The organism is Pseudoteredinibacter isoporae (assembly GCF_011602085.1).
GTDB classification, from domain to species: Bacteria; Pseudomonadota; Gammaproteobacteria; order Pseudomonadales; family Cellvibrionaceae; genus Pseudoteredinibacter; species Pseudoteredinibacter isoporae.
This window is the reverse complement of record NZ_JAAONY010000002.1, coordinates 747,207-1,208,579: the sequence shown is the minus strand read 5'-3', so window position 1 is coordinate 1,208,579 and position 461,373 is coordinate 747,207. Positions and strand designations below refer to the sequence as shown.

The following is a 461,373-nucleotide window of genomic DNA, read 5'->3' as shown; positions in this document are numbered from 1 at the left end:
TTGCACTTATAGAAATGAACTTGTGTGTCAATGAATACCAATTGTACGTTGCGGTCGCGAGCCGCTGCGATTAGGAGAAAACTATGTCAAACAATAGAAAAGCAGCGATTATTACAGGTGGTGGCTCAGGTATGGGGGCTGCCACGGCTAAGTTACTGGTTAAAAGAGGTTGGTCTGTCACCATTTCAGGTCGCAGACAAGGAAAACTCGAGGAAGTATTGGCCGATATTGGTCATGAAGAATTCACTCTTGCCGTACCAGGTGATGTTAGTAATCGTGAAAACGTTCAGGATCTTATCGATGCCCACATGGCCAAATTTGGCCGTTTAGATGGCCTTGTAAACAACGCCGCTGTTGTTGCTGGCGGCCCAATTGGAGAAGTAACGTTCGAAGATTGGAAAAAGGTGATGGAGATTAATGTAGATGGCGTCTTCAACACTATTAATCTGGCTGTTGGGCATTTGAAGGAAGTGGGTGGCTCTATCGTTAACGTATCTTCTGTGTCCGGTGTTCGTGGAGACTGGAATTTTAGCCCCTATTGTGCAACTAAGGGCGCGGTAACTAACTTTACGCATTCTCTGGCACTCGAATTAGGAGGGCAAGGTGTCCGCATTAACGCTGTTGCACCCACTATTACGGATACAGATATGGCGACATTTGTCACCGAAAGTGAAGAGATGATGGCCATGGTGAAAAACCGGATACCCCTAGGCCGACCCGCAAAACCTGAGGAGGTCGCCGCGTCTATCGCCTTTCTTTTAAGTGAAGATGCCAGCTTTATTACCGGAGCAATTCTACCCGTTGATGGTGGAGTGATGGCTTCAAGCGGCCAGCCCAATTTCCTTGGATAAATATTTTCCTAGCTAGACTTACACCCGCGAATTTTACCCTGTTGCTAATTCTCTAATTTGCTGCGAAACATTTCGTTTTAGAAAAGCTTCAGGAAATTCTTCTGGAGAAAGAAATGATTAGTTTTAAGCATGTAGACCCTTCGACAGCGAATGAAGAAACTCAAGACGCGTTTGCCGAAGCGCAGGCTCAATTTGGATCGGTGATTAACCTTTTCAAGGTTCTCGGTAATGCACCTGGTATCCTCAAAGGGATACTGGCACTAAATAGAGAGGTAGCATCCTCAACTGAGTTGGACGCTCGATTAATTGAGCAAGTCGCAATGTTAACTTCAGCGCTTAACAAATGTGATTACTGCGTCAATGCACATATGAAGGTTGGGCAAAGTGTTGGCTTGTCCAAGCAGGAACTTTTGCTGGCGTTGGAAGGAAAGACATCGGATAGCAAGGCTCAGTCTCTATTGAATTTCACTAATGAAGTCGTCAGAAATCGCGGCCTTGTTAGCGATAAAATCCTGTATGAGGCTAGGGCTGCAGGCTTTAGCGATAAAGCCCTGCTGGAAACAATTGGTGTGATTGGCGTGTATACGACACTGCAGTACGTTCGTCATGTTGCCAATCCAGCCCATGATTTTCCAATGGTAGAAGAATTTAATGCTGATAAGCATGGCGCGAACAAAGAAGCGCTGTTTATAGCAGGTTAAATCATCAATATAGATAAGTTTGAAGTTTTAAGGAGTAAATCATGTCAGTTGTAAAAAGAGCGGCTATCGTAACCGGTGGTGGCACAGGCATGGGAGCAGCTACAGCCAGGCTCCTGGTTCAGCGGGGTTGGTCTGTTACGATTTTTGGACGCAGAAAAGACAAACTGGATGAAGTATTAAGAGATATTGATCAAGATATTAATACTCTGGCGGTACCCGGGGATGTGAGCAATCGTGAGGATGTACAGCTGCTGATTGATGCTCATCTGGAAAAATTTGGTCGTTTGGACGGTCTAGTGAATAACGCGGCCATTGTAGTGGGCGGGCCAATTGGTGATGTGAGTTTAGAAGACTGGAAAAAAGTGATGGCGGTAAATGTTGATGGTGTTTTTAACATGATCAACCTTTCTATTGAGCACCTTAAAAAGGTGAAAGGTTCAATTGTTAATGTGTCTTCTGTATCTGGAGTTCGCGGAGAATGGGCGTTTAGTCCATACTGCGCATCTAAGGGTGCAGTAACTAATTTTACGCATTCTCTAGCACTTGAATTAGGTGGGCAGGGAGTGCGAATCAATGCAGTAGCTCCTGCATTGACAGATACCGACATGGCGAGTTTTGTAACTGGCAGCGAAGAAATGATGGCAATGATGCGAAATCGTATGCCGCTAGGGCGTGCCGCAAAACCATCAGAGATCGCCGCGCCAATCGTTTTTCTCTTAAGTGACGATGCAAGTTTTATCAATGGTGCCATTCTTCCGGTTGACGGTGGGGTTATGGCTTCCAGTGGCCAACCTAACTTTACAGGCTAAAGAAGGTGTAAAGCAGCATTCAACCTGGTAGTGGTAGTTCTGCTTGAAAGCTTCCGGATAAAAGTACAAAGCGGCTATCTTGAATGTCTAGACTTGAATAGTGTAGAAATGTTTTGAGGGAATCCGCTTAATACTGCTCGGGGGGTGCGTTTAAAGAAGGTATTGTTGATTTTATAGTGCTTTTAATTTGACGACGGGAATCGTCTTGTGCCAGTTTACTGACGACTTTTCAAGGTGGAGTATAACCGGAGGGCTCAAGAAAATGCATTTCCATAGGCCAATGGCCAGCTTTGCTGAATATCTCAGCGGACCTCCACCTCCTTTAGAGCTTTCGCAATGAGCTCCGCTCTGGACGACACTTTAGCTTTTTTGAAAACACTGATCAGGTGAGTCTTTACAGTGGACAATTTAATGTTCAAATCAATTGCTATGTCACTATTACTTAATCCTGAGACTGCGCGTTCTAAAACATCAATCTCTCTCGGTGTAAGTTGAAAGCGTTCTCCCAGAGTTCCTCTGTTTTTGAAACGTTTGGGAAGGTAAATCGAGTTTAGAGTAAATTCTAAAAAGGGTTGCAATGTTTTTAGTGCGCTAAGTTCCTCCTCGCTAAATTGTCCAATATCTTGTGAGCGAATCAAACTAATGACTGCGATAACTTCTCCTTGTTGCCTGAATAAAATGTCGGCCACGTACCTATGGTTATTCGGCTTCATAAAGTCCTGGTAATAGATCGTCTTATGAAGTTTGTTTTGAGGGAGGACTGAGTCAATCGTGACCACTCGATCACAAGTGTTATTAAATTGGGATGGCCACAGAGGGTCCATGGAGTGATATTTTTGACTGTATTGCTTTCCAATATCGGAAGGCAAATTGTGACGCACTGTTTGATGGTGCTTGGAATTAGCACCAATCAGATAAAAAGCTGAGGAGGTTATACTTACCAATCCTTCAATTAACGCAAGGGCTTCATGCTGAAACCTTGACGGGTATGTATCCAAGGGCTCCTTTTTCATTATTTAGCTCCACCACGTGATGCAAAATGTGCTGACTCGCCATCTTTGGGTAGGAATCGCTTAAAGGTGTTCCCACCGAGTCAGTTATTGTGGGGAAATTCTTCAATTTGGAAAAAGGCTTCCCCGGGCATTTTGTACATGATATCTCAAATACCAGGATATGAGGAAGTCTGGCTTCAGGGGTTTGGTCTCAGATTTACCATTTTTTGATCTCAACCTTCCGGTTGATGTCAGTGAGTATGCTTAGTCGATAAGCTATGTTAATCAGAGCATTGAGGCATCGAATTGATAGATTAAATGAGAAATTGTTAAAAACTTAACTGAGTTCAGTTTATCTCTGTTCAGGTAGCTAGCAAAGCCTGTCTAGGTTAAAAGCCAGCTCAATAGCTTGTTGGAAAGCACATCGATACATATTTTTATAGGAGGGCTTGTTGTGAAACAGGAAACACTACTTCAAAGAAGAAAGCGGCTGATAGGGGATGCGTATTACTTCTATGAGAACCCATTTCACCCTGTTAGGGCCGAAGGTGTCTGGATGTATGATGCACAGGGTAGGCGCTATTTAGACTGTTATAACAATGTTCCCAGTGTTGGGCACTGTAACCCTCGTGTTGTCGAAGCTATCTCTACTCAAGCGGCTAAATTAAACACTCATACCAGATATCTTGATGAAACTATTCTCGACTATGCGGAAAAGTTAAGCGCAACATTCGATGATCAACTGAATTCTGCCACATTTACTTGTACGGGCACCGAGTCTAATGAAATTGCACTTAGGTTGGCTCGGAAATATACAGGTGGCATGGGAATTATCTGTAGCTCTTTTACTTATCATGGAAATTCAACAGCTGTTTGGGAGCTTGCTACCTTCAATGGGGAGCCCCCAAGCAGCCCGAATGTGAAAGCAGTTCCTTTTCCTGATAGCTATAGGCCGGAATTTGAAGGAAGCGATGAAGAGTTGGCAGAGGCATATGCTAATGAGGTCCAAAAGGCTATCGAGGCATTCGAAAAAGAAGGGGTCAAGTTTGCTGGCCTTCTATTTTGCCCGATATTTTCGGCCGAAGGATTACCAGATGTTCCTGCAACGTACCTCAAGAAGGCTGTCGAGAAGGTTAGGTCAGCTGGTGGGTTGTTTATCTGTGACGAGGTTCAGGCAGGGTTTGCTAGAACTGGGGGGCACATGTGGGGCCACCAGATACATGGAGTCACCCCCGATATCGTAACCCTGGGTAAGCCTATGGGAAATGGTCATCCAATAGGGGGGGTTATAACGACTAAAAAACTGCTTGATCATTTTCACGCAAATGTAATGTACTTCAACACGTTTGGCGGCAATGCTGTTTCATGCTCTGCGGGTTTGGCGGTTCTCGAAGTTATAGAGCAGGAAAATTTGATGCAAAACGCAGCTAGCGTCGGAGAGTATGCAAGAGCTGAACTCCTAAAACTTCAAGAGCGTCATGAGATAATAGGCGATGTCCGGGGGCATGGTTTGTTTATGGCTCTTGATTTGGTTAAGGATCGCGGAACTAAAGAGCCTGCTACAGACGAAACCACTCAATTGGTTAACGAAATGTATAAGCGAGGTGTATTAATAAATAGAGTTGGTGTTGGAGATAATATCTTAAAAATGCGTCCTCCTTTGGTTTTCAACAAAGAAAATGTTGATCAACTAGTATCAACTTTAGACGATGTTTTAACAATAATATAACACTAGCCCCACTTTTGAGAGCAATTATGATTGATTTTTATGGCGCTTCCCCTAACCAGCAAGCCGATAAATTATTGCAGCTAGCACATAGTTTGCTATTTCAATGGGGGTTAGAAGGCTCGACCATTACGCTAATCAAAATGCGTGAAAATGCTGTGTTTGAGGTTAGACGTGGGGATGGCACTCGATATGCTATGAGAATGCATAGAGTGGGTTATCACTCAGATTCAGAACTTAGGTCTGAGCTTCAGTGGATGCTGGCATTGCAGGAAAGCGGCGTTGAAGTGCCAAAACCAATTAGAAACATCACGGGAGAGCTATACGTCGTAATTGACTCTTATATTCATGGTGGCCGAAGGCAGGTTGACTTATTCGAATGGGTGAATGGTGAACACTTAAGTGGTGATGGATCTGTACCGCTTGAAGTGTTAACAAGCAATTTTAAAGTACTTGGTGAGATTGCTGCAAAGATTCATAATCAATCTGTAAATTGGCTATCTCCAAAGGGGTTCTACCGTAAAGCCTGGGACATAGAGGGACTTGTTGGAGAAAATCCTCTTTGGGGGCGATTTTGGGAATTGGAGAGCCTATCTAATTCTGAAACGAAATTGATGATTGAAGTTCGAGACCGGCTAAGGGTAGATTTGGCTTTCTATAAGAGCAAGCCAGAAAATGATCGAATGTATGGAATGATTCATGCTGATTTAGTTAGTGAGAATGTACTTGTAGATGGCAACAGCGTGCGAGTTATTGACTTCGATGACGCGGGGTTTGGTTGGCATTTATTCGAGGTTGCTACAGCTTTATATTTCGAACGGTGGGAAAGCAATTACGAGGCTCTAAAGCAGGCTATGATTGAAGGCTATAGGGCCAACAGGGGGCTTAGTGATGAACAGCTTTCTTACTTGCCGCTGTTTATGCTAGCAAGAGGAACAACCTATTTAGGTTGGGTAAAAAGTCGACCTGAATCCGACATTGTTGACAATTTTACACCTATGTTTATAGAGAATGTGTGTAAAGCTGCTGACGAATATTTAAGCTCAAAATGATGCGAGTATTTGAAAGCTGATTATCTTCCATCGATGTGGTTGTTGATCAATGCAGTGAGATCTTGGTGCTAGGGGCGCTGATGAACTGTGTGTAAGTTAGTGTTGGAGTTTTTCCAGACACTAGAGCGGTGCCTAAAGAAGAATTTTGCCACCAAATTTTCATCGAGGTAGAGTTTGGCAATTGGCTAATGTTTGTTTTAGCGTAAAGTTACTTGCAATCGGATATCGTCATTTACGATGTTGTGTGTATAAATTTAAGGTGTTTGATACAACTTGCATTTGGGTGTGGTGAAAGATTGTTATTTTTATTGTTGATGTAACCAAAGTGTAACTCATGAAGGGGTGGGGCTTTAAGTATTTTAGAGTATTGATAAAAATTAAAGCTTATCTCAATCCATCATTGGCGTAGAACTGCAGCATCTATTTGTTATGCTATGAGTACGTTCTGGCTTTGGGCTTGTTCCTACTGCTTTTTCAATCACTCTGCTTTACTCAGAACCCAGTTTACACTCTTTCGGTTCATTGAGTACGGCATCCTGTGAAGTGCTGTACTGGGAAGCAAACATTGTGGCTATTACAACTTCAAGGTGGAATAATGAGGTGTTTATATATTACGCGCAGATTCGTATCAGACTCTTTGGTGGGGTAGTTTACTCTGAATTGCAGACATTCACCAAAAAGACCCCATCCATAGGTCGACACTGAAAGTGCGCAAAGAGAGAAATAGGTATGCAACGGGACTGGAGTTTCGGTTAATGTTAAGGGTATAGTTCGGTCATTGGATTTGCTGTAAGCGACTTTGGCTAAGTTCGAAATCCATGGGTATGATATTTCAATAACTGTATCGGTGGTGAGTAAGAATAACGATGAATAATGTTTGTAAAGCTTCAGTTTTTCTGTTGTTTGCTTTTTCCAGCGCCCAGGCTGAGAAAATAGAACCGATATCGATCACCTGTGGAAAAACCAATATATGTGAAGTATTAACGTGCAAGCTGGGGAATGGCAAAGATGTTGAGTTTGTATTGGATAAAAAAGGTCATATAGAGCAAATTGATATTGTTCATACTGAAGCGGGTACTGTGACCTATGTAGTGAGTCATTCTCGCGGTAAGGAGAGTGTGCTTCACCTCAATCTTACTGAATATAAGAGTTGTCGTTTGTAGTCTTTGTTGCTCGATGTGTAGAGCTAAAAACTTTCACCCGAGTTTATAGGGTTGGCATTTTCTTCGGCAACAGAAAAGCGCTGTCTGTAGGCTGTGGGGCTCAGTCCGGTGGACTTTTGAAAAATTCTGCGGAATGCACTGACATCTTCGTAGCCCACGCTCCAGGCGATTGCTTCAATTCGTTCATTGGTGAGTTCAAGCCCTTCTTTGGCTTTTGCAATTCTCAGCTGCTGTATGTATTCGGATGGGTTCAGGTGTGTGGCTTTTTTGAATCGCCGAATAAATGTACGTCTTGACAGGGATGCCTGGTCCGAGAGGTCTGAAACGCTCATTGCACTTGAGAAATGTTGCTGTGCCCATCTCTGCGCTTTTACGATGGGTTTGTCGCCGTGGTTGTAGTTGGGTGTGAAGGTGCTGAAAAAAGACTGCTCTCTGCCTTTGATATCGACAAGAAAGATTCTGGCGGTGTTTAGCATGATTGAGGGGCTGGTGAACCTTCCGACCAGGAAAAGCCCCAGGTCCATCCAGGCCGAGAGCCCACCTGCGGTGACTATATCGCCATCATCAACAATGAGCTTGTTAATATTCAAGTCGATGTTTGGGTAGTCATTCCGAAATTGCTCTTCGAACATCCAGTGCGTTGTGATTGTACGGCCTTCTATAAGCCCTGTTTTCGCCAGGATAAAGGCTCCGGCACAAACAGAACAAATGAGAACTCCTTGATCATGTCGCGCTTTAAGCCATCGGGTGATTACTTCAAAACTGGAATTGCCAAGATCTTTCTCAAGGCTGGGAGGAATAATAATCGCTGCCAGATCCTGGTGTGCCGATAAGTCTTCGCCAAAGCTCTCGATAATTACGGGGGTTAATGCTGAACCTGTGTTATCGCCTTCTTTCCTGACGGAATCAGCGATCGACAGCAGATCCACTAGCCCATAGATAGCGGATTTTTGAGCCCCCGGGTACGCGAGCACCCCAATATTGTGATTTATCGCCGTATTTTTCATGTGGCACATGTTACTCCAAATGTGTCACATGTGCCATTTCCCTTCAGTGTTGATTTTACTAAGATCCTTTCACCTTAAATGAGATGTCGAGGGTTTTCGTATGCAGAAGCGTGCACTGATTGTTATTGATATACAGAATGATTACTTCCCGGGGGGAGCCTGGGAGCTTCATGATATGGATGTTGCGGTCAAAAACGCAGCGGCCATTTTGGAGGCTACCCGCCATGAACAAGGCCTCGTAATTCATATCCGGCACGAATTCCTGAACGAGAACCCTCCGTTTTTTGCGCCGGGTTCAGAAGGGGCAGAGATTCACCATAATGTAAAACCATTGGGCGATGAGGTGGTGATCACAAAAAATGCAGTGAATTCTTTCCAGGATACCAATCTGAAGAATGTTCTCGACAGCAACGGTATTACCGATGTGACGATGATAGGCGCGATGAGTCATATGTGTATCGATGCCGCTGCTCGCGCGGCTTCTGATTTTGGGTTTAGCGTTACAGTTGTTGAAGATGCTTGCGCCTCCCGAGATTTGGAATTCGGTGACAAGGTGGTTAACGCAAACGATGTGCATGCGGCTTATATGTCTGCGCTGAGTTTTGCCTATGCCAATGTTGTAAAGACTACAGAATACTTGGCGAGTGAATAGAGCCTTTATGGATCTCGCTGAAAAATCAAAAGCTCAGAATAGGATCGATGGAGTTTTATGAACAATACATTATTTCATGCGCCGCTGGCGTGCTCTTTGGCGGTAAGAATGGCGGCAGCAGAGGGTGGTGTTCCCTTGGATATTGCCTATCTGAATTTGAAAACCAAGGAACTAGAGGGTGGAGGATCGTTGTTTGATGTAAACCCTCTGGGACAGGTTTCGGTGATTAAGGATTGCAATGGACAAATCATCACGGAAACCTCGACTTGCTTGCAATGGGTTCAACTCAATTCTAAGGATGCGTCATTTTACAGGGAGCCTTCGAGTTCGGAGTTTCTTCAGATATCCCGATGGATCAGCTTTTGTTCGACGGAGCTTCATAAACAGATCTTTCGAGTGGTTTTTTATGATGAGGCGACCGCCGATGTTAAAGAGCGTTTCCTTAATCTGGCGCCGGCTCGACTTGATCTTTTGAACAAACATCTGGCCGATAAAGAGTACCTCGTCGGTAACAGCTTTTCTTCAGCGGATGCGTATTTAACATGGTTTTTTGTTCTTTCTTCCAGCTCCGGTGTGGAAGTCAGTCCTTATGAAAATCTTGTTAACTATCGTGATCGGATGTTTGGCAGGGCCGATATCAAGTCAGTTATATTGGATGATCAACATAAAGATGTTGAGATTGGTCAGAATTTGATGGCGGGCTGACTACCCGCGTTTGGTGCTAAACGGTATGAACACTGACATTGAAGTTCAAGCTGTATAGCACTCAAACTCGAGTTGGGGGCTGCATGACAGTTACGATATTTGGGGGTATTCAGGTATTCTTCGCAAATGTCGGCCGCCCCTAATTCGACTCACACAAAACAATATACCCATCTTCAAGCAGCAGCTTATTCTGTTTTTGAAGTACACCAAATTCTCGGTTGATGCTTTGCCGGCTTACGCCCAGCATACGTCCCATTTCTTCTTGTGATAAGAAAATCGCCAGCTTAATACCGTACTTATGTGGCGTTCCATGTATGTCAGCCAGTCCTTGTAAACGCTTGAGGAGTTTGTGACGCAAATTTCCAATCGCCGCGGATTCCAATAAAGAAAAAGCCATTCTCAATCGTTGGCACTGTTGCTTTAACAAAATCTGGTTGATCTGCGGGTACTGGATGCTTAAGCGATTGTAATCTTCGCCTCGTAGAACGCTGAGTTGTGTATCCACTCTGGCTACGGTTGTTTGTGCCCGAGGTGCCAGTTCAATGACGGCGACCTCACCAAAGCAGTCGCCGGCGGTCATAATATGGTAAAGAATTTCATTTCCTTCGCTGTCGACGTGATTAGCTTGGACCTCACCACTGACAATTTGGTAAATGTTATCTGCAGGGTCATTGAAGTGATACACGGTGCTGCCGGCATTGTAGTGCCTGATGCTCATGCTGGATTGGACCGCCTGCGCGACATTTGGCTCCAACTGGTTTAGCCAATTGAAGCTTATTTGCAATCTATCCATCCTCTTTCCCCTGTCATGGTGCTTTGTTATCAGATGTCACATTTGCGACAGACTGGCGTCTTCGAGATCCTTATTCTACTTACACAATAATAAATCTACCGCTACGAATGATTCAATCTTTCATCATTTAATACCGTGAGTCTTCATCATGCCGAATGTCAAAGAGAATGATCCATCACGAGCTTTTTCAAGCGATGAGTGGAAGGCTAGAGTCGATTTGGCCGCACTCTATCGGCTGGCTGCTCTACAAGACTGGACGGATCTGATTTTCACGCATATTTCTTTGCGTGTACCCGGTGAAAATGCCTTTTTACTCAATCCAATGGGCTTCCTCTTTGAGGAAATTACGCCCGAGAATTTGGTGAAGGTAGATATAAACGGCAATAAATTGCAGGATACTGAGTTCAACATCAATCCCGCCGGTTTTACCATCCATTCCGCTGTCCACAAGGCCCGAGCCGATGCCCATTGTGTTTTTCATTTACACACCGACGATGGTATCGCTGTTGCCAGTCACAAAGACGGGCTTTTGCCATTAAATCAGACAGCCTTAACGGTTCTTTCCGAAATCAGTTATCACGAATATGAAGGTATAGCCTTGGATTTGGCTGAGCGTGAGAGGCTGGTAGAAGACCTTGGAAACAAGCGTCTTATGATTTTGCGAAATCACGGCACTATGGCGGTTGGGGAAAATTGCGGTAGTGCATTTATCGCGATGTATATGTTGGAAAGTGCTTGTACTCTCCAGCAAAAAACTTGTGCCAGCAGTCAGCAGCCATTGACCATCAACGATGAAATTGTCGAGCTGGTGGCGCAGCAGGTATCACAGCAGAACTTGTTTGGTGAAACGGGTAGCCAACTTATCTGGCCAGCTATGTTGCGAAAGGTGAAACGACACTTTGCAGATTGGTGTTGGTCATCATGAAAACAAAGTAATACGCCAATAAAATAGAGGATTTCTATATGCAGCCCCCTCATTGTAATGCAGCAAAATCGTATCAACATTTTACCGCCAAACCGCTTTGCGGAGCCATGGGTGCAGAGCTTGAAGGTTTGGATTTACGCAAACTATGTGACGATTCATTTGTAGAGCTTCAAGACGCTCTGGATCAGCATCAGATGGTTTTTATTAAAAACCAAGATTTGAGTTTCCATGATCAAGAAGCCATTACTTTACTATTTGGTGAGTTTGGGACCGACGCATTCACACAGGGTATTGAAGGTCACCCTAATATTCTGCGAATTGCCAAAGCCGCAGACGAGGAGCTGCCGCTCGTATTCGGTGGTGTATGGCATACCGATTCGGCGTTTTTACAAAGGCCGCCTTCACTAACGCTATTGTATAGCCGGGTTGTACCTCCTTATGGTGGGGATACGTTGTTTGGTAACTGTTACCTTGCCTATGAAGAGCTTTCCGAGAATATGAAGTCGATGCTCGAAGGTTTGTCCGGCGTCTACAGTATGCAAGACTACTTCAATGACAAAGAGTCCAAGATCGATTATCAGGCGATGGATCTTAATGCCTCGGATGATATACGTAACGCGGCAATTCACCCCTTAATACGCACCCATCCTCGTACCGGAAAAAAATCACTTTACGCGAATCCTGGCAGTCTGGTCGGCATTGCGGGCATGAAACCTGAAGAAGCCCAGCCCATTATTGAATATTTATGCGAATTGGTATGTCAGCCTGCATTCAGTGCGCGCTTGTGCTGGGAAGAGAATATGTTCGTCATTTGGGACAACCGTTGCACTGTTCATCTGGCTTTAAATGACTACCGTGGTTTTGCGCGTGAAATGTTACGCACCACCGTGCTCGGGGAAAGGCCTTTTTAATGGTATTTAGCCTGCTTTTCAGCTGAAAAACAGGCTAAATCTGATTGAAGAATTCACTATTCGGGCTTTTTCTTACAAGATTGAATTATGGCCAGAGTCGAGATTGCTCAATCGGTTGATTCGGTGAACAGGTGCTCCTGATAAATGTTGGCCACTCGATTTCTCAACCACTGATGGCCAGCATCCGAGTCCAGGGTTTTAGGCCAGCTTAGATAAACCGGTAAGTCGCTGGTGATGGGTGACTGGATTATTCTGAGGTTGTACTTGGATGCAAATCTGCGGGCAATACTCAGGGGGACTGTCCCCACAAGATCTGTGGATTCCAGAATGAGTGGGTAAGCATGAAGGTTGTGGACTTTAATGCTATACCCCCGTTTCAGATTGTTTTTCCACAGTTCTCGATCAACAACGGTCGTGCCATAGTCACGGGGTAATTTCATGACAATATGTTTCATGTTGGCATATTGTTCATAGTCTATGATTTCTTCGGTAAATGGATGGTCGTTTCTGACGATGCAAACATTTTTTTCCGTGGCGATCTTTTGTGATGATATCTCGTCTTCGCCGGTATCAAAGGGTTCTATCCATAGGCATAAATCGACTTCTCCGAGTAGCATGCTTTTTTTAATGACGCTTGCATGGAAGGGTAGGCTGTCAATTTGAATAGAAGACTGACTCTCCTCCAGTTGTTGCATGAGTTCTGGCAGTATCAATAAATCCCCCGCATCACCCAGCGCAAGGCTGAAATTACGGTGGCTTGTCCCAGCATCGAATTCACTCTCAGTTTCCAGAGCGCCGTTAATAATGTTCAGAGCCCTGTGAACGGGAGTGGCCATGTCCATAGCTTTCTGTGTTGGGCGCACACCATGTCCGGATCGAACGAATAGGGGATCGCCAACAATATGGCGAAGCCGGGAAATGGCCAGGCTGAGCGCGGGTTGGCTCATGCCTATTTTGTCAGCTGCTCGGGACATATTCCTTTCGGCCATTACGGTATCGAATACGGTCAGTAAATTGAGATCAATTCTTCGTAAGTTGGCCATAGCTTACCTTGGTTTCGATATTTACATAGTAAATATATATTATACCGATATAAAATTTTTTATATAAGTCGTCAGTTGTTACAGTTGCGCCAGTGAATTGGGTGGGTGCTGTCAGAGGCTCAACCTTTTAAGCACAAAACTGGAGACGATATGAATAAATACAATAAATGTGCGATATCCGTAGCCGTGGCCGCTGTCAGTATGGGCGCTTCAACGACGACTCTCGCCCAGGCCACCCTTGAGGAAGTGGTTGTTACAGCGACAAAGCGAGCGGTGGGATTACAAGATGTACCTATTGCTATCTCTGTGGTGAGTGGGGAGGCCATCGAGCAGTATGGTCTTACCGAGCTTGATGAGTTATCTGCTCAGATACCCAACGTTCATATAGGTGAATCCGGTGGCAATAATCAGATTTTTATCCGTGGTATTGGTTCTGGAAATAACTCGGGGTTCGAACAGTCCGTTGGTACGTTTATTGATGGGGTGTATTTTGGTCGAGCACGAAATTCCCGTGCGGCGTTTTTGGATCTGGAGCGAATTGAGGTGTTGAAAGGGCCTCAATCAACGTTGTTTGGCAAAAATACCATTGCCGGTGCCATCAATATTACAAGCGCTCAGCCCGAAGACGAATTTTCTGCGTATGTTGAAGGCAGTTATGAAACCGAACTGGACGGACGCGCTCTGACGGCAATGGTGACCGGGCCGATCAGCGAATCGGTGAAGGGCCGGCTGGTTGCAAAAACCTTTGAGCGTGACGGCTGGATGGAGAATCAATTTCCGGGTGCGACGGATGGAACCTCTCAGGACAATGAGGTCATCCGTGCAACATTGGTTTGGGATGCCAGTGATGTTTCCACATTTACTTTGAAAGCTGAATACGGTGAGTGGGGGACGGTGGGTGCCAACTCTACCATCAGTCATGCCGAACCCGGATCTGTTTTTCTTTTTGGCCTGAATGATCCTGATTTCGCCGCAACCATACCGGATGCCTATCGACAGTCGCAAACACCTGGCCGTCCAGGCCGCGAGGTAAAGGACGATACGGAATCTACCATTCTCCAGTTAAGCTGGGATTATGATTTGGGTGAAAGCCAATTGCGATCAATCACTTCCTATACCGAATATGAATTTGAGCGTTGCCTGGATGTTGACTACACCTCCATTGATTTAATTGATCAATGTACCGATGAATCCAATGAGCAGTTCACCCAGGAATTTTTGTTTTCATCGCCACAAGGGGAAGTGTTTGAATATTTGGCGGGTATTTACTATCAGACCGCGACTCTGGACATTGATACTGATATTGGAACGCAATGGTCCAGTGTTCCACCGTTGGAATCAGCTGTGTTTGCAGCCATTGGCAATCCGGCACTTCCTGTCGGAGCCATTGATGGATTGCTCCGGGGAGTAACTGAGCAGAAAACGCGGGCCTGGTCTGCGTTTGCTGAAGTTACCTGGAACATCACGCCTGAGTTTCGAACCATTTTCGGTTTGAGGTATTCAGATGACAAGAAGGAAATTGATAAAGACAATACCGTTTCGTCTTTGACCGGAAGCTCACCACTGAGCAATGCACAATTGAATGGCATTTATACGGCGTTTAGTTTCTTTACAACGTACAGTTATGAATTGGAACGAAGTGAAGATCATGTTACTGGAAACCTGAATTTTCAATGGGACGTCAGCGACGACACCATGGCCTATGTCAATTTCGCTACCGGCTTTAAAGCCGGTGGATTTGACACCTCGAACAATATGGATCGTTCCCGAGAGTTTGAAGATGAAGGGGTTAAGTCTATTGATCTTGGGATGAAGTCAACGTTGTGGGATGGTCGTGCCAGGGTCAACGCTGCGTACTTTGTGAGTGAGTACAGCGATGTGCAAGTCAGCTCCTTTGAGTCGGCCAGCTTTATTGTCGGTAATGCTGCCAAGTCGGAAGTTCAAGGCGTTGAGGTTGATTTTACGGTTGCCGCAACTGAAACCATCGAAGTCAATGGCGCAATTGCTTGGCTAGATGCTGAATATAAGAATTATAAGAATGGCCCCTGTCTCGTCGCAGACTTGTTGTCTGGCGATTGCAGCAATACCAATCCGCAAGACCTTTCCGGAACTACTCTCCAGTTTTCGCCTGAAATCAGTGGTCAATTGGGAATTCAGTATCGTCGCAATCTTACCGAGAGTTTGGGGCTCATCGCCAGCGTTCAAGGCATCTATAGCGATGACTTCCATGTCGCACCAAACGGAGATAGACGTTCAGTTCAGAAGGCGCATACCAAAGTCAATGCGCGATTGTCTCTGGAATCTAATGACGGTCAGTGGTCGCTGGCACTGGTCGGAAAAAACCTGACCGACAAAACCACATTCAACTGGGCAAACGATGCCACTTTGTCAGGGCAGAGGCTGGGTTTTGACAATGCCTATTTCCGACAATATGAAGCGCCAAGAACCTATGAGCTTCAGGCGCGCTACTATTTTGATTAGATGACTTCTGTCACGTTGGTGAGATATTGATGGGGGAATTCTTTCCCCCCCTTTTTAAGTCACTGAATCTGCCAATTATTCAACTCTATCGAATTCACGTTTAAGGACATTGCTATGCTTTCACCCAAATATCTGGTGGGATTGATATTCATGTTCACCTTTACAATAAGTAGCGGTTGCACCAGCAAGTTAGACAAGGCTACAGCAGCAAGCCAAGTTGATGATGAAATTGATCCGGAGATTTACTCCCGAATCGATGACCCTGACGACCCGTATGGATACAAGTATGCTGAGTTTCGTGAGCGACGTGCTCATGATATGGCATCATCAGCAACGCCATCTCCCTTACCTCGATACAAAGCCAGACATCGTTCTTCGAAAATGCCTTGGCTCGGAGTGGATGAGTTATTGCAATTTGATTGGACGCAGTTGAGAGACGCAAACTCTGAAACTGTTGATGCCTTATTGTCGAGCACAAAATTGAAAATTGCTTTTGATCATCCCGATCTCAAGATCAATCAGTTGGCTATCGGCGCCGGCGGACGCCTTCCACTTCATGCGGATGGTGCGCCAGGAATGTTTGTTGTGGTCGGTGGGCGAGGAACGGTTTATGTCGGAAAGCAGGCATCGAAAGTAACGACAGGCTCTACCGTAAAGCTGGAGCCCTATGTTCCGCGAAGTGTTCAAGCTGCCAATGAAGAACCACTGAGAATGGTTTGGGTGCGTTGGGCTCCGGGCGGTGACCAGAGTTACATTGATGCCGGTTATTATCTGACGGGTTCCAATCAGCATATCCAGCCTGCGCAGGCGAATTTTGAACCCGGTTACCTGTTTTGGGGAGAAATCGACAAGGCTTATGGGATCATTAATGATGCTTCTTCAGAACCGTTTGATGGCTCAAAACTCAATGAACTTGAGGCTTTGGCAAAATCGTTTAATGCGCTGGATCCCCTGTATCCCAATGTACCGGTATTCGGGCACGAAAGTGAGATTCAGTGGTTGTCTGCGAAAACACTGAAATCAGGTGGCTTTTTCTTTTCTGACGACCTGGGATCATTGTTGGAAGTAGCGGACAAAATGATAAATATCGCACGGCACAAGGCGATATTCAGGGCCTCACGTCCCGATGGTCGGTGGGATTTTAATTTCTCCCAGTCTGCCTGGGGGGCACGCTCAACCTACGTGGAGCATAGCCATGTTATTCCCGAATTTTATTATGTGTTGAGTGGGCCCGTTGTTTATGGCGTAGATGGAGAACTGTACGAAAGCCTTCCGGGGGATATTCTTTTCAATAACAGCTACTCGCCCCATTTAGCGAGAGGAATTGTTGATGGTCTGGTGTTCAGATCATTTTCTTCAACTTTTGCACCGAATGGAGATCGCAGTGTCTTTGAGCGCCCATTCATACTCCTTGAGCAATTGCCTGAGCAACCCGATTCGGCGCGCCTGCCTGATGATTTCAAGTTCCACGAGTAAATAAAAACAGGAGGGCTATCTTTGGCAATTGCTGGCTTGTTGGATAGCCCAGCCTGAGATGATTTCGATTTCATGAGAAAGGATTAATGATGAAAAGAAGGCATTTTCTGAAGGCGAGTGGAGGCGCCGCCTTACTTGGTATTTCCTCCGGACTGGCAGATGCCGTCGAGACTAAACCGGTTTCACCTTCCAATGTTGACGGTATCGAGTCTGAAGAAAACTGGATGGAAGGCTTTCCTCCCAATCCTGATCAAATCATTCAGTTCAATGATGGCAGTTATGCGAGGTTTCCTCAAATAAGGTGGAGCTTATGCCACATTGAAGAGCTTGTGCCTACACGTTCAGTATGGCGCGGTTCAGAGCCTGTGAGCCAATTGGACACATCCGATAAAGATGTATTCAGCCTGTCAATACACACGCTCGATGGAAGAACAATGCAGCTCGAAGAGGCATTGAAGCATTGCTTCACCGATGGCTTTTTGGTGCTGCATAAGGGAAAGATTGCTTCAGAACGGTATTTTTTGCATTGTACGCCAAACACAAGGCACGTCATTCAATCGGCAAGCAAATCATTTGTGGGAACACTCGCCGAACAGCTCTCGGTCGAGGGTGTTCTGGATAAAAAGCGTGTTGTGTCTCACTATCTCCCGGAACTGAAGCAGGCAGCCTGGAAGGATGCTCGGGTAGTTGATGTGATGGATATGCTTGTCGGGATGCAATTTGATGAAGATTATCGTCGCCCGGATTCGGAAGTGTATCGGTACTTAATGGCTATGGGAATGTTACCCCATCCACCTGGCGTAAAAGCGTTTCGTTCGGTCTACCAATACCTGCCGAATATTCCCAAGGAAGGAAAACATAACAAGGCTTTTGCTTACCGGGAACCGAATATCAGTGTGTTAGGGTGGCTGCTTCGTCGGGTCAGCGGTATGAGCCTGGCGGATTTGGTATCGGAAAGAATTTGGCAGCCTTTGGGCATGGAGCGAGATGCGTATTTCATGGTTGATGGTTGGGGCGCTGAGGGAACGCTTTCGATGACCTTACGAGACTTTGCTCGGTTTGGGAAATTGATACTGAGCCGAGGTCAGCTCAATGGACGACAGATATTCAGCCCGGAAGCCATCGAAAACTGCTTCAAAGGGGGCTGTGTCGACAAGTTCGCGGCTGGAATGAACGGGAAAGTCTCGCCGAGTTTCCAATCCTATAAATCCCAGTGGTGGGTCCGCCACCTCGAAGGGCGAAACGCGCTCCAGGCCCGGGGAGCTTACGGACAATCTTTGTATATCGATCCCCAAGCTGAGATTGTGATTGCCCGATTCGGGTCGGCAAAAACTTCTCCATCAGCGGATTTGGATCACATAGTCACGCCGATGCATGATGCTATTGTTAAGGCACTTTCAGCACCCTGATGCGGCGAGTGCAATGATCCTTCAGGGGTTGCTCATTCATTTCAAGGCTTCTGACAATTGCAGGATCGAATGCCTTATTTCTGCCTCGCTCAAGGCGCCAAACCCAAAACGCAAGTGAGTGGGTGAGCTTTGATGATCAGTGTACAGTGTGCTCAGCGTCGAGTCTTTTCCTGGCAAACTGTTCAGCTTGCGACCACGAACGAGTTTCGAGATGTTTATCCATATCGCCATGCCTCCGGTGGGTAGTGTGAAAGAGATTTTGTCTCCGAAGACTTGTTTGAATTCCGCAGCTGCAAAATCTCGTCGCTTTTCATATTGCTTGCGAATTTTTCGGATATGGCGCCTGACTTCTCCGGATTCCATTAAATCGGAAAGCACAATTTCGGAAACGGTATTCCCTTGTCTATCGATTAAAACAATCTCCTGTGCTGCGCGCTCAATAAATTGGGAATCTGCGGCGATATAGCCAAGCCTTAAGCCCGGCGCGAAAACTTTCGACATTGAGCCGATATGGACGACGTTCTCTGAATTCGGGAGGCTGGCCAGAGGTGGAATCGGGTTTGCTCCGTAGTGAAATTCATGGTCATAGTCATCTTCCAGAACCGCAAACTTGAAGGTTTTTGACAGATCCAGCAAGGCCAATCGTCGATCCATCGGTAAGCAAACGGTGCTGGGATATTGATGATGAGGTGTGACAAAAACGGCGGCAACAGGGTGTTTGGCGAGGATTGATTTCAAGTTGTCGATATCAAGTCCTTGGTGATCAAGTTTGCAACTTAATACCTTAAAGCCATTAGATTCGAAGGCGGCCCGGGCAGGTGGGTAGCACAGCTCTTCCATAACAATGGCACCCTTGCTTGGATCGAGAATTCTCGAGGCGAGGTAAATGCCCATCTGGCTGCCCCGGACAATACAAATTTGTTCTACGGAACAATTCATAAATCGATCACCGGACAGCATTTTCTTGACGGATTGGCGCAGCTCCATGGTACCCCTGGGATCTCCATAGCCGAGCTTGGAGTGACGGCTCAAGTTGATACAAACCCTGCGATAAGTTCGCGCGAGTAATTCATAGGGAATCAATCGCGAGTCGGGAGTACCATCATTGGTTACGGCCGAACTGTTGTCGGAGAATACGGCGTCTTGATACAACATTTCGACCAATACTGATGGTGATCTGGCCTGGTGGGTGCTGCGAATCAGATTTTTGTTGGTGTTTGTTAGCCCCTGTTCGGGCAGGTTTTCGGATACATACGTGCCCGATCTTGGTCGGGTAAGTAGCCATCCTTGATCTTCCAGTTCTTCGTAAACCTGTTGAACCGTTTTTCGATTTACCCCCAATTGCTCCGCGAGGGAGCGTGAGCCTGGAAGCATATCTCCCGGCGCAAGTCGTCCGTCTTTTATATCCCGGGTCAGTGTATTTAACAGCCTCGCATGCAGGGTTTTGCCAGGGCTGTCTTCCAGCCAGAACTGGGTTTCCCAAGGTCTTAACATATCACTCACCTTTTAACTGGACCACTGAAAATGTAAATACTGGATCTTATTTTGGGGCCAGCTTATCGATATCGTACGCGCATTGTCAAAACTGATTTGAAAGGAGAAGTTGCATGAAAACAGCGGATAAAACCAAACAGGAGCTGATGCAGAGCGCTGAAAACGATATGCAGGCGCTGATTAAAGATATTGGTCTGACGGACAGGGAAAAGCTGGCGCTCACTTGCCGCATTCTGTTTGACAAGGGCCACGATGCGGGCTTGGCAGGGCAGATTACCTGCCGAGCCGATACCGACGATACGTTTTTGACTCAACGATTTGGTTTGGGCTTTGACGAAATTTCAGCGGAAAACCTGATCGTGGTGGATCAAGATCTCAAGCCCCTGAACGGCGAAGGCATGCCTAATCCAGCCAACCGTTTTCACACCTGGATTTATAAAGAGCACCCGGAAGTGAATTGCATTATTCACACACATCCAACCTATGTTGCGGCGCTGTCGATGTTGGAAGTGCCACTGGTGATTTCCCATATGGATACCAGTGGTTTATACGACGATTGTTCATTTGTTGCGGATTGGCCGGGTGTTCCTGTTGGAAATGAAGAGGGCGTTTTAATTTCCAAAGCCCTCGGGGATAACCGGGCCGTGTTCCTGGCTCATCACGGCCAGCTTGTCACGGGAAGAAATATTGAAGAGGCCTGCAACCTTGCGGTGTTGATTGAACGCGCTGCAAAGCTGCAGCTATTGGCGATGTCCGGTGGGGAGATTCAGCCTTTGCCGCCCGCGTTGGCGAAAGAAGCCCATGACTGGACCTCCACGGACAAACGAAACAAAGTCAATTTTGCCTACTACGCAAGGCAAGCACTGAAAAACCATTCTGATTGTATATAAGGGGAGCGTTTATGAATTTATCAGGAATTATTGCTTATCCCGTGACGCCGTTTAGTCACGATAACAAGCATGTTGATCTGGAAAAGCTGGGTGAAGTGATTGATGTTTTACTCGATGCAAAAGTGGATGCGATCGCCGCTCTGGGCAGTGCGGGTGAAGCCGCGTATCTGAGCGAGTCTGAATGGAAGCAGGTTGCCGACTTCACTGTCAAGCATGTGGGTGGAAGAGTCCCGGTAGTTATCGGTGTTGCCGAACTCACCACAGAGCAGGCGGTTATCTGTGCTGAACACGCTTTCGATATCGGGGCTGACATGATTATGTTGTCGCCATTTTCCTATTACAAATTGAGTGAAGATGAAGTCTTCTCCCACTATGAAAGTGTCTCGAATGCAAGCTCTCTGCCGATCATGATTTACAACAACCCTGCGACCTGTGGTGTGGATATGTCGCCTGAGTTTATGTTGAAGATGGTCAGTGACATCAAGAACGCCACCATGATTAAAGAGAGTACGGGCGATATACAGAGGATGCACAAAATCCATAAATTATCGAATGGTAAGGTCCCGTTTTTTAATGGCTGTAACCACATGGCTCTGGAAGCGCTTAATGCCGGTGCAAGTGGGTGGTGTACTGCCGCACCCTGTTTAATTGGAGAGAGACCCAAGCAACTTTTTGAGGCAGTAAAGCAAGGCGAAAGTGAAAAGGCACGAGAATTGTTTTATCAGCAATACGAGTTTCTTGAGTTCATTGTGACGTCCGGTTTGGCGGCTTCAGTGAAGTCAGGGATGGCCATTCAGGGCAATGATGTTGGTGAACCTCGAAAACCATTATTGCCTCTGGATTATTCTGCGAAACAACGTATGACAGACATGTTGGCTGATCTGAGTTGGTGATACCCATTGGGAAAGGCTTGCAGAACGTGAAGCCTTTCCCGGTTTGACAGGTGTTTATTTCATGTGTGATTCGGAAAATTCAAACGCGATTGTTCGCTTTCTTAAAAATGCCGGCTCACATGGTCTCCATGGCGTAGAGCTCAAACGTCTATCGGCTTTGCCCGAAGCCGTGTTTGACCATGAGTCCAAATACCTTTGGGACCAAGGACAATTAAGCGGTATTCCCGAAGAAAACTGTTGTGGCAGGGGTTGCCGGTTCATGTGCGTATCTTATATGGAAGAAGAACGAGTCTGGCGTTTGATGGGGGAAGGTTGACCCCGGATCAATCCTGTCACTTCGAGAGCCGTGAGCATGATACAGGGGTGGATTAAAATTTATGTATGAAGTGCAAGTTGATATTTTTTCGAGACAGGCAAGCAAGAAAGCTCGTCTATTGGAGCAGCGGCCGTCAAGGGTCTGGCTGGGAGGAATACTGGCGGGCGCCTATGTTGGTATCGGTATCATCCTTATTTTGGTGCTGGGAACGGAGGCGAGCCCTGAATCCAGAAAATTGGTTATGGGAGCGACATTCGCCATTGCACTTACGCTGGTGATTTTTGCGGGCGCCGACTTGTTTACGGGCTACACCATGTACACAACATTTGGTGTACTCAACAATCGAATGACGCTGTCGCAAGCCATTTATATTGCCGTTGTTGTTTGGTTGGCTAATCTGACCGGTGCAGTACTGCTTGCCGGCATGTATAAACTGGGTGGTGGGCTCTTGACCGAAAACGCCGATACGGCTTTGCAAACGATCGCCTATAAAAAAATGAATGCTACAGCGGTTCAGCTGTTTTTCAACGGCATCTTGTGTAATTGGTTGGTGTGTTTGGCCATATGGATGGCTGCGCGAATGAACAGCGACGCTGCAAAGTGTATTGCCATTTTCTGGTGCCTGTTCGCGTTTATTGCCAGCGGTTATGAACACAGTGTTGCCAATATGACCGTCTTTTCCCTGGCATTGTTGGGGCCAGAGATTGAAGGCATCAGCATTCAGGGCGCAGGCTTTAATTTGTTGTGGGTGACATTGGGCAATGTCGTTAGCGGGGTATTTTTTGTTGGATTGAGTTATTGGTATCTTTCCCGGCCGCTGGATGTTGCCGAATGTGTGAGCGTGGATGCGGACACCGAAACAACGACGAAGGCGCGCTGATGAGGCCAGACAGATGCTATTCAAACATTCGCTTTAAGTTGCCTGCCAGCCACGTCAATGCGGGGCCCATCGCCTGGTTTTTCTGCATGGCCATATCCACAGGGGGCGCCCAGGGTTTGTCATCCAGTCTCATGGGCAGTTTATGCAATCTCCCTTCGGTAATATGTTCCTCCACGAGGTGGGTGGGAAGATAAGCCCAACCAATGCCCTGGATAATCAATTCAATCAAACAATGGACGCTGTTCGATGACCAACTCATGGATGAAATGGCGGCGTCGTGATCCAGGCCTTGGTTGTTTGCTCCGCGTATAACCATTTGCGGGTGGCTGGCAACATGTGACAGTTCGACCGTTTCGAGTGTACTCAGGGCATGACTGGATGAGCAGACGGCAATCAATTGCAGGTTGCCGATAAACGTCAAATCCACTTCACGCTTGAAGGACATGTCTGAAAACATCAATCCGAGATCAACACGCCCGCTCTCAACCATGGGAATGATTTCAGGGCTGGCGGCTGCGATCAGCTCAATTCCTGTAGCGGGAAATCGACGTTGAAATTCAAACAGGATTTGACTGAGCGCGGTTTTCTGAAGCGCATGCTCTATGGCAAGGCTGATGCTTGTCTCTTCCTGTTTACCTATGGCCCGGGCTGCGGTATTCAGTTCTTCCATTTGTTGCAACACCACTCGGGCATAGGCAAGCAAACGCTTACCCTCCGGGGTGAGGGTGGGTTTTCGCGTAGAGCGATCGAACAAGCTTGTGCCCAAATCGATCTCCAGATTGGCGATCCCCTGGCTGACGGCCGATTGTGCTTTGCCCAACTTACGTGCGCATGCGGAGAAGGAGCCCAGATCCGCCGCCTCGATAAACATTCTTAGTTGTTCGGGGTTATACATATCAGCAAATCCGATGGTTATTAACTTTGATCAATCTTATTTTTAGATAGTATGAATATCAAGCCAAACGGAGGTTTCCCAAACATGAAACAGCTACAACCTGATCTTTGGCAAAGTACCCGTTACAGCTCCGGCATGTTGAACAGCTACGCTTATTTATTGCTTCGTCCAGCGGGAAATGTTCTGTTTTACAACAGCGGTAATGAGAGTGACCTTCGTCAGATGGATGCTTTGGGGGGTGCACAACTGCAACTGTTGACCCACCGTGATGAAGCGACGCCGTCGCTTGCTCGAATTAAGGACCGCTTTGGCTTGACGCTTGCGAGTAGCGCACTTGAAGCCCCATATCTGGAAAAGTACACGCCTGTGGATTTGGTTTTGGAGCCAGGTACGACTCAACTGCAAGATATTCATGTTATAGAAACCCCGGGCCATACCGATGGCAGTTTGTGTTTTTTCTATGAATCCCCCCATGGAAAGTCCTACTTGTTCACGGGTGACACAATTTTTCTGTGGGATGGGGACTGGTCGACGTTTGTCATGCCGAAGGCGGGTGGCAGTGCATCGGCGCTCGTTGGCAGTTTAAAAGAACTTGGCCGGATTCAACCGGATCTGGTGATGAGCAGCGGCTTTGTCGGTGATGTTGGCTTATTAGACCTTACGCCGGCTGAATGGAATCAGGCGATTGAACACAATATTCAAAAACTGGAACGCCTCACCTGATTCCGATGCGCGACTCCAATACAAATGACATGAGGAAAAGACTATGCTACAAGAGAAACCTGCGTATCTGGTTGCCAGTTCATTTATGACCGAAGGCCACGGTTCACTGGAAGCTTATGGTGAAGCGGCTCATCCCTTAATGGAAAAGTTCGGTGCTGAAATTCTGATTGCGGGTTCGGCGGATCAATTTATGGATCATTTTGAAGGCCGTTGGAACGATGGTGCCCGATTTACACTGTTTAAATTTCCTTCCATGGAAGCCTTGCAGAGCTTCTGGCATTCCCCGGAATATCAGGCAATTAAACACCTTCGGACCGATGCCATTCCTCCCAACTTTACCTTTGCTGTAGAGGGCTTCGACCCTGAGGACTGGAGCGAGTAGCCCATTCGCTTCAAACCACGATTTTCAGGAAATCTGGCATGAAGGCCTCGCTTTAATTAGAATCGATATCCAGTGACCGTTTGTTTATTCACATCGTCCAGTTCCTATGGAAATAGCAATCGGCAATTCGAAAAATAAAGCAGGAAAGAGGCCTTTATGAACCCACTTGGCTGGAAACGTTTACTCACTGGCAGTTTTTTACTCGCTTCGCTACTGCAGGCCGGTCTAAGCCATGCTGAGCTGACGACGATCGAAAAGAACATCGTCCAGCGGGCAAACCAGCAATTGCCCCAGGCGCTGGAAGAATTGAAAACCGCCGTCAATATCAACAGTGGCACAATGAATTTTACCGGGGTTGAAAAAGTAGGGCGTTTGTATCAACAGCAGTTTGATGAATTGGGTTTCAAGACGGAATGGATTTCCGGCAAGGACTTTAATCGTGCGGGGCATTTGCAGGCCAGCTACGGCGAACGCGGTCCGAAGATTTTAATGATCGGGCATCTGGATACGGTATTTACCAAAGATGACAGCTTTCAGGCCTATCGTGATCTGGGCGATGGCAAAGTTGCCGGCCCCGGCATCACGGATATGAAGGGCGGTAACACCATTGTGGTGGCCGCATTACGGGCGCTCAAGGCTGAAGGGTTGTTGAAGGACTTGCAGGTCCGGGTTTTGTTTACCGGTGATGAGGAAAGCAGCGGTAGACCATTGTCCTTATCCAAAAAAGCCATTATTGATGGTGCCAAATGGGCCGATATTGCTCTGGGCTTTGAAGACGGCGACAGCAGCATTAAAACAGCGGTCATTGCTCGCCGTGGTTCCATCGGCTGGCGCCTGGAAGTCAGTGGACGACCGGCGCATTCCTCCCAGGTTTTTACTGATGAAGTCGGGTATGGTGCAGCTTATGAGGTGGCGAGAATTCTAAATGACTTCCGCCAGCAAATTGATGGCCTGGGTGCTGCTACGGTCAACCCCGGTTTGTTGGTGGCCGGGAATGAGGCGCTCAAGCTGGATGTGAGCAATGCGGCGGCGATGGCGGGTAAGAGTAATATTGTGGCGCAAACCGCGATGGTGAAAGGGGATTTGCGTACCTTAAGCCCGAAAGAGCTGGCCCAGGCACAAGCTACCATGAAAAAGATTGTGCAGAAAAACCTCAAGCACACGTCGGCTACATTGACTTTCGCCGAAGGTTACCCACCTATGCCTCCTACGGATGCAAACCGAAAGTTGTTAACGCAATACAGCCAGATCAGTGAAGATCTGAACTACGGTCCTGTTGCTCCGGTTAATCCGCGTAAAGCGGGTGCCGCGGACATTTCTTTTGCGGCGGATCATGTGGATATGGCGCTGGATGGTTTGGGCTTAATGGGCTCGGGCGGTCACACCCGTGATGAAGTGGCAGACATGGACAGTTTTACAAAGAACATTCATAAGGCAGCGATTTTAATGCATCGTCTGGCTAAGCAATACAAACACTGAGAGGCTTGAAACGTCGAATCAGCCTAAGCCCATGAGCGATACGCAAGCCAGTTATCTCCACATTCCCACTATACCATCGGGTTTCGTGAAGCATTTGGCTGAGCCTCTAATCGAGGCGAAAACGTTCCCTCCATCGTTAACGGGACGTTATCATGAATTATTGAGTAACAGTAAAGTGACGGTGGCTCAGTACACTGAGTTTACTGAGCGACTGTGTGAAAGCCTGGAAGATGAATGGCTGGGTTTGCTCGATAAACCTGTGCCGCTGGGGAGCCATGTCGCGCTGCTTCATTTGTTATTCCCCAGTCCGGATCTGGATACAGCGCTGCATAATCTGAATCGCTTTTACAGTTTGTTTTTGGGTGACGATGCTGAATTGTTTGACCTGAGTGAGTGGGCCAGTCAGCAAAAAGTGATCATTAATAAGCACCATTCTGCGGTTCATTTGCAGATTGCGGCATTGATGAGAGTACTGAAATTATTGTCCTGGTTGTGCCAGGAGCAATTACCTCTTACCCGACTTGCCTTCAGTTTTGAGGCGATGCCTTTTGACAATGAATTCGCCTATTTATTTGGTGCTTGGCCAAGCTACCACAACCCCCAGGCGTATATTCAATTCCATGCCGACGTGCATTCAAAAGCGGTTGCTCCAGCGATAAGTGCGGAGCAGTATGCGAACGATACCCATGTTTACTCCCTGTTGTGGAGGAGTGAAGGGGATCTTGAGAAGAAAGTCTATGGCGATATTGCCAAGCATTTGGCTGGCGGACAATTTTCGGCGGCGGAGGTCGCCGAACGGCTTCATGTATCGAGACACACTTTGGGGCGGCGTTTAAAGGAACAGCACAGCAGTTATTCCGATATTCTTTCTCGGGTAAGGAAGGACAAGGCCCTGCATTATTTGCACAGTGGCACTGCCCCTGGAAAGAGCATTGAACAGTTGGCCGAAACCTTAGGCTATGTAGAAATGGCGTCCTTCAGTCGGGCCTTTAAACAATGGTTTGCCTGCTCACCAACTCAGTACTGGCAGCGACATATCGCCGGCCTGCAAAAAAATGACAAATAACTGCAGCGATCCGCTCTTCAAGCCCAAGCTTCTCCATTCTATATTAGCGCCATAATCTGTTATTAGCCCGGAGCAAGTCATGAGTGACGATCGCAGCCTCAATGCCTATCACGCCCTTGAAACCGCCAGTAAATATAAAAAGACTCAATCCAATGCAAGCGATCAGGTCGATCCGGAGGTGTTTCAGCAATATCTAAGCAAAGTGCTTGAAGAGGGTTATGTGGTCATTCCCGATTTATTAAGTCAGGAGGAGATTGATCAAATTCGTCATGAAGTGGAACCGATGTTGAGCCACAGGGGGCGGAATTTTTTCGAGGGCGAATTGACCCAGAGAATTTACTCGGTGATGGCGAAGACCTTTGCTTTGAACCCCATGGTTGAGCACCCGATGATTCTGGCTTTACTTGATGCAGTGCTGATGCCCAGCTATCTCCTGTCACAGTTACAGGTGATCAACATCTTGCCGGGTGAAAAGCAGCAACCCCTTCACGCCGATGATGGGTATGTGCAGATTCCCCGTCCCCGAAGGTTTGTCAGTGCTGCCACGGTGTGGGCGATTGATGATTTTACTGAAGAGAATGGGGGGACAGCGGTTATTCCCGGTTCCCATCATTGGGGGGATAAGCAACCGGATGAAGAGGATAAAAAACGCCAGATAAATTGTGAAATGAAAGCCGGTTCCGCTGTCTTTTTCCTGGGTACCTTATGGCACGGAGGTGGGGCGAATGTTTCTGAGAAGCCTCGTTTAGCTGCAACGGCACAATACTGCGAAGGCTTTATTCGACCCCAGGAAAACTTCAGCTTGTCTGTGCCCCTTGAGCGTGCGGCGCAATGTTCGGAAGATATTAAACGTATGCTGGGCTATTCGATTTTCGGCCCGTTTATGGGGATGGTGGATGGTAAGCATCCCAAGCGTTTGCTGGAGCCGTATTTGGAAAAAGATCCCACATAAGTCACCAGTTCTGAAAAACAAAAAACGCGGCCTACAGGCCGCGTTTTTTGTTTGTGCTTTGGGTTCGTGTGGGAACTTAAGCCTCGGGTTTATTCGCTCGCAGCTTAAATTCTACACTTGGCAGGTTCTCACCCAATAGTTCAATCGGACGCCATTGCTGCTGACTGAACATTTTACTTTGATCCACAAAGTGAGGCGATTGTGGGTCGTGAGATTGACCGTAGCTCAGGAACATATCACCTTGCGGGCCTTGCTCTGTAAACTGCAAAGCCATCACAAAACTGGAACCGTAGTTCACTGGGTAGGCAGCCTCGCTACCGTTTTCGGTTTGACGCTTACGCAGTGGGCTAAATGGTTGCTTGCTGGCAGGCGTTCCAACATCGGCCAGTGCCAACTCGGACAGTCCGCGATTGCGTGTACGGCCCTGGGAATAGTTGAAAATACCTTCCCAGGAATAGGCACCGGTGACAGGAATTGGAGCCAGACCTTTGGCTTTGGCAATGTACTGAATATCACCCAGCTTTGCGTCCGGAGCGACGCCGTTGTCATCCAATCGTTTGGCGGCGCGAGCTAAGGCCAACAGAATATGATCCTGTTCTTCTCCTGCTGGTGCGAGTGCACCTGGGGTCATGGCAGGCTTGGCAGGGTCGAAGGCATTGGCGAACAGTTTATCGCTCAAGTCACGATGACCGGGTACGCGGAATTCCGCTAAGAATTCACGCATTAAATGCGCGCCACGGCTCTCCAGCAGATAGCGACCGTCCCAATTGGCCAGGGCCTGACAGGCGGCGCTTAAATCGTAGCTTTCTTCCCCGATGTTTTGTTGAGGGGCCGCCTGGCAACGCGCGACCAGATCCGCCAATAACTGCTGGCCGAATAAAGACTCGTTACCGGTAAAGACCGCTTTGAGTTCTTCTATGTCAAACAGATTGTCGTCACCGGCTGGCTTTTTGGCGCTGCGGTTGCTGATCAATAATGCGTTGAAGCGTGTGCGCGGGCTGCGATGTGTTTTCTCTGGGCCGTAGACAATGCTGAAGCCTTCGAGAGGTTCTTCCAGATGACTCAGCCAGTGGCTGGAGTTGGCATTGAACACATAGTCGGAACGCAATGCTTTGGGAGCTTCATTGATGGGCATCAGGCCGCTTTGGCGTGCCCCTTCTGTGGCTTGCCACTCGTAAGCTGGGTCATTGCCGGGCAGCAGAATCGCACCGGCGCCGTCACGCCAGATGCCGGCCAGCTTTGGACTTTGCGACGCCTTACGCCAGTAGCCTTCGGCTTGTTCGCTGAGTTTCGGGGTTTGGGTACCGTCGATGTACAACACGCGACCATCTTTGGCTGCCATCATCGTGTTTACCCAAGGAATGGAGCGATGATCTTCAAAAGCCTTAAGAAATTCCTCCGGAGAGCTTGCCTTGGCCATCGCAACCCAGTGGCTCAGCATGCCGGTGTTATCCAAATTTGCATCGCGCAGGCTTATTGCGGATTTTGGGTTCCAGCCCAGATTAGGTGACAGGGAGGCCAGGTTAACGATGGGGCCGAAGTGGCTGCCGTAAACCTTGTGCTCCTGAGTCTGTACCTGTCCGTCACCCTGTTTTACGTCCACGGTAACCGTGTGGCTGACGATGTCTCTGTAGTCATCGCCATAGCGATAGCGCATGGGGTTGTTCGGATCCAGTTCCAGTTGGTACAGCGTAAAGCGTTTGGATTGTGAAACGGTGTGTGTCCAACCCAGATTTTCATTGAATCCAATGCTGACTCCCGGCAGGCCAATCATGCCCACGCCGGCAATATTCAATTCACCTGGAATGGTCAGGTGCTGCTGGTAAAAACGCAGTTCGCCATCGTAGGGGAAGTGTGGATTGGCCATCAGCAAGCTGTTGGCTCCAGATACTTTGTCTTTACCCAGCGCCCAGCCATTACTGCCAATGCCCTTGGAGGTAAATACATGTTCGGCATTCAGTTCAGGGTTGTGAAAGGCGACCTTTTCTTCGCCGCCTGCTATGCCTTCTTCTGTTTTGGGGGCCTTAGGTGGTTTGGCACTGGCAATGGCGGGAATAAAGGCACGGCTGCTGGAGAGCATGGCCAGATCCATATGGTAGGCCAGCAATTCCTCTACCTTCACTGGGCTCACCCAATCGGCCCCGCGACAGGGAGACGGGTATTCCTCTGGACTGTTGCGCTCCGCCAGATTGTTATTAAAACCGTCGGTGTATCCGCGCAACAAATCCTGCATGGCGGGATCAAGCTGCGGATAAAGTTGCTGGGCGCGTTGCACCAGATTCAGGGAGTGGTAGGCGATATCGGAAAGCACGTATTTGTGCTTCGGGCCCGCGCCAAGATAGCGTGCACTCTCGCCGCGAACATTTCGAATCTGCTCGGCCAGTGTACAGAGATTTTCCCGTGCCTGCATATAGCCGGTGGCATAGCCCAGGCTGCTGTAGTCTTTGGCCACAATATGGGGCACACCGTATTTATCCAGATGGACATCGGCGGAATAATCGAACTGCTCAGCTTTGGCCGGCGTGGCTGCGGTGGTGTCCTTGGCGGTTTCCTTGTTGGTTTCGGAAGACGGGCTGCAGGCACTCAGGCAGGCAAACCCCAATATCGAAACGGGGATCAGAGCGGTCTTCATTGTGGAGCGTTTGGGTAAATTGGCGATAGTGCTTATTAATCGCTTGGGCATTATGGGGTCCTTGTTTTTTATTATTTCGATTGACGGTTTGGGTCCAGTATATCGCCGTACTTGCTTAATAAAACCGACTTTACGCAAATTGTTTCGTTCTTCGGCATTTTGGTGGAAAGCTGACGGCCTTTGGGTAAATAGTGTCGCGCTCAATCTTTTAATGTCACGGCCGATAGCAGATTCATGATGAGCTATATATTGCGTGTTTGATGTTGGGGTAGTGAATGCGACTGCTGAAAGTACAAGCCGAGAACCTGCGCCCTGGCATGTTTGTGGCTGAGTTGGATCGCCCCTGGCTGGATACCCCGTTTGCCCTGCAGGGTTTTGTGGTTCAGGACCCAGAAGAGGTCGTCTATATTGGCCGCTATGTGGACTATGTTTACATTGATGCGGATTATGCGGGCTCCAATCTATTCCTCCCCAAAAGGCCCAAGCAGGAAGAAACAGTAAAAGATCGTCTGAGCATCAAGGCTGAATTCGAACAGGCCAGAACCTCCTTTACCTCCGCCAGTGAATCTCTGGATCGCGTGTTCAATGCCCTCAACAATGGTGTGCAGACCGATATTCAGGTGGTGAGGGAATCTGTGCAGCCTTTAATCGATGGCGTTTTTAACAATAAAGAGGCCATGGCAGTCTTGGTGCGATTGAAAGAGTCTTCTGACTATCGCTATCAACACGGTGTATCCATGGCGGTCTGGGCTGCAATTCTGGGGCGACATATTGGTTTACCAGTCGATGAACTGGAAAAGCTGGTGATCGGCTGTGCAATGTGTGATGTGGGCATGACACGACTGCCCGATGAAATCTTTCAGCAAACCGGTGGTTTGAGTGATTACCAGCGTCAGATGGTCGAGCTGCACACTCATTTGGGATCCCAGATGGTGGATGAGAACGGCAATGCCGATCTCGAGATTCTCAGCATCATTAAAAGCCATCATGAACGTATGGATGGCAGCGGTTACCCCGATGGCCTGAAAGGCAGTGATATTCCTTTATTCGCTCGTATCGCTGGTTTGGTGGATGCCTATGACGCGATGATCACTCCGAGACCGTATGCGCCCGGTGTATCTTCCTACGATGCCATTCAGGAATTGATTCAAAGTAAAGGTGTGCTGTTTCAGGACGCCTTGGTAGAGCAGTTCGTTCAGGCCATTGGTTTGTTTCCTACAGGTTCGCTGGTTGAATTGAATACCGGTGAAGTGGGCATTGTGGTGAAGCAGAACGACATTCGACGTTTAAAACCTGAAGTCGTCATCGTGCTCGATAAATTCAAGCGCAAACTCGATTCCCTCAGATTGGTGGATCTGGCCCGTGAAGACGTCGGCAACATCAGCTGGATTGTGCAAGGCTTGCGACCCGGCAGCTATGATGTGAATAGCGAAGAGTACTTCATATGAATCAGGATGTTTCCCAGGGCGTAGGCCAGAAGCAAGATTCTGATGGTGCTTCCTATGTGGGAATTATTGAGATCGCTGATTACGAAGGTTTGGCGGCATTGCATGGGCCAGCCTCGGCGCAACTCTTATTGGATGAGTTTCACCGGCGTTTAAAGGAATGGGTTCGTCCGATCGATCAAAGTAAAATTCTAAAAGACCGTCGCTTTCTGGTATCGCTGAGTGGCGTTGCAGATGACGCTCAGTTGCAACTGGCGACGGCCAAGCTCGAACGCCTGTTTTCACCACCGTGCGAATTAATGGGAATACATTCCCCCATTGGTTACCACGCGGGTTTTTGTTTGCATGAAGGTGATGAGCACAATTCCGAGCAAACCTTATTGCATTGTCGAATTGCCTTACGTCAGGCACGTAAGGCAGCTTTGCCCATGCAAGTATTCCAAAAAGAACTCAAGACGAGTCTTGACGATGAATCACGTTTGGTCAGTGCGTTAGAGCAGGCATTGGAGCGCGGTGAATTCCGTCTCTATTATCAAGCCAAGGTTCATACCGGCTATCGAACAGTGGTGGGTGCTGAAGCCCTATTGCGTTGGCACAGCTCTGATAAAAAAATCATTATGCCCGGGCAATTTATTGATGTGGCGGAACGACACGGTGTTATCCGCTCGATGACCTGGTGGGTGTTAAAATCCGCGATTGCCCGTTTGAACAAATGGCCCGAGGCCATGGGGATCTCGGTAAATGTTCCACCTTGCCTGTTGCTGGACGACGAAATTGTCACTGTGCTCGATGATGCGCTGGCAATTTACGATGTAGCTCCTGAGCGATTGACCCTGGAAATTACCGAAAATTTGATGATCAGCGATTATGATCAATTGATGTTGCGATTGAATAAGTTGCACACGCTGGGGGTGAGAATTTCCATTGATGATTTTGGCACCGGTTATTCTTCACTGGCCCAATTCCGAAATTTACCCGCTGATGAATTGAAAATTGATAAAGGCTTTGTGATGGCCATGGAGGAATCCGATAAGGATCTTGCCATCGTAAAAGCGGTCATTGGCCTGGCCCGAAACTTTGGCATGCGAGTGGTTGCCGAAGGCGTCGAGACAGAAGCCGCCGCCGCCGCTCTTGGCGAACTCGGCGCTGACCAACTACAGGGTTTTTTCTTTGATAAAGCCTTGCCCGTGGAAGACTTTGAAAAACGCTATCTGAGTTAACTCTCTGCACCGTATTCTCTGAGCTTTGTCCTGATGTTGCTACATTGTAACAGCTGTGCTACTGTCCAGGGTTACTACAATGTAGTATGCCCTTATCGGGATATGCTGCCCGTCTTCTTTGGTATGTATCAGGCACGGTATCAAGTGAAAAAACTTCCGGATTTAAGCAAAGCGGAATATGAAATTCTGCGTGTTTTATGGCGCTCGGGGGACAGTACGGTTCGGCTTGTCCACGATCAATTGAATGAATCAACGGACTGGGCTTATACAACGACCAAGACTCATATGGATCGTATGGTGAAGCGGGGTTTACTGAAGCGTTGCGAAACCGTCGAGGGCATCCAGTATCGGGCGCTATTGTCCAAGCCGGAAGGGCTGGCAAATATGGTGCGCTATTTTGCGGAACGTGTTCTCGAACTGGATGGAAAATCCGTCGTCTCGATGTTCGCCAAAAGTGAGGCCCTGAGTAAGCAGGAAATCAAGCAGCTGAGAAGCTTGCTGGATAAGAATACGGATGGGAATGATGACTGATTTGATCGCGTCGGTATTGGATGTTCTATATCAACAGTCCATCTGGGCGGGGATTTTGTTTCCGGCAGTATTACTGTTCGCCTATGTGTTTCGCCAAGCTTACCCGGGCATATTAATGGCCGTATGGTTGTTGATTCCTCTGCGTTTAATTGCCCCCACCGATCTGGCTTTTGAATACAGCCTGGCAGAATGGCTGAGCAAGTTGCCTTTGCAGGAAGTAGCGGCCGCGCCTGTCGCTGATGGCATGGCCAATCATGCCGTTGGCCATCACAGTTATGGGGAATACGCGGTTGATTCCAAGCTCGGCGCCTTTGAGTACATTTTGTTTGCATTGTGGTTATCGGGCTCGGTGTTTTGTTTGGGGCGGTTTTTAAACGCAAGGCGGCAGCTGCGCGGTTTTATAAAGGACGCTGAATGGGTACGCTCGGGTGATGACTATGAAATGCTGGAGCAGGCACGCGCCGCATTTGGCTGTCGCAGAAACATCAAGCTGGTGATCAGCCGTTCGTCAAACTCGGCTTTTACGGTTGGCACTGTGTCGCCGATTATATGTTTGCCAGGGAAACTCTGGAATGAGCTTAGCCGCTCGGATCAACAGGCGATTTTGTATCATGAGGTTGCCCATGTGAAAGCCTGTGATGATTTATTGCTATACGGTTTGAATTTGATCCGCTGTGTGTTCTTCTTCCATCCGGCCATGTGCTATGCCCAGGCACAGATCTCCCAGCAGCGTGAGCGACTGACAGATATAACTGTTATAGAAAGTGGGAAGATCAAACCAAGACAGTATGCAAAGGCACTGTTGAACTACATTGAAAAATCCACCTTGAAGCGATTTGAAAATGTCGCTCCCGGTGTCGGTGGCCAATATCTGCTGATGAAAATCAGGATCGAAGCCATGATGAATAATCGCTTTAAGCAATTGCTCTGGCAAAAAGTCAGTGCACTGCTATTGATGGCTTTTATGATCAGCATCGTGTTACCGATGGAAACCCTGGCCAAAGCAGAATTGCTCGACAATGAGGCGGCAGGCATTCAATTCAATAAGCCAATGGAAAACATCCGAATTTCTTCAAGTTTTGGAATGCGCAAACATCCTATTAGTGGCAAGGATAAATTTCATAAAGGCATCGATTTGCCCGCAGCTTTGGGCTCCAAAGTATTTGCCGTCGCCGGGGGCCGTGTGGTCAAAGTGAAATGCAAAAACCTGAATAAACCCAACTATGTATTTATTGATCACGGGCAGGGGATGGTCAGCCGTTACTTCCAGATTGACGAGGTGCGCGTAAGAGAAAATGATTGGGTTAAGCCGGGCCAGCATATCGCCGAAATTGGAGGCCCACATATGGGAACTGGTCCGCACCTTCATTTTGAATTGTATAAGGATGATGAAGCGGTTGATCCGCTGGTTTATCTGAAAAAATAGTCGGAACCGATGTGTGAGGCTCTGATGGGATGAACAAAGGCCTTTTAACATGATGTTAGAAGGCCTTTTGTTGTTTAAGCCTGCAAACGCTCTTCCACAAAGTCCAGGCGATCCTGGCCGAAAAACATTTCACCGTCGAGGAACATGGTCGGTGCTCCAAAGATTTTTCGTTCCGCTGCCGCTTCGGTGTTTTTGATTAACTCAGCTTTGATGTCATCGTTTTGACTCATGTCGATCAGTGCCTGCGCATCCAGTCCGGCCTGGCTGAGCGTGTTGGCAACCACGTCCATATCACCCATGTTTTTTTCTTCCTGCCAAATCGCTTGGTACACGCAATCGACATATTGATCAAAGCAATCGAGTTTCTGGGCTGCGAGCGCAGCGCGCATCAGGTAAAGGGTGTTTATGGGAAAATGCGGATTGAATTTCAGTTCCACCTGGTAGCGTTTGCTGAAGCGAGGCAAGTCATGCAGCAGCATATATTCGCCTTTGGCAGGAATCGCGACCGGTGAGGTATTGCCAGTGGCTTTGAAGATGCCGCCCAACAGCATGGCTTTGTAATCGATCGTACAGTCATATTGCGCTTTCAACTGCTGCAAGCGCTTGTGGGCAAGAAAGGCAGTGGGGCTGCCAAAATCAAAATAAAATTCTATGGTTTTGCTCATGGCCGGGCTCCTGAAAAGGGTGTATTGATCTCGTGTGTTTTTGTTACTTGCTCGTTTAGCCGCTTTTTTGGTGTTTATATAAGTTCTAATTTGGAACTTATAATAAAGGGCAGATTTGGATTGGTCAAAGGTGATTAGAGGTTCAGCTTTGATTCGGGTTCCGAAAAGCGCTAGTGGCGACTCCAGGCTTCTGTTTTAATGTCGCAGCGGAACCTGCTGGAGGTTTTGGACTAAGGGGAAATTTGTGTCGTTTAAAGACAGTGTGATGCTGGTGTTATTGGCCGCAATCTGGGGTGGTTCCTTTCTGTTTATGCGTTATGCCGTGCCCGAGCTGGGAGTGGCGCCACTCATATTTCTAAGGGTAGGACTGGCGGCCCTGTTTTTGTTGCCTATTTTGTTATGGCAAGGGAAGGGGGCTGAGCTGAAGCGCGTTTGGGTTCCAAGCTTCGTTAATGGTTGGACCAATTCGGCGATTCCTTTCTGCCTTATCGCCTATTCCCTGCTGACTCTGAGTTCGGGTTTTGCCTCGATTCTGAATGCTGTGACCCCGATCGCAACAGCTGTGGTGGGCTTTTTATGGTTGCGTGAAAGCATGTCCTGGATTAAAACCCTGGGCATGTTGATTGGTATTGCCGGTGTCACTTTATTGGCCTGGAACAAGCTCTATGTCAGTCAGGACGATACCTGGCAGGTGGCACTCGCCATTGGCGCGGGTATTCTGGCGACCCTGTTTTATGCGATTTCTGCGATCTTCACCAAGCGTTATCTCTCGGGTGTCGACAGCATGGTGTTGTCGACAGGGTCCATGCTGGGGGCAACGGTCGTGCTGCTGCCTCTGGCGATCCTGTATTGGCCAGAGAATCCGATCAGCCTGCTGAGCTGGTTGGCCGCCATTGCACTGGCGATTATTTGTTCGGCGTTGGCCTACCTGATGTTCTTCCGGCTGATTCACACGGTCGGGCCGGCGAGGGCGACCACTGTGACCTTTATTGTGCCGGTGTTTGGCATGCTGTGGGGGGCGACCTTGCTGAACGAAGAGGTGTCGCTGACCATGTTGGTGGCGTCGGCGATTACCTTGTTTGGAACCGGTCTGGCGACGGGATTATTGGGTAGCAAGCAAGAGCGCTAGTCTTTACTGTGAGTAAACGGCAAAGACTTCGGCTTATTGAGAGATTCGGGTCAGGCGCCACGTGGTATTTCGAAGGCCCAATCAGTTAAGCAGGGCCTTATCGTCTTCAGTGGTGACATCGTTGCTTAAATTGGCCGGAAACTCGCTGGCGGTAGCTCGGCAGGGTTCCTGCGGCGTGGTATTGGCTTCCATAAAGGCAAAGTAGTCTTCGCTCAGCGTCCGTCCAGGGGCTCTCCGATCACTGGACTTGCGGCGTTTGCGGTGAAATAAATCCAGCGGTAGATCTTTACAGCGGTCATGTTCCAGGCGTCGGTCTACTCCCTTACGCCGGTCGACAAAAATCTTACTCATACGCATCAAACCTATATTTACCGCTCAAGTATAGTACAAAAAGACCTGGGCGCCATTTTCCTTGTTATTTTTGTGGTTATTATTTTTCTTCTTCCAGATAAGGTCGATCGTCTGGACTGCCTGTCGCATTTAAAAGTTCGCTATAATGCGCCTTGTTGAAGCCCGGGTCCAGCCCCAGGCCGTAATTGACCATGCAGCTGCCGGTATCCTGCGGAGCCTGCCGGGTTGCAGAGAGATAGCATTAGGACGGACATGTCAGAGCAGAGAAACGAAGGCCCTATTCAGTCGGCGATTATCGATAAGTTGCAAGCCTTATCCCCGAGTCATCTTGAAGTGCTCAATGAGAGCCATATGCACAATGTACCGGCCGGTTCGGAATCCCATTTTAAGGTGGTGCTGGTTAGTGAGGCCTTTGCCGGGCTGCGCCAGGTACCGCGTCATCAGAAAATCTATGGTTTGTTGGCCGATGAAATGGCGGGTCCGGTACACGCCTTGGCTTTGCATACCTATAGTCCGGAGGAATGGCCTGGCCAGTCGGTGCCGGAATCGCCCAATTGCCTGGGTGGCAGTCTGCATGACAAAAAAGGGGCGTAGTTAATGACGTTGCAAGAAGAGCGTTTCGTGGTTATGGCGCTGTACAAGTTTACTCCGTTCGCGGATTTCACCGAGTGGCGTGCGGGTATTCAGGAAACCATGGCTGAACACGAGGTAAAGGGTTCATTGCTGATTGCGGCTGAGGGCATTAATGGCACCGTTGCAGCAGAGCGAGACGGTATTGAGGCCATCAAAAACTATCTCAACAGCATTCCCGCCTTGGAAAACTTCAGTTACAAGGAATCCTTCTGCAAGGAACAACCCTTTAACCGCAGCAAGGTAAAACTGAAAAAAGAAATTGTGACCATGGGTGTGCCCGAGGTCGACCCTTTGAAGGTGGTCGGCAGCTATGTGAAACCACAGGACTGGAACGCCCTGATTTCCGATCCCGAGGTTGTTTTGGTTGATACCCGAAATGACTATGAAGTAGAACTCGGCACGTTCAAAGGTGCACTTGACCCGAACACCAGCAGCTTCCGTGAATTCCCGGAATATGTTGCTGAAACTCTGGACCCGGCCAAACATAAAAAAGTCGCTATGTTCTGTACCGGTGGAATTCGTTGTGAAAAATCCACCGCTTATTTGAAAGAGCAGGGTTTTGATGAGGTGTATCACCTTGAAGGCGGAATCTTAAAATACCTCGAAGAGGTAGATGAAACAGACAGCATGTGGGAAGGCGAGTGTTTTGTCTTTGATGGTCGCGTGACGGTAGATCACCAATTGCAGCCCGGCGATTATGAGCTGTGCCATGGTTGTCGTCATCCGATTGATCAGCAAGCCAAGCAATCACCCAAATATGAAGAAGGTGTAAGCTGCCCGCGTTGCTACGATCAACTAAGCGATGAGCAGCGTGATCGTTTTCGTATGCGGCAGCAGCAAATCCAACTCGCCAAAGCGCACGGGCAGGATCACATCGGTGGTGATGTGAAAGCTTTGCAGGAAGAAAATCGAGCGCGCAAGCAGGAATTGAAGGCTGCTCAAAGAGCAGCCAGTAAAGCCGCCAATGTGGCGTCCAAGTAATGACCATCTGACAACATTCAGGTGGCGCTGAACAAGTGGCTATGAAAATACCCGGCTTAAAACGTTCAAGTGCGCGTTTGCGCATAGTTTGCGTTGTATGGCTGGGTTTTTTTCTGGCCTCCTGCGCCTCCTTTGAGCGAGAGGGCGTATCCCGGAATTCACAGGATTTGTCTTCTCTTTTATCGGCATGCCGGCCTGCTCTGGCAGAGCCTTCTCCCGAGTTTATTTATCATCCCGAGTTTAAACAGCTGCCCGGGAATCGCTTTTTACTCAGTTTTTATCAAGATTTATCTGATGAACCTCAGTGGCAGGCCTGGGTGCACCGCCTGTTAACGCTGGCAAGCGAGGGGGCTTCGGGTGTAGCAGGTTTTGAGACAGCCAGCTCTGGCTTGGTCCATTCTGAATGCCGGGAAGCGTTGCTCGGCGCGGAAACGTTTCAGCATAGAACCCAGCTTTTTTCAAACTGGCAACACACTTTGTATCGCCCCTGGCCCATTATTGCGGATCTCATGAAGCCTTTTGTCAATTTAGGGGTTCAACGGGAGCTGGCCATACAAAGTGAAATAGAGAAAAAGTATCGAGCTATAGGACATCCGCTGGATTTGGGGCTGTTAACGAATCGCCAATGGTACGGTTCCCGCAAGCAAACATCGGATCAGTTTGGTGTTGAAGAGGTAAGGCGGGATGCGTTGGGAATTCCCCTGTTCAGTCATCAACAAAGCGAGGCCCTGTTGGATCATTGGCAGCCGCTTTGGGCTATTCAGGAAAAAGCCGACAATGATCGACCACTTGCATTGCAGCGCCGCCACGGTGAACTGCAAACCGTAAACGAGCCGAGTATTTATCGTTATATCAGTTTTGCGCGCCTTGGCGATGAGCCGATACTGCAGCTGAATTATGTGATGTGGTTTAGCGAGCGAAAACCCGATGGGCCGTTTGATATTCTGGCGGGCAAACTCGATGGTATTCATTTTCGGACTTATCTCGACAGGCGAGGGACGCTGTTAGCCCACGATGCGATGCACAACTGCGGTTGTTGGTATCAGTTATACCCCTCACCCAGGTTGCGGCAGCTTAAGCCCGCTTCGGGAGAGCCCAGTTTCAATTCCCGATTTTGGTCGGGGGATAAGCCCCCGATTGTTCTGATTTCTGCGAACCGGCATCGCATTGAGGCGGTTCTGCCGCATAGAGATGATGCCTGGCGCCGTCATGGTGAGCCATTGCAGCTTTTGCAGAAAAAATCTTACAGCGAACTTCGAGAGGTTTTCTACCCATCGGGTTTGATTCCCGAATCAAAACGACCTGAGCGTTTTCTATTTGCGCCGCTGGGGGTGCCTGCTGCGGGCAGCATGCGCAGTCGTGGTCGTCATCAGATTGCCTTTACTAGCGAACGTTATTTTGACGATCCGCGTTTACTGGAATCTCTGGGGTATCGTCGAATAGAGTCCGGGATTCGATTGCCAGCGTCCGACTAAGGTCTTAGGGGAATGCCCAGCCGGCCTTGCTACAGTACGACCTTATTTGAATGATGAGGTTGGTATGAGGACAGATAAAAAAGTCGCCTTGGTCACCGGGAGCAGCAGCGGCATTGGTTTGGGGATCGCTCGCCAGCTGGGAGCGGCCGGTTTTGATGTAATGCTGCATGGTTTATTGGATCTGGAGGAAGGTCAGGCGCTGGCCAATGAATTTACTGATCAATATCAGGTACGCAGTGCATTCAGTAATGCTGATCTTCGCGACCCGAACGAAGTTGGCGCACTGGTCAGACAGTGTATCGATCAGCTCGGTGCGGTGGATGTTCTGGTGAACAATGCGGGCATTCAGTTTACGGAACGGCTGGAAAACTTTCCCGAGCAAAAATGGCATGACATCATTGCCATCAATTTAAGCAGTGCGTTCTTTGCCATGCAGGCCGCGATACCCCTGATGCGGGAGAAAGGCTGGGGGCGTATTATTAATATCGCGTCTGTGCATGGCCTGGTCGCTTCGGCGCAGAAGTCGGCTTATTGCGCGGCCAAGCATGGGGTAGTTGGCCTGACGAAGGTGGCGGCGATGGAAAATGCTGACGCCGGCATCACCGTGAATGCCATCTGCCCGGGTTGGGTGGAAACAGATTTGGTAAAACCCCAGATTCAAGCCATTGCCGATCAACAATCACTTGGCTATGAACAGGCCCGCGCTGAATTGGTTGGACAGAAGCAAGCCTTGAGAGAAATGACCCAGCCAGCCATGCTGGGAGCCTTGGCGGTCTTTTTGTGTTCCGATGATGCCGCTACAATGACCGGTACTGCATTACCCGTAGATGGGGCCTGGACGGCGCAGTAAACCCGCATTACATACAGGCATATAGACAAGTCCATGATCAAACTAATAATCGCTGATGACCACCCTTTGTACCGGGCTGCGCTGGTGCAGACGTTGCCGCAGGCATTTGAAGGCGAGGACACCCAGCTGTTTGAAGCTCAGTCGGTGGCCGAAGTCCACCACTTGCTGGAGTCGGAAGAAGACATTGATTTGATCATTCTCGATTTGCACATGCCTGGAGCTCAGGGCTTTTCAGGTTTGATCAATCTGCGGGGGTGTTATCCTGACATTCCCGTGGTGATGGTTTCGGGCAACGACGGTGTGGACGTGCGCAGCAAAGCGGCGAGTTATGGTGCGGCGGGCTTTATTTCCAAATCCTGCGAGACCCGGCAGTTGCTGGAAGCGATGCAGACTCTGCTGGCGGGCCAACACTGGTTTGGGGATTTGCCGGAAGCGGCCATTGACCAAAGCAGTGATGATCTGGCCCAGCGCGTTGCCAGCCTGACGCCTCATCAGTTTCGCGTGTTTGTGATGATTGCCCAGGGCTTGCTCAATAAACAAATTGCCTACCATTTGGGTATTTCAGAGCCGACGGTGAAATCCCATGTGACTGCCATCTTCAAGAAGCTTGGTGTGCGCAAACGCACCGAGGTGATTATTGTGGCGAATGCCCTGAGTGAGACGGTGGAAGATTTGAATCAACAACTGTTGGATGACTAGCGCGTTTTATCTACTCGGTTCGTAACCTTGATAGATTAATTCAATAGTCGGTCCAACAGGGCCCTCAGTGCGGCGGGTTTGATCGGCTTTTTCAAAAAATAAAAGCCTTCGGCAAGTGCCTGCTGTTTTACTGTATCTGTACGGTCAGCTGAAATAATGATGGCTTCGAAGTCTTGTTGCCAATGAGCCTTTATTTGCCCAAGCCAGTCCAAACCGGTTTCACCGTTGTCCAAATGAAAATCGGCGATGACTAGATCGGCGGGGATTTTTTTCTGCCCGTCTTCCGGGCTTTGAATATGTTCCAGCTGAAGTCCCCATTGTTCGAACAGTAACCCCATGGCGGTGGCGCTGTCGCGTTCATTTTCGATCAGGTAAATACGGTGATCGTTGTGGGCGGCAACAGGTGTTGGTGTGTGTGTTATCGATGTGTCTTTTTCGATCCTTGCTTCCGTTGCCGCCTGGTTTGGTTTCTCAATTTCTTGCGCGATAGGCACTGTCACTCTGAACACGCTGCCCTGACCGACGACGGATTCAAAACTGAGCGGATGCTCCAGTAAATCACAGAGTCGCTGCACGGTAGCGAGCCCCAAACCGGAGCCTTCTTCATTCACGGCGTTTAAGCGGGTGAACTCGGTAAAGATCGCCTCGCGGCTTTCCTGGGGAATGCCAATACCGGTATCCCAAACTTCAAATTGCAGATAATTCTGTTTTCGACGTGCGCCCAGCAATACACGCCCGGACGCAGTATAGCGCACTGCATTGCAGACGAGGTTTTGGAGAATTCTCAAAAGCATTTTGGGGTCGCTATCGATACGAGCCGAACTGGGACAAAAATGAAAGAGCAGACCTTTTTGTTCCGCACTTAAGCGGAAGCTGTCGTAGGCACCTTGCATAACGTCCCGGGCCGACAGGGTTTTACGCTGAGCTTGAATGGCACCGCTGTCGAGCTTGGCAATATTGAGTAACTGGCCAATGAGATACTCACTGGATTGAATTGCCGAGTTGATATTGTCGAGAATGGGTTCCTGGCCACCGAGCTTTTGTTGCAGCGCTTCAGTAAATAATCTGGCGGCGTTCAAAGGTTGGGCGAGGTCGTGGCCGGCTTCGGCAAGAAAACGGGTTTTGTTTTTATCGGCTTCGGCCAACAACGTGTTCATATGCTGCAGTTCACGGGTACGCTCATCAACTTTCTGTTCAAGCAGGTTTTTATGTTCTGTCAGCTCAAGAAGGGCGCGGCGGTAGTCGGTGATGTCGGTATAGGTGGTGACATAGCCACCATCGGGCAGTGGATTGCCGCGAATTTCCAGCACAGTATTGTCGGTTCGAAGGCGTTCAAACACGTAGGGCTTACGTGCGGCCAGATAATCCATGCGCTTGCGGATATGCCATTCCACATCACCGGGACCGCATTGCCCGCGTTCGGCATTAAAGCGCACCAGGTCGGCTACCGGGCGGCCCACGTGAATTAAATGATCCGGGTATTCAAACAGTTCCAGATAGCGTTGGTTCCAGGCCACCAGTTGTTGATTGCTGTCGACAACACTGATGCCCTGACTGATGCTGTCGATACTGGATTGCAGGGTGCTGCGACTGAACTGAAAAATCTGTGAGGTTTCCTGTAACAGCTCCAGATCCGAATGCAGTTTGGGCCGGTTCAACTGACCGGCGTAACGAATAATATGGCTGGCACTTACGCTGCCAATGACGCCAGCCAATAAATTTTCGACAAAGTCGATGGCTTTATCATCCGCCCAGGCTTGTTCCTTGGCCGATTTGTCACTGTGTTGGGCGTAAAACTGATCCATGGCCAGCTGTGCCTGCTGAGCACCGATAAAGCTGCTGGCGAGGCGCTGTAACTGTAGAGGTTGAATCAGTCGCTGGGGCAGACTTGTGTCCCGGCGGCGGTCCCATAAGCTGATGCCCACAAAGGCCAGGCAGTTAAATAGCAGGCTCCACAACACCCCATTACTGATCGGTGAAAGGTTTTCAATGGCGAACAGTTGCTGGGGGCGCAAAAACTCCAGGCCAAAAGGCCCTTGCTCAATAAAGCCCTGATCCAACCAGCCCGCTAGTGCCAGTGCGGGCAATAGCAGGGTGTATCCCCAAATCAAAAAGCCCAGAATCAAACCGCCCAATGCGCCTTTGGCACTGCGTGCCTGCCAGAACAAAGCCGCAATCAGTGCGGGTGCAAATTGGGCGACCAGGGCCATCGACAAGAGACCAATAGAGCCCAACGCTTCACTGGAACCCAGCCAGCGATAGTAAATATAAGACAGGGCCAGCAAGCAAATGATCGCCAGGCGTCGGAACAAACGCAGGGCCTTACTGAGATCATTTTGCTTGGCCAGCCAGCGACTGCGATACAGTGCGGGCATAATCAGCTCATTGCTGATCATCGTCGATACGGCCACACAAGCCACAATCACCATGGAACTGCCGGCCGATAAACCACCGAGATAAACCAGTGTGGCGAGGGTGACATCGCCATTTTGCAGTGGCAGCAACAGAGCAAATTTTTCCGGGCTCAGCCCCTGGCCCCGCAATAGCAACAGGCCGCCGTAGGCCAATGGTAAAATGGCGAGGCCAAATACGATCAGGTAAACAAACAGAATCCGTGCGGCGGGTTTCAGATCGCCTTCATTACGGCTTTCGACGATCAGAGCGTGAAATTGTCGGGGCAGACAGAGAATGGCGGCAGCCCCCAGCACCAGAGCTGCGACAAAGCCCTGGTCCTGTTCGCGGCTGTTAACGATTTGCTGCACATAACCGTCGCGATTTACTTCTTCCCATAGCTGCCAGGGATTGTCGAAATAGCTGAAGCAAACCGCAAAAGCCAACAGTAAAAACACCAGAAGTTTCAAAACTGACTCAAACGCAATGGCAAGCATCAGGCCATCGTGATGTTCATTACGATCAATGCGTCGAGTGCCAAATAAAATGGTAAACAGTGCAAGAGCGATGGCCGTATAAAGCGCGGTATCCTGCAACAAGCTTGGTTCGGCTGCTAATTGTTCGCCGCTGATGGTGTGAAAGCTGCCTGCAATGGCTTTGAGTTGCAGGGAGATATACGGCAGCAGGGCGACAACTGAAATAATGGTAATACTGACCGACAGTGCCTGACTATTGCCATAGCGACTGCCGAGAAAGTCAGCGATGGAGGTGCTGTTCTCTTCTTTACTGACACGAATGATTTTTCGCACCAGGGGCGCACCTACGAGAAGGGTCAGAATGGCGCCGATAAAAGTTGGTGGGAACCACCAGCCATTGTAAATGGCTTGACTCGTTGTTCCGTAGAAACTCCAGGCCGTACAGTAAATGGTCAGGGAAAGCCCGATGATCCAGGGTTTAACCTTTTCCAGCCAGGCTTTGGATGCGCGATCACCAATGTAGGCTACTGCAAATAAACACAGCAGATAGGCAATTGATAAAACGGAAATATCCAGTGGGCTGGGCATGATGATTCACGGTTTATAAAACGTCTTACCCTAGGATTAATTGCGCCGTCTCGCAAGGGAAAATTGAGATCGACAGATGAAGAGGGCGCAGGCCTCTTCATCTGCGGCCTTAAACACCAGTGCTTTTAAAACCTCAGGCTACCCGCTTCGACTTTAATATTTTCGCGGCTGGAAAATGCCGGTAATTGCTTTTGGCTTAGCTGAAGAGCAGCCTGGCTGTCGACCACTTGGTTCGCCGGTAACGGTTTGGCCTGGTGGAGATGCTGCCACATAGCTTCCATTGCCTGTTCATAGTAGTGATGCATGGGCACCAATTGCTGTCGGAACTCTGGCCAACTCAACAGTGCATCAAAATGCTGCCCCTTATTGATTTCGATATAACGGACATTATCACGGTCGGGAAAACGGCTGGCGCGCAGTGCCATATAGCCCCGTGAATTGTGGTTGGGACCAACCAGGCTGTCGAGATTGCCATGAATAATCAAGGTGGGTTTGCCGTGCAGATCTCCATTCAAAGACAGTGCGGCAATGCTCTCTTGCACAGCTTTAGTGTCATAAAACTTTGCGAGGCATTGGAATCCGGTGAAGCTGCTATCGGAGGTATCGAAAATATTCAGAGGCTGACCTTTATAGGCCAGGCTGATGCCCGCGGTATTGGGAATGCCGCTGCTCTGTCCGTACAAAGCTTGTCTGGCTGTTGCCGGCATAACTTTGCTTTGTCCCTGTTCCTGATAGACAAAGCTGAAATCACAGAGCGAATCCTGTGCTTTCTTGCGGCCGTAAGCATTGGCGTAATTGACCGCAATAGAGGGCCAGAGGTGATTGGCCACTGCGAAGGCTTGCAGGGAATACATTGGAGTTTGGAAACCCAGAGCGGACAGTTTAGCTTCGGCCTCACGCGCCAGCTGTTCATCGCTACCGTTCAGAAGACCCGCGTTTTTCAGGTTTTTGCAACGCTGTTGCAGTGCAGCTGTCGCAGGGCCGATAGCGGCTGCAAAAATAGAGGGTGAATCCGTTTTACTGGCCAGCATTGCGCAGGGTTGGTAAAGCGCGTGTTGAATGCCGAGGTAGAGAATGTCACGCCCACTACCGGAGTAGGGATCGCTTGGATGCTCTACGTTATATTTAAAATCCGATGGCAGATTTAAAGTGGGTTCGGAGGCAACAACTGCATCAATCCAGTTCTGATTATCCAGCTCGGCAGCTTGAATTACGCTGTTACCGCCATTGGAAATGCTGCTGGCAATAACGGTGGTGTTATCGCGGGTAAAGTAATTCTGTTTGCTGTTTCTGTGGTGTTGGTTGAGCAGATAAAACGCCATTTGTACGGCTTGCAGGGTGTAGCGTCCCCAATTTTTTTCAACATGCTTTGCACTGTGTGCATGCTTTGTCGCAATGCGTAAATCGGTGGGCTTAAACTCAGCGCTGATATCTCCACTTTGCAGTAGGCCGCTGCTGCTGTAATGCTCGCCGTTATTTAAAAACTGGAAGCCCGTGCCGGTGCCTTTATCAGTGTAGGCGACGACGCAGCCATGCCTTAATCCCCAGTCTCCGGCGGTACCAATTGCCCCCCAAACACCCCGTGAGCCGGAACTCGGTGCAGCAATAATGCAGGGCTTGCCTCTCTGAAAACTGTCGGGAACCTGGACAACGATATTGGCGGCTAGTGCTCCATCCGGGTAATGCACACTGGAACGATACTCGTGGCCAGGGATGGGTTTCTGATTCTTATCAGGTCCATATAAACGGCCGTAACCAGCATCGTTATGGGTGCTGACGATGCCACGGTAATTGGTGTGGATCGCCGCGCGGCGCAAATCCATTTCAGTGAGTTTTTGAGGGTTCTCGGCTTCGGGCAGAGCTTGGGCTTGCAGGCCCCCGAGCCCAAGCCCGGCGGACAACAAATCGTCCTTTTGACCATCGAGATAACTGTGTTGGATATCACTGTGTTTGAAGTTTAACAGTTTCGCTTCCAATGGCACCGCGTCTGAACAGGCTATGGCACTCAAGCCCAGTGTGCCAAGCAGCAGGCCAGAGGCCAGGCTTTTCGTTCGACAGGCGTCTCTTACCGTCCGTTTTTGTAATCTATTAACACTCATAAAAATCGCTCACTAAATCAATAAGAGAATGGCCAGAACGGTACCAATCAATGGTACAACAACAGTCAGTGCACCCATGGGCCAGTAGGCATCTTTGTGGGTTTCCCCACAGATGGCTCGAATGGTGGTGACGACATAACCATTGTGGGGCAGGGAATCAAGGGCGCCGGAAGAAATTGCGATCACGCGGTGCAGGGCTTCGGGGTCCACACCGGCATCAATATAATGTGGGCCGAGAATCGGAAGAGCGATGGATTGACCGCCAGAGGCTGAACCGGTTAACGCCGCTATCGTTGTTACTGCGATGGCGGCGCCAATTAGCGCGTCGCCCGGGATTCCGGTTATGGCATCGACGGCCATTGCAAATGCTGGTGACGCTTTGGCAACTGAACCAAAACCCACTACGGCAGCGGTGTTGCCAATGGCCAACAAAGCCCCGGTGGTAGCGACGCCAACCGCCAGAGATAAATTGCCAAGACGCTGGGTATTGAGCATCAGTGCTGCGATGCAGCCGGCTAACAAGGCCACGATTAATGCGTATTTTCCGTAGAGTTCGTGGGTAAAAAAGGTAACACCCAGAACGGCAGCAATGGGTAACATGGAAAGCAGGGGGGAGGGCAGCTTCTGGTCACTGATGTCTTTATCGCTATCGCGTTCAACAAAGCGCTCGCCATTGGCCAATGCTTTTTTCAGCATGAATTGCAGCCACAAAAAGCCCATCGCCGCCATCGCTACGGCAACGACAGCACTGACTTCCCAAGCGGCGTAGGGTGAAGTACCCAAGTGTTCAATGGGAATCCAATTTTGAATTTCAGGGGAGCCTGCCGAGGTCATGGTGAAAGTCACCGAGCCAAAGGCCATCACGGCGGGAATAAAACGGCGCGGCAAGTTGGCACGTTTGAACAGACTCACCGCCATAGGGTAGGCCGCAAACGCCACAACAAATACTGAAACACCCCCGTAGGTCAAAATGGCACAGGCGAGCACTACCGCCAATGCCGCATTGTGCTGACCAATATGGCTGGTAATCCACAGTGCAATGCTGTCGGCACTGCCGCTGTCTTCCATCAACTTACCGAACAGCGAACCCAGCAAAAACATAAAAAACCAGGCCGCGACAAATCCGCTGAAACCATTCATATAACTGGTGACAAAACTGGTGGCGCCCTTGTCACCCATAGGCGGAAACATTTGCAGGCCACTGCTCAGTGCAACCAACAACGCGCACAGCGGTGCGGCAATTAATAAATTCATACCGCGAATCGTCAATACGATTAACAGTATCAATGCACCGGCTAAACCAATTGTACTTAACATCTTCAATCCTTAATGCGGTTCGCAATTTCAATGTTGCGAGTACGGCAGGGGGAGATAAACAGGGCTTCCATTGTTGATGGAGATGTATCTCGTAACCACTATACCTTGGTAGGATGCTGAAACTGGGGTGATCATACCTTGGTCTAGAGGCCATCAGAAAAAAGATAAAGTACAGTGATCGTCAATAAGAAAAAGGTAGCTGAAAAAGTGACTCGGGCTTGCGCCTAGGTGGCAAAGCAGTAGCCAGGAAAACCGTTTACAAAAAGATAAAATCATAAGAGAACAGGAACGAGACGATGAAACAGCGTTCATTTGCCCTTAAGTGCCTGCCCCAAGCGATTGTTGTTATGGGCCTTAGCACGGGCATCAGCCCCCAGTTATTCGCCCAGGAAGCCATTACCCTTGAAGAAGTGACGGTCACCGCTCAGCGTCGTGAGCAGTCTCTGCAAGATGTCCCCGTAGCCGTGACTGCCTTTAGCGCCGACGCCATGGAGCAAGCTGGCACAGCCACCATTGTGGATCTACAACGTTCAGCGCCCAACACGACCTTGCAGGTCAGTCGCGGAACGAACAGCACTCTGACGGCTTATGTTCGAGGTATCGGCCAGGCCGATCCACTCTGGGGTTTTGAGCCCGGTGTGGGTTTGTATGTTGATGATGTGTACTTTGCTCGCCCGCAGGCTGGTGTGCTGGATGTTTTTGATGTGGAGCGTGTAGAAGTGTTGCGCGGCCCCCAGGGAACGTTATACGGAAAGAACACCATTGGTGGTGCCGTTAAATACGTAACCAAAAAGCTGACCGGCGAGCCCGAGTTTTCCGCCAAGGCTTCGGTGGGCAGTTACGGCCAGCGCGATCTGACGATTTCCGGCCAGCTGCCATTGATTCAAGATCAGTTATCCATGGGTGTAAGTGTTGCGCGCTTGCAACGCGACGGTTTTGGTACCTTCCTGCAATCCGGTGAAGAAAACTACAACAAGGATTTGCTGGCGGCACGTGTGAGCCTGGAATACACCCCGAGCGAAGATGTGTTTATTCGCTTTGCAGCCGATAAAACCGATGATGATTCGAATGCAAAAGGAGGCCATCGTTTAACACCAAGTTTGCGTTTGCCAACGGAAATTACCCCTGCGGATGTGTTCGATACCAATGCGGATATGGACACAAACAATGAGGTGAAAAGCTCCGGTGCCTCATTGACAGTTGAGTGGCAGTTAAACGATCAGTACACCTTTAAGTCTGTCAGTTCCTATCGTGAAGGTGAAACCTTCACCAATATTGATTTCGATAATACATCGTTGCCATCTTTGCATGTGCCCGCAGTGTACGATGATGATCAAACTACCCAGGAATTCCAGCTGACCTATACCGGTGAAAACACCACCATCATTGGCGGTTTGTATTACTACAAAGGTAATGCCGCCGGAGCCTTCGATGTTCTTCTGGGCGCATTTGATGGTGCCTTCGGTATTCCCGGTAACTTCAATGCATTGACCGCGGGTAATGTCGACACGGAAAGCCTCGCAGCCTATTTCCACGCGACTTACGACATCAGCGAGCAACTGTCCCTGACTCTGGGAGCGCGTTACACCCGCGATGACAAAGAAGCGACTGTATTCAAGCAGACCCAGGGTGTTGATGGCCGCTCAAGTCAGCTAGGTGGCAACACCATTTTTGATTTGCTGCCGCCGGCAACCGATTACACCAACGATGACAGTTGGAGCGAGTTTTCACCTCGCATCAGCATGGACTATCGCATTAATGACGAAGTCATGGTTTACGCCAGTTATGCTGAAGGCTTTAAATCTGGCGGATTTGATATGCGCGGTGATGCGTCCAAACTGCCTTCAACAACGGAAGGTTATGATCCGGAAACGGTATCCACTTGGGAAGTGGGCACCAAAACCGAATTGTGGGATAACCGTCTGCGCTTGAATGCCGCTTTGTTCTACAGTGACTATAAAGATGTTCAGGTGACGGTCCAGCAATCCGCTGATGGCGGTTCCAACTTTGTATCTGCGGTATTGAATGCCGGTGAAGCAACCATCAAAGGGGGTGAAATTGAAGCCCTGGCTCAGCTGACGGAAGGCCTGAGCGCACAGTTCACTCTCGGTTATCTGGATGCCGAGTTTGATGAAGTCATTTCCGGCGGCGTCAATGTCGCGGACAGTTGGGAATTTGCCAACACACCCGATCTGACCAGCTCTTTGAACCTGAGTTATGCTCATGAGATGGGTGACAAGGGCAGCATGGTCGCCACAACAGGCTTTTCCTATCGCGGTGAGACCCGGATCTTCCCTCAGGTTGCTTCTCTGGTGGATGAAGACTCTTACACCCTATGGGATGCCAGCGTGGTTTGGTATTCCCCGGATGATCACTGGACGGTAGGTCTGTACGGCAAAAACCTGGGTGATGAAGAGTATCGGGTTGGCGGTTATAACTTCGGCAACCTGGGTTTGGAGTCCTCGGTTATCGGTTATTACGGTGATCCTCGCACCGTAACCCTCAGTGTGCAGTACAAGATGTAGCTCTCTATTCTTCTGTACTCCCCGGGCCTGTTGGCCCGGGCTTTTTTATTTCAGCGACTTCGTTTTCGATCCTGCGGTTTTTCAGCCCTTGTCACAGGCTTCCTTGCCTTTCTGCCCTGCGTAATTTTCGACTGTTCAATTATCTCAATTTTTTGTACTGGCTCCCTCTCTCCCGTCGGCCCTGTGCTATGATGCTTGCAAACAATAATAGAGATAAGCCAATGTTGGGCAAGGTCTTCCGGTTTTTCATTACGCTATGTCTGTTGGGGTTTGCAGAGTTAGGCTTGGCATCTGAGCCGTCTGATTCTCTGGAGGTCATCTATGTGGATATGCCCCCGTTTACCTTTTTGAATGAGCAGGATAAGGCGGATGGGATTTTGATTCGCAAAACCGCTGCCGCTTTGAAAAAAATCAATCAGCCTCACCATTTTCGTCGTGTCACTTTGCAGGAGTTGGCGCAACTCAGTGGCCGTGCTGATTTGGGATTGGTTCACCTTATTGGCGCTTTTCCGGTGCCGAAGCAGAGCGTCAGCTTTGGTTCCCGACCGCTGAGTTACATGCGTTTACACGCGTATTTTACCGATGCAAAACCTATTCGTGCTCGTTCGGATTTGCGTAATAAAGAAGTGATTTTGGTGAAAGGCTACAGCTATGGATATTTGCGGGACTATCTGAATATTCCTGAGAACCGGGTCAGGATTTTATTTGCCGAGAGCCACGAGCAAGCTTTGCAAAGGCTTAACGCCAAACCTGGGCGTTACCTGCTAAATTACGAACGTCCCTTTGCTTCGGCAGTGGGGCAAAGCAAACTTGAATCCCTCCAACAATATTCCCTTTCTGAAATTCCCATTTACTGGGCGGCCGGCAATAGTTTCGCAGGGCAATTACCTGAGCTGGAAGCGCAACTTCCTTAAAGGTGGCAATAGCGCCTAACGAAAAATAGGTACCGCGATCTCAATTCGCAATGATTTAGTCAAAATTGACAAATAGTTTGCAGTTGCTTGCTAGAGCGGTCTGGTGAAACAGGTTACAATGCCCGCGATTATATGCAAAGACGGGTAGAAACCCGCGGCAAATTAATTAGGGTGACAATATGAATTATGACCAGTGGGTCGTCGGTGAAGACGGCCTCTCGGCCAGCCATGCCTGTGGCTGGAGCATTCGCGTTGAGGGGAATCCAGCCAGTCCTTCCGAAGTTTGTCCAGGCTCTGTTCCAAGAGATCTGGATGCATTGGAGCAAGCACGCTTGTTGCGCCACGGCCTGGATGCTATCGCCAAAGCGGCGAAGCAAAGCAAACCCAGTTCGGCGGCGGTTGCGGCTAAAAAAGCGGCGGAAAAATACGCCAGCGATCCCAATCGCACACGCAAGCCAACTTTATCGCTTAAGCGAAAACCCTAATAAGCTAATCGATGTTCAGCTGGCCTGCCAGCTGCATCTGGGTTTTGTGGTTGTCCATCAGTGTCAGCAGGCGGTCAAATCGTTCGCTGACTGCCGTCAAGGAATCATAGCCTTCATCGCTGACATAAGTCGCGCCATTAACCAGGGCGGCTAATATGCTGCTGACGTTGTCCATAGCGGTGAAGATTTCCTTGGTGGTGCCGGCATTGCGGAAGACGCGATAACGACTGACTTGCTGCAGGTAGTCGTCACATTCCTTCAACCATTCCTTGCGCTGAACCAGAAACTTTCGGGTGTTGTACATTCCACCGCGATGCAGATCCGATAACTGGTTTTCCCGATAACGACGCAGCGATTTGGCAGCAGTGGTCAGAAACTGACTGCTGACATCTCGACAATATCGTTTGTTGAGATAGGAAGGGTAACGTACATTAAGCCGCTCTTCTGCCTGTGCGCGTTTACAGCTTTCATCGCAGGCATAGCTGGGGGAACTCCCCAAACTTAAAAGAAGCATCATCAGTGCGCCGGTAAAGCGCAGGGTGTAAGCCTTCAACATTGTGCTGGCCTTTTTATTATTTTCTTTCTAATTATGGTCGCATGGCAATATCCGCGCCATGCCTGGGGTTTATGCTGAGCATTCCCCCAAGTACTCCCGTGAAAAATCGTTTTTAAAGACTTTTGACGTGACAGTCAAGAACTTGTGAACTGCTACTTTCGTCTGGCCGACAAAAGGTGATCTTGTTCACACTTAATGCCTTTTTACTAAAAATTACGGTTCAAAAGTAGAACTGCATCACTTAAATTGGATCGGCTCGACGTCCGCCGAACCAGTCCAGCAGGCTGGGTGTCAGTCGGGCGAATTCGGCACTCAACAGTGAAAAGTCGGCATCGAAACGGGCAATTGGGTCGGCGTCACCGGCTTCTTCGCCTTCGTTAATCAGCTTATCCGAGAACTTCAGGCGTTTCAGACTGAGATCGTCTCCCAGCATCATCTGCACGCTGTCCTGCCAGTTCAGGGCCAGTTTGACCACTTGTTTGCCCGCATCCAGGTGCTGGCTGATTTCATCGCTGAGCAGGTCCTGATTCTTGCAGCGGAGAATGCTGCCTTCCTCGCCAAATTCTCTCAGTTCGCATTCATTGCCCAGCACAATATCATGGGGAACGTCTTCCGCCCTCAGCCACTGGCTCATGATGACGGCGGGGGATTCCTGTACCTGGGGCAGCGTTAGCGGCAGGCTGCCGATGGTTTCACGCAGCAGATTGATGAGGGCTTCGGCCTTGCCGTGGCTGCTGGCATCGATATAGAGCCAGTGATTGCGGGTATCGATAAAGGCGAAGGTGCGCTGCGAGCGAGTAAACGCCTGGGGCAGGCAATCATGGACAATATCCTCTTTCATACTCTGCTGTTCTTTGCGATACACCTTGCGGTCTTCACGTGCTTCAATGAGTTGAACCTTTTCCAGCAGTTTGTCTTTGATGACCGCCGCCGGGAGGATTTTTTCCTCTTTGCGGGCACAGATCATAAAACAGCCATTGCTCCAGTGTTGCAGTTGTTCATGTTCCTGGCCCAATGGGGATACCCAACCGTATTTGCTGGGTTCGCGCTTGCCGCAGGGACTGAATTTCTGCTTTTCGAGTTGGCTGGCGAGGCTGTCCTCATCCCAGTTAAGATCTTCGCTCAGGCGATAAAATAGACAATTTTTAAACCACATAAAGACCTCAAATGAAAAGCGATTGAGCCACTCGGCTTCGGAAAAAGCGCGACATTATGGAGGAAAATGAAGGGGGGTGCCAGAGCTGCAAGAAGGCATTTTAACGATGTATTTCTGCAGCTCTGAAGAGACTGTACTCGTCCTAGAAAAAGCCCGCAGCCTGCAATGGGGACAGTTTGCTAAAGGCGGTGTTGGCGATTAGAAAGAAAATCAGGATTGCACAGGTGGCAGCAATGGCTCTCAGGAAAACGGGAAAATGATGCTTGAGGGCAACAACGCCAAAGCCAATGTACAAAAACAGCATGAACACTTTGCTCAGGAGCCAGGGCTGGTTGTGGGGGGAGAGTTGTAAAACAATCACCAGACCTATGGCGCTCAGCAATAAAAAAGTATCAACAATATGCGGGCTGATTTTCACCCAGCGCTTTTGCAGCATGTCGGAACCACGCAGGGACCAGAATGCACGGAGCATAAAGCCGCAAATGCTGATCAGGGCCAGGGTCATATGAAGGTGTTTTAATGCGGGATACATGCTGCTCACGGTCAATCCTTTTTGTATGTTTTATGGTTTTGATCGTGCTTGAGTTTATCGCATTCGAAGCTTCACGCCAGCGCTTTTTGGATCAGGCCCAGCTCTTGTTCACCCAAAGACAGCCCCAGTGCGGTTTGCTGAGCGTTGTCGGACATTTTTCGCCAGGTTTTCTGCACAATGCTGATGATTTTTTCTTCGCTGTGAGACTTGGCGAAATCAGCAAAGTAGTACTGTAAAAAGACCAGGCAGGCGACATCTTCAAGGGTTTGGGTGTCAGGGTCCTGTTTGAGCTTTTGTTTCCGCAAAATACTTTTGGCTTTTTCGACATCCGCATCGTTGTAATCGAAATCGCTCATGATCTTTCCACACAACTCGGCATGATGCGCGCCTAATTCCCTGCGCCAGCGTAAATAGCCGGGGCGATCCATGGGATAGTCACTGCGAGGGATATGCCAACGCTGAATGTGCTGGGCACGCACCGCTATTTGCAAAACTTCATTGGCTTCAGGCTGGAAGTTGTTGAGCACCTGGCTCATACGCTGCCCATAGAGAAGGCAGGCTGCCTGCATCTGGCCTTTTTCATCCATTTCCTGTTTTGGATCTTGGGCGTTTACTTCATCGATGGCTGCCAGGCATTGCTTTAAGGGCATTACTGCAACTCCATCGCTTCCAGCAGGCATTGTTGAAGCTTGCCGAGTTGAACCTTAGCGGGTTTCTTGCCTTCTTCCAACTTGGCATTGGCGGTCACTTCTTTAGCGCTGGCTCTTTGCAGTTGACGCAATTGCTGGCGATCTCCGTGATAAAACTCGGAGAGAAAATCTTCAATCACGGAAGGGCCTTCCTGGCTGATTCGTTCAGCCCATTCGATGGATTGCTGGCGCAGTATCTGGTGGCGTTGACCCTGGGTGCGAATTTTTTCAATGGCCTGATGGATGGGCTCCATATCGAGATTGCGCATCAATTTACCGATGTACTGAATTTGCCGGCGTCGGGCTTCGCGGCTTTTCAGGCGTCGCGCCAGGACGATGGCTTCACTCAGTTCATCGGTCAGGGGAATATTGGCCAACTGGTTTTTGCTCATATCCACCAGAAATTCACCCATTTCCTGGAGCTCATGGGTTTCACGTTTTATCTGGCTACGGCTGATGATTTCCGTTTCTTCTTCATTGGAGTAGCTGTCGAAATCTTCTTTACTCATGGTGTTTTCAATATCTGTTTGTTGCGTGATGTCGGGCTATTGAGCGTTGAGCCTCAATAAGCGCTAGGCATAAAAATACGTGGCGAGACCGAGGAAGGCGAAGAAGCCTACCACATCAGTGACGGTTGTGAGTGCCACGCTGCCGGCCAAAGCCGGGTCAATTTTCATGGCTCGCAGTAACACGGGCAGCAGAGCACCCATGGTGGCTGCGGTTAATAAGTTAATGACCATGGCGGCCGCGATAATTATGGCCAGATTGATATCCTGAAACCAGTAGGCCGCAATGCCACCCATGACAAGCGCCCAGATAAAGCCATTAATCAGGCCTACGGTCGCTTCTTTCGATAATAAATAACCCAGGTTGTGGCGACCTACCTGACTCAGGGCCATACCGCGAATGACCACGGTGAGTGTCTGGCTGCCAGCAACCCCTCCCATACTTGCCACGATGGGCATAAGTACCGCGAGGGCGACGACTTTGTCGATGGTGTCCTGAAAAATGCTGATCACCGCGGATGCGGTAATTGCCGTGATCAGGTTGACACCCAGCCAGATGGCTCGTCGAGGTGTGGTGCGCATAACAGGGGCAAAGGTGTCTTCCTCTTCGTCCAGGCCCGCCATGCTCATCAGGGAGTGGTCGGCGTCTTCCCGAATCACGTCAACCACATCATCAATAGTAATACGGCCTACGACTTTGCCATCTTCGTCCACTACCGGTGCAGATACCCAGTCATTGCGCTCAAACAGATTAGCCACTTCGGTATCCGGCAGTTGCGCATCGATGGGTTCAGCATCGGTGCTCATGACTTCGCGCACGGTAATGCTGGGGTCGGTCGTCAACAGCTTTGACAGGGGCAGCAGGCCCAGGAATTCGTCCTTGCGATTGACCACAATCAGGTTGTCGGTCGATGCGGGCAACTCATCATGGCGACGCAAGTAGCGCAGAACCACATCAAGGGTGAAGCGGGGCCGCACGGTGATCGTATCGGTGTCCATCATCCCGCCCGCTGTGTCCTCGTCGTAGGACAGCACGGTTTCAATGCGCTGGCGGTCTTGTTCGCCCATCGCTTTCAGGACTTCTTTAATCACCCGGTCGGGCAATTGTTGCAGAATATCCGCGACGTCGTCGGCATCCATACCTTCGGTAATGTGGGCAACCTCCTGGGCGTCCATTCGGCGCAGGAACTGGGCCTGAATATCGTCGGGCAGCTCTTGAAGGATGTCACCTTCTTTTTCCTTGTCGACCAGGCGCCAGAGCGCACGTCGTGAAGGCGGTGGGGAGGATTCCAGCAGGTGGGCGATTTCCACAGGCGACAGACCGTTAAGCATGCGTTTGACCTGCTTAAAGGTACCGCTGTCCAGGGCCTCGTACAGCTCGCCGAGCTGGGCCTGGGTTTGGATATGGAGTTCGTCTGAATTCGCCTGCATGTCGCGCTCCGCCGTCACTGGGGCCAATAAGTGGCCGAATCAGTAGGGTGCCAGTGTGTGAGCCGCATTTTAACTCAGAAAAACCGATTGGGCATCAAGCACTTAGCCTGACTTTATAATAGCCTTTATTCAATGGCCAGGTCGCCCGGGTTGGGGGTTTTGTTTTTGGGGCTCAGTCGTTTCGCAATTCCCGGTGGCGTAATTGCACATTGCCAAAGCGAGGTTCGAAACGCTTATACAACTGCTCGGTGATGTACACGGAACGATGTTGTCCACCGGTGCAGCCAATCCCGATGGTCATATAACTGCGATTGTCGTCGGCAAACTTGGGAAGCCAGCGTTGCAGATAACTTTCCAGGTCATCCAGCATATCGACAACGTCCTGATGGCTGGACAGGAATTCCGCGACGGCGGGATCCTGGCCGGTAAGTGGTCGTAGGCTGTTGTTCCAGTGGGGATTTGGCAGGCAGCGAACGTCGAAGACCAGATCACAGTCGGTCGCGGGGCCATGCTTGAATCCAAAAGACTGGAACAGCACTGCCATGCCCGGGGCTTCCCTCCCAGCGACGCGTTGTTTAACCATGTCCCGAAGCTGGTGCAGGGACAGGTGGCTGGAATCGATGGTCAGGTCCGCGATGGAGGCTATCGGTGAAAGCAGTTCGCTCTCCTGGTCGATTGCCGCGCGCAGATCGATTTGATCGTTGCTCAGCGGATGCTTACGGCGGGTTTCGCTGAAGCGCTTGAGCAGCGTGCCTTCGTCGGCATCAAAGTACAGCAGCTGGCAATCCAGGCCTTGTTGGCGCAAGGCCAGTACGAAATCCGGAAATTCCTTTAAGTCGGCGTGATCGTTGCGGGCATCAATGCTGACCGCATAGGCGCTGTCGCTTTTGTCTCCATGACTGCGAACCTGGCGGATGAGAGTGGGGAGTAAGCTTGCAGGTAAATTATCGATACAGGTAAAACCCACATCTTCAAGTACATGAAGTGCGGTACTCTTACCCGAGCCGGAACGTCCACTGATAATGAGCAGGCGCATACAAATCCCTATTGCTGATGGTTTCTGGCTGCTTTTTTGCAGCAGCTTTTCAGTGCAACTATAGCTGATTCGATAGGGGGCTGTGTTAAGTTTTTAAGATTTTTTTGACAACTTTTTAGACACCCCTCCGGGTGGAGGGGTGTCAATGAGATCACTTAGCGGTGGGCGCGAATCTTTTCCTTATGTTTGATCAGTTGTCGATCAAGCTTGTCAGAAAGCTGATCAATAGCGGTGTACATGTCTTCGGAAGAGGCATCGGCAAAAAGGTCTTTACCGCTCACATGGATAGTGGCTTCGGCTTTTTGGATCAATTTGTCGACAGAGAGGATAACGTTAGTGCTGGTTATTCGGTCGTGGTGCCTGCTTAATTTCTCCAGCTTGTTATTGACATAATCATGCATGGCCTCGGTTACATCTACATGGTGGCCGCTGATATTGATTTGCATAGGCAGATCCTCGTGTCGTTGCGTGGATGTCGGTTTAGCCGACGTTAAAACATAATCACAAGATCTTTTTCTTGAGTCTAACAAGTTAGACAACAAAGGTCTTGCAGATTATCCCTTAACTTGATGCGAATCATAAAAAAGTTTTACACCAAACGTTTGCGTTCATTGGATGGTGGAATATTTAATGACTCGCGATATTTTGCAATGGTTCTTCGTGCGACTTTAATGCCTTGTTCCTCAAGAAGCTGAGTGATTTTGTTGTCACTTAGAGGCTTCTTCGGATTCTCAGCAGCGACCAGCTTTTTAATGATGGCGCGTATCGCTGTTGAAGAACATTCTCCGCCCGAGCTGGTGGCAACATGGCTGGAGAAAAAATATTTCAGTTCAAAAATGCCCTGGGGAGTGTGCATAAATTTCTGTGTGGTCACCCGGGAAATTGTAGATTCATGCATATCAACCTCATCGGCGATGTCGTGCAGAATCATGGGCTTCATGGCTTCTGGACCGTAGTCCAGAAAACCCTGTTGCTTTTCAACAATGCAGCTGGCTACTTTAAGCAGTGTTTCATTACGGCTTTGCAGACTTTTCAAAAACCAGCGCGCTTCCTGCAAGTTGTCACGCAAAAAAGTATTTTCACTGCTGCTGTCCGCACGTTTAATTAACGAGGCATAGCTGTCGTTAATTCGAATTTTGGGCGCAATCTCGGGGTTGAGCTGCACCATCCAGCGGCCTTCCTGTTTGCTGACAAATACATCGGGAACAACGTATTCCGCAGTGCTGGCACTGATACTGTCGCCTGGGCTGGGATTCAACGATTGGATAATTTCGATCACGTGTTTCAGCTCGGCTTCTTTTAGCTTCGCTTTTTTCATGATGGTTTTGTAGTCGCGGTTGCCCAGCAATGCGATATGTTCGCTGACGACGGTTTTTGCCGCTTCAAGGTAAGGCAGATCAGCGGGCAGCTGACGCAATTGAATCAGCAGACAGTCGGCGAGGTTTTCACCGGCAACACCGGGTGGATCAAATTGTTGGACGCGATGCAAAACGGCGAGCACTTCATCAATTTCCAGTTCGCTGTCGTCTTCGTTGAGTTGATCGCCCAAGCCCTGGAAAATTTCTTCGGCATTGCTGTCGAGCAAACCATTGGGTTGCACGGCGTCAATAATCGCCATGGCGATCACACGATCGCGATCTTCCATTGGGGTCAGATTTAATTGCCACAAGAGATGATCCTGCAAACTTTCGCCGACACTGCGGCGTGATTCGAAATCATTTTCTTCATCGGGGGCAGGTGCCGAGCTGGCCGGGCCGCTGCTCTGGTACACCGCGTCCCAATCGGTATCGACGGGCAGATCCTGAGGAATGGATTCATTCCATTCGCCTTCGCTATCGCTTTCCTGGGGGGCGCTGTCTTCGGAACTGCCGACGCTCAAATCCTCTGGGCCCTGGCTCAAGCCCTCGGCTTCGGGCGTGGTGTCATTTTCCGCTGTGTTGTTGTCGCCAGTTTCGTTACTCGCTTGCTCTTCGCTGTTACCGTCTGCTTCACCTTCATTGATTTCCAGCATTGGGTTGGATTCCAGGGCTTCCTGAATCTCTTGCTGTAAGTCGAGTGTCGAGAGCTGTAACAGGCGTATGGCTTGTTGCAGCTGCGGGGTCATGGTGAGCTGCTGGCCGAGCTTGAGTTGGAGCGACTGCTTCATTGAAACTTCTTGAGTCCTTAGCTCTGGAGAGCATTGTGGCCCGGCGCCGTGCTTGCGGCGATAAAGACCGATAAGGCGAATGCTTTCAGGCTATCGAACCTTGAAACTTTTTACAAGCAAAAATTATGCCGTTTTAGGCGTTTTTGATTATAAAGATGGAAGGCTTAAGAAGGAGTTTTGATAACTCGAAAATAAACAGCAGGAGGGCACGATACGTGTTGGCAGCTAACGGCAAATTTGGCTGACATACTGCGGCTTTGTTCTTTTGAGTTTAGTTTATGGCGACAAATTTTCAAGCGCTTTTTGGGGGTGTTTTTTCGCTTGACTGGAAAGTAAACGTTTTGTTCGGGATATGATTTGTTCGGTGCGGTTGTGAGGAGTGGGGCGACAAGAGCGGTAATGCTCTTGTCGATGTTCGGTTTGAAACGGTATCGCTTGAGTCGGGCTGGGGCAGGGGGAGTTTACAAGCTGAAGGTTTCGCCGAGATACACTTTGCGAACCTTGGCGTTGTTCAGAACTTCGCTCGGGCTGCCGGAGGCAATGATGCCACCCTGGTTAACAATGTAGGCGGTCTCGCAAATATCCAGCGTTTCACGCACATTGTGGTCAGTGATCAGAACGCCGATGCCGCGGCTTTTCAAATGACTGATAATGCTTTTAATGTCGCTTACGGAGATCGGATCGACGCCAGCGAAAGGTTCGTCAAGCAGAATAAAATCGGGTTCGGTTGCCAGTGCGCGAGCGATTTCTACACGGCGGCGCTCACCTCCGGACAAGGCCATGCCCAGGCTATCGTGGATGTGGGTGATATTGAATTCCTGCAGTAGGCCTTCGAGCTTCTGAAGCTGTTGCTCCCGATTCAGATCCTTGCGGGTTTCCAGAATTGACCAGATGTTTTCGCTGACGGTCAGTTTGCGAAAAACCGAGGCTTCCTGGGGGAGATAGCCAATGCCTGCTTTGGCGCGCTTGTCGATGGGCAGCATTGTCAGGTCGCGTTGATCAATGCAGACCTTGCCTTTATCTGCATTCACCAAGCCTGCGATCATGTAGAAACAAGTGGTTTTACCGGCGCCATTGGGGCCCAGCAAGCCGACGATTTGTCCGCTTTCTACGCTCAGTGAAACATCGCGGACGACAGCGCGCCCCTTATAGCTTTTGGCCAAATTGGCCGCTGAAAGTACCGGCATAAATGAGCTTATTGTTTTTCGCGATTGAGTTGTTTGGCTGGAATAACCACCTGAATGCGGCTATTGGGTTTGTTGTCGCCTTTATTTCCCTGGCCGGTAGCGGTGGCCATGGAAGCGCGCACATCGTAATCGATGCGATGGCCTTTCATGGTGGCGCCATCTTGCAGAAGGTAGGCGTTGTCGAGCAGGTGCAGGGTTTCTTTGCCTACCAGATACTCAATGGTATCAGCTTTAGCAATCACCAGATCTTTCTCGGCATCAGGTTGCTGTTGATACTGGGCTTGGCCTTTTTTACCTTTGGCGACGATACGGCTGACCTTTTTCGCCTGATTGAAAATGGTCACTTTGTCGGCCAGAATCTTCATGCTGCCCTGATTGATAATGACATTACCCTCATAAATCGTGATGCCTTTATTCTTGTCGACTTCAGCTTGGTCGGCATCGACATAAATAGGTTGGCGGGCATCTTCTGGCAGGGCCCAGGCGCTCAGGCTGGTTGTCAGGCCAAAAGCCATTACCAGCAGCAGTCGGTTGAGCTTACTGTTCAAATTCATGTACACCTCTTACGCGCTGTTTCAGGCGTAATGTTTCTTTGTTGAGATCGGCCTCCAGGCCAATAGCTTTGATAACGTGACCGCTATTATTGATGATAACAGCTTTGTCAGTTTCTACGTAATTTCGCTTTGTATGTATGACGAGTTCGTCAGTGTTTAGTTCATTGCGTTGACCGTCGTCATCTTCCTGCCAGCCTTGAACATCGTCAGTCAGGATGATTTGGCTGCCATCCGAGTTACTGCGACCGGTTTTTGCACGGAGATGCCAGGGTTTTCGCCCCTGAGTATGCAAGGTAATTTCCGGCGAGGTGATATCAGCATGATCGCTGTCCTGTTGGCGACCGGGGGTTGCCTGATAGTGCACCACTTTCGCCGCTTTGATTTCATAGTCCAGGTGGCCGGTCTTATCAAAGTGCTGGCTGTGGCTGTTAATCATGTAGGCCGCTGGAAACTCGGGTTTGCTGGTTTCTTTCGCGCCGGTCAACAGTGCAGGAGGTGATTCCCAGAAAACCAGAAACAGCACCGTCAGGGCGATTAACAGCAGCAGTGATATCCAATGCTTGGGCATCTGCGAAACCTTGCTTACAGATACGGAGCCAGCGCGGCGTCGAAGCTGCCCTGGCATTGCATGATAAAATCACAGGCTTCACGTACGGCGCCTTCGCCGCCACGTCGCTCGCTTTGCCAGATAGCGTGTTCGGCAACCACCGGATGCGCATTAGCCGGTGCCATGCCCAAACCCACGCGGCGAATCAACGGCAGGTCCGGGTAGTCATCGCCCATATAGGCGATTTCAGAGAACGTTATATCAAGCTGGTGCTCGGCAATCAGCTCGTTCAGTGCGGTGAGTTTGTCTTCCCGGCCCTGCTTCAGGATTTCGATACCAAGGTTGTTGGCGCGATTCTGAACCAGCTGGCTACTGCGGCCTGTAATGATGCCGACCTTCACCCCCGAAGCTTGCAGCATTTTAATCCCCTGGCCATCCAGGGTGCTGAAGGATTTAAATTCACTGCCATCGTTGCCAAAGTACAGTCGTCCATCACTCAAAACGCCATCAACATCCAGCACCAGCAGCTTAATGGCTTTGGCGGCGTCATTGGCAGGTAAGGTTTGTGGCATGTGTTCCAATTCCTCGGCTGAGATCTTCTGGCTCGGTGCTTATACGAGACCGGCTTTCAACAGGTCGTGCATATGCAGCAGGCCCACAGGTTGCTGCTGATCATCTTCAACAACCAGAGCGGTAATTTTCTTTGCATCCATCAGGCCCAGCGCTTCAGCGGCAAGTCGGTTTTGGCTGATGGTTAAGGGTTTGGCTGTCATCACGTCAATCATGGTGGCGGTATTAAAATCGATACCTTGATCCAGACTTCGGCGTAAATCGCCATCGGTGAACACGCCCAGTAATTCCTGTCCATCCATTACCGTGGTCATGCCGAAGCCCTTGGCGGTCATTTCCATTAGAGCTTCGCTGATCAGTGCGGTTTTTTCGACGCGGGGCAGTTCGTTACCGCTGTGCATAATGTCTTCGACTTTCAGCAGAAGCTTGCGACCCAATGCACCGCCGGGGTGTGAGAATGCAAAATCTTTGGCGGTAAATCCGCGGGCTTCCAGAAGGGCAACTGCCAATGCATCACCCATCGCCAGTGTGGCGGTGGTGCTGCAGGTGGGTGCCAGGTTCAATGGGCAGGCTTCCTGCTCAATGCTGATATCCAGGTGGGCGTGGGCGGCCTTGGCGAGCGGCGACTGGTTCTGTCCGGTCATGCTGATCAATGGGTTGCCCATACGCTTAAGCAATGGCAGCAGGGTAATGACTTCGGCGGAAGAGCCGGAGTTGGAAATGGCGATAACCACATCGTCTTGGGTGATCATGCCGAGGTCGCCGTGGCTGGCTTCGCCGGGGTGAACAAAAAAGGCCGGTGTGCCGGTGCTGGCCAGGGTGGCGGCAATTTTACCGCCGATATGGCCGGATTTTCCCATGCCGGTGACGATGACTCGATGCTGGCAATTGAGGATCATCTCGCAGGCTTTGGCAAACTCGCCATCAATGCGCTCGCCCAGCGCTTTTACCGCTTGGGCTTCAAGCTCAATGGTGCGTTTTCCCGCTTCGATTAAGGTGTCACTCATTCCCGTACCTAATTCCCGTACTTAAGATATCGCTGAAACAAAACCGCTATTATAACGACAACCCGCCGTCGCAGCAGCTCTTTGAGCGCGCGCGACGGCGGCAGTTCCTTTAAAGAAAGTTTAAGCTGCTGTGATTAAAAGGCGCCCGTGGCGAACAGCCAGTAATAATAGGCGCCGTACAGACTCAAAAAGATTGCACCGATGCTGCGGCCGACCCGATTTTCTGGCGTTGAGGAGCGCAGGCTCCAGGCAATGGCCAGCGCCAGCAGGCCAGTAATGAGGGCCATGGCCAGGTAGTCCCGACTCAGCAATTCCGGGCTGATGTCAATGCTTGATATCAGTGCCGGGGTTGACATCACGGCGAGGATATTAAACAGATTGGAGCCGATGATGTTGCCGATGGCAATGTCGTGGTGTCCCTTCAGGGCGCTCACAATTGAGGCGGCCAGTTCGGGCAGGCTGGTGCCAACGGCGAGTAGTGTCAGACCAATAATCAATGGGCTGACGCCGAAGTCGAGGGCGATTTGTTCGGCGCCCCAGACTAGTACTTTGGAGCTGGCGATCAGCAAAACCAGGCCAACGGAAAACCACAGGGCAGCGGCTTTATTGCTCAGGTCCGGGATTTCCTCTTCTTCCTCGGCTTTCTCCGCCGGGCTCATTTCCTTCTGTTGGCGCTGGGACATGATGTAAATGAGCGGAATGATCGAGATCAGCATAAGGGCAGCTTCCCAAACCGCAATGTGCAGATCCCACAGCACAAGGCCTGCCACAGCCGTCACGCCCAGCAGAAACAACATTTCGTTGGTGATCAGGTGTTTTTGGGTAGGTAGCGGGGCGACGAGAGCCGTCACCCCCAGCACCAAGCCGATATTGGCCAGATTGGAGCCTACGGCGTTACCAATAGCCATATCCCCGATGCCATTGAGTGCGGCATTAATAGCCACAAGGATTTCAGGGGCAGAGGTGCCGAAGGAAACGATGGTCAAACCGATGATGAGCTTGGACACTCCGAGATTACTCGCGGCTGCGGCACTGCCGGCAACAAATCGGTCGGCACTCCATACCAGTACGGCAAGTCCGCCAATTACGGCAATCCAGGCAAGTAATAAATCGGGCATTATCGTTTATATCCTCAATCGGGCAGGGTCTGTAGAACGGGGGCGGATGGTATAGCGCCGCAGAGTCGGCTTCAAGTCAGAACTGTTGGCTGAGTAATAAATGCCCATGAAAAGCCTTTGTTTGTGTCGTGGCTACAGGATTTTAGACGGTAGCTGTTCCAAAATGGGAACCAAGAGTTTAGCCAATAGTCATATTGGCAGCGATATTATGGTTATAATGACGCCGCCCACGGTTCTCATGCGCTATTAGCATAGGTGGTTTTGTGGGCAAAACCCAGAAACACAGTAAAGGCAAAATAAGATGATACGTGCTCTGCAAGTAGTTTGGATTGGTGTATTGGCAATCTGCAGTAGTTTTTCCGTTCAGGCGGCCGAGAGTCCAGCCCATGATTTGGTTCGCGATGTGAGCCAGCAAGTAGAGACACTGTTAGCGGATTATCGCGCTGGCAAATTAGAGGGTGATGACGCTTTGAATAAAGGCGTTGCCGATATCCTTGAGCCGGTTGTCAGCTTCAAACGTATTGCTGCAGGTGTTATGGGCAGCCATCGCAAGACCGCCAGCAAAGAGCAGAAGGCCGCGTTTCTCAAAAAATTCAAAACTGAGCTGATCAGCACCTATGCCAAGGGCATGGTGGGCTTAGGTGAGTTCAGCATTACGGTGATCGATCCGACTGAAGACCTGAGTGGCAAGCGTCGCGTGTCTGTCCTTCAGGATGCAGTCACTGATAAGGGTAAAACCCGTATCGCCTACACCATGGCTCAGTCCCGTAAAACCAAAGAGTGGAAGCTGATTAATGTGGTTCTGGACGGCGTAAATATGGGCAAAACCTTTGCCGGTCAGTTCGACGACGCCATGAAGCGCCACAATCAGGATCTGGATGCTGTGATCGCCAATTGGGGCGCTGACGAAGCGGCCTGAAAAAAGTCCTGATCCCGCCGGCTCAATCCCAAAAACAGGTGAAATATAGCCGCGCATTCATTACACTAGCGGGTTTTTACAGGGGCCCGCTATGCAAGCCGAAGAAATCAAAGCGCTGATCGAATCTCAGCTATCAGACTGCCAAGCTGCCGTGGAAGTACAGGGCAGCCACATCGCTCTCGCTATTGTTAGTCCAGACTTTGAAGGGCTCAGCAAGGTAAAACGACAGCAAAAGGTCAATGCCATCTTGTTTGATGCCATCACCAGTGGTGCGATCCACGCTATCGATCGCATCGATGCCCGCGCCCCTTCGGAAATTTAAGCCTTAACCCGCTGGGTTAAGCCCTAAGATGTTTTGCAGGTTTCCAGCAATGGGCCTGAGAGTTTGGACACACTATGGATAAATTAATCGTTAATAGCAGTGAACCGCTGGATGGTGACATCCGTATCAGCGGTGCAAAGAATGCCGGCCTGCCGATTTTGGCGGCGACCTTGCTGGCCGATGGCCCGATGCATATTTGCAATCTGCCCCACCTGAACGACATTACCACCATGCTGGCTTTGCTGCGTTGTATGGGGGTGGGCGTCACCATCGATGAAAAGATGTGTGTTGAGGTGGATCCAAACTCCATCACCGATTACACCGCGCCTTATGATCTGGTGAAAACCATGCGCGCCTCGATTCTGGTGCTGGGTCCGATTCTGGCCCGTCACGGTGTGGCGAATGTCTCCTTCCCGGGCGGTTGTGCCATTGGTAGTCGTCCAGTGGATATTCACCTGCGTGGCCTGGAAGCCATGGGTGCCGAGATTGAAGTCAGTGACGGTTATATTCGCGCTCGCAGCAATGGCCGTTTGAAGGGTGCCCATATCTTTATGGACACCGTAACGGTTGGCGGTACAGAAAACCTGTTGATGGCTGCTGTGTTGGCCGATGGTAAAACCGTATTGGAAAACGCGGCGCGTGAACCCGAGGTGGTGGATCTGGCCAATTGCCTGATCGCCATGGGGGCGGACATCGAAGGCGTTGGCACTGATACTCTGGTGGTTCATGGTAAGGAGCGCCTGAACGGTTGCACCTTCCATGTGATGCCAGACCGAATTGAAACCGGCACCTTTTTGGTGGCGGCCGCCGCCAGCCGTGGTCGTGTGAAGTTGCGCGATACCCGTGCGGATATTCTGGAGTCGGTACTGCTCAAGCTGGAAGAGGCCGGTGCTCATCTCAGTTCAGGTGATGATTGGATCAGCCTGGATATGAAGGGCAACCGTCCCAAGGCTGTGAATCTGCGCACCGCGCCGTACCCTGCGTTTCCAACCGATATGCAAGCCCAGTTTACGGCTATGAATGCCGTCGCTGAGGGAACCGGTACGGTTGTTGAAACCATTTTTGAAAACCGTTTGATTCAGGTCCACGAACTGAACCGCATGGGCGCTGATATCAAACTGGAAGGCAATACCGCCATCGTAACTGGAGTAGAGCGCCTAAAAGGTGCACCGGTTATGGCCACTGATCTGCGTGCATCGGCGAGTCTGGTGATTGCCGGTTTGGTCGCAGGCGGCGAAACCCTGATTGATCGTATTTATCACATCGATCGTGGTTACGAATGTATTGAAGAAAAACTGCAACAGTTGGGCGCCAATATCAGGCGTGTACCCGACTGATCCTGGCTGGATAACCGGCCGGGGCAACCATAGCAAGCAAAGAAAAAATTATGTTAACCATAGCCCTGACCAAAGGTCGCATCCTTAAAGAAACCCTGCCTCTGCTGGCGAGTGCCGGCATTGAGCCAGCGGAAGACATCGCCAGCAGCCGCAAGCTGCAATTCGCCACCAACCAGAAAGACGTGCGCTTGCTGGTTCTGCGTGGTGTCGATGTTCCTACCTATGTACAGTTCGGCTCAGCCGATCTTGGCGTTGCCGGTAAAGACACCTTGATGGAATCTGGCAGCGACAATCTTTATGAACCCCTGGATCTGGGCATTGCCCGCTGTCGTTTGATGACGGCCGGCATTAAAGGTGTGCCGCCGAAGCAGGGTCGTATTAAAGTCGCCAGCAAATACGTCAACGTCGCAAAGCGTTATTACGCCGAGCAAGGTCGCCAGGTCGATATCATCAAGCTGTATGGCGGAATGGAATTGGCGCCCTTGATGGATCTGGCTGACGAGATTGTGGATATTGTTGATACGGGCAATACCCTGGTTGCCAACGGTCTGGAAGCGCGAGATCATATTGCCGACATCAGTTCGCGCATCATCGTGAACAAAGCTTCCATGAAAATGAAGCATCAAAAGATTGAAAACATACTGGATGCAATTGCCGACGTTCTGTAAGTCGGCTTTTCCGTTTCAGTGTTTCACGGCCTCTGCCATGATGATTGTCAGAGGCTGAGCTATAAGTCTGCGTGCTTGTTCTTTATGGGCGAACATTTCAGGCAGACCCAGTGATTTAACATCTGCAATTAAAAAGACACCACCATGAGCTGTGCGATAGCAAGACTAGATGCCAACAGTGCCGATTTTGATCGTGCCCTGGAAGCCTTACTGGCCTGGGATTCGGTTTCCGACCCGGCGGTTAATCAGGCGGTAGACGACATCATCGCGTCGGTAAAAGCCGACGGTGACAAGGCCGTTCTGCACTTTACTGAAAAGTTTGATCGTTTGAGTGCCCGCAGCTTTGATGAGCTTCGAGTTCCGGCTGCTCGATTACAACGTGCGCTCAAGGCGATCGATCCTGAGCAAAAGCGGGCGCTGGAAATTGCTGCTGAACGGATTCGTAGTTATCACGAGCATCAGCGCCAGGATTCCTGGCAGTATCGCGAAGCCGATGGCACTTTGTTAGGTCAGCAAATTACTCCCCTGGATCGCGTTGGTTTATATGTGCCGGGCGGCAAAGCCAGTTACCCATCATCGGTATTGATGAATGCCATCCCTGCGAAAGTGGCGGGTGTGCCCGAATTAATTATGACCACCCCCACGCCAGGTGGTGAGGTTAATGAAATGGTGTTGGCGGCAGCGGCAATTGCCGGTGTAGACGAAGTGATTTGCATCGGTGGTGCTCAGGCCGTTGCTGCTTTGGCCTACGGCACCGAAAGCCTGGGTAAAGTGGATAAAATTACCGGTCCGGGAAATATTTTTGTCGCCACTGCCAAGCGTGCGGTGTTCGGTCAGGTTGCGATTGATATGATCGCCGGTCCTTCTGAAATTTTGATTTACTGCGACGGTGGCACTAATCCTGATTGGATTGCGATGGATCTTTTTTCCCAGGCCGAACACGATGAGCAAGCCCAGTCGATTTTAATTTCTGAAGATGTGGACTTCTTGAATCGCGTGCAGGAAAGCATCGATCGTTTGTTGCCGGATCTGGAACGTGAAGCAATTGCGCGTGCATCTCTGGAAGGCCGGGGCGCACTCATTCAAGTGGCGAACCGAGAGCAGGCGGTGAGCATTATTAATCGCATTGCACCAGAGCATTTGGAACTTTCTGTCTCTGACCCGGAATCCATGTTGGCCGACATTCGCCATGCGGGCGCTATTTTTATGGGGCGTTACACCGCTGAAGCATTGGGTGATTATTGTGCCGGCCCGAACCATGTGTTGCCCACCTCCGGTACTGCACGTTTCTCATCACCGCTGGGTGTTTACGATTTCCAAAAACGCAGTTCACTGATTATGTGTTCCGCCGAAGGTGCTTCCACCTTGGGTAAGGTTGCCTCACCGCTTGCCCGTGGGGAATCACTGGAAGCGCATGCAAGATCGGCCGAATATCGCATCTTGCCGGAAGACTGAATGTGTTGAAGCGCCACTGTCGAACGAAAAACGACAGTGGCGCTCTTGTTTCTTTCCTTTGACGTTCTTCTTTGATGTTCTTTTGTTGGTCTTAACGAACGCCAGCTGCAAACTATCCCCATCCTCGTGATTTGTACTATAGTGATTACGACTTGAACGGCGTACCACATAAGTGACTTCATAGAGGAGTATCCAATGAAGCAGTTTACTCAAGGCGCAGTATATATCCTGGTTTTCCTGTTGAGCCTGACAGCCACTCATCTTAATGCCCAGGACAATAAAGACCGACTTGTTTGGGATCAGCAGGAAAATGTTGAGCAATTCTGGGATCGTTACATTGACTCACGAGGCGGGCTCAGCTGGGAGCGTTCAACGGATTATCCCGAGTACGACAAGGTCAAAGAGGGTGACACTTTTATGGTGGAGCTGGAGCAGGGCCCCTGTTTGATGGAATTCTTTCACAGCCGCTGGCGTCGAGCCAATGACGTTTGGCGTTGGGGAGAGGACATGAACAACTACGGCGGCTGTCCTTACGTCTTCGATTAAATCATTCTCTGCCGTCCAGTGTCGGGCAACTGAACCGCGTTAATGCTTGCATTATGCGACGCGAGTTCGGCTTGTCTCCAGGGAAGGTGGTTTGCTGTGCCAGAGGCGTTTCAGGCCTCTACTGCGGCGAATATTCCCGCCATTATATGATTATCCCCCCGTGATAATTTCGTTAGTTTTGCCTCTTACACTATGCCCGTCTTCATCATTAAAGCCCTGTGGCCCGGTGACGGCGAACCTTTATTACAACGTTAGATAGACACAATCCAGAGAGAGAAAGCTCATGAGTCAACATCAACGCTTATTGCGCGGCGCCGGTTTAGCAGTTGCGGCTGCAGGTTTAGCGGCCTGTGGTCATACCCAGACGACTGCTCAGACAAGCTCAGCTGCTGCTGAAAAAACCGACCTGATCCACTGTTACGGTGTGAACGTTTGTAAGGGTCACAATGATTGTAAAACCGCCAGCAATGCTTGTGCGGGTCACGGTTCCTGTAAAGCCCAGGGCTTTGTCGCGATGCCGACCAAATCCTGTGAAGATGCCGGCGGTAAAGCCAGCCGTGAGTGGGTAGGTGAGATTGCCCGTGCGGATTTAATTCACTGCTACGGTGTGAACATCTGTAAGGGTCACAACGATTGTAAAACCAAAGAAAACGCCTGTGCGGGCCATGCCACTTGTAAAGGCACCGGCTTTATCGAAGCGCCAGCCAAATCCTGTAAGGATATTGGCGGTACTGTCGGTAAGTAATCGACAGCATCGTGCTCCATTCTCCCTGAGTGGAGCACGACAGCTTGGGGTAAGCTGAAGGGTAGGAAGAACACGTGGAAAAACACAACGATCACAATCTCGGTTTTGGTTTAGGTTTGCGTACCGATCACTTTGAAGAGGTATTGCAAGGCCAGCCTGATGTCGACTGGTTTGAAGTGATCTCCGAGAATTTTATGGTGGGAGGCGGCAAGCCGCTTTACTACCTGCAAGCAATTCGCGAACAGTATCCGATTGTGATGCACGGTGTGTCCATGTCATTGGGGTCAACAGATCCATTGGATATGGATTATCTGAAACGCTTGAAGCATCTGGTCGATGAGGTGAAGCCATCCTGGATTTCAGATCATTTGTGCTGGTCCCAGCTTGGTGGCATCAACAGTCATGATCTGTTGCCCATGCCTTATACCGAAGAAGCCCTGCATCATATTGTCAGCAATATCCGGCAGGCTCAGGATTTTCTCGGTCAGCAAATGCTGATTGAAAACGTATCCAGTTATATCAGTTATAGCGAATCGGCTATGACAGAATGGGAATTTTATTCCGCAGTGGTGGAAGAGGCCGATTGCTTAATGTTGCTGGATATTAACAACATTTATGTCAGTGCCCGCAATCACCACTTTGATGCCGAACGTTATTTAAAAGGCATTAACCCGAAACGCGTGCGCCAGATGCATTTGGCCGGACACAGCGATTACGGGGATTACATTATCGATACCCATGATCATCCGGTGGTGGATTCGGTCTGGCAATTGTACGCCAAGGCGATTGAACGTTTTGGTCCGGTCAGCACCATGATTGAACGGGATGATGACATTCCGGCACTGGATGAATTAATTGCCGAATTGGATCAGGCCCGCGCAATCAGCGCTCGGGTTTTGGCTGGTGAAAAGAAGGCAGGTGTGGCTCATGGCTGATTTGCAGCAACGTCAGGCACAGATGATGGCTTACTTGCTCCACGGCGATAACCAGATTGCCGAGCACGTCACCTCAAATGAACGGATTGACGGCAATCAGCGTTTGGAAATTTACAGCAACGGTTATCGCTTGCGCCTGCAAGAAACACTGGCGGTAGATCACGATGTTTTAGCGTCTTATATGGGTGATGAGGCCTTTGCCAGCTTGTGCGAACGCTTTATCGAAGCGAGCCCGTCGAGACATAAATCTCTGCGTCATTTTGCCGACACCTTGCCTGAGTTTTTGGCCGAGCGCTATGGGGAATACCCGCAGTTAGCGGAGCTGGCTGCATTTGAGCGCGCATTGATGTTCAGTTTCGATGCGGAGGACAAAGCGCCTTTACCCGCTGATTTTTTACAGCGCCTGGCTCCGGAAGAGTGGCCGGCCTGTGAATTGAGTTGGCACCCGTCGCTGCATATTTTTGCCAGTGCGTATAACACAGTTCCGATTTGGCAGAGTTTAAAGCAGGAACAAGTGCCACCCGCTCCAGTGGAGCAAAAAAGTCTTTGGGCAATTTGGCGCAACGCGGAGCGCCTGACCCAGTTTCGTTCATTGCAGGGCAGCGAACACAGTTTGTTGCGGGCACTGGCGAACGGCGAGAATCTAAGCCATGCTTGTGAGCATTTGCTGGATTTTATGCCGGAAGAAGAAATACCCGGCTTTTTGCAAAGCAGTTTGCAAGGCTATATAGCCAGTGGAATGCTTTGTGCAGCCACAAAACGGAATATTTAAAATCCCTGAGGTGCCAGTTCTCTGGACCACAGCTACTAGGAGAATAAACCATGTCTGCTATCTCGAGTTTGAGTGCGCTTTATTATCGCACCGTCAATGCATTCCAACATGCTGATGGTTTGCCGGCGCTGTTATTGCGCCTTTACCTGGCGCCGATTTTTATTACGGCTGGCCTACACAAGATCAACCATATTGACGATATCATTTCCTGGTTTGCAAACCCCGATTGGGGGCTGGGATTGCCGGCACCCGAGTTGATGGCTTATCTGGCCGCTTACACGGAATTCTTCGGTGGCTTTGCGCTGTTGTTTGGTTTGGCCACGCGACTGGTTGCGATTCCTTTGATGGTCACTATGGTGGTCGCTGCGGTAACTGCACATTGGGACAATGGCTGGTTCGCTATTGCTTCCAGCAGTCAAGAAACCAGTATTGCTTATGTGCTGGAAATGGTGGGTTTCCCTGGGGCAAAAGAAAGCCTGGAAAACAGCACAGAAGTCGCTTCTCGCTTGGGGGCTGCCAAGGGCATCCTTCAGGAACATGGGAATTACAGCTGGTTGACGGGTAAGGGCGGGTTTGTGATTTTGAACAACGGTATCGAGTTTGCAGCGACGTACTTTATTATGCTGCTGAGCCTGTTCTTCACCGGTGGCGGCCGCTATGTAAGTGCCGACCACTATCTGGCCAAGGCTTTCCCTGAGCCTAAGGCGTAAAACGCTTCTCTTTGAGGGTCGTTCAGGCCCTCATTTCCTTTTCTTTATTCGTTTCCCCTTATCTTGTGCTATCTCCACCGGGCTTGGGCCTTGTGGGGAATTCTAAAGGGAACAATTCAATGACAGTCGTGTTATACTCCGCCGATTATTTTATCCACAATAGGGCTGTATTTTGATCGGCAGGTTGTTTAAGCGTAAATCCGCTGCCCCTGAGGCAGAAAAAACCAAGGCTCCCAAGCAGGAAAAAGCCCCCAATAAGGCGGCTAAAGCCCCGGCTGAGAAGGGAGGTGAGGTCAAGAAATCACGCAACCGTCGCCGTAAGCCCAAGCCGAAAAAGCCCGCCGCACCTTGGGATATCAGCCAATTTCAGGTTGAGCCTGCAGAAGGAAAAACCCGCTTCCATGATCTGAATCTGAACAATGATTTGATGCATGGCATTGCCGATTTGGGTTTTCAATACTGCTCTCCGATTCAAGCGCAATCGCTGCCGCACAGCCTTGATGGCCACGATGTGGTGGGTAAAGCCCAGACGGGTACCGGCAAAACCGCCGCCTTTCTGCTAACTATTATCGATGACCTTTTGCGAAACCCGCTGGAAGGGGAGCGCTATGCCGGCGAAGCCCGTGCTTTGGTGATCGCTCCAACTCGCGAGCTGGTGTTGCAGATTGCCGACGATGCCAAGGCTTTGGTCAAACACACCGATTTGCAGGTTCACACCTTGGTCGGCGGTATGGATTATGGCAAGCAGCAACGCAGGCTGGAAGAATCCTACGTTGATATTCTGGTGGCTACGCCAGGTCGCCTTCTGGATTTTTGCGGAAACCGCGATGTGCATCTGGATCAATTGGAAATCATGGTGATCGATGAAGCCGACCGTATGCTGGATATGGGCTTCATTCCCCAAGTGCGTCGTATTATTCGTCAGACACCCAAGAAGACCCATCGCCAAACCTTACTGTTTTCGGCCACCTTTACCCAGGATGTATTGAATCTGGCGGAGCAATGGACCATCGATCCGGTGATGATCGAAATCGAGCCCGAGTCGGTTGCCACCGAAACGGTGACTCAAAAAGTCTATATGCTGGCGACCGAAGAGAAATACACACTCTTATACAATGTGCTAAAGCAGGACGATGTTGAAAGCTTGATCGTGTTTGCAAACCGTCGGGATCAATGTCGCCGCCTGCATGAAAAACTTGAAGCTCATGGTTTTAAGGTGGGTATTTTGTCTGGTGATGTGCCACAGAATAAACGTGTTAAGACTCTGGAAGGTTTCAAGAGTGGCCAGCTAAATGTGCTGGTCGCTACCGATGTTGCCGGTCGTGGAATTCATATCGATGGTATCAGCCATGTGGTGAACTACACCTTACCGGAAGAGCCTGAAGACTACGTTCACCGTATTGGTCGTACCGGTCGCGCAGGTAAATCCGGCACCTCAATCAGTTTGGCCTGTGAAGATGATGCTCTGCGTCTTGAGCCCATTGAAACCCTGTTGGGCGATAAGCTGAAGTGTGAAGTTCCACCGGAAAATTTGTTGGAAGCGCATCCACCATTACCTGCTCGAAAACGTCAGTCCAATCAGGGGCAAGGCCAGCAGCGTTCGCGTTCAGGTGGGCGCCGCCGATAAGCGAGACTGGTGAATCAATCTTTGCAAAATAAAAAAACCAGCCCGAGAGCTGGTTTTTTTATGCCTTGATAAAGCGGTCGCGATTTTATGTTGCCGTGGACTTAACTATTTATCGGTTGCACTTGCAATGGCTCGAAAGAGCGCCAGAGTTTTTGGAACGGAATCGTAGTTATCATCGGTGTAATAAGGGTTTCCAGATAACTTCACGATAACCAGCTCGCGGGCGGGGTCGATATAGATATATTGGTCATAAATTCCAACGGCCATAAAGACACCGGGATGCTCTGCGGTTTCCGGTGGTAGCCACCATTGGTAACCATAGCCCCAGTTATCCATGGAGCGTTCATCTTCTTTTGCTTTTAAATGGGGCGCATCGGTACGAAGGGAATCGCTCATCCACTGGGCCGGGATGATCTGTTGGCCATCGCGCTGGCCGCCTTGCAGTGCCAGCTGACCGAAGCGGCCATAATCTCTGAGAACAGCATTCAAGCCCCCCAAAGCCATTTCCATATTGTGACTGTCGGTCACCCAGTAGGCATCGGATTCCGCGCCCATGGGCTGCCAGAGTTTTTCCTGCATATAGTCGCTGATACTGCGGCCTGTCGCTTCACGCAGAATCATGCCCAGAACCTGTGTGTCGATGCTCACATAAAGACGGCGAGTGCCCGCTGGAACCTCGTTTTCCAGGCTGGCAGAAAAGTCGTCAAAGCTTCCGCCCAAAGCCAGAATTCGGCCAAAACGATTGATGTCGGAGTTCAAGTCGGCATAGTCTTCGTTGAACTTTACACCGGAAGACATTTGCAAAATGTCTTTAATTCGCACGCCTTCATAGCCACTGCCTTTTAATGAGGGCACATAATCATCTGCATTTTTCTCAATATCGATTTTGCCTTCTGAGACTGCCATGCCGAATAGCGCGGAAATAAATGACTTGGCGACCGAAAAGGAAATGTGGCGGTCATTTTCGGTTTCGCCTCTGAAGTATTCCTCCAGCCGAATCTTACCTTGTTGCAATACCAGTAAGCTGCCCGTGTGCGTGTAGTGCAGGTATTCATTACTATTGATGTTCTCACCGTAGTATTCAAAACTTTCCGGCAGACTGAGGTTTGCGCCGTTTTCCAAAGACCAGTGCTTGTCACCTGCACTCATATCACTCGATGAATAGTGCTGATTGGAATTCCGCATATTGTCGACAATATTGGCTTCATCAAAGAGGGTGAGGCCGTGATGCATACGCTGAATTTCCGTTCGGAAGAACAGGGCAATTAACACCAAAATGGTGAGGATACTGAACAGGGTTTTGCTGACACTAAAGCCTTTTTGTGTTCGCAGCATAGTGGGGGTCTCTGTTTATTGTTGGTTTGGACACATTTCAAGCAAGCGACGATTGTAGCCATAAAACAAAGATTCACGGTAGTTTTAAACTCAAATTCCGTATCGGTTTTGGCAAGCGCGACAAGCTATCGGTGAAAACTGTCGCAGAGAAGAGGCGCTTGTCATCTAAGTGACAGTATTTTCCTTACTCCGGCGCTAGGCTATGATCTTTATTGCCGAATAATGTCTAACAATACGCTTCGAGGCTCTACTATGACTACCGTTGTTGAAATCAATGATCTCAAGGAACTGGCTCGCCGTCGGGTGCCTAAAATGTTTTTTGAGTATGCCGATTCCGGTTCCTGGACTGAGTCCACCTACCGGGCCAATGAAGCGGATTTCAATAAGGTGTACCTGCGTCAGCGTGTTGCCGTCAATATGAGCGACCGAAGCCTGGCCGGCAAAATGGTGGGCCAGGATGTGAGTATGCCCATTGCGCTGGCGCCCACCGGGCTTTGTGGTATGCAGTATGCCGACGGTGAAATTCTCGCGGCTCAAGCCGCGGAAGAGTTCGGCGTGCCGTTTACTTTATCGACCATGAGTATCTGCTCTCTGGAAGCGGTTGCGGATGCCACCACGAAACCCTTTTGGTTTCAGTTGTATGTGATGCGTGATCGCGGCTTTGTCGGAGAGTTGATCGACCGTGCCAAGGCTGTGGGTTGCTCTGCCTTGATGTTGACTCTGGATCTTCAGATTCTTGGCCAGCGTCATAACGATATTCGCAATGGCTTGGGGAGCTTTGGTCCCAAGCAAATCCTTCAATTAATCTCGAAACCACGCTGGTGTTTGGGCATGGCGAAAAGCCAGAACAAAGGCTTCGGTAATATTCAAGGGCATGTAAAAGGTGTGGCTGATAACAGTTCTTTGTCTGAGTGGGTTGCCGGTCAGTTCGATCCCGATCTCTCTTGGGATGATATTGCCTGGATCAAGGAGCGCTGGGGTGGGCCGCTGATTTTAAAAGGTGTACTTGATACCGATGATGCCAAACGTTGTGTGGATGTCGGGGGTGATGCACTGGTGGTGTCCAATCATGGAGGGCGCCAGCTGGATGGTGCGCGATCTTCAATTCGAGTGTTGCCGGAAATTGTTGAGGCGGTGGGTGATGATATTGAGGTTCAGTTCGACAGCGGTATCCGCAGTGGGCAGGATGCCTTAAAGGCCATCTGTCTAGGGGCAAAAAGCACCTATATTGGTCGTCCATTTTTATATGGCCTGGGAGCGATGGGAAAGGCCGGCGTGACCAAAACCCTGGAAATCATGCGTGCCGAAATGGATACCACCATGGCCCTGTGTGGAGAGCGCCAACTCAGCAATATGGGGCACCATAATCTGGACGGTACCGAGTTTTAATATACGGGTCACCTGAGGGTTTGAAACCCTCTCTAACGTGGTTTCTGGGCCAAAAAGAACACCGGCACAATCAATAAGGTAAACAGCAGGGCACTGAGCGCAAAGGTGTCCTGAAAAGCCAGAGTGGCGGCCTGCCGATAGAATTCCTTACCCATAATGCCCGAAGCCAATTCAATTTGTTGAAGATAGTCGATGCCCAACTGCTGCAGATAGGGCATGATTTGTTGTACAGCAAATACCGATTGTTGATTGCCTTCGTTCTGTTCCGACAGAATGTGTGCCATATGGAAGCTGCTGCGGCGTTCCAAATAAATCGCGCAGAGATTTACTCCCAAAGCCCCACCAAATTGTCGAATAAAATTACTGGCCCCCGAACCCTGGCTGAGCTTTTCCATTGGCAAGTGTTTAAATGAGGCCACCGTGAGAGGCGGCATTATAAAGCCCATTCCAATGCGGCCGATGATTACCCACCAGGTGAAAATAATAAACGGTGTTCGGAAATCAGCCGCAGCCGTTAGCCAACAGGAATACGCAAACAGAAAGATACCCGCCGCAATTAGAAAACGCGGTGAAATTTTGTCAGCGAGTCGTCCGGCAATGGGCAGGGAAATACCCAGCATAATGCCGCCTGGTAACAAGACCAGACCGGCGTCGGTTGCACTCAAGCCCTGAATGTTCTGCAAAAACAGCGGTGCCAGATAAAAGCTGCTGTACAAGCCTGCACCGAACACCGCAGCAACGATAGCGGCGGGTATAAAGCCTTTGTGACTGAACAGGCTGAGATCCAGCAAAGGCTTACTGGCCTGCTTCTGCCTACGAATAAACGCGACACTGCACAGCACAAAAAGCGTGTAGCAAATCAAGGAGTAATCCGAGGTCCAGCCCTTGCTTTGCCCTTTACTCAGGGCCAACAATAAAATAAAAATGCCGGCGCTCAAGGTGCTCAGGGCAAACAAATCAAGACGGGCGCGAGGCCCGCTCTGTTCCCGTTCGGGCATAAACTGAAGTGTGAGCAGGGCACCAACAATGGCCATCGGCAATGGCAGTAAAAAGGCCATGCGCCAGTTAAATGCATCAACCAGTAGCCCACCGAGGTAAGGACCAAGTGCGGGGGCCATCACCACAATAATGCCGAACAAACCCATGGCAGTACCCTGTTTTTCCGGCGGAAAAACCCGACTCATGACGTAGGTGGCCAAAGGCATAAAAATGCCGCTGGCCGCACCTTGAATAATGCGCGAGGTAATCAGCAGTTCGATATTGCTGCTCATGGCGCCGAGTATCGAGCTGGCCGAAAACAAGGCCAAAGCCCCCAATACTGTACGACGAATCCCCCAGGATTCAATCAGCCAGGCGGTAATCAACATTGTGATTGTAGAAGCCGCAAGGTAGCCCGATGAAATCCATTGAGCCGTACTCTGTGTAATGCCAAAGGCACCCATAATGGGGGGAATGGCGACGTTGACGCTGGTGCTGCTCATGGCGGTGGTAATGGCGCCGATGCCAATGGTCAGCACCGCGAACCAGCGATAGTTTTCGCCAAATTGCGAGAAAAGTGATTCGAAGCTCTGACTGGAATTATTCGTCACGGGTATCAATTTCTACTTCGACCATCATGCCGGGTTTCAGTAAATCGTCTTGTTGCTCAATGGCGAGTCGCAAGCTAAGACGCTGGGTGACTTTGGTGAAGTTGCCGCTGGGGTTGGGGTTGGGCAGCAGGGCGAATTGACTGCTGGTCGCATGGTCGATGCGTTCAACCACCGCACTGAAACTCCTGTCGGGATACGCATCAACGGACACCATTGCCTTGTCGCCCACACTGACATGGCGTACCTGGGTTTCCTTGATGTTGGCTTTAATCCAGATATCGTTTGGGTCGTGCAACATTAGCAGGCGGCGGCCCGCCGGCATGAATTCGCCAGCGTGCACAAAGGTTTTATCGATCACAGCGGTTTCCAGCGGGCTGAAAATTTTGCGGTCGCTCAGGGCAATTTCGGTATCGTGTTTTTCGACATGGAGAAGCTCAAGTTCACGTTCAAGAATGCCCAGGGTTTTGGTTTGAATTTCTCGCTCTTGTAATGCAGCTTTGGCCTGGGACATGGCCGATTCCAATTCATGCAGTTGGGCTTCGGCCTCATCATAGGCGTGGCGGGATTTGGAATGCTCCAGCTGAGCATCTTCCCAGACCTGGGCGCTGATGAGTTTTTTCTGCCACATGCTTTTTGAACGTTCAAAATTGGATTCGGCGGCGGTCACCACCGAAGCGGCTTTTTTCAGGGTGGCTTGACTGCGTTCAACGGCAGCAACGCTGGCGGCGTATTGGTTATCGACATTGCTGCCAACCAATTGCAGCTTGGCCCGTGCTCGTTCAATGGCCAATTGTTGATTGGCAATTTTCAGTTCAATGGTTTTCAGAGACAGTTCGGTCTGGCGGGAATCCATTTGTATCAGCAGGGTGTCTTTGGAAACGGTTTGCCCACCGCTTGCGGGCATTTCGACAATCCAACCTGGCACCCGGCTCGAAAGGGAAACGATATTGCTGGCGATATGGGCATCGTCCAGGTAAATGGTATAGCTTCGTTTGTAAAGCCAGTTGGCCACCAAAATAATGGCAATCAGAAGGCCGGCTATCATCGCGGGGCGTTTGGCCCGACTGAATGTATTGCTGTCGCTCATAAAAACCTCTGCTCTTAACAACCTTAGCGGTCTCGAAGCATATTCAGCTTCATATGATTTAAGTTCTGTGAAAGTTGCATGCGCCGCACTTTGCTTAAGCCTTCCAACGCTTGTTGGGCGAGTTCAACCGTGAGCTTGTCGATATCGGGCAACAGCTCTATGGCTTTTGGGGTGGCGTACACCAGGCGCCTGCGACCGTCCTTGGGGTCCGGGCGACGTTCAATCAGGCCTGAGGATTCCATTTTGTCGATGATGATGCCTAACGGAGCCTTTTCCATGCCCAGGCTTTCGGCGAGTTCGGTTTGGCTCTGTCCGTCCTGTCGGGACAGGCGAATAAGGATGCGCGACTGCGAACGGCTCAGCTCAAAGCCTTGCAGCCGTAAGCGGCGATTGAATTCATTGGTCATGATCCGGGTTAAATCGTTAATCAGCCAGCAGAGTTCCTGTTCGCCATCCTGCTCAATATCCATTCCGAGTTGGTGATGTTGCATAGGGTGTTCCGATTTTCAGGGGAAAATTATTAGTAATGTATGTTACTAATTTGTGCGTCTTTTACACTGGTATAAAGTGTCGAATTAAAGCCTGTGGTCGACGGCTTTGCGCTTTTTCGTCAATTTCTCCGGTGAAACTTGGTCGTATAATCTGTGCGAATACCTAATACAAGATGGAGCCGATGATGACAGACGATATTCAAATCAAGCTGGAAGGACGCAGCCTCCACATCGTTATGGATCGCCCCAAGCGCAAGAATGCGCTGACCATGGCCATGTACACCGCCATGGCGGATGCGATTAGCGATGCCGCTGAAAACGATGAAATTCGCAATATCGTTTTGCGTGGTGAAGCCGATTGCTTCACCAGTGGTAACGATCTGGAAGATTTCATGAAAAACCCACCACAGGGTAACGACAGCCCGGTGGCGACCTTTATGCGCAATCTGTACAACTTCCCGAAGCCGGTTCTGGCTGCGGTAGATGGTGACGCTGTGGGCATTGGTACCACAATGCTGCTGCATTGTGATCTGGTTTATGTTGCCGATTCTGCGCGCTTGCAAATGCCTTTTGTAAAACTGGGGTTGGTGCCTGAGTATGCATCCAGCTACATCCTGCCGCGTATTTGTGGTCACGTGAAAGCGTCGGAACTGTTGTTGTTTGGTGAGCCCTTTGATGCACAGACGGCAAAAGAGTGCGGCCTGGTGAATGAAGTGGTGAGTTCCGATCAATTGCTGTCACTAGTGCGGGAAAAAGCGGAGAAGTTGGCCAAGCAGCCACCGGCGGCCGTTCGGGGTACCAAGCAATTGTTGCGTGGCCCGCGTCGACAGGAAGGTGCCGATGTGATGGATGAAGAAATGGTACTGTTCGGAAAAGGCTTGCAGGGCAAGGAGTTTATGGAAGCCGTTACGGCCTTCTTTGAAAAGCGCGAGCCGGATTTCTCAAGCTTTAACTGATTCTGTTCACTGCATAAAAAGAGCCGGGCGTTTGCTCGGCTCTTTTTATTTGTGTTTCAGGCTCTTTATGGCTTAGGCGGCCAGCAGGCGGTCGTAGCGTTTGCTGAGCAGGTCGTAAAACTTTTCCCTTTGGGTAGCGACTTCCTGTTTCAAACTGACGATTTCATTTTCTTTAATATCCTGGCGGCCAACGAAGACTTCTTTTCGAAAGTGCGCGATTCGAGCGCCATACAATCTCAAGCTGCGTTCCATCAGTTTTTCACCGAGCATCAACAGGCGGGTCTCTGCATCGGCCAGTTTTTTGAATTCCTTGACCAGTTCGGCGTTCACCTGGGATAACTCTTCCCGGCGGCCGGAGGGCCATTGCTCACCAAAGCGGTAGGATTCAATCACCAGCGCAGAGTATTTGGCGAAGATGTGATTGACCTGGCCCACATCCGCGGAAATTGCTTCCAGCATATCGACTCGTCGGTCGCCGCTCTCGAGTTTATCCTGATACACATCTTTTTGACGCATCACCACCCAGGTGCTTACACCTGCAATGATGGCGCCCAGGGCAATATTGATAGAGGTTTCCAGCATAGGCCAGTAATTTAAGCTTTCCATGGTGCACAACTCTGTGTCGATCAGTTGACGGAAAATGAAGACTCAGCATGAATAAAGCACAGTCTGTGCCAACTGTGCTGATGTGGCTTCGGAAAGCTCATGACCAGGAAAGGTCTAGTGGATATGGGGAATGTTGCCCTTGCGCAATGGTTCCAGCAAATACTCCAGACCATTGAGTTTGATCTGATAAAGCAGGGCGAGCTGGCGGCCCAGCTTGCCTTCGGGAAAGCCCTGGCCATTCATCCATACCAGATAGGGTTCGGGCAGGTCGGCCAGGATGCGGCCCTGATATTTGCCATAGGGCATACTCTGTTGCACCAGCTCCAGCAGCATGCCCGGGTCGAGATCATCCACGCTTGTCGTCGCCTCTTTGACTAGCTGTCTTTGCCGGGCACCGTCAGGCGCAGCAAGTGGATTTTGCGACTGTCGGAGTAGAGCACCTTGAATTGGAAGCCCTGAATCTCGATCTGTTCATTGCGGCTTGGGAGATGCCCGAAGGCCTGCATAACAATGCCGCCGATGGTATCGAACTCATCTTCGCTGAAGCCGGAGGTAAATTGCTGATTGAACTCTTCAATGGGCGTCAAGGCTTTGACGATGTAGTCGCTGTCTGAAACCTGGCGAATGGAGGCTTCTTCTTCCTCTTCATCCGTCTCATCTTCGATTTCACCAACAATCTCTTCAAGCAGGTCTTCAATGGTGACGAGGCCGGCAATACCGCCGTATTCGTCGATCACCATAGCCATGTGGTAGCGGTTTTCGCGGAATTCGCGCAGCAGCACATTCAGGCGCTTGCTTTCCGGTATCACCACGGCAGGCCGGATGATTTTGGACAAGTCAAAGTCTTCGGTGCCGCCCAGAATCAGGGGCAGAAGGTCTTTGGCCAGGAGGATGCCTTTGATGTCGTCAATGGATTCGCCAATCACTGGAAAGCGGGAGTGCCCGGATTCAATGACTTTGGGTAGCAAATCGGTGGGGCTGTCTTCGATGTTCAGAACGACCATTTGCGGGCGAGGAATCAGCACCTCGCGAACCTGCTGGTCGGCCACATCCAGGGCGCCTTCAATAATGCTCAGGGCTTCTTCATCCAGAAGCTCGCGTTCGGCGGCCTCTTTGATGATGGCCAGCAGCTCCTCTCGTGAGTTGGGTTCGCTGGAGAAGTTGCTGAAAAAGCGATCTAACCAGGATTTTTCCTGGCCATTCGGCTGACTACTCGACGGGTCTTCGCTCATGGCGAATATGGCTCCTCTGTTTTTTAGGGGCGACTATTCTAGCACTGGCTTTTACTGGAAAACCATGCTTTTTGCTGTGCTATTAATCTGCGTTTTCCTGACAATTAGTCCTCATCGTCAGGATAGGGTTCCGGGTAGCCCAGCCCGGTAATCAATTGACTTTCCAGGGCTTCCATTTCCTCGGCTTCCTGATCGTCGATATGGTCGTAGCCAATCAGGTGCAGGCAGCCGTGTATGGCCATATGGGCCCAGTGGGCTTCCAGGGCTTTGTTCTGTTCTTTTGCCTCGCGTTCCACCACAGCCGCGCAGATCACCAGATCACCCAGCAAGGGCAGTTCCAGCTCGGGCGGTAAATCGGCCGGGAAGGACAAAACGTTTGTGGGTTTGTCTTTCCCGCGATATTGGTGATTCAGGCTTTGGCTTTCTGCTTCATCGACAATGCGAATGCTCAGCTCAGCTTGGTCGCGACGTTGTTGGAGTGCAGGGCCGATCCAGCGTTGAAAGTCGGCTTCGCTGGGATTGCCACCTTGACCCGAGACGTCCTCAAGATCGATGTGCAGCTCACTCACTGCGAGTCTTCTCCTGCTGCTCATCGAAATCGTCGTAAGCTTCAACAATGCGTTGAACCAATGGGTGGCGAACCACATCTTTGGAATTAAAGAAGGTAAAGCTGATGCCGTTCACGCCTTCGAGTACCTCAATGGCGTGACGCAATCCTGAAGCGATGCCCCGCGGCAGATCGATCTGGCTCGGATCACCATTGATGACCGCGGTCGAACCGAAACCGATGCGGGTCAAAAACATTTTCATTTGCTCGCGCGTGGTGTTCTGGCTTTCGTCCAGGATGACAAAGGCATTGTTCAATGTGCGGCCGCGCATATAAGCCAGTGGCGCAACTTCAATAACATTACGTTCGATCAGCTTGTCGACGGTTTCAAAACCCAGCATCTCGTACAGCGCATCGTATAAAGGACGCAGGTAAGGATCGACTTTTTGGGATAAGTCACCGGGCAGAAAGCCCAGTTTTTCACCGGCTTCCACCGCAGGGCGTACCAGCAGAATGCGTTCGATTTCGTCTTTCAGTAACGCTTCCACTGCACAGGCAACGGCAAGATAGGTTTTACCGGTTCCCGCAGGGCCAATGCCAAAGTTAATGTCGTTGGTCTGCACGGCGCGAACGTATTTCTGTTGATTCTTACCGCGAGGTTTTACGGTGCACTTTTTGGTGCGAATCAGGGTAAGTGGGGTTTCAACTTTGCTGTGACTGGCCGTCTGTTCGGCAACGGGAGTATCTGACATATGTTCTTCTACACTGTTGTCTTGTAGGGCAAGGTGAATTTCGTCGGGCGTGAGTTCTTCTTTTTCGGTAATGGCATAGAGCTGCTGCAGAATTTTAGCCGCCGCGAGGGTCTTACCGCGTTGACCGATAAAACTGAATTGATTGCCGCGATTTCGAATTTCAATGCCAAGACGTTCTTCAATTTGTCGCAGGTGGCGATCGAATTGGCCGTTCAGGCTGGCCAATCGGCGGCTATCGGCAGGCTCCAGTGTTATACGATGATTGGCACTGGTTTTTGCTTTGGAGGGCTTAGCGCTTTGCTGGGCAGTAAGGTCTTCGCTGTCCAGTTCGGTGCTCGTTAAATCTGTGCTGTTCAAAAGTGTTTCTTGTCTCACTGTTGTTTCGATGGCCTCAGCTTACTGCAAAATACCATCAGGCGAAATATCGCTTATGTCCTAAAAAATACGCTTTTATTGCGCTGGTTTATTAGCCACTGATTTCACGCCAGTGGCTCTACTCATACTATAGACGAGTCTTATCACCAAAATGTGACCGCTGGGGCGATATTATTGCTCGTCCAGCTCGCTGCTGATCAAGGTGCCGCGTAAGGAGTTGGGCAGAGCTTCTTCAATCAGGATGTCGGCAAACTTGCCGATCAATTCGGCCTGTTCGCAGCGGAAGTTAACCACGCGGTTATTCTCTGTACGTCCGGCCAGTTGACCTGGATCTTTTTTGGAGTAACCACTTACCAGAACGCGCTCAACATTGCCGACCATTTTGCGGCTGATGTCCATGGATTGTTGATTGATACGATCCTGCAAAATTTTCAGGCGCTGTTTTTTTACCGACTCATCGGTGTCGTCGGGTAAATCAGCGGCGGGTGTACCGGGACGCGAGCTGTAGATGAAAGAGAAAGACATATCGAAATTCATGTCTCCGATTAACTTCATCGTTGCTTCAAAGTCTCTCTCGGTTTCGCCTGGGAAGCCGATAATAAAATCGGAAGAAAAACAAATGTCCGGGCGAACCGCTTTCAGGCGACGCAATTTGGATTTGTATTCCAGGCAGGTGTGGCCGCGTTTCATGGCCATCAAAATACGATCGGAGCCGCTTTGCACCGGCAGGTGTAAATGGCTGACCAACTCGGGGACTTCCCCGTACACCTCGATCAGGCTGTCAGAGAATTCCACCGGATGAGACGTGGTGAAGCGAATGCGGTCGATGCCTTCAACAGCGGCGACGTAGGTGATCAGTTCGGCCAAATCGACGATATCGCCTTCGCCATTGTCACCACGATAGGCGTTTACGTTTTGACCGAGCAAGTTGATTTCACGGACGCCCTGAGCAGCGAGGGCGGCAACTTCCGCCATCACATCGTTCACTGGACGGCTGACTTCTTCACCACGGGTATAAGGAACAACACAGAAGGTGCAGTATTTTGAGCAGCCTTCCATGATGGATACAAACGCACTGACGCCATCGGCTTCAGGGGTAGGAAGATTGTCGAACTTCTCAATTTCCGGGAAGCTGATGTCGACCACTACGGCGCCATTGTCGCTTTTGTGGGTTTCCATCATTTCCGGCAGGCGATGCAGGGTCTGTGGGCCGAAAATCAGATCCACATAGGGTGCGCGCTTGGCAATGGCATCACCTTCCTGGCTGGCTACACAGCCGCCCACGCCGATGATCAAATCCGGATTCTTTTCTTTGTATTGCTTCCAGCGGCCAAGTTGATGGTAGAGCTTATCCTGGGCTTTTTCCCTAATAGAGCAAGTATTTACCAACAAGACATCCGCCTCGGATGGGTCGTCAGTGGTTTCCATCTGATGACTATCACCCAGCAGGTCACGCATACGAGCCGAATCATATTCATTCATCTGGCAGCCATGGGTCTGAATAAACAGCTTTTTCACGCTGCTCTCAGAGGTGTCTGGGGTGATGGCGTTGTTGGACTCGGTGACTGACATATTTCTCTCAATTGCTTAAAAAACGCGCTAATCTGCGGGCGGAGCATTATAGCGGCAGAGCGGGGGAATGCCCAGTACCTAATTTGCCTTCCAGAGCGCTTGTATTCTGGACTTTAGGCCCCATTTAAAGGGGCATAGCCGAATGGCAATATCCCTGTTTTTTATGTCTCATTTGCAGAGACCCTTTTTTGAGAGCGTTATGGCCGAGCAGTCCTTTTACAAAGTTATTTTTTATAACCAGAGCCAGGTGTATGAAGTGTACGCCAGGGCCATTTACCAAAGTGAGATGTACGGCTTTATTGAAGTCGAGGAGTTTGTCTTTGGTGAGCGCAGCCAGTTGTTGGTTGACCCCGGTGAAGAAAAGTTGAAAAACGAATTTGCCTCGGTGAAACGTTCCTTTATTCCTATGCAAGCAATCATTCGCATTGATGAGGTTGAGCAGCAGGGCACTGGCAAAGTGACTGATGTGGCGCCCGGGGACAAAATTGCCCAGTTTCCCACCATGCCCGGCAAACCAGCGCCGGCGGAATAATCATGTCTGAGTTGCTGAACTACCGGATTGAGGCAGACGAAGATCAGGACCAAGACCAAGGGGCTCAGGAAACCGTGGTGCTTGTTCATGGCCTGTTCGGCTCTCTGGAAAACCTGGGTGCCATCGCACGCGCTTTGCAGCCGGATTATCGGGTGGTGTCGGTAGATTTGCCCAATCATGGTCGTTCACCCTGGCGAGATCGTGAGGGCATGAGCTTGAATGCAATGGCTTTACAGCTGTTGGATGTGTTGGATCATCTGGACATTCAGCAATGCGCTTTACTCGGACATTCCCTGGGCGGGAAGGTCGCGATGGAGCTGGCCATGAATTGGCCCGAGCGGGTAAGTCGCTTAATTGTTGCGGATATCGCACCGGTGCAATACCCGCGGCGCCATGATGGCATCTTTGCAGCCCTGCGCGCGTTGCCGCTAGGGGAGCTGAAAGGGCGCCGGGACGCAGAGCACTTTCTGCAAGATAAGATTGAAGAAGCCGGTGTGCGCCAGTTTCTGCTCAAAAGCCTCTACAAAGATAGCGAAGGGCATTACCAGTGGCGTATGAATCTGGAGGGCCTGTATGACGCCTACGATGAATTTGTCGCTGCCCCCAGTGCTCTGAGTTATTCCGGGCCTTGCCTGTTTATCAAGGGTGAACTGTCCGACTATGTATTGGAAGCCCATACTGAAGCGGTTGTCTCTCGCTTCCCCAAGGTACAGCTAAAAGTCATGCAGGGTTGCACTCACTGGTTGCACGCTCAGAAACCTGACACCTTCGCCCGTCTGTGCATTAAATTTCTAGCGTCCTGAGTGGGCGCTTTCTCGAATTACGCTTTTAAGTCCTTCGAATCCTCCGTTCATTGTCTGGGCAGGCTTCTATTTTTACGTCGCGAGAAAGTACCAAGTGACAACAATAGCCTACTTATTAGCCTGGACGGTTAGTAATTGCCTACTGAATAGGCCCGTTTTTAATCCACAAGTGTCAAAAAAACCGGTGATGAGTCCCCTTAAATTGCAGGTGATTTTGTTTTACGCTGTGAAAATAGTGTAAGTTGTTGATTTTAATGGTTTATAATAGACTGGTTAAAAAATGATCAAGTTGCTGCTGGGGCCGAAGAATCGTGATTAGCTGTGGTTTTCACCGAACTTTTAACAAACTTATCCACAGAAGATGTGGGTAACTCAGTCTGTGGATGAAAAATAATTCCATTGCTGAATAGACAAACAATTTGGCAGTTTAAGCGGCAGTAATTTCGGTTACCCGTGTGCTGCGACGAATGTCTAATGGTTCTATCATTGCGCTTGTAACATGCTAAAGCGTTTTTTAGTCAATATTCCTGTATTTGCGGATGCCAAATGATTGACCAGCCGTTTCTTCTATTGATTGCTCTGATTTATGTGGGCCTCCTGTTTTTGGTGGCTTGGTGGGCCGATCAATCCCAGCAGTGGTATAACCGCTACCGACCAATGCTGTTCGCCCTGGCACTGGGGGTGTATTGCAGCTCCTGGACGTTCTATGGCGCGGTTGGGCAATCCATGGAAAACATGTGGAGCCACCTGCCCATTTACCTTGGCCCCATTCTGGTGTTTCTGCTGGGCTATCGTTTCCTGAGAAAACTTCTTCGAGTGGGGGAGTATCACAAAGTCACCTCCATCGCGGACTTTATTGGCTCACGCTATGGCAAATCCCAATGGTTGTCCGCGCTGGTAGCCATTCTGGCAATTGTCGGTTCGCTGCCTTATATCGCATTGCAACTGCGTGCCGTTTCCATGGCCTGGGAGGTTTTGGGCAGCCACGGCCCCAGCGCACAGCTGAATATCGATACCGCTTTGATCACTGCTTTATTAATGGGCTTGTTTGCGGTTCTTTTTGGAACGCGTCATCTCGAAGGTCGGGAAAGAAACCGGGGCGTTATGGCCGCCGTCGCGTTGGAATCCATTGTGAAACTGGTGGCTTTCGTGGTGGTGGCCATGGCGGCGGTGAGCATTTTACTCGTGCAGATGGAAGACCGCAGCTGGCCACAATTGATGCAAAGTGCAGGGATGGGTAGCAGTCCGGGTATGGCCGGTTTTATCACCCAAACGCTTTTGGCCGCCATTGCCATTGTGTGCTTGCCCCGACAGTTTCATATGGCTGTCGTTGAGTATCAAGAGCCCCGGGATTTGCGCAAAGCGCGTTTTATTGCGCCTTTGTACGTGGGTTTGTTTGCGCTGTTGGTTGTGCCGATTGTTTTAGCCGGGCATTTGCTTGGCTCTGAAGCAGCCGGCGATACGCTGGTTCTGAGTTTGCCAAGCAGCCAGGGGTATACGGCGGTTTCCATTCTTGCTTTTATCGGTGGCTTTTCAGCAGCGACCGGAATGGTGATTGTTGCGGCGGTAACTCTGGCGGTTATGATTTCCAACGAACTGGTAGCGCCTTTGTGGTTGCGCATTAATCGCGATCGTTCGCTTTCGGTAACCTCGCTCAGCAATCACCTGCGTTTGATTCGCCGCCTCAGTATTTTTGCCTTGCTGATTCTGAGCTGGCTGGTGCACAAAGCGATTTCCTCGATGGAAGGCTTGGCTCCAATTGGCTTACTGTCCTTCGCGGCGGCAGCGCAGTTTGCGCCGGCATTGATCGCGGGATTGTACTGGCGTAAAGCCCATCGCCTTGGGGTTTTGATCGGTTTGGTTGCCGGTTACAGTCTGTGGTTGTATTGCCTGGTATTACCGGCGCTGGCCCCGGAACACAACATTGTGCAGTCCGGTCTATGGGGATTGCAGTGGTTGCGACCTCAGCATTTGTTCGGCAGTGAAGGCTGGGACCCCTTGGCCCACGGCGTATTTTGGAGTTTGGGTTTCAATGTCTTGTCGTTCTTGCTGGTTTCCACATTCAGCAAGCTCAGCCAACGAGAAGCCCAGCAAGCCCGTTTGTTTATTGAAGATTTAACTGAAGAAAGCGTAGGGGAACCGCTGGCATTAACCGAGGTTCACATGGGGCAGGTGCAAAGCTTGCTGGAGCCTTTGGTGGGTCGCGAACGTATGCAGGAATACTGGCGTTTGTTCGAGCACCGCAGTGGTCAACGTTTGATGGTGGATGACTTCGCTCCGCAGTTTGTGTTGCAGGAAGTGGAAGGGGTTATGGCGAGTATTCTGGGTGCTGCCACTGCCCAGCGCTCGATGAAATTATTGAGCCGTGACCGTCCACTTAAATTGCAGGATTTTGCCGAGCTGGTAGATAACGCCTCCCAGCAGCTGCGTTTTAATCAGGATTTGTTGCAGACCACGGTAGAAACCGTCAGTCAGGGCATCAGTGTTGTGGATGCGGATTTACGGCTCGTTGCCTGGAACGAACATTACGCTAAATTGTTTGACTATCCCGAACGTACTTTGTACATCGGTTGTCCGGTTGAAAATTTATATCGCATTAATGCCGAGCGCGGCATGTACGGTGACGATCCAAGCAATCGTGAACAGGACATTGCACGCCGCCTGGATTTGCTACGCCATGGCAGCGCCCATCGTTTTGAACGTCAATTACCCAATGGCATTGTTGTTGATGTACGTGGAACACCTATGCCGAATGGTGGTTTTGTTACCACCTATACAGACATCAGCGATTTCAAAGCGGTGGTCAGCGCTCTCGAAGAAACCACTGCGGGCTTGGAGCAGCGAGTTGCACAGCGCACACAAGAGCTGTCCATCAGTAATGAAGAACTGGCCGAGGAAAACAAGCGCCGTGCTGTTGCTGAGCAGCGTTTGTGGGAGCAGCATAATGACAAGACCCGCTTCCTGGCCCACACCAGCCATGATTTATTACAACCCATTAATGCCGCACGATTGTTCGCGGCCAGTGTGCAGGAAAAATTGCAACTGAGACGCTGGCATGAGGTGGCCGAAGACATTGCCAATATCGATTCGGCTTTAGCGTCCGCAGAAGATTTAATTGGTGCCTTACGTGAAATTTCAAAACTGGATGCCGGTGAACTTACCGCGAAAAAGGAAGCCTTTGCACTGGACGATTTGTTACAGCCCCTGGCGGCCGAGTTCGCGGTAGAGGCTGGGCGTGCGGGTTTGGATTTCCATTATCAAGCCTGTTCGGCCTGGGTATCCAGCGATGCTCATTTGTTGCGTCGTATTCTGCAAAACTTTTTGAGTAATGCTTTGCGCTACACCGAGCGTGGCAAGGTGATGTTGGGGTGTCGCCGACGCCCGGACGGTATTGAGATCCAAATCTGGGATACCGGTCCAGGCATTGAGCCCCATGAACAGCGTCGAATCTTTGAAGAGTTTGTGCGCCTTGGTGGCAGCCGTAAAAAAGCCGATAAAGGTCTGGGGCTCGGTTTGGCGATTTCAAAACGCAGCGCGGATATTCTTGAGCATCCCATTATTTTGCAGTCTGCCACTGGCAAGGGCACGGTGTTTTCCATTCTGGTGCCACAGACTGTCGCTCAATCTCAAAAGCTTCCAGCGAATGCCAACACCCAGGCAGGGGCCGATCTCAGTCAGGCGCGAATTTTATGTGTGGATAACGAAGAATCCATTTTGCAGGGCATGCGTGGTTTGCTGGAAACCTGGGGCTGTACGGTTTGGGGCGCCGGTGATATTGAAACGGCTCAGGAAATATATCTGCTTGAACAACCGGATTTTATCATTGCCGATTACCATCTCGACAATGAGGAAACCGGTATTCAGTTGATTGATCGCCTGGCCGATCTGGAAGAAGCCGATCAAGATGAACTGTCGGGGATTGTGATCAGCGCCGATAATTCTGAAACACTCAAAGATGCCGCAACCAGTCGTGGTTTTTACTATCTGTCAAAGCCGGTGAAGCCAGCAGCGTTGCGCAGTTTAATTCGACGTTTATGCCGTAAAAAACTGCATGGCAACAGTGCTGATTCTGTCAGGGCCTAGAGCGTGTATAGGACTTGTATAGAACTTATACCGAACTTTAGTGCTCAAGCAGTTGATACAATAGGTGGCGCACGGTTTCCGGTTCGAACGGTTTGTCACACAAAGCGTTTACGCCGGAGTCTTCAATTTGTTGAAGGTGGGTTTCGTTGGCTTCCGATGACACCATCAGCACCGGAATATGAGATTGGTCACTTTGGGTGCGAATGTATTCGGTAAGTTCGCGACCGTTTACGTTCGGCATATTGTAATCGGTAACCACCAAATCAAACATGTTCTCGTGAAGAACGTCGATGGCTTCGCGCCCGTCAGTCGCGTAACTCAAACGCTGCACGCCCAGGGTGCCTAACACTTTCGAAATATATTTACGGGCCAGAGCACTGTCGTCTACCACCAACACTCGCAGCTCGGTAACGTCGAACAGTTCGAGTTCCAGTTCTTCACAATTGATCAAATCAACGGTGGCGTTCAAAGCTTTGCCCAGGTGATCCCGGCTAAAGGGTTTTGGCAAAATCGCAACGACCCCCGACTGCTTGAATTCTTCGAGCTGTTCTTTTCGCCATTCACTGGAGACCAACATAAACGGGGTATCGCCAAAGGCATCGTCTGCACGAATGGATTTCAATAGATCCAGGCCGGTGCCGTCGCTGAAGTACATGGCACTGGCGATCAAATCCGGGTGTTGGCCTTGTAACATGTCATAAGCTTCACTAACGGATGAAGCGATGCTGACATTGGTAACGTCTTCGGTCTCTAGCTGGGAGCGAATGATTTTCTGCTGTGTGGCGGAGGGTTCTACCAGCAGCAGCGAGAGATCGGAGGGTGCAAAATCCATAAAATTAACCTTGGTGATTAAAGCCTACTATCAATGGGCTGTTTCTGCGTATCAATTAACCATTTATCGGCGAATTGTCGAAAAGCTTAAATAAACAAAGCTACGGCAACCTATTCAATATAGTCGGAGTTTGGCGTTTATGTTGCCCGGCTGGCTGCTTTCCGCATGGAAAATACAATGGCGCGAAATTCATTAGTTAGCAGGGGTGTCGGTAAATGAATGTGGGGTGGACAAGCGGGGTGGAATAGCTGGGTGGAATAGAGGGGTGAGGATATGTAGAGGTGCCGGGCGCTTTCTGGCCCGGCTCTATTGCCAATTGAATTAACTGTCCATTTGTGGTGGGCTCAGATCAAGCTGGTTCATGGCCAGAACGGCCTGGGTTCTGGAGTGTACGCCGAGTTTTCGGAAGATGGCGGTGAGGTGAGCTTTCACAGTAGCTTCCGTCACGTCCATTTCATAGGCGATCTGTTTGTTGAGCAATCCATCGGCCAACATATTGGCGACTCGAAACTGTTGGGGAGTGAAGCTCGCTACCACTTCGGCTATGGCGGCCTTATTGTCGTTGTTCACTTCATCCGCAGGCGGCAAATTTTCGGGTAGCCAGATTTCGCCTTGCAGCACTTTCTCGATGGATGAACCGATCATTTCGGGCGGGGAAGATTTTGGCAGGAATCCAGCAGCACCGTATTCAATAGCTTGATGGATGATGCTGGCTTGCTCATTTGCAGACACCACCATGACCGGAATATGGGGATACTGGCCATTGATAAAAATCAGGCCACTGAAGCCGCTTGCGCCAGGCATATGCAAATCCAGCAGCAACAGATCGGCATCGTTGTGTTCCTGTACCTGTTTTTGCAGCGATTCGACATCTTCCGCCTGGACGATATCGGCGTTGGTAAAATGTTGTTCCAAAGCCTGCACAAGAGCCCCACGAAACAACGGGTGATCGTCTGCCACAATAAACTTTGGCATGTTGGTTCCCCTCACTTTTATCACTTGTCGTGATAAACCGACTGTAGTTAAAAAAATATTTTTGTTGTTATGTGTCTCCGGGGCTGTTATCAGTCCCTCGGTTTCGTTGTTAGGTCTTTATTGTTTTTACTTAATCAATCCGGACAAACAAGGCGCTTGTTATTCCGGTTAATTAGCATACCTGAAGTTGCTATGTGCGTCTGCAATTTGAAGGGCAGCGGCGGGCTGCCCATACACATTTATTATTTTTCTGTTGTTTCTCGAAATATTATTTTCTGAACCGGCCTTTGCCGAGAGTTTTTCAATCGTCTCCTGATACCATTGTCGAAAAACGGTCCATAAAGCCCTAGGCCAGGGCTTTATGTTCGGCGATTAAATCATCCACCACATGGGGATCGGCCAGAGTCGAGGTGTCCCCCAATTGATCGTATTCTTCACAGGCGATCTTTCGTAAAACCCGACGCATGATTTTTCCAGAACGGGTTTTGGGTAAGCCTGGCGCCCACTGAATGGCTTCCGGTGTGGCGATCGGGCCGATTTCCTGGCGCACCCAATTACGCAATTCTTTGCGCAATTCTTCGCTGGCTTCAACATCTGCAGCCAGGGTCGCATAAACGTAAATGCCCTGACCTTTGATGTCATGTGGAATCCCAACCACAGCGGCTTCCGCGACGGTTTTATGAGCAACCAATGCGCTTTCAATTTCAGCGGTGCCCATTCGGTGACCGGCTACATTCAAGACATCGTCCATACGGCCGGTGATCCAGTAGTAGCCGTCTTCATCACGTTTAGCGCCGTCACTGCTGAAATAACAGTTTTCAAAGGTGCTGAAATAGGTGTCGATAAAACGCTGGTGGTCGCCGTAAATAGTCCGCATCTGGGAAGGCCAGCTGTCTTTGATCACCAGGCTGCCTTCACCGGCGCCTTGAATCTCATTGCCATCGTTGTCCATCAACGCAGGTTGCACGCCGAAGAAGGGGCGGGTGGCCGAGCCGGGTTTTAAATCGGTTGCCCCGGGCATGGGAGTAATCATCATGCCGCCGGTTTCGGTTTGCCACCAGGTGTCCAGAATCGGTGCGGTGTTGTTGCCAAATTTATCGTGGAACCAACGCCAGGCTTCGGGGTTAATGGGTTCACCTGCAGTCGCCAGGATGCGAATGCAACTCAGGTCTGTGCCTTCTACGGCGGTATCGCCATCGGCCATTAACGCGCGGATCGCGGTCGGTGCGGTGTACACAATATTGATTTGGTGCTTTTCAATTAATCGAGCCATGCGGCCGCAATCGGGATAATTCGGAACACCTTCATACATCACCAGGGTGGCAGCATTGGCGAGTGGGCCGTAAACCGCATAGCTGTGACCGGTAATCCAGCCAATATCCGCCATACACCAATAGGTCTCACCCGCTTTGTAATCAAAAACCGTTTCATGGCTTAAAGACACGTAGGTGAGATAGCCGCCGGTGGTGTGCAAAACCCCTTTGGGTTTGCCGGTGGAGCCCGAGGTATAGAGAATAAACAGTGGGTCTTCTGCGTTCATGGTTTCGGCAGGGCAATCTGGCGATTGCTCTTTGAGCAGTTCGGCCAAATCCACATCACGCTGCTCGTGCCAATCAATATTGCCCTGTGTATGACGCAATACCAAAATCTTTTCCACTTCACTGTGTTGACAGTGTTCCAAGGCGTTGTCGACATTGTGCTTCAGTGGTACGGATTTGCCGCCGCGCTTGCCTTCATCAGCGGTAATGACAATACGGGAATGGCCATCGTCAATGCGACCGGCAATGGCTTCCGGAGAAAAGCCACCAAACACAACCGAGTGGATTGCACCAATGCGGGCACAGGCCAGCATGGAAATGCTGATCAGCGGGACCATCGGCAAATAAATGGTGACCACATCGCCTTTTTTGACGCCCATGGCTTTTAAACCATTGGCGAGCTTGCACACCTCTTCGTGCAGCTGGGCATAGGTGTATCTGACGACTTCAGCGCCTTCTTCATCAGGTTCCCAAATCAATGCGATTTGGTCGGCGCGCTCGGGCAGATGTCGATCCAGGCAGTTTTCACAGGCATTGAGCTCGCCGTCTTCAAACCAGCGGATATGCAAATCTTCCTTGGCGAAGGATACGTCTTTAACTTGGGTAAAGGGTTTGCGCCAGTTCAGGCGCTGAGCCTGTTCAGCCCAAAAGGTTTCGGGAGAATCGATTGAGCGCTGGTACATGTCCAGATAACGCTCATTGTTGATCAAGGCTTGCTCGCGGTATGTCTCACCGACAGCGATTCGTTCACGGCTCATAATTCTTATCCCACTGAACTCTTTTAAACAGTTTGTTTAAAACTTTTCTTGAGTCTCTGCTTGAAAGACTGGTTGTTATATCTATTTGGTTTGGATTTTCCCGCAGTATTGGGTGAACAGGCCATTAGACATAGGTCGAGACCGCCGCGTTTTGAGCGAGATTTGAGAACAGGCTTCGACTTTAGTCTAACCCTCTTTTTCTTCGGGCATCGACATTAGTCTAGATAGAAGGGGTTTTTAGACTAATGGCCAATACTCGAACAGGGCCGGGGCTTTAACAATGGCTCCAGCTTCACTCGCTAGAAGTCATTCTGAGGAGACCTGTTCGATGTTTAAGAAAAATAATGAAAGAAAAAATACCTGGCCCATGATGCTGGCCAGCGTCGCAGCTTTAAGCTTAAGCACCCAGTCCGCGCAGGCGGCAAGCAATGCAGAGTTGGAACAACAAGTTGCTGAATTGCAGCAGCAAGTTAAGATGCTCATGGCGCAAATGAAAAAGAATAAGGTTGCTGTTCAAGACCTGGGATCGAAGGTGGCCAGTGTGCCAGCGCCGGCAACCGCGTCCAAGGGCAAAACCTTTGGCGGTGATCCAAGCAATTTCCGCATTGGCAATACCGATGTCAACATCGGCGGTTTCGTCAAGCTGGACATGAACTTTTCAGATTATTCCGATGGTGCGTCAGCACTGGCTGGCATCGGTGAAGACTTCCTGGTGCCTTCGGTCATTCCCGTCGGTGGCGAGGGCGGAGATGTGAAATTCCATGCTCACGCCAAAACCTCGCGTTTCAACATCACAACCAAAACAAAAACCGATACCGGGCATGTGCGCACCTTTATGGAGTTTGACGCGATTGCCAGTGGTCAGGGTGATGAGCGCATTTCCAACTCGTCGGCAGAGCGTTTGCGCCACGCGTTTATTGACTGGAATATTGACGGCAAAAACTCGATTCTGGCCGGCCAAACCTGGTCGACCTTCTTTAACGTAGGCACATTGCCGGAATCCCTGGATTTTGTTGGGCCAGTGGGCACCATTTTTGAGCGTCAGCCGCAATTACGTTACACCCGAAAACTGAATGGCGGCAGCTTTATGCTGGCTGCGGAAAATCCGGCTACCACCTTGTATGGCGCCAGTGAAAACCCTTATGACGACAACAGTATTCCTGACCTGATTGCGCGCTACAACGGCAAAGTGGGTAATTTCAGTTATGCACTGGCGGCAATGACGCGTGAATTGAAATACGACACCGGCGCGGCCAGCGCGGATGATCAAGGCTATGCGGTGAGCGTGTCGGGTAAATACACCATGGCCAGTGATGAGCTGCGCTTTATGGTGAACTACGGCGATGCGCTTGGCCGCTATATGGCCCTGAACGGCTTCCGTGCCGGTGCTATTCGAGATGATGGCGATATTGAATTGATTGATGCCTGGGGTGGTTTCATTAACTGGAAACACCACTGGAATAGCAAATGGCGTTCTAACCTGACGCTGTCTGCTGCCAGTGCGGACAATCCGAGTTATCTGGCGCCTACTACGGCTTCGGATTACACCAGCATTCACGCCAATCTATTGTATTCACCTGTTAAGCGTTTGACCCTGGGTGGCGAATACATTTACGCGACCAAAGAGCTTGAAAACACCGGCAATGTTCTGGCCGATGACAAGGGCTCCTTGAAGCGTTTATTACTGTCCGTGAAGTACGCATTTTAAGTAGAGTGATTCAATAGACCAATGTCTAGATTCGATTTGACCCGGGCTTTGCTACATTGCCAGGGTCGAATCAAAACCGGTAAACAATAAACGCCCGAACGGGCAATAAAGGGGGAAGCGTTATGGCTTTTGAAAGTGGTGATATGGCGAAAGCCTATTGGTCGGAAAATGTCCGGCTCATGCTGATTTTGTTATCAGTGTGGTTCGTGGTCTCGTTCGGCTGCGGAATTCTGTTCGTCGAGCAGCTCAATGCAATCCGCGTGGGTGGCTTTAAGCTCGGCTTCTGGTTTGCCCAGCAAGGCTCTATTTATGTATTCGTGTGCTTGATCTTTATCTACGTTTGGTTGATGAACAAGCTCGATGCGAAGTATGGCGTGAGAGAGGACTAAGACCATGAGTATTCAAGTGTTAACCATGATCATTGTCGGTGCCAGTTTCGCACTGTACATCGCGATCGCAATTTGGGCCCGCGCGGGTTCCACCAAAGAATTTTACGTCGCTGGCGGTGGTGTGCATCCGGTTGCCAACGGTATGGCAACCGCAGCGGATTGGATGAGTGCGGCCTCGTTTATCTCCATGGCCGGTATCATTTCTTTTATCGGTTACGATGGTTCGGTTTACCTGATGGGCTGGACAGGTGGTTACGTGCTGCTTGCGCTGTGCCTCGCGCCGTATCTGCGTAAATTCGGTAAGTTTACCGTGCCGGATTTTATCGGTGATCGTTACTATTCACAGATGGCGCGTCGCGTCGCGGTATTGTGTGCGATCTTTGTTTCCTTTACTTACATCGCTGGCCAAATGCGTGGCGTGGGTGTGGTCTTCTCCCGTTTCCTGGAGGTAGAAGTTACGACCGGTGTTATTCTCGGTGGTATCGTGGTGTTCTTCTACGCAGTACTCGGTGGTATGAAAGGCATTACCTACACTCAGGTTGCCCAGTACTGCGTACTGATTTTCGCTTATACCGTGCCGGCAGTGTTCATCTCCATGCTGATGACCGGCAATCCGATTCCACAGTTGGGTTTTGGTGGTAAAGAAGCGGGCACCGATATGTTTATCCTCGATAAACTTGATGGTCTGTCTCGTGAGTTAGGCTTTACGGAATACACCAGCGGGGCAAAGTCGACGATTGATGTCTTCTTTATCACGGCCGCCTTGATGGTAGGTACTGCCGGATTGCCTCACGTGATTGTGCGCTTCTTCACTGTACCTAAGGTACGTGATGCACGTAAGTCGGCCGGTTGGGCGCTGTTGTTCATTGCCTTCCTGTACACCACAGCACCTGCCGTAGCGACCTTCGCCCGAGTGAATATGGTGAACACCATTAATGGGCCGGAAGCGACAGGTACGGAATACGCGAAAGCGCCAAGCTGGATCAAGAACTGGGAACGAACTGGTCTGATCAGCTGGGAAGATAAGAACAACGACGGCAAGATGTTCTACTCCGGTGATGAGCGCAACGAAATGAAAGTCGACCGTGACATCATTGTGTTGGCGAACCCGGAAATTGCCGATCTGCCCGCCTGGGTTATTGCATTGGTGGCTGCCGGTGGTATTGCCGCGGCGCTTTCAACCTCCGCAGGCTTGCTATTGGTGATATCGACATCGATATCGCATGATTTATTGAAACGGGATTTGGCGCCGGATATCAGCGACAAGAAGGAGTTGATGTTTGCCCGGATTGCCGCCGCCACTGCCATTGTCCTGTCGGGATTACTCGGAATCTATCCGCCCGGCTTTGTGGCACAGGTAGTGGCCTTCGCCTTCGGATTGGCAGCAGCCTCTTTCTTCCCGGCGATTATTTTGGGTATCTTCACCAAATCGATGAACAAAGAAGGCGCCATTGCTGGCATGGTAACCGGTGTGTTGTTTACCACGGCTTACATTGTTTACTTCAAGTTTGTCGATCCGGCGGCGAACAATGCCGACAACTGGTGGTTCGGTGTGTCGCCAGAAGGTATTGGTACCCTGGGTATGATGTTGAACTTTGTGGTTTCCATTGTCGTAAGCCGCATGACCCCATCTACTCCGATTGAAGTACAGGAGCTGGTAGAGAGCATCCGCTTCCCGAAAGGTGCCGGTGTAGCCCACGACCACTAAGACCTGATGAATGCCGGGGTGCGCCCCGGCTGATTATTCTCTTTGTTAATTTTTATGCTTATTTGAGGTATCGCAACACAGTAAATTGAACGTCAGTCACAATTTATCTGCGAATGTACGGTTCCCAACCGCACTTTGGCAACTTACTCTTCCCCCAAACCGACTAGAGTAAGTTGCTTTTTTTGTTTCAGGGCAAGGAGTCGATATGAGTGAAGAAAGCTCAATTGAAGTGCAGGAAATAGAACAATTCCTTTTGGATTGCGTTCCTTTTGATCATCTTGAAGATGCACTTCTGCAACGTGCCGCCAAGGCTGTGAAAATTGCCTATCACCGACAGGGCACTACGCCCAATTTATTCCAGGAAGAAAACCCCCGCTTGTTTATAGTGCGCAGCGGCGCGTTTGAAATCCGGGATCAAAACAATGCGTTGGTTGATCAAGTGGATGTGGGTGGTTATTTCGGTTTTCCATCTCTGCTGACCGGCCATAAGGTCACCAACCATTGTGTGGTTCTGGAAGACGGCTTGTTGTATCAAATTGATGAAACGACCTTTCAGAGCTTACGACGGGAAAACCGCATCTTCGATCGCTTCTTTAATCAAGCCCATGCCAAGCGCTTACGGCAGGCTGTGCGTTTTAAAGAGCGCAACTCTCAACTGACTGAAACGGTAGCTGATGTTATTAGTCGTTCACCCATTACCATTCATACGATGGCTTCCGTTCGTGAAGCGGCCGGGAAGATGACCGAAGAGCGGGTATCCAGCCTGTTGGTGGTTACCGAAGAAGGCCTGTGCGGTGTGCTGACCGATCGTGATTTACGTTCCCGGGTGGTTGCAGCGGGCTTAAATTTTGATGTGCCCGTCGCTGAAGTCATGACCACCGACCCGATTACCGTTGCCCACGATGCTATGCTCTTTGAAGCATTGATGATTATGTCGACGCATAATATTCATCACTTGCCCGTGATTGATCTCGATGCCTCAGGTAAAGGGCAGATCAAAGGTATTTTGACGGCTACTGATGTGATTAAGCATCAGCGCTCCGAACCGGTCTATCTGATTGGCGAAGCCAGCCGGGTAAAAGATCGGGCAGGGTTAGTTCAAATTGCCAGAGACATTCCAACCTTGCTGCGCAATATGATTGCCCGCGATGCCCGGGCAGAAGAAGTGGGCAGGGTAGTGACGACCGTGACCGACGCCATTACACGACAACTTATCCATCAAGCGATTGAGCAGTTGGGAGAGCCACCTGTCCCCTTTGTTTGGCTGGCTTTTGGTTCCCAAGGGCGTCAGGAGCAGTCGGCAAAGTCTGATCAGGATAACGGTTTGCTGCTGTCCAATAAGGTAAAACCTGAACACGATACCTATTTTAAGGCTCTGGCCAGCTACGTATGTGATGGTTTGAATGAGTGTGGCTATGTGTATTGTCCGGGCGATATTATGGCCACCACGGATCGCTGGCGCCAGCCGTTGGAAAAATGGCAGGCCTGTTTTTTCCGCTGGATCGATCAGCCTTCACCAAAAGCTTTGATGCATTCCAGTATCTTTTTCGATATGCGAATGATTTATGGGGAAGAGCCGCTGTTTGAGGAGCTGCAAGATTCTGTACTCGAACGTTGCCAGGGGAACAGCATCTTTCTGGCGAGCCTGACACATAATGCGTTGCAGCTAACACCACCGCTCAGTTTTTTCAAAAAGTTTGTGCTAACCCGCGATGGTGAACACAAAAATACCTTCGATATGAAACTGCGAGGTGTGATGCCGGTTACTGATATTGCTCGCATTTATGCACTGGCGACAGGCTGTAAAGAAGTCAATACACTCAAAAGGTTGCAACAAATTTCCCAGGGAAAAATGCTGGCATTAAAAGATGCCCGAGATTTATGCGATGCCTATGAATTTATCTCTCACTTGCGCCTGGAGCATCAAGGACGGAAAATGGCCGCTGGAGAGAAACCTGATAATTATCTCAGCCCGGAAGACGTCTCCAGTCTATCCCGCCACCAACTGAAGGATGCCTTTGATGTGGTCAGTCGCAGTCAGTCCGGGCTTAAACTGAAATTTACCCGAGGCATGATGTAATGTTTCAGTGGCTTAACCGACTTTCTCTGGGGAGAGGTCAAGAAGACTGGTTTGTAAAAGCCCTGAATAAAGATTTCCGGGAATTGGAATTTCTGGCGCTGGACCTGGAGCTGACGTCTCTCGACCCTCAAAGTGGTGATATTCTCAGCATTGGTTATGTACCCATCATTGAGGGTTTTATATGCCCGGGCGAGGGGCGCCATTGTCTGATCAGTGAACATTCCGGCGTCGGTGACAGCGCGATTATCCACGGCATTCGAGATTGTGATACCGACGATGGCCACACCATGGAAGAGGCTTTGGCAGAACTGCATCAGGCACGACAGGGCCGGGTTTTACTTCTCCACCATGCCAGCCTGGACCTTGCCTTCCTGGCGAAACACGACAACAGTTACAGCAGCTTGCTTGCGGTTGATACCATGCGCATCGAGTATCAGCGTCGCAATCGCCAAGGGCAAGCTGTTGCTAATTCACTGCGTTTGAATCAATGCCGCGAACGCTACCACCTGCCCACTTACAAGGCCCACAATGCCCTGACCGATGCCCTCGCAACCGCCGAACTGTTTCTGGCCCAGATGAGTTATATGGGCGGGGAGGAAAGGATGAGTTTGGGTGAGGTGTTGAGCTTAAGTCGCTAGAGTTATAGTGGTCAATTCTTTTATAGGTGAAATGGAAAGTTAGGAAATAGCGTTTAAAATTATCAGCTATCTGATGTATTGCACTGAAACAGTAAATCGCCTATTGATTGCATGATTTCTATACATAGATATGAGTTTTTAAAATAGTTTGCTAAGTTCTGCCTAAGGTATTTGTTGCGCTAGTAAGTCCAAATATTCATCAATGACACTTAACACCTGTTGCTCACTTTCATCTGGGTTTGGTTTACGGCCATAAATGAGTTTTGCGCTTTCACAATGAACTATGGCTTTTAAATGATCATATGTTGGCTGTCTTGAATCTGCTCTGGCATGGCATAGATGAAATTCTGATTCTTCATTTCCTTTACTTAAAGCATATACCCAATGTTCTATTGCTTGTTCTTTATCCATTTTAAAACCAAGGCCGAAGAACATTAAGTAACCTAGATTATTGTGAGCGGTTACTTTGAGTTCTTCTAGGCTCTCATCGACGCTGTTTAAGGAAATCAGTTTCTTCCAGTTTTCTCCTGCAGCAATGAAATCCTCATTTCGATAGTGACATGTTCCTGTGTAGAATAACATTTCTGCATTTGAGGACTCAGCTGTTAAGCCAATTTCCTCTGGAGTGCAGCTATTGGATGAAAATGAGTTATGGCTTGCAAGAACTAAGGCTAATGAGAGCGTGGCTACAGTCCTTGTGGATAGGCGATACATTGATCTGAGTCCTTATATCTATGAAAACCAGTTTTTTGGATTTGATAGATGATACGCTATCATCCAACTACATTTTATATGAATTTTACCAATGTATCGTTGCGGCGTGATTCTAAGGCTACTTCAAAAAACGCTGAATTGCCATATAGGCATTATCCTGATACGTCTCATTGTTAATATCAGAGAATATCTTCCCTTGCTCACCTACAGGCCCGGTTAAACCTTTCTTGCTGGCGTAGAAAGCACCGCTTTTATACCTTGGGTTAAACAAACCATCCAGATAGCGTTGTGCGCCGGTTTCGACTTTATGAACCTTTCCGAGCATCAGCATAACTTGCATCATACCCTTCATGACATAACGTTTGAGAGGCGGCAAGGTATTGAATCCTTCAGTGCCTGTGGTTGCTCCGGGGCTCATGGTCACAAAACGAATTTGAGTATGTTGGCGAGCCATAGCGGACATCCACAAGGCCGCCATGTATTTGATTGGACCATAGGGTGTGGTGGCGTCCTTGGTGGGACCATAAAAAGAGCCATTGCCGATAGACACAAACTCTTCAATGGATGAACTTTTCAGGGCGGGGCGCTTCATGCCCATTTCTTCTACCCCTCGGGCCGCTTCAGAGCCGGCATACAGAGCGACCTGTTTAAGTTTGTTGGCTTTCAACAATTCCTCTGTCAGCACTGCATGGCCTAATAGGTTGACGGCAAAGATCCGGGTGACGCCATCTGAATTCAGCTGATTGAAACCTTGCCCTCCGGTTCCTCCGGCATTCATGATCAGGGCATCAACACTTGCCGGGAGTGTTTCGGCAGCTCTGCGTACGGATTTTAAGTCGCTGACGTCAATGGTTAATATTTCGAAAATTCGTTTTCCGGTGGCTTGCTCCAGTTCCTTTTTAGCGTCTTGGGCTTTCCTGGGGTTTCGACAGCCCAGATAAATTTTCTTAATGCCGGGCTTTTCTGCCAGTTGGCGGGCGGCTTCTTTGCCTAAACCGGCGTTTGCGCCAGTGATGAATACACTTTCAATCATAATAAAGCCTTTTACATTCTCATCCGTTACGCCTTACGGCAATCCAGATACAGCGTAATAAAAGGCTTTGTGCGGTTTTTGATATTTCTTGCGATTTAGGGGCTAGCTCCTGGCACGGCATCCCTGGCGGCTACAAAAGCTCTTACCGATCGAGCAATATCCTCTTTGGTGGTCGCCCATGAGCAAACGCTGATACGGATGACTGCTTTATCTTCCCAGGAACCGCCCCCTACCCAGCATTCTCCTGAACGTTGAATGTGTTCAATTATCCGATGCGTGCAGTGATCATCTTTAAAGCCAACAAGAATTTGATTGAATACAACCTTATTGAGAATTTGAAAGCCTTCCTCTTCAAGCGCCAGGCTAAACTCTACCGCTTTTTCGTGCAGACCATAGACCAGTTCATCAACACCCGATTCGCCCAGATATTTCAGGGCTGCCCAGAGTTCCACGACACGCGCTCGGCGAGACATTTCCGGTGTGTACATCATACCGTCGCGTTTTTCGTTATACAGAATGTACGAGCCGGAAGCCTGCAGAGCCTTGACCAGGGCATCCTCATCATTACACAGGACAATGCCATTGTCGTAAGGCGTGTTCAGTGTTTTATGACCATCCACCGAAAAAGAGTTCGCATCTTCCATACCTTGAGTCAGATGTTTTAGTCGCTCACTCGCTGCTGCCCATAAGCCAAACGCACCGTCGACGTGTACCCAGCTGCCGGCTTCTTTCGCTCTCTTACAAATAATTGAAAAATCATCGAAAGCGCCGGAATTAACATTGCCTGCCTGGAGAATCAGCAGGGTTTGCTGATCAAGAGGTGGGATTTTATCAATGTCTATTCTCCCCTGATCATCACAATCAACCCACTGAATATTGGCAACGCCAAAGCCCAGAAGAGCAGCCGCTTTGATTACTGTGCCATGTGCGTGTCGTCCGGCAACAATGTTGATTTTGGGTGCACCGCAAAATCCTTGCTCGTTAATGTCCCACCCCTGATTTTTGAACAAACGATATCGGCCTGCGGCCAGACCGCAGAGTATGGCCATTGAACTACCACTGACAAAACCGGCAACGATTGCATCGGGAAGCCCGAGCAGCCGTTTAAGCCAGCGTTCGGTTGTGTGTTCCAACTGAGACACAACCGGCGACGTGACATAAAGAGGTGTGTTCTGGTCCCAGAAATCGGATAACCAACGTGCCGCAAGAGAGGCCGGAATAACGCCACCATTCACCAACCCAAAATAACGCCCACCTGTTTGAGCAACGGTCGCAGGTGACCCGAAGCGATGAAGCTCTTCAAGAAGGTGTTGGGGATTACCGGGGGCTGATGGCATCTGCCCATCCAGTTCCTTGAGTTGTTCGAGGGTTTTACTGGATGGAAACACCGTTCTCTCTTGAACCGTGTTCGCATATTCATAAGCATAATCACGAGCTTGCTCAAAGATGTCTTTGTCTTGCATCTCCTGAAACATGCGATCGCGAAGTGATCTGGACACGATTTTCCCCTTATTCTCAAATGGTTTGTGTATTCAGGGGATAGTATTTCATTAACTGTCGGCGTTACATGTACAGTTAAGCGCCAAGTGTCGACACTGTATTGTTGAATTGACCAGAACAGTGATCGCGAGTCGTTTTACAGAAACTAAGTTGAGTGTCGAGTTCCATTCCGAACTTATTGTTAGTTAAATCAGGATTTAAGCCTCACAGGAATATTCAAGTAAATCACATTCTCTGGATCGGCATCGTTAAAGCCGGCCGGTAACAGTTCAAAATCGGGTTTGTCAGCATACTCGTAATTGCTTTTGGGTAGCCAGCTGCCCCAGATATAACGCAGCGTATGTTCCAGATTAGCAATGGGGCCTGTATGGGTGAAGCGCGCATAAGTTTGAGCATCCAGCTCTCGGCTAATCATTCCCTCTGGTACTTCTTCAAAATGGGCAACCTGGGCTGAACAGATGTACGTAAATCGGATTTCGTCTCCGGATTCTTCATAGGATTCATAGATGCCAAAAAAATCCTTCCCGACTCGATTGGGAATGCTGTCACGATAAGGGCGAAAAGCCGACCAGAGTTTGGGCAGGCTCAAGTCACCATCATCATATTGTGTCGCGATGCCAACAATTTTCATGGCCGGGTGCTCGATAATTTCCGGTTCCATACTCACTCGGTTCTGCAGGTAATCCATATCCTGCTCATTGAACGGGTTTTTATACAGCAGACGGAATGGCTCATTGATCTTACGATATTGAGCGGGCGTCATATTGAAGAGCGACTTAAAAGCTCGCGTGAACGCTTCCTGGGAATCGAACTGGCTTTCAATGGCCAATTCAAGGATGCCCACCTCGTCGGTCAGTAAACGTTTGGCTGCCAAGGTCAAGCGTCGCTTTCGTAAATATTCTTTCGGAGTATCCCCAACCAACGCTTTAAACACCCTGCTGTAGTGATAGGTTGAATAATGTGAAGCAGCGGCAATATCATGGACACTGATCTTCTCGTGTAAATGTGCCTCGATGTATTCAATGCTTTTGAAGAAACGCTGCATCTCACTTGTCCTCATTTCAAACGCGGGTTGATTTAGCTGGCCAGGGACATCTTCTGCTCTGGCAAATGGGTTTCGGCATAGTCCTTTAATCCTTGCAGTAGTTTGCCAAAAGCGACGGGAAAAATCAGGCGCAACAGAGGGTAAAACGGATAAGCCAATGTTTTTATTTGCGGTGAAGCTATCCAAACAACTTCACTTTGACCACTGTTAATGGTATGTACCGACATTTGAACGGTATTTTGCTTAATCGGAATAATCGCAGGATTATTTACCGGAAACACATCAAAGGTCAGGCTCTTATCCTGTTCACTGAAGTGCGTAATGATTTCCTTTGCCTTGGCGCCGTTGGGGTTGTCGGTCAGATCACACATTCGCCCCTCCATTGGGGCACCCGCGAGGCCATGACCTTCCCCCAGTGCCACAGAATCTTTAATCGGCCCCATCCACAAATGGGCCTTATCAAATTGATGTGCGATCAAATCCCAAACCTGATCAGCAGGTTTGTCGACAATAACAGTTTTCGTGATGTTCATAGTCTCTCCGGTACGTTTAGCCTTGGGATGGCTGTTGTTTGATGGAGTTACTATAGGGATATGAGGTTGGGGTGTTTTGATATTTTTTGCTGAGCTGATATAGCTATTTATGATAGTAAGATAAATTTGATCGTAGTCCCATTTAGAGTCGTCACCTTGCATGTGGCTTTATATGAATTTCGATGCGACACTACCTATTTCCACCAATATTTGTGGTGTTTTTCAATGGCGATATCTTCTTTATGCTGTCTAATACTTTGATTTACGCTTGGATTCTTTAACATATCAGTTGTTTTCCTAATAGGTTTTGGTTGATCCTCATATCCGGTAACAAACTTTTCTTTGGCAAGTTGCGCGCTGATTCCCAGAAGGAGACCTAAGGCATCGTAATCAACATCTGGAGACTTATTGAGAAGTTCGAGGTGATCGTAGTAGACGTCCATTATTCTTCTGTAGTGTTTGACTCTTTTCGTGTCGATTGCATATCGGCATATATCGGTGAATTTGCATAAGAAATTATGGATCGCTATTGCTAATTCATCTGTCATTTTTATTGCTTGTTCTGTTAGTTGAATATACCTCAGAAAAATAAGTGGGCTGACCTCCGTGTATATTTCATCTAGATCTAAAGTTGTATTAGAGACATCCGGGGAGATTTTTTTTGAGAGAGATGAGGAAATTTCCTCTGATAGTTTGTTTCTCTGAATCAGAATTTCAATTAAAAGATTGTAGTTACTCTGCAGTGCTGATATGTATGATGGATTTTTATGGTTGTTGTCTATTTCTGAGAAATCACTCGTGTGCTGAGCTATAAAGGATAACTTGCTTACTTGAAGGTCTAGTTTTTTAGCTGATCCTATTGTCCTAGGAAAGGAACCCGCTCTCTGTAAAGGTGACGCGGTTAATTTATTATGATAGTTAGATTTTATGGCTATTAGAGAATTAAATGCCTGCTGAAATCCCAAAATCCAGTCATTTGCAATGTCAATTTTCTCTTTTTGGGCATCTAAGTATCTCATGTATGAAGTGGAAATGTGTGCGATTACTCCTCCCATAAATACAATAGCAAGGGGAAGTATGTAATCTTTAACTAAGTTTGTAGAGTTTGATTTTTCCAATACATCCAACAATGCTCTAAGCTCAGGTTCCATTTAGAAATTCCTTGTGTTTGGTAGTGAAATCATCAGTCTTTCGTTTAGATTTGACCTGTTATAATTTTAATCAACACATAAGAATGTGAAAACTGGTTTGATATGGCATGTAAAATTTATACTAGTAGATTGCTTTCTTGGATAGTTATTGCTTTGCAAAAATTTGTTATTTTTTTACCTGAGTTTCAATTATGACACATATGCTGCTCTGAGTACGGGGGAGAGGATTTTTGTGACACTAGTTTATAATTTATCCCTGTTTGACTGAAATGAGATTTAGACCATGCCCATTGCTTATAGGTGGGTGGTTAATCGAGTGTATGAGGGCTTTGGTTGGGGGGGATTTTTAGATTTTAGCAAGAAAACGCCCCAAAGGGGGCGTTTCGACTTACATATCAGTTGGAGCTATTACGACCGTATCGCATCTACTTTCGCCGCCGCATTCTTGGCCTTCGCGGCTGCAGCTACTTCATAACTGACAACTGACTTACCAATCGGAGCCAGGGAAATACCGGCAAACTTAATGTGCTGGATAGCGAACGGAATACCGATAATGGTTAGGGCATAACAGATCGCAACACACACATGGGCGATGGCCAACCAGATACCGGCCAGGAAGAACCAGATAATATTGCCAATGGTACCGAAGGGGCTGGTGCCAATGTCTTCACGACCTTTTAATTCTTCACGGTCAATGGCGTCACTACCAAATGGCCAAAAACTGAACAGGGCAATGTTAAAACAGGCGCGGCCCCATGGAATACCGACGATGGAAATAAAGCAGAGCAAGCTGATAAACATCCAGACCAGGCCAGCGACAATACCGCCACCCAACAGTAACCATAGAATATTCAACACTAAACGTAACATTGCTTTCCCTCATTAGTTTGTCTTACCGCTTTAGACGCCATTGTCCTAGATTGAGAGGCAGAAGTTAACGTTTCTTGATAAAAATGGCCGATGTTGTTCAAAACGGCGACTAAATCATCAAATAGCCTTCATGACGGAGTAACCACTCCTTCATATCCAGGCCGCCCGCAAAACCGGTTAGCGCGCCATTGCTGCCAATCACCCGATGGCAGGGCACGATGATGGGCAGCGGATTGCGGCCATTTGCAGCACCAACGGCTCTTACTGCTTTGGGTTTATCGAGGATATTGGCAATGTCGGCATAGCTGCGACATTCCCCATATGGGATCGCTTTCAACTGTTGCCAAACTGATTGCTGAAAGTCGGTGCCTTTGACACTGATGCTGAGATCAAAGTGTTGGCGTTTACCTTGAAAATACTCTTCCAACTGTTGTTTAGCCTGCCGAGTGTGGGCATTGCTTTCTTCTTGTGCGCCGTCTTCGGGCGCGTACAGCAGCGCCGCTATGCCATCATCATCGGCGCAGATCTGCAGACAGCCCACCGGGGTGTCGATAAATTCACGAAAGGGGTAGCGGCTTGCGCTCATTGCAGTAGCTCCCAGAGTTGTAAGGTTAGATAACTGCGCCAGGGCTTGGCCGCATCGCAGTCGATATGAATTCCATGTTGGTCCAGACCTTTTTTAACGCCCAGATCACCGTCCAGTAAAATATCCGGCTGGCTTTGTCCGCGCATGGTGGCGTAATTCACCGTCCATGGGCCGATGCCTTTCAGTGCCAACCATTCTTCGGCGTTTAATGTCCAGGGGGCATGCTGGCAATAGTAGCGGGCGAAGTTTTTCAAGCACGCTTTGCGGGCACCTGGCATTTTAAATATATCGAAATCCATGGCCGCAAGTGTTTCGGCCTTTGGAAAATATACCTGGCCGTTTTTATGTTCGCCATAATGCTTCAGCAGGTTTTCCATATGCTGCTTTGCGGCTTGCACTGAAATCTGCTGCCCGAGAATGGCTCGAATACCAGCTTCATAAGCATCCCACGTGCCCGGCAGACGCAAACCCTCACAGAGTGTGAGTTCCGGGCAGGCCTTTTGCAGTTGCTGTTCAATGAGCAGGCTATTGGCATCGAGATCCAGCAGACGACGAATATTGGCAATGACGGCACGCAGGTCGGCCAGTTGATCAATTTCCAGCTTTAGGAGAAAACCATTTTTTTGGGGCTGATGGTGGACGGTAAATTTTCCGTGACTGATATGTTCACTGCCTTGCCAGCTGAAACTACGCCCGTAGCTGTTGTCGTCCAGCCATTCCAAACCATTCAAATAACGTTTGCTTAAAAATCGATTGAACTGTTTCCAGTTATAAGGTGGACGGTAGTATAGAGGCAGTTCAATGATATTCTCTGTTTTATTATTTCTGGCCTGCTTGCGCAATGAAGACGGTGTTTGGCCTGCGTATTTTTTAAATTGTTCATTGAATTGCCGAACGCTGCCAAAGCCACTGGCGAGGGCAATATCGGTAATGCTCAATTGACTGCTTTGAACGAGTTGCTTCGCAAAATCACAACGTTTGAGTTGGGCGTAGTGTTGGGGCGATAAACCAATGTGTTGCTGAAACAGTTTACGCAGATAACGATCACTCATTCCCAAACGTTCAGCCAGTTCAGGCATGGCTTGTTCATCGAGTACACCATCGTCGATGAGGGACATTGCACGACTGACGCTACTGTGGGTACCTCGCCAGGCGGCCGAACCCGGGCTGGCATCGGGGCGACAGCGATAGCAGGGACGAAAACCATCCGCTTGGGCCTGCCAGGCGTGTTCGTAATAATCAACATTCTTTTCTTTTGCAGCCGGTGCCGGGCAAATCGGACGACAGTAGATACCAGTGGTTTTTACCGCCACATAAAACAAGCCATCAAAGCGCGCATCACGGCTCAGGCGGGCTTGATGAAATTGCTCATTGTTGAAGTTGGCGGTCATGGCGTTTTCCATTGCTGTTTCCAGTATTGTACTGCCTGAGGGAGTATTGACTAGCGGGATTCGGAACTGAACCTTAACTCCCTATGGAGGCCGGGGTGCGTGGACAGGGGGAATCGATTTCGGAAACTTAAGAGCAATGCTGGATTGGATTGAGAACAGGGAGGTGAATAGAAAGACGAAGAGGGATGATAAAAAAGAGAAGCGAAAGGCCGGGGGGCTCCCCGGCCTTCAGGAATCAGACCAGCTTAAACAGCATGTCTTTTTCGTAGGCGGCCATCTCGCTCATGCGACCTTCCTGAACCATTTTCGGCCAGTCCGGGTTGGCAATCAGAGCGCGGCCTACAGCCACCAGATCAAACTCATCGGCTTCCATACGCTGGATCAGGTTATCCAGGCTGGCAGGCTCGGCTTCGCGGAACATGGCGGTGCCATCTACGGGCAGGAAGTCCGCGTTCAAGCTGACGCTGCCGACGGTGATGGTGGGCTTACCGCTGATTTTCTTCACCCAGCCGGCCAGGTTCAGATCGCTGCCCTCGAACTCCGGCTCCCAGAAGCGTCGTGTTGAACAGTGGAAGATATCCACGCCTGCATCCGAAAGTGGTTTGATAAAGGCTTCTAGTTCTTCCGGGTTGTTGACCAAACGAGCAGGGTAGTCCTGCTGTTTCCACTGTGACCAGCGCAGAATAATCGGGAAATCCGGACCAACCGCTTCGCGACAGGCTTTGATGATTTCGATAGCAAAGCGCGAGCGATTTTCCAGGCTGCCGCCATACTCGTCGTCACGTTGATTACTGCCTTCCCAGAAGAACTGATCGATCAGATAACCATGGGCACCGTGGATTTCGATGGCATCCATGCCAATGGCTTTCGCGTCTTTGGCGCCTTGGGCAAAGGCGGCAACAACGTCGGCGATGTCTTCTTTGGTCATGGCGTGACCGGTTACTTTACCGGCCTTGGCCATGCCGCTTGGGCTGTAACCGGGTACGTCTTTGTCTGGCTCGGTACCCGGGCGACGAATTGCGCCTACATGCCATAACTGAGGGGCAATTTTGCCACCTTCGGCGTGCACGGCATCAACGACTTTTTTCCAGCCTTCCAGGGCCTCTTCGCCATAGAAGAAGGGGACGTTTTCATAGCCATTGGCCGCTTTGTGGTTGATGCAGGTGCCCTCGGTGATGATCAGGCCTGTACCACCCGCAGCGCGGCGACGGTAGTACTCGACCACCATATCATTGGGCACATTGCCCGGTGAGGCGGTGCGAGTCATTGGGGCCATAACGATGCGGTTTGGCAGTTCGAGTTGGCCGAGCTTGGCCGGGCGGAACAGGGTATCGGAATTGCTCATAATGTTCTCTTGCTTTAGCGATGTTTAGGTGCTGCTGGCCTGCAGCAGCTGATCAAGTTGTTGTAATACGGGTGAGATCCACTCGCCGCCATGAATGCGGGAGTATTGCAGTGCCCCTTTTAGGCTCAGCACAAAAATACTGGCCTGGGCTTGGGCATCGCCCGGAAAATGAAACTCGCCGTTCTGGCGGCCTTCTTCGAGTACCTGGCTGACAAAATCCAGCTCATGACGATCCAGATCCTGCAAAGCAGGCAGCAGGGTATCCGGAAGTTTAGCCACATCAGCTTGCAGTGAACTGAGGGGGCAGACCTTGTAGGGGCCTTCGGCGTAACTCAGTAGCGCTTCCACAAAAATGCGCAGCTTGTCTTTGGCGCTGTGATCGCTGTCGCGCAGATTCAGGAATAGGTCTTCATGCCACTGCTTAATGGCCCCGCAAAGCGCCAGCCCCAAGTCTTCTTTCTTGGGGAAATGGTAATGAATACTGGCTTTGGTGATACCCAGGGCACTGGAGATGTCCTGATAGCTGAAGTTTTCATAGCCCTGGGTTTGCAGCAGTTCCAGGCTGATCTGGATGATCTCCTGCTTGCGGTTCTTTTTGCGCACCTGCTTGGGTTGGCTGATATCTGGGGTCATGGTTTTGGGTCATTAATCGGGTGCTGCGTAAATTAACCTACTAGTAGGTAAGTTAATAGGGGTAAAAGTGACCAAGCAGAGGTTTGAATGACACCTTTGGCGGGTAGATATGAGTGAAGTTTGGTTAATCCGAATGGGTTCTGGAACTAATCGCGCCCAGGACAGACTAAGAAGACAGCAAGTTACATTGCTCTCCTCCTATATTGAATACTTACCCGCCCTTGAGGCGGGTTTTTTTATGGGCGGGCGAAAACGCCCTCAGGCCCCTTTAAATGGGGAGCTGGGTGGTGAATTTAACTTGCTTCAGGGCAAAGGTGGAATTCACTGAGGCCACGTTGGGCAGGTGCACCAGACGGGTTTTCAATACCGTTTCATAGTGATCCACACTGCCGACCACCACTTTCAGGAGATAATCTTTTTCTCCACTGGTTGAATAGCACTCAACGACTTCTGGCATTTCCTGCACGGCATCTTCAAAGGCGGTTAGGGAAGCTTCATCGTGTTTGGTCATGGTGATGTAAGCGTGGACTGAGACGCCAAGTGACAATGACTCGGGGTTCAGCAATGTCACTCGTCCTTGAATAATCCCTTCTTTTTCCAAGCGCTTGATACGCCGCCAGCAGGGAGTATGAGACAGGCCCACAGCTTCTCCCAACTCAGCCATAGAATAATCGGCATTCTCCTGCAGGGCGCGCAGGATCTTGCGATCAAATTCATCCAAGGCAAAAGTATCTGACATCCTAATTTCTCTCTAACTTGTAGGTTAATGTCCTAAGTCTAGTCAGATATTTGGATCTGTCACTAAATGGGCAAAAATATTCTGACAATTTAGACGAGCGTAACCGTTGGCAATAAGGGTGATTTAGGCGCCAGTTGGGTTGATCAAGCCAATTGTAAGAAACGGGCAGGAGTTGATAGGGCCGATTGTGGTATAACAGCTGACCTATTTCATTATGCTCAGCCAAATTTCTGAGCTGAGTTTAATTTGCACTTATCAATGTGGAGAAGCTATGGAACTCACAAATAAAGTCGCCATTGTGACCGGTGGAGCGTCGGGTTTGGGTCGTGCAAGCTGTGATCAATTGGTTGCTGCTGGCGTTAACGTTGCCATTTTCGATATGAATGAAGAAGCGGGCCAGCAAGCCGTTTCTGAGCTGGGCAGCGATCGCGCTTGTTTCAGCGTGGTGAATGTGACGGACGAGGCCTCTGTGGCTGCCGGCATTGCGGATGCGGTAAACGCATTTGGTGCGATTCATATTCTGGTGAACTGCGCGGGTATTGCGACCGCGGGTAAGGTGCTGAACCGCGAGGGCCAGGCTCTGGATCTGGGTGACTTCAATAAAGTCATCAGCGTTAACTTGATTGGTTCTTTCAATGTGGCACGTTTGGCGGCTGAGCAAATGGCCAAGAACGAGCCAATGGGCGAAGCCCTGGAACGTGGCGTGATTGTAAACACCGCTTCTGTTGCCGCCTTTGATGGTCAGATGGGTCAGGCTGCCTACTCGGCCAGTAAGGGTGGTATTGTTGGCATGACTCTGCCAATGGCCCGCGATCTTGCCAGTGTTGGTGTTCGTGTGAATACCATTGCACCGGGCATCATGGGTACTCCGTTGCTGGAATCCCTGCCGGACAATGTAAAAGATTCTTTGATTGCCAATGTGCAGTTCCCGAAACGTTTGGGTTTGCCGTCCGAGTTCGGTGATCTGGTGGTGACCATTGCGCAAAACGCTTACTTGAATGCTGAAACTATCCGCTTGGATGGCGGTATTCGTATGCAGCCGCGTTAATTCCGAGACGGTTGAAGATTGAGAAGGCGTGACTCTAAAGAGTCGCGCTTTTTTGTTTTTAGGATTGATTAATTTTTAAATTCAATTCCGATTTTAGGTGAAGAGTGAAAACCGCTTTTGTCACAGTTTAGAGCGAGCGCAGAGTGAACAAAAAAGACGAGCGTATTTTGCTTGGCCTTTTTGTGAGAGAGGGCAGCCTGGAGGGCCGCCGCTCGTGACAAAAGCGGTTTTCACTCTTTACCGTTTCGAAGCCGTATTTTTTCATAAGGAGGACTAACGTGTCATTTTCTTAACAAAAACCACAACAAACAATGCCAGGGTAAAGCTGCCCATCAGCGCTTCGATGGAAGCAAATAATCGCGACAGCCCTGTGGGGGTGATGTCCCCATAGCCCAGTGTTGTGAATGTGACAATGCTGAAATAGACACTTTCCAAATAAGCAACCAGATTACTTTGCCAATTTGCGGAGGTACTGAATGCAATGTGTTCTCCAGCGAAACTGATGCCAGAAAAAAAGTAAAGCGTTGCAAAGCCCAAAATGGCCAAGCTACTGAACGCGACTACCCGAATGGGTTGCTCTCCGTAGCCACAAAATAAATCAACAATTTTTGAGATAAAGCGACGCGAAGAATATTGGGGCATTTGCTTGCGGCGCACAACCATTTCGCGTTCAAAGAAATAGCCGGCATTTTCAAACAAACCCTGGTTTTCAAACACCTTGCGCAAGTGCCGATAAATTTCTTCGGCCTGCTCGTATAAATCCAGTTGCTCTTCGCGGCTGCCGCTTTCATCGGCTTTGCATTCCTGAATGACTTTATCTCCCCAGCGCACATGCTCAAGTTTGGCATCATGAAACTTGGTGCCCAGAAGATTGCAGTTACTGAGGTTTGCACAATGTAAATTGGCGCCAGTGAAGTCGGCTTTCATAAGAGAGCTGCCGCTGAGATCGAGCATAAAACAATGCGCACCACGCATATTGGCACGATACAAATCACTGTCGATCAAACGGTAGCCGTGCTTCGAGTTGTGGTTTACCAAATTAACGTTTTCCAACTCGCAGGCTTTCAATTTGAAATCACGCATGGCCTGGCCTGTGCGTGCACGTTGTTGCAACTGTTCGGCTACATCATTACAGGACAGCATCTCGCCTTGCTGCCATTTGCGGTCATCTTCAAACACCCAGCACCCCTTAATTTTACTTTTGTGTCTTATCTCGGCTTACATTGAGGATAGTCAAAAGTCCGGGCTTTGCTAGCACGCTCGATTTCGGTAACGCCCGGTGAGGGTGGGGTCAAGAAAAGGAAGTATCAGGATGTTGCTTATTGCGGAATGACAAAATAGCCAGCCAAAACAGAAAGGCGGCGATCAGGCCCAGAGCATTGGCGAGAATATCTCCCCAATCGAAGAGTCGGCCAGGTACCCAGAGTTGGCCAGTTTCCGCCGCACTGGCAATCAACAACAGCACAGTAAAGCTCGGCAAGCGGGGTTTATATGGGTAAGCCGCCAGGCCAAAGGCACCCGCTACGGTTCCCCAGCAGATAAAGTGCAGAGCTTTGTCCCAAATTAGACTGAAGCCTTTGCCGGGGCTGGGGCTTAAATTAAAAAACAGTGCGATAGCAAGCAGGGCAATAAACAAGCCCCAGCGCAAATGGCGGCTGTTCCGAAGCAGGGGGCTGCTATGAGGTTGGGTCCAAAAAAGCAACGTGGGTGCCTTGCTGTATTTACTCGGGTTCAGTGGCCACTTTAAAAGCGCTGTTGGCACGTTTCAACAGATGCAATAACTGATCAATTTCCAAGGGCGTTAGATCACCGAGGAGTTCATGGCTCCAATCGGCGTGGGCCTGGGCCATCTCTTCAAACAATTGCAGACCTTTTTCGGTAATTCGGATTTGAATAACCCGACGGTCCAGAGGGCTGGCACTGCGTTCAATCAAATGCTCATTGACCATTCTATCCACCAGGCGGGTGATATTGCCGCGGCTGGCCAGCAGCTGCTCGGCGACTTTGCCCATGGGCAGGCCTTCCGGGGAATAGCGGTAGAGTTGAGACAGAACATCGAACCGAGACATGCTCTGTTTAAAGCGCTGATGGAAGCGGGTTTCCATCTCTTGTTCGATAGATTTGGAGCTTTTGGCTAGCTGTAGCCAAACGCGTAGGTATTTATCACTGGACATCGGGTTTGTACTTCCTGTTTCGCCATTGCTGTTGTTTTTGTAGGCGTCTGGGGCAGTATTTTAAGGGTAATTATTCACCAGGGCAAAATATGACTTGTTTATATATTACGTGTAATATATATTATCTCCATATTGAGTGAAACCGGGTCTTGTGAGGTGTGCCTTCAAGGTGATCAGCGCAAAACCCTGAAATCAGATAAATGCTTGTTTAAACAAGGGGTTATGGCCATGAAAATTACAGTGATCGGCGGTGGACCTGGCGGGATGTATTTCGCGCTGCTTACCAAGAAAGCGCAGCCAGATTGGGATATCGAGATTTACGAGCAAAACAAATGTGACGACACCTTTGGTTTTGGTGTGGTGTTCTCGGACGATACCCTGGATGAATTTCTGTCCCGTGACCCCGAGTCCTACGAGCGGATTCGCGACGATTTTGCCTACTGGGATGACATTGTCATCAGTTACAAGGGTGAGAAAATCCGTTGTTCCGGTAATGGTTTCTGTGGAACGTCACGCGTTAGCCTGCTGAACTTGTTGCAGGGGCGCTGCCAGGAACTGGGTATCAAGATGCACTTTGAAGCGCGTATCGATCCTTCGGAGTATGAAACCCGCTTTGCCGATTCCGATATGATTCTGGCGTCTGACGGCATCGCTTCTGCAACCCGTGAGTACTTCAAAGAAGGCTTTAACCCAACGACTGAAATCAAGTCCAACCGTTTTGTGTGGATGGGCTCCTCGCGCCCGCTGAAAGATTTCACCTACTTCTTTAAAGAAACCGAGCACGGTTTGATTTGTGCACACACTTATCAGTACGAGCCGGGCATGTCGACCTGGATTTTCGAAATGTCGGATGAGTGCTGGCAGGGTTTTGAATTTGAAGAGCAAAACGAAGAAGATAGTCGCGCAAAACTGGAAGCGATTTTTGCCGAAGAGCTGGAAGGTCATGGCTTGATTCTGAACCGCAGCTGGTGGCGTCAGTTCCCGCGTATTTTCTGCAACAACTGGTATCACAAAAACATTACCATTTTGGGCGATGCCAAAGCATCGGCTCATTATTCCATCGGTTCGGGTACCAAACTGGCCATGGAGTGTGCGATTGGATTGCACGATGCAGTGATGGAAAAACACCAGGAAGGCGTTGAAGCCTGCTTCAAACGTTACGATGAACTACGCCGTACACCGGCACAAATTGTTCAGCATAATGCCGACGTTTCCCTGGCCTGGTTCGAGCATATGGATCGCTCCTGGGATATGGACCCTATGCAATTTGCCATGGTGGTTATGTGTCGTGCCAAGTCCGTGACTTATGATAATTTGATTCTGCGTGATGAGCGTTTTGTGAAGGCGGCAGATACCGAGTGGTATCAACGCTACTACGAAGAAACGGGCGTGGATGTTCGCGATAGCCGTCCAACGCCAATGTTTACACCTTATAAATTGCGTGAGCTGGAACTGCGCAACCGTGTCGTCATGTCGCCTATGGCGCAGTACTCAGCGGATAAGGACGGCAATCTCACGGAATGGCATCACATTCACTACAGCAGCCGTGCCACCGGTGGTATGGGCTTGATGTATACGGAGATGACTTGCCCATCGTCGGATGCGCGCATTACCGAAGGTTGTCCGGGGATGTGGACCGATGAGCACGAAGCTCAGTGGAAACGCATTGTGGATTTCGTACACGACAACACGGAGACCAAGATTTGTATGCAGCTGGGTCACGCGGGTCGTAAAGGTTCGACGCAGTTGGGTTGGGAAAAAATGGATATGCCCATCGCCAATAACGACGCGAATTGGCCTCTGGTTTCGGCCTCACCGCTGCCGTATTTTGATGATGTTTCCCAGGTGCCGGCAGAGTTGGATCGCGCCGGTATGGATCGCATTGTGACCGATTTTGTTCAGGCCGCAGCTCGCGCCGATCGCGCTGGCTTCGATATGTTGGAGTTGCACTGTGCCCACGGTTATTTGCTGGCTTCTTTCCTTTCGCCACTGACCAACCAGCGCAGTGATGAATATGGCGGCAGCGTTGAAAATCGTGTGCGTTTCCCGCTGGAAGTGTTCTCTGCCATTCGAGATGTGTGGCCTGCGAACAAGCCGATGTCGGTGCGTATCTCTGCCTGTGACTGGGTTGAAGGCGGCATTACCGAAGAAGATACTGTGGCGATAGCGAAAGCTTTCAGTGCCGCTGGATGTGATTTGATCGATGTGTCAGCGGGTCAGACGGTGGCGGATCAGAAACCAACTTATGGTCGTATGTTCCAAGTGCAGTTCTCTGAAGCAATTCGGAACCTGACCGGTCTGGCAACCATGGCGGTGGGTAATATCACCGATGGAGGTCAGGTGAATACGATCCTGCATACCCGCCGCGCTGATCTGGTGGCGATTGGTCGTCCGCATTTGTGGAATCCGTATTTCACGCGTCATGAAGCTGCTCGTTACGGTGTGACGGTAGATCAGGGTTGGGAAAAACAATATCTCAGTGGTCAGGCCCAGGCCTATTCGGTACAAACCAAGGCTCGTGAACAGCAGCTGGAATTGCAGCGCAAGGCCAAGCCAAAACGTCATGCGACCGATCGAACCGATGAGTTCCGTCATTCCTGAGTGATGGATGGTTGACCACAAAAAAGCCCGCAGATGCGGGCTTTTTTGTGGTCGTTATTTTTGCGCTGATTTCAGATCAGGCGCTGCGTTCGCTCGCTAGAATAATATCGAGCATGGCATTAGCGACCAGGCTGGCACCTTGAGCCGATAAATGTACGCTGTCATCGTAAAGCTCATCGCGTTCTGCACCGTCGGCGATGGCCTCTTTAATGAGGCCGGCGGTATCCAGAAAGAAATCATTGTCGCCCACCAGTTCCTGCAGATAACCGTCATAGCGGGCCAGCCAGCTGTTACGTTCCTCATCATCGGTGGGGGCGCTGCCCCACAGCAAGACTTTCAGATTCGGATTCTGTTGGCGCTGCTGATGGATAATCGCCAGCATACTTGATTTGTATTCATCAGGCTCAATCACAAAGCCGGAACTGACCCAGCCTTTTTGGGCAGGGCCGCGAAGGCGCTTCTTCAGGGATTTGAGTAATTTACGGGCAAATTTCTTAAGGCGATTGTCGGGGTAGTAACTGATGTACACCTGGGGGATGCTGGTAATCCAGGCATCGACGAGGCCGAAGTTGAGCAGCATCCAGTCGGCCGCTTGTTTATGATCGTCGGACATGCGCAAGCCTTCCCGGCAAGTGCTCATGGTGGTGCCGTAATTATGTAACTGGCAGGGAATATCCTGACGCTGTAGCTTCTCGCAGAGCTGCTTGGGGGCGTTAAAGTGGGTGCCGTATTCAATCGCTCCGGCGGTATTACAATCACCGATGGCCAGTAGCTCAAGCTTCTTATTGTCTGTCATATATGCGCAAAGCTTAACAAAAGCCGCAGTATAAGTTTTTCTATAGGCAAAATCGACAGCTCTCTCGGCTTCGCTTCGCAATATTTGAGCAGAATTCCAACAAACTGTTACATAGCGTAATTAGTCAGTCGGCCCTGAATTTGGTACTCTTGCGCTTTTGCCAGAACCGTTGTATTCCCAGCTTACGCTCTGTTTGGAGCCTTGGGGCAGACTCTATAAGCACCAAAATAGGCACCAAATAAAAAGTGGACATCAAGCTACTTATCTTCAGCGATGGAAAGCCCGGGCATTTGAACCAGAGCCTGGGCCTTGCCCATGCTTTGCAAAGGGGCATTGCTGAGTTGGCGCCGTTCCAGAATGCCCGAATTCATTACGACATTGTTGAGCCTTTGAGTCGCCTTCAAGCCGCGTTCCTATGGATGGGTTTCTCCAAAGCACCTGCTAACTGGCCTGAACACTGCGATGTCTTAATCGCTGCTGGCCACGCTTGCCACGGCAGTTTGATTGCCGCCAAAAAACATTACCGCGCAAAGTCCCTGGTATTGATGAAGCCCAGTTTGCCGCTTGGCTGTTTTGATTTTTGTATTGTGCCGGCCCATGATGAATTGGCTGCCATGGGGAATGTGATTGTGACCGAAGGCGCCATCAACCCGGTAGTCTATGGGGGGGAAAACAAGCATCTGCATATGATGCTGATTGGCGGGCCGTCAAAGCATTTCCACTGGGATGATGAGCAGGTTCTGCAACAAATCAAACAAGCTCTGGAGCAGCAAGCCCCCTCCGATTCAGAACGGGAATGGCTGCTGATCAGTTCCCGCCGCACGCCGGAATCATTTTATACCCGTTTGGAAGAGTTGGCTCTGCCTCTGAAATTATTAAAACCCGACGATGTCGAAGCGGGTTGGCTCGCTAAACAATTTCCCTTTGCGAAAGAGTGTTGGGTAAGTCCCGACAGTGTTTCCATGGTTTATGAAGCATTGACCGCTGAAGCGAACGTGTCGGTTTTTTCCTTGGAGGAATGCCAGCCGATCAGTCGAGTGGCCAAGGGCATTCGTGGATTGATCGAAGCGGGCAGGGTTCGTGAACTCAATACCTCGCAGCCGACCTCCCAAGCGGAGTCGACATCGCAGGATTTTGGAGAACCGTTTAATCAAGCGGATCAGGTGGCCAGAATGCTGCTTGGCCCATGTGCGCTTTTCGATCAGGTGCTGGCACGGTGACGTTGAAGGTTATTCAGTTTCTACCGAGTCTGCGCGGTGGGGGTGTTGAAGTCGGCACTCTGGAAGTGGCCAAAGCCTTGGTAGAAGCGGGGCATCAATCGCTGGTGGTGTCTGCGGGTGGCCCGATGGTCGAACGTCTAGAGCAAGAAGGCTCGATCCATATTGAATGGGATTTGGGGAAAAAGTCGCCGCTGAGCTTCAGGCATATCTGGCCACTGAGACGCTGGTTGGTGGAGCAACAAGCCGATATCCTCCATGTGCGCTCGCGTATGCCGGCCTGGATTGTGTATTTAGCCTGGAAGGGGATGCCGGAGAAGGCGCGCCCCAGATTTATGAGCACCATGCACGGTTTGCACTCGGTGTCGGCGTACAGCGAAATTATGTGTCGTGGTGAGCGGGTGATTGCGGTATCCAATACCGTGAAAGACTATATCGCCAGCCATTATCCCAAGACGGATATGGCACGGGTACAGGTGGTGAATCGTGGGATCAGTGATGAAGAATACCCACGGGACTTTTGTCCGGAAGAAAACTGGTTGATGCAGTGGAAAGAAACCTTTCCCCAGTTTAATGGCAAGCGGCTGATTTGTTTGCCGGGGCGATTGACGCGTCTGAAAGGGCATGCTTATTTTTTGCGGCTGATGCAAAAACTGTGTCAGCGTTTTGATGATGTGCATGGCATTGTTGTGGGTTCAGAAGACCCAAAACGTCAGAACTATGCGGAAGAATTATATGCGCAGCTTAAGGATATGGGTCTGCAGGACAGCGTGACATTTACCGGTGGCCGCAGTGATATGAAAAATATCTACAGCCAGTCGGCCATGGTCTTGTCTTTGTCGAGCAAGCCGGAATCCTTTGGTCGTACGACCACCGAGGCCTTGAGTATGGGAGTACCGGTAGTCGGTTTTGATCACGGCGGCGTCGGAGAGCAGTTGCAAAGCCTGTTCCCCCTTGGAATGGTGCCTTGTTTCGACGAGGACGTTTTGCTGAATAAGGTTGAGGCTTTATTGAATAAGCCGGAAAAACCCAAAAAGAATGATTGCTACCTGAAGAGTAAAATGCTGGCGCAAACCTTGGCGATTTACCAAGAGTTAGCGTCCGAAGCGTAGAGTTATATATGAGAATTTGTGAAATCTTGGCGAGCACCGGTGAAGGTGGCTTGGAAAAACACATGCTGGATCTGTGCAATACCATGGCGGGTCTTGGGCACGATGTGCATGTGATTGTTGATCCCTATTTTGCCAGCCGATTTGACAGCGCTGTTCAGGTGCACAGTTTGAATATGGGGCGCAGCCGCAATAACCCGATGCTTCTGTGGCAGCTGCATAAGCTGATCAAGAGCATTAATCCGGATGTGGTTCACGCCCAGGCGAATAAAGCCGCCAGCTTATTGTCGCGTATAAAAGGTTTTTTGAAGTTGCCCAGTGTAGGAACGATCCACAATCAAAAATCCAAATCAGCCATGTTTTCCTCCTTGGATGGTGTGATTGGGGTGAGCCAGGGGGCTTGTTCTGTGGTGAACAATGCCAATAAACGTTGTGTGTACAATGGCGTCACCCTCGAATCCCAGCTTGATCGCGACAGTGCTCGCGAAAAGCTACTGGCAATGAGCGATGCGAGTGGCGAGCGCCCTGTTGCAGTGGCGCTGGCGCGTCTGGTTGAAGTGAAGCGTATTGATCTGCTGCTCCAGGCCTGGGAAGACATGCCGGCTGATTTATTGATTCTGGGTGATGGACCTCTCATGGCAACCTTGAAAGAGCAGGCCGCGCCTTTGATTGAAAAGGGCAATGTACACTTTTGCGGTTTTGTGAAAGACGCTGCGATGCTGTTGCCCGGTGCGGATTTTATGGTGATCAGCTCGGATCGTGAGGGGTTTCCCTATTCCATGGTTGAAGCGTTGTGCGCGGGTGTTCCGGTTATTTCAACGGAAGTTGCCGCCGCTCGGGAAATGTTACCTGCTAGTCTTAGGGTGGCCTTGGGGGATGCTGAAGGTTTGGCCGCGAAGATTGCCCATTTTCTGGCCACTCCCGAGGCTTATCAGGAAGATCTGGATGCGTTGTTTGAAAAGGCCAGAGCGCAGTTGAATGTGGAGTACATGACCAAAGAAACGGTCGCTTTTTTAGAGTCGGTCACAGCCCAGGCGAACCATTGAGCGAAAATGACAGGATTCGCGCTAAGATGACATGCAGAAGAATTGAACAAAAGTAGGGTACGGGTGAATTCATTGAAAGAACCGGAGCTGAAAGCCGCTCTGGTGCAAAAAAACACGTTGAGCAGCAAATTACTACCAGGCCTTTGGCTGCTGGTATTGCTGCTGAGTGCCTATATGCCCAAAACCATTGGCGCCGTACCTGCGGTGTTCGGCCTGACGGGCCTGTGGATCTATTTTAAAGATGGCAATTGGAAAGATGTCTCTCGTCTGTTCAGTGGCCGATTCCGATTGTTGGGCATCAGTGTGCTGCTCTTCCTTTTGTATATGGGGTTGAGCAATGCGTTTACCTCCTTTCCTGAAGCCGCTCTGAAACGTACCGCCGGTCTGTGGATTATTTTTGTGTTATCCATGATCAGTCTGATGCTGGTGACACGCTTTGATGTTTCTGTATCGCGCGCTTTTTTACCCTGGGTGCCACTGACGGTTTTTCTGGGCATCGTTTTTAATATTGTCGAATCCCTGATGGGCTACCCGATTTATGCCTTGAATCTGGATAGCCATGATCGCATTGGCGCTTATCTGGTCAATCGATCGGTGAGTGTGCTGATGTTGATGGCGGTGCCGAGTTTGCTGATTATTCGTGCGTTGTTTGAGGGATTGAAACGCCAGGTTTTGCAGGCTATTTTCCTGTTGAGCCTGATCTTGCTTATACAGCAAAGCGCTTCCGAAACCGCCAAAGTGGCGGTGGTGGTGATCGCCGTCAGCACCTTATTGTTACGCGTTCTGGGACCAGTTTTTCTTCGCTTTTGTGGTCTCTGCATTGTGACGGGCATGTTGGCAGCTCCCTTTGCGGCACCACCGGCTTATCAATACGTAGCCAATGATATTGACCAAAGCCGTCTCTTTGGCGCCAATGGTGCACACGGTGCCCAGCGTTTGGAAATTTATGACTTTGTGGCGCGTTACTCCATGAACAAGCCTATTCTGGGGCACGGTTTGGACGCTGCGCGGGAAATTAAAGATTTCGATTCCAAGGGCAAGTTTATGCAGGAGAGCAAGATCTCCCACCCGCATAACTTTGCTCTGCAATTGTGGCTGGAATTGGGTTTGATTGGTGTGCTCCTGGCGGGCTTCTTTATCCAGTCACTCCTCGCCAGTTTGGGAAAGAGAGAGAATTTGAGCCTGTCTTATTTCAGTGTGTTTCTCATTGGCCTGTGTGCCTACTCTTTCAGTTATGGTTTATGGCAAGCATGGATGATCGCCGCGATTGTTGTCGCAGTCATGCTCTTGAGGATGATTTCCCGAGCGTACCCCGACGGCAAATGCTGGCGCGAGCAACAGCCAGATGCGTATGCAAACCAAGCAGAGATGAATGGAGCCTAAGGTGTTTGCGGGTAGCGACGACGCTCAAAAAATTAAGAAAATACTCATAGTACGTTGGGGCAGCATGGGCGATCTGGTCGTCTGTTCCGCCGTGATGGAAGATATCTGCCGCCATTTTAAATCGGCTGAAATTCACCTGAACGTAGAGCCACCCTGGCACAATCTGTTCAAGCATGATCCTCGATTCAGCAAGTTGCAGGTGATGAAAATCCGCAAGGCGCCACGCGTGTCTTCGGCGATTTCCTGGATCAAAATGCTGCGCCAGGAAAAATACGATCTGATTGTCGATCTGCAGTGCAATGATCGCAGTCGCTTACTGTTGAGTTTTGCAAGGCTGGTATTGGCTGCGCCCAAACTCAGTATTGCTACCCGACCGGCCTTTCCCTATCGTTTGAGCCCGCCTCAATATGCCAAGGGTTCACACGCGATCGAAATCACCCGTGCAGCTGCCAAAGGTCTGGGCGTTGACTGCTTAACCAACAAGCCCATGATTCACTGGGATCAGGATACAGAGCAGAGCACAAAGGCTTTACTTGAGCAGCATGGCCTGGAATCCAAACGCTTTGTGATTTTGGTGCCGGGCAGTAGTCTCAGTGGTGCTCTCAAACGCTGGGGCAGTAAAAATTACAGTGCCATGGCCAAACTCTTTGCGGAAAAGGGTATTGAGCGCTGTGTCATTCTGGGCGGACCGGATGAGGTTGAGCTGTGCGCTGAACTGGCTGAAAAAATTGGCGAAGGCGTCGTCAACCTCTGTGGTAAAACGGATCTGCTGCAAATTCCTGTGATCGCTCGCGAAGCGGCTTATATGGTCTCGAATGATACGGGGACGGCTCATTTGGCGGCAGCGGCTGATGTTCCAATGGCGGTGATCTGTGGTCCAACGGATGCCAACAAGGTTCGCCCGATAGGCGATAGAGTGGTTGCTTTGCAGGCGCCAATGGCCTGTTTCAAAGAGCAGCCTGCGGAACAGTGCATGGCCAAGGTCAGCCCGGAACAGGTTTGGCAAGCTCTGGAAAAGCTAAGATAATAGCTGGCAACGGGATTAGCCGTTTGCCATCGCTAGGTATAAGTGGACGTAAATTATGCAACTTGAGCAATTAAACATTGCTGTTATCGGCCTGGGTTATGTGGGCCTGCCTCTGGCCGTAGAACTCTCCAAGCACTTTAAAACCATCGGTTTTGATATCAATACCCAGCGGGTAGAGCAGCTTAATGGTGGGCACGATTCCACCCTGGAAGTTTCCGATGAAGAAATGGCGGCTGCCGGCGAGCTGAGCTTTAGCACCGATGTGAATGCCATGGCGGATTGCAATGTCTATATTGTGACCGTACCAACGCCTATCGATGGCCATAAAAATCCGGACTTAAACCCGCTGCGCAAAGCCAGCGAAACCGTCGCCCAGGTGCTGGCCAAGGGCGATATTGTTGTTTACGAATCCACCGTGTACCCAGGTGCAACAGAGGAAGTCTGCGTGCCCGTTCTGGAACGCGATTCCGGTTTGCGCTTCAATCACGATTTCTTTGCGGCCTACAGCCCTGAGCGAATCAATCCGGGTGACAAGGTCAATCGCCTGCCGAATATTCGCAAAATTACCTCGGGCTCTACCCCGGAAGTGGCTGATTTGATTGATGCCATGTACGGTAAAATCATTATCGCCGGGACTTACAAAGCCAGTTCCATCAAGGTCGCGGAAGCGGCCAAGGTGATTGAGAACACCCAACGCGATGTGAACATTGCTCTGGTGAATGAGCTGGCCCTGATTTTCAATGCCCTCGATATTGATACCGAAGAGGTGTTGTTGGCGGCGGGCAGCAAGTGGAATTTCTTACCTTTCCGTCCCGGTTTAGTGGGCGGACATTGTATCGGCATTGATCCGTACTACCTGTCTCACAAAGCGCAGGCCGCAGGTTACATACCGGATATTATTATTGCCAGCCGTCGCATTAACGATGGCATGGGTGGTTATGTGGCCGATACCCTGGTGAAAGAAATGTTGCGCAAGGGTGCGGCGGTTGCCCAAAGTAATGTGTTGGTGATGGGTTTTACTTTTAAGGAAAACTGCCCGGACGTTCGTAACTCACGAGTTTATGACGTTGTAAAAGGTTTGGAAGATTTTCATTTTAATGTCGATGTTTACGACCCTTGGGTAGACCATGATGAAGTCGAAACCGAATATGGCCTGCGTCCTGTCAGTGAATTGAAAAACGGCCACTACAGTGCCGTCGTTTTAGCCGTGGCTCATGAACAGTTTTCTGAAATGGGTGGTGAAAAAATTCGCGAACTGTGCACGAAAGAAGGGCTGATTTACGATTTAAAATACGTCTTGCCTCAGGATATCAGCGACTTGCGTCTGTAAAACAATCGTGAGTTGCAACAAAAAAACCCGGCCTTGGCCGGGCTTTTTTATGTCCTTCGCAAAGACTTAAAAATGATACTGCGCTGTTAAGCTGAATTCCCGTCCGCGATTATATATGCCTTCATAAGTCTGGAAGGCATCACCGATGATTCCTGTCATCAGGTACTGCTCATCGCTGATATTTTTCAAAGCCAACATGAGTTCCCATTGTTCATCGGAACTGCTCCAGTTCAGATTGGCATTGATCAAATCATAGCTTGGTTGGGCAATCAGTTCGGTATTGAAAGAATCCATATATTCCTTCGAGCGATATGACCAATCGATGCGGGCACTCAGAGTGCCGGCGTCGGCGAGATCCCAGTCATGATTGATCGCCAGGCTGGCGGTTTTTTCCGGTACGCGTTCGAACTCGTTGTCCGGGCGGATAAAGGTTTCGTCAAAGGATATGTCATCGTAACGGGCATTCAGGTAGCCGTAGCTCGCTTCGATTAACCAGCTTTCCGCGGGCAGCCATTGCAACTCCAATTCCCAACCCGTGATCTTGGCTGAGGCCGCATTTTTGGTGACCGGGGCGACACTGGTAAATACTTGCACCTGTAAATCGTCATAGTTGGTATGGAACACAGCACCGTTCAAGCGCAGGCGACCGTCCAGGCCCGAATACTTAGCGCCGAGTTCATAAACTTCCACAAATTCGGGTGCAAAATCCGGAATCAATTCCTGATCGCTGGCACCTGCTGGCGCTGTAAAACCGGCAACCTGAGGCGGGAATACGCGTTGGGTAAAGCCACCCGACTTAAAGCCTTCCGAATAACTGCTGTAGACCATCAGTTCTTCGCTGATATGAAGGCTGGCGTTGATCATTGGGGTGAGTTCGGAAATCGACTGGCTATCGGTGGCCAGAGGTAACACTCTTGTACCAACCTGCATAAAGGGGGCGTCAAGCAATGGGTGACCTGAACCGGCAAAGTAATTATTTAAAATCACCTGATCGGGAGAGAAGGATTTATCTTCCTCGGTGTAGCGCAAACCCATGGTTAAGCTGAACCAGTCGTTGGCGTTCCAGGTAGCCTGGCCAAAAGCGGCTTTAGAGGTGTTTTCAAAACGGCCGCCACTGGTGAAGTTGGACATCACGAAGTCGAGTGTGTTGACGTTGTTTCCGTCTTCATTGAAATAGTAAAGACCAAAGATCCAATTCAGGGAATCGTCAAAGTGATTGCCGAGTAACTGAAACTCCTGGGTAAATTGTTGTTGTTCCAGAGTATCGTGGAACTGAGATACCCGATGAGGAGAATGATCGCCATCGCGCGCGAATGTGGCATCGAGATCGCGCCAGGCCGTAATGGATTTAAAGCTCAGTTGATCAGTGATGTCTATGCTGACGTTCAAATTACTGGCCATAAAATCGCTGTCAGAAAACGCCGGTGCTGTTCCCAGGTTTCGATCGCTCCCGACTTGGTAACGCAGATCGTAACAGCCAGGTACCGCGAGATTGATGGGCATATCCGGGGTCGCACAGGGAGCGCCATTTGTTGCGCCAGCGGCAGCGTTGGCGCCAACATTATGGATCACGGCCATTGGTGGTGTTTCAGGGTCGATCGGATTGCCAAGATTGATTCCAAGCAGAGTCATGGCTGGACCATTTTCCCGATCCTTTGAGAATTCTACGGAAAAATTCACTTCGCTGGCGTCGCTGGGCGTCCACAGCACATTCAATCGTCCGGTTTGAGTATTGTCATCCCCGAGGTCCAGGCCATCACTGCGTTGTACATAGCCATCCTGCTGCATGTCGGCGAAGGAAATTCGGCTCAATACATTTTCGCTTAGAGGAATGTCGACACTGCCTTTGATTACCCGTTTACTGTCAGTGCCCACGGTGGTACTGATTTTCCCGGAAAACTCTTCGCTGGGCTTTTGACTGGTGATACTGATGGCTCCGCCGATGGTGTTTCGACCAAACAGGGTTCCCTGTGGGCCTCGCAACACTTCGACCTGGGCAATGTCTACCAGATCCAGGATCGCTCCGACACTGCGAGCAATATAAACGCCATCGACATAGAGCCCAACGCCTGGCTCGGTGGTGGGAAGAAATTCTTTTTGTCCCACACCGCGAATATAAATGGAGGCGGCGTTTGAAGCGCCGCCAAAACTGGGATTGCTTTGGAAGCTCATATTGGGGCTGTAGGCGGCGATGCCATTAAGCTGGGTCATGCCACGCTTCTCCATGCCTTCGCCGCTAAAGGCGGTTACGGCAATGGGGGTATCCTGCAAACTTTCTTCGCGCTTACGGGCAGTCACGGTGACTTCTTCGATCTGCCAGTGTTTACCCTCCTGCGCGAAAGAGGGCGCGCTTGTCGCAAACAAGGCGCCGCCACAGAGCAAGCTCATGGTGATGCTTGCAGAGTTTGTCTTTACGGATTTTGGAAGCGCAGCTTGGATTGCGCCGGCTAAGTTTTTTGGCCGTGGGCTCATAATCATATCCTCGGGCATATCATTATTGTTTATTGTCTTGAGCCTGAGTTTGAATACTTCACATGTAATTAACTATTCGCTTTTTGCAGAGGATATGCAGAAAGTGCTAGGCGATTCATTGTTCCTGAATATTGAAATTCATCTCTTATTCCCTGGTGTCAAGAATCCGCTTGCACTGCATAACTGAGTCATTTTTCGCATATCAAAGGAATGCCCGCTGCCAATAGCATGGTTAGCAAGAGTCGACGTGACATCTGGCCGAGATTCCGTCTGGCCAACTTGGTGCAATGAGAAAGAGATAAAGATTATGCCCAGTACCGCACAGGAAAACTTCACTATTGATCCCATGGCGTTTCGTCAGGCGCTTGGCAGCTTTGCCACCGGCGTGACGGTGGTAACCGCTAAAAGTGATTCGGAAGAATCCAAGAACATTTATGTAGGCACAACTGCCAGCAGTTTTAACTCGGTATCTCTGGACCCACCTCTGGTGCTTTGGAGTATTGATAAGCGCGCCCGTAGCTTGCCGGTGTATGAAAATGCCGAATACTTTGCTGTGAATGTTCTGGCGGCGGATCAAGTGTCGCTGTCCAATCATTTTGCACGTCAACAGGACGATAAGTTTGCAGGCATTGAGTTTGAAACCGGTATCGGAGGTGCGCCTCTGCTTAAAGGCTGCGCTGCACGGTTTCAGTGCCGGACCTGCCATGTCTATGAGGGCGGAGATCACCTGATTATTGTAGGTGAAGTTTTGGATTTCGACACCAGTGGACGCAAAGGTTTAATGTTTCACTCCGGACGTTATGTCGTATCGAGTTTTCACCCCTGTAATCAAGATGCCCGCGAAGAGGCGGATCAAAGCCCGGCTTTTGTCGATGACTATCTGCATTATCTGGTGGGCAAAAGCTTTGAGCATATTATGCAAAAACTCAAAGTCGTACTCCGAGAGCAAGGTTTGGATGAAAACGAATTTCGAGTGTTGGCTTCACTTGGTGGCGTTTCTGGCTGCACGCTGGAGGAACTGATTCACAACTCGATTCTTTCTGAAGATGAAGTTAATGAGCATCTGCGTCATCTGGAAACGCTGGGTTTGTTGAAGCGAGAGTACACGGAAGAGGAAACCCGAATTCATCTCAGCGAGGCTGGCGAACAACGATTGGAGCCTATGTTAAAAGCCGCCAAAAGTAATGAAGCCGATGCCCTGGGCGTATTTACAGCGGAAGAAGCCCGACAATTGAAAACATCTTTGAGAAAGCTGATTGCCTGGACGGTATAAACGAGCAGCTTTCAGTACAAACAATACTCCTGATCAGAATAAAGAGGAAAAACTATGCGTGGATTACAAGGCAAGGTGGCAATTGTTACGGGTGGTGCTGCCAGTATTGGTGAAGCGGTCAGTCGAGCGTTATTAGGGGCAGGGGTCAAGGTGATGATTGCGGCTCGCAGTGCGAACGTAGGTGAGGCTCTGGCGGCCGAGCTTGGAGAGTCGGCGGCCTTCACCGCAACAGATTTGCAGCAGGATGATGATATCAAGCGCCTGGTGCAGGCCACTCTGGAAACCTTTGGTCAGCTGGATTTTGTGATCAATGTGGCGGCGCTTTACGCCGATGAGGGCATCAATTCCAGTCGACAGCAATGGCGGGATACCTTTGATACCAATATTAATGGCCATGCCATCTTAGTACGGGAAGCCTATCCCCATTTGTGCAAAAGCAACGGCGCCGCAGTGGTGAATTTTGGCAGTATCTCTTCCAATATTGCCCAGGCGGACCGCTGGACTTATCCCGTATCCAAAGCGGCTGTTCACCAGCTGACCCGCAATATGGCTTTGGATCTGGCCAAGGATAAGATACGTGTAAACACCGTTATGGCCGGCATTACCTGGAGCGTGCCGGTAGCGGGTCTAACTGAGAACAATCGCGAGATTGCGGATCAGGTTTGCGCCAACTACCAGCCATTGGGCCGAGTAGTGGAAGCGGAAGAGGTGGCTGATGCGGTGTTGTTTCTCTGTTCTGATCACGCGTCTTTTATCACTGGTGCCGAGCTGCCTGTGGACGGAGGTTACTCGGCCTTGGGGCCGGAAGCTTCAGAGTCCTGTATGGTCGCGATGATGCGCGCAGTGGAGGAATCCAAGTCGAGTTAAGTCTTGTGCTTATTATGACCCACTTCGTCAAACCCACCTCGTGTGGGTTTTTTTATACCTGTGATTCTAAAATGGAAAAACCGCGATCAGTAAACGGCCTTCTTAAACGTCTCTGAGGGTGATTCGCCATAGACCTCTTTGTAGGTCACAGAAAAGCGGCCTAATTGAGTAAAGCCCCAGCGAGTGGCGATAGAAGTTACGCTGTCACCGTTTGCTGCCAGCAAATCCTTGCGAGCATGTTCCAGACGAAGCGCGCGTAAATAACTGAGAGGGCTTTGGCCGCGGAATTTGCGAAAGCCCTCGTGCAGGGAGCGGGGACTCACACCGGTTTCACGCACAAGATCATCGATGGTGATAGCCTGGGTGATGTGATTGCGGATGTATTCCTCGGCTTTTTTAACATGGGCCGGTGCAATGGATTGCCCCTTTGCCTGCAAAGCCTCGCTGTAATTGTGTTGCTGGGCATGTAACAACTGGGTAATGATCAACTGTTCCATATGTTCTGCGGCCGGACTGCTGCTGATCGGACAGCTGGACTCAAACTCGGTCAGCATATAATCAATCAGTCGCCACCAGGCGCGAACCTTGGGTTGTTCGCCTTTCATCAGTAGATCAAATTCAAGCGGTTGATTAAGAGGCCTGGCAATCATCGCAGAGAGTTGTTGTTCAATGGCCTGCCGGGAAATCTGCACCATCAATTGCTCACAGTTATCGCTCCAGCGCATGGATAAATGTTTATTGGGCGAGGGAATCGATGCGCAATGTTCGGTGGAGATAACACTCTGTTTGCCAGAATTGATTTCAGCCCAACCGCTGAGGGGGAGCTGTATCAGGAAAAAGCGATCCAATTCACCGGGTTCGATCTCAACTTCATTGCCGTAACGCATATAGTTGAGCGAGATTTTATTCATTTTGGCGTGGTGGTGGCGGGCATTCAGGCGGCTGCCTCGGGCCATGCCCAGCTTGTGGTCGCAATAGACCTTGGCCACCTCGGCTCGCACATAGTCGAGGTTGTCGGAGTGGAAAAGCTCATGTTTCGGTAAAATGATCATCTCGGCGGCCGTCTTATTATTGTCTAAGGCTTTTTTGCTATTCTGGCAATATACCCATCCGATTCCTCCCTGACCAGTTCTCCCGGCACCGAAATCATGGAATCCGGAGTTTTTTGCATAATCCCTGCGTTTTTTGAATAGCCATTTTTTTCCTTTGTTACTAAAGGTTATTAAGCGCTTGGCACTTATAGCCTTAAATTACATGTAAGATAAATTTTATTTCGATGGATGTAACCATTTTGGCCGGATGGCTCGTCTAAGCCAGTAATGAAAAGTCATTAGAAGAGCTAGAGACAACCTTATGAAACTACGTCGTTGTACAAAACTTGCCGCTATCGCCCTGGCCGCCGTTTCACTTTCTGCCTGTCATATCCATCTGGATCTGGAAGGTGAGGATTGGGCTTATGAATCTGGTCGTATCAAAGGCTCGGGAAATAAATCGACCCAGAGCATTGATATTGGCGACTTTGAAAAGCTGCGTTTAAATTCCTCCGCTGATGTCACCATCCGCTTGGGTAAATCCCAGCAGATAACCCTGACCACCGACGATAACCTGTTGAACAATGTGAGCTTCACCATCAAAGGCGACACGTTGGTCATTGGCAGTGACAAGAGCTACAGCACACGCATCGGTACCAAGATTGATATCGAAGTACCTGAACTGGAAGCCGTGAAGGTCTATGGTTCCGGAGATATCGACGTTCGTGGTGATGAGCCCATGTCGGATTTTGCAGCCCGCATCTATGGTTCCGGTGATATCAATCTGGACGAAATGAATGTTGGTGGATTGCAACTGGAAGTGAATGGCAGCGGAGATATTGTTGCTGACGGCAGCGCGAAAGATCTGAAAATTAAGGTCAACGGCAGTGGTGATATTGATGCCTTGAACATGGAAGCCAAGCGAGCCCAGGCGCGGGTAAACGGTTCCGGTGATATCGTGCTGAACGTTTCTGAAGAGCTGAGCGCTGGCGTCTCCGGCAGCGGCGATATTCGCTACAAAGGCTCGCCGAAAGTCTCTGTTCGCGACAATGGCAGCGGCGACGTTCGTTCCATCTAAATAAGGTGGAAGTGAAAGCATAGTCGATCGGGAAGGGGGCAATCAGCCCCCTTTGTTTTGTTTAGCCAATCAGGGATTTCGCCAGCAGATAACCGGAGCCGCCACCCAAGCCCGGCCCAGGGTGCGTCGATGCGCCGATATGGTAAACATTACTCACGGGTGTTTGATGATTCTTCAAGGCTTTTAAAGGTCGCCAGAATAAAAACTGATCCAGGCTGCAAACGCCGGAATAGGCATCGCCATGCAGTAAGTTGATGTTGGCGTTTTCTAAATCTTTAGGTGAGTAAACCACACGTTTCAGCATGGCAGATTTTAAGTTAAAAATATTGGCGCTGAGCTGCTCAATAATCCGATCGGCATAAGCTTCACGAACCTCTTCATTCCACTGACCGTCTTCCGGGCAGGAAATCGTACGGCGCACATCACCTTTGATGGTTTGGGGGATTTCCTGTAACTGAATCCACAAGATCCATTTGCCATCGGGAGCGCGGCTCTGATCCAACGCGACAGGTTGGCAGACGACGATGGTAGCCTTGTCTGGCATCAGTCCGCAATCGGCTTCGGTCACGGCTTTAGAAACGGCATCCAGACCTGGCGTAACATGAAGCATAACCACCTCCTGCATAGCCGGGTCCTGCCATTGAGCGGGTTCGTCCATTGCGATATGAATCATCATCATGCCGCGGCCATAACGATAAGCCGCCGCCTGCTCGATGACTTCGCGGGGCAAACAACTTTCGGGGAGCAGCTGTTGATACAGAGCGGTGGGAGTGACATTGGCAATCACCCCGTTTGACGCAAAAAAACGATCACCGTTGCTGCACAAGACACTGCTCGCTTTGCCGTTTTTTAATTCGATATGGCGGACGTCCTGTCGGGAAATAAGCTGGCCACCGTGTTCTTCAATCAGGGCTTTGTAGGCATCGACAATGCCTTGATTGCCGCCTTTCACAACCGGATTACCCGTTTGCTCAATGCTGAAGGCCATCACCTGATTCATTAATCCTGAGAAGGACGATTCCGGACCGAGGCCGGCGTGCAGTACCCAGGGGGCGAGCATGGCGCGAGACACAGGAGATTTGAAATCGCGTTCCAGCCAGCTGCGAGTGTTGGCCATCGCGTCAGCAACGAAGTTGAGCATGCCATGTACGCCCAGTTTCCAGCCGTATTTCAGTAACAACTTCAGTGTTGAAAAACTCCACAATGAAGAACCCAGCAGGCCAAACACCAACTCGGCTTTTTCTTCCAAAGCTTGCATGGCCGCTTGATAGCGATCGCCATCGCCCGGGCTGAGGGCATTCATGGCGGCAATATTGCGGCTTCGGTCTCGGTGCAATACCAGGCTTTGGCCATCAGGCAGCACCACACCCGTTGGGCTGTCATTGTTGCAGTATTCCAAGCCCAGGCGGTGTAGATCTTCCCCAAGCTCGGCATAGGCCGGTGAGGAAACCACCAGTGGATGCACCGCGGAAAACACTTCATGTTTAAAACCAGGCAGGCTGATTTCTTCGGTTTTAATGCAGCCACCCAGATGGTCATTACGTTCCAGAACTGTAACTTTATGTCCGGCTTTGGCCAACAGGGCAGCACACACCAATGAATTCATGCCACTGCCAATGATGATGTAATCACTGCTGTGCATAGAAAGTTTCCTCATTCGTTGTCGTTATTCTCTGCCGTTTAACATACCTATGCGCACCGGAATTAAGAACCGATATTTAAGCTGGAATCGGGATTTATGCGCGGTCTGTACAGGCCCTGCGCAGGGCGCATAGTTTTCCCGACTTGGGCCACGTTAAATAAAAAACATGAACAGCTACTGAGTCATTTTTTAATCGACTCGGCGTTGAATAACAGAGGAAATAGCGATGAGAAAAATAACGATCATTGGTGCAGGGCAGAGTGGTCTGCAGCTGGGCATTGGCCTTTTGCAAAACGGCTATGAGGTGAAAGTCATCACCAATAAGACAGCCGAAGAAGTTGCGCAGGGCCGGGTTTTGTCGAGCCAATGCATGTTTGATATGGCCTTGCAAAACGAACGCGATTTACATCTCAATTATTTCGATCAGGATTGTCCCTGGGTGGATGGCATCGGTTTTAAAATCAAGGATACGCCCATCGCATGGCAGCATCGTTTGGATAAACCTGCGCAGTCTGTCGACCAGCGAGTGAAAATGCCGGTCTGGATGAAAGCCTTTGAAGAACAAGGCGGTGAGTTGGTTATTCAGGAGGTGGACGTGAATGATCTGGATCGCCTGTCGAAAGAATGTGACCTGCTTATGGTTGCGTCCGGCAAAGGTGATATTGGAAAAATGTTTAACCGCGATCAACAGCGTTCCAGTTTTGATAAACCCATGCGAGCCCTGGGCCTGACCTATGTAAAAGGCATGAAACCCCGTGACGATTTTTCCGCTGTGGATTTCAATTTGATTCCCGGTGTCGGTGAATATTTTACCTTCCCGGCACTGACTACATCGGGTCCTTGTGACATTATGGTTTTTGAAGGTGTGCCCGGTGGTCCAATGGATTGTTGGCAAGGGGTAGATTCGCCTGATCAACATTTACAGGTGAGTAAAGATATTATTGCTGAGTTTGTGCCTGGGGATTTAGAGCGCATCAAGGATATCGAGCTTACCGACGACAACGGTATTCTTGCCGGACGTTTTCCTCCAACCATCCGAAACCCGATTGGGCGTTTGCCTTCAGGTGGTATCGCCTACGGCATTGCTGACACGGTTTGTTTGAACGATCCAATTACCGGTCAGGGGTCGAATAATGCGAGCAAATGTGTCGCTGTTCATCTGGCCAGTATTCTCGCCCACGGAGAGCAGGCTTTTGATGAAAAGTGGATGTTAAAAACGTTTGATAAATACTGGAGCTACGCCCAGTGGGTAGTGTCCTGGACAAACGCCTTGCTGTTGCCACCGACAGAAAAAATGGTTCAGGTTTTAGCGGCTTGTGGCGAGGACGAGGCTCTGGCGCAGCGCTTTGTGAATGGCTTTGATGATCCGCGTGATTACTATCCCTGGTTTATGGAGCCGAATCAGGTGGACGTGGCGGGGAATTGGGCTTAAGCGTTGACCGGCAACACAAAACGGCCGCGTAACTGACCATTTTCATACGCGGCCTCAACAACGGCGCCTTCGAGGCGGGCTTTTTCTTCGATAAGTTGGGCTGGTACTTTCAGCTGAATACTGGGCTCAAGGTCGAGGGAGTACAGCGCATACCAGCGCGAGTCACTCTGTTGGATATGTCTGGCGCCGGGCAGTCCCTGACCTTGCTCGACCACACCGATCACCCGAAATTTATGCCATTGTATCTTCGTCTGGGCCAAAGGCCTGCCTCGTTCTTGTTCAGCTTTTAGCCAATGTAAACGAACTGAGTTTTTTTTCAATCCATGGGCGCGCTAGAGCCACAATCGTTGATCGGGTATAAAAACCTTAGACATAAAAAACGGGCCGCATGGCCCCGTTGTTGCTTGTGCTGGCTGAAAGCCTGTTTTTCAAAAACTCAGACATCGCTCCACTGGAAATTCTGGTAGTCGTCGCGCAAATCTTTTTTGCTGAGTTTACCGGTAGCGGTGTGCGGCAGGTCATCCACGAACACGCAGTCTGCGGGAATCCACCACTTCGCGACTTTGCCGTCAAACCAGTCGAGCATTTCCTCTTTGCTGATGTCTTCGCCTTCTTTCACTACGGCGACCAGCAGTGGGCGCTCGGTCCATTTGGGGTGAGAGACACCGATCACGGCCGCTTCGGCAATTTTCGGATGATCAACCGCACAGTTTTCCAGCTCGATGGAAGAGATCCACTCGCCTCCGGACTTGATGACATCTTTGGTGCGGTCGGTAATCTGCATCAGAGAATCCTGATCCATAAAAGCTACATCGCCGGTTTCAAACCAACCATCTTCAGCGCCGCCGGTATCCAGTTTGTGGTAACGCTCGGTAATAAACGGACCGCGAACCTGCACTGCACCGGAGGATTCACCGTCCCAGGGCAACTCTTTGCCATCGGCATCGACAATGCGCAAATCGACACCGCAGATTGGACGTCCCTGGCGCAATCGATGGGTGTCGAATTCTTCTTTGCTCATCTTCTCATGGGCATCGTCGTTGACACGGTTATAGGTGCCCAGAGGGCTCATTTCCGTCATGCCCCAGGCGTGCTGCACGATGACGTTGTAGTTGTCTCGGAAGGCGTCGAAAATTGACAGCGGGCAGGCCGAGCCGCCTACGGTTACGCGATTCAGGGTGTCGATGGTTTTGCCGCTTTTTTCCAGGTATTGCAGCAAGGCCAACCATACGGTGGGGACGCCCGCAGAACAGGTAATCTTTTCAGAGTTGATCAGTTCGCACAGGGTTTCGCCATCACCCATTTTCGGGCCAGGCATCACCAGCTTCACGCCACTCATTGGTGCGGAGTAGACCAGACCCCAGCCGTTCACATGGAACATGGGAACAATCGGCATGGTGATGTCATTGCGCGACAGGCCGAAGGCATCGGGCAGTGAGCTGGCGTAGCAGTGCAGGATGGTGGAGCGGTGGCTGTACACCACACCCTTTGGATTACCGGTGGTGCCGGAGGTGTAGCAGATAGCGGAAGCGGAATTTTCATCCAGTTCGGGCCAATCGAACTGATCGGATTCACCAGCCAATAGAGTTTCGTAGCAGTGCACGTTGTTCAGACTGGTTTCCGGCATATGGGCTTCATCGGTCAGGATGACATAGCCTTTTACACCGGACAGCTTGTCTTGCAGGCGTTCTAAAGTGCCGACAAAGGCCACATCGATAAACACCCACTGATCTTCAGCATGGTTGATGATGTAGTCGATCTGCTCATCAAACAGGCGTGGGTTAACGGTGTGGCAGACCATGCCCGAACAGGAGATGGCGTAGTACAGCTCAAGATGGCGATAGTCGTTCCAGGCCAGGGTACCAATCACATCGCCTTGCTTGGCGCCGAGTTTGGCCAGGGCATTGGCCAGCTTGCGCACGCGGGCGAAAGCGTCTTTATAGGTGTAGCGGTGGCGGGGGTTGTCCGCCGTTATCGACACGACCTCAACATTGGGATAAACCTTATCCGCAAAGTTCATCACCGAGGTAATGTTCAGGGGCATATTCATCATCGTGCTTTGCATGGGGTGCTCCATTTTATTGTGTTCGTAAGGCTTGTTGGTCCCAGGTCAGCTTGAGTCTCGCACTTTATTCTGCCCTTGGGGAGTGTGGGCTCAAGTATAAATTCAAACACTTGTTTGATGCCAGCATGGCAGGGCGCAAAAGTTTTACATTTTGCGCCGCTTTCCTCAGAGGGGTTTTCAGCTGTGCAGATACGCCGCTACTGAATAATTTTTATAACGTCTCCCGGGCGAGGCTCGCCGGAGGGATAGTAGCCATTGATGATCCGCAGAAGGTCGGCACCGTTGCGTCCCAGGCGAGCCTGTCGTGCGAGATCGTCAAATCGGGTGCGGCTGTTGGCCTTAACAAAATGCAGGGTCTTATTGGGCTGGCTGGCTCTCTGGCGGCGTTCCGGTCGGAAGCTGGTGATGATATCCATGACTTCTTTATCTTGCTCAGCGCTCAGCTTGGGCGACTGCCAGGCACTGCTGAGGGTGTAGACCAAGCTACCTCTACTGATCGCGGCAATACGCTGTTGGCCCTTTGAGGCTTCGTCGATAATGCCACTGTGGCCGGAGAGGCCTTTTAAATACAGAGGCTCGGATTGGCGCAGCAGTTTGACCTTGAAATGCTGGCGCAACCAGCCTTCGATATCCTGGCCTTTATTGCGCTGCAAACCGATGCTGAGCTGACTTACGCCGTTCTCATCCTTTACTTCGATTTTCTTGCTCTGTTGTTGCACGGTCCAGCCATCGGGATAGGCAAAGCTGAAACCCAGGCTGCTGTGGCGATAACGCTGTTCTTTGGGTTTTTCTTCCGATTCGGCACTGGCCTGAGCGGTGCTGCCAACGGTTGCTTCGCTGTTATTGCCGAAGACCATCCCGTTTATCGCCTTGCGAAACTCCGCAGTATTGCTCTCACCTTCGTCGGCGTTCGCCGTGTTGATGAGTTTCTGCAATCGTTTGTCGCTGCGCGGGTGGGTCGAGAATACTCCGTGATAGGAAACGGCCTTGCGTCCGGAAGCACGGGCCTGCCTCTTTTGGTAGACCTCATGGTCTTTCAGAATGCCAATCACCTCGAACATGGCTTTGGCCGGGTAGCCCGCTGCACTGAGATACTTGGCGCCAAAGCCATCGGCTTCCAGCTCCATGTCCCGACCATATCCGCTCACCGCTGCAGTAGCGTAAAGCCCGGCGGCTTCTCCCACTTCCGCGCTGCCGGTCAATATAGCCGACACGATCGACAGTGTCTTGGCGCCGGCTTTGGCGCTTTCCTGACGGATTGCATGGCGAGCGGTAACGTGGGCGATTTCATGACCGAGAATGGCGGCCAGTTGGGCTTCGTTTTCCAAAAAGGCGATCAAGCCGCGATTGATATAGATATACCCACCGGGCAGGGCAAAGGCGTTCACCTGAGGGCTGTCGACAATAAAGAACTGGTATTCAATATCGGGTCGGTCACTCACTGCCGCAAGCTTTTGGCCAATGCCATTCACATAGGCATTAAGTTTCTCGTCCTGATACAGCGGCGTGGATTCCAGAATTTTTTCGTGGGCTTCACGGCCTTTTTTAATTTCGCTGGCTTCCGAACTGAACACCACATCGGCTGAGCCAGTGGCGGGATTTACAGAGCAGGAAGAGAGTTGAAGCATTCCACAGCTGATCGCCAGACCAAGACCGATTTTTTTGTACATCGTATTGAGCATCGGTTTTACTCCTGTGCGTCGCCCGGTGAACCGGAAATAAAGATTTCTCGTAACTGGGACCCCAAACCTTTACAGGCATTGCTCTGGACTCGGGCTAGCAAGGGAATGGGAACCACCAGTGCTGGCATGTAGCTGGTGCCTTTGGCATCGGCGCTGACTTTGGCCACAAGGCTCTGCTTTTGATAGTCCCAGACTGAGGCCTCGTAATCGGATTTTTCATCCCAGCTGCCAAAACCGAAACAACCGCCACCACCCGGGCCAATGGCGCATCCTACGGAACCACTGGAGTTGGTGGTTTGGGTGTTGCCATCGACCCAGACCAGATAGCGCAAATTAAAATCATTAATTTTTTCTTTCAATTTGGGTTCTTTAATGAGTGTAGCCAGACGCTTGGGTTGCATGGGCGCCATGCGCGGTTCAAACCAGGGATAGAGTTCGTCGACAAATTGTTTCTCGGGTATCACCGTCACACCGCTGTTGTTGGATGCGATGGTTTTGGCCACGCAGCTGATCAAATCGGGTTCGGTTTCGTACTCGGGAGAGTGGCGTCTTCCGAGTACCACAATGCGATCGTTGTTACCGAGTTCCGCTTGGGCGTTCTGGTATTCGTCGATGGTTACTGAGGTGCAGGCACTCAAGGCGGCAAAGGAAAACAGCGTGATAAAAAGCTTAGGAGTTTTCATGTTTTGCCTCCTCTTTCTTTAATTCTTTTTCCTTTGGTTCCGGGAGTTCATGTGCAGCTTCTTTTTTGAGAGTTGTTTCTTCCGGTGTGCGTGGCGTAAATTCAGCGGAGGGGTTATTTCGTCGTTCCATCCAGTCTCGCAGTTCTGGAACACGTGCGAAATTCAAGGTGAGGTTGGCACCCAGGTCACGTAAGGCAACAACAATCGCTTCATTCATGGCATCCTCATCGGATTGCATAAATCCGGAAGGCGTTTTGCCGTAGGCGGTAACAAACCAGTCGGCCAGCAGCTGCCCATCACCTTGATACAGCTGCATGTTGTATTTCATCCAGACTTCAAAAATTTTGCTGCGTGATTCCCGTGGCAAGCTGTATTGAAAATCGCTCAGGTTCGGCTTGATAACAATATCGACACCGGGAAGCTGAAATGATTCCGATTCCGGGTCGGGACTTTGTCCGGCCCATTGCTGAAAGAGGGCGGGAAGCAGAGTGTCGAAGAATGCTTGCTGTGCAGAACCGGTCTGGATTTCCCATTTGTCCCGGTCGTCGCTGCTTTCCGTATAGTTATGCGCGAGCAGCTCCGGGCTGTAATGGGCTGCAGCGTGCAGAGGCATAGGGCTGGACAAAGGGCTTGGGAACTGCCCCTTGACGGTCAATTGACTGTTACAGGCCGTTAGCGCAAGGCTAAGAAGGCACAGTATGGGTACGGCACTATTGGACTTCATGAATCACTCTGCTCCACCATATAGAGATACCCTTCCTTTGCTCTATTAATAGCACAATTCATTTTTCTTGTCTGGCTTTGTTATTGTTATTTTGAATCTTGTTTCGACTTTGTTACAGAGTTATCGATAATCGTTTAGACCTACAAAAGTGCCTCCGTTCTCATAACTCAGGGCGCGCATCAGGGCTGCAAAACGATAGGCACTTTGTTGCTCGCTGACTGGCTGGCTAAACAGCACCGGGAAGCCCACAGCGTGGATGCGTACACGACGTTCACCCGTGCTGTCGCCGGCATTCAGTCTTTCTACGGTTTTGAGCACCCGGCGGATCGAACCACCGGAAAAATCATCTCCGAAAACATACAAACTGATTTTCTTATCTTGGGCATAATACCGACGAATGGCATTTTGAATACCTTCGACAGGGCTGGAATTACTGAATGGGTTCCAGCTTCGCAACCGTTTGATAATCGCTTTGCGACGGGAAGGGGAATCGGGAATCCACTGGCCGCGATAGCTGCTGAACATATAATTGCCCATATCGTTCATCACCTGAATGCCTTTGACTTTGGGGTAAATATTCAGGGTGGCAATCAGTTCGTCAATGACTCGCGGCCAGGCGTAATTGTACATACTGCCTGAGGTGTCGATGATAAAAATAATGTATTCGCTGTCGACCGGAATACCACCGACCAGACTGTTTTTGGATTGATGGTCGCGACCGAGGAGGCGTTCCATTTCCTCGTTAAGATCCTGACGGGCCAGTTCCAGGCGAGCGCGAATTTTATCGTCGGCGGCGGATGCGTTGGCCAGTTCCACTAACTCACTTTCCAGTTTTTGGCGTCTGGATTTTAAAATCGCAAGACGAAGAGTTTCTTCATCCAGTTGTTCGGTTTTGGCGTTCAAATCTCGATTTAAAATGCGGGTTTCACCGCGAATCTCGAAGAGTTCCTGTTGCAGCTTTTTCAATTGCCCCTGCTGCTGAACTTCGCTGACTTCCAGCGCGCCGGGCAACGAGGTCTTGGTAATCATCAGTAGGAGAACAATGGCACCAAAGCCGCAGCATATAACGTCCAGAAACGAGACATTAAAATCTTCACCTTGGCGATCACGACGTCTGGAGCTACTCATGGCCAATCCTTCGATGGGCTCATAAACGAGCCTTTGCTGCGTTGGGCGAGCTGCCAATAGGCTGCAGCGGCTAATGTGTCGCCTTCCATTGGGGCGAGAATAATGTTCATGGGAATACCACGGGGCAGTGCACCGACCGCCTGATTATACAAGCGCATACGGCCGTTACCGTCGATGGTTTTTCCTCTCGGTGGGCTTTTGCCCTGAGTGGGCAAGCCGTCGGTGATTAAAAAGACATTGTCGGGCAGTTGGCGAAATTCCCCCAAGCTGCTGAATGCTTTGATCAGGCTGGTGCCCTTGCTGGGGGTGACATCGCCAAGGGCGTCCAGCGCCTGCTGTAGCTGGCGACGATTACTGACCGCCAACCACTGGCTTTTGGTATTGGGCAGCAGCGGTTTAACTTCAGTATTAAAGGTATAAATCTGGTACTGGCTATTGACGGGAAATTTAGCGACCAGCCATTCTACGGTAGCCACCGCTCTTTGCCATTTTGCTGCTGCTCTTTGCTGTTCGGGGCTCATGTTTCGGCGGCGAATAATGTTAACCAGCGTTTCGTCCAGCATACTGGCCGAGGCGTCCAGCAGAATCACAATGCGCTGACCACCCAGTTTCAGGCCGGTTAAATACTGGCGGTTACCCTGGCCAGTAATCTCCCGCAGATCATTGCCGCGCTCGTTTTCTTCTTCGAGTTCCTGTTTACGCTGCTGGAGGCTTTGAATTTCTTTTTTGAGTTGATCGAGCGTCGCTTCGTCGGAAGTGCCGAGGTCCGCCAGGCGAGTGCGAGTGGCTTTAATATCTTCATTGATCTGTCGTGCAAGCCCCTGAGCTTGCAGCAATTGTTGATCAATATCCGACACACTGTTACGTGCCCGTACGCGCAAATCCTTGGCCGCTTGGATATCCTCATTGAGCATATTCACTTCGGCGCTAAGTTCGGTAGGATTTTCCAGTTGCTGGCGATCAATGTCGTGTTTGATGATAAGAAAAATCAAGGCTACGGCGCCAAAGCCGCAGGACATGATATCCAGGAAGGATAAGTTAAAGGTTGTGAACTTGCGCTTGCGAGCCATGGCTAACCGTTTGCCTACTTAAGAGGGCGATTGTTCACGTTGGCCCAACTGCAAATTGCGCAGCAGATGGGTGTCGCAGTAGTCCTGGGTGTCGAGCACCAGACGTTCCTGCATCAATTGCAATTGATGGGTAAAGAACATAATAACGATGCTGATCACCAGGGCGATAAAGGTCGAGTTAAAGGCAACGCCGAGGCTTACGGTGACGCCGACGATATCGCCTTCAACGGCTTTATGGGCTTGGCTCAAGGCTTCACCAATACCTCGCACGGTACCGATAAAGCCGATGGACGGGATGGCCCAGGCGATATAGCGAACCATAGCCAGTTCGGCATCCAGACGATCTGATTCGGTTTCACAGGCCTCTTTTACCGCCGTTGCCGCATCCGCCATCGTATGGCTGGAACCAAATCGTCTGAGGGCTTGCAGAAGCGCCCGAGGCAGGAGATAGCGTTGCTGCTCGTTAGGCAAACGCTGTAGTGGGTCAATTAAGCGATCGCAATCTTCCACACGAATGGCCGAGTTCTCGCTGATATCCAATAGATCCAGTTGCAGAAACTGTCGTTCTTTACGACCTTGCCAGGCCTTAAAGGCCATGATCGACAGTGCCCAGAACATCAAAATAAAACAGGCTTCCTGTTCATAATCCCGTAGAACCACATAAAGCGATCGTTCTACCACAACGGTTTGGCCACTGGCCTGCATGGCCGCCTGGGCCTGCAAAATAGCGTCGGCATTGGGGCGAATCACGGTGACGAAGATCGCGTGCACGATTATGCTGGCGATGATCAGGGCAAATACTTGGAATAGAAATTCAGAACCGTTTCTGCGCATGTTGAGTATCCTGTTTGTTGTTGGGCTCCAGGGCACATTGCAACAATGTGCCTATTGGAACGGCTCTCGTTTATATGTCGACCGGAAAGGCCACCGGCAAGTCTTCCGAAATTTCTTCCGTGGGAACAAAACGTTCATTGTTTTTTTTGGTTTTGGCCTTAGCCTTGTCATTCGTTTTGGTTTTGGCAGTGCTTTGTTTCTTTTGTTCCGCTGCGCTGTCCTTACCATCTTGTGCGCTGCTGTTGTCCTGCTGTTGTCCCATTGCGATTCCCGTGACAAGTAGCAAGCTCAAGGCGGCGGTTTTCAGAAACAGTTTTTGGGGTTTTATAAGCGCTAACATAATTTTGCTCCAATAATTACTTTAGAGAGCACTGCGGGCAATACGGAAACCGACATGGCGTTTTCCTTTGTCGCCGTAATCGCGGAAGGCCAGGCGCAGATCGCTCATGGTTCCGCTGGTCCAACTCGGACCTCGAATGACTCGATAAGTGCCGGTTTGTTGCCCCATCGGATTGTGTTCCTGCTGTTGGCTCAAGCCGGTTTTGATTCCGTATACATCGTTGACCCATTCCGCCATATTGCCTCCCATGTCGTAGAGGCCTTTGCTATTGGGGCGAAACTTGCCGCTGGGTGCGCTGGCGGCATAGCCATCATCGTAGTTGTTGACAATATTGCCCACTTGGGCGGCGCCGGCGCGATCGGCGTAGTTACCATTGTAGTTGGCTTTATTGGCAGAATGCTGCATGCGATCACCCCAGGCGTATTTTTTCATCTTGCCATTCTCATAGCGCGCGGCCCAGGCCCATTCCGCTTCGGTTGGTAAGCGATAGCCATTGGCCTCAGGATTAAACCCTACCACTTTGCCTTGGCTGACTTTATAAAAATTGTTTAACTTTTCCCTCTTTGACAACCAGTTGCAGTAAAGGGCTGCGTCCTGCCAGCTGATATTGGCCACGGGGTAGCTGTCGTTATTCAGACTGACACCCTTGCTGTGATTGGAATTATGATTCTGCTTGAATTCGCGAAACTGCTTATTGCTGATTTCATGGCTTGCCAGATAAAACGCCTTATCCAGTTTAATACGCCTTTGGATCTCATTGGCTCGGCGCCCTTGATCCCGGCGGGAAGCCCCCATGGTGAACTGTGCATTGGGTTTAAAGAGTTTTAGCAGTTGGCCATTCTTGCTGCGATACTCGTTTTTCAGATTGGCGAATTTCTGCTGTTCCAGAGTCAGCAATTTGATATCCAGTTTTAATGGGCGGCTCTGGCTTGGGGTTACCCGGCGGCTCTGGCTGGCAAAGCCGGGCGCTTCAAAACGCAGGGTGACAGGGTGGCTGGGTAATTTAATTCGACCTTGTTTGTCCAATGTCAGACGTTTGTTTCCAGCAAATACTTTGGTGTTGCCGGGCTGCAAGCGAAAACTCAATTGGCCGAGCTGGGCATTGAGTCTTGCGTGTAGGCTTTTGGTTTCTTTTTCTTGCAGGGTAAGGTTTTGGCTAAAGCGCTGATAGCCATCTTTAAACAGTTTGATTTTCTGCAACTCTCCAGGCGCTAAGGCAATGTTCAGGGGTGTTTGCCCTCTAAATTGTCCGTTGATTGTGACGTTTGCGCCGCTTGGGTTGGAGCTGAGTTTTAAACTGGCGTCCGCCGGCAAAAGAGGCTCGAACGCCAATGTCACTTCCTGTTGAGCCAGCAACTCTGCCCACTGACATTGGGTTTTAAAACCTTCCAGTTCTAGGCAGACGTCATAATCACCTATCGTCAATGGCATTGCTTGAGTGCTGTCGTTGAAGAGCGTGTCATTGAGCCGCAGCTGTGCACCTTCGTTTTCGTGTTGGACCTTCAGAAGGCCGTAGTTTGCATCCAGTGAGACATTGAGTTTCTGGGTTTCTGCCATTCCTTTAATTTCAAAAGCCTGTTCTTTGGCGAGATAGAATGGGTGCGCAATTTGAAGCAGGTAATTACCGGCCGGGATTTCATCAAAAAACCAATAGCCGTTTTCAAACACGGCCTCATGCTCATCGGTATCGTTTTTAAGAATGGCTTTGGCGGCTTCGACAATCTCCTGGCCTTGCCAGGAATCGCTGATGCGCAGTTGCAAATCTCCTGGCAGCTTTGTCATGACGATATTCAATTCCAGGTTGTCATCACCGAGCTCAAATTCTTCACTGTAAGGGTAGTAACCAGGTGCCTGGGCCTCTACCTGATACTTGCCGGGTAGCATTAAGACATCCTGGCCAAAGGGCAGTTTCAGCCAATGTTTGATGTGGGTTTGTGCATAGCCGGGCTCGGGGCGGATTAATATTGCGTTCGCCGAGCTGAGGAACCAGGCAAGTATCAGGCTCAGAATCAGAAAAACCGCAATCAATATCTTTCGGCCACGGCTGAAGCGGGGCTGATGTTGAATGGGTTTGAACAACTCCTTGGCGGAGTTTTGGGATGGCTTGTTATCGTTCAAGTCAGTGTCCTGGCACAATGTGTTTTGCTTACAAACACGCGATTAATACAACGACCAATGCAAATACGTTTTTACACCAAGGTCGAAAGCGTCATGGCGAGCGGGTGTAAAGTGTAGATCCGTTTATCCTGGTCTCGGGTGTTTCAAATGATTTCCTGGCAAACCACTTCTATGGGTGGGTTGCTTTTATTGAGATGAACTTCAAAATTCACTCGTACATCTCGATAGCCTTTTCGTTGTCCCAGCAGCGTGTATCGTCCGGGGGGCAGGTCTCGGCGAATTTGAGAAAATAAACCCAGGTTCTCGTGACGCAGCAGGCGAACTTCGGTTTGCCCATCTGAGCGGAAGGTAATTGCTACCGGAGTTTGGGCTTTAATCAAGGCCACCTTGAGTTCGGCGAGCTGTTCATTGAGACGTTCATCCGAGCTGTTCAGCTTGGCTGCATCATCCAGAGCGTTCTTGGCCCGGCTTTGTATGGTGCTGTCTTGTAAGGTTTCCGGCTTTTCCAGAAAACCCGAAAGCTGTTGATCCAATTGCAGTCGGGCCTGCGCTTCAATCAAACCGATTTTTGCCGAGACTTCAGCTGGGGCCAGTTTTTGTACCTGTTGATAGAGATCGACCGCAGCTTGCCAGTTTTCACGGCTGGCTGCTTTGCCTGCCGACGCCAGTTTACGCTTTATTGTCGCTTGCAGCTTGGCGGTTTTGGCTTCGCTGAGTGCCGAGGCTGCCGAGCTATCTCCTTGTTTAATTTGCCGTGCTTTCTTAAACCAGCGTTCGGCCTCTGAGTGATTCTGAGTTTCCAGGGCCTGATAGCCCTGGCTCATGGCCTCGGTGTAGTTTTTTTCGACGATGGCATTGGCAACGCGTTCAACCGCTTCCTGGCTGGTCTGGTTTTCAGGGTCCAGTTGTTGGGCCTGTTGATAGAGGCTTTGTGCATTGGTCCAATCCTGCTGGCGTTCGAAGCGTCGGCCTTTGCGAATCAGGTCGTATACTTCATCGGCGACCTCAATGCGTTGCAATAGACTTTCTGCGTCGCTCTTATGGCTCGCCAGACTGGTTTCCAGGTTGCTTGCAATTAAGGCGTCGTTTTTGGCCTGTTCAAGGTTTTGTTTCTCAAGCGCGAGTTGGGCGCTTTCCATATGCTGGGCGTACACCTCGTCAACCTGATCCAGTAATTGCTCCATGACTTGCAAGGCGCTTTCATATTGGCTCATCGCCAGTTCAAATTCCTGTTGGCGATAGTATTGATCGCCTTCTTTGGCAAACTCGGCGGCTTGTTGATAGCGATCTTCACCCCATTGCAGGACTTGTTGGGTCTCCAGGCTTTCCTGGCTTTCCAGAAGCTTGGCCAGGATATCCTGAGCAGCCCGACGTTGTTTGCCCAGTTGGGCATCTTGCCAGGGGGATTGTTTGAGCACTTTTTTCTGGGGATCTGCGGCTTCGCTGCTTGGGGTGTCTACCGCGACTTCCTGCTGGTCGACACTATCGGGTAACCAAAAGACGACGGCGATCAGAAGGAGGGCGAGAACGGAAAGGGTAGGGATAATAAAACGTCTTTTTGCAAAGAGGCCCTGACCTCGTTCCTTTTGCAAACTGGCAAATTGTGGCTTGTCTTGATTTTGCATGAATGTCTTTAGTTCTATTGAAGCCTGGAATTAGGGCCGGGGAACAAACTATTGCTTGTTTCCTGGCCCCGGGTGAATGCTCTAACTTTACATGGCCAGTTTGCCATTTTCTACGTCGTAGAGTTCTCTCAGGATCTGGCGCCACTGCTCGTACTGCTGTTGAACAGAGCCACTTAGGGTGATGGTGCGATCTTCAAGTTCGATCACCTGAGGCTGAATGGCGGCCTCAAGTGAATCGCCCAACTCGCGGATGGTTTCACTGTGCATATCGGCTTCCGCACGTTTGCCAAAGCCTTCCTTAATTAAATAACCTCCACCGCCGATGGCCACACCACCTGCAGTGCGTACGGCCCGGTTATTACTGGTGGCGGCGGCAATGCCTGCGAGTACAGACACAATACCGGCAATGGTTTGGTTTCGTGCGGATTCTTTGACTTCCCGCAGGTTAATCACCTCGGAATAAGTTTGCTTTCGCCAATCTCGATAGGGGCCATCGATTTGTTGAATAAAACTGCCGTAAAAATCCTGCAGGGTATCGATGTACAGATGATCACGCTCCCTGATCGTGCGTACGCGTTCCAGCATTGGATCGTTTTCGGCGGGTAGGCGTTCGATATGGTAGATGCCTTTTTTATCCTGTTGCAGCTGACCGCCAAAAGATTGCGGTGCAAAACTTTCTGCAAAGCGCAGTTCACCGATTAATCGTGTGCGGCGCAAATACTCCGGCTCCAGTTGTTTGCGATACTGCAAAAGATCATTGGCGATCTGGTGGTAGAGTGTTTGGAAGGGATCGGCCTTGCTGGCCGTTTCCCGGCGATAAGCGTAGCGACTAGCGACGGCTTTGTAGTCTTTGTCGTACCATTTGCGACCGGTGATGTCTTTTACGCTGATGGCCATTTCCAGCGTTTCGCCATCGGAATGTAAAATGCGACCGCTCATTTGAACATCCACTAATGTGCCCTGATTGGGAATCAAGCGCACCGCGCCCCAGGCTGAGCTGGCTTGCAGGGCATCGCGAATATGCCCGGCCATATAATGGGATTCCGCTTTGCGCACTTCGGCGAAGACCAGGCTGTCGTCTTCTTCAATCTGTTCGAGATTTGGATCGAGCAGTTCGACACCGACATCGAGCAGCTGGTTTTCAGGGATCTCGGCGGTTTCCTGTTGCAGCTGTACATAGCGTGTTGTTTTCACCGTATGAGAGGCACAGGCACTCAGAAACAGGCTCAATAGCAGGAGTGTCACCAGAGTCCGTGGCTTGTTTGACGACTGCATATTACTTTCCCGTGTTGGTCTTATCGTTGTTTGTATTTACGGTATTCTTCCCACAGTTTTTCGCGCAGCTTGGGATCTTTCTCGGCCATGGCGGCTTCGCGAATCTGGCGGGCGACGATATCGTCATCACTGCCATCGGGAATATCGTCAGGGACGGTTGGCAGATTGTTGCCCGAAGGGGCTCCGGGAGCGCCGCCCTGTTCGGGAGATTCATTCGGGGCCTGGCCATCACCTTCTTCGCCCTGCTGGCGACCGCCGGCTTGGGTTTTGGGATCGCCATAAGGATTGCCGCCGCCACCTTCGGAACCGCCTTCGCCGTCAAAGCCAGGCGCTTCTTGTTCCAATTGGTCTTCAGCGCCACGGCTGGCGCCTTCGGCGAGTACTTTATCTCGCTCGCGTAAAATCATCCCGTCATAGCGGCCAAAGGAACCTTCCAGCTCGGCTTCCAGGCTGGCTTGGCGTTCCGCGTTAGATTGCCCTGCTGTGCCGCCGCCTCCCTGGGATTCATCAAAGCTGACATCGTCCTGTTGGGAGCGGGCGGATGGGGAGGTGCCCTCCTGGGAAACGTCCGCGCCGGTATCGCTGGTCGGGTCGTATTGATCGTAATAGGGGCTGTCGAGTACTTCAACGGATTCGCCTTCAGCGCCGGGTTCACCAGCACTGTCGCCATTGTCATTCGGCCCGCCGGCTTGGGAGGCGCCTGGTTGAGGAGCACCCGGGCTGCCTCCAGGGTTAGCTTCGCTGGATCGTTCACCCTGGCTACCACCTGGACTGTTACTTGAGCTTTGACTGGAGGAACTTTGGGTCGAGCCCTTGTTACTGCTCTGGCTCGAGCTTTGAGAGCCTGAACTGCCCGAGGGTGAAGGGCTTGACGGGGAGCTGCTGGATGGTGGTTTGCTGGCCGGAATACCGCTGGGGCTCTGGCTGCTGGTTGATTGGGTCTTGCAGGCGGCCAGTGAAAAGCTCAGGGCGATCGCCAACAGGGCGGGCCCGGCCTTGCGAGGGAATTTTCTTGCTGTTGTTAATTTCATAATCGAACTCGTCTGGCGGCAATTAGACCATGGGAATTGGAGTCTGTACGACTGGGCAAGTTCCCCTGTTTACCTGATGCGATTGGCAATAAATAACACTCTGATGCCCATACTATTATGGAAAGCTAAAGCTTTGCTGAACATCACGACTGATTACAAAACGGCCGTCCTCATTGAGTGCAGGACGAAAATGGGTTTTACGCAGTTGCCGTTTTACTTTGCCCCTGAGTTTTGTATGGCTTTCTTCCAGCCGAATGTTTCTGGCACTGCCGTCCCGGCCAATATCAAAGGTGGCGATAATGTGCGCGCGTTCATGGCCTGGAGTGAAGGTTTCTTCCCATTCGGGCAATTCAGGAATAACCACTGGAGACTGAAACAGGGGAGGCATGCCTTCCGCATTCGCCAGGGTTCGAGCTTCCAGATACAGTTTTCGGGCAGTATTAAATTTTCCGAACAGTAAAAACCAATCGCCGCTGAGTGTCAGTTGTTTTATTTTTTCCTTGTCATTGCTGGCCTCGGTCAGCATGCTTTTCAAAACTTTTTTTCCGCTGACAAACACACTGCTGCGCAAGGCTTCCAGCTCCTGCTGTTGCTGCAGCTGGGGATCATTTGGGCCGGCGACAACAGAGAAGCCGCTGCTGCCTTCTTTTTCTCTGTTTTTCAATAAAAAATAGTTACTGGCGATAAAACCTTGTAACACCTTTGCCAAGTCTTCCTGATCGTGAGGGTGTGCGGACTGCTCTTTGTATATTTTAAAATATTGCTGGTACAAAGTTTGAGCGGCGGCAACATGGGAATCGTCAATGCGCCCGGTAAAGACATAAGCATGCAGTTGCCACTGAGCCAGACTGAGCAGCATTTTTAAATGCTCATCCGGTTTTTCTGTGAGGTAACGATTGGCGAGCCAGTGGCGAAACTCCTGTTTTTCTCGGGCATCGCTCCACTGACCGGCAGCGACCAGATTTTCAACCAGGAGTTTGGCCGCTGGCATTTGTTGTTCGCTGTAGAGTCCGTGGTTAATTCTTTGAACCTGCATTGCCTGACGCAAGAGCTTGCCGGCTTCTTCGTATTGTCTGGCGCCTTGATAAACCTTTGCCATTTCCAGAAGTACTTCACCGCTGGCAATCGAAAAATTACCGGATTCCTCATGGAGTGTTGCCAGACGGTTTTCGAGTTCATCGAGCTGCGCTTTGGCTTCGGCGGGAAGTGGCAGTTCGGCACCGGTCGGAAGGGGTTCTTGCTTATTTTCGGGTGTTTCGACGGTGTCGCTGGTGGTTTGTTTGTCTTCAATTGCCGTCTCATTGGCAAATTCGACTTCAGAATATGCTAGGCTAGCGGCCGAGCACAATAGGCTGCATAAGAGCAATCGAGATAAGGGGCCTGTTTTGCTTGGCATGAGACAAGTCATCGCTAATCCTCACTGGTACGCTTTACAGGTGCTACAAGTACAACGGGTGCTACTCAGGGGTACTCTACAATAGGTGCCGCTCATAGATATCCCACTGAGGTCACGATGTTTGTTCTTTTTGCAGGAATCCTGTTGTTAGCAGCATCCGATGTAAAACCCGGGCGCACTAGCACTATAGCAAATCAAAGCGGCGCTGTACTTTAGAAATTGAGACAGAACGTCTGCTGATATATTAAGAAATTAACAATGACTCAACAATCCAATCACGTATCCGAAATCGTTTTAACCTTAAGTTGCGATGATAAGCCCGGCATTGTTGCCGCTGTTGCCAATCTATTTGCCTTGCAAGGCTTTAATATTCGTGAGTCTTCCCAGTTTGAAGATGTTCACAGCAAGCGCTTTTTTATGCGTACCGTGTTTGAGGCCAGTGAAGGCGCCAAACCCCTGGGCGATATTAAATCCGCATTCAAGGCCGTTGCAGAGCGTTATGATATGCAGTGGTCGCTGTGTGATGTTCATCGCCGCGCACGCATTGTTATTGCGGTATCCAAATGGGGGCACTGCTTGAACAATTTGCTCAACAGCTGGAAGCGTGGCAGTTTGCCCGTGGACATTGTTGCGGTGGTTTCCAATCACGAAGATATGCGTGAGTTGGTTGAGTGGTATGACGTTCCTTATCACTATATGCCCGTCAGTCCGGACAACAAAGCTGAGCAGGAAGCCCAGATCCTGGAATTGATTGACGATCAGGATGTGGATCTACTGGTGCTGGCGCGCTACATGCAGATTTTGTCATCAAATATGACCGACGCTTTAAAAGGGCGCGCGATTAATATCCACCATTCCTTTTTGCCGGGTTTTAAAGGTGCCAAGCCTTATCATCAAGCTTACGCTCGCGGCGTAAAGTTGATTGGTGCAACGGCGCATTTTGTCACTGAAGATTTAGATGAAGGGCCGATCATTGAGCAGGATGTTGAGCGGGTCAGCCACATTAATGAACCGGAAGAGTTGGTTGAAATTGGCCGGGATATAGAGTCAAGGGTGCTGGGTCGAGCAGTACGCTGGTTTGCTCAACAAAGAATTCTGCCTAATGGCAACAAGACCGTGGTCTTTAGCCGTTAGTGAATAGAAAAGCTATATAAACAAAGGCGCCGTGTCTGGGACAGGGCGCCAATCGTTTTTAAACGATGTATATCCAGCTGAATTAAAGCGGAACAACGTTTTCTGCTTGTGGGCCTTTTTCGCCCTGGGTAACAACCATGCTTACGCGCTGGCCGTCTTGCAAGGTGCGTCGCCCTGAACCTTCAATTGCACTGTAATGAACGAACACATCTTTACCGCTTTCTTGCTCAATAAAGCCGAAGCCTTTTTCATCGTTGAACCACTTAACGGTTCCTTCAACTGGACTGGACATATCTCTCTCTTTCTTCGTGTTGCTCCGCTTCTGCGGATCCAGGGCCTCAATCATTGAGGCATTTACCAACCTGGATTGGCTGGATTCATGTAAAAACGACAGGCGAATGAACTACAGCGAATCGCTTTCACCAATTTTTACGTACTCGCACCTTATTATTGTGGTTTTGGCTGCTGCGATCAGAGAGGACCTCAGTGGCACAACGACTACTTTGATGCACGGATTCTGACATATAATTTCCCTGTGGGGAACTCATTCTGCCTATACAGGAAAGATTTTTGCCAGATCAATGTTTCATTTCGATGACTTGATCAACAAATCCACCATACTAAGCCCTCCCAAGCGGTTGACTATTACTCAAACCTCTGTGTGAATTTAAGCGATTTGATCACCGTTCACGCCTTTCCATGCTTCTGCATGAGTCAAAAAAGTCATTTTTTGTGACAGAGTTAACCTTCCGGCGTTACAAAGTAGACAGCGGAACCCGCAATTTACCCACAAGTCAGCGCAAAGCCCCAATTTTGTGCATTGCATGGAGCAGTAAAAAGGGAAGGTTGCCAACCCTGTCATAAGCCGGAAAACATAGTCAAAAGAAGTCTCACGGATGGGCCATTTGACTGGGTAACAACCGTAGCAATTAGTGGAACATAATCATGCTTACTTTGACACGAAAAGCCGGTCAAAAACTGATCATAGGCGATGATATTTGTATAGAAATTGTGTCAATTTCAGGTCGCCAGGTGGCTGTTGGTGTAAGTGCCCCCGACTCAGTAAGAGTTTATCGCGAAGAAATTGCACCCGAAGGTCTGCTGGAAAGCATTATGAGCAGCTTGAGCAAAGAGAAGTCGGGCACCGCGAAAAAGTGATGCAGCGGGCCAACGCTATTAACAAGCGCTATTGAATTGATCCAAGGTAAATGCGCCAATAACACTTGATCGTTATTGGCGCATTTTTTATGGCTTATTGAACCTCGTTGATTGCTTCCTGCAAGGCATCGAAGATCTGATCGATGTGGGATTGTTCAATAATCAGAGGCGGCGACATCATGATGGTATCGCCAGCCGCACGAACTGTAATTCCTTTTTCCAAGGCTTTTGCCGCAACACTCTGAGCGCGTGTCAGGCCATCGATGCCATTCGCGGCAGGGCCACTCTTAAAATCAATCGCGCCAACCAATCCCCAGTTACGAACATCGGTAGTGAACTCGCTGTCATCCAAACGATGAATACCATCTTCCCAAGGTTTGGCCATTTCCCCGGCACGCTGGAATAACTGCTCGTTCTTGTAGATATCCAGAGTGGCCAGCGCCGCCGCGCAGGCAACCGGGTGGGATGAGTAGGTATAACCGTGGAAGAATTCAGGTGCGTTTTCCGGGCCCTGCATAAAGGCATCGTGAACATCCTGGCTGACCAGAACCGCGCCCATTGGAACGGCGCCATTGGTCAGGCCTTTGGCGGTCGTGATGATGTCCGGAGTCACGCCTGTAACACGTGCAGCAGAACCGTCACCCAGGCGACCGTAGGCCGTAATCACCTCATCAAAAATCAGTAGGATATCGTTGTCGTTACAGATCTGACGAACTTTTTCCAGATAACCTTTAGGTGGAATAATCACACCACCGGCACCGGCCATTGGCTCGATAATAACCGCCGCAATGTTGCTGGCATCGTACATGGCGATTTGCTGTTCCAGTTCATAAGCCAGCTTGTCCGCACCATGTTCGCCTTGACCGCGACTGAACGCATTTTCTTCCAGGCGGGTATGACTCAAGTGAGACACTTCCAGGCCTTGACCAAAGACTGCACGGTTTGGGGTCAGGCCGGCAACCGACACACCACCCATGTTAACGCCGTGATAGGCTTTTTGGCGGGCAATAAAGCGAGTTTTGCCGCCCTGGCCGCGTTTACGCCAGTAGGCGCGGGCAATTTTCAGAGCCGTATCGACGGATTCAGAACCGGAGTTGGTGAAAAATACACGGTTAACGCCCGCAGGAGCAATTTCTTCGCTCAGGCGGGTGGCCAGCTCAAACGCTTTCTCGTGAGCAAAGCCGAAGGGGTTGGCGTAGTCCATTTCCAGCAGTTGCTTGTGAACCGCTTCGGCGATTTCCGGGCGGCTGTGGCCAGCATTGGTACACCATAAACCGGCGGTGGCATCAAGGATTTCACGGCCATCGGCCAGAGTCATGGTCATGCCCTGTGCTTTGGTGTAAATCTTGGGGTTCTTTTTAAAGGCCCGGTTCGGGGTAAACGGTAGCCAGTAGTGCTCGGTATTAATGGTGCTCATGGGAATCCTCACTCTAAAGTCCTGCTGCTATATCGTAAGCTATCAGGAAAAGTAATCAGTAAACCCCCTCAGAATAGGCAAGTTTAATGCGTCGGTAAATTATTATTTATCTATTTAAAGATTAAGAATATTCGACCAAAGGGGGAGGCGTCGAGCTATCTGTATAGCGCTGATCATATATTAGAACTGTCCGCATATAAGGGGAGGTGTCTAATAGGCTGAGGCTCACAAAGACCAGTTTTTACGCTTCAACCATATCAGGGCAATGATGTCGTAAATGCCATGCCAGATAATCACCATCAGCAGGCTGCCACTCAAGTGGTAAGCGTAGCCAAGCATCAGTCCCATAATGAAGGTGAACAGGAAGTACAAACGCGAAAGACCATGCAAGGCGGCAAATCCGAGAGACGCGATAACAATAGCGATTGCCGAGCCCAGGGAGTCGTTCCCTGAAAAGCCCATTATGAAATCCTGGAGAAATGCTCGAAACAGCCACTCCTCCGAGAGCCCGGCAAGTACGCCGATCACGGCTAACTGCCAGTTGTTCATATGTCCAATCATGGTGCCGTAGATTTCCAGATCCCGATTTAAGCTCTGGACCATTCGGGGCAGGGTTTTGTAAACCATGAACAGCAACAGAAAGCTGGCCAGAGCCAACAGGACCCCATAGAGAACAAAAATGGCATCTTCTATTTGCCAGTTTCCACGGTAGCCACCGGCGAGAACAAAACCCAACAGGGCGAGGCCGAGCTGGCTTTTTATGATCAGACTAAAGGAGATTTGAGGTATTTGGGGCGTGGCAACTTTTTTGTTCAAGTGGTTGTCCTTTGGTTTCGATCCTTTATTTTTGTTCTGTTGTTCTTGCAATGACTCTTTGGCTTAGCCAGAGGCCAGCAAGCTATTGAAATATCGAGGCACGACTTCTGTGGCCGGACCATAGTGTCCTTCATCAAACTGGCTGCCCGACGCTTCAAGATTCAGTTCGACGGTATGTGCACCATAGGCCTTGGCCATTTGTACAAAGCCAGCTGCGGGATAAACCTGTCCGGATGTGCCAATGGCGATAAAAATGTCGCAGCGCGACAAAGCCTGTTCGATTTCATCCATGAACATTGGCATTTCACCAAACCAGACAATATCCGGGCGCAGTTGTCCGGGGCTTTCACAACAGGGGCAGGGGTTCTCAACAGCAATGTCTTCCCGGCACTCGTAAACCCGGGCGCTTTGTTGGCAGCGGATTTTCAGCAGTTCGCCGTGCATATGCAGTAACTGCTGACTGCCGGCGCGTTCGTGTAAATCGTCCACATTCTGGGTAACCAGAGTAAATTCCCCAAGGCCGGCTTTGCTGTAGCGTTTTTCAAAATCTGCCAGAGCAACATGGGCGCCGTTAGGCTCTGCACTTTCCAGAAGGGCTTTGCGGCGCAAATTATAAAAGCGCTGTACAAGGTGCGGATCGCGGGCGAACGCTTCCGGTGTTGCAACATCTTCTACTCGGTGTTGTTCCCATAAGCCGCCATTGTCACGAAAGGTATCCAAGCCCGATTCGGCAGAGACGCCCGCACCGGTTAAAATAACAATGTTGCGACAATCTTTCTGATGCATGTTCATTGGCCTTTGGTTTACTGGTGAATGAACTTTATTCACCGTGTTTGCGCAGCTTTGATCAAGAGTGGCTGCTCCCTGGCCACTATGATACGCGCTATTGTTTTTATTTGTCATGGCTCGAGTTTTTCTGAAATGAACAAGACCTTAGGCGCTCGCAGTTATCAACGAATGGGCGAAGCTTTAACTATTATCGACGCGCAATTGGATGGGGATCTTGCCATTCGATCCATCTGTGAGCGTTTACACGTTTCCGAGTTTCATTTTCAGCGTCAGTTTAAAGCCTGTTGGAAGGTGAGTTTTGCCGAGTGTGTGCGTCTGTTGCGAATGAAACGCGCGGCCTATTGCCTGGTGTTTCGTTCGGAACAGCGAATCTTGGATATTGCTCTGCAAGCCGGCTATGACAGCGCCGAGGCATTTTCTCGGGCCTTTAAACGCTATTCAGATCAAAGCCCCAGAGACTTTCGGGAGCAGGCGAACTGGACGGCACTTACGCAAAAGCTGCAAACATTGGAAGCTGTCAGGGAGTTACAAAGTATGAACAGGCATTACACCGTAGAGATTGTTGAACGAGAAGAATTAGGCTTGGCGGTCTATCGTCATCAGGGACCTGCCTCGCGACTGGGCAATAGCATTGGAGAGTTTATTGCCTGGCGGAAATCCCAGCGTTTACCCCCAAGCGTGGCCAGAACATTTAATCGCTTTTATGAAGACCCGCGTGAATCGGGTGCTGACTACCGATTTGATCTGGCCTGTGAATGGCCGGTCGACAGAGACTGGACATCAAGCGTATCGATTCTGGAGGGCGAAACATTGCCCCTGGATTTTGAGCGTCTGCCGGCAGGTCGCTATGGAAAAATACAACATCAGGGCAGCGATGAGGCCATGTCCACTGCGATTGAATATCTGTATGAGCATTGGTTGCCGAAAAGTGGCGAGGAGGTGGCCGACGCGCCTTTACTGATCGAACGCTTGAGATTCTTTCCCGAAGTGCCGGAATCCCAAGCGCTTAATCACATTCTGTTGCCCTTGGCGTAACGCCTTATTGCTGGCTTAGGCGGTGTAACGCATCAACAGGGTGTAATCTGCATCGCCGTCCTGCAATTGAATATGCTCGGGTAAATCAACGGAAACCTGATGTCCGGAACCGGGTGCGGTTTCGGCATCATGGCCGTGTTTATCGCGCATGGTTTCCAGCGTAAAACTGTGATTGCCCCGGGGGCTGATCAACTCAAGTTTGTCGCCAACACTGAAACGATTTTTCACTTCCAAATGCAGACGGTTGCCATCGCTGCCATTCACTTCCGCGACAAATTGCTGGTTTGGATTGCTGGAAACCCCTTTCTCGTAATTCTGGTATTCGCTGGGTACATGGCGGCGGTAGAAGCCTTCGGTGTAGCCACGATTAGCGAGATGTTCCAACTCGGCCATCAAATTAAAGTCGAAGGGTTTGCCGGCAACGGCGTTGTCGATGGCGCGGCGATAAACCTGTGCGGTGCGGGCCACGTAATAATGGCTTTTTGTGCGGCCTTCAATTTTAAGAGAGTGGATACCCATTTTCACCAGGCGCTCAACATGTTGTACGGCACGCAGATCTTTGGAGTTCATAATGTACGTGCCATGCTCATCTTCATACGCCGGCATTAACTCACCGGGACGGTTCTTTTCCTGAAGCAACAACGGTTCAACTTCATTGACGCCGCTGGGGTCATAATCTTTGGGCGTATGGACCGCACTTAAATCATCGGTGTTAACCGGATTGTCACTGCTGCGAATGCCCTGGGGTTGATCAACGGCAATTAAGTCACCGGTTTCATTTTCCTTGGCTGTGTGAGCATTGTATTCCCAGCGACAGGAATTGGTGCAGGCACCCTGATTGGAATCTCGATGGGTCATATAACCGGAAAGCAGGCAACGGCCAGAGTAGGCGATACATAGAGCACCGTGAACAAACACTTCCAGTTCCATATCCGGACACTGCTGGCGAATTTCTTCAATTTCATCCAGTGATAATTCCCGAGAAAGAATCACACGGCTGATACCCTGTCGCTCCCAGAATTTCACTGAGGCCCAGTTCACGGCATTCGCTTGCACAGACAGGTGAACTTCCTGCTCCGGCCAGCGATCTTTCACCATCATGATCAACCCCGGATCCGACATGATCAGGGCATCAGGACCCATATCGATCACAGGCTCCAGATCCCGGACGTAAGAGCGTACCTTGTCATTGTGAGGTGACAAGTTAGAGGCCAGATAAAATTGCTTACCCATACCATGGGCTTCCTCGACCGCCGCCGCGAGATTGTCCAGCTTATTGAACTCATTGTTACGAACACGCAGGCTGTAACGTGGTTGCCCGGCATAAACCGCATCTGCACCATAGGCAAAGGCATAGCGCATGGATTTCAAGGTGCCAGCTGGGGAGAGAAGCTCGGGGGTAAACGGGGTATTCATAAAGCCTTATTTCTGTATGGGTTAATTCGGGCGCGCATTGTACGGCAAGCTGCCTAGATTTTCATCACCCTAAATGGTGGTGATTTTGCGGTGGCTGTTAGTAATGGCTAACTTTGCTGCCGCTGCCCGAGTTTGAGGGATTGACAATAACCCTACCTTTGATCGGTTTGTCGTCCGGCTCGGAGGAATTGTTTGAAGAATTGTTCTGTACTGTCGATAAGCACAATGCGGGTGGCTCGCTTGCAGTGAAGAGCCCGTCAGCCGGGGCATGGCGACCCCGGTTTACTATCGGTAGCGGCTATGGATATAGAGCAGGAAAACAAGCGTCTGCAGAGCACCGTAAAACTGCTATTACGGCGTATCGAGCAAAATCACAGTATTCAGCAACACTTTCATGCCTATGAATTTAAGTTGCTGGGTTGCCAGTGCCTGCGTGACTTATTGAATCTGTTGTTAATTGAAGCCCAGCGCCACTTTTCTTTATCCGCCGTCAGTTTAGTGATTATTGATTCCGATTACTCGGTTCGCGAGTTAATGGAGCAGCTTGATCTCAATGACTATGGCTCTGCCTTGCAGATGCGTAACGGCGTCGACTTTCTTAATACGCTCTATCCACAAACACCGGAAGTCAGTTTGGGTGAAATGGATGTGTTGACCGCCGGGCGAATTTTCCCAGGGGCAGGGCGTGTGGTTTCCACCGCTTGTATGCCACTGTTGAGGCAGGACAAGCTGATTGGAAGCTTGCATTTTGCCAGTGATTCCAATGAACGTTTTCAGCCGGATATGGCAACCGACTTTTTATCTCGCCTGGCGTCAATTGTGTCAGTCTGTCTGGAAAACTGCATCGGACGCGAGCATCTGAGTCGCCAGGGGAAAGTTGATATGCTTACCCAGGTGAACAACCGCCGAAGTTTCGAAGGGGAGCTGGAACGTGAGCTTGAGCGAGCCCAGCGCAATCAGGAACCCTTGAGTTGTATGTTTGTGGATGTGGATCACTTTAAACAGATCAATGATCAGTATGGTCATCAGGCCGGTGATCTGGTGCTTAAGCATCTGGCTTTTGAAGTGTCCTTGCAGTTGCGCAAAACGGATTTTCTCGCCCGTTATGGGGGTGAGGAATTTGTGGTGCTGGCTCCGCGTTGCCCACAAGCGGCGGCAGCCGGTTTGGCCGAGCGTATTCGTGCTGCCGTGGAGGCCATGGTGATTGATGTGTGCGGTGCGCAGAAAGTTCGGCCTACGGTATCGATTGGCCTGGCGACCTGGTGCCCCGAGCAGGAAGGACGCTGCGATTTGCAATTGGTTGGTCACGGCCTGTTGGCCGCAGCGGATGAGGTGATGTACGAAGCGAAGCGCGGTGGCCGTAATCAGGTTATTGATCAGCTTTTTGAGCTGAAGGAGCCGCTTCTTCAGGAAAATTCAGCTTCAGAAGATAACGTTTCGGCCAAAGCTTCCCGGTAAACCAAAAGGCGTCTTGCTTGTCGTCGTAGGCAATTCCATTCAGTACGGCATCTGAACTTTTCATCGATGAACCCAAGGCTTTCAAGTCCAATTGGAATTTGACGTCACCGGTTTGCGGATCGATAGCAATGACACGTTTTTCCTGCCAGATATTGGCCCAGATTAAGCCCTTGGCACATTCCAGCTCATTAAGATTCTGCCAAGCTCTGCCATTGTCGCTTGACGGTAAAGACAGCTCCCCTTGTTTTTGAAAACGGGTATTAAAGATCTGTAGGGTTCCACTGCCATTGCTCATGTAAATCGCATTGTCCATATGGCACAGGCCCCAACCTTCACCCGAATAATGGAATTGTGCCAGTGGTTTGAGTTCCTCGGTATCGAGCAGCAGACCTTTTTGTTGGCGCCAGCTCAGCAAGTAAAGGCGATCGCCGATGACAGTAAGGCCTTCAGCGAACCAATTGGCGGGCAATCGTTTTTCCAGGGCAATGGTCGCTTTCGGATACTCGCTTTTGCGAATAAATGAGCGGCCGTATCCACCGCTGCTTTCGTAAATAAAATCCCCGGCGATTTCCCAGCCTTGGGTAAAGCTGCGACTATCGTGTTTTTCTTCAGCGAGTATTTGGTAGTCCAGAGTTTCCGGGCTGGGCCGGGTCGCATCAGCAAAAGCCATTTGGCTTTGCAGGCAGAGCAGCGTGCTGGCAGCAAGCAGTATTCGCGAGTATGTACCTAACATTCGAAAAATAATGATCCCCGTGAGTGACTCAGGCTTTGACCGCAGGATTTGGACTTTTACGCCGAATCATATCACGGATCGTAAAGCGGGCCGGATTGAGGGCTTTGCGTAGCATTGCGCCCATTGGGCTGGGGGCTTGCTGAATCTGGCTCAGTAATTCTGCTGCGGCCAGTGGTGCGTAGCAGAGGCCACGGGAGCCGTAGGCTACACTGATGTAGAGCCCTTCATGATAACAACCCGGTGTGGGAATGGTCGCTTTGGCATTGTGTGACAATAGGGCAAAGCGCTCTTGCATGGCGGCTGCATCGTGAACCGGGCCCACCAGCGGCAGGTAATCCGGGCTGGTGCAGCGCAAGGCAACGCGACCACGCAGCGCCGGTTCATCCTCTGTGTTCAGTGCTGAAAACAGGCTGGGGCAATCGTCTTGAAGATGCTGAAAGTTTGATTGCTGCTCTTCGAGTCGCAGATCAAGAGTTCGCTCATGAAGATTAAAACTGGCGCCGAGACAGTGCTGACCGTTCCGTTCGGGCGCGATGTAACCCCGTCCACAGACCACCGTTTGCAGCTTTTCGCTCCCGGCGCTTGCCTCAATATAACTCACCTGGCCACGAACGGGCTTCAAAGGCAGCTCGGCACTTTGTTGAAAGCGCTTGGCGTCATTGGCATTGGCGATAACGACTAAATGGCTGGTGTTTAGAATCTGTCCAGAGGCATCCAGGCATTGCCATAGCTCACCTTTCCTCATGACATTCTCAACTTCCTGCTCGAAGCGAATCTCAATATTGGGGTGTTGGCAGAGCGCTTCACAAGCGCTGGCCGGGTTTAGCCAGCCGGCGTCGGGGAAATAAAGGCCAGGTTTATCAATGTCGATACCGCTGACCCGGCTGAGTTCTTCGGCCGGCAGTCGCTGAACAAAATCCTCCGTGGGTCCATATTGCGCCAGGTAGTCGAGCAGTTGTCCCTGTTGGGCATATTGCTTTTCACTTTGTGCGAGTTGCACAACACCACAGAGCTCGGCTTCAAAACTGCGTTCATTATTGGCCCCAGTGTTGTTCAGGAGTGCGCGGTAAAAACGTTGAGCGTAGAGCAAGCAGTGCAGATTAAATTGACTGAGGGTTTCCGGGCGGTGGGACAATTTTGCATACAGAACGCCCTGTGGATTACCGGAACCTTCCTGGGCCAAGGTCTTGTGACGCTCGAGTATCGTGACTGAATAACCGGCTTCGGCCAACGCTCTGGCATTGCAACTGGCTGCGATACCGCCACCAATGATGCAGACCTGCCGTTGTGTTTCCGTCGGGTTAATCTGTAAATCCCAAGGAGCCTCGTTCAGTTTGGAAAAAACGGAGCTTGGCCAACTTCTTTCTTCATTAGGTGGCCCTGTAAAGTCACCGGCCATCATTTCTCGTTTGAGACCGAAACCCGACGCCTTTTTCATATCAAAGCCGCGAGCTTGAAGGCTTTTGCGTACCGCCGAAACGGCAGTAAAGGTTGCCACCGTGGCCTGCCTTCTGCTCAGCTGTGTGATGCATTCCAGAACGTCTTCCCGCCACATATCAGGGTTTTTGGCCGGGGCGAAACCATCAAGAAACCAGGCATCGAATTGACGATTCTGCTCAAGAAAGCGGAGGTGTTTTGTGCGGCATAATTCCAACAGCCCATCAAGCACATCACCAATAAATAGCTGCAGCACAACACCGTTAAATTCCAGGCGGTGCCAGCCGGCTGCCGGAACACTGGGATAGCTTTCCCACAGTGCCTCTACCATCCCAGCGAGCTCTGGCCATTGCACCAGGGCTTTCTTTAACTGGGTGCGGTCGAGTGGGTATTTTTCAACGCTGTAAAATTCCAATCGCCCCGGGCTATTGCTTTGCTGCCAGACCTGCCAGCAGGCAAGAAAGCTCAGGCCGGTTCCAAAACCGGTTTCTCCAACGCGAAATACTTCATCTTTATTTAGAGCTGGAAAGCGTTCGGCCAGTCGACTTGGGCGAATAAAATTATGTCGGGTTTCTTCCAGTCCATCATCAGTGGAAAAATACACATCGTCGAATCGTTGGCAAATGGGTTGACGCTCTTCATTCCATTGAATGTCGGCAACCTGTTGGGTGTTGTCCCCGGAGGGCAGCTCCTGGCTCATGCCGATTGAAATTCCTTCATGATTTGCTGGCACCACTTGGCGATACGTTCTTCGCTCAAGTCAAATTCGTTTTCTTCATCCAGTGCCAGACCATTAAACAGAGTTTCATCTTCATTCAAGGCCGTAGACGCTTCAAAGTTGTATCCTTGATTTGGCCAGTAACCGCACATTTTGGCACCCAGTGAGGCAACCTTGTCGTGCAGATAGCCCATGGCATCCAAAAACCATTCGGGATAACCCACTTGATCCCCCAGACCAAAAATGGCGACTTTTTTTCCACTAAAGTGAATGTCGTCAATTGCGTCCCAGTTATCTTCCCAGTCTTCCTGCAATTCACCGTAATCCCAAGTGGGGATGCCGAACAGCAAAAACTCATAGTGTTGTGCTTCGCCAATATCTTCATCGGCGATATTAAACAGGGTCACTGTTGCCTGGTGTTTGTCTTGCAGTTCATTCTGAATTTTTTCGGCGGCAATTTCGGTATAGCAGGTCGAGCTGCCATAAAACAATGCGATATCAATGCTCATGGTTATCCTTGTTCACCTGTCCAGCTAACGGCTCCGGCAAATTCCAATTGGCGCCAGGCTTCGTACACCAAAACCGAGGCCGCGTTGGAAAGGTTCATGCTGCGACTGCCCACACACATAGGCAGACGCAATCGCTCAGTGATGGCGTCGTGGTAGCGAATATTGTCTGGCAGTCCACGGGTCTCCGGACCAAACACAAAAAAATCCCCCTCGGCGAATTGACACTCACTGGGTGCCTTGGTGGCTTTGGTGGTCAGCGCAAACAGTCGCTTGGGGTGGCAGCTTGCTAAAAAAGACTCCCAATTTGAATGGACTTTCATGTCCTTGTATTCCCCGTAATCCAGACCTGCACGTCGCAGGCGCTTATCGTCAATGGCAAATCCCAGCGGCTCAATCAGGTGGATTTGGCAACCGGTATTGGCGGCCAGGCGAATGATATTGCCGGTATTGGGCGGAATTTCGGGTTCAAAAAGTACGATTTCAAACATATTCAGACGCTATAGGTTAATCAGGGCGACATTCTACCTCTTTATTCCGGCGAAATTGCAATCTCTCACCTAATATTTAAGTAATGAGGCTAAAGATCATCTCAAAAAGTCCGATGTTATAAGCAATGAATGCACATCCTAATAACTAGGAATATTTGGGACAACGTATGGCTACTTGGTGGAAGCGCGCAAATCAACATCGCGCCTCAGCCGTAGGTTTGGTAAAACATGCTGAAGGTTGGGCGATCGCGAAAGTCAGTCTGCGTGAGCAGCAGGGATGGCAGCTCGATTCCTATCGTTGGCTTGTCAGCAGTGGCTCTCTCAATGACGATCGCAAATCCTTGCAGCTCATGGTGAAAACCATGGGGCTTAAAGGCCTGCCTTGTCATTACGTTCTGGCCGATGAAGATTACCAGCTGTTTCTGATGGAATCCCCAAATCTGAAAGGGGACGAACTGGTTCAGGCTATGGGTTGGCAGATTAAGGATCTGCTGCCTTATCCCGTGCAAGATGCCGTCGTCGATGTTTTTCAGGTTCCCCAATCCACTGCCAAAGCCGGTAAATCGATGGTCAATGTCGTGGCCGCTCCCCAACAACAGATACTGGATATTGCCAAAGAACTGGATGAGGTTGGATTGCGTCTGGAAAGTGTTGATATCTCCGAGTTGGCATTGGGCAGTGTTATGCGAATGAGCGGTGCACATCCTCGTGGTGAAGCTTTAGCAATTCTTCATCCGGGGCGCGGTGAGTTGCTGATGTTTTCCCAGGGGCAACTGGCCATGTCGAGAAAATTCGAATTGGCCTATCAGGCGGAAATTGATGAGCCGCTGCCCAGTGATCAATTATTACTGGAATTGCAAAGAACCCTGGATTACTACGAGCGCCAGCTCGGTCAGTTGCCACCGGCAAAAATTCGACTGGCGGGCAAACATCTTCATGAATCCAAATTGGATGAGGCGTTCAAGCAAGCTCTCAATATCCCCATCGAACTGCTGCAACTTGAGGCGCAGTGGGTTGCTTATCAGAATGAGGCTGAAGGCGAATTCAGTGCCTTATTGGCAACCGGTGGTGCTCTGAGAGGTTTGTTATCGACCGGCACTCTGGAATTACCGAAGGCTGCAGAAGCACACGCTGCTCAGACACAAGGAGCGGCCTGATGTCTGAACAACTTCAGCTGATCAATTTATACCCCGAACGCCTGCGGCCTAAAAAAGACCCTCTGGATTGGGGACATTTGCAGCTTTATGTCTTGCTGTTAGTGGGCGTCATGACGCTGCTGTATCTGTGGCAGTGGGGCACCTTGCAGCAGCACTATGAAGAGCAAGCCGTAGCGCGTTTGAATCAACAAGAGTTGGACAACAATCTGGCCAAGCTTAAGGCCAGCATCCCCGCAGGTGAGAAACAACGGCTGGAACAACGCCTGCAGCAGGAAAAGGAACGTCTTGCCTTGTTGCGTGAGAGCCAGCAATTGTATTTGCACAATGTGGGCGAGGAGAGGCGAGGCTTCTATAGGGCTCTGGCCGCCATCGCGAACAACTCAATTCCAGGTGTCAGCATCGAACGCATTTTGCTGGAAGGCAAACAGCGTCAATTGAGTCTGGCCGGGCAAGCCGCCAAAGCGGAATATGTACCTGAATATCTCCGCAGTCTGCAAGGCGAATCAGCTCTGCAAAATACGGTGTTTACCGAACTGCAAATGAACCGCGAAAACAGCCAGGTACTTTTTGCCATGGGCAGTTTAGTGGATGGGGCTAAAAAATGACTTACGCAAAGCAGAGCCCGGTTGAGCAGTTAAAACACGGCTTTGAGAAAAGAAATAGACGTGAACGCCTGCTAATTGTAGCGGCGGTGCTGGCGCTGTCTTATCTGCTGATTGAGGCCACTCTGGGTGCCTGGTTGGATGGCAAAACCAAAAAAGCGAAAAGCGATTTGCAAATGCTGCGCCAGGCGCAGTTGGAAACGGAATCCGAGTTGGCTGTTTTTGCGGCCAGTGAATTATCACGGAGTAATCAGGAACAGGAAATTCTGATCCGTCATCTGCAGGAAAAAAACGAGCGCCTTGAGAATGAATTGGGACCGCTTCGCCAGCAAGTGTTGAGTCGTCGGCAGTTTATGGAACTGTTGCGAGGTTTAGCGGAAAACGCCAAAGACATTCGCTTGGCCAGCTTGCGTGAGCTGCCCAAAGAAACCGAAGAGGCACAACAGGGAAGAGGGAAAGAAAAACGCAATCGAGTGCTGGATAAGCACCGCCTGCGTCTGAAGCTGGAAGGTGATTATCTGTCTCTGGCCGGCTTTCTGGCCAAGCTGGAACAAAGCGAGTGGCCCATTTTCTGGTCATCGTTGGAATATGAGCTTACAGCTTACCCAAGAGCCAGTATGAGCCTGGATTTATACACCCTGGCTCCGGAACGTGTGCTGCCACAACGTCAGGCAGCCGATACAACAATCGCTGTGATAGCGCTGGATGAGTGAGGTAATGCTGATGATCAGAAGACTTATGGGCTTAGGTATCGGAGCAATGTTTTCACTGTGGAGTGTTGCCGAAGAACTGCCAGCGATCAGCAAGAACCCCAGTTCCCCACTGGGCGGGGAAGTACGCCAGCATCAGCAAGAGACGCTGGTATTGCAGTCTTTACTGATTTCCCCCAATCGTCAACTGGCCCAAATCAACGGCCATTTGTTACGCCTGGGAGAAAAACTCGGTATTTATGAATTGATCGAACTGAATAAGGAAGGTGTGACCTTGCGGGCAGGTGATCGAGAAGTGGTATTGAAGGCCAGGAAATCGGCGGCCAAAACCAAAATCACACTGCGTTAATTCAGCATTTGAGGAATCGGGATGGACACGTTGAATAGAAAACTCTGCTTACTGATTGCAGGCGGTATGTTACTTAGCGCCTGCGCCAAAGTGCCCGAGCAACTCGCCGTAGAGAAACATATGCAGGCAGCCTATGAAGAGGCAAAAAGCTACGATGCTGAACTGGCCGCTGAATTAACCGAACAGTTAATGCTGGAAGATCAAAACGCCGGCGCAGATGAAGAAGAGCGCTTTGATATTTCTGTTGAAGGTGCGGCGGCAAAAGAGTTCTTTTCCAGCCTGGTTTCAGGGACGGGAACCAATATTGTGGTTCACCCTAAAGTGACCGGTCGCATTTCGCTGAATCTCAATAACGTCAGTGTGAGTGAAGTGCTGAATGTCGTGCGTGATATCTATGGTTACGAGTACCGAAAGAATCAGAGTATTTACACGATCTTTCCGGCCAGTTTGCAGACTCAGGTCTTCACAGTTGATTATCTGGATGTTGACCGTCAGGGCGTTTCAGATACCAGTGTGATTGTCTCCAAGATTAAATCACAAACCCAAAATAACACGGTGAACAACACGGGTAATAATAGCTCTGGCAAAGAGGAAGTTTCCGGTGCCCGCGTGAAAACCAAAACCCACAACGATTTCTGGCAGTCTCTGGAGCGTTCTATCCGTTCCATTGTCGGTGCTGGAATGATCGCACCCGGCGGCGAGAGCAATGGCCGTTCGGTTATGGTCAATCCCCAGGGCGGCATGGTGGTGGTAAAAGCATTACCGACTGAATTAGCGCTGGTCAGAGAGTTTCTGGAACGATCCCAGCTAAGTGTCAAACGTCAGGTGATATTGGAAACTAAAATCCTCGAAGTGCAGTTGAACGACAGCTTTAGCGCAGGCATTAACTGGAACGCGATTAACGGTCAGTTAATGCTCGCGAATAATGTCAGCACCGTCGGCGGCAATTTTGCGATTGAGGAATTCAGCGAAGGTGTCGGGGAAGTGTTTTCCTCGGTGGTCGGTGTCAGTGATATCACCAAGTTGTTGTCTCTCTTGCAAACCCAGGGCTCGGTGCAAGTACTCTCCAGTCCACGAGTGTCCACGGTGAATAACCAGAAGGCCGTGATTCGTGTTGGTTCCGATGAGTTTTTTGTTACCGGTGTGAGCAATTCAACGACGTCAAATGCTGCTTCGACAATCAATACACCCAATCTGGAACTGTCTTCGTTCTTCAGCGGTATTGCGCTGGACGTGACCCCGCAAATTGCCGAAGACGGAGATGTGATTCTTCATGTTCATCCGGTGGTAAGCAGTGTGACCGATCAAACCAAGAACATTACCGTAGGCGATCAGCAATTCAGTTTGCCGCTGGCCCTGCGCGAAGTTCGTGAATCCGACAGTATCGTGCGTGCCAAGCATGGTCAGGTAGTGGTGCTGGGAGGCCTGATGAAAGAAAACCTGGTGGACAGTCGTGGCAAACGACCTGTGCTGGGTGATGTGCCTATTGTGGATACTTTATTCAAGACCAAAAACTACAATCGTGTAAAAGCCGAACTGGTCATATTAATGAAACCCATTGTGGTTGATGACAAAACCTGGGCCGAGGAAATCCAGCGTAATCAGCTGAGTGTGCAGGCCCTGAGTGACGAAGTTCGTTCTCTATAGGGTGTGAATATTATGTACTTGAATCATTTTAAGTTGAACCAGAAACCATTTAATCTGACGCCTGATGCGGACATGTTTTATCTGGGTGACGCTCAGCAGAAGGCTTTGAATACCCTGGCCATTGCGCTTCAGCAGGGTGAGGGCTTTATCAAAATCAGTGGCGAAGTGGGTACTGGAAAAACCACATTGTGCCGCAAGCTGATGGCGATGATGGGTGACAACTATCATATTGCTCACATCAACAACTCATTTGTGAACCCCTGCGAGTTCAAATTATTGCTGGCCCATGAGCTGGGTATTGTGCTGAATCACGATGTACCGAGCTATCGAATCCTTCTGCATATTCAAAAGCAATTGGTGATGCTGGCCAGGAAAAACAAGAAAGTCGTACTGATTATTGACGAAGCCCAAGCGATGCCTCGAGATACCCTGGAGGCCCTGCGTTTAATCAGCAATTTGGAAACTGGCAAACGCAAACTGATTCAAATTATTCTGCTGGGCCAACCGGAATTGGATGAAGTGTTGGCGCGTAACGATATGCGTCAGCTCAATCAGCGGATTGCCTACCAGGCCGAATTAAAGGCGATGGATAAAGTTGATTCCATGAGCTACCTCGCCACTCGAATTCAGATATCAGGAGGGCATGAATCCCTGATGTCGAAGCAAGCCAGGGAACTGCTCTGCCGTTATAGCGCAGGAAATCCAAGAATATTGAATATCCTTGCCGACAAAGCCCTGATGTGTGCATTTTCTGAAGGGGATTTGCAGGTCGATAAAAAAGCCGTGAAAGCCGCCATTGCGGATAGCAATGCGGTTCTTGCCAAGCAAGGTCAGGCTTTCCCCCGCTGGGCGGTGGCGGCTTGTGTGGCGGCGGCGCTGATTATTCCAGGAGGTTTTGGCTTGTGGACTTAAACCAGCTGAAGGCGAATGTCGAGCAGGAAACGGCTAAGCAGTATTTCGCCAAACCAAAAGGAAAATCGGTCTCAGCGACGTCTTTCGGGGCGTTTCTAAAGTACGCCCTGGCGTCTGTTATTTTTGCAGCACTGTGCGTTGGCAGTTATCAACTGTCCAGAAGCATCAAAGCCGGAACTCCGGAATCCTCACGGTTTGCGGAAGAAGTTCTGAAAATGTCTGCGACGAGAGAACCCCATCAGGATGACCAGAGCCAGGAAGCCGAGCAGGCTCTAATTGATAGCATCCACGGACTGCCTGCGACGGCTGCCTCCGCACAAGGGGATTTTCTGAGCCAGATTCACAGCCACAATCAACATTACGCACTAGTCTCGACACCGCAATTGGTGTTGCCTGATGTGGACCGTGCCGAGTATCCGAGTCTTGCAAGGCATGAAGGTAAGATTATGCCCAAGCCGGTGATCGAGGCTTCGCAAGAAATACGTGCCGAAGACACCAAGGCTGACATACCCCCGGCCAATGTTACGGAGAAGGTATCGAATACGCGTTCTGGCAAAAGCACAAAGACAATACCTTCTGTGGCACTTGTTCAACAAACCTCGAATTCACCCTCGCCGGCTGAAGTTGACTCGGACGCAGCCGATTCAGGGCGGTTTAATATTCAGTATCACCATAAATCCAGACTCGCCAACCAGATTAAAGAGACACGTCGCTTATACACTCAGGGTAAGGCTGATCAAGCCATTGCTCAGTTGCAGATGTTGATGTCGGCCCATGGCAAAGACTGGAGCCTGAATAAAGCCTTATTGCATATGCTGCTGAAAGAGCGCCGTTGGCAGGACGGTGAGGTTCTGATTAATAAACTGCAAAAACCCGAGCGCAAGCGACTGGCTCAAGCTCAGTTGCTGCAAGCCATGGGAAAGCTGGATGAAGCTCTGTTTACCTTGCAGCGGGAAACGCCTTTGATTGATGACATGCCGGAATATCATCAGGCCATGGCAACGTTGGCGCAACGCCTGGAAGATTTTCCGGTTGCTGAAAAGATTTATAAGAAACTGTTGTTGATCGATAACGATAATGGAGCGTATTGGCTGGGTCTGGCCAGCGCCCAAGATGCCATGGGCAGTGCGAAAGCCGTGAACAGTTATTGGCGGGCACGACAGTTCAATATTGAGCATCGCGCCGTTTTGAAATACATCAACCTTCGCATCAAGGCTTTGAGTAAAGCGTCTTCGGCCGAAGAGCTGGCGAGTCGACAGGGAGCGGCACTATGAGTGTTCAAGCACCCAAGATCCGTATCGGTGACATCCTGATTGAACAGGGGGTGATCACAGACGCGCAACTGATGGAAGCGTTGGCCGAGCAGAAGAAAACCGGCCGAAAGCTCGGCCGTACGCTGGTGGAAATGGAGTTGGTTCAGGAAGACCAGCTGCTGCGCATTCTTTCGGACCAGCTTGGCATTCCCTATCAGGATCTCGATCAGTTGCAGCTTTCGGTAGCGGACGTTCAAAAATTGCCGGAAACCCTGGCGAGGCGCTATCGGGTTCTGTGTCTGGGTGAAAAGGACGGTGCCATGCAAATTGCCATGGCCGATCCAAGTGACATTTTTGGCCTGGACGAAGTCCGCAAACATTTTAATGGCCCGGTCAGTTCCGTGATCGCCCGTGAAGGGCAAATTATGGATGTGCTCGACAAGGCTTATCAGCAAACGGATGAGATCGCCAACCTGGCCGGCGAGTTGGAAGATGAACTGGCCGAGAATGCGGTTACTGTCACTGGACTTCTGGGAGAAGTCGAAGAGAGCGATGCGCCGGTTGTTCGTTTGCTGGAAAAACTGTTTGAAGAAGCGGTTCAAAACAAAGCCTCTGATATTCATATTGAACCGGATGAAACGGTCTTGCGCATTCGCCGCCGTATTGATGGTGTTCTGTACGAGCAGATTGTCAACGAGAGCAGTATCGCGGGCGCACTCGTGGTTCGACTGAAATTGATGGCGAGCCTGGACATTTCTGAAAAGCGTTTGCCCCAGGATGGCCGTTTTCATTTGATGGTACGCGATCATAAAGTGGATGTGCGTTTGTCGACCATGCCGGTTCAATACGGCGAGTCGGTGGTGTTGCGTATCCTCGATCAGACTGAGGGCATATTGCCTTTGGACAAGGTCGGCATGACCAAGATGCATACTGAACGTTTCCGATCCTCGATTCAGCGCCCCCATGGTTTGATTCTGGTAACGGGCCCGACGGGCTCCGGTAAGACAACCACACTTTACGGTGCAGTCAGTGAACTGAACAGTGCCGATAAAAAAATCATCACAGTTGAAGACCCCGTCGAATACCGCCTGCCGCGAGTCAACCAAGTGCAGATCAATGAAAAGATTGGTCTGGATTTTTCGACAGTGCTGCGCGCAACACTGCGCCAGGACCCGGACATTCTTCTGGTGGGTGAGATTCGAGATGCGGATTCCGCTGAAATCGCTATGCGGGCTGCTATGACGGGACACCTGGTGCTCTCCACGTTGCACACAAACGACGCTTTGAGTTCAGCCCTGCGATTGGTGGATATGGGCGTTGATCCCTATTTGGTGGCCGCGTCTTTGAAAACCATCGTGGCCCAGCGTTTGATTCGTCGGGTGTGTCGAGCGTGTTCTGAACCCTATGAGCCCAACGATGCCGAGTTGAGATACATCGAAAGCTTACTGGGCACTCGTGAGCAGGATACCAGTCGTATGAAAAAAGGCAGTGGTTGCGCCAGCTGCAATCACACCGGTTATCGCGGACGTATTGGTATTTTTGAAATTCTTGATGTCAACGAGGCTATGGCGAAAGCTCTGCGCGGTCGTGATGTGGATGGTTTTAATCAGGCCGCGATTAAACAAAAGAATTTTATTCCCCTCGGGCGTAGTGCTCTTGCCTATGCGTTACAGGGTTTGACTTCCCTTGAGGAAGTGATGCGCATCTGCGCCATGCTCGACGACGAAAGTCAGTTTATTGAGGCGCACTAAGTCATGGCCAGCTTCTCTTACATAGGGCGATCATCCGACGGGCAGAAGTTGACGGGCAGCTATGAAGCTGCAAATGCGGAGTCTGTGGCCAGCCGTCTGGCTGAGCGCGGAATCATCCCTCTGGAAATTCATCCGGAGGAAGAGAAGCAGAGTTTTGTTGACAGCTTGAACGAAGCGCTTGGTCTGGAGCGTGTCGAGAAGCAGGAAATCATTATGTTTGCCCGGCAGATGTATACCATCAGTCGTTCAGGCATTCCTTTGATTAAAGCCATTCGAGGATTGGCGTCGACAACCAAACAGCGTTCTCTTGAAAAAGTGTTGCTGTCTATTGTTGAGCAACTGGAATCGGGTTCCAGTCTGGCCAATGCGCTTCGGCGTCACCCGACAGTGTTCGACAATATGTTTGTTTCCATGGTGGATGCGGGTGAGAACAGCGGCCAGCTTGAGCAAACCTTTAAGCAGATTGCCGAATACATTCAACAGGACATTGACAATCGGAAGCGCGTATCAGCTGCACTTCGCTATCCCAGTTTCGTTGTCATTGCATTGAGCATTGCGATTGCGGTAGTGAATATAAAAGTGATTCCCGCCTTCGCTGAAATGTACCAAAAGTTTAATGCACAACTGCCTTGGTCAACTAAGCTTTTGATAGGGATGTCCGATATTTTTGTGCATTACTGGCCACATATTCTGGCGGTGATAGCGGGATTGGTTTTGGTTCTTCGGCAACATTTAAAAACCGATATCGGTAAACGCCAATGGGGTCGATTGAAGCTGCGTCTGCCGATTATCGGCTCGATCATCCAACAGGCATCGATGGCGAGATACGCCCGTGGCCTGGCGTTGATGTTGCGTTCCGGTGTGCCGATTAATCAGTCATTGGGTTTGGTAGCGGCTGCGATGGATAACTTGCACCTGAGTGAACAAGTTTTGCAAATTCGCCGTTCGGTAGAGCGCGGTGACAGTTTATTACAGGCCCATGGTGGCGTTGGCATTTTTACACCGCTGGTACTGCAGATGATTGCGGTTGGTGAGGAAAGCGGTCGGGTGGAAGAACTCTTGGATGAAGTGGCTTTATTTTATGAGGAAGAGGTCGACTACGACCTTAAACGCCTCAGCGCCAAGATCGAGCCCATTATGATTGTTGTTATGGCGGCATTCGTTATGGTGCTGGCGCTCGGAATTTTCCTGCCTATGTGGGATATGTTGTCAATACAAACACGTTGAGTAATTTTTGGTGAGAAGGCCTTCGGGCTTGGAGGATGTTATGAAGATGAACACAATACCCAGTGTAAAAGGTCAAGCAGGATTTACCCTGATTGAACTCGTCGCGGTGATTGTTATTTTGGGCATTTTATCGGCCACAGCGCTGCCACGTTTTGTGGATCTTTCCGATTCTGCGGAGCAGTCAGCTTTGCAGGGTGTGGCCGGGGCATTAAGCAGTGCGGCCGCACTGAATCATGCCAATAACCTGGCAAAAGATGCGGGACTGAGTACCGCCACCGTAACGGACGTAAACAGTTGTGGTGATGTTGTGGGCTTGCTTGAAGGCGGCGCATTGCCGAATGGTAAGTACAACGTTGCTGATACTGCCATCTCGACAGCAGAAGGGACGTCAGCGGCTTGCTCCGTGGTCTATGATTCGAACGGTGACGGAAGTTTTACAGGTGCTGATATCAACGCCGCGTTCACCGCGTATGTTGTGACCAACTGATTCTGTTGCGATCATGAAAAAGCCCGGGGGATTTACGCTCGTCGAGCTGGTCTCCATTATTGTGATACTCGGTATTATTTCTGTCTCCGTTGTTGGCGTCAGTCATAGTGGCGACCTCCAGCGTGTGCAGGCAAGTCGGGATCAGGTCTTGCTTGCGTTGCGCAGTGCCCGACATCTGGCGATGGCCAAGGCATCCAGCGATCGCGAGATCGAATTTATTGCCAACGCCTCGGATGACAGCATTGATCTGCGCGATGGTGGCAGCAGTATAACATTGGGTGGCGTGACGTATCCGTATGTTCTGGGGCAGGGTATTCAGATTACCGATGCGAGCCTGTCCTTCGATAAAATGGGGCGCAGCCCGGCAGCGACGATTTCCATCAGCACCTCAGATGCCAGCGTAACGGTCAGCGTGTCGGCAAACGGTGCTGCGCGATGACGCTTAAAACAATGCCAATACAACAGCGGGGCTTTACCCTAGTTGAATTGATTGTGTTTATCGTTCTATTGGCGATCGTGGCCGGAGCATTTTCCCTCAGCTTCAGTCAATTTAATCGCGACAGCATCGATCCTATTGAGCAGCACAGAGCTTTGCAATGTGCCAAGGCCAAGCTGGAAACCATTACTCTTTTGCGCTTTTCTTCCACCACCCCAGTGGGCGGCTTGCCCGCCTGTGGCAGTGGCCAGGAGGATGCTCAGGCTTGCGGTGCCATCGTCGCATCCACACTGAAAGATGATATCGGTGATTACCACGGTGAAGTTGATAACAGCCTTCAGGCTTGTTCTATCAGTGTTAGTGTGAGTGAAGGCACTGGCGGTTTGGCCGTAACGGGTTTGTCTTCATCGGCTGCTCAACTGCGCCGCATTGAAGTGCGAGCAACTGTTGGCAGCAGTGAAGTGGTTCTAAGCAGTTACAAGGGGAACTACTGATGAATCCTATTCCCCGTTCGAGAGCTCAAGCCGGCTTTACTTTGGTGGAATTGATCGCTGTGGTAGTGATTGTAGCGGTGATCGGGAGTCTGGGCAGTTCTTACTTCTTGCAGTTTCTGGAATCCCAAAAAGCCATTCAGGAACGTATCGATTTATTCAGTCGCAGTCGTTTGGCAGTGAACCTCATGGCCAGAGAGTTGGAAAATGCATTGCCAAGCAGTGTGCGAGCAACAGCTGGCGGTCAGTGCGTGGAATTTATTCCCGTCGTTGGGGGTGGCTTGCTGGAAGATGAAACTGCCACAAGCGCGAACGGGGCTTCGGGTTCATCCACGCTGGATCTGCTGGCCTACAGTGTAGATCGTGGCTCGGCTAATTTTATTGTGGCCGGTGGCGTAAATTCTGCGGATGTATTCAGCGGTGCCGCTTTGGCGGCACTGGCGTCTCCGATTGGGGTTGGTCAAGGTGGTGGCACCATCAATCTCGCTTCGGCAACGGTATTCGCGCAATCTGCCAGCAGCCGACGAGTGTATTTTGTCAGTGGCAGTAAGGCTTTCTGCGTTTTTCAGGGAGCGCTGTACGAATATAGCTCAGCATCCATTTCAGCCACGGGTTTTGTTCCGACCGCCGTTGGGACTTTGGTGGATCATGAGATCAGTTCCGGTGGATTTGCTGTGCAATCGGGTGCGCAAAACAACGGTGCTCAATTGAATGTGGATCTGGTCTTTGGCCAAGGTGGGGCACAATTTCCCAGTAACGACAGGATTTATATTCGCAATGTTCCCTAATCATTTTGCCGTTTACCGGGTGCCTCGAAAAAACCGTGGATTTATGTTGCCGCTGGCTCTGTTTTTGGTGATCGCGATAGCGGCGCTGGCCGTTGGTCTGAGTCGATCAGCATCGAGTGTGCCGTTTGTCGCTTTGCAAGAAGTCTTTAGTCAACGTGCTTTTTATGCGGCGGAAAGTGGTGCTAATTACGGTTTAAGTCATCTTTTGTTGCGTTCAGATATTAATCGAACGGATGGCAATACCGCGTGTACAGAGCTGTCGTCGGTAGCCATCACTTTCAGCAGTGATGGTTTGGAAAACTGCCGGGCGGTGATTTCCTGTGCAGTACAAAGCGGTTCGTTGAACGATGCGAGCTACTACACCATTGATAGTCAGGGCAGCTGTGGTACAGCACCTGTTGACGCGAGCCGTACGATTTCGGTAAGCGCCTATATTCCTGGCGAACCCTAATACCTTTCTTATTAATTTCAAGCTTTCTTTCTTATTTAAATTCAAGCTTTTATGTGCGAGCTTCTAAGCACAAGTATCCTTTCTTGTATTCGATATCTTCCAATTGATGCCGTTTGAAAATTGTTATTTGTCTGGGCTTTAGTTGACGAGTAAACAGCCGATATAGCCACTATAGTCTATTCTTAATGTTCTAAAGAACGGTTCTGAAACCTTCTCAAATCTTTTTGATATAGGAATGTGTGTGTTGCTGTCGCGGCTATTGCTTGTCTGTATGTTGTTCAATGCTCTTTTTGTTACGGAGCAGGCTCGTGCGCAGGTTATTTTCAGCGACAATTTCAACGACCAGAGTTATACCAATTTTCATTGGGATCAAAGTGGTGGCAATGCCTACTATTACAGTGGTCAGGCGGCTGAATCCGGCTTTGGTGTCGGCATCGGTCCTGCAACTTATATTTACACCATTCAGAATGTTCCCAGTAATGTCGAGAGTGTTCAGGTGACTTTCTGGTTTCGTGTCGGGCATAACAGTTTCAGTAGTCGTCCTCGAAACCAGTCCAGTTTTCATCTGTATTGGGATGGTGTTGGTGATGCCTTTAGCAGTTGGTACATTGTAGAGATTCATCGCGGTTCTTCCGGCGCTGGCTCCATTCAAACTCTGACCATCGACATTCCCAGCGAAAGGGTTGCTGAGCAAAACTATCTTCTGTTTTACAATCAGGGCAATCGCGGTTATTACCACATCGACAATGTTGTTATCTCCGGAACGCTGGGGCAGCAGCTTGACCATTTCAGCATCAGCAATACTTCCTCAAGCAATGCCAGTGTCTGCGCACCTCACGAAGTGTTGATTGAAGCAAAGGATGCATCCAATCAAACCCTGAGCGATTTTGAAGGTGATGTTGAAATCAGCACCAGTACTGGAAATGGCGATTGGTCAATGCCCAATGCCAACAGTCGTTTCAGTGCCATTGGCAGTGACAGCGGACGGGCAAACTATCGTTTTGCCAGCAGCGATAATGGTCAACTGCGATTGCGTTTGAGCAATGAGCACGCGGAAACTTTAACCATTACGGTGCGGGACCCGGCCGGTTCTGTCAGCAGCACCAGTGGCAGTATTACCTTTTCTGAAAATGCGTTTGTAACGGAATATAACGATAGCTTGAATGAAGACATTATTGCCTATCGCAGTCATGGTTTGCGCATTACCATGATGAAACGTGACAGTAATGGAGAATGCGGCGCTGCGCAGAATTATACTCGCAGCGGTGTTTATGTCAGAAAAGCCCCTCTGTCGGGTGATCCTGGAGGCTTGGACCCTCAACTGGTTTATGGCGCAAGCACCTCGAGTGTCAGTAACAGCTTTGCTCAATTGCCCATCTCGTTTTCACAGGGTGTGGCTAACGTACAGTTGCTGGCACAAGACGTTGGTCGTTATCGATTGGATTTTGAAGATCGCAGTAACAGCTTCAGTGATTCCACCATACAAGGGCAGAGCGCGGACCTTTCTATTAGGCCATTTGCCTTTTCAGTGAATGTCCCCGGCAGTTCCAGCAGTATGCTGGCCACGGCTCCGGTGTTTAGAAAAGCCGGTGAGGATTTTCCTGCGACCGTTAGCGCAGTGGGTTGGCAACCCAGTGACGATGTGAACAACGATGGTATTGCCGACGGACACAATGATAACGATCCCCTCAATAATGCCGTTCTTGACAACAATCCAGTCTTAAGAAGCTTTGGCACAGAAGGACCGAATAATACCGTAGTCTTGTCTTCCCGTTCCCTGGCGCCCTTAAATCCGAATCATCAGGATTTGAGTGGGGATACTACGGCTGCTTCCTTCAGCAATGGCAGTAGCTCAATCGATATTGCCTACTCCAATGTTGGCATTATGGAAATTGATCTGGCCCTTGGGCAGAGTACTTATCTTGGTGGCAGTGCCACTGCGGCTAATAGATTGCTTGGGCGTTCCGGTGCGATAGCGCGTTTTATTCCCGATCACTTTGTTGTGCAAAATGCGGATTTGGAGCCGTTTTGTTCCGCCAGCAGTTTGACACATATGGGACAACCTTTTGATGTCCGTGCGGACATTACGGCGGTTGGGCGCGATGGCCGAACTCTGGACGCCTACCATGGAGATTTCGCCAAGCTCAGCGATGCCAGTGGTCAGCGTGAATATGGGGCTAAGCCTTTGGCGGGCAGTTTGCTCAGTGGGCGAGTCGAAGCCGTTTCGGAAACCCTGTTGTTTAATCGAGGGCAGGCAAGTTTACATGCTGCCCTTCGATTGAATAAAGACAGCTTGCCGGAAATTGCCCTGAGAGATGTGCAGCTCGGTTTGAAGTTGACGGACAGTGATGGCGTTAATATATCCGGCAGCTCATTGAATCTCGATCTGGGCAGCAGTGGCAGCGCGGAGCACAGTTTGCTGGGCAGTTCGGATTTTTACTATTCCCGTTTGTTTACCGAAAGCCGCCATGGTCCTGAAACGAGTGATCTGCCAGTGCCTTTTGAAATTCAATCATGGGCCGGACACAGCTTTCTCCGTAATGAATCTGACAGTTGTAGTTTAATTGAGCGGGCGGATGTCAGTTTTGCCAGTACCGGTACTTTGGATGTTCCGGCAAATTTACAAGCGACTATTGCTGCATCGTCCACATTAGCGGGATTTATCGATTTGCAGGCCACTCATATTCGTTTCGAGGAAGGTACGGCGGGTTTGGTATTTTCGGCACCGGGCTCGGGTAATCGCGGCCAAGTAGAAATACGCGTTGACTACACGCAGCTTCCCTGGCTTTCCCATGACTGGAATCAGAATTCCATCGCTGACGATGTTCAATTGCCTGATGCAATTGCTCGATTTGGTACCCTGAGGGGGCATGATCTATTGGTTTACTGGCGAGAGAAAGCGCAATAGAATCAAGCTCTTTCTCTAAAGCGAAGACATTCGGCGCTTCGATGTAATCGTTTTATATTTTCAATATTCTCTCTCTTTATCTCGTCCAGCTGTCGATCACGACTGGCGCATCTCACAATCCCTATCTATTACTTTGTCTCAGGGACGTATTTTTTCTTTTGAAAATGTCAGGTCACAAATTGCCTGGGAAACCGGGCAGGTCCAGGTGTAAGAACAATGAATGCTCTCTGGCTTACCTTGAAAAACGTAAGACCTATCTTTTATGCGGCTTTGCTAATCGTTTCACCGATGCGGGTACAGTCAACAAGCGAAATCATTTTTCGTGACGACTTCGAAGACAGAGGTCGAACGAACGTCATATGGTTGTACACCGGGAATGTCAGATATCGAAACCGATCAGACCGTGCAGAAAGCGGAAATGCGATGAGAATCGCGAGAGAATCCAGCATGACATTGCCCTTCGAAGTGCCTTCGGGAGCGCGAGAGTTAACAGTCAACTTCTGGATGCGCGTAGGCCACGATGATTTCAGCCACTCACCCGAGGAGAATGCTAAATTTGTTTTCACCTGGTTGAATCATCTCGGTGAAACAGAGGAGGTCATTTTGCACAGTGGTGCAGAGGGTGCCGGCGATATTCTCAGGCCGTCTATCCGACTTCCAGCAGGTCAATATCAATCGCCCAATGCACAAATATCTCTTTATACCATTGACGCTGTCGGGCGTTACAATATTGACAGCTTTTTTATTGAAGCTTCGATAGGTCCCTCGGGTTTCTCCATAGAACCGGAGCAAACCAATGCCAGTGTCTGTGAGCCAAATCGGATCACAATTTCCATGCTGGATGCCGATGGCAATGTGATTAATGATTTTGAAGGAATTATTGACATATCGACAAGCACCTCGCATGGCAATTGGTCGATGGTGTCTCCGAATGGACGCTTGACCGCTGGCTGGCCAGACATCGGGAGAGCGAGTTATCAATTTGAAGCATCGGATCAAGGTCGGGTAGAGCTTTTGTTGAGCAATGAGCATGCCGAAACTCTGACCGTTCGAGTCGATGAGCGAGATGGGCCAACGCGGCTTGTTTCCCAAAGTATTCGTTATGCCGAGAATACCTTTGTTCTCGCTTACCCTGAGAATCACAAGCGTGATGTTATTGCGTATCGAGGGCATGAGATTACGCTCAGCGTAGTAAAGCGTGATGAAATCAGCGGTGAGTGTGGTATCGCTGAAAGCTATCAGGCCGATGATGTTGAACTGCGCCTGGCCATGCAATCGGGCGATACCATGGCGAAAACTCCAGTGTTCATCATTGATGGCCAGAGCTATGAGATCGGGAGTGCGTTTCAGAATGTGCCGGTCACTTTTACAAATGGTGTTGCTCAGTTCCAGTTATTCACCAGAGACGTTGGTCGATTTACGCTCTCAGCCCGGGATCAGTCCAAGGCTTTTTCCTCGGAAACCCTATTGGGAGACAGTGGTGATCTTCTCTCTCGCCCGTTTGCCTTATGGTTGAATATTCCAGAAAACCCGGCCGCGTTAAGCCATAGCGGCGAGGTTTTTAACGCGGCGGGGAGTGACTTTCATCTACAGGCCGCTGCCGTTGGATGGCAGGCCAGCGATGATCTCGATAATGATGGCGTAGCAGATGGCCATGCGGTTCCTGGTTCTCGCACAAGGGCATATTTGGGCGATAATGCTTTATTGCACAGCTTTTCCAAAGAAGGCCATCCGGCATCCGTGCAGCTTAAGGCACAATCCATGATCCCGCTGATCGTATCGCATCATGATTTGACGGGCGATGTCATTTTGGAGGATTTTGAAAACGGGTACTTGTCATCAGCCAATATACGTTACTCGAACATCGGGGTGATGGAAATTGAAGCGCACATCTATGGTGGCTCCTATTTAGGTGCCGACTCCGTCACCACGAATAAAATTCAAGGGCGTTCCGGTGCGATCGGGCGTTTCATTCCCAGCTATTTTTCCATCAGTGAAACGGAAGTTATCCCCGCTTGCCCCGACGCAGGTTTTTCCCATTTGAATCAGGACTTTTCAGTAAAAGCAAATCTCCGTGCGATGAATGCCCAAGGAAGAGTACTGGACGTATATGAGGGAAGTTTTGCGAAACTTGATGATGAACACAGGGGGCAGGTGAATTTTCAGGCCGCCGGGCTTCCCGGACGTTTGCTGAAAGACACAGAAACTTTGGTGTTCAATCAAGGTCACGCTCCCTATCGCGGGGTGTTGCGTTTACAGCGAAGCGCCGCACCCGATGGTCCCTGGCGGGATGTTCAGCTCGGCATTAACATACAGGATGACGACGGCGTAGGAATAAAACCTTCACAGCTAAATCTGGATCTCGATACGGATAACGGTAGTGACTATGATCATTTTCTTTTGGGTATCAGTGATTTTTATTTTTCCAGATTAAACCTGCCGGATGCTCATGGTCCCGAAAATCGAGACCTCTTTAGCCAGCTGCAGATTGAATCCTGGCAGGGGAACAGCTTTCAACTGAATCACAAGGACTCCTGCAGCCAGCTGGCTCGTGGTGATATTCAGTATGTGCAGAGCGGCGCCTTATCCATTGACAGCAATCGAACGGTTTCAGTCGGTGCCGGGAACAGTACGGCCAGCTTTCGTTCCCTCGAGCAGGCGTTTGTCAATTTTGTAGGCGGAGATGCCGGGCAGGTTTTTAGTGCACCAGGTTTGGGAAATCGAGGGCTTGTCGAAGTGGATATTGATCTGGCCAATTACCCCTGGCTTCAATTCGATTGGAATCAGGACGGTGAATACAGCGACAGCCGATTACCGAGGGCACATTTTCGCTTTGGTGCCACTCGCGGTCACGACCGGGTGGTGTACTGGCGTGAGTCGCTTCCCTAGATGTCATTGTTTCAGGTAAGCGACTCGCCCATAAAGCGGTTCACGGCTGTCGTTTACAAATTATGAAGCTTCTTCAATCTGGATGTCCAAGGCCAATTCATCGGCAATGGCATCCAGGCGGTCCTGCAACTCTACCGTATCGCAATCGGCCTGGATCTGTAGCTGGTATTTCGCTTCGAATTGGGGATCACCCGACCAGGGCATGCTGCTGCAATCGGTATCCAACTGGGCGACATTAAAGCCACCTTGAGCAAAAGCGCGGGACAATTCCAGCACGATGCCGGGGCGATCGGGACCAATAGCACTGATGTGCAGGCTTTGTTGGGCAGAACCCTGTTCACGCTGACCTTCGCTGAGCAGAACCTGGATACCGGAACTTTCCAGTGCTTGCAGGGCCTGGCTTAGCGCAGCGACATCTTCCGTCGCACAACTCACGCGTAAAATACCGGCAAACTTGCCATCCAGATGAGCCATGCGACTCTCTTGCCAACTGCCTTTATGTTGATCAACACAGGCGGCAATTTGCTCGACAACGCCGGGGCGATCGTCGCTGATAATGGTTAAAACCAAACAGGTATCCATAGTATTTATCCGTTTAAACATCTACCGATATAGGGTAGGCTTTAGCCGTCTTTTAGGTCAAGTATGGAACGAAATATGTTTGCAGCCAAACCGATTATCAGCACCGTAGTGCTGGCTTTAAGTGTGGGTTTCAGTGCCCAGAGCATCAGTCATGCGAATCACAGCATTGAGAAGTCCGCAGCGGCGGAACATCGCAGTGCAAAAAATTCAGCCCGTGATCCGTATCGCAATCCGATACAGACCCTGGAGTTTTTTGAGGTGGAAGAAGATCAGGCTGTGGTTGAAATTTGGCCAGGCGGCGGTTGGTATGCAGAAATCCTGGCGCCTTACCTGATGGACAAGGGCACCTATTATGCGGCTCATTTCGACCCCAATGCGGGTATCGATTTTTACACTCGCTACCAGAAAAAGTTTGTTGAAAAAATGCAGGCCAACCCCGAGGTTTACGGCAAGGCTGAACTGACGGCGTTTTACCCGCCCAATAAGGTGAACACTATTAAAGGCAGCGCCGACCGTGTGCTTACCTTCCGTAATGTCCATAACTGGATGAAGTCCGGTTTTGCACAGGAAGCCTTTAACGAGTTCTACGCCATGTTGAAGCCAGGCGGTATTTTGGGCGTGGTTGAACATAGAGCGAAGCCCGGAACCGACTTGGATACCATGATTAAATCCGGTTATGTCACGGAAGCCAAAGTGCGTGAACTCGCTGAGAAAGCCGGTTTTAAATTAGTGGCTGCCAGCGAAATCAACGCGAACCCGAACGATACTGCTGATCATCCCAAAGGCGTTTGGACCTTGCCGCCCAGCCTTCGTATGGGTGATGAAAAACGCGATCACTATAAAGCGATTGGTGAAAGTGATCGTATGACATTGAAGTTCGTAAAACCTGCCAAGTGATCATTCCTTATCAGCAATTGGCAGCTGAGACTCTAGACGCTGTGCTAGAGTCTTTTGTCTTGCGTGAAGGCACTGATTACGGTGAACAGGAAGTCAGTTTGGAAAGGAAGTTGGAGCAGTTACGTCATCAGTTAAAGAATGGTGAATTGCTGCTGTGTTTCGATGAGCCGACAGAGTCGATCAATCTGTTGACGCCCCAGCAAGCCAGAGAGATGGGTTTATAGCCCATCTCTTTTGCATTTCGCTTTATGTCTCTAATGCCTAGTTTTCCAGCAGCGTAATTTTTTCGGGACCGTCCAGCACGGCACTCAGCTGGCCTATCATTTCGCGACGTTGATCACTGTGAAACCAGCGTTGCCAGTCGCTCAAGGTTCGCCATTTACTCAGCACATAGTGATGGCGATGATTATTCATATCGTAAAAGGTTTCACCATTAATAAAGCCGGCGGCCTGGTAGGCACCCTGCAGGGTGGAGCGGGCCATAGCTTCGTAGGTGGATTCAAGGTCAGTGCCGATATGGCGCTCGATTAATACATGGATCATGGTGGGCATCCAGACTGCTTAAAATCAAGATGGTACGCAATCTCAGGCGGAATGGGTAGCGTTGGCAGCCGGTAAATGTTGCTCGGATTCGCTGATCAACCACTCGACCAGACCCATCCATTCTTCGAGTAAGGAGAGAATAATGGCCTTGCGGCTTGGTCGCACATTGTTCTGCTCGATGATGTTGCGGCCGATGAGGGTCAACGAAGAGATGATTTGCCCAACCACAACAGGATCAATGGCCACCATAAAGAACTCACAGCTGCGGCTCAAATGTGGCGGCAAGGTGCGGGCTGATGGGGCATCATTGGTCTTTCCGGCCATAACATTCTGTACTTCGAGAGCCAGGGATGGGTCTCGATGGCGTAGCAACTTGAAGCTTAATTCCAGGCTGTGACGGCTAAAAATATCTGGACGGTTTATGGTTAAATCTTTCAGTAGAGACAAAATACATCCTCACTCTTCGCTGACTGCTCAGCGACAAATCTCAATAACAGTGTAGTCCACAAGGCTACTTTCGCTGTTAAAATAGATGCCGTATATCGGATGACGAAGCAACAAGAAGGTACAGAATCAGCACAATGACGGCGACGAACAATGAATCAATAATGGTTGACTCGACACTGGATGCCCGGGGTTTACTCTGCCCCGAGCCGGTTATGATGCTCCACAAACAGGTGCGTGAATGTCAGGAAGGTCAGGTATTACAAGTACTTGCAACCGATCCTTCAACCACACGTGATATACCCAAATTTTGTTCCTTTCTGGGACATGAGCTGATTAAACAGTTGGAAGGTCAGGGTGAGAAGGCCAATGAATATCACTACTGGATACGCAAGGGTGCGGACTAAACGGGGCTAAAACTGACAGAGAAAAGAGATGGGCGGCAGGCGGGGGCCTGCCGGATGACTTGCTCAAGGCAAGTTTGGATTTAAATCCTGGTCTTACTTTTCTTCGACCAGGATGGATATTGCAGCCAGTGCTTCCGGGTCTTCAGCTTTGATGCGATTGGCGATCTGGTGCTGAAAGAAGTAACGGAACTCTTCCCGGCTCTGAACCTGATACAGGCATTCGTCACCTGGCAGCACCGGGGTGCTGACCACTTCAGACTCGTCCGCAACCATACCGGATACCTTGCCATCGCCGTAGAGGCGCCAGCTAATCACCTCGGTCAGGGTAATATTTTCATAGGTTTTGTCCGCCAGCACCGCGTGGGTGCCGATGGTGTCGGGGATTTCCTGGATACTGAACTCGCCATTGAGTTCGGCGGCTTCGTAGTCGTAATACTCAGCAGCGGTTTCCAGCTCGACAATTTTGTGAATTGGGGCATCGTAAAACACTTCGTCGACGCCTGGATCGTAGTAACCCTCCCATTGACCATTGAGGGGGTCCTTGATGTCGATGCAGGCAACGATGTCATTGAGCCAGGGCACCAAGCCGACAACATCGCCATTGGCCCTTAAACCCCAGCACAGAACCTTCAGGCTGAACAGCTTGTCCGGGCTGGCGTCATTGCTGTACAGCATTTCCAGACCGTCGAGTTCCGGTGCGAGGCGTATAAAGCGGGTGCTGTCCTCAGGCGCGTATTTCTGGCCCGTGAACAAATCGATGACATTGCCCTTGGTTTTAGAGCGATTTTCCGTGGTCTTCATGCGACTACCTCCCTTCTGGGTTTTGGCAGCTTGGGGTGCCCACTCCAGTTTCAGAGCAGGCTTATTATTATATGGCACTCAAATTGGCGTAAAATTCCCACTGGCGTTTAAAACGGGCCAATGTATAAGGCATTTACGGGGTGCCATTAAAATCCTTACTATATAAAGTATAGCTAGATTGGCATAAGTACAACATTTTGACAAAATATTTTTTAAACGGTTCACCTTCACTATATATAGTGGTTTTATTTTGATAGATCGGGCTGAAATTTGAACAGTTATTATTTTGCTTACGGCTCCAATATGAACCCTGAGCGTATGCGTACACGGGGCCTGGAATTCGATCAGGCGATCCCCGCCAGGCTGGAGCAGGCCGAACTGCTTTTTAACAAGCGTGCAGCGGATGCGCCCCATCGATCCTATGCCAATATTGGCTTCCGCCAGGGCAGTGTGGTGGAAGGCGTAGCCTATCGCCTGTGTGACGAACGGCAGATCCTGAAAATGGACCCTTTCGAGGGCACACCGCGTCTGTACAGCCGGGATATTTTTACGGTTCATAGCAGTGAGGGTCCGATTAACGCCTGGGTCTATGTGGCCAACAAAGCCATGATTCAGGAAGACCTTAAACCCGCGCGCTGGTATCTGGAACATTTGCTGGCAGGCCGGGAATTTCTCAGCGAAGCCTATTTCCAGCATTTGTGTCAGGTGGAGTGTGTGGCCGAATGAGTTGTCTGGAAACGACTGCGGAAACCTCGCATCGCTGTGAGGATCTTATTGCAGTATTTAATGCATGCTTTCAAGAAAGTCATAACACCGTATTGATTGGCGGTGCGGAAGAACCGCTGTATCAAGTTGCGGATCAGGATCACCCTCACCACCGAATTTATTTTACACAAGACTATTACGCCAGTGGCCTGCACGAAATTGCCCATTGGTTGGTCGCGGGGGAAGCGCGCCGCCAACAGGAAGACTACGGCTATTGGTATGCCCCCGATGGACGCAGCCTGGAGCAGCAGGCTGAGTTTGAAAAGGTTGAAGCCAGGCCCCAGGCTTTGGAATGTATCTTATCCCGAGCGGCGGGCTTTCCATTTCGGGTGAGTGCGGATAATGCCGAAGCGGGTTTGATGCCCAGCGCCGAGTTTTGTCAGCGTATTTATCAGGAGCTGCAAGCCTACTGCCAGGGCCGTTTGAACGAACGCAGCGTGACGTTGATTGCGGCCCTTAGTGCATTTTACGGTACTTCGTGTTCTGATGATTCCGGCTTGCCACCTGCCTGCGATGTCAGCAGCTATACTCTGGAAGATGTGCGATGAAGCCTCTAGCGGCGACGTGTTTGATTGATGCCTCGATTTATATTTTTCAATATTATTTTTCTCTGCCCCCCAATTGGACGGCGCGCAATGGTTACTCAACTGAAGCGGTTTATGGTTTTGCTACCTTCCTGTTAAAACTGAAAGAGCAATATGGCCCCAAACGTTTGGGCTTGTGTTTCGATGAAAGTTTAGGGCAGGGGTTTCGAGAAGACATATATCCGGATTACAAAGCCAGTCGAGCCTTGCCCGATGATTCCCTGGCGTACCAGCTTGATGCTTGTCGAGAAATCGCCGAACTGATGGGCATTCCCTGTTTTGGTTCAACACGCTACGAGGCGGATGATTTAATTGGCAGTTTGATGCAGCTTGCCAAACGCAGCAAGCAGCCGGTTGCTATCCTGAGTCGTGACAAAGATCTTGGTCAGCTCATTCGAAGGGAGCAGGATTATCTCTGGGACTTCGCCAAAGACCTTAAGAGCTACGCGCCAGACATCGAGGAAAAATGGGGCGTGCCGCCAGAGGCCATGGCAGACTATCTGGCTTTGGTTGGTGATTCTATCGATGACATTCCGGGAGTGCCTGGAATTGGTGCCAAAACGGCAGCAGCGCTCTTACAGGCCTACGGCAGTGTGAAAGGCATCTACGCCAATCTGGAAGCCCTGCAAGATATGAAACTCAGGGGCGCAAAAGGCCTGGGCAGTAAACTGGAAGAGCACCTTGAGCAGGTGGCCATGGCAAAAACCCTGGCAACCATTGTTTGTGATATTCCCTTAGTGGATTCAATAAACGATTTGGACTGGCGAACAGCGGATATCGATGCATTGGAAGCATTTTGTGCCGAACAGGGTTTTTCCCGACTGGCCAGTCGCGTGAATAAAGTGTTTGGAGAAAATGTGTGATTATTCTGCTCGATGAAAATATTCCCATGGCCGAGCACTATTTTTCCGAGTTTGTTCAATCCGGGGTTGACGGCAAAGCGCAGGGTGAACTGCGATTTAAAGCCGGGCGAGAAATCTGTGCAGAAGATGTCACGGATGTTGATGCACTTATTGTTCGATCGGTAAGTCAAGTGAACGAAGCATTGTTAGCAAACAGCCCGGTACGTTTTGTGGGAAGCTGCACGATTGGTATGGATCATATCGATACGGAGTATCTGGATAAACGTGGCATTGCTTATGCCAATGCGCCTGCCTGCAATGCCAATTCCGTGGTGGAATATGTGTTTGCTGCATTGTCTCATCTTGGCTGTGACTGGCAGGGCAAACGACTGGGCATTATCGGTATGGGCAATGTCGGTTCGGCTCTGTACCGGCGTGCCAGTGAGTTGGGGGTGGAATGCTGTGGCTTCGATCCACTTATTGAACAGGATCGTTACCCGGTGTTGTGCAGCCTGGACGAGGTTTTAAGCTGCGATATCGTTTCCATGCATGCGCCTCTGAGCCATAGTGGTCCGGCGCCAAGCTATCAAATGATAGGCGAAGCCGAAATTGCTCAGCTGAGATCGGGTTCGGTGTTGCTCAATTGCGGCCGAGGGGACTGTTTGGATAACCGGGCTCTGCTGGACCGTCTAAAGAGCAAGGCGGACCTCTTCACGGTATTGGATGTCTGGCAGGATGAACCCAATATCCACGCCGATCTGTTACCTTTCGTCAATATCGCGACACCTCATATTGCCGGTTACAGCTATGACGGCAAAGTAAAAGGAACGCAAATGATCGCCGGCAGTCTCGCGGAGCATTTAGGGCAAACGTTGACGGCCGGAAAAAGTATTGTTGAACAGGTGCAGGCTATCTCTGATGTAAAAGGGGCTACGGCGTTTGAAGCGCTTCAGCAATTGATTCCCCATTGCTATGACATAAAAGCTGATGACTCGCGTTTGCGAGCCGCAATGAAAGAAAATCCGAACGGGTTTGCACGTGAGTTTGATCGCTTGCGCAAACACTATCCTAAACGCCGGGAGTTTTTTCACTTTCGTTTAGCAAATGATGTTTTATTGCCAGAAAAAGAAAAGCAGCGACTAGAACATAGCCTAGCCGCCTTGGGATTTTCCCAATAAGTATGAGGAGAGTTTAAAACTGGTACTGCCTGCACTCAAATAGGTGATGTACGCCTACCTAAGAATTCACGGGTGCCGATAATGGATGTAGCCAGTTGGGCAAATAATTAATAAGGCGATCAATCGCTTCATCAACCATGGCCTCGGTGATTGGCGTTTCCGTACCATCATCTTCGATGATGGCGGCACCATGGAAATTGCGACGGGGAAAAGGAATTACCTTGGCGTTTGGCTGTTTGGCCTCTTGCTCAGACATCGTTCTCTTTCCTGTCTCAATCTCGATGCTGGCTAATATAGGCTTAGAATATGACTGCTATGTTACAGTCGAAAAATTCATAAATTCTTATGATGTTTGGTCGAGGAGAAACCATCAGCGGCAAGCTCCCAGGTTTTGGGGTGGCTCATCACTGATGGCTTGGAAGGGCGGTTTTAGGTCAGCAGATTTTTCAGAATTCCCTGATACACTTCCTGCAATTTGTCCAGGTCGCTGGCGCAAACGCATTCGTCGACTTTGTGAATGGTGGCATTTACCGGGCCGAGTTCAAGCACCTGGGCACCTGTCGGTGCGATAAAACGACCATCCGAGGTGCCGCCTGCGGTAGACAGTTCGGTATCGATATCACACACCGCTTTAATCGCGCTGACAGCGGCGTCAACCAATGGCCCTTCCGGGGTTAAAAACGGATGGCCACTGAGCTTCCAGTTAATGTCATATTCCAGTTGATGCTTATCGAGAATCGCTTCGCTGCGCTGACGCAGTTGTTCTTCGTTCAGTTCGGTCGAAAAGCGGAAGTTAAATACAACATCAACATCACCCGGAATTACATTGGTTGCTCCGGTACCGCCATTCATATTGGAAATTTGAAAGCTGGTGGCTGGGAAAAAGTCGTTACCCTGATCCCATTCTTCGGCGGCCAGCTCGGCCAGTGCCGGGGCTGCCTGATGAATCGGGTTGCGTGCCAGATGAGGGTAGGCAACGTGTCCCTGAATACCTTTCACCTTCAGTTCGCAACCCAGTGAGCCACGGCGACCGTTTTTAATCACGTCGCCTACTTGATGGGTGCTGGACGGTTCGCCCACCAGACACCAGGTTATTTTTTCTTCTCGCTCTTCCAGCCACTCAACCACTTTCACGGTGCCATTAATGGCTGGGCCTTCTTCGTCAGACGTAATCAGAAACGCGATACGACCGTTATGGTCAGGGTGGGCGGCAACAAAATTTTCGACGGCGACCACCATGGCGGCGAGGCTGCCTTTCATATCGGCGGCGCCACGACCATACAGCATATCGTTCTCAATGACCGGCTCAAAAGGCGGGCGCTGCCAATTGCTTTCCGGCCCGGTAGGAACCACATCGGTGTGCCCGGCGAAGGCGAAGATAGGGCCGCTGTCGCCTCGGATGGCCCAGAAATTATCCACGTCGTCAAAGCGCAGATTATGGATGGTAAAACCCAATGCCGATAGGCGTTCACACATCAGGGCCTGGCAACCTTCGTCTTCGGGGGTTACCGAAGGGCGGCTGATCAAATCCATGGCGAGTTGAAGGGTGGGGGAATGACTCATAATATTCTCTTGCTAGGTATTGGCTCGGGATCAAGCCTCAGGCGGTGCAGTCTTATTGTGCTGCTTTTAATAAGCCTCAGCACCAGGGCGCCGAGGCTTCTGATAAAAAGCGGCTTAGTTATTTGCGTGCAGTTCTTCGTTCAGGGCGATGGCGTTTTTGTTGGTACGACATTCCACAGCGCCTGTGCTTGAGTTGCGACGGAACAGCAGATCCGACTTGCCTGCCAGATCACGAGCTTTAATTTCTTCAACCAGCTCGCCTTTATCGTCGAGTAACTGCACTTTGGTCCCTGCGGTAATGTACAAGCCAGCTTCCACGGTGCAGCGATCACCTAAAGGAATACCAATGCCCGCATTGGCGCCAAGCAGACACTCTTTGCCCACTGAGATGACCATATTGCCACCACCGGAGAGGGTGCCCATGGTTGATGCGCTGCCACCGAGATCGGAGCCTTCACCGATCATAACGCCCGCAGATACACGACCTTCGATCATGCCTGGACCTTCGGTGCCTGCATTAAAGTTCACAAAGCCTTCGTGCATGATGGTGGTGCCTTCGCCGAGGTAAGCGCCCAGACGCACGCGCGCGGTGTGGGCGATACGCACACCCGCCGGTACCACGTAGTTGGTCATTTTCGGGAATTTGTCGACACAGGAAACTTCCAGCAGCTGGCCTTTCAGACGGGCTTGCAGCTGACGTTCTGGCAGTTCGGCCAGATCAATAGCGCCTTCATTGGTCCACGCCACATTAGGTAACAGGCCGAAGATGCCGGAAAGATCAGTACCGTGTGGTTTTACCAAACGGTGGGAAATAAGATGCAGCTTCAGGTAGGCCTCAGGTGTGCTCGCAGGGGAACCATCCTCTGCTAATACCGTTACCACTAATGGGCGCTCACTGTTGCTGAGTTGCTCGGCAATTTTGGCCTGAGCTTCCTGGCCGGCGCCTTTAAGCGCGTTGGCCAGATTTGCCATGGCACTGTTGTCCAGTGCAATCGCAGCATTGCCACCCTGATAGCCTGCGGCGGCCAGGGCATCGTTCATGCTGGCATCGGCATTCAACAGGGGGGCTGGGTAAAATACTTCCAGCCACTCGCCGTTTTGGTTTTGAGTGCCGACGCCAAGGCCGACGCTGTATAAATTGCTCATGGTGTTTCCTATCTATTTATAAACGGTTTTGTTCGGGTTCCGAAGTCACGTCTTCAGGATTTGTTCGTAGTCTGCCGCTTTAAAGCCGACGTTCCGGCTTTTGCCGTTATCCAACAGCGGTCTCTTGATCAAGGTTGGGCTTTCCAGAATCGCCGCCAGTGCGGATTTGGCATCCATACTTTTGCGCTGATTGTCATCCAGGGCTTTCCAGCTGGTGCTGCGTTTGTTCACCAGGGTTTCCCAACCGAGCTCATCAATCCATTGTTCAACCTGAGCGGATTCCAGGCCGTCTTTGCGAAAGTCGTGGAATTGATAAGCAATGTTTTCCTGTTCCAGCCAGTTGCGGGCTTTTTTAACCGTATCGCAATTGGGGATGCCATAAAGGGTGATGGCCATATTATTTTCCCTAAGGTCTAAGGTCTAAGGTGTCGCTTGTTGTAAAGGGGGCTAAGCATAGCAAATACTGCGGGGCTGCTTGTAGTCCTGGCGCCTGATTTGTCTATGCCGAATATACCGAGTCCGGGCTTAGCCGAACAGGGCGGCCAAAACCACCAGGCCACCCATGAGCGCAACCCAGATAAAAGCCAGAATAAAACCGATATAACCCGTGATCAGCCCGGTTAAAGCCATAGCATCACCTTCCAGTCGGCCTTCGCTTTTGCGGATTTCGGAGCGAGCCAGGTGACCGGTAATAATGCCGACCAGCGAGCCAATAAAAAACAGCCCCAAAATACCGAAGACCAGGCTGACGATTGCCAGGGTCGATGTTTTTGCAGGTACGTGTTCGGGCTTGGTAACAATGTCGTTTTGCATAAAGGGTTTCATCCAATGATCGGTTTCTGGCTTAAGCTTTTAATGTGATTTTGGGATTCTTGCGTTTCGGATAACAGGTTCGGCAGATTTCACAGACGGTTCCATCGCAACCCCGGGCTGAGCAGAACTCGCGTCCCCAGTAAATAATTTGCAGATGCAGGGCGTTCCAGGCGTCTTCCGGGAAGAGGCGTTTCAAATCCTTTTCTGTCTGTGCGACGTTTTGTCCATTGGTCAGGCCCCAGCGCTGCGCCAGGCGGTGAATATGGGTGTCGACAGGGAAACTTGGTACGTCAAAGGCCTGGGCCATAACCACACCTGCAGTTTTATGGCCAACGCCGGGCAGTTTTTCCAGCGCGTCCATGTCTGCCGGCACTTCACCATCGTGCTCTTCGATGAGGATCTGTGACAGTTTGGAGATCGCCTTGGATTTTTGTGGTGAGAGGCCACAGGGGCGAATAATAGCCTTGATGTCTTCTACGGTTTGCTTCGCCATGTCGTAGGGGTTGTCCGCCAGCTCCCAGAGCGCAGGGGTCACCTGATTGACGCGCTCATCCGTGCATTGGGCAGACAGCAATACGGCCACCAGCAAGGTGTAAGGGTCTTTGTGGTCCAGGGGAATAGGGGGTTCCGGGTATTCCTTTTGCAGGCGCTGCAACACATAGGCAGCCCGTTCTTTCTTAAGCATTCAGAGAAGATCCTGTAACTGAATCAAGTGGAAACAAATTCGACAATTCGTTCGGCCGCTTCAATGCATTCCGCCAGTGGAGCGACCAGAGCCATGCGCACATGCCCGCTGCCGGGGTTAATGCCCCGACTGTCACGTGCCAAAAATTGCCCGGGCAAAACGGTAATGTGTTGTTCGGCAAACAGCTTTTGTGCAAAGTCTTTGTCGCAGCCCTGCACATTGGGCCACAGATAAAAGCCTGCATCGGGTTTTCTAACGTCCAGTTTATTGCCCAATATATCCAGCACGGCCGAAAACTTTTCCTGATAAGCTTGGCGGTTTTGCCGCACATGAGCTTCATCTTTCCAGGCTGCAATACTGGCGATTTGGCTCGGCAGAGCCATGGCGCAACCGTGATAGGTTCGATAGCGCAGAAACTGGCTGATCACCTCGGAATCTCCAGCCACAAATCCGGAGCGCAGGCCCGGTAAATTGGAACGTTTGGACAGGCTGTGAAATACCACGCAGCGTCGGTAATCATCACGCCCCATGTCGCTGCATGCTTGAAGCAGGCCTGGGGGTGGATTGTTTTCGTCAAAATACAGTTCGCTGTAACATTCATCACTGGCAATAATGAAGTCGTGTTCATCGGCCAGGCGAATCAGCTTCTGCAATAATTCACTGTTCATCACTGCGCCGGTTGGATTGCCCGGAGTGCAGATAAACAACAGTTGGCAGCGTTGCCAGGTGTCGGCGCTGATCTGATCGAAGTCGGGCAGATAATTGTTGTCTGCGGTGCAATTCAAAAAGTGAGGTTCTGCACCGGCCAGTAAGGCCGCACCTTCATAAATCTGATAGAAAGGGTTTGGACACAAAACCAGCGGGGCTGGCTTTTCACGATCCACAATCGCCTGAACAAAAGCAAACAGCGCTTCACGGGTGCCATTTACAGGCAGGACATGTTGCTCCGGATTCAGGGTTTCGTTTCTAAGTTGAAAGCGCTGCGTCAGCCAATCTGCAATGGCCTGACGCAGTTCGGGAATACCCTTGGTGGCCGGGTAGTTGGCCAGCTTGTCGAGGTTGTCTTGCAAGGTTTGCAAAACAAAAGCCGGTGGCAGATGTTTGGGCTCGCCAATCGACAAGGCGATGTGGTTTTTATGGTCTGGCGCGCTGACGGCGGCTTTAAGTGCTGCAAGTTTTTCAAAAGGATACGGCTGCAGTTTATTGAGATCCGGGTTCATAGCTATGGTTTTAGTTTTTTGTAATGGTTTATGGGTTCGCCTAGCTGGCTTCTTTTTGCACCTGTCGATCTAAACGTCGACATATGGTTGCTTGTAAATCTTCACAGAGCTTAGGGTCGCTCAGGGGTTGGCCGTCGGCATTGCTGATAAAGAAAACATCCTCGACCCGTTCGCCCAGGGTGGTAATTTTCGCGTTCAGCAATTGAATACCGAATTCGGTAAAGGCCTCGGCAATAATGGCCAGGAATCCGGGTCGGTCAGGGCTGGTAACTTCCAGCACGGTGTGGCCGCTGCGAAAATCTGTATTAATGGATGTGCGGGTTGGCATTGCGAAATACTTCAGCTCGCGTGCGGTTCGGCGTTTGATAATATCCGAGTACTCACCCACCAGCGCTAACTCTTCTTTCAGTGCCTGGAGAATTTTGTTCTTGCTGGCCTCATCCTCACCCAGGGAATTGCCGTTCTCATCGAGCACGTAAAACGTATCGATGGTGTAGCCGCTGGAGTCAGTGTAAATCCGGGCATCCACAATGCTAAGCCCCAATTGGCTGAAGGCGATTGCGGCGGCCGCGAAAACATTAGCTTGGTCTTTTACCCGTAAAAATACCTGGGTCGCGCCTTCGTAACCATGGGTGGTGGTCTCACTGATCTGAATCAGTGGTTCTTCATCATTTTCCTGTTCGCGATGTTTCAGAACCGCTTCGGTTTGCAGGGCGATGTCGATATGGCTTTCACGAAGGAAATATTCATCGTCCATATCCTGCCAGAAGGATTGCGCTTGTTCTTCGTTGATGCCCTTGTCCGCGAGTTTGGCCAAGGCATTGTGGCGGGTTTCTTCCAGCAGCTCTTGTGCGTCCACCGGGTTTTCCAGGCCTCGGCGCAATGCGCGCTTGGTTTCGATATAAAGCTGACGCATCAGGCTGGCACGCCAGCTGTTCCAGACATCTGGATTGGTGGCGTTCATATCGGCCACCGTTAAGGCGTAGAGATAATCCAGGCGAGTTTGATCGCCGACCTCCAAAGCAAAATTATGGATGACGTCCGGATCGCTGATGTCTTGCTTTTGGGATACGGTGGACATCAATAGGTGTTTTTCCACCAACCAGGCAATGAGTCGTGTTTCACGTTTACTCAGGCCGTGGCGTTCGCAAAATTCTCTCGCATCTACCGCGCCCAATTCAGAATGGTCGCCGCCGCGACCTTTGCCGATATCGTGATACAGGCCGGCGATATACAGCAGTTCCTGTTTTGGCAGGCGCTTCATGACATGACTGGCAATCGGAAAACGCTCCGCGGCTCCTTCTTCCCTGAAGCGGCGCATAAACTTAATCACCAGCAGGGTGTGAGCATCGACCGTGTAAATATGAAACAGGTCGTGTTGCATCTGTCCGGTAACGCGCCCGAACTCCGGCAAATACAAACCCAGAATGCCGTAGCGTTTCATGCGGCGAAGTTGCGTAACCAGGCCTACAGGCGAGCGCAGCAGGGTTAAAAATAAATGTTGGTTGTCAGGGTTCTCGCGGAAATCTTCATCAATCAAATGGCGGTGTTCGCGAATCAATCGGATGGTACTGGCGCGTACCCCAACCAAGCTGCGGTCGAGACCCAGTAATACAAAAATTTCCAACAGTGCCGAGGGGGTTTGTTCGAAAACTTTGTCGTGGGTCACTTCGATATAGTTATCCACACGCTGAAAGCGATCATTGATCTGGCTGGGCTGACTGTGTTGGCCGGCCTGCAAAATAACCTCATCGAGGTAGTGCAGCATCACATCGTTCACTTCGCGCAGAGCGAGTACAGTGCGATAGTACCAACGCATAAAGTTCTCTACGCCCAGGCGAGTATCGTCTTGATAACCCAATAGCTTGGCGATTTCTTTTTGGTAATCAAACAGCAAGCGTTCTTCGGCTCGCCCCGCCAGCATGTGCAGGGCATAGCGAACACGCCATAAATCTTCTTCACCGGCGAGAAGAATGTTGTATTCCTCATCGGTGAACAGTCCGCGTCCGGCGAGTTGTTTGAAATTGTTGACACCGAAAAAGCGCTTGGCAACCCAGCTGATGGTTTGAATATCACGTAGGCCACCGGGCGCGTTTTTAATGTTGGGCTCTAAATTGTATTCGGTGTGGTTGTGCTTCTTGTGGCGCTCATACTGTTCTGTGTATTTGGCACGAAAAAAATCGGCTGCCGTCCAGATTTTGTCGGCACTGGTGTGCGCCTGCAATAACAATTGCAAACGAGCCGAGCCGGCCAGCGTGCGCGCTTCCATCAAATTCGTTGCGATGGTGATGTCGTCTTTGGCCAGCTCAATGCACTGGGGAATTGAGCGAACGCTATGGCCAATGGCCAGGCCAAAATCCCACAGCAGGGTGACAAAATTCTGGATATTTTCGATGTTGCTCTGGGGCCCCTGATTGAGAATTTCGTCATCCTCGGTGAGCACCAGAATATCGATGTCGGAGTAGGGGTGCAGTTCGCCACGGCCGTAGCCGCCAACCGCAAGCAGAGCGATGCCTTCGCTCCAGGAAAACAAATGCCATGCGTAGTGCAGCAGGCAGTCAATAAAGGTGGCGCGGTCGTAGATCAGGTGGCGAATGTTTTCACCTTCGCGAAAGCGAAGATCGAACTGTTCGTTAACCTCGGCGATAGCCTCTTTGAAAACAGAGATGGCATTGCGCTTTTGCAGTTGTTTGCGAAAAGCGCCTTGCTCAAAAAAAAGAATGGGTTTTTCAAAATAGGGTATCGCGTCGATATCGCTCATCGTGCTTTAAAAGCTCTCTTCAGTGCGTGCGGTCAGAACTTCCACACCGGTCGCCGTAACGGCCAGGGTGTGCTCCCATTGCGCAGATGGACGTCCGTCGCGAGTTTCTACGGTCCAGCCGTCTTTCTTCAGTTTGGTATGTGCTTTACCGGCGTTGATCATCGGCTCGATGGTGAAGGTCATCCCTTCTTTTAGTTCCAGTCCGGTATCAGGCTTACCGTAGTGCAGCACTTGAGGATCTTCGTGGAATTCACTGCCGATACCGTGACCGCAGTACTCTCGCACGACACTGTAATAGTTGGCGTGGGCATGCTTTTGAATCACATGGCCGATATCGCCCAGGCGAGTACCCGGCTTAACCAGTTCAATACCTTTATAGAGGCATTCCTGGGTGACTTGTACCAGGCGCTCCATATGGGGGCTGCGCTTGCCGACAAAGTACATTTTGCTGGTGTCGCCAAAGTAGCCATCCTTGATGACCGTGACGTCGATATTGATGATGTCGCCGTCTTTCAGGATCTTCTTTTCAGAGGGGATGCCGTGACATATGACGTGGTTCACCGAGGTGCAAATGGATTTCGGAAAGCCACGGTAGTTCAAGCAAGCTGGAATGGCGTCCTGTACATCGACGATGTGCTTATGAATGATGCGGTCCAACTCCGCCGTGCTAACCCCGGGCTGTACATAGTCTTCAATCATTTCCAGGCATTCGGCGGCCATACGGCCGGCAACGCGCATTTTGGCGATTTCTTCCGGGGTTTTAATAGAAACTGGCATTGGCTAGTAGATTCCTGCTGTATCGCTTATTAGGCCGCTGGAGCTGTTTTGCCGGGACTGTACGCGCTGTCATTGCGGCGTGTCCCTGACGCAGACTCTCTTGGGGCAATAGTAAAAGGGGCTTATTGTAAACCCTGTGCCGATGCTTAACCAGACGCTGCTGGTGCTTGTCCAGCTGGTCATCGAATAGATTTTGATGGCATTAAGCGAAAAAACTGGTGTCGGGGGCAGCCTTATGGTATAAAGCGCGCCCCTGTGTATGAGTACGCAGGGAAATTAAATGATTTTAACGTCACACATATACCGTCACATCCGTTTGGGTGCCCGGATTTCCTTTGGCAGGAAAGGGTTGAGCGGCTGGGGTATATGGAGGCCTAACCCTAAGGAATTAGACATATGCCTACCGTAAGCATGCGCGATATGCTGCAAGCTGGTGTCCACTTTGGTCACCAGACTCGCTACTGGAACCCGAAGATGGGTCAATACATCTTTGGTGCTCGCAACAAAATTCATATCATTAACCTGGAGCACACTGTTCCTGCGTTCAATGAAGCCCTGGCTGCTTTGACCAAGCTGGGTTCTCAAAAGAAAAAGGTTCTGTTCGTTGGTACCAAGCGCGCCGCCGCTAAAGTAATCAAAGAGCAGGCTGAGCGTTCTGGCCAGCCTTACGTTAGCCACCGCTGGTTGGGTGGTATGCTGACCAACTACAAAACCATCCGTGCTTCTATCAAGCGCTACCGTGATCTGGAAGCCCAGAGCCAAGACGGTACTTTCGAAAAGCTGACCAAGAAAGAAGCGTTGATGCGTACCCGTATGATGGAGAAGCTTGAGCGTTCCATCGGTGGTATCAAGGATATGGGTGGCCTGCCTGACGCGATCTTCGTAATCGACGTTGAGCATGAGCGCATCGCTATCCAGGAAGCCAACAAGCTGGGTATTCCTGTATTCGGCGTTGTTGATACCAACTCTGATCCTATTGGTGTTGACCACGTAATCCCTGGTAACGATGACGCGATCCGCGCTATCAAGCTGTACGCCACTGCCGCTGCTGATGCGGTACTGGAAGGTGCTGCTAACGGCCAGAGCGTACCGAACAAAGACGAGTTTGTTGAGGTTGACGGCGAAGCTAGCTAAGCCCTCGCACAGCTGTAACACAGCGGCTGCAGACTCGGGTAACCAAGTCTCGGCCTGAAAGGGGGCGCACGCCCCCTTTTCGTATTTTTTAGTTTCGAATATTTGATGAGGATAAAATCATGGCGGTTTCTGCATCTTTGGTAAAAGAACTGCGCGAGCGCACTGGCCTCGGCATGATGGAGTGCAAAAAAGCACTGAAAGAAGTTGATGGCGACATCGATAAAGCCATTGAAAACCTGCGTAAGGCTTCTGGCCTGAAAGCAGCTAAGAAAGCTGACCGTACTGCGGCTGACGGCGTTGTTGCCGCTAAAGTTGCCGAAGACGGTTCTTACGGCGTACTGGTAGAAGTTAACTCTGAAACTGACTTCGCTGCCCGTGATGAAAACTTCGCTGGTTTCGCAGCCAAGGTTCTGGACAAGGCCTTCGCTGAGAAAACCGAAGACGTTGCCAAGCTGATGGAAGGTGAACTGGATGCAGCTCGTGAAGCTCTGGTTCAGAAAATTGGTGAGAACATTGGCGTGCGTCGCATCGCTGTTGTTGAAGCTAACGGTGGCATTGTGGGTTCTTACATCCACTCTAACAACCGTATTGCTGCGATCACTACCTTGACTGCGGGTCAGGTTGAAGTGGCTAAAGACGTTTCCATGCACGTTGCTGCGGTTAACCCACAGGTAACTCGCCCTGAAGATATGCCGGAAGAGCTGCTGCAGAAAGAGAAAGACATCATCAAGGCTCAGCCAGATATGGCGGGTAAGCCAGACGAGATCGTTGAGAAGATGATGACAGGCCGTATCAAGAAGTTCTTGAAAGAATCCAGCCTGGTAGAGCAGCCTTTCGTTAAAAACCCTGACCAGACTGTTGCTCAGCTGGTTAAAGAAGCGGGTGGTGAAGTTGTAAACTTTGTTCGCTTTGAAGTGGGTGAAGGTATTGAGATTGAAGAAGCCGATTTCGCGGCTGAAGTTGCTGCTCAGGTAGCTGCTTCCAAGTCTTAATTGCCGAAAACGCTATTTTTTAGCGTTCGATGATGAAAATCATCGAATAGAAAGGGGTGGGAGTCGCATCTTCCACCCCTTTTTTGTTAGAATTCAGCCGCTTAGGATATGGGCTGTCTAAAACCGGCCTATCCTGGGCGCAAGCTCCCAAACCACGGCTAATGTAGGAAGTCTTCCATGCCCACCAAAGACAAAAAATACAAACGTATATTGCTTAAACTCAGCGGCGAAGAGCTGATGGGAGAAGAGGGCTTTGGTATCGACCCCAAGGTGCTGGATAAGATGGCCCTGGAGATTGGGCAGCTGGTTGGCATCGGTGTACAAGTGGGCCTGGTGATCGGTGGTGGTAACCTGTTTCGAGGCGCGGCCTTGAATGCTGCGGGTCTGGATCGCGTCACGGGCGACCATATGGGGATGCTGGCGACAGTAATGAATGCCCTGGCCATGCGAGATGCCCTCGAGCGTTCGAACATTTCTTCCCGCGTGATGTCTGCTATTCCTATGAGTGGTGTAGTTGATCACTATGATCGCCGTAAGGCGATTCGCTTTTTGGAAGCCGGCGAAGTGGTAATCTTTTCCGCGGGTACCGGTAACCCGTTCTTCACAACCGATTCTGCCGCGTGTTTACGTGGTATCGAAGTGGAAGCTGAGTTGGTATTGAAAGCGACCAAGGTGGACGGCGTATACACTGCAGACCCAATGAAAGACCCGACCGCAACCAAATACGACGAATTGACCTATGATGAAGCCCTTGAGAAAAAGCTGGGGGTTATGGATCTGACTGCGATTTGTCTGTGTCGCGAACACGATATGCCTGTGCGAGTATTCCGTATGGATCAAGCCGGCGCGTTGGTAAGCATCGTTCGCGGTGGCAATGAAGGTACTTTAATTCAAGAGACTTTAGACAATGATCAATGATATTAAAGCGGATGCTGAAAGCCGCATGCAAAAAAGCCTTGAGGCCCTGGCCAACAACTTCGGTAAAATCCGTACTGGCCGTGCGCACCCAAGCATTCTGGATTCGGTCAGCGTAAATTACTATGGTGCCGATACCCCCCTGAATCAGGTGGCCAACGTCTCTGTACTGGATGCTCGAACTCTGTCTGTGAGCCCTTGGGAAAAGCCTATGGTGCCAGAGATTGAAAAAGCCATTATGAAATCCGATCTGGGTTTGAACCCGGTCACTACCGGTGAGCTGATTCGCGTGCCAATGCCGCCGCTGACCGAAGAAACCCGTAAAGGTTACATCAAGCAAGCTCGCGCTGAAGCCGAGAATGCGCGTATTTCCATTCGTAACATCCGTCGCGACGCCAATGCCGACGTGAAAGATCTGCTGAAAGAAAAAGAAATCACTGAAGACGATGATCGTCGCGCCCAGGATGAAATCCAGAAAATCACTGACAAGTTTGTTGCCGAAGTTGATAAGGCGCTGTCAGTGAAAGAAGCGGATTTGATGGAAATCTAATAGGGCTAAAGCTGTTGAGTGAGCAAACTGCGCCGGAAACGTCGCCCCGTCATATCGGCATCATCATGGATGGGAACAATCGCTGGGCCAAACAGCGTGGTCTGGGCGGTGGCTCGGGCCACAAAGCCGGCGTAGAAAAAATTCGTGCCGTGCTCAAGGCCTGTCGCGAGCACAAGGTTGAAGTTCTGACCTTGTTTGCCTTCAGCAGCGAAAACTGGCGCCGCCCGCCCAAAGAGGTAGAGGCGCTGATGAGTTTATTTTATTCCTACCTCCGGCGTGAGGCTCGCAAACTGCGCGATGAAAATGTGGCCTTGCGGGTTATCGGACGACGCGACCGTTTCAGCCCCAAGTTGCAGGACGCCATCGCTGAAGCGGAATCCATTGCCAGTGAGGGTGAGGCAACTCTGGTTATTGCTGCCGACTATGGTGGTCGTTGGGACATCGCGCAGGCCAGCCAAAAATTGGCTGAGCAAGTAAAGGCCGGTGAAATTTCCCCGGATGAGGTGGACGAAGACAGTTTGCACAAGCACACCTGTCTGGCAGATTTACCCGAGCTGGATCTGTTGATTCGAACCGGTGGAGAGGTTCGGATCAGTAATTTCCTGCTGTGGCAATGTTCATACTCGGAACTGTATTTTAGCGATTGCTTGTGGCCGGATTTCGGCCCGGAACAGATTGATGCGGCGGTGAGTGATTTCTACCGGCGTCAGCGTCGCTTTGGTAAAACCTCCGAACAGATTTTGGCTGAACAAGCCTGATCGACGGAACTGGATAATAAAAATCGCCCGGCGAAAGGGTTGATAAAACTATTGGGGGCCAAGTGCTTAAACAACGTGTCATCACAGCTATTATTCTCGCTGTAGTGTTCCTGGCGGCTCTATTCAAGCTGCCGCTGCCCCTGTTTTCCGCATTTATTGCGACGGTTGTTCTGATTGCGGCCTGGGAGTGGGCTAACCTCTCCGGGCTTTCCAAAATTTGGCAACGCACCGCCTACGTTATCCTGATTGCTTCTGTTTTGGCCCTTTCGGCCTATGTTACCCATAACTTCGACGGCACCAATGCCGATGTGTCAAAAGCCATTTTGATGGCAGGCTGCCTGTGGTGGGCGATTGCTTTGCTGTGGGTACAGTCCTATCCGGGCAGTGCCATGTTGTGGGGCAGCCGTTGGTTTAAAGCCATCATGGGGATGGCGGTGCTGATTCCCACCTGGTTGGCTTTTTCCTATTTACGCGCCCAGAGCTCTGGCGCCTGGTTAATTCTTATTGTGGTTCTGATCGTCGCCTGTGCCGATATCGGCGCCTACTTTTCGGGCAAGGCCTTGGGCAAGCACAAATTGGCGCCTGCGGTTAGCCCAGGCAAATCCTGGGAAGGTTTCTGGGGCGGAATGTTCAGCTGTGTCTTACTGGCTGTTGCCATCGCCCTTCTGGCTGAGGTGTCCATGCTGGCGACCCTGGCGATTATTATTCCTGCTGGTTTGGCTTCTGTGCTGGGTGATCTGCTGGAAAGCATGGTCAAGCGCCAACGCGGCATCAAAGACAGCTCTCGTCTCTTGCCGGGTCATGGTGGTGTTCTGGATCGAGTGGATAGCCTGACGGCTGCCGCACCGGTATTCGCCCTTGCGATGAGCCTGAGCGACTGGTCTCTGTAATGTCTAAACAAGAGCGATTAACCATTCTGGGCTCCACAGGCTCCATTGGCCTGAGCACCCTTGATGTTGCTGCTCGCCATCCTGACCGTTTTCACATTCACGCCCTCTGTGCCAACCGAAGCTGGCAGGCTCTGCACAAGCAGGTACTGATCCATAAGCCAGCCTATGCCGTACTGGTCGACTCTGATGCCGCTCGTAATCTTCGTGATGCTCTGGCGGGTGAAGGGGTGTGCACCGAAGTATTGGAAGGCCCGCAAGCGCTGGAGGCGGTATCTGCCGAGGCGGACACCGTAATGGCGGCCATTGTGGGGGCGGCGGGCCTGCTACCGACTCTGGCGGCGGTAAAAGCGGGCAACAAAGTCCTGCTGGCGAACAAGGAAAGTCTGGTGATGGCGGGCGACCTGTTTATGGACGCGGTCAAAGATCACCAGGCCCTCTTGCTGCCCATCGACAGTGAGCACAATGCCATATTCCAATGTCTGCCGGCCAATGCCAGCAGTTTGAGCGAGGCCGGGGTTCGCAAGATTTTGTTGACCGGTTCTGGCGGCCCATTTCGCGAAACCGCTCTGGAAGATCTGCCCAAGGTGACGGTGGCCCAAGCCTGCGCTCACCCGAACTGGTCCATGGGCCAGAAAATCTCCGTCGATTCGGCGACCATGATGAACAAGGGCCTGGAATACATTGAGGCTCGCTGGTTGTTTTCTGCGTCCGCTGAGCAGATAGAGGTGCTTCTGCATCCCCAGAGTGTGGTGCACTCAATGGTGCAGTATAACGACGGTTCGGTACTGGCCCAGCTTGGACAGCCGGATATGAAGACCCCGATTGCCCATGCCATGGCTTGGCCCGAACGCATTGAATCCGGCGTGGAAAGCCTGGATTTTACCCGCCTGGGTGAACTGAGCTTTGCGGCCCCGGATGTTAAGCGTTTTCCCTGTCTGGCTCTGGCCATTGAAGCCAGTAAAGCGGGCGGTAGCGCGGCTACTTGTTTGAATGCGGCGAATGAGGAAGCGGTGGCGGCCTTCTTGGCGGAGCGAATCGCCTTTACAGATATCGCTCGAATTAATGGCGATGCCCTGGCCAGGCACGATAATATCGACGCTTCGGATATCGACACGGTTCTGGCGATTGATGCCGAAGCCCGTCGTATCGCCCATGAATTGATTTCAGCGACTGCTTAAACGCCCGGCACATTGTTGGCCTGAAAGTGGTCCTTGTGGCCTGATGTAGTTAGGAGAATGACTTGAGTCTTATACAAACCATTTTCTGGTTTATCCTGGCCCTCGGGGTTCTGGTGACCATACACGAGTTCGGCCACTATTACGTGGCGCGACGTTGTGGCATCAAAGTGCTCCGCTTTTCAGTGGGCTTTGGCAAGGTGCTGTACAGCTGGCGCAACAAAGAGGGTACCGAATTCGCGGTCGCCGCCTTGCCACTGGGCGGGTACGTCAAAATGCTGGATGAGCGGGAAGGTGAGGTCGCCGAGCATGAAAAGCACCTGGCTTTCACCCAGAAACCGGTTCTGAGCCGTATCGCCGTAGTTGTGGCCGGTCCTTTAGCGAACTTTATTCTGGCCGTGTTGCTGTACTGGTTTTTGACCCTGCAGGGGCACAACGAGCTTAGCGCCGTTGTAGGTAAGGTTGAGCCTGGTAGCATTGCAGCGGAAGCTGGACTTGAGCCGGGTCAGCGTATCTTGGCCGTTGATGGACAGCCCACTCCAACGCGAAAGATGTTATACCAGCAGTTATTGAGTCGATTAGGGGAAAGTGGTGAGATTCACTTTCGAGTGCAGTACCCAGGATCCAATCTGACCTATGAGTCTGTAGCAGAGCTTGATAAGTGGCTAAGCGGAACTGCAGATCCCCATCCTGTCTCTGGGCTGGGTATGACTCTATTTTACCCTCCAACTCGGCTTGAGTTACATAGAGTGCAGCCTGAAGGTCCCGCTGCCAAAGCGGGGCTTAAAGAAGGTGACAAGCTTATAGCTGTTGATGGGGAAAAAATCATCGATTGGGAATTCTGGGTCAGCTATATCCAAGGGCGAGCAAATCAGGCTATTAGCTTAAGTTATGAGCGCGATGGAAGGCTGTTAGAAAGTTATATCACGCCAGATGAAGTGACTCTTGAAGACGGGCGCAGAGTTGGGCGAGTTGGTACAGTCAACGCCAGAGAACCTTGGCCCAAGGAAATGATTATTAAGCGCGAATATGGCTTTGTGCAGTCCTTTGTGGTCGCGGTGGATGAAACTTGGGAACAATCCAAATTTGTACTTGTCTCTTTGAAGAAGTTGATTGTCGGGCAAATATCCACGAAAAACTTGAGCGGGCCACTGACCATTGCTAAAGTGGCGGGCGATTCGGCCAAGGCTGGCTGGCAGCAGTATATTAGTCTGTTGGCTTTGCTTAGTGTGTTTCTGGGGGTTATGAACCTGCTGCCGATTCCGGTTCTGGACGGTGGCCATCTGCTCTACTACGTCATCGAGTTGGTGAAGGGGAGTCCTTTGCCGGAGCGGGTGCAGTTGTGGGGTTACCAGATCGGTATGGTGATGGTGCTCGGCATTATGGCCGTAGCGCTCTATAACGATGTGGTGAGGCTGTTCTAAAGCCGCAAATCGACGAGTACAAACGACCCGCTGCCCCGAACCCGGGCAGGCACGGTTTTTATAACAAGAGCTTGGCTCAACACTAATTAATGATTAAGCATAATATGAAGCGTATCAGAGACCTTTTCCTCATTTTGACTTTATTACCTGCTCTGGCCTTTGCCCAGGCATTTCGGGTAAATGATATTCGCCTGGAAGGCTTGCAGCGTGTTTCTGCGGGTACTGTGTTCGCTTCTTTACCGGTTCAGATTGGCGAAGAACTTGATGGTCTGGCTATCCAAAATGCCACTCGAGAGCTGTTTAAAACAGGTTACTTCGAAGACATTCAAATGGGCCGCGACGGCAATGTACTGGTTGTGACCGTTATTGAGCGTCCGGCGATCAGCGAGATCGCTATCGAAGGTAACAAGGCCATTAAAACCGAAGACCTGATGAAGGGCCTGAACGACAATGGTCTGGCCGAAGGGCAAATTTTCAAGCGTGCAACCCTGGAAGGTCTGACCCAGGAGCTGCGACGCCAGTATGTGGCTCAGGGTCGCTACAGCGCCGATGTTGAAGCTACGGTTGTGGATCTGCCACGTAATCAGGTCAAGCTTCAAATCGACGTTGATGAAGGTGACGTCGCTTCTATTAAGCATATCAACATTGTGGGCAACACCGCCTTTGATGATGAAGAACTGATCGATCTGTTTGAATTGAAAACCACGGGCTGGTTTTCCTGGATCACCAGTGATGACCGCTATGCCAAAGAAAAGCTGTCCGGCGATATCGAGCGATTGGAAAGCCACTATCTGGATCGCGGTTACCTGAAGTTTGAGATCGATTCCACTCAGGTAAGTTTGAGCCCGAACAAAGAAGCGGTATTTATTACCGTCAACGTGAATGAAGGTGATGTTTACGAGGTCAGCGATGTTGAGCTGGCCGGTGATCCGATTCTGCCGGAAGAAGAAATGCGTTTGCTGCTGTTGATGCGCGAAGGCCAGAAATTCTCCCAGGTTCTGATGACCACTACAGAAGAATACATGACCAAGCGTCTGGGTAATGAGGGTTACACCTTCGCCGAAGTTAAAGGTATCCCGGAGGTTGATGAAGAGACCGGCAAAGTTAAAGTGACCTTCTTTATTGATCCCGGAAAGCGTGCTTACGTGAATCGTATTAATTTCCGAGGCAATACCACCACCGCAGACAATGTTCTGCGTCGTGAAATGCGTCAGATGGAAGGTGCCTCGGCGTCTTCCCTGAAAATTGAACAGTCCAAAGTTCGTCTGGAACGTCTGGGTTTCTTTAAGGAAGTCAAAGTTGACACCAAAGAAGTTCCCGGTTCAGCTGATCTGGTTGATGTGGAATACACCGTTGAAGAGCAACCTTCCGGTAGTGTCGGCGCCAGTGTGGGTTACGCACAGGGTTCCGGTCTGGTTTTGGGTGCAAACGTACAGCAGGACAACTGGTTGGGCACGGGTAAGCGTGTTGGCTTTAACATCAGCCGCAGTAGCTACCAGACGGCCTACAGCTTTAACTACACTGACCCATATTTCACTCCAGACGGTGTAAGCCGCGGTTTCAATGTTTACTACCAGTCACGTGACTACTCCCGAGTGAACGTATCGAGTTACTCTACCGACAGCTTCGGCGCCAGCGTTAACTTCGGTTATCCGATTTCCGAAATTGAGCGTGTCGGCTTTAATGTGGGATATCAGAACATCTCGATCAATACCGGCCCATTCGCGGTACAGGAAATTATTGGCAGCCCGCGTCGAATCACCAATGCTCAGGATCAGTATCTGAACAATGCCGATGCAACCGCCGTTGCGGAAATCCTGAACACAGCACCGCTGGTTGAATACGATTTCTCTGATCGACTACTGGACGCAACCGCACTGCTGGATGCCCAGTCGCCGAAAGGCTTTATCGATGAGAATGGTGACGAGTTTAATCTGATGACGGCGTCGGTGAATTGGGCAAAGTCCACCTTGAACCGTGGTCGTCTGGCCAACCGTGGTGTGTCCCAGAGATTCTCGCTGGAGTTTTCACTGCCAGGCGGTGAGTTGGAATACTACAAGTTGAACTACACCGCGCAGTACTTCCAGCCGTTGACCAACAGCCTGACTCTGCGTCTGCGTACTCGCCTGGGTTACGCTGATTCTTACGGCGACACCACTGAATTGCCGTTCTTCCAGCACTTCTACGCGGGTGGCTTTGGTTCAGTACGTGGCTTTAAGCGTAATACATTGGGTCCACAGAGTACTCCGGCCCAGGTTTACCAGACTCAGTACGCGACCTGGACAGATACCAATGGCGACGGCATTCGTAATACCAATGAGGTAAGCAACCTCGTATACGTTGCTAATGAAGACGGTACGTTAACAACAACTCAGTTGAACAATAACAACAACACCCGTAACAACCCCTTCGGTGGTAATGTGTTGATTGAAGGTAGTGCTGAGATTCTGTTCCCTCTGCCGTTTATTAAAGATCAGCGTTCTCTGCAGTCCGCGTTCTTTATTGATGCCGGTAACGTTTTCGACCTTAACTGTGGCGCAACTCAGCAGAACTGTTTTGATGTTGATTTGAGCAAGCTGAGTTCGTCTGTGGGTATTGGTGTTACCTGGATTTCCGGTTTCGGTCCGCTGACTTTCAGTATTGCCAAACCGATTCGGGAAAATGAATTTGATGAAACTGAATTCTTCCAGTTCTCTCTGGGTACTCAGTTTTAATCACACGGCTGCGCATTTGCCAGTCAATAACAACAGCAGCCGTGCTGCATTAATTAACCATTACGGTTAAACATTGGAGATAGATAGTGAAAAACATGAAGATTGCTTTGGCTTTTGTCGCAGCCGTATTATTTTCAAACGTGACTCTGGCCCAAGGGAAGATTGCGGTTCTCGACTTGCAGCGTGCCATTCTGAGCACCGAAGCGGCCAAGAAAGAACTGAAAGCCTTAAATGCTGCACCTGAGTACAGCAAGTTGACAGCTCAGGCTGAGTCTCTGAACGCTGAAATGAAAGCACTGGCTGAAGATCTGCAAACCAAGGGTTTGACCTGGTCCAATGAGCGTCAGGCCAAGCAGCGCAAGGACATCGAATACAAGCGTGCCGATATGCAGTTGGTTGCTCAAAAGCTTAAGCAAGAGCAGAACGAAATTGTTCAGAAGCTGATTAACCAGTACATCGAAAAAGCTCGTGCAGTAACGAACGACATCATCAAATCTGGCGGTTACGGTTTGGTATTGCAGCCGCAAGCGGTGATTCACGCCGATACCGGTTACGACATTACTGCTCAGATTACAGATCGTCTGAACAAGGCTAAATAAGCCACTCTCGCCCTCTGGGCCCCTTAAAAAAGCTGCATCAGCTCAGGCTGAATGCGGCTTTTTTCGTAAACAGCGGCTGGATTTGTTAAAGTGCAGCCCTTCAAAAAGTGGAAAGGGAGGAGCCTGTGGCCAACAATCAATCCTTCACTCTGCAAATGCTGCTTGAGCAGTTGCAGGCGGTGTTGCCGGAATCCTTGAGCGTAGAACTGCAAGATGCCGATCACAGCGTTGAGATTTCCTCGATGGCGACCTTGCAAACGGCTGAGTCGGCTCAGCTGAGTTTTCTCGCAAACCCGAACTATCGTAAGTATCTGGCTGAAACCCGGGCATCAGCCGTTATTCTGCACCCCAACGAAGTCGAACATTTCAGCGGCCCTAAACTGGTCTGTGCTCAACCTTATATTGCTTTTGCGGTACTGACGCGTTTATTCAAACGCGATTCCAATGCGGAGCAGGGCGTGCACGTGACCGCCGTTGTGAGTGAATCGGCCACTGTAGACGAGAGTGCCTGGATCGGTCCCCATTGTGTGGTGCAGGCCGGTGCCGAAATTGCCGCGAATACGCGTTTGGAAGCTGGCGTATTCATTGGCGAGGATGTCCATATCGGAAAAGATTGCCGCATTCATTCCAATGTCAGTATCGAAGCGGCGGTGCACATTGGTGATCGAGTCGAAATTCACAATAACGCTGTGATTGGTTCAGAAGGTTTTGGATTTGCGCATACGGGTGAGAATTGGTTAAAAGTTCATCAGTTAGGCAGTGTGTTGATCGGTAATGATGTGGAAATCGGTGCATCTACGACGATTGATCGTGGGGCTTTGGACAATACCGTTATTTGCGACGGCGTAAAGATCGATAATCAGGTGCAAATTGCGCATAATGTGCGCATTGGCGAACACAGTGCCATTGCCGCCTGCGTTGGAATTTCCGGCAGCGCCGTGATCGGCAAGCATTGCACCCTGGCCGGTGGTGTTGGTTTGGTTGGACATATCGAATTGGCCGATAAGGTTCATGTGACCGGTATGACCATGGTAACCAAATCCATCAACAAGGCCGGTTCCTATTCATCGGGAACGCCGATGATGCCAACGGAGAAATGGCGCCGTAGTGCGGTACGATTTTCCCAGCTTGATGGCCTGGCCAGCACGGTCAGGAAGTTAGGCAAAGATAAATAAACGCTCGAACTGTCATACTTTGGCAATACGCTGAGCATGCAAAACCGACAGCCGATGCTGTCACCGCTTTTACGCTGAGTACCTTAGGAAGTGATTACATGATGGAAATCCAAGAGATACGAAAGTATCTACCCCATCGCTACCCTTTTTTACTGGTTGATCGGGTTACCGAGCTGGTAGAGGGTGATTATATTGTGGCTTACAAAAACATCACCATTAACGAAGATGTGTTCAATGGCCACTTCCCGCAGATGCCGATTTTCCCTGGCGTGATGATCGTTGAGGCCATGGCCCAGGCAGCTGGCATTTTGGGTTTCAAAACCTTGGATAAAACCCCCGCAGATGGCTCTATTTACCTGTTTGCCGGTGCCGACAAAGTGCGCTTTAAGCGTCAAGTGGTACCAGGCGACCGTTTGCAACTGGAAGCCAAAATTGTTTCCGAGAAACGCGGCATCTGGAAGTTCGATTGCAAAGCCAGTGTTGATGGCGTTTTAGCAGCTTCTGCCTCTATAATGTGTGCAGATAGACCCGTAAAATAACGGGCAGCACAAATAGAGAGAGAGTTTTTTGACTGAAGCAAGCCTTATTGATCCCCGGGCCATTATCGATCCCAGCGCCGTTATTGCGGACGATGTGGAAATTGGGCCCTGGTCGATTGTCGGTCCCGGTGTAAGTATTGACGCCGGAACGGTGATTCATTCCCATGTGATTATCAAAGGCCCCACCAAAATCGGTCGCAACAATCGCATTTATCAGTTTTCCAGCATCGGTGAAGATACCCCGGATATGAAATATCAGGGCGAGCCGACAACGTTGGTGATTGGCGACAACAATGTCATTCGGGAAGGCGTTACGATTCATCGCGGTACCGTTCAGGATCGCGGCGAAACCCGCATCGGCAATGACAATCTGATTATGGCCTATGCCCATATTGGTCACGATTCAGTTGTCGGCAATCACTGTATTCTGATCAATAATGCCAGCCTGGCTGGACATGTTCATGTCGACGATTGGGCAATTCTGGGCGGCTATACCCTGGTTCATCAATTCTGTCGTATCGGTGCTCACAGCTTTACGGGAATGGGTTCGGCCATTGGTAAAGATGTCCCGGCGTATGTCATGGTGGCCGGTGCCCCAGCGGGTGCTCGCAGCATCAATGCCGAGGGCCTGCGTCGCCGAGGTTTCAGCAAGGAAGAAATTGCGGCTGTGAACAAGGCCTACAAACTTGTGTATCGCCGTGGTTTGACCGTGGATGAAGCCCTGGAAGAGCTCAATGTTCTGAAACAGAGCTGCGACAAGATTGATGCCCTGATTGAATCCCTGCAAAAATCCACTCGCGGAATTATTCGCTAGGCGCCCATGCATATTGCCATCGTCGTAGGGGAAATGTCGGGCGATATCCTTGGCGCAGACCTGATGCGTGCTTTACAACAGCGTTACCCAGAAGCCAGCTTTTCCGGCATTGGCGGTGAGCGAATGCTGGCCTTGGGTTTTGAATCCTTTTTCCCCCAGGACCGTCTGGCGGTCATGGGGTTTATCGAACCTCTGAAGCGACTGCCAGAATTACTGCGAATTCGAAAATTTCTTCGTCAGCATTATCTGGCGAATCCGCCCGATGTCTTTATCGGAATTGATTCCCCCGATTTCAATCTGCCCATTGAAAAGACATTAAAAGCAGCAAACATTCCAACCGTACATTATGTCAGCCCGTCAGTTTGGGCCTGGCGACAGGGACGTATTCACGGCATTAAGCAGTCTGTTGATTTAATGCTGACGATCTTGCCCTTTGAAACCAAAATTTATCATGAGCACGAGATGCCGGTGCAGTTTGTTGGGCATCCGTTGGCTGATGATTTTCCGGTGGAGCCGGAAACGGAAAACGCGCGGGCTGCACTGGGCGCGTCACCCGATGAACATATTGTAGCCTTGCTGCCCGGTAGCCGCAGTGCCGAAGTAAAACACCTGGCCCCTGTGTTTTTTGACGCCGCTGTGCAGTATGCAAAAAAAAGAACAACGCGCTTTTTAATGCCTGCCGCCAATGAGGCCAGACTTGAGCAAATCCAATCTCTTCTCACGGAGCTGAAAAAACAGGAAGAGTATGCTGAGCTGTCCATCGATATTCGCTTGGGTAACTCCAAGCAGATTATGTGTGCCGCCGATGGGGTTTTGATGGCCTCGGGCACAACCAGCCTGGAAGCTTTGTTGCTGAAGAAGCCAATGGTGGTGGCTTACAAAAAAGACTGGTTCAGCGCCTGGTTGACGAGACGATTGATTAAGACCCCGTTTATTTCCCTGCCCAATTTGCTGGCCGGAGAAGCTTTGGTTCCCGAGATTTTGCAGGAGGAATGCACCGCTGAAAATCTTGCCAAAGCTTTGGAGGAAAATGTTCAAGACGGCGAAAAAAAGGAACAGCTGTTGAAGCGTTTTTACGATATTCACCATCAGCTGCGCCAGGACGCCGGTCTGCTGGCCAGCGAAGCCATCGATAAAATGCTGGCTGCCCGAGAGTAAAGCGGCCTCACACTTTTAATTCATTCAGTCCCAAAGAGTCCAAAACATGAGTATAGATCTCGGTCCTTTTGTCAGTGAATACCAAGGCCACCTTGTTGCCGGGGTAGACGAAGTGGGGCGTGGCCCGCTGGCAGGCGATGTGGTAACAGCAGCCGTTATTCTAGACCCGGAAAATCCCATTGATGGTTTAAACGATTCCAAAAAACTGACTGAAAAAAAGCGCAACGCCCTGTTTGACGAAATTCAGGAAAAAGCTCTGAGCTGGGCAATCGCCCGCGCGAGTGTTGCTGAGATTGATGACATCAATATCCTGCAGGCGAGTTTACTGGCCATGAAGCGTGCGGTCGAAGCTCTCGACGTTCAACCTGAGCATGTTCTGGTGGACGGCAATAAAATTCCCAAGTGGCATTATCGCGCTGAAGCGGTGGTGAAAGGGGATGGGCGTGTTGCCTGTATCGGGGCCGCTTCCATTCTTGCCAAGGTGACTCGCGATCGTGAAATGGAAGCCTTCGATAAGGAATACCCGGGTTACGGTTTTGCTGGCCACAAAGGCTACCCAACCAAGGTGCATATGGAGGCGGTGGAGCGTTTGGGCGTTTGCCCAATTCATCGCCGCTCCTACGCGCCAATTAAAGCAAAGCTGGAACAGATCGAGCTGTTCTAGGTATCCCGGTAATCTTTTTTCCGTGTCGGTTGCGAATCATGCCACATGCTTGCGCTTCGGATACTACTTTGACAGCGGAAAGGTTTGCCCTTCAAAGATGGTTCCCCAGATCGGAATGTCTTTCAGTTTTTCTGGTTCGATTTGATAGGGATCTTGCTCAAGTACGGTAAAGTCCGCAGATTTACCCACTTCAATGCTGCCAATTTCCGATTCCATTTGAATAGCGTGGGCCGCATCAATGGTGATGGCCTTCATGGCCTCGTGAACGGTCATCGACTGCTCGTTGGCCATTTGCAATCCACCGGCCCCTTCGCGATTGACGGCCACCCAGGCGAGTCTTAGAGGCTGTGCCGGAGCCATACTGAAATCAGAATGCAGAGAGACTTTCACGCCGGCATCAAGCAGGTCCCGGGCGCGGAAAATGTAATGGGCGCGTTCTGGCCCCAAACCCATTTCAGAATAGGTTTCCCCCAGTGTGTGCAGGTAGTAAGGGTTGGCGGAAACAATCACACCCAGCTCGGCAATGCGCTCAGCCTGATCTGGGCCGATATAACCCAGATGGTGCAGGGTGGTGCGGTGATCAATACGCGGGTATTTGTGATTTAGGCGCTCGATCATATCCAGCACCACCTCGGTACCCAAATCACCATTGCTGTGAATATGAATCTGGTAATCGGCGTTCCAGTAAGCGCTGGCCAGTTCTTCCAGTTTTTCGGGCTCGGTAATCCACTCGCCGTGGTGCCCATCGAGATAACCCGGGTCGCGCATTTGCATCAGTTGGGAATAAAACGCACCGTCAGCCAGCAATTTAGTCTGTTTAACAAACTTCAGTTTGTCATTGCCTTTTTGCAGCAGGGCTTCGTTTTCGGCCAGAGCTTCTGCCGAACCGGGTTGCTGGCCTACACGATCTGCCATGGGAATTAAGCGGGTGCGAAACCCCACATCCTTATCGTCCAGAACCCATTTGAAGGCCCACCATTCCATGTTCAGATCGAACATGCCGTTGGCCATATCGGCGATGGTGGTAATGCCACCCGCATGTACTACATCGACAACCTGTTCCAGCCCGCCCATAAAACGGCCGGCCTTGATGATGTAATCGCGAAACTTGTTCAAACCCAGCATCAATCCGGATTCGTAGAAATGGCCTTCTTCGATATTTACCTGATGCTGATCTTTTAAATCTTCTTCGGTGAACGTGACCAAATCCATCGCTTTGGAATTCACCCAAACTTCATGGAAGGAACGATGCCACACCAATGCGGGGCGATCAGGAATTAACTCGTCGAGCAGCTGACGAGACATTTCGCCGTGAAAGTAATGGTGATAACCCCAGCTGATAAACCATTCATCATCCGGGGCGTCTTTGGCTGCCTCTTTCAAGCGTTGCTGATATTGTTCACGGCCCTGAGTTGCCGGGACTTCCTTGCCGGGTAAATGCCACTCGAAAGGTGTGATCCAATGAAAGGGTAACAACAGAGCCGCCATCGCCGGGTGCAGGTGGTTCTCAATAAAACCCGGTGTCAGTACCTTGTTGTCGAAATGCTCATGTTTGGCTGTTGGCCAGCGTTGCTGCAAGTTTTCCAACGTTCCCAAAGCCACAACTTTACCGTTTTCAATAGCGACCGCTTCGACCCTCGGTTGCTTGCTGTCCATAGTAATAATGCTTTGGGCGCTGATCAGTCGCAGGGACTGGTCGGGTTTGCTCAGATACCACCAGGCGATAGCCGCTAAAAGCAGAGTGAGTAGAATTTTTGAACGCGTCGAAATCAGGGGGGAAGTTGCCATATGCTGTCATTTTTTATTGGTATTTTGTTGCTACTATATCCGAAGCCAATTCGCTTGGCTAAATAATAAGTCGTATAGCAAAACATTCATCGGCCTTATGTCTGGGGCCTGTTTGAGCCCGCGGGCTGTATTACGGAAGGATGAGTTATGCCAGATCAATTGCGATGTTATTCCCCGGTCGACGGGAAGCAGTATGTGCAACGCAGCTATTGCAGTGACGAAGAACTGATTGCCGCTGTCAGAAACGCGCGCGCGGCCCAGCAAGACTGGCAATCCATGCCTCTGGAACAACGCCTGGGCTTGCTGGACAAAGTGCTCGACTACTTTGATGAACATCGCAGCTTGATCGCTGAACAAATTACCTGGCAGATGGGGCGTCCAAGCCGCTATGCCGAAGGGGAAATAAACGGTGTGTTGGAACGTGGCCGCCATATGTTGGCCATCGCGCCGGAAGCGCTCGCCAATGTTCAGCCATCCAACGACTCGGCTCTCAACTCTGCCTCGGAGCAGGGTATTGATCATTACATCGAACTTACCCCAGTTGGGTTAGTGCTTACGGTGGCCCCTTGGAACTATCCTTTACTCACTACGGTAAACTCCGTGATTCCTGCACTGGCGGCAGGAAATGGGGTTTTGCTTAAGCCTTCGGCTCAAACGCCATTGGCGGGTGAGCATTTTCAACGCGCTTGCGCCCAGGCGGGCTTGCCCAAAGGTTTGTTGCAGTGTGTGCATCTGCGTCACGAGCAGAGCAGCCGATTGCTGAGCGAAGGCCTGGTGGATTTCGCGAGCTTTACGGGCTCGGTGCAAGCGGGGGCTGAATTTGAACGTTCGGCCGCCGGTCAGTTTCTCGGACTTGGGTTGGAATTGGGTGGCAAAGATCCGGCCTATGTACGAGCCGATCTGACTGCCGAACAGCTCGAAGAAGCGGCTGTCGCCCTGGCCGATGGTGCATTTTTTAACTCGGGTCAGTCTTGCTGTGGCATTGAACGAATATACGTGGCTGAGACGTATTATGAGCGCTTCTGCGAGCGTTTTGTTCAGGAGGTCTCACAGCTCAAGTTGGGTAGCCCCATCGAGCTTGAAACAAGTCTGGGGCCGCTAGTTCGCCCCGCAGCCGCCAACTGGGTACGAGAACAGATTCAACAAGCCGTGGAACAGGGCGCGAAGGCCTGGATCGACGGAAGTGAGTATCCACTGGATGATGGTGAAGGTGCCTACCTGGCCCCACAGGTTCTGACGGATGTGAATCACAGCATGTCGGTCATGAGCGAAGAAAGCTTTGGGCCGGTGGTGGGCATTATGCCGGTGAGCAGCGATGAACAGGCTATCGAATTGATGAACGATAGCGACTACGGTTTGAGTGCTTCCATCTGGACTCGTGACAAGGACGCTGCCCAGCTTATTGGACAGCAGATTCAAACCGGCACAGTGTTTATGAATCGCTGTGATTATCTGGACCCGGCCTTGGCCTGGACTGGAGTAAAACAAACAGGACGTGGTGTTAGCCTATCTTCATTGGGCTACGCCCAGCTTACCCAGGCGAAGTCTTTTCATTTGCGCTTGGACTAAGCAATTTTTGAGGTATTGATGGTAAAACTATGTCTGATAACACGCTAACAATTGGTATTTTGAAAACCGACGATGTTCGTCCACAACTGGTTGACGAGTTCGGTGAATACCCGGAAATGTTTGCCCGCTTGTTGGGTGAATTTGATGGTGATCTTGAGTTTAAAACCTACGAAGTTCAGCGCGGCGATTTGCCTGCGTCTGTGGATGAGGTTGATGCTTATTTGATTACGGGCAGTAAAACCTCTGTGTATGAGCCTTTGCCGTGGATTGCCGATACCGAAGCCTTTTTGCGCAAGGCGCATGCGGCCAAGAAAAAAATGCTGGGTGTTTGTTTTGGCCACCAATTATTGGCTCAGGCTTTAGGCGGAAAAACCGTTAAAGCGGAACAGGGCTGGGGTTTGGGCGTGCACCATTATCAACTGAGTGATGCGGCGGCTGACTATGGTCAGGCTGGTGAGGATTTCTCCATGTTGGTTTCCCATCAGGACCAGGTGGTTGAAAACATTCCCGGTGCGGAAGTGTTGGCGAGCAGCGATTTTTGCCCGAATGCCATGGTTAAAGTGGATGATCATATTCTCAGTTTTCAGGCCCACCCGGAATTCACCAAGAATTACTCCGAATCGTTGTTGAAGCTGCGCCGTGAAGTGTTTGGTGACGATAACGTTGAAAAAGCCCTGGCCTCCCTGAGCGATGATGTCAGCTTTAACCGTGTCACGAATTGGATGATCCAGTTCTTCCGCGCTTAATCTTCAGGAGGGCGATGCCCTCCTTATTCATTTTCCTCTTTTTCTCTTTCCGGTTCTCACTTCGATCTTTTGAGTTGTAGACACTCAGCTGGCTAGTGTGAGGGTCGATCACCATCAATGGTGATTCTTTCCATACGGCGATGAGCTGGAAAGTAATCATTGATCGGTTTGTGCAAAGTGCTGCGGTTATCCCAAAAAGCGATGGAGTTTTCCTCCCAGCGAAAACGGCAGGTGTATTCATCCTGTACGCAGTGTTGATATAGAAATTCCAGCAAGGCCTGGCTCTCGGTGTCTTTCATACCCACAATGCGCGTGGTAAACAAACGATTGACGTAAATCATTTTGCGTCCGTTTTCCGGGTGACTGCGAATGACTGGATGTTCAACAGGTGGATTTTCCGCGAGCGCTTTGGCGAGCCGTTCACGGCCACCATCTTCCGCCAGGCTGTGACGAAATCCGTGGGCAAAATCATGCACTGCACTCAAACCGGACAGAAAGCTTTGCATTTTATCTGACAGCCCATCGTAGGCAGCGCCCAGGCTGGCCCAGAGTGTATCGCCACCACAATCGGGTACGATGCGGGAGCGCAAAATACTGCCCAGCGGTGGTGTTTTGCGAAAAGTCATATCCGTATGCCATTCCTCAATTTTTGTGGGTTTTTCCGGAGTACTTTCCAGGATGGTAATTTCCGGGTAATCCGGCACGGTGCCATAGGCGGGGTGGCTCTGGAGCGGGCCAAAGGCTTCAGCCAGAGCCTTATGTTGTGCGGGGGCTATGTTCTGATCGCGAAAGAAAATCACCTGATGTTTGACCAGCAGTTCATTGAGTGTCTGCAAGGTGTTTTCGTTTAATGGTTGGTTCAGGTCGATGCCGGTAATTTCCGCTCCAAGGGCAGCGGCTAAAGGCTGTGCGCTGATCATGGTGTGTACCTCATTGCTATTTAGGGTGCTATCGCTTTGTGTTTGCCCCGCTTTTTCTTCTGGAGCGTTCAGCGATTGTTTTTCTCTCCCGGGGTACTCTGTGGCTATCCAATTGGGCCTGGTACGCTTTCAAACAGGGCTTGTTACTATAGGCAAGCTGATTCCAGCAGAAAAAGTGTAAAAGTGTCGATATTTTGGTCGATATGGGCAAAAATTGAGGAGTGGGCATGGCGATTGAAGCCATTGTGTGGTTGGCGAGCGTCGCCTTGATGGCCGGAGTCGTGCAGAGTACGGTCGGTTTTGGCTTCGGAATTGTGTTTCTGGCTTTGGCGGGGCTGCTGGTCGACGTCAAAATGGCCAGTATGGTCTCGGCCTTTGTGTCCGTGGTGCTCAATGGCAAACTTTTGCTGAACTTGCACCGTCATATAAACTGGCAACGCCTGAAGCCCATTTTAATATCGGTCATTATTGCAACGCCTTTCGGGGTGTTGTTTTTACAAAAGATCAGCAGCGACTGGTTTAACCTGTTTTTGGGTTTGTTGATTTTATGGGCTCTGCAACAACAGTTTTATCCTGCACAGCCCGACAAGCGCCCCTCTAACACCTTAATCGGTGTTCCGATGGGCTTGATCTCGGGTTTGTTTGCCGGCGCCTACAATACCGGCGGGCCGCCCCTGGTGGTGTATGTGCAATCCCAGGGGCTGGAGCGCCTGGAAAAGGTTGCCAGTTTGCAACTGCTGTTGCTCGTCGGCAGTTTGGTGCGAGTAGAAGAGATGTGGCGCCAGGATGTATTGATTCCCGGCTTGCTCTGGCCAATTGTTATTTGCTGCGTTGCTACCGTTATCGGCAGCGCTATTGGTTTACGCCTGCTAAACCGCATCAGCGATGTCTGGTTCAAGCGCATTATGGGCGTGTTTTTATTGCTTCTGGCCATTTACTATATGGGACAATGGCTGGGGCTCGGTGCATAGGACGTCATTCTGCGAATAGTAATGGCGACTATTAGATCCGCTAAACGACAGGAAGGTTTGATTTGTTTAAGAAGCGTGACAAAGACAAAAGCAATGAACCCAAAGGTGAGGTTCTGGAGGCGGAAGCGGTTTCCGTGAGTTTTGAACGAGACAAGCAATTGTTCGATGCGGCGATGAATCTGCCCGCCAGCAAAGACGATCAAGAGCTGGAAGCCATATTGGAAGCCGAGGTTGAAAACCCGAGCTTCACCCAGAAACTGGGGGATAAAATTACACGTCCTTTTCGCAATGTAAAAACCAAGCTGCGAACCAATATTCGTGACAAAGCGATTGAACGTGCCCGAACCCGCATTTTGATAGCGGGCCAGCAACCTGAAAATCTGCCCCTGGAAACCCTCGAAATCGTTGTACGCGAGGAAGAAGACAAGATTAAAAATCAAATCAAGGAAAAGGGACTGTTGTTCGTGATCGCCTCTCTGGGATTGGGGTGGTGGCTGTGATCAAACAGTTTGTCCGCCTGGCGATTGTCGCTACGGTTTGGCGTCGCTATAAGTCGAGCATTATCAGTGTGGCAGCCTTGCTTCTGTTCTGGTTTGTGGTCAGTTTTTTTCACGGCGAATACATCAGCTATGCCGAGGCGACCGGTGAGCGCCAGTTTCTGGCGGTTTCATTTTTTATCAAATGGGGTTTGGGAATGGCTGCCCTGAGTGCGTTTATCCTGTTTCACCTCAGGGCATTTCGCAAGTCAGCCGATAGGAAAGAAAACCCACAAGCTTCAAAAAAGGAACACTTAAAAGGCGAAAAGCAAAAGCCCAAAACCCAAAAAGTAAAAGATAAGCCCGAGATTCCACCGGCACCCAAGCCGGGGGACGAAGCCTATAAGGCCTCGGAAGACCCCTTCGCGGCCCTGAGGGACAAACCCAAACTCCGCAGTCGTGCCGATGTGGAATTGAGCAAGAAGGGCCGGTGAGAACCGGTAAGTAAGAAGAACAGTAGTAAGAAGAACAGTAGTAAGAAGAGCAGTAGTAAGAAGAGCAGTAGTAAGAAGAGCAGTAGTAAGAAGAGCAGTAATAAGACCTGTGTTAAAAAGCCAAAGCGGTTTTGCTTTGGCTTCTTTGTCTTGATTTACAGTTTTCTGATTTGTGCGATTTCATCCTGCTCAATACCTAAAGATTCCAGAAACTTCTGATGCTCTTCGGGCTCCATTTTTTCAAAGGTTTGGTGCCAGCGCGTCATATCGTCATCGCTTAATCCTGCACCGCGCATAATTGCTACCCAAGTGTCTTTGTTCACCATGTCATTCTCCACTTCCTGATCCAGATGCAACAGCTCGATAATGGCTTTTTGTTGTTGCCTCAGTTGTTTGATTTCAAGATCCAGTTGCTGAAAGTGTTCTTTCAAAATATCCGCTTGAGCTTTTGAGTTTCGATCCAGAAGTTCGCCAATCTTGTCGATGGCAATACCGTAGGAACGATATGCCATAATACTTTCCAGGCGGGTCACTTCCTCGGGGCCATACCAACGATATCCATTGTCACCCCGCAATTTGGGTTGCAGCAGACCAATACGTTCATAATAGAGCAGGCTGGAGCGGGCAATGCCGGCTTGTCTGGCGAGTTTTGAAATGGTCAGCATGGGTGAACCTCTTGTTGATCGAGATACGAGTCTCAAGCCTGAACCTATAGACGGGTCAAGGCGGGTCTAGCAATTTTCGGTGGAAGGGTTGCCATAAGTGGCCAGTTTTGTCTTGAGTCTGGCTTTGATTTGCTCCAATCCGGCGATCTGCTTTTCTACTGAGGCTAACTGGTCTACAACAATTTGTTTGGACTGGGATTCGCTGAGTTTGTTTTCCATAAACAGGTCGAGCAGGGGTTTGATTTGCTTCAGGCTGAGGCCAAAGGCTTTTCCCTCCTCAATCATTTCCAGTCGCTCTACAGTATCGGCGCGATAATTCTTATAGCTGCGCGTGCCGGCTTTGCGGGCATCGGCGTAGATCAGGCCGAGTTCTTCATAGTGGCGAATGGTGTGCTTGCTGATATCGAGTTTCTTACACAACTCACCGATTAACATTATTTTGCATTCTCTCAACTTGACTGTCGGGTATACCCGACACCTTAGCATGGAAACCCTGTTGAGTTGAAATGTAGAGAGAAAGAACTAATGAGCACGTCGATAAAGCAAACAGCAAGCTCCACCACAAACCCCACAACCACCCCCGCTGCGATGCCGGTAAAAACCGTCGTAATCACCGGCGCGTCTTCCGGCTTTGGTCGTCTGGCTTGTAAGGCCTTTCAAAAAGCCGGTTGGAATGTCGCCGCAACCATGCGGTCGCCTGAACGTGAGAACGAGCTGAACACCTTGCGCAACGTCCAACTGTTTCCTTTGGATGTGTGCGATCGCCAGAGTATCGAGTCGACAATAACTTCCGTGATGGAAACCTTCGGTCGTATTGATTGCTTAATTAATAACGCCGGCTATGGCGCTTTTGGTTTTCTAGAAGAGGCCAGTGAAGAAGAGATTATGCAACAAATGAACACCAACTTCTTAGGCGTGATTAATACTACCCAGGCGGTGCTGCCCTATATGAGAAAGCAAAAGGAGGGATCGATTATCAACGTTACCTCGCTCGCCGGATTGATGGGCATGCCAATGCTATCGCTGTACAGCGCTTCAAAATTTGCGGTAGAAGGCTTAACCGAATCACTGTCCCATGAGCTGGCAGAATTTGGTATTCGTGTACACCTGATTGAACCGGGTGCCTTTAAAACCGGTTTCAGTAGTGCCTACAGTTTTAACGAAGGGCAGGCCACCCCGGAGCTGAACCGGGAGAGGGGCGTTTACAAAAAGTTTCTGGATAATATGCTGGCAGAGCCGCCGAAACCCTTTGGTTACGGTGACCCTCAGGATGTTGCAAGCTTGATGCTGAAGATTGCGCAAACCCCCAAATCACCCCTGAGAAATGTTATTGGGAAAGACGGAAAGTCGCTGATGCTGACTCAAAAATTGCTAGGCAAGAAACGCTTGTTAAAAGTCATTGGTAATGCGGCGATGCCCAAACTGAGTGCTTAGGTTGTTGGTTTTTGTAAGATAACGGGCTCATATCTTCAGGCACAAAAAAGGCGAGCATGGCTCGCCTTTTTTTTAGGGCAGAAAAATAGCCTTACAGTTCGGCTATTTTCTGAACCTGTTCCTTCAGTTTCGCCAGAGCCGCTTCATAGTCGGCCAGTTTGTCTTTCTCTTTCTGCACAACTTCGGCAGGGGCTTTGCCCACAAACTTTTCGTTGTTCAGCTTGCCCTGGGTACGGCTGACTTCTTTCTCAAGCTTTTCGATCTCTTTGTTCAAGCGCGCTGTTTCGGCGTCTTTATCAATGAGCCCAGCCATCGGAACCAGAATTTCCATATCGCCGACCAAAGCGGTCGCTGACATCGGGGCCTCATCACCCGGGTTCAACCAGGTCATGCTCTCCAGGCTGGCCAGTTTCAGCAGGAATTGACGATTGTCCTCCAGTCGACGCTGATCCTCATTGCTGCCATTAGCAAAATACAAGGGCAGGTTTTTCGCTGGGGAAATGTTCATTTCTCCACGAATGTTGCGAATGCCGACGACGACGCCTTTCACCCACTCGATATCCGCAAGCGCCTGCTCATCGATTTTACTTTCATCGGCAATTGGGTACTGGGCCAGCATAATGGTGTCACCTTCGACACCGGCAAGACCTTTAATGCGCTGCCAGATTTCTTCAGTGATAAATGGCATCAAAGGATGGGCCAGTCGTAAAGTGGTTTCCAATACGCGCACCAGTGTACGACGGGTGCCACGTTGCAGCTCGGCACTGGCTTCTTCGTTCCACAGAACCGGCTTGGACAGTTCCAGATACCAATCGCAGTATTCGTTCCAGATAAAATCGTACAGAGCCTGGGAGGCTAGATCGAAACGATAGGATTCGATACCTTCCTGTACGGCTTTTTCAGTTTGTTGCAGTTTGGCGATGATCCAGCGATCGGCCAGAGAAAGTTCCACTTCTCCATTCAAATCGTGACCCTCGGTATTCATCAAGACATAACGAGAGGCGTTCCAGATTTTGTTACAGAAGTTGCGAAAGCCCTCGATACGGCCCACATCAAACTTAATGTCACGACCGGTAGAGGCCAGTGAGTAGTAGGTATAACGCAGAGCGTCGGTACCGTATGCGGCAAGACCTTCCGGGAATTCCTTGCGGGTCTGCTTTTCAATTTTACTGGCCGCCTTCGGGTTCATCATGCCGGTGGTGCGTTTCTTCACCAATGATTCCAGATCGATGCCGTCAATCAGATCGATCGGGTCCAATACATTACCCTTGGACTTGGACATCTTCTGGCCTTGACCATCACGCACCAGACCGTGGACATAAACGGTATGGAATGGGATTTCTTCACGGAAGTGCAAGGTCAGCATGATCATGCGTGCAACCCAGAAGAAAATAATATCGAAACCGGTGACCAGTACGTCGGTCGGGTTAAAGATTTTCAAACGCTCGGTTTCTTCAGGCCAGCCCAAGGTGCCGAAGGTCCACAAGCCGGAGGAGAACCAGGTGTCCAGAACGTCGTCGTCCTGTTTCAGTTTGACACCGTCGGCAATACCGTTTTCAGCGCGAACTTCTTCTTCGGTACGGCCCACATAAACGTTGCCGGCATCGTCGTACCAGGCTGGAATACGGTGACCCCACCAGAGCTGTCGGGAAATACACCAGTCCTGAATATCACGCATCCAGGAGAAGTACATATTTTCATATTGCTGGGGCACAAATTTAATATCGCCGTTTTCAACCGCTTTGATCGCCTTGTCGGCCAATGGTTGGGTTTTTACGTACCACTGATTGGTCAGATAGGGCTCGATTACCACGCCGGTACGATCACCGCGTGGTACTTTCAATTTGTGGTCGTCAATTTTGTTCAGCAGGCCAAGTGCTTCAAAGTCTTCAACGATTTGCTTACGAGCGGCAAAGCGTTCCATGCCGCGATATTTTTCCGGCACCGTGCTGTTCAGATTGGCGTCGTCATCGAGAATGTTGATCATTGGCAAGTTGTGACGCTGACCCATCTCGTAGTCATTGAAATCGTGGGCGGGGGTGATCTTCACGCAACCGGTACCGAAATCCTTATCGACATAATCGTCGGCGATAATCGGAATCTCGCGATCGGTCAGCGGCAGTTTGATCATCTTGCCGACCAAATGCTGATAGCGCTCGTCTTCAGGGTGAACCGCAACCGCCGTATCGCCCAGCATGGTTTCCGGACGCGTAGTGGCAACGGTCAGGTGGCCTGAGCCATCGGCCAATGGATAGTTAAAGTGCCACAGGAAACCGTTCTCTTCTTCACTGATGACTTCCAGATCGGAAATGGCGGTGTGCAGTTTCGGGTCCCAGTTCACCAGACGCTTGCCACGGTAAATCAAGCCGTCTTTGTAGAGCTTGATAAAGACTTCCTGTACGGCTTTGTAGAAGCCCGGGTCCATCGTAAAGCGTTCGGTGCTCCAGTCAGGGCTGGCGCCCAGGCGACGAAGCTGCTGAGTGATGGTGCCGCCGGATTCTTCTTTCCAGTCCCATACGCGCTCGGTAAATTTTTCGCGCCCCAGCTCATGGCGATTAGTGCCTTCGGCGTCCAGTAAACGCTCAACCACCATCTGGGTGGCGATACCGGCGTGGTCGGTACCGACCTGCCAGAGAGTGTTCTTACCCTGCATACGCTGATAGCGGATCAAGGCATCCATAATGCTTTCCTGGAAACCGTGCCCCATGTGCAGACTGCCGGTGACGTTAGGTGGCGGAATCATGATGCAATAGCTGTCACTGCCATCATCGACTTCGCTTTTCGGGGCAAAATAGCCGCTGTCTTCCCAGGTTTTATACCAGGACTGCTCGATGGCCTGTGGGTTGTAGGTTGTATCCAACTCGTTCGATGGGGTGTTATCGCTCATGACTACGATCTAAATCCGACTGCGTGAAATTGAGCCCGCGGCGTTCGTGCTCCGGGCGGCTTAGCAAACCGGCCATTATACAGGGCTGTCGGGGTAGATTTAAGGCTGTGAGGGGAAATATTGCTCACCGAACGGGAAATATTCCTAGCCATATCGGCATCCCGGTGATGAGCCTTCAGCATTACACCCGAAGGCGCGCGCAATAGATGACTTTAGAGGTCCAGGTCTTTGCTCACGGCGTCCAGCAAACGCTTGCGCAGCTCGGCTTCCAGCTTGGGGAGGTATTCCTCAAGAATCTCATCAACAATGGCTTCCGGGTCCGTCTGCGTTGGCTCGTCCTGGGGTTCTATTGGCAGACTGTCTTCGGGTTCCGAAATAACCACGGTTTCATCGGTCGGTGCTTCCGGCTCTTCAGGTTTTGGTGCGTCAGCTTCAATGGAAATACTGTCAGCGGTATAGGGCTGCTGTGCGGTTGGCTCGCTGATGACGGCTTCCGAAACCGAGGGTTCAGCCAGGGAATAGGATGTCTCGGGAAGCGGCAAAGAAGCCTCTGACGGTTCCGGGCTTTCTGATTCCAGTGCCGGGGTATCGTCAACGGCTGCATCAGCATCAGTGGCAACTTCATATTCTGGAGACGAAGCTGTTTGAAGGGCTTCTGTTTCTGGCTGAGCCGTTGCAGTGTCTTTTGCGGGTTCCGGGATGGTTTGAGACCTTTCCTCGACAAATGACGGTTCGCTGCGGCGAAAGGAATTCATCAAGCTCGCGGGTGGGTAGGTCGAGCTGCTTTCGCTACTGTGCTTGAAAGGATTCTCGGGTTTACCTTGTGCTTGCTCGCTTTGTTCCGTGTCAGAGAGCAAGTTCTCCGCAGACGGTTTGTTTATTTTCGAGGACGCTTCCTGAGAGGTTTCAATGGACGTTTTGGGAGCCGTTACGTTGATATCGGCTTTACGGTCGGGTTCGCTTGTCAGTTCAAGCTGGGGTTCTGATTTTAGCGTCAGATCGAGTTCTTCCGGTTTGAAAGCCTGTTCCGATTTTGTTTCTGGCTCACTATCAAACAAGTGTTGCTGGCCGGGCAAGGGCGCTTCTGCTTGGGCCTCACCGTTAAACAAATGAGGTTTGCGATTGGGTGCCGGGAAGGGATTCTGTTGAGCGTTGCTGTTTGGCTCGGGCGTTTTTCCGGTTTCCAGGGCAGAGCTTGGTTCGTTTTGTTGTTCGTTCTGTCGGTATTCCGGCTTGGCTTCTGCTTTGGGTTCTGTTTTGAGTTCAGCAGCCGCGGTTGCTTCTTCAGGCTGGGAGTGCTTGATCAGCTTCGAGGTATCAATACCAAATTTCTGGGAAACCTTGTCCAGCAAATCCATCTCTTCGTCGGGCGATGCATTCGGTTCCTCTATCGATTGCTCTTTTGATTCCTCGTCCGTTTGCTCTTCGCTATTACCAAACAAGGTTTGGCTATCGGGAACTGGCACATCAGGAATGTCGATTTCCACTTCCATTGCCTGACGAAACTCAGTGTTGATGTCCGCATTGAAGTCGCTGCTTTCCACAGGTGGTTCTTGCTTCGGCGTCAGTTCGGGTGTCGTTGCCGGAACAGGTTCCGGTTTTGTGGGCGAGGTGGCTGTGCCGAGTGTTTCGGCTGTGCTTGTGGTCTCAATAGTCGCTGCTTCAGGTGCTTGAGGCGCAGCCGTTGCTTGTGTGGATTTCGCTTCGGGCTCAACGACGGTATCCAGTGTAGGGATCACCGCATCTTCATCCAGCATGGACATGATGGATTCCAGTTCGGCCAGCAATTGTTGTTTTGTTTTGGTGGGCTGATCAGTCATGCCTTGTGTTCCAAGCGGTTTCCGATGGTCAATCTACAGAAGTTGTCGAGTGTACACATAAAGCCACATACGAGTAAGTGTTCAGCGTCGCATATCATGGTTGGCGATTGGGTAGCCGCGCTCCTGATAAAAGCGGTAGCGTTCACGGCTTGACTGCACCACATCATCATCGGGTACCACGATTTCCAGCAGACGCTCAAAGCGTGAGAAATGGCTGGGTTGTTCACTGGATAGGTTGATCAACACATTGTGGTGTTCCAGCAGCTCATCGCCGTGGGTAATCCATACGCGGTCGGCCAGTTCATGTTGGCTGCTGCTGTCATCGCTGCGGCAGCGATGGGGAATAAAACTGGTGGGGTTGTGGGCCCAGAGCCGCTGCCCGAAATCACTGCACTGTTGGGCATTGGGGGTGAGTACGCAAACCTCCTGGGAAAGGCGAAACATCTTCTCGACCAGGCGGCAGGCAAAATTGTGCCGGGCATCAAGCCCGGCTTCCGGCAAAATATAAAAATCGACTCGAGTCACGAGTGCTTTCCTGCAAGTACTTCGGTTTAAGCAAGCGGCCAGTGACCGCTTGTTTACAGTGGCTTATTTACGGCCCGCTTCGTTCATCAGATATTGAACCAACATGCTTACCGGGCGACCGGTTGCACCTTTAGCGGCGCCAGACAACCAGGCGGTACCGGCGATATCCAGGTGAGCCCAGTCGTATTTCTTAGCGAAGCGCGACAGGAAGCAGGCTGCAGTAATACTGCCACCAGGCATTCCGCCGATGTTCGCCATATCGGCAAAGTTGCTGTCCAACTGAGCCTGATACTCATCCCACAATGGCATATGCCAGGCTTTGTCTTCCGCTTGTTTACCGGCATCCAGCAGTTTTTCCGCCAGCTCATCCTTGTTGGAGTAAACCGCGGTAGCGTGCTTGCCCAGGGCCACAACACAAGCACCAGTCAGGGTGGCAACGTCCACAACCGCTTTTGGCTTGTAGCGCTCGGCGTAGGTCAGGGCGTCACAAAGAATCAAGCGGCCTTCGGCGTCGGTGTTCAGCACTTCGATGGTTTGGCCGGACATAGAGGTCACAATATCACCAGGCTTGGTGGCGTGACCGTTTGGCATATTTTCAGTGGCGGGAACCAGAGCCACAACGTTGATTGGCAGTGCCAGTTCCAGCAGAGATTGCATGGCACCGAAAACGGCAGCAGCACCGCCCATATCAAATTTCATTTCGTCCATAGCGGCGCCAGGTTTCAGACTGATACCACCGGTGTCGAAGGTAATACCTTTACCGACCAGGACGATTGGCTTGGCGGATTTGGCGCCACCTTTGTATTCCATGATGATGAACTGGGAGGGCTCATCGGAACCGGCGGCCACGGACAGATAAGAGCCCATACCGAGCTTTTCGGCCTGCTTGGCAGAAAGCGCTTTGGCGCTCATGTTCTTATATTCCTTGGCCAGGCGCTTGGCGTTTTCAGTCAGGTGCGTTGGCGTACACACATTGCCCGGACGGTTGGCCAGATCTTTTGCCAAACGCACACCTTTACCAATGGCAGCGCCAACAGCGGCGGACTTTTTGACGCCGTTCTGGGCTTTGCGGTCAGCAACCACCAGAGTGATTTTCTTCAGCTTGGAAGGGCTTTTCTTCTCGCTCTTCAGCTCATCAAAGCGATAGGCTTTGGCACTCATACGTTCAACGGCGAAGCGAGCCTGGGTGTCCAGGTCGACAGCATTGCCATCGTCCAAAAACAGGCTGGCGTCTTTACAGGCGCTGCCGGCAACCGCGGCGAATGCTTTTTGACAGGCGCTGCCAAAGCTTTTGGCGGTCAGCTCTTTGGCTTTACCAAGGCCCAGCAACACGATGCGTTTTGCCTTGCCTTCACCCGCGATGAGCTGAGTTTGGCCAAGCTTGCCCGTGAAATCACCCAGAGCACAAACGGCAGAGATTGCACCGCTTTCATCCAGCACTTTGGCGGCGGATCCCAATTTGGATTTTTCATACACCGCAACGATGGCGCAGTCGGTGCTGACGGCAGAGGCTTGAGCTGTTTTTGTTTGAAAATTGATCATGTTGAATTCCGAGACAAAGTATCCTGTTTGCTGGATAATAGACAAAATTAGAGTTTAGGCCATGTCGGCTGAGGCGTCTGCCACGTAAATGCGCAACAAGCAAAGCTGACACTTTAGCATTTTCGCCCTATGTCTACCAAGACGCATAACTGAGCCAGATCCCCATACTCGGGATCAAAGTCGCGCTTTGCTTGTCGAAGTGCTTTGAAAAAGTGGCCTGTATAAGACCCTAAGCAACGCCCAAGCCTAAGCAACACCCAAGAAAGGACAGCGAGTGATTATTTTTCGTTACCTGACCCGCGAGGTCATGTACACCATGTTGGCAGTGAGCAGTGTGCTGCTGCTGATTACCATGAGCGGACGTTTTGTGAAGTACCTGGCTCAGGCTGCCGCCGGCCAGCTGGATGCTGATGTGCTGTTTTCCATTATGGTATTTCGTCTCCCTGGTTTTTTAGAGCTGGTATTGCCTTTGGGTTTGTTTATCGGAATTTTGCTGGCCTATGGCCGCCTGTATATGGAAAGCGAAATGACCGTGCTGTCGGCTTGCGGTTTCAGTCAGGGGCAACTGACCCGTCTGACCTTGATTCCTGCGGTATTGGTAGCGGCCTTTGTTGCCCTGCTGGCGCTTGTCGTCACCCCAATGGGTGTGGATCGAACCGAGCTGATTCTTAATGAACAGAAAAAACGCAGTGAGTTCGATGGCCTAAGTCCGGGACGATTTATGTCGCTCAGTCGCAGTGGCGCCGTCAGTTATACCGAGAACCTGAGTGAAGATCGCAAACAAATGCAGCAGGTTTTTATGGCTGGCCAAGCCAGCAGTAAAGGTGATGTTGGTGTACTTAAGGCGAAAGAGGGCCGACAGTTGGACCATCCGGAATTTGGTCAGCGTTATTTGGTGTTGAACGATGGTTATCGTTACGAAGGCAAGCCGGGGCACCAATCCTATACCGTGACAAAGTTCGATGAGCAGGGCCAATACCTGCACGTGGATGACCCCGGCGCGATTATTCCGCGCAAGGCCGATCGCAAAACAACAGTAGAATTGATGGGCTCGGATGCCACATCGGATATTGCCACCTTGCATTGGCGTTTTTCCCTGCCGGTTCTGGTGATCATCGTAAGTTTGCTGGCGGTGCCATTGAGCAAAACAAACCCCCGCCAGGGCCGTTACGTAAAAATGATCCCTGCCATCTTGCTCTACATTATTTATCTGGTGTCCCTCAATGCCGCTCGTGGCATGGCCGAAGACGGAAAAGTCTCTGTGTGGCTGGCGATCTGGGGAGTACACGGAATCTTTTTATTGATTGCTGCACTGCTGCTGTACTGGCCGGACTGGATACGCAAACTGAGTTACAAACCTGACAGCCAGGAGGCCGATCATGTTGCAGCTTAGTTGGTATATCGCCAAATCCGTTATTGGGGCCGTGGCGATGGTGCTGCTGGTGATTCTCGCGCTGGATGTGATTTCTGCGCTGGTGGATCAGTTGGGCGATATGCGCGGCGATTACAATTTTACCGAAGTGCTGATTTATGTCGGGCTCACCATTCCCCGCCGAATTATTGAGTACATTCCCTTTTCGTCTCTGGTGGGTTGTTTGATTGGCCTGGGTATTCTGGCAAGTTCCAGCGAACTGGTTGTTATGCGCGCGGCGGGCGTCACTGTTGCGCGTATTACGATTGCGGTGCTTAAACCGGTCTTGTTGTTTATTGTTTTGGGCTTGCTACTCGGCGAGTACGTTACCCCTTACACCGAACAAGCCGCAGAAAGTCGCCGCTCGGTTGCCTTGGGACGGGGGCTCGCACTGGACGATAAAGGCATGTGGAATCGTGATGGCAACGAATACGTGCACGCAAACACGGTATTGCCCGGTGGCGTTTTAATGGGCGTTACCCGCTACCAGTTCGATTCAGAAGGCCAGATGCTGTCCTCCAGTTTTGCGGATCGTGCGACCTTTCAGGGCGATCATTGGCTGGAAGAAAAGGCAAACGTTTCCAGCTTTGCGGCGAACGGCTCTCACCTTGTGCAAAAATATTTTCAAACCCGCAAATGGGAAACCGAATTAACACCAGCGTTATTGTCTCTGTTGGTTCTCAGCCCCGATGGTTTATCGATTAATGATTTATACCGCTATACCGAATACTTAAGCCAGCAGGGGCTGGATGCCAGCCAATATCGTCTGGCCTTCTGGCAAAAAGTCTTACAGCCATTGGCAACGGCCAGTTTGGTATTGATTGCGGTCAGTTTTATTTTCGGTCCACTGCGCGAAACCACCATGGGCTACCGAATTTTTACCGGTGTTCTGGTGGGTATTATTTTCAGAACCTCACAGGATTTGCTTGGCCCCTCCAGTCTGGTGTTTGGCTTTGCTCCGGTTATTGCGGTGGCAATACCGATAGTGATTTGTGCGGTGATAGGATTATTGTTATTGCGAAAAGCCAACTAGCAGTCTTTAAATGCTTTGAGAAGCAAAAAGAAAAAGGGCGCTGAACAGCGCCCTTTTTCTTTTATGATACTTTGGTAGAGTCGCTACTGAGTTGAGCTTACTTGCTCTTGGGCAGCTGCAACATTCGCGTCTTGCTGAAAATATCATGCAGCGTGCGGGACTCTTTATCGATCAGTGCGTAAAAATAACCAATACCACCAAGACAAAACATGATGGGTGCCAACAGGCAGCGTATATAGCATTGTCCCCAGCTTGGTTTTTTACCTTCTTCGTTTACCAGAATTAACCGCCAGGCTTTCATGCCCAGGGTTTGGCCGCCTTTGGCGCGCCAGCAAAAGCTGCAGAAACTACTCAGAAAAAACACCAGACCGATAAAACCTAAAGTGCCCATTGAAGCGCGTTCTCCTGGCGCAGGTTCGCCACTGATCTGTACCTGGATAAACAGCACCAGCGCGGTGTAAGCCATGGCCAGGGCCATGTAAATCAGGCTGTCGTATACGATGGCGAGCAAACGTTTCCACAGCACGGCGGGTGGCAGGGGCTCGGAGGTGGTTTCAGACATAGTAATGCGCCAAAAGAAAAAGGCGCAGTGTAGCAAAGTATGAGAATTTTCGTTAGAAGGTCTGGAATGGCTCTTGAGGAGTGATGATTAGTGGACTAATGTCAGAGCCGTCCAGACCGGAAGAGGGTCGTATTCGAATATTCAGCGTTTAGAAGAAGCGATGTTCAAAGGCTAACTTCACGGTATCGCCAGACATTTTTAAACCGTAGTTGGTTTTGCCGGTTTTGGCTTTTTCACCTGAAGAATAGCTCTTCTTCTTTGAGCGGCTTTCTACCCAGTACTGTTTAAAATGATTCTTAAACATTTTTTTCAGCGCTTTGTTGCTGCGCTTCGGGCCAGACTCATTGGCGTGTTGCGCCATCCACTGATAATTCAAGGCTTGATGAGTGTGGCTCATCTCGGCTTTGCGTTTGTTTTCAGCGGCCGCCTGCAGCTCTTCATTGCTCATGCTGAACAGCGCTTCGTCTTGCCATGTATCTGAGTAGGTTTCCGCATAAGTGCTGGCTGCAAAACACAGGCACAGCGATGGTAAAAACCAATAGCTTATGAGTTGTCTACGCATTTTAACCTCCCTCGCCAAATACCCCTTGGCGACAATGTTGCAAGGTCATTGTGCGACCTTCACTAACAGTTTAGAAGCTATTTTTGCCCAATGGTTTAGCGCAAAAAACGCTAAATTAGCCGTATGAAAAATAAGCATTTTTTATGGTTTTTTTTGAAACGGAGGGAACTCTTTACATTTCTTTCCTTTCTGCCGTAGTAAACACTAACATTAGAAATTTTGTCAGCTCAAAAAACCGCCACTTTAAGAAAATTAAGCATAGATGGGCTGCGAGCTTATAGAAGATTGATCTAAGTAATTGATCAGAAAAGACCCGTAAGTTCTGACGAACGGGTGCCTTTACAGGGCAATAACCCCTTTTATCCCAATTTTCAGACACTTAGGGCCTTGGGCATCGGTGCGGTGAGACCGTTGAGAGCGCTTTTAGCGTATTGTGGCGTGTAAGCCTGAGCGCTTAACGATGGAGAAACAACATGCTGTGTTTGCTGCAGCTGATGGTGCAAGGCAATAGGCCAAAGTCATCACCGTCCAGTTGCACGGGCTCGTCGCTGCCATCGACCGAGTCAATGGCGACCTCCTGGGCACTGAACTGCTCAACACCGGGGCATTTATGCACCAAGCCCAAAGGCATAGCACACAGAGCCAGAATAAATTGCAGAGTATTCCCACTGATGGTGGTGATGATCAGCTCCTGATTCTCCAGCAAACCTTTTGGACACAGGGTGTAAGAGCCTGCATAAAAACGCCCATTACTGATGATGGCCGCGTTCACGGTTTGGCTTTGACCATCACTGATCAGGCGATACAGCCGACGGCTCGCTTTCGGTAGCTGTTTTAGCATAGAGACCACATAGGCAAGTTTGCCCATGCGTTTTTTCAAATCGGAATCGAGGCTGTGTACCACCCAGGCGTCAAAGCCAACACCGGCCATGAGTAACATCACTTTGCCGTTAATCAACGGCAGGTGAATACGGCGGGTAGGGCGCTCGGCAATCAGCTGCATAATCTTGTCGATTTTAGTGGTGCTGGCCAAGCCATTAATTCTGAGCTCTCGAGCCAGAACATTGGCGGTCCCGGTCGACAAGGCCAGAACCGGAACCTCCAATTGCCCAGCCGCATACAAACCTGCCGCCACCTCATTAATGGTGCCATCACCGCCGGCCACAATAATCAGATCGGCGTACCATTCTTCGTCGGCCAGAAAACGCGTCGCATCGCCACCGGCTTGGGTGTCGTAACGCTGCCAGGGATAACCCTCGCGATCCAAGCGGTCGCATAATGCATTCAGCCAATCTTTATCGCTGTAGCCGGAAATCGGATTGCAAATGAGCAGCAGTTTTGGTTTGCCTGGAGCGTCGTTTTGTGTGGCGGTATTAATGGTACAGCTTCCTTGGTGTTCTCAGTGATTGTCGCCGTCGAGGTGTTCAGCGCTTTTGTATAAGACGGCGGATGATAGCACGAAGCGCCATCGAGCATTTGATCCTTGTCTTTTCCTGAGCATCACGGCGCGTGAGCGCTAACGAATTGGCAGCCGTTGCAGTATAATCCCGCCCTTTATACGCAGCCTCTCGCTGCCCTATTTGATTGGCCCATGCAACTGGGCGTATTTCGGAAATTTACACCATGACTGTACGCACGCGTATTGCCCCATCTCCTACGGGCGACCCCCATGTAGGAACTGCTTATATTGCTTTGTTTAACCTGTGCTTTGCCAAGCAGCATGGCGGTGAGTTTATTCTGCGCATCGAAGATACCGATCAGCAGCGTTCTACCCGTGAATCCGAGCAGGCGATTTACGACAGTCTGCGTTGGTTGGGCCTGGATTGGGCAGAAGGCCCGGATAAGGGCGGTGATTATGGTCCTTATCGCCAAAGCGAGCGCAAGGACATTTACGCGGAATATGCCCAGCAATTGCTGGACGCCGGTCACGCTTTTAAATGTTATCGCACACCTGAAGAGCTGGATGAATTGCGTGCGGCTCGTCGTGAAGCCGGTGGTTTTGCCGCACTGAAACCCAGCGAGCTGAAGCTGTCCGACGAAGAAGTGGCCAAGCGTGAAGCTGATGGTATGCCCTACGTGGTTCGCATGATCGTGCCGGAAGGCGAGGGCCCCTGCCCGGTGGACGATATGCTGCGCGGTACCATCGAACTGGATTGGGGGCAGGTGGATGCCCAGATTCTATTGAAGTCAGACGGCATGCCAACCTATCACCTCGCCAATGTGGTGGATGATCACCTGATGAAGATCACCCACGTACTGCGCGGTGAAGAGTGGATTAATTCCGCACCCAAACACAAATTACTGTACGAATACTTTGGCTGGGACATGCCGCAGCTTTGTCATTTGCCGCTACTGCGCAATCCGGATAAATCCAAACTGAGCAAACGCAAAAACCCGACCAGCATTCTGTACTACCAGCGCATGGGCTTTTTGCCAGAAGCTTTGTTGAACTACCTCGGTCGTATGGGGTGGTCCATGCCGGACGAAAGTGAAAAGTTCAGCTTGCAGCAGATGATGGATAACTTCGACATCCAGCGTGTCAGTCTGGGTGGCCCAATTTTCGACGTGGAAAAATTGTCCTGGCTCAACGGCTTGTGGATTCGCGAAGATCTGTCCGTTCCTCAATTGGCCGATCGCCTGCAGGAGTGGGCCTTAAATCGCGAGAATCTGGAAAAGGTTCTGCCGCTGGCTCAAAGCCGCATGAACACCCTGAGCGATTTTGCGCCTCTGGCCAGTTTCCTGGCGGCGGGTCAGCTCACCATTAATGAAGAGAGCTTTACCGCGGTGAAACTGGAAGAAGAACAGCTCAAACATGTTCTGCAATTCTCCCTGTGGCGTTTGGAAGCCCTGCGAAATTGGGAGCGTGATGAGATCTTCAATTGTCTGAAGACACTGTCCGGCGAAATGGACATCAAACTCAAGGATTTCCTGGCGCCGTTGTTTATCGCTATTGCGGGAACCACCGCGTCATTCTCTGTAATGGATTCCATGGCGCTGCTGGGGCCTGATATGAGCCGGGCCCGAATTCGCCACGCTTTGAACGCCCGTTTTGGTGAATTTGGCAAGAAGGCTATGAAAAAGCTCGAAAAATCCTACCAAAGTCTGGGTTAGTAAAAATTGATGAGAAAGAGAGCGGCAGGGAGGCATAAAAGGAATTAGGCGCTATACTTATCTAGTGAATCGGGTTTTGGTAGTGGATTTAGACCAAAACTCGAGTCAAAAATGTGAAATTATCACTAGGAAAGTCGCTTGTTGTGAATTAGCTCACATTTGACTAAAATTCGACGGGTTACAGAAGCATTATTAGGTCGGATCCTAATTTGAGCCAATACGGCGACTAGGATGGTTGAAAGGGGTAATACTATTAATAATTTAATTGCTAGCTTAGGTTTTTTCATTGAGAAAAAACATGGAAGTTAAGTTAAAGCACGCCCGCAATCTCTTCCGTTCAGGTTTGGCAAGCTGTCTGCTGCTAAGCCCCACGCTTGCTGCGGCCCTCGGTCTGGGCACCATCGAACACAGCAGCTGGCTCGGCGAGCCTCTAAAAGCTGAAATTGAAGTTCTCGATCCCAAAGGCGAATACAGCCCTGAAGATATCCGTTTACGTCAAATCTACCCTGAAGAAGCCGCGGCTTTGGGGGTGGATGTGGTTGCCATTCGATTACCGCTGCGCACCGATGTCCAGCGCGAAGGTGGCAAACTACTGATCAAACTCTCAACCGATCGCCCGGTGAGTGAGCCGTTTTTGAATTTTATGCTGGCGCTGGAATGGCCCACGGGCAAAAGCTATCGTGAATACAGTCTGTTGCTGGACCCGAAAGATCAACAGCAAATCCAGGCGCCCGTCGCCAGCGCGCCGAACCGCCAAACCACAAGCGACAGACCTGGCGGCCGCCCGGTTCTTATAAACGAAGGACAAGCTAATCGTTCAGCCTCTCGTCCGGCAGTGGCTCGTCCAGTACCCAGCGCACCAATCAGCAGCGGCGATAATGCCGAATACTGGCGTGTACGTCCGGGGCAAACCCTGTCCCAGATCGCCCAGAAGGTTCGCATCGACAGCAATATTCAACTGCAGGCGGTAACCAATCATTTATACCGCAGCAATCCCCAGGCGTTCGAAGGCGGAATTGATCAATTGCAGGTTGGCGCCAATCTGCGTTTGCCAAGCAAAATCGAATACGCCCAAATGCCAAGGTGGCGTGACGAGCCTGTACAGGCCCTGGAAAATCTTCCGGCTCAAGCCGCACCTGCTGCTGCAACTCAAGTCGCTGCCAGCAATACCAAAGTTGATTACACCGTGCAGCCCGGGGATACCTTGTCCCAGGTGGCGCAAAAAATGCGTCAGGATCCGAACATTGCCCTGCAAAAAGTGATCGACGATATCTATCAGCAAAATCCTGATGCCTTTTCCGGTGGCAAACACAGCTTGCGCGTGGGCGCCAAACTGGAGTTGCGCGGTGAAGCGGCCATGCCGACCCATAAAGTCAGTATGAATGCCGTAGACGTCTCGGATGTCAGCCCCGAAGTGCCCGATGCCTCCGCATTTGATGGTGTTAATCCGCAAGCTTCGGATAGCGAAGTGAATGGGCGTTTGCGCTTAAGCGATGCCAATGTCACCGAAGAGCAGGTATTGAACGGCGAGCTGCCCTCCACCGAGCAGATGCCCATCAAACAGCAAATACAGGTGGTTTCCGAACTGACCGATAAGCTCAACCTGGAAAACCGGGAATTACGCCAGCGCATCGCCGCCGTCGACAGCAGTGACAGCGTCGAGCTTATGCAGGAGCTGGTGCTGCTGCAATCCAAACAAATTGAACACTTCCAGCAGCAGCTGAAACAAACCCTCAGCTTATTGGAACAGCAAAAAGAAGGTAACGGCTCACTGGATGGCACGTTGGCAACGCTAACGTCTTCAGAGACCGAAAGCCCTACTGAGTTACCGGCCGAAGTGGCCAGCAACGAGAGCGATAGCGAAACCCAACAAGCCCCTGCATCGAATGCCAATGAGTTACTGGGTGCCGAAGCGGTAGAGGATACTCGAACAGACGATATTGCCCTGGCTCAAGACGCTTCAACTGACACAGAGGCTAACAAAGAAACACCGCAAACCACCGCCGAAGGCGAAGATATATACGAAGGGCAGGGCGTGGGTGCCCAGCTGGCCGACCAGGCGAAATCCAGCGCCGCTGAAACGGATTCCGCCAGTACAATAACCTTGCAGGCTGACTCAAGCGCTAGCTCCAGCAGCTTGAAGCTGTGGTTGAGCTTGTTAGTCGCCGCAGTATTAGCAGCATTGGCCTGGTTGGATTTCCGTCGCCCGGGTGGCTTCCTGAATCGTTTTAATAAACCGGCGGAAGAACGTGAAGAGCCTTCTTATTCCCCAAGCCCGGCCGTGGCCGCGAACGAGCCCGTTGTGCGTGTTCGCAAACGCGAAGAGCTGGAAGTCGAAGACAATGAGCCGGTAGTGCAAGTACCCCTGGCGCCTGCGGAAGCGCCCGAAGCTCCAGAGGATGAGGCCGATATGGAGCCTATGATCACCGGAGTGGCTCGCTGGAATCGCAAAGACATCCCCATGCTGCATGTGGAAGAGTCTGAGGTGGAAGATCTTTCCAGCGATGACGAGAAGACCGACGAAAACCTAAACTTCGACGACTTCGGCCTGATGAACACCATCTCCATCGACGACCTGGACATCAACCTGGATGATGGCCTGGAAGAAGGCTTCAAGCTGGACCTCGACGACGATGAAGAAGACAAGCAAAACAAGGCCCAGTAAGCGTTATCTAAAAGCTTAAACCAGCCTGCAAATACCCCGATTTCAACAATTGGCCCGGCTCTCGAAAGAGGGGCGGGCCAAGTTTTATACAGCCCCGTTCAAGCTCAAGCCCAAACACCTTAAATCCTTGAAAATCTTACCAATTGTTGTTGACAGCACCGGCCACAGTGATAGAATGCGCCCCGCTTTCAACGAAAGCCATCCCTTATCTAATGGCATGATTAGCCGGTAATTAGATACCTCTGTGGGGCCTTAGCTCAGCTGGGAGAGCGCAACACTGGCAGTGTTGAGGTCAGCGGTTCGATCCCGCTAGGCTCCACCAAACTCCGATCTGATGAGATCTAAAAACATCCCCAAAGCCCCGTATTACGGGGCTTTTTTGTTTATACTGTGTCCAAGGTAATCCTACTTAGTGCCCCCAAATCCAAGGTATTCCGGGGGCATATTCGGGGGCACTTTATAGGTTCTGCTTTTCTAGTTAGTTTTGTGCCCCCACCTACTCATGTGTGACTCTAATATCGACTGTTGAATAGTTAGACTTAGCGATTGTTAGCTAACGTTGCAGGAGGCCTGTATGGCATTAACTGATGTTCTAATCCGCAAAGCTGAGCCTAGAGAGAAGGCATATAGAATCAGTGATTCTCGAGGCTTGTATATCGAAGTTCAGCCCAATGGGTCCAAGTACTGGAGGTTGAAATATAGATACCATGGTAAGGAAAAGCGACTTGCTATAGGTGTCTATCCAGGAGTCAGTCTTAAGCAAGCTAGGGACGCAACTGAAGATGCTAAAAAGCAGCTAGGTTTAGATGTTGATCCATCTCTTGCGAAGAAAATAAAGAAAGCCGAGAGGCAGGTGGCCATTGAAAATAGTCTTGAGTCAATTGCAAAGGAGTGGCACCAGCAACAAGCTAAAAGCTGGAGTGAGGGCTACAGCAATAAGGTGCTGCGGTCGTTGGAGCACAATTTATTTCCATTTTTAGGCTCTCTTCCAATTTCTGATATTACACCTCCTCAGTTACTCTCTGTCTTTCGGAAAGTCGAAGCTCGTGGCGCTGTTGAGTCTGCTCACCGACTAAAACAAACTACAGGGCAGATTTACCGTTACGGAGTTGCTACCGGTCGTACTGAGCGCGATATCACGCAGGACCTGAAGGGGGCAATTGCAACTCCAAAGAAGCAGCACTTCCCTGCAATAACAGACCCAGCTGGAGTAGGAAAGCTCCTTCGTATGATTGATGGGTATGAAGGGACCGCTACGGTAAGGGCGGCCATGAAACTTGCTCCATTGGTTTTTGTTAGGCCTAAAGAGTTGCGATGTGCTGAGTGGTCAGAGGTCAACTTCGATACTGCTGAATGGAGAATTCCCGGCGAGAAGATGAAAATGAAAGAGGACCATATTGTTCCTCTTAGCATTCAAGCAATTGAGATTTTACGAGAGCAGCAGTGCCTCACAGGACAGCGTGATTATATTTTCCCGTCGGCCCGAAGTCCTCGACGTCCTATGAGTGACAATGCAATTCTATCGGCCTTTAGAAATATGGGAATTAGTAAGCAAGAAATGACAGGCCATGGATTTCGGGCTATGGCGAGGACTCTATTGGATGAGGTGTTAGAAGAAAGGGTAGAGCATATCGAGCATCAGTTAGCTCATGAGGTCAAAGATGCGCTTGGTCGAGCATACAACAGAACAAAGCACTTGCCACAGCGAAAAGCTATGATGCAGCGCTGGGCAGATTATTTGGATGGGCTTCGAGTTAAAACTTAATGCCTAGACTTAATCCAATTAATCACCGCAACTTTTCTTCAGTAAACAACTTTGCTTATTGTTAACTTAACCTAGTGAGGAAGCTTTCCTTTTATGATTTGGTAGTAGGTAGTGGAGCGAGAAAGTCCAATTAAGTGCATAACTTAAGCTAGGCGTTATATTTCATTGCACGGATCCAAGCATATTAATGCAAATATTAAACGTTTATAGTGTGTTGCTGAATGATGTCATTCCCTGCATGTTCGAGGTTTATGGATATCAAACTTCATATGATAGGTAAGATGAATTTAAATAAACGATGTGTGAAACGTTTAATAACGTTCAAAAACGATGTGATAAAGGCGGTACACATTAGGAGGTTTTTGTAAGCGTAGATTTCCTTAGTCACTGGATATATTCTTTAACGTATCAAACAGCTCTGAGACCTCCATTCCCATGTGATGTGCAACATGCCTTAAAAGCTGATCCTGATGAGGTTCATCTATAGATTCTAGAGCCTGAAAAAGTCCGGTAAGTAATGACCGGGACTGTAGCTGCTGATAAGAATCCAACTGAAGTTCATTGAGGCGAACGTTTACAAACGTTAAAGCACTCTGTACCAATGAGTTTACCCAGTAATAACCAAACAAGGCTCTTTCGTTCAAACCACCATTCTGTTCACCGAGCTCTAAGCTGTTGATCAGCTCAATCACAGCGTTGGCTCTGTCTATTGCGTCTAAGCAGTCCGTGAGCGTTGCCGGATTACTGGACTGATTGAAGAACGGATGGAGTGGTAAGGGGCTATTCGTTGCACCTTTGTTCGATGAGTTGATGTCCATCTTCTCGTTTAACTCCCAGAGCCTTGTTGATTTCAGGGTTTTTAATTTGGATGGTTCGCTACACAGCTAAGAAACGTTAGAAAACAAGCAACCTTTACGCAATAGCGCTATGCACTGGCGGCCAATTCTGATCAAACTTATGTCAGTGGCGTTGAGCGGGGCGAGCACAATCTGAGCTTGGTTAGCCTCTCTTGATTTGTCTTCGCCCTTGGCCTTTTTCTTTCAACGCTATTCGAGTTCTACCCCTCTAAGCTATGACAAAAGCGTAGGTGCTAAGCTAGCTGGTGGGTTCGCTCGATCAGCAGTCCTCCTCCAGCACCGATTGCAGTAGCCATTACAATTTGTTTAGCACTCCCACCGAAGAGGGCGGTGACCAAGCCGAAAAATAGACCACTAGCCACGCTAGATTTTAATTGTGGGCTGAAACGCTCACCATGGATGACCTCCCTTACGGCGTGTTCGCAGTTGTACGATAAAGCGTCGTAGCGTCTGTTTTTCGTGAGGATGCTTTGGATACGCATCCATATAGCGGTTAGGTTCCCTTCAAAGGAGCCTTTCTCATTTACAGCTTCACCTTGAGCAAAGCCTTCAAAGCTCGTTATGCAGGGTCCTGTTCCTGGGGAGTTGTGGAACACCTGGCTGCTCCCACAGGAGAATCTGAGCTCTAGGCCATTATGGGCAACAAAGCCGGAGGCTTTCCTTCGGTATAAAATTTTTACTTTAACTAAGATCATTTAAGGTCCCTCTTCTGTCAATGTGAATAATATGCGTAATCCGAATAATTGCATCATATTCGCATATCGAATGGTATGCAAGTACAATTTAAAAGTTTTGTTCTATGGGGATAGGGTGCATGTCTCAAGTTGTTACGTACAACGGTATTGTTGGTTATCAAATCGAGAAGCTTAGGGATCAAAGGGGATACGATCAGGCCACATTGGCCCGCAAAGCGGGGCTGTCACAGCCGGTACTGTCGCGTCTAGAAAAGGGAGTGGCCTCGATCACTATGGACCAGCTGTTTATGCTGGCGAATGCGCTTAATGTTTCTCCGTCGGAGATCATTAAAGAGGCGGAGACGAATGCTAGATATTTTAGGGACTACGAGAAAATAGAAGTCTTGAGTACAAAGCAAGCTAATTCAGTAAGCTCAAGTGGAAGCTCTAACACTAAAGCTGTTCTTACTGGGGCCGCGATTGGTGTAGCGTTGGCAATGTTACTTAGCTAGCCATATTGAATTTGGTTTGGAGCATTATTAAGAAAAAGGCGAGGGGAGAGTGAGTAGAAGGGCTGAATTGGACTCGCGTTTAACCCCCGCCTCAATGCTAGTCGAGCGTAAAAGAGCAATTACTCTATGAGTATTTCGCCTACCGCGTCACTACAATAATGTAGTGACGCGGTAGGCAATCCCAATCCCCATAAGGTCTAGACCCTATTTTCTCGAAGTGATGCAAGGATTACGAGGGGAAGGATGTCATTCTCCCTCTAAGATATTTCCAAGCAATCCATTTATGTGTGGCTATTGCACTTTCAATAGCAAAACTGCCCTAAACAGGGCCTTCCCAGCTGATTGTCACCACCGTGACAACAATGCAACCACCAACAGAAAGGAGAACCATCGACATTCAAACCCTCAATAAGCCTTAGCCCCAACAAGACACGCTAAGGTTTATGGCAAATCGCCAAATGGGAGTTGTGTCCCATGCCCTTGGATGAAATCTGATTTCATCACTCTATTGCCCAAAGCTCTAGACTGGCATAAACACTTACCAAATGTGATTACATTTAAACTTTACATGTTTAACAAAAGGGAAAACGGAAAAGAAATTTGACCCTTACCATACCCCTTTATGCTTGCTGCATTTCCGATTGGCGTTTCGAAGCGTCTCTATGGAGGCACTTTCATCCAAGTCTTGTAGCGACGAACAACAGCAAATAGTTAGGCATCTGGTTTTGAAACTAAGTATTTAAACTTGCAGAACTATAGCGAGTGGCTCAAATCCGCGCCCAACCCTAAAGCAGCTAGTAAGCTTGTAACTGTGACCTCACTCTGGTTGATAACTGAAAATAGTACCTTAAACAGATCATTACACTTTAAAATAGACTTCAACTAGTCCATGTCTTCTACCTGTGAATTAATCTTTAAATATTTGTATGGACCTCTCTTAAGTTCTCCTTGCATGACTCGCGAACAAGTTCTACCCATTTGGGGTCTTGAGTAAAGCCGGCATGATAAGTTCAGTGTCCTATTTTGAAAGCTACCTTCATCCAGAGCTTTCAATTTTTGTTGAGCCTCCTGTCAGGGGTGTCATTATATTAAGACTTGATAATTAGATCAGGGTAATATCTGGCTTTTCGAATAAGCCACCTTTAGGCTTGCTATTCACCGCAGGTTTAATTGTGTTTCGATAGTGCAATTTTTAATCTCTGGGGCGTTGATTAACAAACCTGAGAATTAAGTTGGTGGTAGATATTGTTAAAAGCTATCAATATTGTGGGGCTTATAGCTGTACTTTGGGTGGCTGAATATTGAACATTCTGCTTGGTGTAGCGAACTCTGGTCGTATGTCCTAGTTTCGTTTTCATCAAATTCAGCGATTTCTGTACAGTGCTATGGTGAATTGAAGCGTCTGTTGTTACCCTTGTGCCTCTGTTAATGAAGCAAATGATAAGGATGTCGTTATTGTGACTGTTGAATTAAACGCTCTGCTCCCCGGTAACCGACCCAACTTCGAGTTGAGTTTAAAATGCAGGTTGCCTGCTCTCTATTCGCCATCAATACACCTGTGCCAACCACTCCTGTCAGCAGTTTGCTCCTTTGTGTTTTCCACGACGCTGTTCGGGCAGTTGTATAGCGTGCTCTGTAATAGCTCTGGACATGCAGGTCTGTGGTCAGCAGGATAATTAACATATCCCACTTTTGCGCTACGGCGAAGGATGTCCAGCTCCCGGTTTGAAGTGTTTTATCGTCGTAACAATACCTCGCGCGAAAAGCAACTTCAGTCCGAACTATGGCTCTTGTCAACCGCCGTACAGCGTACAGATGAAATTTCCTAGGAATCGTAACAATGCTTGAATGTGATGACTGCAAGATCGCATATGAAGAATCTCTTGCGGAATGCCCAAACTGTGAGCCTGAGAAAACCAAAATTATTCAGCCTTTGAAGGTCGTTTCCGCGGTCACTGCCCAGTTTATTTCTGAAAAAGGGGCGGATGACATCGATTCAAAAATAGGGCTGCCCTGGCCGATAGAAAACGAAATCTGTTATGCATTCATTACACAGGTAGAAAGAAAGTTTAAGCGTAAGAACAAGTTTCACAGTTACTATGAACAACAGGACAGTGACACATCCATGCCGTCTCGGCTTCAAAAATACATAAGGGGTGAGACGGATTTCCTTAAATTGATTGATATGTTGATGGACGAGCTGGTGTTATCGGCCATCGATTCCGGTGCTGTAAAGATTACCGGCGGCGGTATCGTTTTTATGCACTATAAGGATAATGATGAAGACGATGTGGGTCGATTATTGGCCGTAATGGTGGACAACCGAAGTGGCTTTAAATTTGACGGTGACTTAATCCCTGAGAACGCGCAGCACATTAATTTAAACACGCTGAAACAAGCCGCCTTGTTTGATCTGACGGGGTTTAAAGAGACCTACCCAGAAAAGCCCGAAGGCAAGACCTATTTAAAATTCATCGCGGGTAGTTCGGCAAGCGCCTTCTTTAAAAAAGCCTTTGGTTGTGAGATCAAAGCTGACAATGCGAAATCCGTTGATCAATTGTACGCCGCATTAGAAAAATATCGCAGTACCTTGAATCTGCCGGTAGAGGACTACCATAAATCTCGAAGAAGACTCGACAAGGAGTTGGAGAAAGCGGCCAGAGACAAAAAACCGGTATCACTGGATGCACTGTCGGTTCTTATTGATTCCGAAATTCCCGACGCCTTTAAACAGGGGAAAAGCTTTTCTGAATTTGTTAACGACAATGACTTTGAAGTCAATGACTACATTGAACCGACCGTGCAGGCTGTCGAGGCGGAGCAATGGGTGAATGTGAATGCACCCGACGAGAGCTTCTCTGCAAAAATTTACCGTGCAAAAATCGGTGGAGTGGGATCCGGCCACCCGATTGAGTACGATGTTGACACTCACAAGCTGACGTTGTCCGTGAACGATCACAATGAACAGCAGTCGCTCAAAGATTTGGTCGATACCGATGAGTAATGATGCGCGCCTGAATAGGTTTTTTGAATTGGTGACGCCCTCAAAAGCGCAGCCAAACGCGCCCATGTTCCAGTTCGACGTGAGCGATGGATATTCGCCCAAAGAGCTGGAAGATCTCCTGCGCGAAACTGGCTACCAATCGAGTTTGACGGGTATGTTGAACGATAAGACTCTGACGTTAGATTCATCGGTTCGACATTGGCGAGACGGAAATTGCCCTTTTTATCGCAACTGGGGTGAGCTTTATGACACTGTCAAGCAATCCTCTAGCTTCCCGAACGATTACTGTGTCATTGACGATGGACGTGTTGATGGCAAGGGCAGTAAAAGTGCTCGGAAAATTGAAGTCTTTTTGACGTTTCGAAAATTGCTGACGGAATTGGCTGACCACTGTGATCCACCCAAAGGGGTATCAAAAGGCAGGGATAAGCTCCTATTTTTCATTGAGAAAAATGAAGTGGTTAAGAAGTATCAATTTTCCCCCGTCATTTCTTGGGAGGATTTGTCCAAGCTTCAGGAAAGTGAGTCGGTATATAAAGCCATTGAGGAACTTGATCGTGCGATCCATCTTGGCGACTGCCAGGATATTGAGCGCAAGTCCGTTATGCGGTCGGCGTTTGGCGAGTTGGTTCTCGGTTGTCAGGAAGAATCGTCTATTTTTAATTTTGCACTGTTTTCTGTGGCGACGTTCAAGTCAAAGTACAATGAGCACAATGAACTGTTTGCAAAGCGCTTTAGTGTCAATAAAATTCTACAAGAAATCAGCCATCAAGACTTGCTGTACACATCAAAGATTAATGAGATCGTGTCCAGTGGGCAGACCAAAGCATTGACCATACCGGCGGCGTTTGTCGCCGTCAGTGCACTGATGAAGATTGATTCTATTCTTGACGGGGTTGCAATTATACTTGGCTTGGCGCTGTCCATAGCGATTGTTCTGAAGTCTCTGTCGGTTCACCGGAAAACCTTCATACACATTGGCGAGCAAATTCAGAGTGAATTCAAACGATACGATAATCTGAGTGAAGAGGCTGAAGTTCGGCGAGCGTCTCAGAAAGTAAAAGAGGCGCTGATGAAACTGGTTGAAGGTGCCAAAAAAAGCCTTGATTTCATCAAGTACGTTGTCTTCTGTACAATGCTGGCTGCGGCTGTGTACGTGGTGGTGGATCTTACGTGCACAGCGCATTTGGATGATGGACAACCCGCTCAGCCGATAAAGAACGAGTCGACGCCCTCGGCGTCGAAGATCGAGCCGGCGCCCCCAAAGTCGAAGAGCGAGCGTTCTTTGAACGTCACTCCAAGTGATCCCAATGCCGTCATCAAAGATCTCCTGGGAAAAGAGAGCTATCGTGTGTCGACGGCGACAAACCTGAGGGTTCGAGAAAGGTCGAGTTTCGATTCCGATATTCTTGCTCATCTCCCCAAAGGGGCGTTAATGAGGGTTGCAAACGATCCTGGTCAATTATGGCTTCAAGTAGATGTGGCCTTTAAGAACCAGAAAATAAGAGGCTGGGTGTACAGGAATCATACTGTTGTCCTAGACTTCGTGCGATTTGAAAAACTGCCGTTACATTGATCGAAAGCATTGTCATTATTCTATGTCACTTTAACATTTTTACGATTTCAGCGATTGCCTACCCCAAAAGGCGACTGCCCAAAAACCTATTTAGGTACCATAGTGAATATTGAAACATGGGGTTCCATTCTTTCTTTTGTGAAAGTCGGTCAATACCCTGATCTCCCTTGTCCGTATTGCCAACATCACACTTTAGCCCTGGATAAGCAGTCCTTGCACCGAGAAGCACTGCCAGACAGCTTTCGGCTCTCTGCAAGCCGACATTGCAGGCTGGAGGAAGCCCGCAAGAATGAGGCTAAAGCAAAACGCCAGAAAGAAACAGAGGGCGCATTTGAAGAAAGCTGGCTTTGGGGGATTACGTCGCTGATTGCCAACATATCAACGGAAATGAAAGCCTCGCAGTGGTCGATACTGCAATGCATCGGCTATTTTCGGTGCACGCATTGCAACGGTGCTGTCTCAGCGACAGGCTTTGTAAAGTCACACAAGCCAATTTCACAAAACACTGTGGTTGAGCCCGAAAGGATTAAGTTCGAGTATTTCTCGCCAACGATCCCCATGATGACAATCCCGAAGTACGTTCCAGACCTGATCGAGGTGGAGCTGATGGACGCGTTTAAGCAATTTCATTTTGACCCTCTTTCATCCGCTTCAAAACTCAGGCGGGCGATCGAGCGCTTTTGTGAAGGGGAGGGGGCCAGTGGTGGGAATTTGCACAGAAAGATTGAGAGTCTGCAAAATGTCATGCCCGACGAGGCCGGGTATCTCATGACATTGAAGTTGGTGGGCAACGAAGGGACACATGCCCACGATGTGACGGAAGACGACTTGTTGCAAGCATTTAATTTGTTTGAAGTTGTGCTCAGTATTTTCGAAAGGCGGGAAAAATTCAGGCTAGTCAGTAAGCATAGAGACCAGTTAAACGAAAAATTTGAATCTCAGTGATACGGATGAATAAGGTTAACCCTTCGTCGCTCGATTTAATACCGAAAACGCAACGTTCACCGTTCCAATCTGTGGTGTAAGCTTACTATGAACATATACTATTCCGAAACCGAGAAAATTCAACAATTCCCAGGACTTCACCTGTTTACAGACAATTTTCACTCAGGTCATCAATTTCCCTGGGATGATTTTGGCTATACGGTTCTTTTTGATGTACGTTTTGTAAAGGAAGATGGCAACGTAGATAGAATAATAAATGAAGTTTGCGAGGATCCACCCTCTTTAGGGCATATAAGGTTTCTCATTAAGGGAGTTGAAGAAAGCGCAGAGTATTTGAAGAGAAAGTCGACTAAGGTATCCGAAGACATTTTTCAAATAAATGATGTTCTGAATATTACCACCGTGGTGTCCTTGCCCCGAGAAATTGACACCTACAGCAAGATCAATAAGTTGCTGGGCGATGGCCAAGCCGATACGGCTTTGAGAGACTTGTGTGATGCGAGCTATTACTATGCTCGACGTTCAACGTATGAGAAATGGCCTGGGTTTGAGAAGGCCATCCTAAGGAAAGGCAGCAGCGCTGAAGCGATGATCAAAAAGGGACGGAGCATCGCGAATGGCACATACCGCCGTGATAAAAGTTTCCGAATAGAACTGGAACAATTGCCGGAGTTTATGGAGCGGGTGTCTATACAGTTTGGCGAGCTGGAGGGGTTTCGAGAGGATAACGTCAACATCCTCATCGGTAAGAACGGGGCAGGGAAGTCTCGTATTCTTCAAGAGCTGGCTGATGTGGTGTTGGGAATTAACGAACAAAAACAACCTTGGCACTTTTTCCATAAGCTCATTGTCGTTTCTTTTTCTCCGTTCGATGACTTCCGAACTGAACTGGAGGTTGCGCGAGAATTGTATAAGCACCTTGATGTGGAAAATGTCACCAGCAGCAACCATGGTATATGGCGTGAACGCGTCATGAAGGTTAATGAGTACGCGTATATTGGCTTTAAGAACGAAGAAGGCGTGTTTGATCTGGATTGGCCTAAAACGCTCAGTGCAAAATCTGCAGAAAGAATGTCGATTTACGACAAGCAGAACCATTGGTGGAGAGATCGGTACCGGCTGGATCTGATGCTTGATACGTTGTCGAATTGCATTGACTTCGATGAAGTGGTGATGGTTTCCCAAGACGGTGGCTACATGGACATCAATGCGGATGTCATAAGTAATTTCTCGGACAACACTGGAACCGTCGACCATTCCAAGGGGCTAGTCTTCTTAAAGGACGGTGATCCCATATCGCTGAGTTCCGGCCAACGGATGTACTCGTATATGATTCCCGCAATTGTGGCGGAATTGGATGATGAGAGCTTGGTGCTGATTGATGAACCAGAGTTGTATCTGCACCCTGAACTAGAAGTCGGTCTGATTAATATGCTGAAGTCTCTGCTGAAGAAAACGTCCTCATACGCTGTTATCGCGACACACTCAGCCATTTTAACTCGAGAGGTGGCAAGATCTGAAGTTCACGTCCTAAGACGAGAAACCCATCGAACCACATTTTCCAACCCTACCATTGAGACCTATGGGGCATCAACGGAAGCGATTATTCGCGAGGTTTTTGACGATTTTCAGGTGGAGAAACAGTATGAGGATGCACTCAACGCCATCATTAATGTCAAAAATCTCGATTCTGAGATGTTGGTCGAAGTTAAGAGAAACATAGGGGATTCGGCCTTAGCGCACCTGCTCTCCAAGATGTACCCGGCGGAGGGTTTCGAGGTGGAGGATGAGTAATTGAAATACCTAGGTAACACGCATAGAGAGTGTCCGCTTGAATGGGTCGATGCGGGAGTAGGCAGTAAAAAAGAATGCGCAGAGGCATTTGATGGTATTGCTGATGAGCTAAAGAGCTGCTCATACCGTTACGATGACATTGTAAAGCTTTTTGAGCTTAAGCCGGATTCCAGTACGATGTTGGTGCACAAAGACACGCTTGTGGAAATGTATGAACGCCCTCCTGTCCATCTTGGCGATCGTTTGCAGGAGCGCCGTCATGGCCATGGGTTGTTGTACTGCCCATTTTGTGGCAATCCGGTTCGTCCGGATACCTTGGATCATTTTATGCCCAAAAACAGCTGGCCCGAATATTCCATTCATCCACAAAACCTAGTGCCTCAGTGCAGAGCTTGTGCGCCAACCAAGGGGGAAAAGTACTATTGTGATGGTATCGACGCCTCTTTGTTTGTAAGCCCGATGTACTTTGCCGCATTCAGATTCTTTAGATTCAAAGTGAAGATTACCATTGAGGGCGAAGAACTGAGGTTTCGGCCAAAACTCACGCAAAGTGCGCCTTTATCATCGGGTGTGAAAGAACGGTTGCTAAGACATTTCACGGAGCTAAAAGTCGATAAGCGCTTTCTTGAGTTCTGCCACTTTGAAGTCAATTCTTGGATTAATAAGCTCAAAGCCTCTTCTTTTTCGCTAAGAAAGGCCTTGCAGCAGCGACTCGATGAGATTGAAACTGCTGAGTTGTCTAAGGATTGGAAGTCGGCACTGTATATCGCGATATTGTCTGATCAAGGCGTCATAGACTTTATTGAGAAGAACAAGATCAACGAGCAAATTGAGTCAGAATCCGATGAGATTGTTGAAGAATTTGATTTTTCGTGAGGTCACTATGGAGGTGGAGGATCGTAGATTGACCGCTTTTTTGCAATCAAAAAAGTGTGCAGTATGTATATTTGGCCGCTGTTTAAAATTTCCAATAAAACTTTAGTTTTAAATGGCATGAAAATAGCTTATTGATTTGTTTAAGTCTGTTCGGCGTGCTTTTTGTTTTGAATGGTGAGAAAAGGAGTTATATGCCAGCCTAGGGTAAGATTTTCTACTGCAGTCTGGCACAGGAAAATGCTTTTGACTTTATTTTGGCGTCGCTTTGGCCTCTAAATTCTAGCTCGTTAAAATCCGAACTTTAATCCAGGAGTGTATTATTCGCTGGTGTAGCAAGCTATTTCGATGTGGATAAAGGAGGTTTTGTTGATAGTGGAATTAGCTATTGAGAGTGATTTCAAGTTGGGACAGCGATGAAATAATTGCATCGAATGTTGGTGCTTCTCCGTAGATCATATCCTGCATGTTACGGTAGTCTTTTTCCAGTTCGGCCAATACAGTATCTTTGGGAATTAGCTTAAAACCCTTGTTTGCGCAGGCGTCATAGTTTGCAAACCCGCTTCGATAAAAGCATTTCTTATAATTGATTACGTCGTTTAACAAGTTAGTGTTGTTAATGGCTAGTTTTCCGACTTCAGATTCATTTAACAAATGAAGGTCGTACCAGTGCCTAGAAAGACGACCCACGTTAGCTTTCATGGTTCCTCGATTACATTCTGAGTGTATGAGCGTGGCTTTCTCCCAAAAAGTACGCTCTGGAGCCAAGACAACAATATTTGCTGCGGGGAACTCAAGAGGCTGATCACTGAGCGGTTCTGATATATCAGGTTTGACCGTATGGACAGCATTAGGATCAATTGTATTTCTACCTCCTAGTTCAATTAATACACTGCTTTTGAGATATTCATCTTGTTCTTCAACCACAGACGGAAAATGAACCCAGATATTTTCCCCGTCTTTGGAGTGCTCAATAGTAAGATCATCGCCATAGGGCAGTAAGTCTTTTTGAGCCTTTATGTAGGGGATGATCAAATCAGCAGCATACCTTTTGACCCCTTCTTTGAGGCGATCTCCATACTTTCTGATTTGATTATTAGACTGGCCTTGTTTAAACGGATCGAAGTCATCGCTGATATGCTTCGCTAAGGCGCGGTAGTCTATTGTTATGTCAATGTCTTCAGAGAAGCGATTAATCGCACGGAATACTTTGGATAGCGATGTACCCCCTTTGAATGCCATAGGTAGTGCGTCTGGCATTGAAAAAACAGCCTCCAGAGCCCAGCAGACCCAAAGGTCTTTTTCTAGCACATTGGCTTTTCGCCCCATATCAGGTGCCAATGTTTCGAGAATTTCTTTGCGCTCATTTGCGTCTAAGTGTAAGAATTTTTCAGACATGGGTGGGGGTCTTACTATAGAGGTGTAATGCCTTAGTCATCCATGCAGGTTTTTCGGCTTCTACCAACTCCTGTTTTTCTGTAGGTGACAGCTTGCTCATCACCCTCTTAACGATGCTCTCGCTGAGGTTCCCTTTGCCAAGAAACCAGAGAGCAGATAGAGCTACTCCTGACTTTTTTCCTGCCAGCTGAAGCTTCCGAGGAGCGGCGTGAACCAATTTGACCTTGAGTTTGCCAATGGCCAAAGTTCGAGATGAGCCGCTGGTGTAATAGATAGGTATGGTCGGAACTTGGGTGGACAGCTGGAATCGCCTAGCTGCTTCGGCTCCATGTACCTCGATGGTCTCCCCGTTGGATTCAGCTATTGTTTGGATAACTTTGCTGATCTCTGGTTTTACCGAGCCAATAAAACGGTTCTTTTTGGGGCGGATATAGATGCCCTGTGTGATGCGTTCTATAGAACCCTGTTTAACAAGACGTGATAGTGATTTGTCTACAGCTGTGCGAGATCCCAGATTCAGAAAACGGCTAATAGCAAACGGTTCCCCTGCTGGAAAGGTCTCTATGTGGCTGGTGATAGCTTGATTTACAGACATAATGATTTTCTCAATAACTGTCAGAAAATATATAAAAAAATCTCCCAAAATTCAAGGTTTGGTTATATTTTGTACTTCGTTGTTAGGGGATCTTAGTAAGTGTTGAGTGATTTAGGGTTATCGCTCTCCATAAGTTATTGATAGCCATGATAAATTTATTAATCCGTAAAAAATTTATGGGAAATGGTTGAATAATGAGCGTTAACCCCAAGATATAGTGAATCGAGGCCGGATTTGACTGTCTATTTAGTGCATTCTTTCATCTCGGGCCCTATTTAAGGACGAAAATAGGGGTATTACAGTGACCAATAGGAAAATGACCAGCAAAAAAGCCGCTAATGCGGCATCCAAGACCTTACAGAGTAGATCGACAAGCTCAAAATCCAAATCAGCGGCTGGGAGCGCTCTTTCTCAGCGTAAATCAGCCACGAAGCAAACTTCCTCCCAGGCAGCAAAAGCTGCCTCCAGAACATTGCGAGACCGGCGTACTTCAAAGGCGTCTAAATCAGCTGCAGGAAGTGCGCTTGCTCAAACTCCAAAGCGTAAAAAGTGATGCTGTGAATTAGGTTCATAGGGGAAATTTATGACTGATTGGGTTTATGTGCGGTCTTCGGCGATCCGGAAAGTAGGCTATGAGTCCGCCTCTCAGCGGATGTATATCGATTTTAATGATAGTGATCCTTACTACGAATTCTATGGTGTTCCTGAAAGTGTTTTTAAAGAGTTTGTTAATGCGGATTCTGTAGGAAGGTACTACCACGACTATATTAAAGACCAGTATGACTGCTAATCACTATGAAAAAAGAATTTATATCGCGAGACTATTTTTCCAAGAATTACAAGGGATTGGTTTGGCCTATTGCTTTAGGTGATGAGGAGCCTGGTTTTCGCAATGCTCAGCTTGGAGCATTGCATGCGATAGGCTCACATTTTACCAATCGCACTGAGCCAGGAATTGTCACGATGCCAACTGGGTCAGGGAAGACGGCAGTCCTTATCGCCGCCGCTTTTTTGCTGAGGGCCAATAGGGTGCTGGTTATCACCCCAAGTAGGTTGGTAAGAGAGCAAATTGCAGAGCAGTTTGAAACGCTTGATGTGCTCAAAAAGATTCAAGCTCTTCCTGAGACAATCGAAAGTCCAAAGGTGTTTAGCACACGTGAAAGACTAGGATCCGATGATGATTGGGAAAAAATGAAAGATTATGATGTTGTGGTTGGTACTCTCCCTAGTATTAGCCCCTCATTTGAGAATATTCCCAATCCGCCTACTGATCTTTTTGATCTTGTTTTGGTTGATGAGGCTCACCATAGCCCGGCCAGGACCTGGAAAGGCATTATCGATGCATTTGACGACGCTAGAAAAATACTACTTACAGCTACGCCTTTTCGGCGCGATAATAAAGAGATTAAAGGTAGGCTGATTTACTCTTACCCGCTATCAAAAGCCTACCATGACGGAATTTTCGGTGAAATATCATACATCCCTGTTGAGCTTGAAGATGCGGGCTCTACATCGGATATAGCCATAGCAAAAGAGGCTGATCGTCAATATAAGGCTGACTCATCAGCTGGCTTTGATCATAGGATTATGATCAGGACGGATAGTAAGAAGCGAGCATCAGAACTTGCAAAACTATACCAAGACCATACCGACCTTAAGCTTAAAGTTGTAAAGGGTGATCACTCGCTTAAGCATGTTAATGGAGTAATTAAGAGTCTTTCTGATGGAAGCTTAGATGGAATCATCTGTGTTGACATGCTAGGCGAAGGCTTCGATTTTCCAAGTCTGAAAATAGCTGCTGTACATAGCCCTCACAAGTCGCTAGCAGTAACTTTGCAATTTGTTGGTAGGTTTGCCCGGACAGCTGGCGCCCACTTGGGGCCAGCGAAATTTATTGCTGTTCCATCAGAGATAAAAATCGAGTCGGAACGGCTGTATCGATCAGGAACGGTTTGGCAAGAAATGATTGCCAACCTTAGTTCAGCGCGTGTGGAAAGAGAGACGGCTGTTAGAGAGGCTTTAGAATCCTTCGAAAAATCCGGAGGTTATGATTGTGAAGAGTTTGATGATATGTCGCTTTATACAATAGAGCCCTACCATCATGTTAAAGTTTATAGTACTGCTGGGAGAGTGGATCTCCGGGGAGAAATAGCTTGGCCGCAGGACATAGAGGTTATACATGAGAGAATCAGCGATAGTTTAAATACGGCCATCTTTATTACGAAGGAGGTCAAGAGATCAAGCTTTAGCAAAGATGATCGATTTAATAACGTAGAGCACGATGCTTTTATAATTTATTACGATGAAGATGCTAAGCTCGTCTTTTTATGCTTTACCCGTCGTACCCCTGGTTTCTATGATTTGGTCTTGCAAGGAGTTGCATTGGAGGGGGGGAATATTCTTCCCCTCAATAGAATTAATAGGGCTTTAAATGGGTTAAAGAATCATGAGTTCTTTAACGTCGGGATGCGTAATAGGTCAAAATCAAGCACCAGTGAATCGTATCGTATTATATCTGGGGCTGGTGCCGATAAGGCTATACAACCTTCTGATTCAAGGTTGTATCATCGAGGGCATTGCTTTGGTAGCGCTGAAGATAATGGCGAAGAGGTAACTATAGGAATTAGTAGCACTTCGAAAATATGGAGTAATAAATCATCTCAAATTCCAGAATTAATAGCATGGTGTAAATCACTTGCAAAGAAAGTAACCAGTGATTTGAATGAGAACACTAGGTGTGGTCTAGATTTATTGTCAGTCGGTCAGGAACTGGAAAAAGTCCCAGAAAATGTGATGTACAGTGATTGGGATAGGGAGATTTATAAGGGGAGTTATGTCGTTGAGTTTTTGGTTGCTTGTGATTGGCAATCTTGTCCGCTCCTAGATTGTGATATTGAAATTGATTATGACTCAATAACAGACAGAGAGATCACTTTTAATATTGTCGTTTTCGAAGATAGATTTCCTTTTAAATTCTCAATTTTAGGTGGTGAACTATTCGCGCCTTTGAGTGAAACGAAACTTTTCGCTAGAAAAATGGGAAGTAGGGTGCCTTTGGAATGCTTATTAAATGATTATCCTCTGGTTTTTTATACCGGGGAGCTTTCCTCATTTCATGGTTTGAGCTTTATGCCTAGCCATGAGAATAGTACGAATTTTCGTTTGGAGAACATCATTCCCGTTGACTGGGAGGGCAATGGTGTTGATGTTAGGAATGAATGTAAGCCTGATTCTGATCACGGTATTTCTATTCAATCATATTTATCAATGCATCTTGCTGAAGACGATGATCTTGATGTGGTTTATTTTGACCACGGAACTGGAGAAATTGCCGACTTTATTACCGTCAATAGACAAGATGAAGGGGTTTTAATCGAGTTTTATCACTGCAAGAAGGCGGGGGGACTCAAGCCAGGTGACCGGGTTGAAGACGCCTATGAGGTATGCGGGCAGTCGATTAAATGTACGATTTATACTCGACCCTCTAAGCTTTTTGAGCGCATAAACTATAGATTCAATGAGAGAAAGGGGGCGTGTACTTTCATTAAAGGGGATCTTGATACACTGCGCAAGCTGGTGTGCGAAGTTCCTCCGGCAACGATAACCTTTAGAATCATCGCTGTTCAACCGGGTATCTCTGCAGATTCAATTACAGGTAAATTAGGAAATATACTAGCATCGGTTGATGATTATTTGATTAGGGAGAGGCATGACCATTTCAGAATACTAGGGTCGTAAGTCGGTTTCTAAGTGATGTTTTGGATTTTAAATTCCCGATTTATCGTGAAGATAGGGGCTAATGTGATGTAGGTGATCCAAAACCAGAGGGAATCGATAAGGTGGTCACCCCTAACAGCTTATGTCGCGGTAGTCTTAGATGATATTAGCCGGGGGGCAGTTGCTCCGTTTAGGGTTACAAATTAACCACAAGTGAATTACTTCACAGCCTACACGGCTGAGTTTGCAGCACTATTTTTAATGGCTTATCAGTCTTCGGAAGCTTGTAGCGCATCTGTTCTGAACCTCTCTGGGTGGAGTGATGAGACAGATGGTCGCTTTTTGGATGATTTATAGTCAGTCTTCCTTGGGCAGGTGAGGCTCCAACCTTTCTTCTGCTTATCTTGTGCCTTATTTCTATTGACCGCTTGTCGGAAAGCTTCGCTTTGTCCTTTGAATTTAGGGGGCATATTGGGGGGCATATTTTTCATTACTTCAACTTAAAGTACAATTAAAACAATGACTTATGGTTTCAGTTTTGTTGTGCTAGGCCCACCAAACAAGCTCTTGTTAAATCAAGAGAATTCCAGAAAGGCCAGCTCTAAGAGTTGGCCTTTTTGCGTTTCTGGGTTAGCTATGGGTTAGTCAAGCTCACTGATCTATTTTATCTGGCGACTGTAACAAATTCCCATACATTGATATCTATCTGCGGATACATTTGTGCTCTTGAAGAGTATGGAGTGTTTATGAACAGACGCTATCTCACCTTAGAGCAGATTAGGCTTTGGTAGTGGCTATCTATTTTTGCTACTTCTTTTGGCATTTTAATCCTTTTAGAAATTAAATCTGTATCAGGTGGCTTGTATGATATCTATGCAATCTCAGAATACAGAGATGCCAGACAAGCTAACCAAGTAAGCCAATATTGCTTTAGGTAAGACAAGAAATCTTCGAATCCACGGATTTTTAGCTACACGATAATTTAGAGCAAATGCTGTAATAATCACAATGGGCAAAGGCCACGTATATGTTCCCGATGAGGCCGAATAATATACGAACCCTCGGTAAAGCCAGCCGCCTATTGCTATCAATAGACAAATCGCACATACAACACAGTAGTTTTCAAGAGGGCGCCGTAATCTTAACTCCTGAAACAGGAATGTGACGACTATCGGAAAAAGCTGAGCTATTATAAAAGCCATCTTATTCGTCCAATTCTTTGATTTTCTTTACTGCCAGCTCGATCAGTTTTGCACACTCTAGAGGTTTTGCTTGCAGGATAAAGTGCGGGCCTTCTATATCTATTACTTTGAGATTTGAGTGTACTTTTTTGAAGTCTTCAGCATGCCCGTCATTAACAAGTCGGTCAGATGTGGGGTTGATATAAACAGCAGGTATATCAATGGCTCCGCCTGGTAATTTGGAATTGTAGATTACTTGTAGCCTGGCTTTTAGGGTTGATTCGGGGACTTTTTCGATAGCAGTTTTGAAATCTTCAATTATTCCTTTGGGTGCATAGGGGCCCAAAAATAACAGCTTATGCACAAGCGTACTCAATGGAAATTTAGCTAAAAAATGGATTGGAAAATGTTGCGCCAATTTAACAGCAGAAGGGCATGGCGATTGTAAAAATGACGCTACAAATACTATTGCTTTGCAGCTACTGAGAGCTTCTTTATTCAATTGGGCTACTATTCCGCCAGAAAACGATTCAGCTAGCAGATAATATGGCTCGCTTGGCAGTTGGTCGCTGATTATTGTTGCTAGGTGCTCATAGCTTTGAGGCCCGCTTTGTGGAAGTGCCATAACTGTAGGTTTTAGCTGTCTCAGTTGGCTTACAAATGAGTCGAATAGCTGCCCACTTCCATCCATCCCCGGTAGCAATATCAGTCTGTTAGTCATTTTTATGCTCGCCTAAAAAGACTACCCTCCCTGGAGGAGTAATGACGTCTGTCTAGTTGTGGTGAACCTATTGCCGCTACTAAGGTGTCCAGATTCAGTAAGTCACTACAATAATTATGTAAACTCATGTGAAGAGGCTTACAAGAGAATCAATATATAAATACAAGAAGGCCAGATATCCAAGCCCCAAAAAGGCATAAGTACAGCGGAAATAATGCTTAGTGGCGCCACTTCCAAATAGGCCAGCTCGCCAGAAATGGGGCTCACGCGAGCATTGTAGTATTCGCCTTTCGTGTATTTATTGTAAATTTCCCTTTGATAATCGAGCGAGGGGAATAGGTTAAAACTGCTTAATGTTGGAGTCTGGCTGGTAAAAGCCTTGCCTCTAAATTCGTACTCAAAGTGAACAATTGCTTCAATTAAACTTTCGCCTTGTGCATCGGTCTGGTTGAGTAGCTTGCTATAAGTAACTTTAGCCGAAACCACTGGCCATGTGTTGGTCCGCTTTTTGAGAATCTTATAAATCAAGACCGGTAAAATACTCAGAATTATGAAAATTATTGAGACAGAAATAAATATAACTTTAACGATAGGCACAAAGAAAATCCGTTTTGTTAATTCGCTGATTTAACCAATCAAGGCAATTGCATCTGCTTTGTGATCGGGTGCCGAGTGAGCATAACGTAGAGTGGTATTTAAATCGGGATGTCCACAAATTTCTCGTACTGTCTTCAGCGGTACACCCTTAATCACCATCTTAGATGCGAAGTCATGTCGGGTATCATGCCAGTGAAAGCTGGTGATTTTGACTTGCATCGATTGTCCTTAAAAATTTAAGTCCAAATGTACTGGAGTCATTAAAACCGATATGTGTGCCAATGTACAGTGTTGAGTTTGGCTGCTAGGCTGACCAAACTAACTCTTATTGAAGCAAGAGAATTTCAAAAAGGCTAACTCTAAAAGTTGACCTTTTTGCGTTAGCTAGGCCCGCGATCAATTTTATATCTAACCGCTTTGGCAAATTCTCCTAAGTTGATGTTTATCTACGAGTGTATTTTTGCTATTAAGAAAGTAAGAAGTCACACGCTATCCTGTGAAGATTGAATAGGTAGATTTATGTGGCATTCTCATGATCTATTGCGCACTATTCTAAAGTTGAAAAAACACTTATAAATCAATATATTGAGCAGCTAGGAAAGGTGCAATCAAAGGATGATAAATCGCATATTCTTGATTAATGCCCAGCCCCCCAGATTAAACGTCCGGCTTTTCATTTTTCATTCTAGTCGGACGTGAATGTATATTTATACTGTTAAGTGTCAAATATGAATATTAGTCATATCCTAAGCGTTGAAAAACTAAGAAATGGTGGCTCTCTTATTGTCAGTTTTCAAGCTGATGATTTTTGTGAGTATTGGTTAATGCTACCCATTAAAGTCTGCCAGGGGATTAGTAGCGGCTATCTACCTCCTGTTCTCGTGAATAGAACCCTAGATATCGAAGTGGATTTGAGTTGGAGTGTTGCTAAGTCATGGCTACACCGACTTGAGCGATATATTGATAAAGTAGATCAACCTTTGTTTAACACTATTTGGAACGCAGTGGATGAAAATATTTAGGTGCATGCTGTGAAACCTCCGCGTTGCGAGCTCCGGCACCCTGCCTCAAAAGCAGGCATCAAATCTACGAGAGTGTCGAGATAGACAATTACTATAGGAATAGTAAGGGTTGAGATGCTTTTGCAAATTTATACAGTCTCGTCCTGCCCAACAGGAAACTTTCTTTATGGCGTTGGGTAGTTAAGGATCTTTCAGAAGAAGCCTACGCCGATGTTTAAGGCGTTATGCAAAAACGGAATCTACTATGTTTAAGAAGTTAGCTTATATATTTTTGACTTTTTTGCTTTCAGGTTGTGGTGCATCCTTACCACCAAGGCCCAATATCGATGGGCCAATTCAAACGCTAGGTGGTGGTTTTCTAGTCAAATCAGGAAAGCTCAAGTATGGGTTAACATATCAATCAAAATCATTAATTGATCCTGTATACGCAGTAGCTGAGTTCGAGAGCCCTATAAATCCTAACTCTCCTCTGAGGTCTGATATGGGAAAACTCGATTTGAATAAGGAAATCATCGTTCAATCTCCTGCATTTGGAGAAATAAAGAACAATGAAAACTACAATGTTACTCTTTACTTGTACAGTGACGAATCAAAAACAAAATTAATTCATAAGCATACTGATCAAATTCAATTTTCTATGCCAATCAGTATGATTCGAAAGATTGGTATAAAAGAGCTATAGTGCATGACAAAGCTAATCGTCCGGATGTAGAAAGATGATGAAAACAATCGGTTATATAGCAGCTCTTGCGGTGGTGGTTGCATCATATTTTTTGACGACGCCATTACCAATTTATCATTATGAAACTACTAATAGAGAAATGTCTTCTTTTGAAGTGCCATGGAAAGGTAGAGGTTATCGGGCGGTAGAAGAAGATTATAAAAGATATGTAGAATTCACAAAAAACTATAAAACAGAGCTTAGAATCACTTCTAGAAAAAATTGGGTGCACCCTAGCTTGTGGTGGGAAAATATGACTCACCCAAGGTGGAATTGGACTGCCCTAGGTTTCGTAGACACTTCTGGATTATTATTTAGTTTAGGAGGAAGCCCCTATGAGTGAACAACGATATACCCCAGAATTTAAGACTTTGCTATTCCGGCATTAAGCTCTGGGTTGTTACTCAGACGAATGGTCAACCTTTCCAATGACCGCCAAAATAACTTTCTCTCTCTCAACATCACTTTTGCCAATAAAGCCAAGTGGCCCTTCGGCTCTTCCTGAAATGACCAATTCCGCCAAACCGTGCACCATAGACCAGGAAGCCATTAGCGAAGGCATAAATTCCGGCTCAGTGATGCTGTTCTTTCCAGATACCTGCATCACTTTTTCAGCAAGCAGATTAAAGACTTCCATTGAGGCTTCGGCAAAATACGGGTCTTCTCGTCGAGGTCGTTCCGAGCTGAACATGAGCCGAAACAAGGTAGGATGTTGAATGGCGAAATCAACATAGCCCAAGCCCAATGCGGTGAGCTGGGCGAGGGGAGTATTTTCGGCTGTCGATTGTCTCGCTTGCTGGACGCCCAGAAGTCGTCGGTAACCATCCGCTGCCAATGCCGTAAGGAGACCACTGCTATCCCCAAAATGGTGGGCTGGGGCACCGTGAGTGGCGCCGGCTCGTCTTGCTACCGCTCGCAGGGAAAACCCCTCCAGGCCATTCTCTTCCAGGATCTCTTCTGCGGCTAAAAGAAGCTTTTCAGGCAGGTTTTCGTGCCGCCTTGGTCGGCTTTTGTTCGGGCTATCAGACTTTGATTCTTTACTCATGAGCGCATTTTAGAACCCAAGCTTGACACTGTCTAGTAAACTCGATTACCGTAACTAGACAGTGTCTAGTAAATTTGATTAATCTACATAAACAGCGATTGCCGGTCAGGTCCGCAATCGACACCTGCAGGAGTCTCGATATGAAAAAATGGTACAAGCGTATCGCTATTAGTAGTCTGCTGTTCCTCATGCTGTCAGCGGTCAGCGTATTTTTTGCGGTTGAATATCGCGTAGACGAAATGTTCGGCGGCCAAACCGTAGCCGCTACACATCTGCAGGGAAAGGAATTTCAAAGCGATTACCTCTTGAAGAACGCACAGGTCTTAAACCCGGCAGGCGATAGTTTTTTGGTCGGCCAGGATGTGCACATCCGCGATGGACTCATCATTCGTATTGGCGAAAACCTCCCGGCGTTCGATCCAAAGGGTCAAAGCATTCCTGTCGTCAATGCCAATGGCCATTTTCTTATTCCTGGGTACACGGATTCTCATGTGCACCTGTGGCGTAGTAAAAACGACCTGCTTCTGTATCTTGCTAACGGTGTAACCCAAGTTCGGGAAATGCACGGTGTTCAACGGCATTTAAACTGGAAAAAAGAGATCGATAGCGGTGCGCTGCTGGGCCCTGATCTTTACGTCGTTGCTTCCCAACTCGCAACGTTTGGGTTTTGGGAAGGCCTCTGGATAGGCTGGACATCCGAACGCAATATTGTGCACACTCCTGAACAGGCGAGTGAACGAGTGCAGCAGCTTGCGAAGCAAGGCTATGACGCAGTAAAAGCCAGCAGCTTTGTCAGCAGAGAGATTTACCTGGCAATAGGCCAACCCGCGAAGGAAGCAGGCCTTGAATTGCTTGGGCATATTCCAATGGAGGCCAATCTGGATGATCTGTTTAACGCCCAGCAAAGCGAAGTGGCGCATATCGAAGAATTTGTAAAAGCACTCGACCGGGATTTTGGCGGCTATACATCGGCAAATGGTGAGGCGTTTATCTCGTACGTACGCAAGTACGGCCCTGAACTGGCCGAACGTGTTAAGGCCAAGGGCATTGCCGTGGCGTCCACACTGGCCATTATCAACAGTTTTACTCAGCAAAAGCTCGATATTCATTCTGCCTTGAATGAACACCCTATTGAATACATGAACCCGGGTTTGCTTGAAAGCGCGGAAATGGGATGGTTACCTGACGTGAATCGATATCGCGTAGATGAGCAATATCGTAAAGACGATTGGCGAGAACGTGTTGAAAAATACTGGGGCCGCTATGCGGAAGCACAAAACATATTGCTTCAGGAGTTTGTCAGCAAAGGTGTGCCCATCCTGGCAGGCACCGACGCCAATGTCCCGGTAATGGTGCCCGGCTTCTCCTTGCATCGCGAGTTTCAAGCCATGGTCAATGCAGGCATGACTGCACCTCAAGTATTGACCTCGGCGACTCAAGCACCTGCGGATTGGATGCAATGGCCGGTTGGGAAAGTCCATTCAGGGTATCGTGCAAACCTGGTCCTGCTCAGAGAAAATCCGCTGGAAAATATCGAAGCCAGCAGGACTATTGAAAGCGTGATTATTCGAGGTAATCTACTGGACCGAAAGACACTCGACCAATTACTGAATTCGGTAAAAAAGGCAAACGATTCCAGCAGGGCAGTCGATATTCGTGAATATTTGTAGTTCATAACTCTATGGTAAGCAATTTTACTAAACTTTAACTATTGAAGTTGTTCTCAGAAAAGACAGTTGTATTAATTACTCAAACGAAAATATCTAATGAAGCTAGTCAAGTATATAGCAGTTCTTCTAGTGTTAATTACACTGTATTTTTTAACGATGCCGTTACCTGTCTATCAATACGAAACCTCGGATAGGCAGGGATTTTCGAGTGGTAGAAGAACACTATAAAAAATATATCCAAGTGACGGGTAAGCGTCAGGTGACGTTGCGAATAACGTCCAAAAAGAACTGGATGCACCCAAGCTTGTGGTGGGAAAATATGACTCATCCAAGGTGGAGTTTGAAGTATATGACGCCTTCAGCTCATCCTGGAAAGCACTTATGGCAATGTGATTATGATAGTTTTAAGGGAGTTGAAAAGGAAGTGTTGTGCAACTAGGTCGTTCAAAAGTCAGGAAAGCAACGCATACGCAAGGCATGTTTACACAGCTGTCCGCTCTAGGGATAGTTTAAGTCAAGGAGAGAAATATAAGGCCGCCTGTGTTTGTTTTCATATGAGAGTCTTGGCAATCTCCTAGTGGGCAATCATTTGTCCTGCTATTTCTCCAATTCCCTCCAAAAATCGTCAAACCACTCCCACATAAAGAACCCTCAATCCCGATAAAACTTCTCCTTAGTTTCCTGCAAAGCTTTCACATCTGCACAATACTCGGCTGTTGGTCTGGCGATGAGTCGCGGGACACCAATCGGTTCGCCGGATTCCAGGCAGTAGCCGTATTCACCCAGGCGAATTCTCTCCAGTGATTGTTTGATTTTGGGGAGGAGTTTTTGCTCTCTGTCCAATATGCGTAAGGAGATGCTGTTTTGTTCTTCCCAGGAGGCACGATCGTTTTCATCGTTAAGGTCTGGTGGGCTGGCCATTAAACGTTTGGTTTCTTCGATACGAGCCGTGGTGCTGTCGTGCAGATCAAAGAGCAGCTGTTTGAAAAACTCCAGTTGTTCGCTGTTCATGTAATCGGATTCAGGTGCTGCTTTGATTTGTTCTTCTGTGATCATTTCATATTCCAAACTAAAGGATTCAGGAGTCATCTCCCCAGGCGGGGAATGGGTCTGCAAAACTGCGCCAGTATTCTTTACCTTTAAGCACCTCATCTTCTGATAGCAGACAGTCATCAAGTGCACGAGTCATTGCTTCCTGGTCCAGGCCCTGGCCAATAAACACCAGTTCCTGTCGCATGTCGCCAAAGGGTTCTACCCAGCTTTCCATGATTGAAGCCAGGTAATCTTCGTCTTCCGGCCATCGGTTTTGGGGGACGGCCTTCCAGAACATGCCTGCGAAACCATAGCGTGCGATGCCGCCAGCCTGGCTCCACTGGCCGGCGAATTCCGGGCGGGTTGCCAGCCAGAAATAGCCTTTGGAGCGAATCAATTTGCCATAGGCTTTGGTGTTGTGGAGAAACTGGTAAAACTTTTCCGGCTTGAAAGGGCGGCGAGCGACGTAGCTAAAGCTGCCAATGCCGTATTCCTCAGTTTCCGGTACATGTTCGCCACGCATTTCCTTTAGCCATCCTGGCGCCTGCTGAGCACGTTCAAAATCAAACAGGCCCGTATTCAGCACATCGTCAATATTTACCTGGCCGTTGGCGATAGGGATGATCCGTGCATGGGTATTCAGCATTTTGAGTATCGAGGTCAAACGGTAAACCTCAGCGTCATCGATCAAATCGGTTTTGCTGATCAGCAGTACATCCGCAAACTCAACCTGATCTACTAAAAGGTCCGCGACGCTGCGTTCATCTTCTTCTCCCAGGGATTCTCCGGTTTCCTGTAGGTATTTTGCTTCGTCGTAGTCTTTCAGAAAATTAACGGCGTCGACGACTGTGACCATCGTGTCTAACGTGGCAACGTCCGATAATGAAACGCCATTTTCATCCGCAAAGGTGAAGGTTTCCGCGACGGGCAGGGGCTCGGAGATACCGGTGGATTCGATCATCAGATAATCAAATCGCCCATCCTGGGCCAGCTTATTCACTTCCAGCAACAGATCTTCCCGCAGGGTGCAGCAGATACAGCCATTGCTCATCTCCACCAGCTTTTCTTCCTGATGACTGAGGGACACCTCGCTCTGCACCACAGCAGCATCGATATTGATCTCGCTCATATCATTGACGATGACGGCCACCTTTTTACCTTGGCGGTTGTTCAAAATATGGCTCAGTACCGTTGTTTTACCGGCACCCAGGAAACCAGACAGCACGGTTACAGGTAGTTGATTCATTGTTATCAGGCTCAGGCTAGGTTGATATACAGGTTGTTTTTAGAGTTTTAATGTTATGTTATAACATAACTGGTTTGGGAGGGAAGCTTTTCTCAAGGCCCTGAGGTGTTTAGTCGCTATAGCAGGTATTCAATGGATACCTTGTTTGGTATTAGCCGGAATAAATGCAGGGTATTAGAAAGCGGCAGGCATGAGGATAAATAAGAATGGCTGCTGAGCTGTTGACGCATCTCTTTGTGTGCACAGCCATCAGCCTTGAATTCATTGCTCTATTTAAGGCGGGTTTTGAAAGCCACTAAAAGAAGGGAGAGTAGGCCTGCCAGAGATACCAACGGTGGGAACATTGGTACGGCATGGGAACCGGAGCTTGAGTTGACGGCTATGCCAAAATAACTCACAAATAGATGATAGTCGGTCGGAGCAAAGAGGATAGCGGAGCCATTATCCGCAAACAGGGGACCGATGTCGCCGCTCGAATGTGCGATGGATGAATAGTTTACCCCGTCTGAGGAATAGACGCCGACGTAATACGTACCCGGTGGCAATTGAGTTGAGGTAAAGGAGAATTCGTCCAGATTGGAGTTGTTGCCATTGTGGGTGACATTCGGATAAGGCGTTCGGCTTGTGCGTGTTGCCGGGCCGGAATCAATCAATGTATAAGGGCTTGTGTTGCTCCGAACAGCATACTCATACATCGAGGCTCCGAGTTCGGTTGAATCACTGACACTCATAGCCCTGGTAATTGTGGTGGGGCTGGAAATGGTTATTTGCGTGAATAGGATATGTCTGCCGTTTCCTGCGAGCTGATTACTGAAAGAACTGTCGGCGGCGACATTGAATCCAGTAATGCGATCACGCAATGTGATTTCTTGAGCGGCTAACTGAGTACTTACGTTGAAAAGAATAAATGCGATGGCTGTTAAAAGGATTTTATTGTTAACTGGGGTCATTGTTACTACCAATAAGATATAGTTGTTTAACTTATATAATCTCAAAAACTGGAAATCTATTTGTCCTCGAATAATGGTGAGTCAGGAGGACAAAAAACACCCGTATATAAGTAATGTAGACGACAAAACCATGAATCCAAATTTAATTTGCATTAATAGTGCGACTGTCTCTCCTAATAAGTCTTATCTGGGAAGGGTTAATATATTCTGAATATGATGGAATATATTTCTGATAACTGAGTCTGCAGTCCTGAAGTGATAAGCGTGTACTTAAATGAAAAGTTTTTAATGGCTTTTAAGTAAGTTTTAAAGGCAAAGGTGACTCTAGTTTATGTTTTTAAGGCGATCGGTAGCGTAACTCGTTTGTGTTTTTTAGGATATATTGTCTTTGGCGCGACTGATTATAATGCCGTCTTCTCCATGCCTTGCAGTTGCTTTTGAATTGGGTTCAACGCGGTCTGATAGAACTTCATGATTGCTTTGCCATAGTCAGTTTTTCTAGCCTAGAGGTGAAGCAAAATCCGCCCTTGCCTCTCTGCACGTGGTAGACCGGTTTAATACAAACATTGCACCACTTTCAAGTTACCAACTAATGGTAGCTATATACCAATTGTTGGTATAGGTAAGCTGGAGGTTTCGGTGCTGATAAGGTAACTCGCGGTATAAATTATCAAGTGAAATGGCGCAGTTACTTATGGCATAGTTACTTAACGGGGAATAACTCGTTGAGAAATCAAAAAAATAAATACTCATTCAGGGTGGAGAAGACAGATTAATCGCATTTTTCAACGTTGCTTTTTTGTAACTACAGCAACTACCGCAACCACCGCATCAACACACTCGCATTCAACAACATAATCACGCCATAGATTGTAGGTACAATCGCCAGGTTCCAGTCGTTTAATACCGATAGACTCAAAAACGTTGCCATGGTGGCGTTTTGTACGCCGACTTCGACGGCGAGGGTGAATTGCTCGCTTTTATTTAATTGGAACAGCAGGGCGAGGCCCAGGCCCATGGCCATGGCGAGGAGGTTCAGCAGGTAGGCGACGGGCCCGGCTTGGCGGAGGTTGTCGAGCACGAGGTCGAAGCTGACGAAGACTGAGAAGCCGATGACTAAGATGAGGACGAGCATCGACGTAGGACGCAGGTAGTTCACCAATTTTTCGGCCAATGTGCTGTTGAAGTGTCGGAGCAGCATGCCGAGGGCGATGGGGATGACGGCCATTTGCAGGAGCTTTTTGATGGTCATCAGTACATCGAGCTGCGGAGCTTCGCCTTGTGGATAGAAATGGCTGATGCCGAAACCGATGATCAGTGGGGTGCTGATAATGGTCAGCAAACTTGAGCAGGCGGTGAGGGTGACAGAAAGTGCGACATCACCTCGGGCAGCGAAGACCAAGGCGTTAGACGTGACCCCGCCCGGGCAGGCGGCGAGAATTAATAAACCGACGGCCATTGCAGCTGGCAATTGAAATAAACTGGCCAGTATAAATGCCAGAGCAGGCAGTAAAATCAATTGGCCGCACAGACCGACGCCGGCGGATTTGGGGCGTGCCAGCAGGCGGCCAAAATCCGCGAGCTGCAAGGACAAGCCCAGGCTGAACATGATCGCCATCAAGCCGAGGGGAATCACCTGGGTGTTAAAGATTGAAATTAATTCATCGCTCATTGCTTAATCCAAAAAAACAGTATGCCTTTCGCCCGCGAGTCATTATAGGCAAGAGACATACCGAAGAGGAGAGAAATACGGAGTAACACTGTTCTACCCGGCAGAACGGCCAACTGACTTACCTTCCTACATTGATCGCGTTTGTTTAACGATCTTCATCGGGAACCCCCGACTCTCCCAGCACAAAGTCTTTGCGGTAATAGGGGCTGCCGCGTTTTACCGTCAGGGTAACAGAGCGCAACTTATCGGAGCCATCCAGTGGGTTTTGCTGGAAGAAACTGATATTGGCAAGCTTGCCTGCTTCGATAGTGCCGATATTCTTTTCTAATCCGATACTGTAAGCGCCGTTGATGGTGGCCGCTTTAATAACGTCCATCATGGGCATGCCGACTTTTTCATTCAGTAGGCGCAATTCATCGTAGAGGGCGGGGAATGTGTCTTTATTACCGGTCCAGCCATCGGTGCCGGTGGATATTCTTACACCGGCTTTGTAGGCGCGGCGGACCAGGTTCACGGCACCGTCGAAACCACATCGGGCACGGATGCCTTTTTTCTTGGTAGATGCTTTACCTTTGGCGTTCGGATTCTCGTTCATCTCCTTGGCCATTTTTTCTCTCTGGGCTTTCAGCTTCTCGGCATTATTAGTGACCCATTCTTCCACTCGCAGGGTAGGGTCGAATACGGTGTTGTGCTTTTTCATTTCTTCAAACACGGCATCGATTTCAGGGCTGTTTAAATCGACGGGAACGCGGCCATTCAGTTCTCCGGTTTCGGCCTTACTCAATTGTTCTTCGGTAAAAGCCGCGGCGGCCATATCGCAGGCATGGGACATGGAATGCACACGAGCTTTTGCGACGGCCATGGGACGAGCCGGGCCAACATGCGCGTGGGACCAAACCGGTATGCCTTGTTTGCGGGCTTCATCGCCTATGCGCTTCATGGCCTTATCATCGAGCTTGGCGTAGGTTTTGATGGCGCTGGCCCAGGTGCCTCGGGCAAGGGCAACGGCGGTTTTCATATCGCTATTGTCGTCGATGGCCTGCATCCAGGAAATTTTTCCCGGTACTTCGCCCAGGCCAGACGATACGGTACGAGGGTCACTGAAAAACTCCGGGCCGGCCATCAGTGCAACGTATTTTAAATCGGGTGCGGGGATTTCTTTGACCAAGGCCGCACGACTGAGGTCTGCCAGCGCGCGGGCATCACCGGCCAGATCGCGAGCGGTGGTAATGCCGCCGTAAAGCTGGCGATTTAAAATAAACTCGGCGTACTGGCGGTTGGGCTGGGTGGCTACATGGGTATGGGTTTCAATCAAGCCGGGTGTGGCATACCAGGATTGAGCATCCACCACCTTGGCCTTCGGATAATTGCCGGGTTCGAGCTGTGACATGGGTAGAACGGCGCTGATGGTTTCGCCATCCACAACGATCGCCATATCACTTTGCAGCTTGTCGTCAATACTGTCGATCAGATTGACGTTTTGATAAATCGTGATGTTCGCGCTGGCCTGTTGGAAGCCAAGCAGGCTAATCGCGAAGGTGAGCAGTGTTTTTTTCATTATGGGGTTCTCTATTACTGTCTTTTGCTGTGGGGCTTAAGCGCCCCAGACCTCTTTTTTCAATCGCAGGAAGTTTCCACCCAGAATCTTTTCAATGCGTTCTGAGGAATGCCCCCGGCTGTAAAGCATATCGGTCAGCTTTTGAAACTGCTCCGGGCCTTGTAGATCGGGAATAAAAGGCACGACACCTTTTTTCTCGCCCTTGGCGGAAATGCCCGCTTTCTGGCGACGTTCAATTTCAGCATCAATGGCAGTGTGGTAGGCCGCCATATTATCGATGCGTGTCGTGCCGCCATCGGTACCAATACCCACATGGTCTTCGCCGCAGACATTGATGGCATGCTCGATATGGCGAACAACATCTTTGGCGTTGGGGAAGCTGTCTTCTTTGAGGAATGGCATAAAATAGATGCCAACGCAGCCACCTATGTCGGCGAGGAGTTTCAATTCTTGGTCGGTTTTATTGCGAGGCAAATCCGACAGCGCGCGGCAACCCGTATGAGTAATTGAGATGGGGCTTTTGGATGCTTTAATGGCGTCCAGACAGGTTTTTTCGCCGCTGTGGCTCAGATCGACTAAGGTACGACTGCTATTAAGGCGTTCCAGAACTTCATAACCGAAAGGCGTCAGGCCGCCGTTATCGCGTGCCATGGAGCCACTGCCGATTTGATTGGCAACGTTATAAGTGAGCTGAATGACTTTAACGCCCAGCCCCGCAAAAATATCCACGCGTTCGGCATTGTCACCCATCATGGCGGCATTTTGAAAGCCGAGAATGATACCGACACGATTGCTTTTTTTGGCTTCCAAAATATCCGAAACCGTTTCCACTTTTAACAGATCATTCGGGTATTGCTTGATCACCTGATTCCAGTGGGCCACTTCTTTTACGCTGTGTTCAAACGGGTCCATGGGGCCGGCGACATAGCCAATGGTGAGGTTAACGGCGGTGGTACCTGAGGCGTGAATATCTTTCAGGGCACGTTCGTCCAAAGCGCGCAGGCGACTGCGCACCGGGTCTTTGGATTGATCTTTAGCCGCGGCTTCCAACCAGCTATTGGGATTGTCGATGCCGCCCAAGTTATTGATCACAATGCTCTGCTTTAAATGGGGCCAGGGTTTGTCAGCAGCCAATGCAGAGCTGTTAAACAGGGCGCTGGCGGTGCTTGCCGCTGCGGAATACTTCAGTAAATCTCGACGTGTGATACTCATAATCAAAGCCTTAAAAATGATATTCCAGGTTGACGCCTATGGAGCGAGGTTGAGTGGTGAGAATGCGGTCAGGAATGCCAGGGCGAGCTTCTACTGTCCAGTTCACCGGTTTGCGCTCATCAAAGAGATTGTTGACATAGAGCGAGGCTGACCAACTCTCGGTTTCCAGGCCCAAGCGCGCGCCTGCCAATACATAGTCGCCAATCCTGCGAGCATTCGGGTCGCGGTATGAATAAGTGGTAAGTGCTTTGCCAGTGTAGGAGGCATTAACGTTTACAAAGGCCTGGTGACCGGCCAGCTCAAAACGCTGTTCCAGAATGACGCCGGCGGAAACCGGTGAGGTATTTGGTAAATCATCACCCGCTTTACCGGCGGTGTTGTCGCCGTTATTAAACTGAACCGTGTTTTCGTCCAGCTGTTGTTCGGAATAATTGAAGTTAATGCTGGCGCTGAAACCGGGTAGGGTATCTGGAGTGATGCGGGTTTCCAGTTCAACCCCTTTTAAGCTGGCTTTGCCGGCGTTGTCGGTGTAACCAAAAGCCTGGTTTTGATCCAGCAGGCCGACTTGAATATCGTCCCACTGCATATAATAGACGGCGCCGTTTACCGTTAGCTGTTTATCCAGATATTGGGTTTTCCAGCCCAGCTCCAGATTTTTCACAAAATCCGGATCGAAAGACGCAGGCGCAGGGTCACCTCCGCTGGTTAGCAGGTTAATGTTATTTGCGCCGCCTTCGCGAAAGCCCTCGGAGAAAACCAGATAGGTCAGGGCATCTTCGCTGATGTCATAAGAAGCTTGCAGTTTGAAAATGGTATCGTCCGATTCGGAATGCAAAGGATCAGCCAGGCCAGAGGGTGGTCCAAACGGAGTCAGTAACTCATTGGCCTGGGAATCAGTGGTGATTTTAAAACTTCGAAAGCCCGCCAGCAGTTCCAGTTGTTCCGTCGCTTGATAGGTGATTTCACCAAAGACCGCTTTGTTGCTGAACTCTGCATCGGTGCGAGTATCGAAAAACTTGGTTTGCTCTGCCACGATATTACCGGTGCTATCGTCAACAAAGAAACCGGCAGAAATGCTGTCGGCCTGACGCTGTTGATAAAAGGCGCCCACAATGTACTGCAGATTGCCGTCCAGATTTGAGGCTAGACGAATTTCGCTGCTTTCGAGTTGGGTATCCCGGGTTTGAAAAACACCTCCTGAACCGGGAACAAACTGGGATACGTCAAAGGCATAAAGTGCATCGCGGTTATAGTCGCTGTGGGTCAGGGTTAAGGCGGCCTTGTCAAAGCTGTGTTCCAAGGTGAGATTGGCCATTCTCAGTCTGTCTTCAAATGGCGTTTTTACACTGCCGCTACGGGAATCACTCGCGAGGGTGACTTGGGCGCGATCACCAACATCCATATTTTGATACCAGACCGAGGCATCCAGTTTGGTCTTATCACTGATGTGCCAGCTTGCCATAACGCGGCCGCCACGGGTTTCTTCGGTATCGGTACCGCGCTGATTAAGATCCGGTAAATTGGCATAGCCATCACCGTCACGATAAAAAGCGACACCTCGCAAGGCAAAGACATCTTCAACGACCGGGACATTAATCATGGCGTTCAGTTGATACACTTCGCCACCGTTGCGTGAACGGGTGGCTGCGTCCATTTGAACACTGCCTTCCACTTTGTCGACATTGGGTTTGTTGGTGATATAGCGGATGGTACCGCCTTGTGAACCGCCACCATACAGTGTGCCTTGTGGGCCACGCAGGACTTCCACCCGTTCCAGATCATAAAGCTGAAGATCGGTTTGACGCACATTGGTGCCGCCGGAACCGGAGGCGGGAATTTCATCGAAATAGGTTCCTACCTGCGCGGCGCCAGTACTGGAGGCCAGGCCACGAATAATAATTTGCTGGTTACCCGGACCATTATCAATCGAACTGAGGCCGGCAATGTGTTTGGCGAAATCGCGAAAACCATTGGCGCCAATTTTTTTAAGGGAGTCCGAGCCCAAGGCGGAAATATTGGTGGCCATATCCTGGATATTACTGGCGCCGCGTTTGGAGGCGGTAACTACAACCTCTTCAATTTCAGCATATCCAGATTGACTGAAACCAATGGCCGCACACAGAGGAGCCAAAAATAGCAACGGTTTTCGGCGTTTACTGGCCTGTGCTTTATACGACCAGCGGGATGGGTATCGATATTGCGTATTACCAGGGATAGTATTCATGATGTACTCTGCTCATTATTATTTTAGGGTTTCAACTCGGATTGACCCAGGGCTTTGAACTCCTTACGCGGATAGGCCTTACCGGATTTCAAGGTCAGCTCTACCGTGCGCAGGTGTTCGATATTTTTCAGCGGGTTTTTGCGGGTAAACATCAGATTGGCTTTCTTACCAACTTCGATGCTGCCAAATTCGCTTTCTTTGCCCAGCACTTTGGCGCCGTTCAATGTGGCGGCACGAATCAGTTGGGCATTGGGAATTTGAGTTTTGCTGGCGAGAATTTCCAGTTCCTTGAATAACGCCGGGAAGAGATCACTGGAAGGTGTCATGCCATCGGTGCCTGTAGAAATTTCGACGCCCTGTTCGTAGGCCACCTGAGTTAAACGTGCCGCAAAATCGGCGGGGCATTTCACCGGGATGGTTTTAGCCGCTGGGTGTTCTCGACGCATTCTGGCGAGTTCCTCATACAACCAGACGGTGGCATCCAGTTGAATCCCCTTGTCGGCCATGGCCTTAAAAATTGCCAGAATTTTGGGATGGGCAGGATCAAGGGATGCGTAGTCGGGCACGACTTTGTGGTGATACTGCCGAGGTTTCTTTTTCGAAATTTCGAAGCTTAAGCGGCAAACATGGGAAATGACGTCGACATCCGCAGCAACCACTTCATTGGGCAGTGCCGGAAACACCATACTGTGTGCCCAAACCTGAATACCTTGTTTCCGGGCCTCTGCGGCGATGCGTTCAACTTCCTGCGTTTCTAGGTTGGCGTAAATTTTAATGCCTGTTGCCCAGCTGCCCCTGGCAAGCGCGACTGCTTCTTCCATGTCCGTTTTTTCAGTGATGGCTTGCATCCAGGGCACCTGGCCGGGTGTTTCCCCGCGAGCGGACATGCCTGGGCGAGGGTCGGAAAAGAAACTTGGGCCAGCCATCAGGGCGGCATAAAATAAATCGGGTGCAGGAATTTCCTGTAACTGAGTGCGCCTGGCCAAATTGGCCAGAGCGCGGCCATCGCCAGCCATATCCCGTACGGAGGTAACGCCGCTGTATATCTGTCGGCGTAGCAGGGCCTTGGCAACTTTATCATTGGGTAAGGTCGCCATGTGCACATGAGTATCAATCAGGCCGGGGAGGGCATACCATTCGCTGGCATCAACGCGCTTGGTATTTTTATCCAGTGCTGGCAATTGATCGCTGGGGTAAATGCCACGAATGCGATCACCTTCAACGAGAATCGATCGATGGCTTTGTGCGGGCACACCCGTGCCATCGATAAGGGTTGTATTGTGATAGAGCGTTACCGCGGGTTTGATGGTTGTCGGCGTATCGACCGCCCTGGTCTGTTCTGTCACATTGCTGCAAGCGGCCAGAAAGCAACTGGCGCTGATAAAACGGGCGAGTGTTGTCTTTTTCATGATCCGCTCCTACAAAAAATCTACTGAACTGCCGAGGCCTTGTTGCCGTGCCTGTTGATAAAGGTAATGGGCCATTGCGAGGTCTTGTGCGGCAACGCCCAGTGAGCGGTAGACAGTAATGTCGGATGCTTTATGGCGGCCTTCGATTTCGCCGCCAATCAGCTGACCAATTTCACCCTGTACATAATCTTCGCCGATCAAACGCTGTTCCCGGGCATGAATAAGCTCGCCGGCCTGATGATTGGCCGATTCAAAATAGTCCACGAAATAACGGCAGTGCAGCAGCGCCTGGAAATCGAGTTCCTGATGCTCTTTGATGCTGGAGCCCACAACATTCAGGTGCATACCAGCTTCTAACATGGGCTCAAAAACAATGGCCTGTTGTGCGGCGCTGACGGTGCACACAATGTCTGCACCTTTCAGGCATTCCTCAACACGGTGATGGGCAACAATGGGTGGCCACAGATCACTGGGGAACTGTTCGATAAAGCCCTGGGCTTTTTCAGGATGGCGAAACCAGACATGGACGGAATCGATGTCTCTTACTTTGCAAATCGCGTGAATGTGGGAAATGGCTTGCTCGCCGGAGCCGACAATTGCCAGGCGGCTGGCATTTTTGCGGGCCAACAAGTCGGTGGCCATCGCGCTGGCGGCAGCGGTACGCATGGCGGTAATTTCTCCGGCATCCAGCAGCGCCAAGGGTTTGCCATGCTCGGCTTCAAACAACATCATGCAACCGAGGTGAGAGGAATTAACACCGCCGCGATTGGCCTGCATCATATTGACGATCTTCAAGCCAAAGCATTCGGGGTCAGCAAGATAGCCGGGCATCATGCCCATTAAATCCTGATTGGGCATTTGCAGCCCCCAGCGCAGTGGCAGGCGGGTTTTTCCCTGGCTCACCTGTACCATGGCCTGACGCATAATGTCGATACAGCTGGCCATGTCGATCAGCTGGTGAATATCTTGTTTGTTGATAACAAGCATGAAATCTTCCACTCATTGATAATGTGGAAGATGGTAGTGATGAGAGGCTAAAAGCGTCCAATACTGTATTTGTATTGGATTGATACGTAAAACGTATCAATCGCCGGGTTTGTTAAAGGTTTGAATAAAACGACTTGAAACATTAAGCCCTTAAGGCGCTTATTCAGGAAAAATAACGGCGCAATGCCTGTAAACTTTTTGATTGGTTATCCGCACTGCTGATTAGGTGCACATCCACATAGGCGGTCTGGCTCAGGGGGACAAAAGCCACTTCATTGGCCCAGGAATTCTGGGTGCAACTGGGCACCAGCGCAATGCCAACCCCGGTTGCCACATAGGCCAGCAAGACATCGGTCTGTTCCGACATGGCGACGATATTCGGGCTGAAACCGGCCTGCTCACACTGGCTGACCACTTTATCGTAGTTGGAGGGGAAGAGGTGCCGCTGCAGAGTGACAAAGTTTTCGTTCTTTAAATCGGCAATATCAATGCTCTCGCGAGCGGACAGTGGATGATTGGGTTGCATGGCCACACAGAGCTTTTCATGCACCACCAGATCAAATTCCACATGGTGGCTGGCAAAACGGTCGGACATGGGTTGCACCGAGAGGTCGACAAAACCGGCGTCAATTTTTCCATCCAGCAGTGCTTCGTACTGCTCATCCGAGCGCATAATCACAAAATCCAGTTTCACCATGGGATAGTCTTCGCGAAAGCGTCTTACGTTGGCAATGATCTCCCGTAAAATGGTGGAGCCCATATAACCAATCACCAGGGTGTCCATCTCACCGAGCGCGGATTTGCGCACCTCGGTGGTGGCTTTTTCAACCTGATGAAGAATACTTTCAGCACGTTTTAGAAATATCTCGCCTTCCGTTGTTAGGCTGACCTTACGATTACTCCGGTCAAACAAAATCACGCCCAGCTCCTCTTCCAGATTATGGATCTGCTGTGTGAGCGGCGGCTGGGAAATATTCAAACGCACAGCTGCGCGACCAAAATGCAGCTCCTGGGCGACAGCAACAAAATAGCGAAGATGGCGTAATTCCATGGGTGAAATTAATCTGATTCAGGGGCAGTTAGCTTATCACTAAACTCGGGGGCGGGGTCAAATGGGGGGCTACTCGAATTTCTCTATTTCCAAGGCACATGTCTGTGCTTGTGCCTGTAGTAGAAAATGAGGGCCGTCAATATCTACCACGGATAGTTTAGGGTGTATCGACCTGAAATCTTCTATGTGTTGATGTCCCACAAGATTGTCGTGTGTAGCCCGTATGTATTTGGCTGGAAGTGCTGACTTAAACTCTATTGGGGAGGTCGTCTGAATTACGTTCAGGCGGGCTTTCAAAGTGTCTTCTGGAACTTGATCAATAGCATGCTTTAACTGATCAATCAGTTCCTCTGAGGTGCCAGGGCCCAAAAACAACCATTTGTAAATCAAGTCTGTGAATGGCATGCGGGCAAGTCGTTTAATTGGTAAGTACTTAACGAGTTTCAATATCGAGGGTCTTGGTGGTTCGAGAAACGAGGCAATGTAGATAATACCTCGACAGTCCCCTATTTTCCCGTCCAAGAGACGTGCTGCGATACCACCGGAAAATGACTCCGCGAGAAGAATATACGGTTCATTGGGTAATCGTGAACGAACGTATTCGACAAGATAGTCGTAATCTTGTGGACCGTGTTGAGGAAGTGAAACAGGCAAAGCTTCAAATCTTTTAAGCTCTTGAATGAAGTCTCTGAATAGTAAGCATGTTCCATCCATACCGGGAAGAAGCACGATTTTCATATCCGGAATAAGTTCCTCTGACACACATAATTCGGGTTCGATAGCGTATTATCATACTCAGGAACAGGAATAAATGCCTGTTCTTCTCTCTGTAATGAAGGTTCAATAGTTCAGGTAATCACTCGTAATGGTTGCCCTACTCAATTTCCGTAGAATCCCTTTTTGTAGATCGGAGAAAAGCAATAAGGGCAGGGGTGTCCTGGGTCAAGGATGACCAATTCGGCCGCTGTAACAGGCGGCTCAGTTTTTTAAAGCTCTCTACGGTGTGTTCTTCCCTCCAATACTTTGCCGGTCCCAATATAAGGTGGCGACAAATTGATCACCTTTTGTGCGAGTCTGTAAATCCCAGCCAACCTTGTCACAGATACGTTTGCTGAGTTTTAGGCCAAGGCCAAAACCGCCGCTGCCGTTTTCGGCTTCCGCATTGTTGATTGAGTTGCTTACCTTAAAGGAGTGAGCATCGGATTGAATGTGGATGGTGCCTTCACAGCTGTGCTCGAAGGCATTACGTAGTAGATTTCCCAAGGCCATTTGCAGCAGGGGTTGTTGTATGTGGATATAACCCTCATACAGATCGATATCCAGCTCAATGGCCTTTTCATTTTTCAGAAAACTCAGCTCGGTGATCAGGGGTTCAATTAAGGCTTTGACGTTGATTTTCTGTCGTTCCAGTGGGCTGCTGGAATCACGGGCAAGCCAGAGCAATGAGCCCACCAGAAGGCTCATTCGTTTGCTGGCGCGAAGGGCGCGTTCAACAAAATTACTGGCCTTACCGTCTACTGAGGTTTCCAGAACTTCGAGGCTGGATTGCATAATAAACAGGGGAGAACGAAGTTCGTGGCTGGCCTGTTTTAAAAACATGGTTTCACGATCGTAGTATTTCTTTTCTGAGGCCAGTCCCAATAGCAACTTATCGGCAATGTCGTTTAACTCGATGATGTTGAAACGGTGCTCTCGGGTGTTGTCCTCGGATGAGGACAGTGATTGTGCCCAATCGCTCAGTTCCCGGAGTGGGTTGGTGGTCCTGAAATAGATCCACGATATCAGCAACCAGACAATCAGCAAAAACACTGCTGAGATAATGGTCGAGTTTATGATCAGGTCATTGGTAATCTTCTCGACCAGGCTATCGTAAACCTCTTCGGAGTATGCGCTTACCAGATAGACCTCACCAATACCCTCTTCAAAACTGTATTGAACACTGTAGATTAAAGCATCGCTGCTTTTCGGAGTATGTGCCTGGGTGATGAGAACTTCCTGCGGTTGCGAGGTCAGTTCAGGCTTGCTGAACTGGTTTTTAATAATATTCGGCAACGCATTCCAGTTGTGATAAACACTCAGGTTCGAACCATAAGATTTCTCTTCGCCGGAACGCAGCTGTCGAATAACGCTGTCATGTTCGAGCCGGGCTAGAGTGGAAACGGTGGTATTTACCGAGGTATCCAAAATGACCAGGGTAAACAGAAACACCAATATGAAGGATGCCAGTCCCAGCCACACTATATGGCGGATAATGATCTTGGAGAGTTTCTGAGGCTGGCGAGGGGTGGCCTTATTCATCATGGCCTCCACGAATGGCCAACCCGGTGCCGATCATTGTGTGCAGCAAGGGTGTGTCGAAGGGCTTGTCCAGAGCGGTACGAATGGCATGAACATGGACATTAAAGTTGGAGGCCTTAACATCTTTCTCGGGCCAAAGGTGTTTTTGCAGTTCTTCCCGTGAAATCACATTTGGACTTCTTTGGGCCAGATAACTCAATAATTTGAATGCCGTTGGTGACAGTTTGATGGGCAGGCCCTGGCGCTCAACCGTTCGGGCGGTCAAGTCGATCACCATATCCTGAATGGTAATTTTGCGGCTGGATTGTTCTTGTCGTTTTTTAATGGCATCTATGCGTGCTTTAAGAATGGGCAGAGAGCAGGGCTTGGATACATAGTCATCGGCACCTGCAGAAAAGCCTCGCAGTTGTTCCTGATCATCATCACAGGCGGTGAGGATAATCACCGGAGTATCAACACCTCGATCTTGCAGGGTTTGGCAAACCGTATAGCCATCCATCTTGGGCATCATAATATCCAGAATAATCAGGTCGTAGTGATTATCTTCACACAACTGCAATGCGGCGGCACCGTTGTAGGCGAAGTCGCACTCCATATCGTGCATTTCAAGGTAGGCGGCCATATTGGCAGAGAGGTCTCGATCGTCTTCCACTATAAGAATAAGCATGGGCAATCCTGAATGATCTACAACGTCCTGTTGTTTGCTGAGGGAATATGATGGAGCAAATTAAACGCCCAGGCAAACCCCTACTTGCATGTTCACTAACGGTGTTCACAGGGCAGAATCGTTTTATTTGAAGCGGTTGTATGACCAGAACCATTGCTCTGGATGCAAACTGATGGCTTCCTGCATTTTAAGTGCAATGGTATCGGTTAAGGCTGAAATAAGTTCTTTTCGACCAAGCGCTTTGGAGGCGGGGCGGCTTACTTCAGATATATAGAGCTGGCAGCGATCAGCATTTGCGGAATCTTTCACTGTGTAGCAAAAATACAACGGGGAATCTGAGAGCACGGCCAGCGCCGCAGCGGTGGTTGGTATGGTGGTTTCCCGGTTTAAAAACGATACCTTTTGTCCTCGTTCCCTCAGGTCACTGTGAATCATCAAGGACTGGCCCTGAGCAAGTGCTTCCATAAGTTGCAGCATGGTATTTTTGCCGCGCTTGATATAAGGAATGGAAAGCTGTTCCAGAATTCGACGGCCAATGGTGTTCAGTGCCGGTGCATTTTCACCGCGACCAATCAACGTCGCTGTGGGAATGCCAACTTTATTCAGCAGGTATGTGGGGAGATCTGCAAACCCCATATGAAGAGAGACAAATACAGCCGATTGCCCCTTCAAATGGGAAGGTAGATCAAAATAGGGCGTGCTGTTAATCAGCTCGTGTTTTATCCCGGGCGTATCCAGGCAATTGAGAATGCCGGAAGCCTGGTAGTTCACGCTTTGTTTCGCGATGTGTTTAGCTTCATTTTGCCCAAAACCATTAAAGCTGAGTTGAATAGAACGGCTCATGGTTTTTTGGCGTTTTTGGTAAATGATCAGGGACAGAAGTTTATAGCATGCGGTTCGAACCACTTGGGGGCTGTTCAGCAATGCCCACAAGAATTCTGTCTGCAATGAGCGTTTGTTTTTCATCAGGCAGGCTCAGCGGAAAGTTGAAGCAGGGCGGCGGTGTCCAGCTTGTGTCGTTGGGTGATCGGTAGGGCGTCTACCCGTCGAATTTCGTTGGGAATTGCATAGTGTGGTAAGCGTTTTGAAAGCAGGGTTTTTAAACGGTTTTCCGAGTAATGGTGCTCGGGATCAATCACGCAGAAACTGACGATTCTTACGATGGTTTCCTGGCGGGTAACCGCAATGGTTTTGGCGAACTGGATATTGGGGTGATCAGACAGAATGGCGTCGATTTCAGCCAGATCAATGCGATACCCACGGTACTTAATTTGCGCGTCCACGCGATCGAGCAAATACAACAGGCCAGCATGTTCCTCCACGACATCACCACTGGCGTAAACCCGCCCTTCCGGTGCGTGCGATTGCTCTTGTTGACCGATGTAGCCCGACATGACCTGATTGCCACTGATCAGCAATTCGCCCTCGTTAGTGTGTTCGAGAACGCTTAACAGATGGGTGCGTTTACCTATGGGGAGGCGATTGCGATAAGACTGTGCGTCAATATCGGTGATTTCCACGGTGGAAACGGCAATGGTTGCTTCGGTAGGCCCATAACTGTTGAAAATACGTGCCTTGGGAAACCGCTGTTTCAGCTTCCTTACCAGATTCTGTTCTAAAGGTTCCCCACAAAAGTTAAACACCTTCAGGCCAGCCATGGTTTCGTCGTTAAATTCCCGGCTCAGCAATTGCAACATAAGATACGAGGGTGTCGAGACCCAGTGAATTTCACGACCCTGAATGGGTTTGGGAATCTGTAAGTCGGACAGCTTATCGCTTTGACTGTTAATCCAGAGGCAGCTGCCTTTGGCCAGAAAGGGAAAGATACTCATCAGGGAGAGATCAAAACTGTAAGACGCTGATAAGGTAAAAACCGGGTTTTCAAGGTTTGGAAAATCAGCTTCGAACCAGCGACAAAATGCCGCAATGGCGTCGCGATCTATCATGACCCCTTTAGGATCACCCGTTGTTCCCGAGGTGAAGATAATATAGGCCGTTTCGTCCGGAATATCGGGACGTGTACTGAGTTTGCGATCAAACACCTTGCATGATCCGTCATAGCAATCCACATGGATACCACATCCGATCAGGCTGAAAATGTACCGGATGCGTTCATAGGGGAGGTTCCTGTCCAGGGGAACAAAAGGGATCTTCAAGGACAAGGCGACAAGAATGTAGATCGCCATATCCGGAGTTTGCTCGGCCTGACTGTCATGGAGTAATACGATGGCTCGGTGCTTTTCTTTTAAAAGCCCTGTGATTTTACGGTGAACCGTATCGTAAGTGGTGTGGAATGCAGACCAGCTAATCAGACCATTCTCGCTGACAATTGCCGGCTGTTCACCCAAAGGCAGGGTATTAATATCAAACATGACGGTTGATCCATATTCCCTTTCTAACGGTTCTTTCTGGCAATCAGCCGACAAATGCTCAGGACGTTGCCAAATTCGAAGCTGTTTACATCGTCGGCGACGATTTTGACCGAGTAGCTTTCCTCGATAAAAATCAGCAATTCCACAATGGCAATGGAATCCAGAATGCCGCTGTCCAATAAAGGCGTTTCAGGGCCAATCGAATTGCCGGTCTGTAAACTGATGTAGTCTGCAATTTCCCTAGCCTGGGACATGGTCAAACTCTCCTTGGTAAAAATCCATCTCTCCTTCCGGGCGCGTTTTAAAACGGCGATGCGCCCACAAATATTGATCTGGCTTGTGTTTGATTGAGCTTTCGAGAAAGCGGTGATAACGCTCCAGAAAATCACTTTCATCGAGCAAAGGCAGGGCAGCGTGATAGCGCAGGGTGACTTCCCTGAGAGTCTTACCGGCATAAAAGTCGGTGGGGATAACCGCAGAGTTGGTCATTTTGGCAATGCGAAATACCGAATTGCTACTGGCCGCCTTTATGCCGAAGAAATCCGAAAACCGGCCACCTTTCAGGCCGAGATCCTGGTCCGGCGCTATCCAGAGAATGCCGCCTGATTTCAGAATGTTAATCATGGCTCGTACGTCTTTCGTACTGACGATGCCTTTCGCCCAACGCAAGCGTCCCGTATTGATCAGGGTGTCCATCATGGCGCTTTTGTGAGGTTGATAACTGATGTAGATATCTCGCTTCTCGGTCGCGACAATGCCTGCAATATCCAGGCTGGTGAAATGTCCGCCCATCAAAATCACTCCGCAGTGTTTCTCTTTCGCCCGATCAATCACACAGGCGTTAACAATGCGGCTATCGCGACGGTAATAGTTCAAAGGGCTTGCCCATGACACGAAAGTTTCCAGATAGCCGGAAATGGTATTTACCGTATTTTTGCGGGCCAGTTCGAGGCGTTGCTGACGGCTCAGGCCAGGAAAACAGAATTGAAGGTTTCGATCGATAATCTTACAGCGTCTTTTTAACAGGGGTTTGAAAAGTCGCGTGGCGATATGACTTAAGCGAGATCGGTTTTTGGCTCCAATGACATACAGGAGTTTGCACATCAATAACATCAAATTCCGTTTTATGGTGGAAAGCATTGTTTGAAACCCGCTGTTAATCCGTCGTGAATCGATATAAAGATCAGTTTCGGGAAATGCTATCAGCAGGGAATTAATGTCTTCTTAATTCAATATTAACAAGGCATTAACGGCGGCTTTGTACAATTTCCAACCATTGAAATTATTGTTTGGAAATTGCATGAAATTGTCAAAACGCCTGTCGTCTAGGATGGGGATAAAGATAGGAATAGGGATGGCATTATCGCTGCTTGTTGTATCGCTCTTGTTTATTGGCGATGAGATCGAGCCGAATACGGCTTCTTCAGAAGCGATACCTTCAGAGGTCATGTCTTCAGCATCCACCACATTGGCCTATCGCCCCTCGGTTCTCGAGGTGGAGACGAGGCCTCACCAAAAGCGGCTTTGTGTAAAAGGCTTACTGGTACCCAAACACAGCTTGAATATTCGAGCGCGAGTGGCGGGGCAGGTTCTTGAACTGCCGGAATATGCGCTGGAAGGGGCGATGATCAGTCGAGGGCAGTTGCTGGCAAAAATCGATGATCGTGAATATCGGAGGGATGTGCTGGAGGCGCGCTCTCAACTGATGCAGGCACAGCTGAATCATGGTGAAGATGTCGATAAGGTGCGAATCAAACGTGATGAATGGAAATCGGTTGCCACTAAGCGTCCCGGTGATCGAGCCCTTAACATTCCACAGACAAAGGCGTCCAACCTTCGACTGCAAAGCGCTGAGAACGGTTTGGCCGTTGCCGAACGGCGTTTTAGTGATACGCGAATTGACGCTCCTTATGATCTCTTATTGGTAAAACGGTTCATTGAAAATGGCCAGCGGGTTGAAGCGGGTACCGAATTATTTGAGGCCCGAAGCGTTGAAAACCACATTGTTGTGGAGCTAACCGAACAGCAGTTTTCACAATTAGCGGAGGATTGGAAGCAGCAGACCTTGGGCTATGAAGATTTGTCTGGAACCCGTAGATCACATGCTGTGTTTCGTTCAGGTGGACATTATCTGGACGCTAAAAGCCGCAAGTATCGCGTTTATCTTGAACCCGAATCCCAGAGCCATGCGTCGGGCAGTTATGTCTACATCAACCTGCCCGCAGGGAGCTTTGAAACGTCTTTGACCGTTCCGGAATCGAGCCTGAGCCGTGACGGGCATATCTGGTCGGTTTCCCCGGATAATCGCCTTCAAAAGCACAAAGCCACTATTTTGGATACATTGCAGAAGCGTTTTGTGATCGCGGCTCCTTCGTCAAATACGCACTTCAGAATCATCCGCTACCCCCTGGCTCGCCTGACGGAAGGTGAAAAGGTTGAAGCCGCAACTGTACAAGGGGCTAATGCAGGATGAAGTTTCTAATGTATTGGTTTTTAAAGAATCCGGTGGCGGCAAATCTGCTGGCGCTGTTTTTGTTGCTGGCAGGTGGCCTGGCGTTATCCTCCATGCGCATCGAGGGCTTTCCCCGATTACCTGCCGATACAGTCAGTGTCAGTACAATTTACCCGAACGCGTCGGCCGAACAAGTCGAAGAACGGGTCACCCGCAAGATTGAAGACGCCATTACCGGCATCGATGGCATCAAGAAAATTAACTCAGTGTCGGCCAACGGCTTTTCCCAGATTAATGTCGTACGTAATCCCGGCCATAAGCTGGCCCAGTTGCGCAGCGATGTTCGCGAGCGACTGGATTCAATTTATGGTTTGCCCGCTGATGCCGAGCGGCCGGTGATGGAAAGTAACGATTTTGACTTTCCGGCATTGTATATCGTTCTGGCTGCAGATAAGCAACAGCAGTTACTGCAAGGCTCTGCAAGAAAGCTCAAAAACCAGCTTCTCGAAAACCCTAATATCAGCCGCGTGAAAATTGTTGGTAAAAAGCAGGCGGAATTGGTGATCGGTTTAAAGAAAAAGCTGTTGGATAGCCATGAGCTGAACCGGCAGCAGGTCTTCGAGAGCATTCGCCAGTCGGTTTTAAATGAGGGGCTTGGGCATCTGGACACTGAAGCGGGGCGGGTGTTTGTCAAAAGCAATACCCGCAAGGATTCTGCCGAGAGCTATGAAAATATTATCGTCAAAAACTATGCAGACAGTGATCCGATTCGCTTATCTGATATTGCCGATGTTCGAGATGGCTATAGGGACGATCATATTTATGTGCGTACGGGCAATCAGGATGCCATCGTTCTGGAAATTCTAATTGCCAAGAAAGAGAACTTGCTGGAGATTTCCAAAGCGGTTAAACAGGAATTGTCCGCATATCAGCACACCGCCTCAGGTAAAGTAGAGTTTTACATCTTTGGCGACAGCAGTGCCTATATTCAGGATCGACTGAATCTTCTTAAGAGTAATGCGGTGCAGGGTCTGGTCATTGTTTTTATTCTTCTGGCGTTGTTTCTGCAGATTAAAATTGCTTTTTGGGTCGCGGTGGGTATTCCGGTTGCTTTGGCCGGAGCCGTATGGAGCATGGGTCTCAATGTTCTAGACTATTCGATCAATGATATTACTACCTTTGGCGTTATCGTGTCCCTGGGCACTCTGGTGGATGATGCAGTCGTGGTGGGTGAAAGTGTCTATGAACATCGACAACACTCCAGTGATCGATTTGAATCAACCCGGTTCGCGTTGGAGAAAGTGGCCGTCGCGACGACGTTTGGAGCCCTGACGACCATTGCAGCGTTCTCGCCCTTGCTGTTGCTGGACAGTGCCATCGGAAAAATTCTCGGAACATTTTCCGTGGTGGTTATTCTGGCGGTGGCTTTTTCTTTGCTGGAAAGCAAGTTCATTCTGCCATCCCACCTGATGGGCGATCTGGATGCCACACCCAAAGGCCAGCTGGGAAGTGCTCTGAAGCAGTGGGGTAAACTGCAAGGGTTTTGTAAGCAGGCCTTGTTCCGTGTTCGTGACAAACTCTACCTACCGGCTTTGCAGCGCTTGTTGAAGCACCGGTTCAGCAGCTTTCTGTTGTTTTTCTCGCTGCTTGTTTCCTGTGCCTATCTGGTTTATCAGGAACATGTCAAAGTGGTTCTCTTTCCCGATGTGCCGGGCGACATGATTCAATTTGATATCGATTTCGACGCCCAATTTCCCCCCGAGCAAGGTTTGAAAGTGTTGTCAGATATTGCTCGTGAAGGCACAGAACTGTCTGACGCCCTGGCTCAGGAGCATAACGTTTCTCAAGGGCCCGTGAAGAGCATCTTCTATGTCATGCTGGGTGCAACTAAAGCTCAGATATTTGCCGAATTGAGTCCGGTTGAGCAGCGCGAACATTTTCCGCAACAGGAAATTGTTAATCGATGGCGCAAGCGAATTGGCTCCCCGGAGGGCATCGATGCTCTGAGAATTTCGGCCAGTGAAGATATGGCCGGCGGTTTTGAATTGCTGTTAAAAGGGCGAGATCGAGACCGCTTAAAGCAGGTCGCCGAAAAAATCAGTGACTATATGCATCGTGTTGAGGGCGTGCACAGCATTAAACACAGTGCCCAGGGGCAATCACCTCAGTTGGATATTCATGCAAGTGATATGGCTTTTGAGTTGGGCTTCACGGAGCGCTCCCTGGCCGACACTGTGAAATCACGCTTGGCGGGCACAGAGGTTTATCGCTTTTACCGCGACACGGAAGAAGTTCGTGTTTGGCTCAAGGCATCAGACGAAGAGCGCGATTCCATTGCTGACTTTGTCAATATGAAAATATCGAGCGAACAGCAGCAAGAATACGATTTGTCAGAACTGGCTGAAACCCAATCGGGTTATGCGAGCGAGGGAATCGAGAGGTTAAATCGCGCCAATGTTATTCGTATTTATGCAGGGCTGGATAAATCCCGAACGTCATCCGAGCAGCTTTATCGTGATGTTTTGGGCTATTTTGAACGCGAGATCCACGACGAACACCCGGATGTACGCTTGAGTGCCGGAGGCGAACTTGAAGAAGGGCAGAGCATTAAATCACGCTTAAAAGAAGCGTTTTATATTGCCATGTTTATGATTTATGTCCTGATTGCCATTCCGCTGAAATCTTATGTAAAGCCGCTCATCATTATTTCTATTGTGCCGTTTGGGGCGGTAGGGGCGATATGGGGGCATATGTTAATGGGCTTGCCGGTGAGCTTGATGTCCCTGTTTGGTTTGATGGCACTCAGCGGTATTATCGTCAATGACTCTCTTGTGTTGGTGGTTCGCTATAACGAACATCGAGACAATGGCGAAACGTCATTTGAAGCCGCCAGACTGGCTTGTCGGGATCGTTTCCAGGCCATTTTTCTGACTACGGTCACCACTGTTCTGGGCTTATTGCCGCTGATGCTCGAAACCTCGGAACAAGCGCAATATTTAATTCCCGCAGCGGTGTCACTTGCCTTTGGTGAGCTTTTTGGTACCGCGATTACCTTAATACTTATTCCACTGATTCTGGTTCAAAAAGATGAAATCGCAAAACGTTTTCAGAAGTAGGAGATGGGCATTGCCGAACTGTATTCCGTTGCTTGGGATGAGTTTGTTGGTCTTCCAAACTCTCGGCTGGTGACTATTACCGGAAGTCGCATGAAGTTGTGAGCGGGTTTAAACAGCAGAGCTAATCGAACGATTAGCTCTGCAACTGGTTTCAGCGTTTATGAGTGTGTCTGAGAAGCTTCTGTGTGACGTTTTAAAAACCGGTCTGCCGAAAAGAAGCCTGCACCGTATATCACAATCTGAGCAAGCAGAACGCCCCAGATAACATGCAGGTACAGTGCAGCAGGAGCAATTTCCGCCAGGCTGATCACTGCGACGATATTCACTACGGTCAGACCGAGGGCCGCAAAACGGCTGGCCAGACCCAAAGCCAGCAACACGGGAAAAATCAATTCTCCGGCAGTGCCTAGGTAGGCCGCTAATTCAAAGGGCAGAAACGGCACCTGATACTCTTCTTCGAATAGAAACAGGGTGGTATCCCAGTCTTGAATTTTTAACCAGCCGGCGACAAAGAATACCTTGGCGATATAAAGTCTTGAGAGCAGCGCTGCCACTGGGTGTAACAGTTGCATCTTCTCGGCAATACGCTGGTAAGGTGTATAAATGGATTGAATCATAGCGTTCATTTCAAGTTCTCCTGTTGTCCGAATGTTCTGCTCTTAAAGTGAGTGAGCAGGTTTCAGGCGATGTATCCAGTTGTTTTCAACGGCTTTCGCAAGCCAGTGCACAAAGTCAAATTCGGGGTGTCGGTCGAGCAGCTGTTCCAGGTTTAACCCCTGTTTAATATCCTGGAACCAATAAAACGTGTCTTCATTAAGTCGAAGCAGATCGGGCTTGTATTGCCTTCGGTAAAGCAATAGAAAGCATTCGCCGGGATACTGCCGAAACGCTTCCGCCAGAGCGGTTTCATCCAAAGCTGACGCGTTTTCAATGGCATCATGGGCCAGCCAGATCTGATCAACAGGCAATGCGCTGTGGTAAATATCAATATCCGGGTTCAGTTCAATATGAACATTTTCCAGATCGTGACTTTCCAAAAGGGCCAGGCTGTCCCGTTCGAGTGTGGAACTTCTTTGTCGTCCCAGTTCATGCAATTTCCACTCAAGGCGGGCAATATCATCCACATAAGGGTGATCCTGAATGAATTCAGTATTTCCGATAAATTCCGCCAGTTGACCACCCCAGTCTGCCCAGTCACCACTGTTGGGGCTTTCCTGTTGCAGCAGGCTTTGTGCCAACGCCACCATGGTTTCCTGGCCCAGAAGCTTCTCCAGGACGGGGTAACTGATGCTCAGGGCGCGTGCTGCGGTAAAGCGTAAATTGTTTTGATAGATGGCTAAGCCTTTACTCTGGTTTTCTTTCAGGCAAAAAATACGATCTACCAATTGAGCTTGGCGCCGGGCCAGTTGTGCCCGTTCGCTTGATGAATGGACTTGTTTCATCTGATGCTCCCCGGAATGGCTATTGCGGTGCATTCTTCAGCGATAATTTGTTTGGCGAATTGTGCCTGCTGTAAAAGTTCATCCCATTTGGGTAAATCGTTGTCCCATTCAATCAGTGTGATAACCGGGCCGAATCGTTGAATAGCGTAGCGATACAAAGTCCAGCATTCTTCGGACACTGCCTGGCTGTGATCGTCAACAATCAGTTTGCCTTCACCAGCTGGTGTGTAGCCTGCTAGGTGAATTTCCCCCACGATATCCCGGGGAATTTGATCCAACCACCGCATGCACGCTGTCAGCGCAGGTTCCTGGGAAAAGTTATGGGCATTGACCAGAAGATTGTTCAGATCCAACAACAAACCACAGGCTGTTCGATGGGCAAGCTCGGAAAGAAATTCGGTTTCCTGAAATTCCCCTGGACCCAAATCGATATAGGCTGACAGGTTTTCCACCAGTATGTTTCTGCCCAACAGCTGCTGAACTCGATCAACATTATCGATCATGACCTGCAAGCCGGTTTGGCTGAATTCGAGGGGTAATAAATCACCGGCGTGAACATCATGACCCTGATACTGACTCCAGGCGAAGCTGGCGTGATCAGAAATCAATACCGGGTTTATCCGGTCTGCCAGGTTTGAAAGGCGTCGTAAATACCCGTCATTGATACCGCTGGCAGAGCCCAGGCCCATCGACGTAGAGTGCAGGCTAATGGCGTATTGATTGGCGACGTCCTCAAGAATCGATGGCAGTATTCCGCCTTCAGCAAAAAAGTTCTCCGCGTGTACTTCGAGAAAATCCACCGCGTTATTATTCCCCTCAATCGCATCGCGATAGTGAGGGTGACGCAAGCCCACACCTACCCAGCCTTCGGTGCCTGGGGAGGCAGATGGATGTCTGGCATTGATACTCGCTGACTTTCCTTGGGGCATGGTGGATTCCTCGTATTACACTTGCTCGGCTTAGGACTTCGCTTTCTTGGCTTCTTCGTAACGCTTTTTGGCTTCGGCTTTTAACATGCCACCAACGCTTTCGCAGGTGCCTTTGGCAACCAGCTTCCATTCACCAGGATCGTTATCGACGGTGGATTGACCCGCGCAGGAGTGAGTCCCTGCGAGGTTACCGCAGTCGTTTTGACCGGCTTCGGCGATGCCATAGCACTTTTCTTTACCGGCGGCATGAGTTGGCGCTACAACGGCAGTTGCCAAGGCCAGAGCCAAAGCGGCGCTGGCAATTTTTTGTTTCTGATTCATATCAGTTTCCTCATTCTGAAAAGCCTTTCGGGGCATTTTCTGGGTTTGGGTTTTCAGTTTTGAAACGTGGCCAGATGGTGATCGAACCACTGGCTCAGTTCTTCATATCCTGCGAGCCCGGAGCGCGAATCGACAACGCCATTTGGGCCAACAAGAACAAACGATGGCACGGCTCGGATGCCGAACTCGCTGACCAGTTGTTGCTCTTGATCAACGTCTACCTTGATGATATTCATGACTTCGGCGTAGCTGTCTTGAGCCTGATTGAATACCGGAATCATGGTTCGGCAGGGACCACACCACTGAGCGCTAAACCAGAGCAGAAGCAGTGGTGGGTTCGATGTGTGCCCGCTTTTTGAAAGCTCAATCAAGCGGTTGCTCATAGGATGGCTCAGTCCTCGGCATTCACGGTTTCAACTGACAGATCTTCAATGCCATTCCAGATGCGGTCAGCGGTTTTCAGATTGCCAGGAACATCCTGCAGCCATTTCTTCTGAACGTTTTTGTTCAGGTTCAAATACAGTTTGTTGTCTTCGATGTAGAACGCAGCCGGGTCGACGTTCAGCTTTTTATTCAGGGCAACACCCATGGCGCAGAAACCGCCGTATTGTGGTGCGTAGCGATCCGCATCGGCCTTGAACAGATCTCGGTTCTTTTCGCTGGCGAAGCGGTAAATAGCACCGTCGTGAGTCGCGGTATACTTGGCGGAACCTTCGACAGGTTTGTTTTTGGTAAAGTAGGCAACGGGATCGTAGCCGTGAATAGCCACATCATTCGCGCCAGTATTCACTGACGCTGCCCAGCTCAGGCTGCTGAAAATCAGGGCGCTGGCTGCACCGGCTACTTTTAAAACGTTCGAGAGTTTCATTGTCATTTCCTTCTTTTGGAATTGTGAGTAGTATTAAACCGGAACGTCCGCTGACCTGGCCTGCTCGATCGCTTTGATCAAGATTGAGTGTCTAAACCCTGTCCCGGCGTCCTTAGTGAGTAGATTACGGAGATTGGCTGCGGGGTAAGCCACCACAACGCCAGAAAAAAACGCAAATCGTCCAAAAATGTGCAAATCGTCCAATGGGAGGACTGTGTGGATTCGCTGAGTGAATTACTGCAAGATCTGGATTTGAATGCCGAAGTGTTTTTCAGCGGCAGCCTCTGTGGCTTGCAGGCCTTTGATGCTCAGGAGAAGGCCGGACAATTGCATTTTTTGAAATCCGGCACCATGGTCTTTACCACTGATCAGGGGCACCGGGTGGTTCTTAATCGCGCTTCCGTGATTTTCTTGCCCGAAGGCGGCAACCACCACATTCAAGTGGAAGATTCCCATGAGGCTGAGCTGGTCTGCGCGTCAATAAAATTTCAACCCCATCAAAAAGCCGCTCTGGTTGATAACCTGCCCAAGTTTTTGTTTATTGATGTTGAGGAAGACCCTGAAGTCAGTCACACCGCCAAGTTGATTTTTAATGAAGCCTTTACGGAAAAGCAGGGACGTCAGTTGGTGATCAACCGTCTTTGCGATGTGTTTATGGTGCAGATACTGCGGCATGTCATGGTGACGGGCACATTGGAACTGTCTCTGCTGGCCGGCAGTGCTCACCCGGCGCTCGCGCCTCTGATTAAGTCGCTTCAGGAACGCCCGGAGGATGACTGGACAGTGGAGGGCATGGCGGACAGTGTGGCTATGTCACGCTCAAAGTTTGCAGCCCTGTTCAAGGAAACTCTTGGTAAGGCGCCAATGGATTATCTTACCGATTTACGGTTGGCCATGGCCCAGGGTTTGTTGCAGAAAAACCGCCCGGTGGGGTTGGTGGCCAATGATGTTGGCTATGACAATGCCTCTTCATTGGCGAGGGTATTCAAGAAACGCCTAGGCAAAACCCCCAAGCAATGGCTAAAAGAAAGGTTGCTGCCTTAGCTGCCTTTCCTATTTCTTTTATTCTTTTTATCTGGGTTCAAAGCTCGCTATTTGGCTCCAACTACTTGGCCCGACTATAAGCAGAAATCGCAGGCGCAAGGCTCACTAGAAAGGCACTCAGTAATATGGCGGCCATCATCAGTATCGATGAGGCGTTGGGCGCCCAGGGGCTAAGGTGAACTCCGAGATCTTTTGCCAGCCACTCTCCGGTCAACATGGTTGTCGCGACCAACGACAATAAAGCTATGGCTAGAGCCGACAAGGTGATCAACATGGCTTCCAGCTGAATCAATATAAAAATAAACAGAGGCGAGGCCCCCAACATTCTCATAATGGTGATTTCACGCTGACGCTCGCGTATGGAAGTCAGCAACATGGCGCTCAGCCCAAGGAGCGAAGCGAGCAGTACCAGTGCCGATACTAATTGCAGGCTTTGTTCAACCGCAGCCATCATTTCCCAGAGTTGGGTCAGGGTAACACCGGGTAGAATCGCCAGTAGAGGTTCCTTGGGGAAATTATTGATGTTGCGTTGCAGGCGAAAGATCGCCATTTTGGATTTCAAGCCAAGCATAAATGCGGTGATCGACTCGGGTTCCAGTTGTTGGAGATCGGCAAGCGCTTCGGCTTTTTTCCTTTTTTTGTGCGGCCCGCTTTGCCAATTAAGGTGAACGGCCTCGATGCCTTGCAAGCTGACATGCAGAGTTTGGTCTACAGGTGTGCCTGTACCTTCCAGGATACCAACGACCCGAAAGGGTTTGTCTTTGTGCTCACTGAAGCTGGTGCTGCCCATGCCGTGCGACAATGTGAGCTGGTCGCCCAGCTGATACTTGAGTTGTTCGGCAACCTTCGCACCGAGTACCACATCAAAGACTTTATCAAAAGGTTTTCCCTGGGCCAGGGTCAGGGGGCGCTTTTGACCGTAGCGAAAATGCTCGAAGTAGCCACGATCGGTGCCCATAACACGAAAGCCCTTATGGGAATCACCCAATGAGATTGGAATGCTCCAGGCCACTTGCGGTTGAGATTGAATGTTTTGATAGCTGGACCAGCTGATATTGTTGGTGGCATTACCCAGGCGAAATACGGAGTAGAGCAAAAGATTGATGTCCCCGGTGCGGGCACCCACAATCAAATCGACACCTGAGACGGTATTACCGAAACTGCTTTTGGCTTGTTGCCGAATGTGTTCGATGCCCAGCAAGACAAAAATACTGACACTGATAGCCAGCAGTGTCAGTAGCACGGAACCTTTCCGGCTGAGCAGGCTGAACCAGGCGAGGCGCAAAAACATCAGATGCTTTCTCCCGCGTGAGCGGCTTGATTAAATTCCTGCAAAGAAACCGAGCGATGAAATCCCCGGTCCAGACTCCGATCATGACTGACAAACAGCAGTGTCATTTGGTGACGCTGCACCAGTTCAAGCAGCAGTTGCATAAAAATATCGCGATTATCGGTATCCAGTGCTGAGGTGGGTTCATCGACAATCAGCATTTCCGGTTTACTGATCAATGCCCGTGCAATCGCCACACGTTGTTGCTGACCGACACTCAATTCCGAAGCCTTCTTGCGGCAGAGTTCGGCATCGAGTTGCAGTTCTTGTAACAGTGTCAGGGCATCTTCCCGGCCGGATGCACGATCGGCAAAATATGAAGCCAAGAGGACATTATCCAGCACATTGAGGTAGGGAATCAGATTGAATTGTTGGAAGACAAAGCCAATATGACGGGCCCGAAAGCGATCCCTTTGACGACCACTCATGGTATGCAGTGAATGCCCAAGCACTTCCAGTGTTCCTTCTCGGCATTGGAGAATGCCAGCCAGTAAATTCAGCAGGGTAGATTTGCCGGTGCCGGAAGGTCCATGCAGAAACACACTTTCCCCCTGAGCCACTGACCATTCTGGAATGTTCAGCACCGTTTTGGCGGTGTCTGATGGATAGGCAAACCTCAGTTGTTGAATGGATACTGCCATGGGATTTGCCGGGGATCTCAGTAAGTCGGGGTGATCTTGTATTTAGCTATGGCAATGTTATAACATAACAATTAACCCATCAAGATACCCTGTTCCAGAGAGGAAGTCCCATGCAATCTGTTTCTTCGAGTCGCTTTGTAGGAAGAATCCTTTTGGGGCTGGCTCTGTTGTGTACTGGTTTTTCCGGTGCGGTGTTCAGTGCTGATAAAACGTACAAGACCGTCAGCTGGTTCGACTTATTGCCGGAAGATGATTTGAAAGCGCTTACCAGCCCACCGGAAGGTCTGGAAGACATTGAAGAGGGTTCTTATCAAGATACATTGAGCAAAGAAACCATCAGTGATGAGCGCTACTGGCAAGCGCTGGAATCCACTGAGGTCGTATCGGATCTGGACAATAGTGCCGTGCGTATTCCCGGTTTTATTGTGCCTTTGGATTTTGATGATCCTCCGATTGTGACGGAGTTTTTTGTGGTGCCATATTTCGGTGCCTGCCTGCACATGCCGCCACCGCCGCCAAATCAAATCGTTTATGTGAAATACCCGGACGGTTTAAAACTCAATAGTATGACAGACGCTTTTTGGCTCAGTGGGGTAATGACCACCAATCTGGTGGAAAATGAAATGGCGAAATCTGCCTATACCTTGCGTGTGGAGAGCATCGAGCCCTATACCGAATCTGAGGAATAGGGGGGCGAACCACCTGTCTTGCTCATATCAGAAGGTGTTTGTTTTTTAACGCCGGTTTCTGATCTTACAACTACGACAAGCCGCTGTTGATCACCACTTCCTGCTGTTCAGCGGAAACCTTAAAGTAGAAACAGTGTCGTCTTCCGGTATGGCAGGCGGCTCCGGTTTGATTTACCTGGCACAAAATGGTGTCACCATCGCAATCAATGCGCATGCTGACCAATTGCTGCCAGTGACCACTGCTTTTGCCTTTGATCCATTCGGCCTGGCGAGAGCGGGACCAATAGGTCATCAGACCTGTGTGCAGGGTTTTTTCCAGAGTGTCGGCGTTCATCCAGGCCATCATCAGCACTTGCTTGTCATCTGCATCCTGTGTGATGACGGGAATCAAACCGTCGCTATTGAAATTCAGGGAAGCTAGTAGTGAGCTGAGTTCGAGGCGTTCGCCTTCTGCTAAGGTTTCTTTTTCGATAAAGTAGCTGTCTTTCATCGCTGTGGTTTCGCTAATGTGCTTGTTCTTTTGAGCAGCAGTTCTGGCACAGGCCATGCAATTCTATTTGCGGACTTTTCACTTGAAAGCCAACGTGTTCGGCATTGTTTTTCAGGGTTTCCAAAGCCGAACCATCAACACTGACTTCTTTAACACTGCCGCAGGAATCGCAAATCAGGAATTGTGCAACATCATGCTCTTGCTTGCAGCAGATGTTCGAGCAAGCCACATATTTGTTGGTGATGTGCAGTTTATGCACCAGTTTTTCCGATTCCAGAAATTCAAGAATGCGGTAGACCGTCATCGGGGCAAAGGAGGTTTGATAGGTCCATTTGCAATAATTCACAATTTCATAGGCGGACAGCGCTCGCTCGGATTTCAGCAGGCCGATAAGTACTTGCTTACGTTTTTCGGTTAACCGTCGTCCGGTCCGTCGACAGTCCTTTTCAACCTGGGCTAACACTTTTTCAACATCGACCATGTGAATCCTTATTTGAAACTGATGGTTCCGTTCTGGTGATTCAGTGAGCGGGTACCTTGTCGACCCGCGATAATCCACTCAATATCCAGAGTTTCCAGAGCGGGGAACGCTGTCATCAGTTTGATCTGGATCGAATCCAGAGTTTCAGGCTTGTGGCAGTGAAAATGATATTCACTGTTGATATTTTTATGTTGTTCTTTGTCGTGCTCACCGAAAAGCTTCTGTGAATTGCTCTGCTGTTCGTACAAACGGCATTCACCCCCGATCAGTTGAAACAGGGTGCTGGCATTGCCTAGTTGTTTTTCGGTTTCCACCATCTTTTGTTGCTGTTCTTCTGTTTGTGGGGCGTGCTCAAACCCCAGAAGGTTGCCGGCTGCCGAGTTGAATGTCAGCAGTAACTCACTGTCTTCCTGAATTAATTGCAACACGGCCTCACCATGAACGTGGGCTTCATGGTGTTCTGTATCGTGTTCCTGATGTTCATGTTCTTCGTGTTTATGTTCTTTGTGCGTATGCTCGTGTTGATGTTTATGATCATGGCCTGGATTGTCCAGTGCATGAGCCGTGAACGAAAGCAGGTAACACAGAGCCAGCAATAACTTACCGGCGGTCTTGATGGAGCATGTTGAAATGATCGTGTTCATTGTTAATGGCGTACTCTTTTTAACGGGCTATTACAGAGTGTATTGAAAACCGTTCACGCAAAATCGAGGGTCAGAAGCAAACGTTGCTGTTTTTTTTCCGGAACGGGCGAGCGATGTACCAGCCCGCGGTTTTCATTGCCTTCCCAAAGCTCACCTTTTAACAGACCGACATCACCGGGCGAGAATCGTTGAATAAGCCCCGAGCTTGGGTACAGGCCCGACTCGGCATCGCTTAGCCCCTGGCTGCCGGTCCCCAGTTTGCTGCGGTCGACGTGTTCGTCTGCCAGCCACTCGGTGCCAACACCGCAATAACTGGTCAGTAGACGGCAGGGCACTCGGTCGACATGAAACTTGGGGCACATGGCGGCATCCAGTGACGCAAAGCGGAAACCAATGTTATCGAGGCCAAAAAGGCAGGCAAACATATCGCTGATCAAACTGATGTCATCGATCAGGGTTTGACGATGTTGAAATTGTGGAAGCTCAGTATCCAGATAAGCATCGACTCTATCAGCCGGCAAAATGCTTCGACATTGAACCGATCCGGCAGTATCGAGAAGTTGCTGCGCTGCTTCGGCCAAGGCCGGCTTGTCAGGTCTTTTCCAGATGGCAAGATTGAACGTCTGTTTATAAATCTGGGCCAAAACATCCGGCGTTTCACCGAGTGCCAGGCGCTCGGGAATAAAGGGGGCAGGCGCTGATTTGGCAAGTGTGTTGGCAATCATCATTCGGTTTTTCTCTTATCAGACTGTCGCGATTCACAAAATGTTATGTTATAACATAACCAAATACAAGCTGAAGATTGAAAATAGCCGGGGCCGATGAGCTGTTAAAAGCAGGGTGCCCGAGTGCTGTTGTGCCGTGAGAAATTGATTGAATGAACAGTGTGTTGCCTGATGTTTCCCGGAGTGAATCCGCTCCGGTGATGTGTCCTTTGGAATGGGTGGGGATGCAAGGTATTGATTTGCCCCTGAATGTTGTGGAACCCGATTGCGCGCCTCTGGCTCATGCCAAGGCGGATGTGCAGGTGAATTTGCCTGTGGAGCACATCAAGGGCATTCATATGTCCCGTTTGTATCTGTTGCTTGACGCTCTGAACGAGCAAGCGCTGTCGCCCGCTTTATTGGTCAATCTGTTGCAGGAAATGCTGGCAAGTCATAAGGATTGTCAGTCTGACAGTGTGCGTTTGCGTCTGGTCTTTGACTTACTGGCACGCCGGCCAGCCTTGCTTTCCCCCGAGTTGAGTGGATGGAAATCCTATCCGATCACACTGGAAGCCACCTTGGATCCGAATGGCTTCAGGATCGAGCTGGAAACCCTTGTGTCCTACTCATCAACTTGCCCCTGTTCAGCGGCCCTTTCCAGAAACGTTTTGGAAGCTGCGTTCCGTAAGGCGTTTGAGAACGAAGACACCTTGGAACTGAATGACATTGCGCACTGGTTGAATCAGAACGGTTCCATTGCAACGCCTCATAGCCAACGCAGTGAAGCGCGAGTGAAAATCAGCCTGGGCTCAAGTGATCACAAACTGGCGTTCGTTGAATTGATTAATGCCATTGAAGATGCCGTACAAACGCCTTTGCAAACTGCCGTAAAGCGTGTCGATGAGCAGGCGTTTGCGGAACTGAATGGCCGTAACTTAATGTTCGTTGAGGACGCCGCTCGCCGGATACAAGCGCGCCTGAACACTTCCTATGCCAACCCCCGTGTGCATGTACGACATTTGGAAAGCTTGCACCAACACGATGCCGCCGCCTGGAGCCGGGCTTGATCTTGTTCTTCGGCGTTTGGCGACCTCTCAGCCTTTTTGACAAACATTCACAATAAAAGAGATTTCAAATGATTAGAAAAAATCCACGCGGAGATTTGCCACAAGTTCATCCCAGCGCATTTGTAGACCCAACGGCCATTCTTTGTGGCTTGGTGGTGGTACATGAAAATGTATTTATTGGCCCTTATGCCGTAATTCGAGCGGATGAGGTGGATGCGGAAGGTAATTTGGAACCCATTGTGATCGGTGCTCACTCCAATATTCAGGATGGTGTGGTGATTCACTCCAAGTCCGGGGCCGCTGTCAATATTGGTGAGCACACCTCGATTGCTCATCGTGCCATCGTGCACGGTCCTTGCAAGGTGGGTGACTCGGTATTTATCGGATTTAACAGTGTGCTGTTTAACTGCACCGTCGAACGAGATAGCGTTGTGCGACACAATGCGGTGGTCAATGACTGCCATTTGCCGGAAAGTTTTTATGTGCCATCCACCAGTCGAATTGATGCGAAGACCGATTTAAGTTCCATTCCCAAAGTCAGTGCAGCCGCTTCAGAATTTTCGGAAGACGTTGCGCGGACGAATAACTGGCTTGTGCAGGGCTATAAAAAAATCCAGAACGAACTTTAATTCTATCGCAGCACCACCACCCTGGTGCTGCACAGTTTTTCTGGCTTGAGGCCGCGCTGAATGATGACTAACAACGAAGAATTTCTAAAACGATTGAATAACAAAGACGCCGACCTGATTGTCAGCGGTGGTCAGGTGATGACCTGCAATGGCTTACAGCAGGCTGATGTCGTGTGTCTTGAAGGACGAATCGTTGCACTTGACGCAAGCGGCTGGAACACCAAGGAAACGATTCAAGCCGAGGGTTTGCATGTCTTGCCTGGCGTGATCGATTCCCAGGTTCATTTCCGTGAGCCGGGAATGCCCCAGAAAGAAAATCTGGAGGCCGGAACTCGTGGCGCGGTTTTAGGGGGTGTTACGGCCATCTTTGAAATGCCCAATACCCAACCGTTGACCCTGCATGAGGCCGATTTGCAGGAAAAGCTCGACCGCGCGGAAGGACGAGCTTGGTGTGACTACGCATTTTATATGGGCGGCTCAGCCGTGAATGCCCATCAACTGGCGGAGCTTGAACGTCTGCCAGGTTGTGCAGGGGTGAAGGTGTTTATGGGCAGTTCTTTTGGTGATCTTCTTGCCGATGAAGATGCAGTGCTGCGGGATATTTTATCGAGCGGACGCCGAAGAGTGTCGATTCACGCCGAAGATGAGCAACGCTTGCTGGCGAGAAAGCCGCTGGTCGAAGCGTCTAAAGATGTGCGAGACCACCCATTGTGGCGCGATGAAGAAAGCGCACTGCGGGCAACCCGTCGTATTGTTTCACTGGCTGCAGAGCAGGGACGTCGTTTACATCTCTTGCATATCACTACCGCCCAGGAGATTGATTTTCTGGCACAACACAAGGCCAGGGTCACTGTGGAAGTTACGCCGCATCATTTGTCCATGGCCGCGCCTGAATGCTATGAGCGGTTGGGATCACTCGCTCAGATGAATCCCCCCGTGCGCGATAAGCACCACCAACAGGCTTTGTGGCGAGGTATTGAGAACGGTGTTGTTGATGTGATCGGCAGTGACCATGCACCACACACACTCGAAGAAAAATCCCGACCGTATCCGCAATCACCCAGTGGCATGACGGGGGTGCAAACGCTGTTGCCCTTGATGTTGAATCACCTGGCGGAAGGGCGTCTGAGCTTGACTCGTCTGGTGGATTTAACCAGTGCGGGGCCAGCAAGGGTATTCGGTATTGCTCGCAAAGGTCGAATCGCCCTGGGTTACGATGCGGATCTGACTTTGGTGGATTTATCGGCACGTCGTGAAATCAGTAATGACTGGATTGCCAGTGTTTCCGGGTGGACGCCATACGATGGCTTGACGGTTACAGGTTGGCCAATTGCCACGGTAATTCGAGGTCGCACTGTGATGCGGGAAGATGAGCTGTTCGGTGATGCCCAGGGACAAGCCATAGAGTTTTGGGAAGGGCGTTAAGAATTCGAATTCTGTTGTAATCATTTCTGCCACCTTGATCAGGTGGTAGAAATGATGTCGCTGTTTCTTGTGCTTGTCCGTGCTAATGGAAAGATGATGGGTTTACGCCGGCGATTCACCTTTTTCCCAATGTTTAATAAGCGCCGCCGCTGTTTTCTCAACATTGTCGCACATCCACCAATGCCCCTGTGATGGCAGGCCAATGCAATAATGTACGCCCAGTAACTCGGCCATTTCGTAACACATATCCGGTGTGCCCGCATAGGGATCGTTTTCCGGAACAAAGACCAAACCCGGCGGCAGGTCCGCGCGTGTCAATCTTTGACCCAGCAGTTGCATATTGGGTTGTGCGCCGGAGCGATACAAATTCAATATGCATTCCCCCATATCGTGATTGACATACGGCGCAATTTTGTGGGCTTCCAATGGTGGCATCCCTCCGGCCTGTAAAACATCGGCTTGTTCATCGTTGGACAATTGGACGCTGGTAAAAACTAATTCTTCGCCTAATCCTTCCGTTTGCCAAGCAAGCGCTTGTGCGTGCCAGGTGTATCTGGGATGTAAAATTCCCGCGCAATCTGTCGACCAGGTTTTTATCAGGTCGGGGCGTTGGTCCAGCATGCCGTATACGTGCAGGGCTCCCCAGTCGTGCCCAATCAAATGAGCATCGCCACCGAAAGGTTCCAGCTTTTTCATTAACCAATCAATATAGGCTAGGCGAGTCGCTCGAAATCCAATAGGGAGTTCGGCACCGAATCCGGGAGGGCTGAGAGTAATCGTGTCGTGAATGCCTTGCTTGTTGAGTTCCTGAATTAAATTGTCCCAAATAACAGCGGTCTCGGGGTTTCCATGAATAAAAATCTTCATATGCTGCCTTTTATCGATTGTTTTATTTGCTCGAATCGTGTGTAGATATAAGTTTGTGGATTGAGCAAACCACCATAAAACCAGAATATAACGCGTCACTTGTGACTGCGAGGCAGGTAAGTTGTGTTGATTGTTATCATCCGTTTTTTATCGTTGTCGGATTTTTTAGAGGCCTCGGCAGCCACCCATGAATAATAGTTGAAGATGCCCGTTTATCACTTGCTTAAGAGGAACAATTTTTTTGCTAAATGGGACTGCTTGCGGTGTAATGAAATTTTTAAACGCTATGCGGTAGATAAATTGAAATAAATTTGAAGATACTGCAATTAAACACTCTGTAATAAAACATTACGGAGTGTTTAATTAACCGCAACTGTTTTCACTATTATTAGTGATTGATGAGCTTCTGGTGTCTGTGTTTGATTCTTTTAATCAGTGAACAATTGATGGCCTTGAGAGCAAATTATTTCACGGTGCAATTTTGTTTTTTAATGCCTTACTGAGTGGTGCTGGCAGATTGGGCATTGATTTCAATAAATACGGCAATATTTTTCGCTTCACCCCATTCAGAGATTCTGGCACGACGGCTTCAATAAGATGCGGCCCAGGTTGGCTGAGGGAATATTCCATAGCTTTCAATAATTCTTCCGAAGTTTGCACCCGTGTGCCGTGTACACCCATGCTTTGTGCTAATAAGGCAAAGTTGGTAACCGGGCGGCTGATGTCGAGTTGAGACTTGGCTTTTTCTCCCGCTTCTTCAGCACCGACACGTTCCAATTCCACATTCAACACAGAGTAGGAGGCATTATTAAAAATAATCGCTGTGACATTCAGGTTTTCCCTGGCCATGGTCCACAAAGCCTGATTGGTGTACATGGCGGTGCCATCACCAATCAATGCGAGGACGGGACGATCAGGGCAGGCAATGGCGGCGCCGATGGCGCTGGGCAAACCCTGGCCAATTGCGCCGCCGGTCAGGGTGATCATGTCGTGCCTTGGGGCGCCGGCGGTCATGGCATTGAGCATTAAACCCGAGGTAATGGATTCATCGACAATGATACTGTTTTCGGGCATCAACTCACCCACGGCGCGGCAAACTTTTTCTGCACTCAGTTTTCCTTTGGGGCGCCCCGGGCGACCAGGACTTTGCAGAATTGCCTGAGTGCTATCGGCGCCGAGTGATTCGGCTAATTGTGTCAGGCTGGCGATGGCATCTTGTTCTTCGCTGCTTAAGGTATGCACGGTGCAGCTATCGGGTACCAGATAGCTCTGTTTACCCGGGTAGGCGAAGAAGGAAACCGGAGCTTTAGCGTCGACTAAAATCAAATGATCAAACTCGGAAAGCTGCAGGCTTGCCATTTCAGCAAGGTATGCAATACGTTCCACCGCTGGCAGGCCTGCGCCGCGTTCAATGCGTGACGGGAAGGTTTCGGCAAACAGCGTGACACCTTTTGCAGCGGCAATTTTTCCAGCGGCTAACAAACCGGCTTCGCGCAGTGCTTGGCCTCCGAGCAGAAGGGCGGTTTTCTTATCGCTGTTGATCGCCTCACTAATGGATTCAATGGTGCTGCTGTCAGCACAGGGGGCTGGCTTTTGTTCTGGCACAGTGCAAGCTTGGCCACCTTCGCCCCAGGAAACGTCAGCGGGCAAAATTAAAGTTGCCACCTGACCGGGTAACCCTCTGGCTGCTGTAATTGCTTCGGCGGCATCTTTACACAGCTCTTCGGTTCGTTGTGAGGTTCGTACAAAGTTGGGTGAGACATTGCGAGCAACGGTTTCAATATCCGATTGCAATTGGGCGTCGTACTTCACATGGTAGGTGGCGTGGTCACCAACAATATTAATCATGGGTGATTTGCCTTTGCGGGCATTGTGCAAATTGGCGAGCCCGTTACCCAAGCCACAACCCAAATGCAAAAGTGTGGCGGCGGGTTTGCCTGCCATGCGCGCGTAACCATCCGCAGCTCCGGTTGCGACACCCTCAAAGAGCGCAAGCACTGCGCGCATTTTGGGTTCATTGTCGAGAGCCGCAACAAAGTGCATTTCGCTGGTGCCGGGGTTGCTGAAACAAACCTCGATTCCAGCATCCACCAGAGTTTTCATCAGAGCTTGGGCGCCATTAGGCATAGTGTCTCTCCTGATTGCTGTATTTTGTCTTGTTGTCTTTTATCGGATCGCTGACGGTTCAGCTTCCCTTGTTGATTGATCTCGCTGCCGCTTTTGCTGTCATTATGCAGCCCGGCAAAAAGGTGCCTTCGAGGGAGCGTTTGCCATTGCTGCCACCGCCACCAAAGCCAGCGGCTTCGCCCACACAATAAAGGCCGGGAATGGCTTGACCGTTGGCATCCAGCACCCGGCTTTGCAAATCGGTCTGCAAACCCCCGAGGCTTTTGCGCGTGGTCAACTGGGTGTGAATCGCCACAAAAGGACCGGAGCCTGGTTTTTGCAGGGGGGCAGGTTTGCAAGTGCGCAGTTTGTCAGGTCCCCATTGGCGGGCGTGACGAATCATTCGAATCTGAGGGTCATTATTCAGTTTGTCGCCATTGCTGAAGTTTGCATCGAAGGCATCGGCGGTGGCTTGCAGTTGCTGCGGATCGATATCGTGGGAGCACGTAAGGGCGTTCATTTTATTGGCCAGACCTTCCAGGGTGTCATCCACCAGGAAATGTCGGCTCTCGCTTTTCATTTGATTGTAGAGCTTGCTGTTACCCAGCAATACATCTTTGAGAAACCGGGGAAACTGTTTATTTAAAATGTGGCCGTTGTGTTCTGCACCGGAAACCGCAAATTCTTTTAGGACGATGCGTCGGTTCATCAGCTGCCAGCTCCAGGGTTTTTCCTGGGCGGTGATTTGTTGGCAGAGCCAGTTGGTGTCAAAGCCGGTCACCAGAGGTTCCGGGCCGATTCGTTCTCCACGATGGTTTAACCACAGCGCTGATTTACAGGGAATGGTTGACAGTCCATGACCCGGAAAATGCGGAAAAGGATGCGGGAAACCGGCCGCGTAATTCCACATTTCACCCGCGTGAGTAATGCGGGCCCCCAAATGATCTTCTGCCCAGTGATGAAGTTTTCCATCGGCAAAAGGATGGGCGCCGTTCAACATGCTTGTAGGTTGCGGGCGTTCGGCGGGCCAATTGGCTTTGCATTCTTCGTGGCTGCCGTTAATGCCTCCCATCGCCAACACAACATTGTCGGCTTCAAAACGAACTTCCCGACCATTACTTTCGTCAATGGCGAGTGCGCCGTTAATGTTACCAGCCTGTTGATCCAATGCGATCACGCGATGACGGTGATAAACGTGTAATTTGCCTTCGGCGTGTTGCATTGCGGTGATCATGCATCGCACCAACTCGCGTGAGGTGCCCCAGACAATATGGTAGCGGGGAACACTGTTGCCTTCGCCAAAGCGCCCGCGTTCTACCCAATTCACCGAAGGCATAAATTTAATGCCTTCCTGGGTTAACCAATCGTAAACCTCGTGGCTGGAGTTCTCGACATAGTGTCGTGCCCAGCGCATCGGCCATTCGTCATTGGGGTCCAGTTCGCCAAAGCGTTGCCAGTCTCGCAGGGCCAGCTCGGGTGAATCGGGTATGTTCATGCGGCGTTGCAGGGCCGTGTCGACCAGCGCCATACCTCCGAATGCCCAAACCGCCAAACCGCCAAACCGCTCTGGGCTGTCCCGGTCAATAATGGTGACGCTTTTACCTGCCCTCAGGGCCTCCAGCGCAGCCACTATGCCGGCGAGCCCGCCACCGGCAACCAATACATCTGAACGAACCGCTTGTGACATGGTGTTTTCCATATTGTTGTGTTTCGAGTGACTTTATAACGCTATAATGTCAGCTTGATTGACCTTGGAGGCCATTGAATTGACTCTGGAAGCCACTGCGTCCATAGCCTGGGTAAACACCGTTGTGCAAACCGCGTGTCGCCTGGGGGTGAAAGAAGAAACGCTGCTCAAAACCGCCGGCTTGCCGCTCGATGCCCTCAGTTGGGAGCGCTGGCCTATCGACTACATTACCCGCCTCTGGCATGCCGCTGAGCATTGCACCAAGGATCCTGGTTTTGGCTTGAAAACCGGTGCCGGGGTCAGCCCGGTCAATATCGATGTGCTGGGTATTGCCATGCAAAGTTCGGCTACTTTGAGGGAATCTTTCTCTCTGGTTCAAAAATATCAGCGTTTGATTTCGGATGGTGGCCGTTTTCAAATGCTGCCGGGCGAACGGGAAACCTGGGTGGTTTACCATCCCTGTCAGGGGCAATTGGCTTTCAGCCCCTATCAGATTGAGGCCGTGCTCGCAGCGGTAGTGGGTTTTAATACCTGGATCAGTGGTTCAAAAATTTGCCCCATCCGTGTCCAGTTCAGCCAGTCTCAGCTCAGCAGCTATGGGGATTATCAACGGGTTTTTAATTGTCCGGTGGAATTCGAGCAAGCCTTCAGTGGCCTGTTGATCAGCAATGACATTCTGGATCGGCCTTTGCCCCAGGCTGATCCGGTTCTGGCTCAAATCCACGAGCAATACAGTTCGAGCCGACTGACCGAATTGGAAAATGATTCCATCGTATTGGATCTTCGGCAGTGGATTAAATCCCGGGTTGGAGAAACCTTGCCCCGGCGTACCGAAGCTGCGCGCATGTTGGGAATCAGTGAGCGCACCCTGGCACGACGTCTGGACGCCCAGGGCTTTACCTTTAAAGAAATGTTGGATGAGGTGCGCAGGGAATTGGCCTTGGTAGCGGTGCGGGAATCCCGCAAGCCACTGGCTGAAATCGCTCAGTCACTCGGCTTTGCGGAATCGAGTACCTTTTATCGCGCTTTTCGTCGTTGGACGGGGTTGCCACCTGCCCGTTGGCTTAAGCAGCAGGCAGAGGAATCCAACAAGGGAGTGTGAAATGTTATTGGTTGCTCCAATCAAAGCCCGTGTGGAATTCAATGCCCTCTGAAATGTTGAGCACCCGGGGCAAGTCGCCCTGATATTCCGTTTTGTCGTGCTCGGCACTTTTTATTTTTGATTGCAACAGGCCGACCACTTCCCAATCCATTGCGGGAACACGCTTGCCATCCTCTGCGGCAGCGTGGCCACCGAGCAGAGTGGGTTGCCTGGCACCATAGAGAATAGTGAGTCTTTTCATACTGCGAATGTATCCCGAACGACTGGAGCCGGGCAGAAGCGCAATGATGGTGCCTCGGTGAATCGTATCGCCAGTAAATAAATAATTATTCTTGGGGTCGTACAGGGCGATGGAATCATCGGTGTGACCCGGAATGGAAACAATGCTTAATTCCCGATCACCCAAGTCAATTTTACCCAAATCCATTATCCATTTGTGAATGTTAATCGGCTCACGGCTCAACTGATCAATAAAGCCCAGATGGCTGTAGCGATCCAGGTGCAGAGTATTTTCATTCGCGAGTTTCCGAACAGAAGGAATATCGATCATTCGAACGTCTTCAAATTCTTTCAGGTTGCCGACATGGTCGTAGTGAAGATGGGAAGGAAGGGCAATGATGGGTTTGTCGGTAAGCTTTTCTACGGTGCTGCGAATCGGAAACCGACCGGTGCCCACGTCAAATAAAACCGCGCTGTCTTCACCGATAATCAAGTAATGCCAATTTTTTTGATACCAGGATAACTCACCAATTGCATAAACAGACTCGCTGAGTTTTTCAATTGTCCAGTATTCTTCTTCGGTCATATCCGGATCAATCGGCGGTGGAGTATGACTGGCGGCGTGCAGTTCCATCAGCAAGTACGGGCTGTATTTATAAACGCCTATGAATAACAACGCGAACAAAACAACAAGAGTGTACAGCAGGGGACGTATTAATCGTTTCATATTGAAAGTGTTACTCAATAAAACTGACAGTAATTAGGCTCAGGAAAGTTTGAATATCTTACCCCAGAAATAATTGTCGAAAATAGAGTGGGTCAGGCACCCAGACGAGTTGAAAGTGACAGATTGTTTTGAGGAATCATTTTACGAATGCAAGAAGTCAATCACTTCATCTGCCCAATCAAGACAGGCTTGCTCCCCGATAATTCCGCGACGTAGTGTCAAATAGGGAAGGGCCAGGTTCTTCTTTTCCTTTGCTGAACTGTTTTTGTATTCCTCTTCGATGGCCAGAAAGGTGTTGAGCATACGCTGGTGATTGTCGCGGTAGTTTGTCATTTCTTCCAGCAGTTGATCTTTGTCGGCCAGATGGCCAGCGTAGAGTTTGACCAGTAGAGCATCGTTGACTTTACCCAGTTTCAGGGGCTGCTGGACCCATTCCGAGAGGGCGTCCCGACCTGCCTGGGTCAGGGTATAAACCTTTTTATCCGGCTTGTTGGCTTGAGCTTCCACATGAAAGTCGATCAGTTGTTCGCTGTGCATGCTTTTCAACTGGGCATAAATTTGCTGATGGCTGGCATTCCAGAAATACCCCAGACGTGACTGAAACTGCTTGAGCAGGTCGTAACCCGAGCTTTCTTCGGTTTCCAGCAGAGTGAGAATGGCGTGCTTCAGTGACATGGGCGTATCGCCTTACAAAGTGGGGTAAGGAGTATACCTTGGACGGAAGCTATGCAAAAGTTTGCATAATGGCGGAGTGGGCGTATACTGCCTGAACTTGATATGCAACAAATTGCATAATGCTGGACGTGCAGTGTGTATCCTGATTAAAAGGCGGCATCAATAACCATCATTGAATGGTTAGCCGCAATCTCTTGCCGCTGATAATAAAACAGATAGGAGGCTTGCCCCATGTCCGAGAACGTCGCATCCGAGAAGGTAAAGGTCCGTACGGGTATTCGATATCGTAAAAAGCGCCTGGCCGATCATTATGATGCCATCGTGGTAGGTTCTGGCATTGGAGGCTTAACCACAGCGGCCTTGCTGTCTTTGTTGGGCAAGAAAGTGTGTGTGCTGGAACAACACTACACAGCCGGGGGCTACACCCATGCGTACGAACGTGAAGGCTATGAATGGGATGTTGGTGTTCACTACATAGGTGAGGTGCATAAACCTTCAACCATGAAGCGCATGTTTGATGTGTTGAGCCAGAGTCGTTTGAAATGGGCCGCTATGGACCCGGTATATGACCGAATTATCATCGCCGATAAAGAATATGATTTTGTGGCAGGGCGCGAGAACTTTATTAACTCCTTAAGCGAACAGTTTCCTGAAGAGCGCGCCAATATCGAACGTTATGTCGCCTTGATTCGAGAGATGTCCAGCCAGACACCCAAGTTCTTTGCGGGTCAGGCCATGCCGAAATGGATGACGGCAATCTACAATAATGTTCGTCCATGGTTGGTGAGAAAAGAGTTTTTTCAATCCACCCGTGAAGTTCTGGAAGGACTGACCACGAATCAGGAATTGATCAGCGTATTAACCGGGCAGTGGGGTGACTATGGCCAGCCTCCGCGAGATGCCGCTTTTCTGATGCACGCGCTGATTGCCAAGCACTATCTCGCCGGCGGCGCTTATCCGGTGGGTGGTGCCAGTGAAATGGCACGCTCTATTATTCCAACTATTCAGCAAAGTGGTGGTGAAGTGTTTACCTATGCCGAGGTTGAAGAGGTGTTGGTAAAAGACAACAAAGCTTACGGCGTTAAAATGGCCAAGGGTGATGAGATTCATGCCGAGGTGGTGATCAGCAACATCGGCATTCATAAAACGCTCGGCAAGTTGTATCCCGAAGCAAGTCGTAAGCAGCATAATATTACGGCGACTTTAAATCATAAGGCCCTGAATCATTCGAGTTCCTCCTATTGCCTTTACGCGGGATTCAAAGGTGATGCGAAAGAACTGGAGCTGGATACCACGAACCTTTGGATTTACCCCAATGGTGACCATGAAGGCAATATCGATGCTTTCCGCGAGGGAAAACACCGTGATTTTCCATTGCTGTATATGTCTTTCCCAAGTTCGAAAGATCCTCAATGGTCAGAACGTTTTCCGGGGAAAAGCACGGTCGAAATCGTCACCATTGCCAATTTTGAAGATTACCAGCCCTGGGAGGGAACATACTGGCGTCAGCGTGGTGAGGACTATGAAGCGCGGAAGGAAAATCTTTCACAGCAATTATTGGAAAAGCTCTTTGAGCGCAAACCGCAATTGCGTGACGCACTGGATTATTATGAGTTAGGTACGCCGCTGTCGACCCAGTTTTATCAACATAATAATGCCGGTGAAATTTACGGGGTTGATCATTGGGTCGATCGCTTTAAGCAGCCTTGTTTGCATCCGCAGACTGATGTGAAAAACCTGTATATGACCGGTTCAGATGTCATGACCGCAGGTGTAGGTGGTGCGCTGATGGGCGGTGTGATGTGTACCATGCGCGTTTTGGGTTTGCGTAAAGGCGGTGAAGTCATGAAGCTGTTTAAAAATTATGTGGAGCCGAGCTGAGTTTTACTGTTTAAAGCTTTCCAAATAATCTTCCAGTACCGCGATATTGGCGAGCAGCTCCCAGCGATTGGATTGTTTCAATTGGCGGGCATTGTGATAGCGAGTCCGGTAGGACCAAGTGCCGATATTGATGGAATAGGAGAAAAACACCAGCTCCTTAAGTTGGGTTTTTGTGCCCGGAAACCGATAGTGTTTTAAGGCCTGGATCATCAACTCACTGACTTCTTCACTGTGACGTTGATCCAGTGCTTCCAGTTCAGGGTAGAGCTTGAGTGCCTGATTAATTTCGGCCAATGGCCCACCTTCCTGCTCGGCTTTAAAAACTCTTTCTAAAAGATGAGCAATACCCTCTTTCCAATGGGGATGTTGTTCGATGTTTTTGAGAAAGTCAGTGATTTGATAACGCAGGGCGGCCAGGTAATCCTCGTACAAGGCCTGCATGACGGCTTGTTTATTATCAAAATACTGATACAGAGAGCCCACCGAGACCTCGGCGGCTTTCGCCAGTTTGGGCATCGTAAGCCCCTGCAAGCCATCTTCTTCCAACAGTTTGCTGCAACTGCGCAAAATCTTACCCACGCGTTCCTGTGAGCGTTTCTGGCTGGGCTTCTTTTTGAGAGCAGTGTTCATGGCTTCCCGTTTAAGGTTCTCGATAGCAATCAAAGGCTTAGGAGGAGTATATCAGCAAACTCCTCTGTTTTAGCTACTCCGGGGTGAACAGGCTACCCCAAAAGGGTTATGTGAATAATTATTCACATTTCTTGACGCTTGTGTTGAATGTGGTGCATGATAAATGTGAATAAACATTCATATAATAATTAATCGGAGTGGACTATGAATCGCCAAGCAATCGGCATCGCGGCTTTTGCCATCGCCAGCCTGCCTCTCGCCATTCAGGCGCAAACCCTGGAGGAGGTTGTGGTTACCGCCCAGAAACGTGACCAGAGCAGCCAGGATATCCCTATTTCTGTGAGCGCCTTTAGCGCCGAGCAAATCTCGAAGCTTGGCAATACGGGCTTGCAGGAGCTGGCGAAGAATGTGGCCGGCGCGGAGATTTTTGATGATCGCGGTTCCGGCCAGCCGACCTGGGTAATCCGCGGTGTTGGTCTTGCGGATTTCAACCCCAACAATACCCCGACCGCAGCCATTTTTTACGATGAAGCTTATATGTTCTCCAATGTTCTGGGCGGCATCGGCCTGTTTGATATTCAGCAGGTGGAAATTTTAAAAGGCCCCCAGGGGGGCTTGTACGGCCGCAATACCAGTGGTGGTGCGGTCAGGGTGAATTCTCGCCCGCCAGAAGTTGGTGAAGAGAGCAATGGCTATGTGCGTGGCAGCTACGGACGTTGGAACAAAAGTCGCATGGAAGCTGCCGTCGGATTTGACGTTGCGGACAACGCGGCGATTCGCTTGGCAGCCGTCACCAGTCAAGGCGGAGGTTGGCAAGACAGTCTGGCCACCGAAGCTGATGATGAATTTGGTGATCAGGATTTTACGGCGCTGCGAGCACAGCTGGCCTGGCAGCTCAATGACAAGACCGAGATGTTGCTGAAATTGGACTACGGTCGTGACAATTCCGAAACCTATCTGGCGCAGGGCAAGGCCAGTTTACTGGCTGATGCCTCTGGGCGTTGCCCGGCCGTGGCCGCAGGTGGTGCAGCCGATGATCAGTGTTTTACCCTGTCTAATGTTTTATCCAATTTTGTGTTTGGAACCGGCACTGGCCCATTAGCGATAGATCAGGATGACCAGGGCCGTCGCACAACTTCAAATCCGATCAATGAATTGGATAATGACTGGCGCAGCGTAAATATGCGTTGGCAGTGGGAAGGCGAGTCCGTGAGCTTCACCTCCATTACCACCGCGATGGATTACAATTTTAAACAGAATTACGATTTTGACGCTTCCCATCTGACGTTATTTCACGAGCGCAGCCGCAGTGAACTGAGCGCCTGGTCCCAGGAGTTTCGTTGGCAGGGTGAAATCTCCGAGGATATGTATTGGTTATTGGGCGCGAGCTACAGCAATGAAGAAGTTGTGGCCTTCCGTAATCTGGACCTTTCTCAGTTAGTGGACTTTCCAGGCCTGGGGTATCGATCTTTTACCCAGGAAACCAAATCGGCTGCGGCATATGCTCAGCTGGAGTGGCAGTTTGCCGACACTCTGAAACTTCACGGTTCGCTGCGTTATACCAAGGAAGACAAAGACCTTCTCAACTATCGCTTTTTCGAGACCGAGGGCAATGGCGTCGATCTCAATGGTGATGGTCAGTTGCAGCCTTTCTTCTGGCTGGACGGCGTCAATCAGGAGGCGAATCTGGACAGCCATTTCTCTGGCCATCTGGGTTTGGATTGGACCCCAAGTGATGAAGTGTTGATTTATGCTAAAGCGACGCGGGGTTTTAAGTCCGGCGGTTTCTTCGGCGGCTTTGCATTCAGCGCTGCTGAGTTGGGTGCTTATGATGAAGAGTTGATCTGGTCCTATGAGTTGGGTTGGAAAACCGACTTACTGGATCGTCGTTTGCGATTCAATGGCGCTTTGTACTACTACGATTATCAGGACGTTCAAGGGTTTACCCAGGAATTCAGTACTCTGATTGATGGCGTATTGACCAAGTTGGGAAATCTTGGCGATGCCGAACATAAGGGTGTTGAAGTCGAGTTTACCTATTTGCCTGAATCCATCGAAGGCTTGCAGCTTTCACTTCAGGCGAATTATCTGAACGCGAAAATTTCAAAATCGGCAACCATTGGCCTGGACCCCGATGGTGTTCAGTTCCCGATTCAAGGTTTGCGTCGTACCTTTGCGCCAGAATACAGCGTTGGTATTCAACTGGATCATCAGGCCGATATTAACGAGCACTATCAGCTGAACAGTTCCGTAAATTACAGCTGGCGTGATGACATTAATGCGGATGATGCCTATGGCACGGATCTGGATCGTGCTCTATTTGGTATTGAATCCTATCAGCTGCTCGGTATGCGCTTTGAAATCGTGCCAACCGCTGCAGATTGGAAGGTGGCATTGTTGTTGGATAACGTTACCAATGAAGCTTATACCCTGAGCAGCACAAGCGATGATTTAGGCAGCTTTAACCGGGTTCAAGGGCGCCCTCGCAGCTGGACACTGGAGTTTAGCTATGAATGGTAAATGGATGGAGTTTGAAAATATGACAGACAAGATAGTGGATTCGTTTGTATGTGCAAGCGGTGGTTTGCGTTGGAAAGCTCTTGCCGGCCTAGCGGCCGGTCTTTTTAGCGCACAGGTTTTTTCCGCCACGGTGTACAGCAATGGCCAGATTTATACCATGAACCCAATGCAGCCCTGGGCGGACTCAGTGGTTGTTGATGCCGACAAGATTGTCTATGTCGGTGATGAAAAAGGTGCTGAATCCTATGTAAAAAAGGGCGCCGAAAAAGTCGATCTTGCGGGTAAACTAATGCTGCCGGGTTTTATTGAAACCCATGCGCACCCGGTATTTGGTTCGGTGATGGCTTCCGGCTTGGTGTTCGATATAGAAGAAAATACAGTTGAATCCTACGTTCAACAGGTGAAAGCTTACTTAAAAGCGCATCCCGACGATGAAGCGATTTTTGGCTTTGGCTTTTACGCCGACAGCTTTGGTGAGGCGGGGCCACGTAAAGAAATTCTTGATGGTTTGGACAGTGAACGCCCCATCGTTTTTCTTGACGATGGCGGTCACAGCGCCTGGGTGAATTCCAAAGCTTTGGAAATGGCGGGCATTAACAGCAAAACGCCTGACCCGGTGCCCGGTGTGCATTTTTATCGCAGGGATAAAAACGGCGAGCCAACCGGACACGCCCTGGAAACCCAAGCCATAGAACCTCTGATCGCCGCCATTGGTGTGTACTCTCCAGAGAATGTTCTCTATCAGGTTCAGCAACTGATGCCTATGTTTCCGATGCTGGGTTATACGGCTGTTTTTGATGCCGGCATGTTGAGTATGACCGAAGTTGGGCATCAGGCGTTGAAAGCCTTGGAAAGCTCCGGGCAATTAAGCACACGAATGATGACGTCTTTGAGCTTGCTTGACCCACATAAAGCGAGCAGTGCGGTAGAAGATTTGCAATCTCTCCGCAAGACTTATTACAGTGAATTGATTTGGCCAACCACCCTTAAAATTCACAATGATGGAACAACGGAAGCTGAAACCTCGGCGCAGTTAACGCCCTATTTGAATGATCCGGAGAACTACGGTGGTTTGATTCTGGAAGGCAAGGCGCTGGCTGACTTGGTGTTGGCCGTGGATAAAGCTGGGTTCAATATTCACATTCACTCGATTGGGGATCGCGCAATCAAAGAAGCTTTGGATGCGTTCGAGTTCGCGCGCAAAAATAACCCATCCAGTAAGAATCGTTTCTCTACCGCGCATACTGAATTGGTCAGACCGGAAGATCATGCACGTTTTGCCCAGCTGGATGTGGTGGCGCAAACCACACCGCTGTGGTTTGGCATGGAGCGTGGGCATTCCAGGCGAGTTCTGGGCAAAGAGAGATCCAGTCGGCTTTACAGCTTTGCCGATATTTATCGCAGTGGTGGAAAGGTTACGTTTGGCAGTGATTTCCCGGTAAGTGGTGGCCTGCCTGGTTTGGTGGCGATGAGCCAAATAGAATCCGGCATGACGCGCGCTTTACCGGGAGTCGAGCCTGCAGAGGCGCAGCCGAAATCCGATTCCGCTTTCAGCCTGGATGCCATGTTACGCGGTTACACTATCGATGCAGCCTACCAGATCAATCGTGATCATGAGCTGGGCTCAATTGAAGTGGGTAAGAAAGCCGACTTGATTGTGATGCGTGACAACCTGTTTACCCTGGCTCCCCAGAAGATTCATAAAGCCAAAGTTGAGCGCACGATTTTAAATGGAAAAACCGTGTACCAGCGTGGTCCACAAGCTGAAGCCTTGGAAAGCGCTTTGGGCCTGTAGGCGGTCACGGATTCTGCGAGTTATTTGATTCGATCCCTTGATCCTTTTCCTGCCGCTCTTTCGGAGCGGCATTTTTTCTTTTCATCTGCTGTTCTTTTCATCTGTAGTGGTGTGCTTAATTCAGGTGTAGTGGTGTGCTTAATTCAGGTGTAGTGGTGTGCTTAATTCAGGTGTAGTGGTGCGTTTAATTCAGGTGTAGTGGTGCGTTTAATTCAGGTTTTCCAGGAGCTGGGTTTTGATTTCTGCTTAAGGTTGGGTTTTAGGGGGGATCTTGCAAAGTTAGTCATGACTAGTTTATTATCTTTGCTCGAATTCTGAATGTGATGAGTCCCATGAAGCAAGTCATCTCCGCAAGTCTGCTCAGTGTCGCTGTCCCCCTGTCAGCAATGGAGTCCGGGGCAGAAGAGCCAGTGCTGTTATGGGGCGATACTCATGTTCACAGTAAGCTGTCTTTTGATTCTTTTCTGAATGGCAATTTGTCGGCGGGCCCGGATACGGCTTATCGTTGGGCCAAGGGCGAGCCGGTAATTCATCCCTATACCAAAGCTCGGGTGCAAATTCACCGTCCGCTGGATTTTATGGTAGTGGCGGATCACGCCGAGTTTATGGGGGTGATCGAATACGCTTATCGCAGTGATGAGCATTATGAACCCATGAGCTTTTGGGGCAGCCTCAAACGCAGCGTGTTAACGTGGTTGCTGCGTTACAAGATTGGGCGGGGAGAAGGTCACGAAATTGAATCCGAAAATCAGCCGAAACCGCCTGTCAATCCGGGTGGTGATCCCGTTACCGACCCCAATAATGAAGCACCCAGTGGCTTTTTTGGTGATACCAAAAAAATGGAGTTCAATGCCTGGAAAGAGGTCGTGTCGGCTGCGGAGAAGCACAACAAACCCGGGCACTTTTCCGCGATTATTGGCTGGGAATGGAGTTCCACGCCCAGTGGCAATAATTTGCACCGTGTTGTTATAACGCCAGACGGGGCTGATAAAGCCCTGCAATATTTACCATTCGGTTCCGATCAAAGCCAGTATCCCGAAGATTTATGGCAGTGGCTGGATAAAACGGCAGAGGAAACGCAATCGAGCTTTGTGGCGATTCCCCACAACCCGAATCTATCCAACGGCTTTATGTTTCCGGATCACAGAATTGATGGCCGGGAGATGGATGCGCGCTATATTGAACAGCGCCGTCTGTGGGAGCCGGTTACCGAAATTACTCAGTTTAAAGGTGACTCGGAAACGCATCCGGATCTTTCACCGAAGGACCCCTTTGCAGATTTCGAACGTTATAACTTTATCATTCAGCAAGGCGCTGATGATTCAAGTTATCAGGCAAACGTCGGCAGTTTTGCACGTCCTGCGTTAAAGCGTGGTTTGGAGCTGGAACAGAAATACGGAGGAAATCCCTTTAAGTTTGGTTTCATCGGCTCCAGTGACAGCCATACCGCGTTATCGTCTACCGAGGAAAATAATTTTCACGGAAAAATGGTCCGTGACTCTACACCCGAGAATAAACCCGATACGGGTATTGATGGTCGAGTGAGTGGCTGGTCAATGTCGGCTCAGGGATTGGCTGCAGTTTGGGCGAGGGAAAACAGCCGCACCGCAATTCTGGACGCGTTCAAGCGTCGAGAAGTGTATGCCAGCACGGGTACCCGAATTCGCCTGCGTTTTTTCGCTGGCTCTGACTTAAGTGATCTGGACAGTTTAGCGGGTGAGCATCTGGATACTGCCTATCGTTTAGCTGTACCCATGGGGGGAGATTTGTTGTGGGACAAAACCGAGGCTTCACCAGACTTTATTGTTCATGCCGTTAGAGATATGGAGTCTGCGGGCCTGGATCGTGTGCAGATTATTAAAGGGTGGCTGGATGCCAACGGCCATAGCCACGAGAAAATTTTCAATGTGGCCTGGTATGGTGAACGAGAATTGGAAGAAAATGGCGAATTATCCAGTTTGCCCGCGCGCGTTGATATGAGCACCGGGCGATTTGATAAAAACTGGGGCAGCGATGAACTCTTTGTACACTGGAAAGACCCTGATTTTAATCCAAATGAAAAAGCGTTTTACTATGTGCGTGTATTGGAAGCGCCGACAATGAGGCACTCCCAGTTTGATGCGCTTGCCCTGGGGCGAAAAAAGGCGAACAGCGAGCCAGCCCTGATTCAGGAGCGGGCGTATTCTTCACCCATCTGGTTTACCCCGGCGCCGTAATTCCGCGACCGCGACTCACTCGATTGCGCTGGCTACGAGTGGTGACCACAAGTCACCTTGGTTAACGGATTTGGCAGCTTTCAAGTCGCAAGCTTGGCGCTACGATGGTTTTTTTCATCGTCGGAGATGTGAGCTTTGCCCCGTGATTACGATGCCGTGCGTTCTGCGAAATCCATGCAGGATGTAGGGCAACATGTTTTTATTCCTGAGCATTACTGTATAGAGCAGTCACAAGAACTGCTGGATTATATTACCGCCAACCCGATGTGCCAGGTGAGCTGCGTACATGAAGGGCGGGTGCTGTCGACAGCAATGCCGTTAATTGCCTGCCGAAAAGATGCGGGTTCCTATGTTGGTCATATGGCCAGGCGTAATCCCATGGCAGACGCTTTGTCCAAAGGTGGCGAGGTGCTCGCGGTGTTCAGCGGTCCAGAGGCGTATGTGTCTCCGAGCTGGTTTACCCAGCGACAGACCGTTCCGACCTGGAATTACCTCAGTGTGCAACTGCGTGGTGAATGGGAGCAGCTGACAAGGGCTGAAGACATAGAGGCGGTGATGAGTGATACCGTTGTTCACATGGAAGGCTTATTGGCAGAAACTTCACAACACAAGGCCTGGAACATGCAGACTGTCGATCCTGATTTGTACGCCGGGTTGCTGCATGGTATCGTCGCCTTCAGATTAAAGCCGAGTAGCCTGGAAGGGGTGAAACGCTTGAATCAGGACAAAGATATTCGCGATATTGACTCGATTATGCGAGGTTTGTCTGCCAGTTCACAAAGACACAGTCGTGAAATTGTGGCGTTAATGCAGACGCAATACGCCGAGTTTTTATCGTCCGGGAACGACGCATAAGTGAGTGTGGTTTTGCCTTGCTTTCGTGCGGTTTTATTGAGTTGTTCCATGAAAAGAAATTAGGATGGAAGGCCCCCGAATACTGCAGGGAGTAGTGGTGCGAAGGATGGAGTGGGCTGTTGAAAAATTAGGCGGCGCCGAGACTTTGCTATGAGCTACGAGAAAACCAATATTTATCAGGGCCCTTCTGCGCTGCCGTCACGTAAGCTCATTCCCCCCTTTGAATCTCTGCGTGCCTTCGATGCGATTGCCCGTCTGGGTGGTGTTCGCAAAGCGGCACAGGCCTTGTACCGTGATCATGCGGTGGTCAGCCGTCATTTGCGCGCACTGGAAGACTGGATCGGTTGCCAGTTGATCGAGCGCACTCCGGCAGGCGCCGTACTGACCGAAGAAGGGCAGCGTTATCACGAACAAATTCGCCAGGCGATTGATGGCATTGCCGATGCCACAGTAGACATCATCAAGCGCAGTCAGGACCACTCCCTGCAACTGTGGTGCATGCCAGGCTTTGCCTTGCATTGGCTGATCAGCCATGTCGATGAGTTTGAAAGCAAAAACAGCGATATTGATCTGCAGTTACGCTCTACCCATGAGGTGCCTGACTTTAGCCGTCAGGAAGCCGATGTGGATATCCGCATGTTGCTCGAAAGCGAAAAGCCGACGGAGGACGATCCGGCAATTCGCTGCTCACAAATTGCCAGTCCACCGGTAATTGCTGTCGCCAGTCCTGAATATTTATCCCGGTCCCCTGATATTCAGAGTCCTGAAGACATGCTGGAGCACCAGCTATTGCACGAAGAGGATTTTGATAACTGGCGATTATGGTTCGGTGCCTGTGACATCGACTGTGCGGATGAATTGATTGGGCCACGCCTGTGGGATGGTCATATGACCCTTGCTGCTGCTCGCCGAGGTCGCGGCATTGCCTTGAGTAATGCGTTGGTGGCCGGTGAAGATCTGGCCCAGGGACGTTTATGTGAAGTGGGTGCAGGGCTGGGCAGTTTCCCCAACGTAAATTTATGGACTTACTGGTTTATTGCTCGAAGCGATCGCTGGGAGTCCAGAGCGGTCAGTTATTTCCGGGAATGGCTGCTGAAAAAAGTTCAGGGCCAGCTCAGCAAAGAGCAACAATAAAGCTCTGCCATGAAGCACGACGATAAGGCCAAAAGACCAAGCGAAAAGACACCAGCCTGAAAAAGCTCACCTGTCTATCAATGTTGCAAGTGGTGTGTGGATGTCACCATAGGCAACGTATTACGCAGCTTTCTCCCATACTTTCTTCCTCTAGAATCATCTTCCAAACTTACAGGAGCTACCTATGCGTTTCGCTCATGCTATGCCCATACTGATGGTTGCCACAGCTCAGGCTGAGGTGAATCCCCAGGCTGATTTAACCATGAAAATCAATGCTCCGGCAGAACGGACATTGACCTTTGACTGGCCAATATTGCGAGTGGGTACCGGTGAGTATCCGGCGGGCCCAACCGGGGTGACGGTGTTTCACTTTGATAAAAAAGTGAGTGTGGCGGTTGATAGTCGTGGGGGTGGCCCAGGAACGGTCAATGCGCCTTATATGGAGCTTGGCTACGATATGGCGGAGTTGGACAGTATCGTATTTGCTGGTGGTTCCTGGTATGGCCTGGAAGCGACAACTGCGGTTGCCAGTGCCCTGAAAGACGATGGATTGCGCGATGGCGATGCTTTTGCCGAAGTGCCCAATATTGCTATGTCGGTGGGCTCGATTATTTTTGATTTTGGTGGCCGCCGTCTGAATGAAATTTATCCGGACAAGCGTTTGGCCCAGGCCGCGTTTCGTGCCGCTAAAACCGGCCAGTTTCCTCTGGGAGCGCAAGGAGCCGGTCGTTCTGCCATCAGTGGTGGACTGTTCGGCTGTCATGCGCATTCAGGGCAGGGCGGCGCATACGCCCAGTACGGTGATGTAAAGATCGCCACATTCACGGTGGTTAATGCTCTGGGGGTTATCAATGACCGTGATGGCAATGTTGTTGCTTGTTACGGCGACAAGGATTGGCCCGAGCCGCTGAAAACCAAAGACCTGTTGCACAAGTGGGTTTCTGGCGCGTGGCCGGAAAATGACTTTGCCAAGAAAAACACCACCATCAGTTTAGTGGTTACCAATCAGGCTCTGGACCCGGCTGAACTGAAACGTTTGGCGGTACAGGTTCACACCTCCATGGGGCGTGCGTTGCAGCCTTTCGGCACGATTTACGATGGTGACGTGCTGTATGCGGTGTCGACTCAGGAACTGGAAAAATCCGATATGGCACCCGTTAACCTGGGTGTAGCGGCCAGTGAGTTGATGTGGGATGCGATCCTGAGTGCGGTGCCTGAACAGCCCCAGCGTCAAGCCAAGAGTGGCCAGGCGATCCCAAGCAAGCTGCGTAAAGACATTCAGGGTGAATACCAGTTCGGACCCGGACATCGCCTGAAAATATCGCAAAAAGGTGAGCGTTTGTTTGCCACCGCCAGCGGGGAAAAATCGATCTACGCTTTTGATCCCGGTAAGGACACCGAATTGTTTATGACGGCCAATGGTCGTTTGACGGTACCGGGTCGATATCCTCTGGTTCTGGCTCTGGAGAACCAGCAGTTGATTATCAACCCTGGGCCTTGGCAGCAAGTGGCGACCAAGCAGCCTTAACTCAAGATTTTCAGTGGTTTTGTCTGGTTGCAGGAAGCGCTTGGATAAAAACCTGAAAAATTGCCACGACCCGTGGTGATGATTCTCCACCCCTTGGTGCCCGCTCTGCGGGCCTTTTTTTGTTTTTAAAACACGGTTGCTCGCGGTACGGGATGAGTAACTGGGTAATGTATAAAAGGGGGGATGCTCTGGTTTGTGTAAACCAGAGCAATGGCTGAGGTATTTATTCCTCGCTGGCAGCGGGGAGGTCTTCAGTAGCTGTCAATTGAACAATACGGTTTTCGTTGTCAGTTGAGCCATCGGGGCCGCTCAAATGTTTGGCAATTTGCTGGAAAGCAATAAGTGATTCATGATTCATCCAGCCGCCATCAACCGTGTAGTTCGGGTAAGCGGAGGTTTTTGCAATCACAACGCCACGTTTGGGGTTGATGTAGATAAACTGCCCGTAAATACCAATCGCACTGTAATCATCGTCTGGCTGCATGGGAATCCACCATTGGTAACCATAGCCAAAGCCTGAATCGGATTGTGGATTGTCGATTCCCGGTTGCACATGGTCGCCCAATGGGATGGTGGACACGCGAACCCATTCCGAATTCACCAGACTTTCACCCTTATAATTCCTGCCTTCGTTAATGTACAACTGTCCAAAACGAATCATGTCGCGCAGGGTAACGTTCACGCCGCCGTAAACCAGAGGTTCACCAACCGCATCGGTTTGCAAATAAGCGTCGTGTTCAGCACCCAGTTTGGACCAGAGCTTTTCATTGAAATAGTCCTGATAGCTTTTACCGCTTGCTTCGCGAATGATCATACCCAGCACTTGCGTATCGATGCTGGCGTAGCGGTTGTAACTGCCGGGCGCATTTTCGCGCACCATGGTACCGGAAAATTCGTCCAGAGAGCCGAGCAGGGTGGCCACTACCGAGCGAACCAGATCGGAATCCAGGTTGCCGTAGTCCTCATCCCAGCGTACGCCGGAGGACATCTGCAAAACGTGTTTTACAGTCACGCCATCATCATAGGCACTGCCTTTCAGGCTTGGCACATATTTAATAACCGGATCTTCAATCGAATCGATATGGCCCTCTTCCACGGCAACACCGATCAACATCGAGGCCATGGACTTGGAAACCGACATAATAATCGACTGGGTATCTTCGGTGTTTCCGCGAAAATACTGTTCATAAATCAATTTGCCATCTTTCATAATGGCCATGCCGGTGGTGTGAGTGCGTTGCATCCATTCTACGATTTCCCGCTGCTCCTTATCGTAAAGGTAGTGTTTGGGAAGCGCGTTCTTCGAATCTTCTTTGGGCAATGGATAAACCGGTCCCTGCTGGGCGATTTTCAGGGAGGGGTATTGCTTGTAGAAACTGCGGAAATTGTTATCAATGTTTTCCGCTTTGAACGCATCGGCGTAGAGGTACAAGGCATGCAGCTCCCGGATATCCTGAAAGAACCATGCAAAGGCTCCGGCTGCCACAACAGCGATACTGATTAGAATTTTTTTCATAGTGTTGTCCTGATAAAGAGTAATTAGTTACCCGCCTGTGCCTGTTGTGGTAAGGCAGTAGGCGTTGATGTATTTTGAGGCGAATCGTCAGGGATCGAGCTTTCAAGTTGTCTGGCGATTTGCTGGAAAGCCAGGAGCGATTCGTGATCCATATACGCCCCGTCAATGGGGTATGACGGATAAGTCGAGGTTTTGGCGATGACGACATTATGCTTTGGGTTTACATAAACGAACTGACCGTAAATCCCAATCGCGGTATAGTCATCGTCCGGGTAGAGTGGGATCCACCACTGATAGCCGTAACCAAAACCGGAATCTGACGCCGGATTGTTTACACCGGGTTTCAAGTGATCTTCTTCAACCTGTATGGATTCATGTACCCAGTTGCTGTTGATGATTTGCTCACCCTGGTAGTTTTTGCCTTCTTCCAGATACAACTGGCCAAACCTCACCATATCTCGCAAGACAATGTTCACACCACTATACACCAGAGGCATGCCGGTGCTGTCGACTTGAATGAACGCACTCTTTTCTGCGCCCAGTTTCGACCACAGATGCTTCTCAAAATAATCCTGATAGCTGTCGCCGGTTGCGGATTCGATAATCATACCCAAAACCTGGGTATTCACACTGGCATAGCGGTTATAACTTCCCGGAGTATGTTCACGCACCATGCTTGCGGCAAAATCATCCAGTGAGCCCAGCAGGGAGGCGACGATAGACTGCACGATGTCGGAGTCCAGATCATCAAGATCTTCACTCCAGCGAACACCGGAGGACATCTGCAATAATTGTTTAATGGTGACGCCATCTCCATAAGCGCTCTGGGTCAACTCGGGCAGGTATTTGGTCACCGGATCATTCACGGATTCTATATGGCCTTCTTCCAGCGCCTTTCCGATCAGCATCGAGGCCATGGACTTGGACACAGACATGATGATGGCATGGCTGTTTTCGTCATTACCACGATAGTATTTTTCATAAACCAGCTTGCCGTCCTTCAAAATGGCAATGCCGGTGGTATGACTTCGTTGAACCCATTCATCAATATTTCTGGTTTCGCCCTCGTAATCAAAAGACACGGGAAGTTTGGCTTCCTGTTCGGGTCTTTGAAGGGTATAAACCGATGTTGAGTTCTTGACCTCGACGGAGGGGTACTGATGATGAAAGCTGCGAAAGCTCTCATCGATGTATTCCGCCGAGAAGGCTTTTTCATAGGCAAGCAGAACACGAATGGTTTGCAGATCTTGGTAGAAATACAGCAGGACTGCCGATATACAAATGCCTGAAATAACCAGGATTTTCTTCATTTTTATGCTCCAGGATGTGAGTTATTGTTTGCAGGCTAGCCATATTCAAGCGCTGAAAAGGGTGACAGACAGTCTGTGAGCTTGAGGTAGTGATCTGAGTGTCGGTCGTCGCTTGATGATATGTGATTACTGTTATTGATGCTTTTACATCGGGTTAAATGTAAAGGCCCGCTCTACGAGGTAGGCGGGCCATTCGTTTAAAATTCAATGTTGAATTTTATTCCGATGGTTCTGGGTTTCGTCCTGTTTGCATTCTTCCAGGCAATATACGGATCAATGTATTTGTTCTGGTTGGTCAGGTTGGTTGCAAACAGCTCGACGCCGTAACCATCAAAATCAATGCCGAAGCGTGCGTTCAACAGGTTCAACTTGTCGGACATTTGTGGAAGGTTCTCGTCGGTAAATGATGTGCGATCCACATAGCTGACTTCATCGCGGTAGCTGTAGTCCAAGCGCAGGTAACTTGGCCATTGGTCGGCCAATTCGAATTGATAGTTCATGCCAAGCGTATAACTCCACTCGGGCACGTAGTCGGTTGGATCGCCGGCTTTGTTGGTAGCGTCCTGGGCATCAACACTGGTCACTTCACTGTCAATCCAGCTGAACGAGGCATCGAGACTCAGGTGTTCGTTCACATTCCAGGCGACAGCGCCTTCCAGGCCTTTGACTTCGGCATTACCGATGTTACTGGTGAGTTCCTGGAAAGTATTTATCTCAGGAATGAACAGCAGGCCTCGACGCAACATATCTTTGTAGTCTGTGTAATAGGCCGCAAGCTGAAGATTTACGCGGTTGTCCGCCAGAATACCTTTGTAACCCACTTCATAGTTGATCACGGACTCCGGCTCGTAGCTGGGCAAGCCCGCTGCGTTGAAGCCGCCACTGCGGAAACCTTTGGCGACATTCATGTAAACATTCATGTCGTCGCTCAGGGCATAGCTTAAATACAGTCTTGGATCGACGGAATCAAAGGTGTCCGTCAGCAGGCGTTCGCCATCGAAGGTTTCACGATCATCTTCAAAGTAACGCAGACCAACACCCAACTCCAACCTATCGGTAAGTTGATAGGAAGCATCGGCAAAAACGGCAAAGTTTTCAGAGATGTCCTGGGAGACAAACGGTGCCAACACAAAGATTGCGTCAAAATAACGCAGGTCACGATAGGAAACCAGATCCCGGTCAAGCTTCTGCATGCTGAACCCGCCGGTCCAATTCAATGGACCTTCACCGTTTGAACTGAAACGAAGTTCCTGGGTGATTTGTTCAACATCTACTTGAATATCACTGATGCCGGCCAGATTACCACCGTGAATGGTTTGCTCGGTGCCGATGTAAGTGAATGGATACTGGTGTTGATGGTCAACATGAGTTGTGGTGCTCAATACCTGGAAATGTTCAAAGTCATAAGAGACCGTCAGGTTGGCAATACGGTAGTTATAGTCTTTTGGCACCAGTTCTCGCGAAGGGTCAATGGAAACATCAACGGTGCGATCGGGTTGCTCATAACCCAGCCCCAGCTGGCTGAAATTGCTGTGAGAAATAAAGGTGGCATTAACATCCAGGCGATCGTTGGGGGTCCAGAGCGCACGCAGACGAATGTGTTCGAGATCCTGGTAGTTTCCGTCTTCAATGCCTGCTTCAGGCTGGTCCTGCCAGCCGCCGTCTCGCTCAACCGTCGCGGCCATGCGCACTGCGAACACATCTTCCACAACCGGTACATTGACAACGGCGGTCGCGGTTTTATGGCTTTCACCACCATCGACATCGGCCAGACTTAAGGCAGCCTTGGCTTGAAACTCGTTCGGATTAGGGGCGGCGGTGACATACTTTACCGTACCCGCAATGGAGCCCTGGCCGTACAATGTGCCCTGTGGGCCTTTCAGAACCTCAACGCGTTCGAGATCCAGCGGGCGCATATCCAATTGATCGTAACCGGTCAGGGTCATCGGCATTTCATCAATGTACACACCAACCAGAGCGCCCGCCGAATCGGTATTGGCGAGGCCACGCATAAAGATTAAATAACTGCCCGGACCATCTTCGCGCAGCGACATGCCAGGAACATTGAACGATAAGTCCTGAAGGTTCTGCACACCTTTTTGCTGAATATCTTCACCACTGATGGCGGTCATGCTGATGGGAACTTCAATTTGTCGTTGTTCGCGCTTCTGTGCGGTCACAATGATTTCTTCCATGCGCTCAGTATCGGCATGGCTGATTTGACTGATTGCCAGGGAGAGTGCGGTTACTGCAAAACTTACAGGTTTCATAACGTGCCTCGTTATTATTATTAGCTAAATGTCGGTTTGGTTCCGGTTGATCCTTTTATATGGATTTAATGGATTGCCAGATTTTTTCGGAAAACTCGTCGATATGAGATTCTTCGAGAATCAGCGGTGGAGAAACGATAATGCTGTCGCCAGCCCCACGGATCATCAGGCCGTTTTCCCAGGCTTTCGCAAACACTTGGCTGCCCATCGGGATGTCATTGTCCTGGGCTTCAAATTGAACGGCGCCCAATAAACCGTAATTCCGGATATCAATAATGCCGGGCAGATCTTTCAAGCGATGGAGTACCTGTTCGAGATATTTGCCTACACCGTTTTGCGCGCGGGTAAAGAGATTTTCTTTCTCATAGATATCCAGGCAGGCCAGTGCAGCGGCACAGGCCAGAGGATGGGCCGAGTAGGTGTAACCGTGGAAGAATTCGATGCCTTCGCTCGCATCGACAATGGTGTTATAGATTTTGTCATCCACCATGACGGCACCCATAGGCACGGTGCCACTGGTCAGCCCTTTGGCCATAGTCATCATGTCCGGCGTGACATTGAACTCCTGTGCGGCGGTGAATGAACCCACTCGACCAAAAGCGCATACCACTTCATCGAAGATCAGCAATATGTCATGCTCATCACAGATTTCACGAAGACGTTGCAGATAACCCTCCGGTGGAATAATGACACCGCCAGCGCCGGAGATGGGCTCGACAATAACCGCTGCAATATTTTCGGCACCATGCAGCTCAACCAGCTGTTGTAAAACTTCTGCGCGTTCAATGCCGAACTCTGGCAAACCGCGGCTGAACGCATTGCGTTCGATGTCGAGTGTGTGTGGCAAAAGATCAACACTGGCCCAGCGGGAATAATTGCGGGTGTTCACTGGAATACCGCCAACGGCTGTGCCACCAAGATTTACACCGTGATAGGCCAGCTCTCTTGAAATAATCATTTTCTTGCCAGCTTTGCCGCGAGCCACTTGATAGCTCATGGCAATCTTAAGTGCAGTATCGACCGCTTCTGATCCGGAGGTGGTAAAAAAAGCCCGGTTTAAATCACCGGGACACAAGTGCGCTAAGCGCTCTGCTAACACAAAGGAGTCAGAGTGACCGAAATTGAAAGAGGGGGCGTAATCCAGAGTCTGGGCGCTGCGAAAAATCGCCTCCGCCACCTGGGTTCGACTGTGCCCTAAATTGGTACACCAAAGTCCGGCGGTCATATCGAGGATGCTTTGACCTTGATCGCAGGTCCAATACATACCCTCCGCCGATTGGATCATGCGCGGCGCCGCCTTAAAATTTTTATTTGCCGTGAACGGCATCCAGTGCTTGTCGAGTGTCATCGAATAGAACCTCAGAGTTACGATGGGTTCACTCTAGCTTGCTCGATTCAAGCTGGGGAGATGCCAAAGCTGTCCTGGGGGGTGTGCTTGATGCACCGCTGGTGTGGCAAGCACACCAAGGCGATAAGCTTAGGCAACAGGCAAGTACTCAGTGAAGGGATATGATAAATCCAAGCGTTTATATGCATCGCTATTCACGTGCGTATGGCCAGTAACGTATTGGCCTGGCACGCAAAATGGTCTTGGCAATTGATTGATTGCTGGCGTGCATATAAGAAGAGACGATAAAAATAACAGGCTTTTTCATGCAAACGAGTATTGATGTGCGCCGGGCCTATGCCGGTTTGATCATGCCAGATCAGCAGTTTGAATTTTTTTCGGCGGCGGATTCCTTTTTCCCGGTTCGACGTCTGACGGCAGCGGAACAAGTCAGTCCGTTGGAATACACGGAATGGGACCATCATTCCTTTTCATTCGAGTCCGAAGGGGAATCCTGCAATCTCTACGATTATATTTCCCGAAATCGTATTGTGGGTTTGCTGTTGATGAAAGACGGGAAGGTCTGCTTTGAAAATTATCAGTTTGGCTTTCGCCCGGAAAACCATTGGTTGTCGATGTCCATGGCAAAATCCATCGCCTCTACGCTGGTGGGTGTTGCGATTCAGGAGGGGGCAATCTCAAGCCTGGACGATCTGTTAGTTAACTATTTGCCCGAACTCGAAGGCGGTGCGTATGCCGATGTAAGCGTTCGGCAATTGCTCCTGATGAGCTCCGGGGCTGAGTGGAATGAAGATCACACCAATCCCGAGTCCCATCGCCGAGCGGTTTTGGAATTGCAAATCCAGCAAAACCCCGATGCAATCTGCCGCTATATGTCCGGCCTGAAGAAGTTGTTTCCGGCCGGTGATCACTGGAATTACAGTACGGGTGAAACACATATCGTCGGTGCCTTGTTGCGCGCGGCTACGGGCCAATGGTTGGCCGATTATCTTCAGGAGAAGCTCTGGCACCCCCTCGGTATGGAAGCCGATGCGAGTTGGTGGCAGGAAAACCCGGGTGGTCTTGAAATCGCGGGCAGCGGTTTTAATGCCCGCTTAAGAGATTATGCCCGTTTTGCCCGTTTCTTTATGGCGGGCGGCAAGATCGGGGAGCAGCAAATATTGCCGAGCAATTGGCTGCACGAAGCCGCCGGCCCCACTCAGATCGGTGATACACTGGTGCCCTATGGTTTTATGTGGTGGTCACTCGCGGATCAGAACGGAAATTTTGACAAGCGCGCCTTCAGTGCCCGCGGCATATTTGGTCAACGTATCTATATCAGTCCCCAGGACAATTGTCTGGCCGTCATGTTTTGCCAGCGATCACGTCCACTGGGAGATTCCCCAATATTGGATGATGACTTTTTCAATGCATTTTGTCGCCAGAGCAAATGACGATAATAGCTATGCCTTGTCGGCGGCTTTTAAAATAAAGGGTAGTACATGCAAGAACAATTGAGTTCGTCCAAGGAAATCTGGGGGCAACCTCGCGGCCTGGCGTATATCGTTTTTACCGAAGCCTGGGAACGTTTTTCTTTTTATGGCATGCAGGCCTTGATGGTCTTGTATATGACCGACTATCTGTTCACTCCTGAAATTGTCGGACAGGTCGCCGGCTTTGAGCAGATGCGCAGCGTGATGCAGATGCTGTTCGGAGAACTCAGTACCCAAGCGTTAATTGCTCAGTTATTCGGTGCTTATATTGGTCTGGTTTACTTTATGCCCGTGCTGGGAGGCTTGCTCGGGGACCGTGTTCTGGGGCGTCGAAACGCTGTGTTATGGGGCGCCCTGAGCATGGCAGTCGGACATTTCTTGATGGCGTTCGAATCCAGCTTTCTCGCTGCCATGTTGGCTCTGATTGTGGGGTCGGGCTTATTGAAAGGGAATCTGGCCGCGCAAGTAGGTGCACTGTATGCCAGCGATGACAAGCGCCGAGACACGGCTTATTCCTACTACTCAATAGCCATCAATGTCGGCGCTTTTCTGGCGCCGCTGGCTTGCGGCACTTTAGGCGAACTGTACGGCTGGCACTATGGATTCTCTCTGGCAGGGCTGGGTATGCTGGTTGGAATAGCAATTTACCTGTCGGGTGCCAAACACCTACCTGTTGACCCTGAGCGGAAAAAGAATGGGCAAGCGCTTAATTCAGCTCAATGGCGTACGGTTTGGGCACTGTTGTTTGTTTTGATTTTGAGTTCACTCTACTGGATTGGCCAGACCCAGGTCTGGAATGTGTATCCGCTTTGGGTAAAAGCCAGAATTGATCGCGAGCTATTGGATTTCACGATTCCGGTAACCTGGTTTCAATCCATTGACACCCTGGCGGTATTGCTGGTTGCGCCGGCTCTTCTGGCCTTCTGGAACAAACAACGCCAAAACGACCGAGAGCCTTTGGATATTTTAAAAATTGCTATGGGCTGTGGCTTGTTCGCATTAGCTTGTTTGGTTTTGGCCTTGGCGGAGTGGCAAAGTGCGGGTGCGTCGGTGGCCGTCATCTGGCCTCTGCTGTTTCATTTTCTATGTGCCTTTGCCTATCTTTATTCTGCACCCATCGCCTTGTCATTGGCATCCCGTCATGCTCCGGAATCAGTGAATTCCATGGTGGTGGGGGCTTTCTATCTGGCCATTTTTCTCGGCAGCCTGATCAGCGGCAAATTGGGAGCGTATTATCAAACCCTGAGTCACGCTCAATTCTGGCTCATGCATGCGGGAATTGCTTTTGTGGGTGCGGTAATTTTCTTCGCTGTGAGAAATTATCGTTGGCCGGAGGAGAGCAGCGGAGCCTGATGCCCGAGGTTTTACGGAAAGTCGGGGAAGAGAATATAAGAAGGGCTGCATGAGGCAGCCCTTGAATTGCTGGATTGCGAGCCGCTTATTTTGGCTTGCGGAACTTCAAGGTCCAGCGATCCGAGTTGCCGGTGACCGACTTAACACCCACTTCGTAACGAAGCTCATCATCTTCGCGATAGTGCAGATCGCTATAATCCTCAAAGACAAAGCCCTGAGCTTGAATTTCCTTGATGGCTTTAACCGGGTCGAAGCGACGTCGATTGCTGTTGGTGCCGGGTTCCATATGGCGAGCGGTGTGGTCAACCACTGCATAAACACCGCCAGGTTTCAGTGCCTGCCAGGCTGCCTGGTTCATGGCCGCACGGCCGCTATCGCTCAGATTGTGATAGTTGCGGAAGGTGAATACGATATCCGCATCTTTAACGCCGATGTCGCTAAAGTTCAGGTCCGAAAAGCGAGCACCGTCCTTGCGGCTGAACTTCGCATCGTTTTTGACGATATTCATCTTTTCAAAACCGGGTTTGCCAGCCAGGGATTTAGCGATACGGCTGGTGCCCAGGGCAGCGTGGAATTCGCCGTTTTCGGCCATAACGGGAACCAGCAGCTTGGTGTACCAACCGCCACCGGGAATAAACTCCACAACTTTCATATTGTCGCGCAGGCCGAAGAACTCCAGGGTTTCTACCGGCATGCGATTGCGATCACGAGCGGTTTCTTTGTCGGTTCGGATTTCAGCTTGCATGGCGGACTGAAGCTTGGCTTTGGTGGCGTCAAAGCTGTCGGCCCACAAGTTGGCGCTAAAGGCCGCGGCGGTGATACAGAGTGCTGATGTCAATCGCATAGTCTATTCCTAATTCGTTCGAGTTATCGTTGTGAATATCCAGCAGCTTCAGGTGGTCAATTCCACCGAAGAAAAAGCAGTCTGGAATCCTATCATCAGGCTTTGTCGAATCCAGAGTGATGACGAAGTTCAATGCGTTGAGTTGAGCGATATGAAGGGTGAATGAAGCGAGGATATATAGATTCCTGAAAAGGATTATTGTTGCGGCTTGATCACCTTTGAATTAGGCTCGTTTTTCTCTGAGGTGTTGCTTGCAACCCCGCTGGATGTCTTGTTGCAAAGGATTTTGTTGATGAAATTGTCGTTTTCTACCCTGGTGGCAGCTGTCAGTGCCGCTGCCGTTATTGCAGGTTTAAGTGCCTGTGAGGTTGTCCCCCGAAAGAAAGGCTACTCAAACCAGCAGGCACTGCCTGAGCAGGTACTGGACCGTTGCGTGCCGGCAACTGAGATTCAGCCAAAGCTCATTGAAGGCAAGTCTCCGATTTATCCCGTGCAAAGGCTAATGGCGCGACAGGCTGGTGTTTCTATTGTTTCGCTGATTGTAACCAGGGAGGGCCGGGTGAAGGATATTCAAGACATTGAATCCAATCATCGGGCCTTCTTCAATCATACAGCCGCCGCTGTTGCGGATTGGCGGTTTGAACCTGCCCGTCAGAACGGCGAAGCGGTAGAAGTCCAATGCAAATTCAAAATGGAGTACGGGCTTAGATAGATCCGAATAAACCCCATTACTTACTGCTTTGTTGAAAACTCATCCAGCGTTGATTGAACTGATCAAAGCTTGACAGTAAGGGCCGGTATTTCTCCTGTGAATGCTCAAGCTCTGACAATGCGTGGCAGCAAGCTTCCAATGTGGAAAGCTGCCCGTCCTTCGGGGCTTTGCGAATACGGTATTGGCTTGTCTGTTCCGGATTCGGAGTAAAACGGGGTAGATTCTGTAATGCCGGGTTCAGCTGCAGCATTTTGTAAGTTTTTCGCCAGGTGCCATCCAACACCCAAAGTCGCAATGGGCGAGCATCGTTTGTGCTGTGCTCAAAGGCTTGGCTGCAATTTGACTCATTATTTTCGGGGTAGAGCAGTACATCCTGAAACGTGCTGCTTTTGATTGCCGGTTCCAGCTCTGGAAACTGCTCACCAATCCATGTGGTGACGTGATGTAAACTGAGTTGTAACAAGATCGCGCTACCCTTCGGGTGCTGACTTTCCCCTGGGTGTTGCAGCAATTGAATGTGTACTTGATTGTCCACTGTCGTTATCAGATCACAGAGGCAGCTGCGCAGGGGGCGGTGGCATTGTGGGCAGCTGGCTCGCTTTTGGGGTTTCTCTGTCATCGAGGATGAATTCTCAAGGCTAACGCTTTCTCTAATGGCATTATGCTAACATAAGCCCGTTACTATCGAAGACGTTTTGGCGACGCAATCACTTTACGGTTATCTATGGAAATCCTTTCGTTTATTAAACTCAATGATGTTTTCGCTTTGCTGTGGTTGTTGAGCTGTTGGTTCGCTTATACCCGTTTTGCAAAAAGGAAAGCCAAAACCACGGACTGTTTGGCCTCAGTGTTGCATCGTTATCGGGTGGATTGGATGGAACGCTTTCTCACTCGCGAACAACGCGTCGGGGATGCGGCTTTGTTGGCCAACATTGAAAGAAATGTGAGTTTTTTCGCGTCGACAACTCTGCTGGTTCTGGCGGGTTTGGTGACCGCATTGGCCGCAGCGGATAAGGTACAGCTAACCCTTGAATTGTTGCCGTTTACGGCTTCGGCAAGTACACAGGAACTCGAACTCAAATTCCTGATTTTAATCAGCATATTTATCTATGCGTTTTTTACGTTTACCTGGTCTCTGCGCCAGTTTGGTTTTGTCTCTGTTTTATTGGGGGCGGCCCCCCAGGCGGAAGATGACGATCAAGACCCTGTTGCCAGAAAACGCTATGCAAAATACACGGCCAAAGTGCTGGATCAGGCCGGCCACAGTTTTAACTACGGATTGCGTTCCTATTATTTTGCGCTCGCCAGCATGGCCTGGTTTATTGATGCGCGTTTGATGGCGGTGTCCGTCACGATCGTGATCGTGGTGTTGTACATTCGCGAATTCCGCTCCAGCAGTCTTTCTGCGATGCTGAGTATTGACGATGGTGAAAACTTAAAACAGAAGGCGCATCCGGGCGAGGGGGCGGAACGCTAGGCTGCTGTTCCTGCGCTTTTTTCTGCATCAGGGCTTTGGCGAATCAAAGCCAGTTTTTCCTGACGTTTTAGCTGTTTGATCGCGTATTCGCGCCTGGCGGCACTGCGTTTGTCATGGGGGTATTCCAACCAGATCACTTTTAGTGGACGGCGTGTCCGGAAGTATTTTGCGCCCTTACCACTACGGTGTTGTTGCCAGCGGCGTAACAGATGATTACTTATGCCGGTGTACAGACTGCCGTCTTCACATTCGATGATGTAGACCCACCAGTTATCTTCAGCCGGCATCGTCCAGATCTTTCAGCAGCAGGTCTTTGGCCTGGTTTAACATGGCTGCGAGATAATCACTGCCACCTTGATCCGGGTGGTTTTTCTGCATCATCTTACGGTGTGCCTGAATAATATCCTCGCGGCTGGGGTTGTCGGTCAGGTTCAGGATTTGCAGGGCCTGTTGTCGATCGATTTGTGATTCGGGGGTGGCTTCCTGGGGCTGGCTTTGATCCATCTGATTGAGCTTGCGCTGCATAAACCACAGACCGAACTGACGAAGGAAGGGAACGCTCAGGGCCAGCAAACCACCAATCCAATGCAAACGCCCGGTAAGTGCCATTGCCACCACGGCAGCAACGGTTGCCCACAGCAGCCAGCTTGTCACCAGGCGTTTGCGCTCGGGCTTTGGGGTGTTAATAAAGCGATTGCGCAGGTACCAGGCCAAAAAAATCAGGGCCAGTAAAGTAATGAGCTTTGCCATGGAGTATCAGCTTCCTAAGTTCAAGCGGGATCAGATCTAAATTTTGCCCCATTGGCTTCTTAAAAACTAGGGCGGGCGTCGATAATGCCCCAGTCCGGTCCAGATTTCTGGCTAGCTTGGTGTGGGTTCGTTGTGGCGGCTTTGATTGGGTGCGGGCGGTTCTGCTACTCGAACACAGTTACGGCCTTCGCGCTTGGCCAGATACAAAGCCTGATCGGCCGCATTGAGCAGATCCAATGGCTGATGTTCGGGGCCGGGAGTTAAACCGCAAACGCCAATACTGATGGTGATGGACAACTCCGTGCCTTGGTAGCGAAGATCATTGTCTTCCACTTTCTGGCGCAGTTGTTCGGCGAGGCGTGAAGCCTGAAGGCTGCTGCTGTCGCTGAGAATGACAATAAATTCTTCACCACCGTATCGGCAGACAATATCACTGCCGCGTTTGAAATGATCCAGCAGGGAATTGGCAATGCTGCGTAATATTTCATCGCCCGCCGAGTGGCCGTGTTGATCGTTAATCAGTTTAAAGTGATCGACATCGATCAGCATCAGGCAGAGGTTTTTCTGATCCCGTCGGGAGCGTTGCCACTCCGATATAAATTGGCGATCGAAGTACATGCGATTAAAGACCGAGGTTAATCCATCCGTTACGGACAAGTCGCGCAGTTCGCGATTGGCCCGGGTCAGTTCTTTTTGTGTGAGCAACAGCTCTTGATTTTTGAGGTGCAAATCCGCAACACGTTTTTGCACCTCATCTGTTAAGCCTTGAGACAAACGAGAGGCCACTTTGCTGGCGCGCGCGAGTTTCTGACTCTGGGTAAGCCCCTGTGCGATGACCAAAAAGACCAAAGAAGCGAGCAAAAACTGATTCTCTGCCATCCAGCCTAAGTATTCTGCCAGCTCCAGATGGACTGCAATCAACAGTGGGGCAATATAAAGGGTTACGCGGCGGGCATACATCAATCGATGGCTCAGCACCTTGTATAGCAGATAAAGTACAAGCAGGTACTGCACCCCGGAGAAGAACAACAAGGCAATAATCCACTCACGGCTGTATTCTGCGGGCAATAAAAAGAAGGGCACACTGAGAACCACCGCGGTGATTAAATTGCCGTTCACAAAACGATGGCTTAAAAAATGCAGACGAAAGCTGTGGTGCACAAAGCCCACGGCGAGGGCGCCGCCAATCATGATTGTGCTGTACAGCAGACTCACCGCCAGACGGTAGCCGGCATCGCTGTTGGGGTTATCAATGTTGATGAAGAAGTTGTCGAGGGCGGCTTTACTTAACGCAATTAGGACGGCTGCGCTGCCAATCCACAGGTAAGACCGATTGCGGCTGCCGGATACCGAGGTACCAATGGCATACAATCCGAAGCTGAAAATAATAGCAACGATAAAGCCCTGGCAAAGGAGCTGCAATTGCTCAAGGCCTTGCAAGGCTTTGTTGTTGCCGAGAACGGGCGTCTGGCAAAGGCCTGGGTTGGGGCTATTGAATCCCGCGCTCTGAATCATCAATTCATAGTGGCTGGGGCCAGGCTTGATGTTCAAATGGGCGTGGAACTGGCCGAGTTCTGCGCGATATTCCGCCGCCTTGGCAGAGACTTTCCCGACCTCCAGAATTGGGTCGAGGTGGCCACTTTCTTGCCCGAGCGGATAAAAATACACTTTGGCGCTGTTACAAACGTGACTCACACTGATGCTCAAATTCTGCCGAAAACTGTCTTCCGGTAATTTAAGGCGCAGGCGATAGGTGCCCACATTGAGGCGCGTACCACTGAGTGCCTGTTGGCTGGCAAAGTAGTGGGGCAAGCTGACAATTTCACGGGACGTGCCCACGTCAGTGCTGCCAGGTTCAAGCAGTTGATTTGGATACCAGCGCCAGTGTTGATCCAGTTTTATGACTCTGAAATCCCATTGGCTGAGATCGACTTCCTGGAAGGGAGCAGTAATTGGAAACGACTCGGAGGAACGAACCTTGGCGTACGGTTGCAGGGTAGCCAGCAGGGCGATAATGATTGCAACCACTAATGGCCAAAGGTCCCTAACCATTACGCTATTTATCCGTATGTCGCTTCTGTGGGAATGGTGATTATTTAAGCAGGAGCGCATCTTGGCATGTCGCGCTTGACTATACAAGAATCAAATGTGAATTGCGTCACATAGAAGGCAGCTTATGCTTTGGTGATAATAAGCGTCAGTGGGCCCTAACTTCGGTGCCTTTTTATACGGCTAAGATTGTCGCTGGCAGGTCAGGGTTTGTCAGGGGTCAGTTCCAAACGCAAACCGAGTGCGGCCAATTGTTCCTGTTCCTGTTTCAGGTTTTTAGTGGTCAGTGGGTGATCAAGGAGATTTTCTACCCACAGCTTGATAGTGTCACCTTCGCGCTGAAGGTGAACATCCAGGGTGAGATCCTGTCGCTTGCGGTGTAACAAAATCGCCAAACGCAGACACAATAAACAGGCGCTCAGGTTTTTCGGCAAATTGTCGGCCAGGGTCAGGGGCAGTTTTTTGCGTTGCAGGCGCAGAAGTTGGGCGATCCAGTGTTGTTCCAGGCGGCTGAATCCGGCCATATCGCTGTGGCGGATCAAATAGTGACCGTGCAGGTGGTAGTCATTGTGAGCAATGGTTAAACCAATTTCATGCACCATTGCGGCCCAATGCAGAAGCTGCGCCGGGCGAATCAGTTTGTGATATTCCTCTTCCAGAGGCAGTTCTCGCAACAAGGCTTGGGAGAATGCGCTGATGCGTTCGGCCTGGGCCAGATCGACACGGTATTGCTTGGTCATTTGCGAGATGGTTTGATCGCGGATATCCCGTTCGCTCAGGCGGCCAACAATATCGTAAATTAACCCTTCTTTTAATGCAGCGTCGGAGACGTGCATGCTGTCGATTTGCAGCTGATCGAAGATGGCCATCAGAATAGCAATACCAGCCGGCAGTACTTCCCTACGCAATTTGGCGAGTTCTCCGGTCGCATTGATGCCGTTCCGCCCTACATCTTTGAACAGGGTTTCCAAACGTTCGCGATCTATATATGCGTTATTGCCGTCAATATAATTGGCGACCGCTTTTACGGTGCCTGACGCACCAAAGCAAATATCCCAACCGCACTGACGATAATTACTGCTGATGACTTCCAGTTCGGCACAGGCGGCGAGATAGGCATTGTTCATCGCTTTCGTTGAACAACCTTCCGCAAAATGACGTTGACTGAAGGTAACGCAGCCGAGGCTGAGACTTTCCAGAAGCAGTGGGGTTTGATGGTGGCCGATAATAAATTCGGTACTGCCTCCACCGATATCCACCACCAGAGTCTGGCCCTGTTGTTGAGGAATGGAATGGCTGACGCCCTGATAAACGAGGCGGGCTTCTTCGTAACCGGAAACGGTTTCGATGGGATGGCCGAGGGCGTCCTGGGCAATCTTTAAAAATTCACTGTTGTCGGCACTGCGCAGCGCCTTGGTGCCAACAGCGCGAACACTGGAGGCCGGGAACTCCGCCAGACGTTCGCGAAAACAGGCCAGACAATCCAGCGCACGTTCCTTCGCATCTTCGGCGAGGTCACCGTCACTGCTGATTCCCCGGGCGATTTGCACCATCTCTTTAACGCGATCAATTACCGTTAAACTGCCGTCCTGTTCCTGGGCGATGATCATGTGAAAACTGTTTGAACCCAGATCAATGGCGGCGTAGTAGCGGGGTGTGTCTGTCATACGGTGTCGTTTGCGTTATCAAGAAAGCGCTTAGGATACTTTGCTGTGCCCCATTTGGCTAATCTCGGACAATCTGTGGGCTCATTTATCGCTTCGGGTTTCAGGTCTTCGAGGATATTAAAGCCCTGCAAAGGGGGAGGTTTCTGTCTATTAAAAACAAACCCGGGAATTGGGGATTACTGTGGCTGTAAGTAGTAAAAATGTCCTAGTTAATATAACGAATTGTGGTACTCTACGGCTCGGCTAGACGAAGAGTTAGCTGTGTACGGCCTTTTATAGGCAGTGCTAAAAAACAAAATACTTAATAGCCCACCTGCAGCGATGAGAAAGCAGCCATTTTATAACGGTGGGTAGCAGTGTATTGGAGTTCCCTTGGCTGAGCTTTCGCAAAAGCGATCAACTGCAGTTCTATCGCTTACTCTGGGCAGCGTGATTATTTGCCTGGCGCTGCTGTTGACCCTGCTCAGTCATAACGCTTTCAATACTCACAGTCAGGATCATCGACAGGCCACCGCCGATGCGCTTCAGCAGCAGGGGCGTCAATCGGCTACCACACAGATAAAGCAGCTGCTCAAAATGGCGGGGCTATCCCTGCAAACCTCTCCCAGACTGCCTTTTTCCTCGAACAAAACCTCAAAACCCATCTCTCTCCAGTATCAGCGTGTTTTTTCTCAGTTTCATGAGCTTGATGTTGTTCAACAGGTTTTTTTAATTGACCAGCAACATACGATTTTGCTTCCCCAGGAATTTGCTGGACAAAACTTGAGCGAGTTGTTGCACGGGAAATATTCCAACCTGATGACGTTGGATAATGGTCAGCAATTTGCCAAAGATCAGGAACAGCGCCTGCTCCTGCAAGCGGTTGATAAACTGGGGCAAGGATTGTTGAACCTGGCGATCGAATTCAACTTAAGCTCGCTACCGGCAAATGCGGTTGATGTTGAAAGCCCGCCTGAAGTCAGTCTGACCTGGTGGGCTTTGCTGATTATGTTTGCAATGTGCCTGGCGGCGGTGGCTTATTTTTCCTGGGTTTTGTCCCGCAGTGAGCATGCTTCACTAAGTACTTTACGCCGTTATGCCCAAACTCTGGCCAAGGGGGATTATTTTTCGACTTTAAAGTTGAATAGCCGGGACCCCCTGAGCGACATGGCGTCGGCCCTGCAAAAAATTGGCGAGCATTTACACGAACAGCAACGTCGCCTGATTCGTTTGAGTTACCGGGACAGTTTAACCGGCTTGGCGAACCGACATCAGTTTTTTAAATGGCTGGCAGAGCAACTGAAACACAATCAGGTCAGTGGCCAGCCCTTCGCATTACTGATCATCGATCTTGATCAGTTTAAACGCGTCAATGATTCTTTGGGACATGAGATTGGCGATGAGATTTTATTGGAAGTGGCGGGGCGCTTACGACAGGTCATCACCAGCTTTCATCGTGATTGTGCCGAAGATGAGTTGGCCTATCTGGCCCGTTTCAGCGGAGATGAGTTCGGTATTCTACTGCCCAAAATCGATGGCGGTCACGATGCGATTTTACTCGCTCAGCGCATTCAGGCAGCCATGCTGGAACCTCTGCATAATGGCGAGCATGTGTTGCACCTGGGGGCGAGCATCGGCATTTGCCTTTGTCCAGAAGATGGCAAAACACCGGCACTGTTATTAAAAAATGCCGAGATGGCCATGTATCAGGCCAAGGCCGCAGGGCCGAATAATTTTCAGTTTTTTGCCGAGTTTATGAGTCTGTCGGCGATCAAACGACTCAATGTGGAAGTCGAACTGCAGCACGCGTTTGACAATAAAGAACTGCGTTTATTTTATCAGCCCAAGTTTGATGTTCGCCGTCGTCAAATGGTCGGCAGCGAAGCTTTGTTGCGTTGGCAGCACCCTCAGCGTGGTTTGATTGGCCCGGATTATTTTCTGGAGGTGGCCGAACAAACTGCGTTGATTGCGCAAATCGGGCGCTGGGTAACCCGGGAGGTCTGTCGCCAGTTAAAAGAATGGCAGGGCAGTGATCTGGGTAATTTACCCGTGGCGCTGAATATCTCCGCCGCTGAATTTCAGCTGCGCGATGTGGTGGGTGATTTGCGAGACAGTTTGCACCGTTACCAGCTCGATCCGGGTTTGCTGCAAATGGAAGTGACGGAAACCACCATTGCCAGCCAGGAAGATAAAATTGGCCGCGACCTCACCGCCATTCGCCGTCTGGGGGTGAAAGTGTGGATTGATGATTTTGGCACCGGCTATTCCTCTCTGGGTTATCTCAGACGCTTCTCCGTTGACGGGGTAAAAATCGACCGCAGCTTTGTTCACGAAGTGGCTCATAATCCTGCCGATGCGGCCCTGTGCAGTGCCATTGTCGCAATGGCCAGCCAACTGCAACTTGATGTTGTCGCCGAAGGGGTTGAAGAGCGGGAACAATTTAACCTGCTGCTTGAATCCGGTTGCTCCCAAGCTCAGGGCTTTTTCTACGCTCGGCCAATGTCGCCGGATGTTTTGCACAAACAGGCCGGGCAATTATTGCAATTGAGCGCCCATGGCAACTTACAATCGGTTCTGTTGGATGAGGTGTCGGACTCCGGGGAAGGGTCTTCCTCGGATTGCTTTGCTTAGTTGCCGCGCACTCCCGGGCCGAGTATCACTTTAGGCTTTGCCAGCGCCCCGTTTTTTGGGACAATAGGCCATAACTAGCCTGATATATCCCCACAATGACTGTACCTATTTCCAGCAATTCGCCAGGTCCTATTGCGGCCCCTGGTCTTTTCTCTTATCCAAAATACTGGGCAGAGTGCTATGGCACCGCGCCGTATTTGCCCATGTCTCGCGCCGAGATGGATGAACTGGGCTGGGACAGCTGCGACATTATCATTGTGACCGGTGATGCCTATGTCGATCATCCCAGTTTCGGAATGGCGGTAATCGGCCGTTTTCTGGAGTCCCAGGGGTTTCGTGTGGGTATCATTTCCCAGCCGGACTGGACTTCCGCTGAGCCGTTTAAAGCCTTGGGTAAACCGAACCTGTTTTTCGGTATTACCGGCGGCAATATGGATTCGATGATCAATCGTTACACCGCTGATTTGAAAGTGCGTAACGATGATGCCTACACCCCGGATGCGGAGCCTGATAAGCGCCCGGATCGTGCGGTGATTGTGTACAGCCAGCGCTGCAAAGAAGCCTACAGTGATGTACCGCTGGTGTTAGGCGGCATTGAGGCGAGCTTGCGTCGTATTGCGCAATACGACTATTGGAGTGATGAGGTTCGTCGATCGGTTTTGTTCGATGCGGCCGGTGATATTTTGCTGTATGGCAATGCCGAGCGCGCCCTGGCTGAAGTTGCTCATCGACTTTCAGCCGGTGAGCCGGTATCACAACTCGACGATGTTCGCGGTACCGCAGTGGTGCGTAAGGCACTGCCTGAAGGCTGGCTGGAAATTGATTCCACGCGAATTGATTGGCCAAAAAATATCGAAAGTCTGGCCGAAGCGTACGGAAAAAGCCCGTACGATTATGAAGAGCCCGGCGAGTGTGCGGTTGGTAAAAGCGGGGAAGAACCCCCGGCTGCGGATAAAGCCGAACCGATTCGAATTATTCCCATGCCATTACAGGCTGAAGCACGGGAAAGTAATAAGCCGTCCTATATTCGTTTGCCGTCGTTTGAAAAGGTGAAATCAGATTCTGCCTTGTACGCCCACGCTTCCCGGGTTTTGCACCAGGAAGCCAACCCGCATAATGCGAGAGTGTTGGTACAACGTCATGGTAAACAGGAACTGTGGGTAAACCCGCCACCGATTCCACTGAGCACAGAGGAAATGGATGCGGTATTCGGTTTGTTTTTCCAGCGTCGTCCGCACCCGGTATACGGTGACGCGAATATTCCCGCCTATGAAATGATTAAAACGTCGGTGAATATCATGCGTGGCTGCTTTGGTGGCTGCAGCTTCTGTTCCATTACCGAGCATGAAGGGCGAGTGATCCAGAGTCGTTCACAGGAGTCTGTGATTCGTGAGCTGGAAGATATTCGCGATAAGGTACCGGGCTTTACCGGGCAGATTTCTGATCTGGGTGGTCCCACTGCCAATATGTATCACCTGAATTGCAAGAGTGACGAGATTCAGGCGAGCTGCCGTCGCCTGTCCTGCGTTTTTCCGGGCATTTGTAAAAACCTGAAAACCTCGCATAAGCAAACGACAGAACTGTATCGCAAGGCGAGAGCCATTCCCGGCATTAAAAAGGTCGCCATTGCATCCGGCTTACGCTACGACCTGGCCGTAGAAGATCCTGAGTACGTAAAAGAACTTGTGACCCACCATGTGGGTGGCTATCTGAAGATTGCGCCGGAACACACCGAAGACGGGCCGCTGAACCAAATGATGAAGCCCGGCATTGGTACCTACGATGCTTTCAAGAAAATGTTCGAGAAGTTTTCAAAAGAAGCCGGGAAGAAACAGTATTTGATTCCCTACTTTATTGCCGCACATCCCGGCTGTGAAGACGAGGATATGCTGAATCTCTCACTCTGGCTCAAGCGCAATAAATTCAGGGTCGATCAGGTGCAAACCTTCTACCCATCACCTATGGCACTGGCCACGGCGATGTACTATGCCGAACGCGATCCGCTGAAAAAATTGAGTTACAAAGGGCGTAAGCTCTATGTACCGAAAGACTACAAGCAGCGCCGTTTGCAAAAAGCCTTGCTGCGTTACCACGATTCCAAAAACTGGGATCTGTTGCGCGATGCGGTAAAAGAGATGGGCCGGGAAGATGTGATTGGCAATGGCCCGGAACATCTTATTCCAACCCGCGACGGTGCCCGTACCCAACAGCGCCGAGGGCAGTATCAGAAAGCTCGTGGTGGACAATGGGATAAACGCCCGGCCGGACAGCGCAAATCGGCCTCGGGCGGCCATTCCAGCAATGGCCCCAAGGCAGCGGCCAATGGCAGAAACCGATCCAAACCTGGGGCAAAGGCCGGCGGTAAGCCGGGCTCCAGACCCGCCAGACCTCGCCCCGGTAAGCGTTAGGGGCAGTAGCCTGAGTCTCAAAGGTATCCCTATTTGATACCTTTGAGGCTGAAAATTGCGACTTCCGTCTTTAAAGGTTGCATAGTCTGCAACCTTCTTTCAAGCTAGCCCTCAAATTGTTCATCATTTTGAATGAGTTGAGGTAGCTATGTCCCAGACCCAAGCCATTGTTGATAGCCTGAAACGCGAACTCAAAGCCCAGGGTAAAACCTACGCCCATGTGGCCAAGGCCCTGGAGTTGAGCGAGGCCAGTGTGAAGCGTTTGTTCTCCTCGGCCAATCTGTCCCTGCACCGCCTCGACAGCCTTTGTGAGCTGCTGGGCATGACCGTTGCTGAACTGACGAATAAAGCCCAGGGGCAGCAAGCCATCAGTCAGTTGAGTCAGGAACAGGAACAAGAGCTGGTGGATCAACCCAAGTTGTTGTTGGTTGCCGTTTGCGCCCTGAACCGCTGGCAGTTCCACGAAATCGTGGGCACCTACCAGCTGAGCGGTGCTGAATGTGTTCAGCTGCTGGCCAAGCTGGATCGCCTACGCTTGATTGAGTTGTTGCCCAATAATCGAATTAAATTACTGGTTGATCGCGGTTTCCGCTGGTTGCCAAATGGCCCGATTCAGCAGTATTTTCGTCAACAGATTCAGTCGGATTATTTTGCGGCTGATTTTGATGGTCCCGGTGAATTGATGTTGTTCCAAAATGCGATGCTATCACCGAGTGCAAATGCGATTATGCAGCGTAAAATAGAAAGCCTGGCGCGCGAGTTTAACCAGCTGGCCGAAGAAGATAAAAATTTGCCACTGGACGAGCGCTTTGGCAGTAGCCTGATGTTGGCGATACGACCCTGGGAAGTGCAGAGCTTTCAGCGTTTGCGCCGTCCGGGCACCGGTAAACAATTTCCCACTGCCTGAGGCCATCTCAGCGAAAATTATGAAACAAGGAGCTAGCATGTCGAGCCACAGCAGTCAGTTTCAACTTTTGGGGCAAAAACGTTTTTTGCCTTTATTCCTTACCCAGTTCTTTGGGGCGTTTAACGACAATGTATTTAAAAATGCCTTGATCGTGCTGCTGGTATTCAGCATCGGGCAGAACAGCGAGCAGATGGCGGTGCTGAGTAACCTCGCCGCTGGTTTATTTATTCTGCCTTTCTTTCTGTTTTCGTCGTCTGCTGGTCAGTTGGCGGACAAATTCAATAAGGCAGCTTTGATCCGCTGGATTAAGGCCTTCGAAGTGGTCATCATGGGTTTTGCGGCCTGGGCGATGTGGCAAAACAGTGTGCCGGCCATGATGAGTGTGCTGTTTATGCTGGGCTTTCAATCGGCCATGTTTGGCCCGGTAAAGTATGCGATTCTTCCCCAAGCTCTGCATGAAACCGAATTGGTGGGTGGTAACGCTCAGATTGAAATGGGCACGTTCAGTGCAATTTTATTGGGCACGGTTTTAGGGGGTGTTCTGGCCAACAGCGAGCAGGCCACGCTATGGGTGTCCATTGCAGTCATTGCCGTTTCCCTGGTCGGCTTTATGAGCAGCCTGTTTATCCCTAAAGTGCCTGCGTCGAATCCAGAACTGAATTTCAACTGGAACCCTCTGAGTCAAACCCTGCGTGTGATTAAAATGGCACGTGGCAACCGGGTGGTCTTCCTTTCGATACTTGGTATCTCCTGGTTCTGGTTTATTGGTGCTGCTTACCTGACTCAACTGCCGGTATTTACCAAAGACGTTCTGGGTTGTGATCCAACGGTGGTGACCTTTCTGCTGTGTGTGTTTACTGTGGGTGTTGCATTGGGGTCTTTGCTGTGTGAAAGAATGTCGGGCCATAAAGTGGAAATGGGGCTTGTACCGTTTGGCGCGGGCGGCATCAGCTTATTTGGCATTCACAGTTATTTTGCAGCGATGGGTTTTACGGCACTCGATAACGGTGATTTTCTGCAATTCCTGATGGCCCCGGGCAGTTTTCCGGTGATCATCGATTTAATGATGATTGGTGTGTTTGGCGGTTTTTACATCGTGCCTCTGTACGCTGTGATTCAAATTCGTTCAGAAGAGAAAACCCGCGCTCAGATGATCTCGGTAAACAACATCATGAACGCCTTGTTTATGGTGGGCTCCGCATTGATGGGTGTTGTGTTCCTGGCCGTACTGGATCTCAGTATTCCTTACTTCCTGTTGACCATTGCCTTGATGAACATTGGTATTGCTCTGTTTATCTTCTATCAGGTACCAGAATTCACCATGCGATTTCTGGTCTGGATTCTCAGCCACACCATGTATCGTGTGAAACATAAGGATCTGGATAAAATTCCCGAAAAAGGTGCTGCAATTATTGCCTGCAACCACGTCAGTTATATGGATGCCTTGTTGCTGGCGGGTGCTGTACGTCGTCCTATCCGCTTTATCATGTTCAAGCCAATTTATGACTTGCCGGTATTGAATTTTATCTTCCGCACCGGGCGTACGATTCCAATCATTTCCCAGCACGTCGATAAAGAAGCGTATGAGCGCGCCTTTGATGAAATCTCGGAAGGCCTGGAAGCGGGTGACCTCCTGTGCATCTTCCCCGAAGGCAAGCTGACCGAAACCGGTGCTGTCAATGAGTTTAAAACAGGCATTGAGCGGATTCTCGAACGCAACCCGGTACCTGTCGTGCCGATGGCATTGAAAGGGTTGTGGGGCAGTTTCTTCAGCCATAAAAATGGCCAAGCCATGTTGTCCTGGCCGCGTCGCTTCTGGTCTAAAGTAGAAGTGGTTGCGGGTAATACCGTCGCTGCCGAGCAAGCCAGTGCTGAAGGGTTGGAAGAGGCGGTTAAAGGCTTGAGAGGGAATGCGGCTTAGTGGTTTTGATGATTACGGATTCTTGTATTTGATAGTCTCAATTATTTGATTGTCTCTATACAGTGACAAGCTAGAGGGCAGGATGGGTTTAAAGCCATTAATCCTGCCTTGTTTTCACGAATGAGTTCTGGAGGCCTTGATTCTTTTCTTTCCCTATCCACTTCCCGAATGTCGTCTTTAACCCTAGTGCGCTAAAAAGTTTAATGAGAGTCTAGGCTGAACACTACGATCGTATAGGATTCAGCAGAGAGAACTCAGCATGCCATCCCAAATTGTTTTTGCCGGTCAGGCATTATCAGAAACTTCCTTTCTCAGCGGCGTAAAAAAGATCGCTTCCGTATTGGTGGCCAACGGCGTTCGGCCGGATGATGCGATTGCCATATTGATGCGCAACGAGCCAATGTATCTGCAAATCATCGAAGCCTGTCGCTATGTTGGCGCGCGCTATGTGGCCTTGAACTGGCATGGTTCTGCGGCTGAAATCGCGCATATTCTGGAAGACTCCAAGGCGAAGGTTTTACTAGGCCACAGAGATTTACTGAATGTTTTAAGTGAACACACAGTGTTTAGGGAGCAAATCGCCGGTATCGCTGTGTTGGCGCAAGCGACGCCACGATCAATTATTGAAAGGTATGAGCTGGGAACGGTTACCGAGGAAGGAGGGTATCAAAATCTCCATGCCGCAATCGAGGCAGCTGAAGAAATCGCTTCTGCACCCCAAAAGGTTCGAGGTTTGTTTGCGTACACCTCAGGCAGCACTGGGCGCCCGAAAGGGATTGTGCGCCCCAGTCATCCCGACGCGCCTGATCGCTATATGATGTACCAAATGTTGGCTCAGGGGTTTATGTTCCTCCAGCCGGGCGACAAGTTTTATATGGCCGCGCCGATGTATCACAGCGCACCGAACACGCTCAGTCTGTCTGCGTTGTCGGCAACCGACGTCGATATTTACATCGAGTCCCAGTTTGACCCGGAAGATTTTCTCAAAATCGTTGAACGCGAAAAAATCACTCACGCGTATATTGTCCCCACTATGATGATTCGTCTGCTGAAGCTGCCTCAAGAAGTCAGAGAACAGTATGATGTCTGCAGTCTGCGTTATTCCGTTTCTACCGGATCGCCATGTCCAGTGGACGTAAAACAAGCCATGATTGATTGGTTTGGGCCGATCTTTTACGAAAGTTATGGTGCCAGCGAATTAGGTTTTATGACGTTGATCAGCGCGACAGAGGCCCTGGAAAAACCCGGATCGGTTGGTCGTGCCCGGGAAGGAACGGCCATTAAAATTCTCAATGATGAACTCCAGGAGCTTGGGCCGGGGGAAACTGGCACCATCTATATTCACTCCATGCTGGCTTCGGGTTTTGGCTATACCAATAGTGAAGGTGATCTGACTGATCAGGAGTTGGGTGGCTTTGCAACGGTCGGCGATGTGGGTTATCTGGATGATGAGGGGTTTCTGTTTATCAGCGACCGTAAAAAAGAGATGATCATTTCCGGCGGTGCCAATATTTTTCCTTCAGAAATTGAAGCTGAAATACTGCGCTTGCCACAGGTGCTCGATTGCGCGGTTTTCGGTGCTCCCGACGAAGAGTTCGGTGAAAAAATTGTCGCTGCGGTTCAGTTACAAGACGGTCAGGTACTGAGTCTGGGTGAACTGCAACATGCTCTTGAGGGCCAATTGGCACGATTTAAAATGCCCAGAAAACTCGATGTTCATGAGGCTTTGCCACGGGAAGACAGCGGTAAGATTTTTAAGAAGCGTCTAAAAGACCCGTATTGGGAAGGCGCGGGGAGACAGATTTAGTCGTCGCACATTGTCGTTGAAGTGCTGATGCCTAGGTGCTCATTTCTAGGTTCGGGGACCTGACGCAAAGCTCGGGCCTAAGCCCGAACGTTATCTGGATTCGGAGCCGGAAAGGCCGCTTAGGCGGCCAAAGTAAACGATAAGAAGAAGCCTGCAATGCAAGCGCTCATCAGGTTTGCCATAAAGCCACCGATAACCGCCTTCAAGCCCAGTTTGGCAACATCCTGGCGACGTTCCGGTGCAATCGTACCGAAGCCACCCAGCAAAATACCGATCGAAGAGAAGTTCGCAAAGCCACAGAGTGCAAACGTGATTACCGCCTGACTGTATGGACTCAATTGCTCTTTAATCTCAGCGAAATTTGCATAGGCGATAAACTCGTTCAATACGAGCTTCTGACCAATCAGACTGCCAGCGGTAATCGACTCTTCCCAGGGCACACCCATCAGCACCGCCACAATGCGGAAGACATGACCAAGAATCCATTCCAACGATAATTGCTCGACACCGATCCAGCCGCCGACGGCACCCAAAATACCATTCAGCATGGCGATCAGCGCGATAAACGCAATCAACATGGCGCCGATGTTGGCGGCCAGAATCAGACCTTGTGAGGTACCACTGGCGGCGGCATCGATCACGTTCACATAACTTTCTTTAAAAATCTCGCCATTTTCAGATTCTGCATCCAGCTCTTCAGTTTCCGGCTCCAGCATTTTGGCCATCAACAGCGCACCCGGTGCGGCCATAAAGCTGGCGGCCAACAGATATTTCAGCTCAACGCCCAGGCCAACGTAGCCGGCCAATACCGAACCCGCTACCGTTGCAGTACCACCCACCATCACGGCGAACAGTTGGGAGCGGCTAAGAGTAGGGATGTAAGGTTTGATCGTCAGAGGGGCTTCGGCCTGACCGATAAAGATATTCGCGGCGGCAACCATGGACTCGGGGCGACTGGTACCCAGTAACTTGCGCAGACCGCCGCCAATAATACGGATCACCCAGATCATCACGCCCCAGTGATACAGCACCGCGACCAGGGCAGAGAAGAAGATGACCACCGGCAAGACGTGAAAGGCAAAGATAAAGCCCATCTTCATGCGACCAAGGTCACCGAACAAAAACTTGATGCCGTCTTGGGCGTAGTTCAAAACACTGGAGACGGTTTCAGACAGGCTGGCCAGCATGGTTTGGCCAAAAGGCACATAAAGCACCAAGGCGCCCAAAGCGACCTGGGTTAAAAAAGCGGCGACAACCGTGCGCCAACTGATGGAGCGGCGGTTTTTGGAAAATGCAAAAGCAACGGCCAGCAGGCACAGCATGCCTACCAGAGGTATCAAAGAAGTCAAAGGACGCTCCTTGGCTGTTATTTGATCTTATAAGTGAGCCTTGTTAGCTCGGTGCCTGCGTGCCAACCACAGTAGCGAGGTGGTCACGAAGTAATGCCAGGCTGCGTCCCGGCTTTGACGTGCCAGATAATACCACATCCGCGTGCTGGCGTGAGGGCAGAATAAAGGCTTCGGCCATAGGGCGCACCGTGGCCTGGTATTGACTGAGAACGGAGGCCATATCACGTCCGCGTTGGTGGATATCCCGTTCCAAACGTCTAATTAAACAGATATCAATGGGCGCATCGACATAGATGTTCAAATCGGAGAAATCCCGTAGCTTGGCTTGGGAGAGCAACAAAATGCCTTCCACGATAATGATCTTGCTGGGCTTCAGGGTTTTGACCTGATCGCTGCGGGTGTGTTGGCAAAAGTCGTAGACTGGCATGTCGACACTTTGACCCGACTGGAGTTGCTGTAACTGGGTTAACAGTAGTTCATGCTCAAAGGCGCTCGGGTGATCGTAATTCTGTTCACAGCGTTCCTCGAAGGGTTTATCGTTCTGATCCCGATAATAGTTATCTTCGTGGATGATATTTATACAGTCCGGCCCGAGTGATTCACTCAGGGTTTCGGCGAGGGCCTCGCTCAGGGTCGATTTACCTGAACCGGAGGGCCCGCTAATCAGAATAATGGTTGAACGCATTGGGCAATTTCTATCGTCTAAGTGGAGAGGCCGCACTATAGCAATACAGACGCTGCAATTCACGCGTCATAGAACAAATAAGCTGCCAAAACTATTGGCCAAACACTGAAGGGGATTAATGAGATGAAACGTAAATTATTGGCTTGCGCCATTGCTCTGGCGGCCACCGCCTGTAGCGGTCCACAAGTTGGCAGTGGCGAAAAAACAGCCAGTGCTGATACCGAAGTTCAGGCCCAGCAAGTGGCCATGAAATCCGGTATTGATACCAGCGGTATGGACAGGAGCGTACGAGCTGCTGATGACATGTTCCGCCACACCAACGGTCATTGGGTAGACAGTCACAAGATTCCAGACGACAAGTCTCGCTGGGGTACCTTTAACGTCCTGGCTGAAAACAGCAAATCGCAAATTCGAGCGATTATCGAAGAAGTCTCCAAAAAGGCCGATTCCGAATCGGGCCAGCAAATCGGCAATCTTTACAACAGTTACATGAATGAAGCCCTGGTCGATGAGCTGGGCATGAAGCCCCTGCAAGCAGAATTCGCCGCCATCGACAATATCCAGAACAAAGGCGATGTGGTGAAGTACTTTGCCCAGGCCGGGATCATGAGCGACACCTCGCCAGCGGCCTTCTGGGTTTACGCCGACAAGAAAGATCCCAACACCAATGTTGTGTATCTGGTTCAAGACGGACTGGGCTTGCCTGATCGCGACTACTATTTCGACGATACTGAAAAAGCCCAAAAGACCCAGGCTAAATATCAGGAGTACCTGAAATCCCTGGCAGACTTAGGCGGCCTGAAAGGCGATACCACCAAGGTATACGCTCTGGAAAAAGCCATGGCGGAACATCACTGGACCAAGGTGGAAAACCGTGACAGTGAAAAAACCTACAACCGCCTCAGCAATGAAGAAATCAACGGCTGGATGGGTGATATCGGCGTTGATGCCTGGCAGGGTTTCCTGAAAGCCGCAGGTGTTGCCGGGCAGAAAGAATACATTGTCTATCAGCCCAGTTACCTGCAAGCCTTGCCCAAGATTGTGAAAGATACCGATCTGGCGACCTGGAAGCTGTATTTTAAACTGCATTTGATGGACAGCTACGCCGCTGAGATGCATAAGGCCTTGTTTGATGCTCGCTTTGCATTCCGCAGCGCCCATTTATACGGTGTAAAAGAGCCGAGTGCTCGTTGGAAGCGTGCTGTGAGTGCCCTGAATAATAACCTTGGTGAATTGCTGGGGCAGGAATACGTTGCTCGCCATTTCCCGCCGCAAGCCAAGGCCCGTATGAAAACTCTGGTTGAGAATCTGATTGCCGCCTACGGTGTATCCATTGACAACCTTGAGTGGATGGGTGATGAAACCAAAGTCGCGGCGAAAGACAAGCTGGGTAAATTCCGTACCAAGATTGGCTATCCCGACAAATGGCGCGATTACAGTGCCCTGAGTTTGAAAGCGGATGAGCTGGTGGGCAATCTGCAACGCGCACGCAAGTTTGAACACGATTATATGATCGATCAGTTGGGCAAGCCGGTAGACCGTGAACGTTGGGGTATGAGCCCGCAAACTGTGAATGCCTACTTTAATCCGATTCTGAACGAAATCGTTTTCCCTGCCGCAATTTTACAGCCGCCGTTCTTTAATCTTGAAGCGGATGATGCCGTAAACTATGGGGCCATCGGTGCAGTTATCGGTCACGAGATTGGTCACGGCTTTGACGACCAGGGTTCGCGATATGATGGTGATGGGTATCTGCGCAACTGGTGGACTGAAGAAGATCTGGCCAAGTTTAAAGATCGCACCAAGAAGTTGATCGACCAGTACAATAAATTCGAACCACTGCCCGGCGAACACGTTAACGGTGAGTTAACCATTGGTGAAAACATCGGTGATCTCGGTGGTTTGAGCATTGCCTATAAAGCCTACAAGGCGTCATTAAAAGGCAAGCCATCCCCGATGATTGATGGATTTACTGGTGAGCAGCGTGTGTTTCTGGGATGGGCGCAAGCCTGGCGCAGTAAAGCGCGTGAAGAGTATCTCAGCAAGCAGCTGAAAACCGATCCGCATTCGCCAGCTTTGTATCGTGTTAACGGTGTAATGCCAAACATCGATGCTTTCTACGAAGCCTTTGATGTGAAACCGGGCGATGGCATGTACCTGCCACCGGAAGAACGCGTTTCCATCTGGTAACACGATCTTGTTATCTGGCTGCATTTGAGCTGGATCAAAAAAACCGCCGATTTCCCGGCGGTTTTTTTATGTCTGGGTTTTTTGATTTATCGAGACGACAATTTGTGCTTACGGCCTTCCAGAGCAGGCTTTCTATTGTTTAAACCTTTTTACTCTGTTTTTAATTCAAAAAGTTGTTTGTTTTTCAGGCTTGCCAGAAATTATGAAAGAAATATTAAAGCTGAAGTGACGGTCTTGGCAGTTGTTCTGTGATTTTATCGACGAAAACCGTCAAAATGTTGAGTAAACCTGCTCGATAAAATTTTATTTTCCACTAAACTAGTGAGTAGATAATGTTTGAAGCTCGATAAAGAAATTGCATTTTAATTTAATCAATTTGGATCAATTTAAAGTGCCTAACTAGTTTTAGTGATTTTTCTTTTTCGCTCTGTTTATTTTTCTTCAGACATTTATACTGAGTTTACAACTTAAAAATCAAAATCAGTTAATGCTTTTTGTTTTTCAGGTTGACAAGTTTGTATGGAAACTCGCGGCGTTTGGGTCAAATCGTAAGCAAGGAAGTGTTGAGGTCGATTTGCAGTAAGGAGATTGGCAGGATGCTGATCACACCGGTTTACCGGTTAGGACAGGAAAACCGAACGTCGCACTATTTTTCTTTAATGCCCTCTGATTTTTTGCCCCTGGTCTTGATTGCCTCTTGCCTTCATATCGGCAAGGTTTCAATTTGATACTTCGTCAATGATGCCCATCCCTGGGCGGTATGATGTGCTCGTGTTTTACATCATGGCGTCTATTCAGAAGCTTCGTAAATCGCGTAGAATTTTTGAGCGTGGCCAATACTTTCCCAAGTGCCTTTGAAGCCTGCCGGAATGGCAAATGCGTCACCGGCTTTTACGGTTTCGCATGTTCCGTCTTCACTGCAAATGATCGCTTCACCGCTGATCATGTAGCAGAACTCATCTTCGCTGTATTCAATATTCCATTTGCCTTCCTCCGAGCGCCACACCCCACAGAAAAAGTTTTCAGCGTTGTTGGTGAACATATTGTGGGTTTCCTGCATGGGCTGGCCGCTGATCAGCTTGGCGGGGGCAATAGGGCTGTTTTCGCCGCCAGCACTGGAGGCCGGCATGCGCAAAATGGATATGGACATGGTACTAATCTCAAAGTTGAATGATGATTCGGTAATTTAATGGCTCGAAGATTCCAGGTCAAGGCGGTTATACTGGCGCTTTCAAGATAACGCCCCATCCAATCGACAAATCAGGCCCGAATTCTTAATGAGCACCATTATTTGCCAGCGTCCCTCCAGCCCCAGTTCGGCATTGCAGCAGTCCGATCTTCCGGTTTTATTACAGCGCATATACGCCAGTCGCGGAGTTGAGCAACTGGAGGAGCTGGAGTTACAACTGGCGAAGTTGCCCCAGCCAACACTGCTAAAGGGCATAGAGCAGGCCGTGGAGCGTTTATGGCACGCACTGCAAAAGCAGGAGCGGGTGTTGATTGTTGGTGATTTCGATGCCGATGGTGCGACCAGCACGACCGTGGCTATGCAGGCTCTGCAGGCGATGGGCCTGCACCATATCGACTTTCTGGTTCCCAATCGCTTTGAGTATGGCTATGGCCTGACTCCGGAAATTGTGGAGGTTGCCGCCAGTGCCAGTGACAAGCCCGATCTTCTGATCACTGTGGATAATGGCATTTCCAGTGTGCAGGGGGTTGCACGCGCCCGCGAGCTGGGCATGGATGTTCTGGTCACAGATCATCATTTGCCCGGTGATGAGATTCCCGCTGCAGTTGCGATTGTGAACCCGAACCAGCCTGGCTGTGAATTCCCGAGTAAAAATCTCGCCGGAGTGGGGGTGATTTTCTATGTGATGTTGGCTTTACGCAAACATCTGAGGGATGTGCAGTGGTTTACGGATCAGAGCATTCCTGAACCGAATCTGGGTTCGTTATTGGATCTTGTGGCGCTGGGCACGATTGCCGATGTGGTCACTCTCGATCATCCCAATCGTATTCTGGTGCAACAGGGGCTGGCTCGAATTAGAGCGGGGCAGTCTCGCCCGGGTATTCAGGCCTTATTGAATGTTGCCGGGCGACCCTGTGACAAAATCAGCTCGGTGGATTTGGGGTTTGTTTTGGGGCCACGTTTGAATGCGGCCGGGCGTCTGGATGATATGAGTCTGGGAATCGATTGTTTGATGGCGCCTAATGAGGGGCATGCTGCGGAACTTGCGACACAGCTGGACGATTTAAATCGCGATCGAAAAAGTATCGAGCAATCCATGCAGAAGCAGGCGCTCAATACTCTCAGCCAAATCAATCTTGATGAACATGAAATGCCCTGGGGCCTGAGCCTCTATCAGGCCGATTGGCATCAGGGGGTTATTGGTATTCTGGCTTCGCGCATTAAAGATAAATATCACCGTCCGGTGATTATGTTTGCCGATGAGGACAGCGATGCGGGAACGATCAAGGGATCGGCACGCTCCATCGCGGGGCTGCATATCCGTGACGCACTGGATACGGTTGCCGCTCGCAACCCCGGCTTGCTAAACAAATTTGGTGGGCATGCCATGGCAGCGGGCATGAGTTTGGACAAAAATCGTTTTGAAGATTTCCAGAAAGCTTTCGATGATGTGGTGAGAGAGCAGTTGAATAGCGATGATCTGCAGGCAAAGATCATTAGCGATGGTGCCTTGTCCCACAGTGAACTCAGTATGCCGGTTGCTGAAATGTTGCAGGCCGCCGGCCCCTGGGGCCAGAATTTTCCAGAGCCGAGTTTCGATGGGGAGTTTTATCTGGTGAATCAGCGGATTGTGGGTGATCGCCATTTGAAATTTACTGTGAGCCTTGAGGCCGGGGGACAGCAGTTAATTGATGCTATTGCGTTTAACGTCGATACCGATCAATGGCCCAACTATCGCGCTGAGCGTCTGCACCTTTCCTTTAAACTCGACGTCAATGAATTTCGCGGACGACGCAGTCTGCAATTGTTGGTGAACCATATTGAGGTGTTATAAGCCGCTCCACTGTAAAAAACGGTAATGCCTCTGGAGCCTCTTGTGGTAATCCGATTAAAGTTCAGCAACAGTCCGGTGTTTAAACCGGGCCACGATAACAATAACGAATACGGAACTGCACATGAAAATATTTCTTACCGGAGCCTCGGGCTTTGTGGGCAAAGCGGCTTTGGCAATGCTGGTGGATCGCGGGCATGAAGTTGTCGCTATGTCACGCCGTGCCGAAAGTGATCAGTTAATCAAATCCCTCGGAGGGCGTCCTGAACGTTGCGATCTTGAGTCTATCAAGGCCGAACACCTTGGTGATTGTGAACTGGTGATTCACAGTGCCGCTTATGTGGAAGCCTGGGGACCAAAAGATGCCTGGTTTAAGGCCAATGTTCTGGGCACGGAAAATGTGCTCAAGGCGGCCAAGCAAGCCGGCGTAAAACGGTTTATTCATATCGGAACCGAAGCCGGTTTGGTGCATGGGCAGGATCTTTTCAAGGCGGATGAACATTATCCGCTTGCTCCGGATTCTCCGTACCCCTATTGCGCCAGCAAGGCTCAGGCTGAACAGAGCGTAATGGCCGCCAATAGCGCTGAAATGACTTGCCTGGTGATTCGTCCCCGTTTGATCTGGGGGCCGGGTGATCAAACCCTGCTGCCGGCCATTGAGCAAATGTGCGAACGCAATGCCTGGGTATGGATCAATCACGGCAAAGCCATGACGTCTTCTACCCATATTGATAACTTGATTCACGCTATTGAACTGGCGTTGACGAAAGGCGAGGGTGGCGAGGCCTACTTTGTACTGGACGATGCGGATCACAGTCTGCGGCAGATGATTGAGGGAATGGCGGCCAGTAAAAACCTTGAATTGGGGAATAAGAATTTGCCGCTCTGGTTTGCTGAAGCCTTGGGGGCGTTGTGCGAGGGCATGTGGCGCTTACTGAACCTTTCCAGCGAACCACCACTGAACAAATACGCGGTGATGGTGATGTCCCGCAACTGCACATTGGATGACAGCAAAGCTCGCAAGGCATTGGGGTATAGCCCTATCATCAGCTGGCAGGAAGGCATGGCTCAGCTCGGAAAAGCCCACTGAAAACAGCGCCTTGTGCCAGCCTCCATTCCGGGCTGGTTTTCCTTGTTTTAGATCAGCAAATGTGTCCTTGGCCTGTGGTATATAAGTGTCATACTGAACATATAAACTAAATAGGCGCATCGTGTTCTGAAGACGCTCTAATTTCGTCAAATTAGATAACAGCCTATGCCAAGTGGACGAATTTGAAACTAGGAGAGAAACCGTGAAAGACGATACAGTGAACACTGAACCTTTGCCCAACCACAGCGAATTGGCAGAAGTTGATTTCAGTGCTGTGAATGAGGAGACGCTGGAAACCCTCGCTGGTGAAGCTGCCAGTGCGATTGTCGAGGGTGAAGATTCGGTGGACCATCTGCAATACTTGGCTGAATTGCGTAAAGATCCCGAGGCAATCCGCAGGTTGTTTTTAAGTGGAGAATATCCCTACAAGACCAAACTCAAGCGCCAGGATTACGATCGTAAAAAACGCCAGCTGCAAATTGAGCTGCTGAAAGTCCAAAAGTGGGTTAAGGACACCGGCCAGAAGATCGTGATGATTTTCGAAGGTCGTGACGCCGCCGGTAAGGGAGGCGCGATCAAGCGCTTCACCGAACATTTGAACCCTCGTGGTGCCCGTGTAGTTGCGCTGGAAAAACCGTCGGAAAATGAAGCGGGCCAGTGGTACTTTCAACGTTATATTAAACATTTGCCCACGCGTGGTGAGATGGTCTTGTTTGACCGCTCCTGGTACAACCGCGCCGGTGTAGAGCGGGTTATGGAGTTCTGTACGCCGGAAGAATATCTGGAGTTTATGCGCCAGACACCGGAGCTGGAACGCATGATGGTGCGCAGTGGTATTCGTTTGTTCAAGTATTGGTTCTCAGTGGGCCAGGAGGAGCAGGCACGTCGCTTTGAAAGTCGTGCGAATGATCCTCTGAAGCAGTGGAAGTTGTCTCCGATTGATAAAGCGTCTTTGAGTAAGTGGGACGAGTATGCCGAGGCCAAGGAGGCGATGTTCTTCTACACCGATACGGCGGATGCACCGTGGACGATTGTGAAGTCCAATGATAAAAAGCGTGCCCGCTTGGCGTGTATGATGCACTTCTTAAACAGTCTGCCTTATCCCGATAAAGATGAGCATGTGGTACGTCGCCCGGATCCACTGATTGTTGGTCACAGCGAGCATATTATTGCCAAATCCAAGCATATTCTGGGGCATCATTTAGGGGATTGGTAAAGCGTCACAAGTTGATTTGTAAATGTACACAAGGGCCGAGTTAAAACCTCGGCCTTTTTGTTTGGACTGCTATTGAGGTGCCACCCTGGTAAGGTTCAGCGGGCAGGCCTTGTTTTGGAGTGACTAGGCTCCTGGATGGAACGGGTAGCTGCATGGATGCAGCATTCGGAACGGAAAAACAAGGTCTGCCCGCTGGACCTGGGTTCTGCCCCCGGAATCAAACAAATCGCTTGAGAGCGACCATTGATTAACGGCTCACCCAATATTCAGCACGAATGGGGTAAACTGCTATGCTTGCTAGAAAATCACAATAAGGAAGTCTGATGCCCCATCTGGAACTCGTTCTCGCCCTTGTCCTCGTCGTTGCCATGTTGTGTCAGTGGTTGGCCTGGCGAGTGAAGTTGCCAGCCATTCTGTTTCTCCTGTTAAGCGGATTGATCGCCGGGCCGGTAACCGGGTGGGTTGACCCGGACGCAATGTTGGGTGATCTGCTCATGCCCATGGTGTCGATGTCGGTGGCCATTATTCTGTTTGAGGGCAGTCTCACACTGAATTTAAAAGAGATTCAGGGGGTCGATCGGGTAGTGCGGCGAATGATCACAGTCGGTGCCCTGGTCACCTGGGTGGTTGTCGCCATTGCAACTCATATGATTTTCAGTTTCAGCTGGCAAGTGAGTGCGCTGTTTGGGGCAATTGTGATTGTGACGGGACCAACCGTGATTGTGCCCATGTTGAGAGCCGTGCGCCCCACCGCCAAGATCGCCAATATTTTGCGCTGGGAAGGCATTGCCATCGACCCGGTGGGTGCCCTGATGGCGGTTATTACCTTTGAATTTATTCTGGCCAGTGTGAATAATTTGCCGGCCAGTCATGTTTTACTGCTGTTTCTGGAGGCAGTTGCCGCCGGTACCGCTATCGGCGTTGCAGCGGGAATCATTCTGGGTTTGTTATTGAGCAAAAACCTGATTCCCGAATATTTGCAGAATATCGCCACCCTCAGCCTGGTTCTGATTGCTTTCAGCGGTTCCAATGCCGTGGTGCACGAATCAGGATTAATCGCAGTCACCGTAATGGGGATGTGGTTGGCGAACAAATCCGATCTCGATATTCACCCGATTCTGAACTTCAAAGAGCATCTGAGCTTATTACTGATCTCTATGCTGTTTATCTTATTGGCGGCGCGGATTGATTTGCAGCAGCTGGCGGATATCTTCTGGCCGGCACTGACTCTGTTGCTGGTGTTGCAGTTTGTCGCGCGTCCGCTGAAAATTCTGGTGAGTACCTGGGGGCTGGATGTCAGCTGGCCTGAACGGGGTCTGCTCGCCTGGATTGCACCTCGAGGGATTGTTGCCGCGGCGATCTCGGCTATCTTTGCCGACCGTTTGTTAGCCGCAGGCTTTGAAGAAGCGGCGCTGTTGGTGCCCATGACCTTCTTTATGATTATTGGCACCGTAGTGCTGCAAAGCAGTACTTCGCGTTTACTGGCGCGCTGGCTGGGTGTAGCAGAGCCCACGCCAAGAGGTTTTCTAATGGTGGGGGCCAATGCCTTTTCGCGGGCACTCGCCAAGGAATTTCAGCGCCACGACCTGCCTTGCCTGCTGGTGGATTCCAACTGGAATGATATTCGTCAAGCTCGCATGGAGGGCTTGGATACATTTTATGGCAACCCGGTTTCGGATCATGCGGAAACTTATTTGGATTTGAGTGGCATGGGCAGCCTTTTAGCCATTTCCCGACAGCAACATCTGAACGCAATATCCGCTGTACATTTTCGAGCGGATTTCGGGAGCGATCGTATTTACAGCCTGATGTCCGTGCGAGATATGAACAGCTTCGACAAGCACCAGTTTGCGGACAGCTATCAGGGCCACAAGCTCTTTGCCGAAGACATCAGCTACTATGATCTGGCGACAAAAATGAACAAAGGGGCTGAAATCAAAAGCACCAACATTACCGAAGAATACAGCTGGGCGATGTATCAATCTGATTACGTTGGCAAGCGTATCCCCTTGTTCATCATTAGCTCCAAAGGAAAAGCCATGCCGGTGTTGGTAGGTGATGATACTCACCCTGAACCCGGTTCAACGGTATTGGCGCTCGCTGAAGCCGATGCGGAAGAAGCGGTAAAAAAACAGGAAAAGCAGCTCGAGAAAAAGAAGAAAAAACAGAACAAAAAGAATGGTGATACCGAGCAGCCCAGCTTGCCAGGATTTGATCCCGAACCTTCCTGAATACTCGTTTCCCTATAAACCGAAGCGTTAAGCTTCGGTTTGTTTATAGTTCAAAATAAACCTTGAAAATAGTCTCTTTCAACTTGGCAGTCCTCGCTGTTATCTGTCATTAGTCGCCATTATAAAGCGACCTTTTTTCACCTATGATAAATTCTTAGCGGGTACATTTTGCCAATTTTTGTGTGGTTACTTCACAGCACAATGAAGCGGCAAACCCGAATTATGTTTAAGCACGACAGGAGAGGGCAGCTATGGCCGAGAATAGAGAATTTGGCATTGTGGTGTATGGCGCTACCGGTTATACCGGGCGTCTGGTTTGCGAATACCTCAATCAGCAATATGGTGTGAATGGCGATGTCGTTTGGGCAATGGCCGGTCGCAGCGAAGAGAAGCTCGCTGCTGTACGTGATGAAATGGGAATTCCTACCAGCGTTCCCATGCTTGTCGCGGATGCCAGTAGTCCGGACAGCATCCGTGCAATGGCTGCTCGCACTCAGGTTGTGCTAACGACCGTTGGGCCCTATCAGTTGTATGGGAATGATCTGGTAAAAGCCTGCGCGCAAGCGGGTACAGACTATGTGGATCTCTGTGGTGAGCCGGGTTGGATGCACGAAATGATTAATGCTCATCAGGAGACCGCCAAGGCCAGTGGCGCACGTATTGTTTTCTCCTGTGGTTTTGATTCGGTTCCATTCGATCTGGGTGTTCACTTTCTGCAGCAGGCTGCTCAGGAAAAGCTTTCCGCACCGCTATCCAGAATTAAAGGGCGGGTGCGTGCAATGAATGGCACGTTTTCAGGTGGCACACTCGCCAGCTTTAAGGCGACCATGGCGGCCGCAGCAAAAGATCCTGAGTTGGTAAACGTGCTGATGAACCCTTTTGCTTTGACCGAAAATTTTAACGGTCCGGAGCAGCCCCACGGAATGGCCCCCATCTATGAAGACGATCTGCAAAGTTGGTCCGCACCTTTTGTGATGGCGACTATCAATACCAAAAACATTCATCGCTCCAATTACCTGATGGGCCACCAATATGGTGAGGATTTCAGCTACGACGAAATGATGCTGACCGGCCCTGGTGACAACGGAGAAGCGATGGCTAAGGCTATCGCGGAAGACAAATCCATGGCCAATGATCCTAAAAAGCCGGGGGAAGGGCCCAGCAAAGAAGAACGTGAAAACGGCTTCTATGATGTGTTGTTTGTCGGCAGTAACAGTGCGGGTGACAGCCTGATGGCCAGCGTTAAAGGTGACAAAGATCCGGGTTATGGTTCTACTTGTAAGATGATTGCGGAAAGCGCAGTTTGTTTGCTGAAGAACCCGGACATGTCCAGCGGTGGTATTTGGACACCGGCGTCGGCGATGGGTGAGCAATTGATTGACCGCCTGCAAGCAAATGCCGGTCTGACGTTTGCGATGGAGTAACATCTATAGGGCTGCCGGGTTTCAGTGGCCCTTATTTTGTGATCTGTCTTAACAGGCTCGCTTTTCAATCAAGATGACGTATACTCGTTAACATTCAAACATTAGCACTCAAGTAATCATGGTCGCATTAAAAGCCATTAATCTTCTTAACCTACTGTGGATTTCCGTCCGCAGCGGGTAGCTATTGTCTACACGGCTGCGGAATAATCCGCGGCTCGCTTCTCAGTCCTGGTTTATTCCGCTGCTTCACCCCAAGCAAGAAAATCAATCAGGAGATACATCAGTGAATGAAAACACCAAAGGTATATTGCTCGTTTGTTTGGGCACAACTCTGTTTTCCAGTAAGTCAATTTTGATTCAATGGGCGTTCAAAGCTGGCGCCACAGTGGATCAACTGATGCTAATACGCATGCTTATTGCATTGCCATTCTATTTTCTTGCCGGCCTATGGGCTTGGAGAAAGCTGGCGCATAAACCACCCCTGAGTGCGTTCGCATTGATCGCTTTGCCGGGTTTTGCCTGCTATCACATTGCCAGCTATCTGGACATGTGGGCCTTGCAATTTCTGACCGCGGGTTTAGAGCGAATCATCCTGTTTAGCTATCCGATTATTGTGGTGGTCATTCAGGCATTTCGGGGGCATTCAATAAATCGTGTTCAATGGTTTGGCTTGGCGGTCGCCTATATTGGCGTGTTGTTATTTTTCAAGCAGGATGTTCAATTGCACCAGAGTACTTCAATGCTGGCGGTAGCGGCCGTTTTCGTAGCTGCACTGCTTACGGCCTATTATGTTCTGGCAAGCCAGAAGTACGGGCGACGATACAGTAGCGATTTTTTTACCGCGGTTGCGATGGGCATCACGGGCTTAACAATACCGAGTCATTTTGTCGTGATGAATGGCTTTAATGTGTCAGGCATCGGCCTTGATATTTGGGCCTACGGTGCCTTTTTGTCCATTGTATTAACTGTGTTTGCATCGTTTGTGTTGAATCGAGGTATTGGCTTGGCGGGTGCGCAAAAGGGCAGTGTGGCAGGTATGCTCGGCCCGATGATTACTTTGCTGATGGCCGCTTGGATTCTGAATCAGCCTTTTACCTTCATGCACGGTGTTGCCGTGGCAGTAACCGTAGCAGGCGTGAGTTTGGTGACTCAATCCGAGAAACTGGGTTTTCGCTTACATCGTAAACGCGGTTAGTGCTCTATTCTAGCGCCCTTTAGCTAACGTTCGAGGCCCTTGTATGATTGGGCCTCGAATGCTGTGTTGAATTTATCGGGCAGACATGGGGTGATCAGATTTCAGTTGCAATAAATCCCAGCGATTGCCATAGAGATCCTCAAAAACGGCAACGGTTCCATAGTCCTGTTCCTTTGGTTCCCTGACAAAATGAATGCCCTCGGACACCATACGGTTGTAATCCCGCCAGAAATCGTCGGTATTTAAAAACAGGAAGACTCTGCCGCCCGCCTGATTTCCAATGAACGGTTCTTGTTCGGGCTTGGACGCTTTGGCCAATAGCAAGGTGACACCTTGGGAGCCTGGAGGGGATACGACAACCCAGCGCTTGTCCTGCTCAGCCTGATAGGTATCTTCGATAAGTTCGAACCGTAGTTTATCGACGTAAAAGCGAATAGCCTCATCGTAGTCTCGAACGACCAAAGCGATATGTACAATGGATTGCTTCATAGATTCTTTTCCTGCTCAGGTATCGAGCAATATTAATAACGGTAAAGCGGCGCGCGATTTAGAGTGCTCTGTAAGCCAATTCGGCCCACATAGCCAACACCGCAATAAAGTTAATCGTGAACACGATGCCCCTGAGGCGAATATTGTTTGTGCCTATTTGAACAACACTGTGAATGACTCTCCCGGCAACAAATATCCAGGCCAGAGCGGTCTGCAATGCGCCGGCAGTTTCGCCCGTGGTGATTTGCAGTAAACAGGCAATATAGAAGAACAGAGGCCATTCAAATTGGTTTTTGAGATTGGCACTGATTCGGGGCTCGGTTTCCCCCCAAGGGTTGGCACCGTCATCCCTTAATCCGATTCCCCAAACCTTCGGCGCGCGAGCCAGTGTCAGCAGTGCATAGAGAGAAACGCACAGGATGATATGTGCAAACATCGGGAGTATCAGATCATTTGACATGAATACTTGTCCAATCCTGTCTAAATAAAAAATAAGGTGCTAGCGAGAAAAAATCTCCAACATCGGATGCCCCAAATATACAGCGCTTACAGTAAATGCCAATCCAAGGGTGGTGATTTGAGCAAAGATCAATAATGTTCGATGCTTTGTGGCGGTAGCGCCGGATCCTTGAGTGCCGAGTTCCCGTCTAAAGATCTGTTGGCGTTCCTGCCAGCGCGCTTGCCCGTAAATACGTTCAAGTGTCTCTATAAAAAAATCGACGTTTACTTTTTCTCCAAGCACTTTAAATGCTTTGATATCACAGCTGCTTGAGCTTCTTTGTAGAAACTCTTGCCGGATTCGCTGTTTGCCCGTTTGTGGCCAGGCAACGGTCGCCCATTTAAGTAGCCAGTAGCACAGGTTTTCGTGCCGGGCTGCGCGAGCAAGGTTCTGGGCCAGCACAACTTGGCGTTGTTTGGTATCCATGCTGTTCAACAGGCCACTGGAAAAGTAAACCTGAGGGTGAAACAAGCCAATACAACGGGCGACAGGTTTGGGACTGTCGAACCACCGATAACCCAAAGAATCGGCTTCGGACAACTGTTGCAGCATGCGTTCATATCTGTGATTACCTCGCAGTTGCCAAACCATGGCCATGCAGAGTACCAAAAGAGCGGCGGCCCCTAATGCCAGGGTAGAGCTGCTGAGTATGGAACTCATTTCGATGTGCAGGGTATGTGGCGCGCAGCTGTCGTTATGGCAATGACTGGCGACAAGGGGGAAGGCCAATTGCGGACTTGCAAGAACGAGAGTCCCCAGGCCTGAGGTGACAGGTGCCAGTAAACCGAACATAAAGGTATGCCGGGTAGCCTGCACAGGGTGATAGTTTTTAAGTTGCCGGGAAAAGTAGGGGTACAGTGCTGCGGAAACCCAAGACAAAGCAATGCTGAGAAGCACCCAGCCAAGCAGGTAGTAGGAGAAGACAATAAACGGGCTAGTCATTGCCTTCTTCAGCCGCTTGCAGGCTTTTCAATACCAGATCGGGGAGCAGAGATTTATTTTGGCGGGCGCTCTCTTGATCCACATAGGAAACAAAACCCGAAATCATTGGAGCAATATCGCCTTCGCCAAACTGATCCGCAATATCGCCAAGCAGCTGTCCGATGATCGTACTGCGACTGACAATGGCTCGATAAAGATAATGACGCCCTTGTTTTTGGCGAGAAATCAGCTCCTTGCGATGCAGGCGCTCCAGAGTGCTTTGCATGGTGCTCAGACTGAGGGAGTTTTCTTCACAGAGATCCAGAACCTCGCGTGCCGACAGACTTTCATGGCCCCAGAGGATTTTCATCACTTCCAGCTCGCGTTCACCCAGATTGGGTGCAGGCTTTTTAAGCTGTTTCTGACCTAAGAGCTGATCCAGCCCCAAGCTGATGGTTTTCATGAAAGTCGATCTCTTATCGGTTTTCGTCTGCGGGTAGACAATGCCCTTTATAAAGTGGCCCGTTTCTGTGCAAACGGGCTGTAGTCTAACAACAGTATCGAAGCAGATAAATGAAGAAACGCATATTTTTCCTTCTGGCACCCCTCAGTCAACTTGCAGTGGCGCAGTCCAATACTATCGAAACCGTTGAGGTTGAGGGGCGACAGTCGAACCTTGTTGGTAAAGCCATATCAGCATCGGAGGGCGTTATTGGCAGCAAGGAAATTGCCTTGAGGCCTCTGCTTCGTACCGGGGAAGTTCTGGAGTTGGTTCCGGGAATGGTCGTCACCCAACACAGTGGTACAGGTAAGGCCAATCAGTACTTTCTACGTGGCTTCAATTTGGATCATGGCACCGACTTTGCCAATTTTGTGGATGGCATGCCTGTGAATATGCGCAGCCACGGGCATGGTCAGGGTTATACGGATCTCAATTTTATCATTCCCGAAACCGTTTCTACCGTGGCTTACAAAAAAGGGGCCTATTACGCCGATGTCGGTGATTTCAGTGGCGCAGGCAGTGCACACATCAAAACACTTGATGAACTCGATGGAGGACGATTGGGTTTATCAGCGGGCAAAGATGGTTATCAACGCCTGTTACTATTGAATGGCTTTCATCTGGTGGGTGGCAATACGATCGTGGCTGTGGAAGCTAATCGTTATGACGGTCCCTGGTCCGGTGTTCAGGAAGACCTTGAAAAAACCAATGTCCTGCTGAAACACGCCCAGAATATTGGCAAGGGCCGCTTGAAAGTCGCGTTGATGGCTTATGACAATCAATGGAGCAGTGCCGACCAGATCCCGGCGCGTGCGGTACAACAGGGTTTGATCAGCGAGCTTGGGGTTATTGATGATAGCCTCGGTGGGGAATCCAGCCGTTACAGCGTGAATGTAGACTGGACCCAGGGAGCCTGGACGGCTTCAGCGTATCTTATCGATTACGATTTGAACCTGTGGTCAAACTTTACTTATTTCCTCGATGACGAAACCAATGGCGATCAGTTTGAACAGGTTGATAAGCGTCGAGTGTACGGCGGTCAACTGAATTATTTGCAGGAAACCCAATGGGTGGGGCGCTCGGTCAGCAACCGCTTTGGTGCGGATTTACGAATCGACGATATCGATGAGGTCGGGCTTTATCAGACACAAAAGCGACAGCGTCTCGGCGTAAAACGTAGCAATGCGCTTGAAGAAACCAGCGTAGGCCTGTACTGGGAGAATCGAATTTTCTGGACGGATCAGCTGCGCACAGTTTTAGGGGCGCGTTACGATTATCTTGATTTTGAGGTTCAGGATCGCGCCGGTATCAATCAAAACGGTATCAATCTCGGCGTAAACGGTGGCACGGGCGATGACGATCTCTTTTCGCTCAAAGGCAGTATTATTTACAGTTTATCCGAGGAGTGGGAAGTCTATGCGTCCGCGGGTCAAGGCTTCCACTCGAATGACGTGCGTGGAGCAACCATCAACATTGATCCAGACAGCGGAGACGCAATCAATACTGTCGATCCATTGGTTCGTTCCTTCGGCTATGAAGCCGGTGTGCGAGCGTTTTTCCACGAACGTTTAAATGCTTCCATTGCCTTGTGGTCACTGGATCTGGACAGCGAGCTGTTGTTTGTAGGCGATGCGGGCAATACCGAAGCGAGTCGTGCATCCGAAAGACAGGGAATTGAATTAACCGCTTACTACCACTTCAATGAGCACTGGAGTGTGGATTTGGAATACGCCTATACGGACGCCGAATTCCGCGATAGCGCGCCTGAGGGTAATGAAATTCCCGGCGCTATTGAACAAGTGTTGCAGGCGGGTATCAGCGCCGATTTCTCGGATGGCTGGTTTGGCAGTCTGCGTTTACGTCATTTTGGTGATCGTCCTCTGATCGAGGATGGTTCGGTGAGTTCTGATGACAGCACCATTTGGAATCTGAGAGCCGGATATCGAGGTGACAACTGGACGGTCTACGCCGATGTGCTGAATCTTAGCGATAGCGATGCCCACGACGTGGATTACTTCTATGAATCTCGCCTGCGAGGAGAAGCCAATGCGGTAGAAGATATTCACTATCACGTGATCGAACCGCGTACCGTCAGGGTGTCTTTGGAATATCGTTATTAATCGCGGCGAAGGGTATCGATAAAGAAAGCCTGATGTATCAATGTTATCAGGCTTTCTTCACAAACTTTGCGGTTACCATCATGTCACTGGCGCCGCTGATTTTACAATCCAGTTGATGGTCTTTTGCATCCACAATACGTCTGATCAATGCCTTGGTGCCAATTTTCAGTACCTGAGAACTCCCTTTCACTTTCAAGTCTTTAATAAACGTGACCTTGTCGCCCGCTTGTAAGAGCGTTCCGTTAACATCTTTAACGGTAACGGCATCGTCATCTTCGGGTGTTTCTGCGGGATTCCATTCGTAGGCACATTCGGGGCAGACCAGATTCTCTTGATCCTGATAAACGTATTCGGAGTTGCATTTGGGGCAGGGGGGTAGTGTCATTGTAGCTTCTTAGTTTTCTTTAGAGTTTATATGTGCAGATTCACCTGCTTGTTTATCTATGGCTTCTACATATTTGAGAGCATCTTCACCATAAAGAGGTTCATTGGTAATCAGGCTTTCAAATTCTGATCTGGCCTTCTTCCATTCGTTCTGCTTGAAGTATACGATCGCTCTTAACCAAAGAAGGTGCGAGTCTGCTGGTCGCTTTTGCAGGAATTTATTGACTTCTGAAAGAGCCATTTCATATTCGCCTCGACTAATCCAGACGTTCACGATTCGTGTATGGGTATCGCCAGACATTCTCCTGTAAAATGCAGTGGCGATGAATTTAGCGAGCCCTGAGGTTAAAATAACCACCAGTAGTGCGATAATAATGTCAAGTTTTTCCATAGTTTTTACATACTTCGCTTGTTTCGAAATATCCAATTCATTCCATAGTATAACGCTCCGCCCAGCAGGGCACTATAGATACAGAGTTTGTGCAGCAGCTCAACCGAAATAAAACCCAGCAACCTGTTCTCTGAGTCAAAGGGGAAGAAAGGTTCCATATCGGCGTGCATGATGCTGTCGATGATTACATGGCTGTATGAACCGATAAAAGCCGATAGAAATGCAACCCACCAGGAGATTTTTATCTGCCAGTTGGGATTCATATCCAATAGATAAAGCCCGATTTCAGATAGATACTTACCGCTTAAGGCTGAAAAAATGGCGAGTAGGCTGGCGCCGACATAAGTGTGCGAGAAACCATGCAAGTGACCTTCGCCAGTGATCAGTACGATTAAGGGCTGTATATCCATCACAATTTGCGACCAACCAAATACCATCAGACTAAAACTGCTTTGCAGCAAAGCTTTGATCAGGATTCCTGGCCCCATATGGAGTGGCGTAAATGGCATTGAGATTCCTTGCTGAGTGTTTCGAACGGTCTAAACCAATGGCGACTAACTTAGCGACGATTTATCCGTCTGCCAAGAGGGAGCTGTGAGAATAAGACTTTTTTATGTTCGCGCTCGAAAGCATCTGCTTGCGAGCGAGAATTCAAAGCCGAAGTAGAATGTTCCCCAGACCTTATATTCGGGGGACTCAGGAGGCAGGACGCTGGAGAAGAGCTACAGGGATGTATTTATACGTTCTCCAGAATGTAAGGTGCTGAGGGCATTGGGTATCCTAAGGCTCTGCGAACGTGTAAACGGTTTCCCCTTCTTTAATGGTTTCCAACACCCGTATGTTCTTCAGTTGCTGGGGCGGAATCATCAACGGATTACGATCCAAAATAACCAAATCTGCTAACTTACCGGGTTCGATACTGCCTTTCAGGTCTTCCTCATGATGCTGATACGCGGCATTAATCGTAATCGCTTTTAGTGCATCTTTTACACTGGCACGTTGAGCTTTCCCAAGCGTTTGACCACTGCGCGTTTCGCGATTGGCTGCTGTCCACAGCAGTAAAGGCATGTTTGGAGGGACAATCGGGGTATCATTGTGAATGGTGTATTTGATGCCTTCTTTTTTGGCGCTGATCAGAGGGCTGATGCGCTGGGCACGTTCAAGCCCCAATACGGAATCCCGATGCCAATCCCCCCAAAAGAACGTGTGTGCAACAAAAAACGAAGGGATAATCCCTAATTCTTTCATGCGTACTAACTGGTCATCTCGCACCGTCTGGGCATGGATCATAACGGTTCGGTCCAGATGAATACCTTCCCGTTTTAACTTGGTCATTACCTGAATTAATTGCTCGGCGGCGGCGTCACCATTGCAATGTGCCAGCACCTGCCAGCCGTGACTGAAATATTCCCGGAGTTTGGATTCCAACTGCTTGTCCGTCAGAATCGAGTAGCCCTGATAATCCTCGCCCTGGCCGTGTGGTGGGTGATGATAGGGGGCGGATAGCCAGGCCGTTTTCCCCTGGGGAGAACCATCCAATACCAACTTAATGCCCGCATTGCGGAAGTTGTTATGGTAGCGTTGCTGTGGGCCGGATTTGGGCGGGTATTTATCAAGATCGGCCCAGGCGGTGTAGGGGTAGGCGATAACGTCCAATTCCAGCAAATTCTTGTCGGCCGCTTCTTTCAATAAGGCCAGGCCGGCGTCGGAAGTCGCGCCGTCCTGCACCGTGGTAATGCCATATTGAGCGTAGTATCGATTTAGTTCAGGCAGACGATTCAATTGTTCCGCAAGACCTTGCTGTGGAAAAATAGAATGAATGGCCGCCATGGCGGTTTCTTCCAGGACACCGTTGGGTTGGGTGCTGCCTTCCTCTCGACGGAATACACCGCCCTCGGGGTTTTCACGTTCGGCGTTAATGCCTGCCATATCCAAACATAAAGAATTGCACACGCCTAAATGACCGGATACGTGTCGAACAAAAACTGGTACGTCCGTACTTACTTTGTCCAGGTCATGGCGAGTGGGGTGACGCTTTTCTGCAAGAAGAGAGTCATCGTAACCGGCGCCCAGAATCCATTGTTTATCTCCACCAAGGCTGCTGCTTGGTTTTTGCTGGCGCATTTCTTCAATCAAATCGTCAATGTTTTTTACCGGGCCAACCGGTGCAGAAGCAACGTTACGATAGGCTAAAAAATCCAGTGTCATTGTATAGTGACCGTGGGCATCGATAAAACCGGGCAATAAGCTTCGGCCTTTCAGATCTCTTTTTTCACAGGGTTGCTGGCAGTTGATTTCAAGTTCTGCCAGGCGGCCGGTTTGTTGAATTTTATTTCCGCGAACCAACACAGCATCCAGGAAAGGGGCACTGTCCACCATGCTTAGAATCGGGCCGTTGTGGTATAAAGTATCGGCATAACTTTTGGCGCTAATAACCGTGGCGCCCAACAGACAAAGTGATAGCGAAGAAAGAGATCGAAATGGCTTGCAGCGAACAGACGACATGGCTTTGGCCCTTATTCTACTTGTTATTTTTCAGGCTAAAGAATAGGTTACAGATGCTGGCGCTGCAATCATTTTTAAGGAAGAATTTTGTATTTTCCCGACCGTTGAGTGAATTTGCTTAATTCACATCAAGAATTTGTTGAATTCGGGTTTCGGCATTGGTCATTACTCGAAACGTAACACGTCGTGAGCGATCCAGATCTTCCTGGCCAAAACGATTCAGAATAGGGTGTGAAGAAGAATAACCAACCGCAGCAATATGACCTTTAATCCAACTGCGATATGGCACGACAGAGGGCAATTGGTAAACATAATCCAGAACCGAACGGGTTCGTTCCTGAGAGAGTTCCATATTTAAAAAATACGCTTCCGTATCGCTGGTGTTTTCGTTCCAGATACTGCTGGTGTGGCCTTCAATACGCACCTCGCTGATCGAGTCGGAAAACCGCTCCAGGACTCTCATGTATCGGGGAAAGAAGTTGTCGAGTAAGGTTTGATAACTGGGGCTGAGTTCGGTGGCGCCTTCGCTGAATAGAATTTCAGAAGAATTGAATATAAAGGTCAGAGTATCTTTATCAATCTCGGCGTTCCAGGTGGCGAGATTGGGGCCAAACTCTTCCTGTAATGCCTGATAAATAGCCAACTGATTGTCGCGGTAGGCAATGGCAACCTGCTTGATTTTGTCGCGTTCCACCATCGCGTCACGCATCAGCGCCACGGCGATAAACAGGAACACCACCATCAAACCCGCCATCAGATCAGAGACCGTCAGCCAATGATCTTTTTCCTGCTCCAGCGATTGCGACTGCTGACGCTGGTTCAAGGCGAGTTTTTGAATCGGATCACTCATGCGATGGCTTTATTTTGATGGCGTTTAGTTGGCATGGGTCAGAATGCGGTGCAGATCCTGGGTGAGCTTAATGTGCAGCTCTACAATTTTCAGGGATTCCTCCGCATGTTGTGCCGACATTTGCTGCATGCTGTCGCTGACGCTCTCCACCATGCTCTGCATATCGTTATCGAAGGCCTCTCGGCTGCGGCCGGCAACTCGCATCAGAGCGTTGCCGCTCTCACGAATCTGTTCGGCGAACTCCTGGCTTTCCAAGCCGATGTCCTTGCCCAGTGCTTCAAACTGTTGCTGGAGTTTTTCCTGGCTGCTTTGCAAGGCTTCATAGTGGCCGTCGCTTTGTTCGCGGATATTCTGGGCCAATTCCTGAAGCAGTTTATTGTTGTCGATCTGGCTTTGGCTGATCGCTTCAGCGGCTTTATTGAGCGCCTGACTGCTTTCACCAAAGGCTTGCATGAGTTGTTCCTGTCCCTCTTGTAAGGTCTGCTGTAACGTTTCTTTTTGTGCTTCGCCACTTTCACGAAGAGCGTTGCCACTGTCTTGCAGCGCTTTACCGCTGTCACTGATTTTTTCAGCGCTGTCTTGCAGAGCGGTTTGCAAGCGTTCAGAATTGTTTTGCAAACTCTCTTCCATGGCTTTGGCGCCTTCGGCAAGAGATTGCTTCATTTGTTCGCTGCTTTCCTGTACGCCTTTGCCCAGTTGCTCACTGGCTTGCTGCACACCCGCCAGGGTATCTTTAATATGCTGTTGCATATCAGGTACGGCCTGAACAGCTTCGTCTCGCATATTAGCAAAGGCTTCCAGGTGGCGTTCCAGCTCCTGAATCTGATGCTGGTTGACCTCCATGATGCTTTGCCAGTTGGTCAAGTTGCTGCCGATTTGCTGGGTTTGTTCGTTAATGTTGGCCAAGGCATTTTCGGTCTGGCTGATTGCCTGTACGCTCTGGTCGTAATTACTGCGCATGTCCGCGAGCTGATCACGGTAGTTGTTCTGCCATTCCACCATTTCTTGAACTGCGTTGTTCAAGTGGGCGAAGTTTCCGCCAAACTGCTCGCTGAAATTCTGATTGAAATCGCGAATCACACTCTGCTGGGCTTTGGCCATCTGTTCGGCAGCGGCCTGGGAAAGGTTGAGCGCAAATTTATCGAGTTTAAGCCAGAGATTTTTCTGGAAAGCCTGGAAAGCGACTTGCTGATGCTTGGTTTCTTTCTGAGCCGCTTGAATGTTGTGCTTCGATTCGGCGCGCAGTGCTTGTAGCTGGCCGTTCAAACTGCTTTGATGTTCACCGGCAATGGAGGATTGCAAACTGAGCACACCATCGCGTTGTTCGCGCATCACCTGATACAAGTCTTCGATGCCGATTTGTTCATCACTGGGAATGTCTTCTTCCTGTTGCGGCGGGTTCAGCAACCCACTGGCAATCAGGCTTTTGAAAATAATAGACAGTCCCATACCCACCAGACTGGTCGTAAAGGCGGTTTTCATACCTTGCAGCAGCATATCGATACTGCCGTCGATATCGCCAATATTGAAACCGAGTAATCCCGCCACAATTCCGCAGAATGTACCCAGAATACCCAGAGAGGTCAGTAGAGTAGGGGTGTAGTTGCAAAACGCCGGCGACTTGTCCATTCGCTTGGCGTAAGCCGCATAAATAAACGCGGCTAACATCAAAATGATGAAAGCCTCAGTAATGGCCAATGCGCCCGAATTAGCGATCAGTGCTTCAATAGGCTTGGAAAACATCGACTCTCCTTATTGGCCAAGTCACTGCTTATTCAAAGTATTTATATCAGCCGAACTATGCCTGTTCACTCCGAGCATAGCAAGACTTCTATAGTGTATGCCCTCTGGCTTTAGGCTAATGTTGCTGAATAGGCAACTAAACTGTGCTCAGCTTGCAATGTAAAAGGTAAGTTTAGGCGAAAGTTTGCAGTTATCCAGCTGGGGGAACGATTTTTATCCCGTAAAGGGCTCCATAGGAGTATGGGCTGGTGAAAAAGCGACAATTCGAGCAAGGCGAGTTTATGAAACGGGGGCAAATCGGTGACAAGGGCCGCGTGTCTATTCGGCGACCCAATATCAAGGCTACAGACTAGAAGCGATGGCCTTGTCGGCGAACGATTCTGGAAACAAGCTTGGCAATTGTCGGGAATAGGCATAGAGGAAGTGCGGGAAGCTCACGTCGATATTGTCGATAGGCCGGGCGTTCGGAGATGCGTTGCTGCCAGTCTTGCAGGTGAGGCAGCTTTGGTGGCCGGTACCCCAGGAGTTGCAGGGTGTGTACATTCGCAAACCAGGCAATATCGGCCAGAGTGAACTGCCCACCTGCCAACCAGTTCTGTGTTTCCAGTTGTTGATCAATTTCTCGACATTGCTGGTCCACCAATGCTCTGGCGGACTTCGCGTTGTTGGCTTTCACACCCGCTCGACGCTGTCGATGAAAATCGGCTCTGTGGGGAATGTATTCTTCGTAAAAGCGGTTGTCCCTGGGTGTTGGTAAGCGGCCGATACCGTGCGAATACACATAGTTAACAACGGCCTGCTCATGGGAGTTGCGGGCTTTTTCCAGCCATTGATCCATCAGGCTTTTATCGGCTGGGTTTTCAGGGCTCAGCGAAATTTCCGGAAATTGTTCTTCCAGGTAATAGAGGACATCGATCGATTCGCTGTATGCCTTGCCGTCGTGTACCAAAGCCGGCACTTCAGCTTTCGGGTTCAGCAATAAAAATGATTTGTTGAGCTGCTCGCTTTTTAAAAGGTTTACCACGTGCCCTTCAAAAGGCAGTGCTTTTTCAGCCAGGGCGAGATAAACCCGGGTAGCGCAGTTTGAAACAGGATGGAAAAAAAGATGGATACCTTCCAGTTCCGTTGGATTGGGAAATATTTTGGCCATGCTAACAGGGTTCCCGGGTGAGATTGCAACTGAATTTGGAAAAGTGGATATGAATGGTTCCAACCAAATCGGTGTGCTTCGCGATGATCCAACGTTCCTTATCTTCCCCTACCAGCACTCCTGTGGTGGGGCCAAGTAAAATATCCTTGCTGAAAATGCTGACCGACTGACCAATAAGGTCACTGTGTACATAGTGTTCTGAAACTTCACGAGCCTGGTCTCGAGCCGCATGAATGGCTTGCTCTGCGGACAGTTCAGAACAATCACCATGTCCAATCGCGTGCATATGTTGAAACCAGTGTTTTAATTGGGGGCGCCCAGACCAGGCTTCATTTGCGTGTATGGATTCGCGAAACCAAATCATGTGGTAAGCACAAAAATCCAGGTAGCTGGGTTGCTCGCCAAGGATAAAAGGGCCTTTGATAATCTGTTCAAGATGCTCTAAATGCTCTGTCCAGTTTTGAAGGCTTTCTGCGCGGCTGGAAATGAGTTTTATTGCCTCGGGGCTGGCATGATCCCGCAAATGTTTTTTATCTTTTAAATATGCCCAGATGTCTCGAATGGGGACTTCGCGGAACACCTTTCTGATCACCGGCCACGCCGATAAAGTATTCACACAGTGCAGAAAATGCTCGCTGTCAATTCGCTCGCTCAAGGTGAGTTGTTCCTGATTCAGTTGTAAGGGCGACAACTCCGGACAAGCGCTCAACTGAGCGATCTCTTCGGCGATTAATCGGGTATCGCAAAAGTAATCGGCACCTATCTGGGCAACCGGGATACGGCGATAACCTTGCAATATAGGATCAAGAGACGGGCGGGGTGGGACAACGGGTGCCTGCACGGACTGCCACTTTAAGCAGCTATAGCCCAGCATAAGGCGAACTTTTTCCGAGAATGGAGAAATCATCTTGTTGTGCAGAATCAGCATATTGTCGGGTCTTTCTCGTCAGTTTAATTTCGATATCATGTATTTATATATCATGACATATACTTGTGCGTTTACACAAGACGGCTGTTGTAAACGACAAGCCACGGAACAAGGTGGAGAAGGGGGCAGAAAAGAGAATTGCGCTCAGGAGAGAGCCGGGTGGCGTAAAGTGTAAGGATTAGAATTTACGGAGAAGCTTATAGAGTGTTTTTGACTCTTTTTCATTGAGTGGGTTTTCATATTGCAGGAGAAGCTTATCAGCCTGCTTATGCAGCTTGGACCCTTGGGGAGTAATGGTGATATAGACAACCCGTTGATCATTTTCACTGCGTGTTTTTTTCACCAAACCGCTGTCACACATTTTATTCAAGGTGCGAGAGACATTGGAGGTTTCATCCAGCATATTGTCTTTTAATTGATTGACGGTCAGTTGTCCATTGGGCGCTTTGTCGAGGACATGCAGTAAATTGACTTGCAGCAAGGAAATACCCAGCTCGGAAATACGGCGTTCCATATCGACCTTAATTTCCTGGGCAACACAGGCGAGCATGGCCAAGGATTTTTGCCGAATGGGAAGGTCCAGTTGATCGAGCAGGTCTTTGTTTGCCATTTATTTCTGAGTACGTGTTTTGTTTGATTTGATCATTGATGCTGAAAAACGAGGCTGGATAAGCCAACCTCGTGAGTTCTGTGTTCGCTTACGCTTGGGTAATATAACGTAATGTTTCAACTACCTGTTGCGGTGTTTGCGCCCAGGCCATGGCAGCCGCGTCGACTTCCTTCAATGGGTGGATGATGCTCTCATCGTGCAGGGTGATGTAGGGCACATCGAGGGCGGCGCAGTAGCCGGCATCAAACGCGGCGTTCCACTGTTTGTATTTGTCACCAAAACGAATCACTGCAAAGTCGGCTTGCTCGATCAGGTTTTTGATGCGCATGGCATTCACCTTGGCGGATTTGTGGTCACGCCAAAACGCCTTGTCCTCGGCACCAAGGTGATCACCCGCAGCATCACTGCTGTCGTGATCGGTATTTGCCGAGGTAAATTCGATCTCCAGGCCCAGCTCCTTGGCGCCCGCTTTAATTTGATCACGCCAGTCGGTGTGAATTTCTCCAGATAGGTACACGGTCCACATGTTTGCAGTTTCCTGTCTTCTTATTGCTAGGGGCGCCTATTTTAAGGGATTCACTGGCTATTGCTATAGATAGCAGCGCGAAAGGGGCTGCGCCAGACGGTCTATTAATGTCACATTTTCCACTATCAACCGTCATCAAAGCACGGTATAAATGGCCTCTCGCAAGCATGTGTGATCCACAAAAATAATAAGGAAATCGTATGTCCAGAAGTGCACTGCAGTTACGTTCTCTAGTAAGTGAAGACAATACCCTGACCTTGAGCCTGGAAGATGTTGATATTCCAGAACCAGGCCCGGAAGAAATTCTCGTACAGATGGAGGCGGCGCCCTTAAACCCCTCTGACCTTGCACTGCTTATCGGTCCGGCCGATGTCAGCAAAGCCGAATACAGCGGCACGGCCGAGCGTCCCGTGGTTAAAGCCCCGATTCCTGAGCATCTTATGGGTATGGTCAAAGCTCGTTTAGGACAGTCCTTAGCTATTGGTAATGAAGGTGCTGGCGTGGTGGTAGCCTCCGGAAACTCCGATGCCGCCAAAGCCCTATTGGGCAAGCGCGTGGGTATTGTAGGCGGTGATATGTACAGCCAGTACCGTTGTGTACACACTATGATGGCCCTGCCATTGGAAGAGGGCACTACCTCGGCGCAAGGCGCATCCTGCTTTGTGAACCCCTTAACCTCGCTGGCCATGGTCGAAACCATGCGTGCTGAAGGTCATACTGCTTTGGTGCATACTGCAGCGGCCTCAAACCTCGGTCAGATGCTCAATCGCATATGCATCAACGAAGGCATTGACCTCGTTAACATCGTACGAAAAGACGAACAGACTGCCATACTCAAAGAGATAGGCGCCAAATACATCGTCAATTCCAGTAGCGATAACTTTTACGCAGAACTTACCGAAGCGCTGGTGGCAACAGGCGCCACTCTTGCGTTCGATGCCACTGGCGGTGGTGAGCTGGCCAGCGATATTCTCAACTGCATGGAGGCTGCAGCGGCCCGCAACATGGGCGAGTACAACCGCTATGGCTCCGATGTTTATAAACAACTCTACATCTACGGTGGTCTCGACCGCAGCCCAACCGTGCTCAAGCGTGGCTTTGGCTTCTCCTGGGGCATCGGTGGCTTCCTGCTTACCCCGTTTCTGGCCAAAGTCGGATTGGAAAAGAGCATGGAAATGCGCGCCAAAGTTGCAGCAGAGCTGCAAACCACCTTTGCGAGCCACTACAGCGAGGAAGTTTCACTGGCGGGCGCACTGAGCAAAGAAGCGCTTGGACGCTACAGCCAGCAAAAGACGGGCGAGAAGTTTTTGATCAATCCGAGTGCTTAAATAAAGAGTGTCCTGCCACAGGGTTCTCAAGCCGCGATTTTTATTCAGAATTGCGATGCAGAGTCTGGGAGGGGGAGTCAGTTTTGGGGGCTTTGGAGGCAGGACGCCGAAGAAGAGCTACAGGGATGTATTTATGCGGCTCCCAAAACTGACTCCCCCTCCCAGACTCGTATCTTGAAGCCTCGTGCTTATCGAGGTATTCCGTTTACCGTTCAAAGCTCTCGGCCTGGCGCATGTATGCCGCAGTAGAAGAACTTGGTTTGCGCCAAACACCTTTCCATTCGTTATAGCTAATGGACCATCCCTACGTTAAAAACACAGATGGAGAATTGAAGTGAAGAAAACCCGTTTATCCCTCGCAGTTGTCCTTGCGGCCAGCTCCCTTGGCCTTGGCCAAACCACCCTGGCAAAAGACGCGGCCCTCAGCGGCCTGAACCTACGTAACCTTGGCGCGGCCCATACTGGCGGCCGAATCTCAGACCTGGCCATCGTGCCCGGCAAACCTTCTCACTACTATGTAGGCGTTGCTTCCGGTGGTGTATGGAAAACCGAAAACGCGGGTACCACCTTCACACCCATCTTTGACCGATACGGCTCATACGCCGTCGGCGTCGTAGAGCTCGACCCCAAAGATCCCCAGGTCATTTGGGTGGGCACCGGCGAAAATAATTCCCAGCGCTCCGTCGCCGCGGGCGATGGTGTTTATAAATCCACCGACGGTGGTAAAACCTTTAAAAACGTTGGCCTGAAAAAATCCGGTCACATCAGCCAGATCATTATCGATCCCCGCGACAGCAACACCGTTTACGTTGCCGCACAAGGTCCACTGTGGTCCAGCGGCGGTGATCGTGGCTTGTACAAAACCACCGATGGCGGCAAAAGCTGGACGCGTATTCTCGATATCGACAAGCACACTGGTATCAACGAAGTCCTGATCAACAAAAATAATCCGGACGAAATGATTGCGTCTTCCTATCAGCGTCGCCGCCATGTCTGGACACTGATTAATGGGGGTCCGGGTTCAGCGATTCACAAAACCACCGATGGTGGTAAAACCTGGCAGAAACTCAGCCAGGGTTTGCCGGCTTCTGAAAAAGGCCGCATTGGTCTGGCCGCCGCACCGAGCCAGCCAAACACCGTATACGCCATCATCGAAGCGAACGATAAAGACAAAGGTATTTATCGCAGTGATGACTTCGGCAAAACCTGGAGCAAACGTTCTTCCTACATGAGTTCCAGCCCACAGTATTACAACGAACTGATTGTTGGCCCGAAAAACCCGGATCGCCTGTTTGTGATGGATACCTTTTCCAAAGTGTCCATGGATGGTGGTAAAACCTTTAAGCCCTTATCTTTTAAAGCGCGCCACGTTGATGACCACGCACTTTGGGTCAACCCCGAGCATACCAGCCATCTTCGGATTGGCGGTGACGGTGGCATTTACGAAAGTTTTGACAATGGTGCGCACTGGAACCATTTGCGCAATATGTCATTGACCCAGTTCTACCGAATTGCTGCGGATAACGACAAACCATTTTACAACGTTTACGGTGGAACCCAGGATAACAATACCTTGGGTACGGCGGTGCGCAACACTTCTATGGAAGGTATCACCAATGCGGATTGGTGGGTGACTCTGGGCGGTGACGGATTCGAGCCTGCGATTGATCCTAACAATCCCGACATCGTTTACTCCCAGTATCAGTATGGTGGTTTGGCACGTAGCGATCGTAAAACCCGCGAGGCGGTTTATATTGCACCGCAGCCTGCCGAAGGTGAAAACGCTCTGCGCTGGAACTGGAACGCGCCGTTGTTAATCAGCCCGCACAAAGGTGAGCGCTTGTACTACGGTGCCGAAAAACTGTTCCGTTCCGATGATCGTGGTGATAGCTGGGTGGCCGTTTCCGGTGATTTAAGTCGCGGCCTGGATCGCAACAAACTCAAAGTAATGGATCGAGTTTGGAGCGTAGATGCCATCGCGAAAAACGATTCGACCTCGGTATACGGCTCTTTGATTGCTCTGGACGAAAGCATTCTGCAAGAAGGGTTGCTGGCGGTCGGCACCGATGACGGTTTGATTCACGTAAGCGACAATGGTGGTCAAAACTGGACCCGTTATGATCGCTTTAAAGGTGTACCGGATATGAGTCTGGTGGAAGACCTGCAGTTCTCCCGTCACAACAAAGACGTACTGTTTGCGGTTTTCGATAATCACAAACGCGGTGATGAAAAGCCTTATGTGTTGAAATCCACCAACCGTGGAAAGAGCTGGACATCCATCGCCGGTGATCTGCCCGTGCGTGGTACCGTGCACACCATTGTAGAAGATCATGTTGATCCAAACCTGCTGTTCGTGGGTACCGAATACGGTGCCTTCTACACCCAGAACGGTGGTAAAAACTGGCACAAGTTTACCAAGCTACCGACTGTTGCGGTTCGTGATTTGGAAATTCAGCGTCGCGAAAATGACTTGTTGTTCGGCACCTTTGGCCGCGGTATTTATGTGTTGGATGACTATTCGCCACTGCGTACCAATCAAGGGAGCCTGAAAAACGAAGCCGCTACCGTGTTCCCGGTAAAGGACTCGCCAATTTATATGGAAACCCGTCGCTGGGGTGGTTACAGCAGTGATAAGGGTATGATGGGGGATAACTTCTTTATCGCCCCGAATCCTGAGTACGGCGTTGCCTTCCGTTACTATCTGCGTGATGGTTTGCAAACCTTGAAAGCCAAACGCCAAAAGCAGGAAGCAAAACTGCAAAAGGATGGCAAAGATACGCCATACCCAAGTTGGGATGCCTTGCGTGCGGAAGCGAATCAGGAAGCACCAAGCATGTGGTTTGAGATCAAGGATGCCGACGGTAATGTCATTCGCAAGGTGAAAGCGAAAACCGCCAAAGGTTTGCAGCAGGTTAACTGGGATTTTCGCCATGAGGCGATCAAACCCATCAGTCTGAAAAAATCCAAGCCAAGCCCATGGGGCAGCTCTCCGCAGGCTCCTTTGGCTCTGCCGGGTCAGTACACTGCACAACTTATGCAGCGTGTGGATGGCAACGTCAGTGCCGTGGCCGCTCCTCAGAGCTTTGCCCTGAGCACCATGAGTGATGTGGTGTTGCAGGCTGAAGATCGTCAGGCCTTGTTGGCGTTCCAGAAAGACACAGCCAAAACCCAGGCTCAGGTCCTGGCGGTTGGCCGTCAGTTTGCCGATGTCAGCAGCCGTCTGAAGCATATGTTGAAAGCCATCGATATGGCGACGGTTGATACCCGCGCTATTTCCGCTGAAGCGCGTCAGCTGCGCAGCCAATTGCAGGCCATGAAAGTTGACCTGTATGGTGACTCGGTGAAAACCTCCGCAAACGAAAAAGCGCCGTGGGGCATTATGTCTCGCGTGAACGCGGTTATCGGCAGTCACTGGCACACCCAGGCGGCGGCGGGCGGTAATGTTCGCACCGGTCTTGATATTGCCAAGCGTCAGCTGAAAGCCTTTATGCCGAAGCTGGAACAAGCGGAGCAGACTATGTCCAAGCTGGAGGCCGATGCCGATCGCCTTGGTTTGCCATGGACTCCGGGTCGTTCTGTCAGTTTGTAAGGTGTCTAAAAAAGAAACCGGGCATTTGCCCGGTTTCTTTTTTGCTTATTTTTGGGTTTTTCTTCCCTACTTTTCTTTCCTTCCCTTCGGTTTATTTCTGCGACGCCTGGATTTTCTTTTTCTGGGTAATTCTCAATAGCTTCTGAAAACTTGGGCACTCGGCATGACTGGGCGCAGTGCATTTCGCCGCGTGCAATAGCCCATCGCGCATGACCGTCAGGCGTTGGATTTGTTGTTCCAATTCATTGGCCTTTTCAGTTAACTGCGCTCTATCCAGTTCAAAGCCAGTGCTGGTGAGTACCTCGGCAATATCGTCCAGACTGAACCCCGCATTCTGTCCCAGGGTGATCAAAGCCAGACGTTCGGTAACCGTTGGATGATACAGGCGTTTCTGGGCTTGCCGTCCCACCGGTGTAATTAATCCGCGTTCTTCATAGTATCGCAGAGCAGAGGCGGCAATACCGGTACGCTTTGATACCTCACCAATGCTCAGAAAATCAGTGCTCATTTCTGCTTGACCTCAAGTCGACTTGAACCTTTAAGCTGCCTTGGACATAGGGTGAATACAAGGCCTTTGAAATACTAACAGGAGACTTCTATGGACGCAGCATTTTGGCATCAGGTTTGGAAAGACAGAAATATCGGCTTTCACCAGGCGGATGTCGATCCAGTTCTGATAAAACATATCCATCACTTGAATCTGAAAAGCGGAGATCGGGTTTTTGTACCGCTTTGTGGAAAAACCAAAGATATCGGCTGGTTGCTGGACCAGGGTTATCAAGTGTGCGGTGCTGAGTTGAATGAGGGGGCGGTTATCGAGCTGTTTGAATTCCTCGGTTTAAGCGCGAAAGTGAAAGACATGGGCGAAGTGAAATGCTATCACAGTCAGAACATTGATATTTTTGTGGGTGATATTTTTAGCTTGCAAAGAGAACCATTGGGGAAGGTGGACGCAATCTATGACCGAGCGGCCTTGATTGCCTTGCCGCCGAAAATGCGGAAGGCTTATAGCCAACATCTAAATGCCCTCAGCAATTCGGCCACCCAGCTTGTAGTGGTCTATGAATACGACCCATCGCTGATGGAGGGGCCACCTTTCTCGATAGACAGCGATGAAATGTACACGCTTTATGGAGCAAGTCATGAGGTTCAGTGCTTACCGCACTCGCGTTTGATTGAAAACTTTAAAGACGGTGTGGACGCCCAAGAGCTTATCTGGCTTTTGCAATCGTGACACGGGGGCAAAAGTGCTGATGCCGGTTTGGTGCTTTTAACGTTCACTTCCGAATTCCGCCAGACAGTCTGATCGTTGGCTGACACCATGGGTTATTCATTTATGAGTGTCAGGAGAGACTATGAATCAGGAAAACGTTGAAATTTTTCGAAAGCTTCATAAGAGGTCCGACGGTCTTGTGCTGTCTAATGTCTGGGATTGTGCCAGCGCCGTGCTGGTCCAGCATGGCGGCGCAAACGCGATTGCCACAAGCAGTGCGTCTTTAGCCTGGGCCAATGGCTATCCGGATGGCGGTGCGCTGCCTGTGGAGCAGTTGTTGCGTTCGGTAGAGAACATCATGCGAATCGCGGTTGTGCCCGTCAGTATCGATATCGAAGCCGGGTATAGCGATCAGCCAGAGCAAGTGGTCGACTTGCTTGTCGAGCTTGTTAAGCTTGGGGTAGCAGGAATTAATATCGAAGATGGTCAGGACAGCCCGGATCTTTTTTCGACCAAACTGGAAGCTATTCGCGAAACCCTTGGGCCGGACCAGATGTTTATCAACGCACGCACTGATGTGTATTTACAATCATTGGTGCCTGAAGCCCACCAATTACAGGAAACTCAGCAGCGCATTGCACGTTATGCCAGCGCTGGTGCCGACTCCGCTTTTGTGCCGGGTTTGCTTGATCTTGAAGACATCAAGGTGCTGCTTTCTTCCAGTGCATTACCGCTCAACATTATGTTGCCTTCACTTGAGCTGGAAACGAAAGACTTTTTTGAAGCGGGTGTGAAACGCTTGAGTTATGGGCCGGGGACGTTTTTGGAGTCTTATCGCCAGCTTCAAAGCTTTTCAGGTAAGGGGGCTGATTCAGGGGTGCTCAGTTACGACGGTTTCAATCGAATGCTCACTTAGGAGTTTATTCATTTAATGACCGTTTGGTTTGAAGGACATTGGAGAGCGTTGATGAATAACCGGAACGTTCTTCACTCTTGAAATGAAAGGCTTGAGGCGGAATTGCAGCCGCCTCAGTAACACTAGAATAGCTCTTCTTCTCCAGGGCACAGCTTTTTCAGGTGACGCAATGCTTTTATCAGCTTTTCATTATAGTGATCGGCCGGGGATATCACCCGTAAGCTGGTCTTTTCCCGTGTCCAGGTGGGGCCAGGACAGGCTTTCTCGGAATCCCCGCAGTGGTTTTTGTGCTCACGATGCGCGGGGTAATAAGTGTTTTGCCGGGTAACGCCATCTCCCTTGACGCGTAGGGCCAAGCCTTGATTGCCATATTCCAATATCTTGTAGATGTGCTTGGTCGGTACTCGTGCCACCTCATCGGCGAAAACAACATCGGGTTTTTTCAGTGAAGTGAATCGATGCAGTATCTCCATCTGACAATCGTCCTTGAAACTGACCAGCTGTTGGATCAATAACCCGCTGCGCTTTTTTTTCCAACTGGTATCGGTTTTCTCGATAATGTAGTTCTGTGTTTCCTTCAGGTTCGGTTCAGCACTGACATTTGTGATCCACAAGCTGCAGATGCAGACGAAAATCAGCATAGGGTTTTTGGGGGCGGGCATCGAGTGAGGTCTCCTAATTGTCCTTTTTAAATCAGAACTACGCGATTGAGCCTCGGAATATAAACAGCTTTCTTCTTTGAGTAAAGTCTCGGCAGAACCCGTTTGAGAGTATGAAGCCTGCGTTGAGAGGTGGGGCATTCAAGTTGTTGTCGAGCTTTGGATAAAAAGCGAACCTTCCAAAAAGCTGCGCAATGATGATTCTATTCAATATGCTGAACGCTTATCGGAGGTTGAATTTAAAGCCTCCATACGCCGAGCACGAGATTTCTCTGGTAACGCTCTGGCGGAAATGATTAACGGTTTGCAGCTGATGGAAAGTCTTTAGTAAGGGCGTGGTGAACACAGAGTAAGATAATAAGGCGAATGGATAAAGCTGACGTAGAGAAGAAAGAAAACAACGAGTCAGAGCCCAGGGGGCTCTGACTTTGGTGGCGCAGATCAGTGAGCGCCATCTTCTCCACTGTGCACATGACCGTGCTCCAGCTCATCGGGCGTAGCTTCGCGAATCCCAACAACTTCAATGTCGAAGTTTAAAGTCTGGCCAGCCAGTGGATGATTGCCATCGATGGTGACGGTATCTTCGTCAACTTCAATGACCTCAACGGTCTGCATGCCATTTTGAGTTTCGGCGTGGAAAGCCATGCCCACTTCTACCTGATCGACACCCTGGAACATGTCTTTTGGCAACTCTTGTACGAGAGTTGGGTCCAGTTCACCATAACCTTGCTCGGGCTCTACGCTCACTTTAAAGTTGTCGCCCACTTTTTTGCCACTCAAAGCATCTTCGAGACCAGGCACAATATTTTGAAAGCCGTGCAGGTATTCCAATGGTGCTTCACCTTCGGAAGTGTCGATGGTTTCGCCTTTGTCATCGCGAAGGGTGTAGTGGATGATACCCACCAATTCGTTTTTAAGTTCCATAATGTCCTCTGGGTAAATTATTGGCCGAGGCTATTCAGCCCGGGCTCGACAATGGGCAGTTGGGTCGGTAATAACTCGCGGCGTTGCCCTAAACGAGGAGTTACGGTTTTGCCATCAACTTCTGCTCGCAGCAGGTCGATCGCATAAGTCTTGCCATCTTCTTCGGTTTGCTGAAGCTTGACCAGCAGGTAATCCCAATGTTTGGCCATCCAGATATAGGTCACGCGCTTTTTGCCGGTGGCGCGAACTTTTTTGATTTTAACCGTGGCCAGTTTTCCCAGGCGGGTTTCCAGTAGTTCTTCGCCGACCATTTCAAACAAATAGGTTTTCAGGCGGCCGCCATCGGCAATGTTGTATTGCAGAGTCTGTTTGCCATTCAGCAGATCGCTGCGCAATTGCAATTGATAGCTTAATTTATCCAACGCACCATCGGGAATGTCCATGCGCCAGGGTTTGTCCTGCACATTGTTTACCACTTTGTGTTTTTCCCAATCAAATTCCAGTACCGCATCTCGACTTCGGCCCAGGCCTTCGCGGTGGTATTGGTATTGGCTGGGAACCAGTTGACCGCCTGACCAATTAAAGCGCGAGCTTTCCCGCAGCTTGGCCAGCCAGGTCGATGCACTGAAAATCAATTCCTGCTCGCCGTTTGGATGGGTACCCAGTTCGCGTGTTGCTTCAATGGTAAAGCCGGAAAACTTGGCTTTATAAGTCGCGTGAAAGGGCTTGGGTAATTGCTGATCAATTTCGGTGACTTGGCTTGCGGGTTGAATGGCAGCGTGCAGGGTTTCCGTGGCGAGTGCCTGTTCTTCTTGTTCTTGTGCGAATACCCCAGCGGCCAACAAGCAGCTGGCCAGAATAGAACTGGTTTTGTGCAGCAGAGGGCGCAGAGTTTTTAACATAAATCAGAGTTTACCTTGGCTATGGTCAAAAGGGCCCGTGTTATCGGGCCTTTATTAGACGACCACTTACAGGCAAAGGTTCACCATCAAAAAGGCTAACATGATTATTACCGTCTTTATGCAGTCTTAAGCGACCCTGGCAAAACCACTGTACCGCCAATGGGAACATGTAGTGTTCCTGGTATTGTACGCGCTGGGCGAGTGTCTCTGAGGTGTCTTTGGCTTCAATATCGACCGCTACTTGAACGATACCCGGGCCGCCATCCAGCTCGGCGGTCACAAAGTGCACGGTGGCGCCGTGTTGGGCGTCCCCGGCGTCGATAGCGCGTTGATGGGTGTTCAGGCCCTGGTGTTTAGGCAGCAGGGATGGGTGAATATTGATCATGCGCCCGAGGTAATGCTCGGTGAAGGTCGGGGTCAGAATACGCATAAAGCCGGCCAGAACCACCAGATCCGGTTGGAACTGGTCGATCTGGGCTTGTAGGGCCTGGTCAAAGCTTTCGCGATCGGCAAAGGCTTTGTGGTCCAGACATTGGGCTTCAATGCCGGCCTTGGTGGCTCGCTCCAGGCCTTTTGCCCCGGGACGGTTACTGATGACGGCAACAATGTCGCCGCCCAGTTCGCCGCTTTGCTGGCAGTCAATCATCGCCTGGAGATTACTGCCACTTCCGGAAATCAGTACAACAATGCGAGCTTGGGATGTGGTGTCCATACCGGGAATTACAGACCTTGCAGCTCAACCTGTTCTTCGTCAGCCGCTGCTTCTGCAATCTGGCCCACGATAAAGGCGTCTTCACCTTCCGTGTTCAGCAGTTCAATGGCGGCGTCCGCCTTGTCGGCCGGAACGGCGATGATCATGCCAACACCGCAGTTGAAGGTGCGGTACATCTCAACACCGTCTACGTTACCGGCGCTTTGCAGCCAGTTGAAAACTTCCGGCATGTCCCAGGATTTTACATCGATTACGGCCTTGCAGTTTTCAGGCAGTACACGAGGAATGTTTTCCAGCAAACCGCCACCTGTAATGTGGGACAGGGCGTTCACTTGATTTTCCTTGATCAGCTTCAGCAGAGACTTCACGTAGATGCGGGTAGGGGCCATCAGGGCTTTTGCCAAAGGTTCGCCGGCCAGATCCTGTTGCAGATCGGCACCGGAGACCTCGATGATTTTACGAATCAGGGAGTAACCGTTCGAGTGCGGACCGCTTGACGCCAGGCCGATCAAGGTATCGCCAGCGCTAACTTTACTGCCGTCGATCAACTCGCTTTTCTCGGCCACACCGACACAGAAGCCGGCCAGGTCGTAATCTTCGCCTTCGTACATGCCCGGCATTTCAGCTGTCTCACCGCCTACCAGAGCCGCGCCAGCTTGTTCACAGCCGGTGCCAATGCCATCAACCACAGCAGCGGCGACGTCGACGTTCAATTTACCGGTGGCGTAATAGTCCAGGAAGAACAGAGGTTCTGCACCGGCCACTACCAGATCGTTAACGCACATGGCGACCAGGTCAATTCCGATGGTGTCATGCTGACCCAGATCCATCGCCAGACGCAGCTTGGTGCCAACACCGTCCGTGCCGGATACCAGTACCGGCTCGCGGTAACCGCTTGGCAGCTCACAAAGGGCGCCAAAACCGCCCAAACCGGCCATTACCTCGGGGCGACGTGTGCGCTTGGCAACGTGTTTGATGCGATCAACCAGAGCATTACCTGCGTCGATATCTACGCCGGCGTCTTTGTAACTTAAGGAAGGCTGCTTATCTGTCATGGTTTGGGTCTTTAAGTAGTCTAAAAAACGGGCGCGTATTTTAGCTTGAAAGCCTGCCAAGCTCATTAGTTTTATTGGCTAATTTGCATTTTCTTTTAGTGATTGCTGCCATTCTGCTATGGCAAAGCTACAATGTGGCCGGATTGAAGCGTTGCTTGCCGTGAGTTTCTGTTGGAAGGGGCGGGTTTAGCCCGAGTTCATACCAGCAAGGCTATAGTTTCAGGCCTTTTTGGAACTTTGTGGTCATTGCTCGTATCAACAAGGCCATAGGCCGAAAACGGCGAGCCAAACCGGAATTTGATTGTATTGGGGGAGTTGTGGGCAGAATAATCGCCTGGATGTTTGCACTGTGGGTGTTTGCTGGGGTTCAGTGGGCTGAAGCGGTAAAAGTGGAAAACCTTTATCGCGCCAGCTTTAACGTTGAGGACCAGACCCCTGAACGTCGCGAAAAGCTCGCCGCAGAGGGCCTGCTGAAGGTATTGGTGAAGGTCAGTGGTTCCCATAATTTGCCGGATTCTTCTCAGCTTGGTGTGGTTTCGCGGCAGGCGAACCGATATCTTCAGCAATTCAGTTATGAAAATGCCGATGAAGGTTATCAGCTGAATCTGGATTACGCGAAAGGGGCTGTGGATACGCTGCTGCGCAAACTGGAACTTCCCATTTGGCCTGATAAGCGTCCCGAGGTTTTGCTGTGGCTGGTGCAGGATGATTTCCAGCAGCGCCAGATGCTCAATCTGAATGAGCAGGAAACCTTGTTCAATGCCGCCAAAATCGTAGAGACAGATCGTGGATTGCCACTGGCTTTACCGTTGATGGATTTGGATGATCGCGTGGCGTTACCGACTGCGGCCGCCTGGTCTCTGAATGAACAGAGCCTGGAGCAGGCTTCGAGCCGTTATCAGAGTGATGTGTCCTTACTAGGACGAATGAGCATTACCGGCAGCGGTCAATGGTTGGCGTCCTGGTTGTTGATGGATCGCGGCAAGCTTCAGTTGTTTGATGGTCGTGGCGCTAATCCGGAAGAAATTGTCGCCAACGGCCTGAATCAGGTTGCGGATTACCTTGCAAGCCAGCATGCGATCGTTGCCAGCCCGCTGGCGAGCAAACCCTATTATATGCAGCTGGATAACATTGCTGATTTCCAGTCTTACCGTAAAGTGCTGGATTATCTGAATGGTTTGGCCATGGTACGTTATGCCGAGCCGGAACTGGTGTTAGGTGAGCAGCTGCGCTTACGCTTGTTTATCGACGGACAGCTTCAGCAGCTGGTTGATGCTATCGCGCTGGATAAAATCCTGCAGGCCAATTCCGCTGTGGGTGAAGCTCGTCAACAAGGTGTCATGTACTATCAGCTGCCGCAGCCTGAAAACAATGTATTGCAACCCCTGGTGCCCATTGACGGTGAACCTTTGAACGAGCAAGGCGGGTTACCAAATGGAGTTATGGAAAAAGCATCCGATACAGAAACAACGGCGATTGATGCTTCCCAGGCCCCGCAGCCCCCGCAATTGCCCTGATCGAATGTTATCTTGATGGCAATCTTGAGCCCCTGATTTCAGTTGGGGGCTTGATTCCATAAAGAGCAAAAGGGTAAGCTCGCGCTTATTTTTGCCATTTCAGAACTCCGTGGAACATTCTCAACCTCAACAATTATCTCTGGGCGTAGCCCTGGCGGACGATGCCACCTTTGAGAACTTTTACACTCAAGAAGGTTCGGCGGCGGCGCAGGCTGTGCACGCTCTGCAGCACTTTATGCAAAGCCCGACTGAGCACGGATTTTTCCTGTGGGGGGCCAGCGGAAGTGGTTTGAGTCATTTGCTGCAAGCCAGCTGCCACCTGGCCAACCAACAGCAATTGAGCGCGCAATATTTACCTCTCTCGGAACTGGTTGGCTTTGCGCCGGATGCCCTGCTCGAAGGCATGGATGGTTTTGATCTATTGTGCCTGGATGGTTTGCAACACATTGCGGGTAAAGCAGATTGGGAGCAGGCCTTGTTCAATTGCTTTAATCGCAGCAAAGACAGTGGCCGTAAAATCCTGTTCAGTGCCAATGCTAACCCCACCGAGTTAAACATTAATCTGCCTGATTTGGCATCGCGTTTGAGTTGGGGCTTAAGCTTTCAAGTGCCATTGATGGGCGACGCGGAAAAACAACAGGCGCTGACCTTGCGTGCCAAGGCGCGAGGTTTGGAGCTGTCCGATGAAGTGGCTCAGTTTATTCTTCATCGAGCGCCGAGACATATTGCTGAGCTTTTCGAGATACTGGACCGCCTTGATAACGCCTCTCTGGCTGAGCAGCGAAAGTTAACGATTCCTTTCGTAAAACAGGTTTTGGGTTTGTAGCCTGCGGCTGAACAATCCGATAAGTAAGCTAATCACAAACAAAAAGCCGCAACAATTGTTGCGGCTTTTTTGTTTACAAGGGCGTCAGCACTTAAGGTGCTATACACGCCAGACAGCGGGCGTACATGCCTTTGGGATCATTCAAATTACTCAACTCTTCAATGGCCTCACTCACTGGGCTGAACCAGCTGGCAATTTTCTGAGTGATTGGCTGAACCCAAGGGTTCACAGAAGCCTGGGTGTTCAAGTTGTTGGCCAGTTCCTGCATAAATTGCTCACCGGGGCTCAATAGGCGTTTGATCTCGACCACGTCATAGTCACTGATCTCTGCGTACTCGGCGGCAGCGGCAATGGCGTCGTTCAACCCGCCGAGTTTGTCCACCAGTCCATTGTTGAGAGCCTGTTCACCGCTCCATACTCGGCCTTGGGCGATTGTGTGGATATTTTCAGGGCTGGTATCACGACCTTCTGCTGCAATATCCAGAAACTGTCGATACACCTGCTCAACACCTTGTTGTACAACACGCTCTGCCATTGGCGTTAAGGTACGATCCACACGCATACTGCCGGCAAGTGCAGTAGTGCCCAGTCCGTCGGTGTGAATGCCTAAATGCTTCAGGCTTTCTTCCAGAGTGGGGAAGGCACCAAACACACCAATCGAACCGGTGATCGTGGTAGGGGTTGCCCAGATTTCATCACTGGTTGCGGAAATCCAGTAGCCACCGGATGCCGCAACGCTGCCCATAGATACGACAACAGGGATGTCTTCTTGGAGATCCAGTAATTGCTGGCGAATGATTTCAGAGGCGAAAGCGCTGCCGCCACCGGAATCAACACGCAGTACCAGAGCTTTGAGTTTTTCTTCTTTGGCCCGACGAATCAACTCGGCCAGGGTGTCGCCGCCGATGCTGCCTTCCGGTTGCTCACCATCAAGGATGGTACCGCTGGCGACGATTAAGCCGACTTTATCTTCTTTCACTTGAAAAGCGGGTTCAGTCAGGGCAAGGTAACGTCCGGTATCGATACCGCGGTAGCTGTCGCCTTCTTTGTTCTTGCCCACTTTTTCCTGCAGTTTGGTCAATTGTAAATGGCGGGGCAGAAGTTCATCCACAAAACCGGCGGCCAGGGCCAGCTCGGCGGTGTTGCCATTATTTTCCTGCAGGCGAACATCCAGATTATTAATTAAATCATTCACGCTGCCGGCTTCCATTTCGCGCAGGCCTTCCACACGTTGGGTGTAGTGCCCCCACAGTTGGCTCAGCCATTGCTCATTGTGCTCTTTCGAGGCAGGGGACATATCGTTGCGCATATAAGGCTCAAGGAAATCCTTGTACTGACCCACTTTGAAAATGTGCACATTAATGGACAGCTTATCCAGCGCGTCTTTGTAGTAGTTGCGATAGGCCGCAAAACCCATCAGGCCAACGCCGCCCATAGGATTCAAATAAATTTCATCGGCAAAGGCCGCCAGGTAGTACTGGCTCTGGGAATAATAATCACCCACGGCATAGACCGGTTTGCCAGCGGCTTTAAAAGCTTCGATGCTCTGACCCAGCTCTTCCAGTTTGCTGATGCCGCCGGCCATGCCGCCGAGATCAAGTACCATGGAATTAATCTTGTCGTCGTCTTTGGCTCGCAGAATGGCTTTTTGCAAATCCCGGAGACGTGTTTCGGTTTGGCCATCGTTGCCGCCCATTAACTGTGCAAAGGGGTCTTTGGCACTGAGTTGGTCAACAAGATAGCCCGAGGGCGCGACGATCAGGGCGGTATCTTCACCGAGCGGTTCCTGCCCCTTGGGAATCAGGGCAGCGAAGAATGCGATCAGGATAAATAAAAACAGGATATTTAACACAATGCGTCGCAGACCATTGATGCCATCCCACAGCCCGCTTAAAAAACGCAAAAACACCGGGCGCTTCTGTGATTCACTCATAATCGATCCTTTTTCAATAAACTGCCCATTGGCAGATCTCTTGCTATCGCAGTATCAAGCTTGTGTCGGGGCCTGTTGCTCGTCCTGCTGTCGCCAGTATTTGTTGTACTGAATCCAGCGGCTGCACATCATGCCCGTGAAGAACAAGGTGATGCTGAGTATCAATTGTAGCCAATGGTAGGTCTGAACATGTTCTGATGGTATTCCTACGCTGACTACCGCAGCTGTGAAATAGAACAAAATGATAAAGCAAAACCAGCTGTAGGCTTTGTGATTGCTTTTCAGCATGCTCCACAGCGGCAGCAGCAATGGCACAACCTGAAATGCCCAGACACCCCAGGCGCCGTTTTCATGAGTCAGATTGAGCCAGCTGTACAGTGCTATCAATGCTCCGTAACACAACCAATGCAGGCGCAGGCCCCAATGGAGTTTATTCTCCAGATTGGGAATGCGCTTAACTTCTTTGACGGTGTTTTCACTCATAAGTTACACCATCTTTAATGCATGTTTTGCCAGACGCTTGCCCTGAGCCTGGGCCAGGCTGATTTCTTCGGCGCTCAACTCACGACCTTCCTCACCACCAAGATGGGAAACACCGTAGGGTGTGCCACCGGTTTGGGTAGTGCTGAGTTCGCTTTGGGAGTAGGGCACACCCATCAGCACCATGCCCTGATGCAGCAACGGCAACATCATGCTCAGCAAGGTACTTTCCTGGCCGCCATGCAGGCTGGCGGTAGAGGTAAACACACTGGCAGGTTTATCAATCAAATCGCCGTTCAGCCAGAGGTCGCTGCTCTGGTCAATAAAGTATTTCAAAGGGGCGGCCATATTGCCGAAGCGTGTCGGGCTGCCGAGGGCCAGCCCGGCACAGTTCTGTAAGTCTTCCTTGCTGCAATAGGGAGCGCCGCTGTCGGGAATATCGCTACTGGTCGCTTCACATGTGGCTGATACGGGAGGAACGGTGCGCAGACGGGCTTCCATTCCTGCGCCTTCAATGCCGCGTGCTATTTGTTGAGCCAACTGGGCGGTGCCACCTTGGCGACTGTAATACAAAACCAGAATATAAGGCTTGCTCATGTCTGTCTCTTTCCAGGGCCTGTTATGGGCTAAAACGAGGGTTTTCCGGGTCTGTTGTCAGCCGCTTAGATCAGCTCCAGAACATTCTCGGGGGGGCGACCCAATACGGCTTTGTCACCTTTTACAACGATAGGACGTTCAATCAACTTGGGGTGCTGTGTCATGGCGTCAATCAATGCCGCTTCACTGTGACTGTCATCGGCCAGATTCAATTCTTTGTAGGCATCCTCACCTTTGCGCAGCAACTGACGTGCCTTAATGCCCAGTTTACCCAATATGGTCGCCAATTCCTTGCTGTTGGGGGTGTTGTCCAGATATAGAACAATTTCAGGCTCTATGCCTTTCTCCTCCAGAAGCGCCAGGGTTTGGCGGGATTTTGAACAGCGAGGGTTGTGGTAAATGGTGTACATAGATAATTCCTTCAATAAGCGCGAATCAGTTCTCACAGACGACAAGTGCGCTTGCTGTGAATGGGCTAAACTGCCTATTGTATGTCGATGTGTTTTTTTATGCAGCTAAAGACTTTTGCCCGGCAAATGGATACTCTGGGAGGCCGCAGAACCCGGGGTTCTAACCACAAATTTTAAGAGGACAATATGATTACGCTCGAGACTGTTCAGCGTTTTATTCGCCAAATCATATTCCACTATCAGGACAAACAGTGCCAGAAGAGTGCAGCGGCACTGACCTACATGACGCTGTTCGCCATCGTGCCGATGATGACGGTGAGCTATTCCATGTTTTCCGTGATTCCGGCGTTTTCCGGGCTGGAGTCCCAGCTGCAGACGCTGATCTTTGATAATTTCGTTCCATCGACGGGGCAGGAAGTGCAGCAATACCTGGCGGGCTTTTCCTCCCAGGCACGCAGCCTGACGTCGGTTGGTGTCATCATGCTGGTGGTCACTGCCTACTTGATGCTGAAAAATATCGAGGCCAATTTTAATTCCATCTGGGGCGTGAAAGAGGGCCGCAAAGGCCTGGCGAACTTTTTATTGTATTGGGCCGTTTTGAGCCTGGGTCCTTTGATGCTGGGTATGGGACTGGCGGTTACCACCTATTTGTTATCTCTCAAACTGTTCGAAGGTGATGAAACTCAGGGTGTGTTGGCGGGCGTTTTGAGTTTTCTTCCGTTCTTCTTGGCAACTGCGGCGTTTACCTTATTGTTTGCCGCCGTGCCGAACTGCAAAGTCAATTTAAAGCACGCCGCCATGGGTGGTTTTCTTACCGCTATTGCCTTTGAGCTGGTCAAAAAATTGTTTGCTACCGTTGTGGGCATGACATCTCTGGAAGTGATTTACGGCGCGTTTGCGGCTGCACCTTTGTTCCTGATTTGGATCTATGTCATGTGGATGCTGGTGTTATCCGGAGCCATTCTGGTTCGAGTATTGTCGACCTTTTCGGATGGGGCTGATGGTCAGCACTATCCTGATTTGGTCGCTGCGCTATTGGTACTTTGGGCATTCCACCAACGCTGGCAGCAGGGCGAAAGCCTGACTGACCGACACGCCGCTGAAGTGGGTGTGGACGGGCGCCAGTGGGCAAATATTCGTCAGGCTTTGTTACAACAGCAAATTATCGCGGCGACCAACAGTGGCGATTATGTCTTGAGTAAAGACCTTTCCCGTGTGCGCCTGCGTACGCTTGCAGAAATGGTGGGCGTTGAAAGCCAGCTGCCCGGCGAGTCGCGCTTTTTGCAGTCTTTACCCTGGTTTCCCTCTGTGGCAGCGCGTATGTTGGCTATTGATCAGAAAACCGAGTTGGAATACGACGTCTGTTTAACTGATGTATTCAGTACCGTTCCGCAAACTCTGGAATTACCCGAAGAAGATGCCTTGATCAGCGATGATGGTGTGTTCCCGATTCATCAGGCCAAGCAGGGCAATGGTGGCAATGAAACGCAGTAGTTGGCTTGCAGGCATCGTCAAACAAAAGAGTCTTGCTTTTTTATCGCTGCTTATCTTGACGGCAGCTTTGGGAGCTTGCAGTAAAGATCAGAGTGTTGAACTCGCCAATGGCTCTGATCTCTCTCTAAATGCTCAACAGATATTGGTCGTCAATTACTGGGCCAAGTGGTGCAAGCCCTGCCTGCATGAGATTCCCGAACTCAATCGATTGAATCAGCAAGATGGCATTACCGTAGTGGGTTTTGATTTTGACAAGCATCAAGGTCAGGAACTGAATGACCTTATTGCCAAGATGAAGATTGAATTCCCGGTACTTGCCGGCCATTTAGAGCCCAACCGTATTCATCCTGAATTAACACGTAAAGCGCAAGCGCTGCCCATGACCTACCTGATTCGGATTCCGAATCCTGAATCGGGGGAAGCTGTTCGCTTAAGTAAGGCCTTGTTGGGGCCGCAAACGGAAGTTGGGCTGCTGGCAAAAATCGAAAAGTTCCAAAGTCAGTTGTAGTATCTATGTTGTGTATATGCAGTATCTATGACTTCAGGACTTTTTGACAACCGGTATCCACCAACGAATTTCCATATCTTTTAACGGCCGAAAAGCGATGGGAAAGTAAGCTGCAATATCAGGCTTGCTGCTGTCTCGCTCGTACCCTGTTGCCTCAAACCATTCACCGTAAATACGTTTGTTTGTTTTTACTGAGGCGGGGTATCGGCAGCTGAATTCAGCATAGCTCGCCGAGGGTATTGAAAAATGGCTGAAAATATTGCTTTCCATATCGGGTGTCTTTTCTATGCAGAGTACGTCATTGAAAGAATCACGGCAGCCATCTTCATTCGGGAAGAAAACCGACATGAGAGGTGCTTCGGATATAACACCCGAGCGTCCCAGACTCAGTTCCGATAAACGAGCATATTCCTCGCTGCCGACGTATTCCTTCCAGAACTTAGGACCGGTTTTGATGAAGGTTTCATAGTCAAATTCCTTGGCTTTTCCGATGATTTGAAACTCCGGTTTTTCGACAATTCGATATTGCAACATATCTTCACCTTCTGCTTTAGTTTGGCTGGACGCTGGTCTATACGCCGACAGTTTAATGTTGCCGGAACGAGCTTCGCTTGGGTTGATACCGTGCAGGTTTCTGAACGCACGGGTAAACGCATTTGGTGACTCAAACCCGTACTTGGCGGCGATATCAATGATCTTCTCTGTGCTGGACAGCAGCTCGGCCCCCGCTTTGCTGAGCCTTCGCCTTCTTACATGTTCAGCGAAAGTAATCCCGAGCGTGGCGTGGAACATACGGTGGAAATGGTATTTGGAGGAGCACGCAATCTCGGCCGCAACATCAACGGAGACATCGCCGTCGAGATTGTTTTCAATATACTCAATCACCCGCTGAATTCGTGTTGACCAATCCAATTGAATACGCTTCCTGTTGAATGTTCGGAATAGATCATACTGGTTTTTCAGCGGTCGGGACTCACCTTTTTTTGCGGTTTTCCGTGTGTTCTCGAAGAGGGGAGTGGTGTTGGTAGCGGGATGTTGGTAAAGATGTCTGTAGAAATAGCAGAGATTGTGGGGGGAGGGGTAGAGCAGACAGCAGCTGGTGTTAGCCCAGCTGCTCAATGTTCAATCATTAAAATAGGGAGCCGAGTCCGCTTTCTTCCTTTCGTTTGCGAATAACAGATTCAGGTTGAAGATCAAATTCCTGCTTGAATACCGTTTCGCCATCAAAGGTGGCAAGTTCAAGGGTCCATTTCCCCGGAACCATTTTCCAGTCTTGGTCGATCTCCCGAATAAAGTGAAAGGTGCCGGACCCGCGAGTAAAGTGAATGTAATGGTACGGCGGGTTTTCAGCACCATCTTCATCCACTGCGATTGGGTTGGTCCATCGGGCTTTCAGTGCGATCATTTTTCCATAGTATTTGGAAATACGTGGATAGATAGAGACCTTTAGCTTGGTGCCGAATGAAGCGCCTTTCTCGAGTGGGATTGTCGTTACCGAATCCTCAAAGGAGTAATAACCATTGCTGTCTTTCAGGTATAAGCCGGTTTCCTCTTCCTCGATTTCGGCGGTAAACAAAGTGGCGTCACTGGTTTCTTCCAGCATGTCTTTCAAGTGACTTATCTGTTGGCTATCCAGGGGCAGTCTCCAGCTTATCTCGGACATCACCTCATGAACGGCATTTGCAAGGGGTTTATCAAATTTTTTGCCTTCAAATTCTTCATCCACAAGCGTGGATAGTTTTTCGAAGCATTGGGGTATATCCTGAACGACCCCCTCCCCAAAACAGTAGGCTCTCGCTAGGTAGAGTTTGGCCGATGAGTTTTCAGTTGCTGCTTTCTTGAAGTATTCAATCGCTTTCTCATGACTGGCTGAGTCAATCACGCCTCGACGATGAAGGTGAGCCAATCGAATATTTCCGTTGTTGTAATCATTTTCGGCTGCGAGTTTATACCAGCGGGCCGCTTCATTGAGATCTTTGTCGGCTGCCTCACCTCGATGATAGAACGATGCAACGTTGAATTGAGAGCGCGCGTGCCCAAGCTTGCCAGCCAGCTTGTAGTTCTTCATTGCCAGCTTTCCCCGTCGATCAACAAGCCCATTGGCATCCAAACCATCGGCTATTCGCTTATATTGATCAATGAGAAGTTCTTGTTGATCTTCTGTGTACGCGGGAGGCAGTCCCAAGGTTCTTCGAATAAAGTCATCGACATAAAGATTGTGATGTATATCGTCATACCAGCGGTGGTGACCATGGCCACTCTTTTTGTAAAACAGAGTTTCAAGCGGTTTATTTAGCTGTTCCAGTCGCATTTTGAAGCGATTGCTTTGTTCAATGGGCGCAATTTCATCCTCATATCCTGCGATTAGAAGAGTTGGGGCTTCCAGCTTGTCGGCTTGATATAGCGGAGAATAGTCCCACAATTCCTTGCGCATACGCCCAAGAATCTGCTCATAACTTTCAATACTGCCATCAACGTCGTCGATATTTCTGCTGTTAAATATAAGAGGTAAATCATAGACGCCAAATGCCGCAATCACACAGTCGTAAACATCCGGGTGTTTGATTGCCAGCATTACTGAAGAGTAACCGCCATAGCTCGTTCCCATGGCACAAACATGCTGATAGCTATCTGTCTTAATGACATGATCGACAACAGAGCTAATGTCTTCTTCAATGGCCTTACCAAATTGGGCAATGCCAGCTTCCAAAAACTTTTTGCCGAAACCTTCTGAACCCCGAAAGTTAACTTGCAGTACTGTGTAGCCACGGCTGGTTAAAAATTGAATCTGGCGATCAAAGTACTGTGCATCACGAACCCCAATCGGGCCACCATGAGGGTTCACAATGAGAACACCGTTACTTCCCTCTTTAGGGCGGGTTAGAATAGATTCCAGCTCTTGACCTTCATTGTTCAGCACAGTCAGGTTTTGAGCTTCACTGAGTGAGTTTTTATCCAGATCGCCTCGAAGTTCTCCCACGAGTTCAGCCTTGGAATTTTTTTTGTCGAACAAATAATATTGGCCTGGATTGTCACTGGAGAATACAAAGACAAGAGCATTCTGGGAATCTTTCCCTTCACCGACAATGGCAAGTTGCTGATTTGGGAAAGCTCTATCCAATTTGGCTTTCGTATCGACTTGGGTTTTGGAGAAGAATTTGGTGACGAGTTGTCCGTGATCGAGATAGGCAACAGTTTCCAGCAGCTTTGTTTTTGGGTTTATCTTGGCGCCCAATAGATCATATTTCGGGTGAGCATAAATGAGTTCGCCCAGGTTTTTTGTTTTAAGGTCATACTTATATAAGCCGGTTAAATCGGATTCATCATTACTTAGAACAGCCAGTGTGTGTTCGTCCAGAATTCCAATGGGATTGAAGTTGAAGCTTTCTTGATCAACGGTTGTTGCAACTTGCCACTCTTTCATCCCCTCCGTGAGATAGTATATGTAGACACTTTCTTCTTCGAAATCGACTGAGACAGACAGCAGCTCTTTGTCTGAATGACTGGAAAATATCATAAAGGCCGATGGTGCCTGAATCGGAAAGAGCTTAGCGTTCTCCGCTACCTTATTGTCCATCAGTGTTTTGTAGTCAGCATAGTACAACTTGACTTCAGGTTTACTGCTACTGCCATCGTTTTGGGCAAAAAGGACTGTTCCGGGTTTATCGATTAAATTGTCTACTATGTAGCCTTTTGCCCAAATGCGCTTGGCTTTTGTGTAGGGTGTACCATCGTCTTTGAACTTGATCGGTAGAATGGCCTGTCTTCTGTCTTTACTACTTTTATGTTTATAGTCGATAAGGATTGTGGTGGCGTCCAGCCATTCCAGATCCAGCAAGCGAGCTGTTTTATCATATGGAAATGAAATAATTTCATGTTGGATCATGCTATCTGTGAAGGTCAAATCGATGAGTGTGCGGTCTTCTTCATATTTAAAGATCGCGAGATACTCACCTCCAGGGCTTAATGCCGCAGTATTAATATCATTGCTTCTGAATAGGTCTTCAGGGGGGATTGGCTTGGAAAAGCCCATGTTGCTGATCAAACTGAATTGAATGATCAGGAAAAATTTAATAAACCTCAACGTCATTTTTCCACTCCTTTGCTAGCGCTGATTTCTCCACTTTGCATCAGCTCAAAAAATCGATCTTCTTTTTGCCCCGTATAGGTGATTGAGTGCGCCTTCAATAAATTGGGGAAGCGTTCCTTCATAAATTCGTAAGCATACGAGGAGCGATTAACAATCAACATGTCGTTGTTCCAGTTCCGACGTTCAAACTTAAAATCTCCAACGTAGCTGATGGTTCCCGGAGCTACGGAAAAAGACCAAATGTCTCCAAGTAAACTGTATCCAGTATATCGGCCTGTTTTGACGGACTTAATTCGATATTCACCTGCTGGCAGGGCAGTGAATAAATAATTGCTGTTATAACGCACATCATCCTTGGTAAACATGATTTTGCTTTCACCATCAATGACGATGAATTCCAAATACATATTGGAGGAGAGGCCGAGTAGTAAATACCCTTCGCTGTTTTTGATAGGTTTTGCAGTATCGGATTGCACAGTGCTGACTCGACTGGCACAACTGCTCAAAATAAGAACACTTACTACAAGAAAAATAGAAATAATGCGGCGATTCAAATCTTGAACCATGACACTTCCTCTGTGATGGATGACTTTGATTTTTAGGCGCCTAAATTTGCCATAGCCGCCGCTTGATAGCCAGTCAAAAAAGAGAAATTTGCCTCACGAGTTTCTTTTTGCAAGTAATTTGGCCAATGAAGCTTGTTGGCCTTACAAAATTAAGAATCTTAAGTCCGGTCAGACAAGCTTCCAGTGCCGGGAAGGTAAATCCAGAGCACGTCACGTATAAATCATTTACAGCTGAACCCTTGATCTGGGGCAATTAAAGTTCTAAACTTTCAATAATTTCTGAAAATACAGAAATTATTGAATTAGCCGAGGTAATGTTATGACTATGACTCCACAGATCGAGGCCTTTGTTTACCATTTTGGTGAGATGGGCAGCCGTTGGGGGTTTAATCGAACGGTGGGGCAGATGTACGCCTTGATCGTGCTCAGTGAGCATCCATTGTGTGCCAATGATCTCAGTGAGGCCCTGAATATCTCGCGCGGTAACGTCAGTATGGGGCTGAAAGAGCTTCAGTCCTGGCGCTTGCTGCAGGAAAAGCGCATTCCTGGAGACCGCAAAGAATACTTTACCGCCGCTGGAAGTATCTGGGATATGGCCATTCGAGTGTTGGAAGAGCGCCGCCGTCGCGAGGTGGAGCCCACCTTGAGTTTGCTGAGAGATACTTTGTTGGAATCCCCGGCTAATGAGCAAGAGGCCTATGCCCAGGAGAAAATGCAGGAGATTCATGACCTCCTCGAACTCTGCAGTGGTTGGGCCGATGAATTGCTGACCATGCCCCCTCAAAAGCTGAAAACATTGATGAAGCTCGGCAGTGGCATGGGGAAGGTTCTTGAGTTTACCGATAAGCTCAGTTTGCGCGGGCCGGATAGTTAGCGCCGGTACACGTCTGCTTCGGGGCTGAAACGCTCCTCTCTCTTTTGATCCACGAGGTAAATCATGGATATTGTGATCGATACTGTCATGTTATCGAGGGTTCAGTTCGCCCTGAATATCAGCTTTCATATCTTATTTCCCACCATCACGATTGCCCTGTGCTGGGCATTGCTGTTTTTCAAAATTCGTTTGCACCAGACGGGCGACGAAGTCTGGATGCGTTGTTACCGTTTCTGGGTAAAGATTTTTGCATTAACCTTTGCCTTGGGTGTGGTGAGCGGAATTACCATGTCGTTCCAGTTTGGCAGCAACTGGCCAGGCTTTATGGAGCGAGTGGGGAATATCGCCGGTCCATTGCTGGGTTATGAGGTGCTTACGGCGTTCTTTTTGGAAGCGACGTTTCTGGGCGTCATGCTGTTTGGTGTCGATCGCGTTTCTCCCCGAATGCATACCATTGCAACCGCGATTGTCGCGTTGGGTACGACGGCATCGGCGTTTTGGATTTTGGCTTTGAACTCCTGGATGCAAACGCCTACCGGGTTTGAATTGCGCGACGGTGTGGCGTTCCCCGTCGATTGGTGGGCCGTCATTTTTAATCCTTCATTTCCCTATCGTTTCTTCCATATGTTGCTGGCCTCACTGATTACCGCCTGCTTTCTCTTAATGGGAGTGTCGGCCTATCGTTTATTAAAAGGTGACCATAAGCCGGCGCCAAGAATCACCCTGCGTCTCGGGGCATTGGTTGCCGCGGTTGCAATGCCGGTGCAAATTTTTGTGGGTGATTTACACGGTTTAAATACCCTTGAGCATCAGCCTGCCAAAGTTGCTGCGATGGAAGGCGTCTGGGAAACCGAACGTGGCGCAGATCTGTTGTTATTTGCTTTGCCGGATGAAGAGGCTCGTGAAAATCATTTCGAGATTGGCATTCCCAATATGGCCAGCTGGATTCTCACCCACGAGGCGGATGGTGAAATCAAGGGCTTGAATGAATTTAAAGGTGAACATCCTCCGGTGGCTCCCGTATTCTGGAGTTTTAGAGTCATGGTGGGCTGTGGTTTGTTGATGCTGCTGATTTCCTGGACCTTGAGTTGGCAGTTGTGGCGCAGGGAAGACGCCAGCCCCTGGTTGCTAAAAGCTTCGGTGGCTATGACCTTTTCGGGTTGGCTTGCGACGCTGGCGGGTTGGTATGTCAGCGAGATTGGTCGTCAACCATTTCTTGTGCAGGGGGTGCTGCGAACCTCAGAAGCTGCCACGACCATCCCTGAAGGCAATGTACTGTTTTCCTTGCTGATCTACGCAACGCTGTATTGCGGTTTGCTTTGGGCTTATATCCACACGGTATTTCTGATGGCTAGAAAATCCGCCAAGCTGGAGGCGCCCGGCGTTCCAGAAAATAAACAAATCGCTGATGTAAACGCGACAATAACAGGAGCTTAAGATGAATATTTTCAATGCATTGATTGATCCGAACTATCTTGGGCCTATCTTTATCGGTTTGATGGCGCTGGCCGTTTTGGTGTATGCAATTTTGGATGGTTACGATTTGGGGGTAGGTATCGTGCTGCACCGTCATGATGAAGCCATGCGCGATACCCAAATTGCATCCATCGGCCCATTCTGGGATGCCAATGAAACCTGGCTGGTATTGGCGATTGGTTTGATGCTGATTGCGTTTCCCGAGGCTTACAACATTCTTCTTCAGGAGCTGTATATTCCGGCAACGTTAATGTTGGCGGGGCTTATTCTGCGAGGGGTTGCCTTTGATTTCCGGGCCAAGGTCGCGATGGAGTACAAGGGCTTGTGGGATCATATTTTCAGATCCGGCTCACTGATTGTGGCACTGTCTCAAGGGTATATGTTGGGGCAATACGTGTGCGGTTTTTCCGATGATTCCCTGACGATTGTGTTTTCCTTGCTGAGCGCTTTTGGTGTGGCGGCGGCGTATTCCTATATCGGGGCTTGCTGGCTGGTGATGAAAACCGAGGGTGAACTGCAACAGTACAGTGCAAAAACCGCACGAGTCAGTGGTGTACTCATGGCTTTGGGTATTGCGGCAGTATGCATTGTGAATCCCTGGATTAATCCGGAAGTTTACGCTCGCTGGTTTAGCTTTCCGAACAATTTATTGTTGTGGGTGATTCCCATTGTCAGCGCGGCCTTATTTGTTTTATCGGATCAGGTTTTGAAGCGTGTTCCCGCCGAAGATGACTATGGCTGCTGGATACCCTTTGTGCTGGCTGTGTTGTTGTTCCTGAATTGTTTTCAGGGTATTGTGGTCAGCTTCTATCCGGATGTAATTCCCGGTCGCCTGAGTTTGTTCGAGGCTGTGGCTGCGCCGGAAGCCTTAGGCTTTATTTTCTGGGGTGCCGTAATTGTGGTTCCTGTTATTCTGGGCTATACCGCATACTCCTATCGGGTGTTCTGGGGTAAGGCCACGGCACTACGGTATTTCTAAGGTGCTATGGTATTTTTAGAATGTCTTGAAGAGACTGCTGGAAGCACTGAAGGAAGAGGTAGGAGAATAGAACGGAAAAAAATCGGGGCAGAAAACTCTGCCCCGATAGCGTTAGATCGCAGAAACCGCACCATCAACCGCGATGGCCTGGCCGGTCATATAACTGTTACCCGGCGACAGTATCAACATCATGGCGTTAACCATTTCCTGTACGGTGCCGTAGCGCTTCATTGGGCAACCTCGCACCAGCATGTCTTCCACACCATCTTCTTTTAACATACCGGCACCAATATTGGTGGGGGAGAAGAAAGGGCAAATTGCATTCACGCGAATGTTTTGTTTGGCGTACTCAACAGCGGCGGTTTTGGTTAAGCCGATGACACCGTGTTTTACCGCTGCATAGGGAGCAAGCTTGGGAGCACCTCCGATACCAGCCATAGAGCTAACATTCAGAATTGATCCGCCTTCTTTGAACATAGCGGGAATTTGATGCTTCATGCCGATCATAACGCTCTTGAGGTTGACCTCGTATTGGCGGTCAAAGATATCGCCTTGTTGCTCGTGAGTGGCCAGCATTTCATGGCCAACGCCAGCATTATTCACCGCAATATCGAGACGGCCAAACTTTTCGAGGGCAGCTTTTACCAGAGCTTCACAGTCTTCCTCTTTGCTGACGTCGCATTGCAGCAACACCGCTTTATCGCCGTATTCGGCGCTGGCTTTGTCGAGACCGGGTAGATTGATATCGCCCAGAACCAATTGAGCACCACGCTCGTGCAGGCCTTTTGCAAGCAGGGCACCAAAGCCACTGGCCGCGCCCGTGATGATGGCAACTTTGCCACGAAAATCTAATAGTGAATCCATAATGTATCTTCTATGTCTGGGGCCAGCCAAGCTGGCCGGAAACCTTTAAACAATCATACCGCCATCAACCACAATGCATTCCCCTGTGGTGTAGCTGGAAGCGTCTGAAACCAAATACAAGACGGTGCCGGCCATCTCACGAGGTTCGGCATGACGCTTCATGGGAATTTTATCAATGGCCATTTGGTAGATTTCATCGTGAGTAAACAGGGCGCCTGCAAATTTGGTTTTGGTCAGACCAGGCAACAGGGCGTTACAGCGAATGCCCAGTTCCGCACACTCGCGAGCAAAGGCTTTGGTCATGCTGACCACGGCCGCTTTGGTGATGGAATAAATCGCCTGGGCGGGGCCAGGATGAATCGCATTGACGGATGCGGTATTTACAATGGCGCCGCCACCGTTTTCTTTCATCAGTTTGCCCGCTTCGATGGACATAAAGAAATAACCGCGAATGTTAACATCAACGGTTTTGTTGTAAGCACCCAGGTCGGTATCCAGTACATGGCCGAAATAAGGGTTTGTGGCGGCATTGTTAACCAAAATATCCAGCTTGCCGTGTTTTTCGCGAATGTAGTCGAAGGTGTTGGTAATGTCTTCCATATTACCTACGTGACACGCCAGTGCTTCCGCGCTGCCGCCAGCAGAGGTAATGGCATCCACGACATTTTGGCAGCCTTCTTTCTTGCGCGAGGTAACCATGACATGAGCGCCTTGTTCGGCCAGCAATTTGGCGATTTCTTCACCGATACCGCGACTGGCACCGGTTACCAGGGCAACTTTGCCATTTAAGTTAAATAATTCTGTACTCATTGTTGTTCTCCGTATAGTGCTGTTGGAGTTTTATTGTTATGAATGGCCTATGGCAGTAATACCATCTTGCCTTTTACCTGGCGGCCCATGACTTTTTCAAGGGCGGCTTTGGCGTCACTTAATGGTAAAGCTTCATCGACAACGACTTTGACTTTGCCTTGCAGGTACCAGCCGAGCAGCTCGCGCATATTGTCCGCAAAATCTTTTGGTTGATGTGCGGTGAATGAGCCCCAGAATACGCCGACTACGGAGTAGCCTTTGACCAGTGCCAGGTTGACCGGGAATTTGGGGATTTCTCCAGAAGCGAAGCCGATGATCAGCAGGCGACCGTTCCAAGCCATGCAGCGACTGCAGGCATCGAAAGCATCACCGCCGACGGTGTCATAGACCACATCGATACCTTTGCCATCGTTAATGGCTTTGAGTTCGGTTTTCAGATCGTTCTCTTTATAGTTAATGAGAATGTCGGCACCGTTTTCTTTGGCCAGTTGCAGCTTTTCTTCGCTGGAACAGGCCGCAATTACGGTTGCGCCCATGGCTTTACCAATTTGAACCGCCGCCAAACCGGTGCCTCCGGCCGCACCGGTTACCAACAGGGTTTCACCCGGCTGAATATTGGCGCGCTGCTTGAGTGCATGGTGAGCGGTTGCGTGGGCGGTTGTTAAACCTGCCGCTTCCGCATCGCTGATGCCGTCTGGAATGGGAATAAGGTGAGTGGCCGGGCAGAGGGCCTTTTCGGCATAACCGCCAACACCCACAAAACCGATCACACGGTCACCCGCCTTGACATGGTTGACGCCGTCACCGACTTCGCTGATTACTCCTGCAACTTCTGAGCCGGGGGTAAAGGGGAAGGGCGGTTTCATTTGATAGAGCCCCTGCACCATCAAACCGTCGGGGTAGTTGACGCCTGCGGCTTTGATATCCAGAACAACATTACCCGGACCGGCATTGGGTGTATCGACTTCTTCATAACTGAGCTTGTCCAAGGGGCCAAATTCATGGCAAACGATCGCTTTCATGTTCTTATCCTTTTTTAATGGCAGGTTCTAAGCCTGGGCGATGGTATCTAAAGCAAATTGAGCCATGGGTTTTACATAGGCACCCATTTGTGCCGCTTTTTTATTCGAGGCGTTACCGTCGGCTGCGCGTTTGGCAACCCCCTGAATAATGGCGGCCAGGCGGAAGTAACTGAAGGCAATATAGAATTCCCAATTTGGAATGGAATCCAGACCCATACGCTTACAGTATTGAGCAACGTATTCTTCTTCAGAAGGAATGTTCAGTTCAGCACGATCGATTCCCATCAAACCTTTCATGTCACCGGCACCGGGCATGCGCAGCTGCATACACTGGTAGGCGAGGTCGGCAAAGGGGTGGCCCAGCGTCGACAGTTCCCAATCCAGAACCGCAATAATATTTTGATTGCTTTTGTCGAACATCACATTGTCGAGGCGGTAATCGCCGTGAACCAGAGAGACTCGACCATCATCTTCCGGCTGATTGTTTTCCAACCAGTCGATCAGCTGATCCATTTCATCGATTTTTTCCAACTCGGAAGCGCGATATTGTTTGGTCCAGCGATCCAACTGGCGAGCAAAGTAGTTACCGGGTTTGCCGTAGTCTTCCAGACCTGCTTCTGCAAGATCAACGCTGTGCAGCGCGGCCAGTACGCGGTTCATTTCATCGTACATTTTTCCGCGTGTGGCGTTGCCTACCTCAGGAAGTTGGGCGTCCCAATGTACGTTGCCATCGCAGTATTCCATGACGTAAAACATGGAACCAATGACATCCCGGTCTTCACACAGGTGATAAACCTTGGCGACAGGTACATCGCTGTTTGCCAGCGCTGCGAGAACACGGAATTCACGATCCACGGCATGCGCGCTTTTCAGGAGCTTGCCAGGAGGCTGGCGACGAAGAACATACACGCCGGATTCGGCGGTGATTTTAAAGGTGGGGTTGGATTGCCCACCGGGAAATTTATCGGCACTGATCGGGCCTTTGAAACCGTTAATTTGAGATTCCAAATAGCTTGCCAGTTTGACCACATCCAATTGGCTAACGTCTGCCATGATGATTTCCTCGTATTTTTCTAACGACAAAGCCGGGGCAGGCCCCGGCTGAGTGTTTACGTCTTGTTGTGTTAAGCGTGTGCTTTTGCCAGATTGCGGCCCAGCTGCATCATGTGAACCTGATCCGGGCCATCGGCCAAACGCAAGGTTCGCTGACCTGCCCACATATGTGCCAGGAAGAAATCCTGACTTACGCCAGCAGCACCGTGCATTTGAATGGCGCGGTCGATTACATCCAGTGCAACATTTGGTGCAACGATTTTGATCATGGCGATCAGATCTTTTGCGTCTTTATTACCGGCAGTATCCATCTTGTATGCGGCTTTCAAGGTCATCAAACGAGCTTGCTCAATCTGGCAGGCTGACATGGCGATGTCTTCACGAACCGACTGATTCTTCGCCAGTGGCTGACCGAAAGCAACACGCTCGTTGGCACGTTTGCACATCATTTCCAAAGCACGCTGGGCGGCACCGATAGAACGCATGCAGTGGTGAATACGGCCTGGCCCCAAGCGGCCCTGGGCGATTTCAAAACCGCGACCTTCACCCAAAACAATATTACTGACTGGCACACGAACATTATCAAAGATTACTTCGGCGTGGCCTTCCGGCGCATCGTCATAGCCAAATACGTGCATCGGGCGAACAATGTTTACGCCAGGTGTTTTTACCGGAACCAGAACCTGTGATTGCTGCATATGGCGGTTCGGGTTTTCCGGATCAGTCTTACCCATGACGATCATAATTTCACAGCTTTCACGGCAGGCACCGGAGATGTAAAACTTGCGGCCATTGATGACGTACTCATCACCATCACGCACAATCGACGTTTCAATATTGGTGGCATCGGAAGAAGCAACTTCCGGCTCGGTCATGGCAAAAGCCGAGCGAATCTTGCCTTCCAGCAGCGGCTCCAGCCATTGCTTTTTCTGCTCGGCGTTGCCGTACTTTGCTAGGACTTCCATATTACCAGTATCGGGCGCTGCACAGTTAAACACTTCAGGTGCCCAGGCTACACGGCCCATTTCTTCGGCCAGTGGGGCGTATTCCAGATTCGTTAAACCACCGGAGTATTCGCCGTAGGCCAGAGGCAGAAAGAAATTCCAAAGGCCTTCAGCTTTGGCTTTCGCTTTCAGCTCTTCCATGATCGGCGGAGTCTTCCAGCGATCGGCATTGACCTGCTCGTGGAAGGTGCCTTCATTGGGGTAAACATGTTCGTCCATAAAGGCGCGAACGCGTAAAACCAGATCTTTGACCTTATCGCTGTATTCAAAATCCATGGTTCTCTCCAAGTTGCTTTTCCAAGTTGTTTTTATTTGGATAAAAAGAATGTGCTATTAAATTACGCGTACGGCTGATTAACACTCAGCTGTACGTTACTGCGTCACTTCGACTGACATCGTCCAAGTGAGGAATATTATTGAAGCTGGCCAGGCGAACACTGCGCGGGCTGAAAACAAATCGGCTCAGGCTCGAATTGATTACCTGCATATTAATGTTCATTACCATATCGTCTCCGTAGCCCAAAACGTGCTTCATTGCCATGGCGATAGCGCCACCGGAACTGACCACCAGTACACGTTTGCCGGAGTAGTTGTCCTGAATAAAGCTCAGGGCATCGGCAACCCGTTGTTCAAAATCATCCCAGCTTTCGGGCACGGCGGTTTCCAGTTGATTGTTTCGCCAGGCTTCCATGGCTCGTTTGAGCACTTTAAAGAAGGGGCGGGCATCGCTTTTATCGGCCGGCATTTCTTCGGGAGATTGCTTCAAGTAAGCGCTGACGACGGAGTGAAAGTCGAATTCATTGAGCCCGCCATGTTCCGTAAAGCCATCGCGGGATAAGCCCAGGCCCTCACAGATGCCCTGGGCGGTTTCCCGATGGCGCACCAGTTTGCCGGTGATAATGTCATCAAATGATTTGTCCTGTTGTTGGAAGTACTCACCCAGCCAGCGAGCCTGCTGCCAACCCAGTTGGGACAGCTTGTCATAATTATCCTCACCAAAAGAGGCCTGGCCGTGACGTACTAACAAAAACTCTGACATATCTCTCCCGAGGCTTGATGTTTGCTGCCTGTCGTCCTGATTTTCGTCCCTTGAGCAGGGAGCCAAAAGGTATGAAAAGAGAATATTGAAGTGATTACTATCATTGAAGTTTATTATTTTAATATTGCATTATTAATTATAGTGATTATGATCTAGGTCCTTTTTGAATCGTCTAAGGGTCTGGAAGAGACCATTAGAACAGCCGAGCAGGGTAGATACAGCATGCGTTTAAGCCAGGTGGATCTGAACTTATTTGTCGTTTTCGACGCCATTTATACTGAGAAGAACCTGACCCGGGCGGCTGAGGTGTTGTGCATCACTCAGCCTGCGGTGAGTAATGCCTTGAACCGTCTGCGCAAGACTTTCGATGACCAGCTTTTTGTTCGCACCCCGGATGGCATGATGCCTACGCCGGTCGCAGAGAATATTGTCGGGCGAGTGCGCGAGGCCTTGCAATTGCTGAACATGAGCGTGCAGGAAGGGGATAAATTCAATCCCGAAACCTCGGAAAAAGTGGTCGCCTGCAGTATGAATGATTTGGGTGAAACCCTCTTGCTGCCGCCCATTATGTCGCACCTTCAGCGTCTCGCGCCCAATATGACCCTGACCAGCTATTATGTCCCTCGCGAAGACATGGCCAAAGAACTGGCGGCTGGTAGCCTCGACTTTGCCATTGACGTGCCTTTGGTCGCTGACAATAACCTCTGTCATGCGCCATTGAGCGGCGAAGATTATGTCTGCGTGGTCAGGCCAGATCACCCCGCTGTACGGAATGATCTGACGCTGGAGCAATATCTTTCTATCGGCCATATCAATGTATCCAGTCGCCGCAAAGGGCAGGGTATTGTGGATCATGCCTTGAATGGCATGGGCTTGAGTCGCAATATCAAAGTGCGGGTGCAGCACTACATGGTGGGTGCCAAAATTGTCGCCAATACCGATCTCGCCTGGACGCTTCCCGTTCGTCTCGCACGCCAGCTGGATTTCAAAATTTTACCCTTGCCCTTTGATGTGCCTGCCTTGAACTGGCATCTGTTCTGGCACAAAAGTGCCGACGATGACCATGCCAACCGATGGCTGCGCAATCTGTTTTTGCATGGCATTCAGGATGGCATTGCCTTGATTGATGAGGTTGAATAAATCACGGCCTGAAGAACAAAAGTGGGTCTCCAGAGTGACGTGATCTACAGATACTGCCCCTGATGTTGTGCATTGCGGTCGAGTTTGCGCAAATAAGGTTTGGCGCCAAGACCAAGAAGAACTGATGCGGCGCAAGCACTGAGAAACACCACCAGAGCCAGTGATTTTCCGATGGCCTCCTGTTCGGAAAACACATAGTCATTGAGATAACCAACCAGGCTTAAACCTGCCCCCATGGCCAATAGATTATTGACGCAGAGAAAAATGGCGTAGGCTCTGGCTCGCATTGGGATTGCCGTCATCAATTGATTCGTGCTGGCCGATGGTGCAATCGGGTAGGAAGCAAAATGCGCGCAAAGAAAAAAGCCCAGCAGCACCCAGTTGTGGTGCCACTGCTCGGAAAAGGCGCTGTAAAATCCCACGGCGGTCAGTGCTGTAATTCCTGCGCCCACTGTGCCAATGATATAGGGGGCTTGTTTTAGTCCCCGCTCCCGAAGCTTATCCATGATATAACCGCTGGCCCAAACGCCGGATAAGTTTGCGGTCCCCATAATCAATGCCAGGACTAAACCCGCCTGGCTTTGGTTCATGTCCAGTTGGCGGATAAAAAACGCCGGCCCCCAGGCAATGATACAAAACAAGGCAACGGAATAACTGGAAAATCCCAGAATATAGAATCGGTAGCAATCACGATACTTCCATAAATATCGGACGACCTCCGGGTAAGGTACATGGGGAGTTGGGCTTTGTTCCTGCTTATTCTGTTGTTCCGGTTGTTGACGATATTGTTGATGATGTTCGGTGTTTTTATGCAGCCATACAAAGACCAGGCTGTATATCAGACCGACGCCGCCTACCCATAGAAAGATTAAACGCCAGCGTGCGATGCTGAAATTCGACCACAGTTCGAACTCGGGTTTCTGCAGCGATTGTTCGGCAAAAAAGCCACCGACAATCAACACTAATGCGCTCCCTAAAAATGAACCCATCGCGTAGAGTGAACTGATTCGACCCAATTGGTTTTTCGGATAGTGACTGGCCAGCAGGGTATAGGCTGCGGGTGAAAGAATGGATTGCCCAAGGCCAACTAATGCCCGACACAAGAGCAGACCTTCAAAGCTTTCGACGAAGGCACTGGCAAAAGTAGCTGCCGACCAGACAAATACGCCAATGCTGATCATCCGAACCTTGGAATTGGCGTCGGTAAATTCGGCAATGATAATGGTGCTGATCGCGTAGGCCACCGAAAAGGCTGGCCCCATCAAAATGCCAAATTGGGTATCGCTGATGTGAAGATCGCTGTTGATACGTTCAACCAGTACAACCAATATCTGGCGATTGGCATGGGAGAGCAAATTGGCAAACGCACACATAAACGCCAATTGCAGGCCCAGCTCGTACAGAGGTTTTTGAGGCTCCGGGCGTAAGTCCGCGCTGAATGGCCTCATCACTATTCGGGGTCTAGGACCCTGTCGACATTGGCCTTGAGCTTTTGCAGCAGGCGAATGAGTTCGGCTTGTTCTTTTTTATTGAGATCTTCCCAGAGCGTATCGGCGCGGGTAATTTTATCGGCAGCGATGGTATCGAACACCTTGATGCCCAGTTCCGATAATTGATAGGGCTTGCTGCGCCAGCTCTCGCCGTCTACGCCGACAATCAGGCCTTCCTGTTCCATAAATTTTAGGCTACGGCTGACGGAGGCTTTGTCCATGCCGCTGTCCAGGGTGATTTGCTTATTGTGCACAATACCTTTGTCGGCCATTAGGGCGAGAATACGCCATTCCCGCATGCCGATTCGGATGCCTTCCACCAACATGCTGCTGGTGCCCACATTAATTCGAGTGGAAATCGCCCTGAGAAGATAGGGGAAATAGGATTCCAACTGGATTTTGTTTTTGATCTCGGCCAATTCCTTCACCGTTATTCATCAATCTCAGGGCTCAGTATTCAAGTTGACGCTTGAGATGTCAAACTATAGAAAACGCCTTTTATTCCCAATCGATCTAGTTCTTCCCGGCAATTTGTATTTTGTGGGTTGACATCACAACTCATAAAATTCTACGATTGATATATCAACCCATAACAAGAAAACAGGGTTTGAAAGATTCAATTCATTGCTGCGATGTACAAACAGCATTGCGGTCACTAGCCTGGAGTTCATATGAATAATAAAAAGCTCTTGCTGGCCTCAGCCATAGCCAGTGTGATGCCTAGCCCCATTATTTACGCCGACGGTATGTTGGAAGAAGTGGTGGTAACAGCACGTAAACGCAGCGAAAGCCTGCAGGAAACCCCTTTGTCTGTTGTTGCGCTCGGAGCGGAGAATCTGGAGCAACAAAACATCTCCGATCTCAAGGGTATTGAAATGAAAATGCCCAACGTCGCTGCGGGTGGTGCGGGCGGACTGGGTGGCAGCAACGCAGCCTTTTTTGTTCGCGGTATCGGTACCGACCGTAATGCGGTAAATCAGGAAACGCCAATCGCGCTTTATGTCGATGATGCTTACTATGGGCGAACGGATGGTGCCTTGCTAAGTGTGCTGGATGTCGCCCAAGTTGAAGTTTCCCGTGGCCCCCAGGGCACGTTGTTTGGTCGTGGTGCTACCGGCGGTGCGATCCGGTACATCACCCAAAAGCCAACGGATGAACTGGAAGCTAAAGTCCAACTGAATATTGGCAGTGAAAATCGTCGCGATGTAAAAGCCGTGGTGAATCTACCGGTGAGTGAAGATGTGGCTTTTCGTTTTACCGGAGCCACCTTAAATCAGGATGGCCATGTAAAAGGCGTGCTGAGTGGCGTTGACTATGGTGATAAAAACAGTGATCTGTTTCGTGCCTATATGCGCTGGCAGCTGAGTGACAATGCCGAGCTGTTATGGTCGGCTGACTACACCAAAGGGAACAGCAATGGCGGTGCCAGTGTGTTGATCGCTCGCAACAACAATGCGCCCTTTGTACAAGGTGAGGCCGGAGCCGGCTTCGATATTGCCAATATTCCACTGGGCGACTACAGCAAGTCATACCAAACCGGTGAGAACTTTTACAAGAGTGATAATCGCGGCAGCAACCTGACCATCAATTGGGGCTTGAGTGATTCTATCGAGTTCAAATCATCAACGTCCTGGCGCAAAATCGATGTGACCGGCGCTTACGACACCGATGGCACACCAGCATCTTTGTTTGAGCAGAACTTTGATCGCAATATCGATATGTTGTCCCAGGAATTTCAGTTTTCCGGTGAGGGCGATGGCCACAGTTGGCTGGCGGGTTTCTTTTATTACAGCGAAGAAGCCAGTGATCAGCGTGACGTCTATACCACTCGCAATTCAAGAGACCGCACCTCCACACGTATTGTTAACCCCTATGAAGTTGAAAGTTACGCGGTATTTGGTCAGGCCAGTTTTGATCTGAATGATCAGTGGTCTCTGACAAGCGGTTTACGTTATACCTACGATGACAAAAGTATTGTGGCGAATGAACTGAACCCGGCCGGCGCGAAAAAAATCACAGAAGATGTCCGCAATTCTGACACATGGAGTGCACTGACCGGGCGCATAAGTTTGGAATACCAGATGAATGACGATGTATTCCTGTTTACCTCGCTGGCTCGGGGATACCGCTCGGGCGGTTTTAATGATCGCATTCGTGCCGATCTTGGGGCTGATAATTTCTTTGGTATCACAGCATTCGACGAAGAAACGCTTGATGTTGCAGAGCTGGGTTTGCGCAGTGAGTTACTGGATCAACGCCTGCGTTTCAATATGACGTTCTTCTACGGAGAGTATGATGATATGCAAATCAGCTCTCTGTTGCCCGGTACAACCCGCAATGTTATTCAAAATATTGGTGCGGCGGAAATCAGCGGTTTGGAAGGGGAGTTCACTTTCCTGATTAACGATGTGTTCAGCGTTGACGGTGCCTTTGGATACCTGAATGCGGACTACACTCGCATCGAATCTGATCGAGCCAGTGTTGGCCTCGACAGTGATTTCGCCAGAGCACCGGAAATATCTTATGCCATCGGCCTGGAGGCAGATTGGGGGGAAACCATTGCCCGTATTGATTACGGCTGGAAAGACGATTTCCGCTCAGTCACGCCCGACGCTAATTTTATCCAACAGGAAGCCTACGGGCTGTTGAATGCCAATGTGCGCTGTCGCCCCGAAGGCAGCAACTGGCAGCTTAGTATCTACGGCACCAATCTGACCGATGAACATTATCTTGTGAGTGGTATTGCGGTGTTGAACCCTGTCGGTATTGCTCAGGTAGAGCCGGGTCGCTTCCGTGAGTTCGGCGTCAAGATCGATTGGGAATTGTAGGATACGGTTCTCCCTAACCCTCAAATAAGGCCGCCACGGCGGCCGCTTTTTTGTGAGAAAAATTATGTATGTAAGCTATGGCCGCGCCGCCTTGTGCGCTTTGTTGTGTGTTTTCAGCACAGCAACCTATTCGGCCGACAAGAGAGCTGACAATATTGTGCTGGTGGTGATCGACAACGTGACGGCAAAAATGATTGGCAGCTATGGCAATCGTCATGTTTCAACCCCGCATATTGATCAATTGGCCAGTGAAGGTTTGCAATTGAACCAGGCGTTTGCCAGCAGTGGCGTGTGCTCGCCAACACGAGCCACATTGTTAACCGGGCTTCTACCCTCCCAGAATGGTGTGCATAACGCTTTGCCTTCCGATGTCGGTTTAAAAGAATGGTCGGCTTTGGTGGAGTATCCGAGCCTTCCGGGTGAACTTTCCAAGGCGGGTTACAAAACTGGCCTGATTGGCAAGTATCATTTGGGGACACCTGAAAAGCCGCAAATGTCTTTTGACTATTGGGTTACCTTTGCCAGCGGTCATACCAGTAGCTTCCATAACATGGAGGTGATTGATAATGGCAAGCACTACCGAACCGAAAAACATCTGACCGATTACTGGACCGATAAAGCGGTTGAGTTTATCGCCCAGCAAGATAAGCAGCAGCCGTTCTTTTTGTACTTGTCGTACAACGGTCCCTATTTGTTGCCGCCCTTGGTTTTGGAAGAGCCCGACAATCGTTTTGCGGACTACTATCGCAAGAACCCTGTGCCCACGGCAAAAGATCCCATTCATCCCTATCTGGAAAACTTTGTCAGCCGTGCGGTGCAAAGCAGCGATGGCGGTGGGGAGTTTTTGAAAGGCTGGCGCGCGGAAGAGGGGCGCAAGAGTCGCTGGTCTGAAGTGGCTTGGGGCATGGTGAAGTCTTTAAATAACTCAACGGCAATGCAACACGCTGCATCGGAATTGAGTATGGTGGATGAAGGCATTGGCCGTGTCATGAAGGCTTTGAAAGCTCAGGGGTTTGATGACAATACCCTGGTGGTTTTCACTTCGGATCAAGGGGCATCGCTTGGCGAACACGGCTTGTGGGGAAACAGCTCTGCATCTCTACCCACGGCTGCCTATGATGAAAATATGAATATTCCGTTGATCCTTCGTCAGCCGGGCAAAGTCAAAAGAGGGCAGAGCATGGAGCCCGTTAATCAGTTTGATCTGGCGCCAAGTTTGCTGGGCTATATTGGGCAAAATGCCAAACAGCTCCCGCAATCTCCCGGTCGTGATCTCAGTCAGTTTTTCAAGGGCAAAATTTCACCGGAAAAACCAGCCGATATTATTTTCGAGTACATGCGCACTCGGGCCATTCGTGTGGGAGATTGGAAACTGGTGAAACGCTTTCCCGATGGACCAGATGAACTCTATCGCCTTAGCGATGACCCGAACGAGTACAAGAACTTGATTGCCGAGAAATCCTATAGGGCCAAGGCTAAAGTACTGGAAGGGCAGTTGCAGGCGTTCTTTGATCGCTATGCTTCACCGGAATTTGATGTCTGGAAAGGCGGCACGGGTCGCGCTGTTCTGGAATACGGTGGTCGCAATGAGTTTTATCAGGAACATTTTCCGAACTGGCGTCCTCCTTTTGTGCGTGCCGCCAAGTCTGAGGAGTAATTAGGTGGCAGCTTCTCGGGGAGAGTTCAGCTCTCGTTTGGGCTTTATTCTGGCCGCCGCAGGTTCGGCGGTAGGTTTAGGCAACATCTGGGGCTTTCCGTCTCAGGTTGCCGCGAATGGTGGCGCTGCGTTTGTTCTGGTGTATTTGTTGCTGGCGTTTCTGATCGCTTATCCAGTGTTGATGACGGAGCTGGCCATCGGGCGCTTTGCAAAAGCCAATACGCTGGCGGCCTTAAAAAAACTTTCCATAGGACCACTAAGTCGTTTTTTAAGTACTGTATTTGGATACCTTGGTGTAGCAGTTGCCGCATTGATCCTGAGCTTTTACGGGGTGATTGCGGGTCTTATGCTGGGTCAGTGTTTACGGTCTCTACTTGCCTTGTTTGCAGTGGAGCCAGGATTGCTCTCCGGCACTGGTGCCAGCATCTTTTTTACCTTGGTATTTATGGTATTGACGTTGGCCATTGTCTTAAAAGGCGTCAGTGCTGGCATTGAAGCCTGGTCGCGTTGCTTAATGCCTATGCTGATTGTTTTGTTGTTAGTGTTGATCGCCATTGTGCTGAATCAAACAGGAGCAAAGCAGGGACTTAAGGCGTATTTGTTGCCGGATGTCAGTAAACTTTGGCAGGGCGAGCTAATGCTCAGCGCCATGGGACAAGTGTTTTTCTCTTTGTCTCTGGGCGTGGGAACCATGTTGATCTATGGTTCTTATATCAGCCATCGTGAATCCTTACCCAAACTGGGCGCCTGGGTTACTCTGGTGGATGTGGCCATCGCCTTTTTGGCAGGCTTGTTGATTATTCCGGCCATGTATGTGGCGATGTCGAATGGCGTTGAGATCTTCGATGCCGATGGCAACCTACTGGCCAGTTCCCAACTGGTGTTTGTGGTATTGCCGGAATTGTTCAAAAGCCTGGGCAGCTTTGGCACGCTGCTGAGTGCCTTGTTTTTTGCCATGTTGGTATTGGCTTCCCTGACCTCGTCAATTTCGATGTTGGAAGTTCCTGTGGCGACCCTATCCGAACAAATTGGTATCGAGCGTAAAAAAGCCGGCATTATCAGTGTGTCTGTGATCAGTGCTTTGAGCGTTTTGCTGATTTGGCAGGGTGATGCTTTATTCGAACTGGCGGTTACTGCAAGTACGGAATATGGTCAGCCTTTAATGGGTTTGGTGTTTTCCATTTATCTCGGTTGGCTTTGGCAGCGGCAGTCTCTGTTGAAAGAGCTTCAACAGGGGAGTCCGCATATCGCAGCCACCCTGTTCTGGCGACTGTGGCCGGTTTATGTGAAGTACATTTGCCCATTGATTATCCTTCTTATTTTTTACTCGTCGCTTCCCTGACCCGCTCCTCGCGGGCCTTTGACGAAAGTGGTCAAGCCCTTGTCCGCTTTCGTCAAGATAATTTATCTGTCAATTCGTAGTATCTCTCTCGAAGCACTCCGCTAAAGCAATAAAAATTGAGTGCCAGGACTGGGCCGAGGCCATTCACATCTGTCCGTTTTGACATTATGTCTCCGATTGCTAATTTTTATCCCGCGAATAAGGAGCGGCGGCCTCTGTGCGCCTGTATCTATGAATAAAATAACAAAGTCTCTGTTTCCATGGCATGTCTCATCTTTTCAGTATGTGTTGCCTTTCAATCGTCTATCTCTAGCGGTATTGCTCGCCTCAGGCAGTGCTCATGCGTCCACCCTGGAAGAGGTAGTGGTCACCGCTCAAAAGCACGCTCAGGGTGTTAATGATATTGGTATTACCGTAAATGCATTTACCGGTGATCAACTGAAAGATAATGGTGTGACGACGGCGGAAGATATTGCTGTGTTTACGCCTGGCCTGACCGTGAATGAAACGGCCGCAACGGGCGTACCTTTGTACACCATTCGTGGTGTTGGCTTTCAGGACTATTCAACCGCGGCCTCTTCAACCGTCGGCTTGTATCTGGATGAGGTCGCGATTCCCTATACGGTAATGAGCCGCGGTGTATTGTTCGATGTTGAGCGTGTTGAGGTGCTGAAAGGCCCCCAGGGGGATTTGTATGGTCGCAATACCACGGCGGGGCAGATCAACTTTGTCAGCAAAAAACCGACGGATGATTTTGAAGCGGCCATTGATATTGCCTATGACGATCTCAAAGTATTGGATGTCGAAGGTTTTGTGAGCGGCGCCCTGAACGAATCTGTGAATGGTCGCTTTGCCTTAAAATCTGTCAGCTCCAATGAAGGTTGGCAAAAAAGTCTGACTCGAAATGATCGTCTTGGTGAAAAAGATCAATTGGCCTGGCGGGCATTGTTTGATATCAGCGTGAATGATTCCTTGTCCGCGCTGGTGAACCTGCATTATGTGGACGACCAGTCTGATAATCGGGCGAATACCGCTTACGCCGGAACTGATGCGGGCTTGGCAACGGATTTCGCCGCACCGTATCTCGGTCTGGATCAATATCTGATTCCCGGCAGCCAGTTCTTTGGTCAAACCCCGCCCTGGTATTCTCGCGGTGATAACGAGGCCGCTGATTGGACGAACGAATACGTCAGCGAACGTACGGGGCAGCGTTGGAATCTACGCCCACGTCGTGACAATCAATTGCGTGGTGCTTCGGTAAAACTGGAGTGGTCTTTGGGTGATATCGAACTCACCTCCATCACGGCCTACGACGAGTTTGAACGTCAGGAGAGCAACGATTGGGACGGCACGGCTCAACTGGATTCCAGCAATATCAATGATACGGAGCTGGATGTTTTCTCCCAGGAATTGCGTTTGAGTGGGCAAAGTGAGGAATTGCTGTGGATCGCAGGCCTGTACTACAGCCAGGACGATATGGAAGAGCAGTACCATTTCTTTATGGCTGATTCGGTGTTTGGTAATGGCTCCATTCCTTTCGGTGTTGCCCCTTTCAATGCCGCACCGATTTTAGAACTTGATACCCGATACACACAGGAAACCGAATCTGCTGCTGTGTTTGCTCATGTCGAATGGAACTTCAATGAAGATTGGCGTTTAACGGCAGGCCTGCGCTACACCCGTGAAACGCGAGATTGGGCGGGTTGCACCTTTGATGCCGGTGATGGCAGTCTGGCCAATTTCCTGAACAGCAGCTTTGGCACAAGCCTGACTCCGGGCAGTTGCGGCACCATCGATGATGACCCGAACTCAGAAAATTATATTTTTTCGGTGATTGGCACTGAGAATGTAAACGATGCCTTTCATGTTTATGAAGATCGCATAGAAACCAAAAAATGGATGGGCAAGCTCGGCATTGATTACGCCATTAATGATGATTTGCTGTGGTACGCCACCTTCTCAAACGGTTTCAAGTCGGGCGGTTTTAATGGGGCTAATTCTAATGCCACCTCCCAGTTGCAACCCTATGGTGAAGAAGAGCTTGATGCGTTTGAAACCGGTTTAAAAGCCACGCTGCTGGATAACACCATGCAGTTGAACCTTGCGGCGTTCTTGTATGACTACAGTGACAAGCAGGAACAGGACGTGGCGGTGACCTTTGTGGGTAATATCGCGGGTTTAACCAATGTGCCTCAATCACGCATCAACGGTGCTGAGTTGGATATGCAATGGTTGCCCGGAGAAGGCTGGACGGTTCAGTTGGGTGTTGCTTATCTGGATACCTTAGTGGAAGAGTGGCAAGCCATTGATCAGCAGGCCAGTGCCTGGCCTACGGTTGTGCGTCGAGATGCTTCCGGATTGGAGCTGGCGCAATCTCCTGAGTGGACCTACAACGCCACTGTGCAATACCAGTGGGCATTGCAAAATGGCTATCAAATCGAGTTGGGAATGGATTATTCCTATCAGGATGAAACCAGTGGTGGTGTTGCGCCGGAAGCCGCAACGGATGATTACGAACTGGTTAATCTGCGTGCGGCTTTAGTGAGCCCCAATGAGCAGTGGCGACTTATGGCCTGGGTGCGCAACGCTTTTGATGAATACTATTTTCCAGCAGCTTATCGTGGTGGTAACGGTCCCTATGTGCGCAGCGCTGGAATGCCCCGCAGCGCCGGTATGCGATTGAGTTACCGTTTCTGACTGTTATGTTCCCTTAGTCGGTGGTCTCCTCACTGCCGTGGCTGGCCCGCCTTGCGGGCCTTTTTTTAGGAGTCTTTATGTTTACTAATTCTATGCCGATGTTGCTGTCTATCTCGGCATTTTCTTTACTGCTACCCAATGACTTGAAGGCGAACGATACCGCGGATTTATTTATTGAAAACGCGCATATCGTTACCATGAATCCGGATCAGCCCAATGCAAAAGCCGTGGCCATTAAGGATGGTCGTATTCTCGCCTTGGGTGATAAAAATTCCCTTACTCCCTATCTTGGTGAGCACACGAAGAGACTGGATGCCAAGGGAGCCATGTTAATGCCCGGGTTTAATGATGCCCATGTCCATCCAACCGTGGGCGCAGTAAAAGATTTATTCGAGTGTAACTTTCCCTTCACGGCCAGTCCCAAGGACATTCAGCAGCAACTGCGTAAATGCGTAGCAGAACGTCCACAGGATTTATGGATTCGAGGTGGGCAGTGGAGCAGCGATTTTTTCATCAATCACCCTATGGAATCTCCCAGGGCTTTTCTCGATGAGGTCAGTACCGAAAAAGCGATTGCGATCGTGGATGACGCCTACCATAACGCCTGGTTAAACAGCAAAGCCCTGGAATTACTCGACGTTGAAAATCAAAATGTTCCCGGTATGGATATCTTGCGGGATAAGCACGGCAAAGCAACCGGCGTGTTGATTGAAGCCTTTGGTTTCTTGCAACAGAACCTGCATTGGAGTGAGAAGCAATATATTCAGGCCGCCAGCTACGTCAGCAAGTTGGCCAACAGCTATGGCATTACCGGGATTAAGGGCACAGCGATGACCAATCCTGCAGTGGAAGGCTACATCACCCTGGCACAGCGCGGGGAGTTGTCCCTGAATATGGCCGTGGCCTTGATGACGCCTTACGGTCACCGTGAAAAAGCCCTCGATCTAAAACCATTGTTGAAGAACCGCAAAGCTTTGAAAGCGCTGCAAAACGCTAAGCCGCAAAGTTCTCAGCTGAATGTGGATTTTGCAAAAATATTTACCGATGGCGTGCCAACCGCCGCTCGCACAGCGGCGATGCTGCACCCCTACACGCCGGTATATGGCAAACACACCAAGGGCAGTTTGCATGTTCATCCGGAGGCACTGAAAGCCGATCTGATTGCTCTGGACAAGGCGGGCTTTACGGTAAAGATTCACACAGCCGGTGACCGTTCGGTACGAATTGCACTTGATGCCATTGAAGCTGCCCGCAAAGCCAATGGTCATTCGGGCTTACGTCATGAGCTGGCCCATGCCGGGTACATTGATGATGCCGATCTTCCCCGTTTTAAGCAGCTGGATGCGGTGGCCGATTTATGCCCCTACCTGTGGAGTCCGTCTCCCATCATTGATTCGGTGATTGGTGCTGTAGGTAAACCCAGAGGGGAGCACTATTGGCCAATCCGCGACTTGATTGAAAGTGGTGCGCCTTTGCTGACCGGTTCAGACTGGCCGGCAGCGGTTCCCAGTATGGACCCATGGGCCGGGCTCGAAGCTATGGTGACGCGCAAAGATCCCAATGGCCAGTACCCCGGCAGTTTGTGGGAGGAGCAAGCGGTCACCCTGGAACAGGCACTGAAGATCTTCACCGTTGATGGTGCCAGGGCTCTTGGGATGGCGAAGGACACGGGCTCGCTGGAGGTGGGTAAGTTTGCCGATATGATTCTGTTATCTCAGGATTTAACCGCAATCAATCCGGACAGGATCAGTGAAACCCGTGTGTTGAAAACCTGGTATCACGGCAAGTTGGTCCATGAGCAGCAATAGCCATTCAGCAGGCTCTAAGGCTCCGCGGTAAATTTGACTTGTGGCGGCCGGATTAGCGCCATAGAATCTTGCTCTTATTAATAACAATAAGAGCAAGAATGATGGCTGCACATGATTCGCCGCCCTCTACCGAAGCGCCTGCGAATGCGCCCGCTGTCTGTGGTGCGGACTCCATCGATATGGAACCTACCTTATCGTCACATTTTATCGTCTACCTGCGTGATTATTTGCTGGATAAACAGCTGCCGCTCGCGGTTCTGGATGATGTTGCTCATGTCATCGAAGATATTGATGATTCCTCACAACTGCCCCTGAGTCAGATCACGGAGTTGTTTAATCGTGTTGCCGACTTGGCCGACGATGAGTATTTGGGGCTGGCGATTGGTAAGCGTTACCATTTTGAATCGGCGGGCATGATTATTTTGCTGATGCTCTCTGCGCCATCAGTAGAGCAGGGCATTCTAGCGCTCGAACGCTATGATAAGCACTTTGATTCGGCGATTAACATCGACTTCAAAGTACGTTCACAGGACGCGGTATTCTCCGTCAATCTGCTCAATCCGAAACACGTCAAAACTGATCATATCAATGAGTACCTGTTGGTATTTCTTGCCCAGGCTTTGAGTAAGGCCACCCGAAAGCCTATGCCTTGCAAGGAAGTCTGGTTTGAACACGCATCCGATAAAGATATCGCGCCCTTGCAGGCGATGTTTTCCTGCCCGATAAAAATGGGACAACGCTGTAATCGCATAGTTTTTGATGCCGAATACCTCAAAGAAAAGTTTTATACCTCTAACAGTGGCCTGTTTGAAATCATGGGGCAGATGATGAAGGCTTATTCTTTCAGTCACAATGGGGGGGCCAACTTTCTGGAAACCCTGAGCCGGGAAATTGTTCGTTTGAGCAATGAAGGCCCGCCATCGCTGGATGAAGTCGCAAGTGCTTTGAACATTTCCAGCCGCACCTTGCGTCGCCGTTTAACCGAGCAGGGGTACAGCTTCGCTGAAGTGAAAAAGCAGGCTCGCGAGAATCAGGCGAGGTTCTATTTGAATCATACGAATCTGACATTGTCGGAAATTGCCTTCGAGTTGGGCTACTCCGAACTCAGTGCCTTCAGTCGGGCTTTTCGCTCCTGGACTGGGGTGAGCCCCCAATCATTTCGGGACGATGAAGGCTAGTGTCATTTTCTTTGCTCGGTTCATTCGATACTGACATTTCACCTGTATTTCATTCAAGCCCGATAGATCGGGGCGATAAACTCATGCCTATGAGCCAATCTTAATCCTCATGTATGGTATTCCGGTCTTTATGAAATGTGACTTCCCTTAGGGCTTTGATCTGTTGCTCGTTACTCGGGAAATTAAAACCGCTCAACAATAACGCGATAAATGGATGGTATGAACCTATCGAAAACAGGGGGCTGAGGGAAAGTCTGGAGTATGTCTTGCTGAACAATTAAGAGTGAGCGCCGATGGAGCAAAAGAGACAAGCGTTTTTTGCTTGGCTCTTTTGTGATGGAGGGGAGCCGGGAGGGCCGCCTCTCGTGAAGTAAGACATACTCCAGACTTTACCGACTCGTGGGCACTTTCTTTGCATCGCACACATTTCATCACTTCCGAAAATTCGTTACCATGCCGCCTGCATTTTGTATTCGAATCCATTTTCTATCTTGCAGGCTAAGCGTTCATGAGCACATTGCTGGAAATCAATAAAGTCAGTGCCTTCCAAGGTGCTCAGCAAGTCTTTTCCAATCTGGATCTTAAGATTGAACAGGGCGAAAAGATTGCCATCCTGGGGCCGAATGGTGCGGGTAAGTCGACCTTATTGAAACTGTTAAATCGGGAAATTTACCCAGTGGTAGAAGAGGGCAGTTTTGTCAAAATTAACGGCAGTGAAACCGTGAAAGTCGATGAGCTGCGACAGGAAATTGGTTTTGTTTCCCATGACTTGCAAGCTTCTTACAATGTCGTCAGCAGTGCTCTGGAAGTGGTGGTCTCGGGTTTTGTGGGCGCAATAGGGTTGCTGTATCAGCATTATCCCCTGGAAGACGATCATTACCAGCAGGCGCAACAACGTTTGGAAAGTCTCGGGCTGGCGCATTTAGCCGAGCGAAAGTTTCATCATCTGTCGACTGGCCAGCAGCGGCGAGTCTTACTGGCGCGAGCGATGATTCATCAGCCGAAAACCCTGGTGCTGGACGAGCCCACGGCGGGATTGGATGTCAGTGCGGCATTTGCATTGTTGGACCAGCTGTCCGCACTGTGTGCCGAAGGCCGCGGTATTGTGTTGTGTACCCATCATGTAGAAGAAATCATCCCTGACATAGAGCGGGTGATTTTATTACGTGAAGGCAAAATTCTGGCCGATGGTCCGAAGCGTGAGGTTCTTAGTGAGGCCTTACTGAGTGAATTGTATTCTGTGCCGCTGACATTGAGCGAGCACAGCGGTTACTACCAATTACGACGCGCGGAATGAAAATCGTCGATAAAAGTGAATTGATGTTATGGAATGGGCGGTAATCGCAGTATTTGTACCCACGTTTTTTCTGGTCTCGGTGAGCCCGGGCATGTGCATGACGCTGGCATTGACTCTCGGCATGGCCATTGGTGTGCGCCGTACCCTGTGGATGATGGCGGGTGAGTTATTGGGGGTAATCTCAGTAGCGGCCTTGGCGGTATTGGGTGTTGCTCAGTTGCTGTTGCGTTGGCCGGTGGCGTTTACCGCCATCAAAGTTGTGGGTGGTGCCTATCTGATGTATGTGGGCATTCAGTGTTGGTTGTCCCGTGGAAAAATGGCCTTTCAGTTGGGCGAGGAACAATCAGTAAGCCGTGGCAGTTTGTTTATGCAGGGGCTGGTTACGGCTTGTTCCAACCCCAAAGCCTGGGCTTTTAATATTTCCATCCTGCCCCCGTTTTTAAACTTTGAACAACCAATTGCCTGGCAGCTGTTGACCATGCTGGGCATTATTGCAGCGTGTGAATTCGTTTCAATGACCATCTATGCCAGTGGTGGACGCAGTTTGCGGTACTTGCTTGAGCGAGACAACGGCGCCCAATACCTTAATCGTATTTCCGGCAGTTTGATGATTGCTGTTGCACTCTGGATGTGGTTTTTTTAGTCGTCGCCAATACGAAATCTATTAGAATCGTTCGTATTTATCGAGCCATTCCTGCAATAGACGATTGATTTTGCCGGCCTGTTCGCGCTGCATAAAGTGGCCGGCACCATCGATAATATGCAATTGATAAGCATCCAGAAAAGGCTTCTCCCGCTGGAGGATTTCAAACATACGAATATCCATGCAGCCATCATTTTCCCCAGCCAGTACCTGACAGGGCACTTTTATTTTGGCGACGCTGGCGGCCTGACTGGGCTCACGCCCTTTGCGATACAGGTGGCGATAAAAGCCAAGGGTCGCTGTCATAACCCCGTCTTGGGACAATTGCTGTTTAACGCTTTCGATGTCTTTTTCTGTGAAATTCCAGCTGGGAGACCAGCGCCGCCAGAGCCATTCGATAAAGGCAAAGTTATTACGACGGCACCACCACTCGGACAGATAGGGGATCTGAAAGAAAGCGATGTAAGCGCTGTTTTTACGTTGCCGGGGGACTTCTTTTAAGCCCAAATTAAAAATTGAGAGGTGGGGAATTGCCAGACAGTTCAAGCTTTTCAAAGCCTCAGGGTAGGTTGCCGCAAAAGCATAGCCAATGATCGCCCCCCAATCGTGACCAATAAGATGAAACTGCTCGAGATTCAATTGCTGTTGAATGGCCCGAACGTCTTCTACGCTGTCCATCACAAAGTAACGCTCAGCCAGAGAACGGCTTTCATAACCGCGCAACGTTGGGGCAATACAGCGATAACCTGCGTCCGCCAGATAATCGATTTGTGCCTGCCAGGTTTCGGCGTTATCCGGAAAACCGTGCAGCAATATAACGGTAGGGCCTTCGCCTTTAACGAGGTAGGAATGTTTACGGGAATCGATTTGAAATGTATTGCTGTTTTGTGTTGGTTGTTCAAATTCTTCTGCTGGACTGAGTTCTGGCATGGCTTCACCCCCTTTGCATTTATGCTAACAAGCTTCGCTTCGCTGCCACATGGCCGAGATGGCAGAATTTTGGTCATTCCCGTCCATGCTCCGGACTTCAAGTGTCTGGGAATGAAGATATATAAAAGATAGAGCTGGCATCAAATGTCACATAAAGTGTGCGTTTTATTTACAAAAATTTGCCCGGTTTTTCTAAGTCTGGGGCGAGTTTTCAGGCATGCTATCGAGCCGTTTGAATAAACTAATGGAAGACGATGGACAATAATTTTGTAAAAGAGAATACCTTGAAGGATGAGGAATCCTTTATTTCGATGGAAGCACTGGCGGGCCTGATTTTGGTGGGGGCCTCGGTGTTGGCTATGATCATGGCCAACTCTCCATGGAACGATCATTATCAGGAGTTTCTGCAACTGCCGTTCAGCATCCAGCTGGGCGACTACGGTCTGGCAAAGCCACTGTTGTTGTGGATTAACGATGGCCTGATGGCGGTATTCTTTTTTATGGTTGGGCTTGAACTCAAACGTGAATTGCTGGAAGGGCAGTTGTCACGCCCGGCGGATATTTTACTGCCAGCGATTGGTGCGATTGGCGGCATGCTTGTGCCGGCGGCAATCTACGCATCGGTTAACTGGCAAGATGCTGTGGCCCTGAAAGGTTGGGCCATTCCTGCGGCAACGGATATTGCTTTCGCGCTGGGTATCCTTGCTTTGCTTGGCCCGAGAGTGCCATTGAGCCTGAAGATTTTTTTGAGTTCTTTGGCGATCATTGATGATATTGGTGCGATTCTGATCATTGCATTTTTCTACACGGCGAAAATTTCCATGAGTGCCCTGATCATCGCTGCCGTTTGTCTGTTTATATTGTATTTGGTGAATCGGGCAGGTGTGGAGTCAAAAAGTATTTATCTCTTCATTGGCCTGGTGATGTGGGTGGCACTGCTGAAATCTGGCGTGCACGCGACGTTGGCGGGGGTGTTGCTGGCTTTCTTTATTCCCATGTATGCCACTGATGGCAGCTCGCCGCTGAAAAGCCTGGAACACGATCTGCACACCGCGGTCGCTTTCTTTATTCTGCCGGTATTCGCCTTTGCCAATGCAGGGCTGCCATTGGCAGACATCGGTGTTGAACAGCTGTTGCACCCTGTCCCCCTGGGTATTGCTCTGGGTTTGTTTGTTGGTAAGCAACTGGGCATTTTCGGTTTGTGCTTTGTTGCTGTAAAAAGCGGTTTGGCAAAGCTGCCCAAGGGTATGAATCTCTGGTCGTTGTATGGCACGGCTTGTTTGTGCGGCGTTGGTTTTACCATGAGTTTGTTTGTAGGGTCGCTTGCGTTTGAGGAAACCGGCGTAAATCTGCTCTTTGACGAACGCTTGGGCATTATTCTGGGCTCACTGTTGTCCGGCGTTCTGGGCTTTGTGATTCTGCGCAAGAACCTCAAATCCACTTAGGATGAGTGTGAAGGGAATACGACTCAGGACAAAACCGTAAGAAATCTGTAGGCTAAATAAGCTACACTTAGCTTGAAAAAGTTACAGGTTTCAATTTATGCAAGATTTACAGCAGCAGTTGGCGTTTATTGTGGAGATGGACAGGCTCAAGGCCGTCTACCGCCAAACCACCGTTAAGGATGATAAGGGCCGTTTTGAAAACAGTGCCGAGCACAGTTGGCATATTGCCGTAATGGCCCATGTGTTTGCCCCGATGATTGCCGAGCCTGTGGATATTCATCGAGCCTGCCTGATGCTGCTACTGCATGATATTGTCGAGATCGACGCCGGTGATACCTTCGCCTTTGCCAGTGCGGCGGATATCGCCTCCAAGGCCGATAAAGAAAGCGAAGCGGCGGATCGTTTGTTTGGTTTACTGCCGGATTCACAGGCCTCGGATTTCCGCACCCTGTGGCAGGAATATGAAGATGCTGAATCCGCTGATGCCCGCTTTGCCAAGGCCATGGATTGCCTGCTGCCTTTGATCCAGAATATGAACAATGAAGGCGGCAGCTGGCGTCGTCATCAGGTGAGCCGCAGCAAAGTGGTTGCGCGCAATAAATATCTGGAACACAGCGCCCCCAAATTGTGGGAATACGCCCTGGAGCAGATCGATATCGCGTTGGACAAAGGCTGGCTGCAAGAGGGCTGATTGGCTCTCGATTTCGCCCCGAGGTTTCGTCAGATAAACTGGCTGTGCCTGCATTGACCCAGGCTCTAAACTCGCTACAATCGCCTTACTTACCTACACTTGTAGTCGCCTATGGCTGGCGCGGCTTCAGCTCCAGCATCGTAATTGTTTTTCCCAAGCTTCCGGGTCGCACTCTGTGTGATTCAGAAGCGGATATTCGAGTTCGCTTATGACATCTGCTTCGTTTAAAAGTAAACGTAAGTTTTTGGTTCGTTTGGCCAAAGCCCTGCACAAATTCGGGACGCCGGCCTACCGCCTGGAGTCACATCTGAAAAATGTCGCTGAGGCGATGGGCCTGGATGGATCTTTTCTTGTGGCGCCCACTGCGCTCACGGTTGTACTGTGGCCTAAAGGTGAGCGAGGCAATCAGGAATACCATTACACCGTTCGCGTGAAACCCGGCGAACTGGATTTGGGATCATTGGCTCGCACCGATAAGCTGGTTGAAGAGCTGGTGAACGGTGAGCGCGATTTGACCGATGCCTTGGCCAGGCTGGACGATATTACCAGCCGACCCCCACCGTACCCCCATTGGCTTAATCTGATTGCCTTTGGTATTTCCGGAGGTGCCTTTGCTATGTTGATGGGCACCAGCTGGGACGATGTGGTGGTTGCCTTTGTGATCAGTTTGCTGGTTTATGGTTTGATCTTTGCGTCCCAGTATTCCAAGCGCCTGGCGGAGGCTCTGGAGCCTCTGTCAGCGATGATGGCGGCATTTATTGCGGTAGGGGTTTCCCAATACGATTTCCACCTGAACACCTCCCTGGCGGTGTTGGCGAGCATCATCGCCTTTATTCCGGGCTTGGCACTGACGGTGGGGCTGGCTGAATTATCGGCGCGGGAACTGACTTCCGGTACGGCCAGGGTGATGGATGCCCTGATGCTCATGTTCAAGCTGTACTTTGGTGCAGTACTCGGAATGGCCCTGGGCTATGTGTGTTGGGGCAAAGTTGACTATCAACCGACAACTCCATTGCCCGAATGGACATCCTGGATCGCGGTACTGGCACTCTCGGCCAGCTTGGTCATCATGTTCAAAGCGCGTCTGCGCGACGGCTTCTGGGGAATTCTCTCGGGCGTGATTGCGTACAGTGTGAGCGTGATGGCTGCCCAGGTCTTTGGCTTGGCGCTGGGGACTTTCTTTGGGGCATTGGCTGTGGGTATCTATGCCAATTCTTACGCTCGCTGGTTAAAATCCCCGGCCATTATCGTGACCTTGCAAGGTATGGTGATACTGGTACCAGGCAGTAAAATTTATATCGGTATCAATACGGCGGTCAGTGGTCAGCAAATCGTTCCGGCTGACCAGATAGGCACCCAGGCATTTCTGATTCTGATGTCCCTGGTGGCAGGTTTGATTTTCTCCAATATCGTGGTGAACCCGAAGCGTTCACTTTAAGTTAACGGTGTGGCGCTAGTATTGTGCACCCACAGATAACCAGGACATTGCAAATGACAAAATTCATCAAGACCTTCGCTGTCATCAGCATCGCCGCATTGAGCCTTACTGCCTGCGACAAGATCAATAACGCCAATCGCACCATGGACACGATGCTGGGTGGCGATTTCAAAGTGTATATCGCCGGTCACAATAAGGTGTACACGGTTACCAATGGTAAAGTAACCTCCGTGCCTGAAAAGGGCTACTATGTATTCTATGCAAACGTAGATGGCAAAAAGCGCTTGGTACAGTCGCCCATTGCGACGACGACCATTGAGAAGATCGATTGAATCGATGTTTTTCTGAATGTTCAGGCGGATTCTATTCTTATAGCCGGGCGAGTACTCAGGGAAATCACAAACCGCTGTGCGTATACCGCCCTGGGCACCTTGCCAAGAGATAGAACTAAACCGGTTTCTTGAATGTCTTTCGGGCCTTGATGGCTTTTAGCCGGTATTCACAGTGTTCAGCGTGATCATTCACGAGCCCCATGGCCTGCATAAACGCGTATACCGTGGTTGGGCCAACAAATTTCCAGCCGCGTTTTTTCAGTTCTTTTGATATCGCGATTGATTCTGCACTGGTCGATACCGTTTGTGGTGGATGCGGTATTTCCGCCGGTTCATAACGCCAAAAGAAAGCGGCGAGGGAGCCTTCTTCCTTGACCATTTCCTTGGCTCGCTTGGCATTGTTTATGGTGGCTTCGATCTTTCCACGGTGGCGCACAATACCTTCGTCTTGCAGAAGCTTTTCCACATGCTTTTCGGTAAATCGAGAAACCTTGTTGAAGTCGAAGTGTTTAAATGCCTTCCGAAAGTTTTCCCGCTTGCTTAAAATTGTTCGCCAGCTTAAGCCTGACTGAAACCCCTCAAGGCAAATTTTCTCAAATAAGCGTTGATCATCACTGACCGGGTAACCCCATTCCATATCGTGGTATCGAATGTATTCATCGCTGACCAAGCACCACTTGCAGCGAGATAGGGTGTTGTTTTTCTTTCCTGTCATTTCAATTTAATCCTCATTGATCAAAAAGCTGAGGCTTTCAGTGCTCATCGATGGTGTGAACTCCTGGATTTCCGGTTGAACAACTTTTTCAATGACAAAGGGGTCTTGGTGAACACGGGTCTCCAGCGCTGAGTGATCATCGCCACTGGCAACAATACAACCTCCCTGATTGCCTTTAAGGCTGCCCACCAGTAAAAAGACTCCATCGTCAATTCCTTGTTTCACCCAGGCTTTATGCGATGCCATAAAATCTTTGGCCCTGTCTCGATGTTCGGAGAATTTCAGAAAAACGATAAACACTGTTTACCTCCTGTTGGAATAATTAATGGTATTGATGCAACCACTCTTTGAGGGTTTCGACTTCTTTATACAAAAAGTCCTCATCGTGAAATGCGCTGGCGAGTGTGGCGACTCCCTGACTGCGAGCGAGCAGGTGCAGGGCAAGGTCTTTGGCCTGTTCCTTATGGCCCAATGCCAAAAACTGTTTTTCCAGCCAGTTTGAAAAAAGTAAGAACACTTCATTGGCACTCTCAAGCAATGGGTGATCCAGTTTGCTGAGTTCTGTGGTCAATGTACCTACCGGGCAACCATAGAGCGTTATTTTGGCGCGATTCATGATGAGTATTTTGATAAAGCATTCAATTCGAGCTGAGGCCGATTGTCCTTCCTCCTGCCACTGATTGAGCATTTGCGCTGTGTTTTCCAGGCGCCTTTCAATGACGGACGCCAAAATGTCATCTTTGCTTTTGAAGTGATGATAGAAGTTACCCCGGGTAATGCCGACTTCATGGGCAATATCCGAAAAAGACGTTTTCTCGTAGCCTTTCTGGTAGAACAACTCATCGGCGATATCGACAATGGATTCTTTGGTCGTTTTGCCGGGCCTGATCATATTACTGGACATAGCTTACTCATAGGACGACTGTCCTAGAATGATAGGATGCTTGTCCTAGCGTGTCAATGCTTCCAATATCCCGGTCGATGCTTCGAAATGAGGGGAGAGAATAGGGGGCAGTTTTACTCAGGCATAAAAAAGCCCGGTAAAAACCGGGCTTTTTATCAGCATTACATGCTCAGTATTGTATCGATCGGGAGCTTACTTCTCCGGATACAAAATCGTGCTGTTTACCTTAACACTTAATGGGTGGTAACCCACCTTGGCTTCTTCAAAGATCTCGCGTGCCAAATCCAGTTTGCCGTTTTCTTTCAGAGCACGATACAGCGGGCGCAAGAACTTATTACGACCAATGCTGGTCAGGAAGCTGTGTACGCGTTCAAAGCCAGGCTGATAATCGTTTTTCACCACCAGCATTAACCAGCTGTGAGCTACTTCATTGTTACCTGCATTGGTGAGATTGAACTGGGCGTCCAAGGCCGCCATTTGCTCAGGGCTCAGCTCTTCAGGCATGCCGTCCAAAAAGTACTTCCACTCATGGCTGGTCCACTTGCTGACATCAATGGTATCCAGCGCCAGGCTGCCGTCTAACCAGGCGGTGCGTGCTTTATCGACGTTTTCAAAAGCCGGTGAATGGGGCTTGGGAGCGTCTTCCAGCAAACCGGGCTGGAAAATCCACTGTTCAAAACGTTCTTTGGAAAGCTTGTCCGGGTATTGAGCCAGCAGGGTGGACTCAACGTAGTTCAGGAAGTCTTCTGTCGTAATACTCTGGAACGCAAAGTGATCAAAGTAATTACGCAGGAACTTGTCGAAGTTTTCACGGCCGATGGTGTTTTCCAGTTCGTACAGGAACAAAGAACCTTTCTCGTACGGCACGTTTGAGAACACGGCATCCGGGTCCATGCCGCGCAGATCGATGGCCATGATTTCGCGGGCATCTTCCAGATCAGCCATATCAGATTGCAGATCTTCATAGCCCAAGGCCATTTCCATGCGGTAACGATCGTCACCGTAAATCAACTGCATAATGCGGTTGGTGAGGTAGGTTGTGAAACCTTCGTTCAGCCACAGGTCGCGCCAGGACGCATTGGTCACCAGATTACCGGACCAGGAGTGAGCCAGTTCGTGAGCGATCAGTGCGGTCAAACTTTTATCACCCGCGATAACGGTTGGGGTGATAAAGCTCAGGCGCGGGTTTTCCATACCGCCAAATGGGAAGCTGGGGGGCAGAATCAACAGATCGTAGCGATCCCAACGATAGGGGCCGTATACCTTCTCGGTAGCGATCAGCATGGCTTCGGTGTCTTCAAACTCCTTCGCTGCGGCGTCCAGAATGCTCGGCTCGGCATACACGCCGGTGCGCTCGCCCATGGCCTTGAATTCCAAATCACCCACGGCCAGTGCAATCAGGTAGGATGGCACTTTTTGTGGCATTTCAAAATGGTACTCGCCATCTTTGTCGGTCTTGGGGTCGTTGTTAGCGCTCATTACCGCAAGAAGGTCTTTAGGTGTGCGTACCGTTGCGCTGTAGGTAATGCGAGCTTTTGGCGAGTCCTGGAGTGGAACAAAGCTGCGAGCATGAATGGCCTGGGCCTGGGTAAACAGAAACGGGTGCTTTTTGCCAGCAGTTTGTTCGGGCGTCAGCCACTGCACGCCGGAGGCGCCGGGTGAGGTGCTGTAGCTGATGCGAATCTTCTTTTGACCGGCCAGATCAATCGACAGCGGTGTACCGAGGTGGGCGTCTTCCTCGCCCAGTTTGAACTTCAGTGCAGCAGTTTGTGGGCCATCCAGACCATCAACGGCATTAATGCTCAGAGCCCGGGTATCCAGAATCAACGGATTGCCGTCTTCGTTCAAAGCATCGATGTCCAGCGTAGCAGTACCCGAAATGGTCTTTTGATCGAAGTTAATGTCCAGATCCAGTGCAATGTGCTGAACCTGATAGTCCAGCATATTCGCGTAAGAGTGGTAATCTACACCGGATTCAATGGCCTTTTCATCGGCATTCGCAATGGCCGCGGCGGTGGCCAGTTCAGCATCAGCATTGGCTGCGGCCTGGCTCTCTTCGACGGTGACTTTGGCTGGTGTTTGATCTTTTTCTGTACAGCCTACGCCCAGTGCCACGAGGGCGGCCAGGCAGGTATGACGCAATGTCAGTTGCATAATGGTCTCCAATTCGGTTTGCCCAAAGCTGGGTCAATTCGGCGCTTAGCTTGGCCTTTTTTGGCCTGGCTTGCAATATCTCTTTAAGCGGTCTGTTGGCCCCTTGTGGTTTACCGGCAACAGGGTGCACATAAGAAGCGGCGCCAAGCCACTATATAAGACGCCAGAAATACAAAAATATAACGACTCGGCCTGTGAGGGCCTCAGCTGCTGGCTTGCCGAGGGGCGGTGGCTTGCTTGCCCCGGGGCCAACCGCTATGCTCTGGCCGGAATTTAAGAAATAGGAACCCCCATGAAAAAGTTGCTTTTGGGAGTGGGCTTAATGAGCACAGTGCAAGCGATGGCATTTGAGCCTTTGACCATAGACCGTTTATTTGATGATCCGGATCTGTCCGGTTCTGCACCACGGAGTTTGAAGTTGTCCCCTGATGGTCAGCGTGCGACCTTCTTACAAGGACGTGCAGACGATGCCGGCCGCATGGATTTGTGGCAGTACAATATCGCTGACGGCAAAACCAGCATGTTGGTGGATTCTTTGAAATTGCGTGGCGGTGCCGCAGAAGAATTGTCTGATGAAGAAAAAGCCCGCCGCGAGCGCGCCCGCATCTCCAGCCTTTCGGGTATCGTGAGTTACCAGTTCTCAAATGACGGCAAGCAATTGCTGTTTCCTCTGTCCGGGGATTTGTATCTTTACGATATCGCCAAGCAGAATACTCGTGCGCTCACCAATGGCGAAGGCTTTGCGACTGACCCGAAGCTTTCTCCAAAAAGCAATTACGTGGCCTTTGTACGTGATCGCAATCTATGGGTTTCCGATACCAAAGGCGGTAAGGCTCGCCCGCTAACGCGCACCTCGAATAAAAACGAGGCTTGGGGCATGGCCGAATTTGTGGCCCAGGAAGAAATGAAGCGTATGACCGGCTACTGGTGGTCACCAAATGAAGACGCCATCGTAGCGGCCAAGTTCGATGAGACGCCTGTGCCCATCGCCAAGCGTTCTGAAATCTATGCCGATCGTACCGAGGTGATCGAGCAGCGTTATCCAGGCGCTGGCACCAAAAACGTATTAATCAGCCTCGCGATTCTGGACCCGGAAAACAAGCGTGCACCTATCGAGCTGGATCTGGGTAAAGAGAAAGACATTTACCTGGCGCGCGTAAAGTGGCTGGCGGACGGTTCGGGTGTTCTTGTACAGCGCCAGGATCGTAAACAACAACGCTTGGATCTGTTGTTGTATTCTGCCAAAGGTGGCAAACCAACTACTTTGCTAAGCGAAAGTTCATCAACCTGGGTTAATCTTCACGAAGATCTGCGTACCCTGAAAAACGGTGACTTTATTTGGGCCAGCGAGCGCAGCGGCTTTAAGCATCTTTATATGTACGATGGCAAAGGCAAGCTGAAAAATGCCATTACATCAGGTGATTGGCAGGTCGATGAGGTGGAAGCTGTTGATCAACAGCGGAAGCAAATTTACTTTACGGGCACCAAGGCCTCTGCGCTTGAAAAACAACTCTATCGTGTAGATTTCGATGGTAAAAACTTGAGCAGTATCAGCCGCAAGCGCGGTTGGCACAATATCAGCTTTGCCAAAGACGCGAGCGTGTATATTGATTCCTGGTCTGATGATTTGATTCCAAGTCAGGTCAGCTTGCACAAATCCAATGGCGAGCTGATTACTTTGCTGGCCGCCAATCAGGTAAAAGAGGGACATGCCTTATTCCCTTACTTTAAAGGCTTGCAGCAACCAGAATACGGTAAGTTGAGCACCAGTTTGGGGGGGGATCTGTATTATCAGATGTTGCGCCCGAAAGATTTCGACCCTAAAAAGAAATACCCGGTTTTCCTGCGTGTTTATGGCGGTCCGGGTTCTCAACAGGTTCAACGTCGCTGGGATGGCCGTTGGGGTTTGACTGATCAATACATGGCCCAGCAGGGCTTTGTGGTGTTCACTCTGGACAACCGCGGTTCCGAGCGTCGTGGTAAGAAGTTTGAAGATCCGATCTATGAAAACATGGGCGATCCGGAAGTGCAGGATCAGTTGGTCGGTATTCAGTTCCTGAAAACCCAATCGTTTGTCGATCCAGAGCGTATCGGTGTGTTCGGTTGGAGCTATGGCGGCTATATGACGTTGATGATGCTTTCCAAAGCCTCTGATCAAATTGCTGCTGGTGTTTCCGTTGCACCGGTGACCGACTGGATGCTTTACGATACTCATTACACTGAACGCTATATGGGCCTGCCTCAGGAAAACGAAGAGGGCTACAAAAACAGCGCCATCTTCCCGCATCTGGACGGTATGACTTCCGATCTGTATTTGATTCACGGCATGGCCGATGACAATGTGTTGTTCACTCACGCGACAACCTTGATGGCAAAACTGCAGAAGAATGGCGTGAAGTTTCGTTTGATGACCTATCCGGGTGAGAAACACGGGATCACAGGCGATGGTCAGCGTACCCATGTGTTTAAGGAAATTACGGACTACTTTATTGAGAAGTTCCAGTAGGGTGGGGGTGATTTAGGTTTGAGAAAAGGGTCAGCAGTTGCTGGCCCTTTTTTGTTTTTGGGGTCTTGTTTTGAACTGCCCTTCGAGACGATCTCAAGCCCGGGGTCTAGTCCTGGGGGACGCACAAGTACATCCATGTAGCTCTGCTTCGCCTCCTGTCGAAGAAGCCCCCAGGGTTAGGCCCCGGGCTTGAGATCTGAATTGGGGTAGTTTGGGGCTTGTAAACATTCTTTTATCGCAATAGATTATGGGCCACATTAAGGATGATGGTTGAAGTAGGTATGAAAACTAAGCACTCGGAACACTCCTCCTATCGAGAAAAGCTTATTGAGCATTTGTTTATCGGTGAGCTGTTAAAGATTTCATGGAAATATGATGATTGCCTATTGGAGGTAGCTAAACCTGAGGTTGACAATGCGGGATATGATGTAGTTCTGGAAGCCAATCGCGTCATGCGCCATGTTCAGCTGAAGTCATCGTATAGTGGTGCCAGAGTGTCTAAGCAAAATGTTCATGTCAAACTTTCCGAAAAGCCTTCTGGCTGTATCATCTGGGTCTATTTTAATGAAGAAACCCTTGAACTTGGTCCGTTTTATTTCTTTGGCGCGGCCCCAGGGAAGCCTTTACCTTCATTGGAGACCGCGAAGGTTGCTAAGCATACAAAAGGTAATAGTGAGGGATATAAAGCAGAAAGGCCAAATATTCGCGTTCTGAATAAAGGTGACTTCACTTGCTTTAACTCTGCTTTTGACGTCTATCAGGCGCTATTTTATTCTTCTGGAATAAAAGATGCGGGATGAGTGGAATAGTGGGTCAATCTTGCTGATTTTATTATGGAATTAATATTTGATTTTGTCGCCTTTATTTTTCGTCCAGTTGGCTACTTGCTGGTTGATATTGTTGGTGAATTGTTTTTGAGGGGATTGGGGTCACTGATATGCAGAGCATGTGGCTGGAGAGTTGATCCTGATAGGTTTGTAGTTCTTCTTGTCGGTTTTATCTGTTGGATCTTTATTATTTTCACTTGTTATCTCAGCTTTTCTTTTCTATTAGAATCATTTGACGTTGACCGATGCTTGGACTCAGGTGGAAGTTATAACTATAAGGCTGGTATTTGTGTGAAAGAAAAGCTTTAGGCGGGTGAAGATATGCGGCTTGCTTTTCTGTTTAATCAAATAACCTGCAAAGAAAAATCTATGATCAATAACTTTAAGGTTTTTCTGTGGGTTACTTTTGTTTTCGGTTGTTTGAGTTTTGTTTTGTTAACTTTAGGTTGTAATGTGATTTCTGCGATCATTGCCAGCATAGGGCTTATGTCGTCGTTGGAGCGGATTTATCGTTGGTGGGGCTTTGCCGCTGCCTACTGGGAGAAGGGCATTGTAGCATTTTGTATCTTGGGAATTTGGCTGTTATTTGTCTTGCTTATGTTTGAAGCTGAAATTATTGGTAATGCCGGTTGATGAGTTTAATGAAAGAAAGGGAGTTTGTGTAAATGTCGGCAACGGGTAATACAGTGTCAGTATCGAGTTTCTGGTCACGTATTCTGGCGTTGATCTTGGATACATTGGCGCTTTCTGTTTTGGGGTTTGTTTTAGGAATCTTCTTAGAGGATGTTTTTATACGTTTGGGTGAGTGGGGAAAGGTTATAGGTTTTTTTATCTCTCTAGCTTACTTTTCGTATATGAACAGTGAGTGCTTTGGTGGTCAGACTCTGGGAAAGAGGGCGGTTAACATTAAAGTTGTAGATTCCCAAGGGAAACCCATTTCACTTTCTCGTTCTCATTTTCGAGCGCTCGTTCTTACCTTGCCGTTTTCGTTGAATGGCCTGTATTTTCCTGACTTTGACCTTGATGGGATATTCCTTGGGTTGCTCTCGCTCGTAACCTTTGGTGGTATTTTCTCCATTGTGTACCTGTATATATTTAACAGGCGAACGCGTCAAAGTTTACATGATTTGCTTGCAAGTACATTTGTGGTAAATGTCAGTTGTAGTAAGGTAGAGACTGCCGAAGTCTGGAAAGCTCATTATGTGTTTGTAGGTTCTATCTGGGTCATTTCATGCTTTTCTCCTTTATTTCTACCAAATTTATTAGGTGAGCATCAGCTTTCCGGGATCGAAAATGCGCGATCTGTATTGCACATAAATCCCGTTGTCTCTAGAGCAGCAATTGTGGAAGGATCTTCAACTTTATATTCCACAGGGGAGGTTCAGGAGACTAAAACGTTTCTGAGTATAAAGGTGTCTCTTTATGAGGATCGATTGGAAGATGAAAAATTTGCGGAGAAGTTGGCTCGAGTTGTCGTCAGCTGTTATCCAGAAGCACTGAGAAAAGATGTGGTGCAACTTCAACTAAGCTATGGTTATGATATTGGTATTTCTGCAAATTGGTCGTCTAGGAAATACAGCTTCGAGCCTATAGAGCTTATCGAGAGGCTAGAATAAAAAGCCCAACACAAAGTGTTGGGCTGTGCTCTGGCAGGGTTTAATGTTCGAGCAAAACTGAATCTTGTTTCTTAGTCTTTTCTCAGGAAATTAAGTTCCTGTACTTACCACAAAAACTTCAACACGACGGTTCAGGCTGCGGCCATCGGCGGTGCTGTTGGTGGCACGTGGTTGGCTTTCGCCTCGGCCTTCTGTGTCGACGCGGTAGCCGTTAACGCCTTGTTGGGCGATGTAACTCTTTACGGAGCTGGCGCGTTTTTCAGACAGGTTTTGGTTGTAACTGTCGCTGCCGGTGGAGTCGGTATGGCCCACGATGGTGATACGGGTTTCGGGATATTTCGACAACACTTCGCTCATCTTATTCAGGGTGCTGTGGAAGCTTGGTTTAATACGCGCGGAGTCATAATCAAAAGACACTTCGTTGTTCAGCACCAGTTGAATGGTGTCGTCCTTGATGCGCTTGACTTCAATTTCCCGGTTGCGGCGTTCGGTGGCCAATTCATCACGGAAGGCTTGTTCCTGATTGTCCATATATTTACCGATGCCTGCTCCGGCCGCTGCGCCAACCAAGGCGCCGACAATGCGACCTCGATCACGGTTGCCGTCGTTATCCATTTGGCCTCCGGCCAGGGCGCCAATCACGGCACCGGAAACGGCACCAATGGCGGTGTTGTTACGATCTTGCTGGCTGCCGGTTCCTGCACAGGCGCTGAGTAGGCCGGCGCTGATGGCGGCGACGATAAAAGCTTTGCTTTGGCGTTTCAGGGTCATAATGGATACCTCAATTTCTCTGTTGGCCGTTTTGATCAATTTTGTCCCGGCCAGTTCCATTGCATTGTTAACGCGAAAGATTAATGGCAGATGAAGCGGACAAGCGTTGTTACAAATCTGATACAAATAGTGCCCCGAAACTGTGTAGCGAATATGGAGTGATTGTGAAAATTGTGTCATTTTTGTTTAACAGGAACCGGTTCACGCGTTGAATTTTGGATTGAGGATTCCTGCGACGCGAGCAAGGTTTATGGGTAAAGCTCTGTAAAAGCACCGGCGCGAGGGCTGGTATCGTGCCTTTGTCTTTGCTAATCTTGCCGCCGTACTCAAATTGGATAGTTTTGTGGCTCTGCGATTTCTTATCACATTCATGGTGTTAAGCCATATGCTGATCAACAGCATTGCGGCCTTTCACTATGTGGCTGACCTCGATCATCATGCCGGCGAAGGTTTTCACCTGCATGCGGATGAGCAGCTGTTTGTGGGCATAAGTGATCTTGTAGACCAGCACCATGATCAGAATTCAAATGATCAAGAGCAATCTGCTGGAAGTTGTTCAGCCCCGGCGCCCTTGAGTACCGATGGATTGTTTTCCACTGTCCTGGACCTCACCAATGAAGAGCATGACGATGGCAGTCATGTGCATTTGCAACTGGAATCCATGTTAGCCAGTGTGCAACTCTACAGCTCTGATTCTCCGGAAATACCGATCCAGGTAATGCCGAATTACCTCAGCTGGGCGTATTCTCCTCCCGTACCTCCACCTACCGCCTAACTCCCTGTTTTTATTCCCTTTTTTAGGTAAAAACCACTTTGGGTGGCACGGCGTCGCGCCTGTCTACCCTATGGAGTCAGGTAATGATATTTACGAAAAACACCGCGTCGAGGTCGACTCGACGTTTATCCTTGTTGCCGCTGTCACTGCTGGGGCTGGCAATTGCCAGCGGGCCAGGGTTGGCGGCATCGGACGCCGTGGCCCCAAATGGGCTTACGCAAGCCAGTGAGCAAACGGCGCTGCCAAGTCGATCGATCCGCTTGGCCGAAGCGTTGGCCAAAGCTTTGGAGCTGAACCCCCGTCTGCAGCAGTTTCCTATGTATCTGCGTCAGTACGATCTCAAACGTTTAATCGCAGCGCGTCCGCCAGCTTGGCAGCTGAGCGGCAGCGTGGAAAACGTTCTGGGTACTGGCCCGTTCAGTGGCGTGGATAGCGCTGAAATCACGGTGCAGGTCCAAAGATTATTCGAACGTGGCGATAAAGCCGCCAAACGCGCCAGCCTGGTTGATGCGGAATTGGCCGCAGAGCAACAGGCTTATGAAGTATTAAAACTGGAGGTTCTGGCCAATACCCGCCGCAATTTTTATCAGCTGCAACGTTTGCAGGCAATTCAACAGTGGGCGAAAGAGAGTCTAACGGAACAGCGAAAAGCGTTGAAAACGGTTCAGCGTTTGGCCAATGCCGGGGCGATAAACCAAGCTGATAAAGACAAGATGCGTTTGCAGGTTCAGAGCAGTAAAGCCTTACTTGAAAACGTTCAGGGGGAGTTACTGGCGCAGAGCTTGCGTTTGCAATCTATGTGGCTGGGTGAACACGCCAGTGCAGCGGATCAGGCGATGCAGTGGCACGCCGATGGCGATGACATTCTGTTTCAGGTGCCTGAAGCGCAAAAGCTCGTTGAGGCTTTGAATGCGGCACCGGATTATCTATTAGCCAATGCTCAAAGTCGCGTCGCCGAAGCCGCTTGGCATTTAAGCCAAAGTCAAAAACAGGTAGATGTGAATCTGGGGCTTGGTTTACGCCGCTTTCAGGCCAGCCGGGATCAAGCGCTGCTACTGGAATTCTCGATGCCGCTGCAACAGGGCGAACGTGCCCAGGCGGATATCAATGTAAGCCATGGCAATTGGCAGATTAAGCAAGCCGAACAAGCGCGTCAGCGCTGGCAGTTGCAACAACGATTGTTGTTACTGCGCCAATCTCTGCTCAATAACCGTGAGCAAATTTCTCGTATTGAAAATGATTTGCTCCCACAAGCTTCGCGGTATCAGGCTGCGGCCAAACGTGCTTATGAAGTGGGGCAGTACAGTCTATTGCAATGGCTGGACGCTCAAATTCAAGTTGTGGATATCAAACGACAACTCATTGAATTACGCAATGACTTCCGAATGAAGTGGATTGAGCTAGAGCGTCTCAGTGGCCGCAATCTGGCCAGCTAAACAGGATTATAAACGATGAAAGTATTAACGATTTTATTACAGTCAGTCCTGCTGATGTCGGCGCTTGCTGTCAGTGGTCAGGTGGTTTATGCCGGAGGGCACGATCACGGCGGAGAAGCTGAAGCGGTTGAAGAGAAAGGACCCAATGGGGGCAAGTTGTTGCGAGAAGGCAATATCGCCGCTGAGATTACGGTTTTCGAAACCGGCGTGCCACCGGAAATGCGGGTATTTATTTACCGCGACGACCAGCTGTTATCTCCAGAGGAAGGAAAACTTTCCATGGAGTTGCATCGGATTGACGGTCAGGTGGATCAGATCAGTTTTAAGGCGGAAGGTGATTATCTTCGTGGCGAGCAAACGGTGGTAGAGCCCCATTCCTATGATGTTGTTGTTCGTTTGCGGGTGCAGGGTAAGGCTTACGAATGGAAGTATGAAAGCCATGAGGGGCGTAGTCTGATCAATGACGCGATGGCAAAAGCTTCTGGTATTGAAACCGACATTGCCGGGCCACAAACTCTGGACATTACTCGTCAATTATTTGGTGTGATTGAGGTGCCCATTGATCGTCAAGCGGGTATCTATGCACCGTATCCCAGTGTGTTGGAACAAATTCATGTCGCCATTGGCGATAAGGTTCAAGCTGGTCAGAAAATTGCCACTCTTCGCAATATTAAAACGTTGCAACGATACAACGTTAAAGCGCCCATTGGTGGTGAAGTCGTGGAGTGGATGGCGAGTATTGGTCAGCGGGTCGATGAAAATTCCCTGGCCAGAGTTGTAGACCTCTCCAAGGTTTGGGTGGAAATGTCGGCTTTTCCAGAGGACATTGAGCAATTGGCTTTGGGGCAGCCCGTCAGAGTGGCTGACATGCACCAACATGAAATAGCCCCCGGAGAAATTATTTATATCGCACCACAGATGACGGGTGGTCATATCGCCCGAGCCCGCGCATTGATCGATAACGGCAATGGTCATTGGCGTCCGGGTATGCATGTGAAAGCTGATATTCGTACGGCACAGCGTGATGTTGAACTTGCGGTTCGCAACGAAGCGTTGCAGGGATTTCGAGATTTTACGGTGGTTTTTGGTCGATTCGGCGATCAGTTTGAAGTGCGCATGCTGGAACTTGGGCAGAGCGATGGTGAATACACGGAAGTGCTTGGTGGTTTGAAACCTGGCACCGAGTACGCCACTAAAAACAGTTTTATTATCAAAGCCGACGTTTTGAAAGACGGCGCAGCACACGACCACTAAGGAGGCAATGATGGAAAGTTTAATTGCCTTTGCGGTGCAGAGGCGCTGGCTGATTTTGGCGGTAACTTTATTGCTGGCAGGCCTGGGTGTTTACAACGCCAAACGTTTGCCCGTTGATGCGGTTCCGGATATCACCAATGTACAGGTCGTCATCAATGCCCAGGCTGATGGCTATTCACCGCTAGAAGCGGAGCAGCGATTAACCTATGTCATTGAAAATGCCATGGCGGGTATTCCCCAGTTGGATTACACCCGTTCACTGTCGCGTTATGGTCTTGCCCAGGTGAGTGTGATCTTCCATGAGGGCACCGATATTTATTGGGCCAGACAGCAAGTGGCGGAACGCTTGCAAACAATCCGCAATGAATTACCCGACGGTATCGAGCCCGCATTGGGACCTATCTCCAGTGGCCTGGGTGAAATTTTCAGTTATGTGGTAAGAGCGAAACCCGGAGCGCTTCGTGAAGACGGCATGGCCTATACCCCTGAAGATTTGCGAACCATTCAGGACTGGATTGTTCGGCCACAGCTGATTCGCGTTCCCGGCATTACCGAGATCAATAGCATCGGTGGCTATGAACGAGAGTATGAAGTGGTGCCTGAGCCTGGAAAACTTCTCGCCTACAAAGTGGATCTGCAAGATGTGCTGCAAGCTTTGCAACGCAATAATCAGAACCGCGGCGCAGGATTTATCGAACGCAATGGTGAGCAATGGTTAATTCGTTCGCCTGGGCAGCTGAGCGATCTGCAAGATATTGGTGCGGTGGTGGTTGCCAAGCGTGATGACGCTCCAGTGCGTATTCGTGATGTGGCCGATGTTCGCTATGGCAAACAACTGCGCAGTGGCGCAGCAACCCAGAACGGCGAAGAGGTCGTGTTGGGAACGGCCTTTATGCTGCTGGGCGAAAACAGCCGCACGGTTTCTGCGGCTGTTGCCGAAAAACTCGAAGCCGTAAATAACAGTTTGCCGGCCGGTGTCGAGGCTGTTGCACTGTACAGTCGAACCAGCTTGGTGGACAAAACCATTGCAACGGTTCGTACTAATCTGTTTGAAGGCGCAGTGCTGGTGATTGTGGTGTTATTTACATTGCTGGGGAATATCCGTGCGGCATTTATCGCTGCGTTGGTGATTCCACTCAGTATGCTGTTTGCGATCACGGGTATGGCCACCAATCGGGTCAGTGGAAACTTGATGAGTCTGGGGGCGATCGATTTTGGCCTGATTGTCGATGGTGCAGTTATTGTTGTGGAAAATACGCTGCGCCGTCTGGGCTTGGCACAGCATCGTTTAGGGCGTGTGCTGACTATTGAAGAGCGTCTGAAAGAGGTGGTGGCCGGTACCCGTGAAGTGATTCAGCCAGCAGTATTCGGCATGTTTATTATTATGCTGGTTTACTTGCCTATTTTCGCGCTGTCTGGCGTGGAGGGCAAAATGTTCCACCCCATGGCCTTTACTGTGGTTGCCGCGTTATTGGGTGCAATGCTGTTCTCCATTACGTTCGTACCGGCCGCCGTGGCGATTCTAATGGGGGGCAATATCAGCGAAAAGGAAAATGTCCTGATGAGAAAAGCGCGTCAGGTCTATCAACCATTGCTGGCATTGTCGGTGCGAACCCCGATGGCTGTTTTGCTTGGGGCAGCACTTCTGGTGGGGGGTAGCGCCTGGCAATTGAGTCGTTTGGGTTCGGAATTTTTGCCTCAGTTAGACGAACACGATATCGCCATGCACGCTTTGCGTATTCCGGGGACGGGTTTACAACAGTCCATTCAGATGCAATTGCAACTGGAATCTGTGGTGAGCGAATTTGCTGAAGTGAGTCATGTATTTTCAAAAATCGGCACACCCGAGGTGGCGACAGATCCCATGCCGCCGAGTGTTGCGGATACCTATGTCGTGCTCAAGCCCAAAGAAGAATGGCCAAACCCGGACAAAAGCAAAGCTCAACTATTGGACGAGCTTCGTGCGGCGGTGATGCCGGTTCCGGGGAACAAGTATGAGTTTACCCAACCCATCGAAATGCGGTTTAACGAGTTGATTGCTGGTGTGCGTGCCGATGTTGCGGTACGGGTGTACGGCGATGATATGGAGGTACTCGAAGCCGCAGGCAAACAGGTCTCTGAGCTGCTGGCGCAAGTTGATGGCGCCAAAGATGTACAGCTTCAACAACTCACGGGCTTGCCCATGTTAAGTGTCGAGCCGGAGCGTGATCACCTGGCATTGCTGGGTTTGACCGTCGATGATGTTCAGCAGAATGTGCGTGCCGCAGTGGCGGGTATTGATGCGGGCGTTATCTATGAAGGTGACAAGCGCTTCCGTTTGTTAGTGCGTTTTGACGAAGAGCTACGTGAAAACACAGATGCACTCAAACGTTTGCCGATTGCTTTGCCGGAAGACGCCAATCCCGAGTTGCGTTATGTCCCCTTGGGTGAGATTGCCAATATCCAGGCCATTCAGGGACCGAACCAGATCAACCGTCAAAGTGGTAAGCGCAATGTGGTGGTGACCGCAAATGTGGAAGGGCGCGATTTGGGCTCGTTTATTGCCGATACCCAAGTCGTGATGAATCAGCAGCTGGAGATCCCTCCGGGTTACTGGCTTGATTACGGCGGCACCTTTAAGCAATTGCAGTCAGCCAGTGAACGCTTGAGTATCGTGGTGCCATTGACCTTATTGTTGATTTTGGGAATTCTGTACAGCACTTTCAACTCATTGCGTGATGCCTTGATTATTTTCAGTGGTGTGCCTTTGGCACTAACTGGAGGTGTGATTGCGCTGAGTCTGCGTGGCATGCCCTTATCCATTTCGGCGGTGATTGGCTTTATCGCCTTGTCCGGTGTGGCGGTTCTGAATGGCGTGGTGATGCTGAGCTTTATTCGTGATCTGCGTGAGCAGGGCAAGGAGGTTTTGTCTGCGATTCGTGAAGGTGCCAGTGCCCGTTTGCGCCCAGTCCTTATGACCGCATTGGTGGCCAGCCTGGGCTTTGTTCCGATGGCTTTTAACACGGGAGCGGGTGCTGAAGTACAGAGGCCACTGGCAACGGTTGTTATCGGTGGGATTGTGTCATCCACATTATTGACTCTGGTACTGCTACCGGCCCTTTACCGTTTAGTGTATCGAAAATAAAATAACGGCGTCCGAGTACCTATCTGCCGGGCGCCTTTTTTTACAACAACAGAACACTATGGACTATTTGATCGGGCTAAAGAAAACCATCGATGAGCTTTCGGTGATAGACGATCTTGCTGAATATGATGCGGCTGTCGTCAGTACGTTGCTGTTGGGTTTTCATTCTCCCGAGAGTGACATCGATATTGTTTGTCGCTATGAAGATCCGCAACGGTTTGCGGAGCATCTGAAGCGACTTTACAAATCACAGAGCGGGTTTGAATTGCGGCAGCAAGAAGACTATTGCCTCTGCCGCTTTTTCTTTGGTGGTTTTCAGTTTGAAATTTACGGTGCTCAAACACCGGTTCACAGGCAGAACGCGTATCGGCATTTTCAGATCATGCGGCGGGTGAAGGAACTCGCCGGAGACGCGTTTGCTCAGAAAGTTCGTTTATTGCGCGCGCAGGGCTTAAAACCCGAAGCGGCCATCTGTAAATTACTGGACATCGACGGGGAGCCTTATCGCGCGATATTGCATCTGGAAGCGAAAAGCGATCAGGAGTTGGCCGCTCTTCTGTCTCAATATTCGAGCACGAATTCAGAACACTAGTTCTGATTCGCCAGGCTTATACTGCTGTTGATAAGCTTAAAGCCCGGGCTGGTCAGGGCCTTATCTTCGATGGGGGTCTGGGTCATCATGTAGAGTGATTGGCTGTCGGAAGTGATTTTTCGATGCCGTTGAAGGTGAGGCACTTTGATGGTGGCGATATCCAGAGTGTAGTAGTAGCTGACAATTTTAATCTCATCGCCCGCTTTGGTTTTTCGGTGGGCTACGCTCTTTTTATCGACATGGATAAAGCCTTCAAATGTCGATTCCAGCTCCGCCATAACCGTCTCAGCGTATTCTTCTGTACTGATGGTATCAACTTCATCAAAAATATTTATGGTAATAACGGCCGTGCCTGGCGACTCCAGGTTGATGTACCAGATATGTTCGTCTTTTCGGTTTTCGATGATTTTCCAATTGCCGGGATAACTGAAGCGGAGGGAATCCTGCTGAAAGGTGATTGGATTGTCGAGATCTGGGCGTTGTTCGGAGCAGCCTGCGAGCATCAGGATGCTTGTCAGGCACAATAATAGGTGTCGACTCAGGTAGCTGGAAAGATGTTTTGCATTGCGGCCTGAATCCAGAGATCTTGCTGTGGGTTTTATCGTTTCCATGATGTCCTATCCCTTACGAGTTTGTGGTTCTGTAAAACATTGAGGGCTGCTCAGCGTCCTGCTGATGTTCGGTGTTGCTGAAACTGCTTAATCCAGCGCAATACATAAAACGCAAAATAGGCAGCAATAGCCGTCAGAATAAATTGTCCACTTAACAGCAGAGCCAGTTTGGGCCAGAAATTGATTTCCTCACTGAAAAAGGTCAGGAACCATATCCCGGGCAGCGCGAAAACCTGATACACCCATATCCCGACACTGAAAAAGTAATTAATCGATAATGAAATAAGGGCCAATGCGGTCATAAAAGCCGCGACCATGAAACATCGTTTAATCATTGTTCTACTCTTATCGATTGTGATGGTCTTGCTTTAATGCAAGGACTTCGTTCCAAAGCTCACGGCTCAAGGTCGTTGCGGAAACGGCTCGACAGCCACTGCGATTGCTGCCCGACCAAAGTGGACTGTAATCCCCGGACTGATTGGCTTCGGCTTTGGTTCTTAATGGAGCGACCGCCGGTGTAGCATACGGGAATTCGGGAGCGTCATCACTGAGATTGTTCAGTGCTTGCATCAGTTTATTGGAAATCCCACGTGCCGGTCGACCGGAAAATACATTCGTCAGTGCCGTTGTTCGTTTGCTGTCCAGGATGGCTTCACGATGAACCTGACTGCTGTTGCTTTCATCACACAGCAGATAATTTGTTCCCAGCTGAACGGCTTCGGCACCCAGATCCATTACTTGTAGAATATCACTGGCGGACGCTATCCCTCCGGCAGCAATGATAGGTTTGGATACCCTGTTTTTGCATTGACTCAGAAGTTCGGTAGTGGTGATTTGCTTGCTCAGATCTTCATTGAGAAACATGCCCCTGTGTCCACCTGCTTCCAGCCCCTGAGCAATAATCGCATCGGCACCGTGCTTTTCCAGATACAAGGCTTCTTCCAGTGTCGTTGCTGAGGACAGGACCACTGTTCCCCAGGATTTTACCTGCTGCAAGAGCGCGGCACTGGGTAAGCCAAAATGAAAACTGATAACCGGGGGCTGATAGGGGGCGAGTATATTTGCAATAGTCTGATCAAAAGGGCGTCGCAGTGTTCCCAGTGTTTCCGGCGGTGCGACATTAAGCGCCTGATAATGTGTCGTCAGTCGATTCTGCCATTTTTGCAGGCTTTCCTCGTTAAGCTCCGGCATGTTGTGACAAAAGAAATTCAAATTGTAATTGGCGTTGGAGTGTTCACGAAACGCACGAATTTGCTCTTCAATTTGTTCTGGGCCCAGCATGCCACAGGGGATCGCTCCCAAGCCGCCAGCCCTTGCAACCGCGACAGCGAGGCGCCAATCCTGGGCTCCGGCCATGGGTGATTGCAGTAGGGGAATATCAATGCCCAGTACTTCGGTAATGCTCATAGAGGTGTCCGGTTTGGTGGGTTTTGGTTTCTTAAAGGAGTTTGCTCGGAGTCTTCTGAAGAATTTCCGCTTAATTCTCCTTTTCGAGTGACATTTCTATTTCTTTTAGAGGAGGAAGTCCACAGACTTCACGTTCTTTATCAGTTTTTGCGTGTCGATTAATCGGCTCAAGGCTAGGTTCGAAGCCCGAATATTGGGTGCCCCAAACCTGGGGTTCACCAATACTTATTAGATAGCGGTCTTCCGCAGCACAGGTCAGCCAGCGTGCTTCAATAAAATCGGGTTTAAGAATGGCTGCTTTTGAGGCCAGCTGTTGTGCTTTTTTATAGTCCGATGGGGATTGTCCGTGTTGAAATATCACTGCAGCGCGGTAGAAGTCTTCTGCTGTGAGCAGCAGATTATCGACGATCATTTGTTCCACCTGTTTTCTGCGTTCTGCATCTCTGTGCATTAAAAAAACGCCGCTATCTCTGTCTGATTGGTCTTCTTGAAATAACCTTAACAAATGGGCATTGGAAACGGAGTTAGCTGAAGTCAACGAGGCAAAGAATAGAATTCCAGTAGCAAGTTTCAGTAGGGGATGGAGAATCATGTGTTCACGTTCCGATGTTGAGCTTTCCAAGTTTCTACCTAATTAGAGATAAGGGTTTATTGACAATATTCAATGATGATGAGGTTTTAAAACATGGCTTTTTCAATAAAAACAAAGGGTTAAGTGTTGGTGGAGGCTTTTGCAGCGGCACTTTGCCGCATTGTACAAATCATCGGTTGACCTTATAGTTGCTGGAACCTTTAGTATGCCTTGCCATGGAGGTCGGGGATTGCGTCTGTGGGCGTAACCCATAATTGAAGTGAGGTCCTATCGATGAATATCAGTGAAGCCGCCAAGCGCTGCGGGCTTGGCAGTAAGACCATTCGGTACTATGAAAGCATTGGTTTGGTGGCGCCGGCCAAGCGTTCTGAAAACGGCTATCGCGATTACAGTGACGGGGATGTCGAGGCCCTGCGCTTTCTGCAACGCGCACGCGCTACCGGCTTTGGAATCGAGGAGTGTCGTCAGCTTCTTGGTCTCTACGACAACCAGCAGCGCCATTCTTCCCACGTAAAATCTCTGGTGCTTGAGAAAGTAGAGCAGGTGGAAAGCCAGATTGCCGAGTTGGAGGCAATGCGCGATACCTTGAATGGGTTGGCCAGTCGCTGTGCGGGTGATGAGGGGCCGCAGTGTGCGATTCTCGATGAGTTGTCCACGGCTGAGCATGAGAAGCCTGTAGCCAAGAAGCGGGAGGATGAATCATGAGTTCCTGCTGTTCTAAAGACCCGGGCAAGAAAACAGAAGAGGCAAAAACCTCGAGTTGCTGCGCACCCCAAGCGCCTGTTTCTGAATCACCTGCTGGTTGCTGTGCTCCGGCAGAGGAAACAACAATCAGCAGCTGTTGCGATCAACCTAAAGATAAACCGGATTGGTTTTTGCGGATTTGTTTTCTCTTGGTCTTGTTTTTCTACAGCTTGAGTTTTGATGGCTGGTTGCGTGATACCGGTTTACCCGATGTGTTCCTGTGGCGCTTATCACCGGCGATGGACGTGATGGCTCATACGGTTCATGAGCTGGTGAATACCATGTGGTTCAGTGTCGTGCTGGCGGCAATCTTCGTGGGGTTTCTGGCCAAGATTCCCCAAAGTTTTGTGTTGTCGATCTTAGGGCGTGGTGGCAGCGTCAGTGGTTTGGGGCGCGCCACGGTGGCCGGGGTGTTAATGGATTTGTGTAGCCACGGTATTTTGATGGTTGCCATGCAGCTTTACCGCAAGGGCGCGAGTTTGGGGCAGGTGATGGCTTTTCTGGTGGCCAGCCCTTGGAATTCCCTATCATTGACCTTGATCCTGATTGCTCTGGTTGGTTGGAAATGGACGCTGGCGTTTATCGTTTTATCGATGGCCTTGGCGTTTACAACCGGCTATTTATTTGATCTGTTAAGTCGCAAGGGGCATTTGCCTGAGAACCCATTTGCGGCAGAACTCGAAGAGGGCTTTGAATTTTGGCCCGAGGCCAAGCGTCAGTGGCGTGAACTGAAGATCGATAGAGCCTGGTGGCTGAGTGTTTGGGAGGAGGCCATCAGTGGTTCGAAAATGGTGGTGCGCTGGTTGCTCTTCGGCGTATTGCTGGCAGCGTTGATTCGTGGCTTTGTTAGCCTGGATGATTTCCAACAGTATTTTGGCCCGAGCTTGCTGGGCCTGGGGGCAACGCTATTGGCTGCGACCATTATTGAGGTGTGCTCCGAAGGTTCCACACCTATTGCGGCAGATCTGATGACAAGGGCCAATGCGCCGGGTAACAGCTTTGCGTTCCTGATGACCGGGGTTGCGACGGACTACACCGAGGTCATGGTGATTAAAGACACCATGAAGAGCTGGAAGACAGCCCTGTTTTTACCCTTGCTTTGTGTGCCACAGGTTGTTGTTGTGGCGGTTATTCTGAATCAGATGGCGTAACTGACCAGGGTCTCTGCGTCCACAGGCATTCGAAGATAAAATCCCCCGATAGTCTTGTGGGCGACATTTTTCTTGCTGTTACTTCGCTACAATAGAGTCGTTTTTACCGCAATGCCGCTTCACGTTCGATGCGGCGGTAATACCTTTTCAACGACCAATATAAAATCAAAAATAAAAGAGAGCAGGCAAGCCGAATGACCACGACTTCAACCCCGAATTCTGTTCACATTCCCGAAAACGCCAGGATTGTAGTTGCCGGTGCCGGCAGTATCGGCTGCTTTGTTGGCGGATTATTGGTGGCACAGGGGCATCAGGTTTGCCTTCTTGGAAGGCCCCGGATTATTGATGCCATACGCAACGGTGGTTTAAAGCTCGCTGATGGTGAAGCACTGGATATGGCACTTGATGCCAACCAGATTGGCTTGAGTACCTCGCCGGAATGTCTGGCCGATGCCGATATCATTATTCTGGCCGCCAAGAGCCTGGTTACTGAAGAGATCGCAGAAGAAATCGCTCGCTATGCGCCAGCCCATGCTATTGTCATGAGCCTGCAAAACGGTGTGCGAAACCCGCGCATTCTTCGCGAAAAGCTGCAGCAAACGGTTGTGGCTACCATGATCCCTTTTAACGTAGTTCTTAGTGAAGGCAATCGTTTTCAGCGCACAACCTTTACGGCTGAAATTATTATGGAATGGCAACCCGAGCTGGCAAAGCTATTGAGTGGTGATCTGATTACCTTTACCGCTCAACAGGATTTTAACGAGGTGGCCTGGGGCAAGTTATTACTGAATATCAACAATGCGATCAACGCATTGGGTGGATTGCCGGTCAGGCAACAATTAATGGATCCCCAGTGGCGCCGCCTGATGGCCCATGTGGTCGAGGAAAGCATGAGAGTGATGGCCGCAGCGGGGATCAAACATCAATCCGTAGCGCCCGTGAGCATGAAAATGTTCTGCTGGATTTTGCGTTTACCCACCTGGCTGTTTCAGAGAATTGCCAATTCCATGTTAAAGGTTGATCCGGAAGCCAGGGCGTCTATGTGGGAAGATTTACAACAAAAGCGTCTAACGGAAATTGACGAGTTTCAGGGGCTGATTATTGAGTTGGCCGAGGAGAACAATTGCAGCGCGGATTTAAATCGACGAATTTATGGATTAATCAAGAAAGCCGAGCAGGCCGCTGCGGGCTCGCCCGGTTTAAGTGTTGATGCCATTCGAAACGCCTGAGGCCAATCAACACGCCGGGGGCATTGAATAGAGCATTGCATAGCGGCGGTTGAGCCTATTATTGCAGACTTTCGTAAGGGTAGGCGCTGCAATCCAGATGTTCACTTTGGGAGTAGTTTTCCTCAGGCCAGAGCTCCGGGGCTTTGCGAATCAAGGAGGCCCACACTTCACATTTTTCTTTTACGCTGGCCAGTCGGCTGTCCTCAACAATGCGTTGATGGAAGGTGTCGGGATCGACAACACTCAGGCTGTGCGCCAGCGGGTTGGTATCAAAGACTGCGAATTGCGCGGCATTGGGGTTTTCAAAAGAGTACCAGGCGTGGCTCTGCCCACTGTTGGGATCGCCGCTTTTGGCAAATCGTGTCCACAGGCTGCGCATACGCTGGGACAAGGATTCACGTCCCGGTGTGTTTTCACGATTGATCATGGGGTCGAATAGACCGCCACTGTCGGTAAAGCCAAACACAAAGGGAATTTCCATGCCGTGAGAGGCGCCCAACAACTGATCCAGCTTCATGCCCAATGGACGAGCCTGTTCATCCCAGTCAAAACGGTAGGCCCAGACCGGTGCACCTTTGGCCTGGCTAAGCGCATTGGCGATGCGATCAACGCCCTGATATTTCCAACGCTCTGAGTGATACTGAGCGCGAGCGTCATAGTAGTGTTCATTTTTGATAATCGCATAGCGATCAAAATACAGATCGACGTATTTAGGGTCTTGATAATAATAGAGTTTGGTTTCATCCCGGTTGCTGCCAATAATAACGGGGACATTGTAATGTTCCCCAAGCACACTCAGCCGGCTGACCGGGTCGCCGGCACTGATCACCACGCCATCCTGAAAGACTCTGGGGATGTCGGGTTTGGTTTCCCCCAGGCGTTTATAAACGTCGAAAATTTCGGCAACGCTGGCTTGGCGTAAAAACCTGGCACGATCATCCAGGCTCTGTTGTTTGATTAAGCCACGAGTGGCCTTTGGGCTCAGGCTCCAACCTTCTTCATTGCGCAGCTGCCGCTCCAGTTCCAGAGCACTGTGTGGATCGCCACCGTCTTCAGGGTAAGCCGTTGCGGTACTGACATCGTCAAACCATAGGCCACCGCTTTGTACGATTGCGCGATGAAACAGTCCTTTCGCCATGGGTGACAGCATAAGACTGAGGGTATTGAAACCGCCCGCAGATTCCCCAAATAAAGTGACGCGCTCAGGGTCGCCGCCAAAAGCCGCGATATTATTTTTCACCCAATGCAAGCTTTGAATAATATCCAATGTCCCGAAGTTCCCGCTGTTGTGAATGACATCGTTTTCAATTGCCAGTGCGGGGTGTCGTAGCCAACCAAAGGGGCCCAATCGGTAATTAATGGTGACCACCACAACATTGTGTTCAGTGGCCAGACGTGAGCCATCGTAAATGTTGGCAGAGCCGTGGGTATTGCTGCCGCCGTGTACCCAAACCATGACGGCCTGCGGCTCAGCCCCGTCCTTGTATTTGGGTGCATAGACATTCAGGTACAGACAATCTTCGCTTCCACCAATACCGTTAATCGCGGGCACAGTATCGCCGGTGCCGCCCGACATTTGAGAGCAGGCTGAACTGTGTTCTTGTGTGAGCAGAGCTTTATCCCAGGGTTCGACCGGCTGGGGAGCACGCCAGCGCAAGTCTCCAATCGGGGGCTTCGCGTAAGGAATGCCACGCCATTGTCGACCACCCAAGGCATTTGTCTGGCCAATAATTTCGCCGGTTTTTATCTTGAGGGGGCTCAAACTTTCCAGCTTGGGTTCGGTTTCCGCACAGGCCAGCAAAAACAGGCCGGCCAAAACCACAGCTAAGGTTTTTATGGAATTCAGAAAACCCTTCAAGCAGGGGAGCGCCTTGTGCTCATATGTGAAATTTCTGTCTTTCATTGTCATTATTATTGGGGGTCGAAATGGGCTAGAGCCAGCTTCGTCGCTGGACTTGGACATCTAGCCTATCAGAAGTGTTGGAGGGGAGAAAAGCGCTAAGACCGTTGCAGTGACGTTTTTTTGTAAAGCCGCTCGAATTTGGCGTTTTCGATTTTTCAGTGTTTGAGGTTGCCGAGGACTTCTGTTTCAAAACGACGTTTAATATAAGTCTCATCTAAACTATGATGCCAAAGACCTTTGCGTTTGCCATTGTCATAGGCGATTTCACCGATACGCCCTGGATTGAACTTGAATACTTTTTTCGTTTGGTAATCGGCAATGTCGTCATGAAAAGCCTCTTTAACCGGAATGGTTTTCCAGCCCTTTTCCCTGAGAGCTTCCACCAGATCGCCGAGATAGAGGGCAGTTATGTCCATTTCATGTAAAAGAAGCACATGCTTCGGCGAACGGCCCAGGTATTCAACCGCCATCTGATCGTAGTATTCAATACTTTCAATGATCAGTTCGACATAGAGCTTTTGCAGCGCTTCAAAGTCTACCTTCTGCTGTTGGGCGATGGCTTTTTGAAACAGGCTCTCCAGATACCAATCGTAATTATTTAAAGTGATATAGGCATTGAGGTAACCCTTTTCCTTCAAATAGCGGCGCATACCATCACGCTTTTCCTGAGTATCGCCTTCGCGCAAATAAGGGAAGCGATGCCAGCGTTGGTAATTGGGCAGTGTATTCAGTTGCGGCTCGGCTTGTTCAAAATCGGCAATGTATTCCGATAGAGAATGTTTGTTGAAGTCCAGATGAGTATTGCTGTGGTGGGCGATGATGTGCCCGGCATTGGCATATTGGATTAATCGTTTTTTACCTTCGCCGTCGGCTTTGTTGCCGACTGAGAAAAAGGCAATTTGAGGCAGTTTGTGTCGCTCGATTTCTGCGATCAGTTCTTTGGCTCGGGTCGGGCCATCGAAGTAGCCCGTTGCTGATCGTGGTGAATCATCCAGTGTGATGGCCAATGATTTGGCCATCATCGAAGACGAAAAAAAGCAGGCGGCAGTGAGTGTTAAGGCTTGAAGTACAAATATTGTGTTTGTATGCATGTCTTAATCAGTCCCGGTCCCTGAGTATAGGTTTTGTTATTTGGGTGCATCCTGCTGATTTTCCGGCATGGCCTGTATAAAGGCATCCAGAGTATTGCAGTGATCCACAATCGCCGAAATTTTCGGGAACTGGCTCATATCAACATGAAAACGCTTGGCGTTATACACTTGGGGTACCAGATACACATCGGCCAGAGTAACCTGTTCCCCGTAACAGAAGGGGCCGTCGCCGAGTTGTTTTTCCAGAGCAGAAAAACCAACCTCAATCCAATGCTTGTACCAAGTGTTTTTGGCATCGTCATCCGCCCCGAGTTCGTTGCTCAGGTATTTTAATATACGCAAATTGTTGACGGGGTGAATATCGCAAGCGATTTGATTCACCCAGCTGCGCACTGTTGCGGCTTCAAATTCATCGCTTGGCAGCAGTGCCTGACCTGATTGCGTCGCTTCGATGTATTCGAGTATGGCGGTGGATTGGGTCAACACGCGGCCATCATTAATTTTTAAAGCGGGCACTAAACCCTGTGGGTTCATAGCCAGATATTCTTCAGATTTGTGTTCGGCTTTTAATAAATTAACCGGACGGATTTGGTGTTCAATACCTTTCAGGTTAAAGGCAATTCGCAAACGATAAGCGGCGGAGGAGCGGAAATAGCTGAACAGTTCCATAGGGTATCCAGGCGTGATGTTGGCTTTGTGCAGTAAACCTTCGTTGTAAGGAAACGACAGGATTTATGCCATTAAGAAGAGAGTGTAATTCATAAAGTGATCGGGCCAAAGACCCGATCGCCTTGAATGATAAGGTGTGACGCGATTTAGACCTTGGCTGGCAGAATCGTGCCGGCGGCTTCACCGAAGCCGATGCGAACGCCGTTACGCTGGCAGAAGCCACGAATGACAATGCAGTCACCGTCTTCCAGGAAGGCGCGTTGCTCGCCGTTTGGCAGTGTCACCGGGTTTTTGCCAGCGGTGGTCAGCTCGATCATGGCACAAGCTTCTTCGGCGCTTGGACCAGACAGTGTGCCGGTTCCCAGCAGATCACCAGGCTGCATGTTACAGCCATTCACCGTATGGTGAGCGACCATTTGCGCCATGGTCCAGTAGCTGTATTTGAAGTTGGAGGTCGCCAGGCTTACGGCTTCTTCACCGGCCGCGCGCATTTTTTCCGTTTGAATCAAAACGTCCAGTTCAACATCGACACCGCCTTCGGCATTGTTTTCTGCGCTTTCAAGATAAGGCAGAGGTTGTGGGTCGTCGGCCGGGTGACTGTAGCTCGCGCGATAAGGTGCCAAAGCTTCGGTGGTCACAATCCATGGCGAAATGGTAGATGCGAAGTTCTTTGCCAAAAAGGGCCCCAGTGGCTGATATTCCCAGGCCTGAATGTCGCGTGCAGACCAGTCGTTAAACAGGCACATACCGAAAATATGATCCTCGGCGTTGTCGATGGAAATCGTTTCGCCGAGCTCATTACCGTTGCCGATAAAAATACCCATTTCCAATTCAAAGTCCATACGTTTACAGGGGCCCACGCTGGGCTCGGCAGCATCAGGTGCCTTGGTTTGACCAACCGGGCGAGGGAACGTCTGGCCGGAAACGTCGATGGAAGAGGAACGGCCGTGATAGCCAATCGGAATCCATTTGTAGTTCGGCAGCAGTGGATTATCGGGGCGGAACAGGGCGCCAATATTGGTGGCGTGGTGAATCGAAGCGTAGAAGTCTGTGTAATCACCCACGACACAGGGCATGCCGTATTCGGCATCCGCTTGGGCTACCAGGCAGCTTTTCAATGTGGCTTCCATGGCAGAGCCGCTTCGCAACGCGGACGACAAGGCGGCACGCAGGCGGCTCCAGGAATCTTTGCCCATCGCCATAAAGTCGTTCAGCTTTTCTTTGGCTGCCGTTTCCAACTCGGCTTGAGCCTGGCTGGAAAAAACACCGCTGTCGGCGGCGGCTTTCAGATCCAGAATCTGGTCGCCAATGGCCACTCCGCCGCGAAAACTTTCATCGCTGCCGGCACGGCGGAAGCTGGCGAAAGGCAGGTTCTGAATCGGGAAGTCGCTTTGTCCATCGTTGGCGCTGGTTACCCAGCTGCTTAAACTGGGGTCGTGGGTTTCGTTGAGCTTCGACATAGCATTGTAATCCAATGTGTTAGGCCAGCGCGGTGACTGGCCGGGTTGTGTATTGTCTGCCGCAGCCATTCGGGCTGTGGGTCGATGTGTATTGCAGAGGCGTTGCCGATTTATTCGATACCGGCATCAATGTCGCCATTGTAAAACTTTTTCAGGCCCTTCCAACAGTCTGGGTAGTTGTGTTGACGCAGCGGACCGTCCAGTGCAAATTTGGAAACGTTAAAGGCATAACGCGATTCAAACATAAAGGCCATTGTGTCTTGATAACGCACGGGTTCCAATTTGGCGGTGCTGGCCTTCTCGAACACGGCAGCTTCCGGCCCATGAGGTGACATGCTGTTATGCAAGCTGCAGCCGCCCGGTACAAAACCGTCTTCCTTCGCGTCATACACACCTTCGATAAGGCCCATAAATTCGCTCATGACGTTGCGGTGATACCAGGGCGGACGGAAGGTATCTTCGGCTACCATCCAGCGCGGTGGAAAAATCACGAAGTCCAGATTGGCAACACCGGGGGTGCCGGAAGGAGACGTGAGTACGGTAAAGATCGATGGGTCCGGGTGATCAAAGGTCACGGTGTTCATCGCATTGAAGCGCGCCAGCTCGTAGCGGTAAGGGGCGGTGTTACCTACCCAGGCAACGACGTCGAGT

At 49.9% G+C, this 461,373-nt stretch carries 414 protein-coding genes and 1 tRNA gene (1 of these 415 cut by a window edge); 203 read left to right on the top strand and 212 right to left on the bottom strand.

Going from position 1 to position 461,373, the window contains the following annotated elements; genetic code table 11:
• The first annotated feature begins 83 nt into the window (after nucleotides 1-83).
• The 3 genes from budC (G8768_RS13880) to budC (G8768_RS13870) all read left to right on the top strand — a co-directional run bounded on the left by budC (G8768_RS13880) (nucleotide 84) and on the right by budC (G8768_RS13870) (nucleotide 2,361).
• A complete protein-coding gene (gene budC / locus G8768_RS13880) occupies nucleotides 84-851 on the top strand; it encodes a meso-2,3-butanediol dehydrogenase (protein WP_166845731.1) in 768 nt (255 codons plus the stop codon).
• Between the two features lie 113 nt (nucleotides 852-964).
• A complete protein-coding gene (locus tag G8768_RS13875) occupies nucleotides 965-1,552 on the top strand; it encodes a carboxymuconolactone decarboxylase family protein (RefSeq protein WP_166845733.1) in 588 nt (195 codons plus the stop codon).
• 41 nt (nucleotides 1,553-1,593) lie between these two features.
• Nucleotides 1,594-2,361: a meso-2,3-butanediol dehydrogenase gene (budC, locus tag G8768_RS13870; protein ID WP_166845735.1), complete on the top strand. Its 768-nt coding sequence runs from the start codon at nucleotides 1,594-1,596 to the stop codon at nucleotides 2,359-2,361.
• 302 nt (nucleotides 2,362-2,663) lie between these two features.
• On the opposite strand, the gene G8768_RS13865 is transcribed toward budC (G8768_RS13870), so the two are convergent.
• Nucleotides 2,664-3,374, bottom strand: a complete 711-nt coding sequence (locus G8768_RS13865) for a helix-turn-helix transcriptional regulator (protein ID WP_166845737.1) — start codon at nucleotides 3,372-3,374, stop codon at nucleotides 2,664-2,666.
• 433 nt (nucleotides 3,375-3,807) lie between these two features.
• On the opposite strand from G8768_RS13865, the gene G8768_RS13860 reads away from it, so the two are divergent.
• From G8768_RS13860 to G8768_RS13850, 3 genes are all read left to right on the top strand, one after another.
• Entirely contained in the window at nucleotides 3,808-5,082 is a 1,275-nt protein-coding gene (locus tag G8768_RS13860; protein ID WP_166845739.1) for an aminotransferase class III-fold pyridoxal phosphate-dependent enzyme, read from the top strand.
• A gap of 26 nt (nucleotides 5,083-5,108) precedes the next feature.
• Nucleotides 5,109-6,131: a phosphotransferase enzyme family protein gene (locus tag G8768_RS13855; protein ID WP_166845741.1), complete on the top strand. Its 1,023-nt coding sequence runs from the start codon at nucleotides 5,109-5,111 to the stop codon at nucleotides 6,129-6,131.
• Nucleotides 6,132-6,997: 866 nt separating this feature from the next.
• Nucleotides 6,998-7,294: a hypothetical protein gene (locus G8768_RS13850; RefSeq protein ID WP_166845743.1), complete on the top strand. Its 297-nt coding sequence runs from the start codon at nucleotides 6,998-7,000 to the stop codon at nucleotides 7,292-7,294.
• Nucleotides 7,295-7,317: 23 nt separating this feature from the next.
• On the opposite strand, the gene G8768_RS13845 is transcribed toward G8768_RS13850, so the two are convergent.
• Nucleotides 7,318-8,301 (bottom strand): GlxA family transcriptional regulator, encoded by a 984-nt coding sequence (locus tag G8768_RS13845; RefSeq protein ID WP_166845745.1) that lies wholly within the window; start codon nucleotides 8,299-8,301, stop codon nucleotides 7,318-7,320.
• 100 nt (nucleotides 8,302-8,401) lie between these two features.
• On the opposite strand from G8768_RS13845, the gene G8768_RS13840 reads away from it, so the two are divergent.
• Complete coding sequence (locus G8768_RS13840; RefSeq protein WP_166845747.1) at nucleotides 8,402-8,953, top strand: cysteine hydrolase family protein; 552 nt, start codon at nucleotides 8,402-8,404, stop codon at nucleotides 8,951-8,953.
• A 57-nt stretch (nucleotides 8,954-9,010) separates the two neighbouring features.
• The gene (locus G8768_RS13835) at nucleotides 9,011-9,658 is read left to right on the top strand and encodes a glutathione S-transferase family protein (protein ID WP_166845749.1); all 648 of its coding nucleotides are present in this window, start codon (nucleotides 9,011-9,013) and stop codon (nucleotides 9,656-9,658) included.
• A 139-nt stretch (nucleotides 9,659-9,797) separates the two neighbouring features.
• Here the strand turns inward: G8768_RS13835 and G8768_RS13830 are convergent, their stop codons facing one another.
• Entirely contained in the window at nucleotides 9,798-10,451 is a 654-nt protein-coding gene (locus G8768_RS13830) for a Crp/Fnr family transcriptional regulator (RefSeq protein ID WP_166845750.1), read from the bottom strand.
• Nucleotides 10,452-10,599: 148 nt separating this feature from the next.
• Here G8768_RS13830 and G8768_RS13825 point away from each other — a divergent pair, with 148 nt between their 5' ends.
• On the top strand, nucleotides 10,600-11,376 hold the full coding sequence (locus G8768_RS13825; RefSeq protein ID WP_166845752.1) for a class II aldolase/adducin family protein: 777 nt from the start codon (nucleotides 10,600-10,602) through the stop codon (nucleotides 11,374-11,376).
• A gap of 38 nt (nucleotides 11,377-11,414) precedes the next feature.
• Nucleotides 11,415-12,287, top strand: coding sequence for a TauD/TfdA dioxygenase family protein (locus G8768_RS13820; protein WP_166845754.1), 873 nt, complete (start codon nucleotides 11,415-11,417; stop codon nucleotides 12,285-12,287).
• 107 nt (nucleotides 12,288-12,394) lie between these two features.
• Here G8768_RS13820 and G8768_RS13815 read toward each other — a convergent pair whose 3' ends face one another.
• Nucleotides 12,395-13,330 carry a LysR family transcriptional regulator gene (locus G8768_RS13815; RefSeq protein WP_166845755.1) on the bottom strand — a complete coding sequence of 312 codons (936 nt, stop codon included), beginning with the start codon at nucleotides 13,328-13,330 and terminating at the stop codon, nucleotides 12,395-12,397.
• Between the two features lie 150 nt (nucleotides 13,331-13,480).
• Here G8768_RS13815 and G8768_RS13810 point away from each other — a divergent pair, with 150 nt between their 5' ends.
• The 3 genes from G8768_RS13810 (at nucleotide 13,481) to G8768_RS13800 (ending at nucleotide 18,696) form a co-directional block, all read left to right on the top strand.
• On the top strand, nucleotides 13,481-15,811 hold the full coding sequence (locus G8768_RS13810) for a TonB-dependent receptor (protein ID WP_166845757.1): 2,331 nt from the start codon (nucleotides 13,481-13,483) through the stop codon (nucleotides 15,809-15,811).
• A 114-nt stretch (nucleotides 15,812-15,925) separates the two neighbouring features.
• Nucleotides 15,926-17,287, top strand: coding sequence for a cupin domain-containing protein (locus tag G8768_RS13805; RefSeq protein ID WP_166845759.1), 1,362 nt, complete (start codon nucleotides 15,926-15,928; stop codon nucleotides 17,285-17,287).
• A gap of 86 nt (nucleotides 17,288-17,373) precedes the next feature.
• Nucleotides 17,374-18,696 carry a serine hydrolase domain-containing protein gene (locus tag G8768_RS13800; RefSeq protein WP_167202775.1) on the top strand — a complete coding sequence of 441 codons (1,323 nt, stop codon included), beginning with the start codon at nucleotides 17,374-17,376 and terminating at the stop codon, nucleotides 18,694-18,696.
• 36 nt (nucleotides 18,697-18,732) lie between these two features.
• On the opposite strand, the gene pdxR is transcribed toward G8768_RS13800, so the two are convergent.
• Complete coding sequence (pdxR, locus tag G8768_RS13795; RefSeq protein WP_166845763.1) at nucleotides 18,733-20,190, bottom strand: MocR-like pyridoxine biosynthesis transcription factor PdxR; 1,458 nt, start codon at nucleotides 20,188-20,190, stop codon at nucleotides 18,733-18,735.
• Between the two features lie 113 nt (nucleotides 20,191-20,303).
• Here pdxR and G8768_RS13790 point away from each other — a divergent pair, with 113 nt between their 5' ends.
• The 4 genes from G8768_RS13790 (at nucleotide 20,304) to G8768_RS13775 (ending at nucleotide 23,169) form a co-directional block, all read left to right on the top strand.
• Nucleotides 20,304-21,080, top strand: coding sequence for an aldolase (locus G8768_RS13790; RefSeq protein WP_166845765.1), 777 nt, complete (start codon nucleotides 20,304-20,306; stop codon nucleotides 21,078-21,080).
• Nucleotides 21,081-21,091: 11 nt separating this feature from the next.
• Nucleotides 21,092-21,973, top strand: coding sequence for a dihydrodipicolinate synthase family protein (locus G8768_RS13785; protein WP_166845767.1), 882 nt, complete (start codon nucleotides 21,092-21,094; stop codon nucleotides 21,971-21,973).
• A gap of 61 nt (nucleotides 21,974-22,034) precedes the next feature.
• Nucleotides 22,035-22,289: a hypothetical protein gene (locus G8768_RS13780; RefSeq protein ID WP_166845769.1), complete on the top strand. Its 255-nt coding sequence runs from the start codon at nucleotides 22,035-22,037 to the stop codon at nucleotides 22,287-22,289.
• Between the two features lie 61 nt (nucleotides 22,290-22,350).
• Nucleotides 22,351-23,169: a formate/nitrite transporter family protein gene (locus G8768_RS13775; RefSeq protein WP_166845771.1), complete on the top strand. Its 819-nt coding sequence runs from the start codon at nucleotides 22,351-22,353 to the stop codon at nucleotides 23,167-23,169.
• A gap of 16 nt (nucleotides 23,170-23,185) precedes the next feature.
• On the opposite strand, the gene G8768_RS13770 is transcribed toward G8768_RS13775, so the two are convergent.
• Nucleotides 23,186-24,064, bottom strand: coding sequence for a LysR family transcriptional regulator (locus tag G8768_RS13770; protein WP_166845773.1), 879 nt, complete (start codon nucleotides 24,062-24,064; stop codon nucleotides 23,186-23,188).
• 84 nt (nucleotides 24,065-24,148) lie between these two features.
• On the opposite strand from G8768_RS13770, the gene G8768_RS13765 reads away from it, so the two are divergent.
• The 5 genes from G8768_RS13765 to G8768_RS13745 all read left to right on the top strand — a co-directional run bounded on the left by G8768_RS13765 (nucleotide 24,149) and on the right by G8768_RS13745 (nucleotide 28,666).
• Nucleotides 24,149-24,787, top strand: coding sequence for an MBL fold metallo-hydrolase (locus G8768_RS13765; protein ID WP_166845776.1), 639 nt, complete (start codon nucleotides 24,149-24,151; stop codon nucleotides 24,785-24,787).
• Nucleotides 24,788-24,830: 43 nt separating this feature from the next.
• Nucleotides 24,831-25,169 carry a DUF1330 domain-containing protein gene (locus G8768_RS13760; protein ID WP_166845778.1) on the top strand — a complete coding sequence of 113 codons (339 nt, stop codon included), beginning with the start codon at nucleotides 24,831-24,833 and terminating at the stop codon, nucleotides 25,167-25,169.
• Nucleotides 25,170-25,325: 156 nt separating this feature from the next.
• Complete coding sequence (locus G8768_RS13755; RefSeq protein ID WP_166845780.1) at nucleotides 25,326-26,648, top strand: M20/M25/M40 family metallo-hydrolase; 1,323 nt, start codon at nucleotides 25,326-25,328, stop codon at nucleotides 26,646-26,648.
• A 31-nt stretch (nucleotides 26,649-26,679) separates the two neighbouring features.
• Nucleotides 26,680-27,714, top strand: coding sequence for an AraC family transcriptional regulator (locus G8768_RS13750; RefSeq protein ID WP_166845782.1), 1,035 nt, complete (start codon nucleotides 26,680-26,682; stop codon nucleotides 27,712-27,714).
• Between the two features lie 79 nt (nucleotides 27,715-27,793).
• On the top strand, nucleotides 27,794-28,666 hold the full coding sequence (locus tag G8768_RS13745; RefSeq protein WP_166845784.1) for a phytanoyl-CoA dioxygenase family protein: 873 nt from the start codon (nucleotides 27,794-27,796) through the stop codon (nucleotides 28,664-28,666).
• A 76-nt stretch (nucleotides 28,667-28,742) separates the two neighbouring features.
• Here G8768_RS13745 and G8768_RS13740 read toward each other — a convergent pair whose 3' ends face one another.
• Nucleotides 28,743-31,349 carry a penicillin acylase family protein gene (locus tag G8768_RS13740; protein ID WP_166845786.1) on the bottom strand — a complete coding sequence of 869 codons (2,607 nt, stop codon included), beginning with the start codon at nucleotides 31,347-31,349 and terminating at the stop codon, nucleotides 28,743-28,745.
• Between the two features lie 224 nt (nucleotides 31,350-31,573).
• On the opposite strand from G8768_RS13740, the gene G8768_RS13735 reads away from it, so the two are divergent.
• Genes G8768_RS13735 through G8768_RS13720 form a run of 4 tightly spaced genes read left to right on the top strand, consistent with a single transcriptional unit; the run spans nucleotide 31,574 to nucleotide 35,920 of the window.
• Nucleotides 31,574-32,746, top strand: coding sequence for an HD-GYP domain-containing protein (locus G8768_RS13735; RefSeq protein ID WP_166845788.1), 1,173 nt, complete (start codon nucleotides 31,574-31,576; stop codon nucleotides 32,744-32,746).
• Nucleotides 32,743-33,963 carry an EAL domain-containing protein gene (locus G8768_RS13730; protein WP_166845790.1) on the top strand — a complete coding sequence of 407 codons (1,221 nt, stop codon included), beginning with the start codon at nucleotides 32,743-32,745 and terminating at the stop codon, nucleotides 33,961-33,963. Before G8768_RS13735 ends, G8768_RS13730 begins: the two co-directional genes overlap by 4 nt.
• A gap of 33 nt (nucleotides 33,964-33,996) precedes the next feature.
• Entirely contained in the window at nucleotides 33,997-34,494 is a 498-nt protein-coding gene (locus G8768_RS13725; protein WP_166845792.1) for a BlaI/MecI/CopY family transcriptional regulator, read from the top strand.
• Nucleotides 34,487-35,920, top strand: coding sequence for a M23/M56 family metallopeptidase (locus G8768_RS13720; RefSeq protein WP_166845794.1), 1,434 nt, complete (start codon nucleotides 34,487-34,489; stop codon nucleotides 35,918-35,920). The genes G8768_RS13725 and G8768_RS13720 overlap by 8 nt, the downstream gene beginning before the upstream one ends.
• Before the next feature lie 74 nt (nucleotides 35,921-35,994).
• On the opposite strand, the gene G8768_RS13715 is transcribed toward G8768_RS13720, so the two are convergent.
• Complete coding sequence (locus G8768_RS13715; protein WP_166845796.1) at nucleotides 35,995-36,585, bottom strand: 2-hydroxychromene-2-carboxylate isomerase; 591 nt, start codon at nucleotides 36,583-36,585, stop codon at nucleotides 35,995-35,997.
• 244 nt (nucleotides 36,586-36,829) lie between these two features.
• On the opposite strand from G8768_RS13715, the gene G8768_RS13710 reads away from it, so the two are divergent.
• Nucleotides 36,830-37,714, top strand: coding sequence for an EamA family transporter (locus tag G8768_RS13710; RefSeq protein ID WP_166845799.1), 885 nt, complete (start codon nucleotides 36,830-36,832; stop codon nucleotides 37,712-37,714).
• Between the two features lie 81 nt (nucleotides 37,715-37,795).
• Here G8768_RS13710 and G8768_RS13705 read toward each other — a convergent pair whose 3' ends face one another.
• Entirely contained in the window at nucleotides 37,796-38,065 is a 270-nt protein-coding gene (locus G8768_RS13705; RefSeq protein WP_166844915.1) for a hypothetical protein, read from the bottom strand.
• Nucleotides 38,066-38,317: 252 nt separating this feature from the next.
• On the opposite strand from G8768_RS13705, the gene G8768_RS13700 reads away from it, so the two are divergent.
• From G8768_RS13700 to G8768_RS13680, 5 genes are all read left to right on the top strand, one after another.
• Nucleotides 38,318-38,659 carry a BolA family protein gene (locus G8768_RS13700; RefSeq protein WP_166845801.1) on the top strand — a complete coding sequence of 114 codons (342 nt, stop codon included), beginning with the start codon at nucleotides 38,318-38,320 and terminating at the stop codon, nucleotides 38,657-38,659.
• Between the two features lie 3 nt (nucleotides 38,660-38,662).
• The gene (trhO, locus tag G8768_RS13695) at nucleotides 38,663-39,679 is read left to right on the top strand and encodes an oxygen-dependent tRNA uridine(34) hydroxylase TrhO (protein ID WP_166845803.1); all 1,017 of its coding nucleotides are present in this window, start codon (nucleotides 38,663-38,665) and stop codon (nucleotides 39,677-39,679) included.
• A 41-nt stretch (nucleotides 39,680-39,720) separates the two neighbouring features.
• On the top strand, nucleotides 39,721-41,154 hold the full coding sequence (locus G8768_RS13690) for a hypothetical protein (RefSeq protein ID WP_166845805.1): 1,434 nt from the start codon (nucleotides 39,721-39,723) through the stop codon (nucleotides 41,152-41,154).
• Between the two features lie 64 nt (nucleotides 41,155-41,218).
• Nucleotides 41,219-42,004 carry a 3-hydroxybutyrate dehydrogenase gene (locus G8768_RS13685; protein ID WP_166845807.1) on the top strand — a complete coding sequence of 262 codons (786 nt, stop codon included), beginning with the start codon at nucleotides 41,219-41,221 and terminating at the stop codon, nucleotides 42,002-42,004.
• Nucleotides 42,005-42,037: 33 nt separating this feature from the next.
• Nucleotides 42,038-42,703: a response regulator gene (locus G8768_RS13680; protein WP_166845809.1), complete on the top strand. Its 666-nt coding sequence runs from the start codon at nucleotides 42,038-42,040 to the stop codon at nucleotides 42,701-42,703.
• A gap of 35 nt (nucleotides 42,704-42,738) precedes the next feature.
• Here G8768_RS13680 and G8768_RS13675 read toward each other — a convergent pair whose 3' ends face one another.
• From G8768_RS13675 to G8768_RS13665, 3 genes are all read right to left on the bottom strand, one after another.
• Nucleotides 42,739-46,158, bottom strand: coding sequence for a PAS-domain containing protein (locus G8768_RS13675; protein ID WP_166845811.1), 3,420 nt, complete (start codon nucleotides 46,156-46,158; stop codon nucleotides 42,739-42,741).
• 125 nt (nucleotides 46,159-46,283) lie between these two features.
• The gene (locus tag G8768_RS13670) at nucleotides 46,284-48,257 is read right to left on the bottom strand and encodes a 3-hydroxybutyrate oligomer hydrolase family protein (protein WP_166845813.1); all 1,974 of its coding nucleotides are present in this window, start codon (nucleotides 48,255-48,257) and stop codon (nucleotides 46,284-46,286) included.
• Nucleotides 48,258-48,269: 12 nt separating this feature from the next.
• On the bottom strand, nucleotides 48,270-49,574 hold the full coding sequence (locus G8768_RS13665; RefSeq protein ID WP_166845815.1) for a GntP family permease: 1,305 nt from the start codon (nucleotides 49,572-49,574) through the stop codon (nucleotides 48,270-48,272).
• A gap of 296 nt (nucleotides 49,575-49,870) precedes the next feature.
• On the opposite strand from G8768_RS13665, the gene G8768_RS13660 reads away from it, so the two are divergent.
• From G8768_RS13660 to G8768_RS13650, 3 genes are all read left to right on the top strand, one after another.
• A complete protein-coding gene (locus tag G8768_RS13660) occupies nucleotides 49,871-52,099 on the top strand; it encodes a TonB-dependent receptor (protein ID WP_166845817.1) in 2,229 nt (742 codons plus the stop codon).
• 284 nt (nucleotides 52,100-52,383) lie between these two features.
• Nucleotides 52,384-53,013, top strand: a complete 630-nt coding sequence (locus G8768_RS13655) for a type 2 periplasmic-binding domain-containing protein (RefSeq protein WP_166845819.1) — start codon at nucleotides 52,384-52,386, stop codon at nucleotides 53,011-53,013.
• 179 nt (nucleotides 53,014-53,192) lie between these two features.
• The gene (locus tag G8768_RS13650; protein WP_166845820.1) at nucleotides 53,193-53,498 is read left to right on the top strand and encodes a hypothetical protein; all 306 of its coding nucleotides are present in this window, start codon (nucleotides 53,193-53,195) and stop codon (nucleotides 53,496-53,498) included.
• Between the two features lie 4 nt (nucleotides 53,499-53,502).
• Here the strand turns inward: G8768_RS13650 and G8768_RS13645 are convergent, their stop codons facing one another.
• From G8768_RS13645 to G8768_RS13575, 15 genes are all read right to left on the bottom strand, one after another.
• Nucleotides 53,503-54,054, bottom strand: a complete 552-nt coding sequence (locus tag G8768_RS13645; RefSeq protein ID WP_166845822.1) for a hypothetical protein — start codon at nucleotides 54,052-54,054, stop codon at nucleotides 53,503-53,505.
• Nucleotides 54,055-54,295: 241 nt separating this feature from the next.
• A complete protein-coding gene (gene rdgC / locus G8768_RS13640; protein ID WP_166845824.1) occupies nucleotides 54,296-55,210 on the bottom strand; it encodes a recombination-associated protein RdgC in 915 nt (304 codons plus the stop codon).
• Nucleotides 55,211-55,352: 142 nt separating this feature from the next.
• Nucleotides 55,353-55,742 (bottom strand): SirB2 family protein, encoded by a 390-nt coding sequence (locus G8768_RS13635; protein WP_166847480.1) that lies wholly within the window; start codon nucleotides 55,740-55,742, stop codon nucleotides 55,353-55,355.
• 71 nt (nucleotides 55,743-55,813) lie between these two features.
• Entirely contained in the window at nucleotides 55,814-56,392 is a 579-nt protein-coding gene (locus G8768_RS13630) for a DUF4202 domain-containing protein (protein WP_166845826.1), read from the bottom strand.
• Nucleotides 56,392-56,940: a ribosome biogenesis factor YjgA gene (gene yjgA, locus G8768_RS13625; protein WP_166845828.1), complete on the bottom strand. Its 549-nt coding sequence runs from the start codon at nucleotides 56,938-56,940 to the stop codon at nucleotides 56,392-56,394. Before yjgA ends, G8768_RS13630 begins: the two co-directional genes overlap by 1 nt.
• A 63-nt stretch (nucleotides 56,941-57,003) precedes the next feature.
• Entirely contained in the window at nucleotides 57,004-58,368 is a 1,365-nt protein-coding gene (gene mgtE / locus G8768_RS13620; RefSeq protein ID WP_166845830.1) for a magnesium transporter, read from the bottom strand.
• Nucleotides 58,369-58,540: 172 nt separating this feature from the next.
• Nucleotides 58,541-59,404 (bottom strand): RNase adapter RapZ, encoded by an 864-nt coding sequence (rapZ, locus tag G8768_RS13615; RefSeq protein WP_166845832.1) that lies wholly within the window; start codon nucleotides 59,402-59,404, stop codon nucleotides 58,541-58,543.
• A 155-nt stretch (nucleotides 59,405-59,559) separates the two neighbouring features.
• Nucleotides 59,560-59,850 (bottom strand): ribosome hibernation-promoting factor, HPF/YfiA family, encoded by a 291-nt coding sequence (gene hpf, locus G8768_RS13610; protein WP_166845834.1) that lies wholly within the window; start codon nucleotides 59,848-59,850, stop codon nucleotides 59,560-59,562.
• 143 nt (nucleotides 59,851-59,993) lie between these two features.
• Entirely contained in the window at nucleotides 59,994-61,550 is a 1,557-nt protein-coding gene (locus G8768_RS13605) for an RNA polymerase factor sigma-54 (RefSeq protein WP_166845836.1), read from the bottom strand.
• Between the two features lie 461 nt (nucleotides 61,551-62,011).
• Complete coding sequence (gene lptB / locus G8768_RS13600; RefSeq protein WP_166845838.1) at nucleotides 62,012-62,737, bottom strand: LPS export ABC transporter ATP-binding protein; 726 nt, start codon at nucleotides 62,735-62,737, stop codon at nucleotides 62,012-62,014.
• A gap of 8 nt (nucleotides 62,738-62,745) precedes the next feature.
• The gene (lptA, locus tag G8768_RS13595) at nucleotides 62,746-63,291 is read right to left on the bottom strand and encodes a lipopolysaccharide transport periplasmic protein LptA (protein WP_166845840.1); all 546 of its coding nucleotides are present in this window, start codon (nucleotides 63,289-63,291) and stop codon (nucleotides 62,746-62,748) included.
• Complete coding sequence (lptC, locus tag G8768_RS13590) at nucleotides 63,275-63,859, bottom strand: LPS export ABC transporter periplasmic protein LptC (RefSeq protein ID WP_166845842.1); 585 nt, start codon at nucleotides 63,857-63,859, stop codon at nucleotides 63,275-63,277. Before lptC ends, lptA begins: the two co-directional genes overlap by 17 nt.
• A 14-nt stretch (nucleotides 63,860-63,873) precedes the next feature.
• Nucleotides 63,874-64,410: a KdsC family phosphatase gene (locus G8768_RS13585; protein WP_166845845.1), complete on the bottom strand. Its 537-nt coding sequence runs from the start codon at nucleotides 64,408-64,410 to the stop codon at nucleotides 63,874-63,876.
• A 39-nt stretch (nucleotides 64,411-64,449) separates the two neighbouring features.
• Nucleotides 64,450-65,415, bottom strand: coding sequence for a KpsF/GutQ family sugar-phosphate isomerase (locus G8768_RS13580; protein WP_166845847.1), 966 nt, complete (start codon nucleotides 65,413-65,415; stop codon nucleotides 64,450-64,452).
• 134 nt (nucleotides 65,416-65,549) lie between these two features.
• Nucleotides 65,550-66,533: a calcium/sodium antiporter gene (locus G8768_RS13575; RefSeq protein ID WP_166845849.1), complete on the bottom strand. Its 984-nt coding sequence runs from the start codon at nucleotides 66,531-66,533 to the stop codon at nucleotides 65,550-65,552.
• A gap of 301 nt (nucleotides 66,534-66,834) precedes the next feature.
• Here G8768_RS13575 and G8768_RS13570 point away from each other — a divergent pair, with 301 nt between their 5' ends.
• From G8768_RS13570 to rhlB, 11 genes are all read left to right on the top strand, one after another.
• A complete protein-coding gene (locus G8768_RS13570) occupies nucleotides 66,835-67,452 on the top strand; it encodes an MlaC/ttg2D family ABC transporter substrate-binding protein (RefSeq protein ID WP_166845851.1) in 618 nt (205 codons plus the stop codon).
• A 91-nt stretch (nucleotides 67,453-67,543) separates the two neighbouring features.
• Nucleotides 67,544-67,774 carry a BolA family protein gene (locus G8768_RS13565; RefSeq protein WP_166845853.1) on the top strand — a complete coding sequence of 77 codons (231 nt, stop codon included), beginning with the start codon at nucleotides 67,544-67,546 and terminating at the stop codon, nucleotides 67,772-67,774.
• Between the two features lie 74 nt (nucleotides 67,775-67,848).
• Nucleotides 67,849-69,111, top strand: coding sequence for a UDP-N-acetylglucosamine 1-carboxyvinyltransferase (gene murA, locus G8768_RS13560; protein WP_166845855.1), 1,263 nt, complete (start codon nucleotides 67,849-67,851; stop codon nucleotides 69,109-69,111).
• Nucleotides 69,112-69,161: 50 nt separating this feature from the next.
• The gene (gene hisG, locus G8768_RS13555) at nucleotides 69,162-69,779 is read left to right on the top strand and encodes an ATP phosphoribosyltransferase (RefSeq protein WP_166845857.1); all 618 of its coding nucleotides are present in this window, start codon (nucleotides 69,162-69,164) and stop codon (nucleotides 69,777-69,779) included.
• A gap of 144 nt (nucleotides 69,780-69,923) precedes the next feature.
• Nucleotides 69,924-71,234: a histidinol dehydrogenase gene (hisD, locus tag G8768_RS13550; protein WP_166845859.1), complete on the top strand. Its 1,311-nt coding sequence runs from the start codon at nucleotides 69,924-69,926 to the stop codon at nucleotides 71,232-71,234.
• A gap of 195 nt (nucleotides 71,235-71,429) precedes the next feature.
• Nucleotides 71,430-71,780 carry a hypothetical protein gene (locus G8768_RS13545; RefSeq protein ID WP_166845861.1) on the top strand — a complete coding sequence of 117 codons (351 nt, stop codon included), beginning with the start codon at nucleotides 71,430-71,432 and terminating at the stop codon, nucleotides 71,778-71,780.
• A 283-nt stretch (nucleotides 71,781-72,063) separates the two neighbouring features.
• Nucleotides 72,064-72,525 (top strand): BufA2 family periplasmic bufferin-type metallophore, encoded by a 462-nt coding sequence (bufA2, locus tag G8768_RS13540; protein WP_166845863.1) that lies wholly within the window; start codon nucleotides 72,064-72,066, stop codon nucleotides 72,523-72,525.
• A gap of 74 nt (nucleotides 72,526-72,599) precedes the next feature.
• Complete coding sequence (bufB, locus tag G8768_RS13535) at nucleotides 72,600-73,460, top strand: MNIO family bufferin maturase (RefSeq protein ID WP_166845865.1); 861 nt, start codon at nucleotides 72,600-72,602, stop codon at nucleotides 73,458-73,460.
• A complete protein-coding gene (locus tag G8768_RS13530) occupies nucleotides 73,453-74,232 on the top strand; it encodes an HvfC/BufC N-terminal domain-containing protein (protein ID WP_166845867.1) in 780 nt (259 codons plus the stop codon). Before bufB ends, G8768_RS13530 begins: the two co-directional genes overlap by 8 nt.
• A 50-nt stretch (nucleotides 74,233-74,282) precedes the next feature.
• Nucleotides 74,283-74,942, top strand: a complete 660-nt coding sequence (locus G8768_RS13525; RefSeq protein ID WP_166845869.1) for an HvfX family Cu-binding RiPP maturation protein — start codon at nucleotides 74,283-74,285, stop codon at nucleotides 74,940-74,942.
• A 172-nt stretch (nucleotides 74,943-75,114) separates the two neighbouring features.
• Nucleotides 75,115-76,569, top strand: a complete 1,455-nt coding sequence (rhlB, locus tag G8768_RS13520; RefSeq protein WP_166845870.1) for an ATP-dependent RNA helicase RhlB — start codon at nucleotides 75,115-75,117, stop codon at nucleotides 76,567-76,569.
• Nucleotides 76,570-76,674: 105 nt separating this feature from the next.
• On the opposite strand, the gene G8768_RS13515 is transcribed toward rhlB, so the two are convergent.
• Entirely contained in the window at nucleotides 76,675-77,904 is a 1,230-nt protein-coding gene (locus G8768_RS13515; protein WP_166845872.1) for a serine hydrolase domain-containing protein, read from the bottom strand.
• Between the two features lie 252 nt (nucleotides 77,905-78,156).
• On the opposite strand from G8768_RS13515, the gene G8768_RS13510 reads away from it, so the two are divergent.
• Nucleotides 78,157-79,293 carry an alpha-hydroxy acid oxidase gene (locus G8768_RS13510; protein WP_166845874.1) on the top strand — a complete coding sequence of 379 codons (1,137 nt, stop codon included), beginning with the start codon at nucleotides 78,157-78,159 and terminating at the stop codon, nucleotides 79,291-79,293.
• Nucleotides 79,294-79,325: 32 nt separating this feature from the next.
• On the opposite strand, the gene G8768_RS13505 is transcribed toward G8768_RS13510, so the two are convergent.
• Genes G8768_RS13505 through G8768_RS13495 form a run of 3 tightly spaced genes read right to left on the bottom strand, consistent with a single transcriptional unit; the run spans nucleotide 79,326 to nucleotide 82,460 of the window.
• The gene (locus tag G8768_RS13505; RefSeq protein ID WP_166845876.1) at nucleotides 79,326-80,882 is read right to left on the bottom strand and encodes a DHA2 family efflux MFS transporter permease subunit; all 1,557 of its coding nucleotides are present in this window, start codon (nucleotides 80,880-80,882) and stop codon (nucleotides 79,326-79,328) included.
• Nucleotides 80,872-81,969 carry an HlyD family secretion protein gene (locus G8768_RS13500; protein WP_166845878.1) on the bottom strand — a complete coding sequence of 366 codons (1,098 nt, stop codon included), beginning with the start codon at nucleotides 81,967-81,969 and terminating at the stop codon, nucleotides 80,872-80,874. The genes G8768_RS13505 and G8768_RS13500 overlap by 11 nt, the downstream gene beginning before the upstream one ends.
• A gap of 23 nt (nucleotides 81,970-81,992) precedes the next feature.
• Entirely contained in the window at nucleotides 81,993-82,460 is a 468-nt protein-coding gene (locus G8768_RS13495; protein ID WP_166845879.1) for a MarR family winged helix-turn-helix transcriptional regulator, read from the bottom strand.
• A 185-nt stretch (nucleotides 82,461-82,645) separates the two neighbouring features.
• On the opposite strand from G8768_RS13495, the gene G8768_RS13490 reads away from it, so the two are divergent.
• Nucleotides 82,646-83,416 (top strand): enoyl-CoA hydratase, encoded by a 771-nt coding sequence (locus G8768_RS13490; RefSeq protein ID WP_166845881.1) that lies wholly within the window; start codon nucleotides 82,646-82,648, stop codon nucleotides 83,414-83,416.
• A 72-nt stretch (nucleotides 83,417-83,488) separates the two neighbouring features.
• Here the strand turns inward: G8768_RS13490 and G8768_RS13485 are convergent, their stop codons facing one another.
• From G8768_RS13485 to miaB, 6 genes are all read right to left on the bottom strand, one after another.
• Nucleotides 83,489-84,022, bottom strand: coding sequence for an energy transducer TonB (locus G8768_RS13485; RefSeq protein ID WP_166845883.1), 534 nt, complete (start codon nucleotides 84,020-84,022; stop codon nucleotides 83,489-83,491).
• 114 nt (nucleotides 84,023-84,136) lie between these two features.
• A complete protein-coding gene (locus G8768_RS13480) occupies nucleotides 84,137-84,355 on the bottom strand; it encodes a DUF3820 family protein (RefSeq protein WP_166847483.1) in 219 nt (72 codons plus the stop codon).
• A gap of 41 nt (nucleotides 84,356-84,396) precedes the next feature.
• Nucleotides 84,397-85,254: an HlyC/CorC family transporter gene (locus G8768_RS13475; RefSeq protein WP_166845885.1), complete on the bottom strand. Its 858-nt coding sequence runs from the start codon at nucleotides 85,252-85,254 to the stop codon at nucleotides 84,397-84,399.
• 104 nt (nucleotides 85,255-85,358) lie between these two features.
• On the bottom strand, nucleotides 85,359-85,823 hold the full coding sequence (ybeY, locus tag G8768_RS13470; RefSeq protein ID WP_184679381.1) for an rRNA maturation RNase YbeY: 465 nt from the start codon (nucleotides 85,821-85,823) through the stop codon (nucleotides 85,359-85,361).
• Nucleotides 85,816-86,808, bottom strand: a complete 993-nt coding sequence (locus G8768_RS13465; RefSeq protein WP_341801022.1) for a PhoH family protein — start codon at nucleotides 86,806-86,808, stop codon at nucleotides 85,816-85,818. The genes ybeY and G8768_RS13465 overlap by 8 nt, the downstream gene beginning before the upstream one ends.
• Nucleotides 86,809-87,099: 291 nt before the next feature.
• Nucleotides 87,100-88,500 (bottom strand): tRNA (N6-isopentenyl adenosine(37)-C2)-methylthiotransferase MiaB, encoded by a 1,401-nt coding sequence (miaB, locus tag G8768_RS13460; protein ID WP_166845889.1) that lies wholly within the window; start codon nucleotides 88,498-88,500, stop codon nucleotides 87,100-87,102.
• Between the two features lie 199 nt (nucleotides 88,501-88,699).
• Between miaB and G8768_RS13455 the strand changes: the two genes are divergently transcribed.
• The 3 genes from G8768_RS13455 (at nucleotide 88,700) to G8768_RS13445 (ending at nucleotide 93,918) form a co-directional block, all read left to right on the top strand.
• Nucleotides 88,700-89,032 carry a DUF1820 family protein gene (locus tag G8768_RS13455; protein ID WP_166845891.1) on the top strand — a complete coding sequence of 111 codons (333 nt, stop codon included), beginning with the start codon at nucleotides 88,700-88,702 and terminating at the stop codon, nucleotides 89,030-89,032.
• A gap of 2 nt (nucleotides 89,033-89,034) precedes the next feature.
• Nucleotides 89,035-89,835: an alpha/beta fold hydrolase gene (locus G8768_RS13450; RefSeq protein WP_166845893.1), complete on the top strand. Its 801-nt coding sequence runs from the start codon at nucleotides 89,035-89,037 to the stop codon at nucleotides 89,833-89,835.
• Between the two features lie 546 nt (nucleotides 89,836-90,381).
• Nucleotides 90,382-93,918, top strand: a complete 3,537-nt coding sequence (locus G8768_RS13445) for a PAS domain-containing hybrid sensor histidine kinase/response regulator (RefSeq protein WP_166845895.1) — start codon at nucleotides 90,382-90,384, stop codon at nucleotides 93,916-93,918.
• Between the two features lie 37 nt (nucleotides 93,919-93,955).
• Here the strand turns inward: G8768_RS13445 and G8768_RS13440 are convergent, their stop codons facing one another.
• The 3 genes from G8768_RS13440 to acs form a co-directional block, all read right to left on the bottom strand.
• The gene (locus tag G8768_RS13440; protein WP_166845897.1) at nucleotides 93,956-94,750 is read right to left on the bottom strand and encodes a response regulator; all 795 of its coding nucleotides are present in this window, start codon (nucleotides 94,748-94,750) and stop codon (nucleotides 93,956-93,958) included.
• Nucleotides 94,751-95,071: 321 nt separating this feature from the next.
• Nucleotides 95,072-95,725: a response regulator transcription factor gene (locus G8768_RS13435; RefSeq protein ID WP_166845899.1), complete on the bottom strand. Its 654-nt coding sequence runs from the start codon at nucleotides 95,723-95,725 to the stop codon at nucleotides 95,072-95,074.
• A 346-nt stretch (nucleotides 95,726-96,071) separates the two neighbouring features.
• A complete protein-coding gene (acs, locus tag G8768_RS13430) occupies nucleotides 96,072-98,021 on the bottom strand; it encodes an acetate--CoA ligase (protein WP_166845901.1) in 1,950 nt (649 codons plus the stop codon).
• Between the two features lie 328 nt (nucleotides 98,022-98,349).
• Here acs and G8768_RS13425 point away from each other — a divergent pair, with 328 nt between their 5' ends.
• The 5 genes from G8768_RS13425 to G8768_RS13405 all read left to right on the top strand — a co-directional run bounded on the left by G8768_RS13425 (nucleotide 98,350) and on the right by G8768_RS13405 (nucleotide 104,544).
• Complete coding sequence (locus tag G8768_RS13425) at nucleotides 98,350-99,729, top strand: DcaP family trimeric outer membrane transporter (RefSeq protein ID WP_208020173.1); 1,380 nt, start codon at nucleotides 98,350-98,352, stop codon at nucleotides 99,727-99,729.
• Nucleotides 99,730-99,851: 122 nt separating this feature from the next.
• Nucleotides 99,852-100,118: a DUF4212 domain-containing protein gene (locus tag G8768_RS13420; protein WP_166845903.1), complete on the top strand. Its 267-nt coding sequence runs from the start codon at nucleotides 99,852-99,854 to the stop codon at nucleotides 100,116-100,118.
• Between the two features lie 4 nt (nucleotides 100,119-100,122).
• Nucleotides 100,123-101,826 carry a sodium:solute symporter family protein gene (locus G8768_RS13415; RefSeq protein WP_166845905.1) on the top strand — a complete coding sequence of 568 codons (1,704 nt, stop codon included), beginning with the start codon at nucleotides 100,123-100,125 and terminating at the stop codon, nucleotides 101,824-101,826.
• Between the two features lie 205 nt (nucleotides 101,827-102,031).
• Entirely contained in the window at nucleotides 102,032-103,906 is a 1,875-nt protein-coding gene (locus tag G8768_RS13410) for a DUF294 nucleotidyltransferase-like domain-containing protein (RefSeq protein ID WP_166845908.1), read from the top strand.
• Nucleotides 103,906-104,544, top strand: a complete 639-nt coding sequence (locus G8768_RS13405; RefSeq protein WP_166845910.1) for an exonuclease domain-containing protein — start codon at nucleotides 103,906-103,908, stop codon at nucleotides 104,542-104,544. The genes G8768_RS13410 and G8768_RS13405 overlap by 1 nt, the downstream gene beginning before the upstream one ends.
• A 162-nt stretch (nucleotides 104,545-104,706) precedes the next feature.
• Here the strand turns inward: G8768_RS13405 and G8768_RS13400 are convergent, their stop codons facing one another.
• The 12 genes from G8768_RS13400 to G8768_RS13345 form a co-directional block, all read right to left on the bottom strand.
• A complete protein-coding gene (locus tag G8768_RS13400; protein WP_184679380.1) occupies nucleotides 104,707-105,258 on the bottom strand; it encodes a sel1 repeat family protein in 552 nt (183 codons plus the stop codon).
• A gap of 118 nt (nucleotides 105,259-105,376) precedes the next feature.
• A complete protein-coding gene (locus G8768_RS13395; protein WP_166845912.1) occupies nucleotides 105,377-106,291 on the bottom strand; it encodes an SDR family NAD(P)-dependent oxidoreductase in 915 nt (304 codons plus the stop codon).
• A 95-nt stretch (nucleotides 106,292-106,386) separates the two neighbouring features.
• Nucleotides 106,387-107,790: a pyridoxal phosphate-dependent decarboxylase family protein gene (locus tag G8768_RS13390; RefSeq protein ID WP_341801008.1), complete on the bottom strand. Its 1,404-nt coding sequence runs from the start codon at nucleotides 107,788-107,790 to the stop codon at nucleotides 106,387-106,389.
• A 191-nt stretch (nucleotides 107,791-107,981) separates the two neighbouring features.
• Nucleotides 107,982-108,836 (bottom strand): AraC family transcriptional regulator, encoded by an 855-nt coding sequence (locus tag G8768_RS13385; protein WP_166845914.1) that lies wholly within the window; start codon nucleotides 108,834-108,836, stop codon nucleotides 107,982-107,984.
• A 32-nt stretch (nucleotides 108,837-108,868) separates the two neighbouring features.
• Nucleotides 108,869-109,369: an SRPBCC family protein gene (locus G8768_RS13380; RefSeq protein ID WP_166845916.1), complete on the bottom strand. Its 501-nt coding sequence runs from the start codon at nucleotides 109,367-109,369 to the stop codon at nucleotides 108,869-108,871.
• A 194-nt stretch (nucleotides 109,370-109,563) separates the two neighbouring features.
• Nucleotides 109,564-110,520 carry a hypothetical protein gene (locus tag G8768_RS13375; protein WP_166845918.1) on the bottom strand — a complete coding sequence of 319 codons (957 nt, stop codon included), beginning with the start codon at nucleotides 110,518-110,520 and terminating at the stop codon, nucleotides 109,564-109,566.
• A gap of 408 nt (nucleotides 110,521-110,928) precedes the next feature.
• Nucleotides 110,929-111,390, bottom strand: a complete 462-nt coding sequence (locus tag G8768_RS13370; protein WP_166845921.1) for a YccF domain-containing protein — start codon at nucleotides 111,388-111,390, stop codon at nucleotides 110,929-110,931.
• A gap of 109 nt (nucleotides 111,391-111,499) precedes the next feature.
• Nucleotides 111,500-111,976: a methylated-DNA--[protein]-cysteine S-methyltransferase gene (locus G8768_RS13365; protein ID WP_166845923.1), complete on the bottom strand. Its 477-nt coding sequence runs from the start codon at nucleotides 111,974-111,976 to the stop codon at nucleotides 111,500-111,502.
• The gene (locus G8768_RS13360) at nucleotides 111,973-113,379 is read right to left on the bottom strand and encodes a DNA-3-methyladenine glycosylase 2 family protein (RefSeq protein ID WP_208020172.1); all 1,407 of its coding nucleotides are present in this window, start codon (nucleotides 113,377-113,379) and stop codon (nucleotides 111,973-111,975) included. Before G8768_RS13360 ends, G8768_RS13365 begins: the two co-directional genes overlap by 4 nt.
• 223 nt (nucleotides 113,380-113,602) lie before the next feature.
• Complete coding sequence (locus G8768_RS13355) at nucleotides 113,603-114,712, bottom strand: NADH:flavin oxidoreductase (protein WP_166845925.1); 1,110 nt, start codon at nucleotides 114,710-114,712, stop codon at nucleotides 113,603-113,605.
• 24 nt (nucleotides 114,713-114,736) lie between these two features.
• Complete coding sequence (locus G8768_RS13350; protein ID WP_166845927.1) at nucleotides 114,737-115,345, bottom strand: TetR/AcrR family transcriptional regulator; 609 nt, start codon at nucleotides 115,343-115,345, stop codon at nucleotides 114,737-114,739.
• Nucleotides 115,346-115,613: 268 nt separating this feature from the next.
• Complete coding sequence (locus G8768_RS13345; RefSeq protein ID WP_166845929.1) at nucleotides 115,614-116,084, bottom strand: Lrp/AsnC family transcriptional regulator; 471 nt, start codon at nucleotides 116,082-116,084, stop codon at nucleotides 115,614-115,616.
• Between the two features lie 271 nt (nucleotides 116,085-116,355).
• Between G8768_RS13345 and G8768_RS13340 the strand changes: the two genes are divergently transcribed.
• Entirely contained in the window at nucleotides 116,356-117,132 is a 777-nt protein-coding gene (locus tag G8768_RS13340; protein WP_166845931.1) for an SDR family NAD(P)-dependent oxidoreductase, read from the top strand.
• Nucleotides 117,133-117,405: 273 nt separating this feature from the next.
• Here G8768_RS13340 and G8768_RS13335 read toward each other — a convergent pair whose 3' ends face one another.
• From G8768_RS13335 to G8768_RS13325, 3 genes are all read right to left on the bottom strand, one after another.
• Nucleotides 117,406-118,311 carry an ion channel gene (locus tag G8768_RS13335; protein WP_208020171.1) on the bottom strand — a complete coding sequence of 302 codons (906 nt, stop codon included), beginning with the start codon at nucleotides 118,309-118,311 and terminating at the stop codon, nucleotides 117,406-117,408.
• A 112-nt stretch (nucleotides 118,312-118,423) separates the two neighbouring features.
• The gene (locus G8768_RS13330; RefSeq protein ID WP_166845933.1) at nucleotides 118,424-118,834 is read right to left on the bottom strand and encodes a VanZ family protein; all 411 of its coding nucleotides are present in this window, start codon (nucleotides 118,832-118,834) and stop codon (nucleotides 118,424-118,426) included.
• A 19-nt stretch (nucleotides 118,835-118,853) separates the two neighbouring features.
• Entirely contained in the window at nucleotides 118,854-119,306 is a 453-nt protein-coding gene (locus G8768_RS13325) for a MarR family winged helix-turn-helix transcriptional regulator (RefSeq protein ID WP_166845935.1), read from the bottom strand.
• 228 nt (nucleotides 119,307-119,534) lie between these two features.
• Between G8768_RS13325 and G8768_RS13320 the strand changes: the two genes are divergently transcribed.
• On the top strand, nucleotides 119,535-121,907 hold the full coding sequence (locus tag G8768_RS13320; protein WP_166845937.1) for an oxidoreductase: 2,373 nt from the start codon (nucleotides 119,535-119,537) through the stop codon (nucleotides 121,905-121,907).
• A 76-nt stretch (nucleotides 121,908-121,983) separates the two neighbouring features.
• Here G8768_RS13320 and G8768_RS13315 read toward each other — a convergent pair whose 3' ends face one another.
• Nucleotides 121,984-122,703, bottom strand: coding sequence for an SGNH/GDSL hydrolase family protein (locus G8768_RS13315; protein WP_166845939.1), 720 nt, complete (start codon nucleotides 122,701-122,703; stop codon nucleotides 121,984-121,986).
• A 245-nt stretch (nucleotides 122,704-122,948) separates the two neighbouring features.
• Here G8768_RS13315 and G8768_RS13310 point away from each other — a divergent pair, with 245 nt between their 5' ends.
• The 6 genes from G8768_RS13310 (at nucleotide 122,949) to tviB (ending at nucleotide 129,815) form a co-directional block, all read left to right on the top strand.
• Nucleotides 122,949-123,923 (top strand): ELM1/GtrOC1 family putative glycosyltransferase, encoded by a 975-nt coding sequence (locus G8768_RS13310; protein WP_166845942.1) that lies wholly within the window; start codon nucleotides 122,949-122,951, stop codon nucleotides 123,921-123,923.
• Nucleotides 123,920-125,032, top strand: coding sequence for a glycosyltransferase family 4 protein (locus G8768_RS13305; RefSeq protein WP_341801007.1), 1,113 nt, complete (start codon nucleotides 123,920-123,922; stop codon nucleotides 125,030-125,032). Before G8768_RS13310 ends, G8768_RS13305 begins: the two co-directional genes overlap by 4 nt.
• 8 nt (nucleotides 125,033-125,040) lie before the next feature.
• Nucleotides 125,041-126,075, top strand: coding sequence for a glycosyltransferase (locus G8768_RS13300; protein ID WP_166845944.1), 1,035 nt, complete (start codon nucleotides 125,041-125,043; stop codon nucleotides 126,073-126,075).
• A 72-nt stretch (nucleotides 126,076-126,147) separates the two neighbouring features.
• Complete coding sequence (locus G8768_RS13295) at nucleotides 126,148-127,458, top strand: O-antigen ligase family protein (protein ID WP_166845946.1); 1,311 nt, start codon at nucleotides 126,148-126,150, stop codon at nucleotides 127,456-127,458.
• Nucleotides 127,448-128,485, top strand: coding sequence for a glycosyltransferase family 9 protein (locus G8768_RS13290; protein ID WP_166845948.1), 1,038 nt, complete (start codon nucleotides 127,448-127,450; stop codon nucleotides 128,483-128,485). The genes G8768_RS13295 and G8768_RS13290 overlap by 11 nt, the downstream gene beginning before the upstream one ends.
• Before the next feature lie 55 nt (nucleotides 128,486-128,540).
• Nucleotides 128,541-129,815 carry a Vi polysaccharide biosynthesis UDP-N-acetylglucosamine C-6 dehydrogenase TviB gene (gene tviB, locus G8768_RS13285; protein ID WP_208020170.1) on the top strand — a complete coding sequence of 425 codons (1,275 nt, stop codon included), beginning with the start codon at nucleotides 128,541-128,543 and terminating at the stop codon, nucleotides 129,813-129,815.
• A gap of 66 nt (nucleotides 129,816-129,881) precedes the next feature.
• Here tviB and G8768_RS13280 read toward each other — a convergent pair whose 3' ends face one another.
• Nucleotides 129,882-132,287, bottom strand: coding sequence for a TonB-dependent receptor (locus tag G8768_RS13280; protein ID WP_243749498.1), 2,406 nt, complete (start codon nucleotides 132,285-132,287; stop codon nucleotides 129,882-129,884).
• A gap of 307 nt (nucleotides 132,288-132,594) precedes the next feature.
• Between G8768_RS13280 and G8768_RS13275 the strand changes: the two genes are divergently transcribed.
• Both G8768_RS13275 and G8768_RS13270 read left to right on the top strand, forming a co-directional pair.
• Nucleotides 132,595-133,560 carry a flavin reductase gene (locus G8768_RS13275; protein ID WP_166845950.1) on the top strand — a complete coding sequence of 322 codons (966 nt, stop codon included), beginning with the start codon at nucleotides 132,595-132,597 and terminating at the stop codon, nucleotides 133,558-133,560.
• Between the two features lie 54 nt (nucleotides 133,561-133,614).
• Nucleotides 133,615-134,427 (top strand): SDR family oxidoreductase, encoded by an 813-nt coding sequence (locus tag G8768_RS13270; protein WP_166845955.1) that lies wholly within the window; start codon nucleotides 133,615-133,617, stop codon nucleotides 134,425-134,427.
• An 86-nt stretch (nucleotides 134,428-134,513) separates the two neighbouring features.
• On the opposite strand, the gene G8768_RS13265 is transcribed toward G8768_RS13270, so the two are convergent.
• Entirely contained in the window at nucleotides 134,514-135,479 is a 966-nt protein-coding gene (locus G8768_RS13265; protein WP_166845959.1) for an AraC family transcriptional regulator, read from the bottom strand.
• A gap of 301 nt (nucleotides 135,480-135,780) precedes the next feature.
• On the opposite strand from G8768_RS13265, the gene G8768_RS13260 reads away from it, so the two are divergent.
• Nucleotides 135,781-136,536: a head GIN domain-containing protein gene (locus tag G8768_RS13260; protein ID WP_166845963.1), complete on the top strand. Its 756-nt coding sequence runs from the start codon at nucleotides 135,781-135,783 to the stop codon at nucleotides 136,534-136,536.
• Nucleotides 136,537-136,597: 61 nt separating this feature from the next.
• Here the strand turns inward: G8768_RS13260 and G8768_RS13255 are convergent, their stop codons facing one another.
• Complete coding sequence (locus G8768_RS13255) at nucleotides 136,598-138,178, bottom strand: phytoene desaturase family protein (RefSeq protein WP_166845967.1); 1,581 nt, start codon at nucleotides 138,176-138,178, stop codon at nucleotides 136,598-136,600.
• Nucleotides 138,179-138,404: 226 nt separating this feature from the next.
• Between G8768_RS13255 and G8768_RS13250 the strand changes: the two genes are divergently transcribed.
• On the top strand, nucleotides 138,405-139,610 hold the full coding sequence (locus tag G8768_RS13250; protein ID WP_166845970.1) for a styrene monooxygenase/indole monooxygenase family protein: 1,206 nt from the start codon (nucleotides 138,405-138,407) through the stop codon (nucleotides 139,608-139,610).
• Here the strand turns inward: G8768_RS13250 and G8768_RS13245 are convergent.
• From G8768_RS13245 to G8768_RS13180, 14 genes are all read right to left on the bottom strand, one after another.
• A complete protein-coding gene (locus G8768_RS13245) occupies nucleotides 139,607-139,870 on the bottom strand; it encodes a hypothetical protein (RefSeq protein WP_166845973.1) in 264 nt (87 codons plus the stop codon). The two genes, G8768_RS13250 and G8768_RS13245, sit on opposite strands and share 4 nt — an antisense overlap.
• Nucleotides 139,871-140,046: 176 nt before the next feature.
• The gene (locus tag G8768_RS13240; RefSeq protein WP_166845977.1) at nucleotides 140,047-141,675 is read right to left on the bottom strand and encodes a long-chain-fatty-acid--CoA ligase; all 1,629 of its coding nucleotides are present in this window, start codon (nucleotides 141,673-141,675) and stop codon (nucleotides 140,047-140,049) included.
• Nucleotides 141,676-141,872: 197 nt separating this feature from the next.
• The gene (locus G8768_RS13235) at nucleotides 141,873-143,357 is read right to left on the bottom strand and encodes a M48 family metalloprotease (protein ID WP_243749497.1); all 1,485 of its coding nucleotides are present in this window, start codon (nucleotides 143,355-143,357) and stop codon (nucleotides 141,873-141,875) included.
• Between the two features lie 5 nt (nucleotides 143,358-143,362).
• On the bottom strand, nucleotides 143,363-144,040 hold the full coding sequence (locus G8768_RS13230) for a hypothetical protein (RefSeq protein ID WP_166845981.1): 678 nt from the start codon (nucleotides 144,038-144,040) through the stop codon (nucleotides 143,363-143,365).
• Entirely contained in the window at nucleotides 144,027-144,764 is a 738-nt protein-coding gene (locus G8768_RS13225; protein WP_166845984.1) for a hypothetical protein, read from the bottom strand. Before G8768_RS13225 ends, G8768_RS13230 begins: the two co-directional genes overlap by 14 nt.
• 120 nt (nucleotides 144,765-144,884) lie before the next feature.
• Nucleotides 144,885-145,892, bottom strand: coding sequence for a vWA domain-containing protein (locus G8768_RS13220; protein WP_166845987.1), 1,008 nt, complete (start codon nucleotides 145,890-145,892; stop codon nucleotides 144,885-144,887).
• On the bottom strand, nucleotides 145,889-146,962 hold the full coding sequence (locus G8768_RS13215) for a VWA domain-containing protein (RefSeq protein WP_166845989.1): 1,074 nt from the start codon (nucleotides 146,960-146,962) through the stop codon (nucleotides 145,889-145,891). The genes G8768_RS13220 and G8768_RS13215 overlap by 4 nt, the downstream gene beginning before the upstream one ends.
• An 18-nt stretch (nucleotides 146,963-146,980) precedes the next feature.
• Complete coding sequence (locus tag G8768_RS13210) at nucleotides 146,981-147,796, bottom strand: MotA/TolQ/ExbB proton channel family protein (protein WP_166845991.1); 816 nt, start codon at nucleotides 147,794-147,796, stop codon at nucleotides 146,981-146,983.
• A gap of 70 nt (nucleotides 147,797-147,866) precedes the next feature.
• Entirely contained in the window at nucleotides 147,867-148,136 is a 270-nt protein-coding gene (locus tag G8768_RS13205; RefSeq protein ID WP_166845993.1) for a hypothetical protein, read from the bottom strand.
• Between the two features lie 21 nt (nucleotides 148,137-148,157).
• On the bottom strand, nucleotides 148,158-150,254 hold the full coding sequence (locus G8768_RS13200; RefSeq protein WP_166846003.1) for an SUMF1/EgtB/PvdO family nonheme iron enzyme: 2,097 nt from the start codon (nucleotides 150,252-150,254) through the stop codon (nucleotides 148,158-148,160).
• A gap of 143 nt (nucleotides 150,255-150,397) precedes the next feature.
• Nucleotides 150,398-151,879: an AAA family ATPase gene (locus G8768_RS13195; RefSeq protein WP_166846005.1), complete on the bottom strand. Its 1,482-nt coding sequence runs from the start codon at nucleotides 151,877-151,879 to the stop codon at nucleotides 150,398-150,400.
• A gap of 87 nt (nucleotides 151,880-151,966) precedes the next feature.
• On the bottom strand, nucleotides 151,967-153,154 hold the full coding sequence (locus G8768_RS13190; protein WP_166846007.1) for a hypothetical protein: 1,188 nt from the start codon (nucleotides 153,152-153,154) through the stop codon (nucleotides 151,967-151,969).
• Nucleotides 153,155-153,174: 20 nt separating this feature from the next.
• The gene (locus G8768_RS13185; protein WP_166846009.1) at nucleotides 153,175-154,185 is read right to left on the bottom strand and encodes a hypothetical protein; all 1,011 of its coding nucleotides are present in this window, start codon (nucleotides 154,183-154,185) and stop codon (nucleotides 153,175-153,177) included.
• Between the two features lie 115 nt (nucleotides 154,186-154,300).
• Nucleotides 154,301-155,581, bottom strand: coding sequence for a tetratricopeptide repeat protein (locus G8768_RS13180; RefSeq protein ID WP_166846011.1), 1,281 nt, complete (start codon nucleotides 155,579-155,581; stop codon nucleotides 154,301-154,303).
• 258 nt (nucleotides 155,582-155,839) lie between these two features.
• Between G8768_RS13180 and purU the strand changes: the two genes are divergently transcribed.
• Nucleotides 155,840-156,715, top strand: a complete 876-nt coding sequence (gene purU / locus G8768_RS13175) for a formyltetrahydrofolate deformylase (RefSeq protein ID WP_166846013.1) — start codon at nucleotides 155,840-155,842, stop codon at nucleotides 156,713-156,715.
• A gap of 82 nt (nucleotides 156,716-156,797) precedes the next feature.
• Here the strand turns inward: purU and G8768_RS13170 are convergent, their stop codons facing one another.
• Nucleotides 156,798-157,007, bottom strand: a complete 210-nt coding sequence (locus tag G8768_RS13170) for a cold-shock protein (RefSeq protein WP_166846015.1) — start codon at nucleotides 157,005-157,007, stop codon at nucleotides 156,798-156,800.
• A 653-nt stretch (nucleotides 157,008-157,660) separates the two neighbouring features.
• On the opposite strand from G8768_RS13170, the gene G8768_RS13165 reads away from it, so the two are divergent.
• Nucleotides 157,661-157,873 carry a carbon storage regulator gene (locus tag G8768_RS13165; protein ID WP_166846017.1) on the top strand — a complete coding sequence of 71 codons (213 nt, stop codon included), beginning with the start codon at nucleotides 157,661-157,663 and terminating at the stop codon, nucleotides 157,871-157,873.
• Between the two features lie 94 nt (nucleotides 157,874-157,967).
• On the opposite strand, the gene aptA (G8768_RS13160) is transcribed toward G8768_RS13165, so the two are convergent.
• From aptA (G8768_RS13160) to cobB, 3 genes are all read right to left on the bottom strand, one after another.
• On the bottom strand, nucleotides 157,968-159,290 hold the full coding sequence (gene aptA / locus G8768_RS13160) for an omega-aminotransferase AptA (protein ID WP_166846019.1): 1,323 nt from the start codon (nucleotides 159,288-159,290) through the stop codon (nucleotides 157,968-157,970).
• Nucleotides 159,291-159,515: 225 nt separating this feature from the next.
• Entirely contained in the window at nucleotides 159,516-160,106 is a 591-nt protein-coding gene (locus G8768_RS13155) for a CPBP family intramembrane glutamic endopeptidase (protein ID WP_166846021.1), read from the bottom strand.
• A 63-nt stretch (nucleotides 160,107-160,169) separates the two neighbouring features.
• Nucleotides 160,170-160,892 (bottom strand): Sir2 family NAD+-dependent deacetylase, encoded by a 723-nt coding sequence (gene cobB / locus G8768_RS13150; RefSeq protein ID WP_166846023.1) that lies wholly within the window; start codon nucleotides 160,890-160,892, stop codon nucleotides 160,170-160,172.
• Between the two features lie 135 nt (nucleotides 160,893-161,027).
• Between cobB and G8768_RS13145 the strand changes: the two genes are divergently transcribed.
• Nucleotides 161,028-161,930, top strand: coding sequence for an AraC family transcriptional regulator (locus G8768_RS13145; RefSeq protein ID WP_166846025.1), 903 nt, complete (start codon nucleotides 161,028-161,030; stop codon nucleotides 161,928-161,930).
• Between the two features lie 15 nt (nucleotides 161,931-161,945).
• Here the strand turns inward: G8768_RS13145 and trhP are convergent, their stop codons facing one another.
• A complete protein-coding gene (gene trhP, locus G8768_RS13140; RefSeq protein ID WP_166846027.1) occupies nucleotides 161,946-163,346 on the bottom strand; it encodes a prephenate-dependent tRNA uridine(34) hydroxylase TrhP in 1,401 nt (466 codons plus the stop codon).
• A gap of 300 nt (nucleotides 163,347-163,646) precedes the next feature.
• On the opposite strand from trhP, the gene G8768_RS13135 reads away from it, so the two are divergent.
• A complete protein-coding gene (locus tag G8768_RS13135) occupies nucleotides 163,647-164,804 on the top strand; it encodes a DUF484 family protein (protein ID WP_166846029.1) in 1,158 nt (385 codons plus the stop codon).
• Here G8768_RS13135 and G8768_RS13130 read toward each other — a convergent pair.
• Genes G8768_RS13130 through trmL form a run of 4 tightly spaced genes read right to left on the bottom strand, consistent with a single transcriptional unit; the run spans nucleotide 164,716 to nucleotide 168,689 of the window.
• The gene (locus G8768_RS13130; protein ID WP_166846031.1) at nucleotides 164,716-165,537 is read right to left on the bottom strand and encodes a glutaminyl-peptide cyclotransferase; all 822 of its coding nucleotides are present in this window, start codon (nucleotides 165,535-165,537) and stop codon (nucleotides 164,716-164,718) included. The two genes, G8768_RS13135 and G8768_RS13130, sit on opposite strands and share 89 nt — an antisense overlap.
• Nucleotides 165,538-165,565: 28 nt before the next feature.
• Nucleotides 165,566-167,674, bottom strand: coding sequence for a bifunctional tRNA (5-methylaminomethyl-2-thiouridine)(34)-methyltransferase MnmC2/FAD-dependent 5-carboxymethylaminomethyl-2-thiouridine(34) oxidoreductase MnmC1 (mnmC, locus tag G8768_RS13125; protein WP_166846033.1), 2,109 nt, complete (start codon nucleotides 167,672-167,674; stop codon nucleotides 165,566-165,568).
• Nucleotides 167,671-168,201, bottom strand: a complete 531-nt coding sequence (gene fldB / locus G8768_RS13120; protein WP_166846035.1) for a flavodoxin FldB — start codon at nucleotides 168,199-168,201, stop codon at nucleotides 167,671-167,673. The genes mnmC and fldB overlap by 4 nt, the downstream gene beginning before the upstream one ends.
• Nucleotides 168,202-168,203: 2 nt before the next feature.
• Nucleotides 168,204-168,689, bottom strand: a complete 486-nt coding sequence (gene trmL / locus G8768_RS13115) for a tRNA (uridine(34)/cytosine(34)/5-carboxymethylaminomethyluridine(34)-2'-O)-methyltransferase TrmL (RefSeq protein ID WP_166846037.1) — start codon at nucleotides 168,687-168,689, stop codon at nucleotides 168,204-168,206.
• A gap of 167 nt (nucleotides 168,690-168,856) precedes the next feature.
• Between trmL and pilM the strand changes: the two genes are divergently transcribed.
• The 16 genes from pilM (at nucleotide 168,857) to G8768_RS13035 (ending at nucleotide 186,747) form a co-directional block, all read left to right on the top strand.
• Complete coding sequence (gene pilM, locus G8768_RS13110) at nucleotides 168,857-169,846, top strand: type IV pilus biogenesis protein PilM (RefSeq protein WP_166846039.1); 990 nt, start codon at nucleotides 168,857-168,859, stop codon at nucleotides 169,844-169,846.
• Nucleotides 169,846-170,451 carry a PilN domain-containing protein gene (locus G8768_RS13105; protein ID WP_166846041.1) on the top strand — a complete coding sequence of 202 codons (606 nt, stop codon included), beginning with the start codon at nucleotides 169,846-169,848 and terminating at the stop codon, nucleotides 170,449-170,451. The genes pilM and G8768_RS13105 overlap by 1 nt, the downstream gene beginning before the upstream one ends.
• Complete coding sequence (locus G8768_RS13100) at nucleotides 170,448-171,161, top strand: hypothetical protein (protein WP_166846043.1); 714 nt, start codon at nucleotides 170,448-170,450, stop codon at nucleotides 171,159-171,161. The genes G8768_RS13105 and G8768_RS13100 overlap by 4 nt, the downstream gene beginning before the upstream one ends.
• 10 nt (nucleotides 171,162-171,171) lie before the next feature.
• Nucleotides 171,172-171,507 carry a hypothetical protein gene (locus tag G8768_RS13095; RefSeq protein ID WP_166846045.1) on the top strand — a complete coding sequence of 112 codons (336 nt, stop codon included), beginning with the start codon at nucleotides 171,172-171,174 and terminating at the stop codon, nucleotides 171,505-171,507.
• Between the two features lie 21 nt (nucleotides 171,508-171,528).
• Nucleotides 171,529-173,154, top strand: coding sequence for a pilus (MSHA type) biogenesis protein MshL (gene mshL / locus G8768_RS13090; protein WP_166846047.1), 1,626 nt, complete (start codon nucleotides 171,529-171,531; stop codon nucleotides 173,152-173,154).
• Nucleotides 173,155-173,166: 12 nt separating this feature from the next.
• Nucleotides 173,167-174,066 carry an ExeA family protein gene (locus G8768_RS13085; RefSeq protein WP_166846049.1) on the top strand — a complete coding sequence of 300 codons (900 nt, stop codon included), beginning with the start codon at nucleotides 173,167-173,169 and terminating at the stop codon, nucleotides 174,064-174,066.
• A complete protein-coding gene (locus tag G8768_RS13080) occupies nucleotides 174,057-175,340 on the top strand; it encodes a tetratricopeptide repeat protein (protein ID WP_166846051.1) in 1,284 nt (427 codons plus the stop codon). Before G8768_RS13085 ends, G8768_RS13080 begins: the two co-directional genes overlap by 10 nt.
• Complete coding sequence (locus G8768_RS13075) at nucleotides 175,337-177,070, top strand: GspE/PulE family protein (RefSeq protein WP_166846053.1); 1,734 nt, start codon at nucleotides 175,337-175,339, stop codon at nucleotides 177,068-177,070. Before G8768_RS13080 ends, G8768_RS13075 begins: the two co-directional genes overlap by 4 nt.
• 3 nt (nucleotides 177,071-177,073) lie before the next feature.
• Entirely contained in the window at nucleotides 177,074-178,297 is a 1,224-nt protein-coding gene (locus G8768_RS13070; RefSeq protein ID WP_166846056.1) for a type II secretion system F family protein, read from the top strand.
• 40 nt (nucleotides 178,298-178,337) lie between these two features.
• A complete protein-coding gene (locus tag G8768_RS21170) occupies nucleotides 178,338-178,784 on the top strand; it encodes a type II secretion system protein (RefSeq protein ID WP_279545845.1) in 447 nt (148 codons plus the stop codon).
• A gap of 13 nt (nucleotides 178,785-178,797) precedes the next feature.
• On the top strand, nucleotides 178,798-179,223 hold the full coding sequence (locus tag G8768_RS13060; protein WP_166846058.1) for a prepilin-type N-terminal cleavage/methylation domain-containing protein: 426 nt from the start codon (nucleotides 178,798-178,800) through the stop codon (nucleotides 179,221-179,223).
• A complete protein-coding gene (locus tag G8768_RS13055; RefSeq protein WP_166846060.1) occupies nucleotides 179,220-179,714 on the top strand; it encodes a prepilin-type N-terminal cleavage/methylation domain-containing protein in 495 nt (164 codons plus the stop codon). Before G8768_RS13060 ends, G8768_RS13055 begins: the two co-directional genes overlap by 4 nt.
• Entirely contained in the window at nucleotides 179,714-180,499 is a 786-nt protein-coding gene (locus tag G8768_RS13050) for a PulJ/GspJ family protein (RefSeq protein WP_166846062.1), read from the top strand. The genes G8768_RS13055 and G8768_RS13050 overlap by 1 nt, the downstream gene beginning before the upstream one ends.
• Nucleotides 180,489-180,950, top strand: a complete 462-nt coding sequence (locus tag G8768_RS13045) for a pilus assembly PilX family protein (RefSeq protein WP_166846064.1) — start codon at nucleotides 180,489-180,491, stop codon at nucleotides 180,948-180,950. The genes G8768_RS13050 and G8768_RS13045 overlap by 11 nt, the downstream gene beginning before the upstream one ends.
• A 241-nt stretch (nucleotides 180,951-181,191) precedes the next feature.
• Nucleotides 181,192-183,858 (top strand): DUF6701 domain-containing protein, encoded by a 2,667-nt coding sequence (locus G8768_RS13040; RefSeq protein ID WP_166846066.1) that lies wholly within the window; start codon nucleotides 181,192-181,194, stop codon nucleotides 183,856-183,858.
• Between the two features lie 423 nt (nucleotides 183,859-184,281).
• Nucleotides 184,282-186,747 carry a DUF6701 domain-containing protein gene (locus G8768_RS13035; protein WP_166846068.1) on the top strand — a complete coding sequence of 822 codons (2,466 nt, stop codon included), beginning with the start codon at nucleotides 184,282-184,284 and terminating at the stop codon, nucleotides 186,745-186,747.
• 60 nt (nucleotides 186,748-186,807) lie between these two features.
• Here G8768_RS13035 and G8768_RS13030 read toward each other — a convergent pair whose 3' ends face one another.
• The gene (locus tag G8768_RS13030; protein ID WP_166846069.1) at nucleotides 186,808-187,329 is read right to left on the bottom strand and encodes a glycine cleavage system transcriptional repressor; all 522 of its coding nucleotides are present in this window, start codon (nucleotides 187,327-187,329) and stop codon (nucleotides 186,808-186,810) included.
• Between the two features lie 75 nt (nucleotides 187,330-187,404).
• Here G8768_RS13030 and G8768_RS13025 point away from each other — a divergent pair, with 75 nt between their 5' ends.
• Together G8768_RS13025 and G8768_RS13020 are read left to right on the top strand one after the other, a co-directional pair.
• A complete protein-coding gene (locus tag G8768_RS13025) occupies nucleotides 187,405-188,226 on the top strand; it encodes a class I SAM-dependent methyltransferase (RefSeq protein WP_166846071.1) in 822 nt (273 codons plus the stop codon).
• The gene (locus tag G8768_RS13020; protein WP_166846073.1) at nucleotides 188,223-188,450 is read left to right on the top strand and encodes a YheU family protein; all 228 of its coding nucleotides are present in this window, start codon (nucleotides 188,223-188,225) and stop codon (nucleotides 188,448-188,450) included. Before G8768_RS13025 ends, G8768_RS13020 begins: the two co-directional genes overlap by 4 nt.
• A gap of 37 nt (nucleotides 188,451-188,487) precedes the next feature.
• On the opposite strand, the gene G8768_RS13015 is transcribed toward G8768_RS13020, so the two are convergent.
• Nucleotides 188,488-188,769 (bottom strand): antibiotic biosynthesis monooxygenase family protein, encoded by a 282-nt coding sequence (locus G8768_RS13015; protein WP_166846075.1) that lies wholly within the window; start codon nucleotides 188,767-188,769, stop codon nucleotides 188,488-188,490.
• Between the two features lie 42 nt (nucleotides 188,770-188,811).
• Entirely contained in the window at nucleotides 188,812-189,216 is a 405-nt protein-coding gene (locus G8768_RS13010) for a hypothetical protein (RefSeq protein ID WP_166846077.1), read from the bottom strand.
• Between the two features lie 161 nt (nucleotides 189,217-189,377).
• Here G8768_RS13010 and tusA point away from each other — a divergent pair, with 161 nt between their 5' ends.
• Entirely contained in the window at nucleotides 189,378-189,620 is a 243-nt protein-coding gene (gene tusA / locus G8768_RS13005; protein WP_166846080.1) for a sulfurtransferase TusA, read from the top strand.
• Between the two features lie 93 nt (nucleotides 189,621-189,713).
• On the opposite strand, the gene G8768_RS13000 is transcribed toward tusA, so the two are convergent.
• Complete coding sequence (locus G8768_RS13000; RefSeq protein ID WP_166846083.1) at nucleotides 189,714-190,421, bottom strand: hypothetical protein; 708 nt, start codon at nucleotides 190,419-190,421, stop codon at nucleotides 189,714-189,716.
• 270 nt (nucleotides 190,422-190,691) lie between these two features.
• On the opposite strand from G8768_RS13000, the gene G8768_RS12995 reads away from it, so the two are divergent.
• The 4 genes from G8768_RS12995 to G8768_RS12980 are packed head-to-tail and all read left to right on the top strand — an operon-like array spanning nucleotide 190,692 to nucleotide 193,790.
• Nucleotides 190,692-191,147, top strand: coding sequence for a gamma-glutamylcyclotransferase family protein (locus tag G8768_RS12995; protein WP_208020168.1), 456 nt, complete (start codon nucleotides 190,692-190,694; stop codon nucleotides 191,145-191,147).
• A complete protein-coding gene (locus G8768_RS12990; protein WP_166846086.1) occupies nucleotides 191,144-191,734 on the top strand; it encodes an elongation factor P hydroxylase in 591 nt (196 codons plus the stop codon). Before G8768_RS12995 ends, G8768_RS12990 begins: the two co-directional genes overlap by 4 nt.
• Nucleotides 191,731-192,633: a 5'-3' exonuclease gene (locus G8768_RS12985; RefSeq protein ID WP_166846088.1), complete on the top strand. Its 903-nt coding sequence runs from the start codon at nucleotides 191,731-191,733 to the stop codon at nucleotides 192,631-192,633. The genes G8768_RS12990 and G8768_RS12985 overlap by 4 nt, the downstream gene beginning before the upstream one ends.
• On the top strand, nucleotides 192,630-193,790 hold the full coding sequence (locus tag G8768_RS12980; protein ID WP_166846091.1) for a DUF3410 domain-containing protein: 1,161 nt from the start codon (nucleotides 192,630-192,632) through the stop codon (nucleotides 193,788-193,790). Before G8768_RS12985 ends, G8768_RS12980 begins: the two co-directional genes overlap by 4 nt.
• Nucleotides 193,791-193,848: 58 nt before the next feature.
• On the opposite strand, the gene G8768_RS12975 is transcribed toward G8768_RS12980, so the two are convergent.
• The 9 genes from G8768_RS12975 to map all read right to left on the bottom strand — a co-directional run bounded on the left by G8768_RS12975 (nucleotide 193,849) and on the right by map (nucleotide 202,755).
• A complete protein-coding gene (locus G8768_RS12975; RefSeq protein WP_166846095.1) occupies nucleotides 193,849-194,046 on the bottom strand; it encodes a PA1571 family protein in 198 nt (65 codons plus the stop codon).
• A gap of 173 nt (nucleotides 194,047-194,219) precedes the next feature.
• The gene (gene dapE, locus G8768_RS12970) at nucleotides 194,220-195,353 is read right to left on the bottom strand and encodes a succinyl-diaminopimelate desuccinylase (protein ID WP_166846099.1); all 1,134 of its coding nucleotides are present in this window, start codon (nucleotides 195,351-195,353) and stop codon (nucleotides 194,220-194,222) included.
• Nucleotides 195,354-195,467: 114 nt separating this feature from the next.
• A complete protein-coding gene (gene dapD, locus G8768_RS12965; protein WP_166846102.1) occupies nucleotides 195,468-196,499 on the bottom strand; it encodes a 2,3,4,5-tetrahydropyridine-2,6-dicarboxylate N-succinyltransferase in 1,032 nt (343 codons plus the stop codon).
• 45 nt (nucleotides 196,500-196,544) lie between these two features.
• Entirely contained in the window at nucleotides 196,545-196,895 is a 351-nt protein-coding gene (locus G8768_RS12960) for an ArsC family reductase (RefSeq protein ID WP_166846105.1), read from the bottom strand.
• A gap of 129 nt (nucleotides 196,896-197,024) precedes the next feature.
• On the bottom strand, nucleotides 197,025-197,312 hold the full coding sequence (locus G8768_RS12955; protein WP_166846107.1) for a DUF4190 domain-containing protein: 288 nt from the start codon (nucleotides 197,310-197,312) through the stop codon (nucleotides 197,025-197,027).
• Between the two features lie 31 nt (nucleotides 197,313-197,343).
• Entirely contained in the window at nucleotides 197,344-197,997 is a 654-nt protein-coding gene (gene nth, locus G8768_RS12950; RefSeq protein ID WP_166846110.1) for an endonuclease III, read from the bottom strand.
• Nucleotides 197,998-198,020: 23 nt separating this feature from the next.
• Nucleotides 198,021-199,217, bottom strand: a complete 1,197-nt coding sequence (gene dapC, locus G8768_RS12945) for a succinyldiaminopimelate transaminase (RefSeq protein ID WP_166846113.1) — start codon at nucleotides 199,215-199,217, stop codon at nucleotides 198,021-198,023.
• 40 nt (nucleotides 199,218-199,257) lie between these two features.
• The gene (locus tag G8768_RS12940) at nucleotides 199,258-201,978 is read right to left on the bottom strand and encodes a [protein-PII] uridylyltransferase (RefSeq protein ID WP_166846116.1); all 2,721 of its coding nucleotides are present in this window, start codon (nucleotides 201,976-201,978) and stop codon (nucleotides 199,258-199,260) included.
• A 6-nt stretch (nucleotides 201,979-201,984) separates the two neighbouring features.
• Nucleotides 201,985-202,755, bottom strand: coding sequence for a type I methionyl aminopeptidase (gene map, locus G8768_RS12935; RefSeq protein ID WP_166846118.1), 771 nt, complete (start codon nucleotides 202,753-202,755; stop codon nucleotides 201,985-201,987).
• 396 nt (nucleotides 202,756-203,151) lie between these two features.
• Here map and rpsB point away from each other — a divergent pair, with 396 nt between their 5' ends.
• From rpsB to rnhB, 15 genes are all read left to right on the top strand, one after another.
• Nucleotides 203,152-203,889, top strand: a complete 738-nt coding sequence (gene rpsB, locus G8768_RS12930) for a 30S ribosomal protein S2 (protein ID WP_166846121.1) — start codon at nucleotides 203,152-203,154, stop codon at nucleotides 203,887-203,889.
• 119 nt (nucleotides 203,890-204,008) lie between these two features.
• Complete coding sequence (tsf, locus tag G8768_RS12925; protein ID WP_166846124.1) at nucleotides 204,009-204,881, top strand: translation elongation factor Ts; 873 nt, start codon at nucleotides 204,009-204,011, stop codon at nucleotides 204,879-204,881.
• A 177-nt stretch (nucleotides 204,882-205,058) separates the two neighbouring features.
• Entirely contained in the window at nucleotides 205,059-205,799 is a 741-nt protein-coding gene (pyrH, locus tag G8768_RS12920) for a UMP kinase (RefSeq protein ID WP_166846127.1), read from the top strand.
• Nucleotides 205,789-206,346: a ribosome recycling factor gene (gene frr / locus G8768_RS12915; protein WP_166846130.1), complete on the top strand. Its 558-nt coding sequence runs from the start codon at nucleotides 205,789-205,791 to the stop codon at nucleotides 206,344-206,346. The genes pyrH and frr overlap by 11 nt, the downstream gene beginning before the upstream one ends.
• 14 nt (nucleotides 206,347-206,360) lie before the next feature.
• Complete coding sequence (gene uppS, locus G8768_RS12910; RefSeq protein WP_279545844.1) at nucleotides 206,361-207,104, top strand: polyprenyl diphosphate synthase; 744 nt, start codon at nucleotides 206,361-206,363, stop codon at nucleotides 207,102-207,104.
• Nucleotides 207,105-207,166: 62 nt separating this feature from the next.
• Nucleotides 207,167-207,994: a phosphatidate cytidylyltransferase gene (locus G8768_RS12905; RefSeq protein WP_166846135.1), complete on the top strand. Its 828-nt coding sequence runs from the start codon at nucleotides 207,167-207,169 to the stop codon at nucleotides 207,992-207,994.
• Nucleotides 207,994-209,172: a 1-deoxy-D-xylulose-5-phosphate reductoisomerase gene (ispC, locus tag G8768_RS12900; protein ID WP_166846138.1), complete on the top strand. Its 1,179-nt coding sequence runs from the start codon at nucleotides 207,994-207,996 to the stop codon at nucleotides 209,170-209,172. Before G8768_RS12905 ends, ispC begins: the two co-directional genes overlap by 1 nt.
• 62 nt (nucleotides 209,173-209,234) lie before the next feature.
• On the top strand, nucleotides 209,235-210,593 hold the full coding sequence (gene rseP, locus G8768_RS12895; protein WP_166846142.1) for an RIP metalloprotease RseP: 1,359 nt from the start codon (nucleotides 209,235-209,237) through the stop codon (nucleotides 210,591-210,593).
• A 104-nt stretch (nucleotides 210,594-210,697) separates the two neighbouring features.
• Nucleotides 210,698-213,307, top strand: coding sequence for an outer membrane protein assembly factor BamA (bamA, locus tag G8768_RS12890; RefSeq protein WP_166846146.1), 2,610 nt, complete (start codon nucleotides 210,698-210,700; stop codon nucleotides 213,305-213,307).
• A gap of 95 nt (nucleotides 213,308-213,402) precedes the next feature.
• Nucleotides 213,403-213,906, top strand: a complete 504-nt coding sequence (locus G8768_RS12885; protein WP_243749564.1) for an OmpH/Skp family outer membrane protein — start codon at nucleotides 213,403-213,405, stop codon at nucleotides 213,904-213,906.
• A 125-nt stretch (nucleotides 213,907-214,031) separates the two neighbouring features.
• Nucleotides 214,032-215,081 (top strand): UDP-3-O-(3-hydroxymyristoyl)glucosamine N-acyltransferase, encoded by a 1,050-nt coding sequence (lpxD, locus tag G8768_RS12880; protein WP_341801006.1) that lies wholly within the window; start codon nucleotides 214,032-214,034, stop codon nucleotides 215,079-215,081.
• A 98-nt stretch (nucleotides 215,082-215,179) separates the two neighbouring features.
• Entirely contained in the window at nucleotides 215,180-215,620 is a 441-nt protein-coding gene (gene fabZ / locus G8768_RS12875; RefSeq protein WP_166846152.1) for a 3-hydroxyacyl-ACP dehydratase FabZ, read from the top strand.
• Between the two features lie 28 nt (nucleotides 215,621-215,648).
• Nucleotides 215,649-216,434 (top strand): acyl-ACP--UDP-N-acetylglucosamine O-acyltransferase, encoded by a 786-nt coding sequence (lpxA, locus tag G8768_RS12870; RefSeq protein ID WP_166846154.1) that lies wholly within the window; start codon nucleotides 215,649-215,651, stop codon nucleotides 216,432-216,434.
• Nucleotides 216,435-216,440: 6 nt separating this feature from the next.
• Nucleotides 216,441-217,592: a lipid-A-disaccharide synthase gene (gene lpxB, locus G8768_RS12865; RefSeq protein ID WP_166846157.1), complete on the top strand. Its 1,152-nt coding sequence runs from the start codon at nucleotides 216,441-216,443 to the stop codon at nucleotides 217,590-217,592.
• 46 nt (nucleotides 217,593-217,638) lie between these two features.
• A complete protein-coding gene (gene rnhB, locus G8768_RS12860; protein WP_166846160.1) occupies nucleotides 217,639-218,256 on the top strand; it encodes a ribonuclease HII in 618 nt (205 codons plus the stop codon).
• A gap of 63 nt (nucleotides 218,257-218,319) precedes the next feature.
• On the opposite strand, the gene G8768_RS12855 is transcribed toward rnhB, so the two are convergent.
• Complete coding sequence (locus tag G8768_RS12855) at nucleotides 218,320-220,044, bottom strand: amidohydrolase (protein ID WP_166846163.1); 1,725 nt, start codon at nucleotides 220,042-220,044, stop codon at nucleotides 218,320-218,322.
• Nucleotides 220,045-220,191: 147 nt separating this feature from the next.
• Here G8768_RS12855 and G8768_RS12850 point away from each other — a divergent pair, with 147 nt between their 5' ends.
• Together G8768_RS12850 and G8768_RS12845 are read left to right on the top strand one after the other, a co-directional pair.
• A complete protein-coding gene (locus G8768_RS12850) occupies nucleotides 220,192-221,613 on the top strand; it encodes an aldehyde dehydrogenase family protein (protein WP_166846166.1) in 1,422 nt (473 codons plus the stop codon).
• Nucleotides 221,614-221,642: 29 nt separating this feature from the next.
• Nucleotides 221,643-222,359, top strand: a complete 717-nt coding sequence (locus G8768_RS12845; protein ID WP_166846169.1) for a glutamine amidotransferase-related protein — start codon at nucleotides 221,643-221,645, stop codon at nucleotides 222,357-222,359.
• Between the two features lie 92 nt (nucleotides 222,360-222,451).
• Here G8768_RS12845 and tauD read toward each other — a convergent pair whose 3' ends face one another.
• Nucleotides 222,452-223,279: a taurine dioxygenase gene (tauD, locus tag G8768_RS12840; protein ID WP_166846172.1), complete on the bottom strand. Its 828-nt coding sequence runs from the start codon at nucleotides 223,277-223,279 to the stop codon at nucleotides 222,452-222,454.
• Nucleotides 223,280-223,506: 227 nt separating this feature from the next.
• On the opposite strand from tauD, the gene G8768_RS12835 reads away from it, so the two are divergent.
• The 3 genes from G8768_RS12835 to G8768_RS12825 all read left to right on the top strand — a co-directional run bounded on the left by G8768_RS12835 (nucleotide 223,507) and on the right by G8768_RS12825 (nucleotide 225,220).
• Entirely contained in the window at nucleotides 223,507-224,250 is a 744-nt protein-coding gene (locus G8768_RS12835; RefSeq protein WP_166846175.1) for a sulfite exporter TauE/SafE family protein, read from the top strand.
• 62 nt (nucleotides 224,251-224,312) lie between these two features.
• Nucleotides 224,313-224,750 carry a hypothetical protein gene (locus G8768_RS21055; RefSeq protein ID WP_243749496.1) on the top strand — a complete coding sequence of 146 codons (438 nt, stop codon included), beginning with the start codon at nucleotides 224,313-224,315 and terminating at the stop codon, nucleotides 224,748-224,750.
• Nucleotides 224,747-225,220, top strand: a complete 474-nt coding sequence (locus G8768_RS12825) for a hypothetical protein (RefSeq protein ID WP_166846178.1) — start codon at nucleotides 224,747-224,749, stop codon at nucleotides 225,218-225,220. Before G8768_RS21055 ends, G8768_RS12825 begins: the two co-directional genes overlap by 4 nt.
• A gap of 155 nt (nucleotides 225,221-225,375) precedes the next feature.
• On the opposite strand, the gene G8768_RS12820 is transcribed toward G8768_RS12825, so the two are convergent.
• Nucleotides 225,376-225,885, bottom strand: a complete 510-nt coding sequence (locus tag G8768_RS12820) for a MerR family transcriptional regulator (RefSeq protein WP_166846181.1) — start codon at nucleotides 225,883-225,885, stop codon at nucleotides 225,376-225,378.
• A 66-nt stretch (nucleotides 225,886-225,951) separates the two neighbouring features.
• Nucleotides 225,952-226,320: a MerR family transcriptional regulator gene (locus G8768_RS12815; protein WP_166846184.1), complete on the bottom strand. Its 369-nt coding sequence runs from the start codon at nucleotides 226,318-226,320 to the stop codon at nucleotides 225,952-225,954.
• 90 nt (nucleotides 226,321-226,410) lie between these two features.
• On the opposite strand from G8768_RS12815, the gene G8768_RS12810 reads away from it, so the two are divergent.
• Nucleotides 226,411-227,319, top strand: coding sequence for an SDR family oxidoreductase (locus tag G8768_RS12810; protein WP_166846187.1), 909 nt, complete (start codon nucleotides 226,411-226,413; stop codon nucleotides 227,317-227,319).
• Between the two features lie 91 nt (nucleotides 227,320-227,410).
• Here the strand turns inward: G8768_RS12810 and G8768_RS12805 are convergent, their stop codons facing one another.
• The 4 genes from G8768_RS12805 to G8768_RS12790 all read right to left on the bottom strand — a co-directional run bounded on the left by G8768_RS12805 (nucleotide 227,411) and on the right by G8768_RS12790 (nucleotide 234,093).
• Nucleotides 227,411-230,179, bottom strand: coding sequence for a valine--tRNA ligase (locus G8768_RS12805; RefSeq protein WP_166847517.1), 2,769 nt, complete (start codon nucleotides 230,177-230,179; stop codon nucleotides 227,411-227,413).
• A gap of 239 nt (nucleotides 230,180-230,418) precedes the next feature.
• Nucleotides 230,419-232,026, bottom strand: a complete 1,608-nt coding sequence (locus G8768_RS12800; protein ID WP_166846190.1) for a hypothetical protein — start codon at nucleotides 232,024-232,026, stop codon at nucleotides 230,419-230,421.
• 81 nt (nucleotides 232,027-232,107) lie between these two features.
• Nucleotides 232,108-232,551, bottom strand: coding sequence for a DNA polymerase III subunit chi (locus tag G8768_RS12795; RefSeq protein ID WP_166846193.1), 444 nt, complete (start codon nucleotides 232,549-232,551; stop codon nucleotides 232,108-232,110).
• 63 nt (nucleotides 232,552-232,614) lie between these two features.
• Nucleotides 232,615-234,093 carry a leucyl aminopeptidase gene (locus G8768_RS12790; protein WP_166846197.1) on the bottom strand — a complete coding sequence of 493 codons (1,479 nt, stop codon included), beginning with the start codon at nucleotides 234,091-234,093 and terminating at the stop codon, nucleotides 232,615-232,617.
• Nucleotides 234,094-234,367: 274 nt separating this feature from the next.
• Here G8768_RS12790 and lptF point away from each other — a divergent pair, with 274 nt between their 5' ends.
• The gene (gene lptF, locus G8768_RS12785; RefSeq protein ID WP_166846200.1) at nucleotides 234,368-235,486 is read left to right on the top strand and encodes an LPS export ABC transporter permease LptF; all 1,119 of its coding nucleotides are present in this window, start codon (nucleotides 234,368-234,370) and stop codon (nucleotides 235,484-235,486) included.
• Nucleotides 235,473-236,537, top strand: coding sequence for an LPS export ABC transporter permease LptG (gene lptG, locus G8768_RS12780; RefSeq protein WP_166846203.1), 1,065 nt, complete (start codon nucleotides 235,473-235,475; stop codon nucleotides 236,535-236,537). The genes lptF and lptG overlap by 14 nt, the downstream gene beginning before the upstream one ends.
• Before the next feature lie 97 nt (nucleotides 236,538-236,634).
• Here the strand turns inward: lptG and G8768_RS12775 are convergent, their stop codons facing one another.
• From G8768_RS12775 to G8768_RS12765, 3 genes are all read right to left on the bottom strand, one after another.
• Nucleotides 236,635-237,099 (bottom strand): RDD family protein, encoded by a 465-nt coding sequence (locus tag G8768_RS12775; RefSeq protein WP_166846206.1) that lies wholly within the window; start codon nucleotides 237,097-237,099, stop codon nucleotides 236,635-236,637.
• A gap of 148 nt (nucleotides 237,100-237,247) precedes the next feature.
• A complete protein-coding gene (locus G8768_RS12770) occupies nucleotides 237,248-237,661 on the bottom strand; it encodes a hypothetical protein (RefSeq protein WP_166846209.1) in 414 nt (137 codons plus the stop codon).
• A gap of 454 nt (nucleotides 237,662-238,115) precedes the next feature.
• Nucleotides 238,116-238,988, bottom strand: a complete 873-nt coding sequence (locus G8768_RS12765; protein WP_341801020.1) for a diacylglycerol/lipid kinase family protein — start codon at nucleotides 238,986-238,988, stop codon at nucleotides 238,116-238,118.
• A gap of 296 nt (nucleotides 238,989-239,284) precedes the next feature.
• On the opposite strand from G8768_RS12765, the gene gltX reads away from it, so the two are divergent.
• The 4 genes from gltX to G8768_RS12745 all read left to right on the top strand — a co-directional run bounded on the left by gltX (nucleotide 239,285) and on the right by G8768_RS12745 (nucleotide 245,202).
• Nucleotides 239,285-240,772, top strand: a complete 1,488-nt coding sequence (gene gltX, locus G8768_RS12760; protein ID WP_166846211.1) for a glutamate--tRNA ligase — start codon at nucleotides 239,285-239,287, stop codon at nucleotides 240,770-240,772.
• Between the two features lie 298 nt (nucleotides 240,773-241,070).
• Complete coding sequence (locus tag G8768_RS12755; protein ID WP_166846214.1) at nucleotides 241,071-243,437, top strand: FimV/HubP-related protein; 2,367 nt, start codon at nucleotides 241,071-241,073, stop codon at nucleotides 243,435-243,437.
• Nucleotides 243,438-243,683: 246 nt separating this feature from the next.
• Nucleotides 243,684-243,759, top strand: a tRNA-Ala gene (locus tag G8768_RS12750).
• 252 nt (nucleotides 243,760-244,011) lie between these two features.
• Nucleotides 244,012-245,202, top strand: coding sequence for a tyrosine-type recombinase/integrase (locus tag G8768_RS12745; protein ID WP_166846217.1), 1,191 nt, complete (start codon nucleotides 244,012-244,014; stop codon nucleotides 245,200-245,202).
• Nucleotides 245,203-245,582: 380 nt separating this feature from the next.
• On the opposite strand, the gene G8768_RS12740 is transcribed toward G8768_RS12745, so the two are convergent.
• Both G8768_RS12740 and G8768_RS12735 read right to left on the bottom strand, forming a co-directional pair.
• A complete protein-coding gene (locus G8768_RS12740) occupies nucleotides 245,583-246,020 on the bottom strand; it encodes a hypothetical protein (protein ID WP_166846219.1) in 438 nt (145 codons plus the stop codon).
• Nucleotides 246,021-246,292: 272 nt separating this feature from the next.
• The gene (locus G8768_RS12735) at nucleotides 246,293-246,754 is read right to left on the bottom strand and encodes a hypothetical protein (protein WP_166846221.1); all 462 of its coding nucleotides are present in this window, start codon (nucleotides 246,752-246,754) and stop codon (nucleotides 246,293-246,295) included.
• Nucleotides 246,755-246,873: 119 nt separating this feature from the next.
• On the opposite strand from G8768_RS12735, the gene G8768_RS12730 reads away from it, so the two are divergent.
• From G8768_RS12730 to G8768_RS12705, 6 genes are all read left to right on the top strand, one after another.
• Nucleotides 246,874-247,245 carry a helix-turn-helix domain-containing protein gene (locus G8768_RS12730; RefSeq protein WP_166846223.1) on the top strand — a complete coding sequence of 124 codons (372 nt, stop codon included), beginning with the start codon at nucleotides 246,874-246,876 and terminating at the stop codon, nucleotides 247,243-247,245.
• Between the two features lie 1,840 nt (nucleotides 247,246-249,085).
• Nucleotides 249,086-250,249, top strand: coding sequence for a nucleoid-associated protein (locus tag G8768_RS12725; RefSeq protein WP_166846225.1), 1,164 nt, complete (start codon nucleotides 249,086-249,088; stop codon nucleotides 250,247-250,249).
• Nucleotides 250,242-251,825: an SH3 domain-containing protein gene (locus G8768_RS12720; protein WP_166846226.1), complete on the top strand. Its 1,584-nt coding sequence runs from the start codon at nucleotides 250,242-250,244 to the stop codon at nucleotides 251,823-251,825. The genes G8768_RS12725 and G8768_RS12720 overlap by 8 nt, the downstream gene beginning before the upstream one ends.
• Before the next feature lie 102 nt (nucleotides 251,826-251,927).
• Nucleotides 251,928-252,770: a DUF4145 domain-containing protein gene (locus tag G8768_RS21295; RefSeq protein ID WP_166846229.1), complete on the top strand. Its 843-nt coding sequence runs from the start codon at nucleotides 251,928-251,930 to the stop codon at nucleotides 252,768-252,770.
• An 87-nt stretch (nucleotides 252,771-252,857) separates the two neighbouring features.
• Nucleotides 252,858-254,564 (top strand): AAA family ATPase, encoded by a 1,707-nt coding sequence (locus G8768_RS12710; RefSeq protein WP_166846231.1) that lies wholly within the window; start codon nucleotides 252,858-252,860, stop codon nucleotides 254,562-254,564.
• Entirely contained in the window at nucleotides 254,565-255,440 is an 876-nt protein-coding gene (locus tag G8768_RS12705) for a hypothetical protein (protein ID WP_166846234.1), read from the top strand.
• A gap of 378 nt (nucleotides 255,441-255,818) precedes the next feature.
• Here the strand turns inward: G8768_RS12705 and G8768_RS12700 are convergent, their stop codons facing one another.
• Nucleotides 255,819-256,835, bottom strand: a complete 1,017-nt coding sequence (locus tag G8768_RS12700; protein WP_184679378.1) for a nucleotidyl transferase AbiEii/AbiGii toxin family protein — start codon at nucleotides 256,833-256,835, stop codon at nucleotides 255,819-255,821.
• On the bottom strand, nucleotides 256,828-257,430 hold the full coding sequence (locus G8768_RS12695; protein ID WP_166846237.1) for a DUF6088 family protein: 603 nt from the start codon (nucleotides 257,428-257,430) through the stop codon (nucleotides 256,828-256,830). Before G8768_RS12695 ends, G8768_RS12700 begins: the two co-directional genes overlap by 8 nt.
• Nucleotides 257,431-258,013: 583 nt before the next feature.
• Between G8768_RS12695 and G8768_RS12690 the strand changes: the two genes are divergently transcribed.
• Both G8768_RS12690 and G8768_RS12685 read left to right on the top strand, forming a co-directional pair.
• Complete coding sequence (locus tag G8768_RS12690; protein ID WP_166846240.1) at nucleotides 258,014-258,220, top strand: KTSC domain-containing protein; 207 nt, start codon at nucleotides 258,014-258,016, stop codon at nucleotides 258,218-258,220.
• Between the two features lie 5 nt (nucleotides 258,221-258,225).
• Nucleotides 258,226-261,168 carry a DEAD/DEAH box helicase gene (locus tag G8768_RS12685; protein WP_166846243.1) on the top strand — a complete coding sequence of 981 codons (2,943 nt, stop codon included), beginning with the start codon at nucleotides 258,226-258,228 and terminating at the stop codon, nucleotides 261,166-261,168.
• 1,182 nt (nucleotides 261,169-262,350) lie between these two features.
• On the opposite strand, the gene G8768_RS12680 is transcribed toward G8768_RS12685, so the two are convergent.
• The 3 genes from G8768_RS12680 to G8768_RS21375 all read right to left on the bottom strand — a co-directional run bounded on the left by G8768_RS12680 (nucleotide 262,351) and on the right by G8768_RS21375 (nucleotide 263,865).
• The gene (locus G8768_RS12680) at nucleotides 262,351-263,049 is read right to left on the bottom strand and encodes an alpha/beta fold hydrolase (RefSeq protein ID WP_166846246.1); all 699 of its coding nucleotides are present in this window, start codon (nucleotides 263,047-263,049) and stop codon (nucleotides 262,351-262,353) included.
• Between the two features lie 138 nt (nucleotides 263,050-263,187).
• Nucleotides 263,188-263,646, bottom strand: coding sequence for a DUF3592 domain-containing protein (locus G8768_RS12675; RefSeq protein WP_166846249.1), 459 nt, complete (start codon nucleotides 263,644-263,646; stop codon nucleotides 263,188-263,190).
• A gap of 30 nt (nucleotides 263,647-263,676) precedes the next feature.
• Nucleotides 263,677-263,865, bottom strand: a complete 189-nt coding sequence (locus G8768_RS21375; protein WP_166846252.1) for a tyrosine-type recombinase/integrase — start codon at nucleotides 263,863-263,865, stop codon at nucleotides 263,677-263,679.
• A 509-nt stretch (nucleotides 263,866-264,374) separates the two neighbouring features.
• Between G8768_RS21375 and G8768_RS12665 the strand changes: the two genes are divergently transcribed.
• The 3 genes from G8768_RS12665 (at nucleotide 264,375) to G8768_RS12655 (ending at nucleotide 265,732) form a co-directional block, all read left to right on the top strand.
• Nucleotides 264,375-264,668: a hypothetical protein gene (locus G8768_RS12665; RefSeq protein ID WP_166846255.1), complete on the top strand. Its 294-nt coding sequence runs from the start codon at nucleotides 264,375-264,377 to the stop codon at nucleotides 264,666-264,668.
• 244 nt (nucleotides 264,669-264,912) lie between these two features.
• Nucleotides 264,913-265,350 carry a hypothetical protein gene (locus tag G8768_RS12660; RefSeq protein WP_166846257.1) on the top strand — a complete coding sequence of 146 codons (438 nt, stop codon included), beginning with the start codon at nucleotides 264,913-264,915 and terminating at the stop codon, nucleotides 265,348-265,350.
• Between the two features lie 34 nt (nucleotides 265,351-265,384).
• Complete coding sequence (locus tag G8768_RS12655; RefSeq protein WP_166846260.1) at nucleotides 265,385-265,732, top strand: hypothetical protein; 348 nt, start codon at nucleotides 265,385-265,387, stop codon at nucleotides 265,730-265,732.
• A 57-nt stretch (nucleotides 265,733-265,789) separates the two neighbouring features.
• Here G8768_RS12655 and G8768_RS12650 read toward each other — a convergent pair whose 3' ends face one another.
• The gene (locus G8768_RS12650; protein WP_166846264.1) at nucleotides 265,790-266,434 is read right to left on the bottom strand and encodes a TetR/AcrR family transcriptional regulator; all 645 of its coding nucleotides are present in this window, start codon (nucleotides 266,432-266,434) and stop codon (nucleotides 265,790-265,792) included.
• A 140-nt stretch (nucleotides 266,435-266,574) separates the two neighbouring features.
• On the opposite strand from G8768_RS12650, the gene G8768_RS12645 reads away from it, so the two are divergent.
• Nucleotides 266,575-268,104 carry an amidohydrolase family protein gene (locus G8768_RS12645; protein ID WP_166846266.1) on the top strand — a complete coding sequence of 510 codons (1,530 nt, stop codon included), beginning with the start codon at nucleotides 266,575-266,577 and terminating at the stop codon, nucleotides 268,102-268,104.
• A 651-nt stretch (nucleotides 268,105-268,755) separates the two neighbouring features.
• Here G8768_RS12645 and G8768_RS12640 read toward each other — a convergent pair.
• The 17 genes from G8768_RS12640 to G8768_RS12560 form a co-directional block, all read right to left on the bottom strand.
• On the bottom strand, nucleotides 268,756-269,160 hold the full coding sequence (locus tag G8768_RS12640) for a TraR/DksA C4-type zinc finger protein (RefSeq protein ID WP_243749495.1): 405 nt from the start codon (nucleotides 269,158-269,160) through the stop codon (nucleotides 268,756-268,758).
• A gap of 22 nt (nucleotides 269,161-269,182) precedes the next feature.
• Nucleotides 269,183-270,382: a zinc metallochaperone GTPase ZigA gene (gene zigA, locus G8768_RS12635; protein WP_166846269.1), complete on the bottom strand. Its 1,200-nt coding sequence runs from the start codon at nucleotides 270,380-270,382 to the stop codon at nucleotides 269,183-269,185.
• A gap of 269 nt (nucleotides 270,383-270,651) precedes the next feature.
• Nucleotides 270,652-271,332 carry a hypothetical protein gene (locus G8768_RS12630; protein WP_166846272.1) on the bottom strand — a complete coding sequence of 227 codons (681 nt, stop codon included), beginning with the start codon at nucleotides 271,330-271,332 and terminating at the stop codon, nucleotides 270,652-270,654.
• A gap of 814 nt (nucleotides 271,333-272,146) precedes the next feature.
• Nucleotides 272,147-273,004: a bile acid:sodium symporter family protein gene (locus G8768_RS12625; protein WP_166846276.1), complete on the bottom strand. Its 858-nt coding sequence runs from the start codon at nucleotides 273,002-273,004 to the stop codon at nucleotides 272,147-272,149.
• Nucleotides 273,005-273,149: 145 nt separating this feature from the next.
• Nucleotides 273,150-274,562 carry an amidohydrolase family protein gene (locus G8768_RS12620; RefSeq protein WP_166846280.1) on the bottom strand — a complete coding sequence of 471 codons (1,413 nt, stop codon included), beginning with the start codon at nucleotides 274,560-274,562 and terminating at the stop codon, nucleotides 273,150-273,152.
• Between the two features lie 36 nt (nucleotides 274,563-274,598).
• On the bottom strand, nucleotides 274,599-275,774 hold the full coding sequence (locus tag G8768_RS12615) for a dipeptidase (protein WP_166846283.1): 1,176 nt from the start codon (nucleotides 275,772-275,774) through the stop codon (nucleotides 274,599-274,601).
• 10 nt (nucleotides 275,775-275,784) lie between these two features.
• Complete coding sequence (locus G8768_RS12610) at nucleotides 275,785-277,998, bottom strand: TonB-dependent receptor (RefSeq protein WP_166846286.1); 2,214 nt, start codon at nucleotides 277,996-277,998, stop codon at nucleotides 275,785-275,787.
• A gap of 23 nt (nucleotides 277,999-278,021) precedes the next feature.
• Nucleotides 278,022-279,407, bottom strand: a complete 1,386-nt coding sequence (locus G8768_RS12605) for an amidohydrolase family protein (RefSeq protein ID WP_166846288.1) — start codon at nucleotides 279,405-279,407, stop codon at nucleotides 278,022-278,024.
• 9 nt (nucleotides 279,408-279,416) lie between these two features.
• Nucleotides 279,417-280,394 (bottom strand): ornithine cyclodeaminase family protein, encoded by a 978-nt coding sequence (locus tag G8768_RS12600; protein ID WP_166846291.1) that lies wholly within the window; start codon nucleotides 280,392-280,394, stop codon nucleotides 279,417-279,419.
• Between the two features lie 163 nt (nucleotides 280,395-280,557).
• A complete protein-coding gene (locus tag G8768_RS12595) occupies nucleotides 280,558-281,445 on the bottom strand; it encodes a LysR substrate-binding domain-containing protein (RefSeq protein WP_166846293.1) in 888 nt (295 codons plus the stop codon).
• A 69-nt stretch (nucleotides 281,446-281,514) separates the two neighbouring features.
• A complete protein-coding gene (locus G8768_RS12590) occupies nucleotides 281,515-282,183 on the bottom strand; it encodes an alpha/beta fold hydrolase (protein ID WP_166846296.1) in 669 nt (222 codons plus the stop codon).
• A gap of 258 nt (nucleotides 282,184-282,441) precedes the next feature.
• Nucleotides 282,442-283,743 (bottom strand): sensor histidine kinase, encoded by a 1,302-nt coding sequence (locus G8768_RS12585; RefSeq protein ID WP_166846299.1) that lies wholly within the window; start codon nucleotides 283,741-283,743, stop codon nucleotides 282,442-282,444.
• Complete coding sequence (locus tag G8768_RS12580; protein ID WP_166846301.1) at nucleotides 283,736-284,410, bottom strand: response regulator transcription factor; 675 nt, start codon at nucleotides 284,408-284,410, stop codon at nucleotides 283,736-283,738. Before G8768_RS12580 ends, G8768_RS12585 begins: the two co-directional genes overlap by 8 nt.
• 123 nt (nucleotides 284,411-284,533) lie before the next feature.
• On the bottom strand, nucleotides 284,534-285,376 hold the full coding sequence (locus G8768_RS12575; RefSeq protein ID WP_166846304.1) for a lysophospholipid acyltransferase family protein: 843 nt from the start codon (nucleotides 285,374-285,376) through the stop codon (nucleotides 284,534-284,536).
• On the bottom strand, nucleotides 285,376-286,782 hold the full coding sequence (locus G8768_RS12570) for an AMP-binding protein (protein WP_166846307.1): 1,407 nt from the start codon (nucleotides 286,780-286,782) through the stop codon (nucleotides 285,376-285,378). The genes G8768_RS12575 and G8768_RS12570 overlap by 1 nt, the downstream gene beginning before the upstream one ends.
• Nucleotides 286,783-286,805: 23 nt before the next feature.
• Nucleotides 286,806-287,036: an acyl carrier protein gene (locus tag G8768_RS12565; protein WP_166846310.1), complete on the bottom strand. Its 231-nt coding sequence runs from the start codon at nucleotides 287,034-287,036 to the stop codon at nucleotides 286,806-286,808.
• Complete coding sequence (locus tag G8768_RS12560) at nucleotides 287,023-287,895, bottom strand: lysophospholipid acyltransferase family protein (protein WP_279546128.1); 873 nt, start codon at nucleotides 287,893-287,895, stop codon at nucleotides 287,023-287,025. The genes G8768_RS12565 and G8768_RS12560 overlap by 14 nt, the downstream gene beginning before the upstream one ends.
• Nucleotides 287,896-288,136: 241 nt before the next feature.
• Between G8768_RS12560 and G8768_RS12555 the strand changes: the two genes are divergently transcribed.
• Nucleotides 288,137-289,255 (top strand): efflux RND transporter periplasmic adaptor subunit, encoded by a 1,119-nt coding sequence (locus G8768_RS12555; protein WP_166846317.1) that lies wholly within the window; start codon nucleotides 288,137-288,139, stop codon nucleotides 289,253-289,255.
• Nucleotides 289,252-292,350, top strand: a complete 3,099-nt coding sequence (locus G8768_RS12550; RefSeq protein ID WP_166846320.1) for an efflux RND transporter permease subunit — start codon at nucleotides 289,252-289,254, stop codon at nucleotides 292,348-292,350. Before G8768_RS12555 ends, G8768_RS12550 begins: the two co-directional genes overlap by 4 nt.
• 158 nt (nucleotides 292,351-292,508) lie before the next feature.
• Here G8768_RS12550 and G8768_RS12545 read toward each other — a convergent pair whose 3' ends face one another.
• The 6 genes from G8768_RS12545 to G8768_RS12520 are packed head-to-tail and all read right to left on the bottom strand — an operon-like array spanning nucleotide 292,509 to nucleotide 295,910.
• Nucleotides 292,509-292,976, bottom strand: coding sequence for a DoxX family protein (locus tag G8768_RS12545; protein ID WP_166846324.1), 468 nt, complete (start codon nucleotides 292,974-292,976; stop codon nucleotides 292,509-292,511).
• 33 nt (nucleotides 292,977-293,009) lie between these two features.
• Complete coding sequence (locus tag G8768_RS12540; RefSeq protein WP_166846328.1) at nucleotides 293,010-293,792, bottom strand: HvfC/BufC family peptide modification chaperone; 783 nt, start codon at nucleotides 293,790-293,792, stop codon at nucleotides 293,010-293,012.
• Complete coding sequence (locus G8768_RS12535) at nucleotides 293,789-294,721, bottom strand: MbnB/TglH/ChrH family RiPP precursor modification enzyme (RefSeq protein ID WP_166846331.1); 933 nt, start codon at nucleotides 294,719-294,721, stop codon at nucleotides 293,789-293,791. The genes G8768_RS12540 and G8768_RS12535 overlap by 4 nt, the downstream gene beginning before the upstream one ends.
• A gap of 30 nt (nucleotides 294,722-294,751) precedes the next feature.
• Nucleotides 294,752-295,042 (bottom strand): BufA1 family periplasmic bufferin-type metallophore, encoded by a 291-nt coding sequence (locus tag G8768_RS12530; protein ID WP_166846334.1) that lies wholly within the window; start codon nucleotides 295,040-295,042, stop codon nucleotides 294,752-294,754.
• Between the two features lie 53 nt (nucleotides 295,043-295,095).
• Nucleotides 295,096-295,425 carry a thioredoxin family protein gene (locus tag G8768_RS12525; RefSeq protein WP_166846338.1) on the bottom strand — a complete coding sequence of 110 codons (330 nt, stop codon included), beginning with the start codon at nucleotides 295,423-295,425 and terminating at the stop codon, nucleotides 295,096-295,098.
• 8 nt (nucleotides 295,426-295,433) lie between these two features.
• The gene (locus tag G8768_RS12520; RefSeq protein WP_166846345.1) at nucleotides 295,434-295,910 is read right to left on the bottom strand and encodes a YHS domain-containing (seleno)protein; all 477 of its coding nucleotides are present in this window, start codon (nucleotides 295,908-295,910) and stop codon (nucleotides 295,434-295,436) included.
• Between the two features lie 216 nt (nucleotides 295,911-296,126).
• Here G8768_RS12520 and G8768_RS12515 point away from each other — a divergent pair, with 216 nt between their 5' ends.
• Entirely contained in the window at nucleotides 296,127-296,954 is an 828-nt protein-coding gene (locus G8768_RS12515; RefSeq protein WP_166846350.1) for a cupin domain-containing protein, read from the top strand.
• Between the two features lie 61 nt (nucleotides 296,955-297,015).
• On the opposite strand, the gene G8768_RS12510 is transcribed toward G8768_RS12515, so the two are convergent.
• Both G8768_RS12510 and G8768_RS12505 read right to left on the bottom strand, forming a co-directional pair.
• Nucleotides 297,016-298,245: an ABC transporter permease gene (locus G8768_RS12510; protein WP_166846357.1), complete on the bottom strand. Its 1,230-nt coding sequence runs from the start codon at nucleotides 298,243-298,245 to the stop codon at nucleotides 297,016-297,018.
• Entirely contained in the window at nucleotides 298,245-298,925 is a 681-nt protein-coding gene (locus G8768_RS12505; RefSeq protein ID WP_166846363.1) for an ABC transporter ATP-binding protein, read from the bottom strand. The genes G8768_RS12510 and G8768_RS12505 overlap by 1 nt, the downstream gene beginning before the upstream one ends.
• Nucleotides 298,926-299,035: 110 nt before the next feature.
• On the opposite strand from G8768_RS12505, the gene G8768_RS12500 reads away from it, so the two are divergent.
• Nucleotides 299,036-299,614 (top strand): DUF3299 domain-containing protein, encoded by a 579-nt coding sequence (locus G8768_RS12500; RefSeq protein WP_166846368.1) that lies wholly within the window; start codon nucleotides 299,036-299,038, stop codon nucleotides 299,612-299,614.
• A 70-nt stretch (nucleotides 299,615-299,684) separates the two neighbouring features.
• Here the strand turns inward: G8768_RS12500 and hisI are convergent, their stop codons facing one another.
• The 4 genes from hisI to G8768_RS12480 are packed head-to-tail and all read right to left on the bottom strand — an operon-like array spanning nucleotide 299,685 to nucleotide 301,957.
• Nucleotides 299,685-300,161 carry a phosphoribosyl-AMP cyclohydrolase gene (gene hisI, locus G8768_RS12495; RefSeq protein WP_306667755.1) on the bottom strand — a complete coding sequence of 159 codons (477 nt, stop codon included), beginning with the start codon at nucleotides 300,159-300,161 and terminating at the stop codon, nucleotides 299,685-299,687.
• Nucleotides 300,118-300,585: a Fur family transcriptional regulator gene (locus tag G8768_RS12490; RefSeq protein WP_166846376.1), complete on the bottom strand. Its 468-nt coding sequence runs from the start codon at nucleotides 300,583-300,585 to the stop codon at nucleotides 300,118-300,120. Before G8768_RS12490 ends, hisI begins: the two co-directional genes overlap by 44 nt.
• Nucleotides 300,586-300,593: 8 nt before the next feature.
• Nucleotides 300,594-301,229, bottom strand: coding sequence for a ZrgA family zinc uptake protein (locus G8768_RS12485; protein WP_166846384.1), 636 nt, complete (start codon nucleotides 301,227-301,229; stop codon nucleotides 300,594-300,596).
• Nucleotides 301,230-301,282: 53 nt separating this feature from the next.
• Nucleotides 301,283-301,957, bottom strand: a complete 675-nt coding sequence (locus G8768_RS12480) for a DUF1826 domain-containing protein (RefSeq protein ID WP_166846391.1) — start codon at nucleotides 301,955-301,957, stop codon at nucleotides 301,283-301,285.
• A gap of 149 nt (nucleotides 301,958-302,106) precedes the next feature.
• Here G8768_RS12480 and folE2 point away from each other — a divergent pair, with 149 nt between their 5' ends.
• The 3 genes from folE2 (at nucleotide 302,107) to G8768_RS12465 (ending at nucleotide 305,054) form a co-directional block, all read left to right on the top strand.
• Nucleotides 302,107-303,000, top strand: a complete 894-nt coding sequence (gene folE2, locus G8768_RS12475; protein WP_166846397.1) for a GTP cyclohydrolase FolE2 — start codon at nucleotides 302,107-302,109, stop codon at nucleotides 302,998-303,000.
• Nucleotides 303,001-303,068: 68 nt separating this feature from the next.
• Nucleotides 303,069-303,629 carry a gamma carbonic anhydrase family protein gene (locus G8768_RS12470; protein WP_166846404.1) on the top strand — a complete coding sequence of 187 codons (561 nt, stop codon included), beginning with the start codon at nucleotides 303,069-303,071 and terminating at the stop codon, nucleotides 303,627-303,629.
• Nucleotides 303,630-303,689: 60 nt separating this feature from the next.
• Entirely contained in the window at nucleotides 303,690-305,054 is a 1,365-nt protein-coding gene (locus tag G8768_RS12465; protein ID WP_243749494.1) for a dihydroorotase, read from the top strand.
• Nucleotides 305,055-305,156: 102 nt separating this feature from the next.
• Here G8768_RS12465 and G8768_RS12460 read toward each other — a convergent pair whose 3' ends face one another.
• From G8768_RS12460 to G8768_RS12450, 3 genes are all read right to left on the bottom strand, one after another.
• The gene (locus G8768_RS12460) at nucleotides 305,157-305,921 is read right to left on the bottom strand and encodes an alpha/beta fold hydrolase (protein WP_166846407.1); all 765 of its coding nucleotides are present in this window, start codon (nucleotides 305,919-305,921) and stop codon (nucleotides 305,157-305,159) included.
• Nucleotides 305,922-306,389: 468 nt separating this feature from the next.
• The gene (locus tag G8768_RS12455; RefSeq protein WP_166846410.1) at nucleotides 306,390-308,048 is read right to left on the bottom strand and encodes an acetolactate synthase large subunit; all 1,659 of its coding nucleotides are present in this window, start codon (nucleotides 308,046-308,048) and stop codon (nucleotides 306,390-306,392) included.
• 58 nt (nucleotides 308,049-308,106) lie between these two features.
• Nucleotides 308,107-309,714, bottom strand: coding sequence for an FAD-dependent oxidoreductase (locus tag G8768_RS12450; protein ID WP_166846412.1), 1,608 nt, complete (start codon nucleotides 309,712-309,714; stop codon nucleotides 308,107-308,109).
• Nucleotides 309,715-309,778: 64 nt separating this feature from the next.
• On the opposite strand from G8768_RS12450, the gene G8768_RS12445 reads away from it, so the two are divergent.
• Nucleotides 309,779-310,816, top strand: a complete 1,038-nt coding sequence (locus G8768_RS12445; RefSeq protein WP_208020167.1) for an AraC family transcriptional regulator — start codon at nucleotides 309,779-309,781, stop codon at nucleotides 310,814-310,816.
• Nucleotides 310,817-310,820: 4 nt separating this feature from the next.
• Here the strand turns inward: G8768_RS12445 and G8768_RS12440 are convergent, their stop codons facing one another.
• Together G8768_RS12440 and G8768_RS12435 are read right to left on the bottom strand one after the other, a co-directional pair.
• Nucleotides 310,821-311,762, bottom strand: a complete 942-nt coding sequence (locus tag G8768_RS12440; protein WP_166846414.1) for an MBL fold metallo-hydrolase — start codon at nucleotides 311,760-311,762, stop codon at nucleotides 310,821-310,823.
• A gap of 141 nt (nucleotides 311,763-311,903) precedes the next feature.
• Nucleotides 311,904-312,437 (bottom strand): PadR family transcriptional regulator, encoded by a 534-nt coding sequence (locus G8768_RS12435; RefSeq protein WP_166846416.1) that lies wholly within the window; start codon nucleotides 312,435-312,437, stop codon nucleotides 311,904-311,906.
• A gap of 231 nt (nucleotides 312,438-312,668) precedes the next feature.
• Here G8768_RS12435 and G8768_RS12430 point away from each other — a divergent pair, with 231 nt between their 5' ends.
• The gene (locus G8768_RS12430; RefSeq protein ID WP_166846418.1) at nucleotides 312,669-314,318 is read left to right on the top strand and encodes a phytoene desaturase family protein; all 1,650 of its coding nucleotides are present in this window, start codon (nucleotides 312,669-312,671) and stop codon (nucleotides 314,316-314,318) included.
• Nucleotides 314,319-314,321: 3 nt separating this feature from the next.
• On the opposite strand, the gene G8768_RS12425 is transcribed toward G8768_RS12430, so the two are convergent.
• On the bottom strand, nucleotides 314,322-314,948 hold the full coding sequence (locus G8768_RS12425; protein ID WP_166846420.1) for a TetR/AcrR family transcriptional regulator: 627 nt from the start codon (nucleotides 314,946-314,948) through the stop codon (nucleotides 314,322-314,324).
• Nucleotides 314,949-315,152: 204 nt separating this feature from the next.
• Between G8768_RS12425 and G8768_RS12420 the strand changes: the two genes are divergently transcribed.
• From G8768_RS12420 to G8768_RS12395, 6 genes are all read left to right on the top strand, one after another.
• Nucleotides 315,153-317,468, top strand: coding sequence for a TonB-dependent receptor (locus G8768_RS12420; protein ID WP_166846422.1), 2,316 nt, complete (start codon nucleotides 315,153-315,155; stop codon nucleotides 317,466-317,468).
• 19 nt (nucleotides 317,469-317,487) lie between these two features.
• Nucleotides 317,488-319,263, top strand: coding sequence for an amidohydrolase (locus tag G8768_RS12415; RefSeq protein WP_166846424.1), 1,776 nt, complete (start codon nucleotides 317,488-317,490; stop codon nucleotides 319,261-319,263).
• A gap of 332 nt (nucleotides 319,264-319,595) precedes the next feature.
• Entirely contained in the window at nucleotides 319,596-321,479 is a 1,884-nt protein-coding gene (locus G8768_RS12410) for a DUF3604 domain-containing protein (RefSeq protein ID WP_166846426.1), read from the top strand.
• Between the two features lie 135 nt (nucleotides 321,480-321,614).
• A complete protein-coding gene (locus G8768_RS12405; protein ID WP_166846429.1) occupies nucleotides 321,615-322,334 on the top strand; it encodes an FMN-binding negative transcriptional regulator in 720 nt (239 codons plus the stop codon).
• A 150-nt stretch (nucleotides 322,335-322,484) separates the two neighbouring features.
• Nucleotides 322,485-323,468, top strand: coding sequence for a LysR substrate-binding domain-containing protein (locus G8768_RS12400; RefSeq protein ID WP_166846432.1), 984 nt, complete (start codon nucleotides 322,485-322,487; stop codon nucleotides 323,466-323,468).
• 184 nt (nucleotides 323,469-323,652) lie between these two features.
• Nucleotides 323,653-324,996, top strand: a complete 1,344-nt coding sequence (locus tag G8768_RS12395) for a P1 family peptidase (RefSeq protein ID WP_166846435.1) — start codon at nucleotides 323,653-323,655, stop codon at nucleotides 324,994-324,996.
• A 223-nt stretch (nucleotides 324,997-325,219) separates the two neighbouring features.
• On the opposite strand, the gene G8768_RS12390 is transcribed toward G8768_RS12395, so the two are convergent.
• From G8768_RS12390 to aptA (G8768_RS12375), 4 genes are all read right to left on the bottom strand, one after another.
• Nucleotides 325,220-326,512, bottom strand: coding sequence for a serine hydrolase domain-containing protein (locus G8768_RS12390; protein WP_166846438.1), 1,293 nt, complete (start codon nucleotides 326,510-326,512; stop codon nucleotides 325,220-325,222).
• A 23-nt stretch (nucleotides 326,513-326,535) separates the two neighbouring features.
• The gene (locus tag G8768_RS12385; protein WP_166846441.1) at nucleotides 326,536-327,822 is read right to left on the bottom strand and encodes a serine hydrolase domain-containing protein; all 1,287 of its coding nucleotides are present in this window, start codon (nucleotides 327,820-327,822) and stop codon (nucleotides 326,536-326,538) included.
• 197 nt (nucleotides 327,823-328,019) lie between these two features.
• Entirely contained in the window at nucleotides 328,020-330,092 is a 2,073-nt protein-coding gene (locus tag G8768_RS12380; RefSeq protein WP_166846445.1) for a TonB-dependent receptor, read from the bottom strand.
• Between the two features lie 55 nt (nucleotides 330,093-330,147).
• Nucleotides 330,148-331,440 (bottom strand): omega-aminotransferase AptA, encoded by a 1,293-nt coding sequence (gene aptA / locus G8768_RS12375; protein ID WP_166846449.1) that lies wholly within the window; start codon nucleotides 331,438-331,440, stop codon nucleotides 330,148-330,150.
• Nucleotides 331,441-331,745: 305 nt separating this feature from the next.
• On the opposite strand from aptA (G8768_RS12375), the gene G8768_RS12370 reads away from it, so the two are divergent.
• On the top strand, nucleotides 331,746-332,873 hold the full coding sequence (locus G8768_RS12370; protein ID WP_166846452.1) for a serine hydrolase domain-containing protein: 1,128 nt from the start codon (nucleotides 331,746-331,748) through the stop codon (nucleotides 332,871-332,873).
• Between the two features lie 48 nt (nucleotides 332,874-332,921).
• A complete protein-coding gene (locus G8768_RS12365) occupies nucleotides 332,922-334,265 on the top strand; it encodes a peptide MFS transporter (protein WP_166846455.1) in 1,344 nt (447 codons plus the stop codon).
• Between the two features lie 85 nt (nucleotides 334,266-334,350).
• Here G8768_RS12365 and G8768_RS12360 read toward each other — a convergent pair whose 3' ends face one another.
• Complete coding sequence (locus G8768_RS12360) at nucleotides 334,351-335,109, bottom strand: class I SAM-dependent methyltransferase (protein WP_166846458.1); 759 nt, start codon at nucleotides 335,107-335,109, stop codon at nucleotides 334,351-334,353.
• Between the two features lie 208 nt (nucleotides 335,110-335,317).
• On the opposite strand from G8768_RS12360, the gene G8768_RS12355 reads away from it, so the two are divergent.
• A complete protein-coding gene (locus tag G8768_RS12355) occupies nucleotides 335,318-335,821 on the top strand; it encodes an energy transducer TonB (protein ID WP_166846461.1) in 504 nt (167 codons plus the stop codon).
• 16 nt (nucleotides 335,822-335,837) lie between these two features.
• Here the strand turns inward: G8768_RS12355 and G8768_RS12350 are convergent, their stop codons facing one another.
• Nucleotides 335,838-336,440: a tRNA-uridine aminocarboxypropyltransferase gene (locus G8768_RS12350; protein ID WP_166846464.1), complete on the bottom strand. Its 603-nt coding sequence runs from the start codon at nucleotides 336,438-336,440 to the stop codon at nucleotides 335,838-335,840.
• Nucleotides 336,441-336,545: 105 nt separating this feature from the next.
• Here G8768_RS12350 and G8768_RS12345 point away from each other — a divergent pair, with 105 nt between their 5' ends.
• Entirely contained in the window at nucleotides 336,546-337,298 is a 753-nt protein-coding gene (locus G8768_RS12345) for a DUF599 domain-containing protein (RefSeq protein WP_166846467.1), read from the top strand.
• Here the strand turns inward: G8768_RS12345 and G8768_RS12340 are convergent.
• The 4 genes from G8768_RS12340 to G8768_RS12325 all read right to left on the bottom strand — a co-directional run bounded on the left by G8768_RS12340 (nucleotide 337,295) and on the right by G8768_RS12325 (nucleotide 341,764).
• On the bottom strand, nucleotides 337,295-337,585 hold the full coding sequence (locus G8768_RS12340; protein WP_166846471.1) for a GIY-YIG nuclease family protein: 291 nt from the start codon (nucleotides 337,583-337,585) through the stop codon (nucleotides 337,295-337,297). The genes G8768_RS12345 and G8768_RS12340 overlap by 4 nt on opposite strands.
• Entirely contained in the window at nucleotides 337,575-338,048 is a 474-nt protein-coding gene (locus G8768_RS12335; RefSeq protein ID WP_166846474.1) for a J domain-containing protein, read from the bottom strand. The genes G8768_RS12340 and G8768_RS12335 overlap by 11 nt, the downstream gene beginning before the upstream one ends.
• A gap of 111 nt (nucleotides 338,049-338,159) precedes the next feature.
• Nucleotides 338,160-340,100: a sensor domain-containing diguanylate cyclase gene (locus tag G8768_RS12330; RefSeq protein WP_166846477.1), complete on the bottom strand. Its 1,941-nt coding sequence runs from the start codon at nucleotides 340,098-340,100 to the stop codon at nucleotides 338,160-338,162.
• Nucleotides 340,101-340,300: 200 nt separating this feature from the next.
• Entirely contained in the window at nucleotides 340,301-341,764 is a 1,464-nt protein-coding gene (locus G8768_RS12325; protein WP_166846480.1) for a Ppx/GppA phosphatase family protein, read from the bottom strand.
• 372 nt (nucleotides 341,765-342,136) lie between these two features.
• Here G8768_RS12325 and G8768_RS12320 point away from each other — a divergent pair, with 372 nt between their 5' ends.
• The 5 genes from G8768_RS12320 (at nucleotide 342,137) to G8768_RS12300 (ending at nucleotide 351,417) form a co-directional block, all read left to right on the top strand.
• Nucleotides 342,137-344,374: a putative bifunctional diguanylate cyclase/phosphodiesterase gene (locus G8768_RS12320; RefSeq protein WP_166846483.1), complete on the top strand. Its 2,238-nt coding sequence runs from the start codon at nucleotides 342,137-342,139 to the stop codon at nucleotides 344,372-344,374.
• A 95-nt stretch (nucleotides 344,375-344,469) separates the two neighbouring features.
• On the top strand, nucleotides 344,470-346,782 hold the full coding sequence (locus tag G8768_RS12315; protein ID WP_166846486.1) for a YgiQ family radical SAM protein: 2,313 nt from the start codon (nucleotides 344,470-344,472) through the stop codon (nucleotides 346,780-346,782).
• A gap of 148 nt (nucleotides 346,783-346,930) precedes the next feature.
• Entirely contained in the window at nucleotides 346,931-347,689 is a 759-nt protein-coding gene (locus G8768_RS12310) for a helix-turn-helix domain-containing protein (RefSeq protein ID WP_166846489.1), read from the top strand.
• Between the two features lie 37 nt (nucleotides 347,690-347,726).
• Entirely contained in the window at nucleotides 347,727-349,610 is a 1,884-nt protein-coding gene (locus tag G8768_RS12305) for an MFS transporter (RefSeq protein ID WP_166846493.1), read from the top strand.
• Between the two features lie 259 nt (nucleotides 349,611-349,869).
• Nucleotides 349,870-351,417 carry an AMP-binding protein gene (locus tag G8768_RS12300; protein ID WP_166846496.1) on the top strand — a complete coding sequence of 516 codons (1,548 nt, stop codon included), beginning with the start codon at nucleotides 349,870-349,872 and terminating at the stop codon, nucleotides 351,415-351,417.
• A gap of 119 nt (nucleotides 351,418-351,536) precedes the next feature.
• Here G8768_RS12300 and G8768_RS12295 read toward each other — a convergent pair whose 3' ends face one another.
• Entirely contained in the window at nucleotides 351,537-352,766 is a 1,230-nt protein-coding gene (locus G8768_RS12295) for a NupC/NupG family nucleoside CNT transporter (RefSeq protein WP_166846499.1), read from the bottom strand.
• 43 nt (nucleotides 352,767-352,809) lie between these two features.
• Nucleotides 352,810-353,451, bottom strand: a complete 642-nt coding sequence (gene udk, locus G8768_RS12290) for a uridine kinase (protein WP_166846502.1) — start codon at nucleotides 353,449-353,451, stop codon at nucleotides 352,810-352,812.
• A 123-nt stretch (nucleotides 353,452-353,574) separates the two neighbouring features.
• Here udk and G8768_RS12285 point away from each other — a divergent pair, with 123 nt between their 5' ends.
• Nucleotides 353,575-355,641 (top strand): M13 family metallopeptidase, encoded by a 2,067-nt coding sequence (locus tag G8768_RS12285; protein WP_166846505.1) that lies wholly within the window; start codon nucleotides 353,575-353,577, stop codon nucleotides 355,639-355,641.
• 790 nt (nucleotides 355,642-356,431) lie between these two features.
• Here the strand turns inward: G8768_RS12285 and G8768_RS12280 are convergent.
• The gene (locus G8768_RS12280) at nucleotides 356,432-356,791 is read right to left on the bottom strand and encodes a cupin domain-containing protein (protein WP_166846507.1); all 360 of its coding nucleotides are present in this window, start codon (nucleotides 356,789-356,791) and stop codon (nucleotides 356,432-356,434) included.
• 127 nt (nucleotides 356,792-356,918) lie between these two features.
• On the opposite strand from G8768_RS12280, the gene recJ reads away from it, so the two are divergent.
• The 6 genes from recJ (at nucleotide 356,919) to G8768_RS12250 (ending at nucleotide 365,817) form a co-directional block, all read left to right on the top strand.
• On the top strand, nucleotides 356,919-358,664 hold the full coding sequence (gene recJ, locus G8768_RS12275) for a single-stranded-DNA-specific exonuclease RecJ (RefSeq protein WP_166846509.1): 1,746 nt from the start codon (nucleotides 356,919-356,921) through the stop codon (nucleotides 358,662-358,664).
• Nucleotides 358,665-358,785: 121 nt separating this feature from the next.
• The gene (locus G8768_RS12270; RefSeq protein WP_166846511.1) at nucleotides 358,786-359,751 is read left to right on the top strand and encodes an NAD-dependent epimerase/dehydratase family protein; all 966 of its coding nucleotides are present in this window, start codon (nucleotides 358,786-358,788) and stop codon (nucleotides 359,749-359,751) included.
• A 202-nt stretch (nucleotides 359,752-359,953) separates the two neighbouring features.
• The gene (gene ppk2 / locus G8768_RS12265; RefSeq protein ID WP_341801005.1) at nucleotides 359,954-360,967 is read left to right on the top strand and encodes a polyphosphate kinase 2; all 1,014 of its coding nucleotides are present in this window, start codon (nucleotides 359,954-359,956) and stop codon (nucleotides 360,965-360,967) included.
• Nucleotides 360,968-361,290: 323 nt separating this feature from the next.
• Complete coding sequence (locus G8768_RS12260) at nucleotides 361,291-363,198, top strand: cation:proton antiporter (protein ID WP_166846515.1); 1,908 nt, start codon at nucleotides 361,291-361,293, stop codon at nucleotides 363,196-363,198.
• A gap of 251 nt (nucleotides 363,199-363,449) precedes the next feature.
• Nucleotides 363,450-364,622, top strand: a complete 1,173-nt coding sequence (locus G8768_RS12255; RefSeq protein ID WP_166846517.1) for a saccharopine dehydrogenase family protein — start codon at nucleotides 363,450-363,452, stop codon at nucleotides 364,620-364,622.
• Between the two features lie 283 nt (nucleotides 364,623-364,905).
• The gene (locus tag G8768_RS12250; RefSeq protein WP_166846519.1) at nucleotides 364,906-365,817 is read left to right on the top strand and encodes an EamA family transporter; all 912 of its coding nucleotides are present in this window, start codon (nucleotides 364,906-364,908) and stop codon (nucleotides 365,815-365,817) included.
• 72 nt (nucleotides 365,818-365,889) lie between these two features.
• Here the strand turns inward: G8768_RS12250 and G8768_RS12245 are convergent, their stop codons facing one another.
• From G8768_RS12245 to G8768_RS12230, 4 genes are read right to left on the bottom strand one after another with little or no spacing between them, the layout of a single operon-like run.
• Complete coding sequence (locus G8768_RS12245; RefSeq protein ID WP_166846521.1) at nucleotides 365,890-366,306, bottom strand: VOC family protein; 417 nt, start codon at nucleotides 366,304-366,306, stop codon at nucleotides 365,890-365,892.
• 58 nt (nucleotides 366,307-366,364) lie between these two features.
• Nucleotides 366,365-366,766, bottom strand: coding sequence for an MAPEG family protein (locus G8768_RS12240; protein ID WP_166846524.1), 402 nt, complete (start codon nucleotides 366,764-366,766; stop codon nucleotides 366,365-366,367).
• A 39-nt stretch (nucleotides 366,767-366,805) separates the two neighbouring features.
• Nucleotides 366,806-367,747 carry a M48 family metalloprotease gene (locus G8768_RS12235; protein ID WP_166846527.1) on the bottom strand — a complete coding sequence of 314 codons (942 nt, stop codon included), beginning with the start codon at nucleotides 367,745-367,747 and terminating at the stop codon, nucleotides 366,806-366,808.
• Entirely contained in the window at nucleotides 367,740-368,189 is a 450-nt protein-coding gene (locus tag G8768_RS12230) for a BlaI/MecI/CopY family transcriptional regulator (protein WP_166846530.1), read from the bottom strand. The genes G8768_RS12235 and G8768_RS12230 overlap by 8 nt, the downstream gene beginning before the upstream one ends.
• Nucleotides 368,190-368,299: 110 nt before the next feature.
• Here G8768_RS12230 and G8768_RS12225 point away from each other — a divergent pair, with 110 nt between their 5' ends.
• Nucleotides 368,300-370,348 carry a TonB-dependent receptor gene (locus G8768_RS12225; protein WP_166846533.1) on the top strand — a complete coding sequence of 683 codons (2,049 nt, stop codon included), beginning with the start codon at nucleotides 368,300-368,302 and terminating at the stop codon, nucleotides 370,346-370,348.
• 46 nt (nucleotides 370,349-370,394) lie between these two features.
• On the opposite strand, the gene G8768_RS12220 is transcribed toward G8768_RS12225, so the two are convergent.
• From G8768_RS12220 to G8768_RS12175, 10 genes are all read right to left on the bottom strand, one after another.
• On the bottom strand, nucleotides 370,395-370,733 hold the full coding sequence (locus G8768_RS12220; protein ID WP_166846535.1) for a zinc ribbon domain-containing protein YjdM: 339 nt from the start codon (nucleotides 370,731-370,733) through the stop codon (nucleotides 370,395-370,397).
• A 9-nt stretch (nucleotides 370,734-370,742) separates the two neighbouring features.
• The gene (locus G8768_RS12215) at nucleotides 370,743-371,123 is read right to left on the bottom strand and encodes a tetratricopeptide repeat protein (RefSeq protein WP_166846538.1); all 381 of its coding nucleotides are present in this window, start codon (nucleotides 371,121-371,123) and stop codon (nucleotides 370,743-370,745) included.
• A gap of 5 nt (nucleotides 371,124-371,128) precedes the next feature.
• Nucleotides 371,129-371,632 (bottom strand): hypothetical protein, encoded by a 504-nt coding sequence (locus G8768_RS12210; RefSeq protein WP_166846541.1) that lies wholly within the window; start codon nucleotides 371,630-371,632, stop codon nucleotides 371,129-371,131.
• Between the two features lie 271 nt (nucleotides 371,633-371,903).
• Entirely contained in the window at nucleotides 371,904-373,628 is a 1,725-nt protein-coding gene (locus G8768_RS12205; RefSeq protein WP_166846543.1) for an amidohydrolase, read from the bottom strand.
• Between the two features lie 118 nt (nucleotides 373,629-373,746).
• Nucleotides 373,747-374,478, bottom strand: coding sequence for an OmpA family protein (locus tag G8768_RS12200; RefSeq protein WP_166846545.1), 732 nt, complete (start codon nucleotides 374,476-374,478; stop codon nucleotides 373,747-373,749).
• Between the two features lie 24 nt (nucleotides 374,479-374,502).
• The gene (locus G8768_RS12195) at nucleotides 374,503-376,221 is read right to left on the bottom strand and encodes a hypothetical protein (RefSeq protein WP_166846547.1); all 1,719 of its coding nucleotides are present in this window, start codon (nucleotides 376,219-376,221) and stop codon (nucleotides 374,503-374,505) included.
• Between the two features lie 349 nt (nucleotides 376,222-376,570).
• The gene (locus G8768_RS12190; RefSeq protein ID WP_166846550.1) at nucleotides 376,571-377,371 is read right to left on the bottom strand and encodes a glutathione S-transferase family protein; all 801 of its coding nucleotides are present in this window, start codon (nucleotides 377,369-377,371) and stop codon (nucleotides 376,571-376,573) included.
• Between the two features lies 1 nt (nucleotide 377,372).
• Nucleotides 377,373-378,299: a glutathione S-transferase family protein gene (locus G8768_RS12185; protein ID WP_166846552.1), complete on the bottom strand. Its 927-nt coding sequence runs from the start codon at nucleotides 378,297-378,299 to the stop codon at nucleotides 377,373-377,375.
• 178 nt (nucleotides 378,300-378,477) lie between these two features.
• Nucleotides 378,478-378,909 (bottom strand): MarR family winged helix-turn-helix transcriptional regulator, encoded by a 432-nt coding sequence (locus G8768_RS12180; RefSeq protein WP_166846554.1) that lies wholly within the window; start codon nucleotides 378,907-378,909, stop codon nucleotides 378,478-378,480.
• Nucleotides 378,910-378,997: 88 nt separating this feature from the next.
• On the bottom strand, nucleotides 378,998-379,435 hold the full coding sequence (locus tag G8768_RS12175) for a YtoQ family protein (protein WP_166846556.1): 438 nt from the start codon (nucleotides 379,433-379,435) through the stop codon (nucleotides 378,998-379,000).
• Nucleotides 379,436-379,635: 200 nt separating this feature from the next.
• Between G8768_RS12175 and G8768_RS12170 the strand changes: the two genes are divergently transcribed.
• Nucleotides 379,636-380,763 carry a zinc-binding dehydrogenase gene (locus G8768_RS12170; RefSeq protein WP_166846558.1) on the top strand — a complete coding sequence of 376 codons (1,128 nt, stop codon included), beginning with the start codon at nucleotides 379,636-379,638 and terminating at the stop codon, nucleotides 380,761-380,763.
• Between the two features lie 334 nt (nucleotides 380,764-381,097).
• Nucleotides 381,098-384,352: a VPS10 domain-containing protein gene (locus G8768_RS12165; RefSeq protein WP_166846561.1), complete on the top strand. Its 3,255-nt coding sequence runs from the start codon at nucleotides 381,098-381,100 to the stop codon at nucleotides 384,350-384,352.
• A gap of 91 nt (nucleotides 384,353-384,443) precedes the next feature.
• Here G8768_RS12165 and G8768_RS12160 read toward each other — a convergent pair whose 3' ends face one another.
• Nucleotides 384,444-384,860, bottom strand: a complete 417-nt coding sequence (locus G8768_RS12160) for a helix-turn-helix domain-containing protein (protein WP_243749493.1) — start codon at nucleotides 384,858-384,860, stop codon at nucleotides 384,444-384,446.
• 90 nt (nucleotides 384,861-384,950) lie between these two features.
• On the opposite strand from G8768_RS12160, the gene tmpT reads away from it, so the two are divergent.
• Together tmpT and G8768_RS12150 are read left to right on the top strand one after the other, a co-directional pair.
• Nucleotides 384,951-385,586, top strand: a complete 636-nt coding sequence (gene tmpT, locus G8768_RS12155; RefSeq protein ID WP_166846563.1) for a thiopurine S-methyltransferase — start codon at nucleotides 384,951-384,953, stop codon at nucleotides 385,584-385,586.
• Between the two features lie 121 nt (nucleotides 385,587-385,707).
• Entirely contained in the window at nucleotides 385,708-386,481 is a 774-nt protein-coding gene (locus G8768_RS12150; protein WP_166846566.1) for an isocitrate lyase/PEP mutase family protein, read from the top strand.
• 122 nt (nucleotides 386,482-386,603) lie between these two features.
• On the opposite strand, the gene G8768_RS12145 is transcribed toward G8768_RS12150, so the two are convergent.
• From G8768_RS12145 to purM, 5 genes are all read right to left on the bottom strand, one after another.
• The gene (locus tag G8768_RS12145; protein WP_166846569.1) at nucleotides 386,604-387,143 is read right to left on the bottom strand and encodes a hypothetical protein; all 540 of its coding nucleotides are present in this window, start codon (nucleotides 387,141-387,143) and stop codon (nucleotides 386,604-386,606) included.
• Nucleotides 387,144-387,581: 438 nt separating this feature from the next.
• Entirely contained in the window at nucleotides 387,582-388,064 is a 483-nt protein-coding gene (locus G8768_RS12140; RefSeq protein ID WP_166846572.1) for an FKBP-type peptidyl-prolyl cis-trans isomerase, read from the bottom strand.
• 17 nt (nucleotides 388,065-388,081) lie between these two features.
• Entirely contained in the window at nucleotides 388,082-388,966 is an 885-nt protein-coding gene (locus G8768_RS12135) for a DUF3108 domain-containing protein (protein WP_166846575.1), read from the bottom strand.
• A gap of 40 nt (nucleotides 388,967-389,006) precedes the next feature.
• On the bottom strand, nucleotides 389,007-389,678 hold the full coding sequence (purN, locus tag G8768_RS12130) for a phosphoribosylglycinamide formyltransferase (protein ID WP_166846578.1): 672 nt from the start codon (nucleotides 389,676-389,678) through the stop codon (nucleotides 389,007-389,009).
• A gap of 8 nt (nucleotides 389,679-389,686) precedes the next feature.
• Nucleotides 389,687-390,733 (bottom strand): phosphoribosylformylglycinamidine cyclo-ligase, encoded by a 1,047-nt coding sequence (purM, locus tag G8768_RS12125; protein WP_166846581.1) that lies wholly within the window; start codon nucleotides 390,731-390,733, stop codon nucleotides 389,687-389,689.
• A gap of 317 nt (nucleotides 390,734-391,050) precedes the next feature.
• Here purM and G8768_RS12120 point away from each other — a divergent pair, with 317 nt between their 5' ends.
• Together G8768_RS12120 and hda are read left to right on the top strand one after the other, a co-directional pair.
• On the top strand, nucleotides 391,051-392,250 hold the full coding sequence (locus tag G8768_RS12120) for a DUF2066 domain-containing protein (protein ID WP_166846584.1): 1,200 nt from the start codon (nucleotides 391,051-391,053) through the stop codon (nucleotides 392,248-392,250).
• A 109-nt stretch (nucleotides 392,251-392,359) separates the two neighbouring features.
• Nucleotides 392,360-393,076 carry a DnaA regulatory inactivator Hda gene (hda, locus tag G8768_RS12115; protein WP_166846587.1) on the top strand — a complete coding sequence of 239 codons (717 nt, stop codon included), beginning with the start codon at nucleotides 392,360-392,362 and terminating at the stop codon, nucleotides 393,074-393,076.
• Nucleotides 393,077-393,167: 91 nt separating this feature from the next.
• Here the strand turns inward: hda and sppA are convergent, their stop codons facing one another.
• From sppA to arsC, 4 genes are all read right to left on the bottom strand, one after another.
• Nucleotides 393,168-395,009 carry a signal peptide peptidase SppA gene (gene sppA, locus G8768_RS12110; protein ID WP_166846589.1) on the bottom strand — a complete coding sequence of 614 codons (1,842 nt, stop codon included), beginning with the start codon at nucleotides 395,007-395,009 and terminating at the stop codon, nucleotides 393,168-393,170.
• A gap of 54 nt (nucleotides 395,010-395,063) precedes the next feature.
• Entirely contained in the window at nucleotides 395,064-395,492 is a 429-nt protein-coding gene (locus tag G8768_RS12105; RefSeq protein WP_166846592.1) for a DUF2069 domain-containing protein, read from the bottom strand.
• Between the two features lie 3 nt (nucleotides 395,493-395,495).
• Complete coding sequence (gene wrbA, locus G8768_RS12100) at nucleotides 395,496-396,086, bottom strand: NAD(P)H:quinone oxidoreductase (RefSeq protein ID WP_166846595.1); 591 nt, start codon at nucleotides 396,084-396,086, stop codon at nucleotides 395,496-395,498.
• 65 nt (nucleotides 396,087-396,151) lie between these two features.
• Nucleotides 396,152-396,496: an arsenate reductase (glutaredoxin) gene (gene arsC, locus G8768_RS12095; RefSeq protein ID WP_166846599.1), complete on the bottom strand. Its 345-nt coding sequence runs from the start codon at nucleotides 396,494-396,496 to the stop codon at nucleotides 396,152-396,154.
• Between the two features lie 186 nt (nucleotides 396,497-396,682).
• Between arsC and G8768_RS12090 the strand changes: the two genes are divergently transcribed.
• The gene (locus tag G8768_RS12090) at nucleotides 396,683-397,990 is read left to right on the top strand and encodes a YihY family inner membrane protein (RefSeq protein WP_166846602.1); all 1,308 of its coding nucleotides are present in this window, start codon (nucleotides 396,683-396,685) and stop codon (nucleotides 397,988-397,990) included.
• Nucleotides 397,977-398,498, top strand: coding sequence for a TlpA disulfide reductase family protein (locus tag G8768_RS12085; protein ID WP_166846606.1), 522 nt, complete (start codon nucleotides 397,977-397,979; stop codon nucleotides 398,496-398,498). The genes G8768_RS12090 and G8768_RS12085 overlap by 14 nt, the downstream gene beginning before the upstream one ends.
• A gap of 33 nt (nucleotides 398,499-398,531) precedes the next feature.
• Here G8768_RS12085 and G8768_RS12080 read toward each other — a convergent pair whose 3' ends face one another.
• From G8768_RS12080 to G8768_RS12070, 3 genes are all read right to left on the bottom strand, one after another.
• Complete coding sequence (locus tag G8768_RS12080) at nucleotides 398,532-399,410, bottom strand: AraC family transcriptional regulator (protein ID WP_166846608.1); 879 nt, start codon at nucleotides 399,408-399,410, stop codon at nucleotides 398,532-398,534.
• A 217-nt stretch (nucleotides 399,411-399,627) separates the two neighbouring features.
• Complete coding sequence (locus G8768_RS12075; protein ID WP_166846610.1) at nucleotides 399,628-402,531, bottom strand: prolyl oligopeptidase family serine peptidase; 2,904 nt, start codon at nucleotides 402,529-402,531, stop codon at nucleotides 399,628-399,630.
• Between the two features lie 53 nt (nucleotides 402,532-402,584).
• Complete coding sequence (locus G8768_RS12070; protein WP_166846612.1) at nucleotides 402,585-403,154, bottom strand: hypothetical protein; 570 nt, start codon at nucleotides 403,152-403,154, stop codon at nucleotides 402,585-402,587.
• A gap of 319 nt (nucleotides 403,155-403,473) precedes the next feature.
• Between G8768_RS12070 and G8768_RS12065 the strand changes: the two genes are divergently transcribed.
• The 3 genes from G8768_RS12065 (at nucleotide 403,474) to G8768_RS12055 (ending at nucleotide 406,483) form a co-directional block, all read left to right on the top strand.
• Nucleotides 403,474-404,028, top strand: coding sequence for a GbsR/MarR family transcriptional regulator (locus G8768_RS12065; protein ID WP_166846614.1), 555 nt, complete (start codon nucleotides 403,474-403,476; stop codon nucleotides 404,026-404,028).
• A gap of 72 nt (nucleotides 404,029-404,100) precedes the next feature.
• A complete protein-coding gene (locus tag G8768_RS12060) occupies nucleotides 404,101-405,465 on the top strand; it encodes a cytochrome ubiquinol oxidase subunit I (protein WP_166847543.1) in 1,365 nt (454 codons plus the stop codon).
• Between the two features lies 1 nt (nucleotide 405,466).
• Nucleotides 405,467-406,483, top strand: coding sequence for a cytochrome d ubiquinol oxidase subunit II (locus G8768_RS12055; protein ID WP_166846616.1), 1,017 nt, complete (start codon nucleotides 405,467-405,469; stop codon nucleotides 406,481-406,483).
• A 111-nt stretch (nucleotides 406,484-406,594) separates the two neighbouring features.
• On the opposite strand, the gene G8768_RS12050 is transcribed toward G8768_RS12055, so the two are convergent.
• The 6 genes from G8768_RS12050 to G8768_RS12025 form a co-directional block, all read right to left on the bottom strand.
• Complete coding sequence (locus G8768_RS12050; protein WP_166846618.1) at nucleotides 406,595-407,347, bottom strand: SDR family NAD(P)-dependent oxidoreductase; 753 nt, start codon at nucleotides 407,345-407,347, stop codon at nucleotides 406,595-406,597.
• Between the two features lie 45 nt (nucleotides 407,348-407,392).
• A complete protein-coding gene (locus G8768_RS12045; protein WP_166846620.1) occupies nucleotides 407,393-408,157 on the bottom strand; it encodes an SDR family oxidoreductase in 765 nt (254 codons plus the stop codon).
• 47 nt (nucleotides 408,158-408,204) lie between these two features.
• Nucleotides 408,205-409,179 (bottom strand): NADPH:quinone oxidoreductase family protein, encoded by a 975-nt coding sequence (locus tag G8768_RS12040; protein ID WP_166846623.1) that lies wholly within the window; start codon nucleotides 409,177-409,179, stop codon nucleotides 408,205-408,207.
• Between the two features lie 27 nt (nucleotides 409,180-409,206).
• A complete protein-coding gene (locus G8768_RS12035; RefSeq protein WP_166846626.1) occupies nucleotides 409,207-410,232 on the bottom strand; it encodes a phosphotransferase family protein in 1,026 nt (341 codons plus the stop codon).
• Nucleotides 410,233-410,303: 71 nt separating this feature from the next.
• Nucleotides 410,304-411,512, bottom strand: coding sequence for an acyl-CoA dehydrogenase family protein (locus G8768_RS12030; protein ID WP_166846630.1), 1,209 nt, complete (start codon nucleotides 411,510-411,512; stop codon nucleotides 410,304-410,306).
• A gap of 85 nt (nucleotides 411,513-411,597) precedes the next feature.
• On the bottom strand, nucleotides 411,598-412,275 hold the full coding sequence (locus G8768_RS12025) for a histidine phosphatase family protein (RefSeq protein WP_166846635.1): 678 nt from the start codon (nucleotides 412,273-412,275) through the stop codon (nucleotides 411,598-411,600).
• A 222-nt stretch (nucleotides 412,276-412,497) separates the two neighbouring features.
• Between G8768_RS12025 and G8768_RS12020 the strand changes: the two genes are divergently transcribed.
• Nucleotides 412,498-413,415 (top strand): LysR family transcriptional regulator, encoded by a 918-nt coding sequence (locus tag G8768_RS12020; protein ID WP_166846638.1) that lies wholly within the window; start codon nucleotides 412,498-412,500, stop codon nucleotides 413,413-413,415.
• 44 nt (nucleotides 413,416-413,459) lie between these two features.
• Here G8768_RS12020 and G8768_RS12015 read toward each other — a convergent pair whose 3' ends face one another.
• Both G8768_RS12015 and G8768_RS12010 read right to left on the bottom strand, forming a co-directional pair.
• Nucleotides 413,460-414,863 carry an MFS transporter gene (locus G8768_RS12015; protein WP_166846641.1) on the bottom strand — a complete coding sequence of 468 codons (1,404 nt, stop codon included), beginning with the start codon at nucleotides 414,861-414,863 and terminating at the stop codon, nucleotides 413,460-413,462.
• Nucleotides 414,864-414,865: 2 nt separating this feature from the next.
• Nucleotides 414,866-415,324 carry a MarR family winged helix-turn-helix transcriptional regulator gene (locus tag G8768_RS12010; RefSeq protein WP_166846644.1) on the bottom strand — a complete coding sequence of 153 codons (459 nt, stop codon included), beginning with the start codon at nucleotides 415,322-415,324 and terminating at the stop codon, nucleotides 414,866-414,868.
• 252 nt (nucleotides 415,325-415,576) lie between these two features.
• Between G8768_RS12010 and G8768_RS12005 the strand changes: the two genes are divergently transcribed.
• From G8768_RS12005 to G8768_RS11970, 8 genes are all read left to right on the top strand, one after another.
• Nucleotides 415,577-417,733 (top strand): TonB-dependent receptor, encoded by a 2,157-nt coding sequence (locus tag G8768_RS12005; protein WP_166846647.1) that lies wholly within the window; start codon nucleotides 415,577-415,579, stop codon nucleotides 417,731-417,733.
• A 64-nt stretch (nucleotides 417,734-417,797) separates the two neighbouring features.
• Nucleotides 417,798-419,390 carry a sulfatase family protein gene (locus G8768_RS12000; protein WP_166846649.1) on the top strand — a complete coding sequence of 531 codons (1,593 nt, stop codon included), beginning with the start codon at nucleotides 417,798-417,800 and terminating at the stop codon, nucleotides 419,388-419,390.
• A 4-nt stretch (nucleotides 419,391-419,394) separates the two neighbouring features.
• Nucleotides 419,395-420,732, top strand: coding sequence for a sodium-dependent transporter (locus G8768_RS11995; RefSeq protein ID WP_166846652.1), 1,338 nt, complete (start codon nucleotides 419,395-419,397; stop codon nucleotides 420,730-420,732).
• A gap of 231 nt (nucleotides 420,733-420,963) precedes the next feature.
• Nucleotides 420,964-423,429: a TonB-dependent receptor gene (locus tag G8768_RS11990; protein WP_166846654.1), complete on the top strand. Its 2,466-nt coding sequence runs from the start codon at nucleotides 420,964-420,966 to the stop codon at nucleotides 423,427-423,429.
• Between the two features lie 77 nt (nucleotides 423,430-423,506).
• Entirely contained in the window at nucleotides 423,507-425,237 is a 1,731-nt protein-coding gene (locus G8768_RS11985) for an amidohydrolase (RefSeq protein WP_166846656.1), read from the top strand.
• A gap of 98 nt (nucleotides 425,238-425,335) precedes the next feature.
• A complete protein-coding gene (locus tag G8768_RS11980; protein ID WP_166846658.1) occupies nucleotides 425,336-426,415 on the top strand; it encodes an AraC family transcriptional regulator in 1,080 nt (359 codons plus the stop codon).
• Nucleotides 426,416-426,923: 508 nt separating this feature from the next.
• Nucleotides 426,924-427,712 carry an ABC transporter ATP-binding protein gene (locus tag G8768_RS11975; RefSeq protein ID WP_208020165.1) on the top strand — a complete coding sequence of 263 codons (789 nt, stop codon included), beginning with the start codon at nucleotides 426,924-426,926 and terminating at the stop codon, nucleotides 427,710-427,712.
• 28 nt (nucleotides 427,713-427,740) lie between these two features.
• Entirely contained in the window at nucleotides 427,741-428,355 is a 615-nt protein-coding gene (locus G8768_RS11970) for a LysE family translocator (RefSeq protein ID WP_166846660.1), read from the top strand.
• 21 nt (nucleotides 428,356-428,376) lie between these two features.
• On the opposite strand, the gene G8768_RS11965 is transcribed toward G8768_RS11970, so the two are convergent.
• Nucleotides 428,377-429,285: an alpha/beta fold hydrolase gene (locus G8768_RS11965; RefSeq protein WP_166846662.1), complete on the bottom strand. Its 909-nt coding sequence runs from the start codon at nucleotides 429,283-429,285 to the stop codon at nucleotides 428,377-428,379.
• Nucleotides 429,286-429,539: 254 nt separating this feature from the next.
• Here G8768_RS11965 and nhaA point away from each other — a divergent pair, with 254 nt between their 5' ends.
• The 4 genes from nhaA (at nucleotide 429,540) to G8768_RS11945 (ending at nucleotide 433,191) form a co-directional block, all read left to right on the top strand.
• Nucleotides 429,540-430,730, top strand: coding sequence for a Na+/H+ antiporter NhaA (nhaA, locus tag G8768_RS11960; protein WP_166846664.1), 1,191 nt, complete (start codon nucleotides 429,540-429,542; stop codon nucleotides 430,728-430,730).
• Nucleotides 430,731-430,827: 97 nt separating this feature from the next.
• A complete protein-coding gene (locus tag G8768_RS11955; protein WP_166846667.1) occupies nucleotides 430,828-431,421 on the top strand; it encodes an HD domain-containing protein in 594 nt (197 codons plus the stop codon).
• 208 nt (nucleotides 431,422-431,629) lie between these two features.
• The gene (locus G8768_RS11950) at nucleotides 431,630-432,859 is read left to right on the top strand and encodes a threonine/serine exporter family protein (RefSeq protein WP_166846670.1); all 1,230 of its coding nucleotides are present in this window, start codon (nucleotides 431,630-431,632) and stop codon (nucleotides 432,857-432,859) included.
• Between the two features lie 53 nt (nucleotides 432,860-432,912).
• Nucleotides 432,913-433,191, top strand: a complete 279-nt coding sequence (locus G8768_RS11945; protein ID WP_166846673.1) for a hypothetical protein — start codon at nucleotides 432,913-432,915, stop codon at nucleotides 433,189-433,191.
• Between the two features lie 115 nt (nucleotides 433,192-433,306).
• On the opposite strand, the gene G8768_RS11940 is transcribed toward G8768_RS11945, so the two are convergent.
• The 4 genes from G8768_RS11940 to G8768_RS11925 form a co-directional block, all read right to left on the bottom strand.
• Entirely contained in the window at nucleotides 433,307-433,906 is a 600-nt protein-coding gene (locus G8768_RS11940; RefSeq protein ID WP_166846675.1) for a DNA-3-methyladenine glycosylase I, read from the bottom strand.
• Nucleotides 433,907-433,912: 6 nt separating this feature from the next.
• On the bottom strand, nucleotides 433,913-434,206 hold the full coding sequence (locus tag G8768_RS11935) for a YciI family protein (RefSeq protein ID WP_166846677.1): 294 nt from the start codon (nucleotides 434,204-434,206) through the stop codon (nucleotides 433,913-433,915).
• 22 nt (nucleotides 434,207-434,228) lie between these two features.
• Nucleotides 434,229-434,810 (bottom strand): TetR/AcrR family transcriptional regulator, encoded by a 582-nt coding sequence (locus G8768_RS11930; protein WP_208020164.1) that lies wholly within the window; start codon nucleotides 434,808-434,810, stop codon nucleotides 434,229-434,231.
• Nucleotides 434,811-435,002: 192 nt separating this feature from the next.
• Nucleotides 435,003-436,964 (bottom strand): M1 family metallopeptidase, encoded by a 1,962-nt coding sequence (locus G8768_RS11925; RefSeq protein ID WP_166846679.1) that lies wholly within the window; start codon nucleotides 436,962-436,964, stop codon nucleotides 435,003-435,005.
• A gap of 292 nt (nucleotides 436,965-437,256) precedes the next feature.
• Between G8768_RS11925 and G8768_RS11920 the strand changes: the two genes are divergently transcribed.
• The 5 genes from G8768_RS11920 to G8768_RS11900 all read left to right on the top strand — a co-directional run bounded on the left by G8768_RS11920 (nucleotide 437,257) and on the right by G8768_RS11900 (nucleotide 441,913).
• A complete protein-coding gene (locus tag G8768_RS11920) occupies nucleotides 437,257-439,470 on the top strand; it encodes a S9 family peptidase (RefSeq protein WP_166846681.1) in 2,214 nt (737 codons plus the stop codon).
• 263 nt (nucleotides 439,471-439,733) lie between these two features.
• Nucleotides 439,734-440,270 carry a hypothetical protein gene (locus tag G8768_RS11915; RefSeq protein ID WP_208020163.1) on the top strand — a complete coding sequence of 179 codons (537 nt, stop codon included), beginning with the start codon at nucleotides 439,734-439,736 and terminating at the stop codon, nucleotides 440,268-440,270.
• A 33-nt stretch (nucleotides 440,271-440,303) separates the two neighbouring features.
• On the top strand, nucleotides 440,304-440,606 hold the full coding sequence (locus tag G8768_RS11910) for a hypothetical protein (RefSeq protein WP_166846685.1): 303 nt from the start codon (nucleotides 440,304-440,306) through the stop codon (nucleotides 440,604-440,606).
• 60 nt (nucleotides 440,607-440,666) lie between these two features.
• Nucleotides 440,667-440,930 carry a hypothetical protein gene (locus tag G8768_RS11905; RefSeq protein WP_166846687.1) on the top strand — a complete coding sequence of 88 codons (264 nt, stop codon included), beginning with the start codon at nucleotides 440,667-440,669 and terminating at the stop codon, nucleotides 440,928-440,930.
• Between the two features lie 32 nt (nucleotides 440,931-440,962).
• Nucleotides 440,963-441,913, top strand: coding sequence for an RDD family protein (locus G8768_RS11900; protein WP_166846690.1), 951 nt, complete (start codon nucleotides 440,963-440,965; stop codon nucleotides 441,911-441,913).
• Nucleotides 441,914-442,003: 90 nt separating this feature from the next.
• Here G8768_RS11900 and G8768_RS11895 read toward each other — a convergent pair whose 3' ends face one another.
• Complete coding sequence (locus G8768_RS11895; protein ID WP_166846693.1) at nucleotides 442,004-442,684, bottom strand: YiaD family glycine zipper/OmpA-like lipoprotein; 681 nt, start codon at nucleotides 442,682-442,684, stop codon at nucleotides 442,004-442,006.
• Between the two features lie 343 nt (nucleotides 442,685-443,027).
• On the opposite strand from G8768_RS11895, the gene G8768_RS11890 reads away from it, so the two are divergent.
• The 5 genes from G8768_RS11890 to G8768_RS11870 all read left to right on the top strand — a co-directional run bounded on the left by G8768_RS11890 (nucleotide 443,028) and on the right by G8768_RS11870 (nucleotide 449,865).
• Nucleotides 443,028-443,459, top strand: coding sequence for a hypothetical protein (locus tag G8768_RS11890; protein ID WP_166846695.1), 432 nt, complete (start codon nucleotides 443,028-443,030; stop codon nucleotides 443,457-443,459).
• 83 nt (nucleotides 443,460-443,542) lie between these two features.
• The gene (locus G8768_RS11885; RefSeq protein WP_166846698.1) at nucleotides 443,543-444,895 is read left to right on the top strand and encodes a TolC family protein; all 1,353 of its coding nucleotides are present in this window, start codon (nucleotides 443,543-443,545) and stop codon (nucleotides 444,893-444,895) included.
• Nucleotides 444,896-444,910: 15 nt separating this feature from the next.
• Complete coding sequence (locus G8768_RS11880) at nucleotides 444,911-446,149, top strand: efflux RND transporter periplasmic adaptor subunit (RefSeq protein WP_166846701.1); 1,239 nt, start codon at nucleotides 444,911-444,913, stop codon at nucleotides 446,147-446,149.
• Between the two features lie 7 nt (nucleotides 446,150-446,156).
• Nucleotides 446,157-449,273 (top strand): efflux RND transporter permease subunit, encoded by a 3,117-nt coding sequence (locus G8768_RS11875; protein ID WP_166846704.1) that lies wholly within the window; start codon nucleotides 446,157-446,159, stop codon nucleotides 449,271-449,273.
• 58 nt (nucleotides 449,274-449,331) lie between these two features.
• A complete protein-coding gene (locus tag G8768_RS11870) occupies nucleotides 449,332-449,865 on the top strand; it encodes a DUF4269 domain-containing protein (RefSeq protein WP_166846707.1) in 534 nt (177 codons plus the stop codon).
• Here the strand turns inward: G8768_RS11870 and G8768_RS11865 are convergent.
• From G8768_RS11865 to G8768_RS11850, 4 genes are read right to left on the bottom strand one after another with little or no spacing between them, the layout of a single operon-like run.
• A complete protein-coding gene (locus tag G8768_RS11865) occupies nucleotides 449,862-450,476 on the bottom strand; it encodes a hypothetical protein (RefSeq protein ID WP_166846710.1) in 615 nt (204 codons plus the stop codon). The two genes, G8768_RS11870 and G8768_RS11865, sit on opposite strands and share 4 nt — an antisense overlap.
• 50 nt (nucleotides 450,477-450,526) lie before the next feature.
• Nucleotides 450,527-450,811 carry a hypothetical protein gene (locus G8768_RS11860; protein WP_166846715.1) on the bottom strand — a complete coding sequence of 95 codons (285 nt, stop codon included), beginning with the start codon at nucleotides 450,809-450,811 and terminating at the stop codon, nucleotides 450,527-450,529.
• Between the two features lie 10 nt (nucleotides 450,812-450,821).
• Nucleotides 450,822-451,958 (bottom strand): NAD(P)H-dependent flavin oxidoreductase, encoded by a 1,137-nt coding sequence (locus tag G8768_RS11855; RefSeq protein WP_341801018.1) that lies wholly within the window; start codon nucleotides 451,956-451,958, stop codon nucleotides 450,822-450,824.
• The gene (locus G8768_RS11850; RefSeq protein WP_166846722.1) at nucleotides 451,954-452,505 is read right to left on the bottom strand and encodes a DUF6624 domain-containing protein; all 552 of its coding nucleotides are present in this window, start codon (nucleotides 452,503-452,505) and stop codon (nucleotides 451,954-451,956) included. Before G8768_RS11850 ends, G8768_RS11855 begins: the two co-directional genes overlap by 5 nt.
• A 243-nt stretch (nucleotides 452,506-452,748) precedes the next feature.
• Between G8768_RS11850 and cueR the strand changes: the two genes are divergently transcribed.
• The 3 genes from cueR to G8768_RS11835 all read left to right on the top strand — a co-directional run bounded on the left by cueR (nucleotide 452,749) and on the right by G8768_RS11835 (nucleotide 455,599).
• Nucleotides 452,749-453,180 carry a Cu(I)-responsive transcriptional regulator gene (gene cueR, locus G8768_RS11845; RefSeq protein ID WP_166846725.1) on the top strand — a complete coding sequence of 144 codons (432 nt, stop codon included), beginning with the start codon at nucleotides 452,749-452,751 and terminating at the stop codon, nucleotides 453,178-453,180.
• Nucleotides 453,177-454,370, top strand: a complete 1,194-nt coding sequence (locus G8768_RS11840; RefSeq protein WP_166846728.1) for a permease — start codon at nucleotides 453,177-453,179, stop codon at nucleotides 454,368-454,370. Before cueR ends, G8768_RS11840 begins: the two co-directional genes overlap by 4 nt.
• A gap of 194 nt (nucleotides 454,371-454,564) precedes the next feature.
• The gene (locus tag G8768_RS11835; protein ID WP_166846731.1) at nucleotides 454,565-455,599 is read left to right on the top strand and encodes a 2-dehydropantoate 2-reductase; all 1,035 of its coding nucleotides are present in this window, start codon (nucleotides 454,565-454,567) and stop codon (nucleotides 455,597-455,599) included.
• A 58-nt stretch (nucleotides 455,600-455,657) separates the two neighbouring features.
• Here G8768_RS11835 and G8768_RS11830 read toward each other — a convergent pair whose 3' ends face one another.
• From G8768_RS11830 to hmgA, 5 genes are all read right to left on the bottom strand, one after another.
• Complete coding sequence (locus G8768_RS11830) at nucleotides 455,658-457,457, bottom strand: carboxylesterase/lipase family protein (protein ID WP_166846734.1); 1,800 nt, start codon at nucleotides 457,455-457,457, stop codon at nucleotides 455,658-455,660.
• Between the two features lie 200 nt (nucleotides 457,458-457,657).
• Entirely contained in the window at nucleotides 457,658-458,593 is a 936-nt protein-coding gene (locus tag G8768_RS11825) for a polysaccharide deacetylase family protein (RefSeq protein ID WP_166846737.1), read from the bottom strand.
• A 36-nt stretch (nucleotides 458,594-458,629) separates the two neighbouring features.
• Nucleotides 458,630-459,262, bottom strand: a complete 633-nt coding sequence (maiA, locus tag G8768_RS11820) for a maleylacetoacetate isomerase (protein WP_166846741.1) — start codon at nucleotides 459,260-459,262, stop codon at nucleotides 458,630-458,632.
• A 146-nt stretch (nucleotides 459,263-459,408) separates the two neighbouring features.
• The gene (gene fahA / locus G8768_RS11815) at nucleotides 459,409-460,722 is read right to left on the bottom strand and encodes a fumarylacetoacetase (protein ID WP_166846744.1); all 1,314 of its coding nucleotides are present in this window, start codon (nucleotides 460,720-460,722) and stop codon (nucleotides 459,409-459,411) included.
• A gap of 110 nt (nucleotides 460,723-460,832) precedes the next feature.
• Nucleotides 460,833-461,373 carry the 3' end of a homogentisate 1,2-dioxygenase gene (hmgA, locus tag G8768_RS11810; RefSeq protein WP_166846747.1) on the bottom strand. 788 nt of this gene lie beyond the right edge of the window, so the window shows 541 of its 1,329 coding nt (coding positions 789-1,329); its start codon lies beyond the right edge, outside the window; the stop codon is at nucleotides 460,833-460,835.

Bases quoted from the DNA above. Each gene is read 5' to 3' on its own strand.
- budC (WP_166845731.1), top strand. From the start codon at position 84: ATGTCAAACAATAGAAAAGCAGCGATTATTACAGGTGGTGGCTCAGGT.
- G8768_RS13875 (WP_166845733.1), top strand. From the start codon at position 965: ATGATTAGTTTTAAGCATGTAGACCCTTCGACAGCGAATGAAGAAACT.
- budC (WP_166845735.1), top strand. From the start codon at position 1,594: ATGTCAGTTGTAAAAAGAGCGGCTATCGTAACCGGTGGTGGCACAGGC.
- G8768_RS13865 (WP_166845737.1), bottom strand. From the start codon at position 3,374: ATGAAAAAGGAGCCCTTGGATACATACCCGTCAAGGTTTCAGCATGAA.
- G8768_RS13855 (WP_166845741.1), top strand. From the start codon at position 5,109: ATGATTGATTTTTATGGCGCTTCCCCTAACCAGCAAGCCGATAAATTA.
- G8768_RS13850 (WP_166845743.1), top strand. From the start codon at position 6,998: ATGAATAATGTTTGTAAAGCTTCAGTTTTTCTGTTGTTTGCTTTTTCC.
- G8768_RS13845 (WP_166845745.1), bottom strand. From the start codon at position 8,301: ATGAAAAATACGGCGATAAATCACAATATTGGGGTGCTCGCGTACCCG.
- G8768_RS13840 (WP_166845747.1), top strand. From the start codon at position 8,402: ATGCAGAAGCGTGCACTGATTGTTATTGATATACAGAATGATTACTTC.
- G8768_RS13835 (WP_166845749.1), top strand. From the start codon at position 9,011: ATGAACAATACATTATTTCATGCGCCGCTGGCGTGCTCTTTGGCGGTA.
- G8768_RS13830 (WP_166845750.1), bottom strand. From the start codon at position 10,451: ATGGATAGATTGCAAATAAGCTTCAATTGGCTAAACCAGTTGGAGCCA.
- G8768_RS13825 (WP_166845752.1), top strand. From the start codon at position 10,600: ATGCCGAATGTCAAAGAGAATGATCCATCACGAGCTTTTTCAAGCGAT.
- G8768_RS13820 (WP_166845754.1), top strand. From the start codon at position 11,415: ATGCAGCCCCCTCATTGTAATGCAGCAAAATCGTATCAACATTTTACC.
- G8768_RS13815 (WP_166845755.1), bottom strand. From the start codon at position 13,330: ATGGCCAACTTACGAAGAATTGATCTCAATTTACTGACCGTATTCGAT.
- G8768_RS13810 (WP_166845757.1), top strand. From the start codon at position 13,481: ATGAATAAATACAATAAATGTGCGATATCCGTAGCCGTGGCCGCTGTC.
- G8768_RS13805 (WP_166845759.1), top strand. From the start codon at position 15,926: ATGCTTTCACCCAAATATCTGGTGGGATTGATATTCATGTTCACCTTT.
- G8768_RS13800 (WP_167202775.1), top strand. From the start codon at position 17,374: ATGATGAAAAGAAGGCATTTTCTGAAGGCGAGTGGAGGCGCCGCCTTA.
- pdxR (WP_166845763.1), bottom strand. From the start codon at position 20,190: ATGTTAAGACCTTGGGAAACCCAGTTCTGGCTGGAAGACAGCCCTGGC.
- G8768_RS13790 (WP_166845765.1), top strand. From the start codon at position 20,304: ATGAAAACAGCGGATAAAACCAAACAGGAGCTGATGCAGAGCGCTGAA.
- G8768_RS13785 (WP_166845767.1), top strand. From the start codon at position 21,092: ATGAATTTATCAGGAATTATTGCTTATCCCGTGACGCCGTTTAGTCAC.
- G8768_RS13780 (WP_166845769.1), top strand. From the start codon at position 22,035: ATGTGTGATTCGGAAAATTCAAACGCGATTGTTCGCTTTCTTAAAAAT.
- G8768_RS13775 (WP_166845771.1), top strand. From the start codon at position 22,351: ATGTATGAAGTGCAAGTTGATATTTTTTCGAGACAGGCAAGCAAGAAA.
- G8768_RS13770 (WP_166845773.1), bottom strand. From the start codon at position 24,064: ATGTATAACCCCGAACAACTAAGAATGTTTATCGAGGCGGCGGATCTG.
- G8768_RS13765 (WP_166845776.1), top strand. From the start codon at position 24,149: ATGAAACAGCTACAACCTGATCTTTGGCAAAGTACCCGTTACAGCTCC.
- G8768_RS13760 (WP_166845778.1), top strand. From the start codon at position 24,831: ATGCTACAAGAGAAACCTGCGTATCTGGTTGCCAGTTCATTTATGACC.
- G8768_RS13755 (WP_166845780.1), top strand. From the start codon at position 25,326: ATGAACCCACTTGGCTGGAAACGTTTACTCACTGGCAGTTTTTTACTC.
- G8768_RS13750 (WP_166845782.1), top strand. From the start codon at position 26,680: ATGAGCGATACGCAAGCCAGTTATCTCCACATTCCCACTATACCATCG.
- G8768_RS13745 (WP_166845784.1), top strand. From the start codon at position 27,794: ATGAGTGACGATCGCAGCCTCAATGCCTATCACGCCCTTGAAACCGCC.
- G8768_RS13740 (WP_166845786.1), bottom strand. From the start codon at position 31,349: ATGCCCAAGCGATTAATAAGCACTATCGCCAATTTACCCAAACGCTCC.
- G8768_RS13735 (WP_166845788.1), top strand. From the start codon at position 31,574: ATGCGACTGCTGAAAGTACAAGCCGAGAACCTGCGCCCTGGCATGTTT.
- G8768_RS13730 (WP_166845790.1), top strand. From the start codon at position 32,743: ATGAATCAGGATGTTTCCCAGGGCGTAGGCCAGAAGCAAGATTCTGAT.
- G8768_RS13725 (WP_166845792.1), top strand. From the start codon at position 33,997: ATGTTGCTACATTGTAACAGCTGTGCTACTGTCCAGGGTTACTACAAT.
- G8768_RS13720 (WP_166845794.1), top strand. From the start codon at position 34,487: ATGACTGATTTGATCGCGTCGGTATTGGATGTTCTATATCAACAGTCC.
- G8768_RS13715 (WP_166845796.1), bottom strand. From the start codon at position 36,585: ATGAGCAAAACCATAGAATTTTATTTTGATTTTGGCAGCCCCACTGCC.
- G8768_RS13705 (WP_166844915.1), bottom strand. From the start codon at position 38,065: ATGAGTAAGATTTTTGTCGACCGGCGTAAGGGAGTAGACCGACGCCTG.
- G8768_RS13700 (WP_166845801.1), top strand. From the start codon at position 38,318: ATGTCAGAGCAGAGAAACGAAGGCCCTATTCAGTCGGCGATTATCGAT.
- trhO (WP_166845803.1), top strand. From the start codon at position 38,663: ATGACGTTGCAAGAAGAGCGTTTCGTGGTTATGGCGCTGTACAAGTTT.
- G8768_RS13690 (WP_166845805.1), top strand. From the start codon at position 39,721: ATGAAAATACCCGGCTTAAAACGTTCAAGTGCGCGTTTGCGCATAGTT.
- G8768_RS13685 (WP_166845807.1), top strand. From the start codon at position 41,219: ATGAGGACAGATAAAAAAGTCGCCTTGGTCACCGGGAGCAGCAGCGGC.
- G8768_RS13680 (WP_166845809.1), top strand. From the start codon at position 42,038: ATGATCAAACTAATAATCGCTGATGACCACCCTTTGTACCGGGCTGCG.
- G8768_RS13675 (WP_166845811.1), bottom strand. From the start codon at position 46,158: ATGCCCAGCCCACTGGATATTTCCGTTTTATCAATTGCCTATCTGCTG.
- G8768_RS13670 (WP_166845813.1), bottom strand. From the start codon at position 48,257: ATGAGTGTTAATAGATTACAAAAACGGACGGTAAGAGACGCCTGTCGA.
- G8768_RS13665 (WP_166845815.1), bottom strand. From the start codon at position 49,574: ATGTTAAGTACAATTGGTTTAGCCGGTGCATTGATACTGTTAATCGTA.
- G8768_RS13660 (WP_166845817.1), top strand. From the start codon at position 49,871: ATGAAACAGCGTTCATTTGCCCTTAAGTGCCTGCCCCAAGCGATTGTT.
- G8768_RS13650 (WP_166845820.1), top strand. From the start codon at position 53,193: ATGAATTATGACCAGTGGGTCGTCGGTGAAGACGGCCTCTCGGCCAGC.
- G8768_RS13645 (WP_166845822.1), bottom strand. From the start codon at position 54,054: ATGTTGAAGGCTTACACCCTGCGCTTTACCGGCGCACTGATGATGCTT.
- rdgC (WP_166845824.1), bottom strand. From the start codon at position 55,210: ATGTGGTTTAAAAATTGTCTATTTTATCGCCTGAGCGAAGATCTTAAC.
- G8768_RS13635 (WP_166847480.1), bottom strand. From the start codon at position 55,742: ATGTATCCCGCATTAAAACACCTTCATATGACCCTGGCCCTGATCAGC.
- G8768_RS13630 (WP_166845826.1), bottom strand. From the start codon at position 56,392: ATGCCCTTAAAGCAATGCCTGGCAGCCATCGATGAAGTAAACGCCCAA.
- yjgA (WP_166845828.1), bottom strand. From the start codon at position 56,940: ATGAGTAAAGAAGATTTCGACAGCTACTCCAATGAAGAAGAAACGGAA.
- mgtE (WP_166845830.1), bottom strand. From the start codon at position 58,368: ATGCAGGCGAATTCAGACGAACTCCATATCCAAACCCAGGCCCAGCTC.
- rapZ (WP_166845832.1), bottom strand. From the start codon at position 59,404: ATGCGCCTGCTCATTATCAGTGGACGTTCCGGCTCGGGTAAGAGTACC.
- hpf (WP_166845834.1), bottom strand. From the start codon at position 59,850: ATGCAAATCAATATCAGCGGCCACCATGTAGATGTAACCGAGGCCATG.
- G8768_RS13605 (WP_166845836.1), bottom strand. From the start codon at position 61,550: ATGAAGCAGTCGCTCCAACTCAAGCTCGGCCAGCAGCTCACCATGACC.
- lptB (WP_166845838.1), bottom strand. From the start codon at position 62,737: ATGCCGGTACTTTCAGCGGCCAATTTGGCCAAAAGCTATAAGGGGCGC.
- lptA (WP_166845840.1), bottom strand. From the start codon at position 63,291: ATGAATTTGAACAGTAAGCTCAACCGACTGCTGCTGGTAATGGCTTTT.
- lptC (WP_166845842.1), bottom strand. From the start codon at position 63,859: ATGCCCAAGCATTGGATATCACTGCTGCTGTTAATCGCCCTGACGGTG.
- G8768_RS13585 (WP_166845845.1), bottom strand. From the start codon at position 64,410: ATGCCACAAACCTTACCTGCCAATGACGCCGCCAAAGCCATTAAGCTG.
- G8768_RS13580 (WP_166845847.1), bottom strand. From the start codon at position 65,415: ATGAGTGACACCTTAATCGAAGCGGGAAAACGCACCATTGAGCTTGAA.
- G8768_RS13575 (WP_166845849.1), bottom strand. From the start codon at position 66,533: ATGCCCGATTTATTACTTGCCTGGATTGCCGTAATTGGCGGACTTGCC.
- G8768_RS13570 (WP_166845851.1), top strand. From the start codon at position 66,835: ATGATACGTGCTCTGCAAGTAGTTTGGATTGGTGTATTGGCAATCTGC.
- G8768_RS13565 (WP_166845853.1), top strand. From the start codon at position 67,544: ATGCAAGCCGAAGAAATCAAAGCGCTGATCGAATCTCAGCTATCAGAC.
- murA (WP_166845855.1), top strand. From the start codon at position 67,849: ATGGATAAATTAATCGTTAATAGCAGTGAACCGCTGGATGGTGACATC.
- hisG (WP_166845857.1), top strand. From the start codon at position 69,162: ATGTTAACCATAGCCCTGACCAAAGGTCGCATCCTTAAAGAAACCCTG.
- hisD (WP_166845859.1), top strand. From the start codon at position 69,924: ATGAGCTGTGCGATAGCAAGACTAGATGCCAACAGTGCCGATTTTGAT.
- G8768_RS13545 (WP_166845861.1), top strand. From the start codon at position 71,430: ATGAAGCAGTTTACTCAAGGCGCAGTATATATCCTGGTTTTCCTGTTG.
- bufA2 (WP_166845863.1), top strand. From the start codon at position 72,064: ATGAGTCAACATCAACGCTTATTGCGCGGCGCCGGTTTAGCAGTTGCG.
- G8768_RS13530 (WP_166845867.1), top strand. From the start codon at position 73,453: ATGGCTGATTTGCAGCAACGTCAGGCACAGATGATGGCTTACTTGCTC.
- G8768_RS13525 (WP_166845869.1), top strand. From the start codon at position 74,283: ATGTCTGCTATCTCGAGTTTGAGTGCGCTTTATTATCGCACCGTCAAT.
- G8768_RS13515 (WP_166845872.1), bottom strand. From the start codon at position 77,904: ATGCTGCGAACACAAAAAGGCTTTAGTGTCAGCAAAACCCTGTTCAGT.
- G8768_RS13510 (WP_166845874.1), top strand. From the start codon at position 78,157: ATGACTACCGTTGTTGAAATCAATGATCTCAAGGAACTGGCTCGCCGT.
- G8768_RS13500 (WP_166845878.1), bottom strand. From the start codon at position 81,969: ATGAGCGACAGCAATACATTCAGTCGGGCCAAACGCCCCGCGATGATA.
- G8768_RS13495 (WP_166845879.1), bottom strand. From the start codon at position 82,460: ATGCAACATCACCAACTCGGAATGGATATTGAGCAGGATGGCGAACAG.
- G8768_RS13490 (WP_166845881.1), top strand. From the start codon at position 82,646: ATGACAGACGATATTCAAATCAAGCTGGAAGGACGCAGCCTCCACATC.
- G8768_RS13485 (WP_166845883.1), bottom strand. From the start codon at position 84,022: ATGGAAAGCTTAAATTACTGGCCTATGCTGGAAACCTCTATCAATATT.
- G8768_RS13480 (WP_166847483.1), bottom strand. From the start codon at position 84,355: ATGCTGCTGGAGCTGGTGCAACAGAGTATGCCCTATGGCAAATATCAG.
- G8768_RS13475 (WP_166845885.1), bottom strand. From the start codon at position 85,254: ATGAGCGAAGACCCGTCGAGTAGTCAGCCGAATGGCCAGGAAAAATCC.
- miaB (WP_166845889.1), bottom strand. From the start codon at position 88,500: ATGTCAGTCACCGAGTCCAACAACGCCATCACCCCAGACACCTCTGAG.
- G8768_RS13455 (WP_166845891.1), top strand. From the start codon at position 88,700: ATGGCCGAGCAGTCCTTTTACAAAGTTATTTTTTATAACCAGAGCCAG.
- G8768_RS13450 (WP_166845893.1), top strand. From the start codon at position 89,035: ATGTCTGAGTTGCTGAACTACCGGATTGAGGCAGACGAAGATCAGGAC.
- G8768_RS13445 (WP_166845895.1), top strand. From the start codon at position 90,382: ATGATTGACCAGCCGTTTCTTCTATTGATTGCTCTGATTTATGTGGGC.
- G8768_RS13440 (WP_166845897.1), bottom strand. From the start codon at position 94,750: ATGGATTTTGCACCCTCCGATCTCTCGCTGCTGCTGGTAGAACCCTCC.
- G8768_RS13435 (WP_166845899.1), bottom strand. From the start codon at position 95,725: ATGCCAAAGTTTATTGTGGCAGACGATCACCCGTTGTTTCGTGGGGCT.
- acs (WP_166845901.1), bottom strand. From the start codon at position 98,021: ATGAGCCGTGAACGAATCGCTGTCGGTGAGACATACCGCGAGCAAGCC.
- G8768_RS13425 (WP_208020173.1), top strand. From the start codon at position 98,350: ATGTTTAAGAAAAATAATGAAAGAAAAAATACCTGGCCCATGATGCTG.
- G8768_RS13420 (WP_166845903.1), top strand. From the start codon at position 99,852: ATGGCTTTTGAAAGTGGTGATATGGCGAAAGCCTATTGGTCGGAAAAT.
- G8768_RS13415 (WP_166845905.1), top strand. From the start codon at position 100,123: ATGAGTATTCAAGTGTTAACCATGATCATTGTCGGTGCCAGTTTCGCA.
- G8768_RS13410 (WP_166845908.1), top strand. From the start codon at position 102,032: ATGAGTGAAGAAAGCTCAATTGAAGTGCAGGAAATAGAACAATTCCTT.
- G8768_RS13405 (WP_166845910.1), top strand. From the start codon at position 103,906: ATGTTTCAGTGGCTTAACCGACTTTCTCTGGGGAGAGGTCAAGAAGAC.
- G8768_RS13400 (WP_184679380.1), bottom strand. From the start codon at position 105,258: ATGTATCGCCTATCCACAAGGACTGTAGCCACGCTCTCATTAGCCTTA.
- G8768_RS13395 (WP_166845912.1), bottom strand. From the start codon at position 106,291: ATGATTGAAAGTGTATTCATCACTGGCGCAAACGCCGGTTTAGGCAAA.
- G8768_RS13385 (WP_166845914.1), bottom strand. From the start codon at position 108,836: ATGCAGCGTTTCTTCAAAAGCATTGAATACATCGAGGCACATTTACAC.
- G8768_RS13380 (WP_166845916.1), bottom strand. From the start codon at position 109,369: ATGAACATCACGAAAACTGTTATTGTCGACAAACCTGCTGATCAGGTT.
- G8768_RS13375 (WP_166845918.1), bottom strand. From the start codon at position 110,520: ATGGAACCTGAGCTTAGAGCATTGTTGGATGTATTGGAAAAATCAAAC.
- G8768_RS13370 (WP_166845921.1), bottom strand. From the start codon at position 111,390: ATGTTACGTTTAGTGTTGAATATTCTATGGTTACTGTTGGGTGGCGGT.
- G8768_RS13365 (WP_166845923.1), bottom strand. From the start codon at position 111,976: ATGAGCGCAAGCCGCTACCCCTTTCGTGAATTTATCGACACCCCGGTG.
- G8768_RS13360 (WP_208020172.1), bottom strand. From the start codon at position 113,379: ATGGAAAACGCCATGACCGCCAACTTCAACAATGAGCAATTTCATCAA.
- G8768_RS13355 (WP_166845925.1), bottom strand. From the start codon at position 114,712: ATGAGCAATTCCGATACCCTGTTCCGCCCGGCCAAGCTCGGCCAACTC.
- G8768_RS13350 (WP_166845927.1), bottom strand. From the start codon at position 115,345: ATGACCCCAGATATCAGCCAACCCAAGCAGGTGCGCAAAAAGAACCGC.
- G8768_RS13345 (WP_166845929.1), bottom strand. From the start codon at position 116,084: ATGTCAGATACTTTTGCCTTGGATGAATTTGATCGCAAGATCCTGCGC.
- G8768_RS13340 (WP_166845931.1), top strand. From the start codon at position 116,356: ATGGAACTCACAAATAAAGTCGCCATTGTGACCGGTGGAGCGTCGGGT.
- G8768_RS13325 (WP_166845935.1), bottom strand. From the start codon at position 119,306: ATGTCCAGTGATAAATACCTACGCGTTTGGCTACAGCTAGCCAAAAGC.
- G8768_RS13320 (WP_166845937.1), top strand. From the start codon at position 119,535: ATGAAAATTACAGTGATCGGCGGTGGACCTGGCGGGATGTATTTCGCG.
- G8768_RS13315 (WP_166845939.1), bottom strand. From the start codon at position 122,703: ATGACAGACAATAAGAAGCTTGAGCTACTGGCCATCGGTGATTGTAAT.
- G8768_RS13300 (WP_166845944.1), top strand. From the start codon at position 125,041: ATGAGAATTTGTGAAATCTTGGCGAGCACCGGTGAAGGTGGCTTGGAA.
- G8768_RS13290 (WP_166845948.1), top strand. From the start codon at position 127,448: ATGGAGCCTAAGGTGTTTGCGGGTAGCGACGACGCTCAAAAAATTAAG.
- tviB (WP_208020170.1), top strand. From the start codon at position 128,541: ATGCAACTTGAGCAATTAAACATTGCTGTTATCGGCCTGGGTTATGTG.
- G8768_RS13280 (WP_243749498.1), bottom strand. From the start codon at position 132,287: ATGAGCCCACGGCCAAAAAACTTAGCCGGCGCAATCCAAGCTGCGCTT.
- G8768_RS13275 (WP_166845950.1), top strand. From the start codon at position 132,595: ATGCCCAGTACCGCACAGGAAAACTTCACTATTGATCCCATGGCGTTT.
- G8768_RS13270 (WP_166845955.1), top strand. From the start codon at position 133,615: ATGCGTGGATTACAAGGCAAGGTGGCAATTGTTACGGGTGGTGCTGCC.
- G8768_RS13265 (WP_166845959.1), bottom strand. From the start codon at position 135,479: ATGATCATTTTACCGAAACATGAGCTTTTCCACTCCGACAACCTCGAC.
- G8768_RS13260 (WP_166845963.1), top strand. From the start codon at position 135,781: ATGAAACTACGTCGTTGTACAAAACTTGCCGCTATCGCCCTGGCCGCC.
- G8768_RS13255 (WP_166845967.1), bottom strand. From the start codon at position 138,178: ATGCACAGCAGTGATTACATCATCATTGGCAGTGGCATGAATTCATTG.
- G8768_RS13250 (WP_166845970.1), top strand. From the start codon at position 138,405: ATGAGAAAAATAACGATCATTGGTGCAGGGCAGAGTGGTCTGCAGCTG.
- G8768_RS13240 (WP_166845977.1), bottom strand. From the start codon at position 141,675: ATGCAAAGCACGATGATGAATATGCCCCTGAACATTACCTCGGTGATG.
- G8768_RS13235 (WP_243749497.1), bottom strand. From the start codon at position 143,357: ATGCTCAATACGATGTACAAAAAAATCGGTCTTGGTCTGGCGATCAGC.
- G8768_RS13230 (WP_166845981.1), bottom strand. From the start codon at position 144,040: ATGAAAACTCCTAAGCTTTTTATCACGCTGTTTTCCTTTGCCGCCTTG.
- G8768_RS13225 (WP_166845984.1), bottom strand. From the start codon at position 144,764: ATGAAGTCCAATAGTGCCGTACCCATACTGTGCCTTCTTAGCCTTGCG.
- G8768_RS13220 (WP_166845987.1), bottom strand. From the start codon at position 145,892: ATGAGTAGCTCCAGACGTCGTGATCGCCAAGGTGAAGATTTTAATGTC.
- G8768_RS13215 (WP_166845989.1), bottom strand. From the start codon at position 146,962: ATGGCTCGCAAGCGCAAGTTCACAACCTTTAACTTATCCTTCCTGGAT.
- G8768_RS13210 (WP_166845991.1), bottom strand. From the start codon at position 147,796: ATGCGCAGAAACGGTTCTGAATTTCTATTCCAAGTATTTGCCCTGATC.
- G8768_RS13205 (WP_166845993.1), bottom strand. From the start codon at position 148,136: ATGTTAGCGCTTATAAAACCCCAAAAACTGTTTCTGAAAACCGCCGCC.
- G8768_RS13195 (WP_166846005.1), bottom strand. From the start codon at position 151,879: ATGCAAAATCAAGACAAGCCACAATTTGCCAGTTTGCAAAAGGAACGA.
- G8768_RS13190 (WP_166846007.1), bottom strand. From the start codon at position 153,154: ATGCAGTCGTCAAACAAGCCACGGACTCTGGTGACACTCCTGCTATTG.
- G8768_RS13185 (WP_166846009.1), bottom strand. From the start codon at position 154,185: ATGAAATTAACAACAGCAAGAAAATTCCCTCGCAAGGCCGGGCCCGCC.
- G8768_RS13180 (WP_166846011.1), bottom strand. From the start codon at position 155,581: ATGCCAAGCAAAACAGGCCCCTTATCTCGATTGCTCTTATGCAGCCTA.
- purU (WP_166846013.1), top strand. From the start codon at position 155,840: ATGACTCAACAATCCAATCACGTATCCGAAATCGTTTTAACCTTAAGT.
- G8768_RS13170 (WP_166846015.1), bottom strand. From the start codon at position 157,007: ATGTCCAGTCCAGTTGAAGGAACCGTTAAGTGGTTCAACGATGAAAAA.
- G8768_RS13165 (WP_166846017.1), top strand. From the start codon at position 157,661: ATGCTTACTTTGACACGAAAAGCCGGTCAAAAACTGATCATAGGCGAT.
- aptA (WP_166846019.1), bottom strand. From the start codon at position 159,290: ATGAGCACCATTAATACCGAGCACTACTGGCTACCGTTTACCCCGAAC.
- cobB (WP_166846023.1), bottom strand. From the start codon at position 160,892: ATGCATCAGAAAGATTGTCGCAACATTGTTATTTTAACCGGTGCGGGC.
- G8768_RS13145 (WP_166846025.1), top strand. From the start codon at position 161,028: ATGAACAAGACCTTAGGCGCTCGCAGTTATCAACGAATGGGCGAAGCT.
- trhP (WP_166846027.1), bottom strand. From the start codon at position 163,346: ATGAATACCCCGTTTACCCCCGAGCTTCTCTCCCCAGCTGGCACCTTG.
- G8768_RS13135 (WP_166846029.1), top strand. From the start codon at position 163,647: ATGGATATAGAGCAGGAAAACAAGCGTCTGCAGAGCACCGTAAAACTG.
- G8768_RS13130 (WP_166846031.1), bottom strand. From the start codon at position 165,537: ATGTTAGGTACATACTCGCGAATACTGCTTGCTGCCAGCACGCTGCTC.
- mnmC (WP_166846033.1), bottom strand. From the start codon at position 167,674: ATGAGCCAGGAGCTGCCCTCCGGGGACAACACCCAACAGGTTGCCGAC.
- fldB (WP_166846035.1), bottom strand. From the start codon at position 168,201: ATGAGCATTGATATCGCATTGTTTTATGGCAGCTCGACCTGCTATACC.
- trmL (WP_166846037.1), bottom strand. From the start codon at position 168,689: ATGTTTGAAATCGTACTTTTTGAACCCGAAATTCCGCCCAATACCGGC.
- pilM (WP_166846039.1), top strand. From the start codon at position 168,857: ATGGCTACTTGGTGGAAGCGCGCAAATCAACATCGCGCCTCAGCCGTA.
- G8768_RS13105 (WP_166846041.1), top strand. From the start codon at position 169,846: ATGTCTGAACAACTTCAGCTGATCAATTTATACCCCGAACGCCTGCGG.
- G8768_RS13100 (WP_166846043.1), top strand. From the start codon at position 170,448: ATGACTTACGCAAAGCAGAGCCCGGTTGAGCAGTTAAAACACGGCTTT.
- G8768_RS13095 (WP_166846045.1), top strand. From the start codon at position 171,172: ATGATCAGAAGACTTATGGGCTTAGGTATCGGAGCAATGTTTTCACTG.
- mshL (WP_166846047.1), top strand. From the start codon at position 171,529: ATGGACACGTTGAATAGAAAACTCTGCTTACTGATTGCAGGCGGTATG.
- G8768_RS13085 (WP_166846049.1), top strand. From the start codon at position 173,167: ATGTACTTGAATCATTTTAAGTTGAACCAGAAACCATTTAATCTGACG.
- G8768_RS13075 (WP_166846053.1), top strand. From the start codon at position 175,337: ATGAGTGTTCAAGCACCCAAGATCCGTATCGGTGACATCCTGATTGAA.
- G8768_RS13070 (WP_166846056.1), top strand. From the start codon at position 177,074: ATGGCCAGCTTCTCTTACATAGGGCGATCATCCGACGGGCAGAAGTTG.
- G8768_RS21170 (WP_279545845.1), top strand. From the start codon at position 178,338: ATGAAGATGAACACAATACCCAGTGTAAAAGGTCAAGCAGGATTTACC.
- G8768_RS13060 (WP_166846058.1), top strand. From the start codon at position 178,798: ATGAAAAAGCCCGGGGGATTTACGCTCGTCGAGCTGGTCTCCATTATT.
- G8768_RS13055 (WP_166846060.1), top strand. From the start codon at position 179,220: ATGACGCTTAAAACAATGCCAATACAACAGCGGGGCTTTACCCTAGTT.
- G8768_RS13050 (WP_166846062.1), top strand. From the start codon at position 179,714: ATGAATCCTATTCCCCGTTCGAGAGCTCAAGCCGGCTTTACTTTGGTG.
- G8768_RS13045 (WP_166846064.1), top strand. From the start codon at position 180,489: ATGTTCCCTAATCATTTTGCCGTTTACCGGGTGCCTCGAAAAAACCGT.
- G8768_RS13035 (WP_166846068.1), top strand. From the start codon at position 184,282: ATGAGAATCGCGAGAGAATCCAGCATGACATTGCCCTTCGAAGTGCCT.
- G8768_RS13030 (WP_166846069.1), bottom strand. From the start codon at position 187,329: ATGGATACCTGTTTGGTTTTAACCATTATCAGCGACGATCGCCCCGGC.
- G8768_RS13025 (WP_166846071.1), top strand. From the start codon at position 187,405: ATGTTTGCAGCCAAACCGATTATCAGCACCGTAGTGCTGGCTTTAAGT.
- G8768_RS13015 (WP_166846075.1), bottom strand. From the start codon at position 188,769: ATGATCCATGTATTAATCGAGCGCCATATCGGCACTGACCTTGAATCC.
- tusA (WP_166846080.1), top strand. From the start codon at position 189,378: ATGGTTGACTCGACACTGGATGCCCGGGGTTTACTCTGCCCCGAGCCG.
- G8768_RS13000 (WP_166846083.1), bottom strand. From the start codon at position 190,421: ATGAAGACCACGGAAAATCGCTCTAAAACCAAGGGCAATGTCATCGAT.
- G8768_RS12990 (WP_166846086.1), top strand. From the start codon at position 191,144: ATGAGTTGTCTGGAAACGACTGCGGAAACCTCGCATCGCTGTGAGGAT.
- G8768_RS12985 (WP_166846088.1), top strand. From the start codon at position 191,731: ATGAAGCCTCTAGCGGCGACGTGTTTGATTGATGCCTCGATTTATATT.
- G8768_RS12975 (WP_166846095.1), bottom strand. From the start codon at position 194,046: ATGTCTGAGCAAGAGGCCAAACAGCCAAACGCCAAGGTAATTCCTTTT.
- dapE (WP_166846099.1), bottom strand. From the start codon at position 195,353: ATGAGTCATTCCCCCACCCTTCAACTCGCCATGGATTTGATCAGCCGC.
- dapD (WP_166846102.1), bottom strand. From the start codon at position 196,499: ATGAGCAATTTATACAGCGTCGGCCTTGGCGTCGGCACTCAAAACCAA.
- G8768_RS12960 (WP_166846105.1), bottom strand. From the start codon at position 196,895: ATGGCCATCACCCTTTATGGCATCCCCAATTGCGATACGGTTAAAAAA.
- G8768_RS12955 (WP_166846107.1), bottom strand. From the start codon at position 197,312: ATGCAAAACGACATTGTTACCAAGCCCGAACACGTACCTGCAAAAACA.
- nth (WP_166846110.1), bottom strand. From the start codon at position 197,997: ATGCTTAAGAAAGAACGGGCTGCCTATGTGTTGCAGCGCCTGCAAAAG.
- dapC (WP_166846113.1), bottom strand. From the start codon at position 199,217: ATGAACCCGGATCTCAATAAACTGCAGCCGTATCCTTTTGAAAAACTT.
- G8768_RS12940 (WP_166846116.1), bottom strand. From the start codon at position 201,978: ATGAGCGATATCGACGCGATACCCTATTTTGAAAAACCCATTCTTTTT.
- map (WP_166846118.1), bottom strand. From the start codon at position 202,755: ATGCCAGTTTCTATTAAAACCCCGGAAGAAATCGCCAAAATGCGCGTT.
- rpsB (WP_166846121.1), top strand. From the start codon at position 203,152: ATGCCTACCGTAAGCATGCGCGATATGCTGCAAGCTGGTGTCCACTTT.
- tsf (WP_166846124.1), top strand. From the start codon at position 204,009: ATGGCGGTTTCTGCATCTTTGGTAAAAGAACTGCGCGAGCGCACTGGC.
- pyrH (WP_166846127.1), top strand. From the start codon at position 205,059: ATGCCCACCAAAGACAAAAAATACAAACGTATATTGCTTAAACTCAGC.
- frr (WP_166846130.1), top strand. From the start codon at position 205,789: ATGATCAATGATATTAAAGCGGATGCTGAAAGCCGCATGCAAAAAAGC.
- ispC (WP_166846138.1), top strand. From the start codon at position 207,994: ATGTCTAAACAAGAGCGATTAACCATTCTGGGCTCCACAGGCTCCATT.
- bamA (WP_166846146.1), top strand. From the start codon at position 210,698: ATGAAGCGTATCAGAGACCTTTTCCTCATTTTGACTTTATTACCTGCT.
- G8768_RS12885 (WP_243749564.1), top strand. From the start codon at position 213,403: ATGAAGATTGCTTTGGCTTTTGTCGCAGCCGTATTATTTTCAAACGTG.
- fabZ (WP_166846152.1), top strand. From the start codon at position 215,180: ATGATGGAAATCCAAGAGATACGAAAGTATCTACCCCATCGCTACCCT.
- lpxB (WP_166846157.1), top strand. From the start codon at position 216,441: ATGCATATTGCCATCGTCGTAGGGGAAATGTCGGGCGATATCCTTGGC.
- rnhB (WP_166846160.1), top strand. From the start codon at position 217,639: ATGAGTATAGATCTCGGTCCTTTTGTCAGTGAATACCAAGGCCACCTT.
- G8768_RS12855 (WP_166846163.1), bottom strand. From the start codon at position 220,044: ATGGCAACTTCCCCCCTGATTTCGACGCGTTCAAAAATTCTACTCACT.
- G8768_RS12850 (WP_166846166.1), top strand. From the start codon at position 220,192: ATGCCAGATCAATTGCGATGTTATTCCCCGGTCGACGGGAAGCAGTAT.
- G8768_RS12845 (WP_166846169.1), top strand. From the start codon at position 221,643: ATGTCTGATAACACGCTAACAATTGGTATTTTGAAAACCGACGATGTT.
- tauD (WP_166846172.1), bottom strand. From the start codon at position 223,279: ATGATCAGCGCACAGCCTTTAGCCGCTGCCCTTGGAGCGGAAATTACC.
- G8768_RS12835 (WP_166846175.1), top strand. From the start codon at position 223,507: ATGGCGATTGAAGCCATTGTGTGGTTGGCGAGCGTCGCCTTGATGGCC.
- G8768_RS12820 (WP_166846181.1), bottom strand. From the start codon at position 225,885: ATGCTGACCATTTCAAAACTCGCCAGACAAGCCGGCATTGCCCGCTCC.
- G8768_RS12815 (WP_166846184.1), bottom strand. From the start codon at position 226,320: ATGTTAATCGGTGAGTTGTGTAAGAAACTCGATATCAGCAAGCACACC.
- G8768_RS12810 (WP_166846187.1), top strand. From the start codon at position 226,411: ATGAGCACGTCGATAAAGCAAACAGCAAGCTCCACCACAAACCCCACA.
- G8768_RS12800 (WP_166846190.1), bottom strand. From the start codon at position 232,026: ATGACTGATCAGCCCACCAAAACAAAACAACAATTGCTGGCCGAACTG.
- G8768_RS12790 (WP_166846197.1), bottom strand. From the start codon at position 234,093: ATGATCAATTTTCAAACAAAAACAGCTCAAGCCTCTGCCGTCAGCACC.
- lptG (WP_166846203.1), top strand. From the start codon at position 235,473: ATGTTGCAGCTTAGTTGGTATATCGCCAAATCCGTTATTGGGGCCGTG.
- G8768_RS12775 (WP_166846206.1), bottom strand. From the start codon at position 237,099: ATGTCTGAAACCACCTCCGAGCCCCTGCCACCCGCCGTGCTGTGGAAA.
- G8768_RS12770 (WP_166846209.1), bottom strand. From the start codon at position 237,661: ATGCGTAGACAACTCATAAGCTATTGGTTTTTACCATCGCTGTGCCTG.
- gltX (WP_166846211.1), top strand. From the start codon at position 239,285: ATGACTGTACGCACGCGTATTGCCCCATCTCCTACGGGCGACCCCCAT.
- G8768_RS12755 (WP_166846214.1), top strand. From the start codon at position 241,071: ATGGAAGTTAAGTTAAAGCACGCCCGCAATCTCTTCCGTTCAGGTTTG.
- G8768_RS12745 (WP_166846217.1), top strand. From the start codon at position 244,012: ATGGCATTAACTGATGTTCTAATCCGCAAAGCTGAGCCTAGAGAGAAG.
- G8768_RS12740 (WP_166846219.1), bottom strand. From the start codon at position 246,020: ATGGACATCAACTCATCGAACAAAGGTGCAACGAATAGCCCCTTACCA.
- G8768_RS12735 (WP_166846221.1), bottom strand. From the start codon at position 246,754: ATGATCTTAGTTAAAGTAAAAATTTTATACCGAAGGAAAGCCTCCGGC.
- G8768_RS12730 (WP_166846223.1), top strand. From the start codon at position 246,874: ATGTCTCAAGTTGTTACGTACAACGGTATTGTTGGTTATCAAATCGAG.
- G8768_RS12725 (WP_166846225.1), top strand. From the start codon at position 249,086: ATGCTTGAATGTGATGACTGCAAGATCGCATATGAAGAATCTCTTGCG.
- G8768_RS12720 (WP_166846226.1), top strand. From the start codon at position 250,242: ATGAGTAATGATGCGCGCCTGAATAGGTTTTTTGAATTGGTGACGCCC.
- G8768_RS12710 (WP_166846231.1), top strand. From the start codon at position 252,858: ATGAACATATACTATTCCGAAACCGAGAAAATTCAACAATTCCCAGGA.
- G8768_RS12700 (WP_184679378.1), bottom strand. From the start codon at position 256,835: ATGTCTGAAAAATTCTTACACTTAGACGCAAATGAGCGCAAAGAAATT.
- G8768_RS12695 (WP_166846237.1), bottom strand. From the start codon at position 257,430: ATGTCTGTAAATCAAGCTATCACCAGCCACATAGAGACCTTTCCAGCA.
- G8768_RS12690 (WP_166846240.1), top strand. From the start codon at position 258,014: ATGACTGATTGGGTTTATGTGCGGTCTTCGGCGATCCGGAAAGTAGGC.
- G8768_RS12685 (WP_166846243.1), top strand. From the start codon at position 258,226: ATGAAAAAAGAATTTATATCGCGAGACTATTTTTCCAAGAATTACAAG.
- G8768_RS12680 (WP_166846246.1), bottom strand. From the start codon at position 263,049: ATGACTAACAGACTGATATTGCTACCGGGGATGGATGGAAGTGGGCAG.
- G8768_RS21375 (WP_166846252.1), bottom strand. From the start codon at position 263,865: ATGCAAGTCAAAATCACCAGCTTTCACTGGCATGATACCCGACATGAC.
- G8768_RS12665 (WP_166846255.1), top strand. From the start codon at position 264,375: ATGAATATTAGTCATATCCTAAGCGTTGAAAAACTAAGAAATGGTGGC.
- G8768_RS12660 (WP_166846257.1), top strand. From the start codon at position 264,913: ATGTTTAAGAAGTTAGCTTATATATTTTTGACTTTTTTGCTTTCAGGT.
- G8768_RS12655 (WP_166846260.1), top strand. From the start codon at position 265,385: ATGATGAAAACAATCGGTTATATAGCAGCTCTTGCGGTGGTGGTTGCA.
- G8768_RS12650 (WP_166846264.1), bottom strand. From the start codon at position 266,434: ATGAGTAAAGAATCAAAGTCTGATAGCCCGAACAAAAGCCGACCAAGG.
- G8768_RS12645 (WP_166846266.1), top strand. From the start codon at position 266,575: ATGAAAAAATGGTACAAGCGTATCGCTATTAGTAGTCTGCTGTTCCTC.
- G8768_RS12640 (WP_243749495.1), bottom strand. From the start codon at position 269,160: ATGATCACAGAAGAACAAATCAAAGCAGCACCTGAATCCGATTACATG.
- zigA (WP_166846269.1), bottom strand. From the start codon at position 270,382: ATGAATCAACTACCTGTAACCGTGCTGTCTGGTTTCCTGGGTGCCGGT.
- G8768_RS12630 (WP_166846272.1), bottom strand. From the start codon at position 271,332: ATGACCCCAGTTAACAATAAAATCCTTTTAACAGCCATCGCATTTATT.
- G8768_RS12625 (WP_166846276.1), bottom strand. From the start codon at position 273,004: ATGAGCGATGAATTAATTTCAATCTTTAACACCCAGGTGATTCCCCTC.
- G8768_RS12620 (WP_166846280.1), bottom strand. From the start codon at position 274,562: ATGAAAAAAACACTGCTCACCTTCGCGATTAGCCTGCTTGGCTTCCAA.
- G8768_RS12615 (WP_166846283.1), bottom strand. From the start codon at position 275,774: ATGAGTATCACACGTCGAGATTTACTGAAGTATTCCGCAGCGGCAAGC.
- G8768_RS12610 (WP_166846286.1), bottom strand. From the start codon at position 277,998: ATGAATACTATCCCTGGTAATACGCAATATCGATACCCATCCCGCTGG.
- G8768_RS12605 (WP_166846288.1), bottom strand. From the start codon at position 279,407: ATGAAAAAGACAACACTCGCCCGTTTTATCAGCGCCAGTTGCTTTCTG.
- G8768_RS12600 (WP_166846291.1), bottom strand. From the start codon at position 280,394: ATGCTTGTTATCAACAAACAAGATATTCACCAGCTGATCGACATGGCC.
- G8768_RS12595 (WP_166846293.1), bottom strand. From the start codon at position 281,445: ATGGAATTACGCCATCTTCGCTATTTTGTTGCTGTCGCCCAGGAGCTG.
- G8768_RS12590 (WP_166846296.1), bottom strand. From the start codon at position 282,183: ATGAAAATCGTGCTTCTTCCCGGTATGGATGGAACATGCTTACTATTC.
- G8768_RS12585 (WP_166846299.1), bottom strand. From the start codon at position 283,743: ATGAATAAGGCCACCCCTCGCCAGCCTCAGAAACTCTCCAAGATCATT.
- G8768_RS12580 (WP_166846301.1), bottom strand. From the start codon at position 284,410: ATGCTTATTCTTATAGTGGAAGACGATCGAGACCTCTCTGCCAATATG.
- G8768_RS12575 (WP_166846304.1), bottom strand. From the start codon at position 285,376: ATGAAAAACAAACGCTCATTGCAGACAGAATTCTTGTGGGCATTGCTG.
- G8768_RS12570 (WP_166846307.1), bottom strand. From the start codon at position 286,782: ATGTTTGATATTAATACCCTGCCTTTGGGTGAACAGCCGGCAATTGTC.
- G8768_RS12565 (WP_166846310.1), bottom strand. From the start codon at position 287,036: ATGTCCCAGGCTAGGGAAATTGCAGACTACATCAGTTTACAGACCGGC.
- G8768_RS12560 (WP_279546128.1), bottom strand. From the start codon at position 287,895: ATGTTATTGATGTGCAAACTCCTGTATGTCATTGGAGCCAAAAACCGA.
- G8768_RS12555 (WP_166846317.1), top strand. From the start codon at position 288,137: ATGGCATTATCGCTGCTTGTTGTATCGCTCTTGTTTATTGGCGATGAG.
- G8768_RS12550 (WP_166846320.1), top strand. From the start codon at position 289,252: ATGAAGTTTCTAATGTATTGGTTTTTAAAGAATCCGGTGGCGGCAAAT.
- G8768_RS12545 (WP_166846324.1), bottom strand. From the start codon at position 292,976: ATGAACGCTATGATTCAATCCATTTATACACCTTACCAGCGTATTGCC.
- G8768_RS12540 (WP_166846328.1), bottom strand. From the start codon at position 293,792: ATGAAACAAGTCCATTCATCAAGCGAACGGGCACAACTGGCCCGGCGC.
- G8768_RS12535 (WP_166846331.1), bottom strand. From the start codon at position 294,721: ATGCCCCAAGGAAAGTCAGCGAGTATCAATGCCAGACATCCATCTGCC.
- G8768_RS12530 (WP_166846334.1), bottom strand. From the start codon at position 295,042: ATGAATCAGAAACAAAAAATTGCCAGCGCCGCTTTGGCTCTGGCCTTG.
- G8768_RS12525 (WP_166846338.1), bottom strand. From the start codon at position 295,425: ATGAGCAACCGCTTGATTGAGCTTTCAAAAAGCGGGCACACATCGAAC.
- G8768_RS12520 (WP_166846345.1), bottom strand. From the start codon at position 295,910: ATGAAACTCTCGAACGTTTTAAAAGTAGCCGGTGCAGCCAGCGCCCTG.
- G8768_RS12510 (WP_166846357.1), bottom strand. From the start codon at position 298,245: ATGTTTTTGCGCCTCGCCTGGTTCAGCCTGCTCAGCCGGAAAGGTTCC.
- G8768_RS12505 (WP_166846363.1), bottom strand. From the start codon at position 298,925: ATGGCAGTATCCATTCAACAACTGAGGTTTGCCTATCCATCAGACACC.
- G8768_RS12500 (WP_166846368.1), top strand. From the start codon at position 299,036: ATGCAATCTGTTTCTTCGAGTCGCTTTGTAGGAAGAATCCTTTTGGGG.
- hisI (WP_306667755.1), bottom strand. From the start codon at position 300,161: ATGGCCTGTGCCAGAACTGCTGCTCAAAAGAACAAGCACATTAGCGAA.
- G8768_RS12490 (WP_166846376.1), bottom strand. From the start codon at position 300,585: ATGGTCGATGTTGAAAAAGTGTTAGCCCAGGTTGAAAAGGACTGTCGA.
- G8768_RS12485 (WP_166846384.1), bottom strand. From the start codon at position 301,229: ATGAACACGATCATTTCAACATGCTCCATCAAGACCGCCGGTAAGTTA.
- G8768_RS12480 (WP_166846391.1), bottom strand. From the start codon at position 301,957: ATGATGATTGCCAACACACTTGCCAAATCAGCGCCTGCCCCCTTTATT.
- folE2 (WP_166846397.1), top strand. From the start codon at position 302,107: ATGAACAGTGTGTTGCCTGATGTTTCCCGGAGTGAATCCGCTCCGGTG.
- G8768_RS12470 (WP_166846404.1), top strand. From the start codon at position 303,069: ATGATTAGAAAAAATCCACGCGGAGATTTGCCACAAGTTCATCCCAGC.
- G8768_RS12465 (WP_243749494.1), top strand. From the start codon at position 303,690: ATGATGACTAACAACGAAGAATTTCTAAAACGATTGAATAACAAAGAC.
- G8768_RS12460 (WP_166846407.1), bottom strand. From the start codon at position 305,921: ATGAAGATTTTTATTCATGGAAACCCCGAGACCGCTGTTATTTGGGAC.
- G8768_RS12455 (WP_166846410.1), bottom strand. From the start codon at position 308,048: ATGCCTAATGGCGCCCAAGCTCTGATGAAAACTCTGGTGGATGCTGGA.
- G8768_RS12450 (WP_166846412.1), bottom strand. From the start codon at position 309,714: ATGTCACAAGCGGTTCGTTCAGATGTATTGGTTGCCGGTGGCGGGCTC.
- G8768_RS12440 (WP_166846414.1), bottom strand. From the start codon at position 311,762: ATGAAACGATTAATACGTCCCCTGCTGTACACTCTTGTTGTTTTGTTC.
- G8768_RS12435 (WP_166846416.1), bottom strand. From the start codon at position 312,437: ATGTCACTGAAGCACGCCATTCTCACTCTGCTGGAAACCGAAGAAAGC.
- G8768_RS12430 (WP_166846418.1), top strand. From the start codon at position 312,669: ATGTCCGAGAACGTCGCATCCGAGAAGGTAAAGGTCCGTACGGGTATT.
- G8768_RS12425 (WP_166846420.1), bottom strand. From the start codon at position 314,948: ATGAACACTGCTCTCAAAAAGAAGCCCAGCCAGAAACGCTCACAGGAA.
- G8768_RS12420 (WP_166846422.1), top strand. From the start codon at position 315,153: ATGAATCGCCAAGCAATCGGCATCGCGGCTTTTGCCATCGCCAGCCTG.
- G8768_RS12415 (WP_166846424.1), top strand. From the start codon at position 317,488: ATGACAGACAAGATAGTGGATTCGTTTGTATGTGCAAGCGGTGGTTTG.
- G8768_RS12410 (WP_166846426.1), top strand. From the start codon at position 319,596: ATGAAGCAAGTCATCTCCGCAAGTCTGCTCAGTGTCGCTGTCCCCCTG.
- G8768_RS12400 (WP_166846432.1), top strand. From the start codon at position 322,485: ATGAGCTACGAGAAAACCAATATTTATCAGGGCCCTTCTGCGCTGCCG.
- G8768_RS12395 (WP_166846435.1), top strand. From the start codon at position 323,653: ATGCGTTTCGCTCATGCTATGCCCATACTGATGGTTGCCACAGCTCAG.
- G8768_RS12390 (WP_166846438.1), bottom strand. From the start codon at position 326,512: ATGAAAAAAATTCTAATCAGTATCGCTGTTGTGGCAGCCGGAGCCTTT.
- G8768_RS12385 (WP_166846441.1), bottom strand. From the start codon at position 327,822: ATGAAGAAAATCCTGGTTATTTCAGGCATTTGTATATCGGCAGTCCTG.
- G8768_RS12380 (WP_166846445.1), bottom strand. From the start codon at position 330,092: ATGAAACCTGTAAGTTTTGCAGTAACCGCACTCTCCCTGGCAATCAGT.
- aptA (WP_166846449.1), bottom strand. From the start codon at position 331,440: ATGACACTCGACAAGCACTGGATGCCGTTCACGGCAAATAAAAATTTT.
- G8768_RS12370 (WP_166846452.1), top strand. From the start codon at position 331,746: ATGCAAACGAGTATTGATGTGCGCCGGGCCTATGCCGGTTTGATCATG.
- G8768_RS12365 (WP_166846455.1), top strand. From the start codon at position 332,922: ATGCAAGAACAATTGAGTTCGTCCAAGGAAATCTGGGGGCAACCTCGC.
- G8768_RS12360 (WP_166846458.1), bottom strand. From the start codon at position 335,109: ATGCGATTGACATCAGCACTCTGTATCACCGCCGCGGCCTTTAGCGCC.
- G8768_RS12350 (WP_166846464.1), bottom strand. From the start codon at position 336,440: ATGACAGAGAAACCCCAAAAGCGAGCCAGCTGCCCACAATGCCACCGC.
- G8768_RS12345 (WP_166846467.1), top strand. From the start codon at position 336,546: ATGGAAATCCTTTCGTTTATTAAACTCAATGATGTTTTCGCTTTGCTG.
- G8768_RS12340 (WP_166846471.1), bottom strand. From the start codon at position 337,585: ATGCCGGCTGAAGATAACTGGTGGGTCTACATCATCGAATGTGAAGAC.
- G8768_RS12335 (WP_166846474.1), bottom strand. From the start codon at position 338,048: ATGGCAAAGCTCATTACTTTACTGGCCCTGATTTTTTTGGCCTGGTAC.
- G8768_RS12330 (WP_166846477.1), bottom strand. From the start codon at position 340,100: ATGGTTAGGGACCTTTGGCCATTAGTGGTTGCAATCATTATCGCCCTG.
- G8768_RS12325 (WP_166846480.1), bottom strand. From the start codon at position 341,764: ATGACAGACACACCCCGCTACTACGCCGCCATTGATCTGGGTTCAAAC.
- G8768_RS12315 (WP_166846486.1), top strand. From the start codon at position 344,470: ATGACTGTACCTATTTCCAGCAATTCGCCAGGTCCTATTGCGGCCCCT.
- G8768_RS12310 (WP_166846489.1), top strand. From the start codon at position 346,931: ATGTCCCAGACCCAAGCCATTGTTGATAGCCTGAAACGCGAACTCAAA.
- G8768_RS12305 (WP_166846493.1), top strand. From the start codon at position 347,727: ATGTCGAGCCACAGCAGTCAGTTTCAACTTTTGGGGCAAAAACGTTTT.
- G8768_RS12300 (WP_166846496.1), top strand. From the start codon at position 349,870: ATGCCATCCCAAATTGTTTTTGCCGGTCAGGCATTATCAGAAACTTCC.
- udk (WP_166846502.1), bottom strand. From the start codon at position 353,451: ATGCGTTCAACCATTATTCTGATTAGCGGGCCCTCCGGTTCAGGTAAA.
- G8768_RS12285 (WP_166846505.1), top strand. From the start codon at position 353,575: ATGAAACGTAAATTATTGGCTTGCGCCATTGCTCTGGCGGCCACCGCC.
- G8768_RS12280 (WP_166846507.1), bottom strand. From the start codon at position 356,791: ATGTCCATATCCATTTTGCGCATGCCGGCCTCCAGTGCTGGCGGCGAA.
- recJ (WP_166846509.1), top strand. From the start codon at position 356,919: ATGAGCACCATTATTTGCCAGCGTCCCTCCAGCCCCAGTTCGGCATTG.
- G8768_RS12270 (WP_166846511.1), top strand. From the start codon at position 358,786: ATGAAAATATTTCTTACCGGAGCCTCGGGCTTTGTGGGCAAAGCGGCT.
- G8768_RS12260 (WP_166846515.1), top strand. From the start codon at position 361,291: ATGCCCCATCTGGAACTCGTTCTCGCCCTTGTCCTCGTCGTTGCCATG.
- G8768_RS12255 (WP_166846517.1), top strand. From the start codon at position 363,450: ATGGCCGAGAATAGAGAATTTGGCATTGTGGTGTATGGCGCTACCGGT.
- G8768_RS12245 (WP_166846521.1), bottom strand. From the start codon at position 366,306: ATGAAGCAATCCATTGTACATATCGCTTTGGTCGTTCGAGACTACGAT.
- G8768_RS12240 (WP_166846524.1), bottom strand. From the start codon at position 366,766: ATGTCAAATGATCTGATACTCCCGATGTTTGCACATATCATCCTGTGC.
- G8768_RS12235 (WP_166846527.1), bottom strand. From the start codon at position 367,747: ATGACTAGCCCGTTTATTGTCTTCTCCTACTACCTGCTTGGCTGGGTG.
- G8768_RS12230 (WP_166846530.1), bottom strand. From the start codon at position 368,189: ATGAAAACCATCAGCTTGGGGCTGGATCAGCTCTTAGGTCAGAAACAG.
- G8768_RS12225 (WP_166846533.1), top strand. From the start codon at position 368,300: ATGAAGAAACGCATATTTTTCCTTCTGGCACCCCTCAGTCAACTTGCA.
- G8768_RS12220 (WP_166846535.1), bottom strand. From the start codon at position 370,733: ATGACACTACCCCCCTGCCCCAAATGCAACTCCGAATACGTTTATCAG.
- G8768_RS12215 (WP_166846538.1), bottom strand. From the start codon at position 371,123: ATGGAAAAACTTGACATTATTATCGCACTACTGGTGGTTATTTTAACC.
- G8768_RS12210 (WP_166846541.1), bottom strand. From the start codon at position 371,632: ATGCCATTTACGCCACTCCATATGGGGCCAGGAATCCTGATCAAAGCT.
- G8768_RS12205 (WP_166846543.1), bottom strand. From the start codon at position 373,628: ATGTCGTCTGTTCGCTGCAAGCCATTTCGATCTCTTTCTTCGCTATCA.
- G8768_RS12200 (WP_166846545.1), bottom strand. From the start codon at position 374,478: ATGAGTGATCCGATTCAAAAACTCGCCTTGAACCAGCGTCAGCAGTCG.
- G8768_RS12195 (WP_166846547.1), bottom strand. From the start codon at position 376,221: ATGTTTTCCAAGCCTATTGAAGCACTGATCGCTAATTCGGGCGCATTG.
- G8768_RS12190 (WP_166846550.1), bottom strand. From the start codon at position 377,371: ATGGCCAAAATATTTCCCAATCCAACGGAACTGGAAGGTATCCATCTT.
- G8768_RS12185 (WP_166846552.1), bottom strand. From the start codon at position 378,299: ATGCTGATTCTGCACAACAAGATGATTTCTCCATTCTCGGAAAAAGTT.
- G8768_RS12180 (WP_166846554.1), bottom strand. From the start codon at position 378,909: ATGGCAAACAAAGACCTGCTCGATCAACTGGACCTTCCCATTCGGCAA.
- G8768_RS12175 (WP_166846556.1), bottom strand. From the start codon at position 379,435: ATGTGGACCGTGTACCTATCTGGAGAAATTCACACCGACTGGCGTGAT.
- G8768_RS12170 (WP_166846558.1), top strand. From the start codon at position 379,636: ATGTCCAGAAGTGCACTGCAGTTACGTTCTCTAGTAAGTGAAGACAAT.
- G8768_RS12160 (WP_243749493.1), bottom strand. From the start codon at position 384,860: ATGAGCACTGATTTTCTGAGCATTGGTGAGGTATCAAAGCGTACCGGT.
- tmpT (WP_166846563.1), top strand. From the start codon at position 384,951: ATGGACGCAGCATTTTGGCATCAGGTTTGGAAAGACAGAAATATCGGC.
- G8768_RS12150 (WP_166846566.1), top strand. From the start codon at position 385,708: ATGAATCAGGAAAACGTTGAAATTTTTCGAAAGCTTCATAAGAGGTCC.
- G8768_RS12145 (WP_166846569.1), bottom strand. From the start codon at position 387,143: ATGCCCGCCCCCAAAAACCCTATGCTGATTTTCGTCTGCATCTGCAGC.
- G8768_RS12140 (WP_166846572.1), bottom strand. From the start codon at position 388,064: ATGGAACTTAAAAACGAATTGGTGGGTATCATCCACTACACCCTTCGC.
- G8768_RS12135 (WP_166846575.1), bottom strand. From the start codon at position 388,966: ATGTTAAAAACTCTGCGCCCTCTGCTGCACAAAACCAGTTCTATTCTG.
- purN (WP_166846578.1), bottom strand. From the start codon at position 389,678: ATGGACACCACATCCCAAGCTCGCATTGTTGTACTGATTTCCGGAAGT.
- purM (WP_166846581.1), bottom strand. From the start codon at position 390,733: ATGACAGATAAGCAGCCTTCCTTAAGTTACAAAGACGCCGGCGTAGAT.
- sppA (WP_166846589.1), bottom strand. From the start codon at position 395,009: ATGAGTGAATCACAGAAGCGCCCGGTGTTTTTGCGTTTTTTAAGCGGG.
- G8768_RS12105 (WP_166846592.1), bottom strand. From the start codon at position 395,492: ATGAGTGAAAACACCGTCAAAGAAGTTAAGCGCATTCCCAATCTGGAG.
- wrbA (WP_166846595.1), bottom strand. From the start codon at position 396,086: ATGAGCAAGCCTTATATTCTGGTTTTGTATTACAGTCGCCAAGGTGGC.
- arsC (WP_166846599.1), bottom strand. From the start codon at position 396,496: ATGTACACCATTTACCACAACCCTCGCTGTTCAAAATCCCGCCAAACC.
- G8768_RS12090 (WP_166846602.1), top strand. From the start codon at position 396,683: ATGATTACGCTCGAGACTGTTCAGCGTTTTATTCGCCAAATCATATTC.
- G8768_RS12085 (WP_166846606.1), top strand. From the start codon at position 397,977: ATGAAACGCAGTAGTTGGCTTGCAGGCATCGTCAAACAAAAGAGTCTT.
- G8768_RS12075 (WP_166846610.1), bottom strand. From the start codon at position 402,531: ATGGGCTTTTCCAAGCCAATCCCCCCTGAAGACCTATTCAGAAGCAAT.
- G8768_RS12070 (WP_166846612.1), bottom strand. From the start codon at position 403,154: ATGGTTCAAGATTTGAATCGCCGCATTATTTCTATTTTTCTTGTAGTA.
- G8768_RS12065 (WP_166846614.1), top strand. From the start codon at position 403,474: ATGACTATGACTCCACAGATCGAGGCCTTTGTTTACCATTTTGGTGAG.
- G8768_RS12055 (WP_166846616.1), top strand. From the start codon at position 405,467: ATGAATATTTTCAATGCATTGATTGATCCGAACTATCTTGGGCCTATC.
- G8768_RS12050 (WP_166846618.1), bottom strand. From the start codon at position 407,347: ATGGATTCACTATTAGATTTTCGTGGCAAAGTTGCCATCATCACGGGC.
- G8768_RS12045 (WP_166846620.1), bottom strand. From the start codon at position 408,157: ATGAGTACAGAATTATTTAACTTAAATGGCAAAGTTGCCCTGGTAACC.
- G8768_RS12040 (WP_166846623.1), bottom strand. From the start codon at position 409,179: ATGAAAGCGATCGTTTGCCATGAATTTGGCCCCTTGGACAAGCTCAGT.
- G8768_RS12035 (WP_166846626.1), bottom strand. From the start codon at position 410,232: ATGGCAGACGTTAGCCAATTGGATGTGGTCAAACTGGCAAGCTATTTG.
- G8768_RS12030 (WP_166846630.1), bottom strand. From the start codon at position 411,512: ATGGATTTTGAATACAGCGATAAGGTCAAAGATCTGGTTTTACGCGTT.
- G8768_RS12025 (WP_166846635.1), bottom strand. From the start codon at position 412,275: ATGTCAGAGTTTTTGTTAGTACGTCACGGCCAGGCCTCTTTTGGTGAG.
- G8768_RS12020 (WP_166846638.1), top strand. From the start codon at position 412,498: ATGCGTTTAAGCCAGGTGGATCTGAACTTATTTGTCGTTTTCGACGCC.
- G8768_RS12015 (WP_166846641.1), bottom strand. From the start codon at position 414,863: ATGAGGCCATTCAGCGCGGACTTACGCCCGGAGCCTCAAAAACCTCTG.
- G8768_RS12005 (WP_166846647.1), top strand. From the start codon at position 415,577: ATGAATAATAAAAAGCTCTTGCTGGCCTCAGCCATAGCCAGTGTGATG.
- G8768_RS12000 (WP_166846649.1), top strand. From the start codon at position 417,798: ATGTATGTAAGCTATGGCCGCGCCGCCTTGTGCGCTTTGTTGTGTGTT.
- G8768_RS11990 (WP_166846654.1), top strand. From the start codon at position 420,964: ATGAATAAAATAACAAAGTCTCTGTTTCCATGGCATGTCTCATCTTTT.
- G8768_RS11985 (WP_166846656.1), top strand. From the start codon at position 423,507: ATGTTTACTAATTCTATGCCGATGTTGCTGTCTATCTCGGCATTTTCT.
- G8768_RS11980 (WP_166846658.1), top strand. From the start codon at position 425,336: ATGATGGCTGCACATGATTCGCCGCCCTCTACCGAAGCGCCTGCGAAT.
- G8768_RS11975 (WP_208020165.1), top strand. From the start codon at position 426,924: ATGAGCACATTGCTGGAAATCAATAAAGTCAGTGCCTTCCAAGGTGCT.
- G8768_RS11970 (WP_166846660.1), top strand. From the start codon at position 427,741: ATGGAATGGGCGGTAATCGCAGTATTTGTACCCACGTTTTTTCTGGTC.
- G8768_RS11965 (WP_166846662.1), bottom strand. From the start codon at position 429,285: ATGCCAGAACTCAGTCCAGCAGAAGAATTTGAACAACCAACACAAAAC.
- nhaA (WP_166846664.1), top strand. From the start codon at position 429,540: ATGGACAATAATTTTGTAAAAGAGAATACCTTGAAGGATGAGGAATCC.
- G8768_RS11955 (WP_166846667.1), top strand. From the start codon at position 430,828: ATGCAAGATTTACAGCAGCAGTTGGCGTTTATTGTGGAGATGGACAGG.
- G8768_RS11950 (WP_166846670.1), top strand. From the start codon at position 431,630: ATGACATCTGCTTCGTTTAAAAGTAAACGTAAGTTTTTGGTTCGTTTG.
- G8768_RS11945 (WP_166846673.1), top strand. From the start codon at position 432,913: ATGACAAAATTCATCAAGACCTTCGCTGTCATCAGCATCGCCGCATTG.
- G8768_RS11940 (WP_166846675.1), bottom strand. From the start codon at position 433,906: ATGACAGGAAAGAAAAACAACACCCTATCTCGCTGCAAGTGGTGCTTG.
- G8768_RS11930 (WP_208020164.1), bottom strand. From the start codon at position 434,810: ATGTCCAGTAATATGATCAGGCCCGGCAAAACGACCAAAGAATCCATT.
- G8768_RS11925 (WP_166846679.1), bottom strand. From the start codon at position 436,964: ATGCAACTGACATTGCGTCATACCTGCCTGGCCGCCCTCGTGGCACTG.
- G8768_RS11920 (WP_166846681.1), top strand. From the start codon at position 437,257: ATGAAAAAGTTGCTTTTGGGAGTGGGCTTAATGAGCACAGTGCAAGCG.
- G8768_RS11915 (WP_208020163.1), top strand. From the start codon at position 439,734: ATGATGGTTGAAGTAGGTATGAAAACTAAGCACTCGGAACACTCCTCC.
- G8768_RS11910 (WP_166846685.1), top strand. From the start codon at position 440,304: ATGGAATTAATATTTGATTTTGTCGCCTTTATTTTTCGTCCAGTTGGC.
- G8768_RS11905 (WP_166846687.1), top strand. From the start codon at position 440,667: ATGATCAATAACTTTAAGGTTTTTCTGTGGGTTACTTTTGTTTTCGGT.
- G8768_RS11900 (WP_166846690.1), top strand. From the start codon at position 440,963: ATGTCGGCAACGGGTAATACAGTGTCAGTATCGAGTTTCTGGTCACGT.
- G8768_RS11895 (WP_166846693.1), bottom strand. From the start codon at position 442,684: ATGACCCTGAAACGCCAAAGCAAAGCTTTTATCGTCGCCGCCATCAGC.
- G8768_RS11885 (WP_166846698.1), top strand. From the start codon at position 443,543: ATGATATTTACGAAAAACACCGCGTCGAGGTCGACTCGACGTTTATCC.
- G8768_RS11880 (WP_166846701.1), top strand. From the start codon at position 444,911: ATGAAAGTATTAACGATTTTATTACAGTCAGTCCTGCTGATGTCGGCG.
- G8768_RS11875 (WP_166846704.1), top strand. From the start codon at position 446,157: ATGATGGAAAGTTTAATTGCCTTTGCGGTGCAGAGGCGCTGGCTGATT.
- G8768_RS11870 (WP_166846707.1), top strand. From the start codon at position 449,332: ATGGACTATTTGATCGGGCTAAAGAAAACCATCGATGAGCTTTCGGTG.
- G8768_RS11865 (WP_166846710.1), bottom strand. From the start codon at position 450,476: ATGGAAACGATAAAACCCACAGCAAGATCTCTGGATTCAGGCCGCAAT.
- G8768_RS11860 (WP_166846715.1), bottom strand. From the start codon at position 450,811: ATGATTAAACGATGTTTCATGGTCGCGGCTTTTATGACCGCATTGGCC.
- cueR (WP_166846725.1), top strand. From the start codon at position 452,749: ATGAATATCAGTGAAGCCGCCAAGCGCTGCGGGCTTGGCAGTAAGACC.
- G8768_RS11840 (WP_166846728.1), top strand. From the start codon at position 453,177: ATGAGTTCCTGCTGTTCTAAAGACCCGGGCAAGAAAACAGAAGAGGCA.
- G8768_RS11835 (WP_166846731.1), top strand. From the start codon at position 454,565: ATGACCACGACTTCAACCCCGAATTCTGTTCACATTCCCGAAAACGCC.
- G8768_RS11825 (WP_166846737.1), bottom strand. From the start codon at position 458,593: ATGCATACAAACACAATATTTGTACTTCAAGCCTTAACACTCACTGCC.
- maiA (WP_166846741.1), bottom strand. From the start codon at position 459,262: ATGGAACTGTTCAGCTATTTCCGCTCCTCCGCCGCTTATCGTTTGCGA.
- fahA (WP_166846744.1), bottom strand. From the start codon at position 460,722: ATGTCGAAGCTCAACGAAACCCACGACCCCAGTTTAAGCAGCTGGGTA.